Annotated in this window: 348 protein-coding genes, 2 tRNA genes and 3 pseudogenes (1 of these 353 cut by a window edge); 175 read left to right on the plus strand and 178 right to left on the minus strand. The window is 60.3% G+C overall.

The window, feature by feature from the left end; translation table 11 throughout:
- Positions 1-193: 193 nt before the first annotated feature.
- The 4 genes from NG895_RS26085 to NG895_RS26100 all read left to right on the plus strand — a co-directional run bounded on the left by NG895_RS26085 (position 194) and on the right by NG895_RS26100 (position 3,846).
- Positions 194-739, plus strand: a complete 546-nt coding sequence (locus tag NG895_RS26085; RefSeq protein WP_252855498.1) for a PEP-CTERM sorting domain-containing protein — start codon at positions 194-196, stop codon at positions 737-739.
- Between the two features lie 321 nt (positions 740-1,060).
- Positions 1,061-1,774: a DUF3137 domain-containing protein gene (locus NG895_RS26090; RefSeq protein ID WP_252855499.1), complete on the plus strand. Its 714-nt coding sequence runs from the start codon at positions 1,061-1,063 to the stop codon at positions 1,772-1,774.
- A gap of 9 nt (positions 1,775-1,783) precedes the next feature.
- The gene (locus NG895_RS26095) at positions 1,784-2,350 is read left to right on the plus strand and encodes a LemA family protein (RefSeq protein ID WP_252855500.1); all 567 of its coding nucleotides are present in this window, start codon (positions 1,784-1,786) and stop codon (positions 2,348-2,350) included.
- 26 nt (positions 2,351-2,376) lie between these two features.
- Positions 2,377-3,846 (plus strand): sulfatase, encoded by a 1,470-nt coding sequence (locus tag NG895_RS26100; RefSeq protein ID WP_252855501.1) that lies wholly within the window; start codon positions 2,377-2,379, stop codon positions 3,844-3,846.
- Positions 3,847-3,851: 5 nt separating this feature from the next.
- Here NG895_RS26100 and uvrB read toward each other — a convergent pair whose 3' ends face one another.
- The 5 genes from uvrB to mtnB form a co-directional block, all read right to left on the minus strand.
- Entirely contained in the window at positions 3,852-5,963 is a 2,112-nt protein-coding gene (gene uvrB / locus NG895_RS26105; protein WP_252855502.1) for an excinuclease ABC subunit UvrB, read from the minus strand.
- Between the two features lie 64 nt (positions 5,964-6,027).
- On the minus strand, positions 6,028-6,861 hold the full coding sequence (locus tag NG895_RS26110; protein WP_252855503.1) for a TerC family protein: 834 nt from the start codon (positions 6,859-6,861) through the stop codon (positions 6,028-6,030).
- A 45-nt stretch (positions 6,862-6,906) separates the two neighbouring features.
- Positions 6,907-7,605 (minus strand): acireductone synthase, encoded by a 699-nt coding sequence (gene mtnC / locus NG895_RS26115; protein ID WP_252855504.1) that lies wholly within the window; start codon positions 7,603-7,605, stop codon positions 6,907-6,909.
- A complete protein-coding gene (locus NG895_RS26120) occupies positions 7,602-8,183 on the minus strand; it encodes a 1,2-dihydroxy-3-keto-5-methylthiopentene dioxygenase (protein WP_252855505.1) in 582 nt (193 codons plus the stop codon). The genes mtnC and NG895_RS26120 overlap by 4 nt, the downstream gene beginning before the upstream one ends.
- Positions 8,184-8,225: 42 nt before the next feature.
- The gene (mtnB, locus tag NG895_RS26125) at positions 8,226-8,936 is read right to left on the minus strand and encodes a methylthioribulose 1-phosphate dehydratase (protein WP_252855506.1); all 711 of its coding nucleotides are present in this window, start codon (positions 8,934-8,936) and stop codon (positions 8,226-8,228) included.
- Between the two features lie 222 nt (positions 8,937-9,158).
- Between mtnB and NG895_RS26130 the strand changes: the two genes are divergently transcribed.
- Complete coding sequence (locus NG895_RS26130) at positions 9,159-10,766, plus strand: caspase family protein (protein ID WP_252855507.1); 1,608 nt, start codon at positions 9,159-9,161, stop codon at positions 10,764-10,766.
- A gap of 24 nt (positions 10,767-10,790) precedes the next feature.
- On the plus strand, positions 10,791-11,777 hold the full coding sequence (locus NG895_RS26135) for a sugar phosphate isomerase/epimerase family protein (protein WP_425267264.1): 987 nt from the start codon (positions 10,791-10,793) through the stop codon (positions 11,775-11,777).
- 7 nt (positions 11,778-11,784) lie between these two features.
- Here the strand turns inward: NG895_RS26135 and NG895_RS26140 are convergent, their stop codons facing one another.
- Entirely contained in the window at positions 11,785-12,660 is an 876-nt protein-coding gene (locus tag NG895_RS26140; RefSeq protein WP_252855508.1) for a hypothetical protein, read from the minus strand.
- A 249-nt stretch (positions 12,661-12,909) separates the two neighbouring features.
- On the opposite strand from NG895_RS26140, the gene NG895_RS26145 reads away from it, so the two are divergent.
- The 4 genes from NG895_RS26145 (at position 12,910) to NG895_RS26160 (ending at position 17,223) form a co-directional block, all read left to right on the plus strand.
- Positions 12,910-13,410, plus strand: coding sequence for a thioesterase family protein (locus tag NG895_RS26145; protein WP_252855509.1), 501 nt, complete (start codon positions 12,910-12,912; stop codon positions 13,408-13,410).
- 135 nt (positions 13,411-13,545) lie between these two features.
- On the plus strand, positions 13,546-14,127 hold the full coding sequence (locus NG895_RS26150) for a GNAT family N-acetyltransferase (protein WP_252855510.1): 582 nt from the start codon (positions 13,546-13,548) through the stop codon (positions 14,125-14,127).
- An 87-nt stretch (positions 14,128-14,214) separates the two neighbouring features.
- Positions 14,215-16,305 carry a DPP IV N-terminal domain-containing protein gene (locus NG895_RS26155; RefSeq protein ID WP_252855511.1) on the plus strand — a complete coding sequence of 697 codons (2,091 nt, stop codon included), beginning with the start codon at positions 14,215-14,217 and terminating at the stop codon, positions 16,303-16,305.
- Positions 16,306-16,323: 18 nt separating this feature from the next.
- Positions 16,324-17,223 carry a polysaccharide deacetylase family protein gene (locus tag NG895_RS26160; protein ID WP_252855512.1) on the plus strand — a complete coding sequence of 300 codons (900 nt, stop codon included), beginning with the start codon at positions 16,324-16,326 and terminating at the stop codon, positions 17,221-17,223.
- On the opposite strand, the gene NG895_RS26165 is transcribed toward NG895_RS26160, so the two are convergent.
- Positions 17,178-18,287 carry a glycosyltransferase family protein gene (locus NG895_RS26165; RefSeq protein ID WP_252855513.1) on the minus strand — a complete coding sequence of 370 codons (1,110 nt, stop codon included), beginning with the start codon at positions 18,285-18,287 and terminating at the stop codon, positions 17,178-17,180. The two genes, NG895_RS26160 and NG895_RS26165, sit on opposite strands and share 46 nt — an antisense overlap.
- Positions 18,288-19,087: 800 nt before the next feature.
- Between NG895_RS26165 and NG895_RS26170 the strand changes: the two genes are divergently transcribed.
- Both NG895_RS26170 and NG895_RS26175 read left to right on the plus strand, forming a co-directional pair.
- The gene (locus tag NG895_RS26170) at positions 19,088-19,678 is read left to right on the plus strand and encodes an RNA polymerase sigma factor (protein ID WP_252855514.1); all 591 of its coding nucleotides are present in this window, start codon (positions 19,088-19,090) and stop codon (positions 19,676-19,678) included.
- Positions 19,679-19,734: 56 nt separating this feature from the next.
- Positions 19,735-23,088 (plus strand): serine/threonine-protein kinase, encoded by a 3,354-nt coding sequence (locus NG895_RS26175; RefSeq protein WP_252855515.1) that lies wholly within the window; start codon positions 19,735-19,737, stop codon positions 23,086-23,088.
- On the opposite strand, the gene NG895_RS26180 is transcribed toward NG895_RS26175, so the two are convergent.
- From NG895_RS26180 to NG895_RS26220, 9 genes are all read right to left on the minus strand, one after another.
- On the minus strand, positions 23,066-23,797 hold the full coding sequence (locus tag NG895_RS26180) for a class I SAM-dependent methyltransferase (RefSeq protein ID WP_252855516.1): 732 nt from the start codon (positions 23,795-23,797) through the stop codon (positions 23,066-23,068). The two genes, NG895_RS26175 and NG895_RS26180, sit on opposite strands and share 23 nt — an antisense overlap.
- Complete coding sequence (locus NG895_RS26185) at positions 23,736-25,019, minus strand: BtaA family protein (RefSeq protein WP_252855517.1); 1,284 nt, start codon at positions 25,017-25,019, stop codon at positions 23,736-23,738. Before NG895_RS26185 ends, NG895_RS26180 begins: the two co-directional genes overlap by 62 nt.
- A gap of 504 nt (positions 25,020-25,523) precedes the next feature.
- Positions 25,524-26,417, minus strand: coding sequence for a UDP-2,3-diacylglucosamine diphosphatase (locus tag NG895_RS26190; protein ID WP_252855518.1), 894 nt, complete (start codon positions 26,415-26,417; stop codon positions 25,524-25,526).
- Between the two features lie 427 nt (positions 26,418-26,844).
- Positions 26,845-27,531 (minus strand): DUF1643 domain-containing protein, encoded by a 687-nt coding sequence (locus NG895_RS26195; protein WP_252855519.1) that lies wholly within the window; start codon positions 27,529-27,531, stop codon positions 26,845-26,847.
- Positions 27,532-27,676: 145 nt separating this feature from the next.
- A complete protein-coding gene (locus tag NG895_RS26200; protein WP_252855520.1) occupies positions 27,677-28,267 on the minus strand; it encodes a DUF1559 family PulG-like putative transporter in 591 nt (196 codons plus the stop codon).
- A gap of 37 nt (positions 28,268-28,304) precedes the next feature.
- Positions 28,305-28,820 (minus strand): hypothetical protein, encoded by a 516-nt coding sequence (locus NG895_RS26205; RefSeq protein ID WP_252855521.1) that lies wholly within the window; start codon positions 28,818-28,820, stop codon positions 28,305-28,307.
- A gap of 68 nt (positions 28,821-28,888) precedes the next feature.
- Positions 28,889-29,464 carry a MiaE family protein gene (locus NG895_RS26210; protein ID WP_252855522.1) on the minus strand — a complete coding sequence of 192 codons (576 nt, stop codon included), beginning with the start codon at positions 29,462-29,464 and terminating at the stop codon, positions 28,889-28,891.
- 86 nt (positions 29,465-29,550) lie between these two features.
- On the minus strand, positions 29,551-30,279 hold the full coding sequence (locus tag NG895_RS26215) for an SDR family oxidoreductase (RefSeq protein WP_252855523.1): 729 nt from the start codon (positions 30,277-30,279) through the stop codon (positions 29,551-29,553).
- Positions 30,280-30,356: 77 nt separating this feature from the next.
- On the minus strand, positions 30,357-31,691 hold the full coding sequence (locus tag NG895_RS26220) for a dihydroorotase (RefSeq protein ID WP_252855524.1): 1,335 nt from the start codon (positions 31,689-31,691) through the stop codon (positions 30,357-30,359).
- 88 nt (positions 31,692-31,779) lie between these two features.
- On the opposite strand from NG895_RS26220, the gene NG895_RS26225 reads away from it, so the two are divergent.
- Complete coding sequence (locus NG895_RS26225; RefSeq protein ID WP_252855525.1) at positions 31,780-32,586, plus strand: PIG-L deacetylase family protein; 807 nt, start codon at positions 31,780-31,782, stop codon at positions 32,584-32,586.
- Between the two features lie 61 nt (positions 32,587-32,647).
- Here NG895_RS26225 and NG895_RS26230 read toward each other — a convergent pair whose 3' ends face one another.
- The 3 genes from NG895_RS26230 to NG895_RS26240 all read right to left on the minus strand — a co-directional run bounded on the left by NG895_RS26230 (position 32,648) and on the right by NG895_RS26240 (position 34,867).
- Positions 32,648-33,220, minus strand: a complete 573-nt coding sequence (locus NG895_RS26230) for a hypothetical protein (protein ID WP_252855526.1) — start codon at positions 33,218-33,220, stop codon at positions 32,648-32,650.
- A 132-nt stretch (positions 33,221-33,352) separates the two neighbouring features.
- Positions 33,353-34,381 (minus strand): calcium/sodium antiporter, encoded by a 1,029-nt coding sequence (locus NG895_RS26235; protein WP_252855527.1) that lies wholly within the window; start codon positions 34,379-34,381, stop codon positions 33,353-33,355.
- Between the two features lie 78 nt (positions 34,382-34,459).
- Positions 34,460-34,867: a nuclear transport factor 2-like protein gene (locus NG895_RS26240; RefSeq protein WP_252855528.1), complete on the minus strand. Its 408-nt coding sequence runs from the start codon at positions 34,865-34,867 to the stop codon at positions 34,460-34,462.
- A 165-nt stretch (positions 34,868-35,032) separates the two neighbouring features.
- On the opposite strand from NG895_RS26240, the gene NG895_RS26245 reads away from it, so the two are divergent.
- Positions 35,033-35,992 (plus strand): bestrophin family protein, encoded by a 960-nt coding sequence (locus tag NG895_RS26245; RefSeq protein WP_252855529.1) that lies wholly within the window; start codon positions 35,033-35,035, stop codon positions 35,990-35,992.
- 12 nt (positions 35,993-36,004) lie between these two features.
- Here NG895_RS26245 and NG895_RS26250 read toward each other — a convergent pair whose 3' ends face one another.
- Positions 36,005-37,033, minus strand: a complete 1,029-nt coding sequence (locus tag NG895_RS26250; RefSeq protein ID WP_252855530.1) for a methionyl-tRNA formyltransferase — start codon at positions 37,031-37,033, stop codon at positions 36,005-36,007.
- 450 nt (positions 37,034-37,483) lie between these two features.
- On the opposite strand from NG895_RS26250, the gene NG895_RS26255 reads away from it, so the two are divergent.
- Positions 37,484-40,918, plus strand: coding sequence for a S8 family peptidase (locus NG895_RS26255; RefSeq protein WP_252855531.1), 3,435 nt, complete (start codon positions 37,484-37,486; stop codon positions 40,916-40,918).
- Positions 40,919-40,975: 57 nt separating this feature from the next.
- Here the strand turns inward: NG895_RS26255 and NG895_RS26260 are convergent, their stop codons facing one another.
- From NG895_RS26260 to NG895_RS26305, 10 genes are all read right to left on the minus strand, one after another.
- Entirely contained in the window at positions 40,976-41,929 is a 954-nt protein-coding gene (locus NG895_RS26260) for a transketolase family protein (RefSeq protein ID WP_252855532.1), read from the minus strand.
- Positions 41,926-42,747 (minus strand): transketolase, encoded by an 822-nt coding sequence (locus tag NG895_RS26265; RefSeq protein ID WP_252855533.1) that lies wholly within the window; start codon positions 42,745-42,747, stop codon positions 41,926-41,928. The genes NG895_RS26260 and NG895_RS26265 overlap by 4 nt, the downstream gene beginning before the upstream one ends.
- Positions 42,748-42,776: 29 nt before the next feature.
- Complete coding sequence (locus NG895_RS26270; RefSeq protein WP_252855534.1) at positions 42,777-43,898, minus strand: DegT/DnrJ/EryC1/StrS family aminotransferase; 1,122 nt, start codon at positions 43,896-43,898, stop codon at positions 42,777-42,779.
- A 38-nt stretch (positions 43,899-43,936) separates the two neighbouring features.
- Entirely contained in the window at positions 43,937-44,647 is a 711-nt protein-coding gene (locus NG895_RS26275; RefSeq protein ID WP_252855535.1) for a sugar transferase, read from the minus strand.
- Positions 44,648-44,658: 11 nt separating this feature from the next.
- Entirely contained in the window at positions 44,659-45,327 is a 669-nt protein-coding gene (locus NG895_RS26280) for a GNAT family N-acetyltransferase (RefSeq protein ID WP_252855536.1), read from the minus strand.
- Between the two features lie 4 nt (positions 45,328-45,331).
- Positions 45,332-46,501 carry a DegT/DnrJ/EryC1/StrS family aminotransferase gene (locus tag NG895_RS26285; RefSeq protein ID WP_252855537.1) on the minus strand — a complete coding sequence of 390 codons (1,170 nt, stop codon included), beginning with the start codon at positions 46,499-46,501 and terminating at the stop codon, positions 45,332-45,334.
- Entirely contained in the window at positions 46,498-47,769 is a 1,272-nt protein-coding gene (locus NG895_RS26290; RefSeq protein WP_252855538.1) for a glycosyltransferase family 4 protein, read from the minus strand. Before NG895_RS26290 ends, NG895_RS26285 begins: the two co-directional genes overlap by 4 nt.
- A 120-nt stretch (positions 47,770-47,889) precedes the next feature.
- Entirely contained in the window at positions 47,890-48,855 is a 966-nt protein-coding gene (locus NG895_RS26295; protein WP_252855539.1) for a methyltransferase domain-containing protein, read from the minus strand.
- A 24-nt stretch (positions 48,856-48,879) separates the two neighbouring features.
- The gene (locus NG895_RS26300) at positions 48,880-50,136 is read right to left on the minus strand and encodes an O-antigen ligase family protein (protein WP_252855540.1); all 1,257 of its coding nucleotides are present in this window, start codon (positions 50,134-50,136) and stop codon (positions 48,880-48,882) included.
- Between the two features lie 100 nt (positions 50,137-50,236).
- Positions 50,237-51,622: a lipopolysaccharide biosynthesis protein gene (locus NG895_RS26305; protein WP_252855541.1), complete on the minus strand. Its 1,386-nt coding sequence runs from the start codon at positions 51,620-51,622 to the stop codon at positions 50,237-50,239.
- 122 nt (positions 51,623-51,744) lie between these two features.
- On the opposite strand from NG895_RS26305, the gene NG895_RS26310 reads away from it, so the two are divergent.
- The 6 genes from NG895_RS26310 to NG895_RS26335 all read left to right on the plus strand — a co-directional run bounded on the left by NG895_RS26310 (position 51,745) and on the right by NG895_RS26335 (position 60,874).
- A complete protein-coding gene (locus tag NG895_RS26310; RefSeq protein ID WP_252855542.1) occupies positions 51,745-52,860 on the plus strand; it encodes a polysaccharide biosynthesis/export family protein in 1,116 nt (371 codons plus the stop codon).
- A gap of 41 nt (positions 52,861-52,901) precedes the next feature.
- Positions 52,902-55,193, plus strand: a complete 2,292-nt coding sequence (locus tag NG895_RS26315; protein ID WP_252855543.1) for a polysaccharide biosynthesis tyrosine autokinase — start codon at positions 52,902-52,904, stop codon at positions 55,191-55,193.
- 30 nt (positions 55,194-55,223) lie between these two features.
- Positions 55,224-57,920: an O-antigen ligase family protein gene (locus NG895_RS26320; protein WP_252855544.1), complete on the plus strand. Its 2,697-nt coding sequence runs from the start codon at positions 55,224-55,226 to the stop codon at positions 57,918-57,920.
- Between the two features lie 16 nt (positions 57,921-57,936).
- Positions 57,937-59,814, plus strand: a complete 1,878-nt coding sequence (locus NG895_RS26325; RefSeq protein ID WP_252855545.1) for a polysaccharide biosynthesis protein — start codon at positions 57,937-57,939, stop codon at positions 59,812-59,814.
- Positions 59,815-59,998: 184 nt separating this feature from the next.
- Entirely contained in the window at positions 59,999-60,271 is a 273-nt protein-coding gene (locus NG895_RS26330) for a GlsB/YeaQ/YmgE family stress response membrane protein (RefSeq protein WP_252855546.1), read from the plus strand.
- Positions 60,272-60,322: 51 nt separating this feature from the next.
- Positions 60,323-60,874 (plus strand): DUF4112 domain-containing protein, encoded by a 552-nt coding sequence (locus tag NG895_RS26335; RefSeq protein WP_252855547.1) that lies wholly within the window; start codon positions 60,323-60,325, stop codon positions 60,872-60,874.
- 89 nt (positions 60,875-60,963) lie between these two features.
- Here NG895_RS26335 and NG895_RS26340 read toward each other — a convergent pair whose 3' ends face one another.
- Complete coding sequence (locus NG895_RS26340) at positions 60,964-61,164, minus strand: cold-shock protein (protein ID WP_252855548.1); 201 nt, start codon at positions 61,162-61,164, stop codon at positions 60,964-60,966.
- Positions 61,165-61,707: 543 nt separating this feature from the next.
- Here NG895_RS26340 and NG895_RS26345 point away from each other — a divergent pair.
- Both NG895_RS26345 and NG895_RS26350 read left to right on the plus strand, forming a co-directional pair.
- Positions 61,708-62,469 (plus strand): ABC transporter ATP-binding protein, encoded by a 762-nt coding sequence (locus NG895_RS26345; RefSeq protein WP_252855549.1) that lies wholly within the window; start codon positions 61,708-61,710, stop codon positions 62,467-62,469.
- A gap of 34 nt (positions 62,470-62,503) precedes the next feature.
- A complete protein-coding gene (locus NG895_RS26350; RefSeq protein WP_252855550.1) occupies positions 62,504-64,054 on the plus strand; it encodes a glycine betaine ABC transporter substrate-binding protein in 1,551 nt (516 codons plus the stop codon).
- Between the two features lie 19 nt (positions 64,055-64,073).
- On the opposite strand, the gene NG895_RS26355 is transcribed toward NG895_RS26350, so the two are convergent.
- Positions 64,074-65,627: a sulfatase family protein gene (locus tag NG895_RS26355; RefSeq protein WP_252855551.1), complete on the minus strand. Its 1,554-nt coding sequence runs from the start codon at positions 65,625-65,627 to the stop codon at positions 64,074-64,076.
- A 103-nt stretch (positions 65,628-65,730) separates the two neighbouring features.
- Between NG895_RS26355 and NG895_RS26360 the strand changes: the two genes are divergently transcribed.
- Together NG895_RS26360 and NG895_RS26365 are read left to right on the plus strand one after the other, a co-directional pair.
- Positions 65,731-65,982: a YecH family metal-binding protein gene (locus tag NG895_RS26360; RefSeq protein ID WP_252855552.1), complete on the plus strand. Its 252-nt coding sequence runs from the start codon at positions 65,731-65,733 to the stop codon at positions 65,980-65,982.
- A 333-nt stretch (positions 65,983-66,315) separates the two neighbouring features.
- Positions 66,316-67,260: a DUF4142 domain-containing protein gene (locus NG895_RS26365; protein ID WP_252855553.1), complete on the plus strand. Its 945-nt coding sequence runs from the start codon at positions 66,316-66,318 to the stop codon at positions 67,258-67,260.
- Between the two features lie 100 nt (positions 67,261-67,360).
- Here NG895_RS26365 and NG895_RS26370 read toward each other — a convergent pair whose 3' ends face one another.
- The 4 genes from NG895_RS26370 to NG895_RS26385 all read right to left on the minus strand — a co-directional run bounded on the left by NG895_RS26370 (position 67,361) and on the right by NG895_RS26385 (position 71,747).
- Positions 67,361-68,677: a hypothetical protein gene (locus NG895_RS26370; RefSeq protein WP_252855554.1), complete on the minus strand. Its 1,317-nt coding sequence runs from the start codon at positions 68,675-68,677 to the stop codon at positions 67,361-67,363.
- Between the two features lie 110 nt (positions 68,678-68,787).
- The gene (locus NG895_RS26375; RefSeq protein ID WP_252855555.1) at positions 68,788-69,168 is read right to left on the minus strand and encodes a hypothetical protein; all 381 of its coding nucleotides are present in this window, start codon (positions 69,166-69,168) and stop codon (positions 68,788-68,790) included.
- Positions 69,169-69,213: 45 nt separating this feature from the next.
- The gene (locus tag NG895_RS26380) at positions 69,214-70,431 is read right to left on the minus strand and encodes a nickel pincer cofactor-dependent isomerase, group 22 (RefSeq protein WP_252855556.1); all 1,218 of its coding nucleotides are present in this window, start codon (positions 70,429-70,431) and stop codon (positions 69,214-69,216) included.
- Between the two features lie 161 nt (positions 70,432-70,592).
- A complete protein-coding gene (locus NG895_RS26385; RefSeq protein ID WP_252855557.1) occupies positions 70,593-71,747 on the minus strand; it encodes a glycoside hydrolase family 172 protein in 1,155 nt (384 codons plus the stop codon).
- Positions 71,748-72,162: 415 nt separating this feature from the next.
- On the opposite strand from NG895_RS26385, the gene metH reads away from it, so the two are divergent.
- Positions 72,163-75,879, plus strand: a complete 3,717-nt coding sequence (gene metH, locus NG895_RS26390) for a methionine synthase (protein ID WP_252855558.1) — start codon at positions 72,163-72,165, stop codon at positions 75,877-75,879.
- 74 nt (positions 75,880-75,953) lie between these two features.
- Here the strand turns inward: metH and msrA are convergent, their stop codons facing one another.
- Together msrA and NG895_RS26400 are read right to left on the minus strand one after the other, a co-directional pair.
- Positions 75,954-76,634 carry a peptide-methionine (S)-S-oxide reductase MsrA gene (gene msrA, locus NG895_RS26395; RefSeq protein WP_252855559.1) on the minus strand — a complete coding sequence of 227 codons (681 nt, stop codon included), beginning with the start codon at positions 76,632-76,634 and terminating at the stop codon, positions 75,954-75,956.
- A 154-nt stretch (positions 76,635-76,788) separates the two neighbouring features.
- A complete protein-coding gene (locus tag NG895_RS26400) occupies positions 76,789-78,231 on the minus strand; it encodes a matrixin family metalloprotease (RefSeq protein ID WP_252855560.1) in 1,443 nt (480 codons plus the stop codon).
- 634 nt (positions 78,232-78,865) lie between these two features.
- Here NG895_RS26400 and NG895_RS26405 point away from each other — a divergent pair.
- Positions 78,866-80,887 (plus strand): hypothetical protein, encoded by a 2,022-nt coding sequence (locus NG895_RS26405; RefSeq protein ID WP_252855561.1) that lies wholly within the window; start codon positions 78,866-78,868, stop codon positions 80,885-80,887.
- A 128-nt stretch (positions 80,888-81,015) separates the two neighbouring features.
- On the opposite strand, the gene NG895_RS26410 is transcribed toward NG895_RS26405, so the two are convergent.
- From NG895_RS26410 to NG895_RS26455, 10 genes are all read right to left on the minus strand, one after another.
- Positions 81,016-81,975: an alpha/beta hydrolase gene (locus tag NG895_RS26410; RefSeq protein WP_252855562.1), complete on the minus strand. Its 960-nt coding sequence runs from the start codon at positions 81,973-81,975 to the stop codon at positions 81,016-81,018.
- 438 nt (positions 81,976-82,413) lie between these two features.
- Positions 82,414-83,436, minus strand: coding sequence for a DUF1559 family PulG-like putative transporter (locus NG895_RS26415; protein ID WP_252855563.1), 1,023 nt, complete (start codon positions 83,434-83,436; stop codon positions 82,414-82,416).
- Between the two features lie 410 nt (positions 83,437-83,846).
- Positions 83,847-85,916 carry an alpha-L-fucosidase gene (locus tag NG895_RS26420; protein ID WP_252855564.1) on the minus strand — a complete coding sequence of 690 codons (2,070 nt, stop codon included), beginning with the start codon at positions 85,914-85,916 and terminating at the stop codon, positions 83,847-83,849.
- Between the two features lie 53 nt (positions 85,917-85,969).
- Positions 85,970-89,593: a carbohydrate-binding protein gene (locus NG895_RS26425; protein WP_252855565.1), complete on the minus strand. Its 3,624-nt coding sequence runs from the start codon at positions 89,591-89,593 to the stop codon at positions 85,970-85,972.
- Positions 89,594-89,701: 108 nt separating this feature from the next.
- Entirely contained in the window at positions 89,702-91,636 is a 1,935-nt protein-coding gene (locus NG895_RS26430; RefSeq protein ID WP_252855566.1) for a glycoside hydrolase family 97 protein, read from the minus strand.
- A 227-nt stretch (positions 91,637-91,863) separates the two neighbouring features.
- Complete coding sequence (locus tag NG895_RS26435) at positions 91,864-92,343, minus strand: hypothetical protein (RefSeq protein WP_252855567.1); 480 nt, start codon at positions 92,341-92,343, stop codon at positions 91,864-91,866.
- A gap of 67 nt (positions 92,344-92,410) precedes the next feature.
- A complete protein-coding gene (locus tag NG895_RS26440) occupies positions 92,411-93,445 on the minus strand; it encodes a DUF1559 domain-containing protein (protein ID WP_425267270.1) in 1,035 nt (344 codons plus the stop codon).
- Between the two features lie 184 nt (positions 93,446-93,629).
- Positions 93,630-94,754, minus strand: coding sequence for a hypothetical protein (locus tag NG895_RS26445; RefSeq protein ID WP_252855569.1), 1,125 nt, complete (start codon positions 94,752-94,754; stop codon positions 93,630-93,632).
- A 54-nt stretch (positions 94,755-94,808) separates the two neighbouring features.
- A complete protein-coding gene (locus NG895_RS26450) occupies positions 94,809-95,996 on the minus strand; it encodes a LamG-like jellyroll fold domain-containing protein (protein ID WP_252855570.1) in 1,188 nt (395 codons plus the stop codon).
- Positions 95,997-96,052: 56 nt separating this feature from the next.
- Positions 96,053-98,128, minus strand: a complete 2,076-nt coding sequence (locus tag NG895_RS26455; protein WP_252855571.1) for a LamG domain-containing protein — start codon at positions 98,126-98,128, stop codon at positions 96,053-96,055.
- A gap of 437 nt (positions 98,129-98,565) precedes the next feature.
- On the opposite strand from NG895_RS26455, the gene NG895_RS26460 reads away from it, so the two are divergent.
- Complete coding sequence (locus tag NG895_RS26460) at positions 98,566-99,090, plus strand: sigma-70 family RNA polymerase sigma factor (protein ID WP_252855572.1); 525 nt, start codon at positions 98,566-98,568, stop codon at positions 99,088-99,090.
- Positions 99,087-100,865: a hypothetical protein gene (locus tag NG895_RS26465; protein WP_252855573.1), complete on the plus strand. Its 1,779-nt coding sequence runs from the start codon at positions 99,087-99,089 to the stop codon at positions 100,863-100,865. Before NG895_RS26460 ends, NG895_RS26465 begins: the two co-directional genes overlap by 4 nt.
- 71 nt (positions 100,866-100,936) lie before the next feature.
- Here NG895_RS26465 and NG895_RS26470 read toward each other — a convergent pair whose 3' ends face one another.
- The 4 genes from NG895_RS26470 to NG895_RS26485 form a co-directional block, all read right to left on the minus strand.
- Positions 100,937-103,294: a sulfatase-like hydrolase/transferase gene (locus NG895_RS26470; RefSeq protein ID WP_252855574.1), complete on the minus strand. Its 2,358-nt coding sequence runs from the start codon at positions 103,292-103,294 to the stop codon at positions 100,937-100,939.
- Between the two features lie 63 nt (positions 103,295-103,357).
- Positions 103,358-104,902 (minus strand): sulfatase family protein, encoded by a 1,545-nt coding sequence (locus NG895_RS26475; RefSeq protein WP_252855575.1) that lies wholly within the window; start codon positions 104,900-104,902, stop codon positions 103,358-103,360.
- Between the two features lie 17 nt (positions 104,903-104,919).
- Positions 104,920-106,458: a sulfatase gene (locus tag NG895_RS26480; protein WP_252855576.1), complete on the minus strand. Its 1,539-nt coding sequence runs from the start codon at positions 106,456-106,458 to the stop codon at positions 104,920-104,922.
- Positions 106,459-106,551: 93 nt separating this feature from the next.
- Entirely contained in the window at positions 106,552-107,322 is a 771-nt protein-coding gene (locus NG895_RS26485; protein ID WP_252855577.1) for a hypothetical protein, read from the minus strand.
- Between the two features lie 606 nt (positions 107,323-107,928).
- Between NG895_RS26485 and NG895_RS26490 the strand changes: the two genes are divergently transcribed.
- The 9 genes from NG895_RS26490 (at position 107,929) to NG895_RS26535 (ending at position 122,540) form a co-directional block, all read left to right on the plus strand.
- Positions 107,929-108,444, plus strand: coding sequence for a sigma-70 family RNA polymerase sigma factor (locus NG895_RS26490; protein WP_252855578.1), 516 nt, complete (start codon positions 107,929-107,931; stop codon positions 108,442-108,444).
- A 10-nt stretch (positions 108,445-108,454) separates the two neighbouring features.
- Complete coding sequence (locus tag NG895_RS26495; RefSeq protein WP_252855579.1) at positions 108,455-110,167, plus strand: FecR domain-containing protein; 1,713 nt, start codon at positions 108,455-108,457, stop codon at positions 110,165-110,167.
- 199 nt (positions 110,168-110,366) lie between these two features.
- Entirely contained in the window at positions 110,367-112,811 is a 2,445-nt protein-coding gene (locus tag NG895_RS26500) for a hypothetical protein (RefSeq protein WP_252855580.1), read from the plus strand.
- A gap of 36 nt (positions 112,812-112,847) precedes the next feature.
- On the plus strand, positions 112,848-113,867 hold the full coding sequence (locus NG895_RS26510) for a DUF1559 domain-containing protein (RefSeq protein ID WP_261361800.1): 1,020 nt from the start codon (positions 112,848-112,850) through the stop codon (positions 113,865-113,867).
- 69 nt (positions 113,868-113,936) lie between these two features.
- Entirely contained in the window at positions 113,937-114,941 is a 1,005-nt protein-coding gene (locus tag NG895_RS26515) for a DUF1559 domain-containing protein (RefSeq protein WP_252855581.1), read from the plus strand.
- 153 nt (positions 114,942-115,094) lie between these two features.
- Positions 115,095-116,342, plus strand: coding sequence for a TlpA family protein disulfide reductase (locus tag NG895_RS26520; protein WP_252855582.1), 1,248 nt, complete (start codon positions 115,095-115,097; stop codon positions 116,340-116,342).
- A gap of 78 nt (positions 116,343-116,420) precedes the next feature.
- Positions 116,421-118,415, plus strand: coding sequence for a glycoside hydrolase family 97 protein (locus tag NG895_RS26525; protein WP_252855583.1), 1,995 nt, complete (start codon positions 116,421-116,423; stop codon positions 118,413-118,415).
- Between the two features lie 321 nt (positions 118,416-118,736).
- Complete coding sequence (locus tag NG895_RS26530; RefSeq protein WP_252855584.1) at positions 118,737-120,992, plus strand: family 43 glycosylhydrolase; 2,256 nt, start codon at positions 118,737-118,739, stop codon at positions 120,990-120,992.
- A gap of 57 nt (positions 120,993-121,049) precedes the next feature.
- Positions 121,050-122,540, plus strand: coding sequence for a sulfatase (locus NG895_RS26535; RefSeq protein WP_252855585.1), 1,491 nt, complete (start codon positions 121,050-121,052; stop codon positions 122,538-122,540).
- On the opposite strand, the gene NG895_RS26540 is transcribed toward NG895_RS26535, so the two are convergent.
- Both NG895_RS26540 and NG895_RS26545 read right to left on the minus strand, forming a co-directional pair.
- Positions 122,537-126,826, minus strand: coding sequence for a lamin tail domain-containing protein (locus tag NG895_RS26540; RefSeq protein ID WP_252855586.1), 4,290 nt, complete (start codon positions 126,824-126,826; stop codon positions 122,537-122,539). The genes NG895_RS26535 and NG895_RS26540 overlap by 4 nt on opposite strands.
- Before the next feature lie 207 nt (positions 126,827-127,033).
- A complete protein-coding gene (locus NG895_RS26545) occupies positions 127,034-128,380 on the minus strand; it encodes a leucine-rich repeat domain-containing protein (protein ID WP_252855588.1) in 1,347 nt (448 codons plus the stop codon).
- Between the two features lie 247 nt (positions 128,381-128,627).
- Here NG895_RS26545 and bamE point away from each other — a divergent pair, with 247 nt between their 5' ends.
- From bamE to solA, 6 genes are all read left to right on the plus strand, one after another.
- Positions 128,628-129,065: an outer membrane protein assembly factor BamE domain-containing protein gene (gene bamE, locus NG895_RS26550; RefSeq protein WP_252855589.1), complete on the plus strand. Its 438-nt coding sequence runs from the start codon at positions 128,628-128,630 to the stop codon at positions 129,063-129,065.
- Between the two features lie 334 nt (positions 129,066-129,399).
- Complete coding sequence (locus NG895_RS26555) at positions 129,400-130,035, plus strand: hypothetical protein (protein WP_252855590.1); 636 nt, start codon at positions 129,400-129,402, stop codon at positions 130,033-130,035.
- A 318-nt stretch (positions 130,036-130,353) separates the two neighbouring features.
- A complete protein-coding gene (locus NG895_RS26560; protein WP_252855591.1) occupies positions 130,354-131,076 on the plus strand; it encodes an HORMA domain-containing protein in 723 nt (240 codons plus the stop codon).
- A 571-nt stretch (positions 131,077-131,647) separates the two neighbouring features.
- Positions 131,648-132,703, plus strand: a complete 1,056-nt coding sequence (gene holA, locus NG895_RS26565) for a DNA polymerase III subunit delta (protein ID WP_252855592.1) — start codon at positions 131,648-131,650, stop codon at positions 132,701-132,703.
- Between the two features lie 240 nt (positions 132,704-132,943).
- On the plus strand, positions 132,944-134,413 hold the full coding sequence (locus tag NG895_RS26570; protein WP_252855593.1) for a hypothetical protein: 1,470 nt from the start codon (positions 132,944-132,946) through the stop codon (positions 134,411-134,413).
- 51 nt (positions 134,414-134,464) lie between these two features.
- Complete coding sequence (gene solA / locus NG895_RS26575) at positions 134,465-135,589, plus strand: N-methyl-L-tryptophan oxidase (RefSeq protein WP_252855594.1); 1,125 nt, start codon at positions 134,465-134,467, stop codon at positions 135,587-135,589.
- A 10-nt stretch (positions 135,590-135,599) separates the two neighbouring features.
- Here the strand turns inward: solA and NG895_RS26580 are convergent, their stop codons facing one another.
- Positions 135,600-136,823 carry a cell surface protein gene (locus tag NG895_RS26580; RefSeq protein ID WP_252855595.1) on the minus strand — a complete coding sequence of 408 codons (1,224 nt, stop codon included), beginning with the start codon at positions 136,821-136,823 and terminating at the stop codon, positions 135,600-135,602.
- A gap of 171 nt (positions 136,824-136,994) precedes the next feature.
- On the opposite strand from NG895_RS26580, the gene NG895_RS26585 reads away from it, so the two are divergent.
- The 3 genes from NG895_RS26585 to clpX all read left to right on the plus strand — a co-directional run bounded on the left by NG895_RS26585 (position 136,995) and on the right by clpX (position 141,712).
- On the plus strand, positions 136,995-137,966 hold the full coding sequence (locus NG895_RS26585) for a DUF6384 family protein (RefSeq protein WP_252855596.1): 972 nt from the start codon (positions 136,995-136,997) through the stop codon (positions 137,964-137,966).
- A gap of 5 nt (positions 137,967-137,971) precedes the next feature.
- Positions 137,972-139,474 (plus strand): hypothetical protein, encoded by a 1,503-nt coding sequence (locus NG895_RS26590; protein WP_252855597.1) that lies wholly within the window; start codon positions 137,972-137,974, stop codon positions 139,472-139,474.
- A 954-nt stretch (positions 139,475-140,428) separates the two neighbouring features.
- A complete protein-coding gene (gene clpX / locus NG895_RS26595) occupies positions 140,429-141,712 on the plus strand; it encodes an ATP-dependent Clp protease ATP-binding subunit ClpX (RefSeq protein WP_252855598.1) in 1,284 nt (427 codons plus the stop codon).
- Positions 141,713-141,853: 141 nt separating this feature from the next.
- Here the strand turns inward: clpX and NG895_RS26600 are convergent, their stop codons facing one another.
- The 10 genes from NG895_RS26600 to guaA form a co-directional block, all read right to left on the minus strand.
- Positions 141,854-142,321 carry a hypothetical protein gene (locus tag NG895_RS26600; protein WP_252855599.1) on the minus strand — a complete coding sequence of 156 codons (468 nt, stop codon included), beginning with the start codon at positions 142,319-142,321 and terminating at the stop codon, positions 141,854-141,856.
- Positions 142,322-142,352: 31 nt separating this feature from the next.
- Positions 142,353-142,712 carry an SPW repeat domain-containing protein gene (locus NG895_RS26605; protein WP_252855600.1) on the minus strand — a complete coding sequence of 120 codons (360 nt, stop codon included), beginning with the start codon at positions 142,710-142,712 and terminating at the stop codon, positions 142,353-142,355.
- A complete protein-coding gene (locus NG895_RS26610; protein WP_252855601.1) occupies positions 142,712-143,344 on the minus strand; it encodes a vitamin K epoxide reductase family protein in 633 nt (210 codons plus the stop codon). The genes NG895_RS26605 and NG895_RS26610 overlap by 1 nt, the downstream gene beginning before the upstream one ends.
- Positions 143,345-143,353: 9 nt before the next feature.
- Positions 143,354-144,484: an NAD-dependent epimerase/dehydratase family protein gene (locus NG895_RS26615; protein ID WP_252855602.1), complete on the minus strand. Its 1,131-nt coding sequence runs from the start codon at positions 144,482-144,484 to the stop codon at positions 143,354-143,356.
- 173 nt (positions 144,485-144,657) lie between these two features.
- The gene (locus NG895_RS26620; protein ID WP_252855603.1) at positions 144,658-145,713 is read right to left on the minus strand and encodes an AI-2E family transporter; all 1,056 of its coding nucleotides are present in this window, start codon (positions 145,711-145,713) and stop codon (positions 144,658-144,660) included.
- A gap of 197 nt (positions 145,714-145,910) precedes the next feature.
- Positions 145,911-146,093: a hypothetical protein gene (locus tag NG895_RS26625; RefSeq protein ID WP_252855604.1), complete on the minus strand. Its 183-nt coding sequence runs from the start codon at positions 146,091-146,093 to the stop codon at positions 145,911-145,913.
- A 55-nt stretch (positions 146,094-146,148) separates the two neighbouring features.
- Complete coding sequence (locus tag NG895_RS26630; protein WP_252855605.1) at positions 146,149-147,303, minus strand: baeRF7 domain-containing protein; 1,155 nt, start codon at positions 147,301-147,303, stop codon at positions 146,149-146,151.
- A gap of 269 nt (positions 147,304-147,572) precedes the next feature.
- A complete protein-coding gene (locus NG895_RS26635; RefSeq protein WP_252855606.1) occupies positions 147,573-148,307 on the minus strand; it encodes a heme-binding protein in 735 nt (244 codons plus the stop codon).
- A 99-nt stretch (positions 148,308-148,406) separates the two neighbouring features.
- Complete coding sequence (locus NG895_RS26640; RefSeq protein ID WP_252855607.1) at positions 148,407-148,721, minus strand: hypothetical protein; 315 nt, start codon at positions 148,719-148,721, stop codon at positions 148,407-148,409.
- Positions 148,722-148,725: 4 nt separating this feature from the next.
- Positions 148,726-150,276 (minus strand): glutamine-hydrolyzing GMP synthase, encoded by a 1,551-nt coding sequence (guaA, locus tag NG895_RS26645; protein ID WP_252855608.1) that lies wholly within the window; start codon positions 150,274-150,276, stop codon positions 148,726-148,728.
- 179 nt (positions 150,277-150,455) lie between these two features.
- Here guaA and surE point away from each other — a divergent pair, with 179 nt between their 5' ends.
- From surE to NG895_RS26660, 3 genes are all read left to right on the plus strand, one after another.
- A complete protein-coding gene (gene surE, locus NG895_RS26650) occupies positions 150,456-151,247 on the plus strand; it encodes a 5'/3'-nucleotidase SurE (RefSeq protein WP_252855609.1) in 792 nt (263 codons plus the stop codon).
- Positions 151,229-151,681, plus strand: a complete 453-nt coding sequence (locus NG895_RS26655) for a hypothetical protein (RefSeq protein WP_252855610.1) — start codon at positions 151,229-151,231, stop codon at positions 151,679-151,681. The genes surE and NG895_RS26655 overlap by 19 nt, the downstream gene beginning before the upstream one ends.
- Positions 151,682-151,830: 149 nt before the next feature.
- Positions 151,831-152,409 (plus strand): hypothetical protein, encoded by a 579-nt coding sequence (locus NG895_RS26660; protein WP_252855611.1) that lies wholly within the window; start codon positions 151,831-151,833, stop codon positions 152,407-152,409.
- A gap of 10 nt (positions 152,410-152,419) precedes the next feature.
- Here NG895_RS26660 and NG895_RS26665 read toward each other — a convergent pair whose 3' ends face one another.
- Both NG895_RS26665 and NG895_RS26670 read right to left on the minus strand, forming a co-directional pair.
- Positions 152,420-152,968, minus strand: a complete 549-nt coding sequence (locus NG895_RS26665; protein WP_252855612.1) for a hypothetical protein — start codon at positions 152,966-152,968, stop codon at positions 152,420-152,422.
- A 50-nt stretch (positions 152,969-153,018) separates the two neighbouring features.
- On the minus strand, positions 153,019-153,636 hold the full coding sequence (locus NG895_RS26670) for a hypothetical protein (protein WP_252855613.1): 618 nt from the start codon (positions 153,634-153,636) through the stop codon (positions 153,019-153,021).
- A 172-nt stretch (positions 153,637-153,808) separates the two neighbouring features.
- Here NG895_RS26670 and ettA point away from each other — a divergent pair, with 172 nt between their 5' ends.
- Entirely contained in the window at positions 153,809-155,485 is a 1,677-nt protein-coding gene (ettA, locus tag NG895_RS26675; RefSeq protein ID WP_261361801.1) for an energy-dependent translational throttle protein EttA, read from the plus strand.
- A 39-nt stretch (positions 155,486-155,524) separates the two neighbouring features.
- A complete protein-coding gene (locus NG895_RS26680; RefSeq protein ID WP_252855615.1) occupies positions 155,525-156,511 on the plus strand; it encodes a C45 family autoproteolytic acyltransferase/hydrolase in 987 nt (328 codons plus the stop codon).
- A gap of 3 nt (positions 156,512-156,514) precedes the next feature.
- On the opposite strand, the gene NG895_RS26685 is transcribed toward NG895_RS26680, so the two are convergent.
- Entirely contained in the window at positions 156,515-157,447 is a 933-nt protein-coding gene (locus NG895_RS26685; RefSeq protein WP_252855616.1) for a S1 family peptidase, read from the minus strand.
- Between the two features lie 367 nt (positions 157,448-157,814).
- Between NG895_RS26685 and NG895_RS26690 the strand changes: the two genes are divergently transcribed.
- The 3 genes from NG895_RS26690 (at position 157,815) to NG895_RS26700 (ending at position 159,368) form a co-directional block, all read left to right on the plus strand.
- Positions 157,815-158,078, plus strand: coding sequence for a hypothetical protein (locus NG895_RS26690; RefSeq protein WP_252855617.1), 264 nt, complete (start codon positions 157,815-157,817; stop codon positions 158,076-158,078).
- A gap of 277 nt (positions 158,079-158,355) precedes the next feature.
- Positions 158,356-158,682: a hypothetical protein gene (locus NG895_RS26695; protein ID WP_252855618.1), complete on the plus strand. Its 327-nt coding sequence runs from the start codon at positions 158,356-158,358 to the stop codon at positions 158,680-158,682.
- A 71-nt stretch (positions 158,683-158,753) separates the two neighbouring features.
- Entirely contained in the window at positions 158,754-159,368 is a 615-nt protein-coding gene (locus tag NG895_RS26700) for a protein-L-isoaspartate(D-aspartate) O-methyltransferase (protein ID WP_252855619.1), read from the plus strand.
- 21 nt (positions 159,369-159,389) lie between these two features.
- Here NG895_RS26700 and NG895_RS26705 read toward each other — a convergent pair whose 3' ends face one another.
- The 4 genes from NG895_RS26705 to proC all read right to left on the minus strand — a co-directional run bounded on the left by NG895_RS26705 (position 159,390) and on the right by proC (position 161,708).
- Complete coding sequence (locus tag NG895_RS26705) at positions 159,390-159,953, minus strand: elongation factor P (RefSeq protein ID WP_252855620.1); 564 nt, start codon at positions 159,951-159,953, stop codon at positions 159,390-159,392.
- A gap of 114 nt (positions 159,954-160,067) precedes the next feature.
- On the minus strand, positions 160,068-160,574 hold the full coding sequence (locus NG895_RS26710; protein WP_252855621.1) for a hypothetical protein: 507 nt from the start codon (positions 160,572-160,574) through the stop codon (positions 160,068-160,070).
- Positions 160,575-160,597: 23 nt separating this feature from the next.
- Positions 160,598-160,834: a hypothetical protein gene (locus NG895_RS26715; RefSeq protein ID WP_252855622.1), complete on the minus strand. Its 237-nt coding sequence runs from the start codon at positions 160,832-160,834 to the stop codon at positions 160,598-160,600.
- 58 nt (positions 160,835-160,892) lie between these two features.
- The gene (gene proC / locus NG895_RS26720) at positions 160,893-161,708 is read right to left on the minus strand and encodes a pyrroline-5-carboxylate reductase (RefSeq protein WP_252855623.1); all 816 of its coding nucleotides are present in this window, start codon (positions 161,706-161,708) and stop codon (positions 160,893-160,895) included.
- A 225-nt stretch (positions 161,709-161,933) separates the two neighbouring features.
- On the opposite strand from proC, the gene NG895_RS26725 reads away from it, so the two are divergent.
- The 4 genes from NG895_RS26725 to NG895_RS26740 all read left to right on the plus strand — a co-directional run bounded on the left by NG895_RS26725 (position 161,934) and on the right by NG895_RS26740 (position 165,616).
- Positions 161,934-162,533, plus strand: a complete 600-nt coding sequence (locus NG895_RS26725; protein ID WP_252855624.1) for a hypothetical protein — start codon at positions 161,934-161,936, stop codon at positions 162,531-162,533.
- Positions 162,534-162,648: 115 nt separating this feature from the next.
- Complete coding sequence (locus NG895_RS26730; protein WP_252855625.1) at positions 162,649-162,861, plus strand: hypothetical protein; 213 nt, start codon at positions 162,649-162,651, stop codon at positions 162,859-162,861.
- Between the two features lie 274 nt (positions 162,862-163,135).
- A complete protein-coding gene (locus tag NG895_RS26735) occupies positions 163,136-164,221 on the plus strand; it encodes a calcium/sodium antiporter (RefSeq protein WP_252855626.1) in 1,086 nt (361 codons plus the stop codon).
- Between the two features lie 45 nt (positions 164,222-164,266).
- Positions 164,267-165,616 carry an MFS transporter gene (locus NG895_RS26740; RefSeq protein WP_252855627.1) on the plus strand — a complete coding sequence of 450 codons (1,350 nt, stop codon included), beginning with the start codon at positions 164,267-164,269 and terminating at the stop codon, positions 165,614-165,616.
- A 778-nt stretch (positions 165,617-166,394) separates the two neighbouring features.
- Here NG895_RS26740 and NG895_RS26745 read toward each other — a convergent pair.
- From NG895_RS26745 to NG895_RS26790, 10 genes are all read right to left on the minus strand, one after another.
- Complete coding sequence (locus tag NG895_RS26745; protein ID WP_252855628.1) at positions 166,395-173,366, minus strand: malectin domain-containing carbohydrate-binding protein; 6,972 nt, start codon at positions 173,364-173,366, stop codon at positions 166,395-166,397.
- A 119-nt stretch (positions 173,367-173,485) separates the two neighbouring features.
- Positions 173,486-174,826 (minus strand): glycosyltransferase family 4 protein, encoded by a 1,341-nt coding sequence (locus NG895_RS26750; RefSeq protein ID WP_252855629.1) that lies wholly within the window; start codon positions 174,824-174,826, stop codon positions 173,486-173,488.
- Positions 174,827-174,892: 66 nt separating this feature from the next.
- Complete coding sequence (locus tag NG895_RS26755) at positions 174,893-178,030, minus strand: glycosyltransferase family 39 protein (RefSeq protein ID WP_252855630.1); 3,138 nt, start codon at positions 178,028-178,030, stop codon at positions 174,893-174,895.
- A gap of 2 nt (positions 178,031-178,032) precedes the next feature.
- Complete coding sequence (locus NG895_RS26760) at positions 178,033-179,430, minus strand: tetratricopeptide repeat protein (protein ID WP_252855631.1); 1,398 nt, start codon at positions 179,428-179,430, stop codon at positions 178,033-178,035.
- Between the two features lie 59 nt (positions 179,431-179,489).
- Positions 179,490-180,467: an efflux RND transporter periplasmic adaptor subunit gene (locus tag NG895_RS26765; protein WP_252855632.1), complete on the minus strand. Its 978-nt coding sequence runs from the start codon at positions 180,465-180,467 to the stop codon at positions 179,490-179,492.
- Between the two features lie 297 nt (positions 180,468-180,764).
- The gene (locus NG895_RS26770) at positions 180,765-182,312 is read right to left on the minus strand and encodes a flippase (RefSeq protein ID WP_252855633.1); all 1,548 of its coding nucleotides are present in this window, start codon (positions 182,310-182,312) and stop codon (positions 180,765-180,767) included.
- A gap of 12 nt (positions 182,313-182,324) precedes the next feature.
- Positions 182,325-184,043: an alkaline phosphatase family protein gene (locus NG895_RS26775; protein WP_252855634.1), complete on the minus strand. Its 1,719-nt coding sequence runs from the start codon at positions 184,041-184,043 to the stop codon at positions 182,325-182,327.
- A 57-nt stretch (positions 184,044-184,100) separates the two neighbouring features.
- Positions 184,101-185,807 (minus strand): alkaline phosphatase family protein, encoded by a 1,707-nt coding sequence (locus NG895_RS26780; RefSeq protein WP_252855635.1) that lies wholly within the window; start codon positions 185,805-185,807, stop codon positions 184,101-184,103.
- Positions 185,794-187,197 carry a glycosyltransferase family 4 protein gene (locus tag NG895_RS26785; protein WP_252855636.1) on the minus strand — a complete coding sequence of 468 codons (1,404 nt, stop codon included), beginning with the start codon at positions 187,195-187,197 and terminating at the stop codon, positions 185,794-185,796. Before NG895_RS26785 ends, NG895_RS26780 begins: the two co-directional genes overlap by 14 nt.
- Complete coding sequence (locus NG895_RS26790; protein ID WP_252855637.1) at positions 187,194-188,288, minus strand: glycosyltransferase family 2 protein; 1,095 nt, start codon at positions 188,286-188,288, stop codon at positions 187,194-187,196. Before NG895_RS26790 ends, NG895_RS26785 begins: the two co-directional genes overlap by 4 nt.
- Before the next feature lie 892 nt (positions 188,289-189,180).
- Here NG895_RS26790 and NG895_RS26795 point away from each other — a divergent pair.
- The gene (locus NG895_RS26795) at positions 189,181-189,780 is read left to right on the plus strand and encodes a sulfotransferase family protein (RefSeq protein WP_252855638.1); all 600 of its coding nucleotides are present in this window, start codon (positions 189,181-189,183) and stop codon (positions 189,778-189,780) included.
- A 24-nt stretch (positions 189,781-189,804) separates the two neighbouring features.
- On the opposite strand, the gene NG895_RS26800 is transcribed toward NG895_RS26795, so the two are convergent.
- The gene (locus tag NG895_RS26800) at positions 189,805-193,272 is read right to left on the minus strand and encodes a TolC family protein (protein WP_252855639.1); all 3,468 of its coding nucleotides are present in this window, start codon (positions 193,270-193,272) and stop codon (positions 189,805-189,807) included.
- 352 nt (positions 193,273-193,624) lie between these two features.
- On the opposite strand from NG895_RS26800, the gene NG895_RS26805 reads away from it, so the two are divergent.
- The 4 genes from NG895_RS26805 (at position 193,625) to NG895_RS26820 (ending at position 196,119) form a co-directional block, all read left to right on the plus strand.
- Entirely contained in the window at positions 193,625-193,855 is a 231-nt protein-coding gene (locus NG895_RS26805; RefSeq protein ID WP_252855640.1) for a hypothetical protein, read from the plus strand.
- 128 nt (positions 193,856-193,983) lie between these two features.
- Positions 193,984-194,478 (plus strand): hypothetical protein, encoded by a 495-nt coding sequence (locus NG895_RS26810; RefSeq protein WP_252855641.1) that lies wholly within the window; start codon positions 193,984-193,986, stop codon positions 194,476-194,478.
- A 37-nt stretch (positions 194,479-194,515) separates the two neighbouring features.
- Positions 194,516-195,634, plus strand: coding sequence for a hypothetical protein (locus NG895_RS26815; RefSeq protein ID WP_252855642.1), 1,119 nt, complete (start codon positions 194,516-194,518; stop codon positions 195,632-195,634).
- A 98-nt stretch (positions 195,635-195,732) separates the two neighbouring features.
- Positions 195,733-196,119 (plus strand): cytidine deaminase, encoded by a 387-nt coding sequence (locus NG895_RS26820; protein ID WP_252855643.1) that lies wholly within the window; start codon positions 195,733-195,735, stop codon positions 196,117-196,119.
- Between the two features lie 30 nt (positions 196,120-196,149).
- On the opposite strand, the gene NG895_RS26825 is transcribed toward NG895_RS26820, so the two are convergent.
- Both NG895_RS26825 and tatC read right to left on the minus strand, forming a co-directional pair.
- On the minus strand, positions 196,150-196,932 hold the full coding sequence (locus NG895_RS26825) for a class I SAM-dependent methyltransferase (protein ID WP_252855644.1): 783 nt from the start codon (positions 196,930-196,932) through the stop codon (positions 196,150-196,152).
- A gap of 50 nt (positions 196,933-196,982) precedes the next feature.
- Positions 196,983-197,969 carry a twin-arginine translocase subunit TatC gene (tatC, locus tag NG895_RS26830; RefSeq protein ID WP_252855645.1) on the minus strand — a complete coding sequence of 329 codons (987 nt, stop codon included), beginning with the start codon at positions 197,967-197,969 and terminating at the stop codon, positions 196,983-196,985.
- 278 nt (positions 197,970-198,247) lie between these two features.
- Between tatC and NG895_RS26835 the strand changes: the two genes are divergently transcribed.
- On the plus strand, positions 198,248-199,222 hold the full coding sequence (locus NG895_RS26835; RefSeq protein ID WP_252855646.1) for a type I phosphomannose isomerase catalytic subunit: 975 nt from the start codon (positions 198,248-198,250) through the stop codon (positions 199,220-199,222).
- Between the two features lie 268 nt (positions 199,223-199,490).
- Entirely contained in the window at positions 199,491-199,793 is a 303-nt protein-coding gene (locus NG895_RS26840) for a membrane or secreted protein (protein WP_252855647.1), read from the plus strand.
- Positions 199,794-199,900: 107 nt separating this feature from the next.
- Here NG895_RS26840 and NG895_RS26845 read toward each other — a convergent pair whose 3' ends face one another.
- Together NG895_RS26845 and NG895_RS26850 are read right to left on the minus strand one after the other, a co-directional pair.
- Complete coding sequence (locus NG895_RS26845; RefSeq protein ID WP_252855648.1) at positions 199,901-201,415, minus strand: ATP-dependent Clp protease proteolytic subunit; 1,515 nt, start codon at positions 201,413-201,415, stop codon at positions 199,901-199,903.
- Positions 201,416-201,712: 297 nt separating this feature from the next.
- A complete protein-coding gene (locus NG895_RS26850; protein WP_252855649.1) occupies positions 201,713-203,026 on the minus strand; it encodes an NCS2 family permease in 1,314 nt (437 codons plus the stop codon).
- A 352-nt stretch (positions 203,027-203,378) separates the two neighbouring features.
- Here NG895_RS26850 and NG895_RS26855 point away from each other — a divergent pair, with 352 nt between their 5' ends.
- A complete protein-coding gene (locus tag NG895_RS26855) occupies positions 203,379-203,993 on the plus strand; it encodes a CHRD domain-containing protein (RefSeq protein WP_252855650.1) in 615 nt (204 codons plus the stop codon).
- 47 nt (positions 203,994-204,040) lie between these two features.
- Here NG895_RS26855 and NG895_RS26860 read toward each other — a convergent pair whose 3' ends face one another.
- Complete coding sequence (locus NG895_RS26860; RefSeq protein WP_252855651.1) at positions 204,041-207,370, minus strand: hypothetical protein; 3,330 nt, start codon at positions 207,368-207,370, stop codon at positions 204,041-204,043.
- A gap of 897 nt (positions 207,371-208,267) precedes the next feature.
- Between NG895_RS26860 and NG895_RS26865 the strand changes: the two genes are divergently transcribed.
- The gene (locus NG895_RS26865; RefSeq protein WP_252855652.1) at positions 208,268-209,722 is read left to right on the plus strand and encodes a tetratricopeptide repeat protein; all 1,455 of its coding nucleotides are present in this window, start codon (positions 208,268-208,270) and stop codon (positions 209,720-209,722) included.
- Between the two features lie 83 nt (positions 209,723-209,805).
- Positions 209,806-210,072, plus strand: coding sequence for a 30S ribosomal protein S20 (gene rpsT, locus NG895_RS26870; protein WP_252855653.1), 267 nt, complete (start codon positions 209,806-209,808; stop codon positions 210,070-210,072).
- 65 nt (positions 210,073-210,137) lie between these two features.
- On the opposite strand, the gene NG895_RS26875 is transcribed toward rpsT, so the two are convergent.
- A complete protein-coding gene (locus tag NG895_RS26875) occupies positions 210,138-210,992 on the minus strand; it encodes a dihydroorotate dehydrogenase electron transfer subunit (protein ID WP_252855654.1) in 855 nt (284 codons plus the stop codon).
- A gap of 73 nt (positions 210,993-211,065) precedes the next feature.
- A complete protein-coding gene (locus NG895_RS26880; protein WP_252855655.1) occupies positions 211,066-212,094 on the minus strand; it encodes a pseudouridine synthase in 1,029 nt (342 codons plus the stop codon).
- 380 nt (positions 212,095-212,474) lie between these two features.
- On the opposite strand from NG895_RS26880, the gene NG895_RS26885 reads away from it, so the two are divergent.
- The 15 genes from NG895_RS26885 (at position 212,475) to NG895_RS26955 (ending at position 229,669) form a co-directional block, all read left to right on the plus strand.
- Positions 212,475-213,302, plus strand: a complete 828-nt coding sequence (locus NG895_RS26885; protein WP_252855656.1) for a hypothetical protein — start codon at positions 212,475-212,477, stop codon at positions 213,300-213,302.
- Between the two features lie 656 nt (positions 213,303-213,958).
- The gene (locus NG895_RS26890) at positions 213,959-216,106 is read left to right on the plus strand and encodes a hypothetical protein (protein WP_252855657.1); all 2,148 of its coding nucleotides are present in this window, start codon (positions 213,959-213,961) and stop codon (positions 216,104-216,106) included.
- Between the two features lie 143 nt (positions 216,107-216,249).
- Positions 216,250-216,864, plus strand: coding sequence for an alpha/beta hydrolase family protein (locus NG895_RS26895; protein ID WP_252855658.1), 615 nt, complete (start codon positions 216,250-216,252; stop codon positions 216,862-216,864).
- Entirely contained in the window at positions 216,855-217,172 is a 318-nt protein-coding gene (locus NG895_RS26900; RefSeq protein WP_252855659.1) for an alpha/beta hydrolase, read from the plus strand. Before NG895_RS26895 ends, NG895_RS26900 begins: the two co-directional genes overlap by 10 nt.
- A 101-nt stretch (positions 217,173-217,273) precedes the next feature.
- Entirely contained in the window at positions 217,274-217,762 is a 489-nt protein-coding gene (locus NG895_RS26905) for a hypothetical protein (RefSeq protein WP_252855660.1), read from the plus strand.
- Positions 217,763-217,861: 99 nt separating this feature from the next.
- Positions 217,862-218,392: a type 1 glutamine amidotransferase domain-containing protein gene (locus tag NG895_RS26910; protein ID WP_252855661.1), complete on the plus strand. Its 531-nt coding sequence runs from the start codon at positions 217,862-217,864 to the stop codon at positions 218,390-218,392.
- 123 nt (positions 218,393-218,515) lie between these two features.
- Positions 218,516-219,871: a radical SAM protein gene (locus NG895_RS26915; RefSeq protein WP_252855662.1), complete on the plus strand. Its 1,356-nt coding sequence runs from the start codon at positions 218,516-218,518 to the stop codon at positions 219,869-219,871.
- An 80-nt stretch (positions 219,872-219,951) separates the two neighbouring features.
- Entirely contained in the window at positions 219,952-220,452 is a 501-nt protein-coding gene (locus tag NG895_RS26920) for a hypothetical protein (RefSeq protein WP_252855663.1), read from the plus strand.
- Positions 220,453-220,829: 377 nt separating this feature from the next.
- Positions 220,830-221,927 (plus strand): ABC transporter substrate-binding protein, encoded by a 1,098-nt coding sequence (locus tag NG895_RS26925; RefSeq protein WP_252855664.1) that lies wholly within the window; start codon positions 220,830-220,832, stop codon positions 221,925-221,927.
- Positions 221,924-224,392, plus strand: coding sequence for a PAS domain-containing sensor histidine kinase (locus NG895_RS30695; RefSeq protein ID WP_252855665.1), 2,469 nt, complete (start codon positions 221,924-221,926; stop codon positions 224,390-224,392). Before NG895_RS26925 ends, NG895_RS30695 begins: the two co-directional genes overlap by 4 nt.
- Positions 224,393-224,468: 76 nt before the next feature.
- Positions 224,469-225,128 carry a CDP-alcohol phosphatidyltransferase family protein gene (locus tag NG895_RS26935; RefSeq protein WP_252855666.1) on the plus strand — a complete coding sequence of 220 codons (660 nt, stop codon included), beginning with the start codon at positions 224,469-224,471 and terminating at the stop codon, positions 225,126-225,128.
- A gap of 114 nt (positions 225,129-225,242) precedes the next feature.
- Positions 225,243-226,163 carry a phosphatidate cytidylyltransferase gene (locus NG895_RS26940; protein WP_252855667.1) on the plus strand — a complete coding sequence of 307 codons (921 nt, stop codon included), beginning with the start codon at positions 225,243-225,245 and terminating at the stop codon, positions 226,161-226,163.
- 50 nt (positions 226,164-226,213) lie between these two features.
- Complete coding sequence (locus NG895_RS26945) at positions 226,214-228,001, plus strand: bifunctional alpha/beta hydrolase/class I SAM-dependent methyltransferase (protein WP_252855668.1); 1,788 nt, start codon at positions 226,214-226,216, stop codon at positions 227,999-228,001.
- 13 nt (positions 228,002-228,014) lie between these two features.
- Complete coding sequence (locus NG895_RS26950; RefSeq protein ID WP_252855669.1) at positions 228,015-229,007, plus strand: class I SAM-dependent methyltransferase; 993 nt, start codon at positions 228,015-228,017, stop codon at positions 229,005-229,007.
- Between the two features lie 56 nt (positions 229,008-229,063).
- A complete protein-coding gene (locus NG895_RS26955; RefSeq protein ID WP_252855670.1) occupies positions 229,064-229,669 on the plus strand; it encodes a YybH family protein in 606 nt (201 codons plus the stop codon).
- A 12-nt stretch (positions 229,670-229,681) separates the two neighbouring features.
- Here NG895_RS26955 and NG895_RS26960 read toward each other — a convergent pair whose 3' ends face one another.
- The 5 genes from NG895_RS26960 to NG895_RS26980 form a co-directional block, all read right to left on the minus strand.
- Positions 229,682-232,645: a secretin N-terminal domain-containing protein gene (locus tag NG895_RS26960; RefSeq protein WP_252855671.1), complete on the minus strand. Its 2,964-nt coding sequence runs from the start codon at positions 232,643-232,645 to the stop codon at positions 229,682-229,684.
- A 279-nt stretch (positions 232,646-232,924) separates the two neighbouring features.
- On the minus strand, positions 232,925-233,920 hold the full coding sequence (locus NG895_RS26965; protein WP_252855672.1) for an isocitrate/isopropylmalate dehydrogenase family protein: 996 nt from the start codon (positions 233,918-233,920) through the stop codon (positions 232,925-232,927).
- 173 nt (positions 233,921-234,093) lie between these two features.
- Positions 234,094-234,393, minus strand: coding sequence for a hypothetical protein (locus tag NG895_RS26970; protein WP_252855673.1), 300 nt, complete (start codon positions 234,391-234,393; stop codon positions 234,094-234,096).
- 5 nt (positions 234,394-234,398) lie between these two features.
- Entirely contained in the window at positions 234,399-234,788 is a 390-nt protein-coding gene (locus NG895_RS26975; protein WP_252855674.1) for a hypothetical protein, read from the minus strand.
- Between the two features lie 195 nt (positions 234,789-234,983).
- Complete coding sequence (locus tag NG895_RS26980; RefSeq protein WP_252855675.1) at positions 234,984-235,676, minus strand: PDZ domain-containing protein; 693 nt, start codon at positions 235,674-235,676, stop codon at positions 234,984-234,986.
- A gap of 240 nt (positions 235,677-235,916) precedes the next feature.
- Here NG895_RS26980 and NG895_RS26985 point away from each other — a divergent pair, with 240 nt between their 5' ends.
- Positions 235,917-236,525, plus strand: a complete 609-nt coding sequence (locus NG895_RS26985; protein ID WP_252855676.1) for a sigma-70 family RNA polymerase sigma factor — start codon at positions 235,917-235,919, stop codon at positions 236,523-236,525.
- 6 nt (positions 236,526-236,531) lie between these two features.
- On the plus strand, positions 236,532-238,421 hold the full coding sequence (locus NG895_RS26990) for a protein kinase domain-containing protein (RefSeq protein ID WP_252855677.1): 1,890 nt from the start codon (positions 236,532-236,534) through the stop codon (positions 238,419-238,421).
- 502 nt (positions 238,422-238,923) lie between these two features.
- Here NG895_RS26990 and NG895_RS30700 read toward each other — a convergent pair.
- Complete coding sequence (locus tag NG895_RS30700; protein ID WP_252855678.1) at positions 238,924-239,700, minus strand: PEP-CTERM sorting domain-containing protein; 777 nt, start codon at positions 239,698-239,700, stop codon at positions 238,924-238,926.
- A 418-nt stretch (positions 239,701-240,118) separates the two neighbouring features.
- Here NG895_RS30700 and NG895_RS27000 point away from each other — a divergent pair, with 418 nt between their 5' ends.
- Positions 240,119-241,402: a carboxypeptidase-like regulatory domain-containing protein gene (locus NG895_RS27000; RefSeq protein ID WP_252855679.1), complete on the plus strand. Its 1,284-nt coding sequence runs from the start codon at positions 240,119-240,121 to the stop codon at positions 241,400-241,402.
- A 27-nt stretch (positions 241,403-241,429) separates the two neighbouring features.
- Here NG895_RS27000 and NG895_RS27005 read toward each other — a convergent pair whose 3' ends face one another.
- Positions 241,430-242,389, minus strand: a complete 960-nt coding sequence (locus tag NG895_RS27005) for a family 43 glycosylhydrolase (RefSeq protein WP_252855680.1) — start codon at positions 242,387-242,389, stop codon at positions 241,430-241,432.
- Between the two features lie 328 nt (positions 242,390-242,717).
- Here NG895_RS27005 and NG895_RS27010 point away from each other — a divergent pair, with 328 nt between their 5' ends.
- Both NG895_RS27010 and NG895_RS27015 read left to right on the plus strand, forming a co-directional pair.
- On the plus strand, positions 242,718-244,130 hold the full coding sequence (locus NG895_RS27010; RefSeq protein WP_252855681.1) for an RtcB family protein: 1,413 nt from the start codon (positions 242,718-242,720) through the stop codon (positions 244,128-244,130).
- Positions 244,131-244,274: 144 nt separating this feature from the next.
- The gene (locus NG895_RS27015; RefSeq protein WP_252855682.1) at positions 244,275-244,454 is read left to right on the plus strand and encodes a CPXCG motif-containing cysteine-rich protein; all 180 of its coding nucleotides are present in this window, start codon (positions 244,275-244,277) and stop codon (positions 244,452-244,454) included.
- 10 nt (positions 244,455-244,464) lie between these two features.
- Here the strand turns inward: NG895_RS27015 and NG895_RS27020 are convergent, their stop codons facing one another.
- The 4 genes from NG895_RS27020 to NG895_RS27035 all read right to left on the minus strand — a co-directional run bounded on the left by NG895_RS27020 (position 244,465) and on the right by NG895_RS27035 (position 249,864).
- Positions 244,465-246,822: a penicillin acylase family protein gene (locus NG895_RS27020; protein WP_252855683.1), complete on the minus strand. Its 2,358-nt coding sequence runs from the start codon at positions 246,820-246,822 to the stop codon at positions 244,465-244,467.
- Between the two features lie 173 nt (positions 246,823-246,995).
- Entirely contained in the window at positions 246,996-247,574 is a 579-nt protein-coding gene (locus tag NG895_RS27025; RefSeq protein ID WP_252855684.1) for a spore germination YkwD domain-containing protein, read from the minus strand.
- Positions 247,575-248,150: 576 nt separating this feature from the next.
- Positions 248,151-249,242, minus strand: a complete 1,092-nt coding sequence (locus NG895_RS27030) for a protein arginine kinase (RefSeq protein ID WP_252855685.1) — start codon at positions 249,240-249,242, stop codon at positions 248,151-248,153.
- 76 nt (positions 249,243-249,318) lie between these two features.
- A complete protein-coding gene (locus NG895_RS27035) occupies positions 249,319-249,864 on the minus strand; it encodes a UvrB/UvrC motif-containing protein (protein ID WP_252855686.1) in 546 nt (181 codons plus the stop codon).
- Positions 249,865-249,951: 87 nt separating this feature from the next.
- On the opposite strand from NG895_RS27035, the gene NG895_RS27040 reads away from it, so the two are divergent.
- From NG895_RS27040 to NG895_RS27050, 3 genes are all read left to right on the plus strand, one after another.
- Positions 249,952-250,140, plus strand: a complete 189-nt coding sequence (locus NG895_RS27040) for a hypothetical protein (protein WP_252855687.1) — start codon at positions 249,952-249,954, stop codon at positions 250,138-250,140.
- A complete protein-coding gene (trpE, locus tag NG895_RS27045; RefSeq protein WP_252855688.1) occupies positions 250,118-251,665 on the plus strand; it encodes an anthranilate synthase component I in 1,548 nt (515 codons plus the stop codon). The genes NG895_RS27040 and trpE overlap by 23 nt, the downstream gene beginning before the upstream one ends.
- An 85-nt stretch (positions 251,666-251,750) precedes the next feature.
- Positions 251,751-252,308: a YqgE/AlgH family protein gene (locus tag NG895_RS27050; protein ID WP_252855689.1), complete on the plus strand. Its 558-nt coding sequence runs from the start codon at positions 251,751-251,753 to the stop codon at positions 252,306-252,308.
- Between the two features lie 11 nt (positions 252,309-252,319).
- Here the strand turns inward: NG895_RS27050 and NG895_RS27055 are convergent, their stop codons facing one another.
- The 4 genes from NG895_RS27055 to NG895_RS27070 all read right to left on the minus strand — a co-directional run bounded on the left by NG895_RS27055 (position 252,320) and on the right by NG895_RS27070 (position 258,986).
- The gene (locus tag NG895_RS27055) at positions 252,320-253,543 is read right to left on the minus strand and encodes a BBP7 family outer membrane beta-barrel protein (protein ID WP_252855690.1); all 1,224 of its coding nucleotides are present in this window, start codon (positions 253,541-253,543) and stop codon (positions 252,320-252,322) included.
- A gap of 219 nt (positions 253,544-253,762) precedes the next feature.
- Positions 253,763-254,806 carry a histidinol-phosphate transaminase gene (gene hisC / locus NG895_RS27060; protein WP_252855691.1) on the minus strand — a complete coding sequence of 348 codons (1,044 nt, stop codon included), beginning with the start codon at positions 254,804-254,806 and terminating at the stop codon, positions 253,763-253,765.
- Positions 254,807-255,456: 650 nt separating this feature from the next.
- On the minus strand, positions 255,457-258,576 hold the full coding sequence (locus tag NG895_RS27065; protein WP_252855692.1) for a M56 family metallopeptidase: 3,120 nt from the start codon (positions 258,574-258,576) through the stop codon (positions 255,457-255,459).
- Positions 258,573-258,986 (minus strand): BlaI/MecI/CopY family transcriptional regulator, encoded by a 414-nt coding sequence (locus NG895_RS27070; protein ID WP_252855693.1) that lies wholly within the window; start codon positions 258,984-258,986, stop codon positions 258,573-258,575. The genes NG895_RS27065 and NG895_RS27070 overlap by 4 nt, the downstream gene beginning before the upstream one ends.
- Before the next feature lie 208 nt (positions 258,987-259,194).
- Here NG895_RS27070 and NG895_RS27075 point away from each other — a divergent pair, with 208 nt between their 5' ends.
- Entirely contained in the window at positions 259,195-259,392 is a 198-nt protein-coding gene (locus NG895_RS27075) for a hypothetical protein (protein WP_252855694.1), read from the plus strand.
- 52 nt (positions 259,393-259,444) lie between these two features.
- Here the strand turns inward: NG895_RS27075 and NG895_RS27080 are convergent, their stop codons facing one another.
- Both NG895_RS27080 and NG895_RS27085 read right to left on the minus strand, forming a co-directional pair.
- The gene (locus NG895_RS27080) at positions 259,445-261,868 is read right to left on the minus strand and encodes a DUF6259 domain-containing protein (protein WP_252855695.1); all 2,424 of its coding nucleotides are present in this window, start codon (positions 261,866-261,868) and stop codon (positions 259,445-259,447) included.
- A 75-nt stretch (positions 261,869-261,943) separates the two neighbouring features.
- Positions 261,944-263,782 carry a hypothetical protein gene (locus tag NG895_RS27085; RefSeq protein ID WP_252855696.1) on the minus strand — a complete coding sequence of 613 codons (1,839 nt, stop codon included), beginning with the start codon at positions 263,780-263,782 and terminating at the stop codon, positions 261,944-261,946.
- 144 nt (positions 263,783-263,926) lie between these two features.
- Between NG895_RS27085 and NG895_RS27090 the strand changes: the two genes are divergently transcribed.
- Positions 263,927-264,682, plus strand: a complete 756-nt coding sequence (locus tag NG895_RS27090; RefSeq protein WP_252855697.1) for a BON domain-containing protein — start codon at positions 263,927-263,929, stop codon at positions 264,680-264,682.
- On the opposite strand, the gene NG895_RS27095 is transcribed toward NG895_RS27090, so the two are convergent.
- The 12 genes from NG895_RS27095 to NG895_RS27150 form a co-directional block, all read right to left on the minus strand.
- Positions 264,621-265,718 (minus strand): hypothetical protein, encoded by a 1,098-nt coding sequence (locus tag NG895_RS27095; RefSeq protein WP_252855698.1) that lies wholly within the window; start codon positions 265,716-265,718, stop codon positions 264,621-264,623. The two genes, NG895_RS27090 and NG895_RS27095, sit on opposite strands and share 62 nt — an antisense overlap.
- A gap of 49 nt (positions 265,719-265,767) precedes the next feature.
- The gene (locus NG895_RS27100; RefSeq protein WP_252855699.1) at positions 265,768-269,577 is read right to left on the minus strand and encodes a secretin N-terminal domain-containing protein; all 3,810 of its coding nucleotides are present in this window, start codon (positions 269,575-269,577) and stop codon (positions 265,768-265,770) included.
- A 209-nt stretch (positions 269,578-269,786) separates the two neighbouring features.
- Positions 269,787-270,746, minus strand: a complete 960-nt coding sequence (locus NG895_RS27105) for a hypothetical protein (RefSeq protein ID WP_252855700.1) — start codon at positions 270,744-270,746, stop codon at positions 269,787-269,789.
- Positions 270,743-272,215, minus strand: coding sequence for a type IV pilus biogenesis protein PilM (locus NG895_RS27110; protein WP_252855701.1), 1,473 nt, complete (start codon positions 272,213-272,215; stop codon positions 270,743-270,745). Before NG895_RS27110 ends, NG895_RS27105 begins: the two co-directional genes overlap by 4 nt.
- Positions 272,216-272,286: 71 nt before the next feature.
- Positions 272,287-273,906, minus strand: a complete 1,620-nt coding sequence (locus NG895_RS27115) for a type II secretion system minor pseudopilin (protein ID WP_252855702.1) — start codon at positions 273,904-273,906, stop codon at positions 272,287-272,289.
- On the minus strand, positions 273,903-274,946 hold the full coding sequence (locus NG895_RS27120; RefSeq protein ID WP_252855703.1) for a prepilin-type N-terminal cleavage/methylation domain-containing protein: 1,044 nt from the start codon (positions 274,944-274,946) through the stop codon (positions 273,903-273,905). Before NG895_RS27120 ends, NG895_RS27115 begins: the two co-directional genes overlap by 4 nt.
- A 7-nt stretch (positions 274,947-274,953) precedes the next feature.
- Complete coding sequence (locus NG895_RS27125) at positions 274,954-275,436, minus strand: type II secretion system protein (RefSeq protein WP_252855704.1); 483 nt, start codon at positions 275,434-275,436, stop codon at positions 274,954-274,956.
- Entirely contained in the window at positions 275,436-275,987 is a 552-nt protein-coding gene (locus NG895_RS27130) for a prepilin-type N-terminal cleavage/methylation domain-containing protein (protein ID WP_252855705.1), read from the minus strand. The genes NG895_RS27125 and NG895_RS27130 overlap by 1 nt, the downstream gene beginning before the upstream one ends.
- Before the next feature lie 84 nt (positions 275,988-276,071).
- Positions 276,072-276,509: a type II secretion system major pseudopilin GspG gene (gene gspG, locus NG895_RS27135; RefSeq protein WP_252855706.1), complete on the minus strand. Its 438-nt coding sequence runs from the start codon at positions 276,507-276,509 to the stop codon at positions 276,072-276,074.
- Between the two features lie 176 nt (positions 276,510-276,685).
- A complete protein-coding gene (locus NG895_RS27140) occupies positions 276,686-277,897 on the minus strand; it encodes a type II secretion system F family protein (RefSeq protein ID WP_252855707.1) in 1,212 nt (403 codons plus the stop codon).
- Between the two features lie 86 nt (positions 277,898-277,983).
- Positions 277,984-279,681 (minus strand): GspE/PulE family protein, encoded by a 1,698-nt coding sequence (locus NG895_RS27145; RefSeq protein ID WP_252855708.1) that lies wholly within the window; start codon positions 279,679-279,681, stop codon positions 277,984-277,986.
- A gap of 257 nt (positions 279,682-279,938) precedes the next feature.
- Complete coding sequence (locus NG895_RS27150; RefSeq protein ID WP_252855709.1) at positions 279,939-280,652, minus strand: hypothetical protein; 714 nt, start codon at positions 280,650-280,652, stop codon at positions 279,939-279,941.
- 317 nt (positions 280,653-280,969) lie between these two features.
- Here NG895_RS27150 and NG895_RS27155 point away from each other — a divergent pair, with 317 nt between their 5' ends.
- From NG895_RS27155 to NG895_RS27200, 10 genes are all read left to right on the plus strand, one after another.
- A complete protein-coding gene (locus NG895_RS27155) occupies positions 280,970-281,743 on the plus strand; it encodes an AMP nucleosidase (RefSeq protein WP_252855710.1) in 774 nt (257 codons plus the stop codon).
- A gap of 240 nt (positions 281,744-281,983) precedes the next feature.
- Positions 281,984-282,739, plus strand: coding sequence for a PEP-CTERM sorting domain-containing protein (locus tag NG895_RS27160; RefSeq protein ID WP_252855711.1), 756 nt, complete (start codon positions 281,984-281,986; stop codon positions 282,737-282,739).
- Between the two features lie 203 nt (positions 282,740-282,942).
- The gene (locus tag NG895_RS27165; protein WP_252855712.1) at positions 282,943-284,691 is read left to right on the plus strand and encodes a PEP-CTERM sorting domain-containing protein; all 1,749 of its coding nucleotides are present in this window, start codon (positions 282,943-282,945) and stop codon (positions 284,689-284,691) included.
- Between the two features lie 248 nt (positions 284,692-284,939).
- A complete protein-coding gene (locus NG895_RS27170; RefSeq protein WP_252855713.1) occupies positions 284,940-286,082 on the plus strand; it encodes a DUF1559 domain-containing protein in 1,143 nt (380 codons plus the stop codon).
- The gene (locus NG895_RS27175; protein ID WP_252855714.1) at positions 286,079-286,504 is read left to right on the plus strand and encodes an outer membrane protein assembly factor BamD; all 426 of its coding nucleotides are present in this window, start codon (positions 286,079-286,081) and stop codon (positions 286,502-286,504) included. Before NG895_RS27170 ends, NG895_RS27175 begins: the two co-directional genes overlap by 4 nt.
- Before the next feature lie 44 nt (positions 286,505-286,548).
- The gene (locus NG895_RS27180) at positions 286,549-287,592 is read left to right on the plus strand and encodes an endonuclease/exonuclease/phosphatase family protein (RefSeq protein ID WP_252855715.1); all 1,044 of its coding nucleotides are present in this window, start codon (positions 286,549-286,551) and stop codon (positions 287,590-287,592) included.
- A gap of 173 nt (positions 287,593-287,765) precedes the next feature.
- Positions 287,766-288,467 (plus strand): deoxyribose-phosphate aldolase, encoded by a 702-nt coding sequence (deoC, locus tag NG895_RS27185; protein WP_252855716.1) that lies wholly within the window; start codon positions 287,766-287,768, stop codon positions 288,465-288,467.
- Positions 288,468-288,528: 61 nt separating this feature from the next.
- A complete protein-coding gene (locus NG895_RS27190) occupies positions 288,529-289,365 on the plus strand; it encodes a purine-nucleoside phosphorylase (protein ID WP_252855717.1) in 837 nt (278 codons plus the stop codon).
- Entirely contained in the window at positions 289,365-290,198 is an 834-nt protein-coding gene (locus tag NG895_RS27195; protein ID WP_252855718.1) for a purine-nucleoside phosphorylase, read from the plus strand. The genes NG895_RS27190 and NG895_RS27195 overlap by 1 nt, the downstream gene beginning before the upstream one ends.
- Before the next feature lie 58 nt (positions 290,199-290,256).
- Positions 290,257-291,540, plus strand: a complete 1,284-nt coding sequence (locus NG895_RS27200; protein ID WP_252855719.1) for a thymidine phosphorylase — start codon at positions 290,257-290,259, stop codon at positions 291,538-291,540.
- A gap of 17 nt (positions 291,541-291,557) precedes the next feature.
- Here the strand turns inward: NG895_RS27200 and NG895_RS27205 are convergent, their stop codons facing one another.
- Entirely contained in the window at positions 291,558-291,767 is a 210-nt protein-coding gene (locus NG895_RS27205; RefSeq protein ID WP_252855720.1) for a hypothetical protein, read from the minus strand.
- 12 nt (positions 291,768-291,779) lie between these two features.
- Complete coding sequence (locus tag NG895_RS27210) at positions 291,780-293,150, minus strand: YeiH family protein (protein WP_252855721.1); 1,371 nt, start codon at positions 293,148-293,150, stop codon at positions 291,780-291,782.
- A gap of 261 nt (positions 293,151-293,411) precedes the next feature.
- Between NG895_RS27210 and NG895_RS27215 the strand changes: the two genes are divergently transcribed.
- Positions 293,412-293,819: a BlaI/MecI/CopY family transcriptional regulator gene (locus NG895_RS27215; protein WP_252855722.1), complete on the plus strand. Its 408-nt coding sequence runs from the start codon at positions 293,412-293,414 to the stop codon at positions 293,817-293,819.
- A complete protein-coding gene (locus tag NG895_RS27220) occupies positions 293,816-303,745 on the plus strand; it encodes a carboxypeptidase regulatory-like domain-containing protein (RefSeq protein ID WP_252855723.1) in 9,930 nt (3,309 codons plus the stop codon). Before NG895_RS27215 ends, NG895_RS27220 begins: the two co-directional genes overlap by 4 nt.
- Positions 303,746-303,748: 3 nt before the next feature.
- Here the strand turns inward: NG895_RS27220 and NG895_RS27225 are convergent, their stop codons facing one another.
- The 3 genes from NG895_RS27225 to NG895_RS27235 are packed head-to-tail and all read right to left on the minus strand — an operon-like array spanning position 303,749 to position 305,395.
- Complete coding sequence (locus tag NG895_RS27225) at positions 303,749-304,534, minus strand: PrsW family glutamic-type intramembrane protease (RefSeq protein WP_252855724.1); 786 nt, start codon at positions 304,532-304,534, stop codon at positions 303,749-303,751.
- A 31-nt stretch (positions 304,535-304,565) separates the two neighbouring features.
- Positions 304,566-305,048, minus strand: coding sequence for a YbjQ family protein (locus tag NG895_RS27230; RefSeq protein WP_252855725.1), 483 nt, complete (start codon positions 305,046-305,048; stop codon positions 304,566-304,568).
- Positions 305,049-305,068: 20 nt separating this feature from the next.
- Positions 305,069-305,395, minus strand: coding sequence for a YbjQ family protein (locus NG895_RS27235; protein ID WP_252855726.1), 327 nt, complete (start codon positions 305,393-305,395; stop codon positions 305,069-305,071).
- A 210-nt stretch (positions 305,396-305,605) separates the two neighbouring features.
- Between NG895_RS27235 and NG895_RS27240 the strand changes: the two genes are divergently transcribed.
- Together NG895_RS27240 and NG895_RS27245 are read left to right on the plus strand one after the other, a co-directional pair.
- Positions 305,606-307,009, plus strand: a complete 1,404-nt coding sequence (locus NG895_RS27240) for a hypothetical protein (RefSeq protein WP_252855727.1) — start codon at positions 305,606-305,608, stop codon at positions 307,007-307,009.
- 3 nt (positions 307,010-307,012) lie between these two features.
- Positions 307,013-308,116, plus strand: coding sequence for an aminopeptidase (locus NG895_RS27245; RefSeq protein ID WP_252855728.1), 1,104 nt, complete (start codon positions 307,013-307,015; stop codon positions 308,114-308,116).
- Between the two features lie 64 nt (positions 308,117-308,180).
- On the opposite strand, the gene NG895_RS27250 is transcribed toward NG895_RS27245, so the two are convergent.
- The 3 genes from NG895_RS27250 to NG895_RS27260 form a co-directional block, all read right to left on the minus strand.
- On the minus strand, positions 308,181-308,333 hold the full coding sequence (locus NG895_RS27250; RefSeq protein WP_252855729.1) for a hypothetical protein: 153 nt from the start codon (positions 308,331-308,333) through the stop codon (positions 308,181-308,183).
- Positions 308,334-308,371: 38 nt separating this feature from the next.
- Positions 308,372-309,961 carry an ATP-binding response regulator gene (locus NG895_RS27255; protein ID WP_252855730.1) on the minus strand — a complete coding sequence of 530 codons (1,590 nt, stop codon included), beginning with the start codon at positions 309,959-309,961 and terminating at the stop codon, positions 308,372-308,374.
- Positions 309,962-310,035: 74 nt separating this feature from the next.
- Positions 310,036-310,806 carry a response regulator gene (locus NG895_RS27260; protein WP_252855731.1) on the minus strand — a complete coding sequence of 257 codons (771 nt, stop codon included), beginning with the start codon at positions 310,804-310,806 and terminating at the stop codon, positions 310,036-310,038.
- 606 nt (positions 310,807-311,412) lie between these two features.
- Here NG895_RS27260 and NG895_RS27265 point away from each other — a divergent pair.
- Positions 311,413-311,811, plus strand: a complete 399-nt coding sequence (locus NG895_RS27265; protein WP_252855732.1) for a response regulator — start codon at positions 311,413-311,415, stop codon at positions 311,809-311,811.
- A 123-nt stretch (positions 311,812-311,934) separates the two neighbouring features.
- On the plus strand, positions 311,935-312,252 hold the full coding sequence (locus NG895_RS27270) for a cupin domain-containing protein (RefSeq protein WP_252855733.1): 318 nt from the start codon (positions 311,935-311,937) through the stop codon (positions 312,250-312,252).
- A gap of 91 nt (positions 312,253-312,343) precedes the next feature.
- On the opposite strand, the gene NG895_RS27275 is transcribed toward NG895_RS27270, so the two are convergent.
- From NG895_RS27275 to NG895_RS27305, 7 genes are all read right to left on the minus strand, one after another.
- A tRNA-Glu gene (locus NG895_RS27275) sits at positions 312,344-312,416 on the minus strand.
- Between the two features lie 144 nt (positions 312,417-312,560).
- Positions 312,561-313,487, minus strand: coding sequence for an ABC transporter ATP-binding protein (locus NG895_RS27280; RefSeq protein WP_252855734.1), 927 nt, complete (start codon positions 313,485-313,487; stop codon positions 312,561-312,563).
- A 46-nt stretch (positions 313,488-313,533) separates the two neighbouring features.
- Positions 313,534-315,777 carry a hypothetical protein gene (locus NG895_RS27285; RefSeq protein WP_252855735.1) on the minus strand — a complete coding sequence of 748 codons (2,244 nt, stop codon included), beginning with the start codon at positions 315,775-315,777 and terminating at the stop codon, positions 313,534-313,536.
- A gap of 96 nt (positions 315,778-315,873) precedes the next feature.
- A complete protein-coding gene (locus NG895_RS27290) occupies positions 315,874-316,182 on the minus strand; it encodes a MazG nucleotide pyrophosphohydrolase domain-containing protein (RefSeq protein WP_252855736.1) in 309 nt (102 codons plus the stop codon).
- A 121-nt stretch (positions 316,183-316,303) separates the two neighbouring features.
- Positions 316,304-317,683 (minus strand): dihydropyrimidinase, encoded by a 1,380-nt coding sequence (gene hydA, locus NG895_RS27295; RefSeq protein WP_252855737.1) that lies wholly within the window; start codon positions 317,681-317,683, stop codon positions 316,304-316,306.
- A gap of 101 nt (positions 317,684-317,784) precedes the next feature.
- Positions 317,785-319,017, minus strand: a complete 1,233-nt coding sequence (locus tag NG895_RS27300; RefSeq protein ID WP_252855738.1) for a GspE/PulE family protein — start codon at positions 319,015-319,017, stop codon at positions 317,785-317,787.
- The gene (locus tag NG895_RS27305; RefSeq protein ID WP_252855739.1) at positions 319,014-319,364 is read right to left on the minus strand and encodes an STAS domain-containing protein; all 351 of its coding nucleotides are present in this window, start codon (positions 319,362-319,364) and stop codon (positions 319,014-319,016) included. Before NG895_RS27305 ends, NG895_RS27300 begins: the two co-directional genes overlap by 4 nt.
- Before the next feature lie 346 nt (positions 319,365-319,710).
- Here NG895_RS27305 and NG895_RS27310 point away from each other — a divergent pair, with 346 nt between their 5' ends.
- Both NG895_RS27310 and NG895_RS27315 read left to right on the plus strand, forming a co-directional pair.
- Complete coding sequence (locus NG895_RS27310; RefSeq protein WP_252855740.1) at positions 319,711-325,785, plus strand: malectin domain-containing carbohydrate-binding protein; 6,075 nt, start codon at positions 319,711-319,713, stop codon at positions 325,783-325,785.
- A gap of 149 nt (positions 325,786-325,934) precedes the next feature.
- A complete protein-coding gene (locus tag NG895_RS27315) occupies positions 325,935-327,044 on the plus strand; it encodes a hypothetical protein (RefSeq protein WP_252855741.1) in 1,110 nt (369 codons plus the stop codon).
- Positions 327,045-327,053: 9 nt separating this feature from the next.
- Here the strand turns inward: NG895_RS27315 and NG895_RS27320 are convergent, their stop codons facing one another.
- Entirely contained in the window at positions 327,054-328,049 is a 996-nt protein-coding gene (locus NG895_RS27320; RefSeq protein WP_252855742.1) for a glycosyltransferase family 2 protein, read from the minus strand.
- A gap of 212 nt (positions 328,050-328,261) precedes the next feature.
- Here NG895_RS27320 and NG895_RS27325 point away from each other — a divergent pair, with 212 nt between their 5' ends.
- The gene (locus NG895_RS27325) at positions 328,262-329,581 is read left to right on the plus strand and encodes a PQQ-binding-like beta-propeller repeat protein (protein ID WP_252855743.1); all 1,320 of its coding nucleotides are present in this window, start codon (positions 328,262-328,264) and stop codon (positions 329,579-329,581) included.
- A gap of 23 nt (positions 329,582-329,604) precedes the next feature.
- Here the strand turns inward: NG895_RS27325 and NG895_RS27330 are convergent, their stop codons facing one another.
- The 3 genes from NG895_RS27330 to NG895_RS27340 all read right to left on the minus strand — a co-directional run bounded on the left by NG895_RS27330 (position 329,605) and on the right by NG895_RS27340 (position 332,140).
- Positions 329,605-330,270 (minus strand): YMGG-like glycine zipper-containing protein, encoded by a 666-nt coding sequence (locus NG895_RS27330; protein ID WP_252855744.1) that lies wholly within the window; start codon positions 330,268-330,270, stop codon positions 329,605-329,607.
- 125 nt (positions 330,271-330,395) lie between these two features.
- Positions 330,396-331,196 (minus strand): dienelactone hydrolase family protein, encoded by an 801-nt coding sequence (locus NG895_RS27335; protein WP_252855745.1) that lies wholly within the window; start codon positions 331,194-331,196, stop codon positions 330,396-330,398.
- Positions 331,197-331,363: 167 nt separating this feature from the next.
- Positions 331,364-332,140 carry a hypothetical protein gene (locus tag NG895_RS27340; RefSeq protein WP_252855746.1) on the minus strand — a complete coding sequence of 259 codons (777 nt, stop codon included), beginning with the start codon at positions 332,138-332,140 and terminating at the stop codon, positions 331,364-331,366.
- A gap of 748 nt (positions 332,141-332,888) precedes the next feature.
- Here NG895_RS27340 and NG895_RS27345 point away from each other — a divergent pair.
- On the plus strand, positions 332,889-333,884 hold the full coding sequence (locus NG895_RS27345; protein ID WP_252855747.1) for a hypothetical protein: 996 nt from the start codon (positions 332,889-332,891) through the stop codon (positions 333,882-333,884).
- A 105-nt stretch (positions 333,885-333,989) separates the two neighbouring features.
- Here NG895_RS27345 and NG895_RS27350 read toward each other — a convergent pair whose 3' ends face one another.
- The gene (locus tag NG895_RS27350; protein ID WP_252855748.1) at positions 333,990-335,894 is read right to left on the minus strand and encodes a GH39 family glycosyl hydrolase; all 1,905 of its coding nucleotides are present in this window, start codon (positions 335,892-335,894) and stop codon (positions 333,990-333,992) included.
- 276 nt (positions 335,895-336,170) lie between these two features.
- Complete coding sequence (locus tag NG895_RS27355) at positions 336,171-337,757, minus strand: alkaline phosphatase D family protein (RefSeq protein WP_252855749.1); 1,587 nt, start codon at positions 337,755-337,757, stop codon at positions 336,171-336,173.
- Positions 337,758-337,995: 238 nt separating this feature from the next.
- Here NG895_RS27355 and NG895_RS27360 point away from each other — a divergent pair, with 238 nt between their 5' ends.
- The 4 genes from NG895_RS27360 (at position 337,996) to NG895_RS27375 (ending at position 342,977) form a co-directional block, all read left to right on the plus strand.
- On the plus strand, positions 337,996-338,865 hold the full coding sequence (locus NG895_RS27360) for a class I SAM-dependent methyltransferase (protein ID WP_252855750.1): 870 nt from the start codon (positions 337,996-337,998) through the stop codon (positions 338,863-338,865).
- Positions 338,866-339,168: 303 nt separating this feature from the next.
- Positions 339,169-340,119 carry an MJ0042-type zinc finger domain-containing protein gene (locus tag NG895_RS27365; protein ID WP_252855751.1) on the plus strand — a complete coding sequence of 317 codons (951 nt, stop codon included), beginning with the start codon at positions 339,169-339,171 and terminating at the stop codon, positions 340,117-340,119.
- Positions 340,120-340,223: 104 nt separating this feature from the next.
- Positions 340,224-341,492, plus strand: coding sequence for an erythromycin esterase family protein (locus NG895_RS27370; protein WP_252855752.1), 1,269 nt, complete (start codon positions 340,224-340,226; stop codon positions 341,490-341,492).
- 345 nt (positions 341,493-341,837) lie between these two features.
- The gene (locus tag NG895_RS27375; protein WP_252855753.1) at positions 341,838-342,977 is read left to right on the plus strand and encodes an aspartyl protease family protein; all 1,140 of its coding nucleotides are present in this window, start codon (positions 341,838-341,840) and stop codon (positions 342,975-342,977) included.
- 513 nt (positions 342,978-343,490) lie between these two features.
- Here the strand turns inward: NG895_RS27375 and NG895_RS27380 are convergent.
- A complete protein-coding gene (locus NG895_RS27380; RefSeq protein WP_252855754.1) occupies positions 343,491-345,746 on the minus strand; it encodes a glutamine synthetase III family protein in 2,256 nt (751 codons plus the stop codon).
- Positions 345,747-346,304: 558 nt separating this feature from the next.
- Between NG895_RS27380 and NG895_RS27385 the strand changes: the two genes are divergently transcribed.
- A complete protein-coding gene (locus tag NG895_RS27385; protein WP_252855755.1) occupies positions 346,305-346,538 on the plus strand; it encodes a hypothetical protein in 234 nt (77 codons plus the stop codon).
- Positions 346,539-346,661: 123 nt separating this feature from the next.
- Positions 346,662-347,135 (plus strand): hypothetical protein, encoded by a 474-nt coding sequence (locus NG895_RS27390; RefSeq protein ID WP_252855756.1) that lies wholly within the window; start codon positions 346,662-346,664, stop codon positions 347,133-347,135.
- A gap of 127 nt (positions 347,136-347,262) precedes the next feature.
- On the opposite strand, the gene NG895_RS30705 is transcribed toward NG895_RS27390, so the two are convergent.
- The 6 genes and pseudogenes from NG895_RS30705 to NG895_RS31000 form a co-directional block, all read right to left on the minus strand.
- Positions 347,263-348,288 carry a leucine-rich repeat domain-containing protein gene (locus tag NG895_RS30705; protein WP_252855757.1) on the minus strand — a complete coding sequence of 342 codons (1,026 nt, stop codon included), beginning with the start codon at positions 348,286-348,288 and terminating at the stop codon, positions 347,263-347,265.
- A 138-nt stretch (positions 348,289-348,426) separates the two neighbouring features.
- Entirely contained in the window at positions 348,427-349,770 is a 1,344-nt protein-coding gene (locus NG895_RS27400; protein ID WP_252855758.1) for a 3-deoxy-D-manno-octulosonic acid transferase, read from the minus strand.
- A 51-nt stretch (positions 349,771-349,821) separates the two neighbouring features.
- Positions 349,822-350,121, minus strand: coding sequence for a hypothetical protein (locus NG895_RS27405; protein WP_252855759.1), 300 nt, complete (start codon positions 350,119-350,121; stop codon positions 349,822-349,824).
- A gap of 206 nt (positions 350,122-350,327) precedes the next feature.
- Positions 350,328-351,986 carry an SEC-C metal-binding domain-containing protein gene (locus tag NG895_RS30990; protein WP_425267271.1) on the minus strand — a complete coding sequence of 553 codons (1,659 nt, stop codon included), beginning with the start codon at positions 351,984-351,986 and terminating at the stop codon, positions 350,328-350,330.
- A pseudogene (locus NG895_RS30995) lies at positions 351,969-352,817 on the minus strand (preprotein translocase subunit SecA); the annotation flags it as partial. The pseudogene NG895_RS30995 and the gene NG895_RS30990, both read right to left, overlap by 18 nt.
- Positions 352,791-354,014, minus strand: a pseudogene (locus NG895_RS31000) (preprotein translocase subunit SecA); the annotation flags it as partial. The pseudogenes NG895_RS30995 and NG895_RS31000, both read right to left, overlap by 27 nt.
- Positions 354,015-354,274: 260 nt before the next feature.
- On the opposite strand from NG895_RS31000, the gene NG895_RS27415 reads away from it, so the two are divergent.
- A complete protein-coding gene (locus NG895_RS27415) occupies positions 354,275-355,081 on the plus strand; it encodes an MBL fold metallo-hydrolase (RefSeq protein ID WP_425267265.1) in 807 nt (268 codons plus the stop codon).
- A gap of 315 nt (positions 355,082-355,396) precedes the next feature.
- The gene (locus NG895_RS27420; RefSeq protein ID WP_252855762.1) at positions 355,397-356,068 is read left to right on the plus strand and encodes a PEP-CTERM sorting domain-containing protein; all 672 of its coding nucleotides are present in this window, start codon (positions 355,397-355,399) and stop codon (positions 356,066-356,068) included.
- Between the two features lie 267 nt (positions 356,069-356,335).
- Here NG895_RS27420 and NG895_RS27425 read toward each other — a convergent pair whose 3' ends face one another.
- Positions 356,336-358,399 carry a carboxy terminal-processing peptidase gene (locus NG895_RS27425; protein WP_252855763.1) on the minus strand — a complete coding sequence of 688 codons (2,064 nt, stop codon included), beginning with the start codon at positions 358,397-358,399 and terminating at the stop codon, positions 356,336-356,338.
- A gap of 527 nt (positions 358,400-358,926) precedes the next feature.
- On the opposite strand from NG895_RS27425, the gene NG895_RS27430 reads away from it, so the two are divergent.
- The 3 genes from NG895_RS27430 to NG895_RS27440 all read left to right on the plus strand — a co-directional run bounded on the left by NG895_RS27430 (position 358,927) and on the right by NG895_RS27440 (position 361,552).
- Complete coding sequence (locus NG895_RS27430) at positions 358,927-359,388, plus strand: hypothetical protein (protein ID WP_252855764.1); 462 nt, start codon at positions 358,927-358,929, stop codon at positions 359,386-359,388.
- A 114-nt stretch (positions 359,389-359,502) separates the two neighbouring features.
- Positions 359,503-359,991 (plus strand): hypothetical protein, encoded by a 489-nt coding sequence (locus NG895_RS27435; RefSeq protein ID WP_252855765.1) that lies wholly within the window; start codon positions 359,503-359,505, stop codon positions 359,989-359,991.
- 13 nt (positions 359,992-360,004) lie between these two features.
- Positions 360,005-361,552, plus strand: a complete 1,548-nt coding sequence (locus NG895_RS27440) for a sulfatase family protein (protein WP_252855766.1) — start codon at positions 360,005-360,007, stop codon at positions 361,550-361,552.
- Between the two features lie 61 nt (positions 361,553-361,613).
- Here NG895_RS27440 and NG895_RS27445 read toward each other — a convergent pair whose 3' ends face one another.
- Positions 361,614-363,284 (minus strand): SpoIIE family protein phosphatase, encoded by a 1,671-nt coding sequence (locus tag NG895_RS27445; protein WP_252855767.1) that lies wholly within the window; start codon positions 363,282-363,284, stop codon positions 361,614-361,616.
- A 277-nt stretch (positions 363,285-363,561) separates the two neighbouring features.
- Between NG895_RS27445 and NG895_RS27450 the strand changes: the two genes are divergently transcribed.
- Complete coding sequence (locus tag NG895_RS27450; protein WP_252855768.1) at positions 363,562-364,701, plus strand: DmpA family aminopeptidase; 1,140 nt, start codon at positions 363,562-363,564, stop codon at positions 364,699-364,701.
- A 55-nt stretch (positions 364,702-364,756) separates the two neighbouring features.
- Positions 364,757-364,828, plus strand: a tRNA-Gln gene (locus NG895_RS27455).
- 639 nt (positions 364,829-365,467) lie between these two features.
- Here NG895_RS27455 and NG895_RS27460 read toward each other — a convergent pair.
- The 3 genes from NG895_RS27460 to NG895_RS27470 all read right to left on the minus strand — a co-directional run bounded on the left by NG895_RS27460 (position 365,468) and on the right by NG895_RS27470 (position 369,873).
- Entirely contained in the window at positions 365,468-367,072 is a 1,605-nt protein-coding gene (locus tag NG895_RS27460) for an FAD-dependent monooxygenase (RefSeq protein WP_252855769.1), read from the minus strand.
- A gap of 888 nt (positions 367,073-367,960) precedes the next feature.
- A complete protein-coding gene (locus tag NG895_RS27465; protein ID WP_252855770.1) occupies positions 367,961-369,055 on the minus strand; it encodes a DUF4432 family protein in 1,095 nt (364 codons plus the stop codon).
- Between the two features lie 41 nt (positions 369,056-369,096).
- Positions 369,097-369,873, minus strand: coding sequence for an AraC family transcriptional regulator (locus NG895_RS27470; RefSeq protein ID WP_252855771.1), 777 nt, complete (start codon positions 369,871-369,873; stop codon positions 369,097-369,099).
- 143 nt (positions 369,874-370,016) lie between these two features.
- Between NG895_RS27470 and NG895_RS27475 the strand changes: the two genes are divergently transcribed.
- From NG895_RS27475 to NG895_RS27505, 7 genes are all read left to right on the plus strand, one after another.
- A complete protein-coding gene (locus NG895_RS27475; RefSeq protein WP_252855772.1) occupies positions 370,017-371,252 on the plus strand; it encodes a cupin domain-containing protein in 1,236 nt (411 codons plus the stop codon).
- 51 nt (positions 371,253-371,303) lie between these two features.
- Positions 371,304-372,335: a sugar phosphate isomerase/epimerase family protein gene (locus NG895_RS27480; protein ID WP_252855773.1), complete on the plus strand. Its 1,032-nt coding sequence runs from the start codon at positions 371,304-371,306 to the stop codon at positions 372,333-372,335.
- Positions 372,322-373,485, plus strand: a complete 1,164-nt coding sequence (locus NG895_RS27485) for a Gfo/Idh/MocA family protein (RefSeq protein WP_252855774.1) — start codon at positions 372,322-372,324, stop codon at positions 373,483-373,485. The genes NG895_RS27480 and NG895_RS27485 overlap by 14 nt, the downstream gene beginning before the upstream one ends.
- A 113-nt stretch (positions 373,486-373,598) precedes the next feature.
- Positions 373,599-374,285, plus strand: coding sequence for a 3-keto-disaccharide hydrolase (locus tag NG895_RS27490; RefSeq protein WP_252855775.1), 687 nt, complete (start codon positions 373,599-373,601; stop codon positions 374,283-374,285).
- A 44-nt stretch (positions 374,286-374,329) separates the two neighbouring features.
- Positions 374,330-375,610, plus strand: coding sequence for a Gfo/Idh/MocA family protein (locus NG895_RS27495; RefSeq protein WP_252855776.1), 1,281 nt, complete (start codon positions 374,330-374,332; stop codon positions 375,608-375,610).
- A gap of 87 nt (positions 375,611-375,697) precedes the next feature.
- Positions 375,698-377,560, plus strand: a complete 1,863-nt coding sequence (locus NG895_RS27500) for a HEAT repeat domain-containing protein (protein ID WP_252855777.1) — start codon at positions 375,698-375,700, stop codon at positions 377,558-377,560.
- Positions 377,561-378,062: 502 nt separating this feature from the next.
- Positions 378,063-379,283 carry an FG-GAP repeat domain-containing protein gene (locus NG895_RS27505; protein WP_252855778.1) on the plus strand — a complete coding sequence of 407 codons (1,221 nt, stop codon included), beginning with the start codon at positions 378,063-378,065 and terminating at the stop codon, positions 379,281-379,283.
- Positions 379,284-379,512: 229 nt separating this feature from the next.
- Here the strand turns inward: NG895_RS27505 and NG895_RS27510 are convergent.
- Together NG895_RS27510 and NG895_RS27515 are read right to left on the minus strand one after the other, a co-directional pair.
- Positions 379,513-379,609 (minus strand): annotated as a pseudogene (locus NG895_RS27510) (IS630 family transposase); the annotation flags it as partial.
- Positions 379,610-379,874: 265 nt separating this feature from the next.
- Positions 379,875-382,211, minus strand: coding sequence for a S9 family peptidase (locus NG895_RS27515; RefSeq protein ID WP_252855779.1), 2,337 nt, complete (start codon positions 382,209-382,211; stop codon positions 379,875-379,877).
- Positions 382,212-382,490: 279 nt separating this feature from the next.
- Here NG895_RS27515 and NG895_RS27520 point away from each other — a divergent pair, with 279 nt between their 5' ends.
- The gene (locus NG895_RS27520) at positions 382,491-385,001 is read left to right on the plus strand and encodes a ComEC/Rec2 family competence protein (RefSeq protein ID WP_252855780.1); all 2,511 of its coding nucleotides are present in this window, start codon (positions 382,491-382,493) and stop codon (positions 384,999-385,001) included.
- 403 nt (positions 385,002-385,404) lie between these two features.
- Positions 385,405-386,418 carry an acyl-CoA desaturase gene (locus NG895_RS27525; RefSeq protein WP_252855781.1) on the plus strand — a complete coding sequence of 338 codons (1,014 nt, stop codon included), beginning with the start codon at positions 385,405-385,407 and terminating at the stop codon, positions 386,416-386,418.
- An 87-nt stretch (positions 386,419-386,505) separates the two neighbouring features.
- Here the strand turns inward: NG895_RS27525 and NG895_RS27530 are convergent, their stop codons facing one another.
- A complete protein-coding gene (locus tag NG895_RS27530) occupies positions 386,506-387,090 on the minus strand; it encodes a hypothetical protein (protein WP_252855782.1) in 585 nt (194 codons plus the stop codon).
- Positions 387,091-387,301: 211 nt separating this feature from the next.
- Here NG895_RS27530 and NG895_RS27535 point away from each other — a divergent pair, with 211 nt between their 5' ends.
- From NG895_RS27535 to NG895_RS27610, 16 genes are all read left to right on the plus strand, one after another.
- Entirely contained in the window at positions 387,302-387,742 is a 441-nt protein-coding gene (locus tag NG895_RS27535; protein ID WP_252855783.1) for a hypothetical protein, read from the plus strand.
- A gap of 115 nt (positions 387,743-387,857) precedes the next feature.
- Entirely contained in the window at positions 387,858-388,736 is an 879-nt protein-coding gene (locus NG895_RS27540) for an alpha/beta hydrolase (RefSeq protein WP_252855784.1), read from the plus strand.
- Positions 388,737-388,748: 12 nt separating this feature from the next.
- Complete coding sequence (locus tag NG895_RS27545; protein WP_252855785.1) at positions 388,749-389,156, plus strand: hypothetical protein; 408 nt, start codon at positions 388,749-388,751, stop codon at positions 389,154-389,156.
- 228 nt (positions 389,157-389,384) lie between these two features.
- The gene (locus NG895_RS27550; RefSeq protein WP_252855786.1) at positions 389,385-390,623 is read left to right on the plus strand and encodes a lactonase family protein; all 1,239 of its coding nucleotides are present in this window, start codon (positions 389,385-389,387) and stop codon (positions 390,621-390,623) included.
- Between the two features lie 165 nt (positions 390,624-390,788).
- Positions 390,789-391,844, plus strand: a complete 1,056-nt coding sequence (locus NG895_RS27555; protein WP_252855787.1) for a dockerin type I domain-containing protein — start codon at positions 390,789-390,791, stop codon at positions 391,842-391,844.
- Positions 391,844-392,572 carry a PEP-CTERM sorting domain-containing protein gene (locus NG895_RS27560; RefSeq protein WP_252855788.1) on the plus strand — a complete coding sequence of 243 codons (729 nt, stop codon included), beginning with the start codon at positions 391,844-391,846 and terminating at the stop codon, positions 392,570-392,572. The genes NG895_RS27555 and NG895_RS27560 overlap by 1 nt, the downstream gene beginning before the upstream one ends.
- A 547-nt stretch (positions 392,573-393,119) precedes the next feature.
- Positions 393,120-393,563: a CBS domain-containing protein gene (locus NG895_RS27565; RefSeq protein ID WP_252855789.1), complete on the plus strand. Its 444-nt coding sequence runs from the start codon at positions 393,120-393,122 to the stop codon at positions 393,561-393,563.
- Between the two features lie 355 nt (positions 393,564-393,918).
- A complete protein-coding gene (gene rpsO / locus NG895_RS27570) occupies positions 393,919-394,188 on the plus strand; it encodes a 30S ribosomal protein S15 (protein WP_252855790.1) in 270 nt (89 codons plus the stop codon).
- Between the two features lie 378 nt (positions 394,189-394,566).
- Positions 394,567-396,684, plus strand: coding sequence for a polyribonucleotide nucleotidyltransferase (pnp, locus tag NG895_RS27575; protein WP_252855791.1), 2,118 nt, complete (start codon positions 394,567-394,569; stop codon positions 396,682-396,684).
- Positions 396,685-396,898: 214 nt separating this feature from the next.
- Entirely contained in the window at positions 396,899-397,660 is a 762-nt protein-coding gene (locus NG895_RS27580; protein ID WP_252855792.1) for a two-component system sensor histidine kinase NtrB, read from the plus strand.
- A gap of 132 nt (positions 397,661-397,792) precedes the next feature.
- The gene (locus tag NG895_RS27585) at positions 397,793-399,181 is read left to right on the plus strand and encodes a sigma-54-dependent transcriptional regulator (protein WP_252855793.1); all 1,389 of its coding nucleotides are present in this window, start codon (positions 397,793-397,795) and stop codon (positions 399,179-399,181) included.
- Between the two features lie 87 nt (positions 399,182-399,268).
- Entirely contained in the window at positions 399,269-401,134 is a 1,866-nt protein-coding gene (gene mutL / locus NG895_RS27590; RefSeq protein WP_252855794.1) for a DNA mismatch repair endonuclease MutL, read from the plus strand.
- A gap of 165 nt (positions 401,135-401,299) precedes the next feature.
- Positions 401,300-402,787 (plus strand): shikimate dehydrogenase, encoded by a 1,488-nt coding sequence (gene aroE, locus NG895_RS27595; RefSeq protein ID WP_252855795.1) that lies wholly within the window; start codon positions 401,300-401,302, stop codon positions 402,785-402,787.
- Between the two features lie 79 nt (positions 402,788-402,866).
- Positions 402,867-403,394 carry a shikimate kinase gene (locus NG895_RS27600; RefSeq protein ID WP_252855796.1) on the plus strand — a complete coding sequence of 176 codons (528 nt, stop codon included), beginning with the start codon at positions 402,867-402,869 and terminating at the stop codon, positions 403,392-403,394.
- 20 nt (positions 403,395-403,414) lie between these two features.
- Positions 403,415-404,749 carry a prepilin peptidase gene (locus NG895_RS27605; RefSeq protein ID WP_252855797.1) on the plus strand — a complete coding sequence of 445 codons (1,335 nt, stop codon included), beginning with the start codon at positions 403,415-403,417 and terminating at the stop codon, positions 404,747-404,749.
- Positions 404,750-404,795: 46 nt separating this feature from the next.
- Complete coding sequence (locus tag NG895_RS27610; protein WP_252855798.1) at positions 404,796-405,278, plus strand: hypothetical protein; 483 nt, start codon at positions 404,796-404,798, stop codon at positions 405,276-405,278.
- A gap of 19 nt (positions 405,279-405,297) precedes the next feature.
- Here the strand turns inward: NG895_RS27610 and NG895_RS27615 are convergent, their stop codons facing one another.
- On the minus strand, positions 405,298-407,598 hold the full coding sequence (locus NG895_RS27615) for a mechanosensitive ion channel domain-containing protein (protein WP_252855799.1): 2,301 nt from the start codon (positions 407,596-407,598) through the stop codon (positions 405,298-405,300).
- A gap of 294 nt (positions 407,599-407,892) precedes the next feature.
- Between NG895_RS27615 and NG895_RS27620 the strand changes: the two genes are divergently transcribed.
- The 3 genes from NG895_RS27620 to NG895_RS27630 all read left to right on the plus strand — a co-directional run bounded on the left by NG895_RS27620 (position 407,893) and on the right by NG895_RS27630 (position 410,433).
- Positions 407,893-408,765 carry an OmpA family protein gene (locus tag NG895_RS27620; RefSeq protein WP_252855800.1) on the plus strand — a complete coding sequence of 291 codons (873 nt, stop codon included), beginning with the start codon at positions 407,893-407,895 and terminating at the stop codon, positions 408,763-408,765.
- A gap of 158 nt (positions 408,766-408,923) precedes the next feature.
- Entirely contained in the window at positions 408,924-409,529 is a 606-nt protein-coding gene (gene hisH / locus NG895_RS27625; protein WP_252855801.1) for an imidazole glycerol phosphate synthase subunit HisH, read from the plus strand.
- Positions 409,530-409,683: 154 nt separating this feature from the next.
- Entirely contained in the window at positions 409,684-410,433 is a 750-nt protein-coding gene (locus tag NG895_RS27630) for a metallophosphoesterase (RefSeq protein ID WP_252855802.1), read from the plus strand.
- Positions 410,434-410,508: 75 nt separating this feature from the next.
- On the opposite strand, the gene NG895_RS27635 is transcribed toward NG895_RS27630, so the two are convergent.
- Positions 410,509-412,860, minus strand: coding sequence for a PVC-type heme-binding CxxCH protein (locus tag NG895_RS27635; RefSeq protein WP_252855803.1), 2,352 nt, complete (start codon positions 412,858-412,860; stop codon positions 410,509-410,511).
- A 232-nt stretch (positions 412,861-413,092) separates the two neighbouring features.
- Between NG895_RS27635 and hisA the strand changes: the two genes are divergently transcribed.
- Positions 413,093-413,815: a 1-(5-phosphoribosyl)-5-[(5-phosphoribosylamino)methylideneamino]imidazole-4-carboxamide isomerase gene (hisA, locus tag NG895_RS27640; RefSeq protein ID WP_252855804.1), complete on the plus strand. Its 723-nt coding sequence runs from the start codon at positions 413,093-413,095 to the stop codon at positions 413,813-413,815.
- A 137-nt stretch (positions 413,816-413,952) separates the two neighbouring features.
- Positions 413,953-416,043, plus strand: coding sequence for an elongation factor G (locus NG895_RS27645; protein ID WP_252855805.1), 2,091 nt, complete (start codon positions 413,953-413,955; stop codon positions 416,041-416,043).
- Positions 416,044-416,723: 680 nt separating this feature from the next.
- Here NG895_RS27645 and NG895_RS27650 read toward each other — a convergent pair.
- A complete protein-coding gene (locus NG895_RS27650) occupies positions 416,724-418,277 on the minus strand; it encodes an alpha-L-arabinofuranosidase C-terminal domain-containing protein (protein WP_252855806.1) in 1,554 nt (517 codons plus the stop codon).
- A gap of 264 nt (positions 418,278-418,541) precedes the next feature.
- On the opposite strand from NG895_RS27650, the gene eno reads away from it, so the two are divergent.
- Positions 418,542-419,822: a phosphopyruvate hydratase gene (gene eno / locus NG895_RS27655; RefSeq protein WP_252855807.1), complete on the plus strand. Its 1,281-nt coding sequence runs from the start codon at positions 418,542-418,544 to the stop codon at positions 419,820-419,822.
- Between the two features lie 133 nt (positions 419,823-419,955).
- On the plus strand, positions 419,956-420,441 hold the full coding sequence (locus NG895_RS27660; protein WP_252855808.1) for a hypothetical protein: 486 nt from the start codon (positions 419,956-419,958) through the stop codon (positions 420,439-420,441).
- Positions 420,442-420,477: 36 nt separating this feature from the next.
- Here the strand turns inward: NG895_RS27660 and NG895_RS27665 are convergent, their stop codons facing one another.
- The 4 genes from NG895_RS27665 to NG895_RS27680 all read right to left on the minus strand — a co-directional run bounded on the left by NG895_RS27665 (position 420,478) and on the right by NG895_RS27680 (position 429,336).
- The gene (locus tag NG895_RS27665; protein WP_252855809.1) at positions 420,478-421,644 is read right to left on the minus strand and encodes a hypothetical protein; all 1,167 of its coding nucleotides are present in this window, start codon (positions 421,642-421,644) and stop codon (positions 420,478-420,480) included.
- 156 nt (positions 421,645-421,800) lie between these two features.
- Entirely contained in the window at positions 421,801-424,623 is a 2,823-nt protein-coding gene (locus tag NG895_RS27670) for a TlpA disulfide reductase family protein (protein ID WP_252855810.1), read from the minus strand.
- A gap of 307 nt (positions 424,624-424,930) precedes the next feature.
- Positions 424,931-426,346 (minus strand): DUF1501 domain-containing protein, encoded by a 1,416-nt coding sequence (locus tag NG895_RS27675; protein ID WP_425267266.1) that lies wholly within the window; start codon positions 426,344-426,346, stop codon positions 424,931-424,933.
- 404 nt (positions 426,347-426,750) lie between these two features.
- On the minus strand, positions 426,751-429,336 hold the full coding sequence (locus tag NG895_RS27680) for a PSD1 and planctomycete cytochrome C domain-containing protein (RefSeq protein ID WP_252855811.1): 2,586 nt from the start codon (positions 429,334-429,336) through the stop codon (positions 426,751-426,753).
- 244 nt (positions 429,337-429,580) lie between these two features.
- On the opposite strand from NG895_RS27680, the gene NG895_RS27685 reads away from it, so the two are divergent.
- The 7 genes from NG895_RS27685 (at position 429,581) to NG895_RS27715 (ending at position 436,537) form a co-directional block, all read left to right on the plus strand.
- Complete coding sequence (locus NG895_RS27685) at positions 429,581-430,174, plus strand: hypothetical protein (RefSeq protein WP_252855812.1); 594 nt, start codon at positions 429,581-429,583, stop codon at positions 430,172-430,174.
- A 65-nt stretch (positions 430,175-430,239) separates the two neighbouring features.
- Positions 430,240-430,707: a hypothetical protein gene (locus NG895_RS27690; RefSeq protein ID WP_252855813.1), complete on the plus strand. Its 468-nt coding sequence runs from the start codon at positions 430,240-430,242 to the stop codon at positions 430,705-430,707.
- Positions 430,708-430,919: 212 nt separating this feature from the next.
- Positions 430,920-431,933, plus strand: coding sequence for an aspartate-semialdehyde dehydrogenase (locus NG895_RS27695; protein WP_252855814.1), 1,014 nt, complete (start codon positions 430,920-430,922; stop codon positions 431,931-431,933).
- A 76-nt stretch (positions 431,934-432,009) separates the two neighbouring features.
- On the plus strand, positions 432,010-432,762 hold the full coding sequence (truA, locus tag NG895_RS27700; protein ID WP_252855815.1) for a tRNA pseudouridine(38-40) synthase TruA: 753 nt from the start codon (positions 432,010-432,012) through the stop codon (positions 432,760-432,762).
- A gap of 131 nt (positions 432,763-432,893) precedes the next feature.
- The gene (locus tag NG895_RS27705) at positions 432,894-435,614 is read left to right on the plus strand and encodes a sulfatase-like hydrolase/transferase (protein ID WP_252855816.1); all 2,721 of its coding nucleotides are present in this window, start codon (positions 432,894-432,896) and stop codon (positions 435,612-435,614) included.
- A gap of 373 nt (positions 435,615-435,987) precedes the next feature.
- Positions 435,988-436,170 carry a hypothetical protein gene (locus tag NG895_RS27710; RefSeq protein WP_252855817.1) on the plus strand — a complete coding sequence of 61 codons (183 nt, stop codon included), beginning with the start codon at positions 435,988-435,990 and terminating at the stop codon, positions 436,168-436,170.
- Positions 436,171-436,237: 67 nt separating this feature from the next.
- Positions 436,238-436,537: a hypothetical protein gene (locus NG895_RS27715; RefSeq protein WP_252855818.1), complete on the plus strand. Its 300-nt coding sequence runs from the start codon at positions 436,238-436,240 to the stop codon at positions 436,535-436,537.
- Between the two features lie 128 nt (positions 436,538-436,665).
- On the opposite strand, the gene NG895_RS27720 is transcribed toward NG895_RS27715, so the two are convergent.
- From NG895_RS27720 to NG895_RS27740, 5 genes are all read right to left on the minus strand, one after another.
- Entirely contained in the window at positions 436,666-436,833 is a 168-nt protein-coding gene (locus tag NG895_RS27720; RefSeq protein WP_252855819.1) for a YqaE/Pmp3 family membrane protein, read from the minus strand.
- Positions 436,834-436,964: 131 nt separating this feature from the next.
- The gene (locus NG895_RS27725) at positions 436,965-437,171 is read right to left on the minus strand and encodes a DUF1559 domain-containing protein (RefSeq protein ID WP_252855820.1); all 207 of its coding nucleotides are present in this window, start codon (positions 437,169-437,171) and stop codon (positions 436,965-436,967) included.
- 873 nt (positions 437,172-438,044) lie between these two features.
- Positions 438,045-439,340 carry a hypothetical protein gene (locus tag NG895_RS27730; protein WP_252855821.1) on the minus strand — a complete coding sequence of 432 codons (1,296 nt, stop codon included), beginning with the start codon at positions 439,338-439,340 and terminating at the stop codon, positions 438,045-438,047.
- A gap of 72 nt (positions 439,341-439,412) precedes the next feature.
- The gene (locus tag NG895_RS27735) at positions 439,413-439,952 is read right to left on the minus strand and encodes a hypothetical protein (RefSeq protein WP_252855822.1); all 540 of its coding nucleotides are present in this window, start codon (positions 439,950-439,952) and stop codon (positions 439,413-439,415) included.
- Positions 439,953-440,323: 371 nt separating this feature from the next.
- The gene (locus NG895_RS27740; protein WP_252855823.1) at positions 440,324-441,820 is read right to left on the minus strand and encodes a hypothetical protein; all 1,497 of its coding nucleotides are present in this window, start codon (positions 441,818-441,820) and stop codon (positions 440,324-440,326) included.
- A 224-nt stretch (positions 441,821-442,044) separates the two neighbouring features.
- Here NG895_RS27740 and NG895_RS27745 point away from each other — a divergent pair, with 224 nt between their 5' ends.
- Positions 442,045-443,187 (plus strand): hypothetical protein, encoded by a 1,143-nt coding sequence (locus NG895_RS27745; RefSeq protein ID WP_252855824.1) that lies wholly within the window; start codon positions 442,045-442,047, stop codon positions 443,185-443,187.
- Here the strand turns inward: NG895_RS27745 and NG895_RS27750 are convergent.
- Together NG895_RS27750 and pdxA are read right to left on the minus strand one after the other, a co-directional pair.
- On the minus strand, positions 443,159-443,785 hold the full coding sequence (locus tag NG895_RS27750) for a histidine phosphatase family protein (RefSeq protein ID WP_252855825.1): 627 nt from the start codon (positions 443,783-443,785) through the stop codon (positions 443,159-443,161). The two genes, NG895_RS27745 and NG895_RS27750, sit on opposite strands and share 29 nt — an antisense overlap.
- Before the next feature lie 36 nt (positions 443,786-443,821).
- Complete coding sequence (gene pdxA, locus NG895_RS27755) at positions 443,822-444,850, minus strand: 4-hydroxythreonine-4-phosphate dehydrogenase PdxA (protein ID WP_252855826.1); 1,029 nt, start codon at positions 444,848-444,850, stop codon at positions 443,822-443,824.
- A gap of 288 nt (positions 444,851-445,138) precedes the next feature.
- Here pdxA and NG895_RS27760 point away from each other — a divergent pair, with 288 nt between their 5' ends.
- Complete coding sequence (locus tag NG895_RS27760) at positions 445,139-445,318, plus strand: hypothetical protein (RefSeq protein ID WP_252855827.1); 180 nt, start codon at positions 445,139-445,141, stop codon at positions 445,316-445,318.
- 7 nt (positions 445,319-445,325) lie between these two features.
- Here the strand turns inward: NG895_RS27760 and NG895_RS27765 are convergent, their stop codons facing one another.
- Positions 445,326-446,006 carry a hypothetical protein gene (locus NG895_RS27765; RefSeq protein WP_252855828.1) on the minus strand — a complete coding sequence of 227 codons (681 nt, stop codon included), beginning with the start codon at positions 446,004-446,006 and terminating at the stop codon, positions 445,326-445,328.
- 245 nt (positions 446,007-446,251) lie between these two features.
- Here NG895_RS27765 and NG895_RS27770 point away from each other — a divergent pair, with 245 nt between their 5' ends.
- Entirely contained in the window at positions 446,252-447,325 is a 1,074-nt protein-coding gene (locus tag NG895_RS27770; protein WP_252855829.1) for a YheT family hydrolase, read from the plus strand.
- Positions 447,326-447,370: 45 nt separating this feature from the next.
- Positions 447,371-448,570 carry a DUF3754 domain-containing protein gene (locus NG895_RS27775; protein ID WP_252855830.1) on the plus strand — a complete coding sequence of 400 codons (1,200 nt, stop codon included), beginning with the start codon at positions 447,371-447,373 and terminating at the stop codon, positions 448,568-448,570.
- On the opposite strand, the gene NG895_RS27780 is transcribed toward NG895_RS27775, so the two are convergent.
- The gene (locus tag NG895_RS27780; protein WP_252855831.1) at positions 448,542-449,450 is read right to left on the minus strand and encodes a ZIP family metal transporter; all 909 of its coding nucleotides are present in this window, start codon (positions 449,448-449,450) and stop codon (positions 448,542-448,544) included. The two genes, NG895_RS27775 and NG895_RS27780, sit on opposite strands and share 29 nt — an antisense overlap.
- 130 nt (positions 449,451-449,580) lie before the next feature.
- Between NG895_RS27780 and dtd the strand changes: the two genes are divergently transcribed.
- On the plus strand, positions 449,581-450,021 hold the full coding sequence (gene dtd, locus NG895_RS27785) for a D-aminoacyl-tRNA deacylase (RefSeq protein WP_252855832.1): 441 nt from the start codon (positions 449,581-449,583) through the stop codon (positions 450,019-450,021).
- On the opposite strand, the gene NG895_RS27790 is transcribed toward dtd, so the two are convergent.
- A complete protein-coding gene (locus NG895_RS27790) occupies positions 450,022-450,999 on the minus strand; it encodes a metal-dependent hydrolase (protein ID WP_252855833.1) in 978 nt (325 codons plus the stop codon).
- A 274-nt stretch (positions 451,000-451,273) separates the two neighbouring features.
- Between NG895_RS27790 and NG895_RS27795 the strand changes: the two genes are divergently transcribed.
- Positions 451,274-452,020 carry a CvpA family protein gene (locus NG895_RS27795; protein WP_252855834.1) on the plus strand — a complete coding sequence of 249 codons (747 nt, stop codon included), beginning with the start codon at positions 451,274-451,276 and terminating at the stop codon, positions 452,018-452,020.
- A gap of 214 nt (positions 452,021-452,234) precedes the next feature.
- Here the strand turns inward: NG895_RS27795 and NG895_RS27800 are convergent, their stop codons facing one another.
- From NG895_RS27800 to NG895_RS27815, 4 genes are all read right to left on the minus strand, one after another.
- Positions 452,235-452,903, minus strand: coding sequence for a leucine-rich repeat domain-containing protein (locus tag NG895_RS27800; protein ID WP_252855835.1), 669 nt, complete (start codon positions 452,901-452,903; stop codon positions 452,235-452,237).
- A gap of 179 nt (positions 452,904-453,082) precedes the next feature.
- Positions 453,083-453,559: a hypothetical protein gene (locus tag NG895_RS27805; protein WP_252855836.1), complete on the minus strand. Its 477-nt coding sequence runs from the start codon at positions 453,557-453,559 to the stop codon at positions 453,083-453,085.
- 36 nt (positions 453,560-453,595) lie between these two features.
- On the minus strand, positions 453,596-454,570 hold the full coding sequence (locus NG895_RS27810; RefSeq protein ID WP_252855837.1) for an acetyl-CoA carboxylase carboxyltransferase subunit alpha: 975 nt from the start codon (positions 454,568-454,570) through the stop codon (positions 453,596-453,598).
- Positions 454,571-454,645: 75 nt separating this feature from the next.
- Positions 454,646-455,491: a serine/threonine protein kinase gene (locus tag NG895_RS27815; protein ID WP_252855838.1), complete on the minus strand. Its 846-nt coding sequence runs from the start codon at positions 455,489-455,491 to the stop codon at positions 454,646-454,648.
- 207 nt (positions 455,492-455,698) lie between these two features.
- Between NG895_RS27815 and NG895_RS27820 the strand changes: the two genes are divergently transcribed.
- The 3 genes from NG895_RS27820 (at position 455,699) to NG895_RS27830 (ending at position 458,284) form a co-directional block, all read left to right on the plus strand.
- Complete coding sequence (locus NG895_RS27820) at positions 455,699-456,085, plus strand: hypothetical protein (protein ID WP_252855839.1); 387 nt, start codon at positions 455,699-455,701, stop codon at positions 456,083-456,085.
- 147 nt (positions 456,086-456,232) lie between these two features.
- Positions 456,233-457,120, plus strand: a complete 888-nt coding sequence (locus tag NG895_RS27825; RefSeq protein ID WP_252855840.1) for a DMT family transporter — start codon at positions 456,233-456,235, stop codon at positions 457,118-457,120.
- A 54-nt stretch (positions 457,121-457,174) separates the two neighbouring features.
- Entirely contained in the window at positions 457,175-458,284 is a 1,110-nt protein-coding gene (locus tag NG895_RS27830) for a pyridoxal phosphate-dependent aminotransferase (protein ID WP_252855841.1), read from the plus strand.
- Positions 458,285-458,288: 4 nt separating this feature from the next.
- Here the strand turns inward: NG895_RS27830 and NG895_RS27835 are convergent, their stop codons facing one another.
- Positions 458,289-459,218, minus strand: coding sequence for a PEP-CTERM sorting domain-containing protein (locus tag NG895_RS27835; protein WP_252855842.1), 930 nt, complete (start codon positions 459,216-459,218; stop codon positions 458,289-458,291).
- A 383-nt stretch (positions 459,219-459,601) separates the two neighbouring features.
- A protein-coding gene (locus NG895_RS27840; RefSeq protein ID WP_252855843.1) for an FG-GAP-like repeat-containing protein crosses the window boundary here: on the minus strand, positions 459,602-461,373 show its 3' portion. 727 nt of this gene lie beyond the right edge of the window; 1,772 of the gene's 2,499 nt are visible here — the last part of the coding sequence; its start codon lies beyond the right edge, outside the window — the gene reads right to left on this strand; its stop codon occupies positions 459,602-459,604.

Below are 461,373 nucleotides of genomic sequence, written 5' to 3' on the forward strand. Positions count from 1 at the left end.
TTTGTGTAGTGGATTCGTTCTGCTGGCCATGCTTGGTGTGCCACGTCTTGGACTGGCTGCAACAGTCATCACGGGAGAAGGTCTCCCAGCCAGTGGGTTTTCTTCACTGAGCCGCGAATCCGATCGCGTACTGCAGCAGTTCTACGACAGTTCCTTCTTCGATAGCATCGAATCTCCCAGAAAGATCGTTGGCATGTCCTTCCGCCTTCCCGCTGTTGGCGATGTCGACTATCCCGCGCTTGGCGATTTAGATTTTGGCCGCTACGACATAACGCTTGCTCAGCCTTCAGTTGCATCGGTTGCCGCCAATGGTCTGACGTCTGCTACATTTGCCGACAACATGAGCTCTCCCGTCTTGGTCCGTTCCGGGCCAGCGACGATTCCGCTCGGCAGCTTTGAAAGCAACGCCATGGACGTTGAAGCGGAGTTCAGCTTTGTCTTCGAGTTCGATACCCCTTACACGTACACACCAGGCGACGACCTCGTCATGCTGGTTCGGCACGATGGCCACGGTGACGCCAATGGAGTAGAGACGCGGTGGAACTTCGACGGATACGCCTGGGAAAATGGCACCGTGGTCAACACACTGGACGTGGATGCGACCGATGGCAATTTCGGTCCAGGCACGTTCAATGTCGCCAACCGTATCCAGTTTATCTTGGTGCCCGAGCCATCGACAGGCATGCTCCTGGCGTTCTGTGGCCTGGCAGGCCTGATGCTCTATCGCCGGCGGTGTTAGATGGGTAGTTGTTGGTCAGGACGTCGGATGGCAGGCGACCATCCGCTGGCTTGTCCCCACATCGTCATTCGGCATGAGAGCACGGTGGACGTCTCGTGCTTTCTCGAGGTCAACGCTTGCCTGTGGTGAATCGCTGCGGAAACGCATTGGTCGCAGCGTTAGAGACGGAAGTAACATCGGGATGCCGCCTGCCGCAGGCAGAGCAATCAGTTTTTGTTAAACTGGAGCATAATCCATCCAAGAAGTGCTCGTCATTGGCGAATACTTCGGCGTGGAATTGTTCGTTGCCCGGCCTCCAGGTTTTTTCCCGCTGCCAGAAGTTTGCCTGACTTACTGTTCATCATCGTTCCCGTTGTCATCGTGGTGTTCGCCCTGCTGGCGTACTATTCGTACTTGCAGGCCAAGAAGCGACGCGAGGCGCTAGCCTCGTGGGCGCAGCAGAGGGGATGGCGGTTCGACCCCCGCACTGATTCCCGCTGGGATAGCACGTATCGGCAGTTCAGCTGCTTTACCCACGGGCACTCTCGCTCCGCCTATAACCTGCTTCACGGCTCTCTTCAGATCGAAGGCCAGGCGTGGCCATGCACGGTGGGCGACTACACCTACAAGGTGACCAGCGGCTCTGGGAAAAGCCGCCACACCACTACCTATCGTTTCAGTTTCCTGTTGATGGAATTGCCGTTCCCGGGGCTGCCCCAGTTGGCGGTGCGGCCCGAAGGTATCTTTGATAGCCTGGTTTCGCTGGTCGGTTTCGACGACATCGACTTCGAATCCGAGGAGTTCAGCCGCAAGTTCCACGTGCAGTCGTCGGACAAACGCTTTGCCTACGACCTGATGCACCCACGGATGATGGAGTTCATGCTGGCCTCGCCGCCGGAGCCCTTCGAGATCGAACACGGCGTGTTTTGCCTGAAAGGCGAAAATCGCTGTTGGGAGGTGGCGGAGATAGACTATCAGGTAAACTGGTGCGAGCGATGGCTCAGTCAGTGGCCTCGGCACCTGCTTGCCGACCTTCGGTCCCGTTCAGCGAGGTAATGCCACACCATGGAAGCGTTCATCCCCCTGGCTGTCATCGCCATGGTGCTGCTGGTGCCGCTCGGCTGGTACGTGGCTGTGTTCAATCGCTTCACGCGACTCAAGCAGCATCTCCGCGAAAGCTGGAGTGATATCGACGTAGAACTGCAGCGGCGGTACGAGTTGATCCCCAACCTGGTCGCTACGGTGAAAGGCTACGCCCAGCACGAGCGCGAAGTGCTCCGCGAAGTGACCGAACTCCGCAACCGAGCGGCGGCCAACCATGGCTCGGTCAGCAGTCAGGGACGAGACGAACGCGATCTGGAACTGGGCCTGAGGAAATTATACGCCGTGGCCGAGGCCTATCCCGACCTCAAGGCGAGCGCCCATTTCTTGGCGTTGCAGCAAGAGCTCGCACTCACCGAAGACCGCATCGCCGCCGCTCGCCGCTTCTACAACGGCAATGTTCGCGATATGAACCAGCTCCGCGAGTCGTTCCCCACCAGCATCGTTGCGGGGATGTCGGGTTTTGAAGCGGGCGAGTACTTCGAGAGCACTGCCGACGCCGCCGGACCGGTAAGCGTGTCGATGCAATAGGTCGAGGAAACAGGAAAGCACCAACTATGATCCGAAATCTGTTAAGTGCTGTGATGGTTGCGGTTCTCGCCCTCGGCTCTGCGGATCTATCGGGCAAGGAAGCAAGGCCCAACATCGTCTTCATTCTGATCGACGACATGGGATGGCCCGACCTGGGCTGCTACGGCCACGTGTTTCACGAGACGCCGCGCATCGATCAACTGGCCGAACAAAGTGTTCGCTTCACGGACTTCTATGCAACCCCTGTTTGCTCTTCGACGCGGGCCACGATCGAATCGGGACAGAATTCGGCGCGGGTTGGAATCACCGACTTTCTTCCGGGGCATTGGAAGCCGTTCGCCAGACTAGTCGTACCTCCCATGCCCGATCATCTGGATCATGAACTTACGACCCCCGGCGAAGTGCTTGGCCGAGCAGGCTACAACACCGCCTATTTTGGAAAGTGGCACCTCGGACGCGGGGCGGAGCACTCGCCTGCGGCTCATGGATACGAAACGACAGCCTCGAACCTGGGACCTGAGTTCAAGCAGTGGTCGAAGGGTCGAAAGGCTGGGCCAAAGGACATGGTGCGACTGACCGATCAAGCCATTTGGTTCGTGCAACAGCAGAAGCAAAGCGAGAGTCCGTTTTTCCTTCATCTGTCCCACCGGGCCGTACATATACCGATCCAGGCGCAGAACGAAACCGTTGAGAAGTACAAGAAGAAGCAAAAGCCCAGCGAAGGTGTGAACCATCCCGTCTACGCAGCGATGATCGAGGATCTAGACGTACAAATCGGCCGACTTCTGGACGAACTCGACCGTTTGCAAATGGCAAACAACACGGTCGTGATTTTCACCTCCGACAACGGTGGCCTGCGACAAGTCTATACAGGCAGAGGGCAGGTTGTTTCGACCAACGCTCCTTTGCGGAGTGAAAAGGGCACGCTGTACGAGGGGGGAATTCGCGTCCCCATGATCGTCCGTTGGCCTGGCGTGACTCCACCTCGCAGCGTTTGCCGTCAGCCGGCTGCCAGTTGGGATATGCTGCCAACGTTCTGTGCCATTGCGGAAGTCGACCCACCCGACCAGACGCTCGATGGAGAGGACCTGACGGGGGTGTTCCGACAACCGAGTAGTTCGCTCGAACGCCCCGCGCTCTACTTCCACTATCCTCACTATCACCACAGCAGGCCGGCGAGTGCAGTTCGTTCGGGCGATTACAAGCTGATCGAATGGCTGGAAGATGGCTCTGTGGAACTGTACGACCTGGCGAGCGACATCGGCGAAACAAAGAACTTAGCTGCGGCCGAGCCGGAACAGGCGAGCCAGTTGAGGGATGAACTCGCCGCGTGGCGGACGAGGGTTGGCGCTCGCATGCCAACCGAAAACACCGACTATGACGAAGCAAAAGCAGATATTTGGTACAACCGCAGCAACAGCCAGCCACTCGATTCGGCAGCGATAGACTCTCAGCTCGAGAGCCGTGCGACCAAGCCCTATCTTCGCAAGAACTGACCGCCTCACACCCCACGCTTCGGCTTGGGGATCCGCCCCGTGGCCCGGCGTGAACCCCCTTCGCCGTCGGGGGCGTTGCGTTGGGTGGAGCCCCGGCGGCCGCGTTTCACTTTGCCTTTACGTTCCTTCACCGAGTCGACCGGTTGGCCGATGCTGTCCCGCATCTGGCCGATGCGATCGCGAATGGCGGCCGCTCGTTCGAACTCCATTGCCTCGGCCGCCTCGTACATTTCCTTTTCGAGCTCGGTGATATACTCCTCGGTGATGTACTGCGTTTCGTCGCTGCGGCCTACCTTGGCGTTCGCCGCGGCGTGGGCCTCCTGCTCGGCTTCGATGCCGGCGCGAATCGCCTTCTTAATAGTTTGCGGCGTGATTCCATGCTCGTCATTATATTCCTTCTGCAGTTTGCGACGTCGTTCCGTTTCGTCGATAGAACGCTGCATGCTGTCGGTCACCTTGTCGGCGTACAGGATGACCTTCGAGTTCACATTTCGGGCAGCCCGGCCGATGGTCTGCATCAGCGACGTTTCACTTCGCAGGAAGCCCTCCTTGTCGGCGTCGAGAATCGCCACAAGCGACACCTCGGGTAGGTCCAAGCCTTCCCGCAGCAGATTCACTCCCACCAGGGCCTCGAACCGTCCCTGCCGCAGGTCGCGCAACAGCTCCACCCGTTCGAAGGCGTCCAGCTCGCTGTGCAGCCACTTGCACAACACGCCATGATCGTTGAGGTAAGCCGAAAGATCCTCAGCCAAACGCTTGGTGAGTGTGGTGACCAGCACCCGCTCGCCGGAGGCGGCTCGCTCTTTGATCTGCTCCAACAGGTGGGGCACCTGCCCGCGAGCCGGCACCACTTCGATCACGGGGTCGAGCAGGCCGGTGGGGCGGACCACTTGCTCGACCACTTCGCCGCCGGTTTGTTCGAGTTCCCATTTACCTGGCGTGGCGGAGACGTACACGGCCTGTTGAGCCCGTTGGTGCCACTCGTCGAACTTCAGCGGTCGGTTGTCCAGCGCGCTGGGCAAGCGAAAGCCGTGCTCGACGAGTGTTGTCTTCCGAGCCCGGTCGCCGTTGTACATGGCGCCAATTTGGGGAATCGTGGCGTGCGACTCGTCGATAAACAGCAGATAGTCGTCCGGAAAGAAGTCGAACAGCGTGTTCGGCGGCGAGCCAGGCGGCCGGCCGGATAGCGGCTGGCTGTAGTTTTCGATTCCCGGGCAGTACCCCATCTCGAGCATCATCTCGATGTCGTACCGGGTTCGCGCGTTGAGCCGCTGCGCCTCGAGCATCTTGCCTTGCTCTTTGAAGAGCTGCAACCGCCCGGATAGTTCCTTGCGGATCTGGTCGACCGCGTTCTCGATGCGTTCCTCGGGCAGCACGAAGTGCTTGGCGGGGTAGATGTAAACCTGCTGCAGCTTGTCGATTACGGTGCCGCTGGTGGGGTCGATAATCGAGAGGGCCTCGATCTCGTCGCCCCAGAACTCGATGCGGTAAGCGAACTCCTCGTAGCTGGGCCAGATCTCGACCGAGTCGCCCCGCACACGGAATTTGCCCCGCTCGGGATCGAAGTCCTTGCGTTCGTATTGAATGTCAATCAGCTTGGCGAGCACGTCGTCCCGCTCGATCACATCGCCAATGGCCAGGCCGATCATCATCTGCTTGTAGTCTTCCGGCGAGCCCAAACCGTAGATGCAACTGACGCTGGCCACGACGATAACGTCCCGACGACTCACCAGCGAACTGGTTGTCGCCAGCCGCATGCGATCGATTTCCTCATTGATCGAGGCGTCTTTCTCGATGTAGATGTCCCGCTGTGGGATGTAGGCCTCGGGCTGGTAGTAGTCGTAGTAGCTGACGAAGTAGCTGACCGCGTTGTGGGGGAAAAAGTCCTTGAATTCACCGTACAACTGCGCGGCGAGCGTCTTGTTGTGCGATAGTACCAGCGCGGGCCGCTGCAGTTGCTGGATGATGTTTGCCATGGTGAAAGTTTTGCCCGAACCGGTGACGCCCATCAGGCATTGCTCACGGCGACCTTGTTTCAGTCCCTCGACCAACTGCTTGATGGCGCCTGGCTGATCGCCGGCGGGCTCGAATTCACTGGTGAGTTGAAATTGCGGCATGGTGCTTCCCACTGGTGGATCGAGGGCTGGGGCCAGTCCCGCATTCTACCGTCCTGGTGCCGAATCAGCCAGCAGATTCGGCCGCGGCGGCTTCTCGGCGGGCCGAAGCCCGCAGGTTGAGCATCTCGACGAACAGCGAGAAACCCATGGAAAAATAGATGTAGCCGCGGGGCACGTGCGAGTGCAGCCCTTCGGCCACCAGCACCACGCCAATCAGAATCAGGAAGGCGAGCGCCAGCATTTTGACACTCGGATGGTTGTTCACGAACTTCGAAATCGGTCCGCTGAAGACCATCATCACGATAATCGCAAGCATCACGGCCGTGATCATGATGGTGAGCGCGGCCCAGTAGTGTTGGTACTCGTCGGGGTTCACCATGCCGACGGCCGTCAGCACACTGTCGAGCGAGAACACCATGTCGATCGCCACGATTTGCAGCAGCACGGCGAAGAACGCCTTGCGCGGCGTGGGGCCAGAAGAATGGGCACCACCTTCAATGTCATGGCCAATTTCGAGCGTGCTCTTGGCCAGCAGGAACAATCCACCAGTGATGAGTATCAGGTCCTTCACCGACAGCGGTGTCTCGCCGCGGTTGGCTTCAGCCACTTCGTCGGGGCTTAACTCGTGCGTCCCCGCCGGCACGCCGGGCAGGTCGAGCGGCAGCGTTACCACGATGTAGTCATCGAGCGTGATCACCCACGAGATGGCCAACAGCAGCACCACCCGTCCCACCGCCGCCAGCAACAGGCCCAGCACTCGCGCCTTGGGCTGCGACTCTTCCGGCAGTTTACCGGTCAGGATGGCCAGGAAAACGATATTGTCGATACCCAGGACAATTTCCAGGATCGACAGCGTCGCCAGAGCAGCCAGGCTTTGAAGGGTGAATAGTTCTTCCATGTTCACAAGGTGGGGCCGCGTGAGCAGACTATTAGTGGTGCCTGGCTAACTGATTTCGTCAAAACTCACAAGCTCCTGGTGCCCGTGGCCAGGTTCCACATCCGCGTTTCCTGGTCGCATACACAACCCCGTTTGCATACCGGCTTCGCGAGCAGCATCGAGTTCGGCCACCACGTCGCTGAGGAACAGGATGTCTTCGGGCTTTACTTTCCAATCTTGGGCGATTCGCTGATAACTTTCCGATTCGCGCTTACCGCCGATCTGGGTGTCGTAGTGGCCACTGAATTGCGGCAGGAGATTGCCCGCGGTGGTGTGGCCGAAGAAGAGCTTCTGAGCGTGAATGCTGCCGGACGAATAGACCCGCAGGTCGAGGCCCGCGTTGTGCCACCGCTCCAGCGCCGGCGGGACGTCATTGAACACGTGGGCCACCAGCTCCCCGCTCTTGAAGCCGGCTTCCCAGATCAGGCCTTGAAGCTGTTTAAGTCCGGTGGCCTTGACGTCGGAATCCATCAGTCGCGTGATCTCTTGCTCGAACGTGTCGCGATCGGTCGCCGCTGCGGGGACCTCTGTATCGTTGGCGACTTGCTCGCGCACACCGGCCAGGGCAGGGGAGCCCCAGTTGGCATCCAGGTACGCTGTCAGTCCACGGCTGGCGAAAGGAAACATCACGTCGTACACGTAGGCCACTGCCGAGGTGGTTCCTTCGACGTCCAGCAGAATGGCGCGGCCGGAGAAGTTGATCACAGCTCCACCACCGGCTTCACGTTCGATTGGCCCGCGACATAATTCGGCCCCCAGCAAACCGGTGGATGCTCACCGTGCACGCCCTGTTCGATGTACTCGGGAGTCCAGCCGCTGGGGTCTTCAAACAGGCGAATGCAACGGATGCGGCGGTCGTTGCACAGGTGGAACCAGTGCTTGGTGCCGGCCGGCACATTGATCAGGTCGCCCGTCTCGACCTCGATCGAGAAGACGCTCCCTTCGTCCGGTCGCACCCAGAACACGCCACGCCCTTCGACCGTGAACCGCACCTCGTCTTCGCTGTGCGTGTGTTCCTTGTCGAACTTGGCGAGCATCGTGTCGAGATTGGGCGTCTCGGGCGAGACGTTAATCACGTCGGCGGTGACGAATCCGCCGCGCTGCTTGAGTCGCTCGATCTCCGGCGCGTACTCGGCGAGGATGTCCTCGGCCGAGGCGTCTTCGGCCAGCCGACCGGCAACTGGCCAATTTTCGTACCAGATGCCATAAGGTGCCAGGAATTGCTCGATGGCCGTCGGATCATCGATTCGCTGTTTGGTATCCGCGACGGTAATGGTTGCCATAGATATCTATCGGTTAATTGGTGATGGTCGGCGACGATACGGCTAGGTGCCGAATTCCTGCCGTCCGAGGCACTCGAACAGGAACTCGAAAACTTCGATGTGACGCCTGGCGGCGGCCAAATCGCGGCCCCAGGTGTAGAGCCCGTGTTTGCGAATCAGGAAGCCATGCTCCAGGGGATTTTCCGGGTCGTGCAGCCTGGGCCGCACCTCCTCCGCCAGGGCGGCAATATCCTGCGTGTTGTCGAAGATGGGAACCCACTTCTTGGTTTCGTGCGTGGTGATGCCTTCGAGGCCCTTGAGCATCTCGAAGCCCTCGATCTCGAGCCCGCCTTCCTCGAAGTAGCGATCCGAGAGTAGCGTGGCCCACACCGAATGGGTGTGCAGGACCGCGCCGGTTTCGGGTAGTTCGGCCAGGACGACGTGTAGCAGTGTCTCGGCCGAGGGTTTGTTGTCGGCGCCGAACCGGTCGTCGGGACGCTGGATACGATGCCCACGGGCGTCCACACGCACGAAGTCGGTGCGGTCCAGGCGCCCCTTATCCTTACCGCTGGCAGTGAGCAACAACTCAAGTGGTTCTCGATCGAGCACCACGCTGTAATTACTGCTGGTGCCCAGCGACCATCCGCGGCCGTGCAGCATCCGCCCTGTGTCGCGCAGTCCGTCGATACTGGTGCGCAACGCCTCGGCGCTAGCGGCCAGTTCCCGCTCCAGTTGGGCCGGATCGATGTCGACGGTAGTGGTGCGTCCAGCCATGCGTGTGGCAACAGGTAGGGGGAACGGAAGTTGGGAAAGGATGGCGTATTATACGACTTTTACGCGGTCTGCCAAAGCTACCCCGGGATACTCGAAACTACTCAGCTGAGATGGGGTTTTGGTAAACTGTAGACGAATCGACTGCACTTGACCGTGGCAGACTGCTACACTGAAGGGGACAGGTGCGGGTTTCCAGGCGAGAAAGAGGTGATGGGGAATCGTATGTCGAGAAGACGACTCTACCTGGCCACGTTGCTGTGGACCGGCCTGATGGCACCACCGTATGCCTGTGCGGCTGACTACTTCCTCACCATCGGAGGTGGGTACGATCCGCAGGGAAACCAGGTTTCGCTGGAACGCAACGTCGAATTCTTCCGAACATTGCTCTCCGAGCAGCGGACCGACAAGCCATCGCATGACATCTACTTCGCCGACGGTGAAGACCAGCACCGCGACTTGCAGTTCCGCGATCCACAGTTTAGCTGTTCCCCGGCGCGGCACATCGCGATGGAGCTGTTTGCCGACATCGACGATATTGACATCAGTTATCGCAATCACACGCTGGGTGGAGTGCGTGACGCCACGTCGCCGCGATTGATTCGCAACCGGCTCCGCGAACTTGGCAGAAAGATGACGGCCGACGACCGGCTGCTGATCTACGCCACGGCGCATGGCGGATCGGGCGAAGACAAGACGCCCTTCGACACCTCGCTGTACACCTGGAACCATCGCAGCTTTCGAGCGTCGGAGTTTGCCGATTGGCTCGATTCGCTGCCGCAGTCGACACCGGTAGTCATGGTGATGGTGCAGTGCTACGCCGGCGGGTTCTCTCACACCATTTTCAACGATGCCGATACCAGCAAGGGGCTCGCGCGGCAGCTTCGCGCTGGCTTTTTCGCCCAGGTTCACAACAAGCCGGCCGCCGGCTGCACGCCCGATGTAAACGAGGAGTCGTACCAGGAGTACAGCTCGTTCTTCTGGGCAGCCATCGCGGGACACGATCGTTCCGGCGCGCCCATTGAGAAGGTCGACTACAACGGCGACGGCAAGACCTCGTTCGACGAAGCCCACGCGTACGCTGTATGCGAAAGCGAGACCGTGGATGTGCCGGTTCGGACTTCGGACGCGTTCCTGGGTTACTACAGCACCGACGGCACCAGTTCCGAGTCGCCGTATCAGCGCGAACGCGATGCTTCGGAGCCGCGCAGACTTCCAGCGACTGACTTGACGCGGCTGGAGGGAACCATTGCAGGTTTGGTGCGTCTGGCCGATGGGGTGGATGGTACGATTATCCAGCAGCTGTGCAGTAAGCTGCAGTTGAATGTGAACGGCGATGTCTCGCAGGTCGACAAAGCACTGAACCGCGCTCGCCAGTTGGTGCAGCGGACTCGACGCGATGCATCGCGTGCTGCTTCGGCTTACCGCCGGGCTCGCGACCGTGTGCGAAGCGAGGTACAACGCGAATGGCCGGAGCTCGATTCCGACCTCTCCCCCACCTTGGCTGCGTTGATGGCCGAGCGATCGACCGAGTTCGAGACCAAGGTGCAGAACATGCGCAGCTACAAGTCCTTGGTCGAGCTGCGGGAGGATAGCATCCGGAAGCAGGATATCTCGCTCGATGCACGAAAGGACGAAGCGCTCGTATTTCGGCTGGAGCACGCCCTCAAGCGGGTAGTTCTGGCCGCCAACCTGCCCCGAGTGGCCTCGCCCCAGGTGCTCGATCGCTACGAACAGCTGCTGTCGCTCGAGTCGGGCGGCTTGCACGACAAGTGGGGCGATGCGACAGTACAAAAGGTTTCTCAACACACCAGCCAACCATTTTCGAAGTAACCCTCGACATTTGAGTAACTACCTATGACCAACCAAGATCGCAACCAGGTAAATCGACGTGGATTCGGCAAGCAAGCTATGCTGGGTGGCGCAGCGGCCTTGATGGCAGGCAGCGCAGTCCGTGCAGAAGCTGCCAGCGATCCAGCGGGCACCACCACGCCGCGACCCAATCCGATCGCCATTTCCACGTACTCATTCTGGCGATTCAGCGAAGACCCAGCCGACAAGCTCTCCATCGAGCAATGCATCGACGAGTCGGCGCGGATGGGTTTCGACGCAGTGGAAATTCTGCACATCCAGATGTTTGACGACGAATCGCCGGCTCGACTGCAGCGACTCAAGCGACAGGCCCTGATCAATGGTCTGGACTTGTGTGGGTTCTCGACGCACCAAGGTTTCGTCTCGCCCGACGCCGACGAGCGAAAGAAGAACATCGACCACACCATTCACTGCATGCAGCTCGCCCACGAGCTCGGCATCCCCACCATGCGGGTGAACACGGGCCGCTGGGGCACCTCGAAGGACTTTGACGAGCTGATGGCCAACCGAGGTATCGAGCCTACCCTGGAGGGGTACACCGAAGAGGATGGCTTCGGCTGGGTGATCGACAGCATGGAGAAGCTGATGCCGGCCGCCGAAAAGTACGGTGTGCTGCTGGGCCTGGAGAACCACTGGGGACTCGGCCGCACCGCCGAGGGCGTGATGCGGATCGTCGACGCGGTCGACTCACCCTGGCTGCAGGTCACCATGGATACCGGCAACTTCCTGGAGGACCCGTACGATCGCCTTGAGATCCTGGCCCCCAAGACGGTGTATGTCCAGGCCAAGACCTACTACGGCGACGGCGTGTGGTACACGCTCGACCTCGACTACCCGCGAATCGCGAAGCTGTTGAAGCAGCACGACTACAAGGGCTACATCGCGCTGGAGTTCGAGGGCAAGGAGTCGTGGAAGGTGGCCATTCCCAAGAGCCTGAATCTGCTGCGGTCGGCCTTCGGCAGCGTGAGTTGATTTAACTTCAAGACTGACGACGAGCGGATCCCGAGCGGCAATTATGATTCGCCCGCTGGCCGAACGCGCTCAACGCCATCCCCAGCAAGAGTGTGATGATAAGTCCGGAATTTGGTTCAGGAACTTGACGAGCCGTGCTACGCGTTACGGCGGGTCCTCCAGATTGGCCCCAATTGCTCAGTAGCGCCCTCAGTTCCGAATCATCAACGGAAGGGGCGCTCGGAAGGTTTGACACCCAACCTGCCGGGATTGGGGGGATCTGCTCCCCCCAGTTGCTCAATAGTAAGGTTAAGTCGCCATCCTCAACTTGCCAATTCCCGTTAAAGTCACCTGGGATGGCGCCACCGAAGTAATCTTCCACTAGAACTCCCGTATCCCACATCTGCCCCGCCTGACCCACGAAGCCGCCTGACCACAGTGCGAAGCCATTACCAGTACTAGGACTCAATTTGTGGGTCGAAAACGAAAACGCAGGTTTGGGATTGCCATCCTCGAAAGGCTCGCTGCTAAAGGAGGCAAATACTGCGTCAGTGAAGCTCTCGTATTGGCCAGTTACATTAGAGTGCCCTACTGCACCGGCGATCATCTCACCGGTGTAGGGATCCAATCCTGGGTTATCGATGAGTGATGAATCTAAGGGGTTCGAAAAGTCGCTGAATACATGAAACGATTCCGGAATCAACCAGCCTTCAGGCATCTCGAAAAACCACTGGGCAGTCACCACTCCATTCGAAGTCGCTGGAGGTTCTGCGTTCAGTAGCTCTTTGTCTGGTAATACATAGAAAGTCCAGTCGACACGATCATCGTCAAGGTCCCACACTGTTTCGCGGTAGATTGCCGGAATCGCACTTGCCATGTCAGACGGGAAAAACGAAAGTAGCACTGCGACTGCTGAGTAGGACCGAAATCTACTGTCCATTGCCATGACCCTGCAAAGTTGGCTTGTGGCTGTTAATGAGGCCTAGAAGTTCAACTCTTTATGTCGAAAGGCGATGGAAGAGTATACTGAAATGAATTCGGCCGTCGCCTTCAGTTCTATTGGAGAAATTGCGACCGGTCAAATCGAAACTAAAGTATTACGTCAATTAGTGCTGGACGACGATTCAGGTAAAATACTTATATTCGGATAACAATGGATCAATTGCCCGGCCTTCGTGAGATTCTGGAGCTTCCGCTGAGCCAACGCGCCACCATACCGGAAGACTACCTCGACGAGATGGGCCACATGAATGTCATGTGGTATACGCACCTGTACGGTCTGGCGATTCGCGACTTGATTGGCGGGTGTGGGTTCGATCGTGCGTACATCGAGCGGGAGAAGCACGGCACTTTTGCGCTCGAGAAGCACTTGCGGTACTTTGCCGAGGTTCGCGTTGGGCAGCAGGTGTCGGTCTATTCGCGGGTGATTGGATGTAACGCTGTTCGCTATCATCTGCTGCAGTTTATGGTGAACGACACCACGCAGCGGCTGGCGTCGAGCATGGAGACCGTCTCTGCGCACGTGGATCTGATCGAGCGGCGTAGTGCTGCGATGCCACCTGCCATTGCCGAAGCCTTCGGGGAGTTGGTCCGCCAGCACCAGCAACTTGCCTGGGAACCGCCGGTGTGCGGGGTGATGGGAGTCGACATCTGAGGAGGATGCGGGTTGTCGGGCCAGACGTTTTCCCGTTTTCTTAACTGCTGAATTCAGTACGGACCTATAGTTTACTGCTGCTTGAGCAACAAGGAGTTTTCCACCGAATTTCGGGCTTACGCGAGTTACGACACGATGTCTGACGCCCCCAACAATCTCGAAAGCATTCTCACCAGCGAATTGTCGCGCGCCGACGCCGTATCGATCGGCCGGTTGCTGGTCCGCGTGTGGCCCAAGCCGGGCGTCACGCCGGAAGACCGCGCCGACATCATGCAGACCGACCGCGGCGACGCCACGGTGCCGGCGGGACTCGAGAGTCGATCGATTGTCATCCGCGACGGCGACAAAGTCATCGGCCACGCGTCGGCGTTCGTACGGACCGTCGGTACCACGGCGGGCGATATGATGATCTCCGCCTTGGGGTCGGTTTGCACCGATCCCGACTATCGTGGACAGCGGCTCGGAGAGCGATTGGTTCGCGAAGCGTGGAGGTGGGTGGACGAGGGGCGCGTGCCGTTCTCGCTGTTTCAGACCAGCCAGCGGGCCAAGCAGTTCTACGACAAGTTCGGCTGCTTGCTTGTCGAGAACCAGATCATCGACTCGACATGCGACGATCCGACCCGTTGCCCGTTCAAGGACGATCACATTGTCCGCTACCCCGGTTCCGGTCGCGAGTGGCCCAGTGGCACGATCGATCTCCGCGGCCGGGGATACTAGCGGCCTACCACAGTGGTCCCGCAGGGCGTCGCGTGGGTACAATGGGGTGCTCCCCCACTCACCTTCCAGCCTGTAGTTACCCCACCCATGATTTCTAGACGCAACGTTTGCGCCACCTTCGCGCTCGCCTGCCTGCTGTTCAGTTCCTCTTTCTCTTCGGCTTACGATCAATCGGCTGCCCAGCGGATCGAAGAGCGGTTCCGCGATAAGTGGTCTAGCATCGAGGTCTTGCCGCGTTGGACTTCGCCGAGCGAGTTCTGGTACCAAGCGCCTCAAGCTGGCGGTCCAGGCAAGCTGATGCACGTCGACGCGGCTGCAGGCAATCGCCTCGAGGCGGAGGATGGCGACAAGCTTCCCGAGCAGACTGCCGAGCCATGGAAGCCCAACTCCCGTCAACGCCATGGCCGGCCGACGAGGACCTCGCCCGACGACAAGTGGCGCATCACCGTCCGCGACCACAACCTGTGGCTCATCAATCGCGAGACCGACGAGGAGATTCAGAAGACTACCGACGGCGTGAAGGGGCACGGATACGACGCCCGCGTCTACTGGTCGCCCGATTCTACTCACTTTGTCGCCATGCACACCAAGGGCGAAGGGGACCGCCGCGTGTATCTGGTCGAGTCGTCCCCCGAAGATCAGCTGCAACCGAAGCTCGACTCGTACCATTACTTGAAGCCGGGCGACGACATCGCCCTCCGCCGGCCGCGGTTGTTTGCTGTGGGGGACGCGCCCGAAATCGAAGTCTCCAACGAGCTGTTCGACAACCCGTGGGAGATTGGCGAGCTGCGGTGGGATCCCGAGAGCCGCTTTTTTACGTTCTACTACAACCAGCGGGGCCATCAGGTCGCCCGCGTGCTGAAGGTAGATGCCGAGACAGGCGAGGTGCAAACGCTGGTCGATGAACAGCAGCCGACGTTCATCGACTACGCCCACAAGCACTTTGCCTATTATCTGGACGACACCGCCGAGCTGATCTGGATGTCGGAGCGAGACGGTTGGAACCATCTGTACCTCGTCGATATGAACACCGGCGAGGTAAAGCATCAGATTACCAAGGGGGAGTGGATCGTTCGTGGCGTGGAGCACGTCGATCCCCAGAAGCGTGAGATCCTGTTTCGCGCCGGTGGCATCTATCCTGAGCAGGATCCCTACTACGTGCACTACTGTCGCGTGGGGTTCGACGGAGAGAACCTGGTCAAGCTCACCGAGGGCGATGGCACGCACAAGGTGCAGTACTCTCCCGAAGGAGATCTGTTGATCGATACCTACTCGCGGGTCGACCTGCCGCCGGTCACCGAGCTGCGCCGTGCGAGTGATGGCACTTTGGCAATGAAGCTCGAAGAGTCGGACCTCGGCGCGCTCACGGAGCTCGGCTGGCGCCCGCCGGAGCGATTCGTCGCCAAGGCTCGCGATGGCGAGACCGACATCTACGGTGTGATCTTCCGTCCCACCGACTTCGATCCCAACCGCCTGTACCCTGTGGTCGAGGACCTCTACGCAGGGCCGCAGGGGTCGTTCGTGCCCAAACAGTTTTACCTGATTCATAACGAACAGCGGCTCGCGGAGCTCGGATTCATTGTGGTGCGGATCGACGGTTTGGGGACCTCCAATCGCTCGAAGGCGTTTCATGACGTCTGCTGTAAGAACCTGGCGGACGCCGGCCTGCCCGACCGCCGTTTGTGGATGAAGGCGGCCGCCGACCAGTATCCGCAGCTCGATCTTACTCGCGTTGGCGTGATGGGGCATTCGGCCGGTGCACAGAGCGCAATGGGCGCGCTATTGTGGCATGGCGACTTCTACAAGGTGGCTGTCTCCAGTTGTGGTTGTCACGATAATCGCATGGACAAGATCTGGTGGAACGAACTCTGGATGGGCTGGCCCATCGGTCCGCACTACGAGGAGCAGTCGAATGTCACGAATGCCCATCGACTCGATGGTAAGCTGTTTCTAATCGTGGGCGAGCTCGACAAGAACGTCGACCCCGCTTCAACCATGCAGGTGGTGGATGCCCTGATCAAGGCCGATAAGGACTTCGATATGCTGGTCGTCCCCGGCCGTGGGCATAACACGTTCACCCCGTACGTCGAACGCCGCAAACGCGACTTCCTGATGGAGCATCTCGACGCGACCACGCCCAAGTTCCTGGACACTGGCGCCACGTCGCTCGCCAAGTAGCGGGGCAGTACAGGGGGCATGATGTTCGCACGTTGGTTCGGCTCGATCGCCATCGCGGTGCTGGCCGCCAGTGGGCTGCGGTTTCTTGCCGCTGTGTTTGCCGTCGGTGGCCATTGGGCCTTCGGTACGGGGCTGCTGAGCATCGGTTCGCTCGCTTGTTGGTCTTTGCTGTTCGGCACAATGTGGCTGGTATGCAGCCGGCAAAAATGGTGGAGGAAGTCGCTGGCGGCCCTCACTGGACTCGCGGTGGTCCTGTTCCTGGTGGTGGTCTTTCCGCCGTACTGGTTGATGTCGATCGTCAATCATTGCTCCACCGCACGGTTTTGCTTCGACACGGAGCAAACCGTCGTGGCCCTCACCATCGACGACGCCATCGACCCGGAAACTACCAGCCAAATTCTCGATGTCCTGGAGGCCCACTCCGTGCGGGCGACGTTCTTTGTCATGACCGACACCATCGGCGACGACGAATCTTCGCGCGCCGTGATGCAGCGGATTGCCGCCGACCATGAGTTCGGCAACCACCAAACCCGCGATCGCCCAGGCTGGCGAATGTCGCGCGAAGCTTTTCGTGCCGATGTCCGGCAGGCAAAAGACCGCCTCGCCGAGTTCGGCGCCGTCCACTGGCTTCGCCCTGGCGGTGGTTGCTTTACTCCCTCGATGGCCCGCACGGCCAAGGGCGAACAACTGCAACTGGTGCTGGGTTCCGTTTATCCGTGGGACAGTCATCAATCGTCGGCGGAATTCTCCGCGCGGTTCGTCCGCGCTCGGGTGCGTCCAGGCTCGATTATCGTTCTGCACGACCGTGGCGCTCGCGGCACGCGGACCGTCGAGGTGCTCCAGCGCGTGCTGCCGGCACTTGCAGCCGAAGGCTATCGCGTGACCACGCTTTCGGAGGTCACCGAGGTCCCTGACTGACACAACATTTCCTCAATCGCCGCCACGGCCGCGGGGGTGCCGTCGAACTCCGCACGGCGACCGGTGAGGTTCTGGCGATAGGTCTCCCTGTCGGCCAGAAACTCTTCGAACTGCTCGCGCTTCACCTCTTCGACTGCGGCCCAGTCGCCGGCGCCGAGCTCCTTCACAAAACTCGCATTGATACATTGCTCGAAGTGCTTACCTTCGGGGATGGCGAACATCGGCTTGCCCAGGTGCAGTGCTTCGCCGCACAGCTGATTGCCGGAGGCCGCGATCACCGCGCTGCAATTCACCAGGGCTTCGGTGAATGAGTCCTCGTCGATCTCGCAGAACTCGGCCGAACCACGTGGCTCCCGCGGACCGAGGCCGTAAATGCGAATCGGCACGCCGAGATCCACCAGCACGTCGACCACTCGTTCGGGCGTCTGCCGCCGGAGGTAGCTCAGCACAAAGTCGCCGGTGGTCGTTTCGCGGTTGCGAATCGTCGGCCGCAACAGCGGGCCGACCTGCACGACGTCCTCGAATCCAGGGCGGAGCGGCGGTTTGTAGAACGCGCTCACGACGGTCTTTTGCTGCCCGATGCCGAACATCCACACGGCCAGACTCATGCTCTTGGCCCACCATTGCAGTCGCGACGGCAGCGACGACAAATCGTACGCCACGAGGAAGTGCTGATGGTCGAAGCTCAGCACCGGCACGTTCGTGCGATGCGCCGCTCGGGCCAGCAGTGGCTCGAAGTCGCTGATCACCAGGTCGGGCTTCTCGTCGCGCACCACCTCCGCCAGCGGTGCGATCAGCTTCTCCTTGTTCCACCACATGCCGAGGCCGTGGTTGATGGTCTTGATCAGGTTGAGCTTCTTCTCGGAGTAATGAAACTTGAGCCCAGGGATTTCACGGACCTCGACGTCGCTTGACTCGCCATACTGCTTGCTGAGGAATGCCAGCGCGTCGTGCGAGGTAAACAACACAATGCGGTGCCGCGAGCGCATCTCCTCAACGATGGTCCGCGCCCGCGCGGCGTGCCCGCGACCTTCGCCCATGATGCTGTAGAAGATGGTGGACATGCGTGGTGGCGGGTGACTGGTACAGTTGGCGAGGGAAGGGGACTTCAAACATGGACAGGCTGGCGAGGTTCCCCTCAACCGGCGCCAATCTTACCAGCGAATCGCAAACCTCGGCAGTGTAGTTGTCCTGGCTTGAACCAGCGGAGTTTTGGGCCAAGGCCAGTTGTTCCACAACTTCAATCCATGGTCCCAAAAAAGAGCTTGGGGGTGAGGGTGCGCGTGATGTAACTTCTTTGTGGGAAGTAAGTTGTGTCATGGTGCCGTCCCAAGAAGCCCGGAGTTTTGTCCCAGGTATATTGGCCGCTGTCCCAATTGGCCCAAAACTCAATCGACGGTGGTGCCAGGAGTGCACCGAAGCGACGAGCGCAAACCGGTAGCTCAAAGCGAAGAAGACTCGCTTAGCCCGATGGATCTGCAATTTCTTGCGCTGTCGAGTTCGTGCAGACAGATTACCGCACCACCATTAGACCGACCTGGCAGGCGGGTTCAACGCCGTTTTTTTTACACCGGTGGTATTGAGAGAAGTTTAACCACGGAGGCACAGAGTGCACGGAGCGCGCCACTGGCAGGAGAAACCTCCGGATACTGACATCGCAGAATCGCTGATGGCCCATATTTCATCATTTGTGGTGCCGGCACAGCAATTCTATCCCGAAGAGGTCTCAACACCCTAGCTCCGGAGTGAGCGCCGGCGAGGTTCTAAATGATGGACAACAGAAAAGGACTAAGTTGTCGCCGCCCATGTCAGAAATTACGCCGCCCTGTGTATAAGGATATATTGAAGGTGCGCCGTGATGAACATGAACCCCGAAACCCGTGCTAGCCTGTTGCTCCGCGTCCGCGATCCGGCGGATCAGGCGGCGTGGGAAGAGTTTGTCGAGATCTACCGTCCCGTTATCTTGACCCTTGCGCGGCGAAAAGGTTTGCAAGCTGCCGATGCGGAGGACATTGCCCAGCAGGTGCTGGTGGCCGTCGCTCGGGCTATCGAGCAGCGCGAGCATGATTCGCAACGAGCGCGGTTTCGTACCTGGCTGCATCGGGTTGCGCAGAATGCGATTCTCAACGCGCTCTCACGCGGTAAACCAGACCGCGCGACGGGGAATTCGACCGAGCACGAGTTGATCAACGAGCACGCTGCGGTGGAAGGACCCGACTCGGACCTACTGCGACTGGAGCATCGCCGCGAGGTGTTTCGCTGGGCGGCGCGGCAGATTCGCGGTGAGTTCCAGCCGGCCACGTGGGATGCATTCTGGCTGACGGCCGTCGAGGACCGGCCAGTGGATGAGGTGGCCAATCGTCTGGCGAAATCGCCCGGTGCCATCTATGCTGCCCGCAGCCGGATCGTGCGGCGAATACAGGAAAAGATCGCTGAATACGAACAGGCGGAGTGACCCACCCGTGTCAGATTTCTATTCGCGGTGTGTATAGACTGTCGGGAGATAAAATCATGAGCAGTTACCCGACAATTTGCGATGCCCAGTTGATCGAACGCTTTCTCGACCATCAGCTCACCGAGGAGCAAGAGGACGCGTTTGAGCAACATCTGAACGATTGCGTGGTGTGCCGCGATAAACTGGAGTCGGTAGCCGCCAGTGACGAGATCTGGATGGGCCTCCGCGAGTCGCTTGTCCATGTCCTGAAGGACGAATTGGATAGTCGCGAGCAACCGGAAACTTCCGTCGGCCTGGAACAGGTCATCAGCCGTCAGTCCATTCTGGAGTTGCTCGCTCCGACGGACGACGAGCGGATGCTGGGGCGTTTGGGGCCGTACGAAGTGATGGGCATTGTGGGCGCGGGCGGGATGGGCGTGGTGCTCAAGGCACTCGACCCCTCGCTGAATCGCTATGTGGCCATCAAGGTGCTGGCGCCCCATTTGCGAGTTAGCGGTGCAGCCCGGCGGCGGTTTTCGCGCGAAGCGCAGGCGGCCGCCGCGGTGGTACACGACAACGTGATCGAGATTCACGGCGTAAGCGAAATGGGCGGCGTACCCTACTTCGTGATGCGGTACGTTCGCGGTCCTTCGCTGCAGAAGAGGCTCGACGACAACGGTCCCCTTGCGCCAACCGAGGTACTCCGCATCGGCATGCAAGCCGCCCGCGGTTTGGCGGCCGCTCACTCGCAGGGATTGGTGCATCGCGACGTGAAGCCGGCGAATATCCTGCTGGCCGATGGAGTCGAACGCGTAAAGCTGACCGACTTTGGCCTCGCCCGGGCGGCCGATGATGCCAGCCTGACACAGACCGGTTACATTGCCGGCACGCCTCAGTACATGTCGCCAGAGCAAGCCCGCGGCGAGACGGTCGACGAGCGGAGCGACTTGTTCAGCCTGGGCAGCGTGATGTACGCGATGTGCACTGGCCGAGCTCCGTTCCGAGCGGATACCAGCTACGGCGTGTTGCGGCGAATCACCGACGACGCGCCCCGGGCGATTCGCGACATCAATCCGGACATTCCGGAGTGGCTGGGCGAGATCGTCGAACGGTTGATGGAGAAACATGCCGAAGATCGCTATCGCTCGGCACAAGAGGTGGCGGATCTGTTAGAGCAATGCCTGGCGCACGTGCAACAACCGGCCATGACCCCTCTACCCGAGTCGCTGAGGAAGACCTCGCCGAGCGGGGTAATTTCGTTCTTTACAAGCAAAAAAGGAATTCTGACTATGGTGACTTTCACGATGGCTCTGCTGGGAGCAATAGCTATCTCGGCCACTTCACCGCCGCAAATCGCCGGCAATTGGCATGGCGAAGGTTGGGGCAACGTAGTGCTCGAAGAATCCAAGCCCGGCACTTACGAAGGGACCTATAAGGACGCGCTAAGCGAAAAGCCGGGGACGATCCAGCTGAAGTGGTCGCGCGTCGAGCGACGCTACAACGGCAAGTGGAGCGACGAGCAGGATCGCTTCGGGTCGATGTCCATTCGGCCGGTCGGCGACGACATTCGCGGCGCGTGGACCACCAGCCGCGAGTCGGGTACGAACCCTGAGACTCCTGCATTGGCGGATCTGCAGTGGGAGCGGGGGCACACTCGATCCGTTGATACGCGACAACCAACGAGGGATCGAACGGGCCAGGCCCTCGAGTTCTATGAATCGGAACAGGCGCGAAGAGCCAACCTGATGGCGCGACGATTCTTGAGCGCTGTGTACGCCGGTGACAAGGACGCGGCTGTGAAATGGGTCGATCAGACGAATCCAAACATGGTAAAGAGCATGACCCAGGAGAACATCGACTCGCTTCGCGCCATATACGCGGGAAATCCCAATGCGATCACACGGCTGGGTCCCACTCGACTTGTGGACGAATGGGCCGCGGTGTACATCGCCCCTTTAGACTCGCAGAGCGATTACACCGTCGGAATTGTCCTCCGAGACACACCGGAGGGTTGGCGGGTATATCATGTGGATGACTATTCCAGAGACGACCGCCTGGCCGACTTTCTGCGCCGCCATTGGGGCGTCGAATTCAAGAAGGTTGGCGAAATGAACGTCGCCAAGCAGAAATACAAAGACCAACAGAGATTATCCGAGGCGCGACTTGTGGCACGCGGATTCTTCAAGGCCGTCCAGGAGGAAAAAATGGACAAAGCCAAGGACTTCGTCGACCAGGAGAGCCCAGCTTTCGTAGAGAGCTTGACGAACGAGGATTTCGAGTCGTTACGACAAATGTACGCCCGAAACCCCAAGTGGACATCGAGCTATGGGGCCGGATACGTAGAAGGTGACTGGGCGGTCACGTACCTGAGTCCGCCCGATAGCCGGGGCCCGCTCACCGTGGGGATCGTTCTCCGCGACACGCCCGATGGCTGGCGAGTTTACCATATCGACGATTTCTTCACCGACACCAGGCTCTCCGACTTTCTGCACCGTCATTGGAGCCGTGGTGACTCGAAGAAGGCCGACAAGGCGATCGACGCCACGCAGGATGGCGAGGACGAACAGCAGATTGGCGACGTCGCCGTGGTGATGCTGGGTTTCCTAACCGCGTTGCAGAATGAGGAACTGGACAAAGCCAAAGGGTTTCTCGATTTGGAAAACCAAGCATTCGAAAAGGGCTTAAAGAAAGAGAACTTTGACGCGCTACGGAAGCTGACCATTCGCGATCCGAAGGTGCTTCCGAGGATTGGGACCGTCCATGTAGAAGGAGACTGGGCGGCCACTTACCTTGAGCCGGCCTCTGCCGAAGACACGCGTACCGTGGCTTTCGTTTTGCGTAGGACGTCCAACGGCTGGCGGATTCGCTATACCAGCGGTTACAACCCCGCGAGCAGGCCAATCACCGATTTTTTGGCCCCCTATAGGGAAGGAGATTCCAAGAAGGAAGTCGGCTTCGTTCCCGTAGTAAGCCAACCGCTGGCGGAGGCGATTGACGAGGTAATGAAGACGGTGCGCGGCGAGAAGGAGAAAGGGGCTTGGGGGCGGGTTAGCGACCAGGACCTGGAAGTGATCCAAGCATGTCAGGGATTCGAAAAGTTACGTATCGACCATTTGGAAGTAGGCAAGGACGCTGCCTTCTGTGTGACGACGCCAGTAAAGAACGAGCAGGGCCAATTGCTAGTGGCAGAAATGATGTTCGATAGGAGAGCGCAGGGAACCTGGAACCTGGTGATGTTCGACGTAGAGCCTGCCGACGAAGTCGAACGAGATATCGCCAAGTTTCGAGGCCGGTGGCGGGACGCCGAGCAGATGGTAATGCCCAGCGGGAGCGACGACGAGATCCCGTCGCGATTTCGCTTCCTTCGCGGCGAGCGTGGCTCGTCGGCTATTCAGTCGTCAGAGGAGCTTACGCCGGCTTCCGCCCCATGAATCGGAAGTACGGGATCCGTAGCATCGGGATCATCATGATCTTGCCGGCGTGTTCGTTCACGCTCACCGTTTCGAACCGGCGCTCGAGGTAGGGCAACAGATCGGGGTTCGGGAAGACGTTGTCGTTGGCAAACCAGATGGGCCAGAAGGTGCGGCGGAACCAGGAGTGTTTTTGCCGGCCCTCGGTGGGATACTTCTTGGCGACGTAGAAATCCACGACGCCGATCGTGCCGCCCGGCTTCAGCAGCGTGAGCGCGTGGTCCACGGCGTCGTACCAGTTGGGGATCATGGTGAGCGAGTAGCAGAACGTCACCACGTCGACCGAGCCGGGCTCGATCTCGACCATCGTCGCGTCGGCGTGCACCAGTTCGATGTTGTGCCAGCCCTTTTCCTCGACGCGCTTTTGGGCTACGCCGAGCAATGATTCACTCAGGTCGACCAAGGTTGCCTGGCGGAAGTTTGAGAGGCGGTCGCCCCAAGCTTCCACGTTGCGCGCGGTGCCACAGCCCAGGTCGAGCCACACGCCACCCTCGGGCGCAGGGAGATCGGCGAACAACTCGTCGCGGCCGTGCAGCATCTTCTGCCGCGTGGCGTCGTAGTGTTCGGCCTGGCCGGCGTAAAAGCTATCGAGCCGTTGCTGGTGCGACTCACCCCGAATGGGCGAGAGAACCATGTGATACAGAGTCTTCAGTTGACCCAGTGCGCTCATTGTTGTCGTCCGCCGCAGCGTAGGGGGAAGTCTTGTGAAGCGTGGCGATGTCGAAACTGCCGTAGGTGTTCACCCGATCCTGGGCGTGCAGTTCGTCGGCCAACTCTTTGTTGTATTCCAACAGCTCGCCCAGCGAATGACTCTCGCCGTTCAGTTGGACTTCAATCGGATTGATGAACTCGACCTCCAGGGCCGCGCTGCGCCACAGCAAGATGGAGCGATCGTCGGCGTGATCGACGATCGACTGCCATTGCCGCTTCAGGATGTCGGCATGATGCTCGGCGAGCCAGTCCATGTGATCGAGTAGCACGTACCGCGAGTAGGTCTGGCTGGTCGATTCGAGGTAGTCGAGGATGGTCGTGGTGTGCGTGTGAATGCGATCGACCAGGCCGTCCTTCAACCGGGCGAAGTTCTCCTCACGCAGGTACTCGGGGCAGCACTCGTGGGTGTACTCGCCGGTGAGATAAACTCGCCAGAAGTAGTTGTCCTTGAGTGGCAGCTTGGTGAACACCGCGTCGAGGCGGTCTTCGATGAACTTGGCGATGCCGCCCGGGTAGAACTTCTCCAGCTGACGCCGCTGTGCCCGGGGCACGCCCAGCAGCGAAAGCGTGGCGTCGCGGCGCAACAGGAACTCGAGCTTGGGACCCCAGAACGACGACTTCAACGTGTCGTAGTAGATCTTCTGTTGTTCTTCGAGCGTTTGCGCCTCCAGCAGCCGTTCGATTTCCGGACGGACGCGGGCAATGCGGTTGATGTAGGCGTTCATGCTCCAGGCGAAAAAGCCTGCTGAGCCGCGGAAGTAGAAGCTGGGGCGGCGACCTTTGCCATAGAAGAACTTGCCGTTCTTGTCCCAGTACTCACGGGCGGCGTGGGGCAGGGCCTCGCGGAGCGACTCGCGATAAACTTTGTCCCAGTCGGTCAGCCGGCCGCGGCCGAACATCTCGAAGAAGGTCTCGAAGTCGAGTTGACGGATGCCCGCCAGCTTAAGCTCCAACAGGGCGTTCTGGCGGGGATTCACGTCGACGGTGTCTATCCGCTCCAGGCCGTCCAAGGCGTAGTCCAGTGCGTTGCACCCTGCGGAGGTAATTACCAGCAGCCGGTCGGAGGGGCCGAGCTTCATCGCGATGCGATCGAGCTTCGGATCTTCCCAGCACGTGTTGTAAACGAGGTTCTTGCCGTGCGTGAAGTTAAATACGGCTCGGCTTAGTGTGGCAGCGAGCATGCATGTTCCTGTGGCCTGATGGAAGGTGGGCAGGCGAGGGAGGCGATCGGGGGCTTAGCCGCCTGCGGCGGTGGCCTTTCGCGCGGCACCTGTGGGCTGCCGCCGTGGACCGGTGATCGTGTTGATTTGTGTGGAGATTTTCCCGCCAGGCGGCCGTCGACAGCACCATTGCCTTGAGTAGCAAGACGAGCCGTCGGCCAGCCGTACGCATCGACACCCTCATGGTGTGTTCACCAATCGCGTTATGGTCCCTGTTTTGCCGGCAGAATGCAAGGGTCTGCACGGTCGGTGAGCCCGGAAACGCATCAAAAATCGGTAAAATGGGGCGTTCTCGTAAGGTAGCCCCGACGAGCTAAATCCAGCTCGCTGTTCAAGGTAACCGTGGGAGGCCATTCCGACGCCGGACGGGACCCTATGAGGAATTCCGTGAAACGCGGCGAATATTGGCAACAAACCATCGAAGTCCGGTATGCCCCGCGAGCCTGCAACTGCGCGAAGGAGTTGCTACGCAATCAGGACACCGGCAGCCGATTCGTCCAGCTCGGACGCTTCGACCTTGGCGGCTGGCAGTTGAGCCAGGATGCGGCCGTCGGCTCGGTTGAGCTCGAAGGTGCCGTCGTCGAACTCCACCAGGGCGGTGCAGTTCTCGACCCAGTCGCCCGTGTTCAGATAGGCGAGGTTGTCGAGCTGCATGATGCGGGGCGTATGGATATGCCCGCAGATGATGCCGAAGCAGCGGCGCTCGGCGGCCGCTTCGATCAGTTGGCCCTCGAAGTCGCTGACGTGCTTCACCAGGCGTTTGACATTGCGTTTGACCATGCCGCAGAAGGCATAGCGATTGTGCTTCTTGCCCCGGGCCCAGTTGAGCCAGTAGTTAATGCTCAGCAGGTTATCGTAGGCATACGCGCCCACCAGGCTGAGCCACGGCATCGACTGCTCGACCTTGTCGAACTTGTCGCCGTGGGTGACCAGGAACCGGCGACCATCGGCCGCCTGATGGACAAACTCGTTCCGCATGTCGACGATGCCGTAATCGGCAATGAAGTTGCGGAGGAATTCGTCGTGATTTCCCGGCGTATAGTAGATCTTCGTACCGCAACGTTTGAGCGACATCAGCCGGTGCAGGATACGGTCGTAGCAGGCCTTCCACCGCCAACGCCGCTTCAATTTCCAGCCGTCGATAAAGTCGCCAACGATGTACAGGTGCTCGGGCTCGTAACGCTCGAGTAGTTCCAGAAACGCTTCGGCCTGGGTGTGCTTCGAACCGAGGTGCACGTCGCTGATGAACAGCGAACGAACCGGCTCGGCGGCGATAGGGTAAGACCCCGAGCCTTGGGCCGGCAGCATCCCGACGTTGAAGCTGGGAGTGGCGATGTTGGGGCGAGCGATGGTGGTCACTTCGTTTCCCTTACAAACGGGTGCGTTCGCCGCGGCGGACGCTTCCTTACGACCGACCCCGCATAGCGAACCGGACAGCTCATCTTCTCTATAGGAAGTATCTGCTCGGTCCGTTGTGGTTTGACTAACCGGAGGTGGGAACTTGGTTAAAGGTTGGTTCAGTTTTCGTTAAGTGCTAGCAGTTGGCCGCATATTATAGCATTTCGGGAGGCAGGGGACAGCCGAACGGCGGCCGGGGGATGAGTTTCGCATGTGTTTTGCTGCAGGGCAATACATAACCGATGATTCCGAGGGATTTCGCCGCGGAAAGCGGAATCTTGGTGGATGCGGAAAACGCGGTAGGAGGGGCGGGAACCCGGAGTTGCAGAAACGCCCAGAAATTCGTGGAGCCACGAGGCATGCTGCGGCTGGCGGGAGGTGGAAGACTTTAAACGCGAGCCTTCAACACCTTCACCATCTCCGACACCCATTTTACCTTATCCCGCTGCAGTGTCGGCAGAGGATGGAAATAGCGTCCAGGCTGGTCGGGCTTGGGGAGTCCCGTGACGCATGGCTCGCCGGCCAGCGCGGTTTCGGCTTGCTGGATGAGCGGCTCCAGAAAATCGCCGACGCCCCATGCGCAGATTACGGGTCCTTCGGCCCGCCGCTGGAGCTGCCGCTTTAGCTCTGCCGAACGCTGCGGGGCGAATACCGAATGGACTCCTCCCAAGGCGAGCGGCTCCAGCTGCTTCAATCGCTTGGCAAATTGCGGGCTCTTCGCTTCACGTAGGTCCGAGAGATTGAGCACGCGGACATACTTCCAGCCGAAGCAGTACATCACCCGCATCACCTGGTACTGCGTCGTGTCGGGCTTGGTGGGTACGGTGGTGGCTTTGAAATTCGAGATCTGCTTCGAGTCGATATCGTGCTGCGTCCCCACCAGCGGCTGGGAGGAACCTGGGTTCATCATCACGAACACGGCATCCGCTTCGCCGGGTGGATCCAGCTCTTTGTGCATGATCTCCAGCACACTGCGGCACTCGAGCGGCTCACTTCCTGCGACGCTCAACGTATAGAAGTGACCGGTGACATTGAAATGGCGTTTCAGGTCGCCCGCGGGGATGAATTTGGTCATGAGCTTGAATACTTGTCAGTCCATTTGTGCAATGCGATGTGGAAAGTCACTAATCCGCGTCGCCCGTGACTAACTTCCCCGAGTTGCGAACCAGGATGTGCCATTCCACGAGGTCGCACATTCTCCTAGATTCGTTCCCAAACTGCTACTCCTCATGCGGCTCGAAGTACACGCCTTGCTGAAAACCATGCGCACTGAAGAACCCGTCGTGATGCGGTCCGACTAGCTTGCGAACCGAGTGGGGCTCCATCTCTGGTCCCGCCGCCCACGGGATAGCGATCTCCAAGGGTACATCGTACAGGCTGAAGCTGTCTCTGCGGTCCGTGGCGACCAGAACGTAGTGCCCTGGCATCATCGATAGTCCACTTCTTCCGTCGATAGCTTCGCGAATCGGACAACGAAAGATCGTCGGCGGCCGCAACAGCAACTCCGGCGCGTCTTCAATCGCGACTTCGTACGTCACGTGTTGCTCGAGGTTCGACTGTTCGATGAAAGGGAGAATCTCGATGGTCCAGCCGCCAACTTTGTTTGCCTGGTTGGGGGCGGGCAGCCTCTTATGTGCCTGGGCGTACGCCGCAACGGCTAGATTCAGTTGATGCAGGTTGTTCTTGCAGACCGCTTCCCGCGCACTGCGGCGCGCGGACTGCACCGCTGGTACTAACAGTCCAATGAGCGCGGCGACGATGACCAGCACGACGAGCATTTCCACCAGCGTCAATGCACGTCTGTTCGCCATGGCACGGTTGACTCTTTCATTTGGGCGTTGGAGCAAGCTAATCGTCTCCGCCCTCAGTAGACGTATTCTGCTTCTCTCGGATTGCGATACACCAATCAATTTCGCGGTAAGTGCCTAACTCGCACTCTTCCTGCACTTGCTGGCGCAGCCGATCATAGTCCGCATGAGTCGGTACGACTCCCTTAATCCTGACCCAAAGCCCCTTTTGGTGCCGTGCCGTGGCGTCGAGGCGACCGAATGCAGGGTCGGTAGCAAACAATCTCGCCAGTTCGGTTTCGGCGGCCCGCTCTTCTGCATGGTCGTCGATAGAGATCTGGACGTTCCAATTCCAATGGCCTGGAAATGCAAAAAAGACCGTGACGATCACCGTTGTTACGGTCAGCGCCCCCAGTTGCAGTTTGTTTGTCCGATTGTCTGAAAATGCCCGGTAAAAAAGCACGGCGAGCATCGACGCCACGATGGCGTAGACCACACCGACTCCGCGTCCCAGCAGGTAATCACCGCGAGTGTAGGCCGCGAGGATGGACGAGAAGAGAAATATAACAACGAGCATCGTCCGTATGCTAAACCGAAAAGGTGCTTCCTTCATTCTCTAGCCCCCAGCCCCCAGCCCCTCGCCCCTCAACTATGCATCCGGGGCAACTCTTCCCCCTCTTCCATGATAGCCGCTTCGGCGTCGTAGAGTTCCTCGAGCCGCGCCAAAACTTCTGCTTCCGGCGCAAAGTGCTTGGCGAGCCGCGTGTAGGTCGTGTGGTGGCGGGCTTCGGATTCGAACAGGCTTTGGTAGAACTCGGCCAGTTCCTTGTCGTCTACGTGCTCGGCCAGTTTCTGGAACCGCTCGCAGCTCCGGGCTTCGATCAGGCCGGCCACAAGTAACCGGTCGACTGCCTTGTGGGGTTCGCCGGTACGGACCAGGTCGTTGAGCTTGCGGCCGTAGGAGGAGGGTTTGAGGCGGCGGAACTTCACGCCGCGGCGCGCGAGCAGGTCGACCACCATGTGAAAGTGCTCGAGTTCTTCGCCCACGATTTCGGTCATCTCGCGGCACAGCTCGAGGTCCTCGACGTAGGCGAACATCAGGTTGAGCGCCGTGCCGGCCGCTTTCTTCTCGCAGTGGGCGTGGTCGATCAGGATGTCGTCGAGGTTCGAGTCGACTTGCGCGAACCACCGCGGTCCCGTCTCGCTTTTCAGGTGAAGCATATGGTGTGTTGGAGAGGTTTGAAAACAGTCGGAGTAGTTCAGGTTCCCTCTCCCCGTCCCGGGTGAGGGACGGGGAGAGGGAACTTTCAGCCTTCGATCACGCTCTGGGCGAAGCTGGCGTATTTGGCTTCGAGGTCTTTGGCCATGCTGTCGGGGAACAGGTGGTAGTCGCCCGTGCTCAACGCCGCGATGATGCCCTCGCCCACCAGGGTTGGTGGCTCGGCGATGTCTTTGAGGCCGGCCTCTTCGCCCATGTCGGTGTCGATCGGCCCGGGGTGGACGCTCAGTACCTGCGTGCCTTGGTCTGCAAGCACCACCTTGAGGGCCTGCGTGATGGAATAGGCCGCGGCCTTCGAGGCGCAGTACGTAGCGAACGCAGGGAACGACCGCATCGAGGCGATCGAGTTGAGCTGCACAAACGCGCCGCCGCCATTGGCCTTCAGCACTGGCGCGAACGCCTGGGCCATTCGCAGCAAGCCGTAGACGTTCACTTCCATTTCGGTCTGCAGGGCGTCGATGGCGGTCGGATCCAATGGGTCGGCCGTCTTCAGCACGCCTGCGTTGTTCACCACCAGGTGGACGTCGCTGGCCTCGTCCGCGGCCGCCTTGATACTTTCGGCATCGGTCAGATCGATTCGCACGGGAGCGACTTTGGAACCATGCGCGTCGACTAGCGGATCGGCCGAGTCGATCTGTCGTACGGCCGCGTAAACTTTCTGCGCTCCCGCCGCGAGCAGTTGGTCGACAATCGTCCGCCCGATGCCACGATTCGCGCCAGTTACTAGCGCGACGCAACCTTCAACATTGAACCCCATGATTTTCTATTGCTCCGGAAGGTACACTTGCTCACCGCATCCATTCTATCGCGGAAGCATGCAGTTGGGCTACAGGCTCAGGCGTCGGCAGTCGCCCAGTAGCCGCCACGGGCGTGGTCGTACATTGCTTCGGTGCCGGGCTGCGAAGCGACAATTTGTCCTTCGCGGTACACTTCGTGGCCCATCACCCAGGTTCGCACCGGCCAGCCGGTAAGCTCGAGGCCATGCCAGGGACTCCAGCCGCACTTGGTCAGTTGGTTCTCGTTCAGTACCGCGAGGGTCTTGTTCATATCGACCAGCACCAGGTCGGCGTCGTAGCCCGTGGCGATGCGCCCCTTGTCCACGATGTCCCACACCCGGGCCGGGGCGTCGCACATCCAGTGCACCACTTGTTCGATGGTGCAGCGACCTTGGTTCACTTCGTTCAATAGCAAGGCGAGCGAGTTCTCCACCGCCGGCAGCCCCGAGGGCGATTGCGGGTAGGGTTGCTGCTTTTCTTCCAGCGTATGCGGTGCATGGTCGGTCGCCACCACTTGCAGGCGGCCATCCAACAGGGCCTGCCATACCGCGGCGTTGTCCTCTTTGGTTTTGAGCGACGGATTCATCTGCACGAGCGTGCCCAGCCGCGGGTAGTCATCGATGTTGAAGAAGAGGTGGTGCGGGCAGGCCTCACCGGTCACCAGGTTGTGATGATCGGCCAGCAATTCGCACTCGCCGGCCGTCGAAACGTGTAGCACGTGGAATCGATGCTGGTGCCGCACCGCGAGGTCCATCGCCCGCCGGGTGGCGATCATGGCGGCCTGGTGATCGCGGATGCGGCTGTGATCGGCGATGTCGCTGGTGGTGCCGATCCGCTCGCGGTTGGCGCGGACGGTCGACTCGTCTTCACAGTGCGCTGTGAGCGGCAAAGTGGTCTCGGCGAAGATCCGCTCCAGGGCCTCCTGCTCGTCGACCAGCAGGTCTCCCGTGCTCGAGCCGATGAAGATCTTGATGCCGGGCGTACGGGTGGCGGTTTTCAGCACCTCGATATTCTCGGGCGTGGCGCCGATGTAGAAGCCGTAGTTAACGATGGAGTTGGCCGCTCCCAGACGTAGTTTGTCCTCCAAGAGCTCTTGTGTAATTGCGTTCGGCACCGTGTTGGGCATTTCGAGGAACGTGGTGACGCCACCTTTGGCGCAGGCCCGCGAGGCGTGCGCCAGGTCCTCCTTGTGCGTCAGGCCCGGTTCGCGAAAGTGTACCTGGTCGTCAATGACGCCGGGTATCAGGTGCAGGCCCGCCGCGTCGATGGTTTCGTCCACGGCTACTTGAGCCGCAGAGTCGATGTCTGCAATCTTTGCGCCGTCGACCACCACGTCGACTTGCGCTATCCCATCCGGCAGCACCACCAGAGCGTTTTTGATTCGAGTTCGCAAGGTTTCGGGTTCCTGTTGTTTCTTTGTGGAGTGGGTGGCTGGGGTCGAGCTCCGCGAGCCCCCAGACTTTGAATGACTGGGGGCTCGCATGACTCGACCCCAGCCACCCTTGTGTGTATTGGTGTTGCTATTCACGGCCAACGTCGTACCATCAAGGGCGTTGGCCGATTTTCACTTTGACGGAGCGACTTTGACGATGTCCGATTCTCCTACCCGCATGCTGGTCATTGCCCCGCATCCGGACGACGAAATCCTGGGCGTAGGCGGCACGATGGCCCGGTTCACTGCCGCCGGGGGCGAACTGACGGTGCTCACCGTGGCGGCTCACATGCCTCCGTTGTATCCCAAGAGCGTGCACGAGCAAACCGTCGCCGAAGCACACCAGGCCCACGCCGTGGTTGGCGCCAAGCGGTCGGTGTTTCTCGATTACCCTGCCGCGCTGATGGACGATGTGCGCGTGCCCGAGTTCAACGGCCGCATCATGGACCTGGTGGAACAAGTGCGGCCGCACGTGCTGCTGATCCCGTACCCCGATCGGCACGTAGATCATCGGCAGATCTTCGAAGCGGCCATGGTCTGCTCGCGGCCGGTCGGTGTGGGCCGCGGTATCGGGCTGGTGGCCGCTTACGAGACGATCAGCGAAACGCATTGGAACGCCCCGCACATCGAACCGAACTTCACACCCAACTGGGTGGTCGACATCTCCGACTCGATTGAAACGAAGCTCGAAGCGATGGCCTGCTACGAAAGCCAGGTCCACGCGTTCCCTCAGCCTCGATCAGTCGAAGCCCTGAAGGCCCTGGCCCTGTTCCGCGGCAGCCAGGCCGGCTTCGGCTACGGCGAAGCGTTTCATATTGTCCGGATGACAACGCCGCCAGAATTCTTGGGTGGCTAGCGTAGCTGTCCCCTCTCCCCGACGCGGGTGAGGGACGGGGGGAGGGGACTGCGGCAGTGTATTAGTTCCGCCGACGCGACACCAGTCGCACGCCAACCAAGCCCACCAGCAGCAACGTCACGCTTGTCGGCTCAGGAACGACAGTGACAGACGTCACGGTAGCCGTTGCTCCGGGCAGAGCCCAAGCCAGATCGCAAAACGCGCAATCCTGACTCCACGTCCACGATCCAGTTTCAGATGGGAGGTCGATTTCAAGTTCGAAATCGGTCGTCCATCCGAAGCCGGAATTGAAATCTATTGTTAAATCCGTCGTCGATGCAAGAAGCACATTGGTCGGTAGTTCCTCGGCGGCCGATGGTCCATCCACCGTGTGATCAACGGTTTCCAAGTCGTCGGTTGCGGAGAAGCCAAAAGTCCAGAGACCCTGGTCGGCATTCACGGACAAGAGGCCGGAGTAGTCAACTGGATATCCACCCTCGGGATACCCCATTCCGTCGAAGACTATCCCAGGTCTAGGTTCATCGACAGTGAAGAGTGTGGTTCCACTGATAATCTGTCCTTCCAGAACATATGTCTGGCCGGTTGCAATTGAATTCAAGCCGATGAGTACGGCGACGGAAGCAATCAAGCGCATGGCGAGGTGTCCTGCTGGCACTCTTGGTGCATGAACGATTCGGCGCTCAGTTTAGTGTCCACAAAGATTGGCCGATACATCGAATTCGCCGTGCATTTGCGTCATAAGAAGGCATGATAGCACGGTGGAGTGTCAACTTGTGTGCCTGCTTCTCTTCCGCCACTCCCGTGCAAACAGTACCACCAGCGTCACGCCCGTGATCGGGATCACGAACCACAGCATCGCGGCGCCGAAGGTGTGTTGGGCGTCGTGATCCGTGGCGGCGAGGATCAAATACGTGGTGTAGGCGATGTAGTAGCCCAATAGCAGTGCGCCCTCCCAGCGGGAGATTGCCATGCCGGTGAAGAAAATCGGTAGGCACGCCACGGCCACGGCGGTCATCACCGGCAGGTCGAACGCGAGCACCGAGGGTTGCACCGGTATTCCCGTTGGCGACACCAGGGCGGCCGCGCCCAGCACGCAGAGTAGGTTGAACAAGTTGCTGCCCACAATGTTGCCCACAGCGATGTCTCGCTCGCCACGCAGTGAGGCCACCACCGAAGTGACGACCTCGGGCAGTGAGGTGCCAGCCGCCACGATCGTCAGTCCGATCACCAGGTTACTGACCTGCATTGCGGTGGCGATCGTCACCGCACTCTTCACCAAAAGCCGCGAACCAACCACCAATAGCACGAATCCCACCACGGCCAGCACGATCGACCAGACGATGCTGCTGGACCGAGAGGTCTCGGGTGGCTTGTCTCGCTGAGTTCTGGAAAAGTATAGCAGGAGGCCCGTGTAAATCAGGATGCCGGAAAAGAGGATCGCCCCATCGACACGGTTAAGCATGCCGTCCCAGGCGAGCGCAATGGTAAGCAGCGAGACACCGATCATGACGGGCACGTCTAACCGCACCAGTTGCGACGAGACCACGAGCGGCGAAATGGCGGCCGAGAGCCCGAGAATAAACAGCACGTTGAAGGTGTTGCTGCCAATCACGTTGCCCAGCCCGACGTCGGCCTGGCCATCGAGCGCGGCTTTGACGCTGACGGCTAGTTCTGGCGAACTGGTGCCAAAGGCCACTACGGTAAGGCCAATTACCAGCGACGAAATGCCCATGGACGCGGCCAACTGGCTGGCGCCGCGGACGAGCAGTTCCGCGCCCAGAATCAAAATTGCCATCCCGGCTACTAGTTGCAACGCTGTCACGATGCGATTGTTCCTTCCACGCCAGCCAAAACGATAGTTGTCACGCGGTTCCTACGCATTTGGTCCAACTTTGCGCTTGAACTCTGTCAAGGCTTCGCGTTGTCCCGGCAGATCTTGGTGTTCGATGCGCACGATCTGACCGCTATTGTCCACCTCGACGAGTTGCTGGCACGCGAAGGTGAAAGTCTGGCCACTCTTGGTTAGCCGATCAAGGAAATGAATTAGCGCTTCCCGCTGGGTCAGCCTTTCGCAGCGGCTCTCGTAGGTTGCCGCGTCGAAGTCGCGTTGTACGCTTTCGCCGCTCTGGCGGTAAGTTTCGATGATCTCAGCGGGCCCGTGGTAACGAGTTCCGCGACAAGTATACTCGCAACCCGGGCTGAGCAGGGCCGCAGCCGCCGTGTAGTTTTCCGCATCGAGCGCACGAGCGAAGCGTTCGGCAGTTTCCAGGCTCGGGCTCATCTGCGTTGGTCCGATCGCTTGCCTTTTGGTTGCCGGACGACTACCGCACTACTGCGCTGGCAGAGTGCTACGCCATTGTGATCCGCACATTGACTATAGCGTGCGACCCATAGCAGTGTGTACCATGCTCGGTTGTCACGATTCGATATCTCTTAGGGACCGGCGATGATAGTATCCAAGAATCTCAGGTGGAAGTACATCTTCTTCTATGCGTGGAAGAGCATGCTTTACTTCCTGTGTCTGTCGATTGCCGTCTACTTTCTGCACCACAAGTTCTCATTTATCGACAAGTTGTCGGTTCCGTTCGAAGCCGTGGCGACGCTCAGCACGGCGCTGGCTATCTTTCTGGCCTTCAACAACAACTCCGCCTACGACCGCTGGTGGGAGGCCCGTAAGATCTGGGGCAAGCTGGTCAATTATAGTCGCGCGTGGGGACGTGAAGTGTTGACGCTTTCCATGGACCAGGAGGGGAGGCCGAATGAAGAACTTGCCTCCTGGCAGCGGGCGATGATCTATCGCCACATGGCTTTTGTGCATGGCCTTCGCGTGTTCCTCCGGCAGCGACACCCATACAACGGGATCGAACAGGAATTGATGGAGGCGCCCAACGACTACCAGCAAATCAAAGGCTTCCTCCCTCCGGAGGAGTTTGACGAGGTAATGAGCAAGAGGAATCCGCCCAACTATCTGCTGATGCTGCAGGGGCGTGACTTGCAGCATGCTTACGACAGGGGGTGGATTTCCGACTATCGGCTGGTCCGTCTGGACGAGACCTTGATTGAGTTCAACAACCATCAGGGCATGTGCGAAAGGATCAAGAATACGCCATTTCCGCGGCCCTATAGCTACTTCGGCCGGATGTTCGTCTTCATCCATGGCACGCTGGTGCCGTTTGCCTTTGTCGAAGAACTTGGCGTTTGGAACATTCCGCTGTCGCTTGCGATCAACTTCGTGTTCCTGTCGCTGGAGCAGATCGGTGCGCGAACCGAAGACCCGTTCGAGAATCGCCCTGGCGATACACCGCTCTCGGCCATCAGTCTGACGATCGAAGAGAATCTGAAGGAGATGCTCGGCGACACGAACCTGCCGACGAAGCTCGCACCGGTGGGTGGTGTGGTGTTGTAGCCTGCTGCGATGCTATTCGGTGCGAAACTCGCTGAGCTCCAGATCTTCGATCACCCGCTGCAACTTTGCTTCCAGCTTTGCCACTTTTTTACGCAGGCGATGCACCTCGTCTTCGGCCGAGTAACCCAGTTGCGAGCCGACACGCAGTTTGGGGGTGTCGAGCGAGTCGCAGACGATATCGATCTCGTCGAGACGCAGTACTCCGTTACCGGTTTGCAGCAGGGGACGTTTGTCGGAGTCAAAGTTCAACACGCGTCCTGGTATGCCCTGGATGTTGGCGTTTTCGACGATGGTCGCCTGCCACACGATGAGCTTCGCATTGCCCAGGTAGGTGTACGCACCGGGGAGGGGACGGGACGCCGCGCGGACCAATTGGGCGATGTCGGTGGCTGCTAGGCACCAGTCGATGTGGCCGTCGGCGGGAGTTCGTTTGCCAAGGTAACTGGCCTGGCTGTGGTCTTGCGGAGCCGGAGCCCACTCGCCAGCGTTCAGCCGCGGCAGCCACTGGCCGAGCGCTTCGCGGATCGATTGGTTTACTTTCTCTTCGATGTCGAAGGCGTAGTCGTCTGGCGAGACGTCGAACGGGTGTTGCGCCAAGATCGGCCCCGAGTCGGCGCCGGCGTCCATCAGAAAGAACGTTGCGGCGCCCCGCGCTTGCCCCAACGCGAGCCACGCAATGGGCGCTCGGCCGCGCCCTTCGGGCAACAACGTCGGGTGAAAGCCAACGCACCCCAAGCGAGGCAGGTTAAGTAACTCGTCAGCCACCAGTTGCGATAGCCCGACCACAAACAGCAGGTCGGGCTGCCACCGTTCGACTGCGGTCATGACCTCTGGAGAATTGATCTTCTCGAATCGCACGATGGGCACCTCGGCTCGGGCGGCGATGTCGGACAATTCGGCGAATCCGCTTACGTTTCGCGAAGCCGAGGGTGCGAGCTCCAACACACCCACCAGATTGCCGCCGGCGGCGACGATCGACTCCAACGCGGTCCGCGAAGTGTTGACGCTGCCGGCAAAGACGATTCGTGGGGCGGAATTCATGGTGGTCGGTGAGGGGGGCATTTGGCGTGAACTCGACCCATTGTCGGCAATCGCCTCGAAGGGTCAACGTCAGTCGGTGCAGTGCCCTCCACTCGCGGCTTCGGTAGTCGGCCGCAGAGAACGAAGGGTTCGAACAGGGGGCCGAAGATGTTTCGATATCGCGACGGGTTTGTGTTAATGCCTCGCGGTCTGCCTTCCATGTGGCAGATTTGCCACACAGATAGTGGTCTGCCTGTCTGCGGCCGACTGCAATCTTTCGGAACTCGGATGCGTTTACTGTCCCCCGCATCTTGGCACAGAAACGTAACCTACGCTTGATTGACCGACCAGATGCCCCCGGCCTGTGGGCGGTTACTTATCCACCACACTTTTCATCCGCCAATTTTTTCCGTTGGCCAGATTTCTGGCCCCGGGCCGCCCGACGCGGCCTCGCTTTTGGGGAAGCGATCCATGTCACGCAAACATCGTCCACGTCCCAAACGCCGCAGCAGCATAGAGTCGCTTGAATTGCGGCAATTGATGGCCGTCGATCCCTTCAATGGTCTGATGGATGCTGGCTTCAGTCAACATGGTACCTTGGACGAGTCTCCCGCTGTCACGGCGGACACCGAGTTTCCCCCCATCGAAGCGCACAGTTCCTTTCCCGAAATCTCCCAGCACGCGGATGTCGAGCCGACGCTCGACAGCGCGCACAACCTGACGGGGTTGGACACCGTGCGGGAGAACTTCGGTTTCTCCGGGACCGGGCAGACGGTTGTCGTCATCGATAGCGGAGTTGCCTACGATCACTACGCGTTGGGGGGCGGTTATGGTACCGGTTACCGCGTGGTCGGTGGTTGGGACTTTGCCGAAGGCGACTCGGATCCTTACGACGACGCACCCGATGGTTTTCATGGCACCCACGTGGCCGGCATCATTGGTAGTACCGGCGACCAATTGGGCAAGAACCAAGGCGTAGCCCCTGGGGTCGACCTGGTGGCGCTGCGGGTGTTCGACGATAGCGGCTATGGCCACTTTGGTTACGTGTCGAGCGCCCTGCAATGGGTAATCGACCACCACGACGACTTTGCCAACCCGATCACGGCGGTCAACCTGTCGCTGGGTACCGCCTTTAACGGCGACTCGCCACCGACCGGCTACAGCTATATTGAGAGCAAGTTTGACCAGCTTGAACAACTGGGCATCTTCATTTCGGTGTCGGCCGGTAACAGTTTCACGACAAACCAATCATTGGTGGACGCCGGAACTCATTACAACACGCCGGGGCTCAGCTATCCGGCTGCCAGCGATTACGTCGTGCCGGTGATGAGCGTCGACGACGGCGGCGCCCTGAGTTACTTCAGCCAGCGTCACTCCAGCGCCATTGCCGCGCCGGGACGATTCATTCGTAGCACCTTGCCCGATTTCGCCGGCAACAATAACGGGGTGGACGACGATTGGGGCAGTGCCTCGGGCACCAGCATGGCGTCGCCTTACGTGGCCGGCGCCAGCGTGATCATTCGCGAGGCAATGGAGTTGTTGGGCTACTCCACCATCACGCAGGACGTGATCTACGCCCATATGCGGGAGACAGCCGATACGTTTTACGATTCGGCCACCAGCCAGAGCTACCTGCGGCTGAACATGGAATCCGCCATTAACGCGTTGATGCCCGAAGACGACTACGGCGCGAGCGACTCGGCCCACGGGCTCGGTACGTTGGGAACCGGCACCACCCAAGTCAGCGGTATGATCTCGTCGCTGACCGACGGCGACTACTTCACGTTTACTGCGGGAGCGACAGGGGTCGCCACGTTCAGCGCAACGGAGAGTCACGAGCTGGATGTCGCCTGGGACTTTGGGGGCAATGTCGCCACACAGAGCGGCGAAAGTTGGACGATGAACGTCGTGGCAGGGCAGACCTACACCGTGGGACTCTCGACTTCCGGTGGTCTGGGCTACTACGACATGGATGTATCGATCGAGTCGTCGTTCACGTTCGTCGACTGGGGCAACATCGGCGGACAGCAGTCGCACAACGGCATGAACATCGCCGGCGAGGCCTGGTATCGCGTGGTGGCCGGACAATCCGGGTACGTCACGGCCCAGGCAGCCTTCGCCAATACCAGCGGCAACGTCGACCTCGCCCTGTACGATTCGAACATGCAGATGCTCGACCAGAGCACCACCACGGGCAATGGGGAACGGGTCGACCACCTGGCCACCGCGGGCGAAGAGTTCTACCTGTGCATTACAGGTACCAACTCCGACGTCGACGTGCGGTTGACGAACCTGGTGAACAAGATTGGCGGCCAGGTCGTTGCCAGTGGTACCAGTGCCAACGATACCTATAGTTTCACCGCTGGCAGCGTACACTCGTTATCCGTCAATGGCGTGAGCTATTCGTTCGATGGCGCCACGGTAACGAACTTCAGCATGAACGGCGGTGCCGGCAGCGACGCGATCACCTTTACCGGCAGTAGTGGCAACGATATGGCCACGGTAAGGGTCAACTGGACCAACCTGTCGGGTTCGGGCTACTCGGCCACGGCAGGCAGCATGGAATCGGTGGCGATCTACGCCAGTGGCGGCGACGACACCGCCAAGCTGTACGACACCGATGGCGATGAAACGCTGGTGGCGTACACCGACCATGTGACGCTCACTGGTACCGGCTTTCAGCATGAAGTGTATGGCTTCGACCGCACGTATACGTACGCATCGGGCGGAAACGACACTGCCACGCTGTACGACTCCGCCCTGCACGACAACTTTGCGGCCTGGGCCGATCGTGCGGTAATGCTCGGGACGGGCTTCTTCAACGACGTGCACAACTTCGACAGCGTCGTGGCGATCGCCAGCACTGGTGTCGACCGAGCAACGTTCTACGACAGCGCGGGCGATGATACCTACACCGCGTACAGCGACCGTACCGTCATGGTGGGTACGGGCTTTTCGAACGAAGGCCAAAACTTCGACGCCAGCCATGCCTACAGTACCGCTGGCAACGACGAGGCGTACTTCTACGACTCGGCCGGCAACGATCTGTACTACGGCTACAGCGACAAGGCCCTGATGCGGGGCACCGGCTATTACAATTCGGCCGACAACTTCCAGTTCACCGCCGCCTACGCCTCGTCGGGCATCGATAAGGCTTACTTCCTGGATTCGGCCGGCGACGATACGTACTATGGCTGGGCCGACCATGCTACGTACTCGGGAAGCGGTTTCCGGAACGAGGCCTACGACTTTGGTTACACGTTCGCCAGTTCAAGCGGTGGCAACGACCAGGCCATTATGTATGGCACTTCGGGCGACGATGTCTTCACCTGCTGGGACGAGCGGCAGGTGCTGACCGGAACCGATTACTTCCACGACGTTCGCTCCTTTGGCTACACCCTGGCCTACGGCGAGGGTGGCTACGACCGTGCCTACATGCATGGCACCGACAACGACGAAACCTACAATGGTTGGTCGGACCAGATCACGATGCAGGGCGCCAGCTTCCTGTACGATGGCCGTGGCTTCGAATACACTGCTGCCTTCGCCTACGGAGGCAACGACACCGCAACGTTCTACGACACCTCGGGCGACGATACCTACGCGTCGTGGGACTGGCGGGCCGTGATGCTGGGCAGTGGGTACTTCAACGACGCCCGCGACTTCGAAACGACGTACGCTCACGCCTCCGATGGCAACGACCGTGCGATCTTCCACGACTCGGCCGCCGACGACGACGTACATGCCGCAGCCTGGGGTGCGTACTGCACCAACGGCCTCTACTACAACGAAGCACGTGGCTTCGATCGCGTGGAAGCGTGGCGAGATCTGACGGGCAACGACGAAGCCAGTTCCGATTCGATCGACTACGTCTTCAAGCTCTACGGCGACTGGATCTCGGTTTAAGATCCGTCAATAGCCCGAACGCCAAGTGGTCGGTACGTGCTCCGTCGCTGCAGGGGGTTAGGCAGCGTGACGTGCCGCGCGATTGGTCTTTTCGAGCGTTTGTAGCGTTGTGCGGGCCACGCTGTCGACGTCCAGGCCGTGCACTTTGCGGAGGTAGTCCTGATTGCCGACCTCGGTAATGTACTGCGATGGCAGGCCGATTCGCTTGAAGGCGACACCCGGCACGCCCGCTTCCAGCAGCACCTCCGCCACGGCACCGCCGAGGCCTCCGAGGATGCTGTGCTCCTCGAGCGTAATGACCGCGCCGGTCTCTTCGGCGGCCGCCACGATGGCGTCGCTGTCCAAGGGCTTGATGGTGTGCATGCTCAGCACGCGTAGCTCGATGCCGGCGGTTTCTGCTAGTTGATTGGCCGCGGCGACGGCCGTGTGAAGCATCGCGCCGGTGGAAATGATGGTGCCGTCGGTGCCCTCGCGGGTGACGAGCGCCTTGCCGAGGTGCCAATCGATGGGTCCGGTGTGAACCGTTGGTTCGCCGGCTCGGCCGAGTCGCAAATACACCGGTCCAATGCCTTCGCCCACCTTGCGGGTGGCGGCCGTCGTTTCGGCCGGGTCGCCAGGTGCGAGCACGGTCATCTGGGGCAGCGATCGCAGGATGGCGATGTCTTCGGTGGCGTGGTGCGTCATGCCGAACGCGCCGTAGCTCATCCCGCCACCCACGGCTACCACGATCACATTCGCATTGTGGTACGCGGCGTCGTTGCGAATCTGTTCCAGCGGTCGCAGCGTGGGGAAGTTGGCAATCGAGTAGGTGAACACGATCCGCCCGGCGAGCGCCATACCGGTGGCGAGGCCCGTCATGTTCTGTTCGGCGACACCGGCATTGACGAACTGATCGGGGAACCGTTCGGCGAACTTCTGTACGACGCCAAATCCCAGGTCGCCCGTCACCAGGGTGATCCGCGGGTCGGCGTAGGCCAGATCGGTCAGCGTATCGATGAAAGTGGTTCTCATGCTACTTCCCCCAATTGCTCGAGCGCCGCGGTGTATTCCTCGCCACGTGGCGTGCGGTAGTGCCACAGCAGTTGATCTTCCATGAAATCGACGCCCTTGCCCTTGACGGTGTGGGCAATGACGCAAGTCGGCTTGCCTTGGGTGGTGGGCACCGCCTGCAGCGTGGTGGTTAGCTGGTCGATCGAGTGCCCGTCGACCTCGACGACTTGCCAACCAAACGCCTGCCATTTGTCGGTGAACGGTTCGAGCGGCAGCACCTCGTCCACGTGGCCGAGGCTTTGGATTTTGTTGTAATCGATGATGGCCACCAGGTTGTCGAGCTGGTGGTGCGGTGCGAACATAGCGGCTTCCCAGTTGGAGCCTTCGTCGCACTCGCCATCCGACAGCACGCAGAACACGCGGTACGGCTGCTGGTCGCGCTTCGCGGTGAGTGCCATCCCCACGGCGATGGGTAATCCGTGGCCCAACGAACCGGTGGAGACCTCGATGCCCGGGATACCCTTGGCCGTGGCGTGACCGGGCAGTCGGCCACCGTTCTGAAAGAACGACTCGAGCCACTCCAGCGGGAAGAAGCCACTTTCGGCCAGCACCGAGTAGAGCGCGCCGCAGGCGTGACCCTTGCTCAGCACAAAACGGTCGCGGTTGGGGGCCTCGGGGTGTGTGGGGTCGACGTTCATCACGCCGCCGTAGAGCACGGAGAGGATCTCGGCCATCGATAGCGAGCTACCCACATGGCAACTGCCGGCGCGATTGGCCATCTTCACCGCGTGCACGCGGATGCGGCGGGCCAGTTCGGCCAATTCTTCTTTGGGTTTCATCGTTGGACCTCCATGTCCAGTGCGCAGGACTACTTGCCGTAGAACCCACGGACTTGCTGCGAGATGTGCCTGACGTCGTCGTCCGAAAGCGCGAGGTTTAGCGGCAGCATCAACATCTTTTGAAACAGTGCGTCGGTATAGGGCAGCGTGGCGCTGACACCCAGTTCGGGGAACTGGTGCACGGCCTTGCCGCCCCATTGAATGAGCGTGCCGATACCTTGTTCGGCCAGGTGGGCTTTGAGTCCGTCCCGCCGCTCGGCTTCAATTTCATAATTCTGGAAGATGTCGAACCGGTCGGGATCTTCATCCGGGCCCACGGGAAGTGTGAGCTCCGTCAAGTCGCCAAGCTCTTGTTGGTACAGCCTGGCAATCTGCCGCCGGCGCTCGATAGCCTGGTCGTAGGTCTTGAGCTTGAAGTTGAGGAAGGCCGCTTGCAGGTTATCGAGCCGCGAATTCAGGCACCACGTCACCACGTCGCCCGACTCGTCGCGGCCGTGGTCGCGGAACAACTTCATCAGACGATAGGTTTCGTCGTCGCTGGTGAGCACCAGGCCGCCATCGCCCAGGCAGCCGAGCGTCTTGGCGGGGTAGAAGCTGATGGCGCTGGAGTGGCCGAACGTGCCGGCCGCGCGACCCTTGTAGCGGGCGCCAAACGCCTGGGCGGCGTCCTCGATGATCAGCAGATCGTATTCGTCTGCAATGGCCTGCAGGGCTTCCATGTCGGCCGTGCGGCCGTTGAGCTGCGTGGGCACGATGGCCTTGGTCCTTGGCGTTACCGCGGCGGCCACGCTGGCCGGGTCGATCAAGTGATCGGCGCCGCACTCCACCGCCACGGGCGTGGCACCCAGGAAGTGAATCGGCGCGGCCGTGGCAACCATCGTGTGGCTGGCGAAGATCACCTCGTCGCCCGGTCCAATGCCGGCGGCGCGCATACAGAGCAACAATCCATCGGTAGCATTGCCAACGCCCAGGGCGTACTTGGCGCCGACGTACTCTGCGGCACTCTGCTCGAACTCCTCGAGGTCGCGCTGCATAATGAACGCACCACGGCGTCCAACGTCTTTGAAAATCTCGACCAACTCGGCCTCGTCCGCCGCAAACAGGGCCGGATAGTCGAAGAAAGGAATCTTGCGAAGTGTGGTAGTACTCATCGTAGAACCTTGGCGGAACTTGGCGGGACAGGTGGCACTTAAGCGGCGGGACGATTCGTCTTGTCGCGGTGAATCTGCTCGGTGGCAACCAGCCGGGCCACACTGGCGCGGAGCTGTCGAAACGTGGGATAGCTTTTGATTTCCGCGGGCGTGTAACGCTTATGGACAATGCGAATCAGGGTCGCGGCGATGATCTTCAGGTCGCTGGCCAGCGAGCGATTCTCAAGGTAATAGAGTTGCAGTTGCAGTTTGCCGGGACGAATTACCTTCTCATAAGCGTCATCGGGATCGGGCGCGCCGGCCAGCACGCCTCCTTCATCGCTGTTCCAGATGGAAGCCCAATCGGTGATGCCGGGTCGCAGCGTGAGGATGCGGCGTTCGTTCCAATTGTATTTTTCCACCTTGTCGACCACTTCGGGCCGCGGACCCACGAGGCTCATCTCGCCGCGGACCACGTTGATCAACTGCGGAATTTCGTCGAGCTTGTACTTGCGGACGAAGCGGCCGCTGGGCGTGACGCGTGAGTCGTTACCCGCGGTGGTCGGGCCGCCGATCTTGTCGGCATTGGTGACCATCGAACGAAACTTCAGCATCTGGAACGGTATGCCACCCCGACCGGCACGTCGGCCGCGGTAGAACACAGGACCAGGCGAGTCTCGCTTGATCCACAGGGCGACAAACAACATGACAGGGGAGAGCAACAGCAGCCCAGTGCTGGCGGCTACAAAGTCGAACACGCGTTTGGACATTCCATTCGTCCTCAGGCAGCGGGGGTATGTACCTGGTCGGGCGCGTCGTGCGCCGACAGGTGAGACAAAGGATACAGGTAAACTCGCGACGCCTGACCGCGGTGGACTTCGGTGCGATGGGCGAGTACGGCGCCCACTGCTTCGTAAAAACGATGGGCCGACTCCTGGGCTTCGCCGGTGACGATCTTCATGTCGCGCAGGCCCCGCGCGTGCAGTTCCTGGGTGAGACGATCGAACAGCGAGACGCCGACACCCCGCCGCTGGAAGTCGCTCGAAACGCAGAAGTTCAGCACTTCGCTCGCTGGCAGGTCGAGTTGGGGAGTGCTCGCGGGGTAGCGCCAGGTTTCCCACACGTGCTTCATCCGCTCGATGGTCAGCAGTCGCGGCAGCGCGGCCAAACCGGCTTGCACGGCCTTGCGCCGCACGAAGTGGCGGTAAACCCGTCGCGTGTCGGTCGAACCGCAGATCATACCGGCCAACCGTTCGCCTTGCCGAGCCGTCAGAAGCACGGCGTCGTCGCAGGTGGCAATGGAGTCGTAGAGGTGAACTAGAAACCGCTGGCCGAGCGAGGTGAGAAAACCTGCAGAAATTTGTTCCGTGTGCAACCGCGCAATCGACACCGCGAGCGTCCGCGGCAGCGGGCCCGAATGCAGTTCGATCTGTAGCTCTGTCGGAGGCATGCACTTAGTGTTGGTTGAGCAATTGGGCTGCGCGTTGGGGGAAGTCGTGGCGGGTGCGGCGATGGGTGGGGAGCGAAACGATCTCGCTGGCACGTTGTTCGGCTTGCGGACAACTGCCCGGCTCGTAGCCCACCGCGCGCAGCTGGTCGCCTTCGAGGGGGTGTATCACGGTGCGGTACCATTCGGCAAGCTCGATTCGCTGCTGACGGGCTTCTGCTAGCAGCCGTGGCTTGTCGGTCACCCGCAAAGGATAGCGGGCGAAATAAGTGTCGGCTCCTGCTGGCAAGTTCGGATGCGCGATGGTCGACGAGCTGATCGCTTGGCGGTACGCGTCCGCCATCAGCCGTGAGTGCTGGCGGATGGCGGGCAGTTGCTGGCGGCCTGCGATGGCCCGGCGAGTCATCCGGTGCGACATCCGCAAGGAGAATTCAGGCGAGACCTCTTGTGACTGTTCGGCACTGCGAAAGTTGCCGGCTACCGCACCCAGGCGGCCCAACTGGTGGAACGCCTCGCGAACCCGCCAGTACCATTGCGGGCGATAAAGCAGGCCGAAGGCCAGGTATTGCAGTTCGAGCTGCAATTGCTTCTTGCGAGAGGGCAATTCGCACTGTTCGTACTCGGCAGCAAGTCGTTGGCGAAGCGCTGCGTCGCGGACCACCGCCTCGCCACCCAAACCGGCGACGACTGGTTTTCCCCACTCGAACGAGGTGAAGCTCGCCACGCCGAACGAGCCGAGTGGGTGACCATCGAGGGTGGTCCCCATGTCGTGGCAGCAGTCTTCCACCACGGCGAGCCCAGCTTCAGAGGCGATTTCCATGATCCGAGGCATCTCGGCCGGCGTGCCAAACGTATGCTGCACGACAATCGCCCGAGTGGCTGGGGTAATGGCGCGGGACAGGCTCTCTGCATCGACATTGAAACTGTCGCTGCCGATGTCGGCATACACGGGCGTGGCGCCAGTGGCCATCACGCCCTCGGGGACCGCTACGCAGGTAAAGGCCTGCACCGCAACCTCGTCGCCCGGTCCAATGCCAAGGCCCCGCAAGATGGCGGCGAGCGCCACGCGACCGCGAAAGTAGGTGAGCGGCATCGCGGCAGGAGTGTTCGCCGGTGGTGGCGAAGCATTCGCACTGGGGCGGCGGCCGCGACGATGGGGGGCCAGGGTCGAACTCATGCGGCCGCTCCTAGTTGTGGTTGCGTCGGCACGCCGGCAACACGCTCGAGCGAATCGCAAAAGTCGGTATACACCACCGGCGAGTTGAATCGCTCGAGAAACAACTGGCGACTACGTTCGCCCATTTCGGCATGATACTTTGGATCGTCGACGACAAATCCAATGGCGGTGGCCAGGCTCTCGGCGTCGCCCGCGTCGTAGTGAACGCCGCAGCGGTGCTCGCCCAATAAACTTGGAAGTTCGCCGGGAAGGCTGGTCACGATCGGCAGCCCGGCCGACATGTATTCGAAAGGCTTATTCGGCAAACTTTGCGGTGCGCCGGCGGTGTAAGTTGCCAGGCCAACCGAAGCCATCTCCAGCAGCGCCAGAATCGTGGGCTGCGTCACCCAGCCTAGCAATTTGACGCTGTCGAGATCCGCTGCCGCACGCCGCACGGCGGGCAGCTTGCTGCCAGCGCCGCAGATGACAAACTGAAACTTGCCAGGCGAACGCTGTTCCAGCAAACGGGCCGCACGCACGATGGTTTCGACGTCGTACATTCGCTCAATGAGGCCGGCGAACACGCACAGGAGTTTGTCGCCGCGAATACCGTGTGCCGCGAGGTCGGCTAACTGGGCATCGTGCTCCGATGGTTCGAGCTGGCGCCGGTGATACCCCAGCGGCACAACACGATCGTTCGAGGTTTGCGCGCGTCCGGCGTGCTTGAGTCCCCAGTCGAGGTACGACTGCGACACACCGTAGATGGCCGTCGCGCGCTGACATGCACTTCTCAGTTGCCTTCGCAGCGGAGTGAGTGCGAGCTCGCCCAGCGGTTGTAGCGACCGAGGCAGCAGGTGCAGGTAGATGTCGGGCCACAGATCGCGGACATCCAGCACCACAGGCACGTTGTGACGCTCCGCATAGTCAACCGCCACGGTGCACCACTCGAGTGATGGGATTCCGGTGACGATCAAGTCGGGGGGCGACTCGTGCTGTAGTCGTTCGGCAAGGCGCCGACCGAGGATGCTGTATGACTTCCAGCGTGCCAGGCTGGCGTTGCGAATATAGCCTGGCGAGTGGATGAATTCGATGGCGTAGCGGTCGTTCACGTCGACGCGGTGGTCGTGATTCCACCGCTGGCGTTTGCGAAAGTGTTGAAACGTGGGAGCCCAACGCAGCACTTGGTGGCCGCGATCAGCAAGCGCATTGGCCAGGTGACCGTAACGGAACAGCCGCGGGGTTTCATCCACGGGCAATTCCTCGCCGACATGCAGCAGCCAGACATTCATAATGGGGCGGGGCAGGGCAGGGGGGAGCGGAGCGACGGCGAAATATAGGAGAATTGCGCCTGCAGGCCAACATCGCTTATGCCGGCCAAAACCGCCCGGTGCTAGCAGCAGCGCGCAGGATCAAGCCACCTGAGCCATTGCCGCAGGGGCTGGCCGGGTGACGAACAACGAGTTCAATCGTGCAAGCGTGTCGAGCGACTTATCCGCGTACGGCTTGGCGAGGTCCAAATCGTCTTCGAGCAGCGACAACACGTGCGCATCGCACTCAGACTCGACCTGCTCGATCGCTTGACCGGCGCCGTCGAACAGCGCGAGGTAGTCGTCTTCGCGAAGGCGATTGACGTATCCGTAGCGATTGCCCGCAAGAGTTTGCCAATAGCCATCCGAGAAACGAAGAAAGTGTATCGGCGAGATCGACTGATCGGTGTGCGAGAAGTGGTCGCTGTGGTCGACGCGATGCAGCAGCAGTCCATCGGGCCGGACAATTCGGTTGGCTTCAGCAAAAATGGCGGCCAACACCTGCTGGGGAATGTGTTCGAGCACATTGCACGAGACGTGGAAGTCGATCGAATCGTCGGCCAGCGGTGTTCGCGCGGCGTCGCCCGGAGCGATGTAACGCGCGGCGATCAATTGGCAGAATTCCTCGGCACTCGTCGGGTGGGCAGCCAGCAACTGGGCAAACCGAGTGCGGTCGAACAACTCGGGAAGTGCGCCCGCAAACATCCCGGCCATGGCGTCGCGGTGCTGCCTCAGATAGGCCAGATCCTCCTGGACCAGTTCCATCCGCAGGTAGCGGTTGAGATCGACGGTAACTGTTTGCTCGGCGCCGAGCAACCACATGGCGATGGGCAAATTCAAGCGCCAGCCGGTGCCGACTTCAAAGAAGGTTGCCCCGACGGGGGAACGCCCCATCTGGACGATTCGCTCGCAAAGCTGGATGGCCACCTGCATGCGATTGGTGGGATCGATGCGATGCGGCCGCATCGCACCGAACCGCCGCTGCAGTTGGTAGTACAGCGGGTACGACAGGCGATCGGGCAATCGGGCGACGAGCGTTTGAATGCGGGCCTTGGTTTTCCAGTGCATGGCGTTTCGAGTGCGCGTAGAAGGTCAGGAACCGACGGGCGCGGCGGACATCGAGCCCAGGGCCGGCGATTCGACGGTAGAGGGAGACGGAGCGAGGGCGGGCAGGCGGTTCGGCATGATGGCTTCGACCGACAGGGCGAGAAACAGGAACACGCCACGGCTATCGTAATAGTTGCCGCTAAAGCTGGCCGCTACAACCAACAGCACCATGGCAGCCAACGAGGTGCCTGTCATTGCCCGACGGTCTCGCCGCAGGGAGGTCCACCACTTCCAGAAAATCCACATCAGCAGCAGGACCCCAATCATACCGCCTTCGGCGAAGGTCTCGAGAAACAAGTTGTGGGGATAGATCCAACTGTTGGCCAGAAAACCACTGAGGCCCCATCCAATGATCGGTTTCTCCATGCCGAGTTCGTAGGCTTCGATAAACAGGTCGTCGCGGTCGGCCGTGTAGCGTTGTTCGATGGTCTGACGCAGGATGCGGTTGCGGAACACATCGGTCGCATTGCGGCCGGCTTCGGTGTTGGCAAACATGAAAATCGCGGCGATCGAAAAGGCAAGCGACGCGGTAATCTTCGTGGTGAAACCAACGCGTGCCGTGAGGAACAACACGATGCCTGCCACGCCCGTGGCGAGTAGCGCGCCGCGTGAACCACACATGACGACCCACACTGCCGAGAGCAGCACAATCGTATACAGCGACACCTTGGCCAGGCTGAAGCTTCGCGTGGCAAGCATCAGGGCGCCGATGCCGGTGAGGCCCATGTTGCGGCCAAAAATGTTCGGACCACCGGTAGGCGTGAAAACGCGGCCGCCTGTGCTCATGTACAAGGCCAGCAGCCCCATGGCGGCACCCATCGCCACCAGAGTCCACCAGAACCCCAACAAGGCTTGCCCCTGTGTATCGGGCGAGCGAACCATGGCGATGGCCACCGCCACGACCAGCATCATGGCGACTTCGACGAATTTCTCAGCAGCCAGTTCGGCATCGGGGGCCCAAATGGCGGACATCAGCACGTACGTAAACCACACGATTATCGCTACATCCACCGACTGCGGCCGATAGGAACCACGGTGGCGAAGCTCGGTAAACACAATGCCCGCCAGAACGATGATCATAGCGACCGTCCAGACGCGAGGCTGTTCGAACAGCGGAACCTGATCGTAGTCGCCCGACAGTCGGGCAAAAGTCCACCGACCTATCAGGAAGTAGATGGCAATCAGACTTCCCAAGAGGAAGGCTGGATTGAGAGTCAATGCTGTCGCGGAGCGTGATTGCATCGAGAGCGTTGAAACAAACAGAAGGAACGGCGAGCGGGCCGGAAGACTAGAGGATTCCGACGCGACAAAGCAATAGAGTTTGATCGGTTCCCAGTTGTTGCTAGGCGGCTTCGCCCAGTGGCGCGGGGGCCACGGAAATGCCCTGGCTGCTAGCACTCTGTCGAGCGTAGTTGGCTGCTGAGGTCACCAGCAGAGCATAGCCAAGCGTGGCTCCGACCGAGGCACCAGCGATGGCCGCCAGGTAGGGCAGCCCTGCGACGTAGGCCGCCCCGATGCCCATGCCCACCAGCGCGGTGCACTGCGTTTCGCGTTTCAGCCGCAGTGCTTGCATGCCGGCGATGTCGAAGGTGGGACTGACCACCTGTGCCAGCACCAGCGAAATCGCCATGGGCGAAAGCAGCGTGCATACCCAGCCGGCGGCGGTCCACTCGGCGCCGAATACCAGACTGAACAACCAGGGCGCAACGATCGCCACGACCGCGATGGGAGGAGCCGTTAGCAGGATGGCTCCCTTTGCCGCCGAGCGGAATAGTTCCGGCAGCCGCCCGGCCCGGGCTTCGGCCAGGAAGGTGCGCGAGAAGGAATTGGTAACAAGCGTCAGTGGCGAAGTGAACACGCGTTGCGCCAGGGCGTACACGCCGGCTGCTTCCAGGTTATACATCGCCGTCAAAAGCAAAGCGGGCGCGTGGATGCCGAGGTTTGACACCACGGCGGCCGGCACACCGAACACGGCAAACTGGCGATAACGCTGCGCGTATCTCACGAGGGTGCGCACCGCTAGCGGCAATCGCACACTGCCCAAACGCTTGAGTTGGACGCTGCCGTAAATGGCCGCTGCCGCAAAACCGACCGCCTGTCCCGCGGGCAGGCCCAGCAGTGTTGGGCCAATAACGAGGGGAATTGTCAGATGCGTCCCGGCGGCCACCAGGGCGTAGGTGACTCGCATGCGAGCCAGTTCGCGATATCGAGCTTCGCCCAGCAGAAGTCCTGCAACAATCTGATACATGGTAAAGCACAGCACTCCATCGGCCACGAGCGGCACAAGCAATACCCAACTGCTTGCAGATCTTCCATGGTGCAGCATGGCCGTGGCCAGTTCGCCCAGCACCACACCTGCGACAGTCACGCTCACGGCAGCCACCAATGCGAGCGTCGCCAGCACTCCGGACGCACGCCGACCGGCCGCCAGTGGTATGGTCTGGTCGAAACGCAACGTAGCCACAGGGCCCAGCGAACTGATTGCCAGCACGAACAGCGCGTACAGACCGAAGGCCTCGGGCCCGTACAGCCGCGCCAGCAATGGCGAGATGGCCAGCGTCACCGCGTATCCGGTGGCATGCCCCGATGCCAGGCGAGCCGCCTTGGCGAGGAAGCCGCCCGAGGTTGCGGACCGCCGGAGGTTTTGGGCAAGCGTCTTCAAGCGGAGCACACTATAGGAGGGCGGGGCAAAGGGCGAATAGTCGTGCACGCCGGGGCAGGAGGTCAAGAGCAACTCACTTGGCGGAAGTGCGCAGGTTTGGGGGATCTCTCTTGCCACGTTCTACGGGATTGCTGTACTTACCCGCCCGGTACCCAGATATCCCCCGACCTTAGCTCGCATCAGAAAACATGCAGGCAGTTTCTCCTTATTCGCATCTGCTCAACGGCCGCCACGCCGCGCTGCTGAGCGTGGCCGTGCTTGTGCTGGCGACAGCAGGCTGTTACTCCGGGCACTACCAGGCGGCCAGTCTGCCCTCCGAACTCCGCGCCGAAGCAACGCATGGCGCACCGAACATGTCGTTGGCCAAGCTCTCGACCATGGTCGGCGGTACCTCGAAACTAGCGCCCGGCGACTTGTTGCATGTCACCGTCCTGAGCGGTCTGGAGGAAGAGGCCACCAGCAAGCCGGCCCGGGTGGGCGACAACGGGGCGATCAATGTGCCGCTGGTGGGCGCCGTGAGTGTTGCCGGTCTGGACGAACAACAGGCGGCCGAACTCGTACGAGTGGCGGCCATCGAGCGTGGAATCTACCGCGACCCCCAGGTAACCGTCAGCGTTGCCAAGCGGGCCGTGAATCAAATCACGGTGCTTGGCGCGGTATCCGAGCCCGGCACGCACGAGGTGCCCAAGAGCGCCAGCAATCTGGTGGCAGCCATCGCTGCGGCTGGTGGATTCACCGAAGAAGCAGGCACCGAAGTCGAGGTGCTACGTCAACCCAGGAGCATTTTTGCACAGGCTCCATCCAAGTCCGAAGACGGGGACGTCCAGTTGGCGGCCTTCACTTCTCCTCCGCTGAACGCTCCGCATTCGCGGACCGAGCGGATCGACCTGGCCAAGCTTGACGACGCACCGGTCGATTTTGGTGTGGGCGACCAGGACGTGGTGATGGTGCATCCGGCGGAGAAACGCGTGATCCATGTGGCGGGCCTGGTTCGCCAGCCCAACCAATTTGAAATGCCTCGCGATCAAGACCTGTACGTGCTGGACGCCGTGGCCATGGCCGGAGGCGAGAGCTCGCCGGTGGCCGACAAGGTGTTCGTCATCCGCCGATTGGAGGGCCAGGTGGAGCCACGCGTCATCGAATTGAGCATGGCGGAGGCCAAAGTGAATGGCGACGCCAACCTGCTGCTGGCGCCTGGCGATCTGGTAAGCGTCGAAGCCACTCCACTGACGCACGTCGTCGACACCCTGTCCCAAGTATTCCGCATTACCGCTGGCGTGGGTGGCAACCTGCTGTCGTTCTAACCTCTTCCTGCATCTTTTCGCATCGCCGCAGTCGACCTGCCATGACTCACACCGATCAATCGCAGCTATCCGTTTCCGCCGCAGGTGGCCGAGAACTGTCTACGGCCGATGTTGTGCATGCGGTCATCCGGCTGTATCGCACGCTCTGCTACCGCCGGCACTTGGTGTTCGGCTCGATGGCGGTGTGTGCCGCACTCGGTATCGCCTACTACCTGACCGCGCCACGCTACTACGGCTCGGTGGCGGAATTGATGATTAGCGAGCGGAAGGCCGACGAGCTGACCAGTATGGGCGAGCAGGTGGCCAACGAGAACCTGATGGCCAATCAGCAGAAACTGTTGAGCAGCCCGGTGGTGATTCGCAACGCCATTTCCGAACTGCCCGAGCAGTACCTGGTCGACTTGGCCAGCGTTCCGCGGCGTGACTGGGTGGAGGATCTAACGAGCCGGCTGTCGGTTGGCACCAGCCGTAAAGGCAGCTCGATGGAGGTCCGCTACCGCTCGCGTGATCCCGAGGCCGCCGCTGCAGTGGTGAGTGCCATTGTCGATTCGTATCTGGCCGCCGTGGAGTACATGCACCAGGGAGTCGCCGACGAAAGCCTGGAACAACGCCGTACCGACCTGCAAACCAATAAGAACCAGATCGAGCAGACGCAAGGAAGGTTACTTGCCCTGCGACAAGCGGTGGGACACCTGGCAGTTGGCGAGCAGGAAGAAGCCATCGACCCAGTGGTGCAGCGAGCGCTTCAAATGAACGAACGATGGACCGAGGCGCAAAATCGTCGCGTCGAACTGCAGGCACGACTCGGGGCGTTGAATGCTTCCATCGAGCGGGGCGAAGACGTCCGGCAGCACTTGATCGTGCTGGAGGAAACGCTAGGACAGCAGATGATGGTGTCATCGCTCGGCATGTCGGCAGACGACCTCACCAACATTCGCGAGCGCGAGCAAGAGAAGGCCGAGGCAGAGCGTGAGCTCGCCAGTTTGACGCCTTACCTGGGGCCAAAAAACCCTCGCATGATCGAACTGAATGCGAAGATTCGGGGCATCGAGCAATACCTTGCGAATTACCGTGCCAGCGCCGGCCAGCGGGTTGCCGGGCTTGCCGGTACCGAACTCGGACCCATGTTGCGGCAGTTGCTCTCGCAATCGGTGCAGCAAGCCGGTTTCGAAGAGGAAGAGAAACGCAAGGCATTTGTGGCAGCACGGCAGGAAGCAACCCAGCAAAGCAGCAATCTAATACATCTGCGAAACACCGAACGCGAGTTAGTCAGGCTGGAAAACGAGCACGATGCGCTAATCGAGCAGATCAAGACTACCGAACGGTTTCTGCTGCAGAAGCCCATTCAGGCCATGGTCACCAAGGACCCGCTGCCCGAGGACCGCCCGGTGTCGCCTCGACTAAAAGTGGTAGGGTTGCTGTCGCTGATCTGCGGACTCACGATTGGTGTCACACTGGCCTACGTACAGGACGTGCTGGACGATCGCTTCAACTCGCCCGAGGAGCTATCTACGCAACTGGGTGTTCCTGTATTGGGCCTGGTGCAACGACTCGATCCGATTGTCGGCCAGGGGCTCGAAACGGTGCATACACACGTGCGCCCCAACGACACCGACAGCGAGGCGTTCCGCACCTTGCGAACCTCGCTTGCGCTGTCGACCGATGGCGCCGAACGCATTTTGATCTCCAGCGCCGAGCCGGGCGACGGCAAGACAACGGTATCGGCCAACCTGGCCGTGGCCTTCGCCCAGGCAGGCAAACGCACATTGGTCATCGACGCCGACCTGCGCCGGCCGGGAATGACCACGCTGTTGGGACTAAAGGGCAAGCCAGGTGTCACCGATCTGCTTTCCTCGGGCCAGCCGCCCGCTCAATTGGCGCCGTCGCATGTGGTGCAGACCGACGCCGAACGACTCCACATCATTCCCGCCGGCTTGCGTCGCCCCAACCCGGCCGAACTGCTTGCCAGCAAGGCGTTCATCGAACTATTGGCCTGGGCCGACTCGAAGTACGACCAAGTGTTGGTCGACTGCCCGCCTGTGCTTGCCGTGAGTGACGCCCAGATAGTCGGCCGACTGGTCGACGGTGCCGTCCTGGTGGTGCGCCCCGACAAAAATCACCGTCGCCTGGTGGCTCGGGCCTGCGAGAACTTCCGTTCAACCGGCAGCCAGGTTCTCGGCGTCGTGGCGAACGATGTCAGCGACATGCATGGCTCCGGCTATGGCTATGGATACGGCTACAGCTACCAGGCCGATGAAGAACTTGACTCCATCGACGAGGTTTCTGCAGTTGATGTTTCCGTTTCCACCGACGAGCCCCGCCAGGCCGCTTGATTGAAGATTCCCTGTCATCTTTCCGTTGCCATGTTTCACCGTAGTACAACGAGCCGCTTTTCGCCTGCCGCGCTGATGGGGCAATGGCGGTGGGAGGTCGCACTTCCCAAGTTGGTGGATCTCGCGTTGGGGGCATTGTTCATCCTGGCGCCGCTGTTCTGGGGCGGGCGGGGCGAGATTGCCCGTGCGGTGTACGCTACGTTGGTCGCGATTGCTGCGATGGCCTGGCTGGCAAACGCCTGGCTGGCCGGCCGCGGTGGGTGGCGTTGGACCCCCGTTTATTGGATTCCAGTCGCGGCCATTGCCTGGGTGGTGCTGCAGTTGGTACCACTACCGGCGGCGGTGGTTGGCTGGCTCGCACCCCGCAACGCCGAATTAATGCCGCTGTGGCAGGGCGATTCGCCTCTGGCCGACTTTGGTCTTGGATCCTGGCACACCTTGTCGCTCAATCCCACCGAAGGGCAGATCTCGCTGGCGATGCTGCTCGTCTACACCCTGTTGACGGTGCTGCTCGTCGATCGCTTGCACAGCCGCGAGAAGGTCGACGAACTTCTGCGGTGGCTGGGCGTCTCCGCCATCGTGATGGCAGTGCTCGGCGTGTTGCAGTATCTGACTTCCGACGGGTTGTACTTTTGGGTGTACGAATATCCGTTCCGCCGTAGCGACGACTACGCCGTGGGCGCTTTCATGAATCACAATCACTTTGCCAGTTTCGTGGCCATGGGCGCAACAGCCATCGCCTACCAACTGGTACGGGTCGCACCTCAGCCAGTCACCAGATCGAGTGCCTCGATGCGGCCCGCACAACGTACTTCGGCTGACTACCTGGCCCTGGGATGGGCCTGTGGCCTGGGCGTGGTGGCCCTCGCCTTAGTGCTGTCGGGGTCGCGTGGGGGTTTGCTGGCCGCGACGGTTGGTGTCGCGGTGATCCTGTTGGTTTACTGGCGAAAACGCTTGTTCGGTGGGCGGCAATTGATCTACACACTGGTCGTCGCCGGACTGTTGGGTGCCGGAATGCTGTTGTTCGGAGCCGAACAGCTTACCAGGCGGCTGGAAACGGTAACGTCCGGCTCCATGCAGCAACTCGACGAACTGGGTGCCCGTCGTGCCATCTGGTCGGCCAACTTGCGAGCTATTGCCGATGGTTGGTTCACCGGCTCAGGCGCCGGCACGCATCAGGACATCTACTCCCCGTACATCGACCAGCCATCCTCCAAAGTGTTTTCCCACGCCGAGAATGGGTACCTGCAAATCGCCACCGAATTGGGCTTGCCCGGAGTGGCACTGCTGGTTGCCGTCTTCGTGTACGTGGTGCGTTGGACCAGGATGGCCTGGCGGCGTTGCGAATCGCGGGAACACCTGGCCTGCTTGGGCGCTGTGTTGGCTGCTCTGGCGATCAGTGCCGCGCACAACCTGGTCGACTTCGTGTGGTTTATTCCAGCTACAATGACCATGGCATTGGCATGCCTGTTAGTGCTTCGCCGCCTGGCGGTGGGAAGCGAGCGAGACCTCGTGTCGCAGAGCCCGCCCTACGAATTGGCGGTCGCGACCGGAGTAGCAATCGTTTACCTGGCCATTACCCTCGCGCCGCCGGCGATGGCAAGTCCTGCCTTCACGCAGTATCGTCGATTGGCGGCCATTCAACAGCTCGGCCTGTCCGACACGATGGACCAGTTTGCGAAAACCGGCGACACCAGCAGCTTTATCGATCACCAGGCGGCTGTGATGGCCAGGTACGACGCGCTGCGTGCAGCGTTGGCACGAAATCCGCGATCGGGCGAAGCTCATCTGCGGCTGGCCCGCACGTGCTTGCAGTTATTCGACGCGCGAACCGAACAGCGTGAGAATCGGATGGAACTGGGGCAGATTCAATCCGCCGTGGCGAGTGGCGGATTCACTTCCGCCGAACAATTGCAGGAGTGGCTCCGTCGCGCGGTGGGCGACGACGTTCCGCTACTGCAGGCCGCCCGCTACCACGCCTTGGAGTCGATTCGCTACGCGCCACTGCAAGCGGGAGGCTATGTCTGGTTGTCGAAGGTCGATTTCCTCGACAATCCCTCCTCGCCTCGCAACGAACAATTGCTTGCGCAGGCGCAACGACTATGTCCCGAAGACGGCGACCTGCTGTTCGAGATAGGTTTGCAACACTTCGTCGACGGGCGTGCCGATACCGGCCGGCAATGCTGGGTCCAGTCGTTCCAGCGGCCAGGTCAGCATCGTCTGCAGGTGGTGGCGACCTGGGCTGGCAAGATGCCAGTCGATATGTTCCTCGAGGAGTTTCAGGCAGATTGGAGTACGCTTCCCGCCATTTGGCAGCGATATGCCGCGGTGGGCGACCGGCAGCAACTGGAATATCTGCTCGACTATGCTTCCCGGCTGGCCGATACCTATGAGCCCCAACGGGGCGAGATGCCGATCGCCTATGTCTGGAAGTCGTTAGGCCAGATGTATGCCGACATCGGCAACACCGATCAGCAACTGGTTTGCCTCCGTCGGGCGGTGGACGCCAACGGCACCTTGCTGCCGGTCCGCCGCAGCTATGCCCTGGCGCTGTTCCACGCCGAGAAGTATTCCGAGGCAGAACCTCACCTTCGCTGGTGTCTGGCTCGAGATTCGTCGGACAAGGGAATTCGCAAGCTGCTGGAGGAGTCGGCCGCTGCACGCCACAAGCAGGCGACCAATCCGTTTACGCCCTCCCGGCGTTTTAAGTTCCGTCACGTTCAATAGCTCACCCGTTGCATCCATGTCGCGTCGCGCCGTCCGCAATTCGAAACGTACCAGGGCGTTCCAGTTGGTTCTCGCCAACGGCATGCTGATGCCCGCAATGGTGCTGGCGTACGTGGCGGCTTTTTGCTTGCGTTTTGATGGCTATCCGGCCAGCGAATTTGCCGCGCTGATGTGGTGGTCGATGCCGTGGGTCGTGGCGGCCAAGATGATCAGCTCCTCCTGGTTTCATATCTACGACGGCTGGCACCGGTACGTAACTTTTCACGATCTGGGCGCCATTGCCAAGGCCATCACCTGCGGCACCGTGGGGGTCGTGATGATCGACTCGTTCCTGGTTCCCGAGTATGCCATTCCTCGCAGTGTCATGCTGATGGACTGGGGCGTCTCGCTGGGCCTCGTGGGCGCGCTTCGCGCGATGCCACGCGTGTGGCGCGGGATGCAACTGCGATGGCAGCATGCCGAGTCCAGCTACCGGGTGCTGATTGTGGGGGCCAACGATTCAGGCGAAGCACTGCTCCGTGCAGTCCATCGCAACTCACGACTCCGGTACGAGGTGGTCGGATTTGTCGACAATCGTTCTCACCTGGTCGGGCGACGCATCGCTGGTGTCCCCGTGCTCGGTGCTCTGGACAACGTGGCCGAGCTGGTGAAGCGGTACGACGTGGCCGAGGTGCTCATCCACTCCGGAGAGCTCTCGGGCAAGACCGTGCGTTCGCTGATGGAGACCGCCGGAGCCGAAGGATTCCTGGTGAATGTGCTGCCCAGCTACGAACAACTGCTCGGCGGCAAGGTGAGCGTCCAGCCTCGCGCCGTGGCGATCGAAGATCTGTTGCGACGCGACTCGGTGCATCTCGACAAGGCTGCCATTCGCGATTGGCTCGCCGGCAGGGTGGTGCTGGTCACAGGCTCGGCCGGCAGCATCGGATCGGAGATCTGTCGACAATTGCTCGCACTCAATCCAGCCAAGTTGGTGCTAGTCGATCGTTCGGAGACCGGGCAGTTCTTCCTCGAACGCGAATTGCAGCGTCTGGCGTCCGACGTGGCGATCGAGCCCGTCTTGGCCGACCTGCTGGACTACGAGCGGATCGACAGTGTCTTTCGTGCGCACCGTCCTGATATTGTGTTCCACGCCGCGGCCTACAAACACGTGCCACTCATGGAGTCGCATCCCGGCGAGGCCATCAAGAATATTGTCCTGGCCACCCGGAACCTGGTCGACCTGGCCGAGGAACACCGCGCGCATGGCTTTGTGATGATCTCCACCGACAAGGCGGTGAATCCTACCAGCGTAATGGGCAGTTGTAAGCAATTGGCCGAGCGTTACGTGCAGGCTAAGGCCGCAACGTCGAAGTGCCGGTTCATCACGGTGCGGTTTGGTAACGTGCTCGACTCGGCGGGCAGTGTGGTTCCCGTGTTCCGCGAGCAAATTGCCCGCGGCGGTCCGATCACGGTTACGCACCCTGAGATCATTCGATTCTTCATGATGATTCCCGAGGCAGCCCAGCTAGTCATCCAGGCCGGCACCATGGGGCAGGGGGGCGAGATATTCGTCCTCGACATGGGAGAGCCGGTGAAGATTGTCGACCTGGCGCGAGACATGATCCGCCTGTCGGGGCTTCGTGAAGGGGAAGACATCGAAATCGAGTTCACTGGACTCCGCCCCGGCGAAAAGCTGTTCGAAGAACTCTATGGTGAGCACGAAACGCACCGTCCCACGGCGCATGCCAAGATCATGGTGGCCAATAGCCAGGATTGGCAGATTCTACAGGTGATTGGCGACATCAATCACTTGGAGCGGATGGTCAACGACCAACCAGCGCGAGTGCGAGACGCCCTATCGCGGGTGGTTCCGTTGTACGAAACGCCGGCTGCCTCGACTCGGGAAGCAGCCTAGACTGTCGCTCGCGGCAGCTATGTTTCAGGCAAATTCGTCGCAACATGTCCCGTGGTAACTTACTGCGGCCCTCTCGCCCAATAAGTTTGGCGCGCCAATTGCAACTTCTCCATGCTACGCCGGCAAACGGGCATCTGTTGCTCGTCCGGCGCTCGAATAGAACAAGAGAAGTGAGGTAGTTGCCATGACCATTGGTGTGATTATTGGTTGGATCGTCTTCGGTTTGATTATCGGCGCCATTGCTCGGTTTTTGGTTCCGGGTCGCGATCCCATGGGCTTCATCGGCACCATGCTGATAGGCGTCGCGGGGTCGTTCCTTGGCGGTTTCCTGGCGCAACTCATTTGGGGACTCGATGGCGAGTTCGAGCCCGCCAGTTGGATTGGCTCGATCGTAGGCGCCATTCTGGTGGTGCTCACCGTACGGCAGCTTCGTCCCGAACGACGCCAGTTGCGGTAAGGTCGAATCTGCTAGTGCCTCATGCCCAATATCCACTTGTGATCTGATACGATGCTTAGCTCCCATCCCACCAACCGCTTGAGCGACGTCGGTACCTGGCGTCTCAAGCAGCACGGCGCGTTGACGTCCGAGGCTGTTCAGCCCGTCGACCAGCAACGGCTGCTCGCGCGGCTAGAGCTGATTAGCCGGTTGTTCGACGACGCTGTTCGCCTGCCAGGCACGTCGATTCGCCTGGGGTGGGATGCTTTGCTCGGTTTGATACCGGTGGCGGGTGACGCAGCGACCACGGTCGTGTCCGCCTACTTCGTGTGGGAAGCCCATCGTCTGGGGGCACGTAAGCGAGTTTTGCTCAAGATGCTTGGCAACGTGGGAATCGACTTCCTGGTTGGAACCATCCCCTTGGTCGGCGATCTGGTAGACGTTGCCTGGCGAGCCAACCGCAAGAACATGAAGGTGCTGATCCGCGAACTCGAGCGGCAGGGCAAGTTGCCGACCGAACACGCCAATCAGCGAATCGATAAACTTCTGCATCGAACGTCTGGTCAAACTTCGCAGCCGACGCACACGCGAACGCCGCAGTGGTATCCGCTGCTTATGCCTTGAGCGCGAGGCGACTTCGACCAATAGAAAACGGCCCAGCGAACTGTCGTTCGCTGGGCCGTTTGTCGTTTACTTCAATGGGGTCCGGCAGACTAGGCGAGCACTTTAACTTGCTCGGCGCGCGGTCCCTTGGGGCCTTGGCCCTCGGTGTACTCTACTTGCTGTCCTTCGCTGAGGTGATCGAAAGTGATCTCACCTTCCACCGCAGAGCAATGGAAGAAGATATCTCCGCGCTCCCCCTCGATAAATCCAAATCCTTTGTCCGTCAGCTTCTTGATAGTACCTTGCGACACTGCGAATCACTCCTGGCACGTAGCAACAAATACATACGCCACCCCATAGGCCGCGCCCTACACTCATGGGATGTGCAACGGGAAGACAATAATCGGCAGACGCATTCCAAGAATGGCATGCTAAAGCACCAGTGATTGTGCACCGCTCGCGAAGAGAGGACCCTGTTTCTGAGCTGGGTTGTGAGAAGTGTTGGGAGTTGACGGACCGGACCGTCATTTCGCATCGCTTCGGCATCACCCCTGCCGACGTAGTCTGGTGTAGCATCGTAACCGCGGTATGCCGAAGAGTCAATACTTTTGCACATCGTTGTGCTACTCATTTACCACGGCCTCATATTGGAAGTTTAGCTCTGTTTTTGTAGGCTGAATGTGCCTTCTGATGGCCATCGATTTTGCACCACAACATGCGTCGATCCGCCAAAAAGATGTTCAATTCGCGCCTTCGCGGTGGTGGATCTATTGGGGGGTGTGTTCTACTGGACCGGCCCTCCACCCTGAGCCACTTTGTTTCGCCCGCTCGTTCGCAGTTTTGCTACTGGCTTCATGATTGAATTACAACAGGTCTGCAAGTCGTTCGACGGCGGTTCGACATTCGCACTACGCGAGCTGAATCTTAAGATTGATGACGGCGAGACCTTGGTGCTGTTGGGGTCTTCGGGGTGTGGTAAGTCGACTCTGCTGAAGATGATTCTGCGACTGCTCGACCCCAGCGAAGGCACGATCCTTGTCGATGGGAATCCACTCTCGGAGCGCGACCCCATTGCCTGGCGCCGATCAATTGGCTACGTGTTTCAGGCGATAGGATTGTTTCCCCACATGAGCGTCGAACGCAACGTAGCCATGGGGCTCGAGTTGACGGGGGTTTCCAAGCCCGAGCGCCGTGCACGCGCTCACGAACTGTTGGACCTGGTCCATCTTCCTCCCCACGAATATGCTGCTCGCCTGCCGGGGGAACTTTCCGGGGGGCAACAGCAACGAGTCGGTGTGGCGCGGGCGCTGGCTACCGAGCCCGATTATCTGTTGATGGACGAACCGTTTGGCGCGCTGGATGCCCTGACGCGCGACTCGCTACAGCAAGAGGTCCTGTCGCTTAAGAGGCAGCTCGGCAAGACCATCGTGTTCGTCACGCACGACATCTTCGAAGCCCTCGCGCTGGGCGATCGAATTGCCGTGTTGCACCAGGGCAATTTGGAGCAGGTTGGCACGCCCGCCGAGGTGGTGGGGCACTCCGCCACGCCGTTTGTCAAAGAGCTTTTCGGAAAGCCGGCCGAGCAACTTGACTCGTTCCGCGAAGTATTCAAGTAGCCAATCACCTCCCACTGCCCACTGTCGACAGATCATGCAACAGACCTGGTTCGAATTCCTCCGCGAGCGTTTACCCGAGCTCTGGTTGCGGCTGGGCGAACACCTGGGACTCACCGGGGCCAGCACGGCATTGGCTATCGTGATTGGCGTGCCGCTTGGCGTGGTTGCGCTCCATTCGCGAACCACCAAGAGTGTCGTGCTGTCGATGGTCTCCATACTGCAAACCATTCCCAGCTTAGCGCTGCTCACGTTACTGCTGGCGTTGCTCGACCGCATTGGCGCGGTACCCGCCATCATTGCCCTGACGCTCTACGCACTGCTTCCCATCGTGCGCAACACGATCACCGGGCTGGAAGGCGTGCCCCGCGGCGTGATGGATGCCGCCGAGGGCATTGGCATGACGCCCGAGCAGCAACTTCGCATGGTGCAGTTTCCGCTGGCCTTGCCGGTGATCATCGCCGGTATCCGCACTGCCGCGGTGATTGGTGTGGGCGTGGCCACTTTGTCCGCGTTTATCGGCGCCGGCGGGCTGGGGCAGTTTATTACACGCGGGCTGGCGCTCGACAATACGCGGCTCATCCTACTGGGGGCCATTCCCTCGGCGATGCTCGCCCTGGTGGTCGATGGCGCCCTGGCGGCCGTTGGTTGGGCGCTCGATCCCATGCGCAAGTCCTCACGCCCCCGCACCGCGACGCGAGTCGCTCGCACGGCTGCTCTGTTGCTGCCGGTGTTGGCGTTGGCCTCGGGCATGGCCACCTATGTTGGTACTCGCCCCGATCTGGTGGTATCGTCGAAGTCGTTTTCCGAGAGCATGATCCTGGCGCACATGATGTCGGACCTGATCGAAGAGAACACCGATCTGACGGTCGATCGCCGCTTCTGCCTGGGCGGCACCATGATCTGTCACGGCGCCTTGGTGAGTGGCGAGGTAGACCTGTACCCCGAGTATACTGGCACCGCATTAACCGCCGTATTGCACCAGCCAGCGATCGGCGATCCGGACGAAGTGTTCGACAAGGTGGCCAAGGCCTACCACGAACAGTTCGCCGTTGAAGTGTTGCCACCGCTGGGCATCAACAACACCTACGCCATCGCGGTACGAAGGAGCATGGCGAAAGCTCGAAGGTGGGAAGATATCTCAGACTTGCGCGACAGCGCCGACGAGTTGCTGGCCGGCTGGACTTCCGAATTCGCCGAACGGCCCGACGGATATCCGGGCCTCATCAAGCACTACGGCTTCGAGTTCGGCGAAGCGATCGACTTCGAGGCGAGCCTCATGTACGAAGCGGCTGGCAAGGGCAGGGTGGACGTGATTGCTGCCTACAGTACCGATGGTCGCATCGATGCCTATGATCTGGTACTGCTGGAGGACGACCGGCAATTCTTTCCGCCCTACTACGCGGTGCCTATGGTCCGCGAAGCGACGCTCGAACAATATCCCGAGCTCCGCGAGGTGTTGGGGCAACTCACCGGCCGACTCGACAACCAGACAATGCAGCGGCTCAACTACGAGGTGGACGGGCATCATCGCAGCCCCCGCGAGGTGGCGCGGGAGTTTCTGCTAAAAGAAGGCCTGGTTCAGTAGCCACCTTCGCGGTCCGCCATTACTCAGCATCGGTATCGCGATTGGTCTCTTCCAACCGCGGAGCACTATGCCCCTGCTCGCGAATCTCTTGTAGTAGTTGCTCCATTTGCCCGGCTCGCTCGGGATGGTCGTCGATCACGTTGTGCCGCTGTCCTAAATCACTCGACAGGTTGAATAGCTGCTGCTGGTGGTGGTCGGCCGTGTAGCCGTATTTCCTTTCCCAGGCGGCGTTCGCCGGACGCTGGTAGCCATTGCGAACGTTGATCCACAGCCAGTCGCCATCGCGCATGGCGTAGCGGTCGGGAGCCGTATTGTGCACCAGGTTGGGTCGCACCTGGGCGTGACCCAGGAGGACTGGCAACTGGCTGTAGGAGTCTTCGGCCGCACTTGCGGGTAGTTCGTAGCCAATGATTTCTGCCAGGGTGGCCATCACGTCGATCTGCGAGATCAGCGCGTCGCTGGTCGCACCCGGCTTCACCGAGCCCGGCCAACGCACGATGAACGGCACCCGATGTCCCCCTTCGTAGATATCGCGTTTGATTCCCCGTAGCGGTCCGGCCGAGCGATGATCAAACTTGGCGTCGCGGGCGTAGCAGTAGATTTCGGGCCCGTTGTCGGACGTGAACAGCACGATCGTGTCGTCGGCATGTCCCGATCTCTCGAGCGCTGCGAGCAATTGCCCACATGTCCAGTCGCTCTGCGCCACGTAATCGCCGTACGCGCCGGCCTGGGACTTGTTGTCGAAGTCGTCGGTCGGAACGATCGGTGCATGCGGCGAGGGGAAGGCGAAGTACAACAGGAACGGCTGCTCATCGCCTTTGCGAGTATCGAGCCACTCGACGGCCTTGTCCGTAAGGGTCGGCAGGTTGTCGTAAAAATCCCAGTCGCTCACGGCCGGTCCAGGGCGAGCCTCCCAACTGCCTTCCTTCGTCTTGGCGGTGATTTCCAGATTCGTGTCGGGAACTCTTACTACCCGGTCGTTCTCAATCCAGGTGTAGGGCGGGAAGTTGATCACGGTGTCGCCGAAGTAGTGGTCGAAGCCGTGCGCGAGCGGCCCATCCGGAATCGGCCGCGTCCAATCCAGCGCGTCGTAGCCCCAGTACCGCTGTTGGCCATTAGCGCCGGAGGTTGTCTGGCGAACTCCCTGATGACGAATGGCGGTCCAGTCCCAGCCCAAATGCCATTTGCCAATGCAAGCGGTGCGGTAGCCCTGCTGCTGCAGCATCTCGGGCAGCGTCAGCCGCTCGGCATCGAACCGCGATGCGCCCAACGGTCCCACGATGCCGTGGAATTTCCGCCAATGGTAGCGTCCCGTCAGCAGGGCGTAACGGCTAGGCGTGCAGATGCCCGACGAACTGTGCCCGTCGGTAAAACGCATTCCCTCGCGGGCAAGCTGGTCAATATTAGGCGTGGGGATCTTGGAGTCGGCGTTGTAGCATCCTGGGTCGCCGTACCCCATGTCGTCGACGTAGAGGATCAGCACGTTTGGCAGTTCGGGCTCTGCCGCCCAGCCATAGCCAGCGGCCAGCAGCAGAATAACAGACGAAAGGGAAAACGAGGATGCAATTCGCATGGTAATCTAACCCTGTGACGAAACGTAACAATTCGCTATCTTAAACGCTCCACCGGCAAGTTTCGAATTATCCCCCACGCGTCCCCGACCGGAGTGCTGGAAGATGCAGGAAAACGCTACCGAAGTCCACGGCCATGAAGTCATGCGGATGATGCTCGAGTCGGGACAGTCTTACGATCGCAGCACGCTGGAAGCCGCCATCCACGAGCGGTTCGGCACCGAGGCTCGCTTCTGCACCTGTAGCGCCAGCGGGATGACCGCCAGCCAGTTGATCGACTTTCTGGCCGAGCGCGGCAAGTTCGTCCCAGCGGGCCAAGGCTTCTCGACCGACGCGGGCAAGATCTGCAATCACTAACGGTGATACAAGGTTAGCCTTGCATCGCTCAACTGGCATGGGCTCATGAACGGCCGACGGCCGAGGTGACTGGCCAGGGTGGTAGTGTTTCGATCAACCCCCTGGGTGGGAGGTGCCGAGTGTCCACGTCGCCGCGCGGCCATCATGGTTCAAGCACCACCAGATATTCAGCCGCACGGGACGTTCCAACGGGTAAATCTCTACCGACGGCTTGCCCCATTTATCATTCTTTCACTTCGCGCCAACTGGTATCCGCTTTGCGGTTCATTGCTGGTGAGTAGGGTAACTAGCCCTGTCACCAGCATCGACCTCTTAACCAAAGGAACACCAGTTATGCGAATGTTTACACCGTATGCCTTGTTGGCTGCCCTGAGCATGCCAGCGGTTGGTATGGCGCAGCAGCCAGCCATCTCGCCTCAGTTGGACAACCAGCGAATCGATCAGCAGACTCCCGAAGACAATACCTTGCGACAGACCCAGCGTCGCGAAGCAGGGTTCCGCGGCACAGAAAGTGCCACCGAACAGCCGGGCGCCCAGTCGGAAGCGAATCAGGAATTGACGAATTATCTGGCGGCGAAACTCTACCTGGCCAATCAGTGCCAGATTGAACTCGCCGAGATGGCCGCCAATCAGGCCAAATCGCAAGACGTCAAGAACCTGGCCAACGACATCAAGCAGTCGCACCAGCAGGCAAACCAGAAGCTGGTCAGCGCGATGCCTCAACTGAAACAGGTGAAGGATCTGTCTGGTAACGATAGCGATCATGCCACGCGTGACGACGCTGCAACTTCGCAGAATGCCGACACCGCGGAACGGAACGCCAGAACGCCTCGCGATCGCGTTGCATCGAATCTGCGCGACAACCGAGTGGCGAACAGCAATCGCGTCGCACCGGCACTAAGCAGCGACACTCAGGCACCCGTCGATGGGGCCGCTCAGAAGCTGCTGAACATTGAACGTCGTGCCATCGAGAACAACCACAAGCTGACCAAGCAGATGTTCTCGGATAAGCAAGGCGAGAAATTCGACATGTGCTATGTTGGCGCTGTGATCGGCAGCCATAACTGGATGCACTCGGAACTAAGCGCGATTCAGGACGTGGACGCGCCTCAGTTCATGCAGATCGTCGATGAAGCCGACAACAAGGTCCAGCAGCATCTTGGTACTGCCAAGCAACTCGCCAAGAAGATGCAGGACCAGCAGTCGAACGAGGGTTCGACGTCGGACTCGCGCGACTCGACTGATTCACGCGACTCGACTGACTCGTTTCGCAACTAAGGTTGAGTTCGATATAGTCTAGAGAGAGTACCAGCCCGGTCGGCCTTCAAAGCCGATCGGGCTTTTTCTATGGACGCTTTGGGGAGATCGGAGCAACGACTCAGTCCCGGATGCTCTCCCAGAGTTCTTCCTCGTGATTGCGCCCGTTCCTGGCGGAAACCTCCGTCCATACAAGCCGCCCACCATGCCGGAGCACGAGTGCATCGACGAAGGAAGCCAGGTCCTGCGCCTGACGCGGGAATGTACTGTTCATGTAGGTAGAGCGTGACTTGCCGTCTTGCTCGAGCCGCACTATCCACTGACCTCCATCGACGATGTTCGCAGAGTATTCCTTGTCGAGGCGGGGGATTTTGAGTCGAGCAACTTCCTTTGCCAGTTTCTGTATTGCCTGGGGCGGCAATTGGAATTGGCTCTCGTACCAGTAGGTCGTATCCGAACTGACACCCTTTGGCCCCAGCGAACCGAGCCGATGCATCACCACTCGACCATCGGGGTGAATGACCGTGGTGTTGAGGCCATTCAGCCCGCTTCCTCGACCCAGTTCGAGTCGAAATGGCTGCATCGGATCGAACGCATCCAATCGTTCAGGCCTCTTGGTTTGCTGTGGCTTTTGTGCGGGCGGTGAACCGTCCAGCTGGATACTGCCATCAAAATCCAGCAGTTCGTCGTAGAGTTGGACTGCACGAGCCTGGCCGACAGAGGGAGCGAAATCAATCTCGACAACGATGGATTCCGATTGGTCATCGGCCACGTCGATCGTGAGATCGTTAACGCCGTGGGCACGGAGGATCTTGGTAAGACCGTCTATCATTCCCGCGCGGACGTCCTCGGGGGCACGAATTGTGGCCGATGTCGAAGCAGGGGCAGGTGGCCCGGGTGTCGGGGCGTCGTTCGCAAGGCCATTCCAAGTATCGACCACACGAAAGTTGGGCTCGAGAGTCATCTTGGTCACCTTGCCCTGCTCGATCTCAAACACAATCACAGTGCTGAACTCAAGGGGACGACCAAAGACGGGGGGATCGCCCACTGGCTTACCGAGTGGAAAGTGGATCTGCCCGCTATAGAACGTGGCGGGCATAGGCAACGAGCCGCCCGGCACCAACTCGCTCACTTCCACCTGCTTTCCACCCCGGGCGGCGGTGAAACTCTTCAGGTAGAGCTTCTGATCCTTGATCTCCCAGCTGGCTTCGTAGCCTTTCCAGTTGGCCGTGCTCGGTACGTCGAAACCGGGCGACTTGAACTTGCCTTTGTCGTCCCACCATAGCGCACTGAGCGGGTTCTGCTGGATCGTCCGCTCGTTGCCTTCGAACACGCACTCATCAAGAATCTGGTTCGTGGCGAAACAAGCTCCGGGCGACAGCAACAGTGCGACGCTGGCGACCGTGATGCAAAACGCGGATGGGTGGTGTATGAACATGGTCTTATCAATGCTGACCTGCCTTGAACGACTGCCAGCGCTTCTTTTGAACCTCAATGAAGCTCGTTTGTCCAGGGCTACTTGTCCCCGTTGTCGCGATCACTCCAGGCTCACGGATTCCGCTTGCACTGGTAATACGCCAGTGTGCAGCCAAACGGCGGAACGGCGAGGGCGACGAGGAACAATACGATCTGCTGCTTGTTTCCCATTGCACTCCGCGTCAGAAGTACGCAGGAAATGACTATCGTAGCTCCTATCGCCAGCAATGCCACGCAGTACAGTCCAAACGCAGTGGGCGAAATGTAGTTTGGGCTGTCGGGCGGCCACAGCGGCGATACGAACTTGTGCGGGGCGATGCGGAGGCAGAACCATGCATAGAACAGCGTGGACCACCAAGGAAACAGTCCGAACCAGATATCGAGCACTCTACTGGGCGACTTACCAGCGGTGCCACCTACTCCCTGCGGCGATCGATAGGGATTCTCTGTCACGTTCAACTCCCTACGAGCCGTGCATTAGAGCTGAGGGTACCACTCCTAAAACGCCAACCGCATCCGACCATCCACAAACTCCGGTTCCGCGGTCTCTGCTTTCACCGTGCACAACGGATGCTCGGCCAGCTCCTCTACCAAGGCGTCGCTGGCGTAGATGGAACCGAGGTGCAGGGTGTTGGGCACCACCAGCCAGCGGTCGGTGCCGCTGCGGTCGGCGCACCATTGCAGGGCATCGGCGTCGTCCTTAGCTACATGGCACATCTTGATGCGGTCCATGTCGCCGGTGGTTTCGGCGTTGATGCGGGTCTTTTCGAAGTCGATCGCGTCGTACAGACGCTGCGTGATGCAGTCGCCCAGGCCGAATCCCAGGGCGTTGCCTTGCGACGCCGGGGTGAGTTCCAGGGCCGCAATGCTGCCGATCTTGGGCGTGGGGAAGTCGGGCACGTCGTGGATGCCGCGACGGCCGATCACGTTGGGGTCCATGCCCAGGCCGCTGAATGTCTTGCCAATCTGGTCGACGATCAGCACGTCCAGTTTGTCGACGGGTAGCTTCGGAAAGTAGTCGTTGGTGTAGTGGTCCAGCAGCTTGGGCTCTTCGGTGATGAACTCGTCGGGCGGCAGGGCGTGGAGCTCGGCCGTCTGGTCGAAGCCATCTTCCAGGATGCCCAGTCCGGCGAAGATCTTGCCGGTACCGATGATCGCCTCGCCCATGGCAATGATGGCGTCGGCCTTTTGCAGCGTGGGAACCTTGTGGAAGGTTCGTGCACCGTTGATCTTGCCCATGCCGATGGTCATCATCTTCATCAGCCCGCTTTGGATCGGCCCGGTGAAGCAGGTGTGCAGCTTGATGCGATTGAGGACCAGCACGCCATCCGCCTCATGGCAGTTGCGGTCGACGGTGATCGGACCGGTGAAGGTCTCGCCAATCTCTACAACGTCCATCGACGCCAGGATCGGCATCTCCATCGCTTCTTCGGTGATGCCGAGCGACTCGATCATGGCCCGCTGCCCGGGCCCGGTAGCCCCGTTGTGCGATCCCATGCAGGGCACCAGGAACGGCTGGGCCCCGCGGCTCTTGAGCCAGTCGCCCGCCGCGCGGGTGATGGCCGCGATGTTCGAGATGCCACGACTGCCACAGGTGATGGCCACCCGTCCCTGAGGAACCTCGCACGCGAGGCCGTCGAGCGCTGCATAGACGGCCTTCGGAATGTCGGCGATGGGATTGCTAGCCAATTGCTGGCTGATTTTGTGGAGTTTCATCCTGTGCTCGTTGGTCGGACGTCATGATCGTGGGCGAGCCTTTCATTATTCTCCATGTGCTCGCCCAGGTAAATCGATCCGTTGCGGTGAATGTTATCCAGTAAGCGCAACCGTACGGATGCCCGACGCGACACGAAGCGGGCGGAGCGGCTGGCAAGGTTCTAGGGATTGAGCAGCGGTTGGAGGTCCGCCGTCCGCTCTTTGACCGTAGGGAACGGCCCCAGCGGTTCACTCGGTACCGGTTCGTACCAGAAGCTGGCGGCCGACCAGTCGTCGTCCCGTTCGTAGTAGCAGCAGCCGATTTGCTGGATGGTCACGCGGCATTCCTTCTTCCAGTAGATCGGGTCGGGCAGGTGCCAGCGATACATCGAAATGTACGTCATGGGGACTTCGACCTTCTTGTTCTGGGGGAGCTCGATTTGCTCGAACTTCTCTTTCGACCTCTCCAACAAGCTGCAGCCGTGGTACTGGTAAGTGGTGTTCTGGATGCCGTACGACAGGCCGACGTAGTCTTCGCTGCCGGTGCCGCAGATGGTGGGGAACTCGTCGTCGCCATCCATATAGACTTTCACTTCGCCCTCGCCCCACCAACCGGGATGCAAGGTGCGGACGCCGATCATCGAGCCGATGAAGCGGCCCTTGCCGGTTCGCTTCGGCAGCAACTCAAAATCCTCCTTGATGGTGGTGGGGTTAGCGCGGCGAAAGTTTGTGTGCAGTCGGCCGACGCTCTCGGGGTGATCTTCGTTCAAGGTGTAGTCCATCTGGTAGTAAACGATGCAATCGGTGTCGCCCTCGTTGGTCAGGGTGAATCTTGCCCGCTCGGTGAAAGGCATAGGCAACCAGAAGTTGAATGCCTCCTTTTCGCCAGTCGAATGCACCGCCGACTGGTAGGCGGTCGATTTGGCGTGTGAGCTGCCCATGAAGTCGCCGATGGGGCATTCGATGCTGGGGTGGTCCTGCCCATCCCAGTATCCGCGGATGACGATGTCGCGGAGCATGGGCTTATCTCGGTTGCGGCCCCAGGTGCCCGTCATCCAGATATGGCGGATGGTGCCGGAGCCTTCGATGTCGCAGAGCAGATAAGTCTGGCCGGCCTTCAGGTCGAACCTGGGGGCTCCTTTGCGCCCGACGCCAATTTCGCTGGCCGCCTGTCCCCCCTGGCCGGGCGCGCCCGTCGGGTTTTCAGCAGAAATCGACCGGGAGACGATCTGATTATCAACATCGAACAATTCGTCGCCCTGCGGCGGTTGGGCCGTGGCACTCGCTTGCAGTAGGGCCAGGGCGACAAGTGATAGCACGAAGGTGCGGATGGTCATGGTGATCGCCTTCTCGAGAGGATGGTTGGCTTGGCAAGTCGTACACAAATCTGGTTGGATAGCGGTTAGTCGACGCCGCCAGCGCTGGGCATTTTCTCGGGCAACGCCCACGGTTGCGATTGGTGGGCCCTTCCAGCGGCGTGGCAGCGCACCATTTACTGTAAGGCCCGCTTTGGCGTGATCATAGGATTTTTGCCGAGTTCCATTCCGGGTTTCCGGATCTTTTCGGGGGAGATTTCCTGGTCGCGGCCCATGGCATTTCCTCCACGGGCGAACTAGATTTCGCCTGCGGTGTCCCTGCTCCAGGGTTAAGGGCAAGGCCAAAACGTGTTATGATGCCATGTTTGCCCTGACTGGCTGCAGATAGCTGTCGGGATCCGGCGCACCCCGAGCGAACCTTCACTTAGAACTTTCTATGCTCAAAACAGCTGTTATCGATCGTACGGACGAGTTGGACGCGTTACTCCAGCGGCGGATTCTATTCCTCGACGGAGCCACCGGCACCCAGGTGCAGGCCCTCGGCATTGGCGAGGCCGAGATTCGCGGGGAGCGGTTTGCCGATCACCATAAAGACCTGAAGAACTTTGCCGACCTGATTTGCATCACGCAGCCCGAAGCTCAGCTCACCATCCACCGCAACTACCTGACGGCTGGCGCGGACATCATCGAAACGAACACATTTGGCGCAAGTCCGGTGGGCATGGGCGACTTCGAGTTCGATAATCCGGAGGAGCTGGCCCGCGAACTGAACACCGCAGCCATCGAGCTGGCCAAGCAAGCTTGCGCCGAGTTCACGGAGAAGACTCCCGATAAGCCGCGGTTTGTGGCGGGCTCCATCGGACCGACCTCCAAGCAGATGGCGATTTCGACCAGCGTCGAAGACCCTTCCCGTCGCGACGTCACCTTCGACCAGATGGTCGAATCCTACTACGTACAAGTGGAAGCCATGGTCGAGGCGGGGGTCGACATCCTGCTGCCCGAGACGGTGATCGACACGTTGAACCTCAAGGCGTGTCTGTTTGCCATCGAGAACTACTTCCGCGCCAGCGGCAATCGCGTGCCGGTGATGATTTCGGGCACGTTCGACAAGGGGGGCGGTACCTTCGTCTCCGGTCAGTCGATCGAAGCGTTCTGGAACTCCATCGAGCACTTCCCCATGTTGTCGGTGGGTATGAACTGCGCGCTGGGCCCCGATATCATGCGGCCGCATATCGAAGCGTTGCAGTCCGTGGCCACCAGCTACGTCAGTTGCCATGCTAATGCCGGCTTGCCCAACGAGATGGGCCAGTTCGACCTCGGCCCCGCGGAGATGGCGGAGGCTGTTGCCGAATTCGCTGAGCGCGGTTGGGTGAACATTATCGGCGGCTGTTGCGGCACCTCGCCCGACCACATTGCCGCGATGGTGGATCGCATTCAGAACATTGCGCCGCACAAGCGTACCACCGTTGCACCTCGACTGCGACTGAGCGGTACGCAGCCGCTGGAGCTGCGCCCCGACAGCAACTACCTGATGATTGGCGAGCGAAGCAACGTGACCGGCAGCCGCAAATTCGCCCGGTTGATCAAAGAGGAGAAGTACGAAGAGGCGGTAGAAGTCGCCATCGAGCAGGTGCAGAACGGCGCCAACGTGCTCGACGTGAACATGGACGAAGGTCTGCTGGACAGCGAAGCCGAGATGGTCCGCTACCTGCGTTTGCTGGCCGGCGAGAGCGAAGTGGCCGCAGTCCCTGTGATGATCGACAGCAGCAAGTGGGAAGTGATCGAAGCAGGGCTGCAGGCCGTGCAGGGGAAGGCGATCGTTAACTCCATCAGCCTGAAGGATGGCGAAGAGGAGTTCCTCCGTCGCGCACAGCTTTGTCGGCAGTATGGTGCGGCGATCGTTGTGATGGCGTTCGACGAACAGGGCCAGGCCGCCACCGAGGCCGAGAAGGTTCGCATCTCGAAGCGGGCGTACGAGCTTCTCACCAACAAGATCGGCTTTCCGGCCGAGGACATCATCTTCGATCCGAATATCCTCACGGTGGCTACCGGTATCGAGGAGCATAACAACTACGCGGTCGACTTCATCAACGCCACTCGGCGAATCAAAGAGGAATGCCCGGGCGTGAAGGTGTCGGGTGGCGTGTCGAACGTGTCGTTCTCGTTCCGCGGCAACAACCCCGTGCGCGAGGCGATTCACAGCGTGTTTCTGTACCACGCCGTGGCTGCTGGCATGGACATGGGCATTGTGAACGCCGGCCAGTTGGTGGTGTACGACGAGATTGAGCCGCAGCTCAAGGAGCTGGTCGAGGACGTGATTCTTAATCGCCGCGACGACGCGACCGAGCGGCTGGTAGACTTTGCCGAATCGATCAAGAACCAGTCGACGGGCGAAGGCGCTGCCGCCGCCACCGAAGAATGGCGCACTGCCAGCGTGGAGGAACGCCTGAAGCACGCATTGGTGAAAGGTATCGTCAAGTACATCGAAGAAGACACCGAAGAAGCCCGCCAGAAGTACGGCAAGTGCCTCGAGATCATTGAGGGCCCGCTGATGGATGGCATGAGCGTGGTGGGCGACTTGTTTGGCGCTGGCAAGATGTTCCTGCCGCAGGTAGTGAAGAGTGCCCGCGTGATGAAGAAGTCGGTGGCGTACCTCACTCCGTTCATGGAGGCCGAAAAGGAGGCCGCTGGCACCGCTGGGCAAAGCCGCGGCAAGGTGCTGATGGCTACCGTAAAGGGCGACGTGCACGACATCGGCAAGAACATCGTCGGCGTCGTGTTGGGCTGCAACAACTTCGATGTGATCGACATGGGCGTCATGTGCTCGTGCGAGAGCATCCTGGAGAAGGCCGTCGAGGAGAGCGTCGACGTGATCGGCCTGTCTGGGCTGATTACACCGAGTCTGGACGAAATGGTGCACGTCGCCCGCGAGATGCAGCGGCTCGAAATGAAGACGCCGCTCTTGATTGGCGGCGCGACCACCAGCGCCAAGCACACGGCCGTCAAGATCGCGCCGGGCTACTCCAACGCCGTGCTGCACGTGGTGGATGCCTCGCGGAGTGTGCCAGTGGTCGAGAAGATCATGAATCCCGAGCAGCGGGAAAAATTGATCGAAGAGAATAAGAAGACTCAGGCCAGTCTGAAGGCGAGCTACGAAAAACGCCAAAGCGTCACGCTGGTGCCGTACGCCGAGGCCTGCTCCAAACGTTTCACTACCGACTGGGCGAATGTCGACATCCCCACACCCGAGTTCACCGGAACGCGGATGTTGGAAGATTATCCGCTGACAGAACTGCGGGAATACATCGACTGGTCGCCGTTCTTCCTGACGTGGGAACTCAAAGGCAAATATCCCAGGATTCTGGATGATCCCAACCTGGGGGCCGAGGCGCAGAAGACCTTCGACGATGCCAACAAGCTGCTCGACCGCGTTATCGCCGAGAAGTTGCTCACCGCCCGCGGTGTGTACGGCTTTTGGCCCGCCAATTCCGATGGCCAGGACATCGTGCTGTACGCGGACGATTCGCGTACCACGGAGCTCTGCCGATTCCACGGTCTGCGGCAGCAATGGGAACGCAAAGGCCAAAAGACATTCTATTCGTTGGCCGACTTCGTCGCGCCGGTCGATTCGGGCCGGCAGGACTACCTGGGCGGTTTTGCCGTCACCGCCGGACTGGGCTGTCAGGAACTCGCCCAAGAGTTCCAGGCCGATCATGACGACTATAACTCCATCATGATCAAGGCAGTGGCCGACCGCCTGGCCGAGGCCTTTGCCGAGTCGCTCCATGCCCGCGTACGGCGAGAGTGGGGCTACGGCAAAGAGGAAGGCTTATCGAACGAGGAACTGATCGGCGAGAAGTATCGCGGCATCCGCCCCGCCGCCGGCTACCCGGCACAGCCGGACCATACCGAGAAGCGGACCCTGTTCAACCTGTTGGACGCCGAAGCGAAGACGGGCATCTCGCTGACCGACAGCTTTGCCATGTTCCCAGCCGCCAGTGTAAGCGGTCTGTATTTCGCCCACCCCGAGTCGCGGTACTTTGCCGTGGACCGCATCACCAAGGAGCAGGTGGAAGACTACGCAAAGCGCAAGGGGATGAGCGTCGCGGAGATCGAGCGGTGGCTCTCGCCAAATCTGGGGTACGAGGCGTAGCATTTCATACTCGACGGTCCAATAGCCGGTCCGCTAGGCGGTCCGGCTATTGGTGATCGATCAATGAATGCTCGTTACTTGGCCGCTTCTTCCTTCTTCAGCTTGTCCTTGAACACCTTGCGGAACTTATTGACCTTCGGTTGCACCACGGCGCGGCAGTAGGGTTGGTTGGGGTTTTCGGCCAGGTAGTTCTGGTGGTAGTCTTCGGCGGGCCAGAATTTCTGGAACTCGGTAACCTCGGTGACGATGGGGCGGCGGTAGGCACGCTCCTTATTGAGTTCGGTGATCGCCTGCTCGCTCAGTTCCTTCTGCTCTTTATTGTGGTAGAACACCGCACTGCGGTACTGGGGGCCGACGTCGTTCCCCTGGCGGTTGAGTGTCGTGGGGTCGTGGGTTTTGAAGTGAACTTCGAGCAGTTCGGCAAAGCTTACCTTGGCGGGATCGTACTCGATCTGAATCACCTCGGCATGGCCAGTGCGACCGCTGCAGACTTGCTGATAGGTGGGATTCTCGACAAATCCACCGCTATAGCCGCTGGTGACCTTTTCGACACCTTCGAGCTCGAGGAAGACGGCCTCGGTGCACCAGAAACATCCACCACCAAAAGTTGCTTGCTCCATCTTCTCCCTCGGTTTGTCGTTCTTCGTGACTGGGTTCGCGGCCGGCTGTTCTTCGCCATGTGCCGCCTGAAGACTGCAGCCAGCAACCATCGCAACCAGCAGCAGCAGATAGGTAACCGTTCGGAAATACAGCATACGAGCCCCTCTCGCATCGAAATTCGCGCGGATTGTCTATACGGAGGCGGACGCCCCGGGCGCCGCCCTACTATTCTACGCGGCTCGCCAGGAATGGGAGCGCCAGAAAATGCCGGGAACGGAAAACGATACCCGTTTGCGGGCGATTGCCCCCCTAAGTCTGGCGTCGCCAGTGCCAGATGCCGGCCATTAGCCCCATGGCTGCGAGCAGACAGGTGGCGGGTTCGGGGACGCTGATGAGCGACAGTTCGTACATCTGCGCGGCATTGCCAATGCCCGAGATGCGGAGGAAATAGGTGCCGGGTTCGGTGAGATCGAACTCGACAATTTGCTCCGCTTCCCCCAGAGAGGTGGAGTTTTCGGTAACCAGTGACGAGATTCCGTCGGTGGCCAGCATCTGCAGAACCAGATTGCTTTGCTCTCGGGGAGAGAAAAGCGTTTGGGTGCCTGCTGAGGCGGTGCCGTCGCGGCCATTCAGATAGGCGTCGGGGCCGATGGGGGCCAGTTCGACGTTTACCGTGCGTGGTTGGGTGATCGTGAACTGGAAGTAGTCGATGTCTGAATCGTCGTCGATGCTGACAAAGTCGGTGTCGGTCGCCGCCACGAAGGTATCGTGCCCATCGGACCCCAGGACGACCTGTTGTAGAAAGTCCAGCGTACCGAGATCCGTGGCCGTAGCAGCCGTGTCGTTGCCGCCGTCTTTCTCCAGCACATCTCCGTACAGACGGTGCATGCCCAGGATGTCGTCGAATTGAGGGCCATCGAATTGCACGGACAGAATCGGCTCCATCAGGAAGGAGCCGAAGACGTGCTTGTCGTCTCCTTGGGTGGTGTCGTTCGATTCGTTGTGGGCGAGTCCCAATCCATGACCGATCTCATGCATCAACGTATTGCGTAACCGCAGGTGGTTGCCCTCGGGATTACCAAAGATGGTGACTTCCGAGGTATCGATCACCATGTCCGCCTGGTTCGGAAAGTAGTTGTAGGCCAACACGCTTGGGCGGACATCGCCATCGAGATAGTGGCCACTCAGCCGGTGATCGCCACGGCGATTGATGATTCCGCTGGAAAACGGGACGCGCGCGCCGTCGTCTACTGCGTACTGACCATTCGTGTTGCTGGCGTACTGGAAATCGATGCCGGCTAATTCCGTCCAGCGATTGAACGAGCTATCGACGAGGCTGAACCAACTTCGCTGCGAAAGATCGGTCGTGCCGCCGGGACTGTTGCCTCCTTCGAACAAGTCGTCGAGAAACTCGACCAGGTCGCTGTCGGAGCTCGGCTCTTGCACGCCAGTCGGCAATCGCGTGCCATCGGGCACGATGCTCCACGTCAATTGCACGGGGCGCCCCAGCCCCGAGGTGCCTTGCGAAGTGTTGGTCCAGCCATTGTTCTGAGTACTGAACGGCGCCAACTGCGGATCATCGCCGCCGCCTCCCGTTTCGTACGGTGCGGGATTTGGCTGGCAACTCGATTCAAACGGACAGTACGAGACGGTTCCCCCTCCCCCTCCGCACCACTGGCAGGCCAGGGTCGGAATTGCCGCGCACCAGGCCATCGCCATGGCAAAGAGGAGACTTATTTGGATGCGTGGCATTGGCTACTCCGGCGTCTGATCGATATCGAACGCGCAACAGCCCACGCAGCGGTTGCAGGACTCGCAGGAGCAAGAGCTCTCACTATGTCCGTAAGCCGTGCGCGTTTGGTCCGCCGCCAGGTGGTGGGGACCGCGTAGCGAATTGTACGCATTCATCTGCAGGGGGTTTCTGTTGACGGTTTAGCGGCCAAAGCCGCAGGAAACCTTCCGACAGGCACCTCGCGCTTGCTGAAACTGAAGTAGCCGATTGTCGCCCATCCCATTTGGAGCCGACCACGAATCAACGTGGGACGTTTGCTAGATAGACTTCGCCCAGGGCAGCCAGGGGGCGACGGTGGCGTTGAATCACGAGCGACAGGGGGCAATGGAAGATGGACTGTTCGAACCAGGGCACCGGGCAAATCCCGATCTTTCCAGCATAACTACCCAGATTTCTGCTAGCAAACAATTTGCGCTAGTGTCAAATTCCCCCAAAGCCGTACGCCCGGCATAACCGATACATCCTTCCATGGGGGGCTGCCAGCGTGTGTTTGTGGCAGCAAGTGGGTCGCACCATTGCGTGTGGCCTGCGCGTTATCGATGGGCCGTCCTTCGTGGCGGTCCGGCTCGAAGCGAACTTGCTGTGCTTACACCAATGCGTCATATCGACCGCTGGACTGTGCTGGCCGCGCTGGCCGTAGCCTTTGGGGCTACGGCAGCGCAGGGCCAGTCGCCGTTCCCGTCTTCGCCGCCGCCGGCAGTTCAGCCCGGCTTTTCGCAGTCGACTGGCTCTCAGCCAGCGATGATCCAGTCTCCCTACGTGACGCAGCCGCCGGCCAAGGCCGCTCAGTTACCCGAACCGGTGTACTGGTCGCAGCAAGTGTTCTTGATTCCCTATAAATGGGATAGCGGCAGTACCGCCACCGGGGCATCGGCTGTCAAGCTGTTCTTGTCGCAGGATGCCGGGGCCACCTGGTCCGAGATTGTTTCCGACGCCAAGCCCGAAGTTCAGTTCTTCAACTACCACGCGCCGGGCGATGGCGAGTACCTGTTCGCCGTGCAGACCATCGATGCCGAAGGGCGGGCCTGGCCTGCGGGGCCGCATCAGGCGGAACTGCGGGTGATCGTAGATACGAACAATCCTACCGTTAGCATGTTGAGCGCCCAGCTAAGCGCCAGCGGTAATGTTGCCGCGGCCTGGCAGGCGAGCGACGTCAACCTCGACACCAAGCAGGCGACGCTCGAGTACCGCACTCCTAGCGACAGCCGCTGGCAGCGTGTACCGGGCGGATCGCTCAAGGTTCCCGCCGTTGGGCACGCCCAAGGGGAAGCAACCTGGCAGGTGCCGCAGGGCACCGAAGTGGTTTGGGTACGATTGGGCGTTCGCGATCTGGCGGGCAACGTCCGCGAAGCTGGTGCCGAAGCTCGCGTGGGGGCCACCCCCGGAGCACAACTTGCCAGCAGCGCCAATCGACTGTCGCCCGTGCAAACGCCGACCACCCGCCCCGCCAGCAACGCGACGGGTTCAGTTGGCAGTGCGCCAGCCAACGGAGCGTTCCACTCCCTTTCTCAGGCACCAACTGGACCGCCGTCTGCACCTGGTAGCCTGGGATGGTCGGCGACTGGTAACTCTTCCAACAACACTTGGGGCAGCGGGTCGGCAGCTACCACACCGCCACCGGCCATTCAAAATTGGCCCAGCGATGGCGCGTCGCCGGTACCGCTTGGTTCACCTCGCTCGGCAGAGGTCCGCCGCCTGACCCCGCCACCGGCGAGTATTGCCTCGACGTCGGCTGGCACCGCAGCAGTTCCAGGTGGTGACACGCCCCGTAACGCGGCGAACGAGGCTTATACCTCGCCGTTTCGATTGCCGCAGAGCGGGACGAACTTCCCGCAGTTGCGAACCGCCTCGGCACAGCCATTCCAGGATAGGGTGGCATCGCCAGGTACCGGTTCGCTGCAGGCACCCGAACTGCATCGCCTGCCATCACTCGCGAACGAACCTCAGCCCACAGCCGGTTTTACCGGTGCTGCGGGCCAACCAGGTACAGCGGAGTTTCAGTACCTCAATTCGCTGGACTTCGAGATCGGTTACGACGTCGATACGGCTGGTACGTATGGCGTAACCCGGGTCGAGTTGTGGGCCACTCCCGATGGAGGCAACAGTTGGCGCCGGCTAAGTGTCGATACTGACAATCGCAGTCCAATACTGGCAACCGTACCCGCGCCGGGTGACTATGGACTGAAAATCGTTGTGGAAACCGCGGGCGGAATCGACCCAGTCCGCCCGCGGCCCGGCGATCGGCCGGAGATGTTCGTCCGCATCGACACGACACCACCGGTGGCCCATCTCACGAGCATCCGCCAGGGTACCGCAGCCCAGGCCGACCAGTTGCTTATCGAGTGGCAACGTCCCGAGAGTACCTCGGCCGACGAAAAGGCGACGCTGCAGTACAGCAGCACGCCCACCGGCCCGTGGGCCACGGCCGCCTCGAACCTGCCAAACAATGGCCATTACTCGTGGCGACTTGGCCGGCACTTGCCACAGACGTTCTACGTCCGCATCGAAATCCGCGACACGGCTGGCAACGTCGCGAGCGATCAAACCCAGGTGCCAGTGACGATCAGCCTGCCGACACCGAGCGGGCGATTGGGTTCCGTACGGGCGCTGCAGTAGCGCAGTGTAGCTCGACACTTCGTGTCGAAGATCGGCTAACAAACGCCGCCGGAGGATGTTGAGCGACTTGAAAGCCACCCAACTCAACGAACTGCTCTTCAACGGCTGGGATTAGTCCATCTCCACAGCTATCGGCGATAGCGAGGTCTGCGACGCAGGAAAGCCCATAAGCTTCCCAGTCGCATTGCCGATAACCCTTCGGCCGCGCTCTCGGCTGAAGTTTGACGCGCGGGCCCTTGGGAACGTGTCTCTGGAGCGGCTTTCGTCTGCATGTCTGCATGCGGAGGGCCGGCCACGCGCATTCGGTCTTCGAACCAGGACTCCATTGTCGCAAGCACTTCTTCTTGTACCTCCGGCAGTTCGTGAAACAGCAAGTGGTAACAGTCTGCGAACGGGGCGTATTGGTTGGATCGACTGGCAATCTCCACCAACTCCTTGGAGCCTTTCGCAGCGGTAACTTTGTCTTCCAGCCCATGCATCGCCAATAGCGGGATCTTTAGATTTCCTTTCGCTTGGCGTCCGATCTGCTTGCAAGTCTTTGCAATGGCCGCACCTGTAGCGGCCTTGATCGAGCCGTGATGCACCAATGGGTCCGACTTGTACTTCGCTATCTCGCTCTGGTCACGCGAAAGACTTTTCACAGGCATTCTGGACACGGGGCACTTGGGCCATACGAGGGTCATCAGCTTGGCGCCGACGACCCGCCAGAAGGAAAAGTCCTTGCCCAGCTTAAACAGCGCGCTACTGAGAACCATGCCTCTGGCCAGATCCTGCTGCTTAATCGCCAGTAGCGTCCAAATCAGTCCCCCCATGCTGCTGCCCAGCAGGAAAATTGGGCAGCGTGGTTTGTGGGTCCTGTTTACCCAGCGGACAAAGTGCTGAGCATCCGCCACATGCTGGTCGAACGACGTAAAGTAAGCCCTGGGTCCGGGCGACATTCCGTGTCCGCGCAGATCGAAGGCCAGCACGGCGTACCCCTTGTTGTTGAGGTATTCGGCCACATGCTCGTACCGCTGAGAGTGCTCGGTGTAGCCGTGCAGCAGCAGCACGAATGCCTTCGGATCGCCCTCAGGCATCCACTCGCACATATACAGCCACTCTCCATCAGATGCTTTAAACAGAAAGCCCCTGCGCGCACGTTCCTCATTTAGGCTCATAACATCCCCCATGGATATGAGAATGAGTCTGCTGACCCAGTAAGAAAGAATGCCCCAGCGGTCAGTCACGAAGATGCCCCTCCATTATTGCGGAGCGGGCCGTGGGGAACAACTTACTGCGCTACTTGGAGGCTGGAGTATCCCGAGAGTAGCTTTGAGTATTTGATATTTGCTCTTACAGAGATTCTGTGCGCGAGAAAGCGTATTTGCCGCGAATGCGTACAGAATTCACATGGGATGTGGACATCTGGACGCGAGCGGTGGCACGGAAATTGCGTTCCGGTGTGTTCCTGTTCCCAACATGGGGCGCCGTGTGGCGATGAGCGAACTCGCGATCGAAGATAACCAGAGTACTGTGCTCTGGTCGCTCTAAAAATCGGCCTGCAGCGTTTCGCCACCATCGCGGGTAGCCATCGAGCGCCACACCAAGAGGTCGATGTCGTTGTTCACCGTTTGCACCGATCCATCGACCATGGCCACTTGCACGCCGCCGGGATGCTCGCTACGCGAGGTAATCATGGCGTAAGTCGGGCTGCCTTCGCTGCCGTTCTTGCCTTCCTGCCAGGAGTTGAAGTCGGCATCGACTTCCGTGCCGCTATCGTCCTGAACCAGCACTTCCGTGTTCGGTGCGAGCGTGGCGGTAAAACCGGTGTGGTGTACTCGCCCATCCGGCCATTCGGTATGGCCGGTGGTCTTCTTCTGCGCGCCCGAGTTTACCATCGCGATAGCGTCCGAGACGGTGTTGGGAATGTCTGTACTAGCGGGGCCACCATTGCGGGTGTAGTAGGTCCACGCTTTGACTTCCGCGGCCAGCAGCGTGTTGCTGGTGCCATCGGTGATGCGAGCCAGCTTCAGGTTGCTATTGGGGTAAAATACCCCGTTGCCGCCTTTCTTCGTGCTCGGATCGAACACGTACCAAGTGCCAAAGTTGAATCCGTAATTGGTAGGCCAGAGGGTGGGCTTGCCATCGTCGAACGGGCGGGACTCGCGGGCCTTAGGGTCGCTGGGGCATTGGAATACGTCGATCCGCACATCGTGAATCGCCTGTTGGCCGTCCCAAGCCAGTTCGGTATTCACCAGATCGTGAAGCTGGGCCTGCTCGATGTAGTCGAGCAACCGGCCGTGCACGCCCCACGACCCATTGTTGGACGTATTGGTGACGCTTAGGTCGAGCAGCGCACTAGGCGGCAAATGTTTGCGGGTGCTTTCGTAGTTTAGCCCCGCCAGGCCCAACTGCTTCAGGTTGTTCTTGCATTGGCTGCGTCGCGCGGCCTCGCGGGCGGCCTGTACTGCGGGCAGTAACAGCCCGACCAGGATGCCAATGATGGCGATGACCACCAGAAGTTCAACGAGGGTAAAAGCTCGAGGCTTACGGTTCGGGAAAGCGGGCATCTATGCGGAGGCTCCTGAATATCTATGTCGCACTGGATCCAAGTGCGATGACGACATGGCAAGTGGCGTGCCATTAACATGTCATTAAAGCCATCCAGGGTCGCATTGTCGATGTTCGGAGACGATTTACTACTTGAATTAATGCAATAGTCGGCCGTGACCTGGCGAAGTTACTCGCTCACTGGCCGAGTGGTGTCGATGTGAGCGACAGGCGTGTCATTCATTTCGACATTCCGCGCCAAGTTCAAGTGGTCCTCCACGGAGCGGGAATCGTCACGCCTGCTGGTGTGGCTGGGGGGGAGCGGCCGTGGTGGGAAGCAATCGGCCGGCGGGTGGGACTCTATTGTCAGCGAACGCTGGGCGTGCCGCAAGTTGCAGCCTGCCACGGACGGACGGCGGTGCCGCAAGGCTCACTCGGATTGCTTCGCAAGCGCAGAACGGATGGCCTTGCAGGTCTGGTTGCCGAGCGTCTTATACGCGGGACCTTGCCAATGAAACTGGTCCCCGCGGGCGAGTTCGAGTCGCTTCACCAGGAGGCCATAGAAATCGTTGACCGGCACCTGCATTTCGTCCATTACCTCTGCCGCCATGCGATTGTGTTCGACAATCACCGAGTTGATCTCTGGGTCGAGTTGCTCCGGCTTTCCTTTGACCGTAACCGGGGTGCTGCTGGCCCAGATCAATTTTGCATCCGGCTGCTTGGCCTGGATCACTTCTACCATGGCTTTCGTCAACGGTTTAAACGTACCCGGCTTAATGCGACCTTCCTGCCAGCCATGCAGGCCAATGTTGAAATGCACCACATCGTAGGTGTCCTGCTGCAATTGTTCGCCTAGCAGCTTGTTGAACTGTTCGGACTGAAAGTGTGGATTGACCCACGTGTCTACGATGGCCTCGCCTTCGAGTTCCTTAATGACGTGGCTGCGATAGCCGTTGAGAATCGAGTCGCCAATCAACAGCACTCGCGGAAGTTTGGAGTCGTTGTCCTCGTGGTGTTTGTAGCCCCAGGCCGAACCATCCGAATGGAGCCGCTTGTTGGTCTCTGCCGGCGGCTTGTCTGCCGTTTGCCGTGTGCTCGTTTGCTGCGTGTCCTGCAGACGAATGACCGTCACCAGGTCGTTCTTCTTGACCTGCGATAGGTCGAGGGCCCTATTGCTCCCGTTATTGTCAATGGCAACTTGCTGTTCGCCATCGAGCACCATCGGTTCGGAGTACCGATTGGGCAGGCCCTCGAGTGTCAGCCGTCCATCTTCGGGCCAATCGAAAACGTGCAGGTACAACACACCTTGATCCGGCTTCGCCGTGATACGTCCCCACTCTGGGGCAGCGATCGGACTGGCGGTGGTGCCATAGATGGCTTCGCCATTGGTTGCGAGCCACTGGCCAACTTCTTTCAAAGGCTGGACGCTTTGCTGGGGAATTGTGCCATCGGCCATCGGCCCGACGTTCAGTAGCAGATTTCCGCCTTTGGAGGCGGCATCGATCAATGTATGCAGGAGGGTTTCCGTGGATTTCCAGTTGTGGTCATGCTTGCTGTAGCCCCACGTGGTGTTCATTGTCATGCAGGTCTCCCAGTCGACGTCCGGCATGCCGGTGTCGGGTACCCGCTGTTCCGGCGTCATGAAGTCGCCATACGTGGGGTCGATCGAAGCGGTCTTGTCGCTCTTCGACGTTCCCGTCATGCCCGCTTCGGGGCGACGGAACAAGCGGTTGTTCATGATTACCTGCGGCTGATGTTGCTTGACCATGTCGATCAAGCGAAACGCGTCCCACGCCTGTTCGCCCTGGAAGTCCTCCACGCTGTAGTCCCACCACAAGATGTCGATGGGCCCGTAGCCCGTAACCAGTTCCTCGGTCTGCTTGTGCAGATAGTCGATGTACTTCTGGTGGTCCCGGGTGCCGTTCGGATAGGGCTGCCCTCGCAAAGGATGGGGAATCTTCTCCGAATCGGCGTAAGCGAACTGGTCGTGATGCCAGTCGATCACCGAATGGTAGAAGCCCACCTTCAGGCCTTCGGCTCGACAGGCGTCGACGATTTCACGCACCAGGTCGCGATTGAGCACCGACCCTGCGTCGAAATCGCTCACCTGTGAGTCGTGCAGCGCAAACCCATCGTGGTGTTTGGTGGTGAACACCAGGTACTTGCAGCCCGCCTGTTTGGCCAGCCTCGCCCACTCGGTGGCGAAACCTTGCTTCGGCTTGAACAGCGGGATGGCTTGCTCGGCATAGGTGTCGGTATCGACCTTCGCGCGGTGCTGCGCCCACTCCATGTTGCCGGAGGATCCTAGCGACTTGCCGTCCCATTCTCCGGCCAGGCCCGAATACAAACCCCAGTGGACGAACATGCCATACTGGGCGTCTCGCCACCATTCCATCCGCTGGTCACGATCGCCGGCGATCGATTCCTCTGCATGAACGTAAGGTACGCCGCATGCTGTGAGCAGCAAGACGCAGCCGAGTACTGAATGGATCGATTTCATGACCTATTGCCAATCAGGAAAATGTCGTTTGAACGCGGGAACGCCCCAGCGAATTAGAAACCTTGCAGGCACCAATCGCCGAAGGCCAAGTCTCTTAACTGTTCGCACTGGTCGACATCGCGGTTGGGTAGCTCGATGGAGGCCAAGGCTGTCGTTGTTTCACTAGATTCCGTAACCTTCCGGCATGGGTGCAGGAGCGGGTACCTTAGAACGCTGCCCGCAGCATCTGACGCAAGCGCTGCGTCAGCAGCCTGCAGGTGAAAGGCCCTCCTAACGTTGTTATGATGGGCGCTGGTTCTCCCGGTGACAACCAGTTTTCCCAGCAGGCCGGTGCTGGCGACCATCGGAGCGGGCGGCGCAGCAGCTTTCTTGACTTGAGCATCGCTGTCCACCTGCAAAGCGACTGGTTGGCCGATGCTGGTCTCGCTCGTAAACGAGATGTTGGGCTGAGGAAGGCTCGCGCCGAACTGACGCTTCCAAAGTCGGTAGTCGGCATTATCCACAGCACCATCGCCGTTGCCGTCTGCTGTTTGGAACGATTCGGTCGAGGCTCCCAGACGGTTTCGCCAGGTCGTGTAGTCAGCCAGGTCGACGGTGCCGTCGCCGTTGTAATCGCCCGGCAGCAGGGGAACACCGGGATCCACCAGCAGTACCGCTCCGGTCGTTTGGGTACTTGTTTCAAAGTTGTAGTACTGCAAGGTCAGATTCTGGACCAATGTGGGATCTGCCAACGCGCCCAAGTAGACGAGTTGCCCTGGCGCAAGGGTGGTCTCTCCCTCCCGCGACAGCTCGGTCACCTGGCTGGTGGTCGAAGGGGTTTCAAACCAGATCTGGCCATCGTAGCCCTGGTCTTCGAGGCTAAACCAATCGTCCGGCAGCAGCGAAGGCGCCGAATCGAAAATAGTGTACGCGTGGAAAGTAATCGGAGCCGAGGTGCCGTTGCGAAGCGCCGTGCGGCCTGTAGTAGGGTCGACAACCAGCTCCAGTACCGTTGACTGAGGTGCCTGGTAGGCTGCACCTGTTAGGGCCACGAAGTCGACGTAACCCTTGAAAGTGCTGCTGTTGTTCTCAATCAACAGCGTGGCACTGGTGGCGTTCGAACCGGTTACGAAGGTGAAGCTATCGGAGGCGCTCTTCCAGTAGGCGCCGCCAACCTCAATGGACGATCCACTGCCCAGATGGTCGTAGCCCAAGGCTCCCAAAGTAATGCGATCGGAGGTGTTGGTGTCGAGCAGGCGAATGCGATCGAACTTGCCATTGGATCCGCCGCCGTCAACGAATATGACATACAGGTCGTGCACGCCGGTCACCGCGGCAATGTCTTCACGGGTCATGTACCAGGGCTCTCCGCGGCTGGGAACATTCAGTGTGCCCAGATGCGTGCCCCTCAACGGATTGTCGAGCCGCAGTTCAACGTTCAAGCTGCTATTCTGCGTTGTGCCGATCTCAATTCGATCGTAGAGCGACGAGCCACTGCTGAAGTCCACATTGTCAAACCGCACCCACTCGCCAGCATCGATGTCACCGAGATACGACTCGTTGCGCTTCGTGCCCGTCGTGAACGATCCCGATGAAGCGTCGTAGTCCTCCAGTTGCAGATCGTGGGCGAACCGCGCCTGGGCCGACACTTCGTACATGGTGTTGGGGCCCAGCCCCGCAATTGTCTGCTCGATCCTGTCGCCGGGTGCTAGTTCAAGCGCGTAGTTACCGAACAATGCCAGGCCGTCGTCTCGGTAGTTCCAGGCATTGCCAACAATCGCATTTGGCGCGCCCGCGGCGATGGTCCAGCCGGCCATTCCGGCTTCAAAGCCGGGATTCACAATCTGGTTGGAGCAGGGAACACGCTGCCATTCGTAGACAGGGTAAGGGGGATTAGCGAAATCGTGGCCGTAGTCCCACATGGTTTCGCCCAATTCCAACGCCCCGGCATCGGGCGCCATGCCCGCAAACCCGTCCGTGATGCCGGCAATTTCCCGTCCAAAGTCGATCGCTCCGGAGGTGCTCTTCAGGCGAAAGTCTCGGCTGCCGGCGTTAACGAAATTCGACGCGGAGACGTTGAAGTAGTTGTGAGTGGCGATGGCTGGATCGCCAGCGCCTGTCAGTTCGGAGTCGATATTCGCCAGGATGTTGTTGTAGAACCGCGAGCCGGCCGCGATGTCTGGCGAGTTGGGATTGCGAAAAGCGGTGACGCCCAGCGAGTCGCCGTAGTGGGTGTTGTTGAACCACAGGATGTAGCTATTTGACAGATTCGCCAGACCGCCGCGGGTGACGTTGTACGTAATGTTGTGGTGCACGGCCACGTCCGACGAGAGGTTGTCGAAGTAAATGCCCCACGCCTCGGGGTTCGAGTTGTCATGGATCACGTTGTGGTGAACCACCATGTTGCCCAAGGAGTTGTTGCCGAAGTACAGCGCTCCCACGTCGTCGGATATGCGGCCGACTTCGGAAATGTCGTTGTACTCGATGACCGACCGCAATCCACCTGCCCCGCCAATTGCGGATCGACCCACCAAGGTTATCGTATTGTGGCTGAACAAGGTTCCAGACGAAGCCACGTCCAGCCGCGCAGCGGCGTAGTTGGAGTTGTTGTACCCGATGTGGTGGAAATAGTTGTTGACGATCTGGTTGTTCGCACCCCGGACATCGGCCGTCGGAGTCCAGACGTGTTCAAACTCGTTATCGCGGATAATGTTGTTGTTGCCCGTGACGATCAGGGCCCTGGCACCGCCGCTGCCCTCGGGGCCGAAGCCACGGTCGGGGGCCATGATGTGGGCTCCCTGCAGCAGGATGTTGCTGGAGCCATCCATGTCGAGGTCGCCCCCGCGAAAGTCGATGCCCTTGATCTCGATGTAGTGATGCCCGTTGAGATCGAACGCTTCGTCTCGAATTTTGACTTCTACGTCATAGCCGTCAGGATCGCCTCCTCCGAGTGCCCAGAAGTAGAGCGTATTGGCGTCGTCGTCGAAGTACCACTCGCCGGGGGCATCGAGGGCGTTCAGATGGTCGTAGATCAGAAACCGCGTTCCCGAGTCAGGATTGTAGCTAAACGACGAGGCAACGGTGATGGTGCCGGTTGCACCATCGAAATCGATGATGCGTTTCGATTCAAGCGACCAGTTGGCGGTTTGCGCATGAACAAAAGCGCCGTCCCAGTAGTCATCCGGCAGGCCGACCAGTGAGTTGTCCCGAATGGTGGTTAGCGAATCGCCGTCGGTCTTGGCCCATTCGTCCTTGTTGAGTTCGTCGACGTTACTGCCCTGGTCGGACCAGTGAGCCTCGTTCATCAAAACGCCATCGACAAACAGAGTCATTCCGTTGCGCCCCCGCACGGAGGAGTCGAACGTCGCCTTGTAGATGTTGCCCGAATGCTGTGTCCATCCCGTGAGCGGCTCGGTGGTCGTGATCAGCACCTCTTCACCCTGATGCGCTTCGAACACGATGGGGGCGTCCTCGGTGCCGGACCTGAGCAACTCGACCTGTTCTCGATAGACCCCTGCGCGGATTGAGACCGTATCGCCAGGCTGAGCAAACGCTATGGCGCGGGAGATGGTCGCGAATGGCTGCCCGATAGATCCAACAGACTGCAGATCATCGCCGCCATCGTCATCGACGTAGAAGGTAGTCAGCAGGTGGCGGGCCTCCAGCGACTCGAATCTCAAACGTGTGGGATGTGACATTCCCCTGTTCCGCCTCAATCCAAGTTGTTTGCTCATGGTGGTCCCTGCTGGACCATCGGCGCCACCACCTTTGCAGAGCGAGCGCATTTATTTATGGCTCATGCCATGCTATCGAGATGGCTGGGCAGACGGAGGGTGTGCCGCGACGTCGGACGAATCCACCGGCCGTAGCCACATGGCTTGCCCGCCATTAGGCTGCAGATCGATGGTGAGCTCTGCATCGGAGTCGACTAGTTGCTCGTCGATGCGTACCCGCGTGGGGGTGTCGAGTTTGGGATCGTCGCTGTACACGCGGGCCTTGTAGCTGGTGGAGTCGGTCAGGAAGTCGAGGGGCACTTCTAACTCTCGCTCAGTTCCCGAGTTCATGGCGCCGACGAACCAGTCTTGGCCGCTGCGGCGTGCGATGACCGCGTATTTACCGATTTCGCCACGAATGACTCGCGTCTCGTCCCAGACCGTGGGGACCTGGGCGAAGAACTCGAGTTCGGGGGAGTCAACAATTCGGCTCCTCGAGGGCATTCCATCCGCTTCGGCCGCCAATGGCGTGTCGTACCAGTACATGAACTGCCACGGCGAGTAGGTGCAAACCGCCTTGGCCAGTTGATGCCCGTGCGACCACTTCGCGGTAACCCTGGAATCGAAATAGCAGATCGTGTGATCGGCCGCCCCGGCCAGGTTTCTGGTGAACAAGGTGGTGATAGCCTGGCTGCTGGAAGGAGTGGCCTCGTCGCCTCGGACGCCTTCCTGTGTCATCAGGTTGGGGTAAGTTCGCGAGAAACCGGTTGGACGGTATTCATCATGCACGTCGACCATCAACTGGTGCGCGGCCGCCTTCTTGACCGCTTCATGCAGCCAGCGAGTCCATCGTTGCGACTCCGTCTGCACGAACCCATACTTCACGCCAGCGATGCCCCACTTCTTGTAGAGCGGCAAGATCTCATCCAGTTGACGTTCCAGGGCCCGACGATTGACGTACACGATGATGCCAATATCGCGCTGCTTCGCGTAGTCGATTACCCAGTGCAGGTCGAGCGGCCCACTCGAACGCTTCTCGTCGAGCGAAACCGTCGTGGCGTCGGAGTCGTCCGAGTACTCATGGCCATACCACCCTGCGTCGAACTCCACGAATTGGAAGTTGTGCTCGTGAGCAAAGTCGATACAAGCCTTGGCGCCAGCGGTGGTGAGGGTGATCTCGCGAATCACCTTCCCCGGCTTGATCCACGAAGTATCCTCGATCGCACAGGGCGCGTTGAGGTTGAGTATCAGGTCGTTGTTTTCAAGCAGTTCGCCTACGCTGGCTCCCAGCATGACGACCCGCCAGGGAGTCTGCAGCTTACCGTGGCTCTGCACACCGCCGCCAAGCTGACTGACCACACAGTGGGGATCTTGTTGGTCCCGTCGCAGCTGCATCGTGGCGTAGTCGACCAGCCCCGCCTCGGCGATGGCCGCGTAACAGCTGTCGTTCAGTTCAATCGTCAGCGGACGCTCAACCCGGCCACTTATCTGGCTGAGTCGTCGCTGGCGGTAACTGTCTTGGGCTCTCGTGGCGCACCAGGCGATGTGATCGCCTGTGAAGCGAAACTTGCTCGCTTCGGCAGAGATGCGGATGGGCTCGTCGGCGGCGGGCGCCTGTAACGTTGCCTGATAGGCAACGCCGGCATCGTAGCAGCGAAATTCGATTCGCATGACGTGTCCCGTCGCCTTGTCGGTGAGCTGTGTGCGAATGGAATTGTAGTGGTCCCGCACGGTGCTGCGTTCGCCGTAGACAGGATTCCAAGTGCTGTCATGCGACTTGACTTCCGATACGTTCTGCAGTTGAACATGCTGGCCGATGGCGGAGCCATCTTCGCCTCGAAATGCGATCTCTGCGCCTTGCAGGACCGGCTGCCCAGCGAACGCGATGTTGTACTTGAGCTGCGACTTATCGCCCTGCTGCTCGACGTCGAATTCGAGTTGAATCTGGCCATTGGGTGACTGTAGTGACGCCGCATGTCCCGGCAGGCAACCGAGATCGCACCAGGCCAATAGAAGCAGGCAAAGCATGAGATAGTGAGTACTGCTGCTGGCAACCTTGTTCTGACGCGTCGCAACTCGACTCGCTGGTGCAGAATATTGTGAAAATGGCACTCGAATGTCCTTGAATCGCTGAGGTGTTGGTCTCTTCTCGCAACAGACGCCGTTAGGTCCGTGTCTACGAAAGGTTGAATAGTTGCAGCCCCAATTTGGCCTGCGGCTGGTGCAGGGGACGCAAATGGCGCCGAACAATAGCCTCATGGTAGGGTGAAGTCGATTTGATTTTGGCCACTGTTTACCGTGGCGGTCAATTCAGAAGTTTGGGCCGAGGCGTACTTTTCCGGCACCAGCCACTTGATGGTGACTTTACCAACAGGCACAGGCGAACCTCCCGCGATTTCCTCCTCGAGCGAGGTTGGAGCAGGGGGGGCTTTCGGTAGTTGGCGGGCTTCGATGGCAACCTTGTGGTCTCCGATCATGGCACCGTCCTTGGGGTCGAAGGTCGACAAGGTAAAAGTGCCGTCGGGTTGTATGGTGCCCGTGGCTGGCCGGCCTCCCGATGTAGGATAGAACGTCACGGTACCTTCGGCAACCTTGTTGCCTTCGAACGACACGGTACCTGACACGGGGGCGACGTTGGAGTCGGGACCGCACCCCGCAACGGCCACGAAACAGCAGGCCACCAACAGGAGGGCAAACGAACGGTACAGAGAGCGTGGTTTAAGGAATGTCTTCATGGTTACTGGGCAATTCCGCCTGTCGGGTAACGCGATACTGCCGAACGGCAGCTGAAAGGGCGAGCGGCTACAGTTCTTCGGAGTTGATCAGTTCAGCACCTGCATAACTCGACAAGTACTGGTACACGTTGTAGTCGATGCTCTCTTGTATGAAAGCAACATGTCCGTCCAGGAACACGAACTGAGCTCCCCCGGGGTGATCGCTACTGAAACAGACATCGTTGGATTGCTCCGGCTTGATTTGGGGATCCGTCAGATGCGAGTTGATCGGTTTGTAGGTGCTGAGCAGGAAGCGGCCAATCGAGTGCATCGAGTAGTTGCTCTTGAAGTTGGTATTGCAGCTGCCACCAAACCACCAGGCACCAGGCCCCCCTTCGTCGGTGCCATATCCATCGCCGGCGCCGTAGCGGGTCGCACTGACCGATTCGCCCACGGCGAACGTCGACGACGTTCCATCCAGCACCCGGCGGAGTGGCACGATGACTCCCATGTTGAAGGGACCATTGGTAAACACCCGGCCGCGGAAATTCGTAGCCGTTGGCTGCCTCACGTCCTCTGGGGCGCGGGGATGCTGGGTGATGGAGGGATCGCCCAGCCCTCCCACGACACCGGCGTAGTCGCGGCGCGGCAGGATTCCGGGCCACATGGTCGTGCTGGGACATACGTAAGTTTCGATGCGCGTGTTGCCAGCGTCATCGCCTGACTGGGCGGCGATGAGACCCCACGCACCGCCGTTGCCCTCGCGTGCATTCAGTCGTTGCTTGAGGATATCGGGAACCAGGCCTTCTTCCATGTAGTGCATGATGAGGATGAACATGGGAATGCCACGGCATTCGCCATTGTTGCCGCAATAGTCGGGCGTCTTGATTTGTGAACCTGGTGGAAGCTCCGACATGGCGGATTCGTAGTTGAGGATTCCCAACCCCATTTGCTTGAGGTTGTTGGAGCATTGGCTCCGTCGGGCAGCTTCTCGGGCCGCTTGGACCGCAGGTAGCAGCAGCGCGACGAGAATGCCGATGATGGCAATCACGACCAACAACTCGACCAAGGTGAAACCTGGCCGAATACTCTGCCGCATACGTGAATGGGGAAGGTCTGGCATGGACATCCTATTCGCTCCTGGAAAACGGTGGACGGGCACGAATATGTGCGAACCGTCGGTGTGTAATTTCCGCCGCAGGAAGGTGGTCGCCTACCTGCGGCGGGACTGACCATGGTGGTGGCTGCCCACTCGCCACCATGGCCCAGTAGTTGGTTTGTGCTGTCAAAAATTGAGTGCGGGAAAGCTATCGGCGGCTTTGCAACATTCCGCCCGCTACCAGTGCGGCCAAGACGACGAGACCTGCCGTACCCGGTTCGGGCACCGCCTGGGATCCCGCTGCCAGGTTCGCCGGCGCCGCGCCGGTGCCAAAGTTGTCCTTCCACAGTTGGTAGTCCGAGGCCGTGACACCTCCGCCGTCGCCGTTGAAGTTCAGGCCCGATTCGTTGGCAGCGCCGAGGTTGTTGCGCCAGACGGTGTAGTCGGCCAGGTCGACGGTGCCATCGTTGTTGAAATCACCTGTCAGACCGGCATTCAGGTACTTCACGAAGCCAACCTGCGACGATTGGCCCACTCCGGCCAGGATGAAGCTGAAACTCAGCATGTCGTTGGCGCCACCAATGGTTCCCAGGCTGAACGACTCGCCTGCATCGAGTGCGATCCCTGCGCCTGTGGGGTCGACTTCGCTGAGGTTGCTGCCATCGGGCGTAGTGGGGGGCTGGAACAGTGCGCCACCCGCCTCGTTTCGTAAGCCATCGAAGGTTCCCAGGTCGGTATTCAGAGTGCCTTCGGTGGACGACTCGATCAGGTAACCAGTGATGATCTGATCGAAGGGCGACTCGTTCTCGATGATGGCGGTCCCATCGGCCAGGTCGACCGTAATGCCAATGCTGTTGAATTGCTTCTCGCCGCTATAGACGACGCTACCTCCGAGCGTGGTATTGAGTTCCGTGTCGTAGTACAGCAGGCTCAGGTCTCCTGGTTCGATCTCCACCCCAAAACCTGCAGCCAGCATGGCCTGGGTTGGGTTGTAGGCTGCACCCAGGCTGTAGCTGACGGAGTTGTTGACGGGAGTGGAGCTCGTGAAGTCGGCGAGTAACTCCTCCACGCCATGCTCATCGGCGGCAGGTGGGGTGCCGGTTAGTTGCCAATTGGCGACGTCGTCCGCCAGTCCGTTGTAGGCAGCAGTGTCGATCGATCCGCTAATCGATCCGATGCGGTAACCACCCAAGTTCACGGTCCCTGCATCGGTTCCCGTGAGCGTCATTTCCTTGGTTTCTCGGTCGATCTGGAGGACCAGGCTTTGTGCCCCGGCAGCTGAGGCCAGAACTGCCACCACCGCCATCGCCAGAGAGCTAGTTCTAATGTTCATGATGAATATCGCTTGCTATGAAAAAGCTGGTTGGAATTGAGCTGGACGATAAGGCTAATTGTGGTGAACGCTGGCCGCCGAAATTCTCCCGCGGCGTCGCCCCCAGAATGCCACCGCGACGGCGGCACCCACCAGCAGCACGCTCGAAGGCTCGGGGACCGAGAAACTCGCCAAGGCCTCGGCTCGCATTGCCGCAGGGGCGACCTCCAACCACTGCTGAAAGTCGTCGAGTTCGACTTTGCCGTTGCCTGTCAGATCGCCCAGGCTGCGGGCATTGACGTTCTTGCCGAGGTTGTCGCGAATGATCTCAAAGTCGCTCAAAGAAACGCCACCGCCATCGACATCGCCGGTAACGATGGCCTCGGTCGCGATGCCGGACGCGTTGATGCCGCTGAGTCCGTTGTTGTAGAGAGTCTGCACCTGAGCGGTGGAGAGTGCGGAGTCGAAGATGGCAAAGTCGTCCAGCAGGCCTTCGAACTCCCGGCCGTTACAGCAGCTGTCTTCGCCGATCAGCCATGAGCCGCTGTCGACCATTTCAAAAACGTCGGTGTTGTCGTCTTCGGCCACCAGGGCACCATCGATGTAAAGCCGTTGAGCGGGCGGTATGACCACGGCGTTTTCATCCACGTTTCCCCAGACCATAACCAGGTGATGCCATTGATTGCGACCGATGGAATCGGCGGGCGAGTCGACGGCTTGTCCACTTACGCGTGCATCGATGTGGTCGCCCCCCTCCCAGTTCATGGCCCAGTTTTCGCCGTCATCCGGTCCGCTACCGATATCGTCCGTCACTGTGCGACTGGTGAACACGCCTTTGTTGCTGGAGGAGACACTTTCGTCGACGTACATCCACGCCGACCAGGTGACCCCCACCCCTAGCACCGGATCGCCTTCGCCGAAGGGTGGGGTAGGAACAATGCCACTGATTTGCGGTACTGACTCAACCAAAAAGTACTGATTGGTGCCGCCACCAAGTCGTACGGCCGCGCCAATCTGTCCCGCGCCATACGACAGTCCGCTGGTGTCGAAGTTCATTTCGCCATCCAGGTCTTGCCACACGGCATCATTGCTGTTGACGATGTCTTCGACGGTGGTCATCTCGTAGTTGTCGATGCCATCGTCGAATGTCCAGTGCGCCACCGGCGTTTGAGCCAAGGCTCGGGAACTGCCTAGCGTGCAGGCGAGGATAGCCAGCCCGCATTTCGCGATAGAGTAGCACTTGTGTGTAGCTATGGAATTCATGTTATTGAAGCTCGTTGCGAGGAGTGTTATCGACCTGCGTTACGGGATGGTCAGTTCTAGCAACGCTGTAGGCGAAAGCAGAAAAGACCAGCGATACCAGCCAACAGCAGTGAGGAAGGCTCGGGAATCTGTAGGCCTTCTAATGTCGATACGTTGCCATTGCCGGCAGCGAGGGCGGCTTGACGCCAGCGGCCGTAGTCGGCGAAGTCGATGAAGTTATTGTCGATCAGGTCGCCCTGGTCGCGGTCGGCCAGGGGCTGCCAGAAGTTTTCGCGGATGATCTGAAAGTCCTCATCGTCCACGTCGCCGTCGCCGTTCACATCGCCGCCGGGTAGTGAGACGGCTTCGATCGCATCCTGGCCTTCCAGGCCGCCAGTGTAGATGGCGTTGATCTGTGTATCGGTGAGTACTTCGTTCCAGACGACCAGATCGTCGATCATGCCTCCGAAGGTCCGACCACTGAAGGTGCGGTCGCGTCCAATTTGCCAGACACCATCGTCAACGAACTGCAGTGCCGCGACGTTGTGTGTGCTTTCCAAGGCACCGTTGACGTAGACATTGGTTTCCCGGCTGTCTGATCCATCCAGATCTGTGGCTCCGTCCCAGGTGAACGCCAGGTGAATCCACTCGGGCTCTGTCTCCGTACCGTCATATATGTCGGCGGTGGTTTGTGTTCCGGTGGAGTCGATGCGGAAGGTCTTTTGGCTCTTCCAGGTCGCTCCCCAGAATTGGTTCGAAGCCACTTGAAATCCTCTGTCGAGGGTGGCTGTGCCCGTTGTGAAGATTCCCTTGTTGTCGAGATCGCCCCCCTCGCCCAGTTGGATTAAGTTTGGTTTTACCCAGAGAGAGTAGGTGAGCTGCGACTCTCCATCGGCCTCGATTCCGCCGACGTCGAAAACGTTGGCCGCGCCAAGTTCTCCCGTCATGATCGCGGCGTTGCCGATGATGCCCGGACCCCAACTCAGGTTCGTAGCAGCGGCGTCACGCCAGATGGCGTTGTTGGCGACCGAGCCGCCCGAGTCGGCCGCGACGGTGCCGCTGATTTCGTCGAACCGCCAGTGGTTGAGAATGTCCGCCGATGCATGCAGGGGAAACGTCACGATCAATGTGAGCACCCACCAGTTCGCATGAAGTTTGTATCTCATAAAAAAGATCCTGCTATGCCGCCAAGTTGGAGTAGTGTGTACGTCAAATCCTTCAAAAACCGTGAGACATTGCGTTGCGCCTAAGGCAGGTAACCTGCGGCGGCCGTATCGCAGGCCCAAGAGACTCGCGAGCAGTGCCAGCGAAGCGATGGAGGCCGGCTCAGGTACGCCAAGTGCCGAAGCAGCGTCAACGCCGGTGAGTCCTGCGCTGTGGACCAATGCAATCTGCTCGGGCGTGAGAACCTGATCCAGCACAATCAAGTCGTCAATCGCTCCACCGAAGGTCCGCCCAGCGAAGGTGCGATCTCTGCCGATCTGCCAGTTTCCGTCATCCACAATCTGAGCGACATCTCGTGTCGCCGTGTTGACCAGAAGGCCGTTGATGTAGGTCTTTACCTCTTCATCGCCAGGCTCCGGGGCGCCGGCTGTTCCATCCCAGGTGAATGCGAGGTGAATCCACTCTGGCTCTCCCTCCGTACCGTCGTAGAGGGGGTCCGAGTTGTAGGAGCCCGTGGCGTCGATGCGAAACCTACTCTGTTCCTTCCAGGTAGCGCCCCAGAACTGCCCGCCGTTCATCGGGTTGCTAGATCGTTTTGCCACCAGGTCTCCCGTGGTAAAGATGCCCTTGTTGTCGAGGTCGCCTCCGCTGCCCAGTTGCGCCAGGTTTGGTTTAATCCACACCGAATAGGTGAGCTGCGTTGCGCCATCCGCTTCGATGCTGCCGACGTTGAATACATTCGAGCTACCAGTCTCTCCAGTCAGAATGGCTGCATTGCCAATCAATCCGGGACCCCAGCTAAGATTGGTCGAGTTGGCGTCTTGCCAGGTAGCGTTGTTCTTCGTAAGGCCGCCCGAGTCGACCGCCACCAGACCGCTGGTTTCATCGAACTTCCAATGACTGAGCAGGCTGGCCTGTGAAGGGGACGTTTCGACAAGTAGCAATATGGCTGATGCAATGAATAACCAACGACAAAATGCAGAACTCATGAGCTAGTAACTTCCGGGCGCGATGCCCAACGGACCATGGTTTAGCTATCAAAGAAATCGCCTTCGTCCAGGCGAGAGCGCTCCGGTTAGGGAAACTGAGGAAGACATCCCCAATGCGAAATGCACGCCGAAAAGATTCGTTACCCGCCTGGGCTATTGGGAACATGTCCGGCGAACGAATCTTTTCATCCAGCGGTTCGATTTTTTTTCAGAATGCAGGCTCCAGCCACTCGGAACATGGCTCAACCAGTGGCCTTGCTTGGCAGAGCTTCAAGCTTTCACAAAAAAATATGCGGACCCAAAATTTTGCAGGTGAAAACGGAAATGAGCGGACGTATCTTAAGTGGAGGTCCATTTGCAGCTTGGGTGGACTTTCTCCTCCCAGGATCGGAGGAAAGTGGCTTTTCTAGCTCCGAATTCACTGAAGGCGACTCATGATGGCTTCTGCGGAAGACACGTTTGCAGACCTGTTTAGTACGCACCAGCAACGCCTGTTCGGCTACATTCTCGGGCTGGTGCGCAATACTTCGGATGCCCAGGATGTACTGCAGCAAACGGCCGTTACGGCATGGCAGAAGTTTGGCGGTTTCGATCTCGATACCGAGTTTTTTCCTTGGGCCGTGACCATTGCTCGGTATGAAGCACTCAACTTCATGAAGTACCGCCGCCGCAGCAGACTCTGTTTCGACCAGGAGTTGATGGAGCAGTTGGGAGAGGATGCCTGCGAGGTGAGTGGCGAAGTTGCGGAGGTTCGTCTCGCAGCGCTGGGCGAGTGCCTGAAGAAACTGCCAGCTGCCGATTCCAAATTGATCGAGTGCCGTTACACGCATGGCCTGAGCTCGCTGCAGATTGCGGATGTTCTCGAGCGATCGCAGCCAAGTGTGTGCAACTCGTTGCGACGCATTCGCGAGAATCTGATGCGTTGTATTAGCAGAAGTCTTTCGCAAGAGTGTGTACTATGAACGACTTCAACAGTGATAAATCGGTTTCCGTTGAGATTCGCAAACTCATCCACCGGAGTTTCGACGATTCGCTGAACGAAGCGGAGTTTGAGGAATTGCAGCTCGCCCTCAAAACCGATCGCAAGGCAAGGTTGCTGTACGGAGAAATTGCTCAGTTCCACGCCGAACTAGTGGCAACCAAGCAGGCGGTTGCGCTTTGCCGCGAGGTTCAGCATGAGTACCAATCGGTACCGATCGACTCGCAACCCCGTTCTTTCAAGCAATGGCTGCCTGTCAAACAATGGCGTCGACTCACCGATGCCATCCAGTACATTCCTCGTCGGACGGCCGCCTCGTTGCTGGCCGCTGGACTCGGACTCGGTTGCGCCGTGGGCCTGGTGGCCTCCACCTTCGTGGGGGGCGCGCCAGAGTTTTTGCCGGTGCCTTGGAACTGGAGTGTCGGAAGTGACGTTGTGGCGCGGATCGAAATGACCCACGACGTCGATTGGCAATCGATGGAGAATCCAGAAACGCCCGCGACGCGGGGGCTTCGAGTGGGCGAAAAGGTGCGAATCGATCACGGCTTGATTCAGATCGCCTATCGAAATGGTGTATCGACCATTTTGCAGGGACCAGCGGTCTACGAAGTACGGTCGGAGAACGGAGGAAAGCTGTTTTCGGGCAAGCAATCGACAACCGTCCCTTCCGGCAACGCGAATTTCCTGCTCGAGACCTCTTTGGGCAAGTTTCAACTGGGGCCGGGCCATTTTGGCTTGACGGCAGAACACTCGGCCGCTTTTCGCCGGGTAACTTTCTATGGATTTTCAGGGGGGCGACCGCGGGCTCCCAGTGCTCAGTTTGAAAGCAGCTTCGGGGTAACGTCCGACTTGAAGACTGGCGATGCGGTCCAGTTCGACGATATCGGCCTGGTCGAGCATGTTGCCATGGCGAGCATTGGCGCCTTCCCCAAGCAGATGCCCCAATTCAAGCCAGAGCCGTTTGTGGGAGACACCATTCATCTGGGCAATCTGTTCGACGACAGCAAAGCCGCCTCGCTCAGCGATGCAATGCGCTCCGATCGGTACAATGCCGCCGCCGAGACGATCGATCTCGGTGTAGCCGCAGTTCATGATGGCGGCCTGGATGTCGACGTGCAGCTGGCTGAAGATGGAGTGCCATTCAATTTTTCGAATGTTGGTGGTGGGGGAGCCAGGGTGGGCGGATTGCCGGGAAACGACACTCATCGCTCGATAGCCGTTGCCATTCCTATTCGCACCACTGGGGATTTGCTGGGGCACCACATCGCGGATGGGTCTTTGCCCAAGGTGGAGGAAGGCGTCGGCATCGACTCGAACAAGCTGCTGACTTTCGATTTGCAGGAGATACGAGAGGCAGGGCAACTCCAAGGTCGGACCATGCGCTTCGTTTCCGATCGAGCTGGTATGAACGACCGCGAGTTCCCCCTCGACGGCAGTCTCGAGCACGCCCACGCGAACATGATTGTCATCGTCAGCACCGAGGAAGAGGTGCTATCGGCCTATCTCAACGGCGAGGAAGTCAGCGTGGTTGAGCACACGGGCGTGTTCTCGCTGGACGTGGACGAAGAACGTGCCACTCGTGGAGTCAGATATGGTGACGAGTTCGTGCGATTCGATGTGCCAGTGCCTCCGGAAGCCCGCTTCCTCAGCTTCGTTTCCACCCAACTGGAAAGCGAGCACCACGATCATACCGTGTTCTCTGGCGCCAGGTTGGAGATCGAACCGTCCGACGCCGCGGCCAACGCAACACACGATTGATGCGCGGCCCGCGAGTTTGGGGTAGGGAAGGGGGCCAGCGGCAGTTGTGTGCCAGCCTCGTTGCCGCTGAATCACCGTTCGCTCGACGCGGTTGTCATTGTCAGCACTACCGAGTACTTGGAGTACTCGACTTCCCAACGAAGCCCTGGGGGCAGCGGGGGAAGCGAGACGGAGGCAAACTCCCCTCGTATGCTTTGGGTGGAAGTCAGAATGGTGTAACGACTGTCTGCTTTCGGGATGCTTCGCTGCGTGTCGAGCGATTGCGGTCGCACGACAAGCGTGCCCTCCAGCGTGATCACTCCTTCCACCTGCAGTGCGACGTCCGTCGACAGTCCAATAGCAGTATGGTCGGGCTCACCCAGATCCACCTCGAGCGTCGCTTGGGCCTGGTGGTAGAAATCACCAACCACCCTGAGCACTGGCTGGTGGGGGGCCACGCCGACGGCAACCGACTGGAAGACCCCCGTTGGGCCGCGCTTGGCGTGCTTGGTGCCTTCCGGTTGGGCGGAGAGTTCGGGGGCAACTTGCCCGCGATTGTAGAGGTCGCCCACAATTTTGCCGCTGCCCGTCAGGCGTGCTCCGTCGCCGACGTCGATCCAGCGATTGCTGAGCATCTGGCCGCCGCTGAGGCGAATCTGTCCGCCGGAGCGCAGTCGGATTTCGTTGGTGCCGGTCAGCTTGGTATCGTTGGGAACGACCACCGTCGAGCGTGCCTGATCTCCCCGCACCTCCAATCCAATGAAGGTCGTGTTGTTGTTCACTTGAACTGTCGACGGTGTGTCGGATTTGTTGTTCACCACGGCCGACCAGAGCTGGCTGGGGCCATGCGATTCAGGACCTTTCCAATTGGCTTTGTCGTCGAACGCAGCCCCCGGCTTTCCAGCCCACACCGCATAGTTATGAGAGTACCAGGGACCTCGTTCGACGCCCTCTTTAATCGCCAGGCTCTGAAGTTCGTCGGCCAGTTTGCCGTGGTTGCTCTTGCCCAGATCGAGAGGCCTTCGCTCGGCGGAATCGCTTTGCAGGTCGTAAAGCTCCAGGTCGCCGTTGGCAAACTTGATGAGTTTTTCGTTGCCGCGGATGATGGCCCACCGCGGCGCCCGTTGGTCCTCGTCCGGGCCGCCATGCCGTTCGTGTGCTTCGAACAGGAGGTAGTCGCGTTTGCGCTGTGTACCTTCACCCGTCATGACCGGCACCAGAGAGTGCCCGTCGATTCCTACTGGCGCATCGACGCCTGCCAAGTCGGCAACCGTCGCCATGAAGTCCGTCAGGTCGGTAAGGTGGTCGGTACTGGTGCCGGGGGTAATCACGCCGTCCCACCGGACGAACTGAGGGACATTGATTCCACCTTCCCACAAGTCGCGTTTGCCACCGCGCCACTGGTCGAGCAGTCCGAAGTGATCCAAGCCTTCGATAGAGAAATCAGCGTTGGTGGCCCCATTGTCCGATGTGAAAACGATCAGCGTGTGGTCCAGGATGCTGTCACTGTTATCACCATCCCCATTGGGATCCTCCAGCTTGTCGATCAGCGACTGCACGCTCGCGTCCATCCGCGTCACCATGGCGGCATAGCACTTTTCTTTCTCGGTCCAATCGGAGGTATCCACGTCGGCGTAGGCATCAAACCAGCCGGCGAGGTACTTCACCGCTTCCAGGTCCTGGTGCGGAACCGTGTAGTTTACCTGCATGAAGAAGGGATTGTCGTCCTGATAGTGCTCTTCGATGAACTTTTCGCTGTGTTTGGCGATCACATCATGTGTGTAAGTGGCATGCAGGTTCGAATTGTTCGGGCCTATGTTTCCCAGCATCAACTCGGACACGCCCGCCGCTACGGGCCTGCCCGTCGAGTTGGTCGTCCAGAGCGAACTGAGGAAGTACTTGTGCGCGCGGCCGTGGTTAAGATAGCCCATGAAATGGTCGTAGCCGTGCGCACTGGGTACGGCTGCTGGATCTTTGATGCCTGGATCGGGACGCAAGTCGTCTGCCTTGTTGCGGCTGGTACCGATGCCCGAGCCACCGCCAAACCCCCACTTGCCAAAAATGCCCGTGTGGTAGTCCGCCTGCTTAAGGACCTGTGCGAGCGTGATGTCTTGGGCGCGTGGATTGACCGTGTTTCGATCGTTGGCGTTGTGGGCCTGGTTGAATCCGAGGTACAGCATGCCGCGACTTGGCGAGCAGACCGTGGCCGAGTAGGCCCGAGTGAAGGTGAGGCCGTGGCTGGCCAGATCATCGAGTGCTGGTGTCTTGATGTGCGGCAGTCCCTTCGCTGCCCGGTCGAGCTGGCCATGGACACCCACTCCCGCTTTGCCCAGGTCGTCGGCAAAGATGTGGATGATGTTCGGGCGAGGTGCCCGGCACCATCCCGGCACGGCAACGGGAAGTGCCGCCAGGCTGAGAAGTGCGCATGCCAGACGCGAATTGAACAACAACCGGATTACTCGCACTCTGTCGCCCCAATCTCTATTAAAATGCTTTGGAAGGTGATCTCTCGACTACTCGTACCGCCATTTCAACACCCAGGGGTCGTTGGTCTGCCGCTGGAATGTCTTCAGCTTTTGTTGCAGCCGGGCAAGCGTTTCCGCGTGAGCGGGATCGTCGGCCAGGTTGGTCGTCTCGTGCGGATCCGACTCCAGATCGAACAGCTCGAACTTGGGACGATGGATGTAGGTATCCACGCTCCATGATCCGTAGGGTGCGGAGGGGCCTTGCTGGTACTGCTCCTGCCAGGTCGGCGCGGCCCACAAGTCGGAAGCGAAGGGGAAGGGCAGGTCGGCAGCAATATTCCAGATCAGCTTATACTTCCGCTCGCGAACGACTCGCATGGGATAGTACATCGTGATTTCGTGGAACGTGTGCGAAGCATACACTTCATCCCAGTCGCTCAGCGTTTCTCCCTTCCAGACGGGCAGGAACGAACGACCATGAAACTTGCCCGGGTTGGCTTGGGCGCTTTTAAACCCGTCGGCCTGGCGGGCTTCCTGTCTCAGCGGTTGCAGCACAGACGGCTTTATCGACTTCTTGTTCGCATCCAGAACGCCGGCAAAATCGAGCAGCGTGGGAGTGATATCCACCCAACTGATCATAGCACTGCACTCCTTCGGCTGTGTTTCGGCGTAGGGGTTGCGCACCACCAGCGGCGAATGCAGCCCTCCCTCGTAGACGGTCGTCTTGGCGCCAGGCATGGCCACGCCATGGTCCGACATGTAGACAATCAGCGTGTCGTCATAAACGCCGGCGGTCTTCAAATGCTCCACCAACCGCCCCACGGCCGCGTCCAGTCGGCTGACCGACTGGTAGTATTCGGCAAGTTCTTCCCGGCAGGCGGCCGTATCCGGGAGGAAGTCCGGCACGATCACTTCGTCGGGCGAGTAGGTCTTCGTCAGGTTGGCTGAGGAGGCGGCCTCGTTGCCGAACCGGTTGGGTTTGTGTGGCAGGTTGCGGTTGACGCCCCGCCCTCGATGTGGGTCGTTGAAGCAGAGGTAGAGGAAGAACGGAGCGTCGTCGTCGCGGGCTACGAAATCGTAGCAGTTGTCGGCCATCTCCATGTCGTTGCGACCACCCCCTGGAATCACCTCCTGGAAGTGGTACACGCTTTCCGGCGCGACGTGGAACTTGCCACACCGCGCGGTCCGGTACCCTGCCTGTTCCAAGTAACGGGGCAGGCTGGCCGCATTCGCCCAGGTGCTGAATTTGTGATAGTCGTGTTCGTGCCCGTACTGCCCGTTGGCGTGATTTTGCATGCCGGTCAGGATCACGGAACGACTCGCCGAGCAACTGGCCGTGGTGCAAAACGCGTCGGTGAACAGGGTGCCTTCCGCCGCCAGGGCGTCGATACTCGGTGTTTGAATGACCGGATTGCCATAACAACCGGCATCGCGGCCGTGGTCGTCGGCAACAATCAGCACGATGTTGCGTTCGGCCGCTAGACTCCAAAGTCCACCCAAAGCAAGCAGCGCAAGCGTTAGCAGGGAACGCATGCCCATCGCATGAAGGGATTGTCGCTCGCGCTGCCGCGTTAGTTTGCCGTCGATATCCATGGTATTGCCCTTGCCGTTCAGGTGGCGCTGTTGGTGATCACTTTCGGAAGAGATAGTGTATCACCCGTCGTCGCATTCGTGGGCAAGGGGGCCTGAACCTCTTGCAGCCAGTCGTGAAGCTGTTGGCCAAGTTCGTGGACGACCTTGGGATGCACAGCGGCGACGTTCTTGCTCTCGCCGATGTCGGTGGCCAGGTCGTATAACTCCCAGGATTCATCCTCGTAGTTGTAGAACAGCTTCCACTGGTGCGCATCGCTTGTCTTGCGGATCACCGACTGCGGTCGTTGGTTACGTCCGCCACCAATCAGATATCCGGGAAAGTGCCAGTAGAGTGCTTTTCGCGAGAGCTTTGCTGCAGGGTCCTTTAGTACGGGAGTCAGATCAACACCATCCAACGCGTAGTCGCCTGGCAGTTTGCCATCGGCGAGCGAGAGAAAGGTGGTGTAGAAGTCGACCGAATAGATCGGCGTGCTGCTGGTGGTTCCCGCAGGTACCAGGCCGGGGCAGGAGACGATCAGGGGAACACGAATGCCACCCTCATAGTACTCTCCTTTCTGGTACCGCAAGGGTGCGTTCTCCGTGGCGATCTCACGTCCTCCGTTATCGGAGGTGAACACGATCAGCGTATTTTCCGCCAGCTTCTGGCCGGGATGGCGAGGGTCGTCGGTTTGTTGGAGGTATTCGACAATTCGCCCCACGCCCTCGTCGATACCCTCTACCAACGCAGCGTAGTCGGGATCCTGGTGCCTTTCGCCTTTTTGCTTCTCCTTGTATTTTGCCACCAGGTCCTTCCGTCCCTGGCCAGAGATCGGTGTGTGGGCCGCATGGTAGGCCAGGTGGAGAAAGACTGGTTGGCCGAGTGTCTTCGACAGGAAGTCGATGGCTGCATCGGTCTCCGCGTCGGTCAGATGTTCGCCGGGCGAGGCGAACTCGTCGAGTTCAGGCGATACGTTCTTGGAGAACTCTCCCTTGCTATCGGCAAAGTAGGTGCCTCCCGGGCCACCCGAGTGATTACCGCCGTAGTTGAAGTCGAATCCCTGCTCGAGCGGACCACATTGGTGTTTGGTATCGCCAACGTGGTACTTACCAATATGCACGGTGGTGTACCCCGCGGCCTTCAGCGATTCGGCGATGGTGATCGCCTCGCCGGGGATCTCGATCTCGCCATTCTGGCCCTGTGGAGGACCTTTCAGTGGCACGCGCTTGCGCCCCGTGCGGTTCAGGCTACCAACGTTAAACAAGTTGTTTGTCTTACGAGAGGCAAACTGGCCGGAGAAAATTGCAGCTCGAGTCGGCGCACAGTTGGCCCCACAGGTATACCCTGCCGTAAAGCACATGCCCGAATCGGCAAGCGCTTCGAGGTTAGGCGTCTCGTAGAAGTCGCTCGCGTTGCCCAGGCAGGCAGCGTCGACGCTGGTATCGGTCCATCCCAGGTCGTCGCAGAGCACGAAGATGATGTTCGGAGTCGCTGCGAAGCTGATGGAGGCCATCGCCAGCAACACACTCGCGACCAACAGACTACAAAGCCTTTGATAGACTCTAGCATCGCAATTCATCAGTTGACTCCGACAACACGTAGTGACATTCCACTCAGCCTACTCAAGGAACCGATGGCCGCAGTTTGCCGTTGGCAACGGGGCCCCGGGTGTTCAACCCCGATGGTACCTCTTGCGTTGCGCAGCCGAGAGGAAGAACGCCCCAAGTACCAACGTAACCAATGCGGTCGGTTCCGGAACAGCCGCCACGGTGAAACTTGCAATCCCGTATCCGCCTTGGGTTGGTTCTGCATCGCTGGTGGATGTTGCGAAAGTAATCGGTGTATTGGCCGGTATGAAGATCCGTTGGTAGCCATCGACACCGAACAGAATCTCTGGCACGGCGTTCCGGCCTCCCTCGCCCGTCTGGATGTTGAAGCTGGTGCCCGCATAGCCCCAAGTGGCGCCGGCGCCAGGCATTCCTGTGTCGACGTGCTGGCTGGTGAAAACCTCAGGCATTCGATCGTAGTCGAGACCCTCGAACGCCGCACTCGTCACGACGGCAATCTCCGATCCCGTGTCTGTTGTCAGTAGATTGTTGAAGGAGATGCCGTCGAGCCAGACAGGTGTGTCGAACGAGAGGGCTATCGACTGGCTCCGATCGATGCGGTTCGTCTGGTGCACGTTCCCGTTTGTTTCGTCGGTAGTGCCAGCTACGCCTAAAAACTGGGTGTTGCTATTGGCGGTGCTGACAATCAGAGTAGCGCCCCCATCGGTATCGTCGGCCACGATGGTGGCAGTGATCGCGGTCGGGCCTTCGGCCAGGGTGGCGTGCGAGGAAATGCCATCGTTGTTGGCATCGAAGTCGGTGTTGGTGAACATGACTGCCGCTCCAGCAGTTTGCATGAGCAGGATCGAGGCGATTCCGCAAAGTGGGGATCTCATCAGCTGTGGCTCCATTGTGTGGGGTCTTCGAGTTGACGAACGCCTGCAGCTGCTCTCCTCGTTCCGAACGCTGCCCAATGTTGCCTTATCGTTCTCTATTCCGTCCTCACAAAAACACCGTGGATCAGCGAGCTGCCCCGTCGCCGACCCACGGTGCAACCGATTCGTGCCTGCTCTCTTGCCAATCCTTGCCGGATCTTGACACTGGACACGCCGGTCAGTTCTTGTGGTCGCGGTACTGGCTCGTGCGGTTATCGAAAGGTTGACGCTGCACGTCCGCTGCGGCGTGCCGCGTCGCCTTTCAGGCCCCTTGCCGCCGCTCATTGACTCGCAAAACGAGGGGCTCGCCAAGCCGCGTTGCCTGTGAGGTCAACGGTAGAAGACGAATCCGGCTGGCGCCTGTCAAACTTGTTCTGATTTTTCTGCGGTCCACTTGAATTGTGCCGTGCTGCAGCCCTAGCTGTATGTCCAATTGCGTTTCTCAGGAAAAATGAAGGTTTTGTGACAGGTTCACCCGGGCAACTGTCTAATGTTTGCCGGAGAGAAATCTGCGTGTGGTTTCGCAGAAGAGGATTGTGAGGCAGGCGAGGAATTAAGCGAGGGTTCATGTCTCTTTCGCCAGATCAGACCGCAACTTTCATTCGCCTGCTGCGCGAGCACGAAACGCAGCTCATTGTGTATGTGCGAGCCCTGATGCCCTCGCTTTCCGAGGCCGAGGACGTCATTCAGGAGACTCGTATTCGGCTATGGGAGCAGTTCGAGCAATTTGAGCCAGGGTCCAACTTCGGGGCCTGGGCTTGCACTATCGCCCGGTACTTTGTGATGACCCACTACACCAAGCAAGGACGCGACCGACTGCGGTTTAGCTCGGAGGCAATGGAACGCATCGCCGCCGAAGTCGACCGTGCCTCGCAGGTGACGGATGCCCGGATCGAGGTCTTGCCCAAGTGCATCTCCGAATTGAGCGAGAGCAACAAGCAATTGCTGGCGATGTGCTACTCCGGCAATCATCAGATTCAGGAAGTGGCCAAATTGCTTGATCGCACGGTCAATGCGACTTACCTGGCGCTGTCTCGAATTCGTCGCTCCCTGCGGAGTTGTGTCGAGCGTCGCATTGCCTAGAAGGTGAAAGATGGATTCCGAGAATCGCAAATCAAAACCTGTGTCGACCGGCGACCAAGTAACCAACTTGGTTACTGCGCTGGAGCAGGGCCAGTTGAGTGCTGAGGAGTTGGCCCAACTGGACCGGATGATCGTCGAGAGCGACGAAGTGCTGCGAGCCTACGTTGCCCACGTTCAGGATTCGGTGCAGATTCACCGTCACGCAAAGCTTGGCAGCGACGTGCTGTTTGCTTCTCCGGCTCAGGGGGCCGCGGAAACGCAAACGCAATTGCCCGCGCGTGAGGACCGGGGAGGGTACTGGCGGGTGGTGCTTGGCTGCTTGGCGGCTTGTGCAGCCTGCGTGGTGCTGACATGGTGCGTGTCTCAACCGTCCACCAAGCCCATCAACGCGGTGTTGACGCCCGCCCGGGTGGAGGAGGAACCTCCCACACCGCGGGTGATTCAGGATATCTACGTCGCGACGCTTACTGGCACGGTCGATTGTCAGTGGACACAGGGCTCGGAGGTTCCTGCGTACGGAGAGCCACTCGAAGCAGGGCATTTGCTCAAGCTTGAAGCGGGCGTCGCGCAGGTGACATTCAACGACGGGGCCAAGGTCGTACTGCAGGGGCCGGCTGAGTTCGAGATGATTTCGCCGGGTTCGGCCCGATTGGCGTCGGGCAAGCTGTCCGCGTTGGTGCCGATGCAGGCGGTTGGATTCCGAGTGCACACACCCAGTGCTGAGGTGGTGGATCTGGGCACCGAGTTTGGCCTGGTGGTCAGCGACGACGGCCACACCGAAGTGCATGTGTTTGCCGGCGAGGTCGTGGTGTGGGATCCCACTCGCGAAGAAGGGGAGACCGAAGGGCGGCATCTGTCTGAAAATCAAGCGGTTGTCATCGGCAAAGATGCTGGTATGCAGCGTACCATGAAGATGGATGCCTCGAAGTTTCGGCGGGAGATCACGCCGCGGCTTTCGAAGGCGGAGCTACCGCCGCTCGGCGTGACCGATTACCTGGCGCTATGGCTGGCTGCTGACGTCACGGTGAAGACCGACGACAGTGGCGGCGTCATTGCCTGGCGAGATATTGCCGCCGGCGACAACCAGTCGGAGGAGGATGCCTGGCAACAGGAAATCGAGAACCGTCCCCGTTGGGTTCGCAACGGTATCAGCGGGCTGCCTTCCATTCGGTTCGATGGCAAGTCGTCGTACCTGACGACAACCCCGCTTCTCTCCACCGAATCGCAAACGTTGTTCCTGGTGTTTTCGCGTCGAGACGTGCCGATGTCGGAGTACGCCAAGCGACAGATTCTCAATTACAACGGCCCGCCGCACGCGCTATCACCTTTCGATGGCACACCCATGCGAGTGCTGCAGATTGACGATCTGTTCCATAAAGGAATCTATCGCGCCCGCTTCTATGCGGGAGGTTTTAGCGTGGGAGGTGCTTCGTCGATCAAGCCCGTTCCGCCCGATACGCCCACCTTGCTGGCGTATCGCTACGATACCGAAGTGAATGAGTCGATGCTTGCCATCGATGGCGAGATTCGCGAAGTCAACACCGCCCCACGGTGGAAGTCGTACACCTCACGAAAGGTGTTTGGTCGGCATCCTAAGCAGGATTCCGAGATGTCGTTCTTCGCCGGCGACATTGCCGAGGTGTTGATCTACAACGGGGCGCTGGATGAAGAGCAAATGGGGGACGTCACCGAGTATCTGATGCAGAAGTATTCTCTGAAATAGAGAACGAATGCTGACAGGTACCGCTTGATCGCGTCTTAGTCAGTGAGTCGCCAGTAGTCGCTTTTCTCGAAAGTGGCCTAGGCCAGGGTGGAGACTCACCGCTCGTTTGGAGCACTATCAGCAGGCGAACAACGAGATACGGCACTGAAGCTATCGCCCCGCTCAAGAGGCGAGGTTCTACCAACTTTCGGAGATTCTTATGCGAACGACAGCGGTTGGTGTTCTGAGTGTACTCGGGCTGGTGATGTCGGGACTGTCGCTCTCGGCAGCCGAGGTCCTGCGACTCGACTTCGAGAACGCCTCGAACTTTGCAGAAGACTCCAGTGGCAACGGCCGGATGGGGCAGGCCACGGATACCGATCTGAATTTCTTTGGCACGCTGGAATCCTCAACGGATGTCCCGACTACCTCTAGCGGAACGCAGTCGATCAACTTTGCCCCCTTCGATTTTGAGCAAGGGTTGTTCATCGAGTTTCTCGATGCGGAGTTTCCCGACTTCTCGGTCGACGACAGCTATAGCATTTCGTTCTGGGTCAAACCGTCCAGTTCCTATATCGACGACGACATCGGCTTCCGGGGTATCGTTTCCGGCATCACAGCTGACGGGCAGGACGATTGGCAGATCGATAACGGAACGGCTCAATCGATGGACGATCCGACGGGCGCTCGCCTGGTTGGGAACGCCCGGACGGCACTGTTGCCCGGTGTTGGAGAGGATCCAGATGGAGATCTGTCGTCGACCGAGTGGCAACAGGTATCCGTGTCGTTTATCGGTGCCGCGCGTGCGGCAATCGTGTTCTACGGAAACGAAACAACGCCACTGGGCTTCACTGCATCGGCGACCAGCAGCGGCGGCTTCGCCATGGACGGCCTCACGATCGGTGGCAATCGTAACGCCACGTCGCAGGGAGATGATCCTCCCGCGGGCGCCCTTTATAGCGGGCTGATGGACGACTTTGTGGTGGAAGACACTGCCTATATCCACGATGGTATGGGTGGCACATTCATGCCTGGCGATCTCGATCTCAGTGGTGGGGTACCGGACGTGACTGATTGGCTGGCCTTCCGCGCTGGTCCGCGTGACCTTTCGACAATGGCACCAATGGATGCCTATGCGATGGGCGACTTGGACTTCGACGGCGACAAAGACATCCGCGACTTCATCGCGTTCAAATCGCTGTACAACGCTGCCAATGGGGTTGGTGCATTCGAGAGTGTTGCGGGCGTCGCCGTTCCCGAGCCTGCCAGTCTGGTGACTTTGAGTATGGCGGTTGTTGCCGCATTGCTCGTTGTTGGTCGCCGCAGGTTACACCCGCTCTATCTTCGTTGTGGTGTGCTCGTGCTCACGACGCTAGCAACAGCTACTTGGAGTAGTATGGCATCTGCCGTCGTGTTCGATTTCGGCGATGGAACGTTCGATGTGGCGAATGCTACGGAGGATGGCCTGGCCAACTTCGTGCTGCCCGCCGAAGTTGGCCAGGTAGGTGCAGCTCTCGGTGAGCGGTCGGCAACGGTTGATGGGATCACCATGACGATCATCCCCAAAATTGGCGACGACTACGACTATGCTCAGTCCTCCTGGGGTACGAACTCCGTGGGTATCGGAATTCGTTCAATCACCTCCACGGGAGAGAATGAAGGATATAACAACAATCCCGATAGACGAAGGCTGATTGATGGAAGCGCAGGGGAGGCTATCGATTTCCATTTTGATACCGACGTGACGCTGCATAGCGTCCGCCTCGACGAGTTTGCCAGAGGCAACAACATTTTAGCTTTTGAGGTTGCCACCGTCGGGTCGCAGTTGCTGCTGAGTTTGTCGGCGAATGCGGATCCCTCGCAGGAACACTCGCTTGACAACATGTTCGTGCCCACAGGTACGACGGTGAGCCTCACTACGACGACTCCCAGAGCTGGCGGAGTCCTGTGGAACAGCTTAACGCTGTCGCCTGGCGGGCCTCCAGTACCAATGAAGTTAAAGGTCTACGCCGACGGCGAGATGGTACTCGTCGGTGGCACTGAAGGCGGCCTGGAACCTCCACCGGGCCTGACCATCGACTCGCTCGAGATCACCAGCGACGACGACAACGGCGATGGGGGCTCATTGAACTCTACCGGATACACGGGCCTGGTTGGCACGGGGGCGTACCCCATCGGCGCTGACGATGGCATGGGATGGGAGCTGGATGAAGGCAACAACGATATGGGCCTGGCCGAGTCGTATCTGCTTGGCAGCTCGGAGGTACTCACCGACGAAGAGATTTCGCTTGGGTTTGCCTTCAAGCCCGGGCAGGAGAGGGACTTGCGGTTTCGTTACCATCTGGAGGGCGCCGCTACGGCGGTTGCAGGAACGATTGATTACGTCGGGTTGTCCGGCGATTTCAACGAGGATGGCGTAGTCGACCTCGCCGACTATACCGTGTGGCGCAACAATCTTGGGGGCGACGCAAGCGTATTAAATCGGGCCGGGTCAGGCGGGGCCATTGTGGGGCCAGCCGACTACGCAGTTTGGAAGGACAGCTTCGGGGCGGCCGTAGATGGAGCGGGTGCGATTGCCTCTCCTATGGCAGTGCCCGAGCCGAGCGCCTGTATTGCCTTGGTTGGTGCACTTTCGATCTGCATGTTGCGTCGCCAGGTAGCCTAGCACGTCAACAGGCGGGCGGATTCAACAGGAATGTGCATGGAAAGTATGAAGCTAGTTCGCCGTCAGCCTGGCTTTACGCTTGTCGAGCTGCTGGTTGTCATCGCTATCATTGGCATTCTGGTGGCGCTATTATTGCCGGCAGTGCAGGCCGCTCGCGAGGCCGCGCGCCGTACCCACTGCTTGAATAACCTGAAGCAACTAGGGCTCGCACAACTCAACTACGAGAGTGCCCACAAGCGACTGCCGCCGGGTAACCTTGGCTACGATGTGAATACTTCGACGCTCACGCGAATCGAGCATTCGAGCACTGAAGCAGAGACCTCCTTTGTCTGCTTTATTTTGCCCTACCTGGAAGAGTCGGCGCTCTACGATCAGTACGATTTCGACGTGGATACCGACGTGCAGTATCGCAATCCCGATTCGCCCGTAGGGAAGAAGCTCAGCACCTATCAGTGCCCGAGCGACGAATCGCACCTGGGCAATGCCTGCAGTCCGCAGAATGGCGACGACTGGAAGGGGAACTATGGCATCAATTGGGGCGCCTGGCGTCACATGTGCCAGTTGCCTCGGATACCGGGGGAGGACAAGCCAAACTTGGTATGTGCGGTGCCGAACCCGGCCAAGATTCACATCGCCCCCTATCACCTCAGCTTCGGGGCAAAGTTGGCACGCATCACGGATGGCACCAGCAATACGCTGTCGATGATGGAGATGATTCAGTCGCCGGGCACATCGGCGTGCGATCGTCGCTCTCGCATCTGGTGCGAGAAGGCCGGGTGCAGCAATATCACCGCCATGCTGTCGCCGAACAACCCCAACGCGGATGAAGGAAACTGCCAGGAGGATTTCCCCGATTCTCCCTGCAAGCGTATCGGTGGCAACAACGACAAGGCAAATACGCAGAGCTATACCTCGTCCCGCAGTCGTCACTCGGGAGGAGTACAAGTGCTGATGTGCGATGCCTCGGGGCACTTCATCACCGACGATATTGAGATCGCCGTATGGCAGGCCATGAGTACGATGAACCAAGGCGAAACCTACGATTCACCGTTCTGAAGGGCCGGTTCGAGCAGTGAAGTGATACCGAACCCTTGCGTGGATATGTGTAACGCCAAAGGAAGCAAGATGCCCGTGCGATGTGTTAAGACGATATGCCGCAGAGGTTTCACGCTGGTGGAACTGCTGGTGGTGATCGCAATTATTGGTGTCCTCGTAGCGCTGTTGCTGCCAGCCGTGCAGGCGGCACGCGGGGCCGCCCGCCGAACGTCGTGCACCAACAAGATGAAACAGATTGGGCTGGCCTTTTTAAACTACGAGAGCACCCATCAACGGCTGCCCATGGGAGCCAGACGTTGGGATCCCGTGAGCATGGGTAGCAGCGGGGAACCCGACACGCCGGTGTTCCTGTACATCATGCCCCACCTGGAACAGGCCGTGTCGATTGATCGCTACGATTTCAATCACCACAGTTTCGATCAACCCGATCCCCTGGCGGACGAGATCCTGCGTCGCTACTACCCGGTGTTTCATTGTCCCAGCGACGAATCGCAATACTTCTACCACCCTCGTCGGCCGGGCTACAAAACCAACTATGGTATCAATTGGGGGAACTACTCGTACGATTGCCAGCATGGAATCTATGTGGAGGCCAAGCAGGCAGTTGGGCGCGGCTGCCCAGGGAATACGACCAGCTCGAAATGGGGCGCGAATGCTCCTTTTTGGGCGCAATATGGTGCGAAGTTCTCGCAGATAACCGACGGAACCAGTAACACGCTGCTCTTGATGGAGATGCTGCAGGTGCCTGACCCCGAAGGGGGCGACATCGATCGTCGAGCAAATCCGTGGAACGACGACAGCGGATGCTACCAAATCATGGCCCAATTTACTCCCAACAGCGATCAGCCAGACATTAGCCGCTGCATCGAAAGCGATCCACTGTACCCATGCGAGAACTTGACCGGTGGTAGCAGTGCCAAGCGACGTCATCAACTCGTATCGCGTAGCAATCACTCCGGTGGCGTCGTGGCAACCAATGTTGATGGCTCGGTGCACTTCGTAAACGATGACATCGAACTGGTGGCCTGGCAGGCTATGAGCACCAGTAGAGGGGGCGAAGTGCAAGCAGAATGATCCCGTCCACAGCTCTGAAATAGCAGGACCGCTGCGAGCTTCCGCCTACAAACCCACAGTTCTGTTTCGCATCCGTTGCAGCGAGACTCCTGAACCCAACCTAGTATCAGTCCCACCCCAACTCCCTCCCCCGAATATAGGAACACCTTCCCCATGCAACTGCTAACCAAAGTAATTCTGATCACTTTGTCGACACTATTTACCGCACACTCGACGCTCGCCGAGGAGAGCTTGGACAAGCCAGGCACCAAGAGCCTGACCGTCGGTGCCGACGCCCCCAAGATCGACATCGAGAACTGGATTAGCACGGGCGGCGGGAAGTTTGAGCCCATCACGGATTTCGAGGCGGGCAAAGTCTACGTCATCGAATTCTGGGCCACGTGGTGCGGTCCCTGCAAAGCGGGCATGCCTCATCTGGCAGATTTGCAGGAGCAGTACGCCGATCAGGGTGTGATGGTGATTGGCGTCAGCGATGAGAAGCTGGACAAAGTCACCGAGTTCCTGGCCAGCGAGGTTCCGACCAAAGACGAAGCTGCCACACCCCAGACCTATGGCAAGCTGACCAGCGCCTACTGCCTGGCCAGCGACCCCGATCGATCGGTATTGAACGATTACTTCCGCGCCGCAGGTCAGACGGGTATTCCCTGTGCATTTGTCGTTGGCAAGGACGCGAAAGTGGAATGGGTCGGCCACCCCGGCAAAATGGACGAAGTGCTGGAGCAAGTGGTGGCCGACAGCTGGGACCGCGAGGCCTTCGCAGTGAAGTTCAATTCCGCGCAGCTCGATAAGAAGCTGAAGGCGGCCGTCAACGATGCGGTGAAGCAAGGCGATGTCGATGGCATGGCCCTGTTGATCGATAAGCTGAAGAATCTGGAAGTTGGCGACGAGTTCTCCGCGATGGTCGACAAGCACATCCAAACCCTGGAGGGGGTGATGGAGGCCAAGGCGCTCACCGATGATCCGGACGCCGCCATTGCCAAGATTGCAGCTGGCGAACTGAGCTACCGCGGAATGAACAGCCTGGCGACCGAGTTGATCAAGAGCGGCAGCAATGGCGAAGTCGTCTCGGCAGAACTGGCGTTGGCTCTTGGCAAAGCGTTGGATGTAAAGTTGGCCGACGTGCCCGACAGAGGGGCCAATCTACTGGTTCTGCCCAGCAAGTTGGGACGCGTCGCCGAGTTGTACTACCTGGGAGGCGACCTCGACCAGGCGATTGCAACCGCTGAGAAGGCTTTGGATATTCAGGACAAAGGGATCGAGAAGGTTGCAGAGCAACATGGCGACAAAGCGACCAAACTGCTGAAAATGCTGCGAAGAGGCACCATGCAAAAGCTAAAGAAATACGTAGAAGCTAAGGCTGCCTCGGAGGACGGGGTGGCCGGCAAACCGTCCGAAGCGTAGGCTCGTAGTGTGCCATTCTCTACATCCGCCATATCGCATGGCGGGGTGGCCACCACTCCGAACCCCAACGTTAGATCCATGTCTGTGCAATCCCCAATCCGCTTCTCGACGGCCCACCGTGTGCTTGCGTTTCTGCTTCTGAGTTGCCCTGCCTGTTTTGCTGGGGCAGAGCAGAGTTGGGACGTCGACTCGCCATCGGGGCGTCTCGCTGTGCATGTAGAAGTTGCAGACGGCGTGCAATACTCCGTATCGCTGGGCGACACGGATGTCGTTCTGCCGTCGCGCATCGATATGAAGGTTGGCGCCGCTGGGTGGTTGAGCAAGGCTGGCCCGGTTACTGCCAGAGAAGCGTTGCGCCAGGAGACAATCGAGTTTCCGGTGCCCCGCAAGTATCGCACGCTCGAGATGACCTATCGCGAGTTGGTGCTCAGATTTGGCGAGACAGCGAAACTCACGTTCCGTGTCTACGACGAGGGCGTCGCCTACCGATGGAGCACAGCGCTCGAGGGCGAAGTGAAGGTCTGGGACGAGGTCGCCGAGTTCGAGTTCCCCGCTACGACGAAGAGTTGGTTTCCCGAGGAAGACGACATCTTCAGCCACCAGGAACGCGTCTATCTCGACATTCCGCTCTCGAGCGTCACACCCGAGAGATTTTGTTCCACGGGCGTGCTGATGTCGCTCGAGAATGGGCCGAAGGTGTACCTCTCGGAGTCCGACCTCCGCAGCTACCCAGGCATGTTTCTGCGTGGTCTGGGGCAAGACCGAGTGGGCCTGGCAGGCAAGTTCGTGGGCTATCCCTTGAAGACGGAACTTCGAGGCGACCGCAACATTCCAGTGACCAACCACGCCAAGTACCTGGCCAAATCGGATGGAAGTCGCACGTACCCCTGGCGGGTGATCCTGGTGGCTTCCGAGGACAAAGAATTGATCATGTCTGAGATGATCTACGCCTTGGCGCCGCGCTGCGAACTGGACTCGACCGACTGGATTGAGCCGGGCAAAGTGAGTTGGGACTGGTGGAATGGAATCGACATCCACGGCGTCGACTTCCCTGTGGGCGTCAACACCGAGACGTACAAGCATTTCATCGACTTCGCCGCCGAGTACGGTCTGGAGTACATCCTGCTGGACGAAGGCTGGAGTGCAAGTTCCACGAACGTGCTGGAATCTCGCCCCGAAATTGACATCGAGGAAATCGTCGCTTACGCCAACGAGAAAGGTGTTCGCGTCCTGTTGTGGTCGCTTTGGAATCCCATCGATGCGGACATGGAAAACATTCTCGACCAATTCGAAAAGTGGGGCGTGGCTGGAGTGAAGGTCGACTTCATGCAGCGGGACGACCAGGCGATGGTCGATTTCTATTGGCGATGTGCTCGTGAGGCGGCCAAACGTGAGTTGCTGGTCGACTTTCACGGCGCGTTCAAGCCAATGGGCCTCCGGCGAGCCTATCCCAACGTCATGACCAACGAAGGGTTGAACGGCCTGGAGCAATACAAGTGGACCGATGAAAAGGCCACCCCCGAGCACGAACTGGTGCTGCCGTTCATCCGGATGGTGGCGGGCCCCATGGATTACACTCCCGGCGCCATGCGGAACGCCACGAAGAAGGACTGGCGGGCCATCGGCAATCATCCGATGAGTCTCGGCACGCGTTGCCATCAACTGGCCATGTACGTGATCTACGAAAGCCCCTTGCAGATGCTGGCGGATAGCCCGACGAACTATCGCGACGAACCCGAGTGTATGAAGCTCCTGTCGGCGGTACCCACCGTATGGGACGAACTAGTGGTGTTGGATGCCAAGGTATCCGACTACGTACTGCTTGCTCGCCGCTCGGGAGACGAGTGGTATTTGGGAGCCATGACAGACTGGGAAGGACGCGAGATGATGTGTCCCCTGAGTTTCCTGCCCGAGGGCGAGTACGAACTTCAATTGTGGCGGGATGGCGTGAATGCCGACCGCAATGCGGAAGACTTCTGCTACGAGCAGAAGCTAGTTACCAGTAGCGACGTGCTGCAGATCAAGATGGCCTCTGGTGGTGGCTGGGTTGGCCGGCTACGACCGGCAAACTAGCTATCCCCAATCGCCACGATGCCGAAGACGTCTTGCAGGAGGTTGGCAAAGCGGCACTGGCATCTTCCGTGGCGAGTTGGGCGAAGGGCTGATTTTTAATCGCTCGCTTGCCGACGACGAGGTGGTTGACGTGTCGGCCTGCCTGGGCAAACGATTCAATACTCCAACCAAGCCCGCCGGTTGCCCCCCGGGCGAGGCGCACCACTGTTTACGATGCACGCGGTAGTTTCAATGTTATCCAGGCTTGTCACACCTTTCTTGCGTCAAGTCGCGACTGCCTCGGCATTGCTTTCCTGTCCCTCTTTCGCAGGTCAGACTGTCGTGCTCTCTACATCCTGCCGCACTCGCAGAGTGCCCCTGCTGTTTAGCCTATTTCTTGCCTTTGCGGCCGGCATGTCGTCGGCCGTTGAAGCCAATGCCGCCGATAAGTCCACGCGCTGGACAGAGCAGCGAGCGAACGCCTGGTACGCCGAACAAGCGTGGCCGGTGGGCGCCAACTTCGTGCCCTCGACGGCCATCAACCAACTCGAGATGTGGCAGGCCGACACCTTCGATCCTGCGACCATTGATCGAGAACTGGGCTGGGCGGCCGACATCGGCATGAACTCCATGCGAGTGTTCCTGCACGACATTCCCTGGAAGGAGGATCCTGAAGGGTTCTGCGAGCGGATCGACCAATATCTGGAGATTGCCGACCGCCACGGCATCCGCACCATGTTTGTGCTGTTCGATGGCGTGTGGCGGCCCGAGCCCAAGGCGGGGCCACAGCCGGAGCCAATCCCCCGTACCCATAACTCCGGCTGGGTGCAGTCGCCTGGCAAGGTGATCCTGGGAGACCCCAACCGGCACGACGAGTTGAAAGACTACGTCCAGGGCATCCTCACGCGTTACAAAGACGACGATCGCGTGTTGATCTGGGATTTGTTCAACGAACCGGACAACGCCAACGTGGGGAAGTGGCCGGGGATGTCCATTACCGACATGCCGCCCGGCGACAAGCACGACCGTGCGAGCGAGCTGCTGGACAAGGCGTTCACTTGGGCCCGCGAGGTGAATCCTTCGCAGCCACTCACCGCCGGTGTGTGGGGCAATCCTCACTGGCTGGAAAGCCCGTCGCGGATTGAGGAAATCTCCCTCAATCGATCGGACGTGATCAGCTTCCACACCTATCACAATTCTACCGATGCCCAGCCAATCATCGAAATGATGGTCGACCACTTCCATCGACCGCTTATGTGTACCGAGTACATGGCCCGCGGCAACGGTTCAACCTTTGCAGGGCTGCTGCCGCAGTTCCGCGAGTACAAGATCGGCGCCTACAACTGGGGGCTGGTAGCTGGTAAGTCGCAGACCATCTATCCGCAGGACTCCTGGAGGAAGAAGTACACGGCCGAGCCCGAGCCGTGGTTCCACGACGTATTCCGGCCGGATGGCACCGCCTATCGAGAGAGCGAAACGCAACTGATCAGAGATCTGACCACCGACGATACCGGCTCGGGGCGGACCGGCTCCAAAACGGCGGCCGCCATACCGGAAGACGAAATCAAGGCTGGACTCGAGAGTCACGATCGAGCCCTCTTCGTCAAAGCGGGCTGGATTCGCGACCCGTACATCACGCTCTCGCCCGAGGGCATGTACGTCCTCACAGGAACGACTCCGCTGCCAGACGACGAGCGTCAGCACACCGATCCGTACAACACCGGACTGGGCCCTAAGAGTATCGTGGGCTGGAAGGCGCAGGTCTGGCAGAGCCCCGATTTGATTCATTGGGATTCACTGGGCACGCCATTCACGCTGGAAGATGGCATCTGGGCCAGCAAGCGGCCCCGCAAGTTTGCCAACACCCTCAGGTCCGAGTGGCGGCTGTGGGCGCCAGAGTTACATCGCATCGGCGACCGCTGGGCGCTAGTGCACACGAGCCCCGCTCCTGTTCCCGGCGCCAATCTCTCCTTCACGGAGGGACCAGAGATTAGCGGACCGTGGTCGAATCCCATGGGAGTGAAAATCGGTCGACGTCACGATCCATCGTTGTTCCAGGACGACGATGGCACGTGGTGGTTGATCTGGGGTGCTACGCAGATCGCCCCGCTGAAGGCCGATTTCAGTGGCTTTGCCGCGAAACCCACCACCATTGGTCCCTCTGGCGAAACCAGCAAGATGGGGCACGAGGGGTGCCTGATGTACAAGATTGGCGGCAAATACGTACTGTTCGGCACTGGCTGGTCGACCGGCCTGATGCGCAAAGGTAGCTATAATCTATACTATGCAGTAGCCGACGAGATCACGGGACCGTACACTCCCCGGCGTTTTGCTGGTCGCTTCCTGGGGCACGGAACACCGTTCCGCGACCAGCAGGGACGATGGTGGTGCACCGCGTTTTACAACGCCAATATCCCGCCGATCGACTCCGAGGAAATCCAGTCACGAGACTTGAGCCAGACCGCACAGACCATCAACCAGCAGGGCGTGACCCTGGTGCCCATGGAGGTGTCGTTCGATGCTTCCGGCGAGCCGGTCATCCGCGCGAAGGATCCTCGCTACGCCTCGCCTGGTCCTGACGAATCACAACAGTTTTAGAGTTACGGGTCGTTTCGAAAACCTGAGACACCGCTTCGAGGAGAAAGCATCACTACGATGAAGTTGCTATGTACCGTGTTCTGCCTGGTTGCATTTGTCTTGCCGGGCGAAATGACTTCCCTTGCCTTGGCCAAGCAGCCAAATGTTCTGTTGATCCTGGTGGACGATTTGAAACCGTCGTTCGGCGCGTACGGGGCTGACTTCGTGCATTCGCCGAATCTTGATCGCCTGGCCGAACGGGGCATGCGTTTCGAGGCGGCCTACTGCAATCAGGCGGTTTGTGCCCCTTCGCGGAACAACTTGTTGACTGGCGCCCGTTCGACTTCGCTCGGCATTTATGGATTGTCGACGAACTTCCGCAAAGCAGTGCCCAATGCGATCACGATGCCGCAGTATTTCATGCAGCATGGCTACCACTCCGCAGGAGTCGGCAAGGTGTACCATGTCGGGCACGGCAACACTGGCGATCCGCGATCGTGGAGCGAGCCGTTTCATCCCGAGATGGTTATCGACTACGCGCTGACCGAGAGCACCGGTGGAGAGCTCACCCGCGAGGAGGCGTATTTCAGCAATCAGGAGCTCAATCGCATCGGCGAATTGCCTCGTGGGGCGGCCTGGGAACGTGCCGACGTGTCGGACGACGACTATTCCGATGGACGAATCGCCATCGAAGGCATCGAGCGACTTCGCAGGTTCAAGAAAAGCGATAAGCCATTTTTCCTGGCCTTGGGTTTCACGAAGCCGCATCTGCCGTTCTGCGCCCCGGAAAAGTACTGGGCCATGTACGATGGAGTGGCCTTGCCACTGGCTACCACGCACGACTATCCCGAGGGAGCACCCAGCTACGCCGGCAAGGACAAGCATGTCGAACTAAATCAGTACAAGCCAATACCGCAATCGCCTCCGCTGGATCCCGAGGTGGAGAAGACCCTCGTACAGGGTTACTATGCCGCTTTGAGCTACATGGACGCGCAGGTGGGCCGCGTACTGGACGAGCTCGACAAACTTGGTCTGGCCGAAGACACCATCGTCGTCTTGTGGGGCGACCATGGCTATCACTTGGGCGACCACGGGGCGTGGACCAAGCACACCAATTACGAACAAGCCAACCGCATCCCGATTATCTTCGCCGGGCCGGGAGTCGCCCAACCGGGGTCGATCTCGTCGGCGCTGGTCGAGACGGTGGACATTTATCCGACGCTGGTCGAGTTAGCTGGCCTGCCTGAACTCGATGTTCCGCAGCCCATCGACGGGTTGAGCCTGACGGGCATTCTGGCTGGCGAGCAAGATTCCGTGCGTGACCACGCGTACCATGCGTACCCTCGCGGCAATCGCCGACTTGGTCGCGCCATACGAACGTCGCGATATCGGTTGGTCGAATGGATGCAGTTCGGCAGCGACGCGGAACCCGAGTACGAGCTGTACGACTACCAAACCGATCCGCTAGAAACGCGCAACCTGGCGGCTGAGAAGCCCGAGTTGGTGAAAGAGCTTCGCGAGAAGCTCGACACGCACGAGGATCCCGTTCCTCCTGGTGGCTGGCGTTAGATTCGTCTCCACTGCACCTGGTTGGTCAGGGAGTACTCCGCCAGGCTGGCGAAGGCTTCCGCCGAAATCTCGACTTCCCGATCACGCAAATGCTCTGGGGCGTTGGACGCCTCGACGTCGCGGTAGGTACGATCACGGGCCAGCAGCAGCAACAGGGCGTCGGGCGACGTCGCCTGGTGGTGCGGACTCGCGTCTGCTCGTGAGCTTATCGATACCCTGCGCGGAGGAGCCGAAGACCGGGCCGATTTCCCATCCAAGGTCAGGCTGGAGGACTGTTCCTGTTGGCTATCGTTCACCGCGGGTTCACTGGTGGGGGGCGATGCCTCGCTCGCAAGCAGCGTAGAAGAGGTAGGCGTCGCGGCCTGAAGGGCGGCGATCGGTAGCGTAGCCCCCAGGTGGTTTCGCCACACGACGTAGTCCGCCAGATCGACCATTCCATCGCCGCTGCCATCCGACTCGGATCCCGGCGTCACGGTGGTGCCGAACTGCAGCTTCCACTTGACGTAGTCGAGCTGGTCGACCGTGCCGCTGGCGTCGTAGTCGCCGGGGATCGTTGGCACCGATGGTGGGGCCACGCCGGGCGATCCGCCATCCTGCGCGCTCGCTTGCCAGTTGGTGGAATCGTCGAATGGATCGTCGGGCGACGTGGCCAGCGGGTCTTCGTCGCCGGTTAGCGGGCCGACGTACTCCAATGACGATCCACCACCGTCCGGGCCGCTGGGCCAAGGCGCCAAGTCGTCGTACGTGAACGATTGCAGCACCGTTCCGAACGAGTCGACGAGCGTTATGGTTTCGCCACCGTTGCTGAGACTGCCGGCGTAGGCGGTAGCCACCACGTTGCCGACCGCTGGGTACTGGGCTTGGAACGCCGCCAGGTCTTCGGCCACGACGATCCTTTCGCCAGCCGCCAGCGTGCCGCCGGAGAAGGTAAAGCCATCAGTCGAAAAATCGGTGATCTGCACGCCGGCGAGGTCTATTGTCTCGGAACCGGAGTTCAGCAGTTCGATGTACTCCGACGCGCCCGATCCGGCGGGGTTGTACATCAGCTCCACGATTCGTAGTGGCAGGCGTTCTGCGACCACAAACGTCTCGTCGACTTCGGCGCTCCAATCATTCGCAGTTCCGCTCTGAGAGGTGTCGAGCACCCTGGCCCGCACGCGCGCACCAGCGGTCAGTTGGACTGCGCTCCCCGTGTATGCGACGGCCGTCGAACCAATGCCGCCCCCCGCCGCGCGGGGATCGGTTCCGTCGGTGGTGTAGTAGATGATGCCGCCACCGTTGGGGTTGGCGAGCACCAGATCAAACGGCGCGGTGAACTCGCCGCCGTACTGATTCAACGTGGGGGCGACAAGATCAACCAACCAGTCGGTTTTGCCGACGCCGCTCGAAATGGTGTGGTTGAAAATGTCGATGACAATGTCGGTGCGGCTCGCGTACGGCCCGTTGGCAAAGAAGAAATGGTCGGACGTGTACTGCACGTTGGTGGCCCAGGTGCTGCCAGTCTTGTCGGGAGTCCGGTTGTCGCCCCATCGCGCGGCCTCCGCGTTAATCGCTCCGGAGATCTCATCGACCCGCGCCTGCCACACGGCCTGGGCGTTGGCCGGTGTCAGCAATCCGTCGTTGTGCATCAATTCCTGCACGCGATCGGAGAACCTCAGGCGGTACTCTTCGCTGGCCATCAGCTGTTGATGGATACCCGTGGGGCCGAACTCGTGTTCGCCAAAGTCATTGGTGATCAGCTCCGTCTGGTCGTAGTCCTGGTTGCGCCCGTCGCCGGCGGGTGCGTTCTGATCGTTGGGGAAGGCGTGTTCCTGATCCCACGAATGGAAATGCCACTGGCCGTTGGGATCAGCGCCATTGAGCGAAGCGAACCAGTTGAGCTCGCCCCAGTCGTAATTGCCTGCGTAGAAGAGGACGACCATGTAGTCGATGAAGGAGTCGACATCGAGTCGCTCGGCGACGTCCTGATACTCGTTGAGATCGGACAGGTTGTCGTCGACTTCATCGAGCAAGACTTGATACGCAATCTCGGCCGCGAGTCCGCCATCGGCCTGCAGGTACTTGCCTTGGGTGCCGCCATGCACGAGGTTCTTGCCTTCGAAACCCTTCACCACCAGGTAGTCGTCCTTGTCGCCGCCGTAGTACTCTTCGGCAAAGGCGTCGGTGGGCCGTTCGTGGGCGTTGTAGATGCCCCAGTACAGCCCGTTGATGTAAAGGTGAACCCAGCGCCCGTGCGGCGCTTCTCCGCCGGCCAGGTTTTGCAGATCGGCCACCACCTGATCGTGAACGTAGGTGGCGTAAGGTCCCTGCGTGGTGGTGTTGTTGACGTGGAACGTGTAGTTGTACTGGGCGTCGAGCACCAGCGAGTCGAAATCGTCCGCCGCGTTGGCGCCATCGGCGACCGAATTGCCGAACAGTGAAGCCGATTCCAGTTTCGTGTCGTACGGTTGCTTGAACTTGACCTCGAACGAGAGTTTGTCGCTCCGCCAACGATTGGTGCTCGAGTGACCTTGGATCTCGACCAGCGAGTCGATCTGGAACTCCTCGGTCTGGTCGGCCGTGAAGTACTCGAGCGACGCAAACCGCTCATCGCTCTTGTTACGCCAGCGCTCGTCCTGCGTGTAGATGCCATCGTCGTCGCCGCCCGATCCGTTGCCGAACAGCTCTTCCCAGTCCATCACCAGCGACATGGTGGGAATCGACTGCAGGTCGGCCTTCAGGTTCTCGGCCCCGACAGTGGAGACGACGGTGGGATCGATGTCCCAATCGGCCCCCGCGTGCCCCCACGGACTGTATGTCGGTAGCCCCGTGCCGTCCTGCCCTAGTACGGCGTCGAGGAAGACATAGGTCTGCGTATCGACGTTCGAGGAGAAATAGCCATCCTTGAAAGCGGCCGCACGCACCGTGACCACGCCGGCGTCGGTGTAGCTCAACGTAGCGGGATCGACCTTGATCGGGCCGGCGTAGGTGGAACCATTCGCCAGCGTCGGCATGCTTCCATCGACCGTGTATCGAATGGTTACGTCGGGTATTTCCACCGAATCGGGCCCCACCGCCGTAATCGTCAGGTCGAACGACGCATCGTAGAAGCCGCGATCGTGTGAGAAAGCCGTATCGGCGAGCAGGCCCAGATAGCCCGCCCCGTTCTCCATGTCGGGCGTGGGGGTGACCATGTAGCCCACGGTCGCGGCGCCAGCCGCCCGCTCGGAGGTCAGTTCGGCATGCACCAGGTAGTCGCCGGTGTCGCTGGTATGGTTCGCGGCGTAGACAGCCAGCACGTTGGTGCCTTCGACAATCGTGTCGAGCCAGGGCGTCAGGTCGAAGGTTGCCGGCGATCCGGTGATAGTGGAGTTATCCACGTTCTGCCGTGCATTCAGTCCACCGTTGCCATCGTTGGAGTCCGTCCAGTCGCTGCCGATCTTGAACATCGTCGGCACGCGCTGCCGCCCGATCTCTCGCCCGTTGAGGTAGACGATGAATCCGTTATCAACACGCAAGTCGAGCGACATGGAGGTCAGCTGGGCAGCATCCATTACGCTGAACGGCATCCGCGCGTAGCCAGCGATTTCGCCCGCCAGCGATACGTTGCTGTCCTGCCAGGGACTGCCGTAGCCATAACCGAGACCATTCGTGGTGCTCGTCCAGCCGTCTGCTGCCGTGGCCAGATAGTCGATGTCGGTCCAGTGATCGTCGACGGCCGCATTGGGGCCGGTGAAGGGCCGGAACATGGCGGGACTGCCATCGCCAGTGGCAGACGTACCCGCGGAAAGCAGTGTTTCCGTCAAAGTGGTTTCGACGCCAACGCCCAAACCATAGGAAACGTCGGGCGACTGGTGTGGGTAGTCGGCGAATTCGGATTCGATGGTCGATCCATCCGCTTGAACCAGTCCCAGGTAGCCAGGCTCTCGCGAAAGTTGAAAGTTCGTATGGAGCTCGCTACCGACGAGTCCCACTTCGCCATTGTTGCCCGACGCGAACACCAGCAACGTTTCGCCCGGCGCGAGGCTCGTGGTCTCGATCGTGGACGGGATCTGCCATTTGGCGAGGTCGACCGAATCGTCTGTGAGGTACCAGCCCGAAACGTCCGCGATAGCGGGTCCCGTATTCTTCAGCTCGATCCAGTCGTGACGATGGCCGGCGAGGTCCTCGAGCCCATCGTCGTTGCCTGCCAGGAACTCGTTGATCACCACCGTCAGGGCGAGGCGTGGTTCCAAGGATTCGCAGTGAAGAGTCTGGCGATGTTCGCGGTGCTTGGCATTGAGTCGGGTCGCGTATCGGTGGTGCATATCGGGGAGAGCGACTGGGGCTCCATGAGCCCGCAACCTGTAGTGAATGGAGAAAAGCTGTGAGAACCGAGCTACAAGCTGGGTCGTGGTGCATTGTGCCTACGACGACCCTATGTTGGTAACTTAGAAGAAACCTCGCCGCTCCACCAACTTTCCCACGCCCTGTAATAGGACACGCAGGCGGCGCTATGGCTTCTTCCGCTCGGCTTACTTGCCTAGAACAGCGCAGCTGGGGACCGCTTTGCGAAATCTGGCAACAGCGGCAGGGCTGACGAAGGTATCGGTGAGATCTATCTCCACCAGCTTCGCGGCTGTTTCGAGCTGCGCGAGTTCTGCCTCCGTCAGTGTAGTATCACTCAACACCAGGACCTCGAGTGCCGGCAGCGCGGCGACGAACTGCAGGACCCTTTCGTTCAGCTGGCAATGCTTGAGCCTGAGGAATCGCAAGTTGTCCAGAGCCGCTGGCTTTTCAGTGCCGCTGGTTGTGATACCCACGCGATAAAGTTCGAGGTCGTGTAGATTAGGAAAGAAATTTCCCAGTTCGTCCAACTGCAGCCCTTCGATGTGATTGTCGATGATTTGCAGGCTGACCAGGTCCCTGCTGGTTTCGAACCACTCCACGCAGGTCCATTCGGCAGTGGGCGGCCGGACGAAGATGTCGCGCCACCTGGCAAAGTGGCCGCGACGGTACTGGCCTGCGGCCCAGTGCACTCGGCAACTTTCGGGCAGCTGTTCGTGCAAGTATTCGATTCCGCTGCGGGTGATGTTGGTGTCGCGAAGGTGCAACTCTCGCAACTGCCGCCGCTTGATCAGATATTGCAAGCATTGGTCGCTCGACTTGGTTTTGTCGAGCCTCAATACCTGCAACTTTGGCATGTGTTTCAGATTTACCAATTCGCCATCTACCAGTTTGCTCTCACTCAAGTCGAGCGTCGTGAGGTGTTCAATTTCGCCGAGGTAGGGCAGGGCATCGGCAGGCATCCTGGCCTTGAAGCTTCCTTCCCACAGCGGTCCATGCTCCCGCTGCATGGCATTGCACAGCGCGCGAAAACCTCCGACGTTGGAGGTAGGATAGAACCCGTTGGGCTCAATGCGCAGTTGTGGCTTGCGTCGTTGCAACTCGGCAATGGCTGCTTGCGAAATCGCATACGGGTCGACGCGAACGCAGCTCAGCTGGGGCAGATCGTAAAGGTGTTGAAGGCCCCGGTCGGTGATGGCCGTACGCCGCAGGTCGACGTACTCCAGGGTGTCGAGCTGCGCGACCAGCGGCATGCCATCGTCTTGCAGAACGCGCTCGGTGGGCTGGAACTCGAGACAAAACGCGCGGTGGGTATCGCCCATGTACCGAGTTTTCCCGCCAAAGGCTTCCAGCAACTGGGCGGTTTCCGCGTCGCGACGATGCGCCAGGAACACGTGAAAGTGCTTGCCCCCGTAGGCGAAGCCCAGGCACGACACCGTGACCACCAGCAGCATGATCTGGGTGCTTACCCGGGGCCGCCACGGCGGATGGGGATCCGGCGGAAGCGGCGGCAGGTAATTGCGGTCGGCGGTCATCCAGTCGCCCCCCTCTGGCGTACTATCCGGATTCTCGCAGTTGGGCCTGTATCCACGCGCCTCGGTCCTGTGTTCCGTGGGTAGTACGCAGACGCGTGCGTGGTGGTTCTAATAATCTTCGATTGTTTCGCTCTCCAACCGGAATTTCCCTGGTGCAGGGTTCGTATACGCTCCAGGATACTGTCGAGCTTCGGTCAGACTGTCGCGATGTAATCCATCGATCACGGGAGGCAAGCATCCGGCAAGTATGGCAATCGCAACGACCATCCCCCGCTTTTCCATAAGACAATTGCTGCTGCTAGTGGCCGTGGTGGCGATCGGTGCCTGGATCTACCGTTCTTTCCACCCGTTGGGGCCACTACTGGCCTTGCTGTATGGCCTTACCTGTATTGCCCTGGTGGCCATCACTCGCGAGAAGATGCCGCTTGCCGCGGCGTGTGTGCTTGCCGGGATCATCGTTGGCTTCATGGGCTTTCCCATGGTCATGATGTCGGCCCATCCGGTGCCCGGCCATCTGCTGAACCGAGTGCAGCCCGGCATGACGCAGGCGGAAGTCGAGAGGTTGCTGGGAACGCCCGCCCGAAAGAGCGACTACGATTGGGAGTACGGAGGCTTCACATTTTGCCATATCACCATCCGTTTCACATCGGACGGCAAAGTCGACTACGTGGTTCACGACCACTAAGGGCTGCCGCTCATTTCGCTTGAGCAGGCGCCTCCGGCAGGAAGGACCAAAGTGGAACCCATGAGCTAACATGCTGAGGGACAACTTGCCGCAAAATGAGGCGTTACGGAGGGGGACTTGGCATTTTTTTCTTGCGAGTCCACTGTGCCCTGGGTACCTTCGGTGGAATGAATACTTGTGAAGTGGGGCGACACCAGCGTGCTGAAAGCGCAGCTCGAAGAGATGCCTCAGCGGCGATTTGGGGCAGCCAACACTGTACACCAACTCTGAAAAAACGTTCTGGGGCATGGTCACGCCTGTGCCATGCACCGCGATTGGCGCAGGAGAGTCCCTGATGTTGAAGCAACTTCTGATCGTAGCGGCCGTGTTCGTGTGCCCCGTGGGGCTTCATGCACAGATTCTGCCACCCGTGGGCCCCTTTTACGGGTTCGAATCCGTCTCGGGATTCGACGAGGGTTGGGAATTCGTTGGCGGGTGGATGACCATGGAAGTCCAGCCGGGCAGGCTCACCCCCGACATGATCACCGGCTGGGAACTTCAATTCATGTCGCCGTCGAGCGAAACACCGCATCGGCTGACTGGGGGCGACTTCTCCGGCAACAGTTCGGTGAGCATTCCGCAGCCCAATTATGTCTATCAGGAAACGCTGACCGTCAGTCTTGACGGCGTTACCCAAGGTATCTCTGCCACACTCGAGATGCCGCAGTACTTGGAATTCAGTTCCAACGACGGCACGCTCGGCGCGACCTGGTATGGTGGCAGAACATCGACTGCCCATCCTGTGCCTTACCTGCAGCTATACGATTCGTCAGTCACGTCCATGCCGAACTACTCCGAAGCCCACCTCGAGGTGGGAGCAAACAACGTTGCGAGATTCGTAGCGGCGGAAGAGGTGCCGGAGCCGTCGACCTTGCTCGGCGGAATCTTGGCGCTGGCGGTGGCTTGCTGCGGGCGACGGCTGCTTCTTTAGCCTCTGACGGCGGCAATTCTCATCGGCGTGCAATTCGAAACCGCGTCGAAAGATGTGGAAGAGGCAGTGTCGATTGCCCGACCCAAAGTGCGACGCATCGTTCGGGGCGAGGAAACGGGGCAGAATGAAAGGCCGCCGGCACGTTAGTCGGCGACAGTCTACTTGTCTGAAGCATCTGTGGGATAGCGGTTCCCGCATGCATCGAGTCATTCTTTGAATGTTTCCCTGACAGGCGGTAGACTGGAAATCAGTCTTATCCGCCTGGACACCGCGTGTTTCCTTCTCGTTCGCTTAAACTCGAGACGCACGGAGTGACCTATGAAACGTTTCTTGTTAGGCACTACTCTCGTCGCATCACTGGCTGCCGCATCTACTGCTCACACCCAGGTCTTGCTCGCCGAGTTTTCAGAGCAGAGCTATCCAACGAATCCGATGAATGGATACGGCGGTTTTACATTTGGAGACTTCAGCGTTGGTGGGGCGGTGACGGCCACATCGGACAGCCTTGTGCTCGATGTTGCGGTGGACAACGACGGGGTAAACGGAAAATTTGGGGGCGTCGGCGTCGACTTCGGCACTCCCGCCGAGATAGCCCCCAGCGTATTCGTTCTCCAGCCCATCGACTTCGATTCAGACGTGGCGTGGTGGGAGATGCGCGTGAAGTTGCTCGAGAGTAACGAATCGACGACAGTGAACGCCGTATACCGCGATTCCGACTCGCCTGACAACGCCGATCAAGAGGAGTATCAGTTCAACTTCGACCTTTCGAGCATACCGGATGATGCACAGTTCCATGTGATCACCGTCCCTGCAAATGATTTCGGTTCTTCTTCGCCCTCCACTGGAACGCCCGATGGGATGAACAACCCTGGTTTGAATCAAATCCAGATCCAAAGCGTATTTGGCAGCGACCTGCGCACTCACATCGAAGTGGACTACGTGAGGATCTATACGGTACCCGAGCCCACGGGGCTGACTTTGATGGGGTTGTGCCTTGCTGAAGTAGTACTCGTCTGGCGCAAGTCTCTCAAAATCTGTTGAGGTGTGGCACAAGAGCAGGACCGCACGGTGGTGCCACGGAGTTGGCAGGACGCCCGCGCCGTGAACCTTGAGTCAGGACTTTCAAGACCGAGTCGATCGTTTACCTGCCGCGCGGTCTGCTGCGTAGATCCTGTTCTCCCGAAGTGCCTGCCCCGCGACCACCAAAGGGCCCGCTCTAATCCCCACTTTCTCCCACGTCGCCAGGCGAAATTTTACACGCCCTGTGGTAAAACGGTGCGGGGCAATCCAGGTGGATGGGCCGGCCCCGCCAGCAGGCGGTTGAGTATTCCGCGGCGGCACCGTCGGCTCGCAACAACGCTGGTTCCTGGTCCCCCCGAGTAATGTCGCAGTTTTGTCGCACCTGCGGCGAACCGAGCGCAACAACCCTTGGAGTTTTGTCGCACCCCCCGATTGGTTTTGTCGAGAAAACAGGTCGTTTCAAGTGAAGGGCTGCGACAAAACGCCAGGAGTAATGTCGCAGTGAATCGTATTTAGGCCGTACTGCGACTTTACTGCGGCAAAACCCTGCGGCCGGCGTCGTCGGCTTACAACTAACGCCTCTCGCCTCCCCATGCTCGCACTCGAACTTTTAGTTGCCAAACAGCTTCCCGAACGTGGTCCCCTGTGCGCCGTGTATGGCGACGACGATTACCTGCGGCGGGAGGTGTTGATGCGGTTGCGCGGGGGCGAGTCGGCCGCCTACTTCACCGGCAAGGAGGCCGACTGGCGGGACGTGCACGATGCACTGACCACGATGAGCCTGTTTGGCGACGATGCCCAGGTGGTGGTCGTGGAGGAGGCTGACACTTTTGTCACGGCCTGCCGCGACAAGTTGGAAAACTGGGTGAACTCGCCACACGGCTCGCGGACCCTGGTGCTGGAGGTCAAGACCTGGCCCAAGACCACCCGGCTGGCCAAGGCGACCGACAAGGTGGGGCTGGCCGTCGACTGTGGCGTGCCGACCGACAACAAAGGGGGGCGGCTCAACAAGTTCACGACCGCCGCCAAGAAGTGGCTCTCGCACCGCGCCAAGCACGTGCATCAGTGCGAGCTCGACCGCACGGCCTGCGACCGGCTGTTCGATCTGTTGCCACTGTCGCTGGGGCTGATGGATCAAGAAGTGGCCAAGCTGTCGCTGATGTCCGACTCGGGCGTAGTAGATTTGCCGCTGGTCGAGGCCAACGTCGGCGATTGGCGGACTCGTCAGACCTGGGACATGATCGACGCGATGGTCGAAGGACGGGCGGCCGAGGCGATGAAGCAGCTCGACAAACTGCTAGCAGCGGGCGAGGAGCCGATCCCTATTCTGGCGCAAGTGGCCTACACGCTGCGAAAGTTCGCCACGGCCAGCCGGCTGGTCGAGCAAACCGAAGCCGCCGGACGACGGGTGTACCTGCCACAGGTGATGCTCGAGGCGGGGTTCTGGAAGAACAAGACAGACGACGCCACCCGGCAGCTGAAAGCCATCGGCCGTCCCCGGGCGCTGCAGCTATCGCGTTGGCTGCTGGAGATGGACCTGGCGATGAAGGGCTACAATAGCGGGGCGGACGCCGCGCGGTTGGAGCTGGAGCGACTGATAGCACGCTTGTCGGACGAAGCCAAGCCAGCCAGGGCAGGGGCCCGGTGACTCGACGTGGTGTGCCTGGGAGTGAGCTCCGCCACCCATAGCTTACCGCTCGCGCGGCCAAGCTATCACCGCTGTCAGGCAAAAGATTCGAGCGCTAACGAATGTCGCCTTGCCGCCGCTCTTTGTATTTCCTACCATCCGCCTCGCAAGTGCTAGGGCCTGCCGACTTTACGACGGTCGGGTCCAAATTGTTGGGGACCAAGTGTTGGGGGGAGGGAATCGATAGACCTGGCAATGTTCATGGTGCGAAGAACACACATATTACTGCTCGCGGTAGGTTGTCTGGCGCTCACCGGCTGCCAGTCGATGCCGTGGACGCGTACGGCCTCGAACGATGCGCCGAAGTCGCCCACGGCAGATCTGCCGATGGCCATTGGTCGCGAGGGTTCGAGCCTCGCCACACCCGAAGTACAACAGGCCGCCTCGTTCGCCGATCCCAACGCCTTGGTGTCCGGCAATTCGAATATCACCCCGCTCTCGGGGCAGGAGCTTTCCCAGAGCGATGAGGTGCTGCGCGAGTTGAACACCATCGGCGCGGTCGACCCCGTGGCGGCACAGCAGTTGGTCGAGCGGTTGCAAGAGACCAAACCGTCGCTCCGTCCGCTGGTCGCCCGACAGTTCCGCACCAGTTGGCAGTATCACCGCGAGAGGTTCGGTGGCCTAGGCGACACGGCGTTGGCTCAAGAGTCGCAAGAGTCGACCGACAGCGTGACCCACGTGGCACAAATGCCATCGCCGGCGGATGCGCCAGCGCCTCCACCTACTCTGGACCAACCACCAACGACGTACCTGCCGAGCGAGGCGACGCCGGCAGCCGAACAGGCGCCGCCCCAGCCCGCAGATTCGAACACTGGGCCCCCTTCGCCACCGGGACCGCAGGCATCCGCCGCCGTCAAGCCGCTGAAGCAGGATGCTCAGGTGCAACAGGCGGCGCACGTCGAACCGGTTGCTTCGGCACCGCCGGCCGAGACGAAGGATACGCCTGGAGGAATGGAAGTCGAGGAGCCACGCAGCTGGCAGGAAGTGCTCGGGCAGAGTATCGACAAGCTGGCTGACGACGTGGTAAAGGACCCGCACAACACGGACGAAGCGTACCAGCATGTGCTGCTGCGAATGATGCAACTGGTGGCCGGCGATAAGGAGCAAGCGCTGGAACCGATACCTGGACTGACGCCCACGGAGCAAAGTTACTGGACCAATCAGCTATTCGCCATCGCGACGCTGCTCGACCACCAGGCGATGCCTGACGAGGAAGCCCGGGCCGCACTGGCCGCCGAGCAGTTGGCCGAAGCGGCCGCCCGGTTGGGTGAGCTGTCGAACCTGGAAGTGCGTAATCTGGCGTTCTGCAAGCGGGTGTATGGCTATGGCGACTTTGACAGGCAGCAGGAGGATAGCTACAAGCCGGGGCAGCAGGTTACGCTGTATGCCGAGGTGGACAACTTCCGTAGCGAATCGACCGACAAGGGGTATCACACAGCACTCGCTACCAGCTACGAAGTGCTGGATCAGGCCGGCAACCGCGTGGAAGGTGGCGAGTTCGCCACGGTGGAAGATTACTGCAGTCGCAAGCGGCAGGATTTCTTCATCGAGTATACGGTCCAACTACCCAAGCAGATTTACGCCAGCAAGTACGAGCTGCGTTTGACGATCCGCGACCGCTTGAGCGGCAAGATCGGCAAGTCATCCATTGCGTTTGAAATCGTGGAGTAAGCACGAGGTTCGTTGCCGCCACTGACGAGCAACTCCTCGTCCGAGGGCAGCATGAAGTCATACGACGTCATTGTCGTCGGTGCCGGGGGCATCGGCACCGCTACGATGTGCGAACTCGCACGGCGAGGACTGCGGGTGCTGGGCATCGACCGCTTCTCGCCACCGCACGTCCGCGGCAGCACGCACGGCGAGACTCGTATCATCCGCCAGGCGTACTTCGAGCACCCCGACTATGTCCCCCTGCTGTGGCGGACTTACGAGCATTGGAACGAGCTGCAGCAAGCCACGGGCGCCAGGCTCTTTACACCATGCGGCCTGGTGGAAGCTGGACCCACCGATGGCGAAGTGGTTGCCGGTGTACTGCGCGCAGCGCAGGAGCACACGCTGGAGGTCGAACAGCTGTCAGCCGATGAGATCGCCAAACGCTGGCCGGCGCTACGCTTGCCGGACGACATGACCGCCGTGTTCGAACCCACCGCTGGTTACCTGCTGGTCGAGCGGTGTGTGGACGTATTGCTGCAGCAAGCCAGGCAGCACGGCGCGGAGCTGCTCGCCGATTGCGGAGTAATCGGCTGGCAGGCAAGCGACAAGGCCGTGGAAGTCGCGACCAGCAAGGGATCCTACTCGGCTGCGTCGATGGTAGTAACCGCGGGCGCTTGGGCCGCTGATTTGCTCGACGACCTGGGCGTACCATTGACGGTGCTGCGAAAGACACTGTTCTGGTACCCAGCCGCCGGAGTGGAACGCGCCACGGAGTTGCCAGCCTTCCTGTACGAGTTCGACTTTGGCGTACCGTATGGGTTTCCCGTGATCGATGGTCAGTTGATGAAGGTAGCCGTACACAATGGAGGGGCACCGGTCGACGATCCTTTGCGGAGCGAAGATCAGGTCGACTCCCACGAACTGGGCGTGACGCAGCGTTTTCTGTCCCAGTGTGTAGTCGGGGCAGGGGACACCCCGACAGTCAGCAGTACCTGCCTGTACACGATGACGCCGGATAGCCATTTCATAGTCGATCGGCACCCTGAGCACGCGAACGTGGTGTTCGCCGCTGGCCTGTCGGGACACGGCTACAAATTTGCACCCGTATTGGGCGAGGCATTAGCCGACCTGGTGGTCGCGGGAAAGTCAGAGCTTTCGATCGACTTCCTCGGCCTGCACCGATTCAAGCTGTAACCAAGCCGCCTTACCGCACGGCAGCCTGTGCATCCTCCTCGGACGCTCCCAAAGCGAACTTGGCCAGCGTGTTTTGATAGCGAGCTTTGCCTTCCTCGACCACGCGTCGGATCTCGCGGGCGTTCTGTTCGCTTTCCTTCCGCAGATCGGCCACCATTTTCAGGGATTCGACCTGGTAGTCGGAGATGGCACTCACCAGCTTCTCCAGCGAGTCGGGGCTGATCGTCGAACCGTAGCCCGCCTTCAGCGCGGCGCGTTCGAGTTCCTGCCCCAGTTCGGCGACGTCTTCCAAGCTCTTGTTCACCCCTTCTTTCAGCGCCTCGGTCGACTGCGTGGCTTCGTGCAACCCCTGCTGCGAAGTGTACACCGTGCCCAGGATGGTGAAGACATGCTCATTGGTGGTGAAGAAAGTTACCGCCCGGCGGTACACCTGTTCTTTGACGTCGTGCGTCTGGCGTAGCTTGGTGACCAGCGTCTCACCGACGTCGTATCCGATGGCCAGGTTTTCGGCGATGTCTTTGCAGAGCTGGTAGATGCGATCCTCGGTCTTCCACTTGTCGTGCGCCTCGTCCCGCTGCAGCTCGAGCCGCGATTGTTGGCTTTCATCGTCACCGGAATAGTCGCTGACGGCTTGCTGTGCGTCGGCCAGGGATTTCTTGGCGGCTTCGAGATGTGGCAACTGCTCCTGGAGGAGTTCCCGAGCCATGATTTCCGCTTCCTTCAGCGCGAAGCGGAAGTCGATGTAGCCGTCCATGATCACTTCCTCACGGTCGAGCTGGTTCTTGGTTTCTTTGCAGACGTCCTGATAAACGTCCACGATCTTCTCGAACCGTGCGTGGGGCGAGCCACGGCGGATGTTCATCCAAACGTTCGACATCTTCTCGCCCAGGCCGATCTTGCCATCGTCCAGTTGTGCGATCAGCCGCTTGGAGTCCTCGCGAATCGAATCGAACATCTGGCTGATCTCGAGGTACCGATTGCCCACATTGATGTTCTCCACATTCTCTCGCACAAGCTGATTGAACTCGCTCATGTGCTTTACCGTGTTGGCAATCGCCAGTGCACGGGCTTCGTCCACGTGGCGGACCTCCTCCAGGAGGCGGATCAGCTCGTTTTGTACGTCCTTGCCGGTGGCGACGCCGAACCGCTCCAGAACCTCCAGGGCACGGTCCATGTACTTGGAGGTCTTCGGTGTGGACTTGGGCTCGGCTTGCTGGGCGGTTTGACTGGCCATGGACAGTTCTCGCGATAAAAGTGAAGGGCTGATCGCCTCGCGAACCACGGGCGGCCTGCTTGGCATTTGCCCTTCAGTAAACAACAATTAGAGGCGGCCGACAAGCATCTACGCGTCCCCGTTCGGGCGACTCGCAGGATTTCAGGAAACCAGTAGTGGAGTAACCGAGCCATGAGCCAATCGGCGCCAGAGTCCGCCCAAGCTCCGCAATCGGATTCGGCCATCGAGCCAGCCGAGCAGAAGCTCACGCTCGACGAGATGACTCGCGTGATGGACGTTGCCCGAACGCTCCGCAAGGAGCGGTCGATCGCCGAGCGGGAACTCAACCGCGAGGAAACGATCAAGCTGCTCCGTCTGAAACTGCGTGAGGCGGCCGATTTGGCGGGCGATCCCGTGACCGACGAGCAAATTGACACGGCGATAGAACACTATTTTGCTAATTTGCATGAGTTTGATCCGCCCGAGCCCGGCCTGGAAACCTTCGCTGCGGGCGTTTACGTGCGGCGATACCAGATTGCGGGTTGGGCATTGGGCATCGCCACCGCGGCGCTACTGGTGTGGGGGGCCTGGTTTGGAGGCATGTTGCCGGGCAAACGACAAACCGAGCTACTAGCTCTGCAAACGTATTCGCAAGTAGAGGAGGTAACAGGCACTATTGAGGAGCTTGCCGCCGACCCCGAACTGGTGGCCCAGGCCGAGGCTGCCCGCGCCGAAGCGGCTACCTATCGCGACCGCGGCGACGTATCGGCGCTCGAGCAGTTGAAGAGCCGTCTACTCAATCAAGAGGCGGTTCTGAAGAGCGAATACCAAGTGATGATCATGCAGGAGCCGCTTTCAGGCATCGAACGACACGCACCCGGGACGGGCGACTTGTCGGGAAGCTACTTAATCGTTCAGGCAGTGGATTCTAGTGGCAAGGTGATACCGATGGACATACGCAATGCCGAGAACGGCAAGATGGAGCGGGTGACCAAGTGGGCTGAACAAGTGCCATTGGAGGTTTTTGAGCAGATGATGGCCGACAAGCAGGCAGACGGCGTCGTCGACAACCGCGAGTTTGCCGTGAAGCAGCGAGGGCAGCAGGACGTGAAGGTCACGCTGCCCGGTGTCTTACAGCGAGGAAGGCAGATCACCGCGTGGTAGGTAACTTGATTTCCGGTAGCGATGTAGCTCGACAGCTGGAGCGAGCTCGCCGCGACGCCCGCCGTCGTGCCGAAGACGTGCGCGCCGGACTCGACAAGCTGGACGACTTTATCAAGCAACTCATCGCACAGCGGGGAAACTCGCTGGTCGAGTTAGCGCAGCATTACTTTCCCGACCTCTCGCAGACATCGATCGAGAAGCAGTTTGCCGAGGTCCGCGGGCATCTGAAGCATTTGCTGGAACAAAAGCAGCGCCGCGAGGCGGAGCTGCACCAGACGTGGGACACGTGCCTAGATCGACGGGCGGACCTCGACCAGCAGATCGAACAAGTGACAGAAAAGCTCGACAAATTGGCCAACCGCCGAGATGAGCTCGAGCAACAGTTGGCGCAGCGACTCCGCGAGCACGCGGAGTTCGAACCGTTGTCGCAGCAGGCGCTCGCGGCTGAGACCGAGCTGAAGCGAAATGAACTGCGTGTGGCCGAGATGCGCGACGAAGTGGCTGAGAAGCTGCCGGCGTATGAGAAAAGTCGGTTGTTCCAGTATCTTTACCGGCGTGGCTACGGCACCGCCGAGTATCGAGGCAAAGGGTGGACTCAGCAGCTGGATCGCTGGGTAGCGAAGATTGTCAAATACAACAAGAACCGACAGAGTTACAACTTTTTGAAGGTCACGCCCGAATTAATGGCCAACGAGGTGGAGCGCCGCCGCGAGGACTTCAACAAGCTCATGCAGCGGCTCGAAGCGATTGAGGATTCCATCAGCGATGAGATTGGGCTAACCGATGTGCTGCAGCAAGGCACCCAACGCGGGGACGAGCGCGAAGCCCTGATGAAAAGCGTGAGCGAAGTCGATGCCCAGCGCGACCAGGCCGAACAGGAACTAGCCCGCCTGGAAGCTACCGAGAACGAGTATTACGAGGCGGGAGTAAATCGGCTGAAGGAGTTTCTGGGCAACATGGAAGAGTCGGCCCTGGAGTTTCGTACCCGCGTCACACCGCAAACGACCGACGACGAGATTTTCCGAGAGATTAAGGACTGCAACGCTCAACTGCGTGAGGCTCGCCAGCAGAACCGTGACGACCGTGAGCAGTTGCAACTCTGGAACCAGAAGCTATCGGGACTCGATCAGGTGGTGAGCCGATTTCGGATGCACGAGTTCGACTCGCGGCGTTCCTGGTTCTCGCCTCAGATGAACCTGTCTCGCGAAGTCGACCGTTTTTTGCAGGGTCAGAACACTCCGGCGGGATTGTGGTCGACGCTCAGCCGCTACCAGCAGTTCATCCAGCCACAACTCGACAACGGTTGGAACGATCCGACGGGCGTTTTCGACCAAGACGTGTCCCGCGTGCTGGGACGGGTTCTGGTGGACGTCGCCGGCGAGGCGCTGCGGCAAGCGGCACAGCGAGGAATGCACCGGCGCGGACCTACTCGCGCGCGGACCCGGAGTTCCCGTGGCCGGCCCCCATATCGGCGAGGCGGTGGTTTCACCACCGGGCGTGGCTTTTGAGCTGGATTTGCCGCCCATTGTGAGCCGAACCTTTGCAGGTTGGGCCGAGATTTGTCGAACTGCGGGCGATTGTTAAAATAGATAATGTGGACGCGTAAGCCACATCCGGGCATAATTAAGGCTCGAAAGGCGGTGGGCCAGTCGTCCGTGCAGGAAGTCTAGAGGAATATCGAAGGGGGCAGCATCGGTCACCGGGAACTAGTCGTGTTGGGACTGATTGGAGCAACTTGGACGGAGAGAGCGGTTGGGCTAGCGACGGCCATTTTTTGGTTTGCTTTGATCTTCCTGCTACTGGCTGGCTTTGTCACACTGATCCGAAGATATCGAGAACGCGGGTCGCTTCTGAGAAGATTGCGCGATGGCGCCGCCAGCGACGAGGACGACCCCACCCAATTGCTCACCAAGTTCCGAGATTTGCATTCTCGGGGTACGCTGAGCGATGGTGAATACCGAACAATAAAAGCAAAGCTAGCAACGCAAATCCAAAGCGGCCTGGACGACCCTCGGGGTAAGAACGAATCGTAGCTTGCCAGATTGAGCGGGCAGTAGGTTTGCGAAATGTAAAGCTTGACGAGAACTAACGACCAGTCCGCCTGTGACTGTTGCAACCGGAAGCTGAGCCCAACCGCCTGGAAGGGTTATAGCTGGCGCAGCAAACAGGCTTGCCCTGCTAGCGGAATTTGGTCGATGAACGAACACCATCGGTACTGCGTAAGAAGAGTCGAACACTGCTCGACTAGAGCGTGGACAAGGACGCCTCGCCTCGCGTGAAGGCACGAACGTTCGCTTGACCTTGAGTCCAGCCCTCCCAGCAACGCCTCGTCGGGACGACGAGATGTGGGCTCAGGCGGTCAAGAGAACAACCTCGTGTCATCGAGCGACACCACAGGAAGAACCCCCAGGGCGAATAACCCTATTGGCCCTTGGGGCACACGAGACGAGGAAGGAGCAACCATGCCCTCAAGTAGGGACCTCACCAGCACCCGCCGCGGCGGTACATCGAAGAAAAACGCGTTCTGTTCGTTCTGTCGTAAGAGCTATCGGGACGTCGGTCCCCTGGTCGAAGGACCAGGCGATGTCTATATCTGCGGCGAATGCATCGAGCTGTGTCAGAGCATTCTTGATCAAGAGCGCAAACGGCGCGGTGGCAGCAAGCAGCTGTTCACCAAGATTCCATCGCCACGCGACATCGTCTCCGAGCTCGACCACTACGTGATCGGGCAAGAGTCGGCCAAGCGAGTACTGGCCGTCGCCGTGCACAGCCACTACAAGCGATTGCTAGTGGCTGATGACGAGCACGATATCGAGATTGATAAGTCCAACATTTTGTTGGTCGGCCCCACGGGTTGCGGCAAGACTTTGTTGGCTCGCACCCTGGCCCGCTCGCTGAACGTGCCGTTCGCCATTGGCGACGCCACGACGCTGACCGAAGCCGGTTACGTGGGCGAAGACGTCGAGAATCTGCTGCTCAAACTGCTGCACGCCGCCGACTTCGACATCGAGGCCGCCCAGCGAGGCATCTTGTACATCGACGAGATCGACAAGATTGGCAAGACCAGCCAGAATGTCTCGATTACCCGCGACGTGTCGGGCGAGGGCGTCCAGCAGGCGTTGCTCAAGATGCTCGAAGGCACCACGGCCAACGTTCCGCCGCAGGGTGGACGGAAGCATCCCGAGCAACAGTATATCCAGCTCGACACGACGAACATTCTGTTCATCTGTGGTGGAACCTTTTCCGGCGTGGAGGACATTGTTCGCAAGCGTCTGGGGTGCCGCAGTATCGGTTTCACTCAGGGCGACGCGGCCGGCGACGAGCTGAGCCTGGGCGATGCCCTGGCACAAGTGGAGCCGGACGATCTGATCGAATACGGCTTGATTCCCGAGTTGGTGGGCCGATTGCCCGTGATCAGTTCGCTGCGGCCTCTGCCGGAGGAAGCCCTTGTACGCGTGTTGACCGAACCAAGAAATGCACTGACTCGTCAGTATAAGCACATCTTTGGGATGGAAGATGCCGATCTGAACTTTACGGACGAAGCCCTTCGCGCCATCGCCCGCCGGGCAGCTGAGCGTGAGACGGGGGCCCGCGGCCTGCGGTCGATCATTGAGAACGTCATGCTCGACATCATGTTCGACCTGCCCGACCAACCCCGCGGCCAGCGTTACGTGATCACCGACGACATTGTCGAAGGTCGCGCCAAACTGTTCGATACGGAAGAACCTGTAAACAAGAGTGCGTAAAAGCTCTTTGCACTAACGAATCCACGGATGGAAGACGTTCAAGCCCGGGGTTACGGCCGCCGGGGGTTAAGTCTCCATCAATAAGCGAGCCCGGGCAATTGTGCCCGGGCTCTTTTTGTTTTGATATCCTGCTAACCGGAATCAATGCGACTCGAGGTCGCTCAGCTCCACCTGGCCCCAGGCCTTGGCTCGCGTCTTTTGCTCTTCCATCAGGCATAGCCGATCGAATAAATCGCGGACCGCCTGACTCTCGGAACGCTGTCGGACGCTTTGATAGATCTCCAGAATCCGCTGATCGACGGCCAGCAGCTTGTCGAGTATTTCCTGGCTGCTGGAATGCTCGTTCTGATGCTGCTCGAACGTATCCTCGGCCAGTGGCTTGATGTCGGCGTACTGAACCCAGGTGTTCAATGCGGCGGGTGGGGCTTCGTCCACCTCGCCTGCCAGGCAGCGATGCATGAAAGCGTCGTGCAAGGCTGCCTGCGCGAGATATCCAGCAAGCAACTCGTCGTGAGTTTCTTCCAGGTAGTCTTCCGTCAACAATCGCATCCGAGCGCGCACTCGGTGCACATGCGAAAGTATATCACGAACCTGTTGGAACGATTTCATCGCAGTAATTCCTCTATCTCCGCCGGTCAGTTTAACTCGTCGTCGAGTTTTCCTGCTGCCTCCAGCGGACAGGAGGCAGCGAGGCTTCGTTGGGGACGATAGCCACCATGCCAAGAAGCAGGCCAACGATCAGATTGTTCTGCAATGCTGGCTGCAGCGGAGGTGTACCGTTCAATCGGCCGAAACCGATGAGCCATACGGCCGCCACTAACAGCAGCCAGTGCGCGCCGCGCGTCTTCGACCAGTACGAGGCAAGCGACAGAACGATTAACGTGCAGCCCATGGCCAGGTCGTTAATCCATAGGTGCGTGGCGTCACTGGTATGGCGAAAGATGAATGGACTCATCAACAGCCACACGCCGAGCATGCTTTCGACAATTCGTGCCCACATTATCTGGCCTCCTCTACGATTTCGCGACCAGCCGCAAGTGCTTGTTCGCTTGGCACTCCGCAAAAGGCATAGCCCAGTTCGCGCCAGCTGTGCGTTTTGCTCCAAACCCGCCACAAGTAGCTCAGCGACACGTAAACCTCATCGTAGGCCCAGTAGGCGAGAATGAGCGAGATCACCGCTGTGACCAAGCACAGGAAGCACCAATAGCCAACCACGGTGCCCTGCAGGATGACCAGCACGCTGCTGACAACGCCTAGCGGAATGACATCGATGCCAAACAATAGGACAAGCCAGGGACGGTATTGCCATCGACGGGTGGAGCCGGCCATACCAAGTACGGCGTCGCCCAGATAGGCGAAAGCCCCCAGGGCCGCGTCGGGAATCCCGATCCAACGATCCATGGTCTGAGCGACCTTCGAGTCGAGTACCTTGGCGGTACCGTCACCGAACACCGGGTCCCATACCGAATCAATCAGCCGCCACTGATAGAGCGCCATGTACGAAGCGATGACGGTTGCGATGCCAGCCAAAATGCAGATTGGCACTCGCTGACTCCAGGCGGAGGGATTGTAGGAGTACGGCGGCACCGCCGCATTCAAGTCGCTGTCAATTTGTGCATTCTGATCGAACATCCTTACCAACTATGCGTGTTGTTTCTCGGACTTAAGGCTCATCTGCTCCAACTCCTTCAACGTTTCTTTGTTAGGGAGCGGTAGGTGATTCAGCTCGTACCATTGGCGAGGGTTCTTTTTCAGATGCCACAGCATTTTCGGGAGTGTCTCGGAAAGACGATGCTTGGGAACCCACGCGAGGCGTTTTTGGGCTTTCGAGTTGTCGACCGGATAGTGGGCATCGGCCATGTCGACCATCCATGGTTTGATGAACGGCCGATCCTGCTCGCTGGCGGCGGCCTTGTCTTTGACCCATGCTCCTGCCTTGGCGACGACCTTGGGAATACGGATGGTCGGCCAGTCGTCCACTCCGTGCAGTTCTTCTCCAATCAGATCCTGCAAACTCTCGTAGCTCAGGCATTCGTCTTCTGCAATCAGAAAGGTCTCGAAGGGATCCAGATCGCCACGGTGCTGGACAGTGCGTTCAAAGCAATCGACTAAGTCGTCCAGGTGCACAAAGGCTTGGCCACGTTCTGCGTCGCCCGGATAGAAGTAGCTCTCCATTTCCTTCTCGGCGATGCGGCGGATATTCTGTGTAATTGGCAGCGAGTGACCGTACTCGTCGTAGACCCCCGCCAGGCGAAGTATCACCGCGGGAATCGCCCCCGCTTCGCGCCGAATGACATCTTCGGCGGCCAACTTCGATTCGGGATACTGCCACTCAGCCCGCGCGGGACTGGTTTCTGTGAGTTTCTCGCCCGGCTCACAAGGCTTCATGACCAGCAGACTGCTGGAGAAAACGAACTGCTCGACTCGATCGAACGCGTGAAGGCCACGCAACATGCGCCGAGTACCTTCGACCGTCAGGTCGTGATACAGCGGGCTGTCTTCTCCAGCGAAGTCGTAGTAGGCTGCCAAGTGAACCACGCTGGCGACATGCCTACCGTGACTATTGCGCACGGTAGCTAGGGCTGCATCGACACTCTTGTCGTCGGTGAGATCGCAGTCGAGGTACTCCACATTCGCAACAGGAGACTCCGGCTTTTGGATGTCGAGTCCCACCACTGTGTACTGCTGCTTAAGTCGTTCACATATGCGACCGCCAATCAGTCCGGAACTTCCGGTGACGATAACGAGTTGATCGGTGTTGGGAGTGGTCATCCAGTACTCCTTCCGTAAGGGACTTCTCTGTTGTGGTCTGCTGATTCCTGAACAGATAATCTGCAAATCGAATGCCGAGGGAAGAATGCGCCGGATTTGTGGGCAGTCTGCACGGCTTGTTGGTTGCCGATAGACCATGCTGGTCGCGCCGGCCGCAGTGGCGGCGACATCGGCTAGGCAGCGTCGCTTGCGACCGCTTTTCGTTCGTTGGCCGACAGGCGTCGATGCAGGATTTGAAGCATCGAGAAGAAGAATGCGGCCACCACTGGACCGAGGAAGATGCCCCACAGTCCGACGATCTGCAGCGCACCGAGGGCGCTCACGAGTGCGAGTAGCGGATGCATTTTGGCCGATTCGTGCAGCACGTAAGCGCGGATCAGGTTGTCGGATGTCGAGACGATTAACAGGCCGTAGAGCCCTAGGATGATACCGGCGGTGATTTCGCCGTTCCACAGGAGCCAGGCGGCCGTGGGGGTCCACACCCCGGCTGCGCCGACGAATGGAATCATTGACAACAAGAACGTAATCCCCACCAGGAGCCACACCCGCTCGATACCCGCAAAGTACAGTCCGATTCCAAGCAACGCGGCTTGAGCGAACGCGCATACGAAGATGCCAACCACGACGCCTCGGGAGATGGTGGCGAACTGACGAAATAGCAACCACTCGTCCTCTCGCGCAAACGGCGAAATCGCTCTCAGCGATTGAAGAATGTCGTCCCCTTCGGCCAGAAAGTAGTACAAGGCCAGCGACAGAATTGCCATGCCCACCACCACTTCGACCACCCGCGAAAGAAACTCTCCCGTCCGCTGCACGGTGCTCGAAGTATATTGTTCGATCCCCCTGTCGACGGATGTCCTCAAAGAGTCCCAATCGATATCGGGGACATACCGCTCGATGGAGTCCTTGATGTGCTGAATGCCAGGCTGGTTGGCGAGGTCCCACTTCGCGAACTCCCGCCCCGTCGAAGCTAATTCCCGCCCGGCCAGGAACAGCATAGCGCCGAGTCCTGCCAGCAGAATAAACATCGCGGCAACTGTCGTCAGCGCCGCGATCCGCCGCCGTCCACCCAACAGTCGCGTGAGACGATCGTAAAATGGGCGAAAAAGTATGGTCAGGATTACTGCAAAGAACAGCGGGGCGAAGAACGGTTCCACGATGCGAAATAGCAGAATGCCGATCGCGATCGCGGCGAACAGCAGTGCCCAAAACGACATCTGACGAAACATGGAGTTGCCGCCTCCGCCACTTGCTGTAGTTGGAGGGGGGGATGCCGTTGTTTCGTAGTTGCTGCCGAGACTATTCGCCATTGGGGCGGAGTTTGCACGTGGTGTGGTTCTATCTTCTCCATCTCGGTTCCGCTGACCACATTGTAGCCAGCGGCGCACGGATTTGCACCACTGTGCGTCTATCGACTAATCGCAGTCTACCCTGCCTGCGGGACGGGGCGAGACTGCGAAATGGGGCGCAAGACCATCCTTGTCAGGACCTTCTGCAGTGCCTCTGCGCTGCGGCGACGGCGACGATAGACCTCAGGGCTCCATTGCCGGCGAATTTGGTGTAGTCGATCTTCCAGGGCCATTGCCTGATCAATGTTCGCGGTACGCATCGTTCTCTCCTTAGCAAATGCCGAGTAAGGAATTGTTAGGGGATGTGCCAACAAACTAAAAGCGAAAAATCGCTGCGATGGACGATTCAGTGGGCATGTTTGCCGCTTCCAAAACAAAGACGGACCCACCCATCTGCAGTGTCTTCGCCGCTGCCAAGTCGTGTGCGGCACTCACGCCGACCGAAGTCTTGCCAGAGCTGAGCGGTTTGCTGTTTGAATGTCGAGTGGCAAAGTCGCTGGCCAAAAACAGGGTGCTCACACGACCCGCTTTGGTGGCGGTCAAGATGGCGTTGACGTCGTCGCTCGCCATATCGCGCGATGCGGCGAAACCATAACGCTCGAGGGCATCGTCCCGCTTCGCCAGGTAGGCGGGTTCGGCCACTTTCCATGCCGCCTGTTGCAGTTCTTCGTCGGAAAGTCCATCGGGGCTGCCGGTCACTGCTGTGGGCTGCAGGTGTTTGTACTTGCAAGCCTTCTGGAAGATGGGGAAGAGGTATTCGACACCGGCGAACACCAGCGGTGCATCGGTCGTCGACAAGAAGGGCGTCAACGCCTGGTCCAGCCGATGAAAGAACTGCAGCAGCTCCTGCTTGTGATCCTCGCCTTCGCCACCACCATGGCCATGAAAAATTGCCTCTCCGCTGGCTTTTTGTGCGGAGGAATGGGAGTGGAACTGCAGAGAGCTCTGATACTCGTCAATGTTGAGAGCGTCCTGAAGGTCCGTTGGCAGCGTCCCCAGTTCTACTTCCGAGACACTGTGTTTCGTACCGCTGAGTAGTCGAACGCTGTTTTGACTCACGGCGATGACGAAAAAGCTACCGTCGCCTTGTAGGTATCGCACCAGTGGGCTGACGAAGAACTGGTCGCCAACTTGGGTTACCTCGGGAGACTCGACGGGCAGTTTGTAACAACGGCAAATTCCATCAGCCAGCAGTAGTAGTAGACTCTCGCTACCATTTCGCCAGAAGGGCGCCGTCTCCGAGCTTGGCAGAGCCGCCGCTGGCTCCAGCAGCTTCTCCACTTGCGATTGGTCACAGCCCATCGATTCGAGGCGTTGTCCCGCCTCGCGAAGATGGTTCTTCAACCGGATGGGATCCTGTCGAGTTTCCCGTCCAGTTGGATGGGTGGGAATCGAGATCGATACACATGGTGCCGGCGGATCGGCTATCAGTTGTTCGAGTTCGTCACGGTTGGGCAAAGTAGCCTGCATGTTCTCCTCGCTGGTTGTGGAAGAGTGGAGACTCCGGGCAGTTGCTACAAGGCGACCTCGCAGTCACTGCCGATTGCCGCGATGAAGTTGCAAATGCCGCGCCAACTCTCACAAGGCCCAAATAGCAAGGTCTGGCGACCCTTTGCACCGCGGGTGCGGTCGCTGGGCTACCACCTTGGTGTTCCGCATATCAGCGAGGGGCCGCTTCGCACACGAAGCGGCAAAGAGAAGCGGACCGAACGAATTTCGGTCCCAATTGGATTGCCGAGCTACTCGCTGTCGCTGTCCGCCGGCTTCACAGGCAGTTGAACTTCTCCCCAACGCTTTGGTTGGGCAACATCGGGGCCATTGTACCCCAGCACACGTGGGTCCCCCGCAGCCCGCCACTTGCCCGCTTCGCCGATGCTGTCATGGAGCTTGGCGAGCGACGCGTTGATTTTCTCTCGCGTCACGTCGCCAGATACGCCCACGGCGATGACCGTCACTGGTTTGGCATCGGCCACGGTGATCTGGCCGTACGACTCGGTCTTGCCATCGCTCTTGCTGCGGTACAGGAACGACATGTCGTAGCTATCGGGCTTATCATCCGCACCCTCAAGTCCCTTGTAGTCGATTTCGACGGGTGCCGTCATGGCGATACCGCGGGTCTTGATGTGGGCGAACAGCGGGAAGAACGCTGTTTGGGAGTTCTTCATTCCATCGGGACCAGCCCCTTGGCCATCGAACGTCGCCCGGCGAACTTCTGGATACTGCTTAATCTCCACGACGCCCGGCGGGGTGGGGCGGGGATAGCCCACGGGTAGGGGGGTGGTCACTCGATAGTCCCCCGAGCGGTAGAACGTCGTGCCGTCCGCCTGTGGCAACGCATCCACCTTGGCGTCGCCCGCCAGTCGCTCGAGCAATTTGCCCGGCACAGGTGGCTCCACAGCTACGTTTTCTTCCGCTTTCACGGAGATTGAGGTGAGAATACCAAGAGCAATAGTGCAAATTGATCGTCCGCGCATGAGAGTTCTCCCAGGTATAGGTTCCCGCGTAAGAACTATTGCACGCTGGCGGAGAGTGACCAGGGGCGGAGGGGCAGGGACCGGCCTAGGTGCTTCGCTTCAGTTCCGCTTGCTGAATCTGACTTCTTTAACAGCCTCGCTCCACACAGCTGTGACATGTAGCAAAGTGCCTGGAAGCTGCATGTCAAACTCCGCGGAACCGACCACTTTTAACAACTGATGCTGAGCATCCGGTGCGATAGATTTCATGATTGACAGCACATCGCCGGGGTCGGTCTCGGTCGGGCATAAATCTCGAGATTGCCCGTTCTCGTAAAAAGTTGGGGGAGAGCCCACTCGCATGAGCAGGGTCTCGGCCTGAGACGCGAGAAACTGCTGCAGGTGATGAAACGGGTTTTCTGGCCCTTCCACCATTACTTTACTCCCACTCAATCGTCGCCGGCGGCTTACTACTGATATCGTACACCACGCGGTTCACGCCTTTCACCTCGTTGATGATCCGCGTCGAGATGCGGGAGAGCAGGTCGTGGGGCAGGTGGCTCCAGTCGGCGGTCATGAAGTCGTCGGTGTTTACACAGCGAACGCACACTGCGTTATCGTAAGTGCGGCTATCGCCCATCACGCCGACGCTTTGCACCGGCAGCAGCACCGCGAACGCCTGGCTGGTCGAACGGTACAAGCCGGCCGCTTTGATTTCGCCTACCACAATGGCGTCGGCTTCGCGAAGCATCTCCAGCTTGTCGCGCGTCACCTCGCCCAGGCAGCGAACGGCCAAACCTGGACCGGGGAACGGGTGCCGCCAGACGATTTCCTCGGGCAGGCCCAGCTGCAAACCAAGCTGGCGGACTTCGTCCTTGAACAGATCGCGGAGCGGCTCGATCAAGTCGAAGCCCAACTCCTCCGGCAGTCCGCCCACGTTATGGTGCAACTTGATGGTGTCGGCAGGACCATCGGCCGAGGCACCACTCTCAATCACATCGGGATAGAGAGTGCCTTGGGCCAGGTACTTGGCGTCCTCGATCTTGTCGGCCTCTTCCTTGAAGCAGTTGATGAACTCATGCCCAATGCGACGGCGTTTTTCTTGTGGATCGACAATGCCTGCGAGCTGGGCCAGGAAGCGGTCTTCGCCCTTCACAACGTGCAGGTCTGTCTTGAAGTGCGTGGAGAACTCCTCGACGACTGCCCGCTCTTCGTCCTTTCGCAGCAGGCCATTGTCGACCAGGATGCAGGAGAGCTGCGGACCAATCGCGCGGGCCAATAGCGCGGCGACCACCGACGAGTCGACGCCGCCGGAGAGGCCGCAGATCACCCGGTCGCTGCCCACCTGCTCGCGAATACGGTTAATCGTCTCCTCGGCGAAGTCGCCCAGTCGCCAAGTGCCTTCGCACTTGCAGACTTCGCGAACGAAGTTCGCTAGCAGCGTCTTTCCTTCGACGGTGTGCGTAACTTCCGGATGGAACTGCAAGCCATAGACGGGCCTTCGCTTGTGGCGCACCGCTGCATAGGGGCACGTGCTGGTGTGGGCCAGCACGGTGAAGTCTTCGTCGATGGCCGTGACCTGATCTCCATGGCTCATCCAAACTTCCGTGTCGCGACGCACGCCGGCAAACAGGTCACTGTCATCCTCTACCAGGCAGTGAGCCCGGCCGTATTCACGGCTGGGAACGTTCTTCACCTCGCCACCCAAGGCCTGGCAGGCGAGCTGCATACCATAGCAGATGCCGAGCACCGGAATGCCGAGTTCGAAAAGCTCGGGGTCGCACTGTGGTGCGCCTGGCTCGTAAACGCTGTTCGGCCCTCCGGATAGAATGATCCCCATGGGTTCCAGTTCGCGGAGCCGGTCGGCCGTAATGTCGTGGCGAACGATCTCGCAGTACACATGCTGCTCGCGGACCCGCCGGGCGATCAGTTGGGCGAGCTGCGAACCGAAGTCGAGAACCAGAACGCGTTGGTCGGCAAGGCTGGACATAGAAGTGGGAGTTTGGGGTCGAAGGGCTGGGGGCGTCGGCTGACGGAAAACCCAATATTGTAGCGACTTTATGGCGGCCGACTATCCGCACCGTTGCTGGGCTCGTACCCTCTGCGCTATAGTGCAATTTCCACTTGGATTCCCAATCCCAGAGTCCCCGACCCCCGATCCCACCTTCCATGCTGATTTTGCTCACAAACGACGACGGAATTTACGCCCCCGGTTTGGCCGCCATGGAGCGAGAGCTGCGGCGGATTGGCGACGTCGTGGTGGTAGCCCCCGCTACCGAGCAGAGCGGCGTGGGGCACTCGATCACGTTCTTGACGCCACTGATGGCCAAGGAGGCTACGCTGGGTGATTTTGGCGACCCTTCGACCCCACGACGGCGGGGTTGGGCAGTCGAGGGAAGCCCGGCCGATTGCGTGAAGCTGGCGATTGCCAAATTTTGCCCCCGCGAGCCCGACTTGGTGGTAAGTGGCATCAACGGCGGACTGAATGTCGGTATCAACGTACTCTATTCCGGCACTGTGGCCGCGGCCACCGAGGGGGCACTGTACGACATTCCCAGTATTGCGGTGTCGCTGGAATACGACGACGATCCGCGGTTCGATCGGGCTGCCGTGATGGGCGTCCGCGTCATCGAGCAACTGCTCGAGCAAGATGCGTTTGCCAATCACAGGCTGTATAATCTCAACATGCCGACCTCCGCCACGCAGCGGTCCGATGCGGACCCTCCCGAACTGCACATCGTGCCGATGGGGGTCGCGCGGTGGCCGGCCGAGTTCGAAGAGCGGCGCGATCCGAAGGGACGGCGTTATTACTGGGCGGCCGGTACACCACCGACCGGGTTCCCCCGCGAAACGGACCTCAACGCGATACTCGAGGGGCACGTTACTCTGACACCGCTATCGGTCGATCGCACCATGGCGGGTCACTTACCGGAGATGCACTCATGGGACATCCAAGTTTAACACTCTGTCTGGCCCTCATGTCGCTGCTGACGCTCGGTTGCCAGCCATCGGTCGAACTGCCCGATGAACCATCCAAACCTGCGGCCTCATCGGAATCAGCGACTCCAGCGGATACGACGGCGGCGTCCGAACAGCCGAAGCAGCAACCCGGTTCGCAAAAGCCATCCGCGCTCAGCGATGGTACGAATTACGGCGGCGCGATCGCAGGTGCTCATCGTCATGCGAACATGATGGCGGCCAGTATCACGTTCGATAATGCGATCAAGAACTACCATGCTTTAAACGGCGAGTACCCGAAGTCGCATGAGGAGTTCATGAAAAAGTTGTGGGAACCACTGAAGTCTCGCATGCCTGATATCGACGAAGGCTACAGGTGGCAATACGACCCCGAGACGCACAAGGTGGAGCCAGTGCCGATCGAAGGAGATGAGTGAGCTTCCGCCAACGAGCTCCACCTGACCGATCTAACCGTTACGATCGGAATCGAAACCGCACGAATGTGTCCATTTTGCTTGGGGCCACAAGGCAGCGTGATTAGGCTGGAAGTATGTTCCCGCCCTTTCTTCTAGCCCCCCTCAGTGCGATGTCTCCTCCTCGCTTCATGCTTGCTGCTGCTTCAGTTATGTGCGGATTCTCCGCTATTGCTCACGCGGAAGACTGCTGCCCGCAACCGAGTTGGATGTTCAAGAACAGCACGTTCTCGCACGCACCGGAAAGCGGCGCGCGGGTCGCGCAGTACGCCCGGCATGATTACGTCGAGGAACTGCCCGATCCGCGACTGGTAACCAGTGGTTACCGGACCAACCGAACCACGCTGCGCGGTACCAATGGCAGCTACGAAACGAACTACGAAGTCGCCAGTTGGGGTAACGGGCGTGGTGGTTTGGATGCCGAGTGGGAGCGGTTCCACGACGCGTGGCAAGACTCGTACCTTAGCGGGGGCACTTACAGCGGACCCGCTTATGGCTACGGTTACGGGTATGGAAATGGCTACGGCTATGGGAACGGTCGCAGATACGGCTACGGGCCAGGTCCCGGTTTTGGTCCAGGGCCCGGCTTCAGGCCTGGCCCCGGATCTCGACCGGGTCCCGTCTATGGTCCCGGCCCTTATCGCGGAGGAGGTGAATACGGTCCGGGGTACGGCTATCGCAATCTGCCGTAGGGTGGTGCCGCTAGTTGCGTAGTTTGGCCGCTTCGGCTTCGAAGTCTCGGTCGGAGTGGAAGTCTTCAATCAACCAGCGATGCTCGTCGAGCACCAGTTCGACTTCCACCGGGAACTTCCCTCCGCCAGGCATTCCCGACTTGTGTTTTCCATGAAAGATTCCGTCGAATCGCGCTGTGGCGTGAGTAGGGTTCTTTTCGTTGTCGAGCGTGATGTCGATATCGCTGATGATGTTGGCCTGCTGCACATCAATGATGGGCATTAGTTTTTCGACCATCGAGCGGGTCCTCGTGGCGGTGGGCGACAAGTAGCTGAGCACCCGCTGCATGTCGTTCTCTTCGGCCGCATTCGTGATGCCGGCCAAGGCCACCTCGACCTGTTCGCGTGGAGTGTAGACGATCTGCTCCATGACCAGCGCCGAAATCGTCAGCACGGCGATGATCACGCAGGCCAGGAACGAACCAATGCTGCGGGTGGTGAAGTACAACACGCCCGAAAAAGTGAGCAGGACGATTCCCACCATCAACAGCGGGATCGGGTTTTCAAAGAGGTATTCCATGGCAGATATTCTAGTGGGGTTGAGGTGAAGAGACGAGCGGCCCCACGTGGCTATTCGCCCCTCACCCAGTATCTTATTCGCTTCAGAATAACGCGTATCCAACTGGCCGTCTTGGGAGGTTTGCCGCTCCAATTGGTGTCGCGAATCCACAATGGCATCCGCGACGCCAGGGCAGCTTCGGCCTCGTGCGAATGATCGACATGTTCGGAGAAGCGGTGAAGGCGACGGTCGAACGACTGTCGCGAGGCGTCCGAAAGCAGGCGGGTCAGGAACTCGTCGTCCGGATGTTCCGCAGCAAGTCTCCGCAGCCGCGGCCAGGACTCGACGCGTCGTAATGCCAGGGCCAGATGACGGCGGATCCTGGGCGAGTCACCGTCGGTCAACTTCGCCAAGCCATACGACTTCGTCCGTTCGGCGCACCGTCCGAGCAACCACATGGCGATGCAGTACCCAGGCCTCTCGGGCGGACAGTCCCGCAAATAGCGAGCGAGCGGGAAATTGACGGCTGGCTCATCGAACAGTATCTGCCGAAAGTCGTTGCGAAATGCCAGCAACCAACCCTGTCCGCACTTGCCATGACTGCTCAAATAGTGGTGATAGCGGTCCAGTTCTGCCAGAAATCGATCCACGTCACGCCAGATTGACTTGACGCGGCGGGCGATTGGCATTTTCCGATATCGAGGTCGTTGTTGGACCACCGCTGCCATGATCGGGGCCTTGCGTATAGAATGTCGCGCTGGAACTCCACAAAGTGGCTAGCCGCATTGTAGCAAGCTGGCTGGCGGAGTGACCACGTTTATCATGCACGCGTTCGGTCCCTGACCCCTGACCCCAGCTTATATGTCGCAAAAATACATTTATCAGATGTCTGGCCTCACCAAGAAAATTGGCCAGCGATTGGTGCTCGAAGATGTCTATTTGGCCTTTTATCCCGGCGCGAAGATTGGCGTGCTTGGACGCAACGGTGCCGGAAAGAGTACGCTGCTACGGATCATGGCTGGCATAGACAAGGAATTCGACGGCGAAGCTCGGTTAACCGACGGTTTCACGGTGGGCTTACTATCCCAGGAGCCGCAGCTCGACCCAGAGAAAGACGTTCAGGGCAATGTGGAAGAGGCCGTGTCCGAGACGCGCGCCATGCTGGCGGAGTTCGAAGCCCTGGGCGACAAGTATGCCGAGGTGGCGGACGATCCCGACGCCATGGAGAAGCTGATGAACCGGCAGGCCGCGCTGCAGGATCGCATCGACGCCACCAACGCCTGGGAGCTCGACCGGCAGATCGAAGTGGCCATGAACGCCATGAACCTGCCGCCGGGCGATGCCGAGGTGACGAACCTGTCCGGTGGCGAGCGCCGCCGCGTGGCGTTGTGTCAGCTGTTGCTCAAAAAGCCCGACTTATTGCTGCTCGACGAACCGACCAACCACCTCGATGCGGAGAGCATCGCCTGGCTCGAAAGGCACCTGGCCGAGTACCCCGGCACGATTGTTGCCGTGACGCACGATCGGTACTTCCTCGACAACGTCGCTGGCTGGATTCTGGAAATCGAACGCGGCAAGGGACTCCCTTTCGAGGGCAACTACACCGGCTGGCTCGAGCAGAAACGCAAGCGTCTTGAAGTGGAAGAGAAGCAAGAGTCGGCCCGTCAGCGGACTCTCAAACGCGAGTTGGAATGGGTTCGCTCCTCGCCCAAAGCTCGCCAGTCAAAGAGCAAGGCGCGTATCAGTGCTTACGAGCAAATGGCCAACGAGGACTTCGACGCCAAAGAGAAGGAGCTGGAAATCCACATCCCGCCCGGGCCGCGGTTGGGTACCCAAGTGATCGAGGCCGTGAACCTGTGCAAGTCGTACGGCGAGAAGGTCCTGCTCGACAACGTGAACTTCCGCCTGCCGCCGGGCGGCATCGTCGGCATCATCGGACCCAACGGCGCTGGGAAGACCACGCTGCTCAAGATCCTGATGGGCATGGAAGAGCCCGATAGTGGTTCGCTGGAGGTCGGTCAGACGGTGGAACTCGGCTACGTGGACCAGAGCCGCGATGCCCTTGATCCCAATGCCACGGTGTACGAGGAGATCTCCGGCGGGCACGAAACGCTCGATATGGGCGGCCACACGCTCAACGCCCGCAGCTACGTGTCGCGGTTCAACTTCCAGAAGACCGACCAGCAGAAGAAGGTTGGCGTGCTGTCCGGTGGTGAACGCAACCGCGTGCACCTGGCCAAGTTGCTCCGCCGCGGCTCGAACGTCCTGCTGTTGGACGAACCGACCAACGACCTGGACGTCGACACCCTGCGGGCACTTGAGGAAGCGGTCGCGAACTTTGCCGGCTGTGCGGTTGTCGTGAGTCACGACCGCTGGTTCCTCGACCGCCTGGCAACGCACATCCTGGCCTTCGAGGGCGACGGCTATGTGCATTACTTCGAAGGCAACTTCGACATGTACGAAAAGCAGCGCCGCGAACGCCTGGGCGAAGACGCCGACGAACCGAAGAAGTTCAAATACAAGAAGCTGCACGCGTAGGGTTCTCGAGTTCTATCCGAGTGTTAGGGAATTGAGCCGATGGCAACTTGGATGGACTGCAGCCAGATCGATCTGGATCTGGAGCTGCCGCTCGCTAAGCGGTTCCTGCCGCATCAAGCGGCAATGCGCGCAGCTGCAGATGACTTGTTAACCGCGATGAAGAAGGACCTGCCGGCAGGGGTGTCCCACCTGGCGCACCTGGTCGACCTCCGCACGTTCGGCCGTTTCCGCTCCGAGGCCAAGGCGCAGGCCAAAGTGATGGGAATCAACTGGCGCGATCTCATGCTCGCCGGTGCCGCGTACGATTTGACGCTGGCCTACTTTGGATGCTCCACGATCGCGGCCGCCACCAGCGAAGGGCCAGTACTAGCGCGAAATATGGATTGGTGGCCCGAACGACAGTTGGCCCGCCACAGCTATGTAATCCGCAATATGCGCAAGGGGCGAGCGGAGACGACTGTGGCAGGTTGGCCGGGCTCTATCGGGTTGGTAACCGGGATGTCGGCCCACGGCTTTGCTCTGGCTATGAATGCCGTGGGCGATGGCGTCGGGCTGCACAAGACTGGCTATCCGGTCATGTTGCATCTGCGGCGCGTTGTTGATGAATGCAAGAGCTTTGGCGAGGCTGTCGAACGAGTTAGCAAGCAAACGTTGGCCGCCCCCTGCTTGGTGACCATTGTCGGCACAGAGAACGATGAGCGTGTGTGTGTTGAGCGGATGCCGACGACGGCCAACCTGCGCTATGCTGACGGCGATTCGCCCTTACTTACGACCAATCACTTTCGATTCGGAGAAGGCGATTCGCGAGATGGCGTCGGCACCCTACAGTCAACCAGTTGCGGTCGTTTGCAGGGGATGCAAGACATGCTACGAGACAAGGAGGAGGAACTTTCCGATGAGCACCTGCTCTATATCTTGAGTGGCGAACGCGTGCGGCTAGCCATTACCGCCCAGCACATCATCATGCGCCCTCGCGAGAATCGCTTGAGGCTGTGCGTTCCAAAGTCCCTGCTAGAAAGCAACTGAGCATTACTCCGTCATAGTTTCCCCACGCAACTGTGCCGCCAGGTCCTGCAGGAACGAGACAAACGAGTCGCTGGCCATGAACGAGAGAATCTCGGCCACAATTTCGCGTAGGGCCTGACGTACCGGCTCGCGGTGGCACGGCGAGTCGTCGGTGGTTTCTTCGTCGGCGCCATCATCCACGCCTTCGTCCGTTCCGTCATCGGTCCCATCATCGTTTCCGTCGTCAACGCCATCATCCGGTTCGTCGTCGGTATCGTCATCCACGCCATCGTCGGTCGGATCCTCGACCAGCACAATGGCGTCGATCCATGCTGTGAACGCGTCGACGCGGGCGTTGAAGGCCATGTCGCCCAGCGAGGCATCTTGCTTCGTGCCGCCTGAGGTGGTGCAGGCGATGTACATCTCGCCGGCCACCTGAATGAAGCCTGGGCCGCCCGAGTCGCCAGGGGCCGTATTCGATTCGCTGGCGTCATCGTAGTTCCAGTAGATGAACAAGTCGTCGACCTCATCGATGGTCGTGACGCCCACCTGCTTGGTGCCAAAGGTGCCATTGGTTCCCCCTTCGGCAGTTCCTCCGGCTCCGAAGCCGACGATGGTTAGCATATCGCCCACCAACGGAGTGCCGCGGAAGATCTCCATAGGTTCGATGTCGCCAACTGCTTCGGATAGTTCGAGTACGGCGATGTCGTTTTCGAACGACAGGGGATCGAATCCCGAGTGAATGTCGACTTTCACCGTCGTGTAGGTCCGGTCGCCAAGTGTGAAGGTGCCAGTCGTTTCGCCTTCGATAAACTGGGCACAATGAGCAGCCGTGAGAACGTGTCTCGCGGAGATGAGGGTTCCCGTGCAGAACCCGCCGGAATTGGCTGTCCCCACAATGCCCACCGCCGCAAAGTCATCCGTCGGTTGTCCGTTGATGATCCTGGCGATCGGCATTTGCGCGCTCGCAACGGTGGGGATCAGCAGGCAGATTGCAACTAAAACACGTTGAGCGGCCGAGAACATAGGTTTTCGCTCCTTGGCGAGAGAGACCCTATCAGCTGTGCCAACAGAAAATGGCGTAGATGGCAGCAATAGCGGAAGGACGGAGTTGGTTCGGACTGCGCCACGTTGATTCGATCATCAAACCCCACGCCAGGCGGTTCGTTCCGCTGAGGAGGCTCGGATTTGTGTTTGCACTACATTTGACGGTTGCCGGTGATGCCTCGATTTCCTAGATTCACAGGTGCGTTCTGTTGCTTTCAACCGCTGGACGCGACGAGCGCGCATTTCCCCTTTCCTTCTAGCAGGAGCCAATTAAGCAATGAGTGTGGTCCGCGTCGGTTCGACGAAGAAGTTTGCAGACAACTGGGATTCGATCTTTGGTGGTGGCAAGAGCACCAAGTCGACCAAGAAGAAGTCCGCCAAGAAGAAGACGGCTACTGCGAAGTCGGCCAAGAAAAAGTCGGCCAAGAAGGCGACGGGGGCCACCTCGAAGAAAAAGGCTACCAAGAAGAAGGCCTCGACCACAAAAGCCGCCAGCAAAAAGGGGGCCCCGAAAAAGACCGCGAAGAAGCGGAAAAAGTAGCCCCGCGTGGCACCTCGCTGCAACCTTGGATGCTGGCTCGGTTGAGTAAGTCCCCCCCTCGCTGGTGGGGAACTCATTCGCCACAACCGGTGCGAATGGAATCTGGACCCGGAGGTGGAGTTGAGGAAACGGCCGTTTTCCTTATCCAACCCGCAGTTTTTGGCCGATTCCTCTAGCTGAACCTTAAGCGAAGCGCTATAATGTGGGGCTACATGTTTTTGGCGGGGAAGCCCCTCGCCCAACCAAACTTTTTACCGCGTTTGTAGGAGTGACGACCATGGGAACCGTTCGTGCAGCATGGGAGGACGAAGAGAACAACCGCCGCGTCGACCTGGTAGTTGGCTACCAGGTGACCACAGGGCAGGTTGAAATCGACAACGTCACTCCCCATCGTGTTCATTTTTCTTGCCCCGAGTCGGGCGAGACCCTTCGCTCTGTTGGCGTACACACCGAGACTGGCAAGCAGCTGTTGCTGGAGCGTGCGTTGGCCGCTGGCGCCATCGACCGTATCCGTCATCACCTGAGCGAGACCGACGTCCACGACGTACCGCATCCCGCGGACACCGTGCACGAGGCGTTCGAAACGCCGTCCGTGACTGTCTAAGCACAGGCAGACAACGCAATACAGCTCAGGCCGCTAGCCGCCAGTCGGATAGCGGCCTGTTCTATTTTACAATGGACCTTTTCCAAGAACTCGCACAGCTCGGCATCACCGACCAACGAGTACTCGACGCGATGCGGCGAGTGCCCCGCGAGCAGTTTGTGCCCCCGTTTCTCCGCGATCGCGCTTACGAGAATCGACCGCTCCCTATCGGTAACGAGCAGACAATTTCTCAACCGCTGGTCGTTGCTGAAATGATTCAGCATGCCGTCCCCAGCACGGATGGGCGAGTGCTGGATGTCGGAACGGGCTCTGGGTATCAGGCCGCGATCCTGGCCGAGCTGTACGAGCGGGTTTACACCGTGGAGATTGTCGAGCCCCTGCAACGTGGGGCTCAAAAGGTGCTCGGCCAATTGGGCTACACGAACATCGAGTACCGCTTGGGCGACGGCTCTCAGGGTTGGCCCGAACACGCTCCGTACGACGCCATCGTCGTGGCCGCCGCTCCCCGTGCCATTCCGCCAGCATTCATCGAGCAGCTTGCCCCCGGCGGTAGGTTGGTGATCCCCGTCGGCACGGCCAGAAAGCAGCATCTCACGGTTGTTGAGAAACTGCAGGATGGATCGCTTCGCGAGATGAGGGTGGCGCCCGTGTCGTTTGTGCCGCTGGTGGATGGCGACCCAGGTTGATCCACCTTGCAAACTTTGCCCTTACGCCCGCCCCAGGAACTCGTGCGTCCGCGTGTCGACCTTAATCTTCTCGCCTTCCTTCAGGTACTCGGGCACCTGGATCGAGCAGCCGGTTTCCAGAGTGGCGGGTTTGGTGCGGCCGGTGGCGCTGTTGCCTTTGACGCCGGGGTCGGTTTGCGAGATGGTCAGCTCCACGGTGGCCGGCACCTGCAGGCCGACGCACTCGCCGTCGTAGATCAGGGCGATTAGGCCTTCGAGGCCTTCGGCGACGTACTTCATCTCGTTTTCGACGTCCGTCGCGGCGATGGAGTACTGGTTATAGTCTTCCGAGTCCAAGAGGTGCACTGATTCGGCATCAGTATACATCAGTGTGACTTCCCGTTTCTGGAAGTCGGCATCTTCCAGGTTGTCGGTGCCTTTGCAGACCAGGTCGGCCTTCTGCTTGGTGACCAGGTTGCGAGCGCGGAACTTGTACAGCGTGTTGCCACCCCGGGCCGAGGGGCTTTGCACGGTGACAGTTTCCAGAATGTGGGGGGCTTCGTTGTGCTTGAAAACGGTGCCGGTCTTGAGGTCTTTGGCGAGCATCTTTTTGTGGCGGGGGAAGGGCAGGAGGAAGGGGAAGTGCCGATCGGAAAAGCATACCAGGAGAACCCCGAAGTCGGGAAGCGAGGTCGCAGGGCAGGGCACTCGCACTCCGCTTTAGGCCATGATGTCGCCGCTCGCCGGGTCGAAAGCGATGCCACCGGTCAGCCGGGCCAGGGCATCGACTACCGTGATCAGACTGGCCGGGTCGAGGGCCTCGTCCAGCAGGCTTTCTTCGTCTTCCTCTTCGCCCAAGCCGTAATCATCGGGGCCTTCGGCCAGCCGCTCGAAATGCATGACGTCTAAGCGGGCATCGGCGCGGACCAATTGTGCCAGTTGGTCGCCATCGAGTTGCTTACGCAATTGCTTGGCGAGTTCGCCGCTCTGCTCGACTACGAGGTCGCCTGCTTCGTAGCTGATCTCCATCGCGGCGTTGTCCTCGGGCGCCTGGACCACGGCCGAGGTGAATAGTCCCTCGTCATTGGCCTCAAGGTTCGACACGCTGAGCCGACTGCTTGCTTCGGCGATGGCCGCTTCCACCTGCGCCAGCGTAGGCCGGTCGCTGGATGAGAACATGACGAAGTAAGTCTCGCGCCAGGCCAGCTGTTCACTCTTGTCTGACATAGTGAGTATCCTTTTCTCCGCTGTTACCAGTCTTCGTCGTCGTCGGGAATGCCTTCGCCACCTTGCCAGGTTTCGAGCTTGTTGAGCATACTGTCGCGCTCTTCCTGATTGGCCCAAACAGACTCGCCCTGCTCGAGGCGGATTTCGTAATATCCTTCGCGAATGCAATCCTCCTCGCCACAGAAGTGGGGAGTCGCTGCTACCCACATCACGCGGTACAGAGGGACTTGCTTGTCGTCGACCAGGCACATTATCGACATTGAGTTTGCTCCAAATTTGATCAGTAGTATCGAAGCGAGTCTGTTTTCGTCGGGGTGGCTATTGTTTTCCCAGTTCACAGGACCGGTTGGCGGCTGCCTTCACGGCGGCCACCACGGCTGCTCGCAGACCGCCCTGTTCCAGGGCCTCGAGCCCGGCGATGGTTGTACCGCCCGGGCTGGTCACGGCGTCGCGCAGGGCGGCCGGATGCTCGCCGGTCGAGGCCACCATCTGGGCCGAACCCAGCACGGTTTGCACTGCCAGTTGGTGAGCCACCTGGCGGGGCAAGCCCGCCAGCACGCCGCCATCGCTCATGGCCTCTATCATAGTATAAACAAACGCGGGGCCCGACCCCGACAACCCGGTAACTGCGTCCAACAGGTATTCGGGCAGCTCGATGGCGATGCCGACCGCCTCGAGCAGTTCCGACACGCACTTCAGGTCGTCAGCGGTGGCGTGGTTTCCGCCCGCGTAGCCACTGGCTCCGCGACCGACCAGACAGGGGGTATTGGGCATCACTCGCACCACCCGCGCCGAAGAGCCCAGCCCGGTTTCGAGTTTTACGAGTGGAACCCCAGCGGCAATCGACACGAACAGCGGAGTGCATTCTGCGGATTTCGGCAGATTGGCCAGTACCTTCGCCATCATCTGCGGTTTCACGGACAGCACTACGATCTCGCTCCCGGTTGACACCTTGGCGTTATCGGCATCCACCGTGCAGCCGGCCACTTGTTGCGCAAAGGCAGCTCGGCCCGCCTCGCTGGGATCGCTCGCGATAATCTCGTCCGCCGTGGCCAATTGGGCTTCCACCAACCCGGTGGCCAGGGCCGTCGCCATGCGGCCCGCACCGATAAAACCGTACTTGTACTTCGCCATCTTCGAAATTTTCCGCCTCGCAGTTCAGGGAAATTGGGACCGGCAGGGTTGCTAGCGTTGAGCCTAAACTCCCGCCACGCGGGGGGCAAGCTCGATGTGCCGTGCTAGCTGCCTGGGGAACCTCCAGAAGCTACTTCCTAAATGGTCTGGACGTGCGGGCACCAGCTTGCGAAACTCCCGCCGCTTGAGTTCTGACAGTATTTCCCCCGACCAGGAATCGGAGCAATGATCGTTTGCGATCTCTCGTTCAAATTTAGGCGTGGTTATCAACTGTTGGCCGTGGTGTTCGCGGTCGCACTCTCTTCGGCAGCGTGTGCCGAAGAAGGTGGCTGGCGGACGCTGTGGCCTTTTGGCAAGGACGCCCAGACCGCCGAGCAGGAAGAACAGTTGCCTAGCGGACTGGTGCTGGGCGATCCCGCGCTCGAAGCCGAACTCGGTGAAGCCGAGGCCGAGCAGGATAGCTGGATGGTCGAGTCGCCAATCGCTCGCGCTAGTTGGCCCGAAATCAAAATGCCGAAGTTGGAGTTCGCCTCGCCGTGGCGCAAAGAGAACGGCGAAGCGGGGTGGCTTGCCAAGCCCATCCACAAAGCTCGCGACGGCGCCCACAATGCGCTGGAGCGAACTCGCTCGGCGATGAACAACTCCATCGACAAAATGAAGGGCATGCTGCCAGGGGGGGACGATGGCTCGCTGGACGATTCTTCTCAGCTTGCGGCCGGATCCGACGAACCAGGATTCTTCTCGCGAATGTTTGGTCCGAAGGAAAGCGCACCAGTAGACGAGGGGGTGAGGATGGCCCAGGAAGGTGCTGAACTGCAGCGCTAAGGAAGTGGCCGAATAGCAGTAGCGCCGGTTGACCTTGTGGTCGCACCGACAGGCGTTGCGGACCGGGCCTGTGGATCGAAGTGCTACTCCTTTTCTCATCGTGGAGATCCCCATTTTGAACGCTCACTCTCGTTGTTTGATCGCTTTCTCGGCCGCCGTGCTAGTCAGTGCGTCGGGGTGTCACATGTATCGTGCTCCGGGCGCTATGTTGCCGAGCTTTGCCGCCGCGGCGGAAGATCGCTCGATCGAACAGCACGCTTCGACCAGCAGTTTCCCCTCGCCTGACGAAGTTGGGCTTAGCGATTCGGACGAAGAAGAGCAGGAGTGAGCACGCGTAGGACATCTTTCTATCGATAGGCTCCCACCGGGATGGCTTCGTCGTAATTCATCTACTTTGTCGCAAGCACCTACTCCCCTCGTCGCGACCCCTCACCATCCGCTAGACTGGACGGTTTGGCCGTTATCTCGGCAAGCGGATCTTTTCGGCTCGCGAACAAAGAGCTGGCTTGTTTCAACAGCAGCTCTTGGTGATCGCTAACCGAAAAGACTTGCTTGAAGGAATAATCCGCAACTGAGTTTCAGCGACGAAGGGTGCGTTCTCCTTGTTCATCTTGCTTGGCATCGTTGGCGGTTTCATCGCTCTCATCGGGGGGGGCGAACTGCTGGTGCGGGGCGCCTCGAACCTGGCAGCAGCTGCTCGCGTCTCGCCGCTGATTATTGGCCTCACCGTGGTGGCGTTCGGCACCAGCGCGCCGGAGCTGGCCGTTGCACTGCAATCGTGCTACGCCGGTAAGACCGGCCTGGCGGTCGGCAACGCGGTGGGCAGCAATATCTCCAACCTGCTATTGATCCTTGGAATTTCCGCGCTCGCGGCGCCGTTGGCGGTGAACGTGCGGATGTTCCGCATCGACATTCCCGCCATGATCGTCGCAGCGGTCTTGTTGTGGGTATTCGGCCTGAGTGGCTCGATCAGCCGCATCGAAGGCCTTTTCTGTTGCGTGTTGCTCGTCGCTTACTTCACCTTCACGATCCGTCAGGGACGCCGCGAATCGGCCGTGGCCACGAGCGAATCGCTCATCGCCGAGAGCGAGATCACCTACGATCCGCGTACCTCGACTTGGGGTGGCGTCGTGATGGACATTGTGAAACTAGTGATTGGGCTGGCCTTGCTGGTGGGGGGCGCCAATTTGCTGGTCGACGCCTGCGTGAAACTCGCTCAGGGATTTGGCGTTAGCGATCTGGTGATCGGGCTGACGGTCGTGGCAATCGGGACCTCGTTGCCCGAATTGGTCACGTCGCTCATGGCCAGCCTGCGGGGACAACGCGATCTGGCGGTCGGCAACGTGGTGGGCAGCAACATCCTGAACATCCTGCTAGTGTTGGGGCTGTCGGCCATGGTCGCGCCAACCGGCATTGCGGTCGACGCCCAGTCGATGCATTTCGATATCCCCTTTCTCATCGTGATCTCGTTGGCGGCAGTGCCGATCTTCTTCTCGGGGTTCGGCATTACTCGCATCGAGGGCGGCGCGATGCTATTGTATTACGTGGCGTACCTGGCCTACTTGGTGTGGCACGCCGGAAGACCCGCAGGTACGGTCACCCCCATCAGCGAATTGCTGATGTTCTTGGCGCCCATCGTGCCGCTGGTAGTGCTTGTGATTCTCTTTCGTCCCCGTAAGACGAGTTAACAAAATTCCCATTAACATAGACCGTTCCCCAGGAGCTCTCCGTCGATGAACAGTGTGCAACTCCGCCTGCAGATTATGATGTTCCTCCAGTTCTTCGTATGGGGGGCATGGTTCGTCATGGCCAGCCAGGTGCTTGGAGCGAACGGGCTCAATGACTTCGTTGCCGGCACATACAGCAGCGCACCGATCGCGGCAATGATTGCGCCACTGTTCCTGGGATTGATTGCGGATCGATTTTTCCCCTCCGAAAGGGTGATGGGCCTGCTCTTCTTGATTGGCGGCGGCCTCATGTTGCTTGTGCCAGGTTTAGCCGCAGCGAAGAATGGCAACTTGATGGTTTGGGTGTTTATCGGTCATATGCTTTGTTACATGCCGACACTGGGGTTAAGTAACACGATCGCCTTTAGCAATATCTCTGACCAAAACGAGTTTCCCAAAATTCGCGTATGGGGCACCATTGGCTGGATTGTTGCAGGATTGCTGGTTAGTTACCTCGGCTGGGATGCTTCCTTTAATATCTTCTGGTTGGCGGGGATTTCGTCCTTGGTGATGGGCGTCTTTAGCTTCACGCTGCCACACACGCCACCACCCGCCAAAGGCAAACCAGCCGACTTTCGCACGGTGTTTATGGTCGATGCGTTCAAGATGTTCGCGAACGTCCCGTTTGCCATCTTCATGCTTTGCTCAACTCTCATTTGCATCCCGCTGGCCTACTATTATCAACGTACACCGCAGCTATTGGCACAGCTTGGGTTTGATGCCGTGGCCGCGACCATGACGCTGGGACAGATGAGTGAAATCATCTTCATGATTCTCATTCCATTCTTCTTCCGCCGGCTGGGCGTTAAATGGATGATCATGGTTGGTATGGCTGCTTGGGTCTTGCGCTATGTGTTGTTCGCTTATGGTGCCCCCAACCAGATTATCTGGATGGCTCTGGTTGCTGTTGCTCTGCACGGTATCTGCTACGACTTCTTCTTCGTCACCGGGTTCATGTACACCGATCAGAAGGCTCCCAATGAAGTACGTGGGCAAGCGCAGAGTATGCTGGTGTTCTTCACGCAGGGCGTAGGTATGTTCTTTGGAGCGTGGATTGCTGGGGCCATGTTCAACAAGCAGATGACCAGCTACGAGACGCTCAACGAGGCCATCGCCGCCAACGAAACGCCCAAGTCGTTTGGCTTCTTCGAACAATTCACGCAGATGTTCACGGCCGAGCTCCCCACGGGCATCGACCCCGAACTGCTCTCTGAGACCATGAACCAGTGGAAATCCTATTGGCTGGTGCCCGCTGGCATGGCGGCTGCCATCCTGGTGCTGTTCGCCCTGACGTTCTTCGACCGCAAGGCCTCCGAGGAAGCCATCGAAGCGGTTGAGGAGGAGGGGGCTCACTAGCTCGCGGGAGTTTTGTCCCCGGTGGGGGACAGAATGATTCGTGGGCCCAAAACTCGCAGAGTATTGGGCCCGGGGCATGAAAAACGGACGTGTTTTGTAGGGTCTGGTGGGGCGCACCGGTCCAAAATCCATCGCGTTGTTCCCCGCATGGCAGCGGAGTTGTCTCAAAACTTCCTGGCGCTCGGAACCGTCCGACGGGCCAGCTTGATCCTTTGGCGGTTGATCGCAGTACGCCCTGACGTCGGTCGTCTCCAAGGCTTCGGAGGAAGCTGTCGAGACCGTCGACGAGCAGGAGGTAGCCGCTCCTGGCGGTATTGGTACAACCTGGAGGAACAACATTCATGGGCCCAAAACACCGAGGGTTTTGGTCACCCCCCCAGGTAGCGAGACCCCTTGTTTTGCAGGCTCAATGGATCACGTGGAGGGACAAAACCCGGTGAGTAGTTCCCCAACCTTCCAGCGAGCTGGCCCAAAACTCGCAGGCTGGACCAAAACCTCCGGCGGTCGCCGTCGTCCATTGAGCAGCCGAAGGCGGCCGCGCCCGGACGTCCCAAATAAAAAGTGCCCTGCGAGTCTCCCCATCGCGCAGCGGTAGCGCAGTCCAGTAGCCGAGCGTCCCGATCGACGCCATGCTTCACCTCCATTAGACCAGGCGAGTGAGCGGTGGCTACCGCGGTTTTCTTACCCCCGTGGTTTTGTGGACAGCACGTGGTTGACCAGCAAAAAACGCCGCGCCCCTTCGAGGGACGCGGCGTTGAGAATTAAGGAACTCGGGGGTCTACAGTTCGCTATCCAGGCCGAAGTCGGCGAAGATGTCGGCTGTTTCTTCCGCCTCTTCGCTGCTGCCGGTCGAGATCGTGGCGACCTCTTCGTCGCTGGAAGACTGAGCCAGCAGCAACAGCAGGTCGCCGTTGTCAGCCTCGAAAGTGGCTTCGTCGGCGAACACGTCATCCAGCAGGGCCGCTTCGGAAGTCTCGCTCGGTACCGAGGCCGACAGCGTGGTGAAGGCAGCCAGTGTGCCCGAGCCTTCAAACGGCAGGATCTCAATGGCAGAGACCATCGGGTTGCCTGTTTCGGCAAAGAAGTCGATGTCCAGCTCCGAGCTGCTGCTGACAATGAACGACCGCATGATACCCTTGTTACCAGCCATCCCGGCGGCAGCGTAGATGTCAAAGTCGTCCAGGACGAGTTGCTCTTCCACACTGACATCGAACACCCGCAGCCCCTCGCCAAAGGAGTTCGGGTCGATCTCGGCAAAGTAGAATCGGACCTCGTATTCTCCGATCCCCAGAGGAATATCGAATGCCAAATCGGCGTTTTCAGGATTGTCGAAACGACTTGTCTGGAAGATCGACGCCGGGGTGCCCGCGGGGAGCGAGGCGTCCGTGGTATCGATGGTCGCCGTGGTGGTGAGGACGTCCGAGTTGGCCTCGTTCAGACCAGCGTTCGAGAACTCGTGGGGATCGGCAGCAGTGTCGGCTTCCCAAGTGGGGTCGCCAGCGACGGCTTCCCCGCCCGCATTGATCCGCAGCAGGACGTTCTCAGCAACGATCACCTCTTCCTTCGTGAGCGTGGCACTGGCCACGGTGCTCCAAGCGCCATCGGAGTCGAGCGCCCGCACATAGATCGTGTGTTCGCCGATGGAAAGTCCATCGAACGTGGCAGCCGAAATAGTGGCCGTGACGCTTTCGTTGGCTTCGTCGAAGGTGCCGTCGCCGGCCGACATCGCAATGCCGGTGCCCTCGGCACCAATGGTGTCGATGAAATACTCCGCGGCGGTAATCGTACCGTCGGTATCATCGGCCGTGGCGGTGATGCTAATGGGGCCGCTGGTGGTCGACGCCGGCGACAGCAGTACTCCTGAGGCCGAAGGCGACTGGTTGGAGGATCCACCCGTGGTGCCGCCGATGATCTCGATGCCGGACACCTGCGGCGCCAATGCCCCGCGGAGGAGATTGATATCGAGATTGTCGTCGCTGGAGACAATCAGAGTTTCCACCACACCGGCGTAGCCGGCTCCGGCGGCTGCGAAGATGTCGTAGTTGTCGAGAACCACAACACCCTCGATCTCGACGTCGAAATTGCGAGTGCCTACGGAGAAGGCTCCCTCCCAGATTTCCGCGAAGTACAGACGCACCGTGTACTGTCCGGGAGTTACCGGGAAGTCGTACTCGATGTTGGTGCCGTTCGGTGGATCGGCCCGATTGGACTGGAACACGGACATCGGCGTGCCGGCCGGTATCGAGGCGTGGCTGGTGTCGATGGCCGTGTTGGTGGAGTTGGCGCGGGAATTGGAATCCGCATCGCCGCCGTTGCCGTAGATGGACGGAGAAGCCGCGGTGTCGACGCCCCAGACGGGATCGCCCGCCACTTCCTGACCACCGGCATTCACACGGTACAGCACCGTCTCCTCGCCAGTACCTAGTTTCGTGAACGTGGTGGTGGCCACGGTGCCCCACAGACCTTGGGCGTCCTGCGAGCGGACGTACAGCGTATGGGTGCCGACCGACAGTCCATCGAACAGCGACGCCGAAATCGCTCCGGTGAGGTCCTCCGCGGTTTCGTCGAACGCGCCGTCGGTGGCCGCCAGCGGTGTACCGGTGCCTTCGGCCCCCACGGTGTCGATAAAGTACTCTGCCGCGGCGACTACATCGGCCGAGTCGGTGGCCACAGCGGTTACCGTGATCGGACCCGACGTCGTTTCATCTGGAGAAGCGATAACGCTGGAAGTGGATGGAGCTTCATTGCCACCACTGCCGGTCGTGCTTCCCGGAGGTAGATCGTTGAGGGCCACCTTTACGACATTCGACAGATCGGTGGTCCGACCGTCCGGCTCTTCGATGACGGCCGTGAAGTAATTCAGGCCACCAGCTTCGAGCGTATCGCTCAGGGTCACTGGAATATCCACGTAGCCCGTCAGGCCGATGGTGGCTACCTCGTCGAAAACGTTGACGACTTTGTTGCCTTCGTAGGGGTCGATGTCGAATCCACCGCCCGGCACACCGTCCAGATGCAGTGCCACTTCGGTCTGCAACAACCGCACCGACGCCCCGGCGGGGCCGGTGACGCGGATGGTCTGCGAAGCCGAGGTTACGATGCCAGGTGTCGAAGCTCCCAGCAGGCTGATGATCGGTGCTGCCGTAATCGGGTCCTCGGTCATGACGACTTCGGAGTGCACCTTGTAGAAATCGACTCCCTCATCGAGCGCGAACAGTTGACCGGCCAGTTGAGTGTTGTCGTCGAAGGTGATGGTGATGGTCGCGCCGGCAATTTCCAAACCCGAGATGTCGGCGGCATTGGAAGGCCCCGGGGGAACGGAGCCCTGTACGCTCGTCGGGTCGACGTCCGTGCGGAAGGTGAATAGCTCGGCTGCATCGAAGTCGGAGAAGTTGATTTGTAGTTGGGCAAAACCTCCATCACGCGGCGACAGGAAACTGTGACTCAGTTGGCCGGTTTCCAGCACACCTTGTTGCGCGATCATGTCGATGCCGCGGGTGTCGCCTGCGGTACCGTTCGGATCGAACAACATATCGGGCATGAAGCTGGTGCTGAGGTCGATCAAGATCGAGGTTATCTGACTGCCGTTGGTCGAGTTGTTGTAAATGCGGAACGAGTCGTCACGGGCAGTGCTCGAGTTGTTGATGCTGCCGAAGGGGTAGGCTTCTACCTTGGCTGCGGCGTGGCCATCGCTGGGCGCATCGGAAACAACGCCCAGGTGATCCCACGTGACAGGCAGGCTGTCGCCCACGGCGTCGCGCGAAATGATGCCGGCGGCCATAGCGCCCGCCAGCCACGACGACGGAATGGCGATGGCCGCTCCCAGGTCGGTGCGCAGGCCATCATCGATGGCATAGCTCGCCTGCATCGTCATGGCGATCGGGTCGATGGTTAGCCAGAAGTCCACCGAACTGGGGCCAGGCAAGGTGAGGGCCTGGCTGGCCACCACCGTGTCTACGCCATCGAACTCGCTGACCACCTGAATCGCGCCGCCGCCCTCGCCGCTGAGCACGAGCTGCACAAAGTTGTCCTGGTCGCCAAGGCCGAGTGTCAGCCCCATTTCCTGCCCAGCCTGTGGCGTGTGGCCACCGAAGGGGGCCAGCACACGCGTCGTGGCGGCGAACGGAACCGTCTCGCCCGAAGCGTTGAAGCCGAATTGGAATCCCTGGAATTGGGTGTTCGCCGATCCCAGTGCGGTTCCCGCTCCGGCCGCGTCGACAGTAAAGACGCCGGCAGCGCCACCGGCGGTGACCGATTCGGCGTCGAACAGCAACTCGTAGTTGTCGACGCCGTTGCTCATCAGGCCGGTGAAGCCCATACCGAGAATACCGCCGAGGTCTTCGCCCTCGTTCTCCCAACTGTAAAACGTACCAACCGGTGTGGTCAGGCCATTGTCAGGATCGATGGCGAAATAGTCGACTTCGTCAAGGATGCTGTCATTATCGTCGTCGGGGTCGAGCAGATTCGAGAGGAAGTCGCCGTCGTAATCGGCTGGCACGTCCGCTGGATTGTCGGGATTGGTGTTGTTGGCCAATTCGTCGTCGTTCGAATAGCCGTCGCCGTCGCGATCGTCTTCCGTGCCGTTACTCGATTCCTGCGGTTCGAAGACGTAGACGGCGTTGGTGGCAATGTCGATCACCCAGATCGAACCGGTGTAGGGGCCGGCGGCGGGGGCAATCACGTCGAGTGGGCGGAAGCCAACATTGCTGAACAGGTCCTCGCTAAACTCGATGGCATCGCCAGCCGCATTCAGCTTGATGCGCTTAATCGTGTTGTCGAAACTGGCCGTAAGCAGATCGCCCTGCATGGCGCCGCCGAAGGTGCCGGCTCCGTAGACGGCCATGCCGTTTGTCGAATAGGGATAGACCACCAACGAACCATCATCGACACCTGGCTCTTGATAGTCCGACTCGATGGGATTGTTTTCAAATATCGGTGACTGAGGATTCGAAACATTGAACGTGTTGTTCATGTTCGAGCGCGTGGGATTGGGGTGACCACCGTAGTAACCCTCGCCTGTAATGTAGTGCAATCCGTCGCCGTGCGTTTCACTGTCGGCTTCATTCACATCGTTCGTGGCGTTGCCCTCGGGCCCTTCGTTGATGGGAAGGCCGCCCCAACCGGCGTTCGGGCCGTTGTCGATGCTGTACATGCGACCTTGTTCGTCGATGACAATATCGAACGGATTGCGTAGACCCGCGGCGTAAATCTGCACTGGGCCATTTGCTTCCAGGATGGCCTGGTTCTTGCCGTTGTTGCCACCAAACGGATCGGAGACGTCCACGCCAGGTTGGTCCTCGTCGTCGAGTGTTGGCAGGTCGTAGGTGGTCTCGCCAATGGCGGCCAGATCGACCGTCAGGATGGCGGCCGAGTAAGCGTACTCGGGCAGGAACGCAAAGTTGTTGGAGGGTGCTCCCATGTTGGTATTGCCACCCACGGTGACATACAGAATCGTGGGATCGTTGGGGTCGAGCACCATACCATTAATAGCGTGCTGTTCGTCCGAGCGAGGTAGGCCACGGACCAGATCCAGCTTCTCCCACGAACTGCCGTTATACGTGAGACGCGAGATGATGCTGGAGTTCGTATCGAGATTGGTGTCTTCGCCATCGTTGCCACCGCCGATGCGGGGATCGCTCGAGCCGACGTAGATCACGGGATTCTCCGCGGTGCCCACGACCAGAATGCCGGTGACCAATCGAGTCGTGATGTCGGGGCGGGGAGTCCCGTCGTCGTCGTGGTTGAGAATCGTTTGCAGCAGACTGATCGTCTCGGCCTGGACGACTTCGTAGTCGTTGGCGCCGTTTTGCACCACATCGTAGACGCGGATCAGGCCACTTTGCTGCGAAATGTACAGCCGGCCGTCGGGACCAAACTGCATGGAGGTCGGGCGGGACAGGCCCGTCGTGTTGCTGAGAACCGACTTCTGGAACGAGACCGGAACCTCTGTGACGCCTGCGCCCGAAAGTTGAATCTGCAGCGGCGACCCACTGTCGGAGTGAGGTATGGTGAGCGTTGCCCCGTCGGTAGCTTCAGCCGTGGGGCTGTAGGTTACCGTCAGCGTAGTCGCTTCCCCCGGGGCGAGCACAATCGGCGCCATCTGCGTGAACACGAACGAGAAGGGACCGGACTCAGGCGACAGCGTCGCCTGGGTCGGATCGATCGTGATGTCGGGTCCGCTCGAGGGATGATCGTTGGTCAGGGTGACCTGCATTATCGAAGTGTCGTCGACCAGCACCCCTCCAAAGTCGACTTCGGTCGTCGAAGGCAATAGTGTTCCGCTGGGGATCGCGACGATCTCGATACCAGCCACGGTGGGATTCTGCGTCACTCGCCCGAAGTCGATGTCCAGGTTGGCGTCGCTGCTGACCAGGTACGACTTCATCACCGCGGTAAGTTCACCAACATCGGCATAGATGTCGTAGTTGGGTTCGACCACGGCGTCCTCGATTGAAATATCGAAAACGCGTCCCCCTTCCACATAGGTGTCGGAGTAGACTTCTACAAAGTACAAACGAACCTCATAGATGCCGGGTGAGACATCGAAGTCCCACTCCATGTTGCCGCCCGACGGGTTGTCGAACCGCTGCGTTTGGAACAGCTCGGTTGGGGTTCCCACAGGCACCGAGGAATCGTAAGAGACGGTCTCGGTATTGGAGTTCGTGCCGGAATTGCCGTCGGTCTGTGCGTTGCTGTAGGGGGAGGGGTTGGCACTCGAGTCTTCAGTCCACACTGGGGTGCCGGCGAGTTCCGAGCCACCGGCATTGACGCGGTACAGGATGTTTTCATCCGTCGTCTCGGCGACACCGGTTCCGCTGAGAGCAATGTCGAGAGGCGAACCATCGCCATCGTGCGGAATGGACAGCGTGGCGGTATCGATGGCTTCAGCTGTGGGCGAGTACTGAATGGTGACCGTGGTCGACTGCCCGGCGGCCAGGACAATCGGCGTGCTCGCTTCGAACTGAAAGCTGAATGGGGTCGTGCTGGGAGTGAGCTCGGCCAGGGCCGGGTCGATAGTGATGTCGGGAGCGCCAGAGACACCATTGTTGGTGAGCGTGATAACCTGCTGAACGGTCTCGCCGAGAAGAGTATCGTCAAAGGCGACGGTGGTGCTGGAGGCAGCGAGGCTGCTCGACTGGTCATCCACCCACGGAATGATCTCGATGCCCTTGATGGAGGGGTTTTGGGAGACGCGTCCGAAGTCGATGTCCAGCACCGAGTCGCTAGTGACGGTGAACGATTCGACAATGCCCGTCAACGGGCCCGCTGCCGCGAACACATCGTAGTTGTCGAGAGCCAGGGCTCCCTCGATGCTCACGTCGAAGGCCCGCACGCCGGTTGAAAAGGCGCCGCTCCAGGTCTCGGCAAAGTACAGACGCACTTCGTAATCGCCTGGTGTTACGGGGAAATCCCACTCCATGTTGCCCGGGCCCGCCTTGTCGAACCGCTCGGTCTGGAACAGCTCCATGGGCGTGCCGGCCGGAATGGACGGACTGCTCGTGTCGATGGTGTTGCCGGTCGACGATACCGCGGTGTTACCGTCCACCAGGTAGCTGGCGGGGCTGGCGCCGGTGTCGGCCTGCCACACGGGGCTGGCCGCCAGTTCGCTGCCGCCGGCGTTGATGCGATATAGCGGGTTGCCTAGTACCGCCAGTAGCCGGCGGTCTTCCAGCGATTCGACTTGCAGGTTCCGCTGCCGGGTGCGGCGATTCTTTAGCTGCTTGAGCGAATTCTTGCGTTTCCGACTCTTCATCTTCTATTCTCCCCAGGTACTCCGCCGTTCGACGCGGCAAGAGGCAATTTCAATGTGATGGTATTCTGTTAGTCTGGCCCAAATACGCTATACGGTGGCACGCTTCCGATGCTGCTTGGCTAAACTCCACCCGACAGTGGAACTGCCGAGTGGATCTCCTTGGGATGACTGTTGCTGGAAGGGTTCGTTTCGCCCGAACTGGTAGTTCGTTCGATGCTCGGCTGCGGCAATACACCACAATGCTGCATGGCTTGGCGAAAGCCATCGATGGGGCTGCACTCTTGCAGCCATTGCGTGAAGACGCCGGCCGAAGCGGAACGGGCGGAGTCGATCTGCTGTTCCGCGGCCACGCGGCGAATGGCTGCGATGCAGGACTGCAGGTCTCCCGCGGCAAAGTTGGCGCCGTTCTCCCCCTCGACCACTAACTCAGGTGCCGCGCCAACTGCGTCGGAACAGACAATTGCCAGTCCCGCAGCGGCCGCTTCCACCATCACCACGCCCCACGGCTCGTGATCGCTAGGCAGCAGCAGGATGTCGCCGCATCCATAGATGCCGGCCATATCGGCCGGATTGTTGACGAATCCGGTAAAGTGGATGCGATCTCGGCAGGCTTGCGGTACGGAGGCTTCCAGCTGCTCTCGTAGTGCTCCGTCGCCAACCATCACCAGGTCCCAGTTTGGCAGTTCGTCGGCAACCGCCGAGAACGCTTCGATCGCCAGGTCGGGACGCTTAGCGGGCATCATGCGAGCGGAGAAGATCATTCGCCGCCGCGAACTGGCCAACGCAGGGTAAGTGCGACGGACTCGCTCGATCAGGTCGGCCGGCATCTGTTGTAGCAGTTCGACGTTCGGGACAAACGGGAACCAGAACACAGGCTTCTGCTGACCGCCATAGCGGAACAGCAGTTCGCGGCCGTTGCGTCCACACGGCATGAGGCCCGCGGAGCAGTTGATCGCGTGACGGTAGGTGAATTGCTTTAGCCGCCGCAAGGCGCCTTTGAGTTTGTCGCCCTGGACGTTGAAGTCGCCCGAGAGGTAGCAAGGAATCCCGTTGCGGTGGCACCAGCGAAGGATGCGAAGCCGGCCGAAATCGCCACACCCCTGGCAGATGACCGCGGCGACGTCATGTTGCTTCAGCCAGGCGATGATGCGACCGCCCTTGTTCCACTCGCGGCGAGAGTAGCGAAGCTGCGCCTGCTCGTTGGTGGGCTCCCCAGCCCCGAAGGCCACCGGCCGAATGCTCTCGGGCAACTCCATGCCCTGCCAGCGCTGGTAGGCATTGTCGTGCGTGGTAAGTGTCCACAGCTCTACTTGGGGCACTTCGTCGACGAGTCGCTGGTGCACGTACTGGCGATAGGGGGTGACCGAATTGGTGATCACCGCGACGCGAGGCCGCGCATGGGGCGCCTGTTGTGCATCGTCAACAGGAGAGTCGTCTGCGATGGTGGACGCAACTGCCATAGTTGGTGTTCGCCAGGTACTCAAGCCGTGATGGGAAAGGATAGTGAACGTGTGCGTATTACGTGGTTATTCGAGGTAAAACTCCGAGGCCAGGGATCCTGCGTTCTGCTCGTCGAGCCGGACGGCAGCGGTGCGATGATTCTTGTCGCGAAGCAGGACGCTGGTAGCGAGATCTTCGTAGACGACGTCCATATGCTCGCGAACGAACTTCGAGACGACACTATCGTTAATTTGCGATTGCCCGAACCGATTGGTGCAGTACCAAATGCGATCGTGCTCGGCAAACAGTTGCTCGATCTGTTGCAGGTTGTAGAGCATCACGGCGCCGCTACGGCGGTCGCGAGGCACTTCGTCGGTGTCGCCGATGGCGGCCTGCAACACCAGGCGGGTTTCGAGCCAGTAGTCGACGTCAATCGGCTTCGTGCCATCTTCCAGGGCGATTGCGGCGAATTGGAAGTTTTGCGTGTGCGGCAAGATGGAGATGACCACGTCGCCCGGTTGGTAGTTGGCTTGCACAAACCGCGAAGGTTCCTCCCAGTCGGGACTGCGAAGCTTGCCAACGGCCTGCGCGGGAACACGGTAGCCGCCAAACTCGCTGGCGTCGATCGCCCAACCGCTGAAAGCCACCAGCAGTACGACCAGCGAAATGGTCGCGATGGTGTGGGCGTAAACTCGCAGGGCCGGATAGCGAATCTCACGGACCGTGCGATACAGCGAATCGACCATCGCCACTAGCACGACACCAGCCAGCAGAATGACAATCTCCACCAAGTGGAAGGAGTAGCGGTTGGTCCGCAGCGGCAGCAGCGCCGCCATCAACCCTGCGTTGCTGAGCAGACAGACCAGCAGGAATCGAATCGGCAGTCGCCAACGGTGCTTGAACGCAAGAATCAATGCGACAACGACCGTTGCAATGGGCAGGAAGGCATCCCTGGTCCAGGACGAGTTGACCAGGAAGTAGTCGGCATCGAAGAACGGGAACCGCCACATCGGTTCGAGCTTCATCGAACTGATGCCCGTTCCGTACCACAGGCGGTGGGTTTGCTGGAAGATGCGATGCCCATTCTGCAGGGCCACTACCAGCACGACCAACACCACGGCGGGATAGACGGCCGGGGTCAACAAGATGCCCTTCAAGTGGCGGCGGCGGTGAAGCAAGGCTGCCAAGGCCAGTCCCACGCCGTACAGCCCGCTTCCTTCCCAACTGAGGTACATGGCGACAAAGCTGAGAGCGGCGGCCCACACGTACCCTTTGCGCAGTTTGCCAGTGCCACGTACCGCTTCGAACGCCAGGTAGGTGGTCAGCAAGGTAAAGAACTGCACCTGGCACAGGTAGCGTCCGAAGTTGGACATCCCAATCACGTGCGGCGACACCGCATACAGCAGCCCGGCGATCAGGCCCACATAGGCGTTAAACCACCTGGTGCCGGCGTAGCCTATCAATAGCAGCGTGGCCATGGACCACAGCACGGCTGGAATCCGAATGACCAATCGCGGTTCGTCGATCACCATGGCGGCCGCGGCATTGCAATAGTAAACCAGTTCGCTGGTCGAGCAGTAACTGCGGGGTAGGTCTTCGTGGGCCTGGATCGTGGGGAAACCATGGTCGAAGATCGACATGGTGAACCGATAGGCGCTGACCTCATCGTGGTGCATGGGTTCGGCGAGAATCCAAGCCGTCCGCAGCCAGCCGGCCAGGGCGATGAGTAACACCCAGCAGGTGATGAAGGCGATTCGCCCCGAAGAGTTGGCCGGAAGCCCTTCGGCGGATGTTGTCGTTTGCGAAGTGGGGCGCCAAGCCGCCAGTACATAGAGACCGAGCCAGAGCACAAGGACCAACGTCAGCAATCCCCACAGGTAGATGGGCTGATAGACATCGTGACTGGTCCACGCCAGGTCCCAGGTCATCAGGCCGGCGGCCGCTGCCAGGGCCGTGCTGGGCAGGAGTGCCCAATAGCTGAGGCTTCCGGGGAGCGGTCGTTCCGATTCCGATCGTATGGCATGGATGGCCTGCTGAACGGCGGTGCATCCCACGACAGCAACCACCGCCATGCCCAGCACGATGGCTAGCCATTTGGCCGCTGCCAGGAGCGACAGCAGCGTGGGACGCTGGTAGGCGTTGAACTGTCGCTGAATCGAACGTGGCACCACACCCCCGTTGCCAACTTCTTCGCGACAGGACTGCCATTGGTTGGAATTCAGATCGGGTTGCATCCATGTCGGCGCGATGTCCGCACTGCTCTTCCAGCTCTTGTCGGTGGCCAGATGAATCTCCTCGTCCCCGCAGGTGGCGACGAGCTCGCCCTCGATGCGTGGCACCACGCCCGCTTCGCTGACCGCCAGCGAGATGGTATTGGTGCCCGGGCGGAGCAGGGCGGTCAGATCGAGCGTTTGTTCCACCACCTGGTTTTCGGGAGTGGTGCTCAACTGCAGCCGGTCGTCTACCACCATCCATCCATTCACAGCCAGGCGGTAAGGTCCGGTCGAGGCCACGCGTAGCCATGACGCCGAAGGCGACTGTGGCAGTTCGAATGTCGTGGCAAAGGTCGCCGAGGTGCTGCTGGCAGCGGCGGGCGCGATCCAGGTGGCCGTGCGAGGTGTCTTGATCGCTCCAGGAGGGACGTCTACCTGGGCGGTCCAGTCAACGGGGTCGCCTGCGTCGGCGGCGGCCCAGTGCTCGTCGGGGTAATCGACCTCGTACCAGAACATTCCCCGGCGATCGTAGAGGTTCGAAGCCAACCAGCCCTCGCCGCCATCGAACGAGATGGGCTCGGCGTGAGCGAACAGGCACTGCCCTTCGATGGATACCTGGGGCAGGCGGTCACGAATCAACTGGCGGGCATGAATGGCAACCGTATTCTTGCCCTGCCGCAGGTTGGAGGTGATGTCGAGCAGCGTGGCGCCAACGCGTCCGCTGCCGACGCGGGCGGTCTGACCGACCTGTTGGCCGTTGACAAAAACCTGTACGGCATCGTGCCCGATGACCTGCAACCAGGCGTAGTCGGCGGATTCTGCGAGCGTCACCGTGCGGCGCAGATAGAGGTGCTTGTTGGCGGCCAGTTCGGCCGGCACCCGCAGGGGAGCTTCCGTGCTGGAGACCTGGTATTCCGGCACCGCTGGCGCCGTCCACGTGCGATAGGCGAAATCGCCCATCAACAGGGAGAACGCAATCAGTAGTGCAAGTTGAGACGATCTTAGCTTCATGGTTACATCCCCAGCCGACCTTCCTGGGCCTTGAGGTTGGCGTTCTTGGGAAGATGGAAATTCGCGATCGACCGATCGTACATCGAGCGAGCTTTGGCGAAGTCGCCCGTGTTGAAATAGGCGTCGCCAATCATCGAGGCGATGTCGCTGTTGACGATGCGGTCGCCCACCTGCACCAGACGGGGCATCAACGCCTGTTCGAGCTCTTCAGCACGCAGCGGATTGGCGGCCAGTGCCGTGGTGCTTTGGGCAATCCAGTGACCGGGCATCCAAGGAGCCAGTAGAGTGGCTTCGCCCCACAGGTGATCTGCGGCCGTGAAATCGCCCAAGGCGACCTGTTCAGCCGCCATGTGACCGAGGATCTCGGCCAGCAGTTCGCGAGAAGCGTGGCTGCTTTCGTCTTGGTTGATGGTGGGAGACAGCATGTTGCGAGCCTCGGCGTAGTCGCCAGTCAGGGCTTGCTGGTGGGCCACGAAGAAGGCAGTGTAAAAATCATCTATGCCCTGGCGATAGTGCACCCGACCAAGGGCGAGCCGGTACCGCCGACTGAATTCGAGCGATGGCATCGCCCACTTCACGCGGTCGAGCGATTGTTCGGCTTCGGCCAGTTGCTGGGCATCCTCGTGGGCGGCCGCTTGCATGAAATGGTATTCAGCCACCCAGCGTGGCCAGGTGGCAGCCACGGCCAGCAGCAGTCCCACGGCCACCCATCCACCTGCGTACGTCAACCGGTGCCGTAAGCTTCCGGAACTTGCCAGCAGCACCCCGGTGCAGGCCACAGCGACCATCCAGGGTCCGTACATCGAGTAACGAAATGGCAGGAAGACCGGGTGTACAGTCGAGTGGTGCCCGGCTGCCGTGTTGTGACTGCCACCGGTGGCAAGTCGATCGGGGACACCGCCGGTTAGCAACTCTTCACTCTGATGGTGGAACACTTCGCGGAGCACCGCGCGCTGCCGGACTTCGCTTTCGAAGAACTCGATCAAGCCCGGATGGTTCCAAAGGGCGGCCGACACGGCGGGAATGCTGACGGCCAGCACCAGACCGAGCGCCATGGCGATCCGGTCGCGTCGCATAACCACGAGCAGGATGGCCGCCACGATAGCCAGCAACACCGGTACTGCAACGCTATTCATCAGCCAAGGACGTGGCGCTACAGCAGCGTAGGGCGGAAAGAATGGTCTGCCCCCCAGATAGCTCCACGGAATGTGGAAGCCTCGGAAGTCGCGGCTGATGGCGGGGCGGAGCCAGGGGCCCAAGCACAGGGCTGCGCACGCCAGTAGCGCCATCACCGCCAGTCCGCGATTCGACAGCACGGTGCTGCCGATACGAACCAAGGCGTCCAGCCCCCGTTGGGACCAGTGCCTGGCCTGGTGTTTGAGTTGTTTGAAGGAAGCCATGGTTTAACTGCTCACGCAATCAGAAGGATTCTCAATCGAAGAAACCGAAGTGGTCCGACCTACGGTTGACTGGCAGCCAGATCGTCACGGCCGCTCCATTCTTCCCATTGCGTGTTGAGTACGTCGTCGTTGCGAACCGAATCCTGGCCGTAGACCACGATCTCGTCGCCCGAGTTCAGTCCGTCCAATACTTCCACGTACCCCGCTTGGACCACCGAGCCGGTCTTCACTTCCTGCAATTTGGCTCGCTTGTCTTCCACGCGGACCACCATGGCCTTCTGCTTGTTCTTGATAATGGCCACGCTCGGAACCGCCATGCCCTTGCTCGTTCCGCGCGAGACACGCGCGTATCCGGAGATGCCAGCGCGGATGCGATTGCCGGGATTCGGCACTTCGATCAACACGGGCAGCACGCGAGTCTTGGTGGAGACCATTGGCGAGATCTTCACGACCTTGCCCGTGAAAGTGTCCTGTGGGAAGGCGTCCAGTGCGACCTCGGCCGCTTGTCCGACATCCAACGAATCGCAGCGTTCCATGGGGAAGTCCATCTGAACGTAGATGGGATCGAGTTGATGAACGACTGCCAGGGTAGTCTGGCCGCCCAGCCGCATCTGCGGCGCTACGTCCATCTGCTCAATCACTCCGTCGACAGGACTCTTGACCACACACAGCTCCAAATCACGCTGCGACATGCCGAGGTCGACTTCGGCCGTCTTCACGGCCACTTCAGCGGTTTTCACTTCCAGGCCCGAGGCCGCGTTCTTCTCGTGCAGCTTTGTCATCACGGTCAGCTCTTCCTTGGCCTTGTCGAGTAAGGCTTGTTTCTCCTCGACGATTTGTTGGAAGAGCGTGGGATTGAATTCCAGCAGCACATCGCCCTTGGAAACGGCGGAACCCACGCCGGAGTTGACGGCCGTGACTTCGCGGTCCAACGCTTCGGAGGCGCTCTCGGGAATGGACAGAATGACGCTTTGCGAAGGAATGGTTACGGCAGTACCACCAATGACTTCCGAGAACTCGCGTTCTACGGCCTTCACGGTGCGTACCGGGATAGGCTTGTCCGCTTTGCGCGCCTGGGTGGGGCTCCAGTCTCGCAAGGCCCCCCGGGCTTGCCATTGCCATGCTGCTACAGCGCCCACGGCACAGAGGAGCACAAACAAACCACTGATTCGACGTAGTGTTTCGGGACGCATGTTACTCGGACCTCCGCATTTACCAATTGGATTTTTTGAGCTTGTGAGGGGGACTTCATCCCACCTGTTGGCGACCATCCTTGGCTTGTTGTGCGGCCGGTGTCCTTCCGAGCCGCCGAAATTCAATACACGCTCGGGGCGTCAGGAACGCCCCGTGGGAGCCAGTCGGCGGGCCACTCCTCCAAACGAAGCACGAAAGGCAAGCTGAAAAGAGTTGGCGTCTTCCCGCGGCCAGGCACCCGTCAGCAGGCAGGCTGCCAGGTAGGCGACGCTGGAGACCGCCAGTCCCAGGCCCATCCACCATAGCGGCGACTGTTCGCTCACAAAGGGTCGCAGGGTGGCATACATGGCCAGTCCCGCAGGTATCGCCCGCAGTAGTTGTGTCCAATGAGGGACTTTCATGTGCATGGCTTTCAGGCTGGTAAGTCCCCAGATCGAGACCACCAGTTCGCCCAGCAGTACGCTAAAGCACGCGCCGTAGACACCGAAGTACAGGATGCAAAGGATGCAGAGGGGCACCTTCGCCAGCAGTGAACCGATCGACAGACGCCAGTACTTACGCTCGGCGTCGAGCGCCGTGTAGGCAAAACGGAGTTGGGCGTTGACGAACATCAGCACCGTCGCCCAGATCAGCAGTTGCAGCGGCACGATGGCTGCGGTGTAATCGGGACCGGCGGTTCTCAGCACCAGCGGTTTGGCACACGTGGCCGTGGCGATGCAGATGGGAAGCGATGCCACCCACAGCAGGTTGGTAGTCTTGGCGAACATCTCGCCCATCACCTCCCGCTCCAGGTGGGCCGCCCGGCTCATCATCGGGAAGGTCACCGATACGATCGTCCGCGGCACCAACCGCAACGGTTGCAGTGGCCGGGATGCAATGCTGTAGATGCCCACCGCCACCGGCGTACTGAGCGTGGCCAGCAGCAAGGTGTCGATTTGCATAAAGAGCTGACGAACTACGTCGCCGAGACCCAGGGGAAACGACTCGGAGTACCATTGACGGATCACCTGGATGCTGAGCTTGGGAAGCGGGCAACACCAACCAACCAACAGGATCAGCCAAACCAATCCGGCGGCCAGGAAGTTGCTGGCCGCATAGGCCACGTAAGCAGCCAGGGTGCCATTGTCTTGAGGCTGGACGATGTACCACACCAGGAGGCAGAACGAAGCCGATTGAATCACGCGGACCAGGTTCTCGAACTCGAAACGTTCGAGCCCGCGGAACGTGTTCGATGCGAAGTCGATCGCGTGGCGGGCCACCATGGCCGAGGCGGCTACCGTCAGCAGGGTCCAGGGAATCGCCCCCAGCATGACCCAGGTCCAACCGGTGCTGGCGATGAAAAATAGCAAGACCGAACTCGACACTACGGCCAGCATGATGCCCATTGCTTCGCCCACGATCACAGGCAGTTGCTCGGGAGTCCGAGCCACTCGGCGGGTCAGTACTGTGGAGGTGCCCGCGTCCGAAATCCAATGAATCACAGCGCTGATGGCGAACAAGGAGAAGTAGATGCCCATCGCCTCGGCACCCAGCCGCTGAGCCATGGTAAACAGGGCGATGAAGTTGAGCGGCACGATCAGCACCATCCCCAGTGCGTTCATGGCGCTATTGCGCACAATGCGCGACAGCGGCGACTTCCTGGCAGAAGTGTCCGGCGTGTTGTCGGGTTGGGTAGGCTGGTCGGTCATCAACGTTTCGTGCTAGTCAATGTATCCCAAGGCACGCAGTCTTTCGGCAATGGCTTCGTCGTCGTCCGCGTCGTAGTCCACCTGGCTGGGACCGGCCGTGGTCATCTCGGCCGCCGCGCCGATGGCGACTTCGGTCGACACCTTCGACTCGTCCAACGCATCCATCAGCACCTTGCCGTCCATGTCCGCAGGCACGGGAACGTCCAGCAAGTGCAGAATGGTGGGGGCGACATCCGTAATGTGGGCCCCTTCGATCTCCTCGCCGTTACGAATCGTGGCACCCGTGGCCAGGAAGATGCCGTTGTCGCGGTGGCTGCCCGACTTGCCTGTGAAGAACGCCAGGTTTTCGGCCTTGTTGGGATCGACGTCTTCCGTCCACTGGTTGTTGGTACTCTTGGAACTGACCTTAAAGGCGTAGGTGTAGTTTTCTTTTTCGTTCCAGTGCACCAGGATGTCGGGCGCTTCTTCCATGAGTGGTCCGCTGTAAACTTCCTCGCGGCGGTAAGCACGCAGGACGATCTTTTCGCCGGTTTCGGGATGACGCCAGTCTTCCATGGCCTCGATCAGCCTGGTTCGCAAGGCCTCGTATTCTTCGCCTGGCTCAACCACGCCGCCGGGCTGGCGACCTTTTACGTTGAGCCACAGAACGGGGTAGTACGGGTTCTCTTCGAAGTAGGCTTGCGTGCCCGACCAGTCGATGATGCCGTACCGGACCTTGGCCTCGATGCCCCCCAGGCGACCCTTGGCAGCGCGGTAAATCATGCGTTTCACGTGGCTCGGTAGCTTCGCCACGGCCAGCAACTTCACGGCATCGAGTTTGCGCGAGAACCAGTTGGACATCCCGCCACGGAATTTCAACAGGCTCTGCTCGCGGAGCCAGCAGTTGGGATACAGCACGCTGTTGCTCACGCCGCCGAAGCCATGGTCGGACATCATCAGCAGCGTGGTGTCTTCGGGCAGCAGCTCTCGAATCTCGCCCAGCTGCCGGTCGAGCTCCTCGTACACGCGGAAGATGCTGTCTTCCATGCGTTGCGGCTTGTCGGTAAACAGTGGCGACTCGGGATCGCAGTACTTCCAGAAGTGATGTCCCACGCCGTCCGACTCGCCGAACAGGATCATTGCACAATCCCATTCTTTGTTTTCGACCAGGTACTTGGTGGTGTTGGCCTTGCGACGGATGGCCTCGATGATTTTATCGATCGCCACGTCGGGGCGGCCATCGTTGATTTCAGCGATGGGGAACGAACCGATCGGGTGCCCACCCACGGCTTTGTCGAGTTCCTCGCACAACTCGGGCGGGTGCATGCCCCGTGAGTCGAGCGTCGATCCGCTGCCGCCCAGGCCGGGGGCATCGAAGCCGCTGAGCATGATGCCATTGACCTTCTCCGGCGGATAGGTACACGGCACGGAAATCGAAATCACTTTCTTGCCCGCATCGCTCAATAGCTTCCAGAACGAGGGGGCCTTGCGCTGACCGCCGTTAACGAATTCCAGGTCGTACGAGCCGGGTCGCTGGCGAGTGAAATCGAAGATGCCGTGCTTGGCCGGGTTCTTACCGGTCATGAAGCTGGTCCAAGCCGGGAAGGTCATGGGAGGCAACGTCGAACGCAGCAGGCCATGCGTGCCTTCGTCCAGAATCCGCGCGATATTTGGCAGCTTGCCTTCGGCAACCCAAGGCTTGATCAGATCGAACGTGGCGCCGTCCCAGCCGACGATGAATACACGGGTCATGAGAATGGTCTCTCCAAATTAACAGTTTTCGCGGTCGCCTTGCGAATTGTGGTGTCGCTACTTGATGTATCCCAGAGCCTGTAGCCGCTTGGCGATCAGCTCCGACTCATCTTCGGTGAACGACATCTGCTGGTGGTCGCTGTCGTCGTTGTCGTCGGTCGCATGTTCGCCCGTCACGGTCTCCCATTCGATGGGATTAGCCTGAACGAATTCATCGGAAATCGCCTCGGTCAGCACCCGGCCGTCCATGTCGTCGGGCACCGGCAGGCCCATCAGGTACAGCACCGTGGGTGCCACGTCGACGATCTTGGCCCCGCCAAAGGCAAAGCCCTGACGGAACGGTCCACCACTGGCCATGAACACCCCATCGAGCCGGTGCGAACCGGCGAACTCAACACCACCCTGGATGGGCGAGTTCGAGCGTTCGATGTTCGGGTACACGTCTTTCAGCGGGGCGCTCTGTTCGAGCAAGAAACCGTCCTCCCACCAGGAAGGAAGCACCTCGGGAGCCCGCTTGGTGTGCGGGCCGTGGTAAATCTCGTGGGGGAAATAGCAGTTGCCGACCGCCGGTTGACCTGTCGCTGGGTCGGTCAGCCCCTTGAGTGCAGCAACCACCTGACTGCGAAGGTCGAGCGCTTCGCCTTCGGTCTGGCCATCGCGTTTTTCCAGCCAGACAGCGGGGCTCGAACGGTACGCTTCGTTCACGTGTGCCTTGGTTTGACCCCAATCGATCTTGGCCTCGTCGAGGTTCTCGAACCACACGCGAATCTTGGGCAGCATGCCAGCCAGGTTTCGCTTCATGTCGGACGAGAGTGTCGAACGAAGCATCTCGTCCAGCCAGCGGGCAAACTTGCGGAACATGCTGGGGCGGTCGTTCGACTGCTGGAAGTTCAGCAGCCCGGCATCGCGGAGTACCTGGTTCAGCCGCAGGCGAACGTTCGACGTGGGGCCAAAGCCATGGTCGGACATCACCAGCACGATGGTGTCGTCGTCGATGTCGTCCATCAACTGCCCCAACTGTTCGTCGATGTGCATGTAGGTGTCGCGAATGGCATCGGCGAACTCTTCGGCGCCGGACGCATCGTACTTGTCGTGCTCCGGATCCATGAAGTGCCAGAAGTGGTGCTGCACCTGGTCGGTCGCCCCGTAGACGATCATGCGAAAGTCGGCCGGGCGGTTTTTGCTCAACAGGTCGAACGCCTTGGTGCGGGCGGTCTCGGCCTCGAAAATGTCGGCCAACTGCTGGCGGCGGCGCTCGTCGGTCCGCATGTTCCCCAGGTGTTGCTGGTCGATGCGATAGCGAATGCCTGCTTGCTTGATCTCCTGGCGGATATCAACCGGGTACATGAACGGGCTATGTTCGTGCGGCGTGTCGAGGCCCGAGATCAGGAAGCCGTTCACCGGTTCAGGTGGGTAGGTCATCGGCACGTTCACCACACCCACCCGACGTCCATGACGGCTGAGGCACGCCCACAGCGACTCGCCATCGCGGAACGAGGCATTCGTGAAGCGGAAGCCTGGGCCATCGCGATCGGGCTCGACGAAGTCGAACAGACCGTGTTTGCCGGGATTCTTACCGGTGATAAAGCTCGACCACGCGCAGGGTGTGATGGGCGGAATGGTTGATTCCAGCCGACTGTGCGCTCCACTACGAAGCAACCGGCCGAGGTTCGGCAGGTAGCCCTCGTCGATCCACGGGAGCATCAAGTCCAGAGTCGCGCCGTCGAGTCCGACGATCAGTACGGAGTAATTACGCTGAGGCATGAATCTCTACCTTGCCCTGAGAAACACCTGAATCATTCAATTGTTCGTCCTGATGCCATAGCGGGATGGCCTTGGGTCGATCGGCCACCCGCTTCCATCGCCGCGTTGCTTGCAGCATTCGGAGATAGGCTTCGCACAAGTTGCCCGCCACGACCCGCCGATCGTGATGTTCTCGTACGAAGCGGTGTCCGCCTTCGGCAACGCGCTGGCGGAGGTTCTTGTTCTTCAGCAGTTGGATGATGGATGTGCCGAGCGACTCGCTGGTGTCCTGCGCCGCCAGCCAGACATGCTCGCCGTGACTGACGCGGCTGGCCGAGCTGGCGAACATCACGCAGGGACGCGATGCGGCCATGTAGTTGAGCAACTTGATGGGGAAACCGGGTGCGGCAGGGCGGGGCACCACCGCGATATCGCACAGCGAGATCAGCTTGCGACCCTTCTCCATGTCGGAGGGGACGCGAAGGATCACATTCTTGTCGACACCTAGTCGGGCAGCCTCGTCCAAGAGCGCGCGTTCGTGCTTGGGATGCTGGATTGTGGAGAAGATCAGCAGCTTGGCCCGCGGTTCGTAACGCACCACGTGCACCATCGCTTCAAGCAGCAGGTCGAGCCGCTGGAACTTGTCGATCACACCCGAGTACAAAATGATGGGATCCTCGCCCAGCGCCAGCTTGGTACGCAGCGTTGCCCGATCGACCGTTGGCAGGCGGTCGACGTCGATGCCGAAATTCAGCACCGGCTCGGTTTTCTTTGCCAGGCCTTTGGCCAGCAGGAACTCCTGCAGATTCACACTGTGTGGGAGGCAACGATTGCCAATTCGCGGTACCGTGTTGTCCAGCACCCAAGCCAAGCCGTCCGCCAGTTTGCGGGAATGGAAAAAGTCGTAGCTGGCAAGCTCGTCGCCCATCGAATTGTGCGCGCTGTACAGCACCGGGCGACCGACAAACGGGCGGGTGCAGCCAGCCACCAACGCGGCTTCGTACCCGTGGGCGTGCATCAGGTCGAGATCGTATTTGCGAATGACCTTCATGGCGGTGAAGATCATCTGGAAGTCGTACACCGGTCGTCGGCGGGTGGGGCCCACCACGACCCGGCGCTCGCCGGTCCAGTCGGGGATGCGATGCAGGTGGACCCCCTTGAGCGGCAGATTGTCGCCCATGTGATAGGACACCACATGCACTTCGTGCCCCCGTTCGGCCGTGGCTTCGGCCAGCTCGCGAATCGAGCCGGGCGTGCCATGGTTGGCGGGAAACGGACACGCCGCCAGTACACACACCTTTAACTTCTGATGGTGCGCGAAGGGTGCGTCGATGGCTGCCGTGCCGAACCTCTCGCGACGAGTGGTGTCGGTCAGCACGTCGGGCAGACGTTGCTGGGGAAAGACACTCATGAGGATGTATTTACCGAGGAGGTGGGGGAGGTGTTCTGTTGGCCGTCGCCATTGTCCACAAGGGTGTCGCTGAGCGCTGCGTGGGTGGCGGTGTCGGACAGTGGGTCGGCGGTGGGCGCCTGGGGCGGGTCGGCAGGCGCCTCGTTCCAGACCCACGGTTGCAGCTTGCGATACTTCCACACGACCGGCAATTCTCGAAAGGCCTTGGTGATGACTTTCAGATTGGCGCCGGTGGCCTTGCCCAGTGAACGTGGATAGTGATTCACCGGCACTTCGGTCATGGTCACCCCGCCACGTGCACACTGGCACATGATCTCGGCACTGATACACGCGCCTTCGGAATCGAGTCGCAGCTTGTCGATAACTCGACGGGGAAAAACTTTGAAAGCACAGTCCAGGTCGCGAATCTTCAGCCCCATCAGAGTGCGAATGATCATCTTCCAGCCAAACGCGTTGAATCTTCGCATGGCGTGGTCGGCCCGGTCGTAGCGGTAGCCCACGACGACGTCGTGCGATTGCGCTTCGACCAGCAGTTGGGGCAGGTCGAGCAGATTGAACTGCCCGTCGCCGTCGGTGAAGAACACCAGGTCGCCCCGAGCAGCCCGCAAGCCGGTGGCCACCGATGCGCCGTAACCGCGGTTTACTTCGTGCCGTACCAGGCGAATGCGATCGTCCTTTTCGGCAAAGGATTGGACCACCGAAGAAGTCTGATCCTGCGAGCCATCGTCGACGATAACGATCTCGAATTCGTCGAGAAACTCGGGCAAAACGGCCAAGGCGCCGGTAAGCACTTCGCCCAACACTTGCGCCTCGTTATAGCAGGGCATGCAGATGGAGAAAGGCACCGACAGCGGGAAGTCGCCATGCTTCAGGTCGTTGCTGCGAGTGTTTGCCACCCACCGCGCCTGCCGACGCAGCAGGTCGGTAAGTTGTTCTTCGCTGAGCAATCCAGCCCGCAGCATCAGCGCGCCGACGCGACCACCCTGCTTCTGTTGAAGCTCGAGCACTTGCCGCAGGTTACCAGCGCTTACACCGGCAAACTGCCGCGCTAGCTCTCCCAAACGCGGCACCTCTAGCTCTAGCGGCCACATACCATGATCCCCCAAGTCAACGTAGATTCAATACAAGCGCATTGGGCAATTCAAAGCACTTTGCCAGCCAGACAAACCACACAAGACCAGTCCGAAAGGAACACTCAGTCGAAGGACACGACCAAAATCGGACGATTCACGGCGGGCTACCTCCCTCGGCGAACAGTATTAACGAACCCAGCTTGATGATCAACAAAAAACTCAAGCGAAAAAACTTAAAAGCTTCTTCGCGCCAACTTCAACTACACGCAACGACGATTCGCGCGCTGTGCATGAAGTGTGGTTGTTCATCTGCCTGTAAACCTGGGTTTACACTCGCTGCGTTTTTGTTAGTACCGCTTACCATAAGCACGATCTGTGTGTTAGCAATCGGTGGGCCGATGCGTGGCACAAGTTGATGAGATGCTCACTCAACTAACCGTGTTACGACAGCGGAAAGGGATCGCAAGTCGTGCAATTTGTTCGACAGATTATGGCAATCGGATTGCCACTAGGCGCGTAGCCGCACGGTCTGGCGGCGCTTCAGGAAAAAGGAATCGCCAAGTCGGAAGATCCCGCGCCTGGAACTGACGCGTGTAGATTCCTTGGCCAGAGGTTGCCCGTTTAGTAGGCACGGCGGGCTGCGATGGTGGTCAAAAGACGGACAACTATTGAACAAGTCGCCAGAGCCAACTATGGTTGTCAATGACGCCTTTGAAGCTGCACAGATTTCGCCGCAGTGTTTTACACCAACCGTTCCTTCCTCCATGCGGCGAACGGGCAACGCAATGTTCTTGCGGTCGAGTGTTCCCTCGGATGCCAGAAGAACTTTGCTCACTGGCATCGTCCAAACATTGGTGCTTTGGGGGTACCCTGAGCGCTTCGCATCAATCCATCCTATTGGAGCTCAGACATGACCAATTCTGCGGACAAGGACTTCCTGACCATTGTTTCAGGCCTGCCTCGTTCGGGCACGTCGATGATGATGCGAATGCTGGAGACCGGCGGATTGCCGGTAATGATCGACCAGATTCGCACCGCCGACGACGACAACCCCAACGGGTACTACGAGTTCGAAGCGGTTAAGCAAACGAAGGAAGATCCGAGCTGGCTGGATGATAGCGCTGGCAAGGTGGTTAAGATGGTGTACCGCCTATTGTACGACCTGCCCGAAGATCGCACCTACTATGTTCTGTTCATGGGCCGCGAACTGGACGAAGTGCTCGCCTCGCAACGGGTGATGCTCGAGCGAAACGGCACCGGCAGCGACGGCATCAGCGACGAGCAGATGCGGATGATGTTTCAGATGGAGATCGACAAGTTCTTCAAGTGGATTGCCGACCGCCCCTGCTTCAAATTGATTCGCGTCGACTACAACGCGCTGATGCACGACCCGGCCGCCGAACTGGCCAAGGTTGACGAGTTTCTCGGTGGTGGTCTCGATGTGGAAGCGATGGCCGCCACGGTCGATAAGTCGCTGTACCGCAATCGTAAGCAGGGTGTTGCCAGCTAAGGCAGGTGGACGCTATCGGCTGGGCTACCGAACGAACGTCGGCTGCGACAGATTTTCGCGGGCCATCGAGGGCACGTGGCTCTGGTAGGTCGAGCGGCGAAGCTGCGGTTGCTGGCTGGCTGGTTGCTGCAGTTGAAACCGCGTCTGCGTGCGATCAGTGTTCACCAATGTTGTTTGAGTGTCACCGGGGAGCAGCGTCTGCGGTTGCATCACCGCAACGAACGGAATCGGGGCTGCCTGCACCGCTATGGGCATTGTCGACTGCGGCTGGGAAATCTCCAACGCGGGCAATGCGGCCGTCTCGCGACTGGACTGCAAAGGCTCCAGTGGACGCCAACGGGGTTGCTGGTAGCGATCGGCCGGGACCAGGGCCAACGGATTGGAGAGCGCCAGTGGCAGTTGTTGCATCATCGCCGGTTGTTGCAAAGAGGATGAATTCTGCGCCAAGGCGGGGCTCGGCTGCGACGGCGCCTGACGAACCTCGAAGTTAGGCAGCTCATGTGCCTTCGACGCGGCGGGTTGAGTGCTGCGACTCATCTCCTGAGGCTGACGCACTTGCGCAAGGGGCGTCCAACTCTTGGGCGTGGGTGGTTGCATCACCGGTTGCTGAAGAACCGGTCCCTGCATGGCAGGGGACGCGGCTGGCGGTTGCCGCAGCGGTGATTGGGTGACCGGCTGCTGCAACTTGTGCGGTGCTAGTGTTGGCTGTTGCAACTGCAACATCGGCCGCGTCTCCACTCGTGGTTGCGGTGCCCGGGCGATTGGCTGTTGCAGCTTGTGGGGAGCAAGGCTCGGCTGCTGCAATTCCAGCTGGGGGGCGGCCTGCGGTTGTTGCAACGGTCCCCGCACGACCGGCTGTTGCAGTTTGTAAGGTGCCAGCGTCGGTTGCTGCAACTCCAGTTTCGGCTGCGATTCCACTGACGGAGCAGGCGGGTTGGGTTGTGGACTCGGGCCCATCGCAATCTGGGGTTGCGACGGCATGGGCAAAGGACGCGGCGGTAGTGATTGCTGCTTGGGCTGCGTCTGAACGACCGATTGCTCAGCCGTTGGAGGACTGTAGGGCCGGACCTGGGTGGTTGGTCTTCGCAGGCCTCGAGGCGCTGGCGAGAGATCGCGCGACTGCTGGCCGGTGATCAAGTCGGGTTGAGCCAGGGGAGCAACATCCGGAGCGGCAATCGCTTCGGCTTGCGGCTTGACGGAAGGTGCTGGTGCAACTGGCGTCTGGGCTACCCGTGGAACGGCAATCGTCTGCGGAGCCTGGGGGAGAGTGGCTGGCGCCTGTGCCACCGGTTGTGGGCTCGCGACAGCCGGAGCAGACGCCACGGGCGGGGGCGACTGCACGATCGGGGCGGCTGCCTTACTGGGAGCGCGTTGCGGCGCGATAGCCGGTGCAGCGACACTCTCGTTCGATGGCACCCTGGCCACCTCGGGCACCGCCGGGGTGATCGTCGGGCGCGGATTCGCTGGTGGCGTGGCCGTGGCGACCGGATCCGTAGCAGCGGGCTGCTGCGACAGGGGGTCGGGGGGCAGGTTGTAAATGCTCTGTGGCGCCGAAGCCGGTTGGCGAACCGTGGCGGCCGGATCCTGGGCCCTGGGCTGCGCCTGCGTCAACGGTTGCTCGGGAGACGGAGGTGCTGGCTCGGTGCCGGGAGTCGGCTGTGTGCCAGGCATGGGCCTGGCATCTTCCGGCGACAACACTTCTTCGGGGATCGCACCAGTGCCATCGCCTTCGATCTCCACCAGTCGCGAGGTCAGCAGGGTTCCTTTCACTTCCTCGAACCGGGCCACAGCACTGTTGAAGTCGGACACGATGGAGTTCACATGATACATCGAGTCGGTGAACTCGCGCAAATGCTGTACGTACAACTCCAGGGCGAAGGCGCCGCTCATGCCTGGTGGGGGAGTCTCGAGTTGTGCGCGGGCGGCTTCGCCGTAGTCGCGCAAGGCGTTTACCCGATCTTGGGCCACTCCATACTGCTGATACAACCAGACAATACGGCGATGGGCATCGGCCACTTGGAACGAGGCTTGATGGGCCACCTGATCGAGCAGGGCACGTTCCTTGCGGATGTTGAGCTGCGTGGCGCGGACATTCGATTTTGCCTCGCGTCGTCCCAGCGGCATCTGGAACGTCAGCCCCATCTGCCAGCTATTGTAGTCGTCGTTTGCTTGCACGCCGAACGAACTGCCCAGGTCGTCGCCCAGGCCATTGATGCGCCAGAAAGCGTTGAAATCCAATAGTGGTTTCAGGCTATTGCAGGCCAGCGTTTTTTCTTGCTTGGCCACGTACACGGCCAGGCGTTGCCGCAGCACGTCGGGACGCTGACGAAGTGCCGTGTAGACGGCCGATTCGAGCGATTCGATGGGCGGCGAAAGCGTGCTGACGGCCAGCGTGGTCATGAACGTGCCATCGCCCGGCTTCAGCCCCATCAGGTTTCGCAGGACCAGCCGTTGCTCGGCGACCACCGAGATCATTTGCAGCCGTGCCTGTTCGTAGCGGAACATCTCGGCCTTGGCTCGCGAAAGCTCGGCGCTGGTGCCAGCCTGAGCCTCCTGGCGTTGCTCGCGAACACGGACGATCTCGCGGAACATCGGCAGCACTTCATCCAATGCGCGCAGATTCTGCTCCGCGGAGTACAGGTCCCAGTAGGCGGTCTCGACACTACGGACCAATGCCAGGGTCTCGGTTTTGAAGTTCCAGTCTGTCCGCTCGGCTTCGGCCGCGGCGATGCGGATCTTGGCCATGTTGGCGTCCATACCGAAGTTGCGAAGCATCGGCTGGTTGAAGCGAAATTGTGTATAACTGTAGTACTGCGGGTTGGGATCCAAGCCGACTGGATGCTCTGGATTGAACAGGTAGTTCACCACTTCGTCCACACCAAACCGCGTACCGCCGGGCAGCAGTTGATCGATCGAGGTAACGAAGTCGGCGTAGTCGAGCTGAGGCGGCCGGTTGCCAATACCGCTGAACGAAACGCCGGGGGGAAGATCCTGGCGGTCCCAGTTCATTTCCGTGGTCCACAGCGGATCGAAAATGCCCCATTGCGCGGCGGCTTCGGCGTCGGCGATGGCGGGATCGTAGGTCGTCAGCTTGGATTGCACCAAGTCGTTTTTCGACTGGGCATCTACCAGCCCCAGGTTGCGAACCACCTCCGAGTTGTTCAGCGCGATACCGATCGCCTCGTACACGGTGATGGGCCACCGATTGGCCGCTGTGGGGTCGGCATAGATCTGCTCTTCGGTCACGCGAACCGTAGGCAGCGGAATGCAACTGGCCGCCTTCGAAGGGCAACAGGGGTCGTATTGGTTAGGGCAGCAATCGAGGGAAGGGACAAAGGGACGCACCTGAGCCGAGACGCTGCCGGCCAGGCCAGCAGTCGCGCAGCACGCCAGCAACAGCCAGCCGAGGGTGGATCGGCCGCGTGCAAGGCGGGGGGGCGTGTTCCGTCCGCCTGATAGAGCGTCACGGGGAATTTGGGGGCTGGATTCCATTACTCGCTGTGGCTCTTGGTAAGCAGCGATCCATCGCTTTAGTGAAGGGTCCACAAACATCCTTGTGTGAACCGGTCCGTCTCGATTCGCCTGTCGCGTGACGAAGCTTGCCGCTGGGTGTTGCCCGCAATCCTTGCCGGCGCTAGCAAGCTCCTTCTCCTCTGGTATCGAACGCCGGGAGGGTGCCTCAGCGGTCATTCTGCCCACGCCCGGACTTGCTAGCTGTCCGCGACGGTAAGCTGTGCCGTCTGCGAAGCCTATCGGGCGGGATACCCGAAACGAATCGTCTTCCGCGTCCTGGCGGCCGTGTGGTATGTTGTCGCCGATCACAGGTAACTGGAGGAGCGCGCCTATGCGGGGAGAGAATCTGGATCTGTCGAGCGAGGGGCCTCGGCGGCTGCCCGCCGCGCCCGGGGCCCGGCGATTTGTCGGTGTGCATTTCGCCTGCTGCGACGTCTATCAGCGCATCTACGTCAATCGCGAGCAAACGGCCTACGTCGGTCACTGTCCGCGTTGCGCGCGTCGCATCCGCTTCGAAATCGGTCCCGGTGGCACCGACACGCGGATGTTTCAGGCCAGTTAGGTCGACCCAACTCTTGCAACCCCTCTCTCTGCTAGCACCCGCAGATCCTGTTGCGTCGGTTGGCGGAAATCGCTACGGTCTCCGGGCTTCGTATTCCCCCGATCCCTACGCCTCAGGAGCCGCCTCCGGTGCTCGACTTCGACGTCAAACGATGTTCTCGCCGTTGCGCTTCAACCAACGCGGAGCTTTCGCCGGGCGATCGTTACTACTCGGTGCTGGTGGCCGAGGGAGCGGAAGTCGTGCGTCGTGACTACTCGCGGGACGCCTGGCAGGGGCCGCCTGAAGGCTCGCTCGGCTGGTGGAAATCGCAGATGCCCGACGAGGGAGCGGCCAAGCCGAAGCTGGCCCCCAGTGAAGTGGCGCTAGAGCTGTTCGACCGCTGGCGCGACCAGCCCGGCCAGGAAGACTCGGTCTATGTACTGGCGTTATTCCTAGTGCGGAAGCGGGTTTTCCGCTTTGCCGAGACAGCATTCCCAGTTGCCCAAACGGGGGAGGAGACCTTGAGAATGTTCTGTCCCGCCAGAGCCGCCGAGTACGACGTGCCGGTAGTCGAGGTGGACAACCAGCGGGCCGACGAAATCCAAGCCCAGCTAATCGAACTGTTGTACAGCGACGCCAGTTGAAGCCATCCCTAATTCGTAACCCAACACGCTCAGAGCCTTGGCATACCACCTCCTCCAACGCCGTTCATTGCCGTTCGCGGCCCTGCTGCTGTCGACACTGGTAGGCTGCCGCTCCACTGGGCTATTCCAGCCACCCGGGCCCGCGGCGCCGGTCGTGCTGCAGGATGCCACCACAGCACCGCAGATCGTGTCGGCCATCAACGCCAACACGGCCCGCGTACGGTCGTACTACACCAACAACGCCCGTTTCACCGTACCCGGTATGGCAGGCATACCGATGCTGCGGGGCACTATTGCGCTGGAGCGCCCCATGAACTTCCGCCTGACGGCCGGCGCTGCAATAGGTGGTGACCAGGTCGATTTGGGTAGCAACGACGAAATGTTCTGGTTCTGGGTGAAACAGAACTCGCCGCCGGCGCTCTACTTTTGTCGGCACGACCAATTTGCCAGCAGCGGCGCTCGGCAGGTGCTGCCAGTCGATCCCACTTGGGTGGGCGACGCCTTGGGGCTGGTGCAGCTGAACCCCGACATTCCGTACCAGGGACCCGTCGCCCGGCCCGACGGTACGCTCGAACTGCGTTCTGCCATTTCCACTCCCACCGGTCCGATGACGCGGGTGCTGGTGATCGACGCCGAACGAGCATGGGTGATGGAACAGCATTTGTACGAAGTCGACGGCGGTCCTCCGGTTGCCAGCGCTATCGCCGAGGATTTTCGCTATTACGAGAACTCGCAGGTGTCGTTGCCACGCCGGGTGACGATCCGGGTTCCCGCCTCGCAACTGGCTCTGACCATCGACGTGGGCGCGGTCGCCATCAACCAGGCCATCCCTGGACGGGCCATGATGTTCTCGCCGCCGGCGCTTAACGACAGTTACCCCAAGGTCGATCTGGGGAGCACTGCCGCTGGCGTGGCGTTCGACCCACGGAGCGTTCCTACCCCTTCGGTGGTGCCCGTCGTTGAGAGTGCTCCGGTGGGGATGCCGCAGTCGCCGGCGCCGAACACGGCGACGCCGCCCACCTCCGTTGCACCGGCTTCCTATCAATTGCCGACGGCCTACCCGTCTGCCGAAGCCTACCAGGCCCAGTCGACAGGGGCGGTGCAGCAATTGCCCAGCGGTGGTATCTCACTCGATGCGATGCCGCCGGTTCCGTAGTCGTTTTCGGAAAGCCGGGTTGGCTTAGGGGGCACCGTCGCCAAGAATGATTGGATACTGGTGCAAGCCGAAATCCACTTACTTGGGGGCGCACGACCTTGGAAATCGATACCGCGAAACTCCTTCACACCGCCAAAACGGCTAGTGGTGAGGCTTACGCACCCTACAGCAAGTTCTCCGTGGGCGCAGCCGTACTAGCAGACGACGGTCGGGTGTTCACGGGCGTGAACGTCGAGAACGCCTCGTACGGCCTGACCATTTGCGCCGAACGCGCTGCGGTGTGCGCCGCCGTGACGGCCGGAGCCCGGCGGCTGGTGGCCGTGGCCATCTTCACGCCGACGCCCGAGCCTGCCTCGCCCTGCGGTGCGTGCCGCCAGGTGTTGGCGGAGTTCGCCCACGAGATGCGAGTTTACATCGGCTGCCAGAGCGATCAGGTGGCTGAATACACGCTGGAGGAACTGCTGCCGCATCAGTTCAAGTTCTGATGACAAGCACGGGGAGCGTATGCATGCGTGCTACTCTTCCTTCTCCCAACGCTTCAGTTCGGCCTTCTCCAGCTGCGAGTCGTCCCGCGCGAAAAAGAAGACGTGTTGCCAAGGCAGCTCGTCGTATTGTCCCACCAACTTGAAGCCGTTGGCCTGGTACTCCTTCATCACTTGCTTCTGGCTCATCTTGTGCAATCGCTTGATGGGCACTTCCGGATCTTCCGAGCGATACTCGACCAGAGCCACCCGGCCGGTTGGTTTCAAGCTGGCGCGAATCGCGGTGAGCATTTCCTTGGGATGCGAGAACTCATGATAGACGTCCACCAGTAATAGCAAATCGAGCTTGCCCTTCGGCAGGTTGGGCGACGTAACGGTCCCTAGCGTGGGCCGCAGATTGGTGACGCCCCGTGCGGTGGCTCGCTCGTCGAGCAGGTCCAGCATTTCGGGTTGGATGTCCACTGCACATACGGTGCCTTTCGGTCCCACGAGCTTGGCCAGTTTCAAGGTGTAGAACCCGTTGCCGCAGCCCAGATCGCAAACGGTCTGGCCGGGGGAAATCTTTAGCGCCTGCAGCAGCTTGCTGCACTCTTCTTCCCGCTCGCGCGATTCGCGCACCAGCCACGGCGCGCCGGCGTAGTGCATGGTCTGGGCGATCCGCCGGCCCAGGTACTCGGGCGGGGCAGGGGGCGCCTCGGTGGTGTCGTTGGTCGTTTCCGTCTGCTGTTGCTCGGCGACATCCTGGGCAAGCGCCAACTGCGGTGCGGCGAGCGAAAACAGCAACAGGGCAAGAAATCGATGCGTAGCGATAGGCATGACGTGCTTGGGCTCGTGGTGACAGGAGTTGCGCCAACTCGGACGCAGGGCTACTGGTCTGCCATCGTACCAAATGGTGTCTGTCGGCGGGGCATATATCGGCAGAGGCCGACACCGCCAAAATAGAGCCCCACCAGCGGCACGGCCATCAGAATCATGCTCTGCGGATCGGCTGGCGTCAGCACGGTGGAGATTATACAGATGACGATCACCGCCACCTTCCACTGTTTCAGGTAGTTTTCGACCGTGAAGATGCCAATCCGCTCGAGGAACAGCATCACCAGCGGCAACTGGAAGCTGATGCCGAAGCCCAGTGGCAGGATCAGGATGAAGCTCATCCATTCGTTGATCACCGGGTAGGGAGCGATGTCGAGAACTTCGTAGAACCAGAACAAGAACTCCAGCACGAAATGCAGCGCCCCGTAGAATGCGACCGCCGCACCGGCCAGGAACAATCCGATGCTGAACGGTAAAAACACCTTCACATAACGGCGTTCGTGTGGATAAAGTCCGGCGGCGACGAACTGCCAGATGAAGTAGAACACGAAGGGGCTGGCGATGATCAGGCCCAACACCAGCGCCGCCTTCACAAACACCATGAAGCCTTGCGTCACCCCGGTACCGATCACCCGTCGCGGATCGTCCTTCACGTACTCGAAGATGGTGATGGGCACCAAGTTCTCATCGGACTCGATCTTTAGTAACTCGGGATCGATGTAGATGCGGCGGGGGGCCAGACCCTGCTCGATGAACACGTCGGCCGCGGCCTCCAGGTCGTCGGGCACCGGTTCCCCGTCGGCCTTCCGCTGTTTGAGTTCGTCGATGTACTTCTCGCGGGCATCGTTCAGCACATGACGGTCGACCGCACGGTTGAGTGGCCCTTCGACGTACCGGACGAACATTGGTGCAAAATACAGCCCGATGCCGAACCCGATGGCAATCGCCAGCAGCGACTTGACCAGTGCCCCGCGCAGTTCTTCCAGGTGCTGCCCGAAAGACATCTTGCTCTTTTCAAACAGATCGTCGGGTTCGGCCATAGTGAAACGTTGCGAGGGGGGGAGTTGAGGCGGGTTGTGCTGCAGGGGAAGCGAGGCGGTGGAGGGCAGGGGGCCGAGCCGTGGGGGGCGAGCGAGGGAGCCGCAGCTACCGATCCGCCAAACTTTCTATTCTAGCAGCCGCCAAGGCCCGCTCCCACTGCCCACTTGTACGCCTTTTCCCCGGAGGTGGCCGCCCCGTAGCGAAAACACCGATACTGCAGATAATGGCGTCCAGCGGCCTTCGCATTTCGTCCCCTAACGCCCCCCCGCAGAGAACGATGTCTACGCTCTATCCCCTGTGTTTCCAGCCCCTTTTCAAAGAGTATCTGTGGGGCGGCCGCCGGCTCGGCACGCTGCTCGACAAGCCGATTGGTGATGGCCCGACCTTCGCCGAGAGCTGGGAAGCAGTCGATCATGGTGAGAACCAGAGTGTTGTGGCCGATGGCCCACTGGCCGGTAAGACGCTGCACGACATCGTCAGCGAGCATGGCCAGGAGCTGTTCGGCAAGCATCATCCGCAGCCGGTGTTTCCGCTGCTGTTCAAGTTCCTGGACGCCAAGAAGACGCTCAGCGTGCAGGTTCATCCCAACGATGAGCAAGGTGCGAAGCTCGACCCGCCCGATCTCGGCAAGACCGAAGCCTGGGTAGTACTGGCCGCGGAGCCTGGCAGCCAGATCTATGCCGGACTGAAGCCGGGCGTCACGCGCGAGTCGCTCGCGGCCGCCGTGGAAGCGGGCACCAGCGACCAATGCCTGCATGCCTTCGAACCCACGGTGGGCGACTGCGTGTTCATCAAGGCCGGTACCGTCCACGCGCTGGGCGAAGGACTGGTGATCGCCGAGATTCAACAAGCCAGCAACACGACGTTCCGCCTGTTCGATTGGAACCGAGTGGACAAGGATGGCAACTCCCGACCGTTGCACATCGAGCAGTCGCTCGACGTGACCGACTTTGCACGTGGTCCTGTGGCACCGCAATCTCCGCAGCCCACCGGGGACGAGGGCGTGGAGCGATTGGTGGAGTGCGACAAGTTCGTACTCGAGCGGGCCACCAGAAGCGAAACGCTCAAGCTCGACCTGGGCGATCGCTTTCACTTGATCGCCGTACTGGACGGCACGGTGACGCTCGCCTTCGCGTCGGGCTTTGTCGAGCTGCCGAAAGGCCAAACGGTGCTGGTGCCAGCAGCATGCGGGTCGATCGAGCTAAAGCCCATCGGCGTGGCCACCTGGCTGGATATGTACCTGCCGGGTTAGCACCCGTTGGCCCGGAGAACGGAACCTATTTCGTTTTAGCAGGGCCTTTGCCCGCGCCAGCACCGAACCAACCGCGCAACTCGCCGTAGGCCTAATGACCGGCAGAACGGGGGTGTGCCGCGCAATTCGGGCGTGGCTCACAATTCTGGACCTGGCGGTCGATGCTAGCGGTGGGTGCCTGCTGGCATGGAGCCACTTCGTCTTGGCACCCACCGCGAGGCGGCCTACAATCGCCGCCCCTATGTCTCCACGAAGCGAGGATGGAACCTTGAAACGAACAGTTGGACTGATTGGCGTACTGACACTCGTCCTGGCGCCCGGCGTCGGCTGCTCGCCCGCGGTTCGCACACCTCACCTATACAATCCGGGTCCGGCGAGCTACCAGCAATACAACGCGCAGAACTACGATCCCTACCCGCTGCCCGATGCAGGTCCGCCCGTCGACGGGGCCCGTCCGCTCGCCTTTCAGACGCCCCGCCCTCAGGTGGAGCGAGCACGCCAGTACACCAATCAGCAGGGGCGCACGCAGTTCGTCGCTCCGGCACCTCAGATGTACGCCCCCGCTCAATAGCCGTTACGCTTCGGCCGCAGGTGTTGCGTTGACTGGGCGCATGAAAAACGGAGCAGGCACCAGCGGTACCTGCTCCGTGTGAGCATCTCAATAAGTCTGAGTTTGGCTTACCTGTAGTAGCCGTTGGGGTTGTACAGCATCCAGGCGTCGAACGGGCCCTGCTTGGGCAGACGCACAAAGGGGCGACCCTGGTCGTCCGTTTGTTCCACCAACTGGGCTTCGTATCGCTCCAGGTAGCCGCTGGACGCAGGCTGGGGTTGCTGCTCGCCTTCGAGACTCAGGAAACGCAGGCCGGACGAACGGGTTCCGGTGGGGCGGGTGCGAATGGCTTCTTCGCGAACCAGCTCCACGACGTTACCAACCCAGCCCTTCTCCACGGCTTTGTCGCCGAACAGCTCCCAGTCGCCACTCGACCGGTTTTCGTACATCTCTGCGACGAATTCCTCTTCGGTGGTGTTCAGCTTCTTGGCCACTTCACCGATCACGCGGTGCGAGATCTCGTCGAACATCTTCATCTGGTCTTCCAGCAGCCGGCCGTTACCACTCATCGAGGTGCTGGCCTGGTGGTGCAGGATGATGGCGTTGGGATAGCAGTAGGAGTGATCGGCTAGCGTGGTGATGATCGCGGCCATGCTGGCGGCAAATCGCTTGACCACCACATGCACGGGAGCTTTGCTCTCCTTGATGGCCTGCAGGATGTGCATGCCTTCGAGCACCGAACCGCCGGGGCAGTTATCGATGACCAGGAATATGGGCTTATCCGACTGGTTGTTGAAGTAGTCCAGACGCTGACAGACGTAGTCGGCGGCCCCCGTCATGATCGGGCCATTGAGCTCGATGCGGCGAACGCTCACCTGAAGGACGCCGTCCTTGAACGGCTCGTCGGGATACTGCTCTTCGCCGATCACGCGGTCTTCGAGCTTCTCCTTGACTGACTCGACTTCCAGCTCGGTCTCGATCTTCTTCTTCTCGGCCTGCAGCTGGGCCAATTCGGATTCCAGCCTTTGCGTTTCCAGCTCACGCTCGAGCTTCAGCACCTCGGCTTCCAACTTCATGCGGTCGCGTTCGCGTTCGATGGCCACGCTCTGAGCTTTGACCCGCTGGGCTTCGAGCTCCATGTCGATCTTGGACTTTTCGATCGCCAGTCGCTGCGACTCAAGCTGCTGCTTGTACTCGGCCAGCTTGTGCTTGAAGCGAGCTTCGTTCAGCTCTTGCTCGGCCTTCATCTTCTTGACTTCTGCGCTCTCGGCGCTGTTGGCCGACTTCGATTCTTCCTTTTCCTCTTCGGCTTCTTCGGAGTCGCCTTCTTCCTCGGACTCTTCGCTCTCGGAGGTTGCTTCCTCCTCGTCGGCCGATTCCTCTGCCTCTTCGGCTTTCTCCTTGGCCTCGGCGAGCTTCTTCTCGGCTATCTCCTTGATCTTTTGACGGACCTTTTCGCGAATCTCGTCCGGCAGGTGTTCGGTTTGTTCGTCGATCTGGCGTTCGACCTCGTCGGGCAGTTCAGCTGCCACGAGGGGAGCCGCTGCCTCGAGGGTCGTGCTCTCGGGGGAGGAGGTTTCGCCAAAGCTGGGGGCGGCCAGGATTAATCCCACCGCCAGGGGGGCGAGGTACTTCAATGGCATCGACAGATTTCCCTTCGTTGAATGTGGATAGATAACTCGATCGCCGCGACAGGCGTGGGCTCCGTTCCGTTTTTTTTGCGAGTGGCGGAGAGGCCAAGGCAGGAGCACGACTCGGATCGCGCAGCGGGGGTGCCCAGCCGGCAAGGCCGAGCGTTGTTCTTAGTACTATTAGAAAGAGCAAAAGGTTTGATACCAAGTGGAAAATTCCCCGAATTCGGCAAACTTTCCCCTCCGGCGGAGGGTTTTTCGGGCTGCAAAGATCGCATCTGTGCGGCCGCAGTTGGCCGAAAGGGTTCCCTACGTCACCACGAAATAGGCCGCAAACGCCGCGGCCACGCCATACATCAAGGGACTTAGTTCGCCGGCTCGACCGGTGCCCAGTTTAATGAGCACCAACGAAACGAACCCGTAGCCAATGCCGTGGGCGATGGAGTAGGTCGTGGGGATCGTGATCAGCGTGATGAAGGCGGGAATCGCCTCGTCGAGTTGGCTGAAATCGAGTTCGGCGATCGGCCTCAGCATGAGCAGGCCAACAAGGATAAGTGCCGGTGCCGTGGCGGCCGGCGGGATCATGGCAGCCAGCGGCGCCAGAACAATGGCCAGCAGGAACATCAGGCCGACGAACACCGAGTGCAGCCCGGTGCGAGCGCCTTCGGCCACGCCGGCGGCCGACTCGATGTAGCATGTTACGGAACTGACCCCCAGCAGCCCGCCAATGCTGGCGCTGACCGAATCGACGGCCAGCAACCGGCGAATTCCAGGAATGCGGCCTTCTTCGTCCATCAAGTCGCCCTCTTCAGCCACCGCCGTGGCGGTGCCGAGCGTGTCGAAGAAGTCGACCATCATCAGGGCAAACAATAGCGGTATCAGCTCCCACCGCATGGCACCGGCCAGGTCGGGTTGGAGTGCTACCGAAAACGAGGGCCAGTTCCACTCGGTAGGCCAGGTCACCTGGTTTGCCAGGGCAGCGATGCCGGTCGTGGCGACGATGCCCAGCAGCAGTGCTCCCTTCACGCGGCGGGCCATCAGCACGGCAGTGATTACCAGACCTGCCAGGCTGATGGCCGTGGCCGGCTGATGAAAATCGCCGGCAGCTAGTAGAGGTCCACCGGGTGGCGCGGGAACTCCTTGTACCACGATGGCCGCGTTGGAAAGTCCGATCAGCGCAATGAACAACCCAATGCCGGCGCCGATGGCAAGCTTCAAGGATTTGGGAATGGCGGCCAGTACCGCTTCGCGCAGGCCCAACAGCACCAGGGCCAGAATCAAGATCCCCTCGAGCACCACCAGCCCCATGGCCGCCTGCCAACTGCCAGCCCGGTTGGCCAGTTCAAAGGCGACCAACGCGTTGAGGCCCATCCCGCTGGCGAGGGCGATCGGAACGTTCGCCACCAGTCCCATCAGCACACAGCACACTCCCGCCGCCAATGCGGTACAGGCAACGATCGAGGGAGTCGACTCGGCGCCCATTGCCGCCGACAGAATGCCTGCGTTGACAGGCAGAATGTAGGCCATGGTCAGAAAAGTGGCCCCCGCCCCGCGAAGTTCGGCCGCCACAGTAGTGGGGCGGCCGCGTACGTCGTTGAGCAAGTATCGAAACATCGAGGGCATTCTGTGGGTTTCCAAGGCAATGTGATGGAGGTGAGGAGTCTATCCAAGACGCTCAGCACGGGTCGATGGCACGACTCGAGGTCATCGCGGTCTGGACCCCGCCTGCCGCTCGCCCGCGGTTTTGTACCAAAAGTGCCGAAAAAAGTAGACACGGTTTTCCCTGTGCCGCTAGAATCGAGCTTGAATGAGCGGAAACGAATTCTGCGTGTGTTGAACCTCCGTAAAACACGGATTTGTTGTGCGTCAATCCAAGCGATAAGGACGCCACTCTTCTAACGTCAGGGCGAGCGATCGCCGTGCTTGAGTCGCCCAAAGTCCTTCTATTCCATTGCTCTAACTGGAGGAAGACCTCATGAAGTGCACCAAAATCCGATCGGCTTTCTTGCTGGTGGTGCTGCCACTATGCGTGCTTGTTTGTGTGTCCGGTTCTGAAAGTGCCAGAGCGGAGATCATTGGCACTGCCGACCTTAGCGGCGCCCAGGAGGTTCCTCCCAACGCGAGTAACGCGACCGGGTACGCAACGATGGATCTCGACCCAGAATCTGGAATTTTCGATCTCACGCTGGTCGTCGAAGGTCTGACTGTTGCCGATCTGGCTGAGGTTGGTCCCAACGATTCGCCGGTCCACATCCACCTGGCCCCAGAGGGGGTGAACGGTGGCGTGGTTGTCGACCTGGGCTTTCAAGGAGTGTTGTACGATGGCGTAGACAATTTCCTGCTCCTGGTGGATGGCGGCACTTTTGGCGGCCCTCAGGGCGGAATCAACTCCGACATCGAAACCAACATCGACGCCCTATTGAGCGGGCATCTCTACATTAACGTTCATACCGATGCAATTCCCGGTGGTGAGATTCGCGGACAAATATCGGCGACCGACCTGACGGTGCCGGAGCCCACATCGGGCGTGCTGGGAATGATCGTGTTGGTATCGGTCGCCGGCCTGCGGTTTATAGTCTGGCGAGGCTGACACCTGCCGGACCCAGCCGATCGGGTGATGGCCTTGTTGGTGGGCGGCTACGGGATGTTGATCAGCGTTTCTCCATTGATTGCCGAGTCCTGGCCCAGGCCGCCGTCGAGGAAGTCCGTGTCGTCGCCGCCGTTGAGCGTGTCGTTTCCATCACCGGCAAGCAATGTATCATTACCTCGGCCTCCACTCAGCACATCGTTGTCATCGCCGCCTAAGAGGACGTCGTTTCCATCGCCGGCAATGAGTATGTCGTTCCCGTCGCCTCCGGAGATGAAGTCGTTTCCATCGCCAGAGATGATAATATCTCTTCCTTCCTCTCCCAGCAGCACATCGTTGCCGAAACCGCCAAACAGGATGTCATTTCCCGTACCGCCCCGCCCAATCAGTGCAAAGGCGGCGTCGAGCGTCGTTGCGTTGATGACGTCGTCGTCGTCGCCAGTATCGATCGTGAGTGTTTGCAGGTCCTGCACGCCGGTGAGAGAGCCGACGAGAACCTCGTCTTCTCCGCCTTGCGTCCGCAGGTCGACTACTTCGCTGCTTCCCACGTTCGCGACAAAGGGTGACTGGTTGGTGCGCTCAACGCGAACCACTCTGTCCGAAGCGTTCAGTTCCATGTCGTCATCGAGATTTCCAGTGCTGATTTGCACGGTGTCGCGCCCCAACCCGCCCTCGATCAGATCGCTACCGTCGCCGTCGTTCACGATGATCAAGTCGTTCCCGTGCTCACCGAAGACAAAATCGTTACCCTGATTGCCAATCAACACGTCGTTTCCATCTCGGCCCCGTATTACATCGATATCCGCGCCACCATTGATGCGATCGTCGCCGTCCCCGCCGGTGAGAATATCGATGCCGATGCCGCCATCGATATCGAGAGTGGTGAGGCCAGCCAAACCTGAACTGCCTGTCACAGTGTCGTTGCCGCCCAGCGTGTTGATGTCGATCGTTTCGCTTGATCCGATGTCCAACTTGAACTGGTTGATGTTGGTGCGTTCCACGCGAACACGACTGCCGTTCGGTGAAACAAGGATGACGTCACGGTCGGTATTCGAGCCGTTCACTTGCACCGTGTCGTTGCCCTCGCCACCTTCGAGAAAGTCGCTGCCGTCTCCATCGTTTACCAGGAGCAGATCGTCGCCATCCTGACCGAGCACGATGTCGCTGCCACGATTTCCAATCAGTGTGTCGTTGCCGGCGCCGCCGCGGAGAACGTCGACTCCGTCGCCCCCGATCAACAGGTCGTTTCCTTCACCACCGTCGAGGTCGAGGTCAATCAGCCCGACGAGTCCGGTAGAGCCGATGATCACGTCGCTGCCGCCCTGGCCGTTGACGTCCAGGTTTTCGGTGGTGCCAATGTCGAGAGTGAAGAGTCCCAAGTTGGTACGTCGGAAGCGAACCCGCTCGCCGTTGGGATCGACGCGAAAGCTGTCGCCGGCGGAATTCGAGCCGTTGACCTGGACAAAGTCGAAGCCTTCACCCCCTTCCATGAAGTCGCTGCCGTCACCGTTGTTCCAGATCAAAAGGTCGGAGCCGTCCTGACCAAGCATCACGTCGTTGCCGCGGCCACCGATCAGGGTGTCGTTGCCCGCCCCGCCGCGGAGGGTGTCGACCCCATCGCCACCAATGAGCAGATCGTTCCCTTCACCGCCATCGAGATCGAGACCAATCAAGCCGACGAGTCCGGTGGAGCCGACAATCACGTCGCTGCCCCCCTGGCCGTTGACGTCCAGGTTCTCGGTGGTGCCGATGTTGAGTGTGAACAAGCCGAGGTTATTGCGGCGGAACCGGACCCGCTCGCCATTGGGATCGATCGAAAAGTCATCGCCGGCCGTGTTCGAGCCGTTCACCTGCACGAAGTCGAAGCCTTCACCTCCTTCCATGAAGTCGCTGCCGTCACCGTTGTTCCAGATCAAGAGGTCGGAGCCATCCTGGCCGAGCATTACGTCGTTACCGCGGCCACCGATCAGGGTGTCGTTGCCCGCTCCACCGCGGAGGGTGTCGACCCCATCGCCACCAATGAGCAGATCGTTCCCCTCGCCACCATCGAGGTCGAGACCGATCAAGCCGACGAGTCCGGTGGAGCCGATGATCACGTCGCTGCCCCCCTGGCCGTTGACGTCAAGATTTTCGGTGGTGCCAATGTCGAGTGTGAAGAGCCCCAGATTGTTCCGCTGGAAGCGAACCCGCTGGCCATTGGGATCGATCGAAAAGTCGTCGCCGGCCGTGTTTGAGCCGTTGACCTGGACAAAGTCGAAGCCTTCACCCCCTTCCATGAAGTCGCTGCCATCGCCGTTGTTCCAGATCAAGAGGTCGGAGCCGTCCTGGCCGAGCATGATGTCGTTGCCGCGTCCGCCGATCAGGGTGTCGTTGCCCGCGCCGCCGCGGAGCACGTCCACCCCATCGCCTCCGATCAACAGGTCGTTGCCCTCGCCACCGTCGAGATCAAGGTCAATCAGCCCGACGAGTCCGGTGGAGCCGATGATCACGTCGCTGCCTCCCTGGCCGTTGACGTCCAGGTTTTCGGTGGTGCCAATGTCGAGTGTGAAGAGTCCCAGATTGTTCCGCTGGAAGCGGACTCGCTCGCCGTTGGGATCGATCGAGAAGTCGTCGCCCGCGCCGTTGGCGCCGTTGACCTGGACAAAGTCGAATCCTTCGCCCCCTTCCATGAAGTCGCTGCCGTCACCGTTGTTCCAGATCAAAAGGTCGGAGCCGTCCTGACCTTCGACATTGTCGTTTCCGCGATCGCCCAGCAGAGTGTCGTTGCCGGTGCCGCCCACCAGGCGATCTTCCTCGTCTCCGCCCCGGAGGAAATCGTTACCGGAGCCACCTAAGAGGAGATCTTGCCCCGATCCGCCAATGAGTGTGTCGTTGCCGCTACCTCCAATGAACACCGCATCTGGCAGAACACCATTGAACTCGTTGAGGCTCAGTTGGTCGTTCCCATCAAGGCCGAACCCAAAGATGGTTGTCGTATTGGCTACCGTGGGGTTGCCGCCATTGATTTTGACCTCGCCGTTGTTAATCAGTATCCGTCCGTCGTCCGCTCGGCTAATGGTAATTACGTTATCGAGAGCATCACCCACGACCGTGAGCGTGCCCGTCGCCATTGAGAAAGATGAGGTCACGGCGAGCATCGCTCGCTGCTCGAGCCGTTCGAAACGCGGCGTCTTCCTGAGCGTCGAACTCCGACCGACAATCCTCTGTTTTCGCTGGCGTGATTGCCGGCTGCAGCGCGCAGGCAAGAAGTGTGCGTTTTCCATGTCAACTACCCCTTTTTCTACATTGGCCGTGGAAAAATGTGCCGTACGGACGCGGTCCTTGATCGAGTCGACCGGTACCGCCCCACCTCCCCCCTCGGCGGATTTGAAAACAGTCACCCCACTCCTCACGGACGAGTGCAGTTGCCTGCAGGTGAGGAAGTTAAATCAACAGCAGAAAACGCCTGACGCAGAACTAGCTACGGCTGGCCCCTCCGCCAAATCGTGGGCTCATGGCAACACTGCTTCGCGATCCCTCTTGAAGTACGTACGTGTTTTCGGACGAGCAATGCGCCGCATAGCGCGCATTGCCACTCCTGGCCTTCTTGGCTCCCCCGGCATTCCCAAACTCCCCGTTACCGAAGTCCTACAGTAATGCTACTAGGTGCGCTGTCTTGGGAGATTTCTCTAGCAGTCGTGCGGCGCCGACCGTGGCGCCAAAGCGTGGCCAAATCGAGTCATGGTGAGCCACTCAGAACGTGTAAACGATTTTGCCCGGAGATTCAGTTTCCCGAAAGCCTCTGCCGCGCAGAAGTTTCAGTCAGAATGCGCAGAAGTTCTCACGGCTAGCTTGTATGGGATTGCGCATCCTATGAACAATTTTGAAGCATCGCTTCGACGTGCTTCGGTGGGGTAGTACTGCTGTGTTCCCTCGCTGATGGTTGGCAAGTTGCCATGTCCGCAGGGGCTCGGGGGGCCATTTCAGTAGTGATGGCCGACTGAACCAAATAGCCATCGTCCAGGAAAGTTTTGATAGCACGAAATCAGTGCGGAGCGCTCTGTGGGGGCGACGCGGGGAGGCTCGCTTAAGAGGAATACCGCCCGCGAATAGTCGGACACCCTCCTGCCGAACCAACATCGGGGAGGTGGGCGGTGCCGTCGAATTGCATCAGTCCCCCTGTTTTGGACGGATCTGAGCGACGTTTTGGCACAGACTACCGATGGACATTCCGATCGAGTGGTATGTGGAGTAGAATTTTGGTAGTCGTATCCCCCGTTTCCGCCGATCCGCGCACTATGTCGTCCCCTCCCCAAGCTAGGCCGGTCTCAGCTGCTGTCCGTCAGCGGCTGCAGCAGTTGTTCGAACACGGCAAGAAAAGCCTGGACAAGGGAGACTTTCAGTACGCCCACGACATGTTCGCCCAGTGTGTGTCCGAGGATCCGGCGAACCTGGTTTACTTGCAGCACCTGCGGGCGAACCTGGCACGCAAGCACCCCGAAGCCAAGAAGAGCTCGCTGTTCGGCGGCAGCCGCAAACTCAAGACGGCCCGCAGTGCGTTGTCGAAGGCCATCGACAAGGGCGACTGGGATGCTGCCTTTGCCGCTGGCTGCGAGGCGCTCGACCACGGGCCGAACGACGTGACGACGCTGCTCGACCTGGCCCGAGCTTCTGCCGAATTGGGTGCTACTGAGTGCCAACTGTACTACCTGAAGTGGGCCCTCGATGCCGAGCCCAAGCACGAACAAGCCAACCGCCAGGCCGCCGATGCGCTGGCCGCCGTGGGGCAGTTCGAGCAAGCCATCGCGTGCCTGAAGCGGGTGCAGGAGATTAAGCCGCAGGATCACATGGTTGCCAAGACCATCTCGCGGATGAGCGTCGAACAGACCATTCAGAAGGGTGGCTACAACCAGGAGCTGCTCCGTAAGGGGTCCAGCGAATCGGCCACGCCCGATGCCGATGCGAGCAGCATGCTGCACCAGGCCCATCCTGCGCCCGAGCCCGAGGCGGCGGAAGAAGCTCTGGCAGCCGAGCCAGCCAAGTCGCGCGAGAAGCAGTTGCTGGAGCAGATTCGCTTGTACCCAGCCGAGTTGGAGAACTACCGCGAGCTGGCCGACGAGTACACGCAGGACGAACGCTACCGCGACGCTGAGCGAGTGCTGCAAAAAGCGCTGACCGTCTCCAGTGGCGACCTTGATCTCCGCGAGCGGCTCGAAGAGGCGCAGATTCGCCGCCTGCGACAGCAGACCGAAGTGGCCGACCGCCGTGCCGAGAGCGAGGGAACCGACGAAGCCCGCAAGCTCGCCCGCAAAATGCACGCCCAGGCCAACCAGGTCGAGCTCGAGGTGTTTGCCGCTCGGGCGGAGCGAAACCCCGGCAATCTGACCTTTCAATATGAGCTCGGTTTGCGGCTCAAGCGGGCTGGGAAGTTCCGCGAGGCGATTCAGGCCCTGCAGGCGGCCCGGGCGGATAACCGCCGGCTGGCCGATACCCAGCTGCATTTGGGCGAATGCTTCCAGAAAATCGAGCAATTTCGCCTGGCTATGAGCAGCTACGAGGCGGCTGTGGCCGCCGCCACGGACCCCAGTACCGACCTGCACAAGCTGGCCCGCTACCGGGCTGGGGTGCTGGCCATGGGGTTGGGCGAGCTGGATAAGGCCGAAAAACACCTCACCGAGCTGGCCGCCGCCGATTTTGGCTACCGGGATGTCGCTGACCGGCTGGACAAACTCGGCCAGATGCGAAATACTTAGCGATTCGCCACTTTTCTCATTTGCCGAGAGGGGTGGGCGGTTCCCGAGTCAATGGATTCAAGCGTCCCCACGGTCCCGAACAAATGCCAAATTCCGAAAGTGCCAAGAAGCGGCTTCGCCAGAACGAAACCCGCAACGCCCACAACCGTGCCGTCAAGTCGAACGTCCGGACCAAGATCCGCAAGGTTCGCGCCGCTGTGGCTGCCGGCAACGTCGAAGAGAGCGAGACCGCTTTCCGCGATGCCGCCAAGAAGCTCGACCAGGCTGCCGCCAAGCGGGTGATTCATCCCAACGCCGCAGCACGCACCAAGAGCCGCTTGTCGAAGGCCGTCAAAGGCATCAAAGGTTAATTCCGGCTCACGGAATAGCGGATGACGAACGGGGCCAGGTCGATTGGCCCGTTCGCATCGGTCATTTACCACTCGATGGCTTGCGCGTCGAACACAGGACCTTCGACGCAGGTGCGGCGATAGTCCCAGCTGCCGTCCGGTTGGCGGATCTTCGCCACGCAGCTGAAGCAGATGCCGATGCCACACGCCATGGGCGTCTCTAGCGATACCTGGCACGGCACGCCGGCTGAGTGACACACCTCGGCCACTCGCTCCATCATCACTTCGGGCCCACAGCACACGACCTGCCGCCGCTGGCCGGTGGTCTCCTCCAAGGTGTGGGCTAGCAGTTCCGTGACAAAGCCATGGTGGCCCACGCTGCCATCGTCGCTGGCCAGCTTCAAATCGATGCCGGCCGCGCGGAAGTCGGCTTCGCCCGCCACCAGATCGGCCGAGCGAACGCCATACAGCAGCGAAACGTGCTGCGGCTGGTGGACGCTTCTGGCGGGCTGGCCATACGAGCGGCCCCCCAGATACTCCTTGCCTAGCGCGAGCATCGGTGTTTGGCCGATGCCGCCGGCGACCATGATCAACCGGTCGCACTCGGGCACTTCGAAACCGTTGCCCAGGGGGCCCCACACGTCGAGCATCTGGCCCGGTTGATAGCGCGCCAGCCGCGCAGTCATCTTGCCCATCACCAGGTAGACGATGTCGACCATCGCCGGCTGACCACTGGCATCGTCTACGGTGTCGTACAGAGCGAACGCTCGACCCAACAGCGGATCGTCATTGCCGGCCAGCTTGAGCATCAGAAACTGCCCAGGCACCACCTGCCGAGCGATCTGGGGACACTCGATCCGCACCCGATAGGTTCGCGTCGCCAGTTGGACGTTCTCGACCACAGGGACCGAAGTGGAAACAGCTTCTAAGGCGAAAGGCATAGCTGGGTAATGACGAAGTTCTGAATGACGAATGACGAACGCTGTTTATTCACCCGCGGCTAGCGCCGTCGGCTCACATACCGGCTACCTTCTTCAAGTCTTTTACTTCTTGCGGCGTGAGCTTGCGATAGCTGCCCTCTGGCATTTCCCCCAGCCGTACGGGGCCGACGGCCACGCGTACCAGGCGTTGTACCTTGTGGCCCACGGCGGCCAGCATGCGGCGGATTTCGCGGTTGCGGCCTTCGGCCAGCACGATTTCGAGCACCGACGATTGCTTGCGGCGACTCTTGATTTTGGCCCGCACCACTTTCGCCTTGCCCTCGGCGAAGTACACGCCTTTTTGCAGTTGCTTGAGCACATCGGGCTCGGGCAGGCCGGCCACTTGCACGTTGTAGATCTTCTCCACGCCGTGACTGGGGTGAGTGAGGCGGTTGGCCAACTCGCCGTCGTTGGTCACCAGGATCAAGCCCTCACTCGCCATGTCGAGCCGGCCGACGTTGTACAAACGTCCCAGGCTGGGCGGAAGCAGATCGATCACCCGCGGCCGGCCACTCGGGTCGTTGGCCGTGCTGACGACGCCGTTCGGCTTGTGCACCGCGAAGTAGGCTTTCTTGGGCTTCGGCAATGGCTCGCCATCGACATGCACGTCTTGCTCGGCGAGGTCGACTCGCGTGCCGAGTTCGGTCACCACCTCGCCATCGACCTGCACGCGACCCTCGCGAATAAACTCCTCGCACTCCCGCCGACTGGCAACGCCCGCGGCGGCCAGCAACTTCTGCAGTCGCTCGCCCGGTTGATCGCTGATGCGGGGCGCGGCCCTGCGCGATGGCCGCTTCTTCGGTCCGCCGGTGGACTTGCCTCCGCCGTATTTCTTGGGGCCGCTCTTGGGTCCACCCTGCTGGCCGCCGCCTTTCTTAGGCGGTCCCTTTTTGGCGGTCTTGGTCGTCTTTTTCGCGGGACCCTTCTTGGCGGGCTTTTTCTTACCTTTGGCGGAACCCTGCTTTACGCCTTTCTTCGGAGCTCCTTTGGGGCCCTTCTTGGGCGCGGACTTTTTTTGTCCGGCTGCGTTGGTCGATCGGCGTTGTTGGCGTTTAGCGGGCACGTAGGGCAGTGGGGTTAAGGGGAGAGTTAGAGTGCGAGGGGGGAATTCAGGTCGTTTTTGGTACAACTCTAGGGGAACAACATTCATGGGCCCAAAACTCCCCTGGGGGATTAGCCCCCCCAGAGCGAAACCCCCTTGTTTTACCGAGTGTTTTCGTCCGCATCGACCCAAAACTCTCGGAGTTGTTCCCCAGGGTTAACCGCAGTTGTGACCAATAACCCTGGCCCAAAACTCTGAGCCAGCAGGCCACCGAGTTCTGTAAAGCCGTTCACCCCGGATTATAGCGGAATTGGGTGTGCGTTTTTAGAGGCTTGGGAGAGAGAAGGTTATCTATCATATGTAACGTGGCGTGAGAGCCTTCGACATCTGCATGGAGACCAATGGATACTCCCCGGAGATACCGAGTACGCAGCCTGCTGATCGCGGCGGCCGTGTTATCCCTGTTGTTGGGGGCGTGGCGGTGGTACTGCTTCGGAAAGCTCCACCACCAGTCTTTTGATTTGGGTGACCAGTACGAGCTGCGGATCTACCGGTCGGTGCAAAGCTTCTCGGGGGGCAGCTACAAGCAGCTCTATTACTCCATCTATAGGGACGGACAAAAGGTTGTTCCACCCACGATCTTCGCCCGGTGGCACCAATATCCGTTTACGGCTCGATTCGACCTGGTGCATAGTGCTGACGGGAGCATGGCCATTTTATGCGAGAAGTGCAGTCGCGTGTCCTTGTCCGACTCGGACTTGAACGGCAAATCTCTTTCAACCTGTCTGGTTTCGTACTGCGGTCTGTTGACTCTGAGGTCCGACCCCGCGACAACTTCTGACTCGAGGCAGATCGAATCACTTCCAGTAGAGAAGGCTGTTGAACAGGTCGCTCACTGGAATGACGGTGATATTGCCCCACTTCTCAATAGGGTCGAGTCGGTCGACGTGAAAGGGACCGCCCTTTCCGCAGCCACTGCCAAGAAGCTTACCGCGTTACCCGGCCTCGGGAGAGTCGGATTCTCGGCGTTGGCTCAGCCTATTTCCAAGCAGACACTGTGGGTGCTACTAAGCCTGCCAGCCATTAAGTCCATCTATCTCAATGACGCCACATTAAAGGCGATCCAGCCAGAGTTGGTACTCGAGATGAAGCGAGCATTCCCTGCCGCCAAAGTATATTATTACGACATCGCCGATGACTGGACGCGCGATTTGCTGGAGGAAAACTGAGGCTATTTCTTCAGGCTTCAGCAGCATCGTCGTCTTCGTTTGCTCTGGTCTCTCCTGTTAGATAGGAAACTACGGCCCAATTGCGGTCTCGGCCCTGCTCCGGCTAATGGCGATTCGCCTCCTCGACCGCTTCCAAATCCCATTCTCACCCCAGGGCAGCATTTGGACTCGTGTTACTCGTCCACATTCGCCCTGGGCTAAGATGAATTGCCCCTTCAGGGCAGAGTTTGGACCACGCAGCCAACTCGATTATCCGTGTCCATCGGTGTTGTTTCGTGGCGGAATACCCAAACATGGCCCATCGGACCAACTCCGTCGCAACGCGGTGGCCCCAGACGAAAAATCCCTGGAAAACACCAATCGTGACGGGCGATGGCGGCGGTTAGCGGTAATATGCTAGGTTCGAGGTACACACTCTGGCCGAACGGGGTTTGCGGTCGGGGAATATTGCCCGGTGGGTCTTGTTGGGACCGCCGGGAGGATAGGCAATTTCGGTCCGCGGTGCCGTTGGCTCAGATTGATGGGGCATCCCTAGTCGACTAGGATGGAGCGGAATGTGGGAGCGTGAAGCTCCATCACAACAAGGGTGCTTTCCCAGTGTCCACCCAGGTGCGGCGGATGCAGGGAGTGCCTGGTGCCAGAGTTCGGGGGAAAGCATGGGCGCCGAAAATACATCGGATTTCGATCCCTACTATAAGTGGCTTGGTATTCCGGCCAGCGATCAGCCGCCGAATCACTATCGGCTGTTGGGGATCGAGCTGTTCGAAGACGACGTCGAAGTCATCACGGCGGCCGCCGATCGACAAATGGGGCACGTCAAGGCGTTTGCCACCGGCAAGTATGGCGCGTACTCGCAGTTGCTGCTCAACGAACTGGCCAAGGCGCGGGTTTGCCTGCTGAATGAGAAGCTCAAGCCCATTTATGACAGGCAACTCAAGAAGCTTGCCGCGGCTGAGGCCGCCGCTGCGGCGCCCGCACCGCAACCACAACCTCCATCTCAAGCGACGTCCGCCCAACAGCGTGCGACTCCTGCCGCTACATCGGCCGTCGACGAGTCGCTGGAAACCATCGCTGTGGTGGCGCGACATCCGCGACGCAAGAAGCGGCGTAGCCCGCTGTTGCTAAATCTGGTGTTGCTGTTGGTGGTGATGCCGGCCGTGGCTTGGGGGGCTTGGAAGCTATTCGGCACCAAGGCATCGCCGGAGGTCAGTTCTCTTTCATCGGTTTCGTCTGAGTTGCCGTTGTCGGCAGAGAAATTGGGCGACAAAGAAAAGCCGGCCAGAGGTGGGGCAGGGCAGGACATTGCAATCCAGCAGAGTCTCGACGCGGGCTTCGAGCAAGCGACCGACCCGCCCACGCAGGCGGGTACGCAGCGGCCGACCACGGGTGGCGGACAGCCGGGTGGCGTCGGCCAGGCTGCTACGAGTCGTCCGCCTTTTGGCAGCGGATCGGCGTTTGGTAGCCAACCAGTCAGGTCGAACACCACTTCGTCCAGTTCCTCGCCATTCAATGGGTTGAGCACTTCCCGGTCAACCACTTCGCCATCGACTGCGTCGCAGCCTTCCACCGTACGCGTGCAGCCCACGAATCGTTCCGTTGAATTGGCCCGCAACGATCCGCGCCGGACGTTGTCGTCGTTGATGCGTAGCCGCACCCCAGCGACGATGCCCACCGCCGTGTCACTGGGCGATCAACTGGAGGCCCCGGTACCGATTTGTGAGTATCGCGAGTTGGGGGGCGTGCCCGACCTGCAGTTGGAATTGCTGGTGCCCGACTTCGTGACTCGCACCAAGAGCAACCTGCTACTGTGCCAGGACCCGGAGGCCGACAACGCCGGGCGGTGGTTGGTGTTTGACGAGTCGGGGCCGACGGCTCGGCTGATTGAGGAGGAAAGCAAGTTGGATGCAGCCGTGCCGGTGGGCGAGTTTCGCGCTGAGGACGGCACCCTGTCGTTTGCATGGCTCGCAGGCGGGGAGGACCAGAACAAAGTCGATCGCCTGCAACACTGCGTGTTGCGTACGAACTCAGCGGGTCGGGTGAACCACGTGCAGTTGAGAATGCCGGTGGAGGATCCGGAGTACGTCACGATTGGAGATTGGCGGGAACCGCACGAGGTGGATGTGCCGCTGGATTCGTTGCCCAATTGCCCTCCCAGTAGCGAGCTGCGATTGCGGGTGTTTCTGAGCAGCGATTTTCCCCGTACCAGAACGGTCACTGGCGACCAGCAGCGGTTGGGAGAGAAGGAGGACCTGCTGCTGTCATTCGCTTCCGCAGACTACGCTGGCTTTGCCGTAAACTGGGAGATGAAGGGGCGGATTCTCGAATTCACCTCAGCGCCCGGTTTTCGGCTGCTGGCTTTGCCCAACGAGCTTCAGATGCTTTCCGCCGGCCAAATCGACAAGGCCGAGAAACGCCTGCAGGGTGAGAAGCGTTCGACCGAGCGCGAGCTTCAGCGGAGGACGAGGCAACACCCTCAACTCACCCGAAACGTGACAGCGGCTCGTAATCTCAACATCACGCTCCCCGGTGGAGGTACGACCGTTCAACTTCGCAATCGCAAGAACGCCGCCATCGCCGAAGCGACGGCCCAAGTTACCGCCAACAATAACCGCATCAACGCCCTCCGCGAGTATCTCCGCTTGATTGACCAGGACGTCAAGTCGCGATTGCCAGCCATACGGAGACTTGCCCGGCAGATCGATGGCGTGGCACAAGTTGGCTACGAACTCTACGTACCGGTGGGGACGCAGCAGCTGGTGATTTACCGCAAAGGCAGGCCGGCCGCCGAAACGGCGCTGCGTTAGCTCCCCGCGTACAGCACCGCATTCGGAACCCGGCCCCCGCGGCGGGGTTGGTGAACCAAGGCGATGCGACAACCTGTGTAGCCGCAGGGCATGTGCATGCGCGGCACTCGTTCGCGCGGTAAACGGAGAATAAAAGGAACGGCATGAAGAGTTTCGCGTTCAAGTTTCTAACGACATTCGTGGCGTTGTTGCTGGCACGTGCTACGCTCGCCACTGAGTACGATCCGCTACAGGTCGACACGACGAACCTGCCCGAGCCCATTAATCTCACGGTGCAGGATACGAAGCGCGATCGCGAAATTCCTCTGCGGGTTTACCTGCCGGCCAGCGGCGAGGCCGCGCCGGTGCTGCTGTTCAGCCACGGGTTAGGTGGATCGCGGATGAACAACCCCTACTTGGGTGAGCATTGGGCCGGCCGCGGGTACGCGGTGGTGTTCGTACAGCACGCCGGCAGCGACGAAACGGTGTGGCGCGATGCGCGGCCGCTGCGGAGGATGGCTGCCATGCGCTCGGCGGCCAGTGGCGAGAACTTCATGCTGCGAGTGCAGGACATTCCTGCCGTGCTCGATCGCCTGGCCCAGTGGAACGAAGGGACGAACGCCACGGCCGAAGCCAAACCATTGACCGGACGTTTGGATCTGCAGCACGTGGGCATGTCGGGGCACTCCTTCGGAGCGATGACCACGCAGGCCGTGGCGGGGCAGGCTTTCTTAGGACGCGAGCCTTTGCCGAGGTGGAGTTGCCCTGGATGTTGCTGACCGGTACGCACGATGCCGGCCAGATTGGCAACCAGACACCCGAGAGCCGGCAACAGGTCTTTCCCGCGTTGCCGCCCGGCGATAAGTACCAGTTGGTGCTCGACGGGGCGGAGCACTCCGCCTTCAGCGACCGCGCGCTGCCGGGCGATCGCCAAACCCGCAACCCCAACCACCACCGCGCCATTCTGGCGGTCACCACCGCTTTTTGGGATACCTATTTGAAAGGCGACCAGCAGGCGCGAGCTTGGCTCGAGTCCGATGAGGTGCAGAAGGTGCTGGAAGTTGGCGACGCGTGGCAACGCAAGTAGATTTGCCTCTGGCTGGGAATCGGTGAAGATTCCGGGAACCCGGGCCACCGGCGGTGCGTCTGATCTCCGACGTTTTTCCTTTCTCTTACGGAGCCCCGGCCATGAATCTCGCCCTGCTGCATCTCCTGGTGACCTTGACGATCGTGCCTGTCGCCCAGTTCGACGAACTTCCCAGTACGGGCGACGAACTTCCCCTGGGGGTAGAACAGGTTCGCGGTTCATTTCCTCCGCCGGCGGAGGGAGAGTCGTTTTCGCTGAATGGCCTGTGGCAGTTGAGCTGGGACGACACGGTGGGCCAGGAACTCACCGGCGACATCAAAACCTGCGACATTCGATTCCGCGTAATCGATGGCACAGTGGCCGGGCAGTTCGATGGACGGGTAGCCGGAACCTTGCGCGACGCGATCATCGACGGGCAACTTGTCGAGCACCAGGATGGCTATCTGCTCACGTTTCAGCAGCGCGAGTCGGGCTATATCTGCAGCTATCAGATTTGCTGGCCGGCTTCGAGCTCAATGACCGAAGTCGTGGGCGTGTGGCACGATACCAAGGGCCGCAGCGGCAATTTTTCGTTCCTGGGGTACCAATAGCCTCTGCCAGCAGAAAACCGCAGCACCCTTGCCACGGCTCGGCGACACCGCCGATACTGCCAGTGTTCTCGTTCGATCTGGCAACCGCAGGAGCATGGCATGGACCGACCACTTACCGGCAAGCGAATTCTGGCTTTTGTGGGTGACATCTATGAAGATCTTGAACTCTGGTATCCCAAGCTGCGGATGATCGAGGCCGGCGCCGAAGTGGTGGTGGCCGGACCCGAAGCGGGCAAATCGTACCAGGGAAAGAATGGCTATCCCGCGTCGTCCGACATTGCCATCGCCGACGCCAAGCCGGACGAGTACCACGGACTGCTGGTGCCGGGCGGGTTTATGCCCGATAAATTGCGGCGTGATCCGCAGGTGCTGGAGATTGTCCGACATTTCGACCAGGCGGGCAAACTGATTGCCGCAATCTGCCACGGTGGCTGGATTCCCATCTCTGCCGGAGTGTACCGCGGTGTGCAGGTCACCGGTTCGCCCGGCATTAAAGACGACCTGGTAAACGCTGGCGCTCTCTGGCAGGACGCCCCCGTGGTGGTCGATCGGCACTATGTTTCGAGTCGCAAACCGGACGACCTGCCTGAGTTTTGTCGCGGCATGCTCGCAGTGCTGACTTCGGCATAGCTGGCGCTGCACCCTGGAGCTGTGGCACGGCACTAGCTACGATCGAAGAAGCGGCCGATTCGTTGCCCGCTTCGTTTGCGGGAATCGACTGTTGCTACTTCGTAATGCGCAGGTGAACCCGAAGTGTCCTCTTTAACTGCATTTCCGCTGGAATCGTTTCGAGATTGGCTCCAGGATACCGACGATCACGCGGCCCATCACTTGGGAGTGATCGACCGGGTGAGTGAGTGCCTGCAAGCGGGAATGCCAGATCGGGAAGCGGCTCAGGAGCTTGGCGACAAGCTGGAGCGTTGGCGCTATCAACTGCTGAGTGAATGTGCGGGGCGGCTCGCGCCACGCGACGCCGAATTGGCGGCCACGCTCAACGCCACTTCCAATGTGCTGGCCTGTCGATCGCAGTTCGGTCCTCGGGCGACCTACCATGCGATTCATCACGCGGGTGACGGAGGTATTGCCACCGAGGCCATCGACGCGGTCGACGTGGAGTACCCGCTGGAGCCACTCGTCACGCGGGCGCGGCAGATAACGGTCGAGAACTTTGCCGTCGCTGGATCCAGTTCGACCACGGCGCTGCCGCGGTGGCCCATGTTGCTATACGCTCCGCTGTACGTGTCGAGTCGCTGCGTGAATCACTGCACCTACTGCGGCTTCCGCTTCTCGCAGGATATCGATCGGCACCACTTGTCGCTGGAAGAAGTGGAGAGCCAGGTCGCCCACCTCGAGCAGCATGGCTTCGGTCATTTGTTGGTCGTCGGAGGCGAATATCCCCGGCTAACCACGGTGGACTACTACAGCGACATCGCCCGCTGTTTGGTGCGTCACAACGTGGCGCCGGCCATTGAGATTGCGCCGCAAACCACGGCCGCCTATGCACAACTTGCCGATGCAGGCGTGATGGGGCTGACGCTCTATCAAGAGACCTACGACGAGCGACTGTACGCCGGGTATCATCCCCGCGGCCCCAAGGCCAACTACCACTGGCGACTGGAGACACAGGACCGCGCCGCCGAGGCGGGCATCCATCGGCTGGGGCTGGGAGTGCTGTTGGGATTGGACGAGCCCGAGCAGGATGTGCTGGCCTTAATACGGCATGGCTGCTACCTTGCGCGTCGTTTTCCGCAGCACACGCTGGCATTCAGCCTGCCGCGCATCCACCAGGCGCCCGATGGCTTTGCCGCCCAGTATGGTGTGTCGGACGACGACCTGGTTCGCTACTACTGCGCGTTGCGACTGGCGTTTCCCACGGCGGTGCTCGTCCTGTCGACCCGCGAATCGGCGGGACTTCGCAATCGGCTGGCGGGCATCTGTATCACTCAGATGAGCGCCGGCAGTTCGACCACGCCGGGCGGATATGGCGAAGAAGATAACACCCGCGGCGAGCAATTTCCGGTTACCGACCAGCGATCGCCGCGCGAGGTGGCCGAGTGGCTGCAAGAGAACGGATTTCCCATCTCCTGGTCGCTGAACCAACCGCTTTGACCAGGCACCATTCGTCAAGTGACGTGCCCGCGCAGTATTGAGCAGGGGGTAGCAACAGGGCGGTTGCAAGGAGCCTCACCATGAATGACTCATCAGAAAACGATCGTGATCGCGAACTCGAACGCGAGATTCGCGAACGGCGAAAATTCTCGCTGGCCGAAGCGATTGGACGCCTCGGCGGAGGCAAACTCATGAAAGGCGCCTCGCCCGTCACGCGGGAGCGGCAGGCTGAGATCTTGATCGAGAGCTACCTCCAGCAACACTTGCGCGATTCCGAAGGGACGCTCCAGCGGGTGCTGCTGCGACGCGTTGTCGGCAGCCAGAGACTACTCGAATCGGGCTACGAACAGCCGCTGGAGGCGCTGGCCGAGTATTGCCAGCGACTTCTCGATTCAGAGGGCCACCTCCAGGATTTCGTGCGCGCTGTGGATGCGGAGTGGGGGCGGATGTATCTCGAGCGTCCCCGTTTCGAAAGGCCAGACCACCCCCCCGCGGACGACGATCCCTACACGTACGCATCGGTTGCGCGCCAACTTCAGCAACTGGTGTCTCATATAACGGGCGAATCTGGTAGCGAATAGCAATCTACCACCTGCAGATTGCATCTCCGCGCCAATCATTCCGCGGGCACTTCTTCGCCGGTACAATCCGCGCCATTTGCAACACCGCACTGTTGCTTTCCGAAAGCCAGGAGTGGGTTAGCTGCACCCCCGGTGCCATCGAGCTATTGTCACAGTGGACGTTTTGAATCCACACCTGATGGTTGCTAACGGACGCGAACGACTCTCCCGAGACAGAACGTCAGCTTATGTTGGAGCGGAGCACGGGGCAACGGCGGATGACACGGTACAGGCAAGATCGAACAAGCGGCGGCCGGCTACTCATACCGGCGTTGCTCCTGGCAACGTTTGGCTGCGCGATGGCTGCACGGGCAGCGAACGACGATCTCGTGTTCGGCATGAGCACTGCTTTGACCGGCCCTGCCGCCGAGCTGGGCAGGAACATGAAGCAGGGTGTCGAGGCGGCGATGGCCGAGGCGAACGCCCAGGGTGGCATCCGCGGGCGACAGCTCCGGCTGATCGCCCTCGACGACGGGTACGAGCCAGATCGCACGGCACCGAACATGCGATACCTGATCGACAACCAGCATGTGCTGGCGATTGTGGGTAACGTCGGCACCCCGACGGCTGTGGTCGCCGCCCCCATCGCGATGCGGAAGCGGACCCTCTTGTTTGGAGCTTTCACGGGAGCAGGGGTCCTCCGCAAGAATCCTCCCGTTCGGTATGTGATTAACTATCGTGCCAGCTATGCAGAGGAGACCGGCGCCATGGTCGACTCGCTGGTCGAGCAGTTTGGTCTCCAGCCGCAGCAGATTGCCTTCTTCACCCAGCGAGATGCCTACGGCGACGCGGGCTACATAGGCGGTGTTCAGGCCCTGGAGCGACATGGTTTGCCAGACGAGGCAAGAGTTGCTCACGGGCGTTACCAACGCAATACCGTGGCCGTGGAGAACGCGCTGGCCGACATCCTGATGGCCTCCGAGCCTGTGCGGGCCGTGATCATGGTGGGAGCCTACGAGCCTTGCGCGGCATTTATCCGCATGGCCAAAGACAGCGGGCTGGAGGCCAAGTATTTGAGCGTGTCTTTCGTGGGGCCCGAACCCTTGGCCGAGGCCCTGGGGGCAGTGGGCGATGGGGTGATCGTCACCCAGGTGGTGCCTCACTACGACTCCGATTCGACTATCGTCAAGCGATATCACACGGCGCTCGAGCGTTGGGATCCAGACGCCAGGCCCTCGTTCGGCTCCTTGGAAGGGTACCTGTCCATGCAGGTGCTGCTGGCCGGTTTGCGGACAATCGAAGGCCCGCTCGATCGCGAAGCCATCGTCGAATCACTGGAGAACCTGGGCGACTTCGACATCGGTTTGAGAGAGCCTTTGAGTTTCTCGCCGCAAGACCATCAGGCCAGCCATCAAGTCTGGCCCACCGTTATACGTGATGGGCGGGTGTGCCCCGTCGAGTGGACCGACCTCTTCGCCGAGGAAGTCCGGCCGTGACGAGACGTCCCACCGACAAATCGACGCGCAGAGTCATCCGCCTGATGTGGCTAATGGCGGTCGTGGGCGTCGTGGCCGGCGCCGTCGTCCTGACGGACGTGAGCTTGCGGCTACGCAGCATTCGCGAACGACGAGAACAGACCGAACATGCCCGCAACTCCGTCGCCAGTACTCTCGACGACCTACGCTCCTATCGTCTGCATTTGATGGAGCAACTCGACAGGCTTCACCTGCATATGTTTGGTCGCAGCTTATCGGCCATCGAAGATCTGCCGGCCAGCCTGGTCGAATTCGACGAGCAGCGGGTAGCCTCCGGCGCTGAGGATCTGCGTACCAATATTGCCCAGCTTGGAGGAAACGACGCCTTCGCCGACGTGGCCCTCGAATCGCTCACGCAGGGGCTCGAACAGACGCATGCGTCGTTGGGCAGAGTCTGGCAGGGCGTTGCCCGTTCCGATGGCCTGATGCAGCAGTGTGCGGAAGCCGAAAGACGGGTGAGTGGCGACCTGGAGAAGCTGTCGGCCATTGTTTCGCGTGGGGTTGGATTGAATCGTCTGCACGTCGCCAGGCAACTGGCCTTGATTCGTGTAACAGCAGATGCCGATCGTCAACAACATCTCGAGCGGTTGGTTCAAAGTGTGCGCCAGGTGCAACAACCGTGGCAGCTGAACGACGATCTGCAAGAGCTGGCACTGGATACCGCGCGATTCTTCAATTGCGACAACGTCGACTCGCTCCGCAGCGACAAGGACAACCGACTGCGGCAGACATTGGCCCGTTTGAAAAGAAACAGCGTCCGCCTGGGCGAAGACTCTGATCGGTTTCTCGCAGGGCTCATCAGCTATCAGGAGCATCTGTTCGGTGCAGGTTCGCAAGACGACAAACAACATCAGGTGATGCTGACTACCGGGGACGGGTTTTACCAAAAGAAGGTAAAACTCATCGATAGAGTACGGTCCTTGCGCGCTGAAAGCGAGGAGGCGGAGCAAGCCGCGCGGCGTTGTCAGGCTGCCGAACAACATTTAAATCATGCGGTGGCGGACCTCTATGCCATTGCGGCACGTGCCGACAGCAACCTGCTGGAAAACGCTTCTGATGCTCTGTTTATGATCGCAGGGGGTGCCTCGGTTTTGTTCCTGGCCGTTGCATGGTGGATCGTCGGCCTGGTGTCACGGGTGATGAGGGCCTCGGTGGACCGGCAACGCGAATCGACCGAAATGGCGAAAATTATTCGCGAGTCGCCCACGGAGGTGTACATCCTGAAACGGGACACGTTGAGGTTCGTCGAGGTCAACTATGGTACTTGTAACAACCTGGGGTACACTCGAGAAGAGATGCTTGAGCTAACCCCTGTTGAGTTGACTCCGCATGAGCACATCGGTCCGCTCAAAGAGTCACTTCGGCCACTTGGCGACTTCGACGTCGACCGTCTGGAATTTCATACAGTCCACTTCCGCAAGGATGGCAGCACCTATCCCGTGCAGGTGGTACTTCACCGGGCCACGTACCATGACGAGCCAGTGTATGTGGCGTTCGTCAACGATCTGACCCAGGTGAAGCTGCTCGAGCAGCAGTTGGCCCAGGCCCAGAAGCTCGAATCCATCGGACAACTTGCTGCCGGGCTGGCCCACGAGATTAACACGCCGATGCAGTTTATCGCCGACAACGTCGACTTCCTGGCGACTTCTTTTCGGCGTTTGATGGAGTTTACCGACACGTACAAGCAACTGCTCTTCACCAATGAGCAGAAAGCGTGGCAACAGCGGCGCGCGGAGATTCAGGCGGCATCGGAGATCAACAACGTCGAGTACCATAGCAACGAGATGGTGGCTGCCATTCAAGAAAGCCAAGAGGGAATCCAGCGGGTGGTAGAGATTGCCCGGGCAATGAAAGAGTTCTCCCATCCGGGGGGCAAAGAAAAGGTGCGCGCCAACATCAATGACGTGATTCGGAGTACAGCCACCATTTCTCGAAACCGCTGGAAATATACTGCGGAGCTTGTGTTGGACCTCGATCCGGACCTGCCTGCGGTACCACTGTTGGTATCGGAGATCAACCAGGTATTGCTCAACCTGATGGTCAATGCCAGCGACGCCATCGCCGAAAGATTCGCCGACCAACCCGATACACTCGGTACAGTTACCGTACGCACTCGCAGCGTGGACGACGGAATTGCCATCGAAGTCGAAGACAATGGAGGTGGAATCCCGGAAGAAGTTCGAGACAGAATCTTCGATCCGTTCTTCACCACCAAGGAAGTCGGCAAGGGCACCGGACAGGGACTTTCGATTTGTCGCAATGTCGTCAACAAGCAGCATGGCGGCCGTATGAGCGTCGAAAGCACCCCGGGTACAGGGACCATATTTACGGTCTGGCTGCCGATGCAGGCCCCGGATGTCGGATCCGCACAGCAGTTCAGGGAAGTCTCCGGTTGCCAAGACGTACTCGCGGAGGCTTGCAGTTAGCGCAGTCGTCGGATAAGAGTAGCGTCGTGCCGCCGGGCGATTCGGCCCACCTGCAACCATCGACGCCTTCCTCCCCATGCCTGCCGACCCTGCGAATCGTCGTCCGATTGCCCAAGTGTTTCGTGCCACGGCCCATCGAGCCACTAGGTGGTGCACGAGGGTTGGCATCCAGCCCAACTGGATCTCCTATGCCTCGATGGCCGCGAGCAGCATCGCGGCCGTAGCGTTCGCCTGTAGCGGGACCCACCTCGGCATGTTGCTCCTGGGGTGCGTGGCGTGCGTGGTGCGGCTGTGGTGCAATATGCTGGATGGAATGGTGGCTATCGAGGGGGGCACCATCAGCCGCCAGGGTGAGATTGTCAACGAGCTACCCGATCGCATTTCCGACGTGTTGATCTTCGTTGGGGTCGCGCTCAATTCCACCTGCAGCATTCATGCTGGCTACGCGTCCGCAATCGCCGCACTATTGGTGGCTTACGTCGGCATCATTGGGCAGACGGTTGGAACACCGCGGCAGTTCGGCGGGTGGATGTCCAAGCCCTGGCGAATGGTCGTGGTGATGTTGGCCGCCCTGTTGACGGGCATCGTGGGCAACGAGGTCCTCATATCGGTGGTAGGGCAGGGCGTCAGCTGGTTAACACTTGGCTGTTGGGTTGTAGTAGCCGGAGCGGTGCAGACGGTCGTGGTTCGACTACGGCGCATCATGCAGTGGTTGGCGGAGAATCCGGACCGATGATTGTCGCTTCTCGCAGGATCGGGATGCCAGTACAATGCGGGCTGAGGGGCAGCGGGGTCAGTTGATGAGATCGCAGCCTGCACTGATCGAATACCTGCTGCCACCTGCCCTGCGATGGACCCACTGTTTCTGCGGTATTGTTGGATTCTGGGTGGCTGTTTGCTGGCGGCCGCCGGCGGGATCGTACTTGCTAGGTTCGCCGGACGCGATGTTTCGCGTGTGTGGCCCACCTATCGAAGCTGGTTGGTAATCATTCCGCTAGCGCTGGCCACCATCTACCTGGGCCCGATTGCTGTGACCGTAGGGTTTGCCGCTCTGTCGCTGGCGGGCGGATACGAATACGCTCGCGCCACGGGTCTGGCAACTCAACGTGGCTTGATGGTGGCGGTGGGGCTGCTGGTAATTTTAACGTATGCCCTGGTGCTTTTCTCGACCGCGGTGCGACCAGACTTGGCCTGGAGCCTGTTTGCCGCCATGCCCGTGTGTGCGGTGGTGGTACTGTTTGCCGTGCCTGTGGTTCGGAACAAGTCGGTCGGCCAGTTCTCCTTCGTTGCTCAAGCCTTGGTAGGGTACCTGTTGGTGGGCTGGATGCTGGCCCACACCGCGTGGATAGCCCCATCGCCCTACGCCACGGGGCTGCTGCTGTTCTTGCTGTTTACCGTGGAAACCAGCGACATTGCCGCGTTCACCTTTGGGTCGTTGCTGGGACGGCATCCCCTGTGTCCGACGGTGAGTCCAAAGAAGACTTGGGAGGGGGCAATCGGCGCGCTGATCGTGGCGCTCGCCTTGCCTTGGCTATTGCGATTCTCGTTTCCCAGTCACATCCACTGGTATCAACTGTTGATGATCGGCCTGGCTGTGGGGGTTGGTGGTCAGCTTGGCGACTTGTCGGTCAGTCTGATAAAACGAAGTGTTGGGGTGAAAGACATGGGCAATTCAATCCCCGGACACGGTGGCGTGCTCGACCGAATCGATAGCCTGCTGTTTGCCGCGCCGCTATTTTACTACTCGTTGGGCACGTTCGCAGGTCCGTAGCAAGCCATGCCCGTTCTGCCGCTTTTCAACCCACACCTGCAGAAGTTCACGTGACCACGCAAGCGCTTTCTTCGACCGAGGCCAATCGTGCTTGTAGCGAGCAGACGATGATGCTGGCCGATGGTACACCGCTGTTTTATCGCTGCTGGAAGCCAACCACACCGCAATCGCCGGCGCCGCGCCGCGCGGTGTTGCTGGTGCATCGCGGGCACGAGCACTCCGGGCGGTTTCTCGATGTGGTTGACAAACTGGGGCTGGAAGATTGCTGGCTGTTTGCCTGGGACGCCCGTGGCCATGGCCGCAATGCTGGCCCGCGTGGCTACGCTGAAGGCGTGGGACAGTTGTCCGCCGATTTCGACCAGTTTGCCAAGCACATCGCTGCGACGTACGACATTCCGTCGGATGGCTTGGCGGCGGTGGCGCACAGCATCGGCGCCGTAGTGCTGGCGGCCTGGGTGCACGACTATGCGCCGCCCCTGCGGGCCATGGCACTGGTAACGCCGGCGTTTCGTGTAAAGCTGTACGTGCCGCTGGCGATTCCTGGTTTGCGGCTGTTACACAAGGTTCGCCCGCAGGCCAAGGTTACCAGCTACGTCCGCCCCACGATGCTGACGCACGACTCACAGGCAGCAGCCGACTACGCGGCCGATCCCTTGATCAGTTCCAGCGTGTCGGTGCAATTGCTGCTCGACCTGCACGACACCTCCACGCGTTTGCTCGACGATGCGGCCGCCATTCACACGCCCACTTTGCTGATGACGGCTGGCTCCGACTGGGTGGTTCGCACACGGCCGCAACAACAATTCTTCGAACGTCTGTCGACCGATGAGAAGCAGTTGGTCGAGTATCCGGGCATGTACCACGACCTGCTGCACGAAACCTGCAGTGGCGAGGCGTGCCGCGCGATCGGTGAGTTCATTCGGCGGCATTTCGATCAACCTGCTCCACCGCCCGCGCTAGCCGAGTCCGATCAACGTGGCCCCTCTTTCGATCGCTGGAAGCAGTGTGCCAAGCCGTTACCCGTGGTGCATCCCAAATCGTTATATTACAACGCCACGCGGATAGTGTTGGGTTCGGTTGGCCAGTTGAGCCACGGCATCCGGCTCGGCTGGCAGAGCGGCTTTAATTCAGGGCGGACGCTCGACTACGTGTACGAGAACCGCGCCCGCGGAACCACGCCGATCGGCGTGGTGGGCGACCGAGTGTACCTCAACTCGCCTGGCTGGTCGGGCATCCGTGTTCGTCGGCAGCACATGGACCAACTGCTCGACTCGGCCATCGAGCAACGGTCTACTGCCGTGCCCGATCGGCCGCTACAGATCCTCGACGTGGCCGCTGGTGCCGGAAGGTACGTGATGGACGCCATTACCCGGCATCCCGAACAGGCGATCGCCGCAACGCTGTGCGACCAGGATGCCGCGGCGCTTGACGCCGGGCGAGTTGCCGCCCAGGAGCGAGGACTTTCCTCCGTAAAGTTCCGCCAGGGCGATGCCTTCGACGATCAGCAACTGGCCGCCACGACGCCCCGACCCGATGTGGCCATCGTGTCTGGATTGTTTGAGTTGTTCGCCAGCAACGAGCCGATCACGCGCACGCTGGCTGGCCTGGCGCGCTGCATTCAACCGGGGGGATATCTCATTTACACCAACCAGCCATGGCATCCGCAGCAGGAGCTGATTGCCCGCGCCTTGCATGGCTACGACGGCAAACGGTGGGCCATGCGGTGTCGAAGTACGGCCGAAATAGACCAACTTGTCGCGGCGGCCGGGTTCGAGAAGCAGCAGATGCTGATCGACTGCTGGGGCATCTTCACCGTTTCGCTCGCCAAAGCCCAATAGATTTCGCATCCCTATGTTGCCATTCGATTCGGAAACACTGTCCAACTATTTTCGGCTGATGAACGCCCACGCCTTGGCGCAGACGTACCGGGGTGCGCTGCACTCGGGCCTGGCAGACGCGCTAGCTGGACAACCCGCCACCATCGATCAGTTGTGCGACGCTTGTCAGCTTCAGCCACGTGGTACCGAGATTGTGCTCGACGTTCTGCAGGCCGCTGGTCTTGTTGTGCGAGATGGCGAGCTGTTCAGAGCATCGCCGCTGCTTGAGATTTTGCTGTCGGGCCACTACCGCGAGCTGGGCGATCAGTACTGGCGTCACCTGCCCCAGTTGTTGGCCACCGGCGAGCCGATGGCGGCCATGGATTCAGTGGCCGATAGTGAAGAGCACTATCAGACACAGGCCATGGCGCTGGGTTGGATGATGGTGCCAGCCGCCCAGCGGGCCGCGGCGATCCTCTCCCGCGAGTGCCCACTGAACGATGCCCAGGTGTTGGACGTGGGGGCGGGCTCGGCCGTGTGGAGCCTGGCGCTCGCCAAGGTAAACGCCTCGCTACGAGTGACGGCCGTCGACTGGCCCGCGGTGCTCCAGGTCGCTCAGCAGTTTGCCGTTTTTGCCGGCGTCGAAGATCGGCTGACTTGCGTGGCGGGCAATTTCCACGAGGTCGACCTGCCAACCAGCACGTATCAACTGGCCATCGTGGCGAATGTTAGCCACCTGGAAAGCGCTGAAAACGTCACCAGGCTGCTCTCGCGAGTTCGTGCGGCGCTGTTGCCCGGTGGACATGTGGCGATTGTCGATGCCCTGGCCGAGTCGCCCGATCAGGACCGCGTGGCGCATGGCTTGTACCGGCTGGGACTCGCCCTACGAACCGTGGAGGCCCGTGTTCATCGGCAAGAAGAGTTACGGGCGATGTTGGCCGATAGCGGCTACTGCGATACCGAGTACTACCCGCTTGCCGCGCCGCCGCACATGGTCGGCATGTTGCTGGCCCGTGCGCCCACGTGAAAAACTCCCCTATTCTGCCGCCTGGACGCGGCTCTCAACGTCTTCAGGAAGCCACCATGAACCGCCAAGTTCAACTTGCCGTGCTGACCGTCCTTGTCTGCTTAGCTTCGCAACGAGTGCATGCTGACGAACACGTGGCCGATCGTGAGGCCTTGCTCGAGCTCAAGGCGATTGCCGAGAAGGCGATGAGCGAAGAGGATCAGATTCAAACGCTGGGGCCGCACGTGACCGATGACTTTAGCATCGTCACGTTCACCAGTCGCCAGTTCGACGACTTCGACGTGTTTGTCAAAGAGTGGAACATCTCGCGAGAGAAGTTTCTGCAGGGCGGTACGTACTCCGTGAAGCTCGCGCACGAACCGGCCACGTTCGACGGCGACATTGCCACGTGCCATGGCAATTCGACCAACATCATGACCACGGGCGAAGGCCAGCGGTACGAGTTCAATTCGCCCTGGACGGCCGTGTTTCGCAAGGAAAATGGCCAGTGGAAACTACTCCGCGCACATAGCTCGATCAATCCGTTCTCGAACCCGGTGCTCGATGCCAACATTCAGAAGTATTTGTGGATGATCGGCATTTCCGCTGGTTTCATTGGCCTGGTGGTCGGACTGCTGGCAGCCAAGTGGATCGCTCGCGGCAAGACCAAGCCGACCGAGTAGGGCGCAGCTCCGTTACCCGCTGGGCTGCACCGCTGGTTGGCCACCTGGCTGCGGTCCGCCAGGTCCACGTTGTTTTTGGCCGTTGCCTGGCTGTTGTTGGGCGGGTTGCTCCTGCTTTTCCGGTTTGCCACCTACCCAGGGAGTGCCGAAGGCTTCGGCCAGTGCTTTCTGCAAGGCCTCGGTCGAGACGCCGCTGTTCACCGTGTGGACGCTTACCGCCATATCGGGCTTGGCGGCCTCGTCCAGGCTGTTGACGATCTGCAAGACGCTTTCGAACAGTTCCTCCTGCACGGAGATGATGACGGTGTTCGAAATCTCGTCCACACCCACCGACAGAGCGCCCTGGAAGCCCACTTTCACAGGAGTCGGCCGCTTGGCGGTATCGCCTCCGGAGTTTTGCTGGCCGTAGCGAATGATGGTGGTGGTTTCTTTGGTGCTGCTGGCGCCCTTCTTGTCCTCGGTCTCGAACTCTTTATCGCGCGAACTCAGCAGGTCGCGGTACACTTCCTTGAGCGCGGCGGCCACCACCTTGGCCCGCGAGTACCGCAGTTTGATAGCCGCGGTGCGGCGGGTAGTCGCATCGTCATCTGACGGCTGGTCATACGCCTTCACGAGAAGTTCGATCTCGCGCAGTTGCGAGGGCGACGCATTAGCTACCAGAATGGTGTTGCTTGTGGGATCCCAGTCGAGTTGCAGCTTGCGCCGCTGCGACATCTGGGGCGACGTCGACTTCGATTTGCCTGGGATGTACTCCCAGATATAAGTATCGAAGTACCCCTCGGTGTCGTCGCCCTTTATCTCTTCCTCATACAGCTTATCGAGCGTCATGTAGATGGTATGCGCTCGGACGTACTTTACAGGAATAATGCGAAACCGCTCCTGCGGTGGCATGGCCGATTCGATGAGCTCTTCCAGACGATTGAGTGCCTCGGTGTCGTCGCTGGAAAGTACCAAGCGACCATCGGGGGCAATCTTCACCGTCACTGGCGGGGCATTGCTGGTGGGTTGTTCCGCTGGTTCCTCCGCGCTCGACTTCTCCACGGCGAATTGGAACACTTTGCTGCCGCTGGACTGGGCACGAGTTTCACGGTCGGTTGGCACAGTCGACTTGGCGGGTTCTTGCTCCCTTTGGCGAATGCCCGTGGCGCCGGTGGGGCCCTCGATCAGCAGTTGGTTCTTTCCGGTTTGTGGCCAAAGCCGGCGAATCTCTTGCAGCAGCCGGGCGGTTTCCTCCGGCGGCAAGGCTTCCACCACTCGGATCCTTTCGCCTGCATCCGCTTGATCGAGCGGCTCGCCCAGCTTCAACAGAAAGTCTCGCACCTGCTCGAGTTGTTCGGGGGTGGCGCGGACGATCAGGCGATTGTTTTCGATGTCCGCGTCAATCCGCACGTCGGTCGGCGGTTTTTCCTCTTCCTGCCGATACGGGTTGTATCCCCAGGGATCCCAACTGCGATAGCGGCTGTTTCGGTCGTCGTCTTCCTTCTTGGGGGCGAACATCGTCCGCAGGGTACCTGCCACGGCGTCGGCCGGATGTTTGCGGAGGGTAAAGATCATGGTTTCCATGCCCGCTTCGTCGAGCTGTTCGATCATGCGGGCTATCTTCTCGTGATCGTTCTCCGTGGCGCGAGCGAACAGGATGTCGGCCCGGCTGTCGGCTCGTAGCTCGGTAAGCGGACTCAAATCGCCAATTTCTTCGAGCGTCGATTGCAGCGTTCGTGGGTCGATGGTCTCCAGCTTGTAGCTCTTCGGCACGCGATGCCCGGCCAGTGCGGCCACGTCCACTGGCTCGCCGCCCGCTGGCACATCGAGCAACTCCACAGTGCGGCGAATTTTCTTCAGCTCCATCGGTGGAGCGTTGATCAATACGCTGTTGCGATGCGAGTTGTAGGCCAGGTAAACCTGTGGGCCTTCCTTTTGCAGCATTTTCGAAACGTCCTTGCCGGCGCCCTGCATCTGCTGCAGCAACTGCATCTTCTGCTGCTGCACGGCCAGTTCCTGTTGCGATGGCCGCGAGGCGGGGTCGAGCCCCAGCACCACGTACAGGATGTCGATGATTTTTTCCGCCCGCCGATGCTTCAGCACCATCTCCACCGGTACCACCTGACCATCGGCCGCCAGGCGTTCTTCGTTCAGGATCGAACTCACCAGCCGGGCGCTGGCTACCGTGGAGATCATCAGCACCCGCCGGGTGGCTGGCAGGGGAATCACCTTGGCGTGCTCGCTGGCCGCCTTTTTGATATCCTCGGCCGCCGCCGCTACCTCGACGCCTTCAGGCAGCATGAACGTGATCTTCACGTAGTCGTACGGCTGCAGGTCGTACAGGTCTTCTTCTTCGACGCGTGGAATCAGACTCGGATCGAGCTTGTCGATCTTGAACACGCTGAGTACTTCGCCCGTGAGAATCATCGTGTAACCGCGGGCGTGCAGTTGCTGGTTGATCAGGTTTCGAGCTTCCGGCAGGGTGTAGGGACGCTGCGTGGATAGATTCAGATAGCCTTTCGGCAATTCGGTCCAGGAGAGATTGCAGTCGGATACGTTGGCCAGCCACTGCAGTACATCGGGCCAATACTGGCCGTTGAAGCTGAACGTGACCAATCCGCTCGCATCGGGTTTGGCTTCCAGTTCCTTGGGGTCGGCAACCGTCGGCGGTTTTTCGGGCGGCGTGACCGAATCGGATGGCTCTTCTTTCGGCTCGTCCTTCTTTTCCTTGTCCGCTTCCTCTGGTTTCGTTTCGGGGTTGCCTTGCTCGGCCTGTTGGTTGGGGGGAGTCTGGCCGCCGGGTTGCGGTGTTACCACCACGCCCGGCTGCGGACCGCCGGTCGGCTGTATACCCGGCTGCCCAGCGGCGGGAGCGAAATCCACACTTCCCACGACGGGCTGTTGCGACCAAACGCGGCCGGCCGACAGCAGTGCCACTGCCGGCAGCAACAACGCCGCGAACTTACGAACGACCAGCCACCTGCATATCGACAACACGCCTAGCCCCTTCCCCTGAGTAGTCAAGCCGGTCACCGCCCGCTGCCGGCCGCCCGCCAGTATAAGGGCGGACCGGTAGCGCGTACAACTTTTTTAGACGCACAAGGCGCCGATAAGGGTCCGCGAATTAACTTAGAATTCGTGGAAAAGCAGCAAGGTATTGCGACAAAAACGATGACAGTGAGCGTGAACCACTCAGATTGCCGGGTCGGCCCCTGCCGATTGCCTGGGTTGCTGCGTCCGATCGCCTGCAGTTCGGGCCTGGGATCGCGACCGTTGCTACAGTGCTGCCACCACGGCGTCGGTAAATTCGGTGGTGCTGGCAGTGCCACCGAGGTCGCCCGTGATGCGCTTGCCCTCGGCCATTACGGTGCGAATGGCGCCATCCACCCGATCGGCAGCGTCTTTTTCGCCCAGAAAGCGAAGCATCAGCACGGCGCTCTGGATGAGTGCGGTGGGGTTTGCGAGTCCTTTGCCAGCAATGTCCGGCGCCGTGCCGTGCACGGCTTCGAACACGGCGGCGTCGTCGCCCACATTGGCACTGGGCGTCACGCCCAGTCCGCCGACCAGCCCGCTGGTCAGGTCACTCAAGATGTCGCCGAACAGATTTTCCATCACCAGCATGTCGAACTGGTTCGGGTCGATCACCAGCTTCATTGCCGCGGCATCGACGATGCAGTCGTCGAACTCGATGTCGCTGTAGTCGGCCGCCACTTTTCGGCAACAATCGAGGAACAACCCATCGCTCAGCTTCAGGATGTTCGCCTTGTGCACGCAGGTCACTCGTTTGCGGCCCTGGCGGCGAGCCGTGTCGAACGCGAACTTCGCGATCCGCTCGGAGGCCTTCGCACTGATCACCCGCAGACTCTCGACCACGCCGGGCACCACGGTGTGCTCCAGGCCGCTGTAGAGACCTTCGGTGTTTTCGCGAATCACGATCAGGTCGATATCGTCGTAGCGAGACTTGATACCCGGAATGGTCCGCGCTGGACGGAAGTTGGCGTACAGCTGTAGCTTCTGCCGCAGGGCCACGTTCACGCTGCGAAAGCCGCCGCCACTGGCTGTGGCCGTGGGCCCTTTGAGCGAGGCATCCGCCCCGCGAATCGCAGCGAGCGTCTCCTCGGGAAGTGGGTCGCCCGTGCGTTCGAAGGTGGCAAGCCCGGCATGGGCCTCCTGCCAGTTGCACTGGACGCCGGTCGCATCGACAACGCGTTTCGCCGCATTCACGACCTCAGGGCCGATTCCATCGCCGGGGATATAGACAATGTTATACATGTGCTGCGATTTGTTAGTGGTGAGCCGACGGCGTTAGCCGCGGGTAATGAAATAGGGTTGGATGTTCTACCACATTCCGCCCCCGTCGGAGACCTGGGTGCCTCCAGAATCGTAGAACGGAATTTATTCCGTTGGTAGTGTTGAGCAACGCAAGTAATGGAATAAATTCCGTTCTACGACTCCCGCGCGTCCATCGAATACCAAACCGTCGTGCCGGCCACCTGCTGGGCTTCTTCGCTCCCGTCGGCTTGGACAACATCTTTCACGGTCATCGCAGGCGAGTCGCATTCCTCGTTTTCAATTTTTTCGTACAGCGCCTCGTCGGAGGTCACTTCCGAGAGCGCCCGTTTGGCCGCCAGGGTGGCGTCGCCCGCTTCGACCAGCAGCCATCGCACGAAGCCGTACTTGTCTTGCTCGCCTTCGACCGTCACGAGCAAGTTGCCCGCTTCGATGGCTACTAGGTATTCTGACATCGATTTCACTCCCTGGCGTCCATCGGCACGGTTAGCGCCGATGCTCCGCCCGCGGTCACACTCACCACCAGGAAGCCATCTTCCGGTGGACCCTCGGCGAATACCGGCGTCAGATACTCAAATGTATTGGGCACTTCGCGTTTGCATTCCCGCCAACCCTCGGCGCGGGCGTAAACGGTGGTCTCGTCGTTGGGGTTGTTGGCAATTGCGTCGTCCACAGCGTCGTCGCCCAACCATGCCCGGGCGATCTGACCGCCAATCTCATCCTCGCAGTCGACCAGAATCACAACGGGCGACTTCATGCCCCGTTCGATCGCCTGGTCGTAGGTTTCGAATAACAGCGCCAGGCTCGACTCGGCCAATTCCTGTTGCTGCTCAAGGGGATCGTCGGACATCGGTAGAACGGAGTTGATTCCGCTAGTTCTAGGTTTTTCTTAGGTGACGGAACCGTTTCCGTTCTACGACATTGGAAACGATAGCGCAAAAAAAACAAGGCTCGGCCACCCGTGGGGCAACCGAGCCTTGCGGCTACAGGAGAGCCAGTTCAACCTCAACATCCGCTACACTCCACACTATTCTCTGCTTACCGATTACTGGCGAGCATTCTTGAACATCTGGAATCCTTGGCTCAGGATCGTCGGTACTCCACCACCGCCGCCACCACCAGGGTTGCCACCACCAGGATTGCCACCGCCCGGGTATCCGCCGCCACCTCCGCAACCAGGCTTACGGGGAGGAGTCGGGTAACCGCCGCCACCACCACAACCTGGATTTGGCTGGGGATACCAGTTACCAGGAGGATTGAAGCCAGGGTTGGGATTCACTTGCGGGTTGACCTGAGCCGTCGGCAATCCGCCACCTCCGCCGCCATTGAAATTGTCGCGGGGGTAGCAAACCACCTGCGTGTATCGCCCCGAGCGAATGTCCAAAACGTTCATGCGAGCGGTGCCAGGGTTGGTGGCGACCATCGTGGTGGGGACTCCAGGAGGCGAGCCGCCAGCATTACTGGTGGCTTGCTGCAGGATGTTGAGTGCCTGCCAGTCGCTGTTGGCAGTGTAGAACTTTTGATTGTTCACGCTGTAGATCATGTCGCCCGGTTCGAGGCCGGCTTGGGCGGCAGGGCTGTACGGTGTGACCGAAGTGACCTTCAGGTACTTGAACCCAGAGGTCTGATAGAGTTGGACGTTCATACCGAAGTGCCAACGGTTTTGGGCATCGGCTGAAGCGGCGAGCGAGACAGTAGCGATAGCAACGAGCAACAAGTTTTGAGCAAGGCGAGACATGATAGGGCTCCTTTCGAGAGCTAGGGGAGATTGTTGTTGGCAGGCAACCACTTGTTGCCGCCACTCAGACTGGCGGAGAAACCCCTCCGACCCCTTATCGAAAAATGAAAAAAACCCTTCGAAGGCCAGTAGTCCCTGAAAAACAGATGTTTTTGCGACTTGGGGCGGTTGGCGGCGATCCGCCAGGCGAAGAAAATTCTGCTAGTACGACTAGCCGGACGGGCTGCTATAATGCCGCCTATGCCCGATAACTCCTCCGAACTGACCATGCTGCTGGGCCGTGCAGCCCAGGGCGACCAGCAGGCCCATTCGCAGTTGTTGGAAGTGGCCTACGACGAACTCCGCCGCCTGGCCGGCGGGATGATGCGTCGCGAGCGGCCCGACCACACCTTGCAGCCCACGGCCTTAGTAAACGAAGCATCGCTGCGGATGCTGGGGCAGGGGGGTTCGCTGGCCAAGAAGGATCGGGCCTACTTTTTCGGCGCGATGGCCACCGCCATGCGGCGCGTATTGGTCGACCATGCCCGCGCGCGTGGCGCCCAGCGGCGTGGCGGCCCCGAGCAGCAGAAGGTGCCGCTGGACGAGGCGGTCGACGCCATTCAGCAGGACGGCCGGCTCGATCTGTTGTCGCTCGATGAGGCGCTCGACCAGCTTGCCACGCGTAGTCAGCGGCAGGCGGAAGTGGTGACGCTCCGCTTTTTCGGTGGTCTGAGCGTGCCGGATATCGCCGAACACCTGGGCGTCTCGGTCTCGACGATAGAGAAGGATTGGCGGATGGCTCGCGCATGGTTGCAGTCGCAACTCGAGGGCGCATCGATTGGTTCCAGTCTCGCTCCGCCACCACAGTAACCGTGCATGAATACCGAACGCTGGGAACAAGCTGGCGAACTGTTCGAGCAGGCGCTTGCGCTCACCACCGGGGAGCGTGCCGCGTTTCTCGATAAGGCTTGCCAGGGCGATGACGACATGCGTCGCGAGGTCGAGTCGCTCTTGGCCGGCGAAGAGTCGGCCAGCGCCGCCGATTTTCTCGATCCCAATCTCCTGAGCCAGAGTTCGCTGAGCCTGCCCGCGCAGTTGACCGATCCCATGATCGGCCAGCGGTTGGGCAACTACGAGATCAAAAAACGTATCGGCCGTGGGGGCATGGGCAATGTGTACCTTGCCACGCGGACCGAGGACTTCAAGCGTCGCGTAGCGATCAAGCTGCTCAAACGCGGCATGGACACCGACGAGATCCTGCGGCGGTTCCGCATGGAAATCCGCGTGCTCGCCGCACTGGGGCAGCACGATAACATTGCCAAGTTGCTGGACGCCGGCACCACCGACGATGGTTTGCCATACTTCGTCATGGAGTACGTCGAGGGGAAACGCATCGACGACTACTGCGATACCCATCGGCTGGGCGTCCGCGAGCGGCTCGCGCTGTTTCAAAAGGTGGCCGAGGCCGTGCACTTTGCCCACCAGCACACGATCATCCATCGCGATCTGAAACCGAGCAATGTGATGGTGGGGCAGGGCGGTCAGGTCAAGCTTATCGACTTCGGCATCGCCAAGCTCACCGCGCCGGAACTCGGCGGCGAGACCGCAGCGCCTACCGCTACCCAGCAGCGGGCGATGACGCCCGAGTACGCCAGTCCCGAGCAATTGCGGGGCGATTCGCTCACGACGGCCACCGACGTATTTTCGCTGGGGGTGCTGTTGTATGAACTGCTCACCGGACGCCGGCCACAGGATGTCTCGGACACGCAGCGCAGCACCGAAGAGCCGAGCACCGACTTCCGCGAGTTTCCGCGGCCCAGTTCCGTGGTGCTTCGCGACCGGACCAAAAAAGGCGGTGACACGACCACTACCGCCGGCAACATCGCGGCAGCGCGCAACACTTCGCCGCGCGGGCTGCGCGATCAATTGCGGGGCGACCTCGACAACATGGTTGGCAAATCGCTCCGCGCCGAACCCAAGCGGCGGTACGCCTCGGCCGGACAGTTGGCGGCCGACATCGAGCGTTACCTGACGGGGGAGCCCATCGTTGCCCGGCCGTTGAGCGGTGCGGAGCGACTGTGGCGAACCTGCCGCCGCAACCCGGTGGGGGTGAGCATTCTGGCAGGAGTACTAGCCGCCACGCTGTTTGGCTTGGCGTACCTGACGCACCTGTCGACGTCGCTCGTGAAGCGCGGCGCGCTGGCCAGTGCCGAGCAGCAGGCCAACATGCTGCTGCACGGCCACAAGTACTACACCAACGTGCTGGACGAGCTGAAGCATGCATCGCCCGAAGCGGCCGCCGACTTGAAACCGCCTGCCACGTTTACGATCGAGTTGTTCGAATACCTGAGCAAGAACAAAGCCCGCAGCGGGACCCAGGCTCGGCTATTGAGCCGCTATCCGTTCCGCAACCGCCAGGACCGCCCGGGGCTGGACGACTTCGAGAACGCTGCGCTCGACACCTTCGATGCAGGCGAGACCACCAACTATCACGAATTCCGCAACGACAATGGCGAGCCAACGCTCCGCTACGCGCTCGCTATGAAGATGCAGCAGTCGTGCGTCGATTGCCACAACAGCCATTCCGACAGTATGAAAAAGGATTGGCAAGTGGGGCAGGTCCGCGGCATGATCGAAGTGATCCGCCCGCTTTCCGATGATGTCGAACGTACACGTACAGGATTGCGCGGCGCGCTGTTGTGGACAGGTTTCTTCCTGGTCGGCGTATTCGGCATCGCACTGATCATCCTCCGCCGCGACGTTTGATAGTCACTCTGGCGCGCCACTGTGGCTGAAGATAATCTGCGCAAAAAAAAACAAGGCTCGGCCCTCCCGTAGGGAAAGCCGAGCCTTGCGGTTTGATGCTCTAAGGGAGGCCGACCTCTCGTCGAGAGGCGGCAGCCGCTCAGAAGCAGGTGGTGGCTGTCCTGTGGGACAACCCGCCGGTCATCGTCAGGTTAAGCCACCTCGCTGGCTACTAGAACAACTGTCGTACAAAGTACCACCTCCTTCCTATATAAGACCAGGCGCGAGCCACGGTGAATGCCAGAGACACTGCGGCCGGGGCCAACTAGTCCGTCGCACTGCGTTAGTGCGACCCTCTACCCATTACTATAGTCGGCGAGTCCGAACACCGCAGCGCGAAAAAACCCGAGATTTGGACGCTTCACGGGAAATTCACGCCGCTCTCGCCGGGGGGTAGGACCCCGGAAAACGGGCCAGGGTTCGCCAAAAAAACGGCGAACCGTAAGCGCTAACGCCCGGAGACTCAACGAGACTTGCAACGCCGCCAAAATGCCACGCTGCCAAGTACCATGGCTACCAACCCAACGGTCCCCGGCTCGGGCACCGCGACGGTCGTCGCCAGGTACTCCTCCAAGTACAGCGAAGCCGCGTGCAACTTTGTCACGGGGTCGTCGCCAGGCGGTGAGAAGATCAGGTACAGGCTATCGCTCGGTTGGAGGTCGGGAGAGCCGGAGTGCAGTGTGAACTCCAACGCGTACAGCACGCCGGCAGGCGGGGTGTTGATGCTGTAGTACAACGGGATGTCCGACACTCCCGTGGCAGGGATGGATGGCGAGATCAGCAGATCGCCAAGTGCGTTGGAGTTGGTGTTGTAGGGGGCGATCGATTCGATGGTGATCAGTTCGCCCGGCGATAGGGGTTCCAGATCGGGCACGGTGCCCGCGGGGGGCATGATCGGTGGATTGCCCCACTTGCTCGTCGACTCCCACTTCAGATACAGCGGATAGACCTGCAACTCCGCCACCGGATTCGGCACGTCGAACTCGGGCGAGAACGCGTACGCGAAATTGGGATTGCCGGGGACGGCTTTCCAATGATCGTGCACCGCGTTGGGGTAGGTCCGCGTGCCATAGTCGGGCGCGGTCGGGTCGTTATTCGCACCTTGCGCCGTGAGCTTGCTATCCTCCACGCCCACCGCAATCCGTCGCCCAGCGTGCGCATGCGCGAGCGAAGAAGTCGTGTAGAGCAAAAGACCGACCAATGATAGAGAGCGAACCAGCCGCCAGTTAGTATCACTCACAACAATCGCTTTCTAGGAGTAGATCGGAGTTGGACGAATGCTGAGTATGGAGGAACATCCAGTCTACTCTACTTCCGCGAGGCACGCCAAACGCTACAGCTGAGGCGAGGCATTTTTGCAGGATTTTCAGCTTGTCCAGAGATTCAGAGGCATGCACCACGTCGTCAGTGATCCAGCGTGCATGGTGTGATAGAATACGATCGCTATATCCGCCGAGTCGGATTTCTACAACGCCGAAGTCCAGGGGGGACCGATGCGATTTCCACTAAGCTCGTCGTGCAGAGTTCGAATCCAATGGTGCCAACGCTTGGGCCTCACACTTGCCGCGACAGTGGCCCTTGTCCACATCGCGTGGTCTGCCACCCCATGGTCGACAGCCGGAATTGACCTGCAAGAGTGGGCAGCACGGGTAGAAACCATGCGTTTCGCTGGCATTGGCATCTGCATGGATCCCCAAGGGCATCCCATTGTGGGGGCTAACGTGTGGCTTATCCGCAAGTATGGCCCGCACTACTTTCGCGTTGTCGCTACCACCACTACTCGGGAGGATGGTTCCTACGAAGTGGAGCAGATAGAAGGCTTGCTTCACGAGTATGCCCACGACCCTTTTCTTCGGGAGATTCAACCGCTGTCTGTCGTCGTGCACCACCCTGGGTACGCCTGGGCGATCAGGGACAAGGTGCCGGCCTGGCCCGCCTGTGTGGTCATGCAGCCTTCCGAACCGCTTACTGGCGTGGTGCTGGACCAGCGGGGACGCCCTGTGCGTGGCGCCAATGTTCGAGCGGGGACCGCGCAGCACATCGACTTATTGTACCGGACGGGCCTCGTAACTACCCGCACGGACGAGCGAGGCCGCTACCGATTGGAGCTATTTCCTCGCTACGATCGTGCAGCGAAGGATGCACGCCTGGGAATGGGGCAGCCTGGCAGTGTGCATCATGAACCTTACCTTTTGTGGGCGACTGCAAGCGACGGTTCGTACCAGCGGCAAATTATCGAGCGAGTACCCGCTGACACGGCGGTCCGCTTGCAGCCCGGCACCCAGGTGAAAGGGCGCGTGGTCAATGCCGCCGGGCTGGCCTTGCCGGATGTCGGGGTGCAGCTCGAACCGTCCTCGTATCCATTGGCTCCGCCCGACAGCGATCAGCTTGCGCATCACCTGCACTACAAGGCCAGCGACTATACTCAGACCGACGCCGATGGCTATTACCACTTCGACGCGTTGCCTGCAGCCGAGTTCAACCTCTATGTTGTTCCATCAGATGAGAACGGCGACGGTCGTCCTGACTTCATCCCCCACAACGATGCGAAAGTCGATTGCGAGGAGGCCCAATCGCCTATCGTCGAGGTGAATGATCTGGTGATTGGTTTCGGCCGACCACTAAGGTTGCAGCTCGTAGAGGAAGCTGCTGGCGCGCCGCTTACGCTCGAACGACCGCAGCTAGTGCGGGTGGTATTCAATGCCAACCCGCGGGGCGCCTCCCAGGGGATCATGATTCAATCGCAGGTGTGGTGTAACACGCACGGGCAGGTCGATTGTCAGGTCCCACGAGAAGCTGGCAGAGTGTTGGTGCAGATGCTGAGCGTCCAACCTGAGACAGTATTTCGATTTCGCAGGTCGGTGCAAGTCGAAGTCCCATCAGTGGACGAACATGCAGACGATTCGACTTTGGAGATCGTGGTGCCGGTGCCCGACCGTTGAAGTCGCCGCTCCACTATCTGCGATGCATCATTCCGCCCACTTCAACTCCGCAATATACAACCCGCCGCGACCCCATCCCGCGCGGGTGACGTACCACCGGTCGCCATCGCGGATGACCTCCGCGCAGTGGGCGGGGAAATCGCCGATCTGGTCTTCCAGCTTCCACTCTTCGGAAGTGTCGCTCTCGTAGACGGCCGTATTGTCGTACGGCGTGTTGGTGCAGACAAACAAGTACTGCTTGCCCGCCCGCTCAACGACGAAAGGCGACTCGGTGGGGCCGCCGAACGTGCCGACCTTGGGGTGGGTGAACACCTCGTGCTCGTTGCGCCACTCCGTCAGGTTGTCGCTGGTGGCCTTCATCACCACGTGATTGCCCTGTTTGGCGGGACGCGTGGCCGTGTAGTACATAGCCCACTGGTCGCCCTCGCGGCGGACGCACGGGTCGCGGGCGTCGAAACCGTCGATGACCATTGGGTTCTCGGGGTGCCGCGTCCAGTTGAACAAGTCGGACGACGTGGCCAGGTTGATGCGATAGTGCTGAGAGTCTGGCCCGCCGGCGCAGTAGTACATGTAGTAGGTGCCGTCGTGCTCCACAACGTGCGGCGCCCAGAGGTGCGCCTCCCACCACGGCTCGCCTCGCGCCACGGTGAGCGCAAAGGCGTGCTTTTGCCACGGTTGCTGCAAGAGCGACTTCGCCGTGGCGTGAGCAAAGTGGATCTCATCCTGCGGCCTGGCTGGCTCCTCACGCGTGATGCCAAACATATGCCACCGCTTGTCCTTCCCACGGATGAGGCAATGGTCGTTGATGTACCACTTTTCGTCCTCGTTAACCGAAGGATCGTAGATGTGCGTGAACTCGCCGACGGTGAAGCGGGGGGCGGCCTCGGGATCGTCGGCCAGGGTGGCGGCTGAACTCACGACGAGTATGAGCCCAAACCACATAGCGATTGTCCAATGCATGGCCGACCCTGCTGTTGAAGCTGTCATCAGGTAATTCCTTTCGGATAGATATCTTACTCCCAACTTGCTAGAACCAAGGTAGGATTCCAGCGCGACACAGAAGCTTGTTTTGCACGGTGTAAATGGTAATCACTACGGAGTTCTGGAGCCAAGCATCGTTTTACGCGAACGTAACCCAAACGCCCAAAACCCTATGAAACGCTATATTGCACGAACCTTTGGGGAGGTCGAGGACTCTTGGGAAGAATGAAACAACTTTGGAAGTACTCAACCCACGACTTCCGCCGTAGGCTGAGGCTTTGCGAACTGGGATCGCTTCCCTGACCCCTGACCCCCGAATCCTGACCCCTCCACAATGAACCGCAAGCAGCTGCAAAAACTTGGTGTTCCGCCTCGCTGTGTGAAAATTGCCATACAGACCTTGAGTCGCGCTGCGCAGGAAGGGACCGGATTTGGACTGAAGGGCAAGCACGCCAAGGAACTGGTAGCCGGCGTGCTCGACAGCCCGCTGACGTACCTGCACGATCCACTGTGGGGGGAGTTTGCGCGGGAATTGATGACCGCCGATATCGAGCCCAAGATGGAGCCCATCGAATATCAAACCTGGGGCGACGAGATCGACCCGGGGGCGCACGCACAGATGCGCGACGCCTGCCGGGTGCCGAGCGCCGTCGGGGCGGCGTTGATGCCGGACGCGCACATTGGCTATGGCCTGCCGATCGGCGGGGTGCTGGCGTGCGAAGACGCCGTGATTCCGTACGCCGTGGGTGTTGATATTGCCTGCCGCATGAAGCTGTCGGTATTCGATATGCCGGCCGATGCGCTCACCAAGCGTCGCAACCTGCTGGAAGAGGCCCTGATGGGCGGTACCCGCTTCGGCGTGGGCGTGGAGCATAAGCCGCGTCAGCGACATGAAGTGCTCGACCGTGATTGGAAGATCACGCACGTCACGCACCAGAAGAAGGACACCGCTTGGAAGCAGCTTGGCACCAGTGGCTCAGGTAACCACTTCGTCGAGTTTGGCCAGTTAACGCTTGCCGAGCGAGACGAAGAGCTGGGCCTGGACGCGGGCGAGTACCTCGCTTTGCTTTCGCACAGCGGTAGCCGTGGTGCGGGCGCCGCGGTCTGCAACTACTACAGCCAGATGGCACAGCGACTGTTGCCGGACAGCTGCAAACAGTTGGGCCGGTTGGCATGGTTGTCGCTCGACACCGAGGAGGGCCAGGATTACTGGGCTGCCATGAACCTGATGGGCGAGTACGCCGCGGCGAACCATGCGGTGATCCATCGGTTGGTGGCCAAGTTGGCCGGGGCCAAGGTGATTGCGGGCGTCGAGAACCACCACAACTTCGCCTGGAAGGAATTCCACGAGGTTCCCGGCAAGGGGCGTCGCGAAGTGGTGGTGCATCGCAAGGGTGCCACTCCAGCGGCGGCCGGTGAGTTGGGCGTGATTCCCGGCTCGATGGCCGACCCGGCGTTTGTGGTGCGAGGTCGTGGTAATCCGCAGAGCCTTACCAGCGCGTCGCACGGCGCGGGGCGTCGCATGAGCCGCCGTCAGGCGAAGGACACCTATCGCTTCAACGCGGTGAAGAACGATCTGGCTAAGAAAGGCATCACCGTGCTGGCTGCCGGCAGCGATGAAGTGCCTGGCGTGTACAAGGACATCCGCCAGGTGATGGCCGCCCAGCAGGACCTGGTCGAGGTGGTTGCCCAGTTCGATCCGAAGATCGTCCGTATGTGCGGCGACGGCAGCAAGGCGGAGGATTGACCGGCGGGGCGAGGATCGAGGGACGAGGGTAGTTGATCCAATAGACAGCGAGGCGGTTGTCGCAAACAATTGGTGTGACTACCAACTCGCCCCTAACCCCTCGCCCCTCACCCCTCACCCCTCACCCCTCACCCCTCACCCCTCATGGACGACCTCACTTACATCTGCGATTCCTGCGGCGAGGAGATCGTCATCCCACTCGATCTTTCTCAGGGATCGGAGCAGGAGTACGTGGAAGACTGCCCGGTGTGCTGTTGTCCGAACGTGATTCATGTCGAGGTGGATGAAGACGGCGACACGAGGTGTTGGGCAGAGCGGGAGTAGGCGGGCGCGATCACTCGAACTCGAGCTTCTGCCTGGTCACGCCCAATGCTTCGACCTTGTCGCGAGACAGCGGGGCAGGGTGGAGCTTGCGCTCGGTCCACAGGTCGAGCGTGCTGGTGCGCAAGCGATTGTCGATGCGTTCCGACTGGCCGATCGGCAGAATCGACTCTGCCTGATCGGGATCGTCCATCGGCACCCACTGCGTGTACGACTGGGCGGTCTGGCAGGCGATGGTGCCGCCGTCGGTGATTTCAAGTGCCGGCAGACGGAGATCATGCTCTGGAGCGAGTGAACCAAAGCCATCAAGGCTTTCGTAGTAGCCCAGACGCTGCTCGGTCACGGCCCGGCGGGCCTGGTCCTGCCAGGTAGTGGGATCGTCGCCATAGCGCTCAAGGCAGTTCAGCCACGCCGTGGCGAGGGACTGATCGATGAAATCGACTTCGAGTTCGCTGAGCTGGTGTTCGGGATTGTCGGCGATTTGTCCGGTGGCGGTCTTCAGGAAGTAGGCCAGGCCCGATTCGCCTCCGCCATAGACTTGGGCGAGGTGCGTACTGACGAAGCGGAAGAACGTGTTGAGCTCGAGCGCCACGGCCGAGCCTTCCTTTTTGAGCGACGAGGAGGCCCCCTGCTCGTACCACGGTTTCAGCAGGGCGAGAGCCAATTGTGCTTCGAGCGACAGCGCGTCGGCGTCTTGCTGCTCGATATGTAGCCCCAGGGCGACAATATCGCGCCGCGCCGGGTTGGTGCTTTCGAAGTGAATGGCCTTCACCTGGCCGGGCGTGAATTTCTCGCGCTCTTGCAGTCGTTCGCGCAGCCGCCAGGAGCGTACCGTGTCGCCGCCGGTGCCGGTCATGGCGCCGATCGGGATTGAGTACCAAGAGCCGGTAGTGCGATGGTTGCCGGAGTAGAGAAAACCAGCCGCGGGATTCATGACGTGAGATTGCAGCGCGTGCGGAACGATTTCCTGCCAGTCATCGGAGCTCGAACGAGCTGCTCTGGCATGACGGCCGTGCGAGGGATCGTCTCGGGAGCGGGACGGCATCGCGCCGAGGGCGCGATAGCCAATGTCGCCGTCGCGATCGCCGAACACCACGTTGGCACTCGGAAACCGCCAGCCGGCCAGGGCGTCGTCGAACTCCGTGGCGTCCCCCGCCCGCATCATGGCGATCGCGCCTTGGATAGTGTCGCGGTCGGTTTCGCAGATCGGGATTCGCTTGAGCGCGACCTCGCCATCGCGGGGCTGGGCGAAGCAGTATTGCGTAGCCACTGGGCCGAGGTGTGTTTCGCGAACCAACAGTTCGACTGGCTGCGCACCCTTCACTGCGATCGACTCGTGGTAGACTTGCATGTCGCGCCACTCGCCGTCGAACCTGTAAGCGTCTGGATGCTCTTCGTCCGTCTCGAGCAGGAACAGGTCGGCCTGATCGGCGCCCAGAGCGGTCATGCCCCAAGCGACGCGATCTGTGAAGCCGATCAAGATGATTGGGCTGCCCGGCACGCCGATGCCGCGGGCGTTGAAGGTATCGCCGACGATGTGCCACTCGTAAAACAGCGAGGGGTTGCGAACCGGCGTCTGCGGATCGCTGACCAGCACGCTCGACCCCGTGGTGGTCATGTCGCCCCCCACCACCCAGGCGTGGCTGAACTTCGGTCCTTCCTGAGCCTCCCCGCTGCTTGTCATGCCATGTTCCTGGGCGTAGCGATTGACCTGTTCGACCCACTCGTCGGTGACATCCGATCGCTGCACGACGGCGGGGGTTTCGTCGGGCGGCATTTGTTTCAGGCCCTCGGGCACCTGCATGAACAGCTCGCGCGCACGGCGGTTCATGCCGCGGCTGGCCATCAGGTCGCGGGTGCCATCGGTGGCAAAGAACTGCGCGATATGCCACCACGAGGCGAGGCAGTCGGCCGGGGTCCACTGCTCGGCCTCGAGTCCCACCTCGGCGAACATCGGGTTCAGGTCGCCCGAGTGCTCGGCAAAGTAGTCGTTCACCCCTCGACAATAGGCGTCGAGCAACGCCTTGGTTCCCGCATCGAGGTTTTCGGCGGTCTGTTGGGCAGCGCGGTGGAAACCAAACGTACGCATCTTCTTGTCGTGATCGATGGAAGTCTCATCTCGCCGAAGCTTGCGAACCTCGCCCACCACTTCCGAGAGTCGGCCCTGGATGATCCGCAGCGAGTAGGTCATCTGAAACCCGCGATCCTCGGCTGTCGCGTATCCGAGTCCGTACATCGCGCCAGCATCGGTGGCGGCGAACACATGCGGCACTCCCCAGGGATCACGGAGGATTTCGACTGGCTCGGCACGGCACGTCGCGCAAATGGCTACTATGAACAGCGGAAACAAGACAGCCGTGGACTTTGCCATGGGAACGACCTGCGGAAGGAAAGAGATGCGGCCCAGCGAACAGCGTACGCAGCGCGCAGGATATACTGCCACGCGACGGAACGCAATTATTTGCTGAACTTTGGTCCGCGCAAGCAAAGGGCCTCGCCGCAGCGGCGAGGCCCTTTGATCGTTTGCTCGGTTGTGGCTGGCGGTTACCGCACCAGCAGGCAGCAGTACCAACCGTCGCGGCCCTGCACCATCGCGGCGCCGCCGTAGGTGCCCCGTTCGTCGAGGCAGCAGGTCAGGAAGCGGCCATTAGTGAAACCAACGCCTTCGCACTTTGCTCCCCCCAGCGAACCACCGATGTGGTTCTTGAAGCTTCGCTGCGCGGCAATGGTTGCCTTACGGAGCGCGAGCTTCTGCAGCGCAGGATCAGGCGTGAGAGCACCGTAGCCCTGCTTTGCCCGTTCGGTGTTCGCCTTGTCGAGTGCCGTCACGCCGTTGGAGTGACTGAACGACTTGTTCGAGCGAACCAGGTTACCAACGATGTTGGTTGCACGGGCGACCGGACCCTCGCCGTTGGTAGCCGCCTTTTTGACGACATGGGCTTTGGACGCGGGGGTGCTAGTTGTCGCCTTGTTGGCGGTGTATTCATCCACCGGGACGCCATCGATGGCAACCAGTCGCTCGCCGGGAGCGAGTTTGATTCCTTCGACAGTCACTCCGTGGGCCACGCCACTGCCGACAAGGAGCAGCGCCGCGCACTGGGTGAGGGTGAACTTGCTGAACATGATTGCCTCCATCTCTTACCACTTGGGGATCTCTGCCACCGACACAGGCGTCGGTAGCAACGTCCACGGCATGGTAAACGAGCGGAGGGCGGCTGCAACCACCCGATGACCCCCTTGGCGCGGTAATCCGCGTTTGCCCAGTTTAACACCCTGGGCAAAGGTTGCATGTGGTGCGCGAAGTCGTTAAAAGTCCCGAAAGTTCGAGCAGCCCACGGGACGAGGTGCCATCACGACATCTTGTGCCCCATTTTCGGCGCCGGCTCTCGCGCGAGGCTGGCGTCCGCATCTGGTAGGCCCTGGGGCCGTATATTGGTGACCGGCTTGGGATGGCGTAGGAGCCGCGGGGGCGGCGATCGGCTCTTGAGCCTGGCCGCCGGACGGCCAAGAAGCGAATGCTAGCATCGCAACCTGAAAGCACAAAAGAGGGCGCATCGATACCCCACCATCTAGACCATGGAACGACTCGTCTTAACGCGAGATCGGATGCCGTCGCCTGATGGCCGAACGGTCGTACCGCTTTGCAGAGAAATAATGGCCGCGCACTGCGGACTGGCGAAGCCGGGAAGACTTTGCAACCTAGTTGTGCTCGGCCTTGTCGCTATCGCCGCCAAGGTGGCGGCGCAGGTAGGTGGCTCGTTCGATGTTGCGGTCAGACGAGTCGAGTTCCATGCCGGCCAGTTTCTGGAGATGGGCCGGCTGGGTGTGAACGAACAGCTTGTTCACGGTGGGGATGGCCACGTCGCCGATGAGTCCGAGGTTGACTCCCATGCGGACGCTCGACAGCAGGTGCAGGGTCTCTTCGCTGCTGATGGTCTGGGCATTACGCAAAATGCCGTAGGCGCGGCTTACTCGGTCGTGCAGCGTCTCCTGGCTCTCGCGGACCAGAAACTCCCGGGCCTGGCGCTCGTAGTCGATCAGCACCGGTACGACGTCGGCCACTTTTTTGATGAGTTCCTGCTCGCTTAATCCCAGAGTGATCTGGTTCGATACCTGGTAGAAGTCGCCCATGGCCTGCGAACCCTCGCCGTACAGGCCGCGGACTGCGAGGTTGATTTTTTGCAAACTGCGGAACACCTTGTCGATCTGGCGCGTAATCACCAGGGCGGGCAGGTGTAGCATGACGCTCACGCGGATGCCCGTGCCGACATTCGTGGGGCAGGCGGTCAGGTAGCCCAGCTTTTCGTTGTACGCGTAGGTCACCTGCTCCTCGATCAAGTCGTCGAGCGTATCAATCTGCTCCCAGGCCGAGTCGAGGTCCAGGCCGCTGTGCATTACTTGGATGCGGAGGTGATCCTCCTCGTTGATCATCACGCTGTACTGCTCGCGGCCGTCGATCGCTACGGCGCGTGCTCCCTCGCTTTCGGACAGTTCGCGGCTGATGAGTTGCCGTTCGACCAGGAACGCCCGATCGATCTCCGGCAGCTGGCTCACGTCGACGTACATCAACTCGCCGGGAAACTTCTTCGAGTCGTTCGAGGCGGCAATGCGGGCGTGCAGAATCTTTTCGATCTCGGCCCGGTCGGCCGCAGTGGCGCGGGCGATGAAGGGGAACTCTGCCAGGTTGCGGGCCAGGCGGATACGGCTGGAGATGACGATGTCCGACTCGGGCCCCGAGCCCTTCAGCCATTCGCCGCTTCCACCGGCAAGTTCTTCGAAGTTGAGCGGCATGTTTGTAATTCTTGGCCGGGCGGCGTAAATGGAAGCTAATGGGGAAAAGCAATCAACGTGTCGACAACTCCCTATTCTATAAATCGGTCGGAGGTTGTTCCGTGGGCGGTAGCTGGCGGGATTCTTCGATTTCGCGGATCTCGTCACGCAGCTTCGACGCCTGCTCGTAATCTTCGCGAGCGACGGCCTCTTTCATTTCGCGACGCAGGCGAATCAGTTGGGTCTGCTGTTCGGCATTGGCGCCGAAACCCTTGGGCACCTTGCCGACGTGCCGCGTCTCGTCGTGGATGTTCAAGAGCAGTGGCTCGAGCTCCTCCGAGAAGCAGGTGTAGTCATAGGGGCAACCGAGGCGACCTTGCTTGCGAAACTCCCGAAAACTGATGCCGCACACGGGACACACTTGCTTGTCCAGTCGAGCCAGCTCCTCGGCCGTCTCGCCGACGGCCAACTGCTGAGCCAGCAGGCCGGCCATGGCGGGCATCATCTCGTCCGCATCGGAAGAGGAGGGCGGCGCCAGGAACGCTTGCGCGCAATCCTCGCAGAGGTGTAGTTCATTGGGCTCGCCATCCACCAGATCGGTGATGTGGAAGGTCGCCTGTTTATCGCACTTTTGGCACTTCATAATAGATCGAAAGGGACTGCTTGCAGTGGCACGGCGGCATCGAGAAGCGACGTAACGGATTCTATCGGCGGGCCTTGGAGTGTCAAGGTGAGCAACCTGCCAGGCCGGTGGTGGCAACCCCTTGCGGTGCAACGACATACGCCGCTGCCGGCGACGCTTGCAGCCCTGCACCTGCTGGTCTACGCTGGGTACTCGGTCGAACTCGCGGACGAGGCCGCCCGCTTCGACGTTTCACGCTGTTTCGCAGATCATCATGCCGCACTTCCCCGCGTTTGACGAATTCGCCCAACTGTCGGCTTCGGCCGATTACGTCCCTGTGTGTCGCCGTTTGATCAGCGATTCGCTGACCCCGGTTACCGGGTTTCGCGCCATCGACGATGGCAAGTCGGCGTGCCTGTTCGAAAGCGTGATTGGGGGCGAGAAAGTCGGGCGGTACAGTTTTCTGGCCAGCGAACCCTACCTGCTGCTCGAGGCCCAGGGCACCACGGTGACCGCCACCCAATTGGGCCGTCCCGCCGAGTTGGGCGCTGCTGGCACGGAAGTGGAGCCCGTCAGCGAGACCTTCGAGTGCGACAACCCTCTGGAAGAACTCCGCCGCCGGATTGCCACGGTGAGGGTTGCCAAAGCGCCTGGATTGCCACCCTTCGTCGGCGGCGCCGTGGGGTATGCGGGCTACGACACCGTGCGGTATGTCGAGCATCTGCCCGACGCCCCCGAGGACGATCGACACCTGCCTGACATGGTATTCGCCTTTTTCGATCACATGGTGGTTTTCGACAACGTGACGAAGACCGTCATGGTGATCGCCTTGGCCAAGGTTTGCGATTCGCAGGGCAAGCAACTGCAGGCCGCCTACGACGAAGCCTGCCGGCGGGTGGATCGCTTGGTCGAGAAGTTGTCGGTGCCGCCCACCAAGCTGTCGCCGGTCGACATTGCCACGGCGGGAGACGTGTCGCTCGACTACCAGGCCAACTTCACGCAGCAAGCATTCGAGTCGGCGGTGGAGAAGTGCGTCGAGTACATTCGCGCAGGCGACATCTTCCAGGTGGTATTGAGCCAGCGCCTCGAACTGCCCCTGGCCAGTGATCCGTTCGAGGTGTACCGCACGCTGCGGGTGGTGAATCCTAGCCCGTTCATGTTCTTTATGCGTTCCCGCCACTCGACGTTGGTGGGTAGCTCGCCGGAAATCATGGTCCGCGTGGTCGATGGCAAAGTGACCGTCCGCCCGCTGGCTGGCACCCGTCCCCGCGGCGCCAACGAGGCCGAGGACGAAGCGTTGGCCGAGGAGCTCTTGGCCGATCCCAAAGAGTGTGCCGAACACGTCATGCTGGTCGACCTGGGCCGCAACGACGTCGGTCGGGTTGCGCAGTACGGGTCGGTGGAGATCTCGGATGTGATGGTCATCGAGCGGTATAGCCACGTGATGCATATTACTTCGAACGTGACCGGACAACTTACCGACGACCGCGATGCCTTCGACGCCCTGGCTGCCTGTCTGCCGGCAGGCACCGTGTCGGGCGCACCGAAAGTGCGGGCGATGGAGATCATTGACGAGCTGGAGCCGCACCGGCGCGGACCGTATGCCGGCGCAGTGGGCTACATCGACTTCGCCGGCAACATGGATACCTGCATCGCGCTGCGAACGCTGGTTGTCGCCGACGGCAAGGCGTACGTGCAGGCCGGCGCGGGCATCGTGGCCGATAGCGTCCCCGCCACGGAGTACCAGGAGACGCTCAACAAAGCCCGCGGGCTGCTGAAGGCCATCGAGATTACGGAGAATCGGACCGCCGGCGGGGCGTAGCCGCCCTGGTCGCGGATGAATCATGGTGGGGGCAGGCGAAAAAGAGATGCGTAGACCTTTCCTTGAATCGTGATATTGCATTCCCGTGTCGTTCATTGGTGGCAAACTGCTCGTTGCTTCACGCACGCTTCGCGATCCGAACTTCGCGCGGACCGTGGTGCTGATGCTCGAACATGCCGAAGAGGGGGCTCTGGGCGTGGTGCTCAACCGGCCTTCGCCCAAGACCGTGTGCGAGGTGTGGGAGTCGCTGGGCGAACAGTTTGTGGATAACGACGAGTTCGTCTATCTCGGTGGCCCCGTGCCGGGACCGCTGATCGCGCTGCACGCCATACAGGAACTCGGCGAGAAGCAGATTATCCCCGGCGTGTACATGTCGGTGCAGCGCGAGGTCATCGAGCAGCTGGTGCACACGCCCGACACGCGGCTGCGGCTGTTCAGCGGTCACTCCGGCTGGGGTGGAGGTCAGCTGGAAGATGAACTGGAGGTCGGCGGCTGGCACGTCGCCGACGCCGTGACGGACGACGTTTTCGGCGACACCGAATTCGACCACCTCTGGAGCCAGGTGCTCAAGCGAATCGCGCTGAACATCATGCTGCCGGGCGTCTCGCCCGACGATCTGCCGCCTGACCCCTCGATGAACTGACTTGCAACAGCCTACCGGCGATACTCGAAGCCTGCGAAGCAACCGTGGTACAGCAGGCTTTCGGAGGCTTCGCCGCCCAGGAAGGCGTTGTCGCCCAGCTCCACTCCGTCGATGTACAACAGTTGGTAACCGCCACGCAGTGCACAGCAGTTGTTCATCTTCCAAACCAGCGCCAGCGAAGTTTCCACCGTTAGCGCCATCTCGGTGCGTTCGGTCTTCACGCGATTGCCGGTGGAGTTCGACAAAACCTGCACCTGCCCGGTCTCGTCGACGTCGTCAGTGCCGGGATCGTCTTCCAAGACGGTGCGGCTGGTCAGTGTCGTACGATCGACGTCCGAGCGATTAATGACATTGCAGTAAACGCCGGCGTTGGTGAAGCCTTCGATATACAGTTTCGGAGCCACACGCCACTGGTCGCGCCGCATTCCAAGCTGAAAACCAATCAGGTTGTTCTTCACTTCGGTGGAATTCAGAATCGACCGGGTAATCGACGACTCGGTGACGGACAGCGGAGTGGTCTCGTATTGGTTCGTACGGTCTTCGACAACTTCATCCAGGGAGAAGTAGCGAATACCCGCGTACGGCTTCCAGCTAATATCGTTCAGGGCCTGGAAGTTGATTTCCATGGCGTGCATGCTGGAGTTGTAGTTCAGTGTGCGACGTTCGTCGACTTCCACGCTGATTGGCGGAATGATCACCGGCGGCAGGGTTTCCACGGGCAGGACGATATTGGCGTTCCAGTCGTCTACGCCAACGTAGCCCATGACCAGTTCGAAGTTCTTGTTCTGCGGCCACCAGGCTCCCACCATCAGCCGTGCGCCGACCCCGTGGTCGAAGTTCTCGTGCTGATCGACTGCGTCGAGCGTGGTGCCCATCGATGCGGCCAGTGCAGCGAGGTTGGTGGTCTCGCGGTACAGCATCACACCGTCCAGCGAAATCCGCCAGCGCGGGCCCACCAGCCAGTCGTCGCCGCAGCCTGGACCTGTGCGGAAAGGCGAACCGCCGCAGCCCCACACGTCGCAGCCGCAGGCACCGCCGGCCGCTTGTAGTTGTTGTTGATAGTCACCATTGGGATACGCAGACGAACCACCAGAGTAGTTCGGCTTAATCGTTTCGGCAAAGTACGATTCAGCCGGCGCCTCGATAGGCGTCGCTTGCGCACGGGCCGACTGCACACAGCTTGCGCTCAGCAGTCCAGCCGCCAAAATCCCCAGGAACTTATTCCACCGAAGCATTGCAATTCTCCCCCCTACGCAGGCTGGCGTCGACCCACCTTGGTTCGAGACGCCCAACCGCAGTGCTACCACATACGCCGTTCGCGCACGTCTAGTCGCACGGTCTACGTAAAAAGAATCGGCTCTCGGCCCCTGCTTCGGACAGCACCATCGTTAGAAACTGCAAAGTTTCTCACACCCAGGCGGTGGGCATGCTAGCAATTGCCAGTGGCCAGCGCCTTACACTAGCGCCAGCAACGCGTCGACTTGTTCGTCGGTACCTACCGTCACGCGGATGCCTTCGGGCCAACCGGGGTAGGGCATGTAGCGGACCAGCACGCCCATTTGTTTGAGCGACTCGTACAGTTCCTTCAGGTTGCGATTGCTGTCGGTGCACCATACGAAGTTGGCTTGCGAATCGGTAACGGTGAAACCTTTGGCACGCAATTCGGTGATCATCCGCCCGCGCGTGGCGAGCACTTTCGCACGGTTGTCGGCTAGCCATGGCTGGTCGTCGATGGCCGCCGTGGCCGCGGCAATGGCTAGCATGTCGCAGTTGTAAGAGTCTTTCACCTTGGCCAGTTGCTCGATTACCTTCGGCTGCGCGATAGCGAAGCCGAACCGGATACCCGCCAGCGCGTACGATTTGCTCAATGTGCGGGTGACAATTACCCGTTCGTTCTCCGCTACCAGGCCCAGGCAGTTTGTATCGGCGAAGTCGCCATACGCTTCGTCCACCACCAGAGGGCAGGGCATCGCGGCAGCCAAACTGGCTACCCGCTCTGCTGGCACCACCGTGCCGCTGGGGCTGTTGGGATTGGCCAGGTACGCCAGCCGCAAGCGGTCCACCGGCACTGCGAATTCATCGCCCATCGTCCAGTCGGGCGCGAAGTCCACCACATCGACACTCGCTCCTTGAATCTCTGCCAGCGTCTTGTACAGCACGTAGCTGGGGTTCGGGTAACGCAGCACGTCTCCTTCGCCCACAAATGTGCGCGTCAGGATCGTGAGAATGTCGTCGCTACCGTTGCCGCACAGTATCCATTCGGGCGTGATTTCCGGCAGATCGCTCCGCAGCACCTCGGCCGCCCGTTCGCGAAACGCCGTGGCGACTGGGTCGGGATACTTCTGCAGACTGCCGGCCGCGGCCTGCTCGATGGCGGCCACCACTCGTGGTGACGGCGGGTAGGCGTTTTCGTTGGTGTTGAGCTTGATGACCTTCTCCCGCCGGGGCTGCTCGCCCGGGGTGTATCCGGTCATCTGCTGGATCGCTTCACGAAACATGGTTTGACTATCTCAATGCTCTGCTGCCAATGAACGGATTGCGAATCGTACGATGGACGGCCGGGCCGACCACCATTACGACAACTCTGTAGCCAGTGAGGTTCCTAGTTGACTCCATACTTCTCGAGCTCACAAGGCAAGCCAGCGGCGGTTCTGGCGGCCTGTCAGTTGTTCCCCACCTCCCAGGATTGTTCTCCACTTGTGCAGATGCCGATTTATGGGCCCAAAACTCCTTCGGTTTTGTCCCCCACCGCCTTGGAAAGTGCCTTTTTTCTTGGTGTTATTTGATGTCCCCGGGTCCAAAACACCGTGCGTTGTTCCCCGCATGTGGGGCCCGTGGGCCCAAAACCCATGGTGGCAATACTCGGCGGTTGCGAGCCCACTGTCGGCGAGCCGAAGGCCCGTGCGACCCGGCTCGCCACCACGCGGAGTGCGACGGCTTCGGGCGCTGTCGTCTGCCGACTGCGAACTCCGTATTGTCCCGTACCCGGTGTAAGATTCCTACCGGCTCGCACCAAGAAAACGGCGATTGGCCACGGTGCATCATAGCCAGCTCACAGACGGACTCGCGGGTAGGTGGAATGCCCACCTGGACGTCTGGATTCTTGTGAATCCGGCGCTCAGCCCACGACTGCGACCGACGCCGCGCTTCATGGCAGATCCCACACCGTTACCGAGCCGTCCGAGAATCCAGCAGTCAGTTGGCCACCATCCGAAGAGAACCGCAGTACATGGGCGCGGCAGCCGGGCTCGAGGAACTCGGCGATCTGTTGGCCGCTTTGGGTATCGTACAGCAGCACTTTGTCGCTGCCGGGATCGCCCGTGTAGTTCAAATCGGCGGTGGCGAAGCGGCTGGCGTCGGGCGCGATCGTCAGTTTGCAGCCATGGTCGTGTGGGTGGCGGATGGTTTGGCGGAGCTTGCCAGTGGCGATGTCCCAGATGCGGACCGACTCGGCCGAGTTGGTCACGAGCGTCGAACCATCGGCCGCAAGTGCGGCTTCCCAGACGTGGATCGGCTGGCGTTTTTCTTCGCCAGGCTGCGGTGCGTCGCGCCAGTCGGCCACAAAGTTCTTCTGTAGCTCTCCGGTAGCAGCATCGAGAACCAGCGTGTCACCATCGCCATTGGCAACCAGCAGTTGGGAGCCATCCGCGGTAAACTCCATGGCCACCAGCGACCACAAACCGTGTTCTCCGCCGGTCTGGGGTGGATAGGTGTACTGCACCTTGCCACTCTCCAGGTCGATTGCATGTAACCTGGTGTCACCCAGGCTGCCATTGGAAGTATATACAATGAGCGTTCTGCCATCGGGCGACAGGGCACCCCTCTCGATCTCGGTGTCGATAATCACTTCGCGAACAAGCTGACCCGTCGCCACGTCCAGCAACACGATTACGCCTTCGTTGAACGTCCTCGGATCATTTCGCCGGCCAGCAACCACCAACTGCTTGCCATCGGATGTGCAGCCGATGAACGACGGACGAGACTTCCAACCGTCGCGACTTGGCACCGGGGCCAGAAGCTGCTGCCATATCGGTGAGCCATCGACGGTGTTCCACAAACGAACGTAGCCATCGGCGTGCCCCGTAGTGAGAAGCTGGTGGTTGGGAGAGAGGGCGATCGATACCAGCGAGCCAACGGGAGTAGCATCCGTGTGCATCAGCCGCTTCCCCGACTCGACATCGAAGCAGGCCACCGAGTTGTCCATTGGCATGTAGACACGTTTGCCATTGGGCGAGAAGTGAGGCGACTGGCACCACTCGCCCGGCAGGGCAAAAGAGTGGAGCGACTTGCCCGTCGCGGCGTCGAGAATCTGCAAACGAGAGAACTCGGCCAGCGCAACCTTGGTACCATCGGGCGAAAGATCGGCGTGCCCGAAGCTGTACCAGTCCTTCGACTTCAGCGTTCTCTGTTCGTCGCCCGATTCAATGTCCCAGAAGCGAACTTCCGCGAGCGGGACGCTCGAGGAACTGGTCGTGACTTGGGCATCCGATTTCGGCACTGTCCGCTGACCAGCAGACATCAACGATTTGCCGTCCGGCGCAACGCACAGATTGACCAGCACCGGATTGTAGCTGCCGGCCGGGTCGTGTGCATTTCGGATGTGGTTGATCAAAAGCCCATTGTCCAACCGCCACATGAAGATGTCGCCCGAACTTCCTGCGCCAGCCATCAGCATCGACTCGTCGGGCGTGAACGCAATGCACCGCGCGCCGCCTGTGCCACCGATTCTGTCGCCACCAGAGGTGTATTGCCCACCAGTGGCGAAGGTTCGTCCTGCCGAAGCGGGCTCTTCCCGTCCGCGGACATGCACGACGCCGTCGTCTCCGGCGGTGGCGAATTGCGTGCCGGTCGTACTGTAGGCGACATCTCGTACCTCGCCGCTGTGCAGTTGCTCGCGAAACACCAGCCGATGCTCGGACAGGTTCCAAATCGCGACGTAGCCATGCAACTCGCCCCACAATAGCTCTGTGCCATCGGGCGAGAAGGTGATGGAGCTAATCCACCCTTTGGCATCGTCCGGCAGGCGAATCTCTTTGGTCAACTGGAGCGTCTCGGCGTCGATTAACCAACAGGTGGGAGACACGCGGTTGGGAGCGATCGCGACCAGTTGGTCGCCCTGCGGAGAAACTGCTATTCCATCAACATGCCCGGCAATGCGGAACTGATCGACTGCCAATCGCAATGCCACGTCGCCCCGCGCGTCATCGTCCGGTGGTTGGGCAACGCTTACCGATACCGACATAGCGGCCATCGTCACAAACAATAGGCCGATCGCCACAAGGCTACGCATGGGTGAGCTTTCGACGGGTTCGGTTAGCAGCCGACGCACTCGCTGGACCACCGACCGATTGCCGGCCCCCGTGGCGAGTAGCGGTTGCTGGACTTCGCGCGAAGCGATCGCCACGAGTGCTTCGCCCAGCGAAGTGGCGTTGTTGCTAGCGACGGATGCGTCGCAGGCAAACTCCAACTGCGCCTCGAGCCGATGAACCGCCCACCACGCCAGGGGATTGAACCAATGCACCAGCGCCACCAGCCGCGCGGCCAGCGAACGCCAGATGTCGCCCCGCTGGTAGTGGGCCAACTCGTGCTGCAGCACCGCGCGACGTTGGTCGCCGGTGAGTTGTTGCCACCGACCCAGAGGCACCACCAGTCGATAGCCGGCCGGAGTCCAGCAAAGCGCGGGTCCCAGTTGCCGGGAGACCACCAACGGTATGGCACGCTGGCACTCGGCGGCGGCCAGAACCTGGCGCCACTCAGTGCCCCATTCCGCGCATGGCGTGGCGCATCGTTGCAGCTTGTGGACGAATGACCGGTATCGCAAGTATCCACGGGCAACCACGATCACCAGGCCGATCAACCACATTCGCAGAAATACATTTTGCCAGGAAGCCGCGGTTTGTCGAAGGTCCGCCGGGCGAATTTCACGTGCCGCAATAGCGCCGCCGCGAGGCGCTGCAGCATCGACGTCCTTGTTGGGCGACGCTGCGGCGCGGCCATCCCCGCCTTCGCGAGCGGGGCTATCGGGTGGTAGCGATGCGCTACTGCGGGCTGGTTCGCGCTGCGCTGGCCACCAGTTGTGCGGCACTTGAATCGGCAGCGGCGCGAAAAGCAACCCTTGGATGAGGACCAGGGTCCAGGCGAGCTGCTCCGCGCGGGGCGATCGCAAGCGGAACATGCGACTGGCGACAGCCACCAGCACCGCCGAGCAACTGAGAACGCATGTGGTGCGGAGCAGGGCCTCGGCCAACCAGTCAGGCAGCAGTGTCATCGCTTGCTCCTTTTCTTCTTGGAAGCAGTGGTTTTTGCCTTGGCGTCTTCCAGCAACTGTTGCAGTTCGTCGATTTGGTCGTCGGTCAGTTCATGCTGGTCGACCAGTTTGGCCACCAGCGGAATGACCTGCCCGCCGGTCAGCGTGGAGAGTAGCTCCTGCACCCGCCCCCGTGTGACCCGGTCCCGCGTCACCGCGGCGGAGTAAACCGCGGGCCGCTGGTCGGAGCGTCGCACCAGCTGTTTCTCGACCATCCGGTTCAGATGGGTCTGTACGGTGGGATAGGCAATTTCGCGGCCGTACTCGCCGATGTGCTCGTGCGCCTGCCGCAGCGTGAGCGGCCCTTCCTCCCACAGCATGCTGAGGAATTGCATTTCGCCAGCGGTAACTTGTATTTCGCGGTTGGGCATGGCAGGGGCTCCATCGTTTATTTCGCGTGTAATAAACTTTTTATTGCATTTGTAATAAAATGCAAGACGAAACTCGACAGGTTTCCGCAAAAAACTGCCATTGGGGTTCACGCACCCGCGGCCCCACTGCAACAACTGGCCACTCGCAAGGTAGAATTGGTCTATTGCCTTTTATCTTTCGCAACGGACCATCATAACGAGCAGCAGCATGGGCCCCCTGATTGGACTTTGGCGTGACACCTGGTGGGTATGGCTGGTGTTTCTGGCCATTGTCGTGGTACTGGGCATCCTGGTGACGCCGTACTATATGGTGTTTTTGCCAGTGCTGCCGGGCGTGTTCGCGTACTTTGCCTTCAATCGCTACGACAGCGATGGCAACGAGAAGCCGGACGTCGATCGCCACTAGAACAGGCGACCGGACCGAGACAATTGGAATGGACCTGCCTTCAGCATCCGGTTTAGTCGCTCTGCCCGATCTCCAGCAGCACCGCTTCGCGCGGGGGCAGCGTTAGCTCGAATTGCCGGGGTCCTGCGAGCGTGCCCAGCGGCTTGACGTCGTCCATCGTCACCAGGCGAACTTCGTAAGTGCCAGATGGCAGGCCGTAATGCTCTGGATCGATTTCGAGCTTTACCGGCCCCGTCGGCTCGGCGGGAATGCTAACGAGAAAGATACCCAGTTGCTTGTTGCCAAAGGTGTAGGCGGAGGAAACGACGCTTGGCACTTCAAGCGTCGACTGGGTGGCTGGGGGGGCCCCGATGGCCAACACGTCGGCCACCCAGCGTTCGGGCGAGAGTTTGCCCTTCTCGCTGTCGGCCGAGGCTTCCTGCTTTTCTTGCTCGGCTAGTTGGAGGGCCTCGGCCGCTTTCTGCAGGTCGCCAGAGAAACGCAACTCGCGAAACCAGCCTCCCTCGGCCAGGCCATGATCGATTTGCACCGTCGCACTTTCGATGGCTGGGGGGCGCTGCATGCGGCCGTAGCACAGGTAGTCTTTGGCGAACTGTGTTCGCGCGGTCGTGAGGCTTTGCAGATAGCGAACTCGGTCGGCCGAGGGCTCGATGTCGTCGGGCAGGGCGTGCGTGGCGAACAGCCCGCCCCAGGCGATGGATCTCGCCTCGGCCCAGGTGTGATAGTCCTGCCCTGCGGTGAAACGCCACGGATCGACGCCGTACACTCCTTGGATCGGCACCCCCTGATACTCGTGGTACACGTACGCGAATAGCGGTACGGCCTCCATCTGCCCGTCGGGCAGCCAGGTGAGATGGCGAGTGTAAGCGGCCAGTTCCATCTCGGTCGCCAGACCGGCGTTGCGCGGGTAGTACATGTCCATGCAGCCGACGAACGGCTCGCTGATGCACTCGGTGCCGATGGGAACGTACTGCCCCTTCGCTTGAGTGGCGGCCTGCTGGCTATCGCGCACCAAACGGACCTGGGCGTCGGTCATGCCGCGGCCTGCGCCGGGCGGATGGTCGTGGTGCGGTGCATAGCAATGCGTGGGAATGCCGGCACACGGACCGATGTCGTAGTACAGGCAATCGGCATCGCAACCAATCTGGTTGTCGCCAATCCAAATCTGCGTGTGCCGCAGCGGCCCCTCACCCACCAGGTCGACACCCGACTCGACGAAGACGTCTCGCCACTGGGGTTGCGCGGCGCACATGATGCGCCACTCGGGCGAGATCGAAAAGCCGGGCGGCGCCACGGCGTCGGCCTTATGGTCGTCGAAGGTCTTGCTGCCCTGCAGGCAAAGGTACGGAAAGTAGAACGGGCCGAAGCGATCGCCCCCGCGGCGTGCTTCCTCGAAGCTGGCCTCATGCTGCCACCACAAATCGAGATGCAAGAGCGGCGCGGCGAACGCTTCGCGGGTTCGCTTCACCGATGTTTCGATGTCCTGACGGAACAACCACCACATGCCGACCGCGCCAACCTGTTCGGTGAGCCAGCGAGCCGAGTCGTCCTTGGCGAGCCGCTCGAGCCGGGTGCCGCGCGCACACCATGGTTGCTGGGTGGCCCAGTCGCGATAGCGATCGGCGGCAGCATACCAGGAGCCCTCGTTGAGCGCCGCCACCACGACGGGATAATCGAGTTCGAGACTCTTGCCCGACCGAGCGTCCCAGTTCCAATGGGCGATTTCGCAGCTTAGCGAATTGGCGTCGTGCTTAAAAAAATTGAGGTCTTTGTCGGTCGAGCGACCATCGTGTGTGGCGATGTAGAAGCCGCCCCGGTCCTTCGTGTAGTAGGACATGAGTTGCAGGGCCGAGCCGTGGTAGCCGTTTGGGTATCGCGACACGGCCGGGCCACGCTCGAATGGAATGTTCGTGCCGGTGCGGAATAGCTCGAGGGGATTGCGATATACCAGCCCCATGGCTGTGGAATGCAGCAGGCGATCTTGCAGGCCGTCATCGGATAACGAGCCGATGCCTTGCAGGGCAGGATAGCGGACACCCAGGATGGTCTCGTCACCCGTGTTGCTGGCCGCGCAGGTAAACTCCACCTGGTCGGCATCGGCCGCCAGCGTTACGCGGCCCACCACCGTAATGTCGTAAGGCGTTTGCCAGGTGAGTACGACGGTCTCAGGCTGCTGCGCGTCGCGGGTGAGCGCGAACGACTCGAAATCGGAGACCAGCCGCAGCGGGCTCAGCAGCATCGCCCAGGGGGTTCGCTGCTCGGGCAGTTGCGAAATGAGCTCCAACTGCTGCTGTTTGTGGAACAACCGCACAACCGCACCATCCGACTCGGCGATCTCGACCAGCAGGTAGTCGTTTTCCAGTCGGCAGGTCGACTCCGCGGCTAAGCTGCTGCCGTAGCAGCACGCTATCGTCCATATCATCCAGCAGTCCAGGCCCAGCCGATACCGACCTCGAACGGCTCGCAGTACATTCATGCGTTTGCTCGGGCGGTGTGCGGGAAAGGCCAGTGGGCGGCGGGATGCGGCTGGCGAGCGTCATCGTGAGGACGGCTACGGTGCGGCCTCCTGGCGGAAATCGAAGACCATGAAGTGCAGCCCCGTGTCGGTGTCGAGCAGGTAGCCCCCCTTGGGCACGAGGTACTTCTGAATTACCTCGAACGGTGGCAGTTCGCTCCGCTCCAGTACGTCCAGGAAACCTGCCGCGGCGGCAGAATTTTCTCCCCAGTTGGCCAGGTTGTCGCGGGTGGAGTCCGCCTGCGACAAGTCGTACCAGTGTCGGATCGCCTCGGCGGGGTTGTCGTAATAGAACAGGGCCAACTGGCGGCCCCGTGTCAGACGTTCCACGCGGCTTTGGATCACCTTGTACTCGATCGAGTCCGCCAGGCGTGGCCGGGTGCCCTGGTGGGTTTCGATCAGCACCTCCATCAGGGAGGTCGATGTGGTGAATATCAGGGTATCGTCCAGCACACCGAAGCTGGGGGTCATGAATCGCTCTTCTTCCGGACGATCACGGGCAAAGCGAGGAGTGAAGAAGTAGTACTTCAGGCCACCGAACTCGCGTTCTTCGAGCTCGCCTTTGTCTTCAGCGACGGTCGCCAGCGCTTTGCTGGCGAGTTCGGGATCGAGCAGCGTGACGCAGATGGCCCGCTGTTCGCCGACGGCCCGCCCCGGCTCGTTGAAGCTGGTGAGCGTCGATGCCCGCCCGGCCAGGTTGTTGATAAACACTTCGCGGAAGTCGATGCCCAGTTGATCGGAAATGTTGGCTTCGATCGAATCTTCGAAGGCTCCTTCGTAGCGGAACTGGTCGACCAGTTGAATCAGTCGTTCGTAGATGCCGGGGGCATCCATGTAGGTAGTGGAATAGCCGTTCACTTTGGCCGGCACGTAATCGGGAGGCGTAATGTCGCCGTCTTTGAATCGCAGCAGTGTCAGCACGCCGGACCGCGGGTTGTCGAGCAACAGGTGCACGTGGGTGAGCGAGTCCCACTTCTCGGTGGCAAACGTGGCGGTACCACCAACGGCCAGGATGCCGTCGAGTCCCAATGCCGGGAACGTGGCGAGCGCCATGCCGGCGCCGAAGTTGCCACGGAAGACGCGCCGCATCGTGGTGATCGGATCGACGTAGAACAGGATTTGCGGTGGCTCTTCCAGCTGCGTGCTGCACTCTCGCAGAATCGCTTGAAAGTGCTGGTTCTCCGCCAGGCTTCGCTCGCCAGGCAGTGGCTCGCCGGACGTCACGGCTTCTTCATCCGTGTCCTCGGTCGGCTCGACCACCGGGGCACGCCCAGCCCAGCGCTCCAGCACATGCTCGAGCAGCACTTCGTCGTTGCTGCCGACCAGGCAGGTATCTTTTACGAAATAGCCGAAGCTCGACGCGCGATCGTTCCCACGGCGGACCACCGTGAGTTGCTCGCCATTCACGTCGGAGCGTTCGACGACCATGGCTTCCTTCTCCCACCGTTCGTCAAGTTTATCTGTGAGGAAGTCGACGTCGACCTGTTGACCGTCGAAGTCAGCCAACACCAACACCCCGGTGTCGGCCTCACCCCGGTCGATTACACCAATGGCGATCTCGCCTTTGGGAACGTGTGCCAGGTCGTCCCAGTTGAAACCGGCGTCCTCGGCGGAATTGTCGTCGAACTGCTGGCCGGCAAACGCCCAGGTTTCCTGGATAAACGGCGCCACCTCCGGATCGTCCAGCATCTGGCCAAAACCGGTGGTGCGGAACCGCTCGTACAACTCCCGGCCATGGGCCACCCGCAGGAAGGCCAGCGTTTCGTGGGGGAACAGTCGCATGGCCGTGGGGCGCTCGGTTTGTCCCAGCGTGGTGCTAGCTGGCAGCAGAATTGCGGCAATGAGGAAAACCGGCAAAATTTGGCGGGGTTTCATGGTAGAGTGCCTTCCATTGGAGGATTGCGGTGCGATAGCAGTTGGCCGGGTGGTCGATGCATACGTTATAATTCCCGACAGAGCCGACCGTTTATCCTACCCCGGAATGGGGGCAGAAGTTTCCACCGTTTTACGGAGTTTACGATGACCCAGCGAATGTGGACCGTGGCGCTATTCGCCGCCACTGCCGGAATGTTGATCGGCGGCCACGCGGGGGCACAAGGATTTGGCGGCGGGGGCCAGACCCCCACTGGCTCGAACCTGACCAGCGGGTTGGGATTCGGCAACGCCTCGTTTGGAAGCAACTCCGGAATGGGCTCGATGGGGGGCGGCGCAGGAGGCTTCGGCTCGGGAGGCATGGGAGCCGGGGGCTTCGGCTCCGGTGGATTCGGCCAGGGGGGCGGCCTGGGGCAGGGCGGTCTCGGAGCCGGCGGCTTTGGCGGTGGGCTGGGCGGCCAGCAGCAGGGCGGATTCATCGGTCGCGACAGCGCCGAAGTCGCGTCGATGTTCGAGAGCATGTCCCGCCAGGGATCGCAAAATGCCAATCGCACTCAGCGTCGCAACAACAACAATAACCGCGGCCGCGATAACAATTCGGGTAGCACGGCCCAGCAACGGGTCCGCGTGCAATTAAAGGTGGGCTTCGACGTGCCCGATGCCGCCACCAGTCCCATGGCGACTGCACTATCCGAGCGGCTGGCGAGAGTGCTCGAAGAACGCAGCGTCTCAGACTTCGATTTCACCGTTAACGATGGCAACGTTGTCTTGACGGGCGTCGCTGACGACAGCTTCGAGCGAATGCTTATTGAGAAATTGATCAGCCAACAACCGGGCGTTGTTAATGTAGCGAACCAAATGACCGTGGCTGAAGGGATTGACGCACCGACTCCCCAGGAGTGAGGTACTTGACACTCGTACCTACGGGCGTTGGCTGAAAAGCCCCTGTTGGCGACGCGCCGTTCGCCGGTGTCGTGTTCGCGGTGTTCGCAGCAGCCGGGTACCCCCCCCCCATCGAAGCTGCCGCCGACGGAGCGACCGTGGTGGTCGTACCAAGCGGAGCGGTGTTGTGCGGAGTGACTGTCGTCGCTGGTGCCGCGGCTCGAGTGGTGACAGGTGTGATAGCCCTGGTTGCAGGCGTCATGGTCGGCGAGGTGACCGAAGGTGTGGTTGTACTGGGGGCTGTCTTGAGTGGCTTCGCCGAGGTGGGCGAAATGGTGCCCGGCGAACGATTCATGAACTTGCCCGGCAGCGAGATGGTGGTCGTCGTCATCGTCTGCTTCTTCTCGGGCACAGGCTCCATCTTCACTTCGGTGGCCGGCGCGTTGGTGTAGAACGACGTCTGCTTCACATCCGACTTGTTTTGTTGCTGTTCCGCAATCATGGTTTCATCGCGTGGCGCACCTGGAAGTCGTTGGCGAGTTTGATCGCTCACAACGAGCCCGCCCCCCTGGAGGGGCTCGAAGCGGGCGATCAAACTCACTTCCGACTGTGGTCCCCCCGCCGCGTCCCACGGCAACCACACACTGTACGACGGTCCGATTTCCGATTCGCTATGATGTCGGGCAAATTGCTCCGGCGGGAACACATATCGTTTGCTCGGACGATGATCGGTGGCCTCGCGGCCGTCCTCGGCAAAGGCATAAACCACCAGTTGGCCTTCCACGCGGATGGGCTTGGTCGAGGCGCGGTCGTAGAAGAACAACCGCCCGCCGAAGCCCCGTGTTCCCTCTCCATTGCGATGCAGTACCGCCTCGGACCAGGTGGCGACCACCCGCTCGGGCTTGCCGTACTCCGCGTTTTCCTCCGCGCCCAGCACTTTGGGCAGGGGATTCACGCTCGAGAGCTTCTCGCCGGTTGACTGACATCCCACGCTGACGGCCACCAGGCCACAGGCGAGCATTGCAAGCAGATATGGAAAGTGAAGGTATCGATTCATGGCAGTCAACAATTGCTGGCGGATAAGTGAAGTCAGCGATGGCCGAGCATTACTGAGGTTTGACCGGAGGTAGCATCCGGATGGCCGGTTGCTCGTAGTTCACCTGCTCGGCTTCGGGCTGACGGACGGGCCCGCTGGTGGGCTGAGGAGCCTCGACAGGTGTCGGTTCAAAGCCGGGGTTTACCACATCGTACGACTCGCCCGGGACCACCGCCGGACTGCCCGGCATGTAGGGGCCCTCGCCGGTTGGCGTCTGGTACTGCAGTTCGCCGTCGGTGGGGATCTCGGTGGGGTAGCAGCTTGGTGCATCGGCGCTGGTCCAGTCGTCGCAGCGGCTACGCAGACCACTCGGTCCGTTCAAGCTCACCACATCGCACAACACCCAGCTCATGCGAGCCGATTCAACCTGCTTGATCATGTCGGCGTCCTGCTCGCTGCGAATCACGCGAGGCGTGAGGATAATCAACAGTTCGCTCCGCTGTTCCGACACGGCGTCGTAGCGGAACAAGTCGCCCAGCAGCGGCACCTCCGAAAGAATGGGCACCCGGCGGTGTACGTCGAACGATTCCTTGGCCAACAGACCGCTCAGCACGATGGTCTGTCCCGAGGCGGCGGCCACTGTCGAGTAGGCCGTAATCTGGTCGATACGCGGTGCGCGGACCACGCTGCCGTCGACACCGGTGAAGATGGGAATACCTTCGGCCTCGGAGCCAACTTTGGACTTCTCGGCTTGGATTTCCATCACCACCATGCCGTCAGGGCTCACCCGCGGACGAACCTGCAGGATGATACCAACATTTTCGTACGTCACCGAGTTGGTCTGGCCAAAAGTGGTGACCTGCGTACTCTGGACGCGAGGCACACGTTGACCCACCTGAATGATGGCTTGCTGGTTGTCGAGGGCCGTGACTTGCGGACGGCTGAGCACTTCCAGCCGGCGGCTTTCCTGCAAGGCCCGCAGCAAGGCACTCACGCTGTTGCTACTGGCCGAGAACACGAAGCCACCAAAGCCCAGCTCGGGATTGATGCGGTTCAGGGCAAAGTTCGACAACCCCTGTGCGGCCACGTTGCCGGCGTTGGCCAGGGCCGCGGTGCTGCCGTTGTTGCCGAGGGACTGATTGTTGAAATTGAAACCAGGTAGCAACGGAGAGTTGACGATGGTCTGTTGCTCGGTTGTCACCGTTGCACCACCGGCCGACTGGGTGGTGGTGGTCGTATCGATGGTTTGGATTTCGTCCAGCAGCGATCGATCGAACAACAGCGAGTCCTGCAGACCAAGCTCGACGCCGAATTCGTCGGTGTCGTTCAACCGTACTTCGGCGATCAGCACCTGGATCACCACCATGGCCGGGCGTTCGTCGAGTTCGTCCACCAAAGCGGCAATCTCTTCGAAGTAGCGTGGCGTGGCACTGACGATCAGGCTGTTGCTGACCAGTTCGGGTACGATCACCACTTCGCGTTCAATCTGTTCGAACGGGCTGATGGCCAGCTCGGCGGCGGCCTCGGCCTCCCGCTCGGTCCGCAGCCACTCGTTCAGAGCGAGTGCCACGTCTTCGGCGGGCGAGTTCTTCAGGCGGTACACCTCGGTCTTGCGTTGCCGAGTGTCGCTGGCATCCAGTTGCAGCAGGATGGCGTACACCACGGCCAGGTCGGCGCGAGTGCCCGCAGCGATGATGCTGTTGGTCCGCTCGTCGACCGAGAACTGCAGACGTACCAGCGAGTTATCACCAGCCGCCAGCCCCGCCGCGGCGCCATCTTCGGTGTCGCCAAACAGCTCACGCAGCATCTCGGCCAGGCTCACTGCGTCGCCGTTGACGATGGTGAACACCTTGATCTCGGCTTCGGCGTTCGGCACCGCATCGAGTTGTTCGATCAAGGCGGCGATCAGCTCCATGCTCTCGCTGGGGGCGGTGACCACCAGAGAGTTGGCTTGCGAATCGGCAGCCACGCGAATGTTGGCCAGCACACCCGACTCGAGTCGGCGCTGGTTCTCCGGATCGATGGTCACGAACCGCAGGGCGGAGACCCGGGCCGAGATGGCCGAGGCACCTTCCTGTGCGGCTCCCTCTTCGCGAGCCAGCACGGCCGAACGCAATACCTCAGCCAGTTCGGTGGCGAGGGTATTCTTCAAGCGGAATACGCGTACCTCGTCCACGGCCGTACCACGGTCGACATCCATTTTCCGCACCATCGCGGCGATTTCCGACAGATTGCGTGGTCCGGCGCTGACAAACAGCGAGTTGGTGCGGAAGTCGGCCACCACCGTTGCTTTGGGAATGAGCGCTCCGACGTTTTCGTCATCTTCGCCCGCCTGATCTTCCAGGTAGGCGTCGATCATCTGCTTTACGTCACCAGCCACGGCGTGCTTGAGTGGGAATACCTCGAAGCGGGTGGTCGGTTCCACCGGCAGATCCAGGCGTTTTACCAGGTCGATGGCGGTCGTCACGTTCTCGGGACGTCCCACCAGCAACAGCGAGTTCGGGCTGCCCAGCGGCGTAATGCTCACGGTGCCGGTACGCGGGCCGAGCACTTGCGAATACACCCGATCCAAGAGCGCAGCCATCGCGGTGCTTTCCAGATGCTGCAGCGGATAGACCTCGATCGAGGGCACCGTTTCGGCAGTTACTCGTTCGATGCGATTGATGATGGCCATCACCCGCTCGACATCGCGCTTGTTACCCTTGATCAGGATAATGTCGAGGCCTTCGACAAATTGAATCTGTACCGGGCCCAGCAATGCCCCTTCGACTTCGTCGGGCGAGATGGTAGCGTCGTTGCCAGCGGTAAATGGTACCGCGGCTACCGCGTCTTCCTCGTCCGTGGCGCCGGTTTCGTCTTGTGGTTGAAACATCAGGCTGGCTGTTTGCGCCCGGGCCCGCTTGCTGGTCGTGCCGCCGCCGGAATGCTGTTGGACGATGTCCAGCGCCTGGCGAACCTTGGCGTCGGCCTCGGGTTTGGTGGTCACCACCTGAGTGACACTCGTGGGAGTATTGGGGGCGTCCATTGCCTTCAGCACGTTGCTCCAGGCACGTACCTGGTCGGCAGGGCCCTGAATCTGTACATCGCCGCTGGTGCGGTCGGCATCGACCAGTACGCCCGCGCCCGGAATCATCTCCACGCGGAACACCAGTCGTTGACCATTGCCGCCGGTGGTAGAGGGCAGGGGACGGCTCAGCAGTTGTTCGAGCCGCTGATGCAACGAGTCGCCATTCATGCTGCCGAGTTGCAGTCTCGCCGAAGGACCGGTGCCGGCGGTTTGGTCGGTAGGAGTGGGCAGCTTCCGAATCTCGCTCTGCGGATTGTTAGCCGCGGGAGCAGCCGCCGGTTGTTGAGGGGCAGTGAGTGTCAGTTGAGCGGCCACGAACTGATGCAGGCTATCGGGGCCCATCACCAGCAGTTGGCTGGTGCGATCGTCGAAGGCGATTCGCGAGCCCTCGGGTGCCTGAAACTGGCTGGCCCAGGTGGCGGCATCCTTGCTACGTTGGTGAGGTACCGGGTACGCCCGCAGGTAGCTGCCTTCGTTGCCGCCGGCTGCCGGAGCGGCCACCGGCTGATCGATGCGAGCGAGCAGACCCTGGATGGACGCCAGTTGCTGTTCGGTGGCTTGCACCAGCAGGCGATTTGCCTCTTGGTCGGCAAAAACCACGCTTCTGGTGTCGCCCGACAACACGTTGCGCGCCTCGGCGGCAGCGGTGTCCAGGTCGATGTGTTTGACGGAGAAAGCCTGCTGTTTCAAGCCAGACTGCTGGGCAGGAGCCCGGCCGCAACAGGCCAGTCCCAGCAGCAGCGAAGCCAGAATAATTGAGGCAAGACTAAGTCGATTCGTTTTGTGGTAGGTAGGCCCGTCCATGTGCCGCATCGCTCATTTTCCAGTTTTAGCGTGACTTCACGATACGCGCCCCAGCCGCTCGATGAGCTTGGCCGCGCACGCCGCCCCTACGATCTCTGCGATCGTCACTACCGGAATAATCGGTAAGGTTTACCAGGCTCCGCCAACCTTTTTGCGTCTACACGTATGGGATAGACGAAGAAAATGCACTTCTGGGAGTGCGCGCAGTGGCAGCACAGCTAGCTGCCAGCGGCCGTGGAGGGAAGCTGACGGCCATCGGTGAGCTTTTCGCCCATGCCAATCTCGATGACGTCGCCTTCTTCGGTCTCGACGACCAATTGCTTCGCCTCGACTCGCACTACCTTGCCTTTGAATTGGCCGACCTCGATGTCGTCGCCCGCATGCAGGCGGAGTCGATCGGGCCAGGTGCGGACCGTGACCCACGCTTGATAGCGGTCGCCCACGCTCACCACGCCTGTCAGAAACGCGAATTCGGCTTCGTTAAACCGTGGTGGTGGAGGAGTGGTGTCGCGCTTCGGCTCGTCCTTCCCGACGGGCGGGCGTGCCGGCGGAGGAGGCTCGTAGGCCACAAACGGATTGCGCTCGACGATCCGTTCCACGTACTCGTCGGCCGATGCTAGCGCCAGCCGATCGGACTCGCCCTCGTACAGCCCGGACTGACGAGCCACGCCATCCACCACCAAGGCTTCGACGGTGAGCATCATCTGCAGGCTGCGACTACTAACGGGGGTCAGCGTCATCGACGTGATCTTGTGCAACTGTCCGCTGCGATAGAAGCTGTCCAAGAACCGGACTACGGCATCGGCCCGACCGTCCGCGGTGACCTGATAGCTGATTGCCTGGTAGGCGTTGCTTCGTTGGCCGGTCCGCTGAGGCACCACGTCGTCCACGTCCAGGCGAGCGTCCTGTAGCTGCTTGATCAGCCAGCCGCGGTACTCCGATTTGGCTACCGCCAAATCAGCCGGCAACGATTGCTTGCGCCACTCGCGCAGTTTGTCGACTTTGATGCGGGCCTGCGTCCGCTGGAGAAAGACATTCTGCGAGTCGCTCTCAGCGGCCGTGCGGCGGGTCACGGCGGAGTCGCGCCAGGCCGCGTACTTCTGCCAGGTCCAGTTTCCTCCCCATAGGATGACCAGCAGTGCCACGGCGGCCCCGAGTTTCTTTTCGCGATCGTTCATCGTCGTTCCTCCACGCTGGGGGTCACGACTATTTCGTCGCGGAAGCTCCAGACAAATGTCTTTTCGTCGTCGTCCATGTCCAATAGACCTGGGTTGACCTGGTGTTCGTCGTCCCGCAATTGGTGTTCGATCTCTTTCACACGGTTTTCATTGCGGGCGCCGCCAGATATCGTCAGGTTGCCACCCCGACCGTTGCGGGCGGGTGCCTGCTTAGCGACGATCGAATCCAGCAGGATGTCGCCTTCGGGATCGTAGTCGTCGTGTGCGTCCAAGGCATGGGGCCTAATGGTTGTGGCGAGCCGGTCGAGTTCGTCCAGCCAGTTGACATCAGTTGCCAGCCATTGCTCGACCTCGGCCGCTTGTTTCAGGTCGGGTGCAAGCTGCTCAAGATCGGCTTCCAGATCCTTCTGCTCTTGCTCGGCCGCTTTGGCTTCTTTTTGGATCTTGGCCACGTTGCTGTAAGCCATCCAACCGCCGCCTACGATGACCAACGCCGCTAGCACACCTGCGAGGGCGAGGGTCGCAACCGGCGTTTTTTTCTCGGGAGGCTTGCGGGGCGCCAGGAAGTCGATCGGCAAGTCGCGACTCGACATGGCGTATCCGCTGCCAAGCATGCCAGCAAAGCCAGCGGCCTCGGCCGGCCACGCGTCGCTCGACTCGCCCAGCGAACGAATATCGATCTGAGTGATCCGCCGCGAGAGATCGCGTCCGCACCGTTCGGCGATCTGGGCGTCCTGCTCGCTGCCCACGATCCAGACCAGCGATTGCATGTCCCGGGAGCCTTGTTCGCTGGAGATCGCCGCGATCGTGCGACGCATTTCGCGAGCGGCTGCCTGGGCGCGAACCTCGATGTCGTCCTCGCCGGGTACCGAAACCGAACGCACCGCCACGGTTTGTCCCGCCGAGCTGCCCACCAAATCGAGGTCGCCGCCCCGCAGCGCCACGATCAAATGCACGCCCTGCGACAGGTCCGTCAGTTCGTGGTTCGCCAACCGCTGGATACCACAGCCACGCATTACGATTGACTCGGGCGTGAGATGCAGATGGGTGCAAACGTTGCGAGCAGCGACGAGGGTGTTTGGGCTTATACGGGCCGCGAACACCGTAGCCGTTTCATCACCGTCGGAGTCTAGCGGCAAATAGTCGATCGTCGCCGAGTCGTCGATCCTGGGGAACTCGGTGCTGGCACGCAGCCGAACCACGTCGGGCAGTTCAGCTTTAGGGACGGGGGGAACACGGAGCAAGCGACTTTGCACGTCGCGGCCACCCAGCACGACCAGCACCTTCGACCTGCCGGAATGCAGTCGGGACACCAGCGGACGGAGCGCGTCGGCGATGTTGGCCGCCGTGGCTTCGCCTTCGATGGGCGCCATGGCGGCCTTGCTCGCGCGCAGTATGCTACCGCTTCGGCTGCCCACCAGGGCGCGAACGTGTGTGGAGTCCCAATCGATTACCAGCAGGTCAGACATTTGTATGTTGCCAAGAACGTAAGTGTTCGAAACCTCTATTTTATCCACCGCTTGCCGCGCAAGCGAATATTTCACTCCATCGGTGCCAAATCCATGGCGCCCAGCTGCTCGACGGTGAATCCGGCCCCCAGCGGCGACAGGTCGCGAACCGAGCTAATCTTGGGGATCACCCCCGAGTTGTCGATGACCGCTTCCAGACGCGTGTAGGGCCCATCTGCTTCGTAATAGCCCACCACCTGGGCCCGGTAGATGTCGCCACCGGCGGTGACCATCGGCATCAATTGCTTCATCTGTTCCAGTGTCAGCACTCCGGAGCTCAGCAGCCATGTTTCGTACATCTGGTCGGGCTGGTCGATGGCCGGTTCGAATGAGCGGTTGGCCAGGATCTGCTCCACCGCCTGGGGGGGCAGCGCTTCGGGCATTGTCATGCTTAATCCCTCGAGCAGCACGCGCGGCGCTTGGTTGATGTTCAGTCGTCCCGGAATCACGGCCTGGCCGCCGGCCGTCAGGTTCTCCATCATCAGTGGCAAGTAGGCCGCCATGGCGCCGGGCTCGTTGGGGAACGCCTCCTCGACGATGGTCCGCTGCGTCTGGCCATTCTCCACAACGCGAGTTTCCGTACCAATCAAGTCGAGCAGCGAATTGATTGGCACCGAGCCGTTTTGTTCGTAGTCGAAGTCGAGCGAGCCCGCGCTCTTCCGCTGTTCGGTTTGGCCACCAACATCTTCGACTTCGTCACTTTCCTCGTCGTCTTCCTCGTTGGGGCCGCCCTGACGGTAGGCGATGATGAAATTGGCTTGCTCGGCGTCGAGCACTTCGCTCAGTTCCTGGTGCAAGGTTTCGAGGTCGTCGGAATTGATGTCGATCTTGGGAGTACCATCCGCCCGCAAATTCTTTTCGCCACTCCGCAGGGTCAGGTAGGAGGCCCAACCACGGTTCATACTGCCTGTCGAATTGTCGACATTCTCCACTCCGTACAACTGGGCTTCATCGGCGTCGACAAAAAAATTCCGATTGCGGTCGAAGCCGTACAGTAACTCGGGAGTGACGTCGCGCACCAGCAGCAATTGGTCGATGCTTTCCAGCGGACCATTCTGAGGCTCATAGGCCGGACTCAACGAGGAATAGTGGTCGCGCTCCGCGCCGAACTCGCGTGGCTCGTCGTCTTCGTCCAGCCAGTCGAGAATGGCGTCGGCAATCGGTTCGGTCATGCCCGGCAGTCCCATTAGCAGGGTTCGCCCGAGCGCCGCATCGGGATCGCGTGCATCGGCCACCAGGATGGAGTTGAGGTTCAGGCGGGCCGACTCGTCTTCCAGTCCGTAGCGGTAGCCGGCAAACTCGCCGTAGGTATCGAGGGCCGGAGCGAGGATCGTATAGCGACAGCGGAGACCAGGTTGATCTGCAATCTGGCCCTCCATATTGGACAGGATCGCTTGCATGTCGGCCGGGTTGTTGGTCTTGCCTCCCTCGGAGGCAACCACCGCCTCGTCGAGCGCCAGGAAGTAGCGGACGTATTCGATGCCCGACTCGGCGGCCAGCTTGGTTTGCAATTGCCTTTGTCCGACGTCGGCCGCTTTGTATTCGGCGAACGACCATTCGTAAAACGCGGCGCACGTGAGCGTGAGCATCACCACCACGATCAGCACGGTGAGCAGCAGACTGCCACGTCGTTGTCGCTTGGCGGTTATCATCGGCTACCTCCCAAACTGGAAGTGCCACCGCTGCTGCTACTGCCACTCGTACTGCCGCCCGCGGTGGACGAGCCGCTGGTAGACGACACCAGATCGGCACTGTAGTAGTTCCAAGTGCTTGGCAGAGCAATCACCATGACGTAAGGGGCCGACTCGGTGGTGGTGACTTGGCCCTGGGCATCTTCACGCTCCTCGGTAAACCAGAGCCGCACTTCCACCGCTCGCGGAAGTTGTCCCTGCATTTCTTGCATGTCCCAGTACTCGTATTGCTGCGCACCATCGAAGTAGCGGAACTCGAGTCGGGTTACTTCGGGAGCCACCAACTGCGGTTCGCCCACCAAGGCCATGGTGGTGCCGGTCTGGTTGGCCCAGTTTAGCAGGTCGCGGTTTGCTTCCTGACGAATCAGGCCCGTGGAGTACTGCACCCCGCGCATCGAGCTGCTTACGCCCAGCGTGGTGGCGCCTTGCCCCAGCGCGTACCGCACGGTGCTGATGCCCGAGATGCTGGTGGAGGGTACCACGTTTCCAGTGCTGTCGAGCTCGAAGGTGGGCCGCTCGCGATAGACGTCCAGTTGCAGTTCCTGCATGGTGCCGTACAACCCGAGTGGTTGGCGAAGCGACGTCGACTGAGCCATGTCGTCGGACGAAGACGATTCGTTGCTGGCCGAGCCACTGCCCGCCGTGCCACCGCTGCCGGCCGTACCTGCCCCCCGGCCACCACTGCCGGCGCCGTCCGACGACCCAATGCTGTCGAGCGAGTCGACGTCGAACTCGGCCATGGCTTCGGCAAGTTGCATGGCGGTCGAGGTATCTTGTGGGTCGTAGATTACGCCGTGATGCACATCGCTGCGGATGAGTCCGACAACGCCTTCCACCAAGCGCGCCTGTTCCACCTTTTCGCGGCTCACCACGGCGCGCGATACGCCCAGCGACAAGGCTGCCGCCAACATTGCCAGCAGCACGGCCGATAGCGCCAGCGCGAGAATCAACTCGATCAGCGTGAAGCCGCGGGATTCGCGTTGTGGGAGGCGGGGGGACATCGAGGGATTATTGGGAGGTTGAGGTCGAGCCCGACGACTCGGCCGTGGCGGCTGTTGCCGCGCTGGCGGCGGCTACGGCCATCTGTTCAGCGTACTCGGGGTCCTGGAACCAACGGACCAGCTCGCACGCAGGATGCTCGGTGCCATCCAGCTTGCGTCCGACCAGCACACGCACCTGCACCAGTTGCTCGACGGTTGTCGGTTCGATCATGATTTGCACCAGCCAGTCTTCGAGCGCTTCGGTGTCCGACAGTTGCATCGGGCCGGCATTTTCGATTTGCATCGACCCGCACTTCAGTTGGTCGATGATGGTTTGCCCCACGATACGGGCTTCCAAGCCGTCGACTGCGTTTGCGGAGTTGGTAAACGCCTGGGAGATGATGGTGCCGATGTAGCCCAGTGAGATCGCCAAAATGGCGATGGCCAGAATCACCTCCAGCAGGGTGAAGGCGTGGCGGTTGGCTGAGCGGACTTGGTTGTGGCCGGTCATCATCGCGTCTCCCGGAAGCTGGGCACGTCGGACGCGTTCGCCGTACAGGTCAGGCCTCGGAGCGTGACCTGCATTTGCTTGCCGCTCGATTCTTCCAGCACCACCACAGCGTCGTAAGATGTGCCATCGGGATTGAACACCACCGGCTGCGACCATTGTCCTTCGTCGATGTAGTAAGAGCCGGTTTGCTGCGTGAGCGCGGTGGGCGATGCCGCTTGGAGGGAGCGAAACACGATGCCTTCGGGCAGTTGCGGGTTCTCCGTCACCGGGGCGTCTGGATCGGGCGTGGCGATTTGCCCCAGCGGCGATAAGCGAAATTCGCGGCCGCCAAGCACGCAGGTAAACACCATTCGCTGGCCACTGGCGACCGACTGATGCTTGCCATCGGCCCAGGCGGTGCGAACCTGGTCGACTCCTTTGTGCAGTTTGGAACGCAACACCGAAGCGTCGAGCGTCATGACCGTGAAGCCCGCTATCACCACCAACAGCGCGAGAACCAGGAGGATCTCAATCAGGGTGAAAGCGGAACGAACGGGTCGCGGGGGGGACATGACAGCTCGCTAAATGTGGGCTAAGCCGCAAGCAACCGCCCGCGGCTTAGCCAAAAACTCGCAATAGTCTTTGCTGGGAGCGGCTCAGCTTTCCCAGTTGCCAATATCGTCTTCGGTGCCATCCTGGCCATCGGGACCCACCGACCAGAGGTCGTAGGTGTCCGAGTTCTTCTTGCCGGGCACGGCGATGTTGTAGTCGTTGCCCCAGGGGTCCTTGGTCACGTCCTTCTTCTTCAGGTACGGACCAGCCCAATCGTTGTTGCCATCGTCCGAAGGACGCGTGACCAACTCTTGGAGGTCGCTGGGGTAGCGCTTCATGTGCCATTCGTACAGGTCGATGGCGCTCTCCAGGGTGCCGATGTCGCCCTTGGCGGCGTCTGCAAACGCCTTTTCACGAGTACCGCCGAAGATCTGCACCGCCATGGCGCCGAGCACCACCAGGATGCCGAGCACCAGCAGCAGTTCGATCAGCGTGAAACCGGCGCTACTACGGCGACGACTTCTGTGCGATTTGTGAGTCATCTTAAACTCTCCTGTTATCCATCAGTTTAGGCGGGCTGCTCCTAATGAGCAGAGTAGGGGGGCCAGTTATTTCTCTTGCCGGGCCGTCCTCGACCTCGGGCTCTACTTATTTAACCACCGACTTCGGCGAACGGTTCCTTTTCGTCTTTCGTCGGACGGTTTTCGTTATTTGCCTCTTATACGGTCGATCCCATTTTAAGGACCGGCAGCAGCAAGGCCAGGACCACAATCAGCACGACTACCGCCAGCAACACTAGCAGCAGCGGTTCCAGCAGTCGGACGGCCAGGTCCAGCTTGCGCCAGGTTTGGCGTTCAAGAGTATCCGCTACTTGAGTTAACACCGTTTCGAGGCTGTTGGACTGTTCGGCGACCGCAATCATTTCTACGACATTCTTGGGAAAGTAGCCACTTTCGCCCAGGGGAGCGGCCAGACTTTGTCCCGAGGTGATGTTCTCAGAAGCATTCTGCACGGCGTCCATCAGCACTTTATTGCCCGTGGATTCGGACGAAATATCGAGCGACCGGACTATCGGCACACCACCCCGCAGGAGGGTTCCCAGCACCCGACAAAACCGTGCCACGGCCAGGCTCAAATAGATGTCACCCGCCATGGGGATGCGGAGTTTAATCTTGTCGAGTTCTCGTCGGCCTGCCGGCGTTTGAAAGTGACGCCGCAACAGAAAGACGACTAGGACCAATCCAACGGCGAGGAAGATGCCATAGTCTTGCAGGAAACTGCTGAATGCCAAGAGCCCGCTAGTCACAGCCGGCAATTGCCCCTGGCGTTCGAGGTTGGCGAACAGGTCCTTGAAGCTGGGCACGACGAACACCAACAGGGCCGTGACGATACCCGTACCAATGACCGACAGCACCATGGGGTAGGCCAGCGCGCCCATCACGCGGCTCTTCAATTCGCCTTGCTGTTCGGCAAACGCCGAGACGCGCTCCAGCGCGTCTTCCAGGAAGCCACCTTCGCCACCGGCGCGGACGATGCTGATGCTCAGCTCGTCGAACGCCTTGGGGTTGTGCGCCATGGCTTCGGCCAACGTGGCCCCGTCTTCCACGCGGCTTTTCACATCGCCGAGCACGGCCTTGAGTTTTGGCTGCGACGTTTGATCGCTAATTACCTGCAGCGATCGCAACAGCGGCACGCCACTACGGAGCAGGGCTGCAAGCTGAGAGTAAACCGGAGCCACGACCCGTCCGGGTACTTTGATGGCTTCGTCACCCGTTCCGGCGGCGATTGCCTTCTTGTCTGCCGAGACCTGTACCGGGAACAAGTCCCGCCCCGCGAGTTGGGTGAGCGCCTCGCGCTCGCTGCCCGCCGCCAATGTGCCTTCCACACGCTGGCCACTCAAGTTTCGGGCGATGTAAGCGAAGTCGGGCATGAGGGGAGGGGGCGCGGATCAGAGGGTGTGGGAATGGGTAACAGTGCTGTTGGCTGGTTTTCTTCGGAGGTAGCGGAGGCGTCGCTCTAAATCATGTCTCCCTTGGTGACGCGCAGCACCTCTTCTACGGTGGTGCTGCCCCCCAGGGCTTTCTTCCAGGCATCCTGTCGCAGAGTGTGCATGCCGTCTTTCAGGGCGGCCTGGCGGATTTCCCAACTGCTGGCGCGGTCGTGAGCCAGTTGGCGGACCGAGTCGGTGGTGGGGCACAGTTCGTATATGCCTTGGCGGCCGGCGTAACCGATTTCGCGGCACTTGCGGCAGCCGCGCGGATGATACAACTTGCCGCCGGCCTCCTGGAAATCGTCCCAAGGGAAGTCCTTCGGCAGGTCGCCACGATCCGGCGTGTAGGCCTCTTTGCACTCCGGGCACAGTCGCCGCACCAGCCGCTGGGCCATGACCGCTTCGATGGTACTGGCTACCAGGAACGGCTCGATGCCCATGTCGACCAAACGTGTGTAAGCGCTGGGAGCGTCGTTGGTGTGCAGCGTACTAAACACCAGGTGACCGGTGAGCGCGGCTTGGATGGCGTTCTCCGCCGTTTCGTGATCGCGGATTTCGCCCACCAGTACCACGTCGGGGTCGTGACGCAAGATAGACCGCAGCGAGGCGGCGAACGTCAGTCCGATTTTCGGATGGACCTGAATCTGGTTGATGCCGTCCAGTTGATATTCCACCGGGTCTTCGGTGGTGATGATCTTGGTGTCTTCGCTCTTGATCTCCAGCAGCGAGCTGTAGAGCGTGGTCGTCTTACCAGAACCCGTGGGACCAGTCACCAGTACGATACCGTGCGGAATGCGGATGTACTGACCAAAGCTGCCGTACATTTCGGCGCCCATGCCGAGCTTGGTGAGCGAGAACTCCATCGACCCTTTGTCCAATAGACGCATGACGATGCTTTCGCCATGAATCATTGGAATCACGCTCACACGTACATCGACCTCGCGGCCGGCGACGCGGAGCTTGATACGACCGTCCTGCGGCAATCGCTTTTCGGCGATGTTCAGCCGCGCCATGATCTTCAAACGGCTGACGATCGCGGCGTGGAAGTGGTTGATCTCCGGGGGCACCGGCTGGGCATGCAGGATGCCGTCGATACGATAGCGAATCTTGATGCCGGCGCCTTGCGACTCGATGTGCACGTCGCTCGCGCGAGTCTCAACCGCTTCGAGCAGGATTTCGTTCACCAGTCGGACGACCGACGCTTCCTGTGCCTCGGCGGCCAGCTCGGCGTCGTCGGCATCGATTTCCTCCAGCAGTTGGATTTCGTCCTGCCGCGCGGCCAACAGCCCTTCGACCGTCTCGCTACCCACGCCCAGATGATTTTTGATGCGTTCGGCAATCTGCCGACGCTCGGCCAGTACGGGCTCGATGTGCGTGCCGGTGTGGTTGGCCAGTTCGTCCAGGGCGTAGAAGTCGAACGGGTTGTTCGTGGCAACCACGATCGAGCCGTTGTCGCGACGCACTGGGAACAAATCGAAGCGATGGATCAGTCGCTGCGGAAACTCGTTCAGCAGACTCAGGTCGACATCGGTGTGCTCCAGGTCGATAACGTCGACACCGATTTCCTGGCCCAGCGCTTCGAGCACGTCCTCTTCGTTCACCCAGCCGTGATCGACAGCTGCCATTTCCAGACGCTCGGGTCCACCATTGACTGATTGACTCAGTTCGGCGACCTGTTCGGCGGTCAGCAGTCCACGTTTTACTAGTAGTGCGCCAGTTTCCACGTCGTTGCGCCTGAGGGTTTGCAGAAGGGAGGGGGACGGCGCAAAGGCAGTTAGCGCCGGGAGGGGGATCGTGTTGCCACGAAGTTAGGTACCCACGAATTGGACGCCGGGTTGCAGCAATCAATTCCCAGGTTTGGATATTATGAACGCCCAAGCCTCTGGCCGCAAATTGTTGCGACCAGCGGCTTTGGGCAATATTTCGCCTGCTCAGCCAGGGCTGGGGACGGCCCGGCTCGCTTCTCAGCAGTCTTGAGTGATTAGTTGCCCTGCGGGCGGCCACGTCCGCCACGTCCGCCAGGACCTTGCTGGCCACCGAAGCCGCCGCGACCGAAGCCCCGCTGCTCGACTTCGAATTCGGAGCCGGTCATGGACTTCAGCTTCGATTGCTGCTCGGGAGTCAGCACTTGCATCAACTCCTCCTCTGCATCTTTTCGCAGCTGAGCGATCTTTTCTTGCATCTCCTGCTGCAACTCCTGGGCTTTGGCCATCAGTTCTTCCCGCTGGGCATCGGTAATGCCGAGTTCTTCGGCCAATGGGCCCCGCAGGGCGCCTTGCAGTCCGCCACGCTGGATTTGCTGCTGGAGCTGGATTTCCTTCAACCGCGCCATCTGGTGGGGCAGCAAGATGTTGCCCATCCGGCTTTCGGCTTCGGCCCGGATATCTTCCATATCCTCGCGCATTGTCTGGAAACGATCGCGGCGTTCCTCATCCGACAAGTCCCGCATGCCTTCGAACATCGACCGCATTTCGTTGCGGAGGTCGTCCCCCATGGACTGGAGGTCGGCGAGCTGGTCGTCGGTGATCTCGAGCTCCGCCCGCACGTTGTCCGATTGCAGCAGGCCAGTGACGTCGCCGCCGGGGCCACCAAATCTACCGCGGCCACCGCCTGGCTGGGCGAGCACGTCCGCCGAGCAGGCTGCCAAGACCGCCAGGGCCAGCAGCGAAAGGGAAAAGATTCGGTTTGAGGTCATCTGAGTGTCTCCGATGATGATAGGAGGTGTAACGCGATCCGCCAGCCTTGCGGCCGCCGGGGTGTATTCGATTCGGTCCGGCGGGCGCCGTCCGCTAGGGTACCACCAAACCCGGGCGATTCGCCCGTACCGGTACCGCAGTTTATCTAACCCCATGGCGGGCAAGTGGTTTCGGCCGCCACAGCGGACTTGCTGGCAAAGTGGAGTGCACCACCAGGCGGCTTCCCTTGCCAGGGCCGACGAATCGGCGTAAGTTGTTGTCACCAAAAGCGTTAATGGATTGCCTGTCTCACGGATTCTTTCCCTCTCGCTGTGCCATGCTCAACAAGCAGACCATCGCCCGCGACTGGCTCACCCGCTATACCGGTATGCCGCTTAGCGAGTTCGGCGACTATGTCCTGCTGACGAACTTTCGGGAGTACGTCCGGCGGTTCGCGGAGCGATTTGGCTCGACGGTCCATGGCGACGACCGCCCCATGCAGGCGTCGACCAACTCGGCGGGGCTGACGATTGTCAATTTTGGCATTGGCTCTCCCAACGCGGCCACCATCATGGATCTGCTGACCGCCTATGAGCCAAAAGGGGTGCTATTTCTGGGCAAATGTGGCGGTCTAAAGGACTCGACCGAGATTGGGCACTTCATCCTTCCGATTGGTGCCATCCGCGGCGAGGGTACCTCGGACGACTATCTGCCCCCGCTGGTGCCAGCCCTGCCATCGTTCAAGCTGCACAAATTCGTTTCCCAGAAGTTGGTCGAGCATGGCCTCGAGTATCGCACCGGCGTGGTGCACACCACCAACCGCCGCGTGTGGGAACACGACCAGGCTTTTAAAGAGCAACTGCGAGAGTACTCGACCATCGCCATCGACATGGAAACCGCCACCATCTTTGCCGTCGGCCACCGCAACCACATCGCCCGCGGCGCGCTGCTGTTGGTGTCCGATCTGCCAATGACCCCCGAGGGGGTGAAAACGTCTCGCAGCGACGCCGCGGTTTCCCGAGATTGGTCGAGCGTCCATCTCGATATCGGTATCGAGTCGCTGACCGAGATCGACGAGAAAGGCGAGGCTATCAAACACTTTAGGTACTGATAGCAACCGTGGTTTCCCCCCCGCCTACCGTGACCCCAGGTGCGTGGATATTAGTGAAAATCGCGAGAAATTTCTTTAAAGCACTGGCGATGCAGTGGTGGTTGGGTAGTATGTGTCGGGCGGATTGTGTGGAAAACACTGTGATTGTTATGCGCGACGTAAGCGCAGCCACGGGCGGAATGCAACTTTGGTTCTGATTTAGTGGCAGGCATCCGCCTGTCGGAGAGGAGTATCGGTCTAATGAGGTATTGCTTTAGTGCAGCATTTCTAGCGTCGCTTATTCTCGGCGTCGCATTGCAGTCACCTTGCTATGGCGCTGTTATCAACGAGTTCTTCGCGGACGATGATGGTGGTGATGACGCCGAGTTTGTTGAACTCTACGGATCACCCGGCGAAAGCCTTAGCGGCCTCTCGTTCATCGTGGTAGATGGCGATACCAGCGGAAATACCACCTCATCGAACTTCAACCGCGTTACCGTTCAGATTGACTTCACGACTGAGTCGATTCCCGCTGATGGTTTCTTCGTTCTTGGTGGTGGAACCACGCCTAATGTGGACTACTCGTTTGGCGTTAATACGCTGCAGAATGGCAGTCAAACCTACGCTCTCGTACGCACTGCCGATATTGCTTTTGATGCCGAGGATGACGACGAGTTGACCGAGGCTTCAGTGAATGCCATCACTGCAAATCTGATCGACGCAGTAGGCTCACTTGATAATGGCGAGGGCGACCTTGTGTACTTCGGGGCCCCCGACATCAGTGATGGTACTGGCTTCGCGATTGATTCTGCACAACGCATCCCGAACGGCGTGGATACTGATTCCGCAGCCGACTGGTTGACAGAGAGCACCTTCCCTGAGAAGGAGTTGGCCGATACCGCGGCCACACCTGGCACTGTCAACGCAGCCGCGATTCCCGAGCCTAGCAGCATCCTGATGGCTTTGATGGCCGCCTCCGGCGTTGGCGCCGTTGCGATGCGCCGCCGCCTCGGCTGATTTCTGTACAGACGGTAGCGTGAGTCTCTTGTTCTGGGCAGCGGAACAGGGGCCTGCGCGCAAGTTGTTGCGGAATACTGCTGAAGGCCACGCCACGCTTCTGCGTTGGCGTGGCCTTCATGCTGCGTTTCATGACTGCTAGAGCCCCAAGCTAACATACGCAGCGGACGATAGCGGATACAAATTCAGAGAGGAAAATCTAAATGAACACTAAAGGTCTTTTGACCGCGGCGGCTGTTTTGTTGCTGCTGAATCTTGGAGCAAGTTCTGCACATGCTCAATTGGAGAACCTGCAGATCACGGAGGTCTTGTTTAACGCGCTCGGGAACGACCAAACGAAGTTCGAGTGGGTTGAAGTACGTAACACGGGATCCAGCGATATCGATCTCGATGGCTACACTTTCCGCGACTTCGGCAACTTTGTTCCCAGCTCTGCTCTGCCCATCCCACCAAACATCGTGAGCACGAGCTCAGGTGGAGATTCCTCTAATACAGTCGTCCCTGGCACGGCATCCGGAAATAGCGTGGCAGTGCTCTATAGTGGATTCAACTATGACTACGACGATGACCGCTTCCGCGCGGGTTGGAATTTGCCGTCGACGGTACCGCTAATCGCCGTCGATTTCTTTCCATCGTTGAACAATAGTGGCACAGCTCGGCAGGTAGGTCTTTGGGAAACGATCGCCGATTGGGAGGCCGACTCGCCCACGAACGAGGACGACAACCGAATCACAGAATCATTCGATAACGCAAAGCTATCCTTGAACTACACCACGGAGGCAGGTTTTCCTGGCTCTGTGACCGATGGGCACTCGATAACGTGGACTGGCAACGGCGACATCAACGACGGAAGCAACTGGATTGTATCGGAGGACGGAGTCAACGGTGCATCGACCAGTGTGGATACGATCCTGTCGGACGGAGCACGCATCAATGGCGAAGACTTTGCTTCGCCCAACGTTGTGCCCGCTGGTACACCCGCCCCAGGACTGCTAATCACTGAAGTGATGATCGACCCGGGCGAGGGACCAGGGCAAGGCGGTGGTGCCGGAAACAATGATTTCGAGTGGATTGAGGTCTACAATAATACGGGCAGCAACATCGATTTTGGTGCAACGCCCTACATCTTCGACGACGATGACGACGCCGACCTCGAAGCGGCGAATGTGACTTCCGGTTCGGTTGCAAATGGTGCAACCGCCGTACTGTTCGACGATGGCTTGGTGACGATCGCCGACATGGTGACGATGTGGGGGCCGGGCAACTATATTCCGGTCTCCGACTGGACCTCGCTAAGCAATGGTGGTGATACGGTCGCTTTGTGGAGTTCCTTGACCGATTACCAGGCTGAACCCATGACGGGTGATGGTCGAACAGTGGTGAATGCCGCCGCATCGGTGACCTACGAAGATCAAGTTGACCCGTGGCCGGACACCGGCGGCGGAAGCTCTCTGTACCTCACAGATCTGGGCGCCGCCGGCGGTAACAACGGTGCTGCGCTCCAGCTGCTGGGAGACTTCAATGGTGATGATGTGGTCGACATTGCCGATTACGTAGTCTGGCGAAATAACCTTGGTTCGACGGATCCCGACGTGCTGGGAGGGAATGGCGAAGAAACGGGCGGCAGCGCCAGTCTGGTTGACGCTGACGACTACCTGCTTTGGAAGTCGCAATTCGGCATGTCTGGTGGCGCTGTTGAGCCGGCGGATGGTTCGCTTTGGCTCCGTTCGTCCGACGATTTTGGACCGCCAGATGGACCTGGAATCGCCTATCTGTCGAATGCGCTCACTGGTTCGGTGGCGGACTACCGCGCGGGCGATGTCGGTAGTCCCGGCTTCTTTGCTGCCGTCGCTCCGGGGACGTTGGGCTCGGCCGCGGTGCCCGAACCGGGCTCGTTGGCCCTGGCAGGCCTGGCGGCGATCGCGCTTGGACTGGTTTGGCGGAAACGCTGATATCGGTCAGAGATTCTGACTAGATTGATCAAGCACAGCGCGGCGTGGAGCCCGATCTACGGTTTCCACGCCGCGTTTCTGCTGAAATGGGTTCTAACGGAACGTGTAAGTCGAGAAGCTTGACGTCTAATTGTTTACTGACACTCACAATGTCGCTATTATGCTGTCTTGGAGTTCGGCGGTACTCTCCCCCATTTCGCATTAGTCAGGAAGGCCAAACCGTCACGGCAAAGGTCTGTGGAGCATTCATGAGAACCGCCCAAGTGCAAAGGTTTCGTGCATTCACGCTCGTCGAACTTCTGGTGGTAATCGCCATCATCGGAATCTTGGTTGCTTTGCTGCTCCCCGCGGTTCAGTCGGCGCGGGAAGCTGCCCGGCGAATGCAGTGCACTAACAATCTGAAGAATTTTGGATTGGCGTGCATCAACTACGAGAGCGCCAAGAAGACGTTTCCGCCAGGTCGTGACTATCCCGATTGGGCCACCAACGGGACGCAGAATTCCAGCTACACCAACTACAATTCCGTGTCGCAGACGGCCGACCAGGAAACTGGTTTCTACAGCGTACACGTACGCATCCTGCCCTATATTGAGAACGTCAATGTCTACGACCTGATCGATTTCAGCAGGGCGCAGACGTTGCGGATGACGGGCAACATCAACTACGACGCTTACGCCAACGCGGAAGACATCTTTATTTGTCCGACGGATTCCAATGGTGAGTTCGTGGTGTCCGAGAACAACTATCGAGTTAATTTTGGCGGCTCCACACCGTACGGTGGTGCCAAGTCGTCGAGTGATCAAGACGACATCGATGCGGAAACCAGCGATGGTTTGTCCTGTCGTGGCAATGGCGCCTTCACGATTGGTCGCGGACTGAAGGCAAAGGACTTCACGGACGGACTGTCCAATACGGCCATGGTGGCCGAGCGAACCAAAGGCAGTGGCATCGATCCTGGATCAGCTCCAGCCACCGAAGCAGATGTGGTCACCATGCCGGGTCGATCCGATTCGATGGTCCCGCCTGCCGGTATGTTCCAACGATGTCAAAATGCCGGGACTTCGGCCAGTCCCTACGACTTCACCTCCACGGGACGTTGGCTACCTGGTAGCGATTTCTCCAACGGCTGGCCATTCGCGGGATATTCCAACACGCAATACAATCACGTGGCGCCTCCCAATTGGTCTGGTCGCGATTGCGGCAATTACAGTGCAATTGCCGATACGCCCGGCGAACATGCCATTCTGAGTGCTCGCAGTATGCATCCCGGAGTGGTGAATGTCTGCTTTGCGGATGGACACGTATCCACCGTTTCCAATGATGTCGACTTGGTGGCGTGGCGAGCTGCCGGGTCACGAAACGGGGGCGAAACAGTCGACGCAGTCGAATGAAGCAAGCCATCGCAACTATTTTAGTCGCCACACTTGCCGCGTGTGCGGGGTGTTCGGGGGACGCTGGAAATCCGGATCTTCGCAAGTCTGCCGAAGCGGCACTTGAGAGTGGTAAAGAAGCATTCGATCAGGGACAGTTCGATCAGGCCTACGAAATGCTCTCTCAGGCGACTCAAGGCGGGTTGAATGCAGATCTGTACTCGGAAGCCCTGGTATATCACGCAGTGGCGGCAATCCAACTCGCTAAATACGACGAAGCCAAAGCCGACTTCGATATCTTAGATCAAGGTGCCACGAACATGGACGAGGTCCTGGCGGCCAAGAGTTTTCTGGCAGCGAAGCAGGGAAACAAGAGTCAAGCGAGCCGTCTGATGTCGGAAGCGAAGCGGCTTAATCCAAAAGTGAAAAAGTTCGGCCCTTAGGCCGCTGCTCCCCTTCGATTCTTCTGCATTCAGGTCTGACTACGATGATGCTCCGCTTCTATTCGACTCGCTGTCTGTTCGCCTCGTTGGTCACGGCCCTGGCGTGTCTGGCAACATCCGCCCCAGCCGCTGAGCCTACGCCGCTGCGCATTGTGACCTTCAATGCCGAGATCCTCATGGCCCCGGGGAGCAGGGCAGGGCAACTGCAGAAGTATCGGTTCGACTTTGCCCGTCGGCAGCACCATGAGCGCGTGGCCGACGTAATCGAGGTGCTGCGGCCCGATATTCTCAATCTGGCGGAGACCACCAGTAAGGAGTCGGTCGACCTGCTGATTGAGATCCTGCATGAGAAGGGGCTCACCGACTACAAGGGCTATCACGTCGACAGCAACGACTCCTTCACCGGCATGGACGTGGCGCTGATCACGCGGCTGGAGCCCGATGTGGTCGATGGCGAGGCCATCCGCACTTATTTCTCCGGCGGCGATGATCCCACCTGGCGGCAGTCGTTCTCGTTCACCGGCTATAGCGGCAGTCGCCAGACCTCCACGGCGTCGATCTCACGGAATTCGGTCTACTTCTTCACCGTCGCGGGGCGGAAACTCGGCTTCATTGGGTTGCATCTCAAGTCGAATCCCGAAGACGAGTATTCTAACGCGCGTCGCACCGCTGAAGCGGAAGTTGCCCGGCGGATCATTCGTGGCGAAATCGTCGAACGCGGCTACATGCCCATCGTGCTGGGCGACCTGAACGATTACGACCCCGATGTCGAAGATCGGGATGACACCCGTTCGACGGTGACAGACGTGATCGCCAACCTGAAGGACTACGATGCGCAAAAGCCAGGCCCCGAGTTAGTGAACGTCGCCGAGCGAATCACGCGTGTGGCCGACCGTTATACGTCGCATTGGGACTGGAACGAGAACGGAGCCCGCGACCCGCAAGACGTCTACACCATGATTGACCATATCCTGCTTCCCAGCGAGTTGATGCCCTACGTCGAGCAAGCGTTCATCGCCCGCTGTGTCTCGCTCGACACCTCCGATCATTACCCGGTGGTGGTCGATCTGAAGCTGCCGGCCGAGTAGCCGCATCTGCAACTTACCTTTGGCTCTCACCTGGTAAAACACCCGGGAGTGGGGGCTCGGAATGCGCAAACTCCTGCGGCCCCGCGGCTACCTGGGCATTCGCCGCGCGGCCTCTTATAATCGCTTCTTCTCGGTGTACCATTCCGCGCCCGTTCAACCTTGCGTCCAGTGCCATGAACAACATCGTTTCGATGATCGACCATGCCGTATTGCAGCCGACGCAAAACGACGCCGATGTTCGCGATGCCTGCAAGTTGTGCGACGAGCTGAAGGTGGCCAGCATCTGCGTCAAACCATCGCAGGTACCACTGGCGCGGATTGAACTTCGAGACTCCCCCGTGCTGGTGAGCACCGTGATCGGGTTTCCCCACGGCGGAACGTCCACCACCACCAAGGTGGCCGAAACCATCGAGGCCTGTAGCTTGGGTGCCCGCGAGGTGGACATGGTGGTGAACCTGGGCAAGGTTTACTCGGGTGATTGGGATTACGTGCTGGCCGATATCCGCGCCGTGGTGGAAGCGGCCGCCGAACACGAATCGATCACCAAGGTGATCTTCGAAACCGGTTTGCTGGACGACCCGCAGAAGATCAAACTCTGCGAGTTGAGCGAGGAAGCGAAGGCGGCCTTCGTGAAGACCTCCACCGGTTTTGGCTATAAAAAGAACGCCGACGGACAGCTGGTGGGCACCGGGGCCACGACCGCCGATGTCGCGCTGATGCGGAAGCACACTTCCGATGCCCTGCAGGTGAAGGCTTCCGGCGGCGTGCGCAACTTTGCCGACGCCTTGAAGTTTGTCGAGCTCGGCGCCACGCGTTTGGGGACCAGCTCCACGGCGGCCATCGCCGCGGGCGCGTCTGCCGACTCGGACTACTAATCTTGTCAGACCGACAAGATTCGTTTGACACAGTTTTTCCTATCACGATTGATTCGTCACTATGCTCGACCTTTACGACAAAATTCAGGATGCTGTCGGCGCTATTCGCCATGCTTGGGATGCCACCCCGCGAGCGGGAGTGATTCTCGGCACAGGGCTAGGAAGCCTGGCGGACCAAATTGAAGTACAGGCATCGCTCGACTACGCCGACATTCCCCACTTCCCCACGTCCACGGCCACCAGTCATCGCGGCCGATTGGTGTGCGGCAACCTCAAGGGCCTGCCCGTGGTGGCAATGGAAGGTCGGTTTCATCAATACGAGGGCTATCCGCTGAAGCAGATCACGCTGCCGGTGCGGGTGATGCAGGCCTTGGGCGCCGATGTGCTGTGCGTCTCCCAGGCCGTAGGTGGGATGAACCCATACTACCAGCCGGGCGATGTGATGGTGCTGGACGATCATATCAACCTGATGGGCGACAATCCGCTGGTCGGTGTGAACGACGATCGCCTGGGCCCGCGATTTCCCGACATGTCGGCACCATACGATAAGGAGCTAATGGAGGTCGCCCTGGAGATCGCCCGTCGTGAGAACTTCGTTGCGCACAAGGGAGTGAGCGTGGCCGTGACCGGTCCGTGCCTCGAGACGCGCGCCGAGTATCGCTTCCTGCGGATGATCGGCGCGGACGTGGTCGGCATGTCGACGGTGCCCGAAGTGATTGTCGCCGTGCATTGCGGTCTGCGTGTGTTTGGCGTAGCCGTGGTCACCGACATGTGCCTGCCGGACGCATTGGAGCCGGCCAACGTCGACAAGATTATTGCCACGGCGGGTAGCGCCGAGCCCAAGCTGCGGGCGCTGTTCGAAGGGGTACTGGAACATCTGGCCAACACGGGGGTGTGATGCCCGATACGTTCGCACATGTCGCTACCGTCGCTGCCGCGATTGAAGACCATTGGCCCATTGCGCCGAAAGTCGGCATCATTCTTGGTTCGGGGCTCGGTGGGCTGGCCGATCGAATCGAGGAGGCCACGGCAATCGACTACGCCGATCTTCCCCACTTTCCGCAATCCACCGCCATCGGTCACGCCGGCCGATTGGTGTGTGGCGCCCTGGCCGGAGTGTCCGTTATCGCCATGCAGGGGCGGTTTCATCTGTACGAAGGCCACCCGGCCGATCGAGTCGCTTTCCCCGTGCGAGTGATGAACGCTTTGGGCGCCAGCGTCCTGGTGGTGTCCAACGCTGCGGGAGGGATCAATCCGCAGTACCAGGTGGGTGACATCATGGTGATCGACGATCACGTGAACCTGATGTTCCGCAATCCGCTGGTTGCCGAAAATGATCCCAGGCTCGGCCCGCGCTGGCCCGACATGTGCGCGCCGTACGATCGAGAGTTCGGCGACCAGGCTCTGGCCATCGCCCGGCGGCACGATTTTGTTTGTCACCGTGGCGTGTATGTAGGCATGTTGGGACCGACTTACGAAACCCGCGCCGAGTACCGCATGGTCCGCCGTCTGGGAGGCGACGTGGTTGGCATGTCGACCGTACCCGAAGTCATCGTGGCCGCGCAACTAGGCATGCGGGTGCTGGGCCTATCGACGGTGACCAATGCCTGCTGTCCCGACCAGCTTGGCGAAACCAGCGGCGAAGAAGTCGTCGCTGCGGCCGCATCGGCTGCGGACAAACTGACGACCATCGTCGAGGGGATTGTCGGCGAAATGGCGGAGCCTGTTTAGTTCCGCTGACCTCATCATCTTCACATACTCCACCCGCGGCCAGCGCCGTAGGCTCACGATGAACCCCACCTTCCTGATTGCCAAGAAACGAGATGGCGGCGAACTGGCCGATGGCGAGATTGCCGATCTGGTCCGCGGATTCGTGGCCGGCGAAGTGGCTGATTACCAGATGTCGGCCTTCGCCATGGCGGTTTGCTGCCGCGGGATGACAGTCGCCGAAACGGCGTCGCTAACACGGCACATGCTGCACTCGGGCGTGACGCTCGACTGGCCTGGCTCGCTGCAACCGGAGGTCGACAAGCACTCCACCGGCGGCATTGGCGACAAGGTGTCACTGCCGCTGGCGGCGATGCTCGCCTGCTGCGACTTGCGGGTGCCGATGATCTCCGGCCGCGGACTGGGGGCGACGGGCGGAACGCTTGATAAGCTGGAGTCGATTGCTGGCTTTCGCACCGATCTGTCGCTTGACGAGATGCGCGAGGTGGTCGACCGTGTGGGCTGCGTGATCAACGGCGCGACGGCCGAGTTGGTACCCGCCGACCGGCGGCTGTACGCGCTGCGCGACGTGACCGCCACGGTCGAGTCGATTCCGCTGATCACCGCCAGTATCATGAGTAAGAAGCTGGCCGAAGGACTCGACGCGCTGGTGCTGGACGTGAAGCACGGTAGTGGTGCGTTCATGAAGACGCTTTGGGATGCGCAGGAATTGGCCCGTTCGCTGGTCGACACCGGCAAGCAGATGGGCGTGGCAACCGTGGCCCTAGTGACCGACATGAATCAGCCACTGGGGTGCATGGCAGGCAACGCCGTGGAGGTGGACGAATCGGTCGCCTCGCTTGAGGGCAACGGGCCAGCCGACCTGATGGACGTGACGCTCGCCCTGGGCGCCGAACTACTGGTAATGACCGGCAAGGCCGCGGACCTTGCCGCGGCCACGACCACACTGCAGTCGACCATCGACGATGGATCGGCGCTGGCAAAATTCCGTGAGATGGTCGTCGCCCAGGGAGGTGACCTCGATGCCCCACGGCCGGTTGCGCCACCTCAGGAAGTGGTGAGTCCCAGCGAAGGTTACGTTACCGCTATCGACACGCAGATGCTGGGCCGGGCGATCATCGAACTGGGAGGTGGCCGACGTCAGCAGGGAGACGTGCTCGACCTATCGGTTGGGCTCGAGATGCTGGTGCGCCTCGGCGATCGCATCGAAGTGGGACAGCCGCTGGCCCACCTCTTTGCGAGGGCCGATCAGGCGCCACAGGCGATGGAGATGGTCACCGCGGCCATTCAACTGGGCCGTCAGGCCGCTGCTGCTCCCAGGCTGATCGTCGAGCGGGTGGAGTAGCTGCCACCTGCAGCGGGCTACTCGACACCCTCGGGCATCAGTTCCGGCATTCGCTCCAGTTCCGTGTAGAACATTGCGCTCGGATCAATCCGCTCGGCCGCCAGCCAGTCAAGGCGTTGCTCGACGCTTGGTTGCCGGCTCAGACGCGGAAGCAGCACGCACCACACGATGGCTATGGTTGCCAGGCAGGCGATGAGTTGCAGCACAGGTTGGCGCCGGTGGTTCATGGCGGTGCGCGATTAGTTGCCGTTGGGAGGGAACAGGACTCCGAACATCAGCCAGGCCATCAGCAGCGTCAGGCACAGGTTCAGCGATTGGCCGCACACGTACAGGGCGAGTGGCTTGCCCCCTTTTAGCTGGGGCAGCAACTGGCGGAAGTTGGTCTCCAGGCCGATGCATACAAACGCCAGACAGAACAACCAACTGCGACAGGTTTTGGTGGCGGTTTTGATCATCGCCTCGGTGAGTTCGGCTCCACCAGGGACGAAGGCGTGCAGCACTGAGAACACGATCGAAGCGGCCAGGAAGCCGAGTACGAATTTGGGAAAGCGTCGCCAGATTTCCCCCGCCCCCACGCGTTCGCCAGTGCGGCTGGCGTCGACTCGTGTGGTCCAGTAAACCGCCACGCAAAACGCGGTAACGCCGATCAGGATGTTCTGAATCATCTTTACCGTGGCGGCCACTTCGAGTGCGGTGTCGCCGAGCGCCGCGCCGGCCGCAGCCACGGCGCCGGTGGAATCGATTGTGCCGCCCAGCCAGGCTCCACCCACGTACGGGTCGAGGCCAATAGCCTGAATCACCATCGGCAACACGGCCATCATCACTACGGTGAACGTAAGCGACAGACTGATGGCCAGCGACAGTTCTTCCTTCTTGGCCCGGCAAGCGGCGGCCGTAGCGATGGCGGCCGAGACGCCGCACACCGACATATCGGCGGAGATCACCATGTTGAGCGTGCGCGATGGCATCTTCAGTACCCGCTGGCCGAACCAATAGGTAGTGATCAGCACGATGGGCGTTACCACCCAGGCCACGCCAATTCCGGGAAGACCGAGCGCCACCAGGCGGCTCATCAGCACTTCGGCACCCAGCAGCACGAGGCCCGTCTTGATGTAGAACTCGGTAAGAACTGCGGGGCGCAAGAAACGCGGCGTGCCAATCGTGTTGCTAATGATCAACCCGACCATCAAGGCCCACAACGCGTACTCCAAGTTGTATGCCTTCACTACCTCGTGCCCGGCCAGCACAAACGACATCAGAGCAAGCAAGAAGATCACGGCAAAGGCCGGCACGAAGCTTGCCACGCGCTCGCCACGGATTCGTTGGGCTACCGCAAACAACAGGCACAGCGCCCCACCCACAACCAGGGAACCAACCAGAGGCGAGTGGAGCACGCCCGCCGACGTGGGAATCAGAGCGGCAACGGGCGACTCCCGCCAGCCACCAGGCTTGGCGACGAACTGCCCCACATCGTTGCCGAACCAGGCCACCAACACCAGCGACACCGACAGCACGATGGCGCCGAGCCAGATAGCGAGCCAGTCGTCCTGGGCCAGGTAGGGGGAGAGTGGTGGAGGGGAAGATTCGGACCGCGGGGATGTAAAAGGCATCGTCGGAGCTGTTTACGCACGAATCGGAGGGGAGGGAGTGCAGCGAGGTGCACCACAGGGAATTGCGAGTATGTCGCACGCGAATAAGCAACGAAAGGGCGCGCGAACAGCCCGGGAATCTGGCGCTGAAGCTCTGGAATCGAATTTGGACCGGTTTTGCGGTTTCTACTTGACAACTACTGGTGAACCCGTAGAATCAACGCCGCAAGTACTGGTGGACTAGTACTTTCTCGTCCGTAGGAAATCTGGAAAGCACCGAAAATGGCCGATTTCGACCCTACCGACCGCGAACTCGAGGCCTTAAAGGTCCTCTGGGAGCGCGGGGAAGCGACCGTCCGCGAGGTCTGCGACGCGGTAAGCCAGACTGGCGAGCCCCTCGCCTACACCACCGTGCTCAGCTTGTTTCAGGTGATGGAACAAAAGGGGCTCGTCGAGCATCGAAAGCAGGGCAAGGCCTACGTCTACCGCCCGCTCGTCGAACGCAAGAATACGTTCCGGAAACTCGCAGGGGGGTTTCTCGATCGGGTGTTCGACGGCGCGGTGGACGAATACCTGGTGCACGCGCTGGAGGGGAAGAAGCTCTCGGCGTCGGAGCTCGACCAACTCGAGGCGATGATCGCCAAAGCACGGGGCAAGCAAAGCGACAAGAACAAATGGGGCCAACAATGAACGCCTGGTACGACTACGCACTCGGTTGGTTCGCCGACTACTACCTGCTTTCTACGCTACTTCTGGCGGTGGTACTGCTGGTGGGCAAATGGATGCGACAGCCGGCACGGCGGTTGACGCTGGCCTGGGCAACGGTTGGCAGTCTCGTACTGCTGGGCGTACTACTGGCGGTACCCGGTTGGTCGGTCGTGCACTTGTTCGGCACACCTCCGCCTCAGCCCGAGTTGGCCCTGCAAACCATTGAACGCACCTACCGATTGCAGGAAGCTCCGGTAGCCGAGAGTCCGTTCCAAGAAGATCAAAGGAATACCGTATACGTGCACTCTGGTACTCCGACGTTTGAGTCGTCGCTGAGTGAGTCGAGCCCGAGTACTGCGCAAACGGTTCCTGCTGCCGAAATTCACGTTGTGAATTGGAGTCCGTATGTTCTGGCTCCCTTCGTCCTGGGTTCTGCCGTTGTGCTTACTTGGCTCGTGCTCGGGGCGTGGCAAACGTATCGCATGGTGCGCCGTTCGAACTCATCTCCACCCGAGGTAGAGAGCCTCTTGTCGGCGCTGTGCGATGCCGGCGATCGTCGTCCGCGTCTGCGGCTCAGCCAATGGGTGGCAACAGGTGTGGCACTGGGATTGATCCGGCCGATGATTTTGCTGCCACAGAGTTACGCCGACCGACAGGACGCCGAGGGGCTGCGCTCCGTGCTCGCGCACGAGCTGGCCCACCTCAGGCGGGGCGATTTGTGGATGCTGGCCGCGATCCGTTGTTTGATGATCGTAATATGGGCGCATCCGTTGTACTGGTTCTTCCGCCGCCGGGTACGATTGGATCAAGAAACCCTGGCCGACGCGGCCGCGGCCGAATTGACCAGCCGCACCAGCTACGCCGAGCAACTGGTTGGCTGGGCGCGTCAACTCGAAAGCGTTCAAACCCCCACGCTCGCTGGCGCCGTAGGGCTGTGGGAAACCAAGAGCCAGCTTCGCAAACGCATTGCAGTACTGCTGGACGAACGTTTGACGATTCTCCGTGACTGCTCGAAGAAGTGGAAGCTCGCCGCACTGGTGCTCTGCGGCACCGTGGCGTTGGGGTTGAGCCTGCTGACCATCGAGCCGGGCAAGGCCAATGCAGAGGAGATGACGGCTGATGCCAGCGAGACCACGACGGACGAAGCGAGCGGAGAAGTCGCAGGTCCGCCGGCAAACCAGCGGGGAGTCCTCGAGGGGCGCGTTGTCGATCGGGATGGTAACCCCGTAGCTGGCGCCGAAGTGGCGTTGGTGCTCGGCAATAACAACCCGAATGAAATCGAAGAGTTGGTCACCACAGTACTCACGAATTCCGAGGGTTACTATCAACTTCCACTAGAAGAAGAGCAGCGAGCACGCCAGGTAGGGAGCTTGTGGGCCCGCGCTTTGGGGCATTCGCCAACGCGCGACAATGGCACCTGGTCGCTTGGCGCTTTGGATAACAAGGAAGGTTTTCAGATCGTGCTGCCGCGAGCGGATTCTACCGAGTTCGTACTGCTTGATGCGGATCGAAAGGCAGTGTCGGGCGCTACGCTGCACGTGAGGCACATCCGAGTTCCTCAGGGTGTGGGGTATCAACTTCCAAAGCAGTGGGCAGACGACTACCAGGCGATCTCTGACTCCGAGGGCCGTTTGCGTGTGATGAACATGCTCCCCGACTCGGTAGACACGGTGTTGATCGACACGGTGAACTCGGGGCGTTTGCGATACGACCTGAACTATTTTCTGAATGAGAATCCAGCACGTGTGGAACCCCACTACACGATGTGCATCCCGCCGGCTGGGTCGCTTGCTGGCAATGTGGTCAGTGAGGCACAAGACGCTCCACTGCAAACTCCGATTGCATTTACCAGCGAAGTCCGTCCGCCGTGGGGGGCGTCGGTGGGAGTGTGGGGGTTAGCCGAGGCAACGCCTGGTGAAGCCGGGCAGTTCGAAGTACCGGAGATCGCCGCGGGCGTGGTGCGAGCCGACTGGAAAGGCGACCCTAGCGAATCGTGGCGAGCCATGACCGGCGCACCCCAGAAGATCGAACCCGAGGGGTTTGCGAACTTCGCCGTCAAAGTGGTGCGGGGCGTCGAGGTGCGGGGCAGGGTGGTCAAGAGTGGCACCGGGGCTGGCTACCCAGATTTCCGCCTCACGCTGCAGTACGGAGCGACCCCGCGTGAGACACGCAACAGCGGAATCGCCAGCCGAGTGGTGACCGATGAAAATGGCTCGTACAGCGCTATTCTTCCCCCAGGCTATGTGAAACTTCGTATTCAGAGCGCGCCTCGGGACTACCGACCGGTTGAAACCTGGAAGCCCGAGGAGCAGTCGCTAACCCGCACTCCGCGGAAGATACCAACGGACGTGAAAACGTTCGAAATGCCACCTTTAGAGCTGGTTCCCACCAAGCACATCGAGGGTACCTTGGTCGACCAAAATAATCTCCCGCTGGACGACTGGTCGGTCTATGGCTATCCAACCGATGGCGACATCTCCATGAACAGCTTCGCTGGAGTCGACACACGCAACGGCGGAAAGTTCGCAGGCTACGTACCCGAAACACAATTGCCAACCGTCTGGAAAGTATCGTTCCGCGAATGGACCAACGAATTCAGTTTCGAGGACAAGAAGTATACGCCCGAGATTGTAAGCAAAGATCCGTTGGTCTTGCAGGTTGACGTGGATGGGCAGACGAAAGAGCAGCGCGAAGCGAAGGACGTCGAAGAGATCTCGGTATCCGAGGAGAACGAAGGCTCGGCAAATGGCGAGCAAAGCAACTCGGCGAAAAGCACGGTCACAGGCACACTCACCCGCGCCGGCGGACAACTCGGTGTGGGCACGCCGAATTTCCGCTTCGAGCAAGACACAACGCCCAACGTGGTGGAGGGCATCTGCCAGACGCCCGATGGAGAGCCAGCGAGTGGTGTGACTGTTTCGCTATATCGTAGTCGCCAGCGGTCGGACGACTTTCAGCTGCTACACAGCCTGCAAATGGGTGCGGATGGTCGCTTCAAATTTGCTGACATCTTGCCCGCGGACAAAGTCGCCACCGCTGCAGATGACTGGAGTGATGAAATCTATCGTGGCGAGTCCGACGCCTACATGCTAGTCGTTAAGAAGCCTGGTTCCGTCACTCGCTACGCCAGTGCCGTCAAGCCGGCGATCGCCACGGGCATCAACGCTCGCATCACGCTCGAACCCTCGGCGACGCTCACCGGCGTCGTCACCGACCCCGACGGAAAGCCCGTCGCGGGGGCGCAGGTGAGCGCCAGCCGGGGTGTTACCTCAGCGCTGCCTCCGGGGATACATACTGCTCGGACCGACGCCCAGGGGCGCTACTCCATCGATGACGCCGCGCCGTTTGATCGCGAGCAGTACGATAAGGCTATGCTCGAAGCGGGCGACAGTTTATTGCTAGACGTTTGGGTAGCTGCGGAGCCAGCCGTGGGTGAGTCGGAGGGCAGATTGCCCCCGGTGTTGAGCGTGACGCATCCCGACTATGCCCTGAAGCGAGTTCCCTACGACGCGATCCCCGGCACCACGGACGTCCAGCTCGAGCTGTCTGCTGTGATCACCGGGCGGGTGGTCGACGTGGATGGCAAGCCGTTGGGCGGCGGGCAGGTGCAGGCCTATTCGGAAATTGGATTTTCGCCCGATGCCGATACGGTCTACGGTCAATTCTCGCTGTCCGCGGAGACGGATGACGAGGGACGATATCGAATCGAACAATCGCCCGCGGGAGTCTACGACTTGCAGCTGGTGGTTGCCAATTCTGCGATGCCGGAATCGTTGCCTCGTGGCGTAACTGGACTGGAGGCCAAGGCGGGCGAGGAAAACTCCGCCCCCGACATTCAGCTGCAGCGCGGTGGGCTGGTGGAAGTGCAACTCGTAGACGTTCAGACCGACAAGCCGATCTCGCTGAAGCCGGGCGCCGAGGCACACGTAAACGTGGAAACGGTAGAAGCCGGCAGGATGAATGGAAGCCGCTATTTCCGTTCTCCAGTTGGAGAGGATGGCAAATTCACGATGCGTAGCCTGGCCGGCTCGACGAAGATTTCCGTGCAGCAAGCAGGCACGCCCTACGATAGTGTCACCAACTCGATGCCCGAGTGGCAGGCCGCCAACGGGTACCAGAACGTCCAAACGGTTGATGTAGTTGCTGGCGAGACGGTGAAGATCGATATGGAGATGCAGAGTCTTGAACTCAACAACAAGCTAATCTCGCTGGGCCGCGAGGCCAACCTGCTTAGCCAGCAGGGCAAGTACGCCGAAGCGGCTCAGAAGCAGACCGAGGCCATCGAAATTGCGGAGGGTACCGAGTTCGTGGCGTCCCACCTGCTGATGCGAGCCAACTACTGGGAGCGGGCCAAAGAGCACCGCAAAGCAATTGCCGACATCGAGCGGGTCACCTCGATGGAAACGGCATCACCCCTGGCAAATATTTTTGCCCAATTGCAACTTGCCACGCTGCTGGTGGAATGCGAAGACCAGTCGCTCCGCGATTACAAGCGAGCCATCGAGCTAGGTGAGCCGGCCCTCGCCGAAGTCGAAGCCATGGATCAGGGCTCTCCAGTTCAACCGGAGATCATCAAAGCCTACGCGGCGCTGGCCAAGGCGTACGAGGCGACAGGCGAACCTGAGAAGGCTCGCGAGATACGGGAGCGGCTGCGCAAGTCGGAACCCAAAGCCGATGGCGAGAGCAAGCCAGAGAAAAGCAGTACGGCCGAAACCGAATCGGCCATCAATGTTAGCGCTACCGACATCCCCACCGAAACACTCGAAATCCGCGTCGTCGATGAAGATGGCGAACCTGTGGAAGGGGCCACACTGACCCCCGCCGGGCTGCGAGCACCGAACGACGGCAGCTACTACGGTTGGGGACAAGGTATGCCCGGTATGCCGCCGGTAAAGGAGTATCGCACCGATGCGGACGGTCGGGTGTCGTTTGCGTATCCCAAGTACATCATCGAGCGCAAGCCGACGGCCGTTCTGATTGTCCATGCTGCACATGCCGACTTTGTGGATGGCGATACCGAACTTCCCGTCGAGTTGCCCAATCCGACCGTGGTACTGAAGGCTGGTGGTCGGGTGGAGTTTGAGGTGAAGCTATCCGACGGGACGGTGCCGAAAGAGCGATTGTATTGCGTGTCGGAGAGGTGGGGAGTGGACAATAGCGAGCTCATCGCCGCAGGAGTGCTGCAAACGCCGGTGCTACCTGTCGAGAAACAGACGCTGAGGGTCGTCTATCTACCGGATGATGGGCCCGCCCAATTCAGTACGCTCGTTACCGTTGCACCAAAAGCAGGTGAGACGATGCGCGAGAGTGTCGTGCTGCATCCGGGCACGCGATTGGTTGGGGAACTGGACGAGAGCGTGTCCCGACCCGTGGTGGACGGACATGTGATAGCACATGTCGAAGGATCATTGGGTAACAGCTGGGAAGATTGGGCCAAGATCGCTGAAGATGGCACGTTTGTGTTCGAGTCGTTGCCACGAGACGAAGGAGAAGTAGTCCAACTGGTGGGCGTTTGCGACGGATTCGTGTCGACGCCACCGGGAGGGTGGAATGATGAAACCAAGAAGTCCGCTCCGCAACTGGTGGCCTTGGACGAAGGCGAGGTGCGTCACATCCTCGCCATGGCCCCCACGGCAAAATACCTGTTGCATCTCACAGATGAAACAGGCAATCCCATTGAAGGAGTGGAGGCAACCCTGGCTCCTAACGTGCAGTGGAGAAGCGGGGCCAGTAGCATTGTCGGGTATCCCAAATTCTCAACGAGAGATATGTTGGTCGAGCGAAAAACCGCGAGGGACCTCTGGAATCCGGACGACTATCCCTACCGAGCTATTTCGGACGCAACGGGCACGGCGACCTGGCTTAACGTTCCACCGAATGAGAAGTGTATGCTGCAGTTGTCGCACGATGACTACCAGCTTCCTGTGAGCAACGACTTTGGCACAGCTTTGCGACTCAGAATGGTTGAGGTGGCATCGGGAGCCTTTACCGAAGAGACCATTGAGCTGGAGCTAAAAGGGCAGGCTTTGCTCGGGAGCGATGGCGAGGTGGCCGTGGATGCGGCGGGTGGAGAGACTCCGGCTGATCCCACCAAGCTTAGCGGCATTGTCCTGGGTACCGATGGTAAGCCGCTGGCCGACGTGGACGTCGACGCCTGGACTTGGCATCCTGGCAACGAAACAGAATCCGACAAAGAGGGACGCTTCGAGCTCACGGGGTTTGAGCCAAGCGATGACGTGGAGATCGAATTCACCAAGCCCGGCTACTGCCCGCGATACTTCGTGTCGAAGCGGGCCGGCTCTCGTGGTTGGATTGTGAGGATGAGCGATGACACCTGGATGGAGGGCATCGTGACCGATGCAGCAGGTGATCCTGCCCCCGGTGTAGAAATCCGCGCCGAGCGAGGCCCCTTTGACAACCCTAACGGTGTCATTGGAGAGGTGAAGACCACAACCACGACGGACTCCAAGGGACGCTATAAGCTCATGTTGGAGCCCGATACGTATGCGCTGAAGATTCGCGACAACCAGGGGCAGGTCTTCCGCCAAGCGGGGCTGAAGCTCGGGACAGGCGACCATCGCAACAACGATATCCAGCTCGCGCCAGGTCTGACTTTTCGCGCCAAGATAGTCGACAGTGAAACAGGTGAACCGGTAGAGGGCATTACACTGTGGAACTGGCGGCATCAGGGCATCGAAGGAACCTCCGGTGCCGACGGCATGCTGGAGATCCCCGGCATGTTTCCCGGAGCCTTCGCATTCCAAGTGACCGCCAAGGGGGCGGACCGCACGCGTGACGCGTGCGCCGGCGATTACGCTCGCTGGTGGAGTCCGGACGCACTTAAGGACCACCAACGCAAGAGCATCCAGCCAGGCGAGTTTCAGCGAAACTTGGACGACCTGGATTTCGACCTCGATGGCGTGAGTGGTCCACTCGAGCCAGTGACGATTTTCGTCGAGAAATGTGCCATCGTTCGCGGGCGAGTGGTAGACCCTGACGGCAAGCCGGTCGCTGACGCTACGGTCGCACCGGCCAAGACGGGTAGTGGCAATTCGCTCACTGGCGACACTCGTTACAGCTACACGACCGCTGAAGATGGCACGTTCGAAGCCAAGCTACCGGCCTCCGGTGGCGCGGTCTACAACCTGGTCGCTCACGATGGCAAATACGGCGAGTGGCGCAACTGGGCCAACGGCGTCGGCGAGCCTTTTGTGACGCAGCCAGGACAGGAAATCGACGGCGCAGAGCTGCAACTGACACGTGGGGCCACCGTTCGCGGGCAGGTGCTGAACGCCGCCGGCAAGCCCGTCGCGATGACTCGAGTCCGCGCCGCACCGACCGACAAGTTCGACAATCGCTACTACCATCCCGAGGTGCGTACCGACGGCCAGGGGCGGTTCGAGCTGAAATTCATCCGCCCGGGCGAGCATTGGATTCAGGCCGAGCCGTTCTGGTTGCGAGCAGAGGAGGCGCCACCGGGAACGTCGAAGAAGGTGCAGCTCAAGCCAGGCGAGGTGGTTGAAGGAGTGATCCTCGCATCGCCCGGGGCGCCGGTGGATCTGGAACTGGAGGTTACTCCGCTGTCGAATCAAATGGCGCCGGACGGGGCCGCGGAGGGAGTTGCTGCTGAGGAAGAGCCGAATGCCCCGCCCCGCACCGATTTCACGCTGGTGATCGCCAAGCACATGATGCTGTTGGATGGTAAGGAGTTCATCACCTGGCAGGACCTGGAGGATCGGATCGCGAAGCTGCCTGATCCGAGTGTGGCTCGCTTGCACTACCAAATCACTCACGCCGCGTTGGAAACGGGAGCTCAGGAATTACAGAGGGCCGAACATCAGCGTCTGGCCGACAAGTTCAACTTCCGTGGTTATTCGATTGGCGGATTCTCGTTGCGGGGATCACACCGGTTTGACCAACTGGAAACGGCTGCTGATCTGATCGACGACCCGGCGGATGCTTGCGTTGGCCAGGTGATTGATAGCGAAGGCCAACCGGTGGAAGGAGCAGAGGTGATCTTCGGCCCGCCGGTGGATGAGTCGCTGTTCTACAGAACTCGCGATATCTACTTGGAGAACGGTAAGCTCCGGTCGCACCTCGACGATGTGGTGGCAGTGACCAACGCCGAAGGTCGATTCACGGTCTATCCAGCCGAAGACGATTTGAAGTACTACCTGATCGCCATGCACCCGGAGCATGGTTTCGCGCTGGTCACACGGCAGGGACGCGATTCAGGTGAGCCGATTCGGCTGGCGAAATGGGCGAGCATCCAGAGTACTATCCTCCCGGCGGAGGGAATGGAGCAGACGGCAAGCGTCAGTACTCGAGTTGCCGAGCAGGAGGGGTTGCCGGAACTGTCCCTCAATATTCATGTGCCGGACAGTCAGCCCCGACCGCACAATGGGGAATTCAACTTCCTGTGTGTTCCGCCCAACCTGCCGTGCTACTACCAGCGTGGTATCAAGAAACCGCAGGGCGTGACGATTTCGCTTCCTACCCAGGAGTTGACTCTCAAGCCGGGCGAAGTGCGCGAGATCACACTCGGAGGTCTCACGCCCGATGAAGCCGATCGGCTCGAACTGCACGAACAGATGATGGAGCGTCGACAAGGATCGACGGACCGGAAGAAACTCGACGACGCGGACGCCACTTACTCGGCCCACGTGATTGATGCCGAGACTGGAGAGCCGATCGAGCAGTTTTTGGCACTGCCCGGCACCAGCTTCATGGATGGCTACGGCTGGCAGTGGCAAGATCATCTGATTACCAGCTTTGCAGATGGCCAATTGGTCTGGCCCCCCAAAGGCAGACGCCCCTACCAGTCGCAAGCGATTCGCGTCGAGGCGGAAGGCTACGTGCCCTTCGAAACGAAAGAGATCTTGAGCGACGCGCCGCAGCGGGGCCAGACAATTCGGTTGCAACCCTCAGATGGCATTGCTGGGCGTCTGGTGGACGCGGACGACAAGCCGGTGGCCGGTGCCACCGTGGCAATCGCCATGTGTGGCCGAACGGTACGTATAGATAAGGGGAAGATTGTCCGGCGCGAGTTGCCAGCCGATGCGTCGCTTCGCGACCGGTGGGGGCAACCTCGGTCGACCACCACGGCCAAGGATGGGGCCTTTACGCTGCCGGACGAGTCGGCCCCGGCGGTTCTCATCGCCACCCATCCTGAAGGAGTCGCCATTCTTAGCCTCGAGTGGGTTCGCGAGCACGGCAAGGTGCACCTCGAACCGTGGGGCCGCATCGAAGGGCAGGTTCTGTGGGGCAAGACTCCCGGCGCCGGTGAGTCGATCACGATGTCGGCTCGCGGACATCGTGATCCAGCCGGACTCTCCATCATGCTGATGCTTCATTGCAGCGACGAAGTCACCTCGGGCGACGATGGCCAGTTCGTTTTTGACAAGGTTCCACCTGGCGTGGTGCAGGTGTCTCGCGCCAGCAAGCCCACCGGCGAGTCCCGAATTCGCACTCTCCGCCCGACGCAGTTCGTTGAAGTGCTTCCCGGCGTGCCGACCGAGATGATCTTCGGCGGTGGCAGGCCGGTTATCGGCAAATTGGTGGGCCGCGAGAGTTGGGAAGGCGTTCGGCTGAGCATTGCCACGGACGCCCCGCCGTTTAGCGGCCCTATCGACATGATTCAACAGGACTGGAACGCATACTCCGATTTCAACGACTCCGAGGCGGGCAAGCACTATTCGAAGCAGAAAATAAAGGTCAACGACGACGGTACCTTCCGCATCGAGGGCGTACCGGCCGCGCGGTTTAATATTTCGGTTGTGCAGTGGCAGGACGAAGAAACCGCCACGCCCATTGGCCGCTCGACCTTCCGGATGGAGACGATCACCCCTGGCGAAGAGAAGACGCCGCTAGACATCGGGCAGATTGAAGTAGCTCCCGCGCAGCAGTAACTCCTAAACCTGGTCGAACTTGAGCCAACCGAACATTTCTGCCATGGTTACGGCGAAGTTGTACAGCCCATGGCCGACGACGGCGATAAAGAACCAAGGCATGCCGAGGCCCATGATCGGAGGATGACGCTGGCGAATCGCGTTGTCCCAGATTCGTGCGAGTCCCACGCCGGCGATGAATGAGCAATTCATGTGCAGGCCGACGCACACGGTCCATCGCCAGCGGGCCAGCGATGGTCCGGCATGGGGAATGTAGACGTTCAGGTAAATGAGGTTTTCAATCACGCCGAACAGAATTCCGCCCGCCAAGGCGCACAGCAGAATCTGGAAGATCGACTTGAACCAGAAAGGACGTTTCTCCACCACCCACAAGGCGATGGCGATTTTCATGATCTCTTCGGTGAGTGGACCTAGGATGCAGACAGCCACCAGACCCCCACTGGTGACAACTCCCGCCTCAGGCTGAGTAAACAACGCCCCAATCACGGCGAACGGCCCGGCGGCTGCCGCTACCGCGAAGGTAACGAGCCAGCTTTTGGGCCAGCTGGTGGCGGTGATGTTCTTCTCCAGCCACCGGCGGTAGGTGAGCTGCGAGGAGTCTGGTTCGCCCGCCAGATCGCTGGCCAGCGTCGGCTCGTCCCATACGACATGGTCTACCTTGTCGTGGTCGGTGGCCCGTGCCGCTTCACGTCCAATGAGGGCTTTGGCCTTCTCTTCGCTCTGGTCGACAGCGAACGAATCCGCCAAGAACTGCGGTTCGTTTTCGATGGATGGATCGTTGCTAAGCATGGTGGTATTGGACCGTGAACCGAAGCAGACACTACCCTTCTCGACGGTAGGCGGTGGCCGAGACCAGGATGGCCGCCATGACCATGGCCTTCTTTCCGGCGACATTGCTGCCGCCCACGTCGGCGGCCTGCATTCGAACGTTGCATACAGCATTGTAGCCTGCCTGGCGGGCTTGCTCGACGATCCGCTGCAGGGCTTCGCGCCGTGCACGTTCCATTAGCGTTCGATAGCTTCTTACTTCGCCGCCAAATAGATTGCGGAGGCTGGCGAGAAATGTTTTGAGGTAATCGCTGGCAATGACGGCCTCGCCGATCAGCAGCGTGGGCGGTGGTCCATTCACGCTGACATCCATCGCGGTCTTGACCTGGGTGATCACGAAGTCGCCGTTGCCGCTCTCCCGCCGGTCCAAGTCCTGGATGTGCGACCTTTCGCGCCACCCACCTACGAAATACCCCAGACCCAGCATGAACACCAACGATCCTATCGTGAGTAGTATCCCTATCGCGTTTTCCATGATGCTTTACTCCGTTGCGATTAGGCGGGCGGCTCTTGCAGCACTACGGCCGTGCCGTAGGCATATAGCTCGGCGGCACCTGCGGTGACGGCGCTTGTTGTGAAGCGAACGTTAACAATAGCGTTGGCGCCCAACTGCTGAGCCTGAGCCATCATCCGTTCGACCGCCTGTCGCCGTGACTCGGTGAGCAGTTCGGTGTAGCCTTTCAACTCGCCGCCAACCAGATTCTTGAACCCGGCCGCAATATCCCGTCCAGCGTGCTTTGCTCGGACCGTGTTTCCCTGCACCATGCCTTTGACAGCGACCACGACAAAGCCGGGAACGGTTTCCGTGTTCACAACGATCATGGGGTACTCCGTTAGATAATTCTGTGAAGGAACAGCCGCTGTTCGGCATGCGCGAGACGAACTAGCCCAGCTATTGTGCGGCCTTGCAGGTCGGTTTGCAAGCAAGTTGGCCGTTCCGCAGCCAAGCATTGGGTGCTGACATCGTCGGGGTGTTGTGTGATAGAATCTCCCGAGGTGCCTTACAGCAACAACCAGTCCCGCGAGTTTGCGATGAAGACCCCGAACGATCTATTCAGCCGACTGCCATCGGTCAACGATTTAATGGAGAATCCCAGGATCAAGAGCCTGGTCGATCGCGTGCAGGAACTGGAGGTCTCCAACGGAGTGCGGCAGTTCGTCGATCGGATGCGCAGAGAGGTTAGTCGCCGGTCGCTCGATGCTCCGATCCCCTCCATCGGCGAGATTGCCGATCGGGCTGCCCGGTTCATTCTGGGACGTCATGCCACCGCCGCACCGCAAGTCGTCAATGCCACGGGCAACCTGTGGCCGGTAGGACTGACGGGTCCGCCACTTGCCGACGAGGCGTTGGCCACGCTTTCGGCTACAGCGCAGCATTATCACGCACGTCCCGGCAGTCAGGTAGCCGATCTGGTGGCCCAGGTGGCCGGTGGGCAGGCGGCCTGCGTCTTTAATACCCCCGCGGGCGCTGCCCTGCTGGCCTTGAGCACACTGGCCGACGGCCGGGCGATTGTCGTGGCGCGGGGTGAGCTGGGCACCATGGATGGCAGTATTCGGTTGACCGACCTGGCGAAACAAGCGGGCGTGCAATTGGTGGAAGTCGGTGCCACCGATTCGGTGTCGCTCGACGACTACCGCGGGGCGCTCGCCGATGGCGCTGGAGTGCTGCTGCGGGTGGAGTCGTTGCCACATGCGTTGCGCGATCAGACTTGCCGACCTGAAGTATCCGAGTTGGTGAGGCTGGCCGCTGAGCACAACGCCCTGGTGGTGCATCACATTGGTCGCGGCGCGCTCGCATCGTTGGGCGACGACATCCCGCTCGATGTGGTGACCGCTTCGGCCAGCTTGTCAGCCGGCGCGGCCCTCGCAATCGCGCGGGGCGACGGTTACACGGGCGGGCCAACCTGTGGTCTGGCAATTGGTCGCCGCGAACTGATTGAGAAATTGAAAAACTCACCTCTCGCCACGGCGTTGGCCGTGGATCCGTTGGTCGAGAGCGCCCTGGGAGCGACCCTCACGCTGTTTCGCGACACCGAGCGAGCAGCGACGTTGATCCCCACGCTCGCGCTCTTGTCCACGCCGATCTTGAACCTGCAATCCCGAGCCGAACGCATGGCGGCGCAGATCGAGTCCAAGCCGGGCATCGTCACGGCCTCGCCAGTGGAGATTCCTTCGGCCGAAGACATGGGAGGCACCCGTCCACTTCCATCGTTCGGCATCAGCGTGCTATGCGAGGGACACCAGCTGGGAAGAATTCAAACACAATTGGAGGAGTCGCGGCCGCAGATCGTAGGCAACTGGCGAAACGATCGCTTGCTGCTGGACCTGCGGACCGTTGCGCCGGCCGACGATATCGCGCTAGTTACCGCATTCGATTCGCCAAGCGACGACTCGGAGAATGCCACCACTACGACTGACACTGAAGAGGAAGCCTGAAAAATGCCGTTCGACCAAGCCATCGAATCATTGCTGGACGTGAATCTGGGGTGCCGTAAGGGGGAGCGACTGGCCATTGTGACGGACGACGCTCCGTTTAATACCGCCACGGACGAAGTGCCCACGCGACAGGCGTTGGCCGAGTTGATCGCCGAGAAGGCGCAGGAGCGGGAGGTCGACACCTTGATCTCCATCTATCCTGGCGGACAAGAGTCGGGCGCCGAACCGCCGCGGCATGTGTTCGAGCAGGTCTATCCCGCCGGGTTCATGGCGTACTTGGAAGAGACTGGTCTTACCGAGAAGTTGCTCGACAAGTCCATTACGGCGGCAGAGATCGGGAAACTCGAGAAGTACCTTGGCTCGGCGAGCGACTCCATCGACGTGATGTTGGTGCTGTCGGCTTCGAGTGTATCGCACACCAACTTTCGCCGACTACTGACGCGGACCAAGACCGCACGCGTAGCAACCATGCCAGGCGTGGAGTTAGAGATGTTCGCCGGCGTGATGACGGCCGACTGGAAGATGGTCGAGCATCGCAGCGAAGTGGCGGCCGAGGCTCTCACCAAGGCCACCGAAGCCGAAGTGCACAGCGCAGATGGACGTGTCTTGCGGTTCTCGCTCGAAGGACGCGATGCCACGGCCGACACGGGCATCATCAACCAGCCCGGTCAATTCGGCAACCTACCTGGCGGCGAGGGGTTCATTGCCCCCATCGAAGGCACCGCCGAAGGCGAGCTTTCGGTGGGGCCGCCCGAGGAGCCGGGCAAATGGCACTTCCGCTTCACCAAGGGGGAACTGGTTGAGGTGCTCGGCGATCCCCCCTTCATGAAGCGACTCGACGACGTATTCGCCGCGCATCCCATTGCTCGCAACCTGGCCGAGTTGGGTGTTGGCACTAACGAAAAAGCCAAGCCCTGCGACAGTGTGCTGGAGTCGGAGAAAATCCTCGGCACCGTCCATCTGGCCGTGGGCGACAATGCAGGCTTCGGCGGCGAGGTGAGCGTGCCATTCCACCAGGACTTCATCGTTTACCAGCCGACCCTAGTGTTGCGATCCGAAGTGGGCGAGGAATCGCTCGTGAGCGACGGGCGGTTCATGGCCGACTAGCGACGGACGCTGGATGAGTCACGCCGAGTCCACCCGGTGGCTTTGGTGCATCGACCGCTACGCACTATTTCATGGTGAAGAACAACGCCACGAAGATCATGAGCGTGAGGGTCATTTGAGCGGCATGGTCCACGCCAATATCAAGGCCCGCCAATTCGAACGGCGTAATGCCTGTTCCGGCGATAATCAGTGCGGTGATAGCAATGAATGGGCGCATGGCAGTTGCCTCAAAGGGATGCGGGTTTCAGCAAAAGCCTACCCTGCAAAATCGGATGAGGCAAACTGAAGGCGTTTTTCCTCGAGTTGCGGCGAAGGAGCCTCAATTTCCGCCAGTAATTCGCTGTAAATGATGGGCTTCACCAGGTGACAGTCGAAGCCGGCTTCGCGCGACATTTCGCGATCGGCATCGCTTCCCCAGCCCGTTACCGCGATTAACCGGATGCGGCGGTCGTGGTCCATTCGCCGAATGCGACGCGCAACCTCGAAGCCATCCATGCCGGGCAAGCCGATGTCGAGTACGCACACGTCGGGCAACTGGCTGACTGCCAGTTGAACGGCCGATACACCATCCCGCGCTAACTGCACCGCGTACCCCTCGGCCTCCAGTAACTCGCGCAGCAAATCGGCAGCGTCGGTGCCATCCTCGGCCAGCAGTACCGATAGTTGGGAACGCGTGGTGCCGTCATGGCGTGATTCATCGGCAATCGGTTTAGACTCCGGCGCCGCCTCAGATGCGGTAGTCGCATCGGCCGGTGCCATCGGAAGCCAGACGGTGAAGCAGCTTCCCCGTCCGGGCCCGCGACTGAATGCCTCGAGCTGGCCGCCATGCAATTCGGCGATGCGGCGGACGATAGACAGTCCCAGTCCCAATCCGCCGTAGGCTCGCGTCCGTGAAGTATCGATTTGTCGAAAGGGCATCAGGATGTTGCCGGCTTCATTCGGTGGGAATCCGATGCCATTATCGCGAACTGCGATCGAGATGCGGTCAGCCTGTGGTTCGATCTCCAGCACGATGCAACCTTCCGAGGGAGTGTACTTGGCCGCATTGCCCAGCAGGTTGGCCGTCATCTGGGCCAGGCGGACACGGTCGCCTTCGATCCACACCGGCGAGTCGGGGCTCAGTTGTTCGAAGCGGTGAGACCGTTCCGCTATCTGTCCCGCAGTCATCTCGATGGCATCGCTCACTGCCAGGCGGAGGTCGAAGCGTTCCATCTGCAATTCCAACTTGCCCCGCGAAAAGCGCGACACGTCCAGTAGATCGTTCGTCAGCCGCACCAGGTGATTCGTCTGCCGCTCGATGATGCCGCGAACTCGATCGATAAGCTCGGCGTTTTGCGATTCACGGCGCAGCATCTCCAGGCCCGAACGAATGGGAGCCAGCGGATTGCGCAGCTCGTGCGCAAGTAGCGCCAAGAATTCATCTTTGCGTTCGTCCGCCTCTCGGAGCGAATTGCTCAGTCGCTCGTTGTCGCGCGACCGCTGCTCGGCCAGGCGTCGCTGCCGGCGCAAGCGATCGAACAGCAGTGCCGCGGTTGAGTTTACGAGAACGTAGATCGACAGCTGTACGATATCCGAGACGCTATCGATGGTGATGCTGGACTGATGTCCGATGAAGAAATAGGCGGCCGAGCATGTTCCTAGCACCACGGCCAGGAAGGCGGGACCAGTGCCGGCAATCCAGGCTGTCACCAGGACGCTGAGATAAAACAGGCTGAAGGGGCACTCCTCTTGTAGCTGTGGATTCAGGCCATAGCGAGCCCACACGGCCAGACCCGTGGTCAGTACCGCCACGCCGTAGGAAGACAGTGGGGAAAGGACCCGCTCATTGAGGGTAACGGATTTCATAGACGCACCAGTTGGGAGGGTTTCGGAAGCCATGCGCTTGAAGAAGCCGCCGCATTCAGCAGCGTTTCGTCAAGTTAAACGCTTGCGGGCTGCAAAGTCTCTTGAAACTCTGCGCCCAGATGTGCCACCAACGACGGCACATCCAGCGGCTTGCGAAACCATCCGTCCCAACCATGGCCCAAGGGCTCGTTCTGAGGGTTGCGGGCAAGACCCGTTACCGCGAAGACCTTCAGGTGCTTCAAGCGGTCATCTGTTCTCAGTGACAACAACGTCTCCAACCCATTGACGCCCGGCATCTCGACGTCCATCAGCACAAAGTCGGGTAAACGGTCAGCCGATCGAAGCGACTCGAGTGCCACCAGGCCATCGGTTGCCACCTGTACGTCAAATCCATGCGATGCCAACAGATAGGCCATCAATTGCCGCTCGTTGGGGCTATCCTCCACAACCATCAGACGAATGGGGCTGTCCTTATCCGGCGTGGCGGCCATTCCGACATTGTCTTGCAGCGAATGATCGAGTTCTGAATACTGCGTCAGCAACTGTTGCAGTGCCGCGTCCAACTCCAACGCTTCGCCGCGATTGATGCGGACTTGCAGCGATTGGATTTTCAGGTTCAGCAGGTTCAGTTCGTTACGCAACTGGTGGTCCAGCGCTTGACGGCTTGGCTTCTCGCCCAGCTCCCGCGCATCCGCTTCGACAAGCTCCTGGCGGACGACTTGAATCGACCGTGGTGCCTCAACACCCAGTTTGACCAACTGTCCTTTGACCTGCAGCACGTTGATGCGTATGCCGAGGTGTGGGAACAGGATCTGCTGCTCCGCGCGGCGGGAGAGAATTAGCAAGGTAAGAGTCCTTCAATCGCGGCGCCCCGACGGTAGAACGGGGGTGCGGTGTTGCAACGCCATCAGGGAGTTGCACTGGCTGCCGTCGGTTCCATCCTTGGTGCTGACGCAGCATTCGCTCTCGCCACGGTGCTACTCAGAGCACAACTCGAAAGCGCGGACCTAAATTTATCGTCACCAACCTTAGTAAACAAGCCAGATTTCGATCAATTGCCGAGGGCCCTGCTAGCACTTCCTGGCACGGTGCGTGGTAAACACTCTTTTGCCGCCTGGTGGCGGCAGCGCCGCGTCGTAAACCCGAAGCGATCAAGAGCATATGGACCTCCGACTTGGTGGCACTCGGCCAGGCGTGGGGGCAGAAAATTGGGGGATATTTTGGCGGTCGCAACTGATCTTCTGGCGACCACCTCGAGAGCTGTTGGAGACGATGGCCAACCGTTGGTCCACGCCGGCAAGAGCCCGGCGTTCGAACATGACGGTTTAACCACCTGTGCAATCCTCGGTCGGTCGATAGCTTTTTGCTGGCCGAAACGGTTGCAACTTGCGGAGCGTTGCTACTGAGCTATGTAAGAGGGTAGCGTTCTCCAATTTACTAAGGATGCGGATATGAAGAAACGAGTACTGTTGGTCGACGACGTGCCCAGCGTCGTGCGCGCCATTCAGCGGCGGATCTCCGATGAGTTCGATGTAGAACTGGCCTACAGCGGTGCCGCGGCGTTGGAAACCATGGAGATCGCCTCGTTCGATGTCGTAATGACGGACCTCGACATGCCGAAGATGACCGGTTGGGAGCTCATCGAGCGAGCGAGTGGTCGCTGGCCCGAAACCGCTTTCGTGGTGTTGACCGGAAACATCGCCCTCCGCGAGCAAGAGGAAAAATACCGCACCGCCATCTGCGGGCTGCTACGCAAGCCGTGCACGGTGGACACCATCAAGAAAGCAATTCGCAAGGCATGCGGAATGGCATCGGACGACAACTCCGCGTCCGAAACCTTGACTGCCTAGCCCGAGTGCGATTCGCAGCTGGCGAGCAATCGCTGTCTTGGGCTTCATCGTATTCCGATCGCAGGGTACCCTGAGGATGCTACCGCGAGCGCAAGGACGCCACCCCCCGCACACGGATCGGCGATGCAGAACCTGTTTGCCAACCTGCCCAACAGTCTGCCGGCAGAACTCACCACCGTTCTGGCGGAATCGGCTCATATTCGCATCGAGCGAATCGTCTCCACTGGGAATTCATCGCCTGCCGGCTATTGGTACGATCAAGATGAACACGAGTGGGTCGTGCTGCTGACAGGCGAGGCTTCGCTGCGATTTGAAGAGGGCGAAACGCTGATCATGAAGCCCGGAGATGCGGTTCTGATACCAGCCCACCGCAGGCACCGCGTCGATTCCACCGCATTAGATCAGCCGACGGTGTGGCTGGCAGTGTTCTACTCCAGCTGAAGCGGCCACCTCGGTCCCGCAGCACGGCGACCGTACTACCCCGACAAAAAAACCTCTGGCATGATTGCCAAAGGGCTCCGCTGAGTGTGAGTACCCCGTAGGGGAGTCGAACCCCTGTCTCCGCCGTGAGAGGGCGGTGTCCTGGGCCACTAGACGAACGGGGCAGGACAAATTGGCGACGACCGATGAAGTGGTGACTACGACCAAAGTTTCATCGGCAGGTCGAATCTCAAATTATCGCCAAATCTTCCAAAACCTCAAGTGGGCGAACGGTCCGGTATTCGCCAGTCGATGCGGGGTTTCGGCAATTACGACGTGATTCCCTTGGTCAGGGCCATGAAGGCGGTTTCCAGGTTTATCTCGTCCTCTTTGAGCATCGTCAGGCGATGGCCAGCCCCGATGAGGGCCGCGGCCAGTTCGCTGGGGTCGTCCACCTCGGCAATCAAGGTGGCCGTGATGTCCTTTCCGGTGAGCTCGGCCGATTCGACACTGGGATGGGAGGACACCACCGCCAGGGCCGACTGCATGTCGTCGGCTACGCGGATCTTCAGTACCATTTGCTGCCGCACTTGCTTCATGACCGATTCGACGTCGGTGTTGACGATCAACTCGCCCTTCTCGATGATACCGATCTTGTTACAAATGTCGGCTAACTCTGGCAGGATGTGGCTCGAGACCATGATGGTCTTGCCCATGTTACGGAGTTCTTTCAGGAGCCCGCGGATCTCGATGCGGGCGCGAGGGTCGAGGCCGCTGGCAGGTTCGTCCAACAGTAACACTTGGGGGTCGTGCAGCAGAACGCGGGCGAGCCCCAAACGCTGGGTCATGCCACGCGACAGGCTGGTAACCAGGGCCTCGCGCTTGTACGTCAAGTCGACCAGTTCCAACACGCTCTCGCAAATCTTGCGTCGCTCGGGCCCGCGGATACGATACGCGGCGGCGAAGAACTCCAAGTACTCGATTACCTTCATGTCATCGTACACGCCGAAGAAGTCGGGCATGTATCCGATGATGCGGCGGATTTCCTTGGGTTGCGTGTAAATCGAGTGTCCCGCGACGTAGGCTTCGCCCCAGGTGGGGTTGAGCAACGTGGCCAGGATTCGCATGGTTGTGGTCTTGCCGGCACCATTGGGACCAATAAAGCCAAATACGTCGCCCTTGGCCAACTCGAGGTTGATGTCCTTGATGGCAAACAGGTCGCCGTACTTCTTGGTGAGACCGCGGATTTCGATCATCGAGAGCTGTCAGGGTTCGGGGAAACGTGTGCCGGAGACGGTGGGCCTAGTCGTTGCCGGAATCGTCGGACTCTGGCTGGACGTCAAGTACGTAACGATACAGTACGACGTAAACATCCTTGTCGCCTCGCATCGATTCACGCGAATCAGGTTTCTCGCCTCGCAGCAGTTCGCTACGCGGGTCGTCGCATTTTCCGACCAGCATGGCGGAATCGGCGTCGAGCGAGCGGCTCAGGTCGACGAAGTGCTGGTGGCGATGCCATTGGTGGCTTTGTCGGCGACCGCCCAACGCGTCGTAGAACATCATCATTTCTGCGAGTGCCGCCAGATCCAATTTACCGAGCAGTTGTTGTCGCTCGTAGTAGGAGCCTTCCGTGACATTAAAGTTGAATCGGTCCTCGTACAAATTCCGCAGGCGACGTGCGGCACGGGCGTCGCCCAGGCTGGTGGGCTTCACCTCGACGGTGCCGCCCGATGGCAGATCGCCCAGTCGCCACGCCCAAGTGCCGTACACCAGCATGCAGTCGGACAGGTTCAGTTCGGTGGGATTTTGCACGCTGCCGACAACCAGCTTGTTGGCGGTTCGCGTCAGGTCGCTGATTAACAGCTCATCAGTTTCGGCTTGCCAGCGCGTGACGAAGGTCTTGGTCGACCAGATTTCGATGGGGGTTCCGTCCAGCATGGCCCGATCGAGCGACCAGCCGTAGACGGGGAAGCTGGGCAGCATACCCTGTTCGTTCGACATGCCTCCTAAACCGGGACTTGGCTTTCCGAGCCAGGCTACGGAGGTCTCGCTGGGCTGGCTCGCCGAGCCGGCGGGCGACTTTGCCTCGAGCGACAGCGTGTAGCGATCGGGGTTGGGGCTGAAGACGTGCGTCCACATGGTGCCGCGAACGAAACCGGTCGAATTATCGATATCGACAACTTCTACCTGATTGACCCGAAGCGAGTCGCCCTTCAAGTAGTTGGCGTACCAGTAGGCTGCCAGGCAGGTCACGACGACAATCGTCGGAAAGGTGACCCAGGTCCATTCCATCTTCTTCAGCACGCGCTGAACGAAGAAGTAGTCGCCCGGGCCGATCAGCAAGATGTACAGGACGACCAAGCCGGCGATGGCCATGAACGGAGGGGTGCGAATGCCCGATTGTTCGAGCTGTTTGTCCAGTTGCTGCTCGAGCGCTACGACGATATCGTCCGGACCAGAGTAGTAGTAGTTCTCGGTATCAGCCATCGGCTCGTCATCGGGAAACGCCAGGTTCTTGGCCACCAGGCGTTCGCGGCTCTTCCAGGTCTTGATGGGGGGAAGATCAACGTCCAGGCCTACCAACACGACTTGCCCCAACCCCTCGCGTGCGCGAATCACTAGCGGTACGGGATTGTCCTGCGTGCCGAGCGACAACTCCACGTCGCCCCGCAAGTTAGCAAACGTGGGTACAGCTAGCCGCAGGCGACCACGTTGCGACAAGGGTTCGTTGCCACCGACGTAGGTTTCCAGGGCACCAAATTCGTCGAGCGTCACGGAGTTGACATATTCGCCCGGTACGAGTGCTTCCAGCGGACCGCCGGCACCGAGCACCAGGTCAGCATTGGCGGCCGAGTAGAGCAGCAGGCGGCCTCCCTGCTGGACCCACTCGACGAGCGCCCTGATGCGTGGGTCGTCGGGCCGCATGGAACTCCAGGCCTCGCGATCGCTGGTAGAGACGACAACCGTGTCGACCCCTTCGTAGGCAAGCGCCTCGCGGGGCAGGGCGGACAGGTCCGTTACGCGTCCCACCACGTCCTGGGTGAACCACACTTCATTGCTCTTTTCTGCTTCCGCCGTGGCGACGCCCAGAGCGCCATCCGCGATGACGACAAGCAAACGCGTGGTAGCGGGGTCGCCCGGTCGGATACCTCCCTTGTCGAGTTCGCGGTGCGTCACGAAGGTCCGCTTGCCGACCACCTTGCCGGTCTGCGCGTCCCGCAGCAGGACTTCAACAGAGGATTCCAACTGTCCGATCCGGACAAGCATTTCAACGGTGGTCATGGCCCCCGCCGCCACGCTGAAGGGGCGGGAGTTAATGCTGGTCAGCGTCCCTTCGCCATCCGGCACCCGGACTTCGGCCATGAGCGTGGCCGGTTTCTCACCACCCAGAACGGAGATACGAAGTGGGGTCCAGCAACCAACTTTGTAGTGGTCGCCAAAGCCGATGTCCGCGCGAACTGGTTGGGGCCGCTCTTCGCCCAGGAGCGTGGCCGCTGGCAACAAGAGCACCGCGGTCGCCAGTAGCTGCAAGAGTGGGGTTCGCATGACTGGCGGAGAAATGAGCGGACGAGGGCGAAATGGTTGAGAATGACGCTTGGTATTGTACCCTCGGCAGACCGCCGAGTCACCGTCCACCTTGACTTAAGGTTTTTCGGCGTCGTCGCAGATGCAGACCAATTGACCGCAACCGGGGCATCCGGTGCCGTATTTTTCATGTACCGCCTCGGTCAGGTCGACACCCTTCACGTTGGCGATCGTGGTGAGCCACGCCAGCACGTCGGCAAATTCGCCCTTGAGTTCCTCGTGCGTCCCTTCTCGCAGAGCGCTGGCCAGTTCTCCCACCTCCTCCATCAGCCACATGAAGGTTCCATCGACACCTCGCGCAATGTCCTTTTCTAGGTACATGTCGCGGATGAGCTGTTGAAAATCGGCGATCGTAGGCGAGGGCATAGTGAGTCGTGGGCTGAAAGGCGAACGAAGCCGACGGCGCTAGCCGCGGGGGAAATGGAGTGGATGGTCGAAGTGCTGGGCAGGTGATGCGTCGCTTCACTGCTCAGCATAGGCGCTTTACCTAATGCGTGCAGTCTCGCTTGAGGAATTCGCCAATACCGTCCTTGCCGATGAACTGGCCATCGCGGACCTGGACGTTACCGCGCAAGGTAACCAGGCTGGGGCGTCCTTCGATGGGCCAGCCTTCGTACGGATTGTAGTCGGTGGCCATGTGGTGCTTCGAGGCCGCAATGGTGCCTCGGTACATAGGGTCGTACACCACCAGGTCGGCGTCGCTACCGAGGGCGATCGTGCCTTTGCGAGGGAACAATCCAAACAGCTTGGCGGCCTGTGTGCTGGCGGCATCGACGAACGTGTGCAGGTCGATCTTGTCGCGTTTTACGCCGTAGGTATAGAGCAAGTTCACGCGGTCTTCGATGCTCGGCAGGCCGTTGGGAATCTTGGTGAAGTCGTCGCGGCCCATTTCCTTCTGTCCGACGAAGTCGAACGGCGCGTGGTCGGTCGCCACGGTGCTGATTGAGCGCGAGCGCAGCGCGTTCCACAGGCAGTTCTGGTGCTCTACGGCGCGGATGGGAGGCGACATCACGTACTTGGCCCCTTCGAAGTCGCCCTGTTCGGCGTAGGTCGAGTCGAGCGTCAGGTAGGGGATCACAGTCTCAACCCATACGTTAACGCCCCGCATCTTTGCTTCTTCAGCGGCTCGAATAGCTGGTTCGCAGCTCGTGTGCACGACATAGACGTGTGCGCCGGTTGCCTCGGCAAAGGCCATCAAGTGATGTACCCCTTCGGCTTCCACCTGCACCGGGCGGGATGGTTCGTGCCATTCGGGCCCCGTTTTGCCTTCGGCTAGCAATTGTTGTTGTCGCTCGGCGATCAGTGTTTCGTTCTCGCAGTGGGCCGTAACAATTACGCCCAGCTCCTGGGCCAGCTTGAGTGTCTTGCAGAGCTCGTCGTCGTTAACACCAAGGAAGCCTTTGTATGCCAAGAATACCTTAAAACTGGCGATGCCACGCTCGACGATCGTGCGGAGCTTCTGCTCGGTGTTGTCGTCGAACCGCGATACACCCATGTGGAAGGTATAGTCGCAGGAGGAGATGCCCTGGGCCTTACCCAGCCACAGATCGAATGCTTCCAACGGATCTTCTTCGCGACTGGGGCAGCACATTTCGATTAGCGTAGTGGTGCCCCCCACTAACGCGGCCCGGCTGGCCGTGTTGTAGTCGTCCTTGGCAAATGTGCCCATGAAGGGCAGGTAAATATGGACATGCGGGTCGATGAAGCCCGGGAAGACATAGTGACCCGTGGCGTCGACCACTTCATCGGCGACGGGAGCCGACAAGTCGTGCCCGATAGCGGCAATCTTGCCGTCCTCGCATAGGATGTCGGCCACATAGCTGTCGGTGGCCGTGACAATGTTTCCATTCTTGATCAGCAGGGCCATCGAAACCTCTCGGGCAGTGCGGGGAAGCGGCAGAACGCCCTCGTTATACCCGACGTCCGCGTGCCCTCCAACCAGGATGCACCGCCCGCGGTCGGAGGCAACTACCCGTGAACGTCGAGCAGGTCGGTTGGAATCACTCGCACTACCTCTTCGATGCTAGTGCGGCCTTCGGCCAGTGCCACGATGGCAGCGCTGCGGAAGTCGACTAGTCCATCTTCCACCGCTTGCGCGTGAATCTCGTCTCGTGCCGCCTGGCTGGCGATCAGCCCGCGCGTTGCCTTGGTAGCGGACATGATTTCGAACAGTCCTCCTCGTCCGGCATAGCCGCTGTCGCCGCAGCAGTGGCAGCCTTGAGAGCAATGGATGCCACGGCCCATATCGTTCGGTAGCAAGTGAGCCACCGACTCGAAGGCGGAAGTCAGCTCTGGCAGTTCGTGTTTCTGGCGGCAATGGGGGCAGAGCACGCGCACCAAACGCTGCGCCACGACGCCCAGCAGCGAACTGGCGAGAAAGTGTGGCGCGACGCCCAAGGCAAGCATGCTCTGCACGGCGCCGGCCGCGGTCGGCGCGTGCAGTGTGGCGAACACCAGGTGACCGCTGTTGGCTGCCCGCACCGCCGTGGTGGCTGTTTCGACGTCGCGAACCTCGCCCACCATCACCACGTCGGGCGCTTGCCGAAGCACGCTGGCCAGCAGTCGGGCAAAATCGAGATCGATCGCTTCATTCACCTGACTCTGGCGTACGCCCTCGAGCGAGTACTCGATGGGGTCTTCCAGCGTGTTGATCTTTCGCGTGCCATCGTTCAATTCGGCCAGGCAAGCGTAGAGCGTGGTGGTCTTGCCGGCGCCAGTGGGGCCACTGACCAGGATCAGCCCGCTGGGATTGGCCAGCAGGTCGGCAATTCGCTCTCGGTCGGCGTCTGCCATGCCCAACTGGTCGAGTGTGCGCACTTCCTGACGTGGGTCGAGCAACCGCAGCGTGGCATCTTCGCCGTGCAACGTGGGCAGGGTGTTGACGCGAATGTCGATAGGCTGGCCGTCGATCTGCAGGCTGATTCGGCCGTCGAGTGGCCGTCGCCGTTCGGCGATGTCCATTTCGGCCATTACTTTCACGGCGCTTACGTAGTGGCGACCAATGGCGGGTTCCACCTCGCCCAGTCTCTCCACGAGTCCCCACCGCCGAATGGCGATCGTAGTGTGGTGTTGGTCGGCCAGCAGCAGCAAGTCGCTCGCTCCGGACCGCGCCGCCTCTTCGATCAACGCATGCAGCGCGTAAGTGCTTCGATCGACGGCGTCGTTTGCCTCGTCGAGTGCGATAAAGTCGGCTGAGGTCACGCTTGGGCTTCCTTGCTGGTGAGGGGATGGGGCACGCCAGCCAGGGCAGGGCAGAGTCTTGCTGGCAGTCCGAGCAGGGCCAAAGCGCGGCGGAGCGCGGCCGGCGTTGCCAGCAGTACCAGCTCGCCCCGCGACTGCTCGAGCGTTCGCCGGCAATTCAGCAGCCAGGCGATGCCGCTGGCGTCGAACGATGTCACCCGGGCAAGATCCAGGGCCACGCGGCGTCCGGCCAGGCTACTAAGTAGCGTGCGCAGGGGCTCGGCAGCCTCCCGGCCCGTTTGGCGAAGGTCGCCGCTGGCGGAAACGCGGCACTGGCCGTCCGATTGTGAAACAAGCAACAGCTTCATCGCTTCCTCGGGGCTATGCAGGACGGGTTGTAACGATTGCTCGTATTTCGCTCGCGGTGAAGCAATCTTGCCCCGGTTGTCTCGGATGTCCGAAACACGCCTTTTGGGTCTGGATGGACAGATCCTGGCGTTCCCCTGTTTACGGTTTGACGTGCCGAATATTCCGGAAACGCGTGTGGGGCTAACCGTACTGGCGACGGGTTCGGGGAATTCCTTTCTCTAGCGCGCAAATCTGTGGAAGTCGCGCAGCCCGCTAATCAGTGTGGAACTTAACGGGCGCTTTCTATGCCCGCACGCTACTTTTCTATTCATTGGGGGTCGCCCAGCTACGGGCGGCAGGCTATTCATGAGTTCCAATCCATTTGGCCGACGCCACGGCCGTCGCACGAATCGATTGATCCGTAAGGCTAACCGCGGTCAACGGTCGCTGACACTCGAGAATCTCGAAGAGCGGCAGTTGTTGGCCGCCGACGTGCTGTACCGCATCAACGCCGGTGGGGGAACGATCGGCGATACGCCTAACTGGGTTGGTAGCTCAGGCTTTACAAATACGTCAACCAATTACTCGGTCTCCAATTCCATCAACCTCAGCGACGCCTCGTTGCCGGTGGGGATTCCGGAGGGGCTGTTCAAGTCCGAACTGTACGACGCCGATGGCGGTGCGGAGATGCAGTGGGACTTCGCCGTTGCGCCTGGCAACTATGAAGTGCGGTTGTACTTTGCCGAGATCTACAACGGGGCCCAGGGCGTTGGCAAGCGGTTATTCGACGTATCGATCGAAGGCCAAAATGTCCTGGACAACTACGACATTTACGCCGACGTCGGTGGCTACAAGGGCGTGATGAAGTCGTTCATGGTCTCCAGCGACTCGAACCTGGACATCGACTTTGGCCACGTCGTCCAGAACCCGGCGATCAAGGGCATCGAAATTCTGCAGCAGGTGGCCACGGCCAACACACTGTCGGTCTCCAGCAGTTCGCTCGACTTTGCCGGTACGCTGGTTGGCAACACGCTGCAGCAAACCGTGACACTCACGAACATTGGCGAGTCGGGCGATCCAGCGATCACCATCGACCCGGCGCAGCTTGCCATTACCGGCACCGACGCCGCGGCGTTCGCTGCCAGCTTCGATACCAGTTCGCAGTTCACCCTCAATCCGGGCGAGTCGGCTACGCTGTACGTCAGCTTCACGGCCGACGATGCTTCCACCAAGGGCGCGCAGCTCTCGATTCCGCACTCGGGCGACAACTCGCCGATCGGCATCGACCTGAGTGGGACCGGCGTGAGCGAAGTGCCCATCAGCTTCATGAAGTCGGCCCTCAATGGCGAGGATGCCTCGCGGCCGACCTCGCTGCAGTTTGGTCCGGACGGACGGCTGTACGTCGCCCAGCAAGATGGCATCGTCAAGATTTATACCATCGAACGAGCGGCCGCCAACGACTACGTGGTCGTGGCGACTGAGACGATCACCTCGATTCAGCAGATCGCCAACCACAATGACGACGGAACGCTCAACCCATCGGTCGACGAGCGTCTGGTCACCGGCCTGTTCGTCGACGGTACGGAGAGCAACCCGGTGATCTACGTCACGTCGAGCGATCCTCGCATCGGCGCCGGCGGATCGGGCACCGACTTGAATCTCGACACCAATTCGGGCATTCTTTCTCGACTCACATGGACGGGCAGTGCGTGGGAGAAGCTCGACCTAGTCCGCGGTTTGCCACGCTCGGAAGAGAACCACGCCTCGAACGGTATGGTGCTCGACCACACGACCAACACGCTGTACATCGCCCAAGGCGGCCTCACGAACATGGGCGCGCCGTCCAATAACTTTGCCTATCTGCCTGAATTCGCGCTGTCGGCCGCTATCCTGAGCGTCGACCTCGACGCAATTGGCGATACCACTTATGACTTGCCAACGCTGGACGACGAAGATCATCCGGGCGAGGACCCCAACGATCCCTTCGGTGGCAATGACGGCAAGAACCAGGCGATTCTCGATCCGAACGGACCAGTGCAAGTTTACGCACCCGGCTTCCGCAACCCGTACGACGTGGTCCTCACCGAAGACGGCCGCATGTACACGGTGGATAACGGCCCCAACGCCGGCTGGGGTGGCGTCCCCAACGGCGAAGGTACCACCGGCGAGGCGACCAACGACTCGAACAACGGCGGCAATACCTACGGCGACAGCCTGCACTACGTAACAGGCGAAGGCTATTATGGCGGCCATCCGAACCCCACTCGCTCGAACCCGGAGAACACGTTCAACGACAGCGACCCGCAGTCGCCTGTGAGCGAAGGCAACGACATCGAGTCCGACTACCGCAAGCCGGGCGACGAGAATGGCGCGCTGCACGTATGGGGCAGCTCGACCAATGGCCTGACAGAATACACCGCCAGCAACTTCCAGGGCTCGCTGAAGGGCGATTTGCTGGCAGCCAGCTTCAATAACAGCATCAAGCGAGTGAAGCTCAACGCCACGGGCGACGAGGCCATGCTCGAAGAGCAGCTGTTCAGTTCGGTGGGCTCGGTACCGCTGGACGTGACGGCCGTTGGCGACGATGGCAAGTTCCCGGGGACCATCTGGGTGGCCGACATCGGTAACGGCAAGATCGAGGTGTTCGAGCCGGCCGACTACCTGAATGGCGGTGGTATCGTGACCCACGATCCCGACGACACCGATGGCGACGGCTACCAGAACGACGACGAATTGGCCAACAACACCAATCCCGAGAACGCAGCCGACTACCCGGCCGATTGGGACCTCGACTTTGTCTCGAACCTGTTGGACAACGACGACGACAACGACGGTCTACTCGATCACGAAGATCCGTTTGCCATCGATCCCGACAATGGTTTGACCACATACGTCGGCATCTCGCACACCTGGGAGAACGAGGGTAGCGACATTGGCGGGTTGATCAACGCCGGTTTTACCGGCCTGATGACCAATGGCGTGAACGACTATGAGTCGCTATTCGATACCACCAAGCTCACCTCTGGCGGTGCGGCCGGCGTGTTGACAATGGATATGATTAACGAAGGCGACGCCACGGGGTCGCTGAACACGCAAGAGCAAGCCTTCCAGTTCGGGGTGAACGTCGCCTCGGCCACCACGCCCGCTACGGCCCACACCAAGATCCTGGCCCCCTTCGGCGACGACGCTCCCGAGGGAGAGCAGTCGATGGGCATGTTCATTGGCACGGGCGACCAGGACAATTACTTCAAGATCGTGGTCTCCGCGACTGGCATCACCACTCAGCTCGAAATCGGCGGCGTTGCGACCGCTGGTCCTTCGGCCAACCTTACTCTTCCCGGACCCGCGGGAATCGATCTCTACCTGACGGTAGATGTCGCAAACTCCACGGTTCAGGCCAGCTACGACGTCGATGGTGCGGGGAGGACCGTCCTCGGTTCGCCGATTGCGGTGCCGGCCAGTTGGCTGACCAGCGCTACCCAAGGCATGGCCGTCGGCATCATCTCCACCTCGGTGGGCGCCGCACCGGCTATCCCCGCTACCTGGGATCTGATCGAGGTATTCGCCGAGGCGCCCTCAAACTTGGCGCCGGTCCTGTCGCCGATTGCCGACCAGATACTCACTGCCGGCACCGTGCAGCAGGTGACCATTACGGCCAACGACCAGGACAACGACGACATTGCCCTAGAAATTGACAACTTGCCCGGTTACGCCTCGTTTGTCGATCACGGTAACGGCACCGGCACACTAACCCTGGCTCCGGAGAGTGGCGACGTCGGTTCCGACAGTTTCACCGTAACCGTCACCGACAATGGCAGCCCGTCACTCTCCGACAGCCAGGTGATGAACATCACGGTGAATGCTTCTCCTCCGCCCGTGGTGGGGGGCGAGGTGGTTTACCGAGTCAACGCCGGTGGCGGCACCGTGAGTGACGATCCCAGCTGGGTATCGGACAGCCCCTACACCAACGCTGGCGATGCCAAGAGCTACAGCTACTCGTCGGGCAGCGTCAGCTTGTCCGATGCTTCCATGCCCGAGGGCACTCCGCAAGGTATCTTCAATACCGAACGATACGACTCGACGAGTGGACAGGAGATGCAATACGACTTTGCCGTCGATCCTGGCCAGTACGAAGTGCGACTGTACTTCGCCGAGACCTATTCCGGTACTTCGGGCGTCGGCAAGCGAGTGTTCGACGTCGTGATCGAAGGCGAGAAGGTGCTCGATAACTACGACATCTACGCCGACGTTGGCAAGAACAACGGCGTGGTCAAGTCGTTTGTCGTCACGGCCGACACCAACATCGATATCGACTTCCTGCACGAAATACAGAATCCAGAGATCCGGGCAATTGAGATCCTGACTGTGGGTACTGCATCGCCCGAAATGCTGACGACCAGCGTTACCGCACTCGACTTTGGCACCGTGCCCACAGGTGGTTCGGCAACCAAGTCGTTCGCCGTCATCAATCTGGGCGAGTCGGGCGATCCGGCGATCACCGTCGACACCTCCGACCTGGTATTCGTCGGCCCTGGTGCCGCAGCGTACAAAGTGACCACCACTGGCACGCTCACCATTCCCGCCGGCGGAGCGGCGTTCATCGACGTCGAGTTCGCTCCCCTCAGTTCCGGCAACCAGGCGGCCAGCCTGTCAGTGGTTCACTCGGGCAGCAATTCGCCACTGAGTGTGTCGCTCACGGGTGCTGGTGCCGCGCCGGCAGCCGAGACTGCTTCGGTGTACATCGATGTCGACTCGGGTGGATCGCTCAGTTCGTCGAGCACCTACAGCAATGGCTCGTTCGAAATTGCGAACAACTCGAACGCGGGCGAGCGGATTACTTCGGTGCGGTTCGACATCGACGCGGCCCTGCTGCCCGACATCGTGTTCGATCCGTATGGCACCGCGGGCGATCCGGTGGGCAAGGACTTCACGGTCAACGGTGGCGGTTCCAGCACCGGCTACGAGGGACGCACCTTCGACAAGGCCCTGCACACGGGCTTCCAGGCCTTGGAAATCGCCTTCGACGACTTTGACCCCGGCGAGTCGATCAGCTTCTCGATTGATATCGATCCCACCACGATCCGCGGCGCCGCGGACCCGGGACCTGAGGCTTCCGGCAGCGTTTCGGGGATGGAACTGACGGGCTCGCTGGTCACCATCACCTTCGAAGATGGTTCGGTGCTCACCACCTCGCTGTTCCGTAAGTCCGGCAGTCTCACCGGTGGCGAGACGACCCTAGAGGCCAATACCCTGACCACACCGACGCTCCAGATTCTGGGGCTTGGCGGCACGCCGACTACGACCAGCGACGCCAACCAGGTAGTTCGCGTCTATGGTCAAGCGGGCTCGACTGTGCGACTGATGCACGCCGAAGCAGCCTTGCACCTGGCGGGCGTTCCGGGAGGCGGCTATGACGTCGATCCGTACGAATCGAACAAGGTGATCGGACTCGACGAGCAGACCGTCGTTATCGGTGCGGGCGGATTCACCGATGTGCCCATCACGCTGTTGAACACCGACGAGGAAGGTGGCTTGAACCACTTGGTGGCCGTAGCGGTCGAGGGCAACGTGAATAGCGAGGCTGCTCACGTGTTGGTGCAGTACAACCCCGTGGTGGCGGCCAACGAAGCTCCTGTGCTGGCCACCATCGCCAATCAGTATGCTGTTGAAGGCGAGACAGTGATCGTAAGCATCACGGCCAACGACCCTGACAACAACAACCTGGCATTCTCGGCCACCAACTTGCCGAGTTACGCCTCGCTGGCGGACAACGGCAACGGCACCGCCACCCTGACGATCGCACCGCAGGTGGGCGACGCCGGTGTGACGAGCTTCAGTATTACTGTTACCGACGATGGCAACCCCGTGCTGAGCGACAGCCAAAGTGTGACGCTTACGGTTGAGGAGGAAGTGATTGTCGATCCGCAAATGGGCGACACCATCTATCGAATCAACGCTGGTGGCGGCACCATTAGTGGCGATCCCAATTGGGTCGACGACGGTGGCTACGTGAATTCGGGCAGTCAGACTTACTCAACCAGCCACGGCATCGACATGAGCCACTCGTCGATTCCCGACAACGTGCCCGAGTCGATGTTCAAGTCCGAGCGGTACGACCCGAATGGTGGCAGCGAGATGGAATGGAACTTCGCAGCCGAACAGGGCCAGTATTACGAAGTGCGGCTGTACTTCGCCGACATCTATAGCGGTACCTTCGGTGTGGGTAAGCGAGTGTTCGACGTGGCGATCGATGGCGATATTGTCCTGGACAACTACGACATCTACGCCAAGGTCGGCGGCTACACCGCGGTGATGGAGTCGTTCGTCATCCAGTCGGACGGCAACATCGACATCGACCTGATGCATGTGAATCAGAACCCGGCTATCAAGGGTATCGAGATCATTGCCATTGCCCCTCCGGAATCGGCTTTTTTCGCCTAACAGCGTCCAGCGGCTATGAGCAGCTGGATCCCACTGGGATTTACCCCTACGGTCAGCAGATCGCCTTCGGTCTGTACGCCATTGTCGGACAGAACGACTATGACCCCTCGAAGTCCAACATCGAGCGGGTGGTGGAAGAGGGCTTTACCATGGCAGGGCCCTATTATGACTACGCCTGGCAAGAACTGGGCTACGTGCACCAGGCCGCCGAGGCGGGGCTGAAGTTCACCTATCAACTGCGAGCTCATCCTTCGCTGCAAGGGGTTAGCCTGTACGACCGTGGCGGCGTGATTGCCTCGCTGTCGGATGCGGAGATTGCCGATTACGCCCGTCAGCAGGTCGAGGCCGTGATCGACGACCCCGTGGCCAACGCCACCGTGGCGCGGTGGGCGGTGACTCCGGAGGAAATCCGCTACTGGTCGGAGGACGATCTGCGTTACTTGGATATCACGGTCGATACCATTCGCGAGGTGGAAGCCGAGCGTGGAGTCGATCCCCGCCCGGTGTGGAATTACCAGGCCAACAACCGTACGGCCGAGCAATTGGTGATGATTGGCGAAAAGCTGGATGTCATCACCAAGGGCACCTACATGACCACCATGGAGAATCGCGGACCTGAGCGGTCGGGATTGGCGGTCTGGAACTTCGATCAGATCCTGCAGGCTGCCGCCGAACTGGGCGCCACGCCGCAGGCGATCTTCCAGTTGTACGAGGACTTTACCGATCCTGAGACGGGCACCGTGGCCACAGAGATCGAGCGCGTGATTCGCAATGATGTCTACCTGGCATTGGTCAAGGGCATCACGAGCCTCAACGTGTTCTCGATGTACGAGAATCGCACTAACCTCACCACCCACAACGAGCAGTTCGAGGCCTACGGCTCCGTGGCGACCGACCTGACGGGTGAACTCGACCTGCAACGGGTGTTCCTGGCAGGTGAGGAAAAGGACGATCTCGAGATCGTGGCCCAAGATGTTCCGCAAACGTACATGTATACCGACATGTTCGGCGGAGTACACGAATACCCCACGCTTCAGTATGGCAACTACTCGTTGGATGGTGACCGCTACGTGGTGTTGGTGAACTCTACCGAGTCGCCGATGACCGTGTCGATCGATGGACTGCCGCAGACGTACACCGTGGACAATCTGTTTGCGGGCACGAGTGCAGCGAGTACCGGCACCCACTACACCACGACGCTCGACCGTCTGGGGGTGCAGGTGCTGCGGTTCCGCGCCAGCGGCGGTGGCATTGCTTGAGAACTTACGTCAGGCTGCCCGCCGCTGTTCCGATTGGCGTGCAGGAAGTGAGAGGATCTCACCCTGGGTGGGTTCTTCCGCAACCGTATCGTCTGCGCTGCGGGTGAGACGTTCCTTCCAGTAATGCTGCGTTGTCTCCCCCAAGTGGCGAGCTCGCACCGCCAGGGGAACATGGCTGCGCCACGACATCTTCAGATAGTTCCACCACTCGCGCAGCGTGGGGTGTTCGATGGTTTGAAATTCGCGGTGCAGCAGCGTGGGTAGTTCGTCGGTGTCGTAGCCCATTTGCTTGGCGTACCACTGCACCAACCGATTGACGGCGAGCCCGTGCCGCAGCTTGTGCCCCACCATGCGCTTGCGACCCGAGAAGTTATTGCCGCCATGCACCCGGTAGTCGACTCCAACGCCAGCCATCTGGTATTTTCGCGCTCCGGCGATCGACGAGCCTAACACCAGCACATCGTCGGCTCGGGTGCGCCAATCTTGTTCGAAGGGGCAGGGGAGCACTGACGTGGCGATGCGGCGGTGCATGGAAATTGCCGATGTGGGCCCGCCCACGTAGGTCTTGCCCAACAGGGTCGCCAGGGTTGAATAACCCAGGTCGCGGCGGGGGAACCTTTTCCGCTGACGCTTCAGCGCTGGCCCAAACGACTCCACGCCCGCGATGGCGAAGTCGATGCCCTCGGACTTGTACAATTCCACGGTCCGCTCGACGTAGTCCACGCGGTACAGGTCGTCGGCATCGAGAAAGAAGATCACGTCGCCGGTCGATTCTTCCATCCCGGCGTTGAAAGCCGAAAGTTGCCCGCCGTTCTCTTTGGCCACGATCGAGACCACCGGCCGGTTGGTATAGCGTTGCCGCAGGTGCCACAGGCTGTCGTCGGTCGAGCCATCGTCGACCACCACGATTTCGTCGAAGGGCAAACTCTGCGCTAGTGCGCTATCCACCGCGTCGGCGATGAACTCGCGGTAATTGTAGTTGTTCACCAGGCAGGTCGTCCGCATGGCAGTTCGAGATCCATTTTGGCGTGGAGGGCAGGGCAGGGGGAGCTAGCGGGGCGGATTGTAGAAATCGATCCGCAGGGCGAGAACCCCAATTTGGAAGTTTGAATTGGCGAAAAATCGGCTAAACTCTAGACACCCAGGTCCACTTTCGGGGTTTCAGGTGCGTACCGTGTTGCGCGCCAATTACCCATTTTCACAGAAGGAAGCTCACCATGCATCTCTCTCTTCGCGTTTTATTGGTGCTACTGCTTCTGGTGGTATCGACACCGGCGACCGCGTCCGACTGGCTTCGTTTTCGGGGCGACTCGGGCACAGGGCTGAGCACCGACGAAAAATCGCTCCCCACCACCTGGGGTGACGAGGAAAACCTGAAGTGGAAGTGCGAACTGCCCGGGCCGGGACTCTCGAGTCCCATCGTCGTGGGCGACAAGGTGTTTGTCACCTGTTGGACGGGCTACGCCGCGGGCGAAGGCTCTTCGGACAACATGGAGAACCTCAAGCGGGCGCTGGTATGTGTCGATCGCAACTCGGGCGATATTCTATGGACCGAGTCGGTGGACGCGGTGCTGCCGGAAGACGAGTTTCGCGGCATGTTTGCCGAGAACGGCTACGCCAGCCACACCCCGGCTAGCGATGGCGAGCGGGTATATTGCTTCTTCGGCAAGTCGGGCGTCTACGCGTTCGACCTGGAAGGCAAGCAGCTTTGGAACACCAGTGTCGGCACGGGGCTCGATCCCCGCCACTGGGGCTCCGCTTCGAGCCCTGTGCTGTACAACGATATGGTGATCATCACAGCCGGCGCCGAGAGCGAATCGATCGTGGCGCTCGACAAGACCGATGGCCACGAGGTGTGGAAGCAAGAGGCCCCCACCCTCAGTGGCACCTGGACCACTCCGGTCATTGTGCAGGTGGACGACCAGCGAACCGACATCGTGTTGAACGTGCCCGGCGAGGTCTGGGGGCTTAACCCGCAGAACGGCAAACTGCGTTGGTACTGCGTCCAACCCGGCGGCGAGTCCAACTCCGCGACCGGCAGCCTGGTTGTCAGCCAGGGCCCTGATCCGGTGGCCTACGTGCTGGGCAGCCGCGACTCGGACGCCGTGGCCGTTAGCGTTGGCGGCAAGGGCGATGTCACCGATTCGGCGGTATGGACCAACAACGCATCGGGCCGTATCGGCACGCCGGTGCTCTACGAAGGCCGACTGTACTGGGTTTCTGGCGGTATTGCTACTTGTGTGGATGCCGAGACCGGCGATCAGGTCTACAAGGAGCGACTGCGTGGCGTCAGTGGCGGCGGCGGTGGTCGTGGCCCCGGCGGCGACTATTCATCGGCCGTGATCGCCGACGACAAGCTCTACTACATCAGCCGCAACGGCGATGGTTTCGTGATCAAGGCGGGCGAAGAATTCGAGCAACTCGCCACCAATCGCTTCGATTCGGACACCGGCGAGTTCAGCGCCACCCCGGCTGTGAGCGATGGTCAGCTCTTCATTCGTTCCACGTCCACACTGTACTGCGTGGAGCAGGAGTAAATGGCCGCAGGTGCTCGCCGCCGCTACCAGTGCCAATGGTGGTGGCGGTAGTGGTACCGCGGACCGTGATAGTAGTGGATGACCGGCGCCGGGCGAACAATCACCGGCGGCGACGCGACATGCACCGTGGTTGGCGGATTGATGGGCGTGGCCACGCTGTTGCTACCGAACTGCTGCGCTGCCAGTACCACGCGGTCGCTCACACCGGATTGTTTCAGAGCGATCAAGCCATTCGGGCTCATGTCGAATCGGCCCCCGCGGCTGCGGATCGTGCTGATAATCAACTCGTCGCTCAGGCCGGCCTGAGTCATTTGCACCAGGTCGTAGTTCGAGACACTGTTGGCCACCGCCTGAGCGTTGGCTTGTGCGGCCACCGACGAACCAACTGCCACCTGCTGGGCATCGGCATTGTCGCGTGCGCTGCCAATGGCGCGACCCGTAAGGGCGCCAACACCAGCGCCGATCAGTGCTCCACCTTCCCAGTTCTTCTTGCCGCCAATCAGCGCGCCGGTGATTGCTCCCAGTCCAGCGCCCGTCACGGTGCCCTCGCGGGTATCGTTGTGGTAGTAGCTGGGGGGCGGTTGATAGTAGTACTGCTGTGCGGCGGCGGGCGACGCGATTGCCGCCACCACGCACGTGCAAAGCAATGCTTGGCGAACAAACGACGAACGGAAACGGTGGGTAGCCATCTGGGATACTCGCGGGGTCGTGAACGGAAGACCTATCGGCGCAGTATCCATATCGGCATTTGCCCGCTGTGGCAAGAGAAAACTGCCGGGCCACACTCTGGCGTTGCTAGCGAAAGGCTTCGGTTTTACAGGCCCGAAAGCAGCTTTTTCCAGCGCTGCCAAGCTTGATCGTGACCGGCGCGGTTGGCCTTGCTAGCATCCTCCGCTTCCCCCGCCCGCATAAAGCCGTGGCCGGCATCCTCGTAGATGGCGGGCTCATACTTCTTGCCCAATTCCTTCATCTTTTCCGCCACGTCGGGCACTTGGCCGGTGATGCGGAAGTCGTTGCCGCCGTAGAATCCGTACACCGGGCACTTGATCGACTCGAGCGCTGCTTCGTCCTTGGGGGCGGTACCGTAGAAGACGAACGCCGCGGCAAGCTCCGGATTCTTTGTGGCATAGGCAAACGACTGCCCGCCGCCCCAGCAGAAACCGCTCACTGCCACTTTGCCATTCGCGGCGTCCAGCTGCTTGGCGTACTTGTACGCCGCGTCGAGGTTTGCCGTTACATTGTCCTGTTTGAGCTGATAGATGCCCGTGCGGGCGGCATCCTCCGAGGCAAAGCTGCTGGTGCCACCGCCATCGGGGCCGGTGCCACTGAGCATATCGGGCGCGATCGCGATGTAACCGGCCTCGGCCACTTGATCGGCGGCGCTGCGGGCCCAGTCGTTCAGGCCCCTGTTCTCGTGGATCACGAGCACCGCGGTGGCCTTCTCACTGACTTCCGGATAGACGACCCAGCATTTCACGGTCCGTCCATCGGCCGTCTTCAGATCGACCCACTCATGGTGGCGGGGCGAACTCTCCAGGCGCTTGGCCGTTTCGTCGGCCAACGCCAAAGGCGTAAACAGCAGGGCCAGAAGCATGGCAATGGTGGCGTAACGCATGGTGAAGAACCTCCTTCGGTGGTGGTGACACTTGCCAGGTTCCGAGTAAATCGGACCTGCAGGTCAGTTTAGCACAGCTCGCCCCCGCGCAGCAAAAAGGCGAGCAGCACGTGCCGGAGCCCATGCCACTCGCCCAGGAACTTGTCCCCTGCAAACCAAGTTCCGCCTTATTCGTCGGCTTGGGGACGACCACCGCGGGCACGACCGCCGCGGCCGCCAGGAGCCGCATCGCCACCACGAGCGCGGCCACCACGGCCACCACTCAGGGCTTGCTGGTCTTCTTCCGACAGCTTGAACGGTTCACCCTTCATCTTTTCCAGCTTTTCCTTCTGGTCGCTGGAGAGCACGCCCATGGTGTCCTTCTCGATGTCGGCACGAATTTCTTCCATCTTCTCGCGAATGGCGTCGCGGTCTTGCGATTGGAAGGCTTCTCGCATGCCCGACATGGCGTCGCGGGCCACTTGTTGCATCTCCTCGGTTTGTTCCTCGGTGATGCCCAGTTTCTCGACAACCATTGGATCCTGCAGCGCGGCAACGCCGGCGGTCTGCACGAAGATCTCGTTGAGGCGCTCGAAACGATCGACGCCCAGGATCTCGGCCAGCTTGTCATTCATCTTCTTCTGCTGCTCGGCTCGCGCGGCACGCATTTCTTCCATCGCGGCCTCACGCTCTTCGGGGCTCATGTCGCGGAAGTTACCCCGCTGACCTTGGCCACGGCCGCCACGCATTTCGCGTTGGGCAGCGGTAACCTCTTCGACTACCGAGCCATCGATCTCCAACTCTTCCTGTACCGACTCCAGCCGCAGCAGGGCCCCACGCTGCACACCGCCACGCATGCCCATGCCACCGCCAAAACGTCCACCGCCGCGCCCCTGGGCGCCAGCGTCTGTGGTCAACGCCACCGCTGCCACTACCGCCACCAAACCTGTGACAAAACGTCGCATCGCCATATCTCCTTCAAACAACTGTATTTCAACGCGAAAAAGCGGTGTTCTGGCCCATCGAGGCCAAGCCGTCGCGCCGTATCCCTGGGAGATCCAACCCCGACCACGGGCGGCGGTATCGGCGGGTCGCAGTTTGCACCGCCACCGGGTCCGCTTTGCCGCCGACTTTTTTGTCGCAACGTCCCCAATCTCAATCCATGGGCCCACAACTCTCACCGTTTTGGTCCCCCCCAAGTGGTGAACTCCCTTATTTTCTCGATGAAAATTTGGGGGGGAGGCGACAAAACCCACCATGTTGTTCTCCGCATGTCCGCCGGTGTCCCAAAACTCAGCTAGTGGGACCAATACTCCGCTGGTGGCCGTCTGCTCCCGCGCACCGGTGCCGGTCCCCTCACTCTCCTGATTCCCAGCCAGCCCCGCCCATCGACCCGGGCTACCTGCAGGGGCCGTCTCGGACTTCGGCACTTCCAACCCCACATTGTCCCCCCGCGGGTGTCAAATAACTACATCCAGCTACGAAAAAAACGCACCAGAGCAGGGGGACGCAGCCGATTCCAGCGGTCCCAACAAGCCGGATCCGACCAGCGAAAAGTACTCCGCTCGCCGGGTGAACCTGCCGGTGGAAGATCCTGTAAAATGGCCAAACACAGCGCGGGCAGAACCTCCTGCCATACGAGGCTCCCAGCATCGCCGCTTTTGGACCCCGATTGTGTCCAAAATCGCATCCACTCGAATCGCAACCCACCGGATGAACAGATCGCCAGCAATTCTGATTGCCGTCGTTGCCGCATGCCTTACCACTGGAAGTGACTCGCCCGCCGCGGATTCCTTTGTACGGCCGGGTGATGGCGTCGACTCGCAGCTCCCAGTTTGGGGCCATAAAGCGGGCCTGCAAATTGGTTTGGCGCCGACCCCAGGCCCGCGCGGACTCATTCGGGTTTACGCTCCATTCCTGGGGCAGGTGTTTCCCCGTGTTGTCAATTACATCTCGATTGAGCCAAGTGTGCGTGGGCAGCAGGGCCGCGATCAGTCCGAATTGCAAATAAGCCGGGAACATCCGGAGAGTCGTGGCCTCTCGTTCTGGTCAACTGACACGATCGACGCGCCGCGCGTCGCCGATCCGGTTGGCGGAGTCTTGGGCAGGCAGCAGAAGACGCTGCGGGTATTCATTCACACCGAACCCTTCCAGAACGGAGCTCAGCCCGTGATCGAGTGTGTTTTTCGAGAGCAGGCTCCGTACGAGATCGAGTTTGTCACGCATGCAGCAGAAGGCAGCGCTCCGATGACCAGTTGTGTGCTGTCCGCCACGATGGGCAACTATGGGCAGCTTCGCGACATTCACCTTAAGGACGGTCGCGTCGCAACGGCCTTGGATCTTTGGAAAGGTGACCAGCTCGATGCCTTCGGCTTCTTCCCTTGGAGAACATGGTCAACCAATCAACTCGCTCTCGATCAACACGGCACCGTATCCGTTCCGATTTCGTCCGATGCTCCCGATCCCGCCGCCGTTGAGTATGACGCCAACGTGGCGCGTCACTGGCGGTATGTTGGCAAGAAAGCTGTGCATTACTGGCGAGCCAACCGCGATGCCAACCCCGTGGTGGCCGTCAATGGCCGCAGAAACTATTGGATGTCGAACTCACCAGTCCCCGGTGGACCGGCGTTCGAGAACTTCGAGATCCGCGTCGCATTCAAGCCGGGCAATCGACTATGGTTCGGTGTCCGCCCGGATGACGAACCTTGACGGCCGTGCTGCTGGAATGCAGCGGGTTTGTGACAAACCCAATTCATCGCAAGCAGGCAACCTACCTCAACCTACCTACCGCCGTACACAAGGTTCGGTGGCATCTCAAAATTCGGCGTCAATCGACTCTATTTCCGCACCTCTGAAGTAAACAGGTGCACCGCTGACAGTCAGGACAGCGCTGTTGCCTGAAAGCGAGGGAGACAACGGGTTGCCGGTGTGCGAGGTGAAGGACGGCGGTGCGTCACGGAACTCGACGCGGACGGTTCCTGAGTTCTTGTAGGACCAGATCGCGCCGGCGGAGGTTCCGTCCGGCAGCTTCCACTGAGGATAATAAAGTGACTTATCTGCGCTGCGCCACTTGGAGTCCGTGAATGTGGATCCGGCGGGTAACTGGCTCGTCAGAGTCCGGTAGGCGGAGTAGGCGGGTTTCTCACTGAAATCGTTGTGCACGATGCCAAAGTGCGACTCTTTGTCGTGCTGGTCGTGCTCGGGCGCCTGGAACTCGTACCAGAAAATGCGTTCGACGCCACAGCGTCTGGCAATGAGCTGCGAGCGTGTAAGCATCTCCGCCTGTCCGGATTGATCAACAACGCGTCCAGCGCCTTCACGCATCGTGTTTACGATGACAGCTCCTTTCCAGTCGCTATCGAAGTCAAAGATTGCCGCCGCCGTGCCGGTGTATTCATCATTCTTCCCCTGCAGCAGGGGAATGAATCGATCGCCCTCTCTAAAATTGTAGGGTTGCAGAAAGCGGTTGGCGGTTATCTTCTTCGGCTGGTCTGGCAGACCGGCCACCGGACCGGCATATTCTACGGTCATCTCTTCCGGGATGATCCCTTTGTTGTTCCACCAGCCCTCTGCCTGGATGCGGAGTTCGCGGTAGCCTGTCGTGTTGGTTTTCTGCCACGAACCGTTCTGCGTTTTTGTGAAGCCGTACCAGAAAGGCATGCCATACAGATCTACTACCGTGCCGCCCTCTTTGACGTAGCGGACGATGCGGTCAAATCCATCTGCGTAGTAGTTCTCGCTGGGCGGCATCACGACAACATCAATTTCATTCCGGTCGAGGGTCGGTGCAACATCCTCATAGTCCAGCGCCTCGATGGAGCTACCCGCGGGCAGCCGGATGGCAATCCGCTGTTTGAGAAGCCAGCCGGGTTGGTCACTTTCAGGATCCTTAATGCAAATTATCCTGTAGGTTTTCTTCTCGGGCAGCACACTTTTCAGAGCCTCCTGCAGAAATCCCGGAGAAGTGAATTCCGGCTTGTGAGTAGGCCAGCCAATTTCCGTTATCCAGATGGGTTTGTTTTCATCGCCGTATTCAGTCATCAGCTCCCTGAGCTGATGCAGGCTCTCTTCAAGGTTTTGCTCCGGGGGAAGTGGATGGCTGTAGGGATGAACATTCATGATGTCAAAGAACTTGCCACCACCTGATTGATAGAGCTTCTCGATATAATCGAATGGAATGCCGGCATATCCGCCGACCGCAACTTTTAAGTCGGGGTTAACCGATTTTATGGTTTCATAGCTTCTCTTCAGCAGGGCAAAGTAATGCTCCGGATTGGGGTCCTTCCAGAAGCCCTGCAAGTTCTGCTCGTTCCAGATCTCCCAGACGGGAACTCGATCCTGATAGCGCTCTACCATCGTTCGCACATAGAGCTCCCACGCATCGAGGTGCTGCCATGCGGGATCCGCAAAGCGGTTGTTGTAATCCAGTATCGGAAGAACCTGAATGTGGTCTTGCGGGGCACTTTTAAGTAGGGCGTCAACGCGTTCAAACTTCCACGTGTCCGGGGCGGGTTGCACTGCGGTCCAGGAGAAGTCAGCGCGGGCCCATTGAATGCCAGCCGCTTCCATCAAGCGCAAAGTTGTTGCGCGCTGATCGAATTCGTGCCCGACGAGATGCGAGCAAACGCCATAGGGAGATGCCTGGGGTTCGACGGCGGGGGCCGGTGCATTGAAGATAAGGAGAACTATGACGATGAAAAAACCGTTGGTGCGTTGCATGGTGAGTTAAAGGCAAATTGCGTTGAGTGAAGCAATGAACCACAGGTCGTAATGACGTGATTTGAGCATGGTTGCCGGCGGGGTGCCACTAGCTACCACACAGAGGAACACTACCTTGCCGCGACCATTGGTGCCTCCGGCTGTATCTGATCGCTCCGCTAGAAATATTGCCGCTTGCCTCCCACACAAAAAAAACAGGGCGGCGACGCCCAGTTGGCATCGCCGCCCTCTCCAAACGGAGTTTCCCCTCTCCTGCTCGGTTAGCTGGCCAGCAGGTTACACCTGCTGGGCACCTGGTCGGCCCGACTCGACCACAAACGCGGCCGACTGTTCCACGGCGCTCTCGGGATCGGTCACATCGTCGACCGCGTAATAGCGGCTGGTCCAACTCTCGGGCGTCAACTCGCACGCGACGTAGCCCCGCCGGCGGTCGTGGTAGCGCAGGCCGGGGTTCTCGTTTTGCAGCGCGGAGATATCCAGCGACTTCGGGCCGTTGCCGCCACTAGAGATCGAGGTGCCGACAAACTCGGTAGCCACCACCGGCGACTCGCCCAACAGGTCGTCCTGGTGCAGGTCGTTCACCCAGTTCGAGTGAATGTCGCCGGTCAGCACGACCGGGTTGCTCACCCGACGATCGGCCAGGTACGACATCAAGTGGTTCCGCTCGTATTGGCAGCCGGGCCACTGATCCATGGAGTACTCCCGTTCGGGACCTTGCTTGCGATCCACGGCGCCCATCATCACCTGCTGGGCGAGGATGTTCCACCGCGACTCGGAGGCCAGCAGCGACCCTTCCAGCCAGTCGCGCTGCTTGGTGCCCAACAGCGATTGCGTCGGTTGGAGGCAGTCGTCGTCGATGTCGTGCTTCGTATCGTCATGTGGCTGGTCGCTGCGGTACTGCCGGGTGTCGAGCACGAACATCTCTGCCAGATCACCAATCCGCACCTTGCGATACAGCCGCATGTGAGGACCTTGCGGCAGCGAACGCCGGCGGAGCGGCATCATTTCGTAGTAGGCCTGGTAGGCGTTCGCGCGACGAATGAGAAACTCCACCGGGTCGACATCCAGTTGTTCCGAAATATCGCCGGCGTAGTTGTTGTCGAACTCATGATCGTCCCAGGTCACCATCCACGGGCACTGGGCGTGCATCGCTTGCAGCAGCGGATCGCTGCGGTACTGGGCGTGGCGAATGCGGTAGTCGTCCAGCGAGTTGATTTCCTTACCGAGGTGTTTGCGAACGCCGCCTTTCTTGCCCTTGCCTTCGTAGATGTAGTCGCCCAGGTGCACGACCATGTCGAGGTCCTGTTCGGCCATGTGGCGATAAGCCGCGTAATGGCCCGCCTCGTAGTGTTGGCACGAAGCAAACGCAAAGCGGAACAGGTCGGGGCTTGCCACGCGGCGCGGCGTGGTGCGGGTCCGCCCGACGGGGCTGGTCGCGTCGCCCACCATGAACCGATAGTGGTACCAACGATCGGGCCGCAGCCCGTCGACCGCCACGTGCACCGAGTGACCGAGTTGCGGTGTGGCCCACGACCGACCGCGTTGCACGACGCTATTGAATTGTTCGTCTTCGGCAACTTCCCATCGCACACGCACAGGCGCGAGATCCATGCCGCCGCCGGGCTCGAGCGGTTGGGTCGCCAAACGGGTCCACAGCAGCACGCTGTTGTTGGCCGGATCGCCCGATGCAACTCCCAGCGTGAAGGGATCGTTGGACACGGGCTTCTCCGTCTCCAATTTGTCGGCGGCGCGAACCATAGGAGCCGCGGTCAGTCCTGCGACGTAGGCCATGAACAATCGACGATCAACGCCGCCGGCGCGGCGGGCCGCGGCCCGAAACTGCTGGGTAGTAGGTAGCTGCATCGTATTCCTTGACGCAAATGGGGGCGTGAGGTCCAAAGGTGCATTTTAATCAGGATTTGTGAAGACCATAAGAAGACCGACTGATGGCGACCGTGTTGCCCCACCTGCTCGGCCAGGTGAACCCCCAGGGCCCATTGTCGCACCTTGTTGGGTGCTTCGTCTTGCAGCGGGCGGGGCAGCTAGCAACATTGGAGTTTCTAAGCAGGAAAACAGCCCGGAACAGAGGACACGGACGATCATGAGTTCAGTTGGCATGGTGCAACATGTTTCCGATACGGCCCTGTGGGTCGCCACTTACCGGGCACGGGAATCCGAAAGAGGAGATGCGGTGTTCAACGACCCACTGGCTGCCAAGCTGGTTGGGGAACGTGGCCCCGCCATCGCCGCCACAATGCCGTACAGCAAGTTGATGGAGTGGGTGCTGGTGGTCCGAACCTCGGCCATCGATCGCTTGATTCACAGTGCGATTGGAAGTGGCGTCGACAGGGTGTTGAACCTCGGCGCTGGCCTCGATACGCGACCCTACCGGATGGACCTGCCCGAGTCGTTGCAATGGGTCGAAGTCGACTTTCCGGAAATCGTGCGGTACAAAAACGAGGTTCTGGCCAACGAACGCCCCGTCTGCCGGCTGCAAAGAATCGAAGCCGACTTGTCAGACGATCAGACGCGGCGCAAGGTGCTGAAGGAGGCTGTTGCGGGGGCGAAACGAGTGGCAGTGATTACCGAGGGCGTGATCCCCTACCTCAGCCCCGAGCAGGTAAGCGCGCTCTCTCGAGAATTGATCGCGGAGCCGGCCGTCGATTGCTGGATTCAAGACTTTCGCCAGGGCGGCCGGGGCACGGCTCTAAAGAAGCTGACCAAGAGACTCAGGCTCAACGACGCCCCGCTGCGTTTTGGCGTGAAAGACTGGTTGGGCTTCTTCGTGGAGCGCGGCTGGCAGACCCGCGAGATCATTTTCATGCACGATGAGTCGCGGCGCATCGGCCGTAGCGCCCCGTTTGTCTTCCCGGTCAGCTTGATCTACATCGCCAAATTCTTGGCTTCGAAGAAATTACGAGAGAAGACGATCAAAGAAAACGGCTACGTCTTGTTCCAGCGGAGTGCATGAACCACTGCCCCCCGGCGCCGCCATTGGCTGCCAGCTGCGCCGCGCCCCCTTCATTTTTCTCTGCTTTTTACCACTACAGATTGCCTAACGCGGAGGATCGGGACCCAAAACCGGCGGTCGGGCAGCCAAGTGGCTGCTCTCGTCCTGATTGCCACTGCGTTAGAGGTTTTACAGGTACGGCAGGCCATAGGTGCGAAACGCCGCGATTTAGTGTGTTCTCCATCTCGTTGTGGCTGGTACAATGGAGGAGGCGCGCCAGTAGGGGCCGTTTTAACGGGCGTAGTTCTTCTCTATTTCACTGCTATGTCGATTGATCTCCAGTGCCCCGAATGCGAGACGCCGTTCAAGGTAGATGAGTCGTTCGCTGGCCGCAGGGGTACGTGTAAACGTTGCGGCACCAAGATCCAAATTCCCGGCATGAGCAGCAGCGTGCTGCGGGCCGTGAGCCTGTCGCTCGAGAATGCGACCCCCGAGCAGATGCTGGGTGAGCTCGCGCGGCGCAAGATCAGTGCCGTGCTGGCGTACAGCGATCCGCGCACCTCGACTCCTCCCAAAGTGGACGTGGAAGGAGACCTGCTCGATTCGGACATCGATTATCGTCGCCTGCTGTACTGCATCAAAACGGGTGACCTCGAGTCGCAGCATGTGGGCCGAATGCTTGAGCACTTGTCGGCAAAAGTACGTCGCGACCAGCTCGCGAAGAACGCCACGCCGGCAGGAGGTAAGGAGCAGGAGCTGTTCGAGTTGAAGGGCGACTGGCTGGGGATGACGCTCGACGAGTTCAAACAGAAGTACTACCGCGAGCTTCCGAGCCTTGGACGCACGATGCCCTGGTGTTCGGACGAATCGCCCGGCCGCAGCATCGACGAGTTACACGCCGAGCCATGGCACGCGGCCGCAGGTGTGGTGACGGCGCGAGTCGATCTGCCGGCCGAGAACGCATCGCCGACAATCGCCCAAGAGCCGACACAACTAGTGCTTTACCAGTTCCTGGATGGAAGGCTGTTTCAGATCGAAGCGTACTTTCGGACGCAATCCTTCCACGTGATCATGCAAACGCTGATCAAGAAGTATGGCAAACCGGTGGCTGAGACGCAGAGCCCGCGGTGCCTGACGTGGTGGAACATGTCGGCGACTATCGAACTGCGGTTCGGCTCCATCCGCCCGGTCCGTTCCGCCCGATTGAGGTTCTTTCACGACGATCTGTTCGAGCAAGCTGTTGCCCGGGTGCCGTCGCACACGCACGACATCTAGCGGGTGACACCGCTATCGGTGTCCCCGGCTCCCCACATAAAGGCGGCGATACCCCCCAACCTCACCCTCTCGCGACAGGCGACCAGTTCGGTATCATACCTCACATGTCCGAACCACCTCCCATGCATCCCAGTCTCGAATCTTGGATCCGATCCGAAGGGGCGTCCTTTGCATTAGACGATCCGTCGTCGACCGCCACGGCCATCGACAGCGTGATGGCGTACCTGGGGCCGTCGGTCCAGTTGCTTGGGCTGGGAGAGCCAACGCATCAGGTCGAGGCCTTCCTCGCATTTCGCAATACCGTGTTTCGGCACCTTGTCGAGCACTACGGCTTCACGGCCATCGCCATCGAGAGCAGCTATCCGCGGGGCCGACAGGTGAACGACTACGTGCAGCACCGCAGTGCCGCCACGCTCGACGAAGTGATGAGCGAGGGCGTCACGCACGGCTTTGGGGCGAGCCAGGCCAATCGCGAGTTAGTCGAGTGGATGCGCGACTACTCCGCTATGCACACCGATCGCATGTTGCGATTCGAAGGGTTCGACGCGCCGACCGAGATGATGTACTCGGATAGCCCGCGAGTGCTGATCGAGTCGGCGCTCGATTATTTGCAGTCGTCCTCCGATCTGGATGTCGACGCCCGCCGGCAGCGAGTAAACGAACTGTTGGGCGACGATGCGGCGTGGGAGAGCGAGCAGGCCAATTTGGATCCGAACCAATCGGTGGGCAGCTCGCCCGAGGCCAGGAAGTTGGCGATCGAGGTGCGTAGGCTGCACGCGGAGATGCGGAAGCGAAAACGCGAGCTGATCATCCACAGCGACCTGGAGGCCTACGAAGCCGGGGTCGAGGACCTGCGTCTTGCGCAGCAGCTACTGACCTATCACCTGATTGTCGCCACACCGAGCGAAGATCGCATGGTCGACATGCTCGCCCAACGCGACGTGATGATGGCCGACAACCTGGCGTACATCGCCAGCAGCGAGCAGCTCCGCGGCGGCCGCGTCTTGGCGTTTGGGCACAACACCCATCTGCAGCTCGGCAAAGCCCAGTGGCAGTGGGGCGAGAACCACCTCGAGTGGTGGCCCGCCGGCGCGCACGTCCGCGGCCAACTGGGCATCCGCTACTCGGTGATTGGCGTGGGCGTCGGCAAACTGTCGGCCTACGATCTCGGCCCGGCGGAGGAAGGATCGCTCGAGGCGATGCTCACCACCGGCGGTCTATCGCGGTTCGTCCCCACCCACCGCGGCAATGCGCTGCCACCCGACGAAGTCGATGCGCTCACCACCCGAACGGCCGACCCACGCTACTTTCCCTTCACGCAGAATAGCCTGAGGGACTTCGACATGCTGGCGGTGCTGGAGTCGGCTGAGTAGCGAGCCAGCCTTTCAGACAAGCTTCGATAGCCGGACCGCCACGCGGTCCGTGAATCTCGAAAATCTTGAAACGTTGCGGTGAGTCTAGATTGCCTTAGTAGTGCACTTGGCACTGAGTGCAATTTGGGGCTTTTGAAAGAGGCTTCGGACGATGTGGTTGAGGTGGTTCCAGCCGCAAATCCTTCCGAGAAGTCCTTCTGCAAGAGTCCGTCCGAAACGACACCAGTTTCGATCTCGCCAAACCTGGGGATTCCAAGTAACTTCTATGATGGTTTACAGTCTCCTCTCAGACCAATGAAGCGTATGTGTGACACCAGACTACGTAGATTTAGGCAATTCATTGCCGTGAACGCCCTTATCGGTTGTTTGCTGACCACAACGCTGTGCCAAGGTGACGAACCGACGCGTCCCCAGCCGGTTGTGCTTCGCCTGCCGCACTATCATGACCTGCTTTATGCTGCTGTCGCGATTGAAGGTCAGGAGCACCAGTTTGTTCTTGACACAGGAAGTCAGGTTCATGTCTTCGACCATCGTTTGAAGTCGTATCTTGGACCACCAATCCGCACGGCCCGGACTGTCGATTCTGAGGGCATCAAGTCAGAGACTGAGCTATTTCACCCTCCTATTTGTCAGGTTGAAAAACTGGAATTGTCGCCAAACGCGGCAGTTGTCTGCGTCGACTTAGAGCCCGTTCGACAAGCCATTGGCAAGGAGATTGAAGGTATCCTCGGCATGCCTTTCTTTGCCACACATGTCGTTCAAGTTGACTTCGACCAGCGAAAGCTGCGAATTTGGCCTGGGTCAGTGACACCTTCTAGCGACTGGGGAGAAGCTGTGCCAGTGGCCGGTTTCGTGAAACATTCGCCCGCCGTTTACGCCGATTTCACAGGCTTGCCAGACGAGCCAATCACCATCGATACCGGATTCCGAGGTACCATCTCACTTCGTTCAGGTCTTTATGACCAGCTTGTTAGTCGCTCAGAAATCAATCCTTTAGGAACTACTTACCGAACCACTCTAAACCAAGGAGTTCTGCTAGCCGAAGGAACGCTTTCGACTATTAAAGTCGCGGGCAATACACACCATAAGCTGACCGTGGAGCGAAGCCAGTCAGATAGTAGTCGAATTGGACTAGAATACCTTCGACGCTATAAAGCCACCTTCGACGTGGCTCGGGGACGAATCCATCTAGCAAGAGGCTTCGATTACGATTCACCAGAGGATGACATCAGACTCGGTGTCCGCTTCTTACGAAAAATAGATGCAACTGTTGTCGATGAGGTCGAACCGAATGGTTGGGCGGACAGTGTTGGAATCGAGACTGGAGACGAGGTCTTGGCAGTGGGTGGGCGGACAACGTCAAGCAAACCAATCGCAGAGGTCGAATGGACCTTCGAGAATGCGATTCGGTCAGACCGCGAGCTGGTCATCAGAGTACGTCGGGCGGGAAAGCCAATCTCTCTGCCCACCGACGGAGGCAAGTGAATAACTGCAAGCACTCGCTCAATGATTAAACTGCGTTCGTCGTGACACCCTTGTGCACCCTCTGCCTACTCCATCCAACCGAGAGGAACGGATTCGCCTCAACAGTTCCCACGTGGCGTCTGGCAATCTCTGTCCTCTCTGTTTTCTCCTGTTCAGAAGACTAACCGCGGCCCGCTGCGGTCTCGGTCTCGGTCCGGCAAATGGAGAATCGGCTGCTCGACCGCTGTATTTATTTCCCTATGAACCCAGGGCGGCGTTTCGCTCGTTCCTCGCTGCACTTGGCCCGGGCTATCATATTGCGCCACTTCGTGGCTATCCGACGAGACCTTCTCTGCGTAGTGGCATAGCCCGAGGAGACATAGCTCGCGGAGGAAGTGTGCCTCCGGCTAGGGCTGGTCCATGTGCTTGAAACTCTCGCACGCACCGCGCACAAAAAAGGGGCGGCGATACCCGTAGGTGTCGCCGCCCCCTTCAATCGGAGATTCCCCTCTCCTACTTACTTAATACCACTTGCTACTTGATAAAGAGCATTTCCTGGTAGGTCGGCAGCGGCCACAGGTCGTCGGCCACGTAACCTTCCAGGGCGTCGGCGTAAGACCGGACCTTGTTCATCGCCGGCAGCACTGTTTCGCAACAGTGCTTGGCCTCGGCCATCAGCTCGTCCGAGGCAGGTTCGGCGATGGCCGACTCCAGTTCCGAGATGCTGTCCTGCAGCGACTTGACCAGGCTGGTCATCACTTCCAGCGTGTCGGTGTCGAACTCGAAGCCCAGGATCTTGAGGTTCGAGCAAGTCGACGCCAGATCGTTCTGGTAGCGAATCGCGGCCGGGAAGATCATGGTGCGAGCCACCTCGACTGTCAGCTTGGCTTCGACGCCAATCGACAAGACGTACTGCTCGAGGTAGATCTCCAGGCGGCTTTCCAGCTCACGCTCCGAAAGCACGCCGTACTTGGAGAATAGCTCCTTCACGTCGTCGCCCTCGAGCACCGGCAGGGCGTCGACGGTGGTCTTCAGGTTCAGCAAACCACGCTTGGCGGCTTCGTCGTGCCATTCCTGGCTGTAGCCATCGCCGTTGAACACGATCGAGCCATGCTCGTTCATGATCTCGGTCAGCAGCTTCTGCAGTTCGCCGTGCAGCTTCTCGGGGTCGCCACCGGTGGCTTCCTCCAGACGCGTGGCACAGAAGTCGAGCGATTCGGCGATGATCGTGTTCATCGCCACCAACGGGCCGGCGATCGACTGGTTGGAGCCAACCGCACGGAACTCGAATCGGTTGCCGGTAAAGGCGAACGGGCTGGTGCGGTTACGGTCGCCAGCATCCTTCGGCAGCGGCGGCAAGACGTCGACGCCCACCGTTAGCGTTCCGCCGGGGATCGACGAGTTTGCGCCACCCGACTTGATCTGCTCGAACACGTCCGTGAGCTGGTCGCCCAGGAAGATCGAGATGATCGCGGGCGGGGCCTCGTTGGCACCCAAGCGGTGGTCGTTGCTGGACGAAGCCACTACGGCCCGCAGCAGACCCTGGTACTTGTGCACGGCACGAATCACAGCGGCACAGATCAACAGGAACTGGGCGTTGTCGTGCGGAGTCTCGCCCGGATCGAGCAGGTTGCCATGCGAGGCGCTGCCCATCGACCAGTTGACGTGCTTACCCGAACCGTTGACGCCGGCGAACGGCTTTTCGTGGGTCAGGCAAACCATGCCGTGCTTCTCGGCCACCTTGCGGAGGGTGGTCATCGTCAATTGCTGGTGGTCGGTCGCCAGGTTGGCGAATTCGAACATCGGCGCGATTTCAAATTGGCCGGGGGCCACTTCGTTGTGCCGAGTCTTAACCGGGATGCCCAGCTTGAACAGTTCGCGCTCCACTTCCAGCATGAAGGCCAGCACCCGGTCGGGGATGGCGCCGAAATAGTGGTCGTCGAACTCCTGGCCCTTCGGCGGCTTGGCGCCGAACAGCGTGCGACCGGCGTTCAACAGGTCGGGGCGGGCGTAGTAGAAGTTGCGATCCAGCAGGAAGTACTCTTGCTCGGGACCGGCGGTCGACGAAACCAGCGCGCCGTCGGTGTGCCCGAACAACTTCAGGATCCGCTGAGCCTGTGTGTTCAATGCCTGCATCGAACGCAGCACGGGAGTCTTTTTGTCGAGCGCTTCGCCGGTCCACGACACGAAGGCCGTCGGAATGCAAAGCGTCGTGCCGTTGGCGTTCTCCAGAATGTAGGCCGGGCTGGTGACGTCCCAGATGGTGTAGCCGCGGGCTTCGAACGTAGCGCGGATGCCACCGGTGGGGAAGCTCGAACCGTCCGGCTCGCCCTGGATGAGCTGCTTGCCGCTGAATTCGGCGATCGCGCCACCTTCGCCGTCCGGCGAGAGGAAGCTATCGTGCTTTTCGGCCGTGGCGCCGGTGAGAGGATAGAAAACGTGGGCGTAGTGAGTTGCCCCCTTTTCGATGGCCCAGTCTTTCATGGCCGAAGCAACCATGTCGGCCACCGAGGCGTCGAGCTTCTCGCCCGACTCGATGGTCCGCATCAACGCCTTGTAGACGGGCTTCGGCAACCGCTTCTTCATCACCGACGGCGAGAAGACGTTGCAGTTGAACAGTTCGCTGGTCGGCTCTTCCAGAAAGTTCATCGGAGCCGAGCTTGGCTTGTAGTTGGTAACGGCCGAGATGGCGGCCAGACGGGGCGAGCTGAATGCCCCTTTCGAAACTCCGCCTACGGCCGACGTGAAGCTTCCGTTTTTGCTCCCGTCGTCGCGAATTGCAGTACCCATACGCACACACACCCTTTACGCATCAGAAGGAATTGAGAATCGCAACGACCTTTGCTGAGAAGGTTGGTTGCGAGCGAAGGCGTCCGAGCCTGCCGATGCCACGATCCGTGCGGCGAATCTAAACAGTGGTAGCAACTTGCGTGCCTGCGATCCGCCAGGCTACCTGGGTTAGCTGTCGTGGACTCAAATTACCGGGGTTTTTTGCAGCCGCGACTTTCCGAACGGGCTTGTTTTGAGACAGCGGCTGGGGGCCTTGCCCGAAATCGTAGCAACCGATGCACTGTTGCTAGGCGGACTGGCTGCACCCGGATAACTGCCTCAGGTTATCTGCTTTTCCTGCCCCCCGAAAGCCGTAAGGAACCGCCAATCGTTCGGTTCACCGAGATTTTCCCCGAAGTAGCAATGGACCCTCCGGGGCGGGGCTGGACGCGGGATTAAATTCGGATAGCGTAATGGTTCCACAGCCGAGGGCGTGGCGGACCCCCGAGGATTGTTGCTCCGCAAGGTGACGATGCGGGGAAGGAACTCGAGCATCCGCTCAATAGGAGGACAGTGAGGGTGGTCTCCACTGAAACTACCGGGCGTAGCCGCCGCCGTTTGCAGGCGGACGAGGCCAATTGTCGTGTCGTTGGACCCGACGAATACTGCAGCCTGCTGCTGGGATTCACCCGGCTCGTACGGGCCGACGACCCCTCGACCGGCATGTGCGGACTGCACGATGCCCAAACGGGTATCACTTACCTGATCGATGGCGCCAAGCTGGCTCGGCACTCCTTGCAGGCGTTGGGCTAAGGCCCACCCGGGGGGCCGCGCGGCTCTCACTCGACAAGTCGCAGCGAACGGGCTCCGATCTTTCTTGAAGAGAGAAGTTGCTGCTTCGGAAGATCGTGCGTGAGAGGGGAATTAAGTGCCCACATGGCCAGTTCGAGCGACCTCGCGGTTTCTGAAATCAACCAAGAGCTTGGACGACTTTGCAGCCATCTAAACGGTCGAAGCCTGAACTATACCGCGCAGATGCAACTCTGGGCGGCACCAGACATGGCCGGCGAACCGATTGACGAGATAATTAAGTCGGCCGTGTCCAAGCAATCCAAGCTTGGCGGATGCACCGTCTCTAGCACGGATGAACTCATCGAGGAGTTAACGGCCTGTGTGAATTACGATGGCGACGCAGGTTCCCATCCGAGTCCAGGGTTCGCGAACTCGAAGCAAGGTGTAGAGATTGTCGCCTCTCTTGTCCAACGATTGCGCAACCTGGCACTCGGGGGCGACGTATACTCATTTTGGCTAACCGAGGGACATCCGTTCTATCCCGTGTTTTGGGACTTCGCGTTTCTGGTAGAGCATGGGCCAGACGCATATGTGTTCATTGGATCGAGTTCGGACTGACCGCAATCGTTGCACGTTGCATTTGCACTCACTCCTCGGATTCATTCTCCTGCACGGCCTTCTCAATAGGCCCAGCGCCCGGGTTCCGCGCCAGCGAGTTCACCCACCCTACGTGCGACGACGGCGATCACTTCGACCGCTTCGCCCTGTGGTAAATCTGCGCGTTGGGAAATGCCTCTTCCAGTTGGCGTGCTCCGTCCGGGGTGATGTTGGTGTCTCCCACCATGATGTCTTCGAGCGAAGTGATACGACAAAGATGCTCGACGCCACGATCGGAAATCTCCGTGAAGTTTAAGTTCAGCGTCTTGAGCGAGGGCAGGTCGAGCAGGTGAATCAAGCCCGCGTCGGTAATGGAGGTGTAGGCCAGCGTGAGTGACTCCAGCTTTTCCAGTCCGGCGAGGTTGCGTAGTCCCTCGTCGGTAATCTGGGTTCCCGATAGGTAAAGCGTCTCGAGCTTGTTCAGCTTGCCAAGGGACTTGAGCCCTTGGTCGGTGATGTTGGAGTCGTCCACGATCAACTCCCGTAGTTCGGAGAAATCGCCAGCCAGCAGCAGGTCTTCGTCCGTGAACTGCGGCGCGCCCGGCGGCGACCCCATGTGCAGGTACACCACATGTCCCGCGTCGTCGATCGTCCAGCGGGCGCCGTGTTGCAGCAGTGCTTGTCTGGCGTGTTGCTCCGACTTAGCGGGCCGCTCGGGGTATTGGTAGTCGGGCGGCCGCTTGGCGGCGGCTTGCAGGTAGTCGTAGATCACGTGGTTGGGTTCACTTCCCGCCCAGTAACGCTGCTTGCCACTAGCCAGACGAATCACCTCGAAGGGGGGCTGCTCTTCGCTTGCCGGCTTCGCTTTGACCAACGCGCTGGGCACCGCGTCGAAATCAATGACGCACAGCTCTTGGAGTTCTTCGAAATTGGCCCACGCCGGCCCCGATCGACCCTCGCAAATCTCGTGGGCCTCGGTCAAGTCGTCCCAGTTCTGGGGCCACGCACCGTGGTTCCGCTCCATGTGCTCGATAAGCATCTCCGCTACGCGCTCCTGCGCATAGCAGTCCCGAACACTCGCGAGGGCATTGCGAACAAGCCAGATGGCTCCCAGAGGAACCGCCAGGACGATCGCCAGCAAACTTACGAGCAGAATGATTTTACCGCGAGACACAACAAGACTCCTCGCCAAACACTGCGGCAGGTCTCCGAGTGGGAAGCAGTTGCCAATGTGATTATAGCTGCAACTCGCGCATTTCGCTTCCATGTCATGCTCCACCGTCTGGCGACGATGGCTACATGATGTCAGTCGCTACGCGGCGGCTTGAGTCTGATCGGCGGCGGTCGGCAGCAGCCTCTCCAGCAGATCGACCGTCCGACTCGTGGCGCCAAGTTGGGTGGTGACAAACGCCTGGGCTCGGGCGCCGAGATCATGGGCGAACTGGCGGTCCGTGAGGCATCGCTCGACGAAACGCTCGAGTTCCGCCCGGTCGGCTACCACTTGGGCCGCGTCCGCGGCGAGTAGCGCGGCCACAATGTCGCGAAAGTTCCAGGTGTTGGGGCCAAAGCAGGTGGCCACGCCGTACGCGGCCGGTTCGATCATGTTCTGCCCGCCCCGATCGCCGAAGCTGCCACCGACGAAACCAATGTCGGCCGTGCCCCACCACGCGCCAAGCTCGCCGACCGTGTCGACCAGCAGGGCAGGGGAGGGGGAACGATGTGCTGATGGTTCGGACCGCTCGCTGCGGCGTTGCCAATCAAGGCCTGAGGCATCGAGCACTGCAGCAACTTCGTCGAAACGCTCGGGATGGCGGGGAACGACAACCAGCTTGAGTTCAGGGTACCGATCATGCAGCCTGCTGAAAATTTCCGTAGCGAGCTGTTCTTCGGGCGCCTGCGTACTGCCGACGAGCCACACGATATCCTGATCGGTAAGGCCGAACAGTTCGCGGAGCGCCGTGGTGCGCGAGTTCGTGCGATCGGTTGACGCGCCGTCGTATTTAAGCGAACCGGTCACGACCACTGCGTCCGATTGATGCTCGGCCTTCGCTCGGTTGCGAAGTTGGCGAAAGCGGTCGGCGGTGGTGCCGTCCTGGGCGGCAATCAAGTCGACTTGGCGGAGCACTCGACCGACGAGCCAGCCGATGCGACTGTAGCCTCGATAGCTGTTGTCGCTCAAGCGGCCGTTAATGATGGCAACCTGGGCGCCGTGCTGTTGGGCGGCGGCGATCAGGTTGGGCCAGAGTTCGAGTTCGGCCAGCACCAGCAGCGTGGGATTCACGCGTCGCATCGCCCGGCGGACCGCCCAACTGAAGTCGAGTGGGCAGTAGAACACCGTGTGGTCGGCGCCGTACTTGCGGTTGGCCAGGTCGAAGCCAGTCTTGGTGGTGGTGCTGATCACCACTTCCAAGTCGGGGCGTCGGTTGGCCAGTTCGCCGATCGTGGTGGCCAGCAGGTTGACCTCGCCCACGCTCACGGCATGAATCCATGCCCGGGGCCGCGAGGCATCGCACTGCGGAACTTGGCCGAGCAACTTGGCCATCCAACCTTCGCGGTACTTGCCCTTGGTGGCGGCCGCCCACAACAGCAGCGGGGTGCAGAGGATTGCGACCACTGCGTACAGCGTGTTCAGCAGATAGCTTTCGAGCCGCCTCAAGTGGGATTCCTTTCCCTGCTTGCTCGCCATGTCGCATTGCGGCGATGGCCGTTAGTACTGGTTGATCGACTCCGAGCCCAGGCTGGTTGGCACCACGTCTGTGGTGATATCGACCTCGATATCGTCCACATTGGGGTCGTCGCTCGGCAACAGGTGGTCCGATTCACCCAACATCGTGTGGCTGTCGACTCCGCCACCTATGGTCAGCCCATCGCTGCCCGGCAGATTGGACTCACCAGTGGGAGTTATCGAGTAATCGGGCGTCGAACGCAACATCGTTGCGTCGTCGTCGAGGCCCAGAGGGTTGGCAAGGTCCAACTCGGCTTGCTTGATCCGGGGGCGTCTATTCACACGCGCGGGAACCGCTACCGTTTCGGACGAACCGTGAGGTGCAGAGGTGTTGGAACTGGAACATCCTGCCAGCACTGCTAGTGCACCGGCACATAGAGCGGGCCTGGTAAAACCCAAACGCATGGGACTTCTCCCTACTTATGGTGAACAATCGCCTGTTCGCCGCCTAAGTAAGGTCGGTGCCCCGCGACCCAACAACAACTAATTTACCGATCTGAATTTCGCATGCAACACTGCTTGAACTTTTTTCCGCTCCCGCAGGGGCAGGGGGCGTTGCGGCCCACGCGTTCGCTGCGATTGCGAATCGGGTCGAGCTTTCGCTCGGTGCCGCCGGAAGCCTCGATGGCGGCCTGTTGTTGTTGGCCGATTTCCGATTGCGGTGCCTCGTCGTGGATGGCGCGCGTCTCGGTCCAGGTGCTTTTGACGAACCGCTCGTCGAGCTGTTCCATCTTGAATACCAGGTCCGTGACGTAGGCTCCCGTCGAGTCCCACATCTGCTCGAACATCCGCATGCCTTCCCGCTTGTATTCCACCTTGGGGTCGACTTGAGCGTAGCCACGCAGGCCAACACTCGACCGCAAGTGGTCCATCGCCAGCAGGTGTTCCTTCCAGGCGGTGTCCAGAATCTGCAGCAGCAGCATCCGCTCCATCTTCCGCATCTCGGGCCGGAACTTGTCTTCTACTTCGCGGGAGACGCGGCGCAAGGCTTCGTCCAAGTCGAGCTTGGCGAGTTCGGCGCTGGTAAGATCCGAATCGCAGGCCGACTTCAGCCACTCGGCCAGGTCGTCCAGTTTCCCATTGCTGCCGGTCACCTGGCCCAGAGTGCTGTTGCCGCCGTCGTGTCCGGCGAACAGGTTCTCTACGCGGTGGCGGGCCTCCTCGGCCACTTCGTTGGCCTTAGCGGCTGACTGCTGGCTGCAGGCCACCAGCACTTTCTGGATCTCGTCGCGCTGCTTGTTCTTCAAATCGTCCAGCGTCAGCTGGGCGTCGAAACGACGCTTGGCCCAGGCCACGAGATCTTCGCGGCCTAGTCCAGCCGCACCCGCGGCGGGGCCCATGAACTGGTATAGACCTGCCAGCACTGGATACTCCGACTCGCGGACATCGTAGGCATGCTGAACCCGCTCGTGGGCGATGTCGATGATCTCCGAGGACGACTTGTCCTTCACTTCGTCGACGGCCACGTCGACGCCGAACTTGTCTCGCAACCATGCACACGCGGTTTGTACCGAGTAGTCGGGTTCCAGGTACCGCTCGCAACTGGAAAGGTCGATCTTGTCGATGGCCTCGTGCGCCCTGTCGATCAAGTGCTCGGCAACGTTGTCGATGCCCAGCTTCTTCAGTTCGCGATCGTTGAAGTTGTAGCCCCAGCGAGCATTGACCCACTTGGCCAGGGCGTTCCAGTTCCAATCGTCCGGCTCGTCGACGGGCAGGTTTTCCTCGATGGCCTCGAGCACTTGCGATTCGGCCAGTCGTTGGGCTTCGTCGCGGGCATTGCGCTGGGCTTCCTCGTACGACTGGTTGCGGAAGTCGCGGGCTTCGAGTTGCACGCCCAGCAGGTTCGAAGCCACGGCGGCGAACGAGTCGACGCCGTAGTTGGGGGCGAGCACGATCCCCAGGTGGTGGTCGATCTGCTCGCGGATCATGTCGGTGATCAGGTCGCGGCAGTTCACTCCGTCGAGGATCTGTTGGCGGAAGCTGTAGACGCGCTTTCGTTGCTCGTCCATTACCTCGTCGTACTCGAGCAGATTCTTACGAATCTCGAAGTTGTACTCTTCGCGTTTCTTTTGAGCACCCTCGATGCGACGGCTGACCATCTTGCTTTCGATGGCTTCGCCTTCCTGCATGCCGAGCCGGGTGAGCATGTTCTTCACCCACTCGCCGGCGAAGATCCGCATCAGATCGTCTTCGAGCGACAGGTAGAAGCGGCTCGAACCGGGATCGCCCTGACGACCGCAACGACCGCGAAGCTGCAGGTCGATACGGCGGGCTTCGTGGCGCTCGGTGCCGACGATATGCAGGCCGCCGAGTTGACGAATCTCCTTGCCCTGTTCCCGCATGCCAAACTTCTGATCGAACTCGTCGGTCAGACGCTTCCACTCCTCTTTGGGCACGTCCAGGCGGCTGTCGTATGTCTGCTGCAACTCGGCCCAGGCCATGTTCTCGGGATTGCCGCCGAGGATGATGTCGGTACCACGACCGGCCATGTTCGTAGCGATAGTCACGGCCCCTTTGCGGCCGGCCTGGGCGACGATCTCCGCCTCGCGTTTGTGCTGCTTGGCGTTGAGCACCTCGTGCTTGATGCCGCGTCCGTTGAGCAGATTGCTGAGCCGTTCGCTCTTCTCGATCGAAACGGTACCCACCAGGATCGGACGGCCGTGCTTCTGGATCTCGGCGATCTTGTCGACCGGGATTTTCTCCTGCTTCTTGGAGTCTTCGGCCTGGAAGACCACCACGTGGTCCTTCTCTTCCAGGATCTCGCCGCGGATGATCTCGCCCGACTTCAACTGGATCTGGTCGAACTTGATCAAGCCTTCAATTTCCTCGGCGATCGCTTCGTACTTTTCCTTCTCCGTACGATAGATCACGTCGGGATGGCCAATCCGCTGCAGCGGTTTGTTGGTCGGCACGCCGATGACGTCCAGCTGGTAGATTTTCCAGAACTCGCCAGCTTCAGTCAGCGCGGTACCGGTCATACCGGCCAGCTTGTTGTACAGCTTAAAGAAGTTCTGCAGCGTGATCGTGGCGAGCGTCTGGTTCTCTTTCTTGATTTCGACGCCTTCTTTGGCCTCGACTGCCTGATGCAAACCATCGCTCCATTGGCGGCCTTCCATCAAGCGGCCGGTGAACTCGTCGACGATAACAATGCGGTCCTCTTGGATCACGTAATTAACGTCGAGCTTGTACAGATAGTGGGCCTTCAGCGAGTTGTCGATCAGGTGTGGCCACTGCATGTTGCCGGCAGTGTAGAAGCTATCGACGCCGGCCAGTTTCTCCGCCTCACGCACGCCTTCGTCGGTCAGGCTGACGTTGTGTTCCTTCTCTTTGACCTCGAAGTGAACGTCCTTCTTGAGGCCTCGCGCCACCTTGTCGGCCCGCTGGTACTTGGTGATGTCGTCCTCGGCCGGGCCCGAGATAATCAGCGGGGTCCGCGCCTCGTCGATCAGGATGTTGTCGACTTCGTCGATGATGGCAAAGTTCAGCGGGCCTTGGGCTTGCTGGTCGCGCTTGTCGAAGCGATCGTCGCCGCGGGCGGCCATCCGCATGTTGTCGCGGAGGTAATCGAAGCCGAACTCGTTGTTGGTACCGTACGTGATGTCGCAGGCGTACGACTCTTGTCGTTCGCTGGGTTCCATGCCCGAGTAAATGGCGCCGACTTTCAGGCCCAGGTTGGTGAAAATCGGGCCCATCCATTCCATATCGCGGCGGGCCAGGTAGTCGTTCACCGTGATCACGTGCACGCTGCCGGCCAAGGCATTCAGGTAGGCGGGCAGCGTGGCCACCAACGTCTTACCTTCACCGGTAACCATTTCGGCAATGTTGCCTTCGTGCAGGATCATGCCACCCAACAGCTGCACGTCGTAGTGACGCATGCCCAGGAAGCGTTTACCCGATTCGCGGCACACTGCGAAGGCTTCGACCAACAGGTCGTCGAGCGTTTCGCCCGCCTCCAGACGCTCGCGGAACTTCACCGTCTGTGCGGCCAACTCCTCGTCGGTCATGCCCTCATAGCGCGACTCCAGAGCGTTGATTGCATCCGCCTTGGGTTGCAACCGCCGCAAATAGCGGGCATTGGCCGAGCCGAACAGAGACGTGATGGCTCGCTCGAAATTGCCGAGCACCGCGTTCGCAATACCCGCGAGGAATTCCCAGATACGTTCCAACAGTTCCATGGCCGTCAACCGCAGCAATCGTGATAGAATGTCAAAATGGCAGGGCAGGGTGCCCCGTCGGCAAGCCAGATATCAGAGGCAATAATGATGCCGCGGATCAGCTGGCCGCTGGGCGTTCGCCCTGGCAAACCAGAGGTTGTCGCCGTAAGATACTACAGCACAAAAGTTTACAGCCACCCGAAAAGTCGGTCAACCGCGCCTTTGGAGGGGCATGCTGGCAACTCCCAACTGCCAGTTCCCTGCGGTTCGCCTGCAACTATATGCCAGTGCCTAAGTCCATTGCCACTACCGACATCCGCGGCGAGATGATTCTGCTGGGCACCGGCACCAGCGTGGGTGTACCGGCCATCGGATGCGGCTGCGAAGTCTGCACTTCGAAGAATCCTCGCAACCAACGATTGAGAGCCAGCGCCATCTTGGGCTTGCCCGAGGGAAACCTGCTGGTGGACACATCGCCCGATCTGCGGATGCAACTGCTGCGGGAAAAGATCGGCCTGGTGCACTCGGTGATCTACACGCACGAGCACGCCGACCATGTGTTCGGGCTCGACGACCTGCGGCTCATGCAGTTTTACCTCAACGGCCCAGTGCCTCTATATTGTGAGGAACTGGTCGAACGGCGGATCCGCCAGTCGTTCGACTACGCTTTCTCGAAGGATGAGAGCCCCAGCCTGGTGCCGCAACTCGAGTTCCATCGCATCGGCCTCGAGCCAGTGGAAGTGCTGGGAACCAAGGTCACCCCACTTCGCCTGCATCACGGCCAGGCATTCGAGGTGTTGGGGCTCCGCTTCGGCAACATCGCCTATTGCACTGATGTGAACCGCATTCCGCCCGCGAGCATGGAGCTGCTACAGGGACTCGACGTCTTGATCCTGGACGCCTTGCGCAAGACCCCCAGCAAGACGCATTTCACCATCGACCAGGCCGTTGAAGTCGCCACCGAACTGGGGGCCAGGCAGACCTACTTCACGCACGTGGCCCACGAGCTTGAGTACGAGGCTACCAACGCGACGCTGCCAGCTGGAATGGAGCTGGCCTACGATGGGTTGCGGATTCCCCTATCATAACACAGCTAGATTCCAGAGTAGCCGCAACCTCAATTGCAGCACGGCCCCCCGCCCGTAATCGAGCGTAACCGGGCTGATTTCAAGTGGATTGCAGGTTAGCTCAAGCGCCGTGCTTGTAAGGTCGACGCCACTTAATTCTTTTTTAAGCAGGAATCTTCTTGACCCTTCAATCCACGTCGGCTGTAATGCTAGCGTTCGGGGATCTTCAGGGGGGAGTTGCAGCTGGGGAGGCTCAACTGGCTTGTTCTGCGCTCTTACGTGTGATTTTGGCAACCAGGTGTTTGTGTGTCCGTATAGTAAGGAGATGAACTAGTGATGAAGACCATCCTGAAGGCAACATGTGTTGCCGCCCTTTGCGCCCAGTTTACCGTCGCTGTGGCTGCTTATGACGAGGACTTTTCCATGTCCGATGGTGGCTATACGGTCACCGATGATGGTGGCCCCACTGGGCCCTGGACCTTTAGCTCGGAAAACGAGGCTTGGTTCACCGACGGCACCGATAACAACGGCGCGCCGTCTCACACTCGATTGACGAGTCCCACAATTGACATCACCGGCAGCGGTGAATACGAAGTGTCTTTCGAACACTTCTACAGCATTGAAGGTGATTTGTGGGATGGCGGCGCAGTATTCGCGAGCATCAACGGTGCTCCGTTTGCTCAGGTGCCTGGCACTGCGTTTTCCGCGAATGGCTACACCGCGTCGGGCCTGATCGGAAACCACGACCTCAATGGTGGTGAAGGTTTCGGCGGCAATTCGCCGGGGTATCCTGCTCCCATCACAAGCGTGGCCAGCCTCGGCTCGCTCGCCACTGGCGACACGGTTGCTATTGAATTCTTGATGGCGAACGACGAATTTTCGCGCGGCGAGTTTACGCCGAACTGGCAAATCAACAGCGTCTCCGTCGCTCAGGTAGTTCCCGAACCGACGACGTTTGTCTTGTTGGCTTCTTGTGGCCTGCTGGCTTTGGGCTTCCGCCGCCGATAATCGCCAAGAGATGCACGTGGCGGAGAGCGACAAGCTATCCACCGTGCTGCGAGATAACACGACTTTATCATCGCCCCCAGGCGTGTCCGAAATCGTCGGACCCACTTGGGGGCGTTTTTGTTGCGGATCACGACGTTTGATGCAGGCAGCCAGTGCTGCAGAGACTGCTCAACTTTCGCGCCGTTGCATCGAAGATACCCCCCACAAAAAAAGCCGCCCTGCGAATTCGCAGGGCGGCTTTGAGTTTCACAGTGTGGAAATCACTTCTCAGCGGGCGATTGCCACACGGTTGTTCTTCAGCAGCATCAGGTAGTCGACCATGATCGACAGGGCTTCCTGATTGTAGTGGTCTTCCTTGTCGAACACGGGGCGGTCGTTGCTGACCGCTTCCTCGAAGGCGTCTTCCTGTTCCTTGTCGGCGTCCAGCTCTTCGCGTTCGGCCAGGAACTCTTCCTTGTTCAGGGTGACCGTCTTGCGGTCCTTCTGTTCTTCGAACTTGTTAATCCGCTTGATGTCCTTGGCGAAGTCCTCGCTCTTGTCGATGCGGGCCTTGGACGAATCGCGGAGCTGGCTGACGATGTTCGAGTCGACCATCTGGTACTCATCGTGGCTCAGGCCGCCAATCTTGTCGAACGCCAGGGCGTAGTCGAGGTCCGACTCACCGACGTCCAGGTGCGACGTGAGCGAAGGAATCACGACGTCGGAAACCACGCCCTTGTTCTGGGTGCTGGCGCCGTCGGGACGGTAGAACTGCTGGATGGTGAGCTTCATCGCTCCCATGTTCTTTTGCTTGTTGAGGCGGAACAGCAGTTGGGCAACGTCGTACAGTTGCTGCACGGTGCCTTTGCCGTGGGTGGAATCGTCGCCGACGATCAGGCCACGATTGTAGTCTTGCATGGCGCCGGCGAAGATCTCGCTGGCCGAAGCGCTGAACTTGTTCGTCAGCACCACCAACGGACCCGACCAGACCATGCCGGCTTCCGGATCGATGAACGGCTGGGCGCGTCCATCGGGACCCTTCACCTGCACCACAGGGCCTTTGTCGATGAACAGGCCAGTCATGTTCACCGCTTCGGTCAACGAACCACCACCATTGAAGCGGAGGTCGACCATCACGGCGTCCACGCCCTTGGCGTTGAAGTCCTTGAGCAGTCGGCGAACGTCTCGCGTGGTGCTCTTGTAGTTGGGATCACCCGCCCGGGCAGCGTCCATGTCCATGTAGAAGCTGGGCAGGGCAATCACGCCCACTCGGTAGGGCTCGCCATTGGGCTTGGTGCCCCATTCGACGATTTCGCTACGAGCTTCGCTTTCGGTGAGCTTGATTTCCTGCCGGACCAGCTCGTACACCTGCAGGTCCTTGGGATTGTCGACCGGGCGGACTTCCAATCGCACGACACTGCCACGCTTGCCGCGAATCTTGTTCACGACGTCGTTCAGCTTCATGTCGACGATGTCCTCGATCTGGCCGTCCGAGCCTTGCCCGACACCGATAATCTCGTCGCCCTCTTTCAAGCGACCATCCTGATCGGCAGCACCGCCGGCGATAATCTGATGCACCTTGGTGTAGCCATCTTCGCTGCGAAGCGAGGCGCCGATGCCGTCGAGCTTGAGTCGCATCTGGATTTCGAAGTTGTCCAGCGTGCTGGGCGACATGTAGGTGGAGTGCGGGTCGAATCCGGTGGTCATCGCGGTCAGGTACATCTCCAGCAGTTCGTCGTTGCTGGTCTGTTCCCAACGCTTGCGGATGCTGGTGTAACGGCGACGCAACTTATCGCGGGCCTCCGAAGGATCCATGTCGTCGGCCAAGAAGGTCAGCATCTCGTATTTCACGCGACGGCGCCACTTCTCCTGGGCTTCTTCGGGTGTCTTAGCGTATTGTGCCGCGTCGGCGTCGCGAACCATCTCTTCCTTCAGCGTGAAGTCGTGCTCGGCGTCGACTTGCTCCAGTGCCAGATCGATCCGCTCGTCGACACGCTCAAGGAAGCGATTGAAGATGTTGTATGCCGTGCGGATATTGCCGCCGCGGACCTGATCGTCGAGCTCGTGGTTGTGACGATTGAACTCTTCCACATCCGACTGATAGAAAAACAGCTTCAGCGGATCGAGCGACTTGAGCATCGAATCGAGACAACGCTCCGATGCTTGATCGTCAATGTGTTTCTGCGAGATGTGCTGCTTTTCCATCAGCAGGGAAACCGCCAGGGCGATTTGTCGATCCTCGGCCGATTGTTCCGTAGGCCGGGCAAAGGCCGGAGCCGACACGACGAGGGCAGCCAGACCAAGGGTCAAACAACGGGTGAGGCCTGGTCGAACGGCGGTAGCGTGCTGCATGGCGAGACTTCCTTCACAAATAGAAAAAGCGGCCGAGGTGGCCGAAGGGCAGGCGGCAGGGTTCGGTAGGCGTTTTATCGGTCCAAAACTACCACGATCGTCACAACCGTTTGCCAGTCTTGAAGACTAGCATACGTGTCCGCAGGTCAATTTGGGCCAAGATGGCGGGCTCGGAAGACCGCCAAACGTCCTAAGTTCCTCTGTTTTACACACTTAGTGCATCATACCCCTACCTTGCGTAAGCGGCAAGATCGAGGTGTTTGTCCCCTTTTATGTAACCCGGAGACGGCTGATACGTGTTGCGTACGCAGCCCAGAAGGTCGTGGTTCGTGCGGATTTCCTCTCCGCCTTGCGCCGGAGGAGCTTTGCTAACCGCGACAGGCAGGCGGCCTGGCGGGCATTTAACCACTGTCAGGGATGATGTGCTATCGATTCGCGGATGGCCGCGTCGATGAGCTGATTAGCGCCCCTGCTAGCGGTCGGTGCGTGGCTCAGTTCACCGTCTCCCTCTGTCATTTCTCTCTGTCATGCCTTACCTATTCCACATCCGCATTTTCTGGGCCTTGTTGGCCGTCGCTGCAACCGTTTGCGTGAGTGCCCACGATTGCCGGGCGGCAGGGAGGTGGAATCTTCCCTCCACAGCCAATCAGTACATGGGATTTGGATTTGGGCCGGGTTATCACGCTCCGATGGTGATGGGCCCCGCGTGGCGCGGCAAAGCTGCCAGTCCCGGCGTTCGGCGTGTTCCCACGGCCTGGAAGCCTGCTTGTGGTGGTTTCGGCATGCCTTGCTACTCCGCTGGGGGTTATCCAACGCCCGCCTCCGATCAGCCCGAGCTTGCGCCGCCGGTCCCGCAGCAGGTTGCGCCTCAGGTGCTTGTTGCTCCCGTGCTGCTGTTCGATGCCCCGGCGGCGCCGAGTCCGACTCCCGCGGCGGGCGAGGTGGTGCAGCCCGGCGCATCCGCACCCGCGTCGTTGCCGAGTCCGTAACCGAGTGCCGACCTCCCGCGCTGTGGTGTTGGCAGCCCGGCGGGTAATGGAACCAGCCTACCGAGTGCGGTAAGCTCAGCACCGGGGTTTCTCTGCGGTGTTGTCGGAGTTGTAGTGTTCCCGGAATTGCTACTGGTTTTCGTTGCCCTGGTTCTTGTTGCCGCCTGGCTGTTGCGCGGCGTGTGGGGGCGAAGCCGCTGGCAGAAGCGATTGGAGCGAGGCCGCAAGCAGCTTCCACGCGTCTGGCAGTCGCTCGAGCAGCAGTTCCTCGAAGCGGCCGCCGCCACCGGAAAACCACGTGGTCTGGTCTGGAAAGAGTCGAGGTTTCACGATCGGGCGCTGTTGGCACGCGACTGTGCCACGGGCGATCTGTACGCCCTGGTAGGGATTACCATTGCCTTTGAGGCCGTGCTAGGCGGCGATATGGAGGACGTAGCGGCCGTGAGCAATCTTCGCTGTGCAACGGCACTTTTGGAGTGGCGCGACGGCCAGTGGTGCACTGCGGGGCGGGTTTTGTTTAACATGGAACCGCACGAAGCGGCCGAGCACTACGCCAAACACCTGGAAGCTATTGGCGAAATAGAACTCTCATCTAACCCGTAGAGCCAAGCACCTCATGCGATTCACCAGCAATCTCGTCGTTGTCTTGTTAGCACTTTCCGCCGTTGCTCTCGGTTCCTTCGCCAAGGCCGCGGACAAGCAGCCGAATATCCTATTCATCTTCTCCGACGACCACGCTTACCAGGCCATTAGTGCGTACGGTTCGAACCGCAACCAGACACCCAACATCGATCGCATCGCCAACGAGGGTATGCGGTTCGATCGCTGTGTAGTCACTAACTCCATCTGCGGCCCCAGCCGGGCGGTGGTGCTGACGGGCAAATACAGCCACAAGAACGGCTTCTACGACAACTACCATTCCTCGTTCGATGGCAGCCAGCAGACGTTTCCCAAACTGCTGCAGAAAGCCGGCTACCAGACGGCCATGGTGGGCAAATGGCACCTGCGGACCGATCCCACCGGATTCGATTTCTGGGAGGTGCTTCCCGGACAGGGGCGTTACTACAGCCCCGTGTTCATCACTCCCGAAGGCCGCGAAGTGAAGGAAGGATACGTAACCGACGTGACCACCGACACGGCCCTGGATTGGCTCGACAAGCGGCGCAACCCCGAGAAGCCGTTTATGCTGATGCTGCAACACAAAGCACCGCATCGCGAATGGTTGCCAGGCCCAGAGCATGTAGCCGACTTCAATGGAGAGAAAATTCCCGAGCCTGAAACGTTGTTCGACGACTACCGCAATCGAAGCGATGCAGCCAAGGAAGCCACGATGCGCGTTGCCGATCACATGCGACCGATGGAGGACCTGAAGCTCTGGCCCGAGGGAGCGGAGTACGTCGAGCGGCAATTCAGGCTGATGAGTCCCGAAGCGCAAAAGGCGTGGAAGGCTGCTTACAAGGAGGAAAATGAAGCCTACTTCGAGAATCCCCCCACGGGCGACGACAAGACTCACTGGAATTACCAGCGGTACATCAAAGACTACTTGCGGTGCATCGCCTCGGTGGACGACAACGTTGGCCGCGTGCTCGACTACCTGGATGAACACGGTCTGGCCGATAACACCGTGGTAGTGTACTCCAGCGATCAGGGCTTCTACCTTGGCGAGCACGGTTGGTACGACAAGCGATTCATGTACGAGGAGTCGTTCCGCACGCCGCTATTGGTGCGTTGGCCGGGAGTGGTGAAGCCAGGGTCGGTGGAGAAGCGAATCGTGTCGAACCTCGACTTTGCCGAGACGTTCCTCGACATCGCCGGCGTGGAAATCCCTGACGACATGCAGGGCGCCAGCATCGAGCCGATCCTCCGCGACGAGCAGGGCGACGACTGGCGCGACGCCTTCTATTACCACTACTACGAAGGCCCACCGGCCGTGCATACTGTGGCCCGGCACTATGGCGTGGCGACCGATCGCTACAAGCTGATCCACTTCTACGACTTGGACCAATGGGAGCTGTTCGACCTGCAGGACGACCCCAACGAGATGATCAGCGTGTTTAACGACCCCAGCTACGCCGAAGTCCGCGCGGAACTGGAAGGCAAGCTCGCCCAGCTCCGCGAGCAGTTGGAAGTCACCAGCGACGACCCTCAGCCGCTCAAAAAGTAGCGGGGCAGATTGCGATCGCGGGGAAGGACGCACCCGCTGATGGTACGCGGAAGTTTGCGCTTTAATTGCCCCGGCCGAAGCAGGCCAGGCACATGTCGTCGCTCTGGGCGAAGTCGCCGACAAAGCCGCGGACGTCGTTCAGCACGTGGCGGCCGAGTTCTTCGACGTTTGCCTCGCCCTGGGAGATCTGCTTGGCCAGCCGTTCCAGGCCGTAGAGGTCGCGGGCCGAGTTCATCGCCTCGCTGAAGCCGTCGGTAAACAGCGTGAGCGAGTCGCCCGGGCCGAGCTCGATGTCGAGCGACTCGTATTCGAAGTCGTCGATCACGCCAATCGGTAGGCCAGCAATCTCGTCGCCCACTTCCACCACCTGGCCATCGGACCGACGCAAGAAGGGTGGCATGTGCCCGGCGTTGACCAGCGTGGCCTGATTGGTCTTGGGGTCGACCACCACCACGATCATGGTCACGAATCGATCGGCCCAGTCGTGTTGGGCAAAGGTGTGGTTGGCTCGCGTTACGGCCGCGGCGGGCGACTTCTCGCTGGCCAGGCTGAACCGCACGTCGCTTGACAGCCGCGCCATGAGAATCGCCGCGCTGACGCCCTTGCCGGCCACGTCGCCCAGCACCACAGCGAACCGGCCGTCGGCCAGCGTTACGTAATCGTAGTAGTCGCCACCCACCTGACGGGCCGACTCGTAGTAGTCGAAGAAGTGATAGCCTTCGACTTCGGGGGCCTTGGAGGGAAGCAGCGCCCGCTGCATGCGGGCCGCCAGATCGAGGTCCCTGGCCAGCGCTTGTTGTTCGATGGCGAACTCGTGCATCCGCGCGTTGTCGATTGCCACGGCGGCCTGACTGGCCACGGCGGCCAGCACTTCCAGGTCGTCGTTGGAGAACTTGCTGCGTTGGTTATTGGTGTCGATCTGAATGACGCCGAGTGCTTGCCCCTCGGAGTCGAGCATCGGGGCGCACATCATCGAGCGAATCTGAAAATCCGCAATGCTCTCGGCCATGCTGAACCGCGAATCGGTCGCGGCGTCGGCCGATAGGATGGCCGATTTGTTGCTCATCGCCTGCTCGACGATGGTGCGGCTGATGCGGGTCCGCTCTTCCCGCCCGGCCAGGCGGTACTTGTCGGCCACCGGCACCAGCGGCGCGTCTTTGTCGGGGCGCATGATCACGAACCCGCGGTCGGCCTGCACGAAGATCTTGAACAGGCTATCGAGAATCCGTGGCAGGATCTCGTCCAACTCCAGCGTTTTGCTCAGATTGGTCGATATTTCGACCAGCGCCGCCAGCTTTGCTTCGGGCTTGGCCGACAGGCTCACGCTGGCGGTGCCACCCGATACGTCGAGCGTCGCCATCACGCTGGCGGTGCCATTGTCGTCCAGCATGGCCAGCGAGGTATCGTCCTTCGGCTTCTGACCGCCTAGCGAATCGTCGTCCTCGTGGGTGTGCACCGAAAGCACCTGATCGCAAATCAGGATGCGGTCGCCATGGTTCAGCAGCGTTCGTGCGGCGACCGGCGTTTCGTTGACGAACGTGCCATTGCGGCTCTTCAGGTCCTCGACGTAGCACTGCCCACCATCGACGATCAACACCGCATGCTGCCGGCTAACGGCTGCCACGTCCAGGGGAATGTCGCATTCGCTGCTCCGCCCAATCACTGCTCGCCCGTCGCGCAGTTGGATCCGACGCCCCGGCTCGATGCCCTCAACAATTTCCAAATAGGCCATGGACGTAACACCCGGTCGATAACAGAGCAGCACTTGGAGGGAATACAGCGGCAATCCCCGATCCCCCATCTTAAAAAATGGGTCGCTCCCGGGGAAGTATTCACGTGGCAGGATTCTGGTTTGGCGGGGAAAGTCTCGCTCCCGGCCCGTCTGGTTGGCTACCATGGACCCCGTTCCCCCCTTCGATACTACCAGATACGGCACGCTCGCAATGCATTCATTTCTCTTCCCCCGGCGTTCTTTCCACCCTGTCTCGCTGTCTGGCTGGGTGCTGCTGATGTTGGCCGCACTCGCTCCCAGCACCACTCCAGCCCAGTCGCAGGACAGCACCCGCCCGCTGTTGCGGGACCTGGGAATCGAGATCGGGGTGCTCGCCACGGGGCCGACCAACTCGCTGGTGGACGTGGCCGGCGTGCAGGTGGGGCACTGCTCGGTGGTGCAGGATTTTGCCGATGGCTCGGCGCTGCGGACCGGCGTGACGGCCATTTTTCCCCATCCCGACGGCATATTCCTCGAAAAAGTGCCGGCCGCCGTGCACGTGGCCAACGGTTTTGGCAAGTTCGTGGGCAGCACCCAGGTCAACGAACTCGGCGTGCTCGAAACCCCCATTCTGCTCACCAACACCCTCAGCACCTTTGCCGTGGCCGACGCCCTGGTGGCATGGACGCTCGAGCAGCCCGGTTGCGGCGACGTGCGCTCCGTGAACCCTTTGGTGGGCGAGTGCAACGATGGCTATCTGAACGACATCCGCCGCCGCGGCGTAACGGCCGACCACGTGCGAAGTGCCATTCGCGCTGCCAGCACCGATGCCGTGCAGCAGGGGTGCGTTGGCGCCGGAGTGGGTACCCGCTGTATGGGCTTCAAGGGTGGCATCGGCAGCAGTTCGCGCAAGCTGCCCGACTCGCTGGGCGGCTACACCGTGGGCGTGCTGGTGCAGACGAACTTTGGCGGTTCGCTGGCCGTGGATGGGGCCCCGATTGGCGAGCGACTCGGCAACTACTACCTCAAAGACGAAGTGGTGCGGCAGGAACATGGTTCGTGCATCGTGGTGGTGGCCACCGACGCACCGCTCGACGCGCGGCAACTCGCCCGCATCGCCCGCCGCGCCCCGCTGGGGCTGGCGGCGGCCGGCTCGAGCATCTCGCACGGCTCGGGCGACTACATCCTGGCCTTCAGCACGGCCGAGCAGTTGCGTATGCAGTACGAATCGGACGATGCCACCGAAAGCGTCACCCTGCTGCGCGACGACCGCCTGTCGCCGCTATTTCAAGCCACCAAAGATGCCACCTGCGAAGCGGTAATCAACAGCCTGCTGCAAGCCACCACCATCACCGGACACCGGGGCCGCACAACCGAAGCGATCGATCCGGATGAGTTTTTACGGGCGTATCGAGAGGGGGATGGAGAGCGACCTTGATTTTCCGAACCCCGCGTCCTACATTTGTGTCCCTGCCCGTGGCAGTTACACACACTGGGGAGTGGTGTAATCGGTAGCACGACGGATTCTGATTCCGTTAGTCGGGGTTCAAGTCCCTGCTCCCCAGCTCCCAGAAACCCCTAGGAAACTAGGGGTTTTTTCTGCGATCGCTCTTCGCGAAGGTTGCCACATTGGCCCCGTTTGGCCCGTTTTGCCCTCCAAACTCCCGCAAGAATTCACGAAGGATTTTCGGGCGTGGTGACTAATGGGTGCTTGGTCCGTTGGTCGCGTTGCTTATTGATCGGCATCGGTAACAATGCGGGTATCAGCTCACCGGGACGATCCAACCGCCGACGGGCGACGATCAAGCGGCTCGGGCGATTCTCCGCGTTCTCTCCCAGCATCGTGCTGACGCCCGGCCGGCCCGGATCACGCTGGGAGTACTTCGAGTGTCGACGTCGTACAACTACGACGACCTCGACCGCGACCTACCATGCGCGGAAAGCCCGCGCCCCGCTGGTCGTAGGGAACGTCCACTTCGTCGAACGCGCGAGCGCCCGCGTTGATGGCCGGGCTGTCGGGCACCCACGCAGGCTGTAATGAAGTCGCCGAACGCCTAGAAGCCGCGGTGCGTCAAATGGCAGCCGATCATGGACAAGCTCAGCGGCCCGCTCAACGGATCGCCGGACGACGAAGCAATCACCGCAGTGAAATCCCAATTCTCGATATATGCGCCGACCGCTCAACGTTTGCCCGTGTATCCTCGTCAAATCAACACGCGCTGCAGATACTCTTCCAAACTGTCGACGCGCCGGCTTCGATAGGCTACGTAGCCATCGGGCCTGATCAGGTAGAGTCGAGCGAAGTCGCCTCCGTAGCGTTGCCGCAGAGCACCCCGAGGATCTTCGAGTACGGTTGCCCCCGCCGGTAGCTGAGCCGCACTTTTGGTCGATCCGACCACGAATATTTCCATCCAGTGGCCGTGGGCATGAAGCGTCTTGTGGACGGACGCGACTAGGTCCGGTTCGAGAGTTTCTGTATTCGGCGAACTGAACAGCAACAGATGATGGAGTGGGTTGCGGAGCGCCTCGATCAGTGTGTATGCCTTACCCGCAACCAGCAACGCGGCAACGTCCGGGGCGCGTGCGCCGGGGTGCAGGCCGGCGTCGAAGTGTTCGTCGGGCTCGAAACACAGCTGACACGAACGATAATCGAGATCGATCTCCTCTTCGTGCTCACGCAGCTTCAGACGATCGCACTCGGGCACGACCATGTGCTCCAGTAGCCGGTCGCGCTCCTGTGGACCAACCTCGGCGAAGAGCTTGAATTGCTCGTTGGCTTTTTTCGTCCAGGCGATCACATCGGCGGCGATCTGGCGGCGTTCGGTCTCGTAACTGTCGAGCCACCAGTCCGGCACAACGCCACGCATCACGAGCGCGATCTTCCAGGCCAGGTTATGGGCGTCCTGGATGCCGGTGTTCATTCCCTGGCCTCCAATCACGCTGTGAATGTGCGCCGCGTCCCCAGCGAGGAAAACCCGGCCCTGCCGATAGTGCGGTGCCAAGCGGTAGTTCGTGTGGTAGAGGGTCAGCCAGCGCGGATCGTATAGGCGGAGATTGGCAAAGCCGCGCTCGTCCACCAACTGCTGCATCTCTGCGAGTGTGGGAGCTTCCCTTTGCTGGCAGTTCTTCGGCAGGGTGGCGATGATCTGACGTCGGCCTTCATCCAGCAAAAAGAAGAAGACATCCCCTTTGTCATGCATGCACAAATAGGCGATATCTGGCTTGATTGGCCCGTCTACCAGCACGTCAGCCATCAAGTAGGCCGTGGAATCGGTTTCGCCGGGAAACGCTTCGTCGATGAGTTTCCGGGTGATACTGTGAGCACCGTCGCAGCCGATGATCCAGGGCGTCGTGACCGTCTCCTCGGAGCCATCCGGCTTCCTGATGTTGGCCCGTACGCCATCGGCCAACTGTTGGAAGGAGAGCAGTTCCGTGCTGCGCTCCACCTCGACGCCGAGGCGATTGAGGTGTCGTTCGAGAACGGCTTCGGTCTTGTTCTGGGCAAACGCCGCCCCCCAGGGGAATGGAGAGTCCACAGGGAGATCCGGCGAGGTGGCTACGTGCTGGCCGTTGGCGTACAGACTGATCGCATGCAGTGGCTGGCCCCGCGCGACGATCTCTTCGGCCAGACCCAGGCCATGAAAGATTTCCAGCGTCCGCGCATGCAAGTAGGTCGCACGCGAGTGGGGGTCGATCCCTGGCGACTTGTCGATGACGCGAACCGGCACGCCGTGTCGCGCAAGTTCCGCGGCCATCATCAAACCAGTGGTGCGTCCGCCTACGACTAACACCTGCGTATTTGTCGCCATCCGACGACCTCGAGGTTGTGAGTAACCAGCCCGCGGATGCTGAAGAACCTTCATTTCTAGCTAAAGGTGTAGCCTACTCCGGAATCTATTCGCATGCAACGGACTGCAACGATCGACTTCCGCTAGAAGGTTTTTGCATCTCTTGCATCGAAAGCGCGTAGTCGCTTGCGAGCCTCGCCAAGACGGCGAAAATCAGAAGTACAACAGGGGGGTGGTGTGCTCGCCTGCCACGTTCTTGCCCGACGAACAACGGGTGGTCCGGTAGGCTCGGAGTTTCCCCGAAGAAACTGACCAGGCCGGACGACCCATTCGGTACCTCTTCCGCGACAAAGACGACAAGTTCAGTCGCAAGTTCGACGACGTGTTCGAGCAGCTTGATGGAGCGGTGAAGCCAACCGCTCCCTGGACGCCGATCCAGCACGCCATCGTGGACCGGTGGATCGGATCCGTGAAACGCGAGAGCCTCCACGGTTTCATCGCCTTTGGACTGGGCCACTTCGATGATCTATCACCATGCGCGTTCGCGCCAGCAGAAAGGCAACAAGCCGCTGCTTGGCGTCTGGCCCGAGATTAACCACCCACGGCATAGTGGTAAGGAAATAGTCTGCCGCGAGTAGCTCGGCGGCGTGCTCAAACAGTACGAACGAAGGGCCGCTTGACGAAGTGTTTGTTGGCTCAGCGGTACTCCGTTTAGTGCGTCTGAGATTTGGACCGTGCACGGGCGACAGAACAGCCACGATTTGTGACAATCACTTGATTGCGATCGCCGACTCGCAACGCAGTGTCGACCGCAAATCGCCGGTCGATCTTCGGTAGCAAACTTGATGAACAGGATGGCGTTCGACAAACCATCGTTTCGGCTAGGCCACTACGTCGGTTGTGATTCTGCTAGGTCGCCAAATCCAAGGGGCCATCCTGAGAGGCAAGCTCCTGAAGTTCCGAGGCGGTTGCGCAAATGCGATACTCGACTTGGTACTTCTTCGACTGACCTGGTTCCAACGTGGCCGTAGCACTGGGATGGTTGTCCTTGTCCCGCCCCAGTATCGAACCGAAGAAGGGTTCGAGCGAGGCAACGTAGCTTCCACGAGGACCGTAGTGGAGCCAGCTGGCCAAACGCGGTAAAGCGTTCGCCGAATAGATCAAGCTCATCCCTAACTGCTGCTGTTCATTCAAAATGCCAATATGCGTCTTTCCCTGACAATCGGATGTCGGTTCAGCGATCACAAGCTGTTCGCGAGCCCCGCGAAAGGAGTCGTCAGGCGCGGAGACCTTTTTGATTTGCTCGGCGGTCACCTGTGTGGCCAGTTCACCTCGCTGGTCGTGCAACACGCCGTGCCCTCGATAGACCAGTCGCGAAGCTTCGTCGAGCAGCGGATAGCCAAAGTTCACATGATACAGCAGCGCATGGCGGCAGCGCTCATCTCCTCTGTTCGTTACTTCGTCGGTGATGGCGAACCAGGGTTCGCCCAGTCGGCACCGCACCTCGCGTCGAACTTCGAGACTGGGTCCAAACATGCGCGTATCGCGAATCAGCAGCACTATGCGCATGTCTAACTGGCCGCGCTGGGGATCTGGATTGACCACTTCCAGCACCGCGGTAGGAGTACTGGAGAATCGGCCGTGGAGTGACACCGACAGCTCACCTTCGGTGCGAGGCGCGCCCATCAATTCGGGGCCGGCTGTCGTGACCAACCCTCCTGGCCAGCCGGTTAGCCACTCCGCCCCCTGGTGATACGCGTGACTGGGGGGCTTGTAGTCGTTGGGCGTGAGGTAGGCGAGGTTCAGGTGGTTGTAACTCGCTTCCACCACATCGCCACCGCGATCCAGCGCCAGCGAAAATCTCAGGCCGGCGCCTGTATTGATAAACGCAACACGGCATGATTGTCCTCCGTTCGGGTTGGGATAATCGAGCGAACCGGTGCGGATGCCGCCCACCTGTTGAATGTTTTCGAACTTGGCGGGGTCGAAGGTTGTGATCGACATGGAAAGCCTGGGATTGAGGTACGAAGAGTCTTAGCCATGAATTAAGGTTCTTGTAGCGAGTTGCTGTTCTGATCGCGAAACTCACCAGGCGACACGTGCATCTGGGCGCGGAACTGTCGGGCGAAGTGGCTGGCGTCGTAGTGACCCGTCTGCTCGGCGATCGCTTCGATGCTACAAGCGGTTTCTCTCAACAGCACACAAGCGGCATTGATCCGCACGCGTCGCAAATAGAGGTTCGGCGTGATGCGAAACAGCTGCTTGAACACGCGTTTGAACTGGCTGATGGAGAGATGCGACAGCTTCGCCAGGCTCTCGACGGTGATCTTCTCCGAGTAGTGGTTGGTGATGTGCGTGATCGCGGCATTCAGTCGCTCGTAGGGTTCCAGCATCGTGCCGGCCCTCTCCAAATCGTACATGATGCCAGCCACGCCAATGGTCTTCCCGTCAGTATCGAGCAAGGGAATTTTCGTTTCCACGTACCACCGCAGGATACCCGAAGAGTCCGGCACGGCGCACACGTGTTCGTTCAGCGACTGACCGCTTTGGATGACGGTTTTATCCTGCCGGCGGTACTGGTCGGCAACCTCGCGAGGAAAGAGGTCGTGGTCGGTTTTTCCAATCACTTCCGACTCGCTCTGGAGGCCCAGTACCTCGATCAACGCCTGGTTAACATGGACAAAACGGCCTTCCAGGTCCTTGGCAAAGAAGTACGACGCGGGCAGATGATTGAGGAGGTCCAGCAGTTGACCGGGGCTCGCCAGCTTCTCAAAGAAGTCGAGCTTCGCAGGAGTTCGGGCCGCCTGGCGAGTCTGTCCCATGAGCCGATTATACCGGAAGTCGCTTGCTTCTTACATTGCCTCGCAACGCTTTTCACCAGAAACTGCAGCAGGTCGTACCGAGTACCCTTCAGGACAGTTCTGGTGACACGACCGATGATGTCTCGTAGCAATAAGGTGGGAATATGGCGGATTCTCAACTGGCGGACAATGTTCATCAAGTTCTGGAAAGCGCGCTGGATGCCGGTGAGGGCTTGTTGAGACTCTCCCCGACTTGGGTTCCTCGTAGCTTCCTTCACCCTGGCAAGCGGATTCGCTTGCATCCCGACGACTACTACGCCTACGGCGCCGAGCGTGGCGGCATCGACGAGCGGTGGTTCGCGAGTACCACCGATGCTGCCAACGAAGGACGCGTGTGGCACGAGGGGCAGAGCTTCGCCGTGTTCGCCGGGCAGCGGTTCCTGTTGAAAGACGCCATCCAAGAAGCCGGGCCACGGATGATCGGCCAGGCCATGTGGGACGAGTACCAGCGGTGGCCCGTCTACTCGAAGTTCTTCGACAACATGGGGCCCATCCCGCACCATATGCACCAGCGGTTTGAAGACGCCAAACTGGTGGGACAGGAGGGCAAGCCGGAGAGCTATTACTTTGCCCCCCAGTACAACAACTGCGACAACAACTTCCCCTACACGTTTATGGGACTCGAACCCGGCACCACCAAGGCACAGGTGCGTGCCTGTCTGGAGCGATGGGACCAAGGGGAGAACGGCATTCTCGATCTCTCCAAAGCCTACCGTTTGAAACGCGGCAGCGGCTGGCTCATTCCGCCCGGCGTGTTGCACGCGCCCGGCTCGCTGTGCACTTATGAGCCGCAATGGGGCAGCGACGTGTTCGGCATGTACCAGAATCTGGTCGAAGGACGCGTCGTACCATGGTCGCTGCTGGTGAAAGACATGCCTGCGGAGAAGCATCAGGATCTCGATTTCATTGTCGAGCAACTCGATTGGGAGCGGAACGTCGACCCCAATTTCAAAGCGAACAACTACCTGGAACCCATCACGGCGGACTCCGGGGATGGTTGGCGCGACGATTGGATCGTCTACGGCCTCGTGGACGGCGCGCAGCTGTTTAGCGCGAAACGCCTCACCCTCGAGCCCGGCGCCAAGTGCGAGCTGCGCGACCCCGGCGCCAGCGGATGGATCACGGTGCAGGGCAAAGGACGCATCGGATCGCTGGCCCTTCAGACGCCCACCATGATTCGCTTCGGTCAAGAAACTGAGGACGAAGTCTTCATTACCCACGAGGCCGCAACCCGCGGCCTGGAAGTCGAGAATACCGGCAGCGAACCTTTGGAGGCCCTGCGGTATTTCGGTCCGCACACCTTCGACAGCGTGCCCAACGTGGGCGATGCGTCTCGCTGAGTTCCGATTCATGCCGGACCGACCTTCCTTCGCTTTTTCTGCCTGAATGTCATGAGCAACGATTTTCCAAAACTGCACAACGCCATGTGGCCCGGGGTGGTCGGCAAGGGAACTCAGCCGGGCGAGGAGCCACCACTAAGTCTGGATCGCATGCTGGATCTGACGACCGCCGCGCAGTCGCACGATCAGGCGTTCGATGGGGTCGACCTGTTTCTGTACCTGCCGCACCTCGATCCTGCAGCCAGCGAGAGCGCCCTGCGAGCAATGGCCGACGGCATTCAGCAGCGTGGGCTGGCCATTGGTTCCCTGGTGGCCCCGGTGTGGCCCGGCACGGTGGGCGACTCGGCGATGGGAGACGAGGCCGCGCGGCACCAGTTCCTGCAGGCGGTGGAGCTAGCCTGCCGCGTCGCACAGGTGTTTGATGCTACCGGCGTGAGAACATCCGGTGTGGTCCGCATCGACTCTGCGGAGTTTGGTGTCGACAAGTGGAGGAGCGATCCAAAAGCAAACACCAGGAAGATTGCCGACACCTTTCGCGAAGCCGGCCGCATCGCTGCCGACGCAGGACAACGCCTGGCAGCTGAAGGGGAAATCTGCTGGGCGGGCATGCATAGTTGGAAGGACATGTTGGACCTGCTGGAAGAAGTCGACATGCCTAACACGGTAGGCTTTCAAGCCGACTTGGCACACACCTACTTGTACCTGCTTGGCTACAACGCACCCGAGCACGCGTTGTTGTCGCCGGACTACACGGAGGAGGAATTCTACAGCGCCTATGCCGAGATGGTCTCCAAACTCAGGCCGTGGACGATGGACTTCCATGTCGCTCAGAACGATGGCCAGGTGAAAGGGGCCGGCAGTCACGACAAGACCGGTAAGCACTGCCCGCCCGACGACCCCAACGGGAAACTGGACATCGTCCGTTGTGCATCCTACTGGCTGGAGGGCGCCAAGGAGCGTGGTATCCAGCACATCTGCTGGGACGGGTGCATGTTTCCCAACGAGGTGCTGGAAAATCCTAGCACGTGGGGTTCGGTACTGACAACCATGATTCAGGTGAGAGAAGCCCATGGCTGGAACTAGTAACAAAAAGGAAGAGTTGCGAATCGGCTTGATCGGCTGTGGCTTCATGGGGCGGGCGCACTCCAACGCATTCAATCGAGTAGCCAACTTCTTCGATCAGCCTCTCGTGCCGCGGTTGGTGGCAGTCTGCTCGCGCAACGAACAGCAGACCCAGCAGTTTGCGGATACTTGGGGGTACGAGTCCATCGAGACCGATTGGCGGGCCTTAGTCGACCGCAACGACATCGACGCGGTCGATATTTGTGTACCGAACCATCTGCACTGCGAGATTGCCACCGCAGCCGCCGCGGCCGGAAAGATGGTGCTATGCGAAAAGCCCCTGGCAATGAACTCGCAAGAAGGCGAGACGATGTGCCGCGCGGTGGAGGAGGCAGGCGTCGCCAACATGGTGTGGTACAACTATCGGCGCGTTCCGGCCGTGATGCTGGCCAGTCAACTCATCCAGGAAGGCAAGCTGGGGCGGGTCTTTCACTACCGAGCGAACTTCCTGCAGGATTGGACAATCTCTCAGGACGTGCCACAGGGCGGGGCCGCGCTCTGGCGGCTCGACGCGGCCGAGGCCGGCTCGGGTGTGACCGGCGACCTGCTGGCGCATTGCATTGATACCGCGCTGTGGCTTAACAGTTCGATCCAGAACGTTACCGCCATGACGGAGACCTTCGTCAAGCAGCGCCTGCACCAGTCAACCGGCGAACTCGCCCCCGTGAAGATCGATGACGCGTGTGCGTTTCTTTGTCGCTTCGAGAATGGTTCGCTGGGGGTATTTGAGTCGACGCGCTACGCTCGTGGGCACAAGGCACTCTACACGTTGGAGATCAACGGAGAACACGCTTCGCTCCGCTGGGATCTGCACGACCTGCACCGGCTGGAGTACTTCAGCCACGACGACGAGGGACGCCTGCGTGGTTGGCGGTCCATCCATGTCACCGATCACGACGGCAGCCAACCCTACATGGACAAGTGGTGGGTGCCCGGCCTGCAGATTGGATACGAACACACGTTTGTCCATCAGGTGGCCGACTTTATCGACGGCTTGGCGACCGGCGAGCCTGCCGCGCCGACCTTCCGCGACGCTCTGGCGACACAACGCGTGTGCGACGCGGTGCTCGAGAGCGCCGAGTCTGGCAGTTGGATCAACGTATTGCAGTAGCACCTACAGGTGGAACAATGAAACAGCCCCCTTCTATATCGCGGCCACTCGGAGCCACCTGCTTTGTCGTTGCTGCACTCACGCTTCTGTGCTTGACATTTCCCACACGCGCTTTGTCCGCTGAGGACACTGAAGAAGGATTTGTCTCACTGTTCGACGGCGAGTCGCTCAAAGGTTGGGATGGCAACCCCGAGCTTTGGAGCGTCGTCGATGGTGTTATTCGCGGGAAGACTTCTGACGACAATCCTCTGGCACGCAATGAGTTTCTTATTTGGGACGGAGAGGTCTCTGATTTCGTTCTGAAACTCGAGTTCCGCATCGCCGACCGCGGAGTTGGAAACTCGGGCGTGCAGTACCGCTCGAAGCGATATAAGGACGAGGGTCCTTGGGTGGCCGGCGGCTACCAGGCCGACATCGAACGCACCAATAAGTACATGGGCATCCTGTACGAGGAACGGGGGCGAGGCATCCTGGCGCTGCGGGGCCAGGAAGTGGCGCTGAATCGCAATGGCGAGCAGTTCGAGAAAGAGGTGGTGGGCTCGACGGGCGATGCCTCTGAACTGGTTCAAGACGTAAAAGCCGGTGAGTGGCAAACCATGGAGATAGTCGCTCGCGGCAACCACCTCGAGCACAAGTTAAACGGGCGCACTTTGGTCCGCGTTACGGACAATGACGACGAAAAGATGGCAAAGAAGGGACTGATTGCTTTACAATTGCATGTTGGCCCGGAAATGCAGATAGAATTCCGGAACATTCGACTCAAAGATGAAGGTCCTGACAAGAAAAACTCCAAGCCGTAGATAGCTACGCCTGCGGCACTACTATAACAACATGAGAAATCAGCATGCTCTCTAAACGCACCGCCGCGAGTCGACGCGACTTTCTCAAGACCGCCGCGAAGGTTAGCGCACTTGCCGCTCCCATGTTCGTTCCGAGTGAGGTTCTTGGGCGAAACGGAGCTACTCCGCCAAGTGAGCGAGTGATTGTAGGCGGAATTGGTATCGGCAATCGTGGAACTTACGACTTGGGGTGCTTTCTCAAGCAACCCGATGTACAGTTTGTAGCGGTATGCGATGTCAAAGAGACGCGTCGATCGGCCATCAAGCAATTGGTCGACCAACGATACGGCAACGCACGCTGCGACACCTACCGGGATCTGCGAGAACTACTCGATCGCAGCGACATCGATGCAGTGCTGATCGCCACTGGGCCGAACTGGCATGCCACGGCGTCGACCTGTGCCGCAAACGCCGGCAAGGACATGTATTGCGAGAAGCCGGTCACCAAGAACATTTCCCAGAGCCTGCTGCTGGCTGACACGATGCGTCGTAGCGGTCGAATTTTTCAGGCGGGCACGCAACGCAGGAACGTCCCACATTTTGCCTTCGCATGCGAATTGGCTCGCACCGGCAAGCTTGGCAAACTCAAGCGGGTTTACGCTCATCCCGCGGGCATGCACGCGATGATGAGTGGTTGGCTGCCCGCCGAAACCGAACCGGACAAGCAAGTAGTCGACTGGGACCTTTATCTCGGTCCCGCGGCATGGCGTCCATTTAACGCCCGGCTGCTCGACGGATTCAATTTTGAGAAGGGCGGCGGACTCGTCGGGGGCGGCGTACTCGAATGGGGTTCCCACTGTGTAGATCTTTGCCAATGGGCGGTCGGCGACTGTTTGCCTCCAGTCGAGTACGACGCGCCCAAGGACGGCCAAATGGTGGCGCGATACAAAAGCGGTGTGGAACTGATTCTCCGCGAATCAGGTTGGCTTCCTCTCGGCTCGTGCCCCGTCCGTTTCGAAGGCGAGACAGGGTGGGTGGAAGCGGGCGACAGTGGCAAGATGGTGCTGAGTTCGCCGGAACTGATCGCTGGGCACGACGTCGCCGAGATTGGGGGATATCCGGCAACTTTCCATGTCCGCGAATTTGTTGATTGCGTCAAGACGCGCAACCAGCCGAAGAGCAATGCGGATGCTGCCAGCAGAGCACACATTGCCTGCCACGCGGCAAACATCGCACTTTTCCTCGATCGGCAGGTTAAGTACGACAACGCGAACAACGAATTCGTGGGCGACGAAGAGGCCAATCGATTACGCTCCGAGGCACTCCGTGGTCCTTGGAGGATTTAGAGAACAACCGCTGTCGAATCACATTGCCCCAGCCGTCCAGCAGGCAGGGACAATCTATCAGGAAAAGCGCGGATTTAATCCATGGCAATGACCAAGAATAGAAAACCGATACGCTCGTCGTTTGTATTGCTTGTGGCAACGGTGTTGCTTGCCCCGGGCAGTCTGGCCCAGGACGAAGGCAAATCGACCGCGGACCTCGAACAGCAGTTCATCGCGGTGCTCAGTTCCGATGCGCCAGAAGCAGAAAAGGCCATCGCATGTAAGCAACTGGCCGTCCACGGGTCAAGCAAGGCGGTGCCCGAGCTAGCCAAGTACGTGGCCGACCCCCATCTCTCGTCCTGGGCTCGCATCGCACTGGAAGTCATTCCAGGACCTGAGGCCGACGAGGCGCTCCGAGTTGGTGCGGAGAGCGCCGCAGGAACTGTACTGGTGGGGACGATCAACTCCATTGGCGTTCGCAGGGATCTTGCCGCGGTCGAGATCCTTGTTCGACACCTGAAGCACGGCGATCCGGCGGTGGCAAGTGCGGCCGCGGTTGCGCTCGGTAAGATTGGAGACCCGCAGGGAATCGAGGCTTTGCTGCGCGAGCTGAATGGTGCCGATGCCAGACTCAAGAACGCGGCAGCTCAAGGTTGCATCCTGTACGCCGAAGCCTTGCTCCAAGCGGGCGAGTCCGCTAAGGCATATGAAGTCTACGAGCGCGTACGCGGGGCCCAAGTGCCACTGACGCGAATCGTCGAAGCCTCGCGCGGCGCAATCCTCACCGGTGGGCCGAAGGGGGAGCAATTGCTGGTCGAGTTGCTTGGCTCGTCCAACAAGAATCTGGTGCATATCGCCCTGAGCGCCTACCGCGAATTGCCAGGCACCGAGATTGACGAAACGCTTGCCCAGCAACTGACGGAGGTTGATCCGGACGTTGCCGCTTTGATGCTGTACGCGATGAGTGACCGACCGCATGGCAAGATTTCGTCGACTATCGTCCGTGCTCTTGATCAAGAGAGTCCGGTCGTTCAAAAGGCGGCTGTCCGAGTTCTGGGACGCGTTGGAGATGAAACGTGCCTTCCAAACCTACTGGAACTTGCAGGTGGCGACGATGAGGAGCTGGCTGCTCTGGCTGAAGAGGCTATTGAAGCCCTGCCGGGAGACCGAGTCGATGCTCGACTGGTCTCGATGCTAACTGAGTCTGACGACGCACTCTGTGTCGAGCTTCTTGAAGCGATTGGTCATCGCGGCATCCGATGCACGGACTCCGTGTCGCCGTTCCTCGATCACACCAATTCGGAAGTTCGCCGAGCCGCCCTATTTGCCGCCAGCCAGACAATCAGTCAGGACGAGTTGTCGCTACTCGTCGCTCGGTTGCTGGAATCGGCTCCTGATGCGGATGACTCCGCCATTCGAGAAGCGCTGAGAGTCGCTAGTGTGCGGATGCCGGATCGAGAAGCCACCGCGGCGGATCTTGCCAAGGCGATGGAGAGAACGAATTCGGTCGAAGCCAAAGTTGCTCTCCTTGATGTCCTGGGCGCGATGGGTGGTACTACGGCTCTGCAGACCCTTCGGGATGCCGCGTTGCATGGCGATGCAGAGCTGCAAGACACGGCAACTCGCCTGCTTGGAAGGTGGATGTCGGTCGACGCAGCGCCCGTGCTGTTAGACGTTTCAACGTCGCTGCAAGACGACAAGTACAAGGTGCGGGCATTGCGGGGATACCTCCGCCTCACCCGCCAATTCCAGTTTGGTGACGAAGAGAGAGCCGCGATGTGCCGCAACGCTCTGGAGGCCGCAACACGCCCAGACGAGCAAAGACTGGTGCTCGAAGTGCTCGAGCGTTACCCAAGTCCTCACACATTGGAAGTTGCAAAAGAGGCTCAGCAGATTGACGCGATCTCCTCAGCTGCAAAGCAGACGACGAGCGCCATCCGAAAGCGGCTCGACGAAGACAATGGCAATTGAGGTCAATGGAGCAGCAAACCGCATAGAGTCACGGATCTTCACACCCTCCCTGTCACATTACATACCACACTGCTGACCATCAGGAGGGCGCAACCGATGGGCTAATCGGTACAGAGTTACATCGAGTCGGGCTGAGAGGTCGCGAGTTGAACACTTCCTCAAAGCCTTTGCACAGTGTTTTATCCAGTTTGCCAGAATCGGAACTTATTGGAGACTTCCAGTTTGATGGAGCACGGCCCACTTCTAGGCATGAGAGCTAACCTGCTCAGGCGTGTTACGCTAGGGTACCCTTAAATCCGGCCGCTAAGCTGCTGAGGTAAAGTACACTGTGGGGAGTTGCTCGACGGTCGAAACCGCCTCGGGTGATGCATTCGCTGCCATCGGAATCCCACTTGAATCACTGCGGCCAGTTATCGGTCGCCGCGTCTCCTGAGTCGCTCTAACAAGTGCACTGGGTTGAACTTGTTTAGCATGAACGAGAAATACAAACGGTGGTACTAACATGAATCTCACGCAATGCCTCTCGGCTTTAGTGTTGGCTGCTTCGCTCGTCTCCACCACCGTCGCGGGGCCGCCCGCCTACGAGAAACTTGTCTTGTCCGACAAGTTCTACAGCGAAGGCGCGTACTATGCCGACTTCAACCGCGATGAGCATATCGACATTGTGGCTGGGCCGTTTTGGTACGCGGGCCCCGACTTCAAGCGGCGTTACGAGTATCGCGAGCCGAGGGAGTTCAGTCCGCTCGACTACTCCGACAACTTTCTGACCTACACCGGTGATTTCAATGGCGACGAGTGGCCCGATGTCCTTTGTGTGCCTTATCCCGGCACAGATGCCTATTGGTACGAAAACCCCGGCAAGTCAGGTGATAACCGTTGGACGTCGCACTTGGCTCTGAAGAATGTCGGCAACGAGTCGCCCGCGTGGATCGACATCAACGGCGACGGTCGCCGCGACTTGGTGTTCAACATCGATGGCTATCTAGGTTACGGTACATGGAACCCCCACCGGCCTGATCAGCCGTGGGCATTTCACAAAATTAGTCCCCAAGGCGACTACCAGCGTTTCACGCACGGCGTCGGCGCGGGCGATATCAATGGCGATGGCCGCATGGACATCGTCGAGTCGAAGTGCTGGTGGGAGCAGTCGGAGGACAAGGACGCCGATGGCCCGTGGAAACGCCACCCGTACGAGTTTGCCGACGCGGCCGCCCACATGGGAGTGCTCGATATCAACGGCGATGGCTTGTTGGACGTGGTGAACGCCTGGCACTGTCACTTGTATGGTCTTGTCTGGCACGAGCAAAAGCGGACCGCCGACGGGAAGATCCACTTCGTGCAGCACGAGATCCTGCCACCCGAACCCGACATGGCGTCGCCGGACCTGCGGATCAGCCAACTGCACGCCCTGACGATTGCTGACATCGACTGCGATGGCGTCCAGGACATCGTCACCGGCAAGCGATATTGGTCGCACGGCCCAACGGGCGATGTCGAAGCCGATGCGCCGCCGGTGCTGTACTGGTTCCGCGTCGAACACCAAGTAGAGTCGCCACCGAAGATCACTCCCTTCGAGATCGACAACAACTCCGGCATCGGCACTCAGGTTACTGCGGTCGATTTGAACAAAGACAAAACGCCCGATGTGGTGGTTTGCAATAAGAAGGGCACGTTCGTTTTTCTGAGTAAGAGAGAGAATGGCTCGCAAACTGGCTCTCAGTGATTGAGTCCAAGTGAAACCTACGCGAAAGAATTCGCATGTGCGTGGGTTGCACGTCACGTAACTGGCGACAGTGCACGCGACCACTGCGAGACATAGTCCACTGCAACTCGTCTCGCTGGACGCGCTTTAGAGCAGTTTCCTCGTTGCCGTGCCGAGTATCCGCAGTGTCGGAAGTAGGCGAGGCATTCGCGGGTAGAGAACTTGTCGAGTAGCTTTGCAATCACTTGTTCTAACTCGTCGATACTCCGCGCAGCGGCCTGTCGGAGGAGTACTTTGAGCTTGGCGAATGCCAGTTCGATCGGGTTGAGGTCTGGACTGTAGGGGGGGCAGGTACTCCAAGGTCTCAGCGACCGATCCGTGAGCCGTTTCGGAGGAACTCCGGTAAGCGGAACGGTAAGCAGAACCGGCGATTTCGATTTCACTCGCTAAAACAAGAAGTTTGGAACCCTTCACTATGAACTCTGATTCCGTTGGTCGGGGTTCAAGTCCCTGCTCCCCAGCTTCGGCTTTATGAAAAAACCCCCTGCCACGGGCAGGGGGTTTTTGGCATTTCTCGGCCGGAAGGCCGCTGGATGGCTGGGCCGCGTGGGCTCAGGCATCCTCGCCCGCCGGGGTGGCGGGTTCTTCCTTTTTGGGCTTGGGTGGCATCGTCATTTGTTCCGGTGTCAGGGCCTCCTTCAGGCCGGGCACGTCGGCCGCGCCGGTGGGCACGTGGATGCTCGAGCCCTTGAGGTCGTCGCCAATCGCTTCGTAGCGGCCGCCAAGTTGGCCAGCCAGGAACGCTTCGGTCACGGCGTTGAAACTCGTGTTATTTTCCGGACGTGCGAAACCGTGGCCCTCGTCGGGGTACAGCACGTAGGTGACCGGGATGTTCTTCTCGGTCATGGCCTCGACGATCTGGTCGGCCTCCAACTGCGTAACACGGGGGTCGTTCGCGCCTTGGCCAATCAGCAGCGGCCGTTCGATGCGATCGACGTGCGTCAGCGGCGACATCGCGAGCAGATCGGCGCGGCCTTCATCCGTGTCGATGTCGCCCACGCGGATCTTCATCACCGGCATGAACGGTATCCAATAGTCTGGAACGTTCTCGAGCAACGTCACCAGGCTACTGGGGCCGACGATGTCGACGCCGCAGGCGAAGGTGTCGGGCGTGTAGGTCAGGCCGACCAGCGTGGCGTAGCCACCGTAGCTGCCGCCCATGATGCAAATCTTGTCCTCGATGGCGATCTTGTTGTCGACCGCCCACTTCACGGCGTCGAGCAAGTCGTCATGCATCTTACGCGACCACTCGGCGTTCGCCGCGTTGATGAACTCCTTGCCGAAGCCGGTAGAGCCGCGGTAGTTAACGTTCAGCACGGCGTAGCCACGGTTGGCCAGCCATTGGTGCGAGGAGTTGTAGCCCCAGCCATCGCGGGCCCAGGGGCCGCCATGCACTTCGAGAATCATCGGCACCGGTTCGTTGGGTACGCCGTCGCCGTCTGGGTCGGATCCCGGCGGCAGCGAGAGGTAACAAACCAGGTCGAGCCCGTCGCGACTCTTGATCACGGGGGCGTGCATCTTCACCAACGGGTAATTGTCTAAATCGTCACGATTGCTGAACAAGTACCGCATCCGCGCGTCGCCCTCTGCCTCGCGGTCGTAGATGTAGTACTTCACGGGGCCGTCGTCCAGGATGTAGGCCACGGTCCAGTAACGATCGTCGAGCGTGCGACCGGTGACTTCGAACTCGCCGTCGGCGAACTCGGTGAGGAAGTTGATGTCGCCCTGGACCGCTTCGTCCAGCACCTCCCATTCGCGGCGGGCGAACGTGAACGACACCGCCTGAATGGTGTGCTTGGTGGGATGGGCAAGGATGCCGCCGACGTCGGCCTTGTCGTTTTCGGCCAGCAGTTTCGAATCGCCATCGTCCAGGTTGCGGGCGAACAACGCGGCCGTGTTACGGTCGCGGCTGTCTTCGTAGTACAGGACGTTGCCTTCCTTGTTGAAGCCAACCGGGCTGCTGGTCATGGCGTCTTCGGGACCGAAGGTCTCGGCCACTTCGAAGTCAGTGTAGCCTTTCTCGCCCGGCTCGCCCTTGGGCACTAGCCATGCAGCACCGCCATCGGGCGTGTAGTTAAACGCCATGCGGACCTTGAAGTTGTCGTCGGGAATCAACGCCGCCAGGCCTGGGTTCTCCTGCAACAGGGTCCGCTCGCCCGTCTTCAGGTCGACGCGGTACAGGTCGTGCAGTTGGGGAATGCGATCGTTGAGGGCCACCAACACTTCGTCGGGGAACATTTCGCTCACACCTGCCAGTCGGGCATGAACCTTGTCGACAGGAGTGAGGTCCTTGGTGGTCTTGTCTTTGACGTTCGTGGCGTAGACGTGGAAGTCCTCGTCGCCTCCTTTGTCCTGCGAGTAGAGAATCTGCTCGCTGTTGTAAGCCCAGTGGTGCCCGCGAATGCCGCGGTCCTTGTCGTCGGTCACCGGCTGGGCGGCGTCGAGGTCGTCGACCGGAGCAACCCACACGTTCATCACGCCTTCGCCGTCCTCATTGCCTTCCTGCTTGACGGGCGCCAGGAAGCTGAGCCACTTGCCATCGGGACTTAAGCGGGCCTGAGCTCGTTCGGGGTTGCCAAACAGGACGTCGCGGGGAATCAACGGGACGTCGGCCAGTACGGTAGTGGTCTTCTCTTCGCTGGAGGTGGGTTGGGACATTTCTTCTGCTTTCGATTCTTTCGATTCGCTAGCAGTGGCGACCGTCTGAGTTTCGGCTTCCGTGGTCTCCGCTGCCTTGGTTTGGGGCGAACTGGACGTTTGGGTCTTCGAGTTGTTCGTGGGGTTCGGAATCGTGGTAGTCGATTCAACTCCGCAGCCACTGGTGGCAATGGCGGCGATAACCAGCCACAAGGCGAGTTCGGAGAACGTAATCAGGGCGTTTTTGAACATGGCGAGACAACCTCCTTGGTGGTGCTGGGGAGAGGCCGGCGGCGCGGGGACGCCAGCAGCGCGGCGGCGCGAATACCAGTCCAAAACCCCTCCGGACAGGCGATTCACACCTCCGCAACGGCCGAGTATATCGCACCCGGCCGGGAGTTACGACCGCCGCTCCGCGGGGTGTTCTCCACAGGTCCCTACGCAGCCAGGCAAAGAATCGTTCGGCACCGTGGGGCGATTCTGGTTAGACTGCCAGCATGCCCCCTTGTGCCTGCTTAGTGTCTATCCGCCATGCCCGCTGGGAATTCCAAGCCACCCGACCGTCCTGGCCGCCGTCGCCGTGCGCCGCTGGTGGCGGTGGCCCTGGCCGTGATGGCGGGCATCGTGCTCGATCGTGGGGCCAGCGACCGCGCACTGGAGTGGCCCGGTTGTGGACAGTGGTGGCTGCTTTCGGCGGTGCTGCTTGCCGCTTGGTTATGGCTGCGAAGTAGTGGGCGCCATCTTACGGGTAGTGTGGTGGTGCTGGTGGCCGCGGCGTCCCTGGCAGGCGGTTGGCACCACTGGCACTGGAATCTATTCAGTTACGACGACCTCGGGCGGATGGCGACGCTCGAACCCTACCCGTGCTGCATTCAGGCGGTGGCCAACGCTGCCCCCGAGCGCGTAGCTGCGCCGCCGGAGTCGCCGTATCGCGCAATCCCTCAAGGCGAGAAGAGCCAACTGTTGATCACCGTCACTCGCGTTCGCAACGGCGAGCACTGGCAACCGGCCGCGGGGCAGTGCGAGCTGATTGTCGATGGCCATTTATTGGGGGTGAACGCGGGCGATCGGGTGCAGGTGTTTGGCCAGTTCCGCGCTCCCTCGCCGGCCCGCAACCCGGGGCAGTTCGACTACGCGCTGCACCTGCGGGCCGATCGCCAGCTCGCCTATGTCCGCTCTCAATCGCCCGACTGCGTGACGCTCCTGCAGCGGGGCAGCCCCTGGAATCCGGCGCGGTGGGTCGACAACCTGCGCAGCAGTTGGCAGAGTCGCTTGTGGAGTGCGCTCGGTCCCCAGCGTGCGCCTACCGCCGCGGCGCTGTTGCTGGGCGCACGCAACTCGATGCCCCGCGAAGCGGTGGATGCGTTTCGCGTCACCGGGGCACTGCACGTATTGGTGGTGTCGGGCTTGCATGCGGGCATCTTGATGAGCCTGGTGTTCGGACTGCTCGGCATGGGCCTGTTACCGCGTCGGCAGGCACTGTTGGTGGCCGTAGCGATTGTAATCTTCTACGCCATCCTCACCGGCGCGCATCCTCCGGTGGTACGGGCGGCGGTGCTCACGGTGCTCGCCTGCATTGGCCTGTGGTTCGACGAGCAACCCTTCGCGCTCAATTCGCTGGCCATCGCGGCGCTGGTGGTGCTTGGCTTGAATCCGGCCGACCTGTTTCGCACCGGGCCGCAGCTCAGCTTCCTGTGCGTCACGGTGCTGTTGTGGTTCGTGTCGGTCCGCTGGCGGCGGCCACTGACGCCACTTGAATTCTTGCTCCGCAGTTGCGAGCCGTGGTACGTGCGGGCGATGCGTTGGGCCGTCAGCAGGGCAGGGCTGGCGATGCTGGCCACCCTGGCGGTGTGGATCGTCTCGCTGCCGCTGCTGTTGGAGAGCTACCATCTGGTTACCCCCATTGCAGTGCTGGCCTGTGTGCCGGTGTTTCTCACCGTAGCGGCATCGCTCGTCACCGGGTTCGCCCTGCTAGTGGTGGGCTGGATCGTCCCACCGCTGGAAGGCACCCTGGCCGCGGCCAACGGTTTGTGTCTCGACGCGCTCGACTGGCTGGTGAATTCCACCAGTCACTGGCCACACGCTTATAGTTGGTCGCCTGCTCCGGCTATGTGGTGGATCGTTGGTTGGTACGCCCTGGCGCCAGTGCTGTTGGCCGCGGGCGGTACTCGTTTTGGGTGGAGACGCACCGTGCAACTAGCGGCCGTATGGATCGCCTGCGGCGCGGCGGGTGGCATCGTCGCCCGCTCGCAGCCGCAGCAACTGGAGGTCACCTTCCTGGATGTCGGCCACGGGGTGTGCGCCGTGGTCACCACGCCCGAAGGAGCCACGCTGCTGTACGACGCCGGTTCGCTGGGCTCGCCCCACTACGCGACCAGTACGATCTCCGAGTACCTGTGGTCGCGCGGAAGTCGACAAATCGACGCCGTGGTGCTGTCGCATGCGGACGTGGACCATTTCAACGCCGTGCCGGGGCTGATCGACCGCTTCTCGATTGGCCGCGTGTTCGTCTCGCCGCATATGCTTCCACCACCCAACGATACCACCAACCACTCCGCGCCAGCCGAACTGCAGCGGCTGCTTGTCTCGCACAGCATTCCCATCGAGCAGGTCGAACTGGGCGACCGCCTCACGCTCGACTCGGTAACCGTGGCCGACGTGCTTTACCCCGATCGACTCGGCAGCTTCGGCGGCGACAACTCCAACAGCCTGGTGCTGGTGGTCGAGTCAGCTGGCCAGCGGGTGATGCTGCCTGGCGACCTCGAATCGCCCGGCATCGACTACGTGATGGACGAACCGCCAGCCGACTGCGACGTGCTGCTGGCCCCGCACCACGGCAGCCGCCGCAGCGATCCCCCGGGCTTCGCCGCCTGGAGCACGCCGGAGGTGGTAATTGTGAGCGGCGGTCCTGGCACGGTTGACCGCAATGTGCAGCAAAGCTATCAGCAATTGGGGGCCGAAGTGCTGTTTACGGCCGAGCGAGGAGCGATTTCGGCCAAAATCGACTCCGCCGGTTTCACCATCTCCACCTATTTGCCGTAATTATCACGTTCCCAACGCCCTGAAACGCATCCGGGACGGGGGCTCGAGACAGGCGCATTTCCCTAAAACCAATGAACTTGGTAGCGGGTAGCAACGTAGTACGAGTGTCGCAGGAAATCATTGTTTCTACCTCCTAAGAAAGTACGGAAATCCATAGTGGGCTAGCCCTTCGGGTCCAAACCCACTATCTTCGTGCGGAATCAGAGTAGTTTGCCCGCAGCGCTGCTCACGGAACTTTCAGCTTGATTACGCCCCCTGCGAACAGTCTCTCCCTTGCCGAGCCCAGTTGAGCTCGACAATCACAAACCAAGCAATAGGCAAACGGACGCAAAACCTTGCCACCCGCTTCTTCTGGCTGGTTTGACTGACGCGTAAGCCTGTCCGTCGGAGACCCCACAAGACGATGAGTCTGCATACCAACCCCAATGACCCTGTTTCCCCATCCAACAGCGCGGTGCTGAAGGATCGTCCTGCCACCAAGCAACGTCGTGCTGAAAAGCCGGCTTCGGAAGGGCCGAAGGTGATCGATGGCCGCCCACCTGCCAACTCGCCCGAGACCTGGAAGCTGGGTCTCGACTGGCCTGTGGTGGTGTGGATTGGCGTGGTGCATTTGTTCGCGATTGCTGCCCCGTTTTTCTTCACCTGGCAAGCACTCGCCACCTGCGTGGTGCTGATCCTGGCAACCGGTTCGCTGGGCGTCTGCATGGGCTATCATCGCCTGCTGACGCACGGCAGCTTTAAGACCTACAAGCCAATCCGCTGGCTGCTCGCCCTGCTGGGCGGACTCAGCGGCGAAGGCTCGGCCATCATGTGGGTCTCGAACCATCGCAAGCATCACAAGTACAGCGACCACGATGGCGACCCGCATTCGCCTCGCGACGGTGCATGGTGGTCGCACATGCTGTGGTTCATGCCCAACTGGGGCCAGAAAATCAGCGACGACATCGCCAAACGCTATGCCGGCGACCTGTTGAAGGACCCCATGATGCGGTTCCTGCACAAGATGTTCCTGCCCAGCCACTTCATCCTGGGCGTCGGATTGTTCTTGATGGGCTACTTTGGCGCTTTCGGGCTGACCGGTGGCTGGTGGGACGGCATGTCGATGCTGCTGTGGGGCACCGGTGTTCGCATGGTGTACGTGATGCACGTCACCTGGTTTGTGAACTCGGTCACGCACATGTGGGGCTATCGCAACTACGATACCACCGACGACAGCACCAACCTGTGGTGGGTCGGCCTGTTGGCCTTCGGCGAAGGGTGGCACAACAACCACCACGCCTACCAGCGCGTCGCCTCGCAGGGCCACAAGTGGTGGGAAATCGACGTCACCTACTGGGTGATCTGGATGATGGAAAAGACGGGCCTCGCCTGGGATGTCATTCGCCTGAAGGACGTCAAGCACACCAAGCCCGCCTAAGGCGAAGTGCAAACTCAAGAATCAAAAAAGCCTCGAGCGAATTCGCTCGAGGCTTTTTTTGTTGCCTGTTTGTAGCTGGCTTGGCTACTACTTCTCTTTCTTCACTTTCACGGCGGCCGTCGCCTTGCGACCCTTCACGGCCTCCACTTCTTGCCGCTGGCCCCACAGGTAGAACACGAAGCCTACCACCGCGCCCACCACGGTGGACGACAGCACCGCCGAGGCGCTGCCGGTGAAACTGGAGTTTTCGGCGGCCGCTTGGGTGGTGAGCACCAGGCCCACCAGGCTGACCACCAGTCCCAGGGCGTCCGAGAGGATCTCGGCCGGACTGAACCCCGCGTGCGCCAGTACCACCAGCTTGCCGAGCGTCAGTTGCAGGGCAAAGCTCACCACGCCAGCCACCATGATGGCGAACCCAATCCAATGGAACGCGGGGTGCGAAATGGCCTCGGCCAACTGGTAGATCGGCTTCAGCAGGCCGGCCGATATCTCCTGGGCCTGCGGATTCTTGTCGATCTCGCGAGCTGCCTCGTCGGCGGTCGACTTCGCGCTCTCCAGCGTTTGCTGCGCTTTGTCGCCCAGGTCGCTCTCGGGCTCGGCCTCCTGAGCCCAGACGGCGGCACCGCCACTCATCACCATTGCCAGTACGAGAAAACACCAGAAGGGACGCATGGTTGTTACCTTTCCTTGGGGAAGGGGGGATGGCCGGCCGCTCCCGCTGCGGGAGGGAATTACTGGGTATTCGCCCGGCAACGGTTATTCTTGGGGTCGGCGGAGTGTTGGAGCAAGTAGGCGATTGAATTGCAGGAAGCGGCACGGCCGGGTAGGTTTGGGGAGGCAATCGCCGGGTATTCAAGTCGCAGTAACTCGATGGGGAGAGCGAATGGGGTTTACTATCTACTATCGTTCGGCGGAGGTAGTCGACGAAGCAACTACCACTGCGGTCAAGCAGCGGGCGTCTTCCCTTTCTGCAAACCGGTCCTGGTTGAGTTGCGAGCCCTTGAGTTTCTGGGCGACCGATGACGATCACCTGGAGGGTGGCAGCAAGCCGAACTTCATGCCGGATGCCGATCCTGTCGCCGTTGCGGAGTCGGAGGGAATGGCGGACGGCACCGCCGTCGACTTGCTCGACGTGTTGTGCCAATTGTCGCAGGAGTTTGGCATCACCTGGGAGATGAGCCACGATGGCGAAGAGGGTACTGTGGGCTATATCCGCGACGGTGTCTGCGATGCCGAGGTGAAACTGCGCGTGGAGACCTTTGCTCAGATGTCGGGGAATATGGAAGACTTCCTCGGCGGGCTGATGGATGACTTCGAGATGTAGCATCCATCTCGACCCAAGCAAGCTTGCTTGATGCCGTCAACTGGCGCGAACCCATCGCCATCCGCCAGCGTAGCAACCGCGAGGATATCGAACGTCACTCTGCAAAAGTCTCTCCATGAAACGCCGCCGCTTGCTTCGCTGGGGCCTGCTGATGCTGGCCCTGTTCATGGTGGTGTTCGCCGGCGCCTCGTGGGTGGTTGGGGGCCGGTTGGTTGCGCCCGCCCTGCGAACCGTTGGCCCGCCGCCCGCTGATTTGCCGGTGGAGTCAATCTCGATCGAATCCAAGTCGGGCGCGAGGCTCGCCGGCTGGTACATTCCCGCCGACAATGCCACGGCCACCGTCGTGCTGCTGCATCCCATTCGCGGCGATCGTCGGGCGATGCTCACGCGGGCTCGGCTGTTGCACGATGCGGGCTATGCGGCGCTGCTCGTCGATCTGCAGGCGCATGGCGAGTCGCCCGGCGAGCACATCACCATCGGCCACCTCGAACGGCACGATGCAGAGGCTGCTGTGGCGTACCTTCGACGACGAACACCCGATCACCAAGTTGGCGTCGTGGGCCGATCGCTCGGGGGCGCGGCGGCGGTGCTGGCCTCGCCGCTGGAGATCGACGCGTTGGTGCTCGAGTCGGTCTATCCCACTATCGACGAAGCGGTGCACGATCGCTTGGCCATGCGTCTCGGTCCACTGCATCACGTGTTAGCCCCGGCGCTGCTGGTGCAACTCAGTCCGCGACTAGGCATCTCCACCGCCGATCTGCGTCCCATCGACCGCATCAACGCGGCCGGTTGCCCGGTGCTGGTGGCGGCCGGTGACCAGGATCGCCATACCACGCTGGCCGAAACCGAGCGGCTGTTCGCCCAAGCCAGCGAGCCGAAAACGCTGGTGATCTTCTCCGGCGCGGGCCACGTCGACTTGCTGGCGCACGACCCGGTGCTGTACAAAGATCAGATCGTTAGATTCCTGGATGCGAACTTGCAGCCGCCGCCTTGACGTTTGGCCGACATGCGCACCGCCATCTTGATCATCACTATCGGCTGCTGCCTGTGGGGCATTGCGGCCCAATCGCTATTGTTTCGCGAAGCGGGCTGCGAGTCACTTGGGCTCTTCGCGATTGCGGCCGTGCCGCTGCTGTTTCACGGCATCGTCGCCATCGCGGCGAATCGAAACATGGAGGCTTCCATAGCGTTTCTGATTGGCACCTTGCTGTCCGTTTTGGTGGGCTTCGGCGTCTACCGTTATGACTTGTTGCCATTTATTGAAGCTCGCCTGCAAGGCCAGCGGCTGATGCACTGCGGTCCGCCCCTGGTGGAGGTCACCGTCCCCATAGCACAACTGATGTTGCTTGGCGTGCTGTACCTGTGTGTCGTTCGCCTGGTTGCCGATAATACTCATCAGGGACAGGCTCGGTAATCCTGATAGGGACGTTGGATTCCCCTTCATCTATCGCCCCGGCTTAGCATGGCGACGCGACGCTTTGGCAAGGGCAAATCCTTGGAGTCCGCGCGGTCCAGAGATAAGCCAACCGCAGTTATTTGGAGTTCGCGAGCCCCCCAACTACAATCATGCTAACGAGTGGCCTTGCTGCTTCGTGACCAAGGTACCGCGTGCATGATCATTTGCCGGATGGGACGAAATTAGATGAAATGCCTGGTTAACGCCGGTTTGCTGTTGTCGCTAACGCTGCTGGGAGGCGACGTGCGTCTAGCCGCCGATGAGCCCGAGCGGCCGCTGGTGGCCTACGTGGGTACGTTCAGCTCGCCACTGCACGACCCTTTGCCAACCCAAGTCGATTTGCCGGAGGGCAACGGGCGTGGCATCCACATCTTTTACGTCGATCGCACGACAGGCAATTTGACTCCAGCGGGCGAGTTTCCGCTCGGCACCAGCCCCAGTCACCTGGCAGTGAACGCTGCCGGTACGCGACTCTACTCGGCAAACGAGACCGATCATGTCGGCCCCGACAAGCATGGGACGATCAGTTCGTTTGCCATCGATCCGGCGGACGGCAGTCTGAAGCAGTTGAACACCGTTGGCTCAGGAGGAGCCGGGCCGACCTACGTGAGCCTTCATCCCAGTGGCCGGTACCTGCTGGTGGCCAACTACTTTGGTGGTTCGGTCGCGGTGCTGCCGGTGGAGGAAGATGGCAGCCTGGGCGAGGCGGTCGACGTGAAGAACGATGCCGGGGAGATCGGCCCGACCAAGGCCACCAACGCACCCGAAGGCAGCTTCGCCTTCAGCGGTCATGACCGTACGCACGCCCATATGATTCAGTCGGATCCCAGCGGTCAATACGTCCTGCACGTCGACCTGGGGCTTGATCGGATTTTCGTATGGCGTTTCGATGCGTCGACGGGAAAGCTCACCGCCGGCGAGCATCACGAGGTTGCGTTGCCACCGGGCGATGGCCCGCGGCATTTCAGCTTCCACCCCAACGGTCGCTGGCTGTATTCCATTCAGGAAGAAGGCTCGACCATCGTGCTGCTGGACTACGATGCGAAACGCGGCAAGTTGACGCAGCGGCAAACGCTCTCGTCGCTTCCCCCCGGCTACGCCGGCAGCAATTTTTGCTCGGAGATCCTGGTCTCCGACGATGGCAAGTTCGTCTACGCCGGAAACCGCCTGCACGACAGCATCAGCGTGTTTGCCGTGGGGGCCGAAGGCGAACTGGCGTTTATCGAGAATCAGTGGACTCGGGGCGACTATCCACGCAGCTTCGAGTTCACTCCGTCCGGAGACCTCCTCTACTCGTGCAACCAGCGTGCCGACAACCTGGCCATCTTCAAAGTCGACACGAACTCGGGCATGCTCTACTTCACCGAGCAGTACGTGCCGGTGGGCAATCCTTCGTGCATCGTATTTCTGGATCTCGCGAAGTGAGACGGCGGCCGCTTGCACGGCCTGCTATCAAGCGATGACTTCCCGCGGTAAATCGTACTTGCGGGGGCGGTGCAGCGAAACCAAGTGGTTTCGCGCGCCAGAGTGCATTGCCGATTCGGTGTCCCACATCTGCCGTGCGGGGTGAGTTTGCCACTTGGACGCCGTATGTCTACAATCGCCGGCATGGAACAGAACAGCACGAGGGACGCCCATCTGCGCCCTTCGAATGAAGGCGGCGAGGGTGCGCTACGTCCCCGCACTGGCGAGGGCGTATCCGCCACGCTGCGCTGTCTGCGGTTACTGCTGGCGATTGCCTGTGCGATGGCGATCCAGCGTCCCGCGCGTGGTCACGGAGATCCGACGCTGGTCACCGTCGAGGAAGGGCAGTTGGCGATTCTCGCCCAGCCGGCCACTTCATTTCTGCTCGACGAAGGCTCCGGACCATCTGCGTCCGACCTGAGCTTTGGAGTGAACCAACCCGAGTTTGGTCCCCCGCCGGGCACGGACCTCTATCTTGAAACCGTGGGCGGGCTTTACTACTGGAATGGCGAGCAAATCAGTGCCACCCCGGCTTCGCTGATGTTGATTCCTCCAGCGGCCGATGGGTTTGGCTATCCGGTGATCAACGACCTCGATCGCTACACGATCTCCGCTGGATCGACTCCGCAGGCTGGCATGCTGTGGGGAACCTATCGTGGTAACTACTACTGGCATGCCGACGGATCGGTCCGCGTGCCCAATTCGTCGCTGGCGGCCGGCGTGTATGGTGTGCCCGTCCAGCTGACATCGCCTGGATACGAAGCCAGCGACCCTTTCATACTGACGTTTGGTTGGAACTTCGGCATCCTCGCTCGGCAGGAGGGGGCGTTGGCACTTCAGAGTTTATTGGCACTCCCCACCGCTGCAGGCGACTACAACCACGATGGCGTGGTGACCAGCGACGACTACCTGGTGTGGCGCAACTCTTTCGGCAGCGAACCCCTTATGGCTGGCGCCGGTGCTGATGGCAATGCAGACGGGCAGATCGACCTGGCCGACTACACCATCTGGCGGAACCACTTGGGCACTTCGGCCAGCGGGCTGGCAGTGTCGGCGGTTCCTGAGGCCGCATCGATCAAGAATCTGGTCGCCTTGTTGGCGGCCGCGTTGTGTTTGGCTTCTTTTCCACCTGTTCGTCGAGGTCGACCGGAGCAGTCGGCCACCCACTTGGAGGCACGCTGATGAGACACCTGGTTTTGCTTACCTTTGCCGCACTGAGCATGTCGCCGCTCGCCCTGGGCGAGACGATCACCAAGTTCCAAGCTACCTTGATGAACACAGGCGTGTTCACTTTGGATGGAGAGTCGCCGCCGGAGTTGGGATACGCGGGAACTGCCAACTTTACGTTGACCGAACCGATGGATGGATCGAGCCCGACGCTCGAATACACCATTCGTCTCTCGGGCTTCGAGAGTGTGTTCGGAGCAGGGGATGCCACGCCCGACCTGGACAAGATTCACATTCACACAGCACGGGCGGCCGACGGGACGACCATCGATGCATCGTTTCCCACGCCCCACGTGCTTAACATCCTGGGCACCCCAGCGTCGCCGCCCACCGAAACCGGGCATACCCGTGGTGGTGACGACGCCGATCAAACGGTGCAGGTCCGATCCAATGGCATGGTGGTCGTCTCCGGAATCTGGGACGATAGCGACGCCTTTGTGCACACGCCCGCTGGTGCCTCGTCGCGAGCGCTGACCGGTAGCCTCGATGACCTGTTCGCCGAGCAACTGCACCTGATGATTCACAGTCAAAATGCGCAGGCCTTTGGCAACCCCGGGGGGCCCGTCATTGGCGGCCAACTGATCACCGTGCCCGAGCCCTCTACGATCATCCTCTTGGGGGCTGGTTTGCTGCTGGTCGTGGCCCAGGCTCGTCGCCGCTCCAGACGCAGCGCCATCGCCTGAGTGGCTTCCGCTCCCCGTGTTCGCATGTTGGGCTGCTGTGGGGCGGCCTGGCCGCAGCGCTGTTTGCGTGGCGAATCGGGGGGACACCAACTGTCCAAAATTCGGTGTTGAATTCACCAGCCCAGTGAGTCCAATACAGGGTGGCCTGCTGCGCGTGCATCGCCGCCGGCGAGCGGCATCTGGCTGGACCGTGCGTGAGATCGCAGCGTGGGCTGACCCGGTCGACGGCCGGGCGAGTTTGCCGCAGCAGCCGAGTATTGGGACAGGTGGGCGTACTCGTGTACCAAAACTCCTGGGGATTTGAAGCCGAGGGATGTTGCAAGTTGTTGGTGTCAAATGGTTTGCGGAGCGCTGTGCCGCCGGGACGGGCCGAGTTTTGGGCCCGCGGATGTAGATCCCCGATTTGGTACCAATACGGCCGCGGGCGCTGGTCCATCGCTCCGCGACAAATGCGACGGGGCAAATGGCAGCTTGAACCGCCGCGTGACGTGCGTAGCATTCCTATGGGTTCTTTCCGTGTGATCTCGAACCAGGAAGGAGTTCAGCGATGACACTTCATTCAATTGGCACCCTGCAGGTCGACACGATTTCGCCCTCGGATTCGGTGCAAATTGCCGCGGCGCGGATGCGGGATCACCTGGTGGGCTGTCTGGTGGTGTGCGACGAGTCGCACCGGCCCGTGGGAATCGTTACCGATCGCGATCTGGCTACTCGGGTGGTGGCCAGGGGACTCGATTCGACCGAAGTACGCGTGGTGGACGTGATGACGGCCGCGCCTCAGTGCGTGCGTCCGTGCGATCGGGACGACGAGATTCTGCGGGTGATGCAGGGCGTGCCATGCCGTCGGGCGCCGGTGGTCGACGAGCAGGGCCGGCTGGTGGCGCTGGTAACGCTGGACGACGTGGTTTCGGTCATGGGTCGGCGGCTTGGCCTGATTGGCAGCCTGGTACACCGCGAAAGCCCGGCCGTGCTGGACTCGGGTGGGATATAGTTTTGGCCACGCGTGGGCGTCGACGTGGTAAAAAACCCCTGTTTTCGGGGAGCGTGCGGAGCCTGCAAAAATGGCAGTAGTGGGGGTTGCGGTGGGGCTGGTGTGCGTTACACTACTGGGCTTAGCAGCGACGTGTAATTGAAAGTCAAGTGAAACCCTATTGATGCAAGGGCAATTGGGCCCTTGGGAAAAGGAGTGAAACGCCCCCCGAGTCGCGCGAGGAGCCATTTGGGAACTCCCGGCCTCGTAGAGGGGTTGGTGTTCACTCGCGGCCCATTGCATCAGGGGTGGTTGGACGCCAGACACGAAGCACCGGATATTTTTTTGTTGCCCCGAGGTTAATTAGGTTTCGAGCATGCCGCTTACTAAGGATCGGAAAGAAGAGCTGGTCGGTGATTTTGGACGCGACGCGAACGATTCGGGTTCGCCGGAGGTCCAAATCGCGCTGCTTACCAACCGCATCAGCCAGATGACCGAACACATGCAGCAGCACCCCCAGGACTATTCCAGTCGCCGGGGCTTGTTGCGCATGGTGAGTCGGCGCCGCCGTCTCCTGGACTATGTGAAGCGGCACAACCCGCAACTTTACCTCGACCTGCTGCGTCGCCTCGAGATTCGTAAGTAATCTCGCCGCACGCGTCAGATTCGGCCAACAAACCGCCCGGTGTTCTCGTTCTCGAGCGCAGCTAGCGCTTGGGTGCTGGGCCGGTTGGCCATTTCTCTGCTGCACTATCGTGCTCTTGCCGAATGTCGCCGCTTGAGTTTCATCAAGCCAAAATTTTCGGGTAGTGATCGCAAGTCGTCCTGGACAGTCCAGGCATTCGTCGAGATCACCACTCGAAAGGATTCGCTTGATATGAAGCGAGTGTGCGGCCACCTTCGGCAGAGGTGCGTCTTGCACCATTCTCTGGGGAAGTGTTCGCCCTTTGGCCCGTCGGCGCCCTCCGCTCATAGGCAACGTAAATAAGTAAGTAAGAATAAGCTAAGTAGGAAAGACAGTATTGTGAATCGAGTCAAAGTAGAAAAACAAATCGGGCGTCAAGTTCTCAGTATCGAAACGGGTGCCGTGGCCAAGCAGGCCGCTGGTGCGTGCCTGGTGCAGTATGGCGAGACGGTGGTGATGGTCGCTGCGGCCCACAGCTCCCCTCGCCCCGGTATCGACTTCTTCCCGCTTACCTGCGACTACCGCGAGCGTCACGCCGCGGCGGGTAAGTTCCCCGGTGGCTTCCTGAAGCGGGAAGGTCGTCCCACGACCAAAGAAACCCTGACCTCCCGCTTGATGGACCGCCCGATCCGTCCCATGTTTGCCGACGGCTTCATGGACGAGGTGCAGATTCAAGCGTTCGTAATGTCGAGTGATCGCCAGACCGACGGCGACATCCTGGCAATGAATGGTGCGAGCGCCGCACTGACGATCTCGCACTTGCCGTTCATGGGCCCGCTGGGCTCCGTGCGGTTGGGGCAGGTCGACGGCGAGTTCGTTGCCTTCCCCACGGCCGACGAGTTGGAGTTCAGCGACCTGGACATGATTGTCTCGGGCACCAAGGACGCCATCCTGATGATCGAAGGCTTCGCTCGCGAAATGCCTGAGGACCGGATGGCCGAGGCCTTGATGACGGCTCATAAGTACGTCGGTGAAATCTGCGACTTGCAGCTCGAGCTGGCCGAAAAGGTGCAGCCGCAAAAGATGGACTACGTGCCGCCGGCCGACGATGGCCTGCGGGACAAGATCAACGAGCAGTTCTACAACAAGCTGCACGCCGCGAAGCAGACCGAGGGCAAGCACGAACGTGCCGCCGCCTGCAGTGCCGTGAAGGAAGAAGCGCTTAGCACGCTGATTCCCGACCCCGATGCCGAAGGGGCCTTCTCCATGGCTTCGTTTGGCAAGAATTGGCACGACCTGGAAGAAAAGGTCATCCGCGACCTGATTCTCGCCGGCACCCGTGCCGATGGCCGCGACAACAAGTCGCTGCGTGCTATCGAATGCGAAGTCGACGTGCTGCCTCGCGTGCATGGTTCGGCCATCTTCCAGCGTGGTGAGACCCAGGCACTGGTCACCGTCACCCTGGGCACGGGGCGCGACGAACAACGCGTCGATGGCCTGTTCGAAGAGTACTCCAAGCGGTTCATGCTGGACTACAACTTCCCCTCGTTCTCGGTGGGCGAGTGCCGTCCGATTCGTGGCCCTGGCCGTCGTGAGATTGGCCACGGCATGCTGGCCGAGCGAAGCGTCAACCCGGTGCTGCCGGATCACGACGATTTCCCCTACACGATCCGCGTGATCTCGGACATCACCGAGAGCAACGGTTCCAGTTCGATGGCCAGCGTCTGTGGTGCCACTCTGGGCCTGATGGCCGCTGGCGTGCCGATCTCGAATCCGGTGGCCGGCATCTCGACCGGTTTGGTGAAGGAAGGCGACAACTTCGTCTTGCTGACCGACATCATCGGCGACGAAGATCACTTCGGCGACATGGACTTCAAGATTGCCGGTACGCAAAACGGCATCACGGGTATTCAGCTCGACCTGAAGATCAAGGGTATCAGCGAAGAGATCATCCGCGGCACGCTCGCCCAGTCGCGTGAAGCTCGGATGGAAATCCTGCGATCGATGCTCAGCACCATCCAGCGTCCGCGAACCAACACGGCTGCTTCGGCACCGCGATTGGTGCGGACCAATATCGTGCCCGACAAGATCGGCATGCTCATTGGCCCTGGTGGCAAGAATATTCGTTCCATTCAGGAAGATACCGGCTCGCAGATCGACATCGACGAGGACGGCACCGTCACCATCGCCGCCGCGGACGAGGATTCCCTCAAGGCAGCCTTGGCCCGTGTCGAAGCCGTGACTGCCACGGTGCAAGTCGGCCGCATCTACGATGGAAAGGTCACCAGCATCAAGGACTTCGGTGCGTTCATCGAAATCCTGCCTGGCAAGGACGGTCTGTGCCACATCAGCGAACTGTCGAACGACTACGTCTCGAGCGTGGCCGACATTCTGAGCGTGGGCGATCCGATTCAGGTGAAGGTGATCGCCGTGGACGAGCAGGACCGCGTCAAGCTGAGCCGCAAGGCCGTGCTGGCCGAAGCCGAAAGCAATGGCGAGCCCGCCGCTACGGAGTAATCCCGCTGCGGCAAGCGAAAAGTCTGAAACCCACACGGGCCTCGCTTGCGGGGCCCGTTTTATTAGAGGGGTCAGTATTCAGGGATCAGGGGGCAGCGTATACGCTCGGCCCCGGAAGCTCCGTGCTAAAGAATCGAGCGCCGCCCAACGCCGCCCGGGTAGCACTGATGGGGCAATCCCTGACCCCCGACCCCTGCATCCCGACTCCTACGAAATGTCTGAGCAAACCACTTCCGCCGTCCAGCGATTGATGGACCAGTACACCGAGATCGCTCGGCTGGCGGGGGCGCTCGCGCATGAGATCAAGAACCCGCTGTCCACCATCCGGCTGAATCTGCAGTTGCTGGCCGAGGACATCGAAGACGAACCCTCGCCGCACCAACATCGCTCGCTCCGCCGGGTAGCGACCATGCAGAGCGAATGCCAGCGGCTGCAGGGGTTGCTGGACGACTTCCTGAACTTTGCCAAAGTCCGCAAGCTAACGCTCAAGCCCACCGACTTGAACCACGAATTGGCCGACCTGCTCGACTTCTTCGCACCCGAGGCCGAAGCAGCCGGTGTGGAGGTGGTGCGATACTTCGATCCCGATTTGCCGACGGTGCTGCTGGATCGCGAGTCGTTCCGCGGTGGAGTGCTCAACCTGCTGCTGAACGCCAAGCAGGCAATGCCCGATGGGGGACAGCTCACCGTGGCGACCAGTGGCGATGGAGAGTGGGTGCTGCTGCACCTGATCGACACCGGCTGCGGCATGGACGACCAGACCGCCGCGCGGATGTTCGAGACCTTCTACTCCACGAAGCCGGGCGGTTCGGGGCTCGGGCTGCCGACCACCAGCAAGATCATCGAAGCCCACGGCGGAGAGATTCGTGTGCAGACCGAAGTCGACCGCGGGACCCGCTTTACTATCTCGCTTCCTGTTCCACCGCGACTGCCGGGGCAGGGCGGTGTCGAACGCGAAGTGGTGCTGCCCGAATAGTCCGAACGTGTGGATCGCCATCCCCCGCAGGCATTGCATGGCAAGCTTTGACGGTCGGTTGGCGAAGCCATTGCAATCCGCCATAATCCTGCACAATTCGCGTTGATCCGCGTCGAAATCCATCTTTGAATCATGGCGAAATCGAAAGCTGCTCAAGTTGGCCCTCCCATCAACGTGCTGGTGATCGACGACGATCATGCGCACGCGGAGACCATTGCCGATAGTCTGTCGAGCCAAGGCTACGCCTGCACGCTCGCCACGACCGGGCAGGAGGGTGCCGATCTGATGGAGCGGCATTCGTTCGAGATCGTCGTCACCGATCTCAAGATGCCGAAGGTCGGTGGGCTGGAGATTCTGGCCAAGGCCAAGGACGACCTGCCCGACGCCGAGGTGATCATGGTCACCGGGCACGGCACCGTGGAGTCGGCCGTCGAGGCCATGCGCGAGGGGGCCTCGCACTTCCTGCTCAAGCCGCTCGACCTGGGTCAGCTCCGCAGCGTGGTCGACAACGCGGCCCGCGCACAGCACCTCCGCCGCGCGAATGCCGAGCTGAGTCGCCGGTTGGACGAGAAGTTCGGCTTCGAAGGTTTGATTGGCAACAGCCCACCGATGCAGGACCTGATCGAACGGCTCCGCCGCATCGCGCCGACCGATGCGACGGTGCTGATTGAAGGCGAAACCGGTACCGGCAAGGAGTTGGTCGCCCAGGCGATTCACCAGAACAGCCCGCGGAAGAACCGGCACTTCGTGGGGCTGAACTGTGCGGCCCTGAGCGAGCACATCCTCGAAGGCGAATTGTTCGGCAGCGTGCCCGGCGCGTTCACCGACGCCCGCGACAGGATGGGAAAGTTCGAATACGCCGACGGCGGGACACTGTTCCTCGACGAAGTGGGCGACATGCCGGTGCCGACGCAGATTAAGCTGCTACGCGTGCTGGAGAGTCGCGAGATCACTCGCGTTGGCAGCAACGAGACGGTGAAGGTCGACGTGCGAATCATTTCGGCTACCAACCGCAATCTGGAAGAAGCGGTGGCCAGCGGCGAGTTTCGCGAGGACCTGTACCACCGCCTGAAGGTGATCAGCCTGAAGCTGCCGAGCCTGGCCGAGCGGACGCAGGACATCCCGCTGTTGGTGGACCACTTCACCAAGATTCACGCCGCGCGGCACGGCAAGAAGATCAAGAGCATGACCACGGCCGCCCGCCGCCGATTAATGGCCCATAGCTGGACCGGCAACGTCCGGCAGCTTTCCAATACCATCGATAGCATGGTGGTGGTCGACTATGACGAGGTGCTCGACCTGGACGACCTGCCCCCCGAGTTCAGCCCGCCGGAGAGCGAGTCGGGCGGCTCCGCCGCCGACGGCCTGCACACGCTGGTGGGTAAGCCGCTGTCGGAGATCGAAGGTCTGTTCATCGCCGAAACGCTCAAAGTGACCGGCGGCAACCGCGAAGAAGCCGCCAGCATGCTGGGCATCGGCGAGCGGACACTGTATCGGAAGATTAAGGAGTATGATTTGTGAATGATGAATTGCGAGTGACGGATGACGCAAGCATTCGTCCCACGTCCAACGAATAACAACCACGGATCGACCACGGACGAACGAAAGATGCCTAGGATTCAGCAACTCTCTGCTTCGGTGGTGAATAAGATTGCCGCCGGGGAAGTGATCGAGCGGCCCGCGAGCGTGGTGAAGGAGTTGCTGGAAAACTCCATCGATGCCGGCGCCACTCGCGTCGATGTGCGGCTCGAAGCAGGGGGCCGGGATCTGATCCGTGTCACGGACAACGGCTGCGGGATCGAGCCCGACGACCTGATGCTCGCCGTGTCGAATCATGCGACCAGCAAGATTGTCTCGGCGGACGACTTGTTCGAAGTCGGCACCATGGGGTTCCGTGGCGAAGCGCTAGCATCGATTGCCGAGGTGAGTCGCACCCTGTTGCGGACGCGGACCGCCGAGGCCAACTCGGGCGCCGAGCTTCGCGTGAACGGTGGCGTTGCCGAAGCCATTCAGCCGGCCGGCTGTCCGGTGGGCACCACCATCGAGGTCCGCGACCTGTTCTTCAACACCCCGGTTCGGCAACGCTTCTTGCGGACGCCGCAGACCGAAATTGGCCACGCCACCGAGGCGTTCGTGCGCATCGCCCTGGCCAACCCCAAGGTGCATTGTAGGCTGGAACATGGCCAGCGAGAGGTGCACGACCTGCCGCCCACCGACGACTGGCGGGTCCGCATCGCCGCATTGTTTGGCGACGAACTGGCCGAATCGCTCATCGAAGTCGAAAGCGTCGACCCGCCGATCTCGCTGCGGGGCTACGCCGCCAATCCGCAGTACAGCCGGGCCAATAACCGCTTGCAGTATTTGTTCCTCAATGGTCGCAACATTCGCGATCGGGCCCTGCAGCACGCCCTGGGCGAGGCGTACCGCGGATTGCTGCTTACCGGGCGATATCCGATTTGTTTTTTAAGATTCGACATGCCGGCCAACCTGGCCGACGTAAACGTTCACCCCACGAAGCTGGAAGTCCGCTTTCAGGATGGCGGGCGGCTTTACAGTCAGCTGCTGAGCACGCTCCGCAGTAAGTTCTTGTCGAGCGACCTGCGGGCTGGTCCGGGAGGGCAGGGGGTGTCGCCCACTCGCGAGGAGGACCAGGCCGCCGGCGGCGCCAGCCAGATGGTCGATTGGGCCAAAGAGCAGCTCACCCAGCGACGTTTCGACTCGACCGACGCGCCGAGCCCCGCCTCGCGGGCGGTGGGCGAACCGCTCGTGATGCACCGCCTGCCGCAGGAATTCAAGCCGTTTCCCGATGCCGGTCCCACTCGGCACCAACCCACCCCGGCGGAAATGGCCAGCGGCGACTATGCGCCCGAGCCCGCTGCCGAGCCGGCAGTACCACGGGCGATGGGCGCCAAGGTGATTCAATTGCACAATCGGTACTTGATTGTCGAGACTGACAGCGGCATGGAGATCATTGACCAGCACGCGCTGCACGAGCGGATCCTATACGAGCAGATTCGCGCCAAAGTGGCCGCTGGCAGCCTGGAGACCCAGGCCCTGCTGGTGCCCGAGCCGGTGGATCTGGCGTCCGACGAGGCGGCCGCGGCCCTGGAGCAGCGCGAGTTGCTCAAGAAGCTGGGGGTCGTGATTGAACCTTTCGGTGGCGACACGGTCCTGGTCTCCAGCTACCCGGCCATGCTGGCCAACCTTCCCCCAGGAGAGGTACTGCACGACGTGGTCAATCGGCTGACCGCATCCGATCGCCTGCCCGAGGCGACCGACCTGATGGACGATTTGCTCCATACCGTTGCGTGCAAGGCGGCGGTAAAATATGGGGATCGGCTGACGCCCGACGAGATCACGGCGCTGTTGGAACACCGGCACCTGACCCAGAATCACCACCATTGCCCCCACGGTCGCCCGACCGCCCTGGTCTTCAGTTGCGACGACCTGGACAAGCAATTTAAGCGGATTTGAGAGGTTCAGGTTTCGGAAGTGGGGCGTCAGAGGGCCAACGCTGGCGAGAACCCGCCACCGAATTGCAGAGTCTGGTGGTTTGAATCACACTAGATCGTTCCTTTTACATTGAAGTCAGGCGCTCCGTCCCTGACCCCTGAATCCCGACCCCTGACCCCTCCTCCCATGATTTGCGTTTCGATAGGTCGTAGCCGTCACAAGCACCTCTTGGCCGAGTACCACGAGCTGGTCAAACGTGGCGCGCAGCTCGTAGAGCTGCGATTGGACTACGTAGCGAGCCGGCTGAACCTGCAGCGATTGCTCAAGGATCGCCCTTGCCCCGTGATCATAACCTGCCGCCGCGAAGAGGATGGCGGCAAGTTCAGCGGCGAAGAGCAGGCCCGGCAGATGGTGCTCCGTGAAGCGGTCGCCCTGGGCGCGGAGTACGTCGACCTGGAAGACGACATCGCGGAGAGCATCCCGCGGTATGGCCAGTCGAAGCGGATTATCAGCTACCACAACTTCCGCCACACGCCGGACGACCTGGACGAAATCTACAAGCGGCTCTCGAGTCTCGACGCGGACATCGTGAAGATCACCACCATGGCGCAGAATCCGCACGACAATCTGCGGATGCTGGAAATGGTGAAGAATGCTGATTTGCCGACCGTTGGCATGTGCATGGGCGACATTGGCACCCCGTCGCGGATCCTGATGGGCAAGTACGGCGCGCCGTTCTCCTATGCCACGTTCCACCACGAGCGGGCACTCGCTCCGGGGCAGTTGGCCTTCGACCAGATGAAGGACCTGTACCGCTACGACTCGATTACCGAAGACACCCAGGTGTTCGGCGTGATCGCCGACCCAATTGCCCATAGCCTGAGCCCGCATATTCACAATGCGGCGCTCGCCGAGCAGGGCGTGAACGCCGTGTACGTGCCGTTCCGGGTGCCGCCCGACTCGCTGAGCCAGTTTATCGAGGATGTTCCGCGGCTGGGTATCAAGGGCCTTAGCGTCACCATTCCCCACAAGGAAGCGGTGAAGAAGCACGTGACCAAGGTCACTCCGGCCGTCAAAGGAATCAAGGCTGTTAACACCCTGGTGTTCCGCGATGGCGAGGTGATCGGTTGCAACACCGATTGCACAGCCGCGATGGACGCGCTGGAGCATGCGATGGGCGGCGCGGGGCAAGAGGCGAGTCCGCTGCAAGACAAGCGGGTACTGTTGATGGGGGCCGGCGGCGTCTCGCGTGCCATCCTGTATGGACTCAAGCAGCGCGGTGCACGGACCATCCTTGCCAGCCGCACCCGCGAGCGGGCCGATAAGCTGTCCACCGAGTTTGGAGCCAAGGCCGTCGATTGGGGCGCCCGGCATACCGTTCCAGTTGATGTAGTGATCAACGGAACTCCCATTGGCATGCACCCCAATGTCGACGAAACGCCTTACAACCGCTCGTACCTCAAGCCGTCGATGCTGGTGTTCGACACGGTCTACAATCCCGAGTCGACGCTGCTGATCAAAGAAGCCCGCAGCCATGGCTGCCACACAGTGACCGGCGTGGAGATGTTCGTCGGTCAGGCAAAGCTGCAGTACTATCTCTTTACGAATAAGGAAGCGCCTCTCGACGTGATGAAGGCGACGTTGAAGCGAGTGACCGGTCCGGTGAAGTATTAGGGTAAGCGGCTTTTGGCTGTAGGCCGTAGGCTGTAAGCTATGGACTTGCCTGCCACCGACCACTGTTCACTCGAAGCCCATGCCCCCTGATCGCAGCATCTTTCTGATTGGCTACCGGGGAACCGGCAAGACTACCATTGCGCAGGAGTTGGCCGAACGATTCGGGTGCGCGTGGGCCGATTCGGACGACATCGTCCAGACCCGCGCCGGCAAGCCGGTCGCCGACATCTTCGCCGACGAGGGGGAGCGCTTCTTCCGCGATCTGGAACAAGCCGTGGTAGCTGAGCTGGCCGCAGGGCCAACGCAGGTCGTGGCCTTGGGCGGGGGGGCCGTGTTGCGGGAGGCCAGTCAGCGGGCGATCGACGGAATGCACGTCGTGTGGCTGAAGGCCACGCCGGAGGTGATTGCCGAGCGGCTCTCGGCCGATGCGGCTTCCGCCTCACTGCGACCCAGCCTCACAGGGGCGGGGCTCACCGAGGAAATCGAGCAGGTGCTCACCCAGCGGACGCCCATTTACCAGCAATGTGCTACGCTTGAAGTCGACACCGAGGGCCGCACGCCGCAGGCCATCGCCGCCGAGATTCTCCAGCAGCTCACCGCCAACTAGCCATCCAGCGACACGATGTCATGCAGTTGATACTGGCCATTCCCCTCGCCGCGCGACTCGCCCTGGTGTTTGTCGTTGCCGCGGTGTTGGCGTCACTGGCCAATGCGGTGATCTATCACTTTGCCTGGGAGCGCCGCCTCCGCTCGCCCTGGCAACCGAAGCCGCCGGAGTTGGAGCCGCGCACCTGGAGCGACTGCATCCCGATCGTCGGCTGGTGGTTCTTGCGGCGCGAAGCACCGCATCACGGCCATGGGCACTGGATTCGGCCGATGCTGATCGAGCTGGCCTTCCCGCTCGGCCTGGCGTGGCTGTACTGGTGGGAGACCGAAGCCCTGGGGCTTATCGCCGAACAGGCACTCGGTAACATCGGGGCCTTCGCCCCCGACCAGTTCGCGGTGGCGACCCACCTCGAGTTCCTCGCCCACGCGGTGCTGATGTGGTTCATGCTGGCCGCCACGTTCATCGACGCCGACGACCGCATCATCCCCGACATCATCACCGTGCCAGGCACGATCTTTGGACTGATCCTGGCGACGCTCGCGCCGCTGGCCTTGTTGCCGCAAATCACGATGCCCCCAGTGCCGCCGGTGGCCGGCCAGCAACTGATCGACAAAGCAGGCGCGGCCACGAAGTTTTATCTCGAGCCGGTCCATCTGGCCGCTGCGAGTGACTGGCCGGCCGAACTAGCGGCGGCGCCCAACTGGAAGTCATTGGTGCTGGCGCTGGCCTGTTATTGGCTCTGGTGCTTTGCGTTCGTGCGGCGAAGCTGGCTCCGGCGGCGCGGCTTGGTGCGAGCGGTGCGGCACTTCCTGACCCGCGTGGGCAGCGACTGGTGGACCACACCGCTCCGCGAGGTGACGGCTATCGGCACCGTGTTGGTGGTGGCTGTCTGGTGGTGGGGCGGCGCGGCCTGGGTGGGACTGCTCACATCGCTGGTGGGGCTGGTGGGCGCTGGTGGCGTGGTGTGGTTAATTCGCATTATCGCCAGCCCTGCCTTGGGTAAAGAGGCCATGGGCTTTGGCGACGTGCTACTGATGATGATGATCGGCACGCTGATCGGCTGGCAGGCGGGCGTGATCGTGTTCTTCCTCGCCCCGTTCGCCGCGCTCGTGTATGGCCTGGTGCAACTCATTGTCCGCAAGGAAAACGAACTGCCGTACGGGCCGTTCCTCTGTGCGGCCACGGTGTTTCTAATCGTCCGCTGGGCCAGCGTCTGGAACTGGGGCAGCTTGTTCTTCCAGAGGCCAATCCTGGTGCTGGTCGTGTTAGCGGTCTGCCTGATTCTATGTGGCGCGATTTTAGCGGTTTATCAGGGACTGAAGAACCGAATTCTCGGGGCACCCGAGGCAGAGTGACCTAGGTTTGGGTGGAAATGACACTTCCCCAACCCTTTGCTCTGGCATGTTCTGGTTCTCGAAAATTCACGATCTGCTGGCCCACCGCGATCAGGTGGCCCAGGGACGCTACGGCGTCATCGAGACGCGCCATGGCGAGTTCCACTCGCTCGAGCTGCGGCCGCTGCCCAAGCTGATCTCCTGGCCCGAAGTGTGGCCCGTGCGACTGAAATTTCATGCCCGCGGCCCGCAGGATCGCTGCCGGTTGTACTTTAATCAACCGCGGGGCATGGCAAACTTCCTGGCGTTGAAGTACATCGTATCGACCGATGGCACCCGCTACGCCACGTTCCGCGCGGCCCTGGCGGCCCTGGACCAGGTGGCAGCCATCAAGCGGACCGACGCCATCGTGTGCGATGCGGCCAACGTCCGCCTGAGCGATCGCCTGATGCAACGCTGGGGATGGGAACCGCATAAGCCACAGCGTTGGCACCGCAATTTCATCCGCCGCTTCTACGGCGAGTACCCTGCCGGTTGCCTGCCTGCTTGAGCGTCAGTGAATCTGAGCGCTAGGCCACCTTGCCGCGGTCGTTGGGCGTGTCGCCCGAGAAGTGAATCTGCAGCGGTTGGGAAGTATCCAGGTGCACGTCTCGCTGCGGGTAAGCGACCACAATGTTCGCCTGGCGGAATCGTCGCTCGATCTCCAGTCGCAGTTCGCTCTGAATCCGCTTCTGTTCGGTGAGGTTGCGGAACACCAGGAAGAAGTGGAGTTCGAACTCCAAGGCGTTGTCGCCGAATCCAGTGAACCACGCAAACGATTCCGGCGCGTCGAGCACGCGGATGTGCTGTTCGGCCACCGACTCCATGATCTCGACCACCTGATCGGTGGGCGAGCCGTACTGGACGCCCACTTTGACCAGGGTGCGAATGGTGGGATCGGACAAGGTCCAGTTCGAAACATTGTTTTCCACCAGCGCGCTGTTGGGCACGATGATTTCCAGGTTGGTTTCGGTGCGGATGCGCGTGCTGCGTGTGCCGATCGCCTCGACAATGCCAATGACCTCGCCTAGTTGAATCATGTCGCCCACCCGAACCGGACGCTCGGTTAGCAGGATCAAACCGCTGAGGAAATTGTTCACAAGCCGCTGACTGCCGAAGCCGACACCGATGGCCAGGGCACCGCCGAGGAACGTGAACAGCGTGAGCGGCACATTCACCAAGCGCAAGGCCAGCAGCGTAGCACAACACACCAAGGCGTAGAAGGTTAGCGAGCCTAGCGCGTGGGCCGCTCCTTCCTGCACTCCCAGTCGCGGCAGGATGCGGCGACCGAAGAAGCGGCTCAGCCGCTTCGAGATGGCAAAGCCCAATACCAGCAGTAGGGCTCCCATCACAACTTTGCCGACGGTGATTGGGTTGTCGTCTTTCGTGCTGGCAAGTTCGTACGACCAGATGTTGGCCGCCCGCTGCCCATAGACACTCATCCACTGGCTAAATGAGAAGTGGTCCGCGCGGCGTTCGATTTCCAGCAACAGTTTCTCATGCAGCCGGGTTGCCGCGTCGAGGCGGATGTACGAATCGTTGTAGAACTCGATTCCAGCGCGGAGCGTACGCTGCTGGTCGCGGAGCCAGCGACGGACCTGGGTGTCGTCCTCGCTGGTGTCCTTCATTCTCCGATCGACGGCCGCCAGGTTCGAACGTAAGCCGTCGATGCGGGCGTCGATCAAACGTCGTTCATAGCTCAGTTCATCGACCAACGACTCGGCAGTGTCTTCCCAATCAGTCAATTCGTTGGTGGTGAACTCGCCCGTCGCAATCTGGTACCGCCGGTTCCAGGTCTGGCGCATCGGCGCCAGCCACTGCAACTGGTCGGCCAGCATCTGCTTCTCTTCGGTTCGCAGGGTGCGTGCCCGGTCGCGGGCCTCGACTTCCGCCCGCAGGGCCCCTGAGGGGTCATTGGCTTGGTCCATCCGGGCGCGGGCGTTACTCCATTGCTCGTCCAGGTATCGACGTCCCGCCTCGTTCTCCTCCAATTCGTTGTTGATGTCCTTCTTCAATTCGTCGAGCGCGACCAGTTGCTTCTGAAAATCGGACCACGAGAACGTGACGTCCTGTTCGACCTGGGCAATGGTCTCTTCGAGCAGTTGCGACTCGAGCTTCTTCGTCTCCTCAACATACTTTTCGTTTTCCAACTCGATGCGACGAAGCTCGACAACCGCGGCGGCCAACTCGCTTTCGAGCGTTTCGTACTTCAGTTCGAGCGCCAGTTCGCCTGCCTCAGCGGGGTCGTCGTTTGTCTTGGCGCGTTCCGCCGCACGGCGACGTTCCTTCGCGGCGTCCTCGGCGGCCGACTTGGCCCGCTCGAGCGATTCGCGGGACGCATTGGTGGCCGCGGTGCGGGATTCCAGTCGGTCGCGCTCGGCCGCCAGGGAATCGTTGAGCGACTCCAAGTACAGAAACGAGTACGGCTTCTCAGCTTGAGGTCCGTTCTGCCGCAAGTCGTCCAACTGCTCCTGGACTTCGGCTCGGTCCTCAACCAGCTCGTCCTTCAGTTGTTGGGACGCCTCGCGTTGCTGCAGCACCAGGTCTTTTTGTTTCAGCAATTCAACTTCTCGCGAAGTCGGTTCTGGTGTCTGCTGGTTGTTGTCCGCCGATTCGGGGAGCGACCGCTGCGCAACGCGGATTCGCTCGGCGACCTCTTCGCGCTGGTCGGCGATCGACGTTTGTTCCGGCGGCGTGACGTCTTGATCGGCTGCCTTTAGAAGCGGGCCGGCAGCGGGGAGCGCCTCGGCCCGGCATACCGGTGCTGAGCTCTGCGACACGACGAACGTGGCCAGAAGTAACCCGACAGCAGAATGGGCAGTGCGGTACATCGAGCAATCGATGGAAAGGGGATAGCGGGGGGCGGAAAGTACCGAATTGCTACCGATGAAGTCAATTGCAGGTCGGGGGGGACCTTTTGTCTCGCCCTCGTGCAAGCATCGCTGGCGGCCACTCGTCACGGGTTAGCTGGCCCCAAGTTTGGTGCTAGCATTCCCCGCCTTGTTGCTGCGGATCTAATAGCCAGTTCTGGCTTGCTCTTGTGGCCAGCCACGACGGGTGCTAAAGTCCGCGCGCTGGAGCTGTCGTTTTCGCTAGCTCGTTTGCCCCCGACTCCTCAAGGTCCGATGCCCTTTCGCTACGCCACAACTGTTTTGTTGATGCTGGTTGCCCTGGTGGCCACCGGATGCGGGCGCGTTGTGTTTACGCCCAAGGGGGGGCCGCCGCAGGCACAGCCGATTGCGCTTTCGCCTCAACAGCAACAACAGTTGGCCGCCACGCAGCAGCAGTTGCAGCAACGGGCCAATGCACTCGATCGTGACAATCAGGAACTCGAGGCCCTGTTGGCCCAATCGCGGCAGCAGGAACAATTGATGCGCGACCAGACCGTGGCCATGCAGCAACAGTTGCAGGCCACGACCGACCGCCTGGCCGCGATGCAGACCGACAACCAAAAGCTGCTGGCAGACAAACAGCAACTGCAAAACCGTACTCAGGCCCTTACGGCCAGCGCCAGCGTGCAGCAGCCGGTGGGAGCCGAGATTCGCGCCAACAATACGCTGCTCAAGCCGCTGCAGTCGGCCAACATGGCGGGCGTCAGCGTGCGGCAGGATGGCGACACAATTCGTGTGACGATTGCCGGCGATACGCTGTTCGCGCCGGGCAGCCCGCAGTTCCAACCGGGGGCCGATCAACTGCTCCGCAGTGTGGCCTCGGACCTGATGTCCAATTACCCCGAGCATCGCATTGGCATCGAAGGGCACACCGACAGCCAGACCGGCTTGTCGGCCCAGTACCCCACGCCGCACCATCTGTCGGTTGCCCAGGCGACGGTCGTGTACGAGCAGCTGAGGCAGTCGTTTGGCGCCGCGCCCGAGCAACTGTTCGTGATTGGCCACGGAGCCAACCACCCGCTGGTCTCGAATGCCACGCCCGCCGGTCAGGCGCAAAATCGCCGTATCGAACTGGTGGTCTATCCCGAAACCACCCGCCGCCGGTAATCCGGGCTCTCTCATCCCTGGCGAACTTTGGATACACTGGGGCTGTCGTTGCATTTGGTTGTTCCCTCGCGGAGGCAGGTGTGCCTCCGGCTATTTGGGTCCCGAATGGCGGTGCTTAGATTCCTGAACCCCGACCCCTGAATCCTCGCCCCTGCTCCATGATCGCGATCATCAACTACGAAATGGGCAACCTCCGCAGCGTGCAGAAGGCACTGGAGAAGGTGGGGCACCAGGCCGAGGTAACCGACGAGCCCCAGGCAATCGCCGCGGCCGACAAGCTAATCCTGCCGGGCGTGGGAGCATTCGCAGATGCGATTGCCGCACTGCGGGAGCGGAAGCTCATCGAGCCGATTCGTCAGGCGGTGGCCGATGGTACCCCGACGCTGGGTATCTGCCTGGGCATGCAACTGTTGTTCGAGACCAGCTACGAGGATGGCAAGCACCAGGGACTTGGCATCCTGCCGGGCGAAGTGGTGCGGTTCGAGGTGCCTCACGAGTACAAGGTACCGCACATGGGCTGGAACCAGATCACCAAGCAGAAGGACTCGCCACTGTTCGAGGGCATCGACCAGGGCGCCTACTTCTACTTCGTCCACTCGTACTACGTCGTGCCGACGGACCCCAGCGTCACCGCCACCACGACCGATTACCCCGACCCATTCACCAGCAGCGTCCAGCAAGGCAACCTGTTCGCCACGCAGTTCCACCCCGAGAAGAGCCAGCGATTGGGACTGAAGCTGCTTGAGAACTTCGCGGCGTTGTAGGCGGTCCAGAGCGACGCTAGGGCCCTAAGTCTTTTGATGGAACACTAGCACGAATCCTCACTAATCACTATTCGTCCCGTGGCGGCGGCGAAGGAACCTCTCAGCAGATGCTTTGGTCCCTGCGAATAACTTCGCGTATTACCGGGCCGTAATCATGAAACTCCACATCCTTAGCGACCTGCACCTGGAATTTGAGTCGTTCGAGATTCCGAGTGTTGACGCGGATGTTCGTATTCTGGCGGGCGATATTGACGTCCGAACTCGTGGCCTGGAATTCGCGCTGGAGCAGTCGGCAATTCCGGCTATCTACGTAGCCGGCAACCACGAGTACTACGGAGATGCACTGCCGAAGCTGACAGACAAGCTGCGCCAGCAAGCGAGCGGGACGCAGGTTCACTTTCTTGAGAACGAAGTTGCTGTGTTTGGGGCAACGCGGATTCTTGGCTGCACCTTGTGGACTGACTTTGACCTGTGCGGCAGCGAAATCCGCGAAATTGCCATGCTTGAAGCCAAGAAAATCATGAACGACTACAAACGTATTCGAAAATCGCCACGCTACGGCAAGGTGCAGCCAGCGACCACGCGCAGCTTGCACCTCTCCAGCCTTGCCTGGCTGAGGTCCGAGTTGCAGCGCGAATGGTCCGGACAAACCATCGTGGTGACGCACCATGCGCCATTGGTTCAGTCGTTGGACCGACATAAGCCCGTCGAATTGCTGTCGGCAGCCTATGCGAGCCAATTGGACTCGTTGATCGAGGAGTTTCCTATACACCTCTGGATTCATGGCCATACTCATCACTGTGTCGACTACGAGTGGATGGGCACGCGAATCTTAAGTAACCAGCGCGGATATCCAGACGCACCGGCAATAGGGTTTGATGCTGGATTGGTTGTGAGTATTTGATACTGCAGAACACTAATTGGGGCTAATTTTCGAAGGCAATTATTAGCGCGGATTAGTGTCGATTAGTGTTCCGAATCATTCCTGCTGGTCCTGCTCCAGCACAAACGCCAGGATGTCGGCCAGGTCCGCGACCGTCATCGTCTTTTCCAGCCCCTCGGGCATGATGGAGTTCTTGGAGGGTTCGCGGAACTCTATCTGATCGCTCGCCAGGTCGAAGCGATTGCCCTCGGAGTCGATGTAGGGTTCGGTACCTCCGTCGCCGGGCAGGGGAAGTCGCAACCCGACGAGCGTCTTGCCTTCGTCGGTCTCCAGCACCCAGGGGACGTACCGCGGGGCGATGTCGCGACTGGGGTGCAGGATGGCGGTGAGTGTTTGGCGGCGGTCGTGGTTCGTGGAGTAACGCGTCAGATCGGGACCGTAGGTGCCGCCGCGGCCAGCGAGGGTGTGGCATGTCGCGCATTTTGGGCCCAGGGTGCTGTGGAACAGCCGGCGTCCCGCGGCCGCATCGCCACGCCCCTCGGTCAGCGCGAGCCAGGTGTCGAGGTCGTCAATTTCGGGTTTAAACTCCTCAGGCGTGTCGAACTCTCCTCGGAGTCGGCGAACACGCATTGCCTCGCCGGCCACCACGGCGAGGTCGCTCCCTGAGAGGCGCTCTAACAGTGGCTGGAAGTGTTCGGGCCCGCCGGCCAGCCCCGCCAGGGCATCCGCTCGTACTGCCGGATCGACCGTTTCGTCGCCCGCCACCTTGGCCAGGTACTGAAACCGCTCGGGGTGGTCGCCGAGCGCCAGGGTCCGCACGGCTTCGGTCCGCAAACCGGCATGCGGACCCTCGATGTAGCCATTCAGGGTGTCGAGCGTAAGCTGCTTATGCGTGGGCGAGACGAGCCGCAGCGCAAGTGCCTTGCGATCGTTGGAGCGGCGCGAATTACGCAGTTCGCGCGCCAGCAATCCATCGACAACCGACTTTGGTGGCGTTTCGCGATTGCTGTCGAGCCAGTGGATCGCACCCAACACGCAGAGGTAATACCGCTCGTTGGGAATTTCACCATCGAGTAATTTGGCCACCTCATCACGGAACTCGGTCAGATGATTGTCGGCAATCCAGCGGAGGGCGTAGAGACGCACATCGGGGTTCGGGTCTCGCAATGCTTTGCGGAGTATATCGGGACGCACGAATTCTTCCCACCGCAGAGCTTGCAGCTGAGTGAGTCGCCCTCTCAACCCCTTAGCTCGCAGCAGTGGGGGGCCGTTGGGATCGAACTGCGAAGCGAGCGCTGCCACTGCCAATTGCCGAGCGAAGGGATCACTCGAATCAGCGAGGCTTTGTGCGTCGTCGACTTTGCGCTGTGCCTGCTCTACGGTCTCCACAGCGGCCAACTCCGTTGTGCTGGTGGAAGACGGTCCCACCAGCCGCCAGATACGTCCCTTGCCATGCACCGGATAGCTCCGCGACACCCAATCGGCAAAGTAGAGCGCACCATCGGGGCCCACCGCACAACCGGTCGGCCGAAAGTCCTCGTCGCCCTGCACGACGATGTCGCACTTGGCGGTGAACGACATGCCATCGGCCGCGAGCTTGTAACGCTCGATGCGATGATCGCCCCAACTTGTGACCCACAAGTGACCGTTGTGCGGCACCACGGCGCAGGGGGCTTCGCCGGTGCCGCAGATCATCGGCAGCGTGCCGGGCAGTTCGCCATCCCAGGCCTGCAGCGGATGGACCCCCGCGCGGCCATACTCCCAACGGTGGCCATAGTCGCCAGTGGCGACTACGTGGATCAACCGGCAGGGGGGGCTGGCGTCGGGATCGTTGTCGACGGCGAACAGGGCATGGCTGCCGACGATGCAGAGCCCGAACGGATTCCAGAAGCCTTGCGCCACCTTGGTAAGCCCCGAACCGTCACCAGCAAAGTGAAACACCATGCCGGTGCCTCCCGAATCGGCAAACTCGCTGCCGTCGCTGCCGATCAGTCGATACGGCGCGCCGAAGTTCTCGCCGAGTCCCAGGTAGAAACCGCCCTGGCGGTCGAAGACAAAACCGCCGAGTGCGTTGTGCGGGTAGTCGACCTTGGTTTCGAGGTGAACCAGCGTCGTTTGTGCGTCCGCTTGGCCGTCGTCGTCGGTATCGCGCAGTAGGAAAACATCTTTGCGAGTGACCACCACCACGGCGCCATCGCTCCGCACGGCCAGATTCATCGCATGGCGAAATCCGTCGGCGAAGGTGCTCCAGGTGTCGAATTTGCCGTCGCCATCACCATCGGAGAGACGCCGGATCCGATCGCTCGTGGGGCCGCTGTAGTCCTCTGGGCGTTGATGGGTGTGCGATTCGATGACCAGCAGGTCGCCCGCGTCGAAGGCCAGGGCGACGGGCGTGACGATATCGGGTTCGCTGGCCACGCGTTCGAGTTGGAAACCCTCCTGCAACACACGCGGCTCCGCGGCGTGTGCGGTTTTGCCCAGTGTGTGTGACCATATCGCAGCGAGCAGCAGGCAAATTAAACGCCCCCTATTGACGGGGCTACAAAGTAGCCGACTAGTTAAAAAAGTGGCCTTCGCCCGGCGCCCGCCACCAACGCGAGCTACTTGAACCGGCACCGTTGATTTGCGATATTCAGGTTTCATTCTTATGAGGAACATAGGCGATAGGAGCGCTGTGGGCATGCAGATTTGGCCGGCCATTGACTTGCGAGGGGGTAAGTGCGTGCGGCTGCGCCAAGGCGACTACGCCCAGGAGACGGTGTTTAACGACAACCCGGTCTCGGTGGCGCACTCGTTTCAGGCCGCCGGCGCTCAGCATTTGCACATCGTCGACCTCGATGGAGCCCGGGAAGGCCTGCCGGTCAACCTTCCCGCCGTGCAGGACATCGTAGCGGCTGTGGAGATGCAATGCGAGCTTGGCGGCGGTGTCCGGGACGAACAGTCCATCGCCGAATTGCTGGGATTTGGCCTCGATCGCCTGGTGGTCGGCACCTCGGCCATCAAACGCCCCGACTGGTTCCGCCAGACATGTCAGCAGTTTCCTGGCAAACTGGTACTGGGCATCGATGCCCGCGACGGACTGGTAGCCACCGACGGATGGCTGGAAACCAGCAGCGTTTCGGCCATTGAGTTGGCCCGGCAGTTCGAAGACGAGCCGCTGGCCGCCATTGTTTACACGGACATTGCCACCGATGGCATGATGTCGGGCCCCAATGTTCGAGCGATGCAGGAAATGCAGGCAGCGGTTAATGTGCCGGTAGTGGCCTCCGGCGGTGTGACCACCATTAAAGACGTCCGCGCACTGGCCGAGGCAGGTCTGGCTGCGGCAATCATCGGGCGGGCATTGTACGAAGGAGCCTTTGAGTTGAGCGAGGCGATTGAGGTGGCCAACGCGGCCGCTTGAGTCAGCCCCGAGGCGGATGGGCCCGCCTGGCAGCACGGCGTTGTTCGCGGCGGCCAACACTTACGAGCGGTATATCAATAAAAGGACCAACCTCCCTGCGTGGAAGGTTGATCTCTTCTCAACGAATGGAGCGATAGATGTCTAAGCAAGTCGATGACCTGAGGAACATCGCCGTTTGCGGCCACGGATCGGCGGGGAAAACCTCGCTGGTCGATCACCTGCTGGTGAAGACGGGCGCCGTGCAGGGCAACCCCAACGTCGAGGCTGGCACGAGCATCTGCGACTTCGACGAAGAAGAAAAGCATCATAAGCACTCCATCGAAGCAGCCATCACTCACTGCGAACACAACGGCAAAGAATTCACCCTCATCGACACGCCGGGCTATCCCGACTTGATTGGCCAGACTATCGGCGCGCTGCGCGGCGTGGACAACGCCCTGATCGCTATCGATGGCCACGCCGGCATCAAAGTGAACACCCGCCGGGTATGGAAAGAAGCTGGCGATCGCGGCCTGGGACGTATCCTCTGCATCACCAAGGTCGACGACCACAGTGTTGACCTGCCCGGATTGACCGAGACCATCGGCGAAGTATTTGGTCCCCAGTGCGTGCTGTTCAACGTGCCACTGGGTGCCGGCGACGATCTGAAGGGCGTGGCCAGCACCATTGATCCACCCTCCGACACCAGCGGCGCCGTGATGGACGTCGCCGAACTGCACGAAAAGGCAGTCGAGACCATCATCGAAACCGACGACGCGGTCATGGAGAAGTACTTCGAAGGCGAAGTGCCCAGCACCGCTCAACTGATGGAGTTGGCCAAAAAAGGCATCGCCGCCGGAACGCTTACGCCGGTCGTCTGCGTGTCGGCCAAGAACGACATCGGCACCACTGAACTGTTGGACCTGTTGACCACGGTTACCCTGTCGCCGGCCGACATCGAGCGGACCGCCAAGAAAGATGGCGACACCGTGACACTGAAGCCTGATCCTTCGGCACCGCTGGCAGCCCAGGTGTTCCGCACCCGCATCGACCCGTTCGTGCAGAAGCTGAGCTTCATTCGCGTGATCTCCGGCACCTTGAAGAAGGACGACACCGTCGAGACGCCCGGCGAACGGAAGGGCATGAAGGTCGGCCAGTTGCTCAAAGTGCAGGGCGAGAAGACCGAGCCGGTCGACTCGGCTGGCCCCGGCGAGATCGTCGCCATCGCCAAGAACGAAACCTTGCACACGGGCGTTTCGCTGGGCGAAGTGCAGTTGCCTTCGATCAAGTTCCCGCTGCCGATGGTCGGCCTGGCGGTCTCGCCGAAGAGCCGTGGCGACGAGACAAAGCTCTCCTCGTCGCTGCACAAGCTGGCCGAAGAAGATCCCACGATTCACGTCGAGCACGACGAAGAGACGCACGAAACCGTGCTGACCGGCATGAGCGAGTTGCACCTGCAGCTCATCCAAGAGCGGCTCAAGCGGCGCGACCACGTGGAGATCGAAACGCACGACCCCAAAATTCCCTATCGCGAGACGATCCTGCAAGACGCCGAGGGAATGTACCGCCACAAAAAGCAGAGCGGCGGGGCAGGGCAGTTTGCCGAGGTGCACATCCGCATGTACCCTCTGCCCGAGGGGACCGACATCGACGAGTACGCCACCAAGGCCCGCTTCCCGCAGTTGAAGAACGTGCACTACCACGAGGGCGCCAACTTCCTGTGGGTCGACACGGTCGTGGGCGGAGCGATTCCCGGCAACTTCATGCCCGCCATTGAGAAGGGCTTTCTCGAGCGCATCACCAACGGCGTGATTGCCGGCTGCAAGGTGCAGAACGTCTGCGTCGAGGTGCACTTCGGTAAGGACCACCCGGTCGACTCGAACGAAACGGCCTTCAAAATGGCGGCCGCCAAGGCGTTTGCCGAAGTATTCCAGAAGGCCAAGCCGGTGCTGCTCGAACCGATGGTGATGATGCATATCACCGTGCCGGCCGACAATGTGGGCGACGTCTCCAGCGACCTGGCAGGCCGCCGCGGCCAGATGGTCGGCATGGACTCGGCCGGCGGCGGTATGACGACCGTCGAAGCCAAATGCCCGCTGGGCGAGGTAACGACCTATGCCCGCACGCTCAGCAGCATGACCGGCGGCCAAGGCAGCTACACCATGGAGTTCGCCAACTACGAAGCCGTGCCGGGCAACGTGCAAGCGGAGATCCTCGCCAACGCCAAGGTGAAAGCGGACGAGGAGTGAGCGGCAGCTCCATGAGATTGATTTGCATTGCGCGAGAATCCTTACCGTAGCCCGGAATCGCTAATGTGGGGTCCCAACGAGGGGCCCTTGCGATGGCGAATTATTCCGGCGGTCTTGAGCGTTTGCACAGGCGCGCTTATTGCGATCTACGGAATCGCTATGCTAGCCATCGGAGCTCACTACGAATACGTCGAGCAAGGTCCTTGGTCGCGAGATTTTCTGCTTCTCTTGACCGGGGGAGGGCTTGCGACTGTTTGTGGATTGAGTTGGCTGTTGGCCGGAATCCTCTGTTACCTCCGTAAATGGCGAGTCGCGGGCGCATTGTGGTTGATCGGAGGGGTACCGCTCGTCGGGTTCATCGCACTCGTCCTCGTTTTTCCGGAAGGCTAGCATTCTGACCATTTGGGCAAAACCCTGAGAATCTAGCCACGGATGAACACCGGTAAACACGGATGTTCGAGATGGTAAAGCTCAATCGCCGTTCCGAGACCTGAATCGCACCTCGGCGGCCCTATCCGCTTGTTTAGAACAGGAGGCCGCAGAGAAAACAGAGGGGAGGATTCATTCGTTCTCTGTTCTCTCTGTTTACTTCTGTTCGTGTATATCTATGCGATTAGGCGGGGTAGTCAGTTGGGCAATTGGTGTCCTTTGGTGTTCATCCGTGGCTGGACTAATTCCTGTCAAGAACTCACTGCCTCGAAATCCAAAACCATCGCCGAGACGCTCGCCGCGGGGAAGGTCCACTCGCTGAGCGAGCCTTCCAGCTTACGCTCTCTCGGCGCGATGTCGTCTGGGTTGTAGCGGGTGATTTCGTTCATCGGCTCGGTGACGATCTCGTGTACCACGCCGCCTGTGATCTGGTGCCCCGAGATGGCGAGGGTGGCGCGAATGTTCTTGGTTCGCTCGGTGTTCGCCACGTGCAGGTAAAGCTTGCCGCCCGAGACGCTCGAAACGATGTCGAGCCCGTCCGGAGTCTTGGTGACGTGCGTTGCATGAGTGCCGCTATGCTTGCGGTACAGGCTCATCACCCGGGCGACCGGCATCATGAACGCCTTGCCTTTGAACGCGGGCACCGGAATCATCACGGCGTTCACCTGCCAACGGGTGCCGCAGAAGTCGGCCGCGGTGGCGATCTTCAGCACGTCGCCATGTCGCTGATGGTTGTTGAGGATCCGCGCGTACGACACGCCCGCCGCCCAGGTACTGGAAATATCGCAGCGGTCGCGGCCCGGGATGTCGAAATGGCACTCGGTCATCGCCAGCGGGATGTCGATGCCACCGAGCGAGTCACGTACCTGGCGAATCTTCGCGTCGTGCGGCTTCCAGGCGTTCATCAGTTGATGCCAGGTTCGCGCGGGATCTTTGCGGTACTCGAATCGCTCGAGCACAGGGTGCTGGCGATCGTCGGGGTTGAACATGTGGTGAAACGCCAGGTAGTCGAGATGTTCGCCGGCTATCTCGGCCATTCGCGGTGCCCAACCGCTGTCGCCCCAGCCGATGAGCCGTATCTCTGGATCACGCTCGCGCATTGCCTGGCCGAACTCCACGGTCTTTCGCGCCGTGGTATCAAGGTCGAACCCCTGGCGGTCGTAGGAAGTCTCGTTGCCAATCTGCCACAGCTTGATGTTGTACGGATCGGGCGAGCCATGGGCCGCACGCTCGGTGTGGCCCGGTTCGTTGCAGTAGGCCACCCACTCGGCCGCCTCCTGGGCCCCGGCGGTGCGAATGTTCCCCCGGAAATCCTTGTATCGCTCGCGGCCGTCCGACTCGAAGTTCACGCACATCAGGGCCTCGGCGCCGACCTGTTGGCAGAAGTCGACAAATTCGCCCGTGCCCACCTGGTTCGACTCGATGCCACCCCACAGCAGGTTGTGCATTGGCGGACGCTGGTCCCGCGGCCCCACGCCTTCGCGCCAGCGGTAGTAATCGGTGTAGATACCTCCCCATCGCATCAGCGAAGGGTTCAGTTCACGGGTGGTCTCCACAACGTCGGCCCGCCACTGCATCTGGTCATGGTCCCAGGCGGCCTCGACCGATCCGTCGGTCGCGCCCAGTGGTTCCATGAACTGCATGTACAAATGGGGCGACAGCTCGTACGTGGGCGTCGGATCCACCACCAGGTTCGCTGCTTGGCTATTAGGCGTTTGGCCGACCGCCAAGCGGCCGCCCGCCGCTACGGCCGCAGCCGAGGTGAGGGTCTGCAGAGCCTTGCGTCGCGAAATTTTGTGCTGCATCACGCCTGTGGTCCTTTGTCCGCATAGGGGCGAGGGAAGAGAGCTTTCGCCCATCTTAACAGAACCCACACCCGCAGCGTGCGGAATCGGACAGTAGGGTCACACCGGGAGCAGCGAGGGGAGTCCGCCCGCCCTCGACAGCGGGGCAGGGTGCCTTAAAATGGCGACGTCAAGGTAATTCTTGCTTCCGGTCCTACGCAGGCAGCCGCCGGCCGCCTGACCGCCGGAAATTTGCATAAAACTTCTTTCTAACGAGGCCCTCTTATGTCTTCTATCATCGACATTCATGCACGTCAGATTCTCGACAGCCGCGGCAATCCCACCGTGGAGGTCGATGTCACGTTGGCCGACGGTTCGGTTGGCACCGCCGCAGTGCCCAGTGGCGCCAGCACCGGTGTGCACGAGGCATGGGAACTTCGCGACGGCGACAAGGGCTTCTTCATGGGTAAGGGCGTGCAGACGGCCGTTACCAACGTGAACGAAAAGATCGCCGACGAGCTGGAAGGCATGGACGCGCTCGACCAGGTTGGCATCGACCAGATGATGATCGAACTCGATGGCTCGCCCAACAAGAAGAACCTGGGCGCTAACGCCATTCTCGGTGTTTCGCTCGCTACGGCTCATGCGGCCGCCAAATTTTGTGGCCTGCCACTGTACCGCTACCTGGGTGGTTCGAATGCCCGGTTGCTGCCGGCCCCGATGATGAACATCCTCAACGGTGGTGAGCACGCCGACAATTCGGTCGATATCCAAGAGTTTATGGTCATGCCGCTTGGCTTCGATAGCTTCAGCGAAGCACTCCGCTGTGGTACCGAGATCTTCCACAACCTGAAGAAGGTGCTTAGCGACAAGGGCCTCAACACCTCGGTGGGCGACGAAGGTGGTTTCGCGCCGGACCTCAAGGCCAACGCCGAAGCGTTCGACGTGATCCTTACCGCCATCGAAAAGGCTGGCTACAAGCCGGGTGAGCAGGTGTGGTTCGCTATGGACTGTGCCGCCACCGAGTTCTTCGACGCCGACAAGAACATCTACAAGATCGACGGCAAAGAACTCGATCCCGCCGGCATGGTGGACTTGCTGGCTGGTTGGGTCGAGAAGTTCCCCATCTGCAGCATCGAAGACGGCTGCAGCGAAGACGACTGGGCTGGCTGGAAACTGCTGTCCGACAAGATCGGCAGCAAGTGCCAGTTGGTGGGCGACGACTTGTTCGTCACCAACGTCGAGCGGCTGCAACGCGGCATCGACGAGGGCATCGGCAATTCGATCTTGATCAAGGTCAACCAGATCGGTACCCTCACCGAAACCATTGATGCTATCAACCTGGCCCACGACAACAGCTACACCAGCATCGCTTCGCACCGCAGTGGCGAGACCGAGGACAGCACCATCGCCGACCTGGCCGTGGCCTGTGCCACCGGTCAGATCAAGACCGGCTCGGCCAGTCGCAGCGACCGGATGGCGAAGTACAACCAGCTGCTCCGCATCGAAGAGATGCTCGGCTCGGCCGCCGTGTATGGCGGACCCAAGTTCGCGGCCAAGCTGTAACTGGCGGCAGGCATTCGCTGCAGCCGTTGCACAACGGCTGGAAACGCCAAGATTTGTTCCTCCCCGGCGAATAAGTGAATGTTAGGACGCACAATCCTGAGTGTTCACCTATTCCAGCGGGGAGGATCTATCGATGCGCGCTGCTAATAAGAATCAAGTGGTGCTATGCGCCATTGCCGCGGTTCTGCTGCTGTGTTCGCTGCCCACCACCTGGGCGACCATCAATAATGCTCAATTGAACTTCAACGGTGGGCCGTTTGGCGATGGCGGCTTCCAGATGACGATGCCAACGCCAGCGATGAGTATTGATGTGACGGGCCTCAATGGCTATGTCACCCTGGGCGTGAAGATTCCCATCTGGCTGCTCGCGGTCGCCGGTGCCGGTGCTCTGGCCCTGGCAGCGCTCAACGCTGCTCAAGTCACCAAGGTGCCCCCGGTTGCGCTGCTGGTCGCGCTGGGCGTGGTGGGATTGTTCTTCGCGGTCGGCCTGGTGGCCATGCTCGGCGGCGACGCCACACTGGGCATTGGCTACGTGCTGGCCTTCGCGGGATTGGGGCTTGGGGCGTGGCAGGTCATCGCCCAAATGGGCGGAGCGAGTGCTACCGCAAGCGGCCAATAGCTGGTGTCGGAGCGCACTGACAGGAGTAGTTCGAATCTATCCCCATAGGTTTCGTAGACGCAGTGATTTCTTTAGTCGGTTGAGGGTGGGATACTGGCGGACCAGATGAGCGGCGTGGGTACGTACCAAATTTTCCCCAGCTTCCTCACCTAGGGCCTCGCGGAGGTCGGCAAGCAGGTCGGCCGCCAGTTCGTAGTTGACTGTTCCGCGTGCAGCTACGAGGTGGTCGATCTTCGGCAGCCATTTGCGAGGGTTTTCTGACATCTCCCGCAGGCGCGCTAGCCGTTGCCGTTGCAGTTTCTTGGCCTCTCGTTTTTCGGCTGCTGCTTTGCGGCGACTTTGCTGATCCCGTTCGACCTCCCGAAGTTGCGATGATCGTTCCAGCAGTTCTCGTGGCGACCGCCTCAGCGAGAATGTGGGCCACACCGGCTTGGTTGCCTTGCGGCGAATCGCGGCGAGAGTCCTCGCTTTGAGACGGGCAGCGTCCTCCGTCAGGAACTGCTTGAGCAAGTGCTTCGCTTCCTTGAATTGGAGACTTGTGGTCCATTCTTCGATCTGCTCCTCCTCTGACGAGTTCGCGGGTGTGTCGGTCGTTCCCTCCGCGGCAGCAGCCAGGGTGGGTGGATCAATCCCCCAGAAACTGCAGCACAGGTTGAACGATTCCACCCAATCGGCCAGCCCTGCTGGGACGGGCGGTTCGCTGGACTCCAGTAGATCCAACCGCTCATCCAGCGCCGCTGCCAGCCACATCAAGTAGAGTGCGCGAAGATCGGCGTCCAATAGCCTCTCTCGCAATCGGACCATCGAATCCATGTGCTCGTCCAGGTCCCACAGTTCCTCGAGAGAACCTGATTCGTAGTAGGGCGCTAGCGTGAGGATGCCTCCACAGCCGCTGCGGTCGGGGGTCCAGGTCAGTTCGCCCGTGCCAACATACTTGGACCAAGTGACCTTGGCAAAAGGAAGGCCATCGGGCAACCGGAAGGCCGCTGTGCGACATCCAAAGTTAGCGTAATGCAGATGGACGTCGTACCCATGTCGCAGCAGGCCTTTCGTATCACCGTGAAAGTCACCGTAGTTGTACTCATTGGTAAACGACCATCGCGTGATTTCCGCCCTGGTCGACTGTTTGCGGGCGTAAGCCAACTCCTTGTCGGTCAGCGGTCGGTCCACCGCGCGAAACTCGATATATTGATACTCACTCATACCGAGACCTTCTGTTGAGTTGTAGATCTCGCTAGTCCACCGCTAGACTGTGAGATGGCACTCGGACTTGCCAAACAGCTTAACGGAACCACTCCTTTTACAGACCGAGGGTCATGATAAGGACCCATCGGATCTTCCACGACAGCTACCGCAGCTTCAATCCTTCACCATCTCCCGCACCCGCTCCACCGCTTCGGGTAGCGAGCCGAGGTACACGAGTGTTCCGTCGTGGTCGATCACCGCGGTTTGCGGGATGCCCCGCACGCCGTAGGCGGCAGCTGTTGCGCCGAAGCCGCCATCGGCGGCGGGCTTGTCGATGGCCAGGGGATAATTGATCCCCCGGCCTTTGGCAAACTCCACCAGGTCCTTCACTTCCGAGCCCGCGGTGTGCAGGCCGACCACTACCACGGGCTCGTCGGCAAACTCGTCGGCAACTTCGTTCATTTCTTCGATCTGCGCGACGCAGGGGCCGCACCAGGTGGCCCAGAATTCCAGCATGACGATCTTGCCATCGGTGTCGATGGCATTGGCCGGGCCGGCAGCGGTGAGCCATTCGGCCGCCGCAATGGCTGGCGCCGGTTCACCGTAGCGGAGTTTGGATTCGATCGACCGACTCAGGGAAGGATGGCGTAGCACGTAACTGCAGGCGTCGCTCACCGGGCCGGTCAGGCGACTTGTCGCTGGTCTGCCAGGGCCGTCGCCGGTTACTCCGTGGTAGTCGACGATCAAGGTGTCTGCCGGGGCCGCCGCCGCAAACGCATCGGCGGGCAGCTGGTCGACAAAATCAACACTGGTGACCTCGCTTATATCCAGCAAATAGACCTTGCCTTCGCGCAAGCGGGCTTCGATGCGAAGTTCAGGCAAGCGGAATCCATTCTCGCACTCCTTGGCGCCAAACTGCCAGATGCATTGGCCACTTCCACCTGATCGCGTAGTGCAAAGCCGGTGAAGAAATCCCGAAGTGGCATCGGCCACGATCTCCACGCTCTCCCTATCATTTCCAGTGAGGAACAAGAATTCATTGCCCACAACCTCTCCTTCCTGAGGCAAGCGAGCAGGCATGATAGTCACAAAATCGCGCAAACTATCAACGTGGAAGTGAAACTGCGTGCGCGGTTGGACGGTTAATTGACGGTTGCTGGCGTCGTGGTATGCTCCTTCGCTGCCGTTATATAGCGTGTAGTCGTTGCCAGGAGGATCGTCGTTTTTGGCTTGTGGAAGCCTTTCGCTCTTGCAGCGAATGCCATCAAACGTCACCCGCTTTTCGGCGAATCTCAACTCGTTACCCGTCCATTTCTTGTACAGCGCCCGAATGTCTGGCACCGTCTCCACCGCTACAGCATCGAGCGACTCCCGCAGTGTGCCTAACGGAAGGTCGCACGATCCCAAGTTTTGACGCGCAACCGCGACCCCGGTGGCCTGGCTGAGGAGTTGCCGCTGCTTTGTTATTTCCATGGCCATCTTTTCCGGCAAGTTGGTTTGCTCGACAGGGATCGCGAGGGACCCGGTGCGTTCGAAGCGAAACTCGACCTCCGAGGTCTCTCCAGCAACCAGAGTCAGCGGCTCGGATTCGGTGGTCTGTGGTGTGAGGAACCGCGGATTCGCTTCGGTGAGAATACGCACTTCTCCGACGGGCAGGATCGCCTCGAATTCGCCTTCGGCATTGGTCCCGCGATAGTCGCAAACCGCCTGTTGGGAGGAGAGATAATGGGGCTCCTGCATCGACTCAGTCTGGTAACGGAAGTGGACACCCGCCACTGGCGAACCATCTTCCACGTCAACCGCCCGCACGAGCACTTTGGAAGCCTCCGGCAGGCGATACTGCTGCTCGGTGGTCGGCTCCTCACTTACCGTGAGGCTGACTTCCGTCGGCGACAGCAGCGCACCCGGCGGTGGTTCGAGGATCAGTCGATACTCGTCGGGGTGCAATTGGAGCCTGGCGACGCCACTCTGATCGGTCACGGCGTCGGCACCGACGAAGATGGACTGCCGCCCATGGGCCAGCACTCTCGCGCCTTCGACCGGTTGCCCAGTGCCTTGTGCCACGTGAATCTCGACATCACGCGGGCGCTGGAACACACCGATGTACATGCCATCGCCGGAGAAGATGGTGTTGCGGACGTCGCGGGCCTCGGGCCGTCCGGCGGTATACATCGTGAAGGTCTTGGTCCCGAACCGGGGCCCTGGATCGATGAGCGTCAAGTAGTCGGTGCTCTCACGCAAATGGGGCAGCGAAAAACGGCCCTGCTCGTCGGTGCGTGCTTCGCGTAGATCGGCGGGCAAAAAGCGAATCGCCGCAAAGCCGACGGACGGCACGTTGCGATTACCCAAATCGGTCGAGTAACTGCATCGCCAAGTCCCTCGTCCTTCGCGTCGGGGAGGTTCTTGGATGAATCCCACTTGCACCAACGCATTGGCGAGCGGTTCACCTCGGTCGTCGGTTATCAGTCCTTCGAACACGGCCGGCGGGCTGAACTCGAGTGTGAGCGGAAAGCTGCGGTCGATGTAGTAATGGTGTTGCTCGCCGCCGTTGGCCTCTTCCACTCGCTGCCCGATGAATTTGATCTCCGGAGTCCAAGTGAAGCCGAATCCGTCGGCCACGCCGTACACGCAGAATTCGCCTTCCGTCGGTCGCGTTTCCGGCGCGGAAGGATCGCGCCCGGCGAGCACTTCGAGCTCCAGCTCAAAGTGACCGTCATCGCCCGAGGTGGTCTCGATGGGCTTGGGGTCGTGGTCGACACTGCCAACGTCGGGCGTGTCGATGGCAAACACTCGCGCGCCGGCCACCGGGTTGCCCTGCTGGTCGACGGCCACGCCAACCACGTGAACTCGATAGATTTCCCCGAAGCCGCCACGACCGATGGCCGTTTCGACGTTGCGGACTACTTTCGCTTCGCGTCCTCCCTCAGCGGCGTGACTCACGGTGGCTAAACAAGTCGTAGCCAACACCACCACACCGGCAACACGCGCTGACAGCATTTCTGCCTCCCTCAGTTCCTGTAAAGAGTGTATGGCCAACGACTGCAAATCGATTCTATGGCCTTTCGCTAGCGGTGGCAAGAAAAGCGATTCTCTCGGTCGGGCACTTAGAATCAGTCGCGGATCGGCGCGGATTCGAGCAGATGTGCGCGGATCGGACTGCTGCAAAAGTGTGTTTCCACGGCCTGGTGCAAGACCACTGCTATAAGTGAGATCGGTGTGGCGCGACAACACTCAGAATCCGCGCGCATCCGTTTCAATCCGCGCCGATCCGCGACCAATTTCTTCCAGGCCCGACAAGAAAGCTCTAAGCCAGCAGATCGTGTACCACGTTGCCGTGCACGTCGGTCAGGCGGAAGTCGCGGCCCGCGTAGCGGTAAGTGAGCTGTTCGTGGTCGAAGCCCAGGCAGTGCAGCATCGTGGCGTGCAGGTCGTGCACGTGCATTGGTTTTTCTGCCGCGCGGAAGCCGAATTCGTCGGTGGCGCCATACACCTGGCCACCTTGGATACCGCCCCCCGCCATCCACACGCTAAACCCGTGGTGGTTGTGGTCGCGGCCGTTCATCTTGCCCTGGTTCGAGCCTTCTTTGGGCAGTTCCACCACCGGGGTGCGGCCGAACTCGCCACCCCATAGGATGAGTGTTTCGTCCAGCAGCCCGCGCTGTTTGAGGTCGGTCAGCAGCGCGCCGATGGCCTGGTCGCTCTCTTGGGCCAGTCGGGCATGGCCCACTGCAATGTCGTCGTGGTGGTCCCAGGGCTGGCCGTCGCCGTGCCAGACTTGGACAAAACGTACCCCTCGCTCGACCAGTCGCCGGGCTACGAGCATCTGTCGCGCCTGCAATCCTTCGCCATACATGTCGAGGATGTGCTGCGGCTCGCGGGACACGTCGAACGCGTCGGTCGCTTCGATCTGCATGCGGTAGGCCAACTCGTACGACTGCATCTGCTGCTCGAGTTGCGGATCACCCAGCCGCTGGTCGGCGTGTTGGTCATTGAGCGCTGCCAGCAGATCCAACTGGCTTCGCTGGTCGCGGCGAGCGACGCGGTTGTTCTTGATGTTGTCAATCAGGTCTTCGACCTGTTGGTGCCGGGTGTTCACGTACGTGGCCTGGTACACGCCCGGCAGGAAGCCGGATTGCCAGTTCTGCGATTCTTGAATCGGATAGCCAGGGCACAGCGACACAAACGCCGGTAGATTCTTATTCATGCTTCCCAGGCCATAGGTAACCCAGGAGCCAACGCTCGGCCGAATCAGCCGCCCATCGCCACAGTTCATTAACAGCAGCGAGGGCTCGTGGTTTGGCACATCGGCGTGCATCGAGCGGACCACGCAAATGTCGTCGATGCACTCGGCAACGTGCGGAAACAGATCGCTAACCTCGATGCCGCTCTGCCCATACTTGCGGAATTTGAAGGGCGAGGGGAGCGCGCCGCCAGTGGGTCGCTCGGTGCCGGGGTTGTCGTAGGGCAGGGGCTTGCCGGCGTAGCGGTCGAGGATCGGTTTGGGATCGAACGTATCGACGTGCGATGGACCGCCGTTCATGAACAGGTGAATGACATGCTTCGCCTTACCCGGGAAGTGCGGCGTACGGACCGCGAATGGATCGGTAGCGCCGCTGGCCGATTCGGCCAGCAGACCACCCGCCATGAGCGCGCCCATGCCCATGCCGGCTTTGGCGAAGAACTCGCGGCGCGAAACGGTAGGAGGCATTCGATGGGGCATGATCTAGACTCTCAATCGTGACAAGCTTTTTGCTGATCCGAATTGCAACCAAAGGTTACGCGGAACGGTGTGGATTCAATTCTTGGGTTCTGTGGCTGCGGGTTTTCAACAGGGCGAATCTCGGACGTTTGCGGTCTCGGTCACACGCCGGCTGGTGGCGAGCTTCTTTCTCGACCGCTACTTATTCACCATTCTTCACCCAGGGTAGCGTTTGGGCTCGTGTTACTCGCCCGCACGCAACCCTGGGCTACGATGACGAAACCACTTCGGGGTAGTTGTCTGCGACGTAACGCTCACTCTAATCCGTGTTTATCCGTGTTCATCCGTGGCTAAAACTTCTTCACTTAACCTGACTCGCGGCTTTGGTTTCTCCGTTCCTTCTTCGTCCTTCTGTTCAAAACCTACTAGTCCACGTACAAAAATTCGTTCGACATCAACAGCACTTGGGCCAGTTGCGACCACAGGTCGAGCGGCTCGGCGGCGGGGCCGTGGAAGCCCTGTTCGGTGTGCCAGGTCTGGCGGTCGCCCGTGGTCTCGAGCGTAACCGTAGCGCGCCACTGATAACTGTCATAAGCGTCGTTCTGGCGGCAGGCCACGACAAAGTCGATGTGTTCGCCGGGGGCGACGGTTTCCAGTCGCACCGGTGTGGACTGGGTGCCGTGCTCGACGGTCCACTGGCCGACGATGCCTTGGTGCGACGAAACAATCAGGCCATCCACGCCATCGCCCTGCTGTTCAGGGCGGTGCAGCTCGCCTTCGATCACCAACGTGCCTTCGCGCGGGGCGGTCCAGCGACGGATGGAACTCATCTCGGGTGACTGCCCGGGGTGGCCACCGGTGGGGCTGACCGACACGTAGCCAAACTGCTGATCGGCGGGGAAGTTGCCTTTGGCCTGCCAGCGGTTCTCCATGAAGTGCGGCAGTGGCTCGAATTGCACGTAGCCCGCGTCGATGCGGCCAAAGCCGTAGCTCCATTCGTCGGGGGGCAAGGTCTCGGGCATCTGACGAGCGATAAACTGCCGCGCCAGTTCCAATTCGCCCTCGGTCGGCTGGCGAGCCAGAATGCGCTGATACAACTGCTCCACCCGCTGGCGGTCCGAAGCGGCGCCGGCGGTCGAACTGCTGAGCGCCGTAGCCACCCGTTCGGCAAGTGCGCCATTCATCAGGAACAGCGCCTGCTGCGGCACCAGCGTATGGGCCCGCTCCGGGGAGTGGGCATCGGGGCTGGCGAAGTCGAACGTGCGGAACACATTCGGCAGGTTCTGTCGGTCGATGTGGGCGTAGAGTGTTCGCCGCGAGCCGCCATTGCCGGCCACAATGTTCTCCGACTCGCCACCCACGCGGGTGTCGAGCTGGCCGGCCACTTTGAGCAACCGATCGCGAAGCGACTCGAAATCGAGCCGGCGTCGATTCGCCCGGCCCCATAAGGCGTTTTCAGCATCCGCTGCCAGCAGTTCGTCGCTGGGATTGCTCGACTGCTGGTAAGTGCTGGACATGACAAGCTGTCGCACCAACTGTTTGAGCGACCAACCGCTGGACTGCAGGTCGACGGCCAGCAGATCGAGCACCTGTTGCTGCCGGGGAGCATCGCACCGGAGTCCAAAGTCGCTGGGCGTACTGACAAGTTGCTCGCCGAACAAGTGACCCCACACGCGATTCACGAACACGCGGGCGGTGAGCGGGTTTTCGGGGTGCACGATTGCCTCGGCGAGTTCCAGACGTCCGCTGCCCGCCTCGACCTCGGGAGCGAAGCTGCTAAAGAACTCTGGGAAGCCACGCTCGACAATCGGTCCGCGGTTATGCGTGGCGCCGCGAATGAACACGCCCACGTTTTCCGGCTTGTCCTTGTCCACCAACCGCAGGGGATAGGTGTCGTCCTGCTCCTCACGCGAACTCTCCAGGATGCCATACAGGGCGTAGTAGTCTTCGTCGCTCACAGGATCGTATTTGTGATCGTGGCACCGTGCGCATGCCACCGATAGGCCCATCATGCCGCGAAACACCACGTCGATGCGGTCGGCGGCAATGTCGGGCCGGTTGTTCACAAACCGCCGGCCGAGCGTCACGTAGCCCTGGGCCGCCAGGTGCTGCTGATCGTCGGGCGAGTCGCCCATCAGGTCGGCCGCCAGTTGGTACATCATGAACCGATTAATCGGCATGTCGTCGTTCAGGGCGTTGATTACCCAGTCGCGATACTTGTACGCATGGGGGAAGTTGCGATCCTCGGTGAACACGTACCCCTTGGTGTCGGCAAACCGGGCAAGGTCGAGCCAATGCCGCGCCCAGCGTTCGCCGAACTGGGGCGAGGCAAGCAACCGATCGACCAGCTTGGAGTACGCCTCAGGGTCACTATCGGCAACGAAGTGCTCAATCTGTTCCTGTGTCGGTGCGAGTCCCACCAGGTCGAAGTACAACCGCTCGATCAGCGTTCGCTTCGATGCCTGCGGCGAAGGCGCTAGACCTGCTTCCGATAGCTTGTCGACAATCAACCGGTCCACGTCATTGCGGCTCCAGCCGGTGGAGTCTTCCGGGACCTCAGGACGCACGGGCTTTTGAAACGCCCAGTGATCAGCCGCCCGGCTGGCGATGGTGTCGAGCTCGGGCGCCGCGCCGTCGCGAGGGTCGGGCGCGCCCATGGCGATCCACTCTCGGAACGCGGCGATCACTTCGTCCGGCAGCTTCTCACCCGGCGGCATCTGCAATGCGGCGTCGCTGTGTTCGATAGCCTTCAGCAGTCGACTGGCATCGGGCTTGCCCGGCACAATGATCGCACCACCGCGACCTCCACGGAGGACGCTCGCGCGATTGTCGAGCGCCAGTTCACCCTCGGTAGTGCTATCGGCCTGCGAATGGCAACCGTAGCACGAGTCAGCGAGCACCGGCCGGATGTGCTGTTCAAAGAAGTCGACGCCTTCCTCCGCGGTGGCTGGTTGTACCAGCAGCGGAACAAGAGCCATCGCCACAGCCACAAGCTTCTGGGGACGATTCATCGCACTATGTTGTGAGAAAGGAACACTTTTGGCGGGAGGGAAGCCAGGTAGGAGGCGGACAAGCGGCCGCCATAGGTGCGCGTTATCTTAACGGTTGGGTAACGGGAATGCAAAATAGGATTTGCGCAGGAGAGTGTACGAAACAGTCACTTTCGCGCAGCGTAGCTACTGTCGCCAGACAGTGGAGGATATTCGGCCATGTGCCATGCGTGTGAAACTGGGTAGTTCGCGTTGAAATCCACACATGCACTTATCCGAACTCCTTGACGAGCTAGAAGCCTTCGCCCGCAAGATCGGCTACACCGACGCCTGGATGGCGGCCGGAGTGATTAACGAGCAATTGTTAGAGAAGCAGTGGAAGGTCTACCAAGAGTCCGACGACCACAACGGCGAGCACTACCGGCACGGCGCCTTCGTGTATTTCGTCAGGAACCGTGAGGAGTTTACGGACGAGGAGGTACATGAGTTGTTGAGCTTGCACGACAACGCGGATGACGTCGACCTCACGGAGAATCGTCTGTTCGAAATGATTCGTTGGCTGCCCCTTGAGCAGTTGCTTTCGCTACGGACTCGATACGAGGGTATGTTCCGCAAGTCCTCAGAGAAGATTTACAACCGCTACGTCGCTTGCCGGCGGATGGAGATGGAGGGTGTGCCTGCGGTGTTTGACGATGTGAAACACCTGGCCGATGGGACACTCGAACGCGACATCGTGGAGCATCCCACCGTCGAGCGGGAACAACTTGATTGGCTGCAAGAACATGGGACCGGCAAGAAGATTCGCAACATGGCGAAAGCGTTGCTGAACTCCAGGTGGTTTAGGAATGCAAAGCCATAGTCTCGAGATATCCGTGCTAATCCGTGGTTAGAATCCATGCGGCCAACTCCTTAGACGCTATCACAATGAACGACTGGACTCTACTCGGAAGCTGTGTGGTGGGTGGCTTATTGGCGGGGCTTGTGCTTAGCCTCTTGTTATGGCTGCGTTTCAAGAAGACTTCCCAACGACTGGCCGGTACACTGATCTCGGTGACGTGGTATTACCACCTTGCCGGTACCATCATGTTCGCGGCGATGGCGTTGATGTATGCGCACTTCGAACGTCCAGCGTTTGCGATCTTCTTTGCGCTAGGATCCGCGATCAATGTCTACTCCACCATCGTTACGATGATCCGCGAGCGAGCGCAGTTTGGTTTCCGCCACGTGCTGATGGCGGTCACGTGCGTGGCAATCCTCGCCGCGTGTTACCGCTGGTTCGGCATCCCCGTCGTGGTGGGGGTGATGATCTTGGCCGATGCGGTCGTCCTGGGACTCGCCTACCGTGCTTGGAAACGGAGCGGCCCGTTGGAGCTTCCCGCCGAGTCGGACTGACACGCAGGTCGGCGACGTGCCAGCCTATGGCGTGTTTCCCCGCAGAATTTCCGCCAGTTTGCCCTGGGCGCCTGCCCGCCAGTGCCGCTGGAAGAACCGTCCCAAACCCTCTATACTTTGAGGTCCCTTTTTTCCCGTGAACCACCGGGGGGCGAGGGGTGTCCAGCCGCTGGCTGGTTGGGCCTTGGAAACTTTTCCCTGGGAGACATTTCGTGTTCGAGTCGATTGCCATTGTGGGCGCCACCGGCGCTGTTGGTCAGATCATTCGTCGCCTGCTCGCTGAGCGTGATTTTCCTTACCAGAAGATCACGTTCCTGGCCTCTGCCCGGTCGGCGGGCACGACCATCGAGTTCAAGGGCGAGACGCACACGGTTAAAGAGCTAACACCCGAGGCGTTCGACGACATCGACCTCGCGATCGGCAGCACGCCCGACCCCGTTGCCCAGGAATTTGTGCCATGGGCCAAGGAGCGAGGCTGCGTGGTGGTCGACGAGAGTGGCTACTGGCGGATGGACCCCAGCGTGCCGCTAGTGGTGCCCGAGGTGAACCCCGAGGCGGCCCTTGCCCATCAAGGGGTGATCGCCAGCCCCAACTGCTCGACGACCCAGATGGTGCTGGCCATGAAGCCACTGCACGACGCCGGCAAGATCCGCCGCGTGGTGGTGAGCACCTACCAGGCCACCAGCGGCGCCGGTGTTGCTGGCCAGGCCGAGTTGGTTGAGAGCGCCCGCGCGCATCTGGATGGCCAGCCGGTGGAGAACAAGGCGTTCGCTCACTCCATCGCGTTCAACCTGATTCCGCAGATCGGCTCGGAGAAGCACGCGGGTTACACCTCCGAAGAAATGAAGATGGTGTACGAGACGCAGAAGATCTTCAGCGACGAGTCGATCAAAGTCTGCCCCACCTGCGTTCGCGTTCCGGTGAGCAACTGCCACAGCGAGAGCATCCTGGTCGAGACCGAACGCAAGATCACCGTGCCCGAGGCGCGTGAACTGTTCGCCGCCACGCCGGGCATCAAGGTGGTCGACAACCTGAGCGCCGGCGAGTACCCGATGCCGAAGGACTGCGATGGCGACGATGCCACGTTCGTGGGCCGCATCCGCGAAGACCTCTCCTGCGAGAATGGCCTTACGTTCTGGTGCGTGAGCGACAACCTCCGCAAGGGCGCCGCCACGAACGCCGTGCAGATCGCCGAGCTGCTGGTGAAGAGCGCCGCGGCAGTTTAGCGCCTTCAGCATGGGGTGGTTGGGGTCGAGCTCAGCCATCCAGTGTATCGATACCATCCGCTCCCCATAGGTCTCCATGTCCGAGCGCTGGCTGAAGCTCACGGTCGCCTACGACGGCACTGCCTACGCGGGGTGGCAGATTCAGCCCAGCCACCCCACGGTGCAGGCCACATTGATGGAGGCCTGGCGCGCGATCACCGGCGAGCAGGTCACGCTCACCGCCAGCGGCCGCACCGATGCGGGCGTGCACGCGTTGGGGCAGATCGTGGGCCTAAGGACCGCGAGCAAGCTGGAATGCGCGCGGCTGGTGCAGGCCCTCAATGCCAAGCTGCCCGAAGATGTGGTGGTTACAGGCGTCGAATCGGCCCCGAATGGCTTTCACGCCACGCACGATGCGCTCACCAAGTGGTACCGCTACCAGATTCATAACTCGCGAGTGCGGCCGCTGATGGACCGCCGGTATCGCTGGCATTTGCCGCAAACGCTCGACGTGCGGGCAATGCAGGCCGCCGCCGACCTGATGGTTGGCCGGCACGACTTCGCCTGTTTCGAGACCACCGGCTCCGAACGGAGCAGCACCGTCCGCACCCTCACGCGGGTCGGGGTAGGGCAGGGGGGCGCTGCGGGTGAGAAAATCGATTTCGACGTCGAAGGCGATGGCTTTCTCTACAACATGGTCCGTGGCATCACGGGCACGCTGGTCGAGGTGGGCCGCGGCGCCCGTGAGCCGCAGTGGGTGGCCGAGGTGCTGGCCAGCCGCGATCGCCGCAATGCAGGGCCAAACGCCCCGGCCCATGGGTTGGTGCTGGTCGAGGTGCGGTACGCCTGACTCCAGTTGGCCACGTCCCCCGGCAATGGGGTACAATCGGGCAGCGGACCCTTATCTACCCTTCTTTGCCCGTGGAGCGAATTGTGGTGAGAAACAGCACACCCCTGCTCATATTTGCCTCCTGCTTTGCGATGTGTTTTGCGCGGCTCCCGGTCGCAGAAGCGGCGGCGACCGATGCGCCCCCCAACATCGTGCTGATTATCTCGGACGATCAGGCGTGGACCGACTACGGCTTTATGGGGCATGAGGCCATCGAGACGCCGAACCTTGATCAACTGGCGCAGTCCGGCATTACCTTTCGCCGGGGCTATGTTCCAACAGCATTGTGTCGTCCCTCGTTGGCCACCCTGGTCACGGGACTCTACGCCCACAAGCATCTGATTACCGGCAACGATCCGGCTCGCACGGCTGCCAATCGAGCCCACGCCCAACGTGCGGGAGTCGACCCGCGCGAGTTATTGATTTCGAACATCGACAAGCATCCAACGCTTCCAAGGCTGTTGGCCGAACGCGGCTATCTCAGCTTTCAATGTGGCAAATGGTGGGAAGGCAGCTACCAGCGGGGCGGATTTACACACGGCATGACCCGCGGTTATCCCGAACGCGGCGGTCGCCATGGCGACGATGGTCTCGAGATTGGCCGGCAGGGAATGCAGCCGGTGTTCGATTTCATCGATACCGCGACCGATGCCGGCAAGCCGTTCTTTCTATGGTACGCCCCGTTCCTGCCGCACTCGCCGCACAATCCACCCGAGCGGATCCTGGCCAAGTACCGACAACAGGGGCGGCCGAAGTCGGTGGCCAAGTACTATGCGATGTGCGAGTGGTTCGACGAGACTTGCGGGCAGTTGCTCGATCGGCTCGACGAGAAACACCTCGCGGAGAATACCTTGGTGATCTACGTCACCGACAATGGTTGGATTCAGGACCCGCAGAGCAGCAGCTATGCGGCGCGTTCCAAGCGCAGTCCCTACGAGGGAGGAATCCGCACGCCAATCATGTTCTCCTGGCCGGGCAAGCTTCAGCCGGCCGAGCGACCAGAGCTGTGCAGCAGTATCGACATTGCACCCACTATTCTGGCGGCGGCCGGAGCTGAGATTCCCGACAACCTGCCCGGTGAGAATCTACTGCCCTACCTGCAAGACGAAGCTGTTATCGACCGCGACACCATCTACGGCGAGTCGTTCGCCCACGACATTGCCGACATCGAAGACCCTCGCGCGTCACTTTTGCATCGGTGGGTGATTCGCGGCAACGACAAACTGTTGCTTACCTACGATGGCGTCCCCGGCAAGATGAAATTTCCGCCTGGCAGCGACGCGCCGCAATTGTACGATCTAGAGGCCGACCCCAACGAACAGACGAACCTTGCCGCGCAGGAGCCGGAAGTTGTGGATGAGTTGGGGAATCTGCTCAACGAGTGGTATGCAGTGTCGGAGAGCAAAGTGAAGGAAGCGGGCGTCGAGCATGACGACGACAGACCACAACGCCCGAACATTCTGCTGGTGTTCGCCGATGATCAACGCAACCACACGCTGGGGTATGCGGGCCATCCGGTGGTGAAGACGCCAAACATCGACCAGCTGGCGGCTGACGGGGTCAGGTTCGAGAACACCTTCGTCACCACGTCGACCTGTTGGTCGAGTCGGGCGTGTTTATTTACTGGGTGTTACGAACGCAAGCACTTGTACCAGGTGCGCCCGGGCCCGCTCAATCCGCAGCTTTGCCAGAGTTCCTACTTCGCCGTGCTCAAAGCCGCTGGGTATCGTACCGGTCACTTGGGCAAGGAGCATGTGACGATCGACAAGCCCTCAGCGGAGGCGATGTTCGATGTGCGCCGTCGAATCGGGCGCAATCCGTACTTCAAACCGCAGCCCGATGGCACCAAGCGGCATGAGACGCAGATCCTGGGCGATTGGGGCATCGAGTTCATCAAGAGCCAGCCGGCCGAACAGCCTTTCTGTTTGACGATCAGCTTTAATGCTTCACACGCGGAAGATGGCGACCACCGGCCGGGCATCGGGCACTACCCTTGGCCCAAAGTGACCGATGGCATGTACGAAGATCAAGAGATGCCGCTACCGAGGCTCGACGATCCGGCGATCTATGCGTCGCAGCCGCAGTTTCTGAAGGACTCCATCAACCGGCAACGCTATTTCTGGCGGTGGGACGCGTCCGAGAAGTACCAGACCAACATGCGGGCCTATTTCCGCATGATCAGTGGCATCGACCACGTCGTCGGCCGGTTGGTGAAGCAGCTCGAGGAGCAGGGGCTCGCGGACAACACCGTGATCATCTACACGGCCGACAACGGTTACTACCTGGGCGACCGCGGCTTTGCAGGCAAGTGGACACACTACGAAGAGTCGTTGCGTGTCCCGTTGGTGATCTACGATCCACGCCTGCCAACCGAAGCCAAAGGCAAGGTTCGCCAGGAGATGGCGCTCAACAGCGATCTGGCGTCCACCATGATCGACTTGGCCGGCGAGACGCCTCCGGTAGCGCACTCGGGACGCAGCCTGGTGCCGCTTGTGCGGGGAGCAACCGTAGCGGATTGGCGTACCGACTTCCTCTGCGAGTTCCTGGCCGTGCCGAAGACAATTCCCCGGTGGGAAGGCGTTCGCGATACCGATTGGGTCTACGCGCGCTACTTCGTCGACGGCCCCGGCGAATCGCCCTATGAGTTTCTGCATAGCCTGGAGGAAGACCCAGACGAGCTGGTTAACATTGCCATGCTTCCGCCCGACCAGCAATCCGCCGCACAACGAGAGGCTCTGGACGCAATGCGCAACCGGTGCGACGCCCTGATAGCGGAGCAGGGGCCGGCGATGGATCAACTTCCTGGTAAATGAAGTTGCTCGATCGCTGAGACCACGAGCTGCAGCGGATGGCTGATCACAAACGTTGGGCCGACCCATGGGCAAAAATCCCAAGCTAGCACCATTGCGGTACCCACAAAATTGGCCTGCTCCTTCGAGGGTCGAACTGATTTGTCGATGGATTCCAATAGCCGGCTGGATCGTTGGTGCGGTGCTTCAACACCGTCGAACAGGTCCTATCGTAAAAGAACTAAACCAGCAGTTCGACGCAAGGCCGCCGCACCCGTTCGATTACTGGGATGATGAGTTGCATCGCCGAGTCGCAAGGTCACTGATTGATAGCTGTGTTCAGGCGTGCTGCTGGCCACACTCTCACTTCATTCCAGGTGACGCTTTTGAAATAATGATGGAGTTTCGTACTGGCGACGGATGCGAGTGGGATGCAATGTTCCGCATCGAGAAGGCTTTGAACATGAAACTCGACGATGCCGAATGGCGGAGGCTCAGCGAGCTAACGCTTCAAGGCACCGTTGAGTACCTCGCCAGCAAAGTACAATCGTCTCACACTTTGTACCCAGGCCACGCCTAATTCATGGCGTTCAGGAGTCAGCGAGACTGCATGGCCACGTTATTCGACGACCCGCAGGAGAATTCTCATGGGCAGTTGGTACGCCCGACCCTGTCTCACAGGACTGCTGCTGTTCTTCCTGGCATCTGTCGCCAATGCCCAGACGCCTTCACACGACTGGAGCTTTGTCGTCGGCTCCAGCCGATTCGGGTTGATTGCCTTTGGTGACATTACCTACGTGTACTACGGTTTCGGATTGGTCTGCGTCCCATTTCCGCCCGGGATGGTGGCGAGCATGTTGGGCTTCGGTCTGGCCATCGTGTTGGCCGCGTTGATATTTGTCGCAACCAGATGGCGTGTGTTGATGGGGGGGACGCGCACATCATGACAGTGCGTCCGACCCAGTACGAGGCACTGATACCGCAAGGAAGTGGCCGCAGACCCTCATCCCAGGCATTCGAGAACACCGTTTTGCCCTAACGCCACTCGATAGGTTTTTTCCTGCAAAGACGGAGGTTAGGCTGTCTTATCTCCGAGAACCAGCCAGAGTGCGTGGACCACACCCGGGATGCCGCCCAACAGGGTGAGGATGATATTGATCCAGAAGTGGGTGGATACACCAACCTGCAGGAAGGCCGCCACTGGTGGTAGGAAGATCGATAGTATGACCTTGACGACTTTCATAACTTCATCCTCTCATCAGTTGTGCGAGAGCAATTGCCGTCGAGCAGAGCGATTGAGTCGTGTCAGTACCTGCGCAGCTTAACCAACGTTCCCCCCGCCGCGCTCGATTGGCTGAAACATCTACCACCATCCTACATCTGCTGTGGCAAGTTGGGCAACACGAGTTCCTGAATTGCCGTTTGCTTCAGTATATTCTCGCACTGAGCTTGGCGGGCAGACTCACGGGCCTGCTGCATGGCAGAGAGGATCAAACTTCCTGCTGCCACGATGATGAGCAACGTGATGCCGACTTCCACCCGCGTAATACCGCAACAGAGGCTAGCCTCAACTGTTACCATGGTGCATCTGGGGAAGAGGGCCAGCGGAAGTGAAGATCGGGAGGTCAGGATTCAGCGTTGCCTGCCAAGATGGTCATACATTGGCAAGCTGGGCATCGGAGTGCTTCCCTGACGGCTTGCCGCCTGTTCAGTAAGTGGGCATGGAGGATTGTATGCCCCTTGGGCCCTGGCAGTAGCGGACTGAAGGTCGGCGGTTCTTCCCGCCAGAACAATCCACTCGCCAGCACATGGTCGAGCCACGTGTAGCCTCGCACCATCTCGATGTCGCATTGAGGACAATTCACGCGGCTATTCCTGACTGGGCTCCTGCGGCTGGAAATACAGCATTCACTGGGATTCTATTAGGCGGCCAGAAGCGGCTCAAGCTGCGCCGAACTGAGGCCTTGGCAGTAACGTCTGCGGCCGAGCTGCTGTAAAAACTTCACTGTTGAAATGGTGCGGGGGCGTGATCCAATGGAGGAGCGAGAAGTTGTGTGCACCCGGCGAGCGGTGGTGGTTCGACCCCACGTCGAGTTGGAATTAGGTGAGTCGGCTGCTGGCGAGGGTGTTGCCCCGCTCGTTCAGGGTGTGGGGGCAGTTACGAGTTTTGGTCCAGCTTGGGAGTTTTGGTCCACCTTGCTGAATAGCTGGGGAACTACTCTCCCGGTTTTGTCCCGCCCCGCGGTTGGTGGAGCCTGGAAAACAAGGGGTTTCACCACTTGGGGGGTGACCAAAACCATCGGAGTTTTGGGCCCATGAATCCGACTGGGGGATATTGGGGATGTTGTACCAATACTCCCTGCGCGGCGGACCGGCAGAAGAAGAGCTACGTCTCCGGAAGGTTTCCGCGCTGTCGGTGAGGCGTTCATCGTTGGTCGGTGGCGGTGGCTACCGCTAGCGGACCCGAGCCTTGAAGGTGAGCACGCCACCTTCGCCGACGTTGAGCGGCTCTTTGATCTCCCAGCGGAGCAGCAGCGAGCCACCTTCGTTCGGTTCGGTGGTGAAATCGGCGTCCAGGGTCGACTTGGCGGAGTCTTCCACGTACTCCAGGCGAGTCGCCAGGTTGTCGACGATCGTGACATTGCCGATGGGCTGATCGCCCACGTTGTCGAATCGCAGGGCAAACTCGACCTCTTCGCCAAGTTGCGCGGCGCCGGTCGAGGCCAGCTTGATCAGACGAATACGCGGCGAGTCGGGTTCTTCCAGTCCGAAGATCTCGCCTGCCTGCGTGCGGCCGATTTGCTGATGAACCTGCTTGCCATCGATAACCACCTGGGCCGACACGTCGGACGCCCAACTGTAGGCCGAGACAATCGCCTTGGCGAGTCGCGGCTTCTCGGCATTGTCGATGATGCCGAGCTTGACCACCTGCAGATTGAGCTGCGGCGCGAGGATGCCTTCGAGGTCGGCCAGCGATATGCGGGCGTTGATGCCACCGGCCTGCTGACGCGCACGAAACAGGCTGGCCGGCTGATCGCCCAGACTGGCGATGGGACCCTTTTGCTCGACCGCCGTGGTGGCCAGATCGGTACGATTGGCAGCGGCCAGGGCCATTTCGTCGATAATACCACCAGGGCCAACGCGATGTTGATTCACCGTAAGCATATCCACGCGACGCACCGCGCCGAACCGCGGGGCATAGATACACACGCGGTTGCTCGGTTTAACAATGACCCGACCATCCTTGGTGTCGTAGTGGGTGATGGTATCTTCCTGCTCGACGCCGTGCAGTCGCCAGTCGTAATCGACTCCGGCCGGGGTGTGGAAGTCGCCACCGTCGCACAGGTACTCGTCCGATGGTCCGACCACAGCGCAGCTCTGGCAACCGCAGTTGTAGGAACCATCGCAACCGGCCGCGGGATCGCAGCCACCAGTGTCGCAGGTACCACTTTGACAGCCGTGGCAGCTACAGGGAGCAACTTCGCCGTGGTACGGCTGGGTGGGAACCCGATCGATCCACTGCTGCGAGGCATATTGAGCTTGCTGAACGGCGTAGGGGGGAGGCTGAGGCACAGTAGCCTGGCTCAGTTCGCTTCCCATACCACCCTGCGAGTAGCCACCAACGTTGGTGTGCGGCGCCAAGGGCGACGTCGACTGGCAAGCACACAATGCAATGACCGCTATCACGATCATCAACGCGCGGAACCAACGCGGAAAGAAGACAACTTGTTGCGCGTAGGGCGTGTGCATGGTCTTGAGAAAGCAGAGAAAAGGTTGGCCAAGCAGTCCGAAGCCGTGCGGCGTAGGGTGCGGCCGTTATGTTTACTCGGCGCTTGGTTTGCGACCGTACTCGATGATCGGAGGACAGCCATAAGTAGCGAAACCTTGCCCAGCGGCCTGCGACAAGTCGCGACCGCCGATTCGCAAGATGGCAATCGGCCGTCCCGCGGCTTCGGCTACTTCCAACGGATCTTCCTCGGGGCGAGCCTCGTACCAGGTGGTCTTGCCGTCGACTTCTTCAACCGGCAACGCCTGGTTGGGATCTTCGACGTAGATCACCCGAGTGATGTACATTCCCTGGGCAGCCAGTTCGAGGTCCTCGGCCGTGATGTCGATCGGCACGGGAAACTTGAGCGCGGCACCGGGTGGCGGATACAAGCGATCGATCAACTCGACCGTGGGATAGATCTCCACACCGGGACGATCGAACAGATTGGTGACCCGAAAGCGGTACACCCGCCCCACCTGCAGGCCCACCAGCGGATTGTCGGTCTCTGGCAGCGTGAACTGCCCGTTAACCGCCATGCCCACCTGCACGCCCGCGGAAACGCGGATCTCGGTGGGCTGAATATAACCCGACAACGGTCCACCCCTCAGAAGTCGCTGACTTCCAATCGCTCCCGGTGGCATGGCGCCCGCGTGCAGAGGATGCCGGGCTGGGCTTTGGGCCGCAGCCATGGTGGCTCCCAACACGCATAAGAGGGCAACCAAACACGTTCTGCCAGCGAACGTCGCTTGCCGTGAGGCAAGTCGTCTGAGGTGGCGGACCGTTGTCGTTGAATGCTTCACAGTACTTACGTCGGGCGTATCGAAAAGGTTCTTAGATGGCGGTGAGTAGGCAAGTAAGCAAGCAGGTTGAATGGATGTTGCCATGTTGGGGCTGCTCGCTTACTCACCTACTCACCGACCATTGCTATCGTTTTACTACTCGAGCAAAGCTCGTTGGTTACTGCTTACTGACAGTACTCACATTGACAATCGGCGTTGTGAGCGGCCGACTTCATGTGGTTCCACGACTTATTCAGAGCCGCAGGAATCAATCCGGGGACGGTGCCACCGAACATCTGCTTCGGAGCGCGGTTCACTTCGTCAATGCGAACGTGGTCGACAGGAGCCGGGTAGTTCATGCCAGGACGTTGCTTGACGGTCATCTTCATTTCGTGCACCGGATCAGGCAGCACCACGCGAGTGCGATTACGCATGCTGTGCTTCTTCAGGCCGGCGGGAACGCCCAGCGGAATGTGGGGCGGACCCGGCAGACCAATTGGCGTACCGGTGATCGGCATGCCATAGGCGGGTGCCATGTTGGCCACCATGTGAGGAGGCACTCCACCCTGCAGGCCCATGCCTGCGGTGGGAGCACCCATCGGCATTTGCGACATCGCGGCGTCGTAGCCGCCACCGTAGCAGCCGCTTCCGCCTTGGGAATAACCCTCGGCGTAACCTCCGTCCACGTAGCCACCTTCGTAGCCCTCGACGTAACCCTCGCCCATGTACTGACCGTCAGCCGGGGCGGGTACATGTTCGGGCCCAACTTCGAAGCCTTCTTCGCTGTAGGGACCTTCGGTGTACTGAGCGGGCGTTACACACGATCCGCCAGCGCACATGCCGGGCGACTTGCTGAGGTCCTTGTTACCCATCCGCAGGATGGCCAGGATCGAACCACGGCGGTCGGCTTCGGCAATCGGATCGACCCCCGGATCGAGGCGCGTGCTAACCAGTGTCTCGACACCAGCCAGGGCGACTTCCGTGAATTCGGGATCCGGCAGGTAAATAACCTTGGTGACAAAGTTGCCACTCAAGACCTGATCGAAGTCCTCTTCGGTGAACTGTACCGGAATCGGAGCGTGAGCCAGGTAAGCATCGGTCCGCGGCGTGACCGGGGCCACTTCCAGCGTGGGATACAGCACCACGGTCTCGCGGCCTGGCAAGTTCGAAACCTTCAGGCGGTAGATGGCTCCCTGGTAGAAGTCCTGCTTACCGGGCACGAACAGCGGCGACGAGTCGAAGCAACCTTGGCCGCTGACATCCCAGTTCACTTGCAGGGGCTCTTCGCCCAGGAACGAAATCTGCGATGTGGCTGGCATTCCAGGCATCCCCATGCCGGGCATGCCGCCGCCGCCGGGTTCGCAGTAGCCAACTTGTTGGATGCCGGAGTTTTGAGTCGGTGCCTGGGTCATGCAACCCATGCCACCACCTGGTCCCATGCCACCGGGTCCCATGGCACCGCCTGGTCCCATGCCCCCCATGGCTCCCATACCACCCATGCCGCCCATGCCGTACTGGCCGGGCACCGGAATCACTCCGGGTCCAGGTCCGCCGACGCCAGGGCCGGGTTCCATGAGCTGTTGGGCTGGAGGCAAGTTGTGGGCCATCTTGGCGCCGGTACATCCGATGGTGGTCAGTGCGGCTGCCAGCACACAGCTAGGCAACCAATGTGTTAAACGCATTTTGTCCCCCCTTGGGAATGATCTCGCCGGCACACCTGCTAGCACCGGTCGCGAAGTGCGGTGGACGCTGTTCCAGCCACTCAGCTAGAATCCGCGACCCATTCAGGCGTTCCTGCCTGCTGTGGTGCATCGCGGCACCAGGACAGCAGACAGAGTACGTCTCTGGGAGTATCAAGTCGGTCCCTCACGACCTGAATCTTTGGCAAAACCGACAAATCCGGCGCATGAAGCATATATTACGCCACTTAACAACGGCCATCATTGGGTTAGGCGCACTGGCTGCACTATTTATGGTGGTGCAGCCAGCCATCAATCGCTCGCGCACCCAGTCCGCCCGTGAGGAGCAGCAAGCGGCCGATCAGCAGGAGCAAGACAACCTGCGGCGGGTGCTGCCCAGGAACGTGGTGGTCAACCCCGACGGCGACCGTCAGCTATTGTTGGCTATCGCTCGGCTCGAGCAGCGGGACAACGTCAAGGCGTCTCTGATCCATGAAGCCCATGTGGAAGGGCTCCGGCTCGATGGCCGCGGCGATTACCTGCAGCGGGGCAGGGGGACCCGGCGGAAGGTGCGGTGGCTACTCGAGAGTCAGCACCAGGGGGTTCGGTCCTCCATTCTGCAGACGGTGTACGACAACGAACTGTTTATCGAACGCCATACCGCTAGTGGAAAGCGAATCGAGAAGGTGGATCTGTGGGATCTGCGGCGGCAAAGTCAAGGAGATAGCAGTAGCGACCCAAACGGCGGCGCGCTGGCCACGATGCCGATATCGCCACAACTGACGGGCAGTTTCGGTGGTTTACCGATGCTACTCGAGTCGTTGCGTACCCACTTCGAATTCACCGCGCCAGGCGCGTTCCGTGCCCCCGAGAGCCTGGGCCTCGGGCCGCAGCCCGTACTGGGGATGATCGGCCGGTGGCGTGCCGAGTCGCTAGCGGGGGTGCTGACCGACCTGTCAGATACGCCCGCCGACGACATCACCTCGGCGGTGTTGCTGCAGCGGTTGCAGGAGCGGATGGCCAAGGGCCCTCTGCCGAGCCGGCTGCCAATGAACGTGATGGTACTGCTGGGGCAGAACGACCTGTTCCCCTACCTCATCGAGTTCCGTTCGATCGAAGACCCGCTAAGTAGCGACGAACTGGAACCCCAAGCGCTGTTTCAATTGAGCCGCCAACCCCTGGCCAGGTTGCAATTCCACGATGTGGTATTCGATGAGGAGATCGGCACCATCCAATTCATCTACGAACCACAGGCCGAGCCGGTCGATGTGACCGAACAGTACGTCGAACGGATGCAGCGCCGCGAAGCGGTGCAACTCGCCCAGCAGCAGCGTCGCGTGGCTAGCGAGCCAGATGGTCCAACGCGTTGACCGTGATCACGCTCTGCTTATGAGCCCGCCAGCGAATGATGTTCAAGTTACAATTGTCCTGAGGTAACCGCCGACGCATCGCAATGGGCACGTGCAGCAGTTCGCCCAGGTACAGACGGTTTACTACGCTGTGCGCGGACACGGCGATGTGCTGTCCCAGATGGTTGGCTGCCACCTGATTGAGGGCGGCCACAACGCGATCGGTCACTTGACGCAGGTTCTCACCTCCCGGATAGCCGTTGGCCACTGGGTCTTCGCGAAACGCCAGGTAGGCGGCATTGTCGTTCGCCTCGATGTCGACCCACGAACGGTCCTCCCACTTTCCGACATCCGCCTCGGCGAGGTCCTCTACCGCAGTCACCGGCATTTCATGGTGCTTGGCGATGGCCTCGGCCGTCTGCATCGACCGTTTCAAAGGACTGGAGTAGATGGCTGCCAGGGACTTGCCGGCCAGCGCTGCAGCCACCTGCGCGGCTTGAGACTGGCCCGAGTCGGTGAGCGGCTCGTCGATGTGGCGTCCCTGCATCCGAGGTGGATCGAGCAGGTTGTGCGCGGTTGCACCGTGGCGTACGAGATAAATCAGGCAATCGTCAGGCATGGGATTTCGGTAGGTAGCAGCGCCTGGTGGAGGGGCTTAGGGCGACGCGGCCAATTTGGCGGCGGTTTCGATGGCGGCGATCATTCCATTGGTCTCGGCGATGCCTTGCCAGGCGAGATCGAGCGCCGTGCCGTGGGCCACACTGGTGCGCACGATGGGCAGTCCCAACGTGACGTTCACTGCCGAATGCATGGCCAGCAACTTCAGGGCAATATGACCCTGATCATGGTACTGGGCCACCACAGCATCGAATTGGCCATCCCGCGCGGCAATCATCAGCGTGTCGGCAGGTAGCGGCCCCGTGGCGTGGATGCCGGCGGCTTGGGCGACCTCGACGGCGGGGCCAATGATGCGAATCTCCTCGTCGCCGAACAGGCCTTCCTCACCGCCGTGCGGATTGAGTGCCGCGACGCCAACACGTGGCTCGGGCACGCCAAGGCGACGCATCATGCCGGAGGCCAGCTCGCATTTCTCGACAATTGCCTCGACGCTAATCAAGTCGAGCGACTCCCGCAGCGAGTTATGCAGGGTCACATGGGCCACGCCGAGTCCGGCGGGGGAGTGATTCGCCACGCCTGGCGGCAGGTAGAGCATCATTCCGAAACGGGGCGTGCCACACAGTTCAGCCAGCAGTTCGGTGTGTCCGGGATAGTGATGCCCCGCGGCGTGAAGTGCGGCTTTGCATAACGGGGCGGTCACCATGCCCTGGATTTTTCCAGCCAGGGCCAGCTCTGCCGCTTTTACCACCGCCTGGAAGGCGACTTCGCCCGTGCGGGCATCCGAGATGCCCGCCTCGATCTCCAGCAGCGAGTTGCCATCCACAGGCAGGCAGGGCAGGGCCGAAGGCGAGGCGGTGAAGTCGCCAGCGGAGTCGATTTCGACGACTTCGGCATCCAATTTCCGCAGCTTGCAGGCCCGACGCATGATTTCTGGCTGTCCGAGCACCAGAGGACGGCAAATCCGGTGGATTTGAGGGTTGTTCCATACCCCGGCGATCACCTCGGGCCCCACGCCTGCAGCGTCGCCCATGGTCACAGCAAGCACTGGAAGAGGGGAATCGTGCATGGAGGGCGAGGCGGGCGACTGGGCGATGGGGACAAACAGGTGATTTTACCGCACCCAACCGGCCGGCAGAACGGGCCTCGCGGGATGCCCTATTTAGTGGAAGAATCGCGGCCGTTGGGCCGAATTTAACAGTGCTGACGGTTGTGTATGGTCAACTGCCCAAGCAGACTGGGGCCTTCAGGCAAAGTGGTCCGATGACAATCGCCAGCGGGCTACTATACTGTAGTTCTGGCTTATTTTACCCAACCTCGCTACTCTGACCGACTCGCGCCCGCAGGATTCGACCACATGGCCAAAGCAATGACGTTCGGCGGCATGGCCGTGGCCGGCTTGAGTCTGCTTCTGTTCGGACTCGATTTGGTGGCCAAGTTCCCTTTTGGCCGGCAAAGCATCTTGATAGATATCGGCTTCGTTATCTGTGCCGGTATCTTGGGCTACCTGAGCTGGAACGCCTACCGCGACCTGTAGTGCGGATCTAGGCCGCAAGGCGGGGCGTTGCCAATCGCGAAACTTCGGCGGCCGCACTGCCGGCTGTCTCCATTGCCAGCCAGCCACGGCCATGGTACTCGGCCACCAAGTCCAGCATGTGTACGACATCGTCCGACAATCGTCCATTGCTTTGAGGGCTAAGCTGCCACAGCAGGTGCAGCCGTGTCGACTCGCGAACCGTGTGGTGGATACGTCTTTCGAGTTGGGCGACCTCAATGTTATCCCCTGGCGTAGCAAGCCGATCGGTGACAGGGATCTCCCAGACGCCCCAGGTTAACGCACGTGGCAACCCTGTCCGGCTGGGCGGATAGTCGGACCCCAGCGGCACGAATGCCTCGACTCCCCACTGAGTCAGCAGGGAAGGGTGGACTCCAGACGCCGCGGCAACCAAGCTTCGCAGAGGCAGTTCGACTCGTTCGGCGATGTGGGAGAATCGCGGGAAGCCCGCCGCCTCGTTGCCAATATCGCCGCCCCGGAGGACGAATGCCAGTTCATGGACTACCCGGCCGGCAAGTAGCGATTGAGCCAACCGCAAGTCGCTACCCGTATGAGCGATGGCCCACGTGGCTGGCAGGTGGCGTTCGTCCAGAACGGTGAAGGCCTCTTGGAGCATGGAGGGGCAGGGGGGCGTAGCCCCGTGGTCGACCGGCAGTACCGTGATGGCCATACGCGGTGCCCCTGACGAGCGAAACCAACGACTGATCCAGCGCATTTGCAATTCCCCTCACCACAAGCGACAATCGTATATAGCCGCCAGACACGCTGCTGTAGGTATGTCGACACCTGTTCCATCGGCTGATGACTAGTATTGTCGATAGTCGGTCGGAGACTTAAAACAATGACGGTCGTTCGTCGACCAATAGAAAGCGCAGGCGAGTTTCGCGAAGTACAGGACGCTTCGGGGGTAGGAATTTGAACAATCTCAAAGCCAACTTTCGCCCTTTTCCCTTGCTAGCAGGTGGGCATCGCCAGACGCTGGCCGCCCACTATATCGCTGCAGAATACCAGCTTGCCGGCACCATGCAGCATTGCGTGGCGCTGGACGACGGCGACCAACTCGTATTGCACGACGACCGCCCAAATCGCTGGCAGGTGGGCGATCCGGTGGTTTTGCTGGTGCACGGCCTGTGCGGTTCGCATCAAAGCCGCTATGTGGTCCGCATCGCACACAAATTGCATGATCGAGGCGTGCGTACCTTTCGCGTCGACCTTCGTGGCTGCGGGGCAGGGGGGCACCTGGCTCGCACTTCCACGCACTGCGGTCGCTGGAGCGACCTGGAGCCACCCTGTGCACACATCGGCGAAGTGGCACCCGGCTCGCCGATCACCCTGTGTGGGTTTTCTTTGGGCGGAGCACTGTCGCTCAATCTGGCCGCAATGCCTTCGACTCCGCCGAACTTGTCGCGGGTGGTGGCCATCTGCCCGCCGGTGGACTTGTTCGCCGTGGAGCGTCTGCTTAAGCGGCCGCTCAACAAGCAGTACGATCAGTACTTCGCACGCTTGTTATGGAAGATGGTTGTCGAGCGTGCCGAGACAATCCCCGGCGCTCCACAGGTGCAGCACCTGCCACGTCCTCGTAAGCTACGCGAGTTCGACGAGTCCTACACCGTGCCGCTGGGTGGCTATCGAAACGCCGACGACTACTATGAGCAGGCTAGTGTGGTAACGCGGCTCGAACAAATCAAATTGCCGACGCGAATCATCGCGGCGGCCAATGATCCGATTGTTCCTATCGAACCACTGCAATCAGCCACGTTGGGCGAGAGAACGCACCTGTTGGCCACTGGTTGCGGTGGGCACTTGGGATTCGTCGGGCGGCGGGGCACCGATCCCGATCGCTATTGGCTCGACTGGCGGGTGATCGAGTGGGTAACAGGCTCCAAGGACTCTGTCGCCGACGAATCTGCCGCCGATCCGGCCCCACCTTCGCGGTGGTTTGGCTCGCGGCTTCGCTGGCGAACGCCGCCGACCCAGCTCACCGATTAGTCCACTTTACGGGCCGCCACTGTTGGACGGCACCACCAAGATCGAATGTCCGCACCTACTCCACCGTTGGCGATGCTCGAATCGACCGACGAACCATGGTCGCGGCCCGACGATCGTTTCATCCCGGTGCGTGCCAGCGATCTGGTCCACCATCTGGCACACGATGCGGCCCGGTTCGGACTCGATGCGGATGCGGTCCGAAGCTTTGCCGGGGCGCTAGGGGAAGTAATCGATCGCGAGACTGGCACTTTCGAGCGACGGCTGGCCGACGCCTACGCTCGCTTTAACCCCGATCGCGATACGCTGACGGCGGCCGATCTGGAGCCCGCCACGCCCGACGAGTACGAACTGCTCTGCACGCAGCTGGCGTACCTGCTCGACAAGGCGAACTACGAGGAGCTGAGCGACGTGGAGATCGCCCAGGCGGTGCTCCGCGCTGGAACTCGCAATCTGAGTGTACGGGTCGACCCAACTCGCATCGAATTTCTGCGGCTTTGGATTCGGGGCAGGGGGGAGACCACCAAACGCGAGCGGTGCCGTTGGAGGCCATGGCAGCATCAGGAGACCAAGGTTTCTGTCTTCAAGCGGTTGATGATCGTTGCGCGACTAAAGGACGAATCTTATGTGCGGCTCAAGTTGTTCAAAGAGATTCCCGAAGCCGAGGTCGAGGCACTGCTGCCACACGCCGAAGCGACGATGAGCCTGTGGGACCGCATTAAGCTCTTGGGCACCGGCGCCGGCACGCTGGGAGTCACCGTCATGAAGATCGCCGTGGGCTTTGCGGCGATTTGGACGCTAGCGAAGATCTTGCTGGTTGGGATCGTCACGCTGGGCATCCGTAGTGCGCTGGGCTATCGCAACGCTCGCATCAATCGCGACTGGCAGCGGACGCGGCACCTGTACTTCCAGAACATGGGCAACAACGCCAGCGCGCTGCAACTGCTGGTGGCGACCGTAAAGCAGGAGGAGTTTAAAGAGGTTGTGCTGGGGTACGTGTTTAGCCATTCCGGCGAAGCAGCAACTCCACAGCCGCCAACACTTTGCGAACACGTGGAGCAGTACCTGCACGACCAGTTCGGTGTAGATGTCGATTTTGATATCGCCGATGCCGAAGGCAAGCTTGCCCGACTGGGACTTCGCGGGGAGGAACAGGACAGCGTCATTCTACCCATCGACCAGGCCATCGACCTGCTTCGGGGCAGGGGGACTGGCAGCACTACATCTGCGCGGATGCTGGAGTGTTAGCGGTGTTAGGGCGTGGGCCATGCGAATGGCCTTCCATCCGACCTGCCAAATAGGCCACGGTGAGTCCCAGCAGCAGTGCGGTCGAGAGTTTCCAGCGATCGTGATGGTGGAACTGCAGTTCCGGCAACAGGTCACTGCCAGCGATGCAGAGAAACACGCCCGCCGAAAACGCCAGGGCAGGCGGTAGGGCAAACCATGTAGGTCCCACCTCGGGAGACAATCCCAATAGGAAGAGTCCCGCGCCCGCTGGGATGGCCAGCGAGAATAGGGCGTTAACGTACGATCTGGCTGAAATCGAATAACCGCTGCGCGCCATCAGCATCGCGATGGTCATCGCGTCGAATGGCTTGTGCAGGAAGATCACCAGGAAGGTGCCCAGGCCAGGAAGTAGGCCGCCGCCATGACCATGGGCAACGCTCGCCGCGAGCGCTACACCCGCTAGCAGGCTGTGTAGTGTCAGGCCAACAGCCGCACCCGTCCAGGTTATATCGTGGGCGTGGTCGGAGTGCGGTTCGTGCGAACATCCCGGACCATGGACGTGCTGCTCGTCATAGACGTGTTCTTCGTCGGCCGGCGCTTCGTGATGGTGGAAGCAGAAGAACCGTTCGATAAAGAACATGGCCAGAAAGCCGATCACGAACCATGTCATGAGGTTCATGATGGTCGAGTTCATCTCGCTGCCGGGCTGTTCGAGCGCCGAGACCAGGGCATGGGGCAGCATATGTAGCACGGCTACACCAAAGATAATGCCAGCGACGAAGCTTACCGCCACTTCCATCCAGCGGTGCGTCAGGTTCCACCATACCGGGATCATGCCACCCACCACGGAGGAGAGCAGGATCAGCACGCAGTAGTAAACAAGGAAAGCGGTGGAGGACATCGGCGCCGATGCAAGGGGGAAAGGGGTAAAGCGGAGCGTAGGCAAGTTGTGGGCAAGCGTGCTAGTATGTTCGCAATCCCACCGACTTACAACTGACTGCCACGCCAGCCTCCAACGACCGGCAAACCTCATGCGAGCTCTAGTACAACGGGTCAGCCAGGCCAGTGTCACTGTCGAAGGGGAGGTTACTGGACAGATCGAGCAGGGGCTGTTGGTCCTGCTGGGGGTCGGGCAAGACGACTCCGCTAAAGAGGTAGCCTGGATGAGCGAGAAGCTCGCTGGCCTACGTATCTTCGACGATGCCGATGGCAAGATGAACTTGTCGCTCGAGGACGTAGGCGGTGGAATGCTGGTCGTAAGCCAGTTCACACTCTTCGGCGACTGCAAGAAGGGCCGCCGGCCGAGTTTCATCAATGCGGCACCGCCAGAGTTGGCGGTAGAGCTCTACGAGCAGTTTGTGGCCGCCGTTCGCCAACGTGGTATCAACGTCGGCACGGGGCGCTTTCGCCAGCATATGGATGTTGCGCTGGTGAACGATGGTCCGGTCACGCTTTGGGTCGAGTCGCCTTAATTATCGGGGCACGAACCCACCCCCCGCGCGGTACACCGCTTCGGCCGAGCCGATGCTCGGTTGTCCCGAGTTGGGCGAGAATCCTCCCCCTGACGGTGGATAGCTTGGCGAGGTTGTCCGCGGAGTGTTGGGCGATTGCTGTGGGAAGGATGGCGAGGCACCCCATGGCGACGAAGGTGCTGGAGCGAATTCTGATTCGGGGTTCCCCAGAGCGTCGGGAGTGGGTGACATCGTCGACTCACCGCTTCTCACCCGACTGCGAACGTCGTCGATCAATCCCTCCTTGGCGTCGCGTAGACGTTGTGCGTTGCCGGCGAGTTCCGGGTAACGCGTTTCGAGGTATTGATTCACGCTCGGCTCACCGGCCACCATGAGGCCCACAACGGCTAATTTGGCGTAGGTGCTGAAGTTGGCCCAACCGTTCTTGCTCCAGAACTTCAGCGCCGTACCGAACGAGCGTTTAATACGCCAAGTGCCCCCCTTCCATTCAATGCTGTAAAGCTCGTCGAGGCACAAGTGAGACATCGCGCCAAAGAACACACCGCCTGCTTTCAGGTAGCGAATCGGTTCGTTGCCGGCGGGACCACAAACCAGGAATGCCAGGCCCGCAAAGATCATCACCGCCGGAATGCTATGCCACATACCCCGATGCACGGTGAAACGTCCTAAGAGCGACGCGCCTGCAAAGCGTATCAAGAAATACAAGCAGGCCGCGATCAACACCAAGTGATCGTATTCCAGGTTGAATGATTGAAAGCGATCCACCAGCAGCATCGGCACGATGCCGGCGGCGAAGCCTGTCGACTCGCGGATTGGAATGCCGGAGTCGCTATCCAAGTCGGGCAGCATGCCCGACACGCCACACAGACCACCGGCCACGATGGACGACTCGATCGGAAATCCCATCGTCATGCCCATGCCGGCATAGCCCACACCCAGCACCGAACTGGTGGTCACGTGTGTGCGAAAATCGGCCATGGCAAATGTGGTTGGCGTTTAGGCGGTAGCGATAGGTGGTGGAAGGATAGGAATTGCGATGCGTCCAGGCAATATCTCATCGACAGGTGCTGCCACTGCTAGCAGGTTCCATGGTGGCAGGAAGACTCCAGCTTGTTGGGGGGGAACTGCCCTTCGCTATCGCGTAGTCGCCCGCTATACTTCCGCCCCGTCCGCATTCCCGCGCTTTGGGCCCCCTGCTGGCATTGCTGGCAAGGAGTCACCCCCTACCTTATTGCTTGATCGAGAGATCGACATGCAGACCTACGACCTGCTGATGCTTGTGGTGCTGGTTGGCGCCACGTTGTTTGGATTCGTCAAAGGCATGGCGTGGCAGGTAGCCTACCTGGCATCGCTTATTGTCAGCTACTTCGCGGCGGTGAAGTTCAGTCCGCAGCTAGCTCCCATGTTTGGCGAGACGGAGCCTTTTAATCGCTTTGCCGCCATGCTGGCTGTGTACGTGGCAACGTCGCTCGCCATATGGCTCATTTTCCGTGGTGTCGCCGGCGCGATCGACCGTGTGAAACTCAACGAGTTCGACCGCCAGATGGGCGCCTTGATTGGCTTTGCTCGCGGCGTGCTGTGGTGCATTGGAATCACGTTCTTTGCCGCCATGCTGCTCGAGTCGCAGCGGTCTGCAATTCTCAACTCCAAGGCCGGACACTACATCGGTGTGTTGCTAGCCAAAAGCGACGCCGTTTTTCCGCCCGAGGTCCAGAAGGTCGTCGGTCCGTACGTCGATCGCATTGAGAAAGAGCTGGATAAGGAACAACCGGCAGGATCAGGATGGTCCGTATCAAGCGACTGGCCGCAAGGCGGGCAGGGGGGGCAGGGGGCAAGTTGGCCCTCGGGCTCGCAGTCCGCGCAGCCCGCTCAACAGCCTGCTGCTGGGGCCCCTGCCAGCGGCGGTACAACTCCGTGGCCGAGCTCGGGGACGAGCAGTCCGCCGGCGAACTCTTGGCCAAGTTCTGCCACCAATCCAACACCCTGGCCGAACCAATGACGGGGCAGTTGAGAGCATCGCTCGGGCGACGCAATGAACGCTCCATCGACGCCGGCGTGAGCCTTAGAACGATGCTCGTCACGCCATGCTTCGCACGAATCGCTGTTCGGATAACGAACGTCCGCAGTCAGGGTAATGGGCCTAGAACCCCGGTAAAAACAGCTCTAAAACGAACATAACAGCGATTATCGGACGTTGGCTGCTGGGTTCCCTGTCAGTAGTCGTACTCGCTAAGCACCTCGGTCTGCGACATTTCGGTCCGCAGGGATTCGATCTCTTCGGCCGTCAGTCCTGTGTGTATCAGCCTCAACCATTCGAGGCCGTCGAGCTCCGCGATCAGCTCCCGCGCTCCCTCGGAAGTGAGATCCAGATGGCTGATGTAGAGCCGCCTCAGACGGCCCAGCCCAGCCAGTGCTTCGAGTTGCTGAAGCGTGAGCTTCTCGTCCGGCTGTGCGGGATTTCCGCTCAGCCAAAGCTCCTGGAGGGATCCGCTGGACTGGAGGAATGTTAGATCCAGCGGCTCGATTCGTGTGTTGCTGATGAGCAGCGATTCGAGCGGGAGCATCGCGATGCAATCAAGGCCGCGATTCGTCAGCCCTGAGACATAGAAGTTGCCTGACTTCAGGCCTGGATGGTCGCGCAAATGGGTGCACAGGCTGACCAGTCGGTCCTCGCTAATGGGTCCGTCGACCCCCAAGTCGAACATTTCCGGCAACGCATTGAGCTGCCACGGCTTGAGGCGATTGGCGGCTCCATCTTCCAGGATTACGCGAGCCACCTGTCCGTACGGAAACTGTGGCTGCGAGTCAGCCGGATAGCCATGGTGAGGATCCTCCTGGTAGAAGATCGTTCCGCCGGCGTCGTAGACGGCTTGGATTGCCAAGGCGTGCCGTGCTGCAGGGATGGCTAGCGATCCGGCTGCGATGCTGGCAACGATCGCTGCGCAGATGGCAACGAGCAGGATGTTTCGAGTCGGCGGTCTCTTCAGCCAGACGACCGCAGCGAAAGCCCAAGTGGCGGCTGCCAGTACAAGAGCTGCGGTTGCGGCCGGCAAGGAATCCATTATTCCACCACGGCGTCGTAAACCACGGTGTCGTCGGGAATCCAGTTCTCGTCGCCAGCGACCAGCACCTTCCATTTCTTCGGCCGCTCGCGGAGCAACTCAAGCGTCTCGGTCACTTGGCGATGGGCCCGACCCGAACCGGAGACGATGACGGACAGGTTGCCCGGAAAGAAAACGATGCGCGTCGAGTCATTCGGCGCCCGATGCAGCGAAGCTCGTAAGACCTCCAGCAACGGTTCGGCATCGACCGTGGCGTAATTGGCGGCAGGCGCCTGCGGACCGAGCGCCGCTGGCTGGATGGGAATGGGCTCGACCAGATCGTGTACGTCGTACGCCATGGAATAGTCCGAGCCATAGCGCCAGGCGCCGTCGCCCATCTGGTAGCCATGACGATAGGCGGCCAGCCAAACACCTGCGGTGGTAATCAATAGCAGCAGGAACGCGAGTGAGAACCGAACCGCCTGTTTCTTCTTCATGTTGGCCATCCTTATTGCGGAGAATAAATGATGGAGCTACACGGAGGCCGCTTCTTCCAGATACATGCCGATCTTGCGGAACTTTTCGTACCGCTGGGCAACCAGCTCGTCAGGAGGCAGTTCGGTCAATTCGCGAAGCGTTTTGACCAGGTACATCTTTAGTCGGGCAGCCATCTGGTAATGGTCGCGATGCGCGCCACCCGTCGGCTCTTCGATGACGTCGTCGATTGCCCCCAGGCGTTCGAGGTGCCGCGAGGTCAGCTTGAGTGCCTTGGCAGCGTTCTCGGCGTAGTCGTGGCTCTTCCACAAAATGCCGGCGCATCCTTCGGGGCTGATCACCGAATAATAAGAGAACTCGAGCACCGCGACGCGGTCGCCCACGCCGATTCCCAACGCGCCGCCCGAGCCACCTTCGCCAATCACCACGCAGATGATGGGAGTCTCGAGCCGCGACATCTCCAGCATGCTCTCGGCGATAACCTGGGCTTGGCCACGTTCTTCGGCACCAATGCCCGGGTAGGCGCCCGGCGTGTCGATCATGCAGATGATGGGCAGGCCATATTTGGCAGCCTTCTTCATCTTGAGCATCGCCTTGCGATAGCCTTCGGGGTGCGCGCAACCGAAGTAGCACTCGTTGCGTTCTTTGAGCGTCTTGCCTTTATGATGGCCCACCATCATGACTTTGAATTCGTCGATCTTCGCAAATCCAGTTCTCAGTGCGCGGTCGTCGCCAAAGAACTTGTCGCCATGCAGTTCCACGAACTCGTCGCAGATCAAATCGACGTAGTCGGTGAACATGGGGCGATCGGGATGACGCGCGACACGCACTGTCTGCCACTCGTCCAGGTGGCTGTAGACGTCGCGAGTCTTGTCGAGCAGCGCTTTGCGCGCCGCACGCAATTCATCTCGCGCGCTCGCGGAATCCTGATCGTCGGTTTCCAGTTGATAGATGCGTTCCTGCAAATCGCGAAGCGGAGCTTCGAAGTCGAGTTGGTACGATGTATTCGCCATGTCTTGGTGGGACGGCTTGATGTCCGTCGGTGCCTTGGTTGGGTGTAAGTATTTGGCTACTGACTCCGCCAGTTTTCAGGCTTCGTCGTGGTCGTGCTTGTCCACCTTCGGTGGCTTGGGCGGTCCATAGAACAATTGAATTCCACGCAACTCCATTTGTGCGTCTTTCATGGTGGGTGGTCGCTCGTCGGGATCCTTGGCCATCAGTCGTTTGACGAAGGCGGCGAACTCGGGAGTGATGTTCTTGTCGATCACCGTCAGATCGGGAGGCTTGGACTTCAGGTGCTTGTTCAGCAACTCCTGGAACGAGTTCGCCGTAAACGGTGGCTTGCCGTTGAATAGCTCGTACGCCACGCAGCCCAGGCTGTAAATATCCGCGCGGGCATCGACGTGCTGCCCCCGGATCTGTTCGGGCGCCATGTAGCTGTGGGTCCCCTGAACTGCCGCCTTGCCCGAGAAGATCTTGCTGATGCCCGTTTTGATCTTGCGAGCAAGGTTGAAGTCGATCAGGCGGACCTCACTGTCATCGGCGACCAGGAAGTTGTCGGGCTTGACGTCGCGGTGTACCCAGCCAGTCTTGTGCATGTGAGCGAGCCCCGAGGCACAGTTCATCAGGATTTCCTTGGCCCGGCACTTGACTTCGAAGGGATTGCTGACGATTTGCTGCTTGAGGTTCGGCGTCTTGAAGAACTCCAGCAGCATGTAAGCGCCGTTGTTCGTGGTGTTGAACTCGTAGGTCTTGATGATCTCCGGGTGATCAAGCGTCTTGCCCACGGCGAACTCGTGCCGCAGCTCGCTGAGCGCATGCCGAGTGTATTTTTCCCCCGGGGGCAGCCACTTCATGGCGAAGAGCGTGTTCTCGGACATGGGGCGCACGGCCCAGATCTGATACACGCCGCCGGCGCGAATCAGGTGAAACATGCGATAATTGCCTACGAATTCACTACCTGCCGACACGCTTGACCTTTGCCGCTGAACTGTGATGATGACGGATAGGGCCACCCGCATCGATTGCTGGAACGTCCCTAACAGTTTATCCAGCCGCCGCAACCGGATAAAGTGCGCTTCTTCTCCCCCCTGCCCCTGGCCGCAAACCGCCAGTTCTCCCCTTTGGCCCAGAGCAACTCGATGAAACAGGCACTTGCCGTGCTGTGGGCCGGGCCCAATTCGTTGCTCGGACTCCTACTGGGGCTGGCAACTTTGGCCACCGGTGGGCGCGCGCAGGTGCGGCGAGGCGTGGTGGAATTCTATGGTGGGATGGCCAGTTGGCTGCTGCGACATCTGGCGCCCGAGGGGATTCTTGCCATGACCCTGGGCCATACGATTCTGGGCTTGTCCTCCGCCGCGCTGGACTATGCCCGCGACCATGAGCATGTCCACGTACGCCAATATCAGCGCTGGGGCCCCTTTTTTCTGCCAGCCTACGGTTGGTGTTCGCTGGTCGCCTGGTGGGCTGGCCGGCGGGCGTACCGTGACAATTACTTCGAGCGCGAGGCCTACGGCGACGAGTGCTGAACCCAAAGCCGGCGGCGGTGGTCCTGCAGGAAACTGCAAATGTTGCCCCATGACGCCCTGGGGTAAATGTCTCGCACTCCCGCCTCGGCAGCCCGTGGGCTAGAATCGACAACTCCCGCCTACCCCCCCCTGCCCCGCTTGTGCCGCATGGCCTACGTCTATTTTGCCATTGTCTGCCTGGTCTTCGGCTCGAATTTCAAGTTGATGGACAATGCGACCCAGGTGCTGGGTCCCAACATGATTGCGCTCGGGCGTTTGTGGGGGGGAACGCTGGTGTTGCTTCCAGTGCTGTTGGCCAAGGGCGAGTCGCTTAAGGTCGACCGTCCGACCTTGGTCCGCATCCTGTTCGTGGCCATGGTAGGAAATGCCTACCCGTTTGCTGTCCAGCCATGGATTTTATCGCACGGCGCCGATCACAGCTTTCTGGCTGTGTTCGTTCCCATGACCCCTTTGTTGACCATTGTGGCCGCTGTTCCCATGTTGGGGGTTCGTCCAACGTGGCAGCAGGCGGTTGGTGTGCTGGTTGGCTTTGGGCTGCTAATGTGGATGGTGTTTCACGATTCGGGCTCGCACAACTTCCCCGAATGGCTGGTGCCGTTTGCCATGACGGTGCCGCTGGGGTACGCCGTGGGCAATGTCTTCTTGCGCCGCAATCTGCGCGGGGTTCCGTCGCTGGTCACATCTTCACTCCTGTTGCTGTGTGCCGGATTTATCCTGCTGCCTGGCGCGGTGTATGAGATCGCCACGCATCCCATCGAGGCCGACGCCAGCCAATGGCAGTCGGCCATCATCGCGATGTTGATCCTCGGACCGGTTGGCACCGGCCTGTGTATCTATCTGTTTGTCGTCATGGTGCAGGACCGCGGACCGCTGTTTGCCGGCATGGTCACGTACGTCGTTCCGCCTGTGGCCCTGATGTGGGGCTACCGCGATGGCGAGGCGATTACGACCCCCCAGTTGCTTGGCATCGCTGGCATCCTGGTCATGGTTGCCCTGGTACAGTCGAGTCAAGGGAACTACGCTACTCGAAAGTAGCTGGTAATCAGCAACGCACCTCATCCCTCTATCTCTCCAACCCCCCAAGTATCCATGCATCCCTGGATTGCAAAGCGAACCGAACACGTCGACAGCAGTGGCATTCGTAAGGTGTTCGATCTGGCGGCCAAACTGGCGAATCCGATTAACCTGTCGATCGGCCAACCGGACTTCGCCGTGCCGGACGAGATCAAGCAGGCCGCGATCCAGGCCATCAACGACGACCACAACGGCTACAGCCTAACCCAAGGCGTGCCGGCACTGCGCGAGCGACTGCAAGCCGAGGTCGACGCACGCTACGGACACGATGACCGTCGGGTGCTGGTCACCTCTGGTACCTCCGGCGCCCTGGTGCTTGCGCTGATGGCGATGGTCGATCCCGGCGACGAGGTGATTTGCTTCGATCCCTACTTCGTGATGTACCCTGCCCTGGCCGGCATGGTGGGAGGCAAAGTGGTAAAGGTCGACACCTACCCCGACTTCCATATCGACCTGGCCAAGGTCGAAGCTGCCATCACACCACGGACGAAGGCGATTCTGTTTAACACGCCGGCCAACCCCACCGGCGCCTTGGCCACAGCCGACGAGGCTCGTGGTCTGGCCGAACTGGCGGCCAAGCACAACGTGGCGATTATCTCCGACGAGATCTATCGTCAATTTTGTTACGACGGCGACCTGGTGAGCCCCGCCAGCTACAACGATCAAACCATTGTGGTCGACGGCTTCAGCAAGACCTACGGAGTCACCGGCTGGCGGCTCGGCTTCATGCACGGGCCAACCGAAGTCATCGAGAAGATGACCATGTTGCAGCAGTACACCTTCGTCTGCGCGCCGCAACCGTTGCAATGGTCGATGCTCGCGGCGATGGACGTCGACATGCAACCCTACATCGATACCTACCGCCACCGCCGAGACTTGTTGGTCAACGGACTGCGCGATACCGGCTACGAAGTGGCGCAGCCGGGTGGCGCGTTTTATGTGTTTCCCAAGGCTCCTTGGGGCACCGGCAGCGAGTTTGTCGCCGAGGCCATCGCCCGCGAGCTACTGATCATCCCAGGCAACATCTTCAGCGGGCGCGACACGCACTTCCGCATCTCGTACGCGGCCACCGAGGAGACCATCGAGCGAGGGCTGGAGGTGCTGCGGGATTTGGCCAAACGTTAAACGGCTAACGGCGGCGGTACCAAGTCACGCCACTAATGGCCAACAACGCGAGCATCAGGCTCGACGGCTCGGGCACGCGAATGATGTCGAAGGCCACGTCTGCTCCGCTGGGGATGTAGGTATTGAAGATGTACCCATCCGGACTCATGTCCCAACCCCGGGGGGTGTCGGAGATGGCCCCGCTATCCGTCACCAGAATTCTATCAAGATTGGATGAATACGAGACGCCGGATATGACCGAATCGGTGGGAACGGGAATCGAATTCATATAGACGGGAGCTGCTCCGGAAATCCCATAGACCTTAATACCGCCGGTAGCCGGATCTTCATCAGCGAGAAATAGCCGCTTTCCTGCTTCGTCGATCGCCAGATCGAACGGTGTAGCGTCCACGGGAGTGCTGCTTAGGAACGTACCCGCCGCGTCGTACTTCTCGATGGAGTAGGAGGTCGGGTTTGCATATTGGACGGCGATGTAGACATTGCCGCTTGAGTCGGCATCGATACCGCGGAATTCTTGGCCGGTTGGTGACGAATACGTCTGGGTAACAGTACCTGTGTAGTCGAAGCGTGTGGCTACGGCTGGTCCCAGTGAAGAGGCCGTGGTGTAGACGTTGTTAGAACTGTCGGATTCTAGGAATGTAGGGTCCTGAATGCTGGCAAAGGGCGTCAGCAGGTTGCCGCCAATGTCGAAACGCTGAATGACTTCTTCGCCATAGTCGGCCACCAGAACGTCGCCCTTTAGCGTCGACACCCCCTGAAATGCGGAAGCTGTGGAAGCATCTACGGCGAAAACTTCGTTCGCCTGATAGAAGCCATGGAGTTGGGAAGAAGGGCCGGTGGCCTCATCCGCGGTCATAAAAATAGTGTAAGCGGTTGCATCCACCGACAGTGCGCAAGCTAGCGCGAAGGTGCAAATCAACGTTGTGCGGATCATTAGAACTACCCCCTGGTCAGGCATTGATGTTTGTGGGGTGTGCCCCACATTCGCTGAAGTGCCATCAACCTAAGCCATGAGTTGGCCGTTTGCAATCATTAAAACGGCTGCCCCGTACCGATTCTCAGCGAACTGCCAGCCGCACTGCTGAGTTGCCGCAATTTGAGGTTTTTCCACGAATCTCTAGTGCGTGCGGGGACCTCTGCATGTTTCCGTGTTTGGTAGGGGTGTTCACCTGAGCCAGTCGTTGCCAAGCCGACCTATACCTCCACAATTGCCGATGTACTATTCCCCTCCTGCATTGATAACCTCTTTTGGCGATTGCGGGGCCTACTTCATCGATCGGGGCGCGGTCTCTAAGGTGTCCGATCGTCGTGTTGTGCCTACCAGCCAATTTCCAGTAGCTCGAAGGCCAGATCGAGCGAGGCCCGCCGGTCGTGGTCGTCCGACTTATCACGGTCGTTGTGTTGGTTGATCGAGAAGCCGGTTCTGGTGGGTTCCGAATCGACTGCTGGCGCTGGATCCAGGGGCTTGTGAAGTGGCTGGGACGGCGATTTGGCCCACGGTGTGGGGCCTGGGTTGGCCGCCTTCCGCTCGCCACTTCGAAGCAAGCCGAGTTCGACTTGCGCGCTGGGTGTCGAAGCTGCACTTGCCACAGGCTGTTCTACAGATTCGCTGGACGATGCAATTGGTGCCGCAAAGCTAGCTGGCTGGCTCGTGGTAGCCCCGGGTAGCGAATCGCCAAAGTGGTCTTTCCATACCTCGTAGTCGGCCAGGTCGACCACGCCGTTGCCGTTGCCGTCGGCGCTGGTGTAGCGAGGTACCAACGCGCCCAGGCGGTTTCGCCACGCGGTATAGTCGGCGATATCGACCACCTGATCGAGATTATAGTCGCCCAGCACGGTGATGACCGTGGCGCGGATGTCGAAGTTGTAGGGGTTTTCGTTCGCGTCATTGTTGGCGAGGATTATCTTGCCCGATCTGCTGCCTAGCGAACTGGTGTCCAATTCGATCCTCAGCACGGTCGACTCGTCCGGCGCGAGAATCGAGTTGAACGGAGCGGCCAGTTGAAAGCCTGAGGGCAGTGTCAATTCGCCCAGCGATAGCGTGCCCGAAGCGATGTTGGTGACCAAAAACTCCTGCATCACGCCCGAGGTACCAAGTGTAACCGCGCCGAAATCAGTGCCATCTGCGGTGCGAGGAACCCCGTCGCCGTCGCTGATGACGAGCCCGTTGCCCGTAATCATTATCTCGGGTGGTTCCGCGTTGCCGGCAAACCAACTGACCCGATCGTTGGCGTTGCCGCCGACTACCAGGTCGAGTGCGCCGTCGCCATCGATGTCGGCCATCACCACATTCGTTGGCGTGGAGAAGAAGCTTGTCGTGTCGCTGAGCGTAAAGTTGCCGAGGCCATCGTTCAGGTGCACGGTTACGTTGTGATCGTCGTACGACGGCACCACGACGTCCATGTCACCATCTCCATCCACGTCGGCCACGAACGGCGGATTCGCCTCATCAAGGCCCGAATCCACCGAATTCCGGCCCGTCCAGCTACCACTGGTACCAGGGTTTCGCGACCAGTCGGCGCGGTTCTCGCCGAACGACGTGTACACCACGTCGATCTGGGTATCGCTGTCGATGCGTCCCGCGAACACACCAGAGCCGAACGGTACGTCCGAGGCGTTGGTGCCATTGTTGATCAATGAACTGGTGTTCCAAGCACCAACGAACGGCGTGCCGTCGTTTTCGTGCCAGAAGACGTCGTTCGTTCCGGCGGAAATGCTCACCAGATCGACAAATCCATCGCGGTTGATATCCACGGCGTAGATATCGGACAGCGCGCTCGGCACCACTGCGAAGGCCGCCGTCATGGTCTCGAACTGCGAGTTGCCACCGCTGCCCGTGTTGCGGTGCACACGGATGGTATCGTCTTCCAGGGAGACGCTCCCCAGGTCCAGCCGACCGTCTTGATTGAAATCGGCGATCACCACGCTCCTCGCACCGTCGGCCGAGTCGGTCACGGTGAACTTGGTGAACGACAAATTCGAACCGGTGGTGTCGTTGCGATACCAGGCAATCGTATCGTCCGAGGCCGACGCCGAGGCCAGGTCGAGATCGCCATCGCCATCCAGATCGCCCACCGCCAATCCAATGG

This window comes from Aeoliella straminimaris (assembly GCF_024054565.1).
In the GTDB taxonomy this organism is placed as follows: Bacteria; Planctomycetota; Planctomycetia; order Pirellulales; family Lacipirellulaceae; genus Aeoliella; species Aeoliella straminimaris.

What these genes read in the sequence shown, in the direction of transcription:
- NG895_RS26085 (WP_252855498.1), top strand. Translation starts at nt 194, where the DNA reads ATGTCCTTCCGCCTTCCCGCTGTTGGCGATGTCGACTATCCCGCGCTT.
- NG895_RS26095 (WP_252855500.1), top strand. Translation starts at nt 1,784, where the DNA reads ATGGAAGCGTTCATCCCCCTGGCTGTCATCGCCATGGTGCTGCTGGTG.
- NG895_RS26100 (WP_252855501.1), top strand. Translation starts at nt 2,377, where the DNA reads ATGATCCGAAATCTGTTAAGTGCTGTGATGGTTGCGGTTCTCGCCCTC.
- uvrB (WP_252855502.1), bottom strand. Translation starts at nt 5,963, where the DNA reads ATGCCGCAATTTCAACTCACCAGTGAATTCGAGCCCGCCGGCGATCAG.
- NG895_RS26110 (WP_252855503.1), bottom strand. Translation starts at nt 6,861, where the DNA reads ATGGAAGAACTATTCACCCTTCAAAGCCTGGCTGCTCTGGCGACGCTG.
- NG895_RS26120 (WP_252855505.1), bottom strand. Translation starts at nt 8,183, where the DNA reads ATGGCAACCATTACCGTCGCGGATACCAAACAGCGAATCGATGATCCG.
- mtnB (WP_252855506.1), bottom strand. Translation starts at nt 8,936, where the DNA reads ATGGCTGGACGCACCACTACCGTCGACATCGATCCGGCCCAACTGGAG.
- NG895_RS26130 (WP_252855507.1), top strand. Translation starts at nt 9,159, where the DNA reads ATGTCGAGAAGACGACTCTACCTGGCCACGTTGCTGTGGACCGGCCTG.
- NG895_RS26135 (WP_425267264.1), top strand. Translation starts at nt 10,791, where the DNA reads ATGACCAACCAAGATCGCAACCAGGTAAATCGACGTGGATTCGGCAAG.
- NG895_RS26145 (WP_252855509.1), top strand. Translation starts at nt 12,910, where the DNA reads ATGGATCAATTGCCCGGCCTTCGTGAGATTCTGGAGCTTCCGCTGAGC.
- NG895_RS26150 (WP_252855510.1), top strand. Translation starts at nt 13,546, where the DNA reads ATGTCTGACGCCCCCAACAATCTCGAAAGCATTCTCACCAGCGAATTG.
- NG895_RS26155 (WP_252855511.1), top strand. Translation starts at nt 14,215, where the DNA reads ATGATTTCTAGACGCAACGTTTGCGCCACCTTCGCGCTCGCCTGCCTG.
- NG895_RS26160 (WP_252855512.1), top strand. Translation starts at nt 16,324, where the DNA reads ATGATGTTCGCACGTTGGTTCGGCTCGATCGCCATCGCGGTGCTGGCC.
- NG895_RS26165 (WP_252855513.1), bottom strand. Translation starts at nt 18,287, where the DNA reads ATGTCCACCATCTTCTACAGCATCATGGGCGAAGGTCGCGGGCACGCC.
- NG895_RS26170 (WP_252855514.1), top strand. Translation starts at nt 19,088, where the DNA reads ATGAACCCCGAAACCCGTGCTAGCCTGTTGCTCCGCGTCCGCGATCCG.
- NG895_RS26175 (WP_252855515.1), top strand. Translation starts at nt 19,735, where the DNA reads ATGAGCAGTTACCCGACAATTTGCGATGCCCAGTTGATCGAACGCTTT.
- NG895_RS26180 (WP_252855516.1), bottom strand. Translation starts at nt 23,797, where the DNA reads ATGAGCGCACTGGGTCAACTGAAGACTCTGTATCACATGGTTCTCTCG.
- NG895_RS26185 (WP_252855517.1), bottom strand. Translation starts at nt 25,019, where the DNA reads ATGCTCGCTGCCACACTAAGCCGAGCCGTATTTAACTTCACGCACGGC.
- NG895_RS26195 (WP_252855519.1), bottom strand. Translation starts at nt 27,531, where the DNA reads ATGACCAAATTCATCCCCGCGGGCGACCTGAAACGCCATTTCAATGTC.
- NG895_RS26200 (WP_252855520.1), bottom strand. Translation starts at nt 28,267, where the DNA reads ATGGCGAACAGACGTGCATTGACGCTGGTGGAAATGCTCGTCGTGCTG.
- NG895_RS26205 (WP_252855521.1), bottom strand. Translation starts at nt 28,820, where the DNA reads ATGCTCGTTGTTATATTTCTCTTCTCGTCCATCCTCGCGGCCTACACT.
- NG895_RS26210 (WP_252855522.1), bottom strand. Translation starts at nt 29,464, where the DNA reads ATGCTTCACCTGAAAAGCGAGACGGGACCGCGGTGGTTCGCGCAAGTC.
- NG895_RS26215 (WP_252855523.1), bottom strand. Translation starts at nt 30,279, where the DNA reads ATGGGGTTCAATGTTGAAGGTTGCGTCGCGCTAGTAACTGGCGCGAAT.
- NG895_RS26225 (WP_252855525.1), top strand. Translation starts at nt 31,780, where the DNA reads ATGACTCGACCCCAGCCACCCTTGTGTGTATTGGTGTTGCTATTCACG.
- NG895_RS26230 (WP_252855526.1), bottom strand. Translation starts at nt 33,220, where the DNA reads ATGCGCTTGATTGCTTCCGTCGCCGTACTCATCGGCTTGAATTCAATT.
- NG895_RS26235 (WP_252855527.1), bottom strand. Translation starts at nt 34,381, where the DNA reads ATGGCAATTTTGATTCTGGGCGCGGAACTGCTCGTCCGCGGCGCCAGC.
- NG895_RS26240 (WP_252855528.1), bottom strand. Translation starts at nt 34,867, where the DNA reads ATGAGCCCGAGCCTGGAAACTGCCGAACGCTTCGCTCGTGCGCTCGAT.
- NG895_RS26245 (WP_252855529.1), top strand. Translation starts at nt 35,033, where the DNA reads ATGATAGTATCCAAGAATCTCAGGTGGAAGTACATCTTCTTCTATGCG.
- NG895_RS26250 (WP_252855530.1), bottom strand. Translation starts at nt 37,033, where the DNA reads ATGAATTCCGCCCCACGAATCGTCTTTGCCGGCAGCGTCAACACTTCG.
- NG895_RS26255 (WP_252855531.1), top strand. Translation starts at nt 37,484, where the DNA reads ATGTCACGCAAACATCGTCCACGTCCCAAACGCCGCAGCAGCATAGAG.
- NG895_RS26260 (WP_252855532.1), bottom strand. Translation starts at nt 41,929, where the DNA reads ATGAGAACCACTTTCATCGATACGCTGACCGATCTGGCCTACGCCGAC.
- NG895_RS26265 (WP_252855533.1), bottom strand. Translation starts at nt 42,747, where the DNA reads ATGAAACCCAAAGAAGAATTGGCCGAACTGGCCCGCCGCATCCGCGTG.
- NG895_RS26270 (WP_252855534.1), bottom strand. Translation starts at nt 43,898, where the DNA reads ATGAGTACTACCACACTTCGCAAGATTCCTTTCTTCGACTATCCGGCC.
- NG895_RS26275 (WP_252855535.1), bottom strand. Translation starts at nt 44,647, where the DNA reads ATGTCCAAACGCGTGTTCGACTTTGTAGCCGCCAGCACTGGGCTGCTG.
- NG895_RS26280 (WP_252855536.1), bottom strand. Translation starts at nt 45,327, where the DNA reads ATGCCTCCGACAGAGCTACAGATCGAACTGCATTCGGGCCCGCTGCCG.
- NG895_RS26285 (WP_252855537.1), bottom strand. Translation starts at nt 46,501, where the DNA reads ATGAGTTCGACCCTGGCCCCCCATCGTCGCGGCCGCCGCCCCAGTGCG.
- NG895_RS26290 (WP_252855538.1), bottom strand. Translation starts at nt 47,769, where the DNA reads ATGAATGTCTGGCTGCTGCATGTCGGCGAGGAATTGCCCGTGGATGAA.
- NG895_RS26295 (WP_252855539.1), bottom strand. Translation starts at nt 48,855, where the DNA reads ATGCACTGGAAAACCAAGGCCCGCATTCAAACGCTCGTCGCCCGATTG.
- NG895_RS26300 (WP_252855540.1), bottom strand. Translation starts at nt 50,136, where the DNA reads ATGCAATCACGCTCCGCGACAGCATTGACTCTCAATCCAGCCTTCCTC.
- NG895_RS26310 (WP_252855542.1), top strand. Translation starts at nt 51,745, where the DNA reads ATGCAGGCAGTTTCTCCTTATTCGCATCTGCTCAACGGCCGCCACGCC.
- NG895_RS26315 (WP_252855543.1), top strand. Translation starts at nt 52,902, where the DNA reads ATGACTCACACCGATCAATCGCAGCTATCCGTTTCCGCCGCAGGTGGC.
- NG895_RS26320 (WP_252855544.1), top strand. Translation starts at nt 55,224, where the DNA reads ATGTTTCACCGTAGTACAACGAGCCGCTTTTCGCCTGCCGCGCTGATG.
- NG895_RS26325 (WP_252855545.1), top strand. Translation starts at nt 57,937, where the DNA reads ATGTCGCGTCGCGCCGTCCGCAATTCGAAACGTACCAGGGCGTTCCAG.
- NG895_RS26330 (WP_252855546.1), top strand. Translation starts at nt 59,999, where the DNA reads ATGACCATTGGTGTGATTATTGGTTGGATCGTCTTCGGTTTGATTATC.
- NG895_RS26335 (WP_252855547.1), top strand. Translation starts at nt 60,323, where the DNA reads ATGCTTAGCTCCCATCCCACCAACCGCTTGAGCGACGTCGGTACCTGG.
- NG895_RS26345 (WP_252855549.1), top strand. Translation starts at nt 61,708, where the DNA reads ATGATTGAATTACAACAGGTCTGCAAGTCGTTCGACGGCGGTTCGACA.
- NG895_RS26350 (WP_252855550.1), top strand. Translation starts at nt 62,504, where the DNA reads ATGCAACAGACCTGGTTCGAATTCCTCCGCGAGCGTTTACCCGAGCTC.
- NG895_RS26355 (WP_252855551.1), bottom strand. Translation starts at nt 65,627, where the DNA reads ATGCGAATTGCATCCTCGTTTTCCCTTTCGTCTGTTATTCTGCTGCTG.
- NG895_RS26360 (WP_252855552.1), top strand. Translation starts at nt 65,731, where the DNA reads ATGCAGGAAAACGCTACCGAAGTCCACGGCCATGAAGTCATGCGGATG.
- NG895_RS26365 (WP_252855553.1), top strand. Translation starts at nt 66,316, where the DNA reads ATGCGAATGTTTACACCGTATGCCTTGTTGGCTGCCCTGAGCATGCCA.
- NG895_RS26370 (WP_252855554.1), bottom strand. Translation starts at nt 68,677, where the DNA reads ATGTTCATACACCACCCATCCGCGTTTTGCATCACGGTCGCCAGCGTC.
- NG895_RS26380 (WP_252855556.1), bottom strand. Translation starts at nt 70,431, where the DNA reads ATGAAACTCCACAAAATCAGCCAGCAATTGGCTAGCAATCCCATCGCC.
- NG895_RS26385 (WP_252855557.1), bottom strand. Translation starts at nt 71,747, where the DNA reads ATGACCATCCGCACCTTCGTGCTATCACTTGTCGCCCTGGCCCTACTG.
- metH (WP_252855558.1), top strand. Translation starts at nt 72,163, where the DNA reads ATGCTCAAAACAGCTGTTATCGATCGTACGGACGAGTTGGACGCGTTA.
- msrA (WP_252855559.1), bottom strand. Translation starts at nt 76,634, where the DNA reads ATGCTGTATTTCCGAACGGTTACCTATCTGCTGCTGCTGGTTGCGATG.
- NG895_RS26400 (WP_252855560.1), bottom strand. Translation starts at nt 78,231, where the DNA reads ATGCCACGCATCCAAATAAGTCTCCTCTTTGCCATGGCGATGGCCTGG.
- NG895_RS26405 (WP_252855561.1), top strand. Translation starts at nt 78,866, where the DNA reads ATGCGTCATATCGACCGCTGGACTGTGCTGGCCGCGCTGGCCGTAGCC.
- NG895_RS26410 (WP_252855562.1), bottom strand. Translation starts at nt 81,975, where the DNA reads ATGTGCGAGTGGATGCCTGAGGGCGATCCGAAGGCATTCGTGCTGCTG.
- NG895_RS26415 (WP_252855563.1), bottom strand. Translation starts at nt 83,436, where the DNA reads ATGCCCGCTTTCCCGAACCGTAAGCCTCGAGCTTTTACCCTCGTTGAA.
- NG895_RS26420 (WP_252855564.1), bottom strand. Translation starts at nt 85,916, where the DNA reads ATGAAATCGATCCATTCAGTACTCGGCTGCGTCTTGCTGCTCACAGCA.
- NG895_RS26425 (WP_252855565.1), bottom strand. Translation starts at nt 89,593, where the DNA reads ATGTCACATCCCACACGTTTGAGATTCGAGTCGCTGGAGGCCCGCCAC.
- NG895_RS26430 (WP_252855566.1), bottom strand. Translation starts at nt 91,636, where the DNA reads ATGCTTTGCCTGCTTCTATTGGCCTGGTGCGATCTCGGTTGCCTGCCG.
- NG895_RS26435 (WP_252855567.1), bottom strand. Translation starts at nt 92,343, where the DNA reads ATGAAGACATTCCTTAAACCACGCTCTCTGTACCGTTCGTTTGCCCTC.
- NG895_RS26440 (WP_425267270.1), bottom strand. Translation starts at nt 93,445, where the DNA reads ATGCCAGACCTTCCCCATTCACGTATGCGGCAGAGTATTCGGCCAGGT.
- NG895_RS26445 (WP_252855569.1), bottom strand. Translation starts at nt 94,754, where the DNA reads ATGAACATTAGAACTAGCTCTCTGGCGATGGCGGTGGTGGCAGTTCTG.
- NG895_RS26450 (WP_252855570.1), bottom strand. Translation starts at nt 95,996, where the DNA reads ATGAATTCCATAGCTACACACAAGTGCTACTCTATCGCGAAATGCGGG.
- NG895_RS26455 (WP_252855571.1), bottom strand. Translation starts at nt 98,128, where the DNA reads ATGAGTTCTGCATTTTGTCGTTGGTTATTCATTGCATCAGCCATATTG.
- NG895_RS26460 (WP_252855572.1), top strand. Translation starts at nt 98,566, where the DNA reads ATGGCTTCTGCGGAAGACACGTTTGCAGACCTGTTTAGTACGCACCAG.
- NG895_RS26465 (WP_252855573.1), top strand. Translation starts at nt 99,087, where the DNA reads ATGAACGACTTCAACAGTGATAAATCGGTTTCCGTTGAGATTCGCAAA.
- NG895_RS26475 (WP_252855575.1), bottom strand. Translation starts at nt 104,902, where the DNA reads ATGGATATCGACGGCAAACTAACGCGGCAGCGCGAGCGACAATCCCTT.
- NG895_RS26480 (WP_252855576.1), bottom strand. Translation starts at nt 106,458, where the DNA reads ATGAATTGCGATGCTAGAGTCTATCAAAGGCTTTGTAGTCTGTTGGTC.
- NG895_RS26485 (WP_252855577.1), bottom strand. Translation starts at nt 107,322, where the DNA reads ATGAGATCCCCACTTTGCGGAATCGCCTCGATCCTGCTCATGCAAACT.
- NG895_RS26490 (WP_252855578.1), top strand. Translation starts at nt 107,929, where the DNA reads ATGTCTCTTTCGCCAGATCAGACCGCAACTTTCATTCGCCTGCTGCGC.
- NG895_RS26495 (WP_252855579.1), top strand. Translation starts at nt 108,455, where the DNA reads ATGGATTCCGAGAATCGCAAATCAAAACCTGTGTCGACCGGCGACCAA.
- NG895_RS26500 (WP_252855580.1), top strand. Translation starts at nt 110,367, where the DNA reads ATGCGAACGACAGCGGTTGGTGTTCTGAGTGTACTCGGGCTGGTGATG.
- NG895_RS26510 (WP_261361800.1), top strand. Translation starts at nt 112,848, where the DNA reads ATGGAAAGTATGAAGCTAGTTCGCCGTCAGCCTGGCTTTACGCTTGTC.
- NG895_RS26515 (WP_252855581.1), top strand. Translation starts at nt 113,937, where the DNA reads ATGCCCGTGCGATGTGTTAAGACGATATGCCGCAGAGGTTTCACGCTG.
- NG895_RS26520 (WP_252855582.1), top strand. Translation starts at nt 115,095, where the DNA reads ATGCAACTGCTAACCAAAGTAATTCTGATCACTTTGTCGACACTATTT.
- NG895_RS26525 (WP_252855583.1), top strand. Translation starts at nt 116,421, where the DNA reads ATGTCTGTGCAATCCCCAATCCGCTTCTCGACGGCCCACCGTGTGCTT.
- NG895_RS26535 (WP_252855585.1), top strand. Translation starts at nt 121,050, where the DNA reads ATGAAGTTGCTATGTACCGTGTTCTGCCTGGTTGCATTTGTCTTGCCG.
- NG895_RS26540 (WP_252855586.1), bottom strand. Translation starts at nt 126,826, where the DNA reads ATGCACCACCGATACGCGACCCGACTCAATGCCAAGCACCGCGAACAT.
- NG895_RS26545 (WP_252855588.1), bottom strand. Translation starts at nt 128,380, where the DNA reads ATGACCGCCGACCGCAATTACCTGCCGCCGCTTCCGCCGGATCCCCAT.
- bamE (WP_252855589.1), top strand. Translation starts at nt 128,628, where the DNA reads ATGGCAATCGCAACGACCATCCCCCGCTTTTCCATAAGACAATTGCTG.
- NG895_RS26555 (WP_252855590.1), top strand. Translation starts at nt 129,400, where the DNA reads ATGTTGAAGCAACTTCTGATCGTAGCGGCCGTGTTCGTGTGCCCCGTG.
- NG895_RS26560 (WP_252855591.1), top strand. Translation starts at nt 130,354, where the DNA reads ATGAAACGTTTCTTGTTAGGCACTACTCTCGTCGCATCACTGGCTGCC.
- holA (WP_252855592.1), top strand. Translation starts at nt 131,648, where the DNA reads ATGCTCGCACTCGAACTTTTAGTTGCCAAACAGCTTCCCGAACGTGGT.
- NG895_RS26570 (WP_252855593.1), top strand. Translation starts at nt 132,944, where the DNA reads ATGGTGCGAAGAACACACATATTACTGCTCGCGGTAGGTTGTCTGGCG.
- solA (WP_252855594.1), top strand. Translation starts at nt 134,465, where the DNA reads ATGAAGTCATACGACGTCATTGTCGTCGGTGCCGGGGGCATCGGCACC.
- NG895_RS26580 (WP_252855595.1), bottom strand. Translation starts at nt 136,823, where the DNA reads ATGGCCAGTCAAACCGCCCAGCAAGCCGAGCCCAAGTCCACACCGAAG.
- NG895_RS26585 (WP_252855596.1), top strand. Translation starts at nt 136,995, where the DNA reads ATGAGCCAATCGGCGCCAGAGTCCGCCCAAGCTCCGCAATCGGATTCG.
- clpX (WP_252855598.1), top strand. Translation starts at nt 140,429, where the DNA reads ATGCCCTCAAGTAGGGACCTCACCAGCACCCGCCGCGGCGGTACATCG.
- NG895_RS26600 (WP_252855599.1), bottom strand. Translation starts at nt 142,321, where the DNA reads ATGAAATCGTTCCAACAGGTTCGTGATATACTTTCGCATGTGCACCGA.
- NG895_RS26605 (WP_252855600.1), bottom strand. Translation starts at nt 142,712, where the DNA reads ATGTGGGCACGAATTGTCGAAAGCATGCTCGGCGTGTGGCTGTTGATG.
- NG895_RS26610 (WP_252855601.1), bottom strand. Translation starts at nt 143,344, where the DNA reads ATGTTCGATCAGAATGCACAAATTGACAGCGACTTGAATGCGGCGGTG.
- NG895_RS26615 (WP_252855602.1), bottom strand. Translation starts at nt 144,484, where the DNA reads ATGACCACTCCCAACACCGATCAACTCGTTATCGTCACCGGAAGTTCC.
- NG895_RS26620 (WP_252855603.1), bottom strand. Translation starts at nt 145,713, where the DNA reads ATGTTTCGTCAGATGTCGTTTTGGGCACTGCTGTTCGCCGCGATCGCG.
- NG895_RS26625 (WP_252855604.1), bottom strand. Translation starts at nt 146,093, where the DNA reads ATGCGTACCGCGAACATTGATCAGGCAATGGCCCTGGAAGATCGACTA.
- NG895_RS26630 (WP_252855605.1), bottom strand. Translation starts at nt 147,303, where the DNA reads ATGCAGGCTACTTTGCCCAACCGTGACGAACTCGAACAACTGATAGCC.
- NG895_RS26635 (WP_252855606.1), bottom strand. Translation starts at nt 148,307, where the DNA reads ATGCGCGGACGATCAATTTGCACTATTGCTCTTGGTATTCTCACCTCA.
- NG895_RS26640 (WP_252855607.1), bottom strand. Translation starts at nt 148,721, where the DNA reads ATGGTGGAAGGGCCAGAAAACCCGTTTCATCACCTGCAGCAGTTTCTC.
- guaA (WP_252855608.1), bottom strand. Translation starts at nt 150,276, where the DNA reads ATGTCCAGCCTTGCCGACCAACGCGTTCTGGTTCTCGACTTCGGTTCG.
- surE (WP_252855609.1), top strand. Translation starts at nt 150,456, where the DNA reads ATGCTGATTTTGCTCACAAACGACGACGGAATTTACGCCCCCGGTTTG.
- NG895_RS26655 (WP_252855610.1), top strand. Translation starts at nt 151,229, where the DNA reads ATGGGACATCCAAGTTTAACACTCTGTCTGGCCCTCATGTCGCTGCTG.
- NG895_RS26660 (WP_252855611.1), top strand. Translation starts at nt 151,831, where the DNA reads ATGTCTCCTCCTCGCTTCATGCTTGCTGCTGCTTCAGTTATGTGCGGA.
- NG895_RS26665 (WP_252855612.1), bottom strand. Translation starts at nt 152,968, where the DNA reads ATGGAATACCTCTTTGAAAACCCGATCCCGCTGTTGATGGTGGGAATC.
- NG895_RS26670 (WP_252855613.1), bottom strand. Translation starts at nt 153,636, where the DNA reads ATGCCAATCGCCCGCCGCGTCAAGTCAATCTGGCGTGACGTGGATCGA.
- ettA (WP_261361801.1), top strand. Translation starts at nt 153,809, where the DNA reads ATGTCGCAAAAATACATTTATCAGATGTCTGGCCTCACCAAGAAAATT.
- NG895_RS26680 (WP_252855615.1), top strand. Translation starts at nt 155,525, where the DNA reads ATGGCAACTTGGATGGACTGCAGCCAGATCGATCTGGATCTGGAGCTG.
- NG895_RS26685 (WP_252855616.1), bottom strand. Translation starts at nt 157,447, where the DNA reads ATGCCGATCGCCAGGATCATCAACGGACAACCGACGGATGACTTTGCG.
- NG895_RS26690 (WP_252855617.1), top strand. Translation starts at nt 157,815, where the DNA reads ATGAGTGTGGTCCGCGTCGGTTCGACGAAGAAGTTTGCAGACAACTGG.
- NG895_RS26695 (WP_252855618.1), top strand. Translation starts at nt 158,356, where the DNA reads ATGGGAACCGTTCGTGCAGCATGGGAGGACGAAGAGAACAACCGCCGC.
- NG895_RS26700 (WP_252855619.1), top strand. Translation starts at nt 158,754, where the DNA reads ATGGACCTTTTCCAAGAACTCGCACAGCTCGGCATCACCGACCAACGA.
- NG895_RS26705 (WP_252855620.1), bottom strand. Translation starts at nt 159,953, where the DNA reads ATGCTCGCCAAAGACCTCAAGACCGGCACCGTTTTCAAGCACAACGAA.
- NG895_RS26710 (WP_252855621.1), bottom strand. Translation starts at nt 160,574, where the DNA reads ATGTCAGACAAGAGTGAACAGCTGGCCTGGCGCGAGACTTACTTCGTC.
- NG895_RS26715 (WP_252855622.1), bottom strand. Translation starts at nt 160,834, where the DNA reads ATGTCGATAATGTGCCTGGTCGACGACAAGCAAGTCCCTCTGTACCGC.
- proC (WP_252855623.1), bottom strand. Translation starts at nt 161,708, where the DNA reads ATGGCGAAGTACAAGTACGGTTTTATCGGTGCGGGCCGCATGGCGACG.
- NG895_RS26725 (WP_252855624.1), top strand. Translation starts at nt 161,934, where the DNA reads ATGATCGTTTGCGATCTCTCGTTCAAATTTAGGCGTGGTTATCAACTG.
- NG895_RS26740 (WP_252855627.1), top strand. Translation starts at nt 164,267, where the DNA reads ATGAACAGTGTGCAACTCCGCCTGCAGATTATGATGTTCCTCCAGTTC.
- NG895_RS26745 (WP_252855628.1), bottom strand. Translation starts at nt 173,366, where the DNA reads ATGAAGAGTCGGAAACGCAAGAATTCGCTCAAGCAGCTAAAGAATCGC.
- NG895_RS26750 (WP_252855629.1), bottom strand. Translation starts at nt 174,826, where the DNA reads ATGGCAGTTGCGTCCACCATCGCAGACGACTCTCCTGTTGACGATGCA.
- NG895_RS26755 (WP_252855630.1), bottom strand. Translation starts at nt 178,030, where the DNA reads ATGAAGCTAAGATCGTCTCAACTTGCACTACTGATTGCGTTCTCCCTG.
- NG895_RS26760 (WP_252855631.1), bottom strand. Translation starts at nt 179,430, where the DNA reads ATGGCTTCCTTCAAACAACTCAAACACCAGGCCAGGCACTGGTCCCAA.
- NG895_RS26770 (WP_252855633.1), bottom strand. Translation starts at nt 182,312, where the DNA reads ATGACCGACCAGCCTACCCAACCCGACAACACGCCGGACACTTCTGCC.
- NG895_RS26775 (WP_252855634.1), bottom strand. Translation starts at nt 184,043, where the DNA reads ATGACCCGTGTATTCATCGTCGGCTGGGACGGCGCCACGTTCGATCTG.
- NG895_RS26780 (WP_252855635.1), bottom strand. Translation starts at nt 185,807, where the DNA reads ATGCCTCAGCGTAATTACTCCGTACTGATCGTCGGACTCGACGGCGCG.
- NG895_RS26785 (WP_252855636.1), bottom strand. Translation starts at nt 187,197, where the DNA reads ATGAGTGTCTTTCCCCAGCAACGTCTGCCCGACGTGCTGACCGACACC.
- NG895_RS26790 (WP_252855637.1), bottom strand. Translation starts at nt 188,288, where the DNA reads ATGTGGCCGCTAGAGCTAGAGGTGCCGCGTTTGGGAGAGCTAGCGCGG.
- NG895_RS26795 (WP_252855638.1), top strand. Translation starts at nt 189,181, where the DNA reads ATGACCAATTCTGCGGACAAGGACTTCCTGACCATTGTTTCAGGCCTG.
- NG895_RS26800 (WP_252855639.1), bottom strand. Translation starts at nt 193,272, where the DNA reads ATGGAATCCAGCCCCCAAATTCCCCGTGACGCTCTATCAGGCGGACGG.
- NG895_RS26805 (WP_252855640.1), top strand. Translation starts at nt 193,625, where the DNA reads ATGCGGGGAGAGAATCTGGATCTGTCGAGCGAGGGGCCTCGGCGGCTG.
- NG895_RS26825 (WP_252855644.1), bottom strand. Translation starts at nt 196,932, where the DNA reads ATGCCTATCGCTACGCATCGATTTCTTGCCCTGTTGCTGTTTTCGCTC.
- tatC (WP_252855645.1), bottom strand. Translation starts at nt 197,969, where the DNA reads ATGGCCGAACCCGACGATCTGTTTGAAAAGAGCAAGATGTCTTTCGGG.
- NG895_RS26835 (WP_252855646.1), top strand. Translation starts at nt 198,248, where the DNA reads ATGTCTACGCTCTATCCCCTGTGTTTCCAGCCCCTTTTCAAAGAGTAT.
- NG895_RS26845 (WP_252855648.1), bottom strand. Translation starts at nt 201,415, where the DNA reads ATGCCATTGAAGTACCTCGCCCCCCTGGCGGTGGGATTAATCCTGGCC.
- NG895_RS26850 (WP_252855649.1), bottom strand. Translation starts at nt 203,026, where the DNA reads ATGCCCTCGATGTTTCGATACTTGCTCAACGACGTACGCGGCCGCCCC.
- NG895_RS26855 (WP_252855650.1), top strand. Translation starts at nt 203,379, where the DNA reads ATGAAGTGCACCAAAATCCGATCGGCTTTCTTGCTGGTGGTGCTGCCA.
- NG895_RS26865 (WP_252855652.1), top strand. Translation starts at nt 208,268, where the DNA reads ATGTCGTCCCCTCCCCAAGCTAGGCCGGTCTCAGCTGCTGTCCGTCAG.
- rpsT (WP_252855653.1), top strand. Translation starts at nt 209,806, where the DNA reads ATGCCAAATTCCGAAAGTGCCAAGAAGCGGCTTCGCCAGAACGAAACC.
- NG895_RS26875 (WP_252855654.1), bottom strand. Translation starts at nt 210,992, where the DNA reads ATGCCTTTCGCCTTAGAAGCTGTTTCCACTTCGGTCCCTGTGGTCGAG.
- NG895_RS26885 (WP_252855656.1), top strand. Translation starts at nt 212,475, where the DNA reads ATGGATACTCCCCGGAGATACCGAGTACGCAGCCTGCTGATCGCGGCG.
- NG895_RS26890 (WP_252855657.1), top strand. Translation starts at nt 213,959, where the DNA reads ATGGGCGCCGAAAATACATCGGATTTCGATCCCTACTATAAGTGGCTT.
- NG895_RS26895 (WP_252855658.1), top strand. Translation starts at nt 216,250, where the DNA reads ATGAAGAGTTTCGCGTTCAAGTTTCTAACGACATTCGTGGCGTTGTTG.
- NG895_RS26900 (WP_252855659.1), top strand. Translation starts at nt 216,855, where the DNA reads ATGTTGCTGACCGGTACGCACGATGCCGGCCAGATTGGCAACCAGACA.
- NG895_RS26905 (WP_252855660.1), top strand. Translation starts at nt 217,274, where the DNA reads ATGAATCTCGCCCTGCTGCATCTCCTGGTGACCTTGACGATCGTGCCT.
- NG895_RS26910 (WP_252855661.1), top strand. Translation starts at nt 217,862, where the DNA reads ATGGACCGACCACTTACCGGCAAGCGAATTCTGGCTTTTGTGGGTGAC.
- NG895_RS26920 (WP_252855663.1), top strand. Translation starts at nt 219,952, where the DNA reads ATGAATGACTCATCAGAAAACGATCGTGATCGCGAACTCGAACGCGAG.
- NG895_RS26925 (WP_252855664.1), top strand. Translation starts at nt 220,830, where the DNA reads ATGAGCACTGCTTTGACCGGCCCTGCCGCCGAGCTGGGCAGGAACATG.
- NG895_RS26935 (WP_252855666.1), top strand. Translation starts at nt 224,469, where the DNA reads ATGCCTGCCGACCCTGCGAATCGTCGTCCGATTGCCCAAGTGTTTCGT.
- NG895_RS26940 (WP_252855667.1), top strand. Translation starts at nt 225,243, where the DNA reads ATGGACCCACTGTTTCTGCGGTATTGTTGGATTCTGGGTGGCTGTTTG.
- NG895_RS26950 (WP_252855669.1), top strand. Translation starts at nt 228,015, where the DNA reads ATGTTGCCATTCGATTCGGAAACACTGTCCAACTATTTTCGGCTGATG.
- NG895_RS26955 (WP_252855670.1), top strand. Translation starts at nt 229,064, where the DNA reads ATGAACCGCCAAGTTCAACTTGCCGTGCTGACCGTCCTTGTCTGCTTA.
- NG895_RS26965 (WP_252855672.1), bottom strand. Translation starts at nt 233,920, where the DNA reads ATGTATAACATTGTCTATATCCCCGGCGATGGAATCGGCCCTGAGGTC.
- NG895_RS26970 (WP_252855673.1), bottom strand. Translation starts at nt 234,393, where the DNA reads ATGTCAGAATACCTAGTAGCCATCGAAGCGGGCAACTTGCTCGTGACG.
- NG895_RS26975 (WP_252855674.1), bottom strand. Translation starts at nt 234,788, where the DNA reads ATGTCCGACGATCCCCTTGAGCAGCAACAGGAATTGGCCGAGTCGAGC.
- NG895_RS26980 (WP_252855675.1), bottom strand. Translation starts at nt 235,676, where the DNA reads ATGTCTCGCCTTGCTCAAAACTTGTTGCTCGTTGCTATCGCTACTGTC.
- NG895_RS26985 (WP_252855676.1), top strand. Translation starts at nt 235,917, where the DNA reads ATGCCCGATAACTCCTCCGAACTGACCATGCTGCTGGGCCGTGCAGCC.
- NG895_RS26990 (WP_252855677.1), top strand. Translation starts at nt 236,532, where the DNA reads ATGAATACCGAACGCTGGGAACAAGCTGGCGAACTGTTCGAGCAGGCG.
- NG895_RS27000 (WP_252855679.1), top strand. Translation starts at nt 240,119, where the DNA reads ATGCGTTTCGCTGGCATTGGCATCTGCATGGATCCCCAAGGGCATCCC.
- NG895_RS27005 (WP_252855680.1), bottom strand. Translation starts at nt 242,389, where the DNA reads ATGACAGCTTCAACAGCAGGGTCGGCCATGCATTGGACAATCGCTATG.
- NG895_RS27010 (WP_252855681.1), top strand. Translation starts at nt 242,718, where the DNA reads ATGAACCGCAAGCAGCTGCAAAAACTTGGTGTTCCGCCTCGCTGTGTG.
- NG895_RS27015 (WP_252855682.1), top strand. Translation starts at nt 244,275, where the DNA reads ATGGACGACCTCACTTACATCTGCGATTCCTGCGGCGAGGAGATCGTC.
- NG895_RS27020 (WP_252855683.1), bottom strand. Translation starts at nt 246,822, where the DNA reads ATGGCAAAGTCCACGGCTGTCTTGTTTCCGCTGTTCATAGTAGCCATT.
- NG895_RS27025 (WP_252855684.1), bottom strand. Translation starts at nt 247,574, where the DNA reads ATGTTCAGCAAGTTCACCCTCACCCAGTGCGCGGCGCTGCTCCTTGTC.
- NG895_RS27030 (WP_252855685.1), bottom strand. Translation starts at nt 249,242, where the DNA reads ATGCCGCTCAACTTCGAAGAACTTGCCGGTGGAAGCGGCGAATGGCTG.
- NG895_RS27035 (WP_252855686.1), bottom strand. Translation starts at nt 249,864, where the DNA reads ATGAAGTGCCAAAAGTGCGATAAACAGGCGACCTTCCACATCACCGAT.
- trpE (WP_252855688.1), top strand. Translation starts at nt 250,118, where the DNA reads ATGCCGCACTTCCCCGCGTTTGACGAATTCGCCCAACTGTCGGCTTCG.
- NG895_RS27055 (WP_252855690.1), bottom strand. Translation starts at nt 253,543, where the DNA reads ATGCTTCGGTGGAATAAGTTCCTGGGGATTTTGGCGGCTGGACTGCTG.
- hisC (WP_252855691.1), bottom strand. Translation starts at nt 254,806, where the DNA reads ATGTTTCGTGAAGCGATCCAGCAGATGACCGGATACACCCCGGGCGAG.
- NG895_RS27065 (WP_252855692.1), bottom strand. Translation starts at nt 258,576, where the DNA reads ATGACACTGCTGCCTGACTGGTTGGCCGAGGCCCTGCTCCGCACCACA.
- NG895_RS27070 (WP_252855693.1), bottom strand. Translation starts at nt 258,986, where the DNA reads ATGCCCAACCGCGAAATACAAGTTACCGCTGGCGAAATGCAATTCCTC.
- NG895_RS27075 (WP_252855694.1), top strand. Translation starts at nt 259,195, where the DNA reads ATGGGCCCCCTGATTGGACTTTGGCGTGACACCTGGTGGGTATGGCTG.
- NG895_RS27080 (WP_252855695.1), bottom strand. Translation starts at nt 261,868, where the DNA reads ATGAATGTACTGCGAGCCGTTCGAGGTCGGTATCGGCTGGGCCTGGAC.
- NG895_RS27085 (WP_252855696.1), bottom strand. Translation starts at nt 263,782, where the DNA reads ATGAAACCCCGCCAAATTTTGCCGGTTTTCCTCATTGCCGCAATTCTG.
- NG895_RS27090 (WP_252855697.1), top strand. Translation starts at nt 263,927, where the DNA reads ATGACCCAGCGAATGTGGACCGTGGCGCTATTCGCCGCCACTGCCGGA.
- NG895_RS27095 (WP_252855698.1), bottom strand. Translation starts at nt 265,718, where the DNA reads ATGAATCGATACCTTCACTTTCCATATCTGCTTGCAATGCTCGCCTGT.
- NG895_RS27100 (WP_252855699.1), bottom strand. Translation starts at nt 269,577, where the DNA reads ATGCGGCACATGGACGGGCCTACCTACCACAAAACGAATCGACTTAGT.
- NG895_RS27105 (WP_252855700.1), bottom strand. Translation starts at nt 270,746, where the DNA reads ATGAACGATCGCGAAAAGAAACTCGGGGCCGCCGTGGCACTGCTGGTC.
- NG895_RS27110 (WP_252855701.1), bottom strand. Translation starts at nt 272,215, where the DNA reads ATGTCTGACCTGCTGGTAATCGATTGGGACTCCACACACGTTCGCGCC.
- NG895_RS27115 (WP_252855702.1), bottom strand. Translation starts at nt 273,906, where the DNA reads ATGATAACCGCCAAGCGACAACGACGTGGCAGTCTGCTGCTCACCGTG.
- NG895_RS27120 (WP_252855703.1), bottom strand. Translation starts at nt 274,946, where the DNA reads ATGTCCCCCCGCCTCCCACAACGCGAATCCCGCGGCTTCACGCTGATC.
- NG895_RS27125 (WP_252855704.1), bottom strand. Translation starts at nt 275,436, where the DNA reads ATGACCGGCCACAACCAAGTCCGCTCAGCCAACCGCCACGCCTTCACC.
- NG895_RS27130 (WP_252855705.1), bottom strand. Translation starts at nt 275,987, where the DNA reads ATGTCCCCCCCGCGACCCGTTCGTTCCGCTTTCACCCTGATTGAGATC.
- gspG (WP_252855706.1), bottom strand. Translation starts at nt 276,509, where the DNA reads ATGACTCACAAATCGCACAGAAGTCGTCGCCGTAGTAGCGCCGGTTTC.
- NG895_RS27140 (WP_252855707.1), bottom strand. Translation starts at nt 277,897, where the DNA reads ATGCCCGACTTCGCTTACATCGCCCGAAACTTGAGTGGCCAGCGTGTG.
- NG895_RS27150 (WP_252855709.1), bottom strand. Translation starts at nt 280,652, where the DNA reads ATGACCTCAAACCGAATCTTTTCCCTTTCGCTGCTGGCCCTGGCGGTC.
- NG895_RS27155 (WP_252855710.1), top strand. Translation starts at nt 280,970, where the DNA reads ATGCTCAACAAGCAGACCATCGCCCGCGACTGGCTCACCCGCTATACC.
- NG895_RS27160 (WP_252855711.1), top strand. Translation starts at nt 281,984, where the DNA reads ATGAGGTATTGCTTTAGTGCAGCATTTCTAGCGTCGCTTATTCTCGGC.
- NG895_RS27165 (WP_252855712.1), top strand. Translation starts at nt 282,943, where the DNA reads ATGAACACTAAAGGTCTTTTGACCGCGGCGGCTGTTTTGTTGCTGCTG.
- NG895_RS27170 (WP_252855713.1), top strand. Translation starts at nt 284,940, where the DNA reads ATGAGAACCGCCCAAGTGCAAAGGTTTCGTGCATTCACGCTCGTCGAA.
- NG895_RS27175 (WP_252855714.1), top strand. Translation starts at nt 286,079, where the DNA reads ATGAAGCAAGCCATCGCAACTATTTTAGTCGCCACACTTGCCGCGTGT.
- NG895_RS27180 (WP_252855715.1), top strand. Translation starts at nt 286,549, where the DNA reads ATGATGCTCCGCTTCTATTCGACTCGCTGTCTGTTCGCCTCGTTGGTC.
- deoC (WP_252855716.1), top strand. Translation starts at nt 287,766, where the DNA reads ATGAACAACATCGTTTCGATGATCGACCATGCCGTATTGCAGCCGACG.
- NG895_RS27190 (WP_252855717.1), top strand. Translation starts at nt 288,529, where the DNA reads ATGCTCGACCTTTACGACAAAATTCAGGATGCTGTCGGCGCTATTCGC.
- NG895_RS27195 (WP_252855718.1), top strand. Translation starts at nt 289,365, where the DNA reads ATGCCCGATACGTTCGCACATGTCGCTACCGTCGCTGCCGCGATTGAA.
- NG895_RS27200 (WP_252855719.1), top strand. Translation starts at nt 290,257, where the DNA reads ATGAACCCCACCTTCCTGATTGCCAAGAAACGAGATGGCGGCGAACTG.
- NG895_RS27205 (WP_252855720.1), bottom strand. Translation starts at nt 291,767, where the DNA reads ATGAACCACCGGCGCCAACCTGTGCTGCAACTCATCGCCTGCCTGGCA.
- NG895_RS27210 (WP_252855721.1), bottom strand. Translation starts at nt 293,150, where the DNA reads ATGCCTTTTACATCCCCGCGGTCCGAATCTTCCCCTCCACCACTCTCC.
- NG895_RS27215 (WP_252855722.1), top strand. Translation starts at nt 293,412, where the DNA reads ATGGCCGATTTCGACCCTACCGACCGCGAACTCGAGGCCTTAAAGGTC.
- NG895_RS27220 (WP_252855723.1), top strand. Translation starts at nt 293,816, where the DNA reads ATGAACGCCTGGTACGACTACGCACTCGGTTGGTTCGCCGACTACTAC.
- NG895_RS27225 (WP_252855724.1), bottom strand. Translation starts at nt 304,534, where the DNA reads ATGCTTAGCAACGATCCATCCATCGAAAACGAACCGCAGTTCTTGGCG.
- NG895_RS27230 (WP_252855725.1), bottom strand. Translation starts at nt 305,048, where the DNA reads ATGGAAAACGCGATAGGGATACTACTCACGATAGGATCGTTGGTGTTC.
- NG895_RS27235 (WP_252855726.1), bottom strand. Translation starts at nt 305,395, where the DNA reads ATGATCGTTGTGAACACGGAAACCGTTCCCGGCTTTGTCGTGGTCGCT.
- NG895_RS27240 (WP_252855727.1), top strand. Translation starts at nt 305,606, where the DNA reads ATGAAGACCCCGAACGATCTATTCAGCCGACTGCCATCGGTCAACGAT.
- NG895_RS27245 (WP_252855728.1), top strand. Translation starts at nt 307,013, where the DNA reads ATGCCGTTCGACCAAGCCATCGAATCATTGCTGGACGTGAATCTGGGG.
- NG895_RS27250 (WP_252855729.1), bottom strand. Translation starts at nt 308,333, where the DNA reads ATGCGCCCATTCATTGCTATCACCGCACTGATTATCGCCGGAACAGGC.
- NG895_RS27255 (WP_252855730.1), bottom strand. Translation starts at nt 309,961, where the DNA reads ATGAAATCCGTTACCCTCAATGAGCGGGTCCTTTCCCCACTGTCTTCC.
- NG895_RS27265 (WP_252855732.1), top strand. Translation starts at nt 311,413, where the DNA reads ATGAAGAAACGAGTACTGTTGGTCGACGACGTGCCCAGCGTCGTGCGC.
- NG895_RS27270 (WP_252855733.1), top strand. Translation starts at nt 311,935, where the DNA reads ATGCAGAACCTGTTTGCCAACCTGCCCAACAGTCTGCCGGCAGAACTC.
- NG895_RS27280 (WP_252855734.1), bottom strand. Translation starts at nt 313,487, where the DNA reads ATGATCGAAATCCGCGGTCTCACCAAGAAGTACGGCGACCTGTTTGCC.
- NG895_RS27285 (WP_252855735.1), bottom strand. Translation starts at nt 315,777, where the DNA reads ATGCGAACCCCACTCTTGCAGCTACTGGCGACCGCGGTGCTCTTGTTG.
- NG895_RS27290 (WP_252855736.1), bottom strand. Translation starts at nt 316,182, where the DNA reads ATGCCCTCGCCTACGATCGCCGATTTTCAACAGCTCATCCGCGACATG.
- hydA (WP_252855737.1), bottom strand. Translation starts at nt 317,683, where the DNA reads ATGGCCCTGCTGATCAAGAATGGAAACATTGTCACGGCCACCGACAGC.
- NG895_RS27305 (WP_252855739.1), bottom strand. Translation starts at nt 319,364, where the DNA reads ATGAAGCTGTTGCTTGTTTCACAATCGGACGGCCAGTGCCGCGTTTCC.
- NG895_RS27310 (WP_252855740.1), top strand. Translation starts at nt 319,711, where the DNA reads ATGAGTTCCAATCCATTTGGCCGACGCCACGGCCGTCGCACGAATCGA.
- NG895_RS27315 (WP_252855741.1), top strand. Translation starts at nt 325,935, where the DNA reads ATGGCAGGGCCCTATTATGACTACGCCTGGCAAGAACTGGGCTACGTG.
- NG895_RS27320 (WP_252855742.1), bottom strand. Translation starts at nt 328,049, where the DNA reads ATGCGGACGACCTGCCTGGTGAACAACTACAATTACCGCGAGTTCATC.
- NG895_RS27325 (WP_252855743.1), top strand. Translation starts at nt 328,262, where the DNA reads ATGCATCTCTCTCTTCGCGTTTTATTGGTGCTACTGCTTCTGGTGGTA.
- NG895_RS27330 (WP_252855744.1), bottom strand. Translation starts at nt 330,270, where the DNA reads ATGGCTACCCACCGTTTCCGTTCGTCGTTTGTTCGCCAAGCATTGCTT.
- NG895_RS27335 (WP_252855745.1), bottom strand. Translation starts at nt 331,196, where the DNA reads ATGCGTTACGCCACCATTGCCATGCTTCTGGCCCTGCTGTTTACGCCT.
- NG895_RS27340 (WP_252855746.1), bottom strand. Translation starts at nt 332,140, where the DNA reads ATGCGACGTTTTGTCACAGGTTTGGTGGCGGTAGTGGCAGCGGTGGCG.
- NG895_RS27345 (WP_252855747.1), top strand. Translation starts at nt 332,889, where the DNA reads ATGAACAGATCGCCAGCAATTCTGATTGCCGTCGTTGCCGCATGCCTT.
- NG895_RS27350 (WP_252855748.1), bottom strand. Translation starts at nt 335,894, where the DNA reads ATGCAACGCACCAACGGTTTTTTCATCGTCATAGTTCTCCTTATCTTC.
- NG895_RS27355 (WP_252855749.1), bottom strand. Translation starts at nt 337,757, where the DNA reads ATGCAGCTACCTACTACCCAGCAGTTTCGGGCCGCGGCCCGCCGCGCC.
- NG895_RS27360 (WP_252855750.1), top strand. Translation starts at nt 337,996, where the DNA reads ATGAGTTCAGTTGGCATGGTGCAACATGTTTCCGATACGGCCCTGTGG.
- NG895_RS27365 (WP_252855751.1), top strand. Translation starts at nt 339,169, where the DNA reads ATGTCGATTGATCTCCAGTGCCCCGAATGCGAGACGCCGTTCAAGGTA.
- NG895_RS27370 (WP_252855752.1), top strand. Translation starts at nt 340,224, where the DNA reads ATGTCCGAACCACCTCCCATGCATCCCAGTCTCGAATCTTGGATCCGA.
- NG895_RS27380 (WP_252855754.1), bottom strand. Translation starts at nt 345,746, where the DNA reads ATGGGTACTGCAATTCGCGACGACGGGAGCAAAAACGGAAGCTTCACG.
- NG895_RS27390 (WP_252855756.1), top strand. Translation starts at nt 346,662, where the DNA reads ATGGCCAGTTCGAGCGACCTCGCGGTTTCTGAAATCAACCAAGAGCTT.
- NG895_RS30990 (WP_425267271.1), bottom strand. Translation starts at nt 351,986, where the DNA reads ATGCTCACCCGGCTCGGCATGCAGGAAGGCGAAGCCATCGAAAGCAAG.
- NG895_RS27415 (WP_425267265.1), top strand. Translation starts at nt 354,275, where the DNA reads ATGCCAGTGCCTAAGTCCATTGCCACTACCGACATCCGCGGCGAGATG.
- NG895_RS27420 (WP_252855762.1), top strand. Translation starts at nt 355,397, where the DNA reads ATGAAGACCATCCTGAAGGCAACATGTGTTGCCGCCCTTTGCGCCCAG.
- NG895_RS27425 (WP_252855763.1), bottom strand. Translation starts at nt 358,399, where the DNA reads ATGCAGCACGCTACCGCCGTTCGACCAGGCCTCACCCGTTGTTTGACC.
- NG895_RS27430 (WP_252855764.1), top strand. Translation starts at nt 358,927, where the DNA reads ATGCCTTACCTATTCCACATCCGCATTTTCTGGGCCTTGTTGGCCGTC.
- NG895_RS27440 (WP_252855766.1), top strand. Translation starts at nt 360,005, where the DNA reads ATGCGATTCACCAGCAATCTCGTCGTTGTCTTGTTAGCACTTTCCGCC.
- NG895_RS27445 (WP_252855767.1), bottom strand. Translation starts at nt 363,284, where the DNA reads ATGGCCTATTTGGAAATTGTTGAGGGCATCGAGCCGGGGCGTCGGATC.
- NG895_RS27450 (WP_252855768.1), top strand. Translation starts at nt 363,562, where the DNA reads ATGTTGGCCGCACTCGCTCCCAGCACCACTCCAGCCCAGTCGCAGGAC.
- NG895_RS27460 (WP_252855769.1), bottom strand. Translation starts at nt 367,072, where the DNA reads ATGGCGACAAATACGCAGGTGTTAGTCGTAGGCGGACGCACCACTGGT.
- NG895_RS27465 (WP_252855770.1), bottom strand. Translation starts at nt 369,055, where the DNA reads ATGTCGATCACAACCTTCGACCCCGCCAAGTTCGAAAACATTCAACAG.
- NG895_RS27470 (WP_252855771.1), bottom strand. Translation starts at nt 369,873, where the DNA reads ATGGGACAGACTCGCCAGGCGGCCCGAACTCCTGCGAAGCTCGACTTC.
- NG895_RS27475 (WP_252855772.1), top strand. Translation starts at nt 370,017, where the DNA reads ATGGCGGATTCTCAACTGGCGGACAATGTTCATCAAGTTCTGGAAAGC.
- NG895_RS27480 (WP_252855773.1), top strand. Translation starts at nt 371,304, where the DNA reads ATGAGCAACGATTTTCCAAAACTGCACAACGCCATGTGGCCCGGGGTG.
- NG895_RS27485 (WP_252855774.1), top strand. Translation starts at nt 372,322, where the DNA reads ATGGCTGGAACTAGTAACAAAAAGGAAGAGTTGCGAATCGGCTTGATC.
- NG895_RS27495 (WP_252855776.1), top strand. Translation starts at nt 374,330, where the DNA reads ATGCTCTCTAAACGCACCGCCGCGAGTCGACGCGACTTTCTCAAGACC.
- NG895_RS27500 (WP_252855777.1), top strand. Translation starts at nt 375,698, where the DNA reads ATGACCAAGAATAGAAAACCGATACGCTCGTCGTTTGTATTGCTTGTG.
- NG895_RS27505 (WP_252855778.1), top strand. Translation starts at nt 378,063, where the DNA reads ATGAATCTCACGCAATGCCTCTCGGCTTTAGTGTTGGCTGCTTCGCTC.
- NG895_RS27515 (WP_252855779.1), bottom strand. Translation starts at nt 382,211, where the DNA reads ATGTTCAAAAACGCCCTGATTACGTTCTCCGAACTCGCCTTGTGGCTG.
- NG895_RS27520 (WP_252855780.1), top strand. Translation starts at nt 382,491, where the DNA reads ATGCCCGCTGGGAATTCCAAGCCACCCGACCGTCCTGGCCGCCGTCGC.
- NG895_RS27525 (WP_252855781.1), top strand. Translation starts at nt 385,405, where the DNA reads ATGAGTCTGCATACCAACCCCAATGACCCTGTTTCCCCATCCAACAGC.
- NG895_RS27530 (WP_252855782.1), bottom strand. Translation starts at nt 387,090, where the DNA reads ATGCGTCCCTTCTGGTGTTTTCTCGTACTGGCAATGGTGATGAGTGGC.
- NG895_RS27535 (WP_252855783.1), top strand. Translation starts at nt 387,302, where the DNA reads ATGGGGTTTACTATCTACTATCGTTCGGCGGAGGTAGTCGACGAAGCA.
- NG895_RS27540 (WP_252855784.1), top strand. Translation starts at nt 387,858, where the DNA reads ATGAAACGCCGCCGCTTGCTTCGCTGGGGCCTGCTGATGCTGGCCCTG.
- NG895_RS27545 (WP_252855785.1), top strand. Translation starts at nt 388,749, where the DNA reads ATGCGCACCGCCATCTTGATCATCACTATCGGCTGCTGCCTGTGGGGC.
- NG895_RS27550 (WP_252855786.1), top strand. Translation starts at nt 389,385, where the DNA reads ATGAAATGCCTGGTTAACGCCGGTTTGCTGTTGTCGCTAACGCTGCTG.
- NG895_RS27555 (WP_252855787.1), top strand. Translation starts at nt 390,789, where the DNA reads ATGTCTACAATCGCCGGCATGGAACAGAACAGCACGAGGGACGCCCAT.
- NG895_RS27560 (WP_252855788.1), top strand. Translation starts at nt 391,844, where the DNA reads ATGAGACACCTGGTTTTGCTTACCTTTGCCGCACTGAGCATGTCGCCG.
- NG895_RS27565 (WP_252855789.1), top strand. Translation starts at nt 393,120, where the DNA reads ATGACACTTCATTCAATTGGCACCCTGCAGGTCGACACGATTTCGCCC.
- rpsO (WP_252855790.1), top strand. Translation starts at nt 393,919, where the DNA reads ATGCCGCTTACTAAGGATCGGAAAGAAGAGCTGGTCGGTGATTTTGGA.
- NG895_RS27580 (WP_252855792.1), top strand. Translation starts at nt 396,899, where the DNA reads ATGTCTGAGCAAACCACTTCCGCCGTCCAGCGATTGATGGACCAGTAC.
- NG895_RS27585 (WP_252855793.1), top strand. Translation starts at nt 397,793, where the DNA reads ATGGCGAAATCGAAAGCTGCTCAAGTTGGCCCTCCCATCAACGTGCTG.
- mutL (WP_252855794.1), top strand. Translation starts at nt 399,269, where the DNA reads ATGCCTAGGATTCAGCAACTCTCTGCTTCGGTGGTGAATAAGATTGCC.
- aroE (WP_252855795.1), top strand. Translation starts at nt 401,300, where the DNA reads ATGATTTGCGTTTCGATAGGTCGTAGCCGTCACAAGCACCTCTTGGCC.
- NG895_RS27600 (WP_252855796.1), top strand. Translation starts at nt 402,867, where the DNA reads ATGCCCCCTGATCGCAGCATCTTTCTGATTGGCTACCGGGGAACCGGC.
- NG895_RS27605 (WP_252855797.1), top strand. Translation starts at nt 403,415, where the DNA reads ATGCAGTTGATACTGGCCATTCCCCTCGCCGCGCGACTCGCCCTGGTG.
- NG895_RS27610 (WP_252855798.1), top strand. Translation starts at nt 404,796, where the DNA reads ATGTTCTGGTTCTCGAAAATTCACGATCTGCTGGCCCACCGCGATCAG.
- NG895_RS27615 (WP_252855799.1), bottom strand. Translation starts at nt 407,598, where the DNA reads ATGTACCGCACTGCCCATTCTGCTGTCGGGTTACTTCTGGCCACGTTC.
- NG895_RS27620 (WP_252855800.1), top strand. Translation starts at nt 407,893, where the DNA reads ATGCCCTTTCGCTACGCCACAACTGTTTTGTTGATGCTGGTTGCCCTG.
- hisH (WP_252855801.1), top strand. Translation starts at nt 408,924, where the DNA reads ATGATCGCGATCATCAACTACGAAATGGGCAACCTCCGCAGCGTGCAG.
- NG895_RS27630 (WP_252855802.1), top strand. Translation starts at nt 409,684, where the DNA reads ATGAAACTCCACATCCTTAGCGACCTGCACCTGGAATTTGAGTCGTTC.
- hisA (WP_252855804.1), top strand. Translation starts at nt 413,093, where the DNA reads ATGCAGATTTGGCCGGCCATTGACTTGCGAGGGGGTAAGTGCGTGCGG.
- NG895_RS27645 (WP_252855805.1), top strand. Translation starts at nt 413,953, where the DNA reads ATGTCTAAGCAAGTCGATGACCTGAGGAACATCGCCGTTTGCGGCCAC.
- NG895_RS27650 (WP_252855806.1), bottom strand. Translation starts at nt 418,277, where the DNA reads ATGCAGCACAAAATTTCGCGACGCAAGGCTCTGCAGACCCTCACCTCG.
- eno (WP_252855807.1), top strand. Translation starts at nt 418,542, where the DNA reads ATGTCTTCTATCATCGACATTCATGCACGTCAGATTCTCGACAGCCGC.
- NG895_RS27660 (WP_252855808.1), top strand. Translation starts at nt 419,956, where the DNA reads ATGCGCGCTGCTAATAAGAATCAAGTGGTGCTATGCGCCATTGCCGCG.
- NG895_RS27665 (WP_252855809.1), bottom strand. Translation starts at nt 421,644, where the DNA reads ATGAGTGAGTATCAATATATCGAGTTTCGCGCGGTGGACCGACCGCTG.
- NG895_RS27670 (WP_252855810.1), bottom strand. Translation starts at nt 424,623, where the DNA reads ATGCTGTCAGCGCGTGTTGCCGGTGTGGTGGTGTTGGCTACGACTTGT.
- NG895_RS27675 (WP_425267266.1), bottom strand. Translation starts at nt 426,346, where the DNA reads ATGCCCCATCGAATGCCTCCTACCGTTTCGCGCCGCGAGTTCTTCGCC.
- NG895_RS27680 (WP_252855811.1), bottom strand. Translation starts at nt 429,336, where the DNA reads ATGAATCGTCCCCAGAAGCTTGTGGCTGTGGCGATGGCTCTTGTTCCG.
- NG895_RS27685 (WP_252855812.1), top strand. Translation starts at nt 429,581, where the DNA reads ATGCACTTATCCGAACTCCTTGACGAGCTAGAAGCCTTCGCCCGCAAG.
- NG895_RS27690 (WP_252855813.1), top strand. Translation starts at nt 430,240, where the DNA reads ATGAACGACTGGACTCTACTCGGAAGCTGTGTGGTGGGTGGCTTATTG.
- truA (WP_252855815.1), top strand. Translation starts at nt 432,010, where the DNA reads ATGTCCGAGCGCTGGCTGAAGCTCACGGTCGCCTACGACGGCACTGCC.
- NG895_RS27705 (WP_252855816.1), top strand. Translation starts at nt 432,894, where the DNA reads ATGTGTTTTGCGCGGCTCCCGGTCGCAGAAGCGGCGGCGACCGATGCG.
- NG895_RS27710 (WP_252855817.1), top strand. Translation starts at nt 435,988, where the DNA reads ATGGAGTTTCGTACTGGCGACGGATGCGAGTGGGATGCAATGTTCCGC.
- NG895_RS27715 (WP_252855818.1), top strand. Translation starts at nt 436,238, where the DNA reads ATGGGCAGTTGGTACGCCCGACCCTGTCTCACAGGACTGCTGCTGTTC.
- NG895_RS27720 (WP_252855819.1), bottom strand. Translation starts at nt 436,833, where the DNA reads ATGAAAGTCGTCAAGGTCATACTATCGATCTTCCTACCACCAGTGGCG.
- NG895_RS27725 (WP_252855820.1), bottom strand. Translation starts at nt 437,171, where the DNA reads ATGGTAACAGTTGAGGCTAGCCTCTGTTGCGGTATTACGCGGGTGGAA.
- NG895_RS27730 (WP_252855821.1), bottom strand. Translation starts at nt 439,340, where the DNA reads ATGCACACGCCCTACGCGCAACAAGTTGTCTTCTTTCCGCGTTGGTTC.
- NG895_RS27740 (WP_252855823.1), bottom strand. Translation starts at nt 441,820, where the DNA reads ATGCGTTTAACACATTGGTTGCCTAGCTGTGTGCTGGCAGCCGCACTG.
- NG895_RS27745 (WP_252855824.1), top strand. Translation starts at nt 442,045, where the DNA reads ATGAAGCATATATTACGCCACTTAACAACGGCCATCATTGGGTTAGGC.
- NG895_RS27750 (WP_252855825.1), bottom strand. Translation starts at nt 443,785, where the DNA reads ATGCCTGACGATTGCCTGATTTATCTCGTACGCCACGGTGCAACCGCG.
- pdxA (WP_252855826.1), bottom strand. Translation starts at nt 444,850, where the DNA reads ATGCACGATTCCCCTCTTCCAGTGCTTGCTGTGACCATGGGCGACGCT.
- NG895_RS27760 (WP_252855827.1), top strand. Translation starts at nt 445,139, where the DNA reads ATGGCCAAAGCAATGACGTTCGGCGGCATGGCCGTGGCCGGCTTGAGT.
- NG895_RS27765 (WP_252855828.1), bottom strand. Translation starts at nt 446,006, where the DNA reads ATGGCCATCACGGTACTGCCGGTCGACCACGGGGCTACGCCCCCCTGC.
- NG895_RS27775 (WP_252855830.1), top strand. Translation starts at nt 447,371, where the DNA reads ATGTCCGCACCTACTCCACCGTTGGCGATGCTCGAATCGACCGACGAA.
- NG895_RS27780 (WP_252855831.1), bottom strand. Translation starts at nt 449,450, where the DNA reads ATGTCCTCCACCGCTTTCCTTGTTTACTACTGCGTGCTGATCCTGCTC.
- dtd (WP_252855832.1), top strand. Translation starts at nt 449,581, where the DNA reads ATGCGAGCTCTAGTACAACGGGTCAGCCAGGCCAGTGTCACTGTCGAA.
- NG895_RS27790 (WP_252855833.1), bottom strand. Translation starts at nt 450,999, where the DNA reads ATGGCCGATTTTCGCACACACGTGACCACCAGTTCGGTGCTGGGTGTG.
- NG895_RS27795 (WP_252855834.1), top strand. Translation starts at nt 451,274, where the DNA reads ATGCAGACCTACGACCTGCTGATGCTTGTGGTGCTGGTTGGCGCCACG.
- NG895_RS27805 (WP_252855836.1), bottom strand. Translation starts at nt 453,559, where the DNA reads ATGAAGAAGAAACAGGCGGTTCGGTTCTCACTCGCGTTCCTGCTGCTA.
- NG895_RS27810 (WP_252855837.1), bottom strand. Translation starts at nt 454,570, where the DNA reads ATGGCGAATACATCGTACCAACTCGACTTCGAAGCTCCGCTTCGCGAT.
- NG895_RS27815 (WP_252855838.1), bottom strand. Translation starts at nt 455,491, where the DNA reads ATGTTTCACCTGATTCGCGCCGGCGGCGTGTATCAGATCTGGGCCGTG.
- NG895_RS27820 (WP_252855839.1), top strand. Translation starts at nt 455,699, where the DNA reads ATGAAACAGGCACTTGCCGTGCTGTGGGCCGGGCCCAATTCGTTGCTC.
- NG895_RS27825 (WP_252855840.1), top strand. Translation starts at nt 456,233, where the DNA reads ATGGCCTACGTCTATTTTGCCATTGTCTGCCTGGTCTTCGGCTCGAAT.
- NG895_RS27830 (WP_252855841.1), top strand. Translation starts at nt 457,175, where the DNA reads ATGCATCCCTGGATTGCAAAGCGAACCGAACACGTCGACAGCAGTGGC.
- NG895_RS27835 (WP_252855842.1), bottom strand. Translation starts at nt 459,218, where the DNA reads ATGATCCGCACAACGTTGATTTGCACCTTCGCGCTAGCTTGCGCACTG.